This is a genomic window from Pseudomonas sp. SA233, from assembly GCF_054792385.1.
Genome location: NZ_CP096449.1, coordinates 914,369 through 1,372,390, shown reverse-complemented (window position 1 = coordinate 1,372,390; position 458,022 = coordinate 914,369). Strand labels below are relative to the sequence as shown.

426 protein-coding genes, 1 tRNA gene, 5 pseudogenes and 1 riboswitch (1 of these 433 running past the window's edge) are annotated in these 458,022 nt (G+C 63.2%); of the genes and pseudogenes, 164 read left to right on the top strand and 268 right to left on the bottom strand.

Features of this window, described 5'->3' with window-relative positions:
- Positions 1-295: 295 nt before the first annotated feature.
- From M1D87_RS06395 to cobO, 15 genes are all read right to left on the bottom strand, one after another.
- On the bottom strand, positions 296-847 hold the full coding sequence (locus tag M1D87_RS06395) for a glutathione peroxidase (RefSeq protein WP_123085858.1): 552 nt from the start codon (positions 845-847) through the stop codon (positions 296-298).
- Positions 848-893: 46 nt separating this feature from the next.
- On the bottom strand, positions 894-1,016 hold the full coding sequence (locus M1D87_RS06390) for a hypothetical protein (RefSeq protein ID WP_461241464.1): 123 nt from the start codon (positions 1,014-1,016) through the stop codon (positions 894-896).
- Positions 1,013-2,215, bottom strand: coding sequence for an MFS transporter (locus M1D87_RS06385; protein WP_015269253.1), 1,203 nt, complete (start codon positions 2,213-2,215; stop codon positions 1,013-1,015). Before M1D87_RS06385 ends, M1D87_RS06390 begins: the two co-directional genes overlap by 4 nt.
- A 64-nt stretch (positions 2,216-2,279) precedes the next feature.
- Positions 2,280-2,684 carry a MarR family winged helix-turn-helix transcriptional regulator gene (locus tag M1D87_RS06380; protein ID WP_421091891.1) on the bottom strand — a complete coding sequence of 135 codons (405 nt, stop codon included), beginning with the start codon at positions 2,682-2,684 and terminating at the stop codon, positions 2,280-2,282.
- A 60-nt stretch (positions 2,685-2,744) separates the two neighbouring features.
- Positions 2,745-3,860: a glycoside hydrolase family 5 protein gene (locus M1D87_RS06375; protein ID WP_247847726.1), complete on the bottom strand. Its 1,116-nt coding sequence runs from the start codon at positions 3,858-3,860 to the stop codon at positions 2,745-2,747.
- A 225-nt stretch (positions 3,861-4,085) separates the two neighbouring features.
- A complete protein-coding gene (locus tag M1D87_RS06370) occupies positions 4,086-4,808 on the bottom strand; it encodes an adenosylcobinamide-GDP ribazoletransferase (RefSeq protein WP_322265365.1) in 723 nt (240 codons plus the stop codon).
- A gap of 1 nt (position 4,809) precedes the next feature.
- Positions 4,810-5,376, bottom strand: coding sequence for a histidine phosphatase family protein (locus M1D87_RS06365; RefSeq protein WP_003257717.1), 567 nt, complete (start codon positions 5,374-5,376; stop codon positions 4,810-4,812).
- Positions 5,373-6,428, bottom strand: coding sequence for a nicotinate-nucleotide--dimethylbenzimidazole phosphoribosyltransferase (cobT, locus tag M1D87_RS06360; RefSeq protein WP_123085855.1), 1,056 nt, complete (start codon positions 6,426-6,428; stop codon positions 5,373-5,375). The genes M1D87_RS06365 and cobT overlap by 4 nt, the downstream gene beginning before the upstream one ends.
- The gene (gene cobU / locus M1D87_RS06355) at positions 6,425-6,946 is read right to left on the bottom strand and encodes a bifunctional adenosylcobinamide kinase/adenosylcobinamide-phosphate guanylyltransferase (protein WP_013971381.1); all 522 of its coding nucleotides are present in this window, start codon (positions 6,944-6,946) and stop codon (positions 6,425-6,427) included. The genes cobT and cobU overlap by 4 nt, the downstream gene beginning before the upstream one ends.
- A gap of 1 nt (position 6,947) precedes the next feature.
- On the bottom strand, positions 6,948-8,402 hold the full coding sequence (locus tag M1D87_RS06350) for a cobyric acid synthase (protein WP_123085853.1): 1,455 nt from the start codon (positions 8,400-8,402) through the stop codon (positions 6,948-6,950).
- Entirely contained in the window at positions 8,399-9,391 is a 993-nt protein-coding gene (cobD, locus tag M1D87_RS06345; protein ID WP_322265364.1) for a threonine-phosphate decarboxylase CobD, read from the bottom strand. Before cobD ends, M1D87_RS06350 begins: the two co-directional genes overlap by 4 nt.
- Entirely contained in the window at positions 9,384-10,292 is a 909-nt protein-coding gene (cbiB, locus tag M1D87_RS06340; protein WP_015269245.1) for an adenosylcobinamide-phosphate synthase CbiB, read from the bottom strand. Before cbiB ends, cobD begins: the two co-directional genes overlap by 8 nt.
- Entirely contained in the window at positions 10,289-10,939 is a 651-nt protein-coding gene (bluB, locus tag M1D87_RS06335; RefSeq protein ID WP_322265363.1) for a 5,6-dimethylbenzimidazole synthase, read from the bottom strand. The genes cbiB and bluB overlap by 4 nt, the downstream gene beginning before the upstream one ends.
- Entirely contained in the window at positions 10,936-12,231 is a 1,296-nt protein-coding gene (locus tag M1D87_RS06330; protein WP_322265362.1) for a cobyrinate a,c-diamide synthase, read from the bottom strand. Before M1D87_RS06330 ends, bluB begins: the two co-directional genes overlap by 4 nt.
- Entirely contained in the window at positions 12,228-12,839 is a 612-nt protein-coding gene (gene cobO, locus M1D87_RS06325) for a cob(I)yrinic acid a,c-diamide adenosyltransferase (RefSeq protein WP_013971375.1), read from the bottom strand. The genes M1D87_RS06330 and cobO overlap by 4 nt, the downstream gene beginning before the upstream one ends.
- A gap of 118 nt (positions 12,840-12,957) precedes the next feature.
- Positions 12,958-13,177: riboswitch (cobalamin riboswitch) on the bottom strand.
- A gap of 167 nt (positions 13,178-13,344) precedes the next feature.
- Here cobO and M1D87_RS06320 point away from each other — a divergent pair.
- Positions 13,345-13,923 carry a hypothetical protein gene (locus M1D87_RS06320; protein WP_015269242.1) on the top strand — a complete coding sequence of 193 codons (579 nt, stop codon included), beginning with the start codon at positions 13,345-13,347 and terminating at the stop codon, positions 13,921-13,923.
- Between the two features lie 566 nt (positions 13,924-14,489).
- On the opposite strand, the gene M1D87_RS06315 is transcribed toward M1D87_RS06320, so the two are convergent.
- Entirely contained in the window at positions 14,490-14,636 is a 147-nt protein-coding gene (locus tag M1D87_RS06315; protein WP_421091890.1) for a hypothetical protein, read from the bottom strand.
- A gap of 764 nt (positions 14,637-15,400) precedes the next feature.
- Between M1D87_RS06315 and M1D87_RS06310 the strand changes: the two genes are divergently transcribed.
- A complete protein-coding gene (locus M1D87_RS06310; protein ID WP_421091607.1) occupies positions 15,401-16,747 on the top strand; it encodes a PQQ-dependent sugar dehydrogenase in 1,347 nt (448 codons plus the stop codon).
- Here the strand turns inward: M1D87_RS06310 and M1D87_RS06305 are convergent.
- The 5 genes from M1D87_RS06305 to M1D87_RS06285 all read right to left on the bottom strand — a co-directional run bounded on the left by M1D87_RS06305 (position 16,713) and on the right by M1D87_RS06285 (position 21,221).
- A complete protein-coding gene (locus M1D87_RS06305) occupies positions 16,713-17,246 on the bottom strand; it encodes a C40 family peptidase (protein WP_013971371.1) in 534 nt (177 codons plus the stop codon). The genes M1D87_RS06310 and M1D87_RS06305 overlap by 35 nt on opposite strands.
- 139 nt (positions 17,247-17,385) lie before the next feature.
- Complete coding sequence (locus M1D87_RS06300) at positions 17,386-18,039, bottom strand: C40 family peptidase (protein ID WP_015269239.1); 654 nt, start codon at positions 18,037-18,039, stop codon at positions 17,386-17,388.
- A gap of 125 nt (positions 18,040-18,164) precedes the next feature.
- Complete coding sequence (gene hda / locus M1D87_RS06295) at positions 18,165-18,872, bottom strand: DnaA regulatory inactivator Hda (protein ID WP_013971369.1); 708 nt, start codon at positions 18,870-18,872, stop codon at positions 18,165-18,167.
- 195 nt (positions 18,873-19,067) lie between these two features.
- The gene (locus M1D87_RS06290) at positions 19,068-20,141 is read right to left on the bottom strand and encodes an AI-2E family transporter (RefSeq protein WP_054573073.1); all 1,074 of its coding nucleotides are present in this window, start codon (positions 20,139-20,141) and stop codon (positions 19,068-19,070) included.
- A gap of 12 nt (positions 20,142-20,153) precedes the next feature.
- Entirely contained in the window at positions 20,154-21,221 is a 1,068-nt protein-coding gene (locus M1D87_RS06285; RefSeq protein ID WP_421091606.1) for a DUF2066 domain-containing protein, read from the bottom strand.
- A gap of 617 nt (positions 21,222-21,838) precedes the next feature.
- On the opposite strand from M1D87_RS06285, the gene purM reads away from it, so the two are divergent.
- The 4 genes from purM to M1D87_RS06265 all read left to right on the top strand — a co-directional run bounded on the left by purM (position 21,839) and on the right by M1D87_RS06265 (position 24,767).
- Complete coding sequence (gene purM, locus M1D87_RS06280; protein WP_013971366.1) at positions 21,839-22,897, top strand: phosphoribosylformylglycinamidine cyclo-ligase; 1,059 nt, start codon at positions 21,839-21,841, stop codon at positions 22,895-22,897.
- Positions 22,897-23,550, top strand: coding sequence for a phosphoribosylglycinamide formyltransferase (purN, locus tag M1D87_RS06275; RefSeq protein ID WP_322265359.1), 654 nt, complete (start codon positions 22,897-22,899; stop codon positions 23,548-23,550). Before purM ends, purN begins: the two co-directional genes overlap by 1 nt.
- A gap of 8 nt (positions 23,551-23,558) precedes the next feature.
- Complete coding sequence (locus tag M1D87_RS06270; protein WP_023662920.1) at positions 23,559-24,269, top strand: DUF3108 domain-containing protein; 711 nt, start codon at positions 23,559-23,561, stop codon at positions 24,267-24,269.
- A 315-nt stretch (positions 24,270-24,584) separates the two neighbouring features.
- Positions 24,585-24,767, top strand: a complete 183-nt coding sequence (locus tag M1D87_RS06265; RefSeq protein ID WP_003257734.1) for a hypothetical protein — start codon at positions 24,585-24,587, stop codon at positions 24,765-24,767.
- A gap of 45 nt (positions 24,768-24,812) precedes the next feature.
- Here M1D87_RS06265 and M1D87_RS06260 read toward each other — a convergent pair whose 3' ends face one another.
- The 7 genes from M1D87_RS06260 to M1D87_RS06230 all read right to left on the bottom strand — a co-directional run bounded on the left by M1D87_RS06260 (position 24,813) and on the right by M1D87_RS06230 (position 33,206).
- On the bottom strand, positions 24,813-25,352 hold the full coding sequence (locus M1D87_RS06260; protein ID WP_013971362.1) for a DUF2058 domain-containing protein: 540 nt from the start codon (positions 25,350-25,352) through the stop codon (positions 24,813-24,815).
- 26 nt (positions 25,353-25,378) lie between these two features.
- Positions 25,379-26,212 carry a nucleoside triphosphate pyrophosphohydrolase gene (mazG, locus tag M1D87_RS06255; protein WP_013971361.1) on the bottom strand — a complete coding sequence of 278 codons (834 nt, stop codon included), beginning with the start codon at positions 26,210-26,212 and terminating at the stop codon, positions 25,379-25,381.
- A 124-nt stretch (positions 26,213-26,336) separates the two neighbouring features.
- Positions 26,337-28,577 carry a GTP diphosphokinase gene (relA, locus tag M1D87_RS06250; RefSeq protein ID WP_015269231.1) on the bottom strand — a complete coding sequence of 747 codons (2,241 nt, stop codon included), beginning with the start codon at positions 28,575-28,577 and terminating at the stop codon, positions 26,337-26,339.
- Between the two features lie 96 nt (positions 28,578-28,673).
- Positions 28,674-30,032 carry a 23S rRNA (uracil(1939)-C(5))-methyltransferase RlmD gene (rlmD, locus tag M1D87_RS06245; protein WP_322265358.1) on the bottom strand — a complete coding sequence of 453 codons (1,359 nt, stop codon included), beginning with the start codon at positions 30,030-30,032 and terminating at the stop codon, positions 28,674-28,676.
- A complete protein-coding gene (cysM, locus tag M1D87_RS06240) occupies positions 30,033-30,932 on the bottom strand; it encodes a cysteine synthase CysM (RefSeq protein ID WP_123084258.1) in 900 nt (299 codons plus the stop codon).
- Positions 30,933-31,091: 159 nt separating this feature from the next.
- Entirely contained in the window at positions 31,092-32,483 is a 1,392-nt protein-coding gene (locus tag M1D87_RS06235) for a histidine kinase sensor domain-containing protein (protein WP_409279751.1), read from the bottom strand.
- A 3-nt stretch (positions 32,484-32,486) separates the two neighbouring features.
- Positions 32,487-33,206 (bottom strand): response regulator transcription factor, encoded by a 720-nt coding sequence (locus tag M1D87_RS06230; protein WP_123084259.1) that lies wholly within the window; start codon positions 33,204-33,206, stop codon positions 32,487-32,489.
- 193 nt (positions 33,207-33,399) lie between these two features.
- On the opposite strand from M1D87_RS06230, the gene M1D87_RS06225 reads away from it, so the two are divergent.
- The 4 genes from M1D87_RS06225 (at position 33,400) to M1D87_RS06210 (ending at position 38,112) form a co-directional block, all read left to right on the top strand.
- A complete protein-coding gene (locus tag M1D87_RS06225; protein ID WP_409279752.1) occupies positions 33,400-36,156 on the top strand; it encodes a response regulator in 2,757 nt (918 codons plus the stop codon).
- A 96-nt stretch (positions 36,157-36,252) separates the two neighbouring features.
- Positions 36,253-37,242: a 2-hydroxyacid dehydrogenase gene (locus tag M1D87_RS06220; RefSeq protein WP_004375493.1), complete on the top strand. Its 990-nt coding sequence runs from the start codon at positions 36,253-36,255 to the stop codon at positions 37,240-37,242.
- A 31-nt stretch (positions 37,243-37,273) separates the two neighbouring features.
- The gene (locus M1D87_RS06215; protein WP_004375491.1) at positions 37,274-37,711 is read left to right on the top strand and encodes a hypothetical protein; all 438 of its coding nucleotides are present in this window, start codon (positions 37,274-37,276) and stop codon (positions 37,709-37,711) included.
- On the top strand, positions 37,708-38,112 hold the full coding sequence (locus M1D87_RS06210) for an META domain-containing protein (protein ID WP_085720700.1): 405 nt from the start codon (positions 37,708-37,710) through the stop codon (positions 38,110-38,112). Before M1D87_RS06215 ends, M1D87_RS06210 begins: the two co-directional genes overlap by 4 nt.
- 118 nt (positions 38,113-38,230) lie before the next feature.
- Here M1D87_RS06210 and M1D87_RS06205 read toward each other — a convergent pair whose 3' ends face one another.
- Positions 38,231-38,695: a TlpA disulfide reductase family protein gene (locus tag M1D87_RS06205; protein ID WP_421091605.1), complete on the bottom strand. Its 465-nt coding sequence runs from the start codon at positions 38,693-38,695 to the stop codon at positions 38,231-38,233.
- 85 nt (positions 38,696-38,780) lie between these two features.
- Here M1D87_RS06205 and arsC point away from each other — a divergent pair, with 85 nt between their 5' ends.
- From arsC to M1D87_RS06190, 3 genes are read left to right on the top strand one after another with little or no spacing between them, the layout of a single operon-like run.
- A complete protein-coding gene (gene arsC / locus M1D87_RS06200) occupies positions 38,781-39,134 on the top strand; it encodes an arsenate reductase (glutaredoxin) (protein ID WP_085720701.1) in 354 nt (117 codons plus the stop codon).
- Positions 39,131-39,736, top strand: a complete 606-nt coding sequence (gene wrbA, locus M1D87_RS06195) for an NAD(P)H:quinone oxidoreductase (protein WP_015269222.1) — start codon at positions 39,131-39,133, stop codon at positions 39,734-39,736. Before arsC ends, wrbA begins: the two co-directional genes overlap by 4 nt.
- The gene (locus M1D87_RS06190; protein WP_039615077.1) at positions 39,729-40,142 is read left to right on the top strand and encodes a DUF2069 domain-containing protein; all 414 of its coding nucleotides are present in this window, start codon (positions 39,729-39,731) and stop codon (positions 40,140-40,142) included. Before wrbA ends, M1D87_RS06190 begins: the two co-directional genes overlap by 8 nt.
- A gap of 102 nt (positions 40,143-40,244) precedes the next feature.
- On the opposite strand, the gene M1D87_RS06185 is transcribed toward M1D87_RS06190, so the two are convergent.
- Together M1D87_RS06185 and ttcA are read right to left on the bottom strand one after the other, a co-directional pair.
- Positions 40,245-40,916, bottom strand: a complete 672-nt coding sequence (locus tag M1D87_RS06185; RefSeq protein WP_004375485.1) for a DNA-3-methyladenine glycosylase I — start codon at positions 40,914-40,916, stop codon at positions 40,245-40,247.
- A 4-nt stretch (positions 40,917-40,920) separates the two neighbouring features.
- A complete protein-coding gene (gene ttcA, locus M1D87_RS06180; protein ID WP_012270926.1) occupies positions 40,921-41,745 on the bottom strand; it encodes a tRNA 2-thiocytidine(32) synthetase TtcA in 825 nt (274 codons plus the stop codon).
- 262 nt (positions 41,746-42,007) lie between these two features.
- Between ttcA and M1D87_RS06175 the strand changes: the two genes are divergently transcribed.
- Both M1D87_RS06175 and M1D87_RS06170 read left to right on the top strand, forming a co-directional pair.
- On the top strand, positions 42,008-42,607 hold the full coding sequence (locus M1D87_RS06175; protein ID WP_003252385.1) for a Yip1 family protein: 600 nt from the start codon (positions 42,008-42,010) through the stop codon (positions 42,605-42,607).
- 132 nt (positions 42,608-42,739) lie between these two features.
- Positions 42,740-43,234, top strand: coding sequence for a SprT family zinc-dependent metalloprotease (locus M1D87_RS06170; RefSeq protein WP_123084260.1), 495 nt, complete (start codon positions 42,740-42,742; stop codon positions 43,232-43,234).
- 169 nt (positions 43,235-43,403) lie between these two features.
- Here M1D87_RS06170 and fpr read toward each other — a convergent pair whose 3' ends face one another.
- Complete coding sequence (fpr, locus tag M1D87_RS06165; protein WP_004375483.1) at positions 43,404-44,183, bottom strand: ferredoxin-NADP reductase; 780 nt, start codon at positions 44,181-44,183, stop codon at positions 43,404-43,406.
- A 121-nt stretch (positions 44,184-44,304) separates the two neighbouring features.
- On the opposite strand from fpr, the gene finR reads away from it, so the two are divergent.
- Complete coding sequence (gene finR, locus M1D87_RS06160; protein ID WP_004375481.1) at positions 44,305-45,231, top strand: LysR family transcriptional regulator FinR; 927 nt, start codon at positions 44,305-44,307, stop codon at positions 45,229-45,231.
- On the opposite strand, the gene M1D87_RS06155 is transcribed toward finR, so the two are convergent.
- The 3 genes from M1D87_RS06155 to M1D87_RS06145 all read right to left on the bottom strand — a co-directional run bounded on the left by M1D87_RS06155 (position 45,228) and on the right by M1D87_RS06145 (position 47,106).
- Positions 45,228-45,593 (bottom strand): diacylglycerol kinase, encoded by a 366-nt coding sequence (locus tag M1D87_RS06155; protein WP_004375479.1) that lies wholly within the window; start codon positions 45,591-45,593, stop codon positions 45,228-45,230. The genes finR and M1D87_RS06155 overlap by 4 nt on opposite strands.
- 73 nt (positions 45,594-45,666) lie before the next feature.
- Positions 45,667-46,317, bottom strand: coding sequence for a response regulator transcription factor ErdR (gene erdR, locus M1D87_RS06150; protein WP_015269217.1), 651 nt, complete (start codon positions 46,315-46,317; stop codon positions 45,667-45,669).
- A gap of 78 nt (positions 46,318-46,395) precedes the next feature.
- Positions 46,396-47,106, bottom strand: coding sequence for a tRNA-uridine aminocarboxypropyltransferase (locus M1D87_RS06145; protein WP_013971344.1), 711 nt, complete (start codon positions 47,104-47,106; stop codon positions 46,396-46,398).
- Between the two features lie 221 nt (positions 47,107-47,327).
- Here M1D87_RS06145 and M1D87_RS06140 point away from each other — a divergent pair, with 221 nt between their 5' ends.
- Positions 47,328-47,747, top strand: coding sequence for a quorum-sensing-regulated virulence factor family protein (locus M1D87_RS06140; RefSeq protein ID WP_013971343.1), 420 nt, complete (start codon positions 47,328-47,330; stop codon positions 47,745-47,747).
- A 13-nt stretch (positions 47,748-47,760) separates the two neighbouring features.
- Here M1D87_RS06140 and M1D87_RS06135 read toward each other — a convergent pair whose 3' ends face one another.
- Positions 47,761-47,970, bottom strand: coding sequence for a hypothetical protein (locus M1D87_RS06135; RefSeq protein WP_004375471.1), 210 nt, complete (start codon positions 47,968-47,970; stop codon positions 47,761-47,763).
- Between the two features lie 162 nt (positions 47,971-48,132).
- On the opposite strand from M1D87_RS06135, the gene M1D87_RS06130 reads away from it, so the two are divergent.
- Positions 48,133-49,251 (top strand): LOG family protein, encoded by a 1,119-nt coding sequence (locus tag M1D87_RS06130; protein WP_004375469.1) that lies wholly within the window; start codon positions 48,133-48,135, stop codon positions 49,249-49,251.
- Positions 49,252-49,300: 49 nt separating this feature from the next.
- On the opposite strand, the gene recX is transcribed toward M1D87_RS06130, so the two are convergent.
- From recX to M1D87_RS06110, 4 genes are all read right to left on the bottom strand, one after another.
- A complete protein-coding gene (recX, locus tag M1D87_RS06125) occupies positions 49,301-49,771 on the bottom strand; it encodes a recombination regulator RecX (protein ID WP_004375466.1) in 471 nt (156 codons plus the stop codon).
- Between the two features lie 21 nt (positions 49,772-49,792).
- Entirely contained in the window at positions 49,793-50,860 is a 1,068-nt protein-coding gene (gene recA / locus M1D87_RS06120) for a recombinase RecA (RefSeq protein ID WP_013971339.1), read from the bottom strand.
- Positions 50,861-50,963: 103 nt separating this feature from the next.
- Positions 50,964-51,446, bottom strand: a complete 483-nt coding sequence (locus tag M1D87_RS06115; protein ID WP_025337995.1) for a CinA family protein — start codon at positions 51,444-51,446, stop codon at positions 50,964-50,966.
- A gap of 189 nt (positions 51,447-51,635) precedes the next feature.
- A complete protein-coding gene (locus M1D87_RS06110) occupies positions 51,636-52,289 on the bottom strand; it encodes a glycosyltransferase family 25 protein (protein ID WP_039615086.1) in 654 nt (217 codons plus the stop codon).
- Positions 52,290-52,590: 301 nt separating this feature from the next.
- On the opposite strand from M1D87_RS06110, the gene mutS reads away from it, so the two are divergent.
- Positions 52,591-55,164: a DNA mismatch repair protein MutS gene (gene mutS, locus M1D87_RS06105; RefSeq protein WP_043936065.1), complete on the top strand. Its 2,574-nt coding sequence runs from the start codon at positions 52,591-52,593 to the stop codon at positions 55,162-55,164.
- A 140-nt stretch (positions 55,165-55,304) separates the two neighbouring features.
- Positions 55,305-55,628 carry a ferredoxin FdxA gene (gene fdxA, locus M1D87_RS06100; protein ID WP_004375459.1) on the top strand — a complete coding sequence of 108 codons (324 nt, stop codon included), beginning with the start codon at positions 55,305-55,307 and terminating at the stop codon, positions 55,626-55,628.
- 616 nt (positions 55,629-56,244) lie between these two features.
- Here fdxA and rpoS read toward each other — a convergent pair.
- The 8 genes from rpoS to M1D87_RS06060 form a co-directional block, all read right to left on the bottom strand.
- The gene (rpoS, locus tag M1D87_RS06095) at positions 56,245-57,252 is read right to left on the bottom strand and encodes an RNA polymerase sigma factor RpoS (RefSeq protein ID WP_013971277.1); all 1,008 of its coding nucleotides are present in this window, start codon (positions 57,250-57,252) and stop codon (positions 56,245-56,247) included.
- A gap of 108 nt (positions 57,253-57,360) precedes the next feature.
- Entirely contained in the window at positions 57,361-58,218 is an 858-nt protein-coding gene (locus M1D87_RS06090; RefSeq protein WP_023662488.1) for a peptidoglycan DD-metalloendopeptidase family protein, read from the bottom strand.
- Positions 58,219-58,435: 217 nt separating this feature from the next.
- Positions 58,436-59,074: a protein-L-isoaspartate(D-aspartate) O-methyltransferase gene (locus M1D87_RS06085; protein ID WP_015269209.1), complete on the bottom strand. Its 639-nt coding sequence runs from the start codon at positions 59,072-59,074 to the stop codon at positions 58,436-58,438.
- Between the two features lie 35 nt (positions 59,075-59,109).
- The gene (gene surE / locus M1D87_RS06080; RefSeq protein ID WP_013971274.1) at positions 59,110-59,859 is read right to left on the bottom strand and encodes a 5'/3'-nucleotidase SurE; all 750 of its coding nucleotides are present in this window, start codon (positions 59,857-59,859) and stop codon (positions 59,110-59,112) included.
- Entirely contained in the window at positions 59,847-60,905 is a 1,059-nt protein-coding gene (gene truD, locus M1D87_RS06075) for a tRNA pseudouridine(13) synthase TruD (RefSeq protein WP_123084264.1), read from the bottom strand. The genes surE and truD overlap by 13 nt, the downstream gene beginning before the upstream one ends.
- Entirely contained in the window at positions 60,902-61,375 is a 474-nt protein-coding gene (gene ispF / locus M1D87_RS06070; RefSeq protein WP_015269207.1) for a 2-C-methyl-D-erythritol 2,4-cyclodiphosphate synthase, read from the bottom strand. Before ispF ends, truD begins: the two co-directional genes overlap by 4 nt.
- Positions 61,376-61,576: 201 nt before the next feature.
- Positions 61,577-62,431 carry an S-formylglutathione hydrolase gene (gene fghA / locus M1D87_RS06065; protein ID WP_421091604.1) on the bottom strand — a complete coding sequence of 285 codons (855 nt, stop codon included), beginning with the start codon at positions 62,429-62,431 and terminating at the stop codon, positions 61,577-61,579.
- 8 nt (positions 62,432-62,439) lie between these two features.
- The gene (locus tag M1D87_RS06060) at positions 62,440-63,552 is read right to left on the bottom strand and encodes an S-(hydroxymethyl)glutathione dehydrogenase/class III alcohol dehydrogenase (protein ID WP_039614790.1); all 1,113 of its coding nucleotides are present in this window, start codon (positions 63,550-63,552) and stop codon (positions 62,440-62,442) included.
- 107 nt (positions 63,553-63,659) lie between these two features.
- On the opposite strand from M1D87_RS06060, the gene M1D87_RS06055 reads away from it, so the two are divergent.
- Positions 63,660-64,556 (top strand): LysR substrate-binding domain-containing protein, encoded by an 897-nt coding sequence (locus tag M1D87_RS06055; RefSeq protein ID WP_015269205.1) that lies wholly within the window; start codon positions 63,660-63,662, stop codon positions 64,554-64,556.
- 132 nt (positions 64,557-64,688) lie between these two features.
- Here the strand turns inward: M1D87_RS06055 and ispD are convergent, their stop codons facing one another.
- From ispD to rpsB, 23 genes are all read right to left on the bottom strand, one after another.
- The gene (gene ispD / locus M1D87_RS06050) at positions 64,689-65,396 is read right to left on the bottom strand and encodes a 2-C-methyl-D-erythritol 4-phosphate cytidylyltransferase (RefSeq protein ID WP_039614791.1); all 708 of its coding nucleotides are present in this window, start codon (positions 65,394-65,396) and stop codon (positions 64,689-64,691) included.
- Positions 65,393-65,674 carry a cell division protein FtsB gene (gene ftsB / locus M1D87_RS06045; protein WP_004375443.1) on the bottom strand — a complete coding sequence of 94 codons (282 nt, stop codon included), beginning with the start codon at positions 65,672-65,674 and terminating at the stop codon, positions 65,393-65,395. Before ftsB ends, ispD begins: the two co-directional genes overlap by 4 nt.
- A gap of 167 nt (positions 65,675-65,841) precedes the next feature.
- Complete coding sequence (eno, locus tag M1D87_RS06040) at positions 65,842-67,131, bottom strand: phosphopyruvate hydratase (protein ID WP_015269203.1); 1,290 nt, start codon at positions 67,129-67,131, stop codon at positions 65,842-65,844.
- Between the two features lie 153 nt (positions 67,132-67,284).
- Complete coding sequence (kdsA, locus tag M1D87_RS06035; RefSeq protein WP_015269202.1) at positions 67,285-68,130, bottom strand: 3-deoxy-8-phosphooctulonate synthase; 846 nt, start codon at positions 68,128-68,130, stop codon at positions 67,285-67,287.
- A 3-nt stretch (positions 68,131-68,133) separates the two neighbouring features.
- On the bottom strand, positions 68,134-69,762 hold the full coding sequence (locus M1D87_RS06030; protein ID WP_004375437.1) for a CTP synthase: 1,629 nt from the start codon (positions 69,760-69,762) through the stop codon (positions 68,134-68,136).
- Positions 69,763-70,031: 269 nt separating this feature from the next.
- On the bottom strand, positions 70,032-71,315 hold the full coding sequence (gene tilS / locus M1D87_RS06025) for a tRNA lysidine(34) synthetase TilS (protein WP_409279754.1): 1,284 nt from the start codon (positions 71,313-71,315) through the stop codon (positions 70,032-70,034).
- A 141-nt stretch (positions 71,316-71,456) separates the two neighbouring features.
- A complete protein-coding gene (accA, locus tag M1D87_RS06020; RefSeq protein ID WP_013971263.1) occupies positions 71,457-72,404 on the bottom strand; it encodes an acetyl-CoA carboxylase carboxyl transferase subunit alpha in 948 nt (315 codons plus the stop codon).
- 106 nt (positions 72,405-72,510) lie between these two features.
- Entirely contained in the window at positions 72,511-76,035 is a 3,525-nt protein-coding gene (dnaE, locus tag M1D87_RS06015) for a DNA polymerase III subunit alpha (RefSeq protein ID WP_013971262.1), read from the bottom strand.
- Positions 76,036-76,222: 187 nt separating this feature from the next.
- Complete coding sequence (gene rnhB, locus M1D87_RS06010) at positions 76,223-76,846, bottom strand: ribonuclease HII (protein ID WP_013971261.1); 624 nt, start codon at positions 76,844-76,846, stop codon at positions 76,223-76,225.
- Position 76,847: 1 nt separating this feature from the next.
- Positions 76,848-77,975 carry a lipid-A-disaccharide synthase gene (gene lpxB, locus M1D87_RS06005; RefSeq protein WP_123084267.1) on the bottom strand — a complete coding sequence of 376 codons (1,128 nt, stop codon included), beginning with the start codon at positions 77,973-77,975 and terminating at the stop codon, positions 76,848-76,850.
- A 1-nt stretch (position 77,976) separates the two neighbouring features.
- Positions 77,977-78,753: an acyl-ACP--UDP-N-acetylglucosamine O-acyltransferase gene (gene lpxA / locus M1D87_RS06000; protein ID WP_322265351.1), complete on the bottom strand. Its 777-nt coding sequence runs from the start codon at positions 78,751-78,753 to the stop codon at positions 77,977-77,979.
- Positions 78,750-79,190 carry a 3-hydroxyacyl-ACP dehydratase FabZ gene (fabZ, locus tag M1D87_RS05995; protein WP_004375427.1) on the bottom strand — a complete coding sequence of 147 codons (441 nt, stop codon included), beginning with the start codon at positions 79,188-79,190 and terminating at the stop codon, positions 78,750-78,752. The genes lpxA and fabZ overlap by 4 nt, the downstream gene beginning before the upstream one ends.
- Before the next feature lie 114 nt (positions 79,191-79,304).
- Entirely contained in the window at positions 79,305-80,360 is a 1,056-nt protein-coding gene (gene lpxD / locus M1D87_RS05990) for a UDP-3-O-(3-hydroxymyristoyl)glucosamine N-acyltransferase (protein WP_013971258.1), read from the bottom strand.
- Position 80,361: 1 nt separating this feature from the next.
- A complete protein-coding gene (locus tag M1D87_RS05985; protein ID WP_015269197.1) occupies positions 80,362-80,865 on the bottom strand; it encodes an OmpH/Skp family outer membrane protein in 504 nt (167 codons plus the stop codon).
- 44 nt (positions 80,866-80,909) lie between these two features.
- Positions 80,910-83,270 (bottom strand): outer membrane protein assembly factor BamA, encoded by a 2,361-nt coding sequence (gene bamA, locus M1D87_RS05980; protein ID WP_013971256.1) that lies wholly within the window; start codon positions 83,268-83,270, stop codon positions 80,910-80,912.
- A gap of 74 nt (positions 83,271-83,344) precedes the next feature.
- Positions 83,345-84,697, bottom strand: coding sequence for an RIP metalloprotease RseP (gene rseP, locus M1D87_RS05975; protein WP_421091603.1), 1,353 nt, complete (start codon positions 84,695-84,697; stop codon positions 83,345-83,347).
- Positions 84,698-84,768: 71 nt separating this feature from the next.
- Positions 84,769-85,959 (bottom strand): 1-deoxy-D-xylulose-5-phosphate reductoisomerase, encoded by a 1,191-nt coding sequence (ispC, locus tag M1D87_RS05970; RefSeq protein WP_024086395.1) that lies wholly within the window; start codon positions 85,957-85,959, stop codon positions 84,769-84,771.
- Positions 85,956-86,771 carry a phosphatidate cytidylyltransferase gene (locus M1D87_RS05965; RefSeq protein ID WP_013971253.1) on the bottom strand — a complete coding sequence of 272 codons (816 nt, stop codon included), beginning with the start codon at positions 86,769-86,771 and terminating at the stop codon, positions 85,956-85,958. Before M1D87_RS05965 ends, ispC begins: the two co-directional genes overlap by 4 nt.
- The gene (gene uppS / locus M1D87_RS05960; protein ID WP_039614796.1) at positions 86,771-87,526 is read right to left on the bottom strand and encodes a polyprenyl diphosphate synthase; all 756 of its coding nucleotides are present in this window, start codon (positions 87,524-87,526) and stop codon (positions 86,771-86,773) included. The genes M1D87_RS05965 and uppS overlap by 1 nt, the downstream gene beginning before the upstream one ends.
- 15 nt (positions 87,527-87,541) lie before the next feature.
- On the bottom strand, positions 87,542-88,099 hold the full coding sequence (gene frr / locus M1D87_RS05955; RefSeq protein WP_004375414.1) for a ribosome recycling factor: 558 nt from the start codon (positions 88,097-88,099) through the stop codon (positions 87,542-87,544).
- The gene (pyrH, locus tag M1D87_RS05950) at positions 88,096-88,839 is read right to left on the bottom strand and encodes a UMP kinase (RefSeq protein ID WP_003252294.1); all 744 of its coding nucleotides are present in this window, start codon (positions 88,837-88,839) and stop codon (positions 88,096-88,098) included. Before pyrH ends, frr begins: the two co-directional genes overlap by 4 nt.
- Before the next feature lie 180 nt (positions 88,840-89,019).
- Entirely contained in the window at positions 89,020-89,883 is an 864-nt protein-coding gene (gene tsf, locus M1D87_RS05945) for a translation elongation factor Ts (protein WP_013971250.1), read from the bottom strand.
- Positions 89,884-90,069: 186 nt separating this feature from the next.
- The gene (gene rpsB, locus M1D87_RS05940) at positions 90,070-90,807 is read right to left on the bottom strand and encodes a 30S ribosomal protein S2 (protein WP_003252287.1); all 738 of its coding nucleotides are present in this window, start codon (positions 90,805-90,807) and stop codon (positions 90,070-90,072) included.
- A 346-nt stretch (positions 90,808-91,153) separates the two neighbouring features.
- Between rpsB and map the strand changes: the two genes are divergently transcribed.
- Genes map through dapC form a run of 3 tightly spaced genes read left to right on the top strand, consistent with a single transcriptional unit; the run spans position 91,154 to position 95,908 of the window.
- Positions 91,154-91,936, top strand: coding sequence for a type I methionyl aminopeptidase (gene map, locus M1D87_RS05935; RefSeq protein WP_004375406.1), 783 nt, complete (start codon positions 91,154-91,156; stop codon positions 91,934-91,936).
- A 42-nt stretch (positions 91,937-91,978) separates the two neighbouring features.
- A complete protein-coding gene (locus M1D87_RS05930; RefSeq protein WP_023662319.1) occupies positions 91,979-94,681 on the top strand; it encodes a [protein-PII] uridylyltransferase in 2,703 nt (900 codons plus the stop codon).
- A 30-nt stretch (positions 94,682-94,711) separates the two neighbouring features.
- Positions 94,712-95,908 (top strand): succinyldiaminopimelate transaminase, encoded by a 1,197-nt coding sequence (gene dapC / locus M1D87_RS05925; RefSeq protein WP_421091602.1) that lies wholly within the window; start codon positions 94,712-94,714, stop codon positions 95,906-95,908.
- Between the two features lie 151 nt (positions 95,909-96,059).
- Here dapC and M1D87_RS05920 read toward each other — a convergent pair whose 3' ends face one another.
- Complete coding sequence (locus M1D87_RS05920; RefSeq protein ID WP_046616136.1) at positions 96,060-97,706, bottom strand: Na+/H+ antiporter; 1,647 nt, start codon at positions 97,704-97,706, stop codon at positions 96,060-96,062.
- A gap of 561 nt (positions 97,707-98,267) precedes the next feature.
- Here M1D87_RS05920 and M1D87_RS05915 point away from each other — a divergent pair.
- The 4 genes from M1D87_RS05915 to M1D87_RS05900 all read left to right on the top strand — a co-directional run bounded on the left by M1D87_RS05915 (position 98,268) and on the right by M1D87_RS05900 (position 101,414).
- Entirely contained in the window at positions 98,268-98,615 is a 348-nt protein-coding gene (locus tag M1D87_RS05915) for an ArsC family reductase (RefSeq protein WP_322265739.1), read from the top strand.
- A gap of 31 nt (positions 98,616-98,646) precedes the next feature.
- A complete protein-coding gene (gene dapD / locus M1D87_RS05910; protein WP_322265349.1) occupies positions 98,647-99,681 on the top strand; it encodes a 2,3,4,5-tetrahydropyridine-2,6-dicarboxylate N-succinyltransferase in 1,035 nt (344 codons plus the stop codon).
- A gap of 120 nt (positions 99,682-99,801) precedes the next feature.
- Positions 99,802-101,007: a cysteine desulfurase gene (locus M1D87_RS05905; protein WP_123084273.1), complete on the top strand. Its 1,206-nt coding sequence runs from the start codon at positions 99,802-99,804 to the stop codon at positions 101,005-101,007.
- Positions 101,004-101,414, top strand: a complete 411-nt coding sequence (locus tag M1D87_RS05900) for a SufE family protein (RefSeq protein WP_322265348.1) — start codon at positions 101,004-101,006, stop codon at positions 101,412-101,414. Before M1D87_RS05905 ends, M1D87_RS05900 begins: the two co-directional genes overlap by 4 nt.
- Before the next feature lie 111 nt (positions 101,415-101,525).
- On the opposite strand, the gene tcdA is transcribed toward M1D87_RS05900, so the two are convergent.
- Positions 101,526-102,335 (bottom strand): tRNA cyclic N6-threonylcarbamoyladenosine(37) synthase TcdA, encoded by an 810-nt coding sequence (gene tcdA, locus M1D87_RS05895; protein ID WP_161795758.1) that lies wholly within the window; start codon positions 102,333-102,335, stop codon positions 101,526-101,528.
- A gap of 119 nt (positions 102,336-102,454) precedes the next feature.
- Between tcdA and M1D87_RS05890 the strand changes: the two genes are divergently transcribed.
- The 4 genes from M1D87_RS05890 (at position 102,455) to M1D87_RS05875 (ending at position 107,602) form a co-directional block, all read left to right on the top strand.
- A complete protein-coding gene (locus M1D87_RS05890; RefSeq protein WP_061550985.1) occupies positions 102,455-105,046 on the top strand; it encodes a glycosyltransferase in 2,592 nt (863 codons plus the stop codon).
- 194 nt (positions 105,047-105,240) lie between these two features.
- Positions 105,241-106,392: a succinyl-diaminopimelate desuccinylase gene (dapE, locus tag M1D87_RS05885; RefSeq protein WP_013971240.1), complete on the top strand. Its 1,152-nt coding sequence runs from the start codon at positions 105,241-105,243 to the stop codon at positions 106,390-106,392.
- Positions 106,392-107,204, top strand: a complete 813-nt coding sequence (locus M1D87_RS05880; protein ID WP_025337963.1) for a putative RNA methyltransferase — start codon at positions 106,392-106,394, stop codon at positions 107,202-107,204. Before dapE ends, M1D87_RS05880 begins: the two co-directional genes overlap by 1 nt.
- A gap of 17 nt (positions 107,205-107,221) precedes the next feature.
- Positions 107,222-107,602 carry a hypothetical protein gene (locus M1D87_RS05875; RefSeq protein ID WP_039614802.1) on the top strand — a complete coding sequence of 127 codons (381 nt, stop codon included), beginning with the start codon at positions 107,222-107,224 and terminating at the stop codon, positions 107,600-107,602.
- Between the two features lie 153 nt (positions 107,603-107,755).
- Here the strand turns inward: M1D87_RS05875 and M1D87_RS05870 are convergent, their stop codons facing one another.
- Entirely contained in the window at positions 107,756-107,965 is a 210-nt protein-coding gene (locus M1D87_RS05870; protein WP_003252255.1) for a cold-shock protein, read from the bottom strand.
- Between the two features lie 231 nt (positions 107,966-108,196).
- Here M1D87_RS05870 and plsB point away from each other — a divergent pair, with 231 nt between their 5' ends.
- From plsB to M1D87_RS05845, 5 genes are all read left to right on the top strand, one after another.
- Positions 108,197-110,683, top strand: coding sequence for a glycerol-3-phosphate 1-O-acyltransferase PlsB (gene plsB, locus M1D87_RS05865; RefSeq protein ID WP_039614803.1), 2,487 nt, complete (start codon positions 108,197-108,199; stop codon positions 110,681-110,683).
- 80 nt (positions 110,684-110,763) lie between these two features.
- The gene (locus M1D87_RS05860) at positions 110,764-111,138 is read left to right on the top strand and encodes a YbaY family lipoprotein (protein WP_421091601.1); all 375 of its coding nucleotides are present in this window, start codon (positions 110,764-110,766) and stop codon (positions 111,136-111,138) included.
- A 39-nt stretch (positions 111,139-111,177) separates the two neighbouring features.
- Positions 111,178-111,891, top strand: coding sequence for a hypothetical protein (locus M1D87_RS05855; RefSeq protein WP_421091600.1), 714 nt, complete (start codon positions 111,178-111,180; stop codon positions 111,889-111,891).
- A gap of 121 nt (positions 111,892-112,012) precedes the next feature.
- Positions 112,013-112,411, top strand: a complete 399-nt coding sequence (locus tag M1D87_RS05850; RefSeq protein WP_015269180.1) for a YbaY family lipoprotein — start codon at positions 112,013-112,015, stop codon at positions 112,409-112,411.
- Positions 112,412-112,444: 33 nt separating this feature from the next.
- Positions 112,445-113,134 (top strand): DUF4197 domain-containing protein, encoded by a 690-nt coding sequence (locus M1D87_RS05845; RefSeq protein ID WP_015269179.1) that lies wholly within the window; start codon positions 112,445-112,447, stop codon positions 113,132-113,134.
- Between the two features lie 131 nt (positions 113,135-113,265).
- Here M1D87_RS05845 and M1D87_RS05840 read toward each other — a convergent pair whose 3' ends face one another.
- On the bottom strand, positions 113,266-116,331 hold the full coding sequence (locus M1D87_RS05840) for an efflux RND transporter permease subunit (protein ID WP_015269178.1): 3,066 nt from the start codon (positions 116,329-116,331) through the stop codon (positions 113,266-113,268).
- A 6-nt stretch (positions 116,332-116,337) separates the two neighbouring features.
- The gene (locus M1D87_RS05835) at positions 116,338-117,438 is read right to left on the bottom strand and encodes an efflux RND transporter periplasmic adaptor subunit (RefSeq protein WP_421091599.1); all 1,101 of its coding nucleotides are present in this window, start codon (positions 117,436-117,438) and stop codon (positions 116,338-116,340) included.
- A gap of 316 nt (positions 117,439-117,754) precedes the next feature.
- On the opposite strand from M1D87_RS05835, the pseudogene M1D87_RS05830 reads away from it, so the two are divergent.
- Positions 117,755-118,249: pseudogene (locus M1D87_RS05830) on the top strand (DUF5801 repeats-in-toxin domain-containing protein); the annotation flags it as partial.
- A gap of 181 nt (positions 118,250-118,430) precedes the next feature.
- Here M1D87_RS05830 and M1D87_RS05825 read toward each other — a convergent pair.
- Positions 118,431-118,793 (bottom strand): annotated as a pseudogene (locus M1D87_RS05825) (hypothetical protein); the annotation flags it as partial.
- A 417-nt stretch (positions 118,794-119,210) separates the two neighbouring features.
- Entirely contained in the window at positions 119,211-119,789 is a 579-nt protein-coding gene (locus M1D87_RS05820) for a helix-turn-helix transcriptional regulator (RefSeq protein ID WP_409279758.1), read from the bottom strand.
- A 214-nt stretch (positions 119,790-120,003) separates the two neighbouring features.
- Here M1D87_RS05820 and M1D87_RS05815 point away from each other — a divergent pair, with 214 nt between their 5' ends.
- Together M1D87_RS05815 and M1D87_RS05810 are read left to right on the top strand one after the other, a co-directional pair.
- Positions 120,004-120,645, top strand: coding sequence for a TetR/AcrR family transcriptional regulator (locus M1D87_RS05815; protein WP_061550991.1), 642 nt, complete (start codon positions 120,004-120,006; stop codon positions 120,643-120,645).
- A 302-nt stretch (positions 120,646-120,947) separates the two neighbouring features.
- Positions 120,948-121,859: an RHS repeat-associated core domain-containing protein gene (locus M1D87_RS05810; RefSeq protein ID WP_259677068.1), complete on the top strand. Its 912-nt coding sequence runs from the start codon at positions 120,948-120,950 to the stop codon at positions 121,857-121,859.
- Here the strand turns inward: M1D87_RS05810 and M1D87_RS05805 are convergent.
- Positions 121,856-122,632 carry a class I SAM-dependent methyltransferase gene (locus tag M1D87_RS05805; protein ID WP_123084281.1) on the bottom strand — a complete coding sequence of 259 codons (777 nt, stop codon included), beginning with the start codon at positions 122,630-122,632 and terminating at the stop codon, positions 121,856-121,858. The two genes, M1D87_RS05810 and M1D87_RS05805, sit on opposite strands and share 4 nt — an antisense overlap.
- A 103-nt stretch (positions 122,633-122,735) precedes the next feature.
- Here M1D87_RS05805 and M1D87_RS05800 point away from each other — a divergent pair, with 103 nt between their 5' ends.
- The gene (locus tag M1D87_RS05800; RefSeq protein ID WP_039612814.1) at positions 122,736-123,356 is read left to right on the top strand and encodes a hypothetical protein; all 621 of its coding nucleotides are present in this window, start codon (positions 122,736-122,738) and stop codon (positions 123,354-123,356) included.
- Positions 123,357-123,368: 12 nt separating this feature from the next.
- Here the strand turns inward: M1D87_RS05800 and M1D87_RS05795 are convergent, their stop codons facing one another.
- The 7 genes from M1D87_RS05795 to ppc all read right to left on the bottom strand — a co-directional run bounded on the left by M1D87_RS05795 (position 123,369) and on the right by ppc (position 130,727).
- Positions 123,369-124,058 carry an extensin-like domain-containing protein gene (locus M1D87_RS05795; RefSeq protein WP_123084282.1) on the bottom strand — a complete coding sequence of 230 codons (690 nt, stop codon included), beginning with the start codon at positions 124,056-124,058 and terminating at the stop codon, positions 123,369-123,371.
- Complete coding sequence (locus tag M1D87_RS05790) at positions 124,058-124,888, bottom strand: isocitrate lyase/PEP mutase family protein (RefSeq protein WP_123084283.1); 831 nt, start codon at positions 124,886-124,888, stop codon at positions 124,058-124,060. The genes M1D87_RS05795 and M1D87_RS05790 overlap by 1 nt, the downstream gene beginning before the upstream one ends.
- 28 nt (positions 124,889-124,916) lie before the next feature.
- Positions 124,917-125,786: a DUF72 domain-containing protein gene (locus tag M1D87_RS05785; RefSeq protein WP_123084284.1), complete on the bottom strand. Its 870-nt coding sequence runs from the start codon at positions 125,784-125,786 to the stop codon at positions 124,917-124,919.
- A 3-nt stretch (positions 125,787-125,789) separates the two neighbouring features.
- Positions 125,790-126,080, bottom strand: a complete 291-nt coding sequence (locus M1D87_RS05780; protein ID WP_003259832.1) for a hypothetical protein — start codon at positions 126,078-126,080, stop codon at positions 125,790-125,792.
- A gap of 131 nt (positions 126,081-126,211) precedes the next feature.
- On the bottom strand, positions 126,212-126,886 hold the full coding sequence (gene tsaB, locus M1D87_RS05775) for a tRNA (adenosine(37)-N6)-threonylcarbamoyltransferase complex dimerization subunit type 1 TsaB (RefSeq protein WP_061550995.1): 675 nt from the start codon (positions 126,884-126,886) through the stop codon (positions 126,212-126,214).
- Positions 126,887-127,191: 305 nt separating this feature from the next.
- Positions 127,192-127,842, bottom strand: coding sequence for an adenylate kinase (gene adk, locus M1D87_RS05770; protein WP_003259830.1), 651 nt, complete (start codon positions 127,840-127,842; stop codon positions 127,192-127,194).
- Positions 127,843-128,099: 257 nt separating this feature from the next.
- Positions 128,100-130,727, bottom strand: coding sequence for a phosphoenolpyruvate carboxylase (gene ppc / locus M1D87_RS05765; RefSeq protein WP_123084285.1), 2,628 nt, complete (start codon positions 130,725-130,727; stop codon positions 128,100-128,102).
- Positions 130,728-130,927: 200 nt separating this feature from the next.
- Here ppc and M1D87_RS05760 point away from each other — a divergent pair, with 200 nt between their 5' ends.
- The 3 genes from M1D87_RS05760 to M1D87_RS05750 all read left to right on the top strand — a co-directional run bounded on the left by M1D87_RS05760 (position 130,928) and on the right by M1D87_RS05750 (position 132,976).
- Positions 130,928-131,269: a pilin assembly protein gene (locus M1D87_RS05760; RefSeq protein WP_025337943.1), complete on the top strand. Its 342-nt coding sequence runs from the start codon at positions 130,928-130,930 to the stop codon at positions 131,267-131,269.
- A gap of 451 nt (positions 131,270-131,720) precedes the next feature.
- Positions 131,721-132,134, top strand: a complete 414-nt coding sequence (locus M1D87_RS05755) for a DUF4398 domain-containing protein (protein WP_003258911.1) — start codon at positions 131,721-131,723, stop codon at positions 132,132-132,134.
- A gap of 50 nt (positions 132,135-132,184) precedes the next feature.
- The gene (locus M1D87_RS05750; RefSeq protein WP_015269164.1) at positions 132,185-132,976 is read left to right on the top strand and encodes an OmpA family protein; all 792 of its coding nucleotides are present in this window, start codon (positions 132,185-132,187) and stop codon (positions 132,974-132,976) included.
- A gap of 161 nt (positions 132,977-133,137) precedes the next feature.
- Here M1D87_RS05750 and M1D87_RS05745 read toward each other — a convergent pair whose 3' ends face one another.
- The 15 genes from M1D87_RS05745 to M1D87_RS05675 all read right to left on the bottom strand — a co-directional run bounded on the left by M1D87_RS05745 (position 133,138) and on the right by M1D87_RS05675 (position 149,616).
- Positions 133,138-133,464 carry a hypothetical protein gene (locus M1D87_RS05745; RefSeq protein ID WP_013971221.1) on the bottom strand — a complete coding sequence of 109 codons (327 nt, stop codon included), beginning with the start codon at positions 133,462-133,464 and terminating at the stop codon, positions 133,138-133,140.
- A complete protein-coding gene (locus M1D87_RS05740) occupies positions 133,461-134,384 on the bottom strand; it encodes an alpha/beta hydrolase (RefSeq protein ID WP_038408942.1) in 924 nt (307 codons plus the stop codon). The genes M1D87_RS05745 and M1D87_RS05740 overlap by 4 nt, the downstream gene beginning before the upstream one ends.
- On the bottom strand, positions 134,356-135,633 hold the full coding sequence (locus M1D87_RS05735; protein WP_013971219.1) for a flavohemoglobin expression-modulating QEGLA motif protein: 1,278 nt from the start codon (positions 135,631-135,633) through the stop codon (positions 134,356-134,358). The genes M1D87_RS05740 and M1D87_RS05735 overlap by 29 nt, the downstream gene beginning before the upstream one ends.
- 178 nt (positions 135,634-135,811) lie before the next feature.
- Positions 135,812-136,360, bottom strand: a complete 549-nt coding sequence (locus tag M1D87_RS05730) for a hypothetical protein (RefSeq protein WP_003258915.1) — start codon at positions 136,358-136,360, stop codon at positions 135,812-135,814.
- 29 nt (positions 136,361-136,389) lie between these two features.
- Complete coding sequence (locus tag M1D87_RS05725) at positions 136,390-137,094, bottom strand: TetR/AcrR family transcriptional regulator (protein ID WP_061550997.1); 705 nt, start codon at positions 137,092-137,094, stop codon at positions 136,390-136,392.
- Between the two features lie 205 nt (positions 137,095-137,299).
- On the bottom strand, positions 137,300-138,802 hold the full coding sequence (lysS, locus tag M1D87_RS05720; RefSeq protein ID WP_421091598.1) for a lysine--tRNA ligase: 1,503 nt from the start codon (positions 138,800-138,802) through the stop codon (positions 137,300-137,302).
- Positions 138,803-138,894: 92 nt separating this feature from the next.
- A protein-coding gene (gene prfB, locus M1D87_RS05715) for a peptide chain release factor 2 (protein WP_421091597.1) occupies positions 138,895-139,990 on the bottom strand; the annotation gives its coding sequence in 2 pieces (ribosomal slippage) (positions 138,895-139,917 and positions 139,919-139,990; 1,095 coding nt in all).
- Positions 139,991-140,101: 111 nt separating this feature from the next.
- Complete coding sequence (gene wspR / locus M1D87_RS05710; RefSeq protein WP_003258607.1) at positions 140,102-141,106, bottom strand: Wsp signal transduction system regulator diguanylate cyclase WspR; 1,005 nt, start codon at positions 141,104-141,106, stop codon at positions 140,102-140,104.
- Between the two features lie 51 nt (positions 141,107-141,157).
- Positions 141,158-142,171 carry a Wsp signal transduction system protein-glutamate methylesterase WspF gene (gene wspF / locus M1D87_RS05705; RefSeq protein WP_013971215.1) on the bottom strand — a complete coding sequence of 338 codons (1,014 nt, stop codon included), beginning with the start codon at positions 142,169-142,171 and terminating at the stop codon, positions 141,158-141,160.
- Entirely contained in the window at positions 142,168-144,471 is a 2,304-nt protein-coding gene (locus tag M1D87_RS05700) for a hybrid sensor histidine kinase/response regulator (RefSeq protein ID WP_123084287.1), read from the bottom strand. The genes wspF and M1D87_RS05700 overlap by 4 nt, the downstream gene beginning before the upstream one ends.
- On the bottom strand, positions 144,468-145,130 hold the full coding sequence (locus M1D87_RS05695) for a chemotaxis protein CheW (protein ID WP_123084288.1): 663 nt from the start codon (positions 145,128-145,130) through the stop codon (positions 144,468-144,470). Before M1D87_RS05695 ends, M1D87_RS05700 begins: the two co-directional genes overlap by 4 nt.
- Complete coding sequence (locus M1D87_RS05690; protein WP_123084289.1) at positions 145,127-146,401, bottom strand: CheR family methyltransferase; 1,275 nt, start codon at positions 146,399-146,401, stop codon at positions 145,127-145,129. The genes M1D87_RS05695 and M1D87_RS05690 overlap by 4 nt, the downstream gene beginning before the upstream one ends.
- Positions 146,398-146,904 carry a chemotaxis protein CheW gene (locus M1D87_RS05685; protein WP_039612801.1) on the bottom strand — a complete coding sequence of 169 codons (507 nt, stop codon included), beginning with the start codon at positions 146,902-146,904 and terminating at the stop codon, positions 146,398-146,400. Before M1D87_RS05685 ends, M1D87_RS05690 begins: the two co-directional genes overlap by 4 nt.
- 5 nt (positions 146,905-146,909) lie before the next feature.
- A complete protein-coding gene (locus tag M1D87_RS05680) occupies positions 146,910-148,532 on the bottom strand; it encodes a methyl-accepting chemotaxis protein (RefSeq protein WP_039612800.1) in 1,623 nt (540 codons plus the stop codon).
- Positions 148,533-148,923: 391 nt separating this feature from the next.
- Positions 148,924-149,616, bottom strand: a complete 693-nt coding sequence (locus M1D87_RS05675; RefSeq protein WP_039612799.1) for a tellurite resistance TerB family protein — start codon at positions 149,614-149,616, stop codon at positions 148,924-148,926.
- 218 nt (positions 149,617-149,834) lie between these two features.
- Here M1D87_RS05675 and ydcS point away from each other — a divergent pair, with 218 nt between their 5' ends.
- The 7 genes from ydcS to M1D87_RS05640 all read left to right on the top strand — a co-directional run bounded on the left by ydcS (position 149,835) and on the right by M1D87_RS05640 (position 156,028).
- Entirely contained in the window at positions 149,835-150,986 is a 1,152-nt protein-coding gene (gene ydcS / locus M1D87_RS05670; RefSeq protein WP_123085715.1) for a putative ABC transporter substrate-binding protein YdcS, read from the top strand.
- 150 nt (positions 150,987-151,136) lie between these two features.
- Positions 151,137-152,168, top strand: coding sequence for an ABC transporter ATP-binding protein (locus M1D87_RS05665; RefSeq protein WP_039612797.1), 1,032 nt, complete (start codon positions 151,137-151,139; stop codon positions 152,166-152,168).
- A 1-nt stretch (position 152,169) separates the two neighbouring features.
- Positions 152,170-153,081, top strand: a complete 912-nt coding sequence (locus M1D87_RS05660) for an ABC transporter permease (RefSeq protein WP_039612796.1) — start codon at positions 152,170-152,172, stop codon at positions 153,079-153,081.
- Entirely contained in the window at positions 153,071-153,877 is an 807-nt protein-coding gene (locus M1D87_RS05655) for an ABC transporter permease (RefSeq protein ID WP_123085714.1), read from the top strand. The genes M1D87_RS05660 and M1D87_RS05655 overlap by 11 nt, the downstream gene beginning before the upstream one ends.
- 17 nt (positions 153,878-153,894) lie before the next feature.
- Complete coding sequence (locus M1D87_RS05650) at positions 153,895-155,319, top strand: gamma-aminobutyraldehyde dehydrogenase (RefSeq protein WP_123085713.1); 1,425 nt, start codon at positions 153,895-153,897, stop codon at positions 155,317-155,319.
- A 125-nt stretch (positions 155,320-155,444) separates the two neighbouring features.
- A complete protein-coding gene (locus M1D87_RS05645; protein WP_087502647.1) occupies positions 155,445-155,699 on the top strand; it encodes a type II toxin-antitoxin system HicA family toxin in 255 nt (84 codons plus the stop codon).
- A complete protein-coding gene (locus M1D87_RS05640; protein ID WP_003252175.1) occupies positions 155,696-156,028 on the top strand; it encodes a type II toxin-antitoxin system HicB family antitoxin in 333 nt (110 codons plus the stop codon). The genes M1D87_RS05645 and M1D87_RS05640 overlap by 4 nt, the downstream gene beginning before the upstream one ends.
- A gap of 116 nt (positions 156,029-156,144) precedes the next feature.
- Here the strand turns inward: M1D87_RS05640 and M1D87_RS05635 are convergent, their stop codons facing one another.
- Positions 156,145-157,251, bottom strand: coding sequence for an NADH:flavin oxidoreductase/NADH oxidase (locus M1D87_RS05635; protein WP_123085712.1), 1,107 nt, complete (start codon positions 157,249-157,251; stop codon positions 156,145-156,147).
- Between the two features lie 809 nt (positions 157,252-158,060).
- On the opposite strand from M1D87_RS05635, the gene M1D87_RS05630 reads away from it, so the two are divergent.
- The 4 genes from M1D87_RS05630 to M1D87_RS05615 all read left to right on the top strand — a co-directional run bounded on the left by M1D87_RS05630 (position 158,061) and on the right by M1D87_RS05615 (position 160,632).
- Positions 158,061-158,324 carry a DUF3077 domain-containing protein gene (locus M1D87_RS05630; RefSeq protein WP_025337923.1) on the top strand — a complete coding sequence of 88 codons (264 nt, stop codon included), beginning with the start codon at positions 158,061-158,063 and terminating at the stop codon, positions 158,322-158,324.
- A gap of 273 nt (positions 158,325-158,597) precedes the next feature.
- Entirely contained in the window at positions 158,598-159,194 is a 597-nt protein-coding gene (locus M1D87_RS05625) for a 2OG-Fe(II) oxygenase (protein WP_123083904.1), read from the top strand.
- Positions 159,187-160,050 carry a hypothetical protein gene (locus tag M1D87_RS05620; RefSeq protein ID WP_123083903.1) on the top strand — a complete coding sequence of 288 codons (864 nt, stop codon included), beginning with the start codon at positions 159,187-159,189 and terminating at the stop codon, positions 160,048-160,050. The genes M1D87_RS05625 and M1D87_RS05620 overlap by 8 nt, the downstream gene beginning before the upstream one ends.
- A gap of 27 nt (positions 160,051-160,077) precedes the next feature.
- Complete coding sequence (locus tag M1D87_RS05615) at positions 160,078-160,632, top strand: hypothetical protein (protein ID WP_061303177.1); 555 nt, start codon at positions 160,078-160,080, stop codon at positions 160,630-160,632.
- A gap of 227 nt (positions 160,633-160,859) precedes the next feature.
- Here M1D87_RS05615 and recJ read toward each other — a convergent pair whose 3' ends face one another.
- Positions 160,860-162,569: a single-stranded-DNA-specific exonuclease RecJ gene (gene recJ / locus M1D87_RS05610; protein ID WP_123083902.1), complete on the bottom strand. Its 1,710-nt coding sequence runs from the start codon at positions 162,567-162,569 to the stop codon at positions 160,860-160,862.
- An 8-nt stretch (positions 162,570-162,577) separates the two neighbouring features.
- The gene (locus tag M1D87_RS05605; RefSeq protein WP_013971198.1) at positions 162,578-163,120 is read right to left on the bottom strand and encodes a YaeQ family protein; all 543 of its coding nucleotides are present in this window, start codon (positions 163,118-163,120) and stop codon (positions 162,578-162,580) included.
- A 133-nt stretch (positions 163,121-163,253) separates the two neighbouring features.
- On the opposite strand from M1D87_RS05605, the gene M1D87_RS05600 reads away from it, so the two are divergent.
- Both M1D87_RS05600 and M1D87_RS05595 read left to right on the top strand, forming a co-directional pair.
- Positions 163,254-164,453, top strand: coding sequence for a CaiB/BaiF CoA transferase family protein (locus tag M1D87_RS05600; protein WP_123083901.1), 1,200 nt, complete (start codon positions 163,254-163,256; stop codon positions 164,451-164,453).
- Positions 164,454-164,473: 20 nt separating this feature from the next.
- A complete protein-coding gene (locus tag M1D87_RS05595) occupies positions 164,474-165,349 on the top strand; it encodes a TIGR02285 family protein (RefSeq protein ID WP_123083900.1) in 876 nt (291 codons plus the stop codon).
- A 285-nt stretch (positions 165,350-165,634) separates the two neighbouring features.
- Here M1D87_RS05595 and M1D87_RS05590 read toward each other — a convergent pair whose 3' ends face one another.
- The 12 genes from M1D87_RS05590 to ffh all read right to left on the bottom strand — a co-directional run bounded on the left by M1D87_RS05590 (position 165,635) and on the right by ffh (position 175,534).
- A complete protein-coding gene (locus M1D87_RS05590) occupies positions 165,635-165,916 on the bottom strand; it encodes a DUF3509 domain-containing protein (protein WP_061303183.1) in 282 nt (93 codons plus the stop codon).
- 79 nt (positions 165,917-165,995) lie between these two features.
- Positions 165,996-166,415 (bottom strand): ANTAR domain-containing protein, encoded by a 420-nt coding sequence (locus M1D87_RS05585; RefSeq protein ID WP_123083899.1) that lies wholly within the window; start codon positions 166,413-166,415, stop codon positions 165,996-165,998.
- A gap of 219 nt (positions 166,416-166,634) precedes the next feature.
- Positions 166,635-168,044, bottom strand: coding sequence for a threonine synthase (thrC, locus tag M1D87_RS05580; protein WP_010952565.1), 1,410 nt, complete (start codon positions 168,042-168,044; stop codon positions 166,635-166,637).
- A 58-nt stretch (positions 168,045-168,102) separates the two neighbouring features.
- The gene (locus tag M1D87_RS05575; protein WP_003259434.1) at positions 168,103-169,407 is read right to left on the bottom strand and encodes a homoserine dehydrogenase; all 1,305 of its coding nucleotides are present in this window, start codon (positions 169,405-169,407) and stop codon (positions 168,103-168,105) included.
- 83 nt (positions 169,408-169,490) lie between these two features.
- A complete protein-coding gene (locus M1D87_RS05570; RefSeq protein WP_003259432.1) occupies positions 169,491-170,234 on the bottom strand; it encodes a DsbC family protein in 744 nt (247 codons plus the stop codon).
- 153 nt (positions 170,235-170,387) lie between these two features.
- The gene (gene xerD / locus M1D87_RS05565; protein ID WP_123083898.1) at positions 170,388-171,284 is read right to left on the bottom strand and encodes a site-specific tyrosine recombinase XerD; all 897 of its coding nucleotides are present in this window, start codon (positions 171,282-171,284) and stop codon (positions 170,388-170,390) included.
- A 170-nt stretch (positions 171,285-171,454) separates the two neighbouring features.
- On the bottom strand, positions 171,455-171,862 hold the full coding sequence (locus M1D87_RS05560; RefSeq protein ID WP_123083897.1) for an acyl-CoA thioesterase: 408 nt from the start codon (positions 171,860-171,862) through the stop codon (positions 171,455-171,457).
- A gap of 93 nt (positions 171,863-171,955) precedes the next feature.
- On the bottom strand, positions 171,956-172,306 hold the full coding sequence (gene rplS / locus M1D87_RS05555) for a 50S ribosomal protein L19 (RefSeq protein WP_003252148.1): 351 nt from the start codon (positions 172,304-172,306) through the stop codon (positions 171,956-171,958).
- 42 nt (positions 172,307-172,348) lie between these two features.
- Positions 172,349-173,101 (bottom strand): tRNA (guanosine(37)-N1)-methyltransferase TrmD, encoded by a 753-nt coding sequence (trmD, locus tag M1D87_RS05550; protein ID WP_003252146.1) that lies wholly within the window; start codon positions 173,099-173,101, stop codon positions 172,349-172,351.
- Positions 173,102-173,104: 3 nt separating this feature from the next.
- Entirely contained in the window at positions 173,105-173,641 is a 537-nt protein-coding gene (rimM, locus tag M1D87_RS05545) for a ribosome maturation factor RimM (protein ID WP_025337913.1), read from the bottom strand.
- 5 nt (positions 173,642-173,646) lie between these two features.
- Complete coding sequence (rpsP, locus tag M1D87_RS05540) at positions 173,647-173,898, bottom strand: 30S ribosomal protein S16 (protein ID WP_003259424.1); 252 nt, start codon at positions 173,896-173,898, stop codon at positions 173,647-173,649.
- Positions 173,899-174,157: 259 nt separating this feature from the next.
- A complete protein-coding gene (gene ffh, locus M1D87_RS05535; RefSeq protein WP_013971189.1) occupies positions 174,158-175,534 on the bottom strand; it encodes a signal recognition particle protein in 1,377 nt (458 codons plus the stop codon).
- Between the two features lie 322 nt (positions 175,535-175,856).
- On the opposite strand from ffh, the gene M1D87_RS05530 reads away from it, so the two are divergent.
- The 3 genes from M1D87_RS05530 (at position 175,857) to M1D87_RS05520 (ending at position 179,458) form a co-directional block, all read left to right on the top strand.
- The gene (locus M1D87_RS05530) at positions 175,857-176,666 is read left to right on the top strand and encodes a cytochrome C assembly family protein (protein WP_013971188.1); all 810 of its coding nucleotides are present in this window, start codon (positions 175,857-175,859) and stop codon (positions 176,664-176,666) included.
- A gap of 9 nt (positions 176,667-176,675) precedes the next feature.
- On the top strand, positions 176,676-177,881 hold the full coding sequence (locus M1D87_RS05525) for a transporter associated domain-containing protein (RefSeq protein WP_015269138.1): 1,206 nt from the start codon (positions 176,676-176,678) through the stop codon (positions 177,879-177,881).
- A 275-nt stretch (positions 177,882-178,156) separates the two neighbouring features.
- The gene (locus M1D87_RS05520) at positions 178,157-179,458 is read left to right on the top strand and encodes an MFS transporter (protein ID WP_061551014.1); all 1,302 of its coding nucleotides are present in this window, start codon (positions 178,157-178,159) and stop codon (positions 179,456-179,458) included.
- Between the two features lie 118 nt (positions 179,459-179,576).
- On the opposite strand, the gene purT is transcribed toward M1D87_RS05520, so the two are convergent.
- From purT to M1D87_RS05495, 5 genes are all read right to left on the bottom strand, one after another.
- Entirely contained in the window at positions 179,577-180,758 is a 1,182-nt protein-coding gene (purT, locus tag M1D87_RS05515) for a formate-dependent phosphoribosylglycinamide formyltransferase (protein ID WP_123083896.1), read from the bottom strand.
- A gap of 76 nt (positions 180,759-180,834) precedes the next feature.
- The gene (locus M1D87_RS05510; protein ID WP_039612787.1) at positions 180,835-181,302 is read right to left on the bottom strand and encodes a 7-cyano-7-deazaguanine/7-aminomethyl-7-deazaguanine transporter; all 468 of its coding nucleotides are present in this window, start codon (positions 181,300-181,302) and stop codon (positions 180,835-180,837) included.
- A gap of 199 nt (positions 181,303-181,501) precedes the next feature.
- Positions 181,502-181,696 carry a DUF1289 domain-containing protein gene (locus M1D87_RS05505; protein ID WP_087502633.1) on the bottom strand — a complete coding sequence of 65 codons (195 nt, stop codon included), beginning with the start codon at positions 181,694-181,696 and terminating at the stop codon, positions 181,502-181,504.
- Positions 181,689-182,213: a gamma carbonic anhydrase family protein gene (locus tag M1D87_RS05500; protein ID WP_421091596.1), complete on the bottom strand. Its 525-nt coding sequence runs from the start codon at positions 182,211-182,213 to the stop codon at positions 181,689-181,691. Before M1D87_RS05500 ends, M1D87_RS05505 begins: the two co-directional genes overlap by 8 nt.
- A 44-nt stretch (positions 182,214-182,257) precedes the next feature.
- Positions 182,258-182,857 (bottom strand): CoA pyrophosphatase, encoded by a 600-nt coding sequence (locus M1D87_RS05495; RefSeq protein WP_003252125.1) that lies wholly within the window; start codon positions 182,855-182,857, stop codon positions 182,258-182,260.
- A gap of 124 nt (positions 182,858-182,981) precedes the next feature.
- On the opposite strand from M1D87_RS05495, the gene M1D87_RS05490 reads away from it, so the two are divergent.
- The 4 genes from M1D87_RS05490 (at position 182,982) to M1D87_RS05475 (ending at position 190,504) form a co-directional block, all read left to right on the top strand.
- Positions 182,982-183,533 (top strand): NUDIX hydrolase, encoded by a 552-nt coding sequence (locus M1D87_RS05490; RefSeq protein WP_061303194.1) that lies wholly within the window; start codon positions 182,982-182,984, stop codon positions 183,531-183,533.
- 22 nt (positions 183,534-183,555) lie between these two features.
- Entirely contained in the window at positions 183,556-184,110 is a 555-nt protein-coding gene (locus M1D87_RS05485) for a L,D-transpeptidase family protein (RefSeq protein WP_013971179.1), read from the top strand.
- 160 nt (positions 184,111-184,270) lie between these two features.
- Positions 184,271-185,953 (top strand): ShlB/FhaC/HecB family hemolysin secretion/activation protein, encoded by a 1,683-nt coding sequence (locus tag M1D87_RS05480; protein ID WP_123083894.1) that lies wholly within the window; start codon positions 184,271-184,273, stop codon positions 185,951-185,953.
- Between the two features lie 27 nt (positions 185,954-185,980).
- On the top strand, positions 185,981-190,504 hold the full coding sequence (locus M1D87_RS05475) for a hemagglutinin repeat-containing protein (protein ID WP_421091595.1): 4,524 nt from the start codon (positions 185,981-185,983) through the stop codon (positions 190,502-190,504).
- Between the two features lie 247 nt (positions 190,505-190,751).
- Here the strand turns inward: M1D87_RS05475 and M1D87_RS05470 are convergent, their stop codons facing one another.
- The 12 genes from M1D87_RS05470 to M1D87_RS05415 all read right to left on the bottom strand — a co-directional run bounded on the left by M1D87_RS05470 (position 190,752) and on the right by M1D87_RS05415 (position 201,917).
- A complete protein-coding gene (locus M1D87_RS05470; RefSeq protein WP_123083892.1) occupies positions 190,752-191,411 on the bottom strand; it encodes a general secretion pathway protein GspN in 660 nt (219 codons plus the stop codon).
- Positions 191,408-191,794 (bottom strand): type II secretion system protein GspM, encoded by a 387-nt coding sequence (gspM, locus tag M1D87_RS05465; protein ID WP_123083891.1) that lies wholly within the window; start codon positions 191,792-191,794, stop codon positions 191,408-191,410. The genes M1D87_RS05470 and gspM overlap by 4 nt, the downstream gene beginning before the upstream one ends.
- On the bottom strand, positions 191,791-192,867 hold the full coding sequence (gspL, locus tag M1D87_RS05460; protein ID WP_123083890.1) for a type II secretion system protein GspL: 1,077 nt from the start codon (positions 192,865-192,867) through the stop codon (positions 191,791-191,793). The genes gspM and gspL overlap by 4 nt, the downstream gene beginning before the upstream one ends.
- The gene (locus M1D87_RS05455) at positions 192,864-193,415 is read right to left on the bottom strand and encodes a type II secretion pathway protein XcpW (protein ID WP_183596521.1); all 552 of its coding nucleotides are present in this window, start codon (positions 193,413-193,415) and stop codon (positions 192,864-192,866) included. Before M1D87_RS05455 ends, gspL begins: the two co-directional genes overlap by 4 nt.
- Positions 193,416-194,175: 760 nt before the next feature.
- The gene (locus M1D87_RS05450) at positions 194,176-194,544 is read right to left on the bottom strand and encodes a type II secretion system protein (RefSeq protein ID WP_123083887.1); all 369 of its coding nucleotides are present in this window, start codon (positions 194,542-194,544) and stop codon (positions 194,176-194,178) included.
- A complete protein-coding gene (gspH, locus tag M1D87_RS05445) occupies positions 194,541-194,978 on the bottom strand; it encodes a type II secretion system minor pseudopilin GspH (protein ID WP_039612779.1) in 438 nt (145 codons plus the stop codon). The genes M1D87_RS05450 and gspH overlap by 4 nt, the downstream gene beginning before the upstream one ends.
- A 3-nt stretch (positions 194,979-194,981) precedes the next feature.
- Positions 194,982-195,416 (bottom strand): type II secretion system major pseudopilin GspG, encoded by a 435-nt coding sequence (gene gspG, locus M1D87_RS05440; protein WP_013971171.1) that lies wholly within the window; start codon positions 195,414-195,416, stop codon positions 194,982-194,984.
- Between the two features lie 17 nt (positions 195,417-195,433).
- On the bottom strand, positions 195,434-196,636 hold the full coding sequence (gspF, locus tag M1D87_RS05435; protein WP_123083886.1) for a type II secretion system inner membrane protein GspF: 1,203 nt from the start codon (positions 196,634-196,636) through the stop codon (positions 195,434-195,436).
- Between the two features lie 3 nt (positions 196,637-196,639).
- The gene (locus M1D87_RS05430; protein ID WP_123083885.1) at positions 196,640-198,088 is read right to left on the bottom strand and encodes a GspE/PulE family protein; all 1,449 of its coding nucleotides are present in this window, start codon (positions 198,086-198,088) and stop codon (positions 196,640-196,642) included.
- On the bottom strand, positions 198,088-199,851 hold the full coding sequence (gspD, locus tag M1D87_RS05425; protein ID WP_182329109.1) for a type II secretion system secretin GspD: 1,764 nt from the start codon (positions 199,849-199,851) through the stop codon (positions 198,088-198,090). Before gspD ends, M1D87_RS05430 begins: the two co-directional genes overlap by 1 nt.
- Positions 199,852-199,854: 3 nt before the next feature.
- On the bottom strand, positions 199,855-200,280 hold the full coding sequence (locus tag M1D87_RS05420; protein ID WP_003257988.1) for a hypothetical protein: 426 nt from the start codon (positions 200,278-200,280) through the stop codon (positions 199,855-199,857).
- Positions 200,277-201,917: a bifunctional UDP-sugar hydrolase/5'-nucleotidase gene (locus tag M1D87_RS05415; protein WP_123083905.1), complete on the bottom strand. Its 1,641-nt coding sequence runs from the start codon at positions 201,915-201,917 to the stop codon at positions 200,277-200,279. Before M1D87_RS05415 ends, M1D87_RS05420 begins: the two co-directional genes overlap by 4 nt.
- Positions 201,918-202,140: 223 nt before the next feature.
- Here M1D87_RS05415 and M1D87_RS05410 point away from each other — a divergent pair, with 223 nt between their 5' ends.
- Complete coding sequence (locus tag M1D87_RS05410; protein ID WP_123083883.1) at positions 202,141-204,201, top strand: PhoX family protein; 2,061 nt, start codon at positions 202,141-202,143, stop codon at positions 204,199-204,201.
- A gap of 139 nt (positions 204,202-204,340) precedes the next feature.
- Here M1D87_RS05410 and gspK read toward each other — a convergent pair whose 3' ends face one another.
- On the bottom strand, positions 204,341-205,306 hold the full coding sequence (gene gspK / locus M1D87_RS05405) for a type II secretion system minor pseudopilin GspK (RefSeq protein ID WP_123083882.1): 966 nt from the start codon (positions 205,304-205,306) through the stop codon (positions 204,341-204,343).
- Between the two features lie 145 nt (positions 205,307-205,451).
- On the opposite strand from gspK, the gene tatA reads away from it, so the two are divergent.
- The 3 genes from tatA to tatC are packed head-to-tail and all read left to right on the top strand — an operon-like array spanning position 205,452 to position 206,748.
- On the top strand, positions 205,452-205,685 hold the full coding sequence (gene tatA / locus M1D87_RS05400) for a twin-arginine translocase TatA/TatE family subunit (RefSeq protein WP_123083881.1): 234 nt from the start codon (positions 205,452-205,454) through the stop codon (positions 205,683-205,685).
- A complete protein-coding gene (gene tatB / locus M1D87_RS05395) occupies positions 205,685-205,990 on the top strand; it encodes a Sec-independent protein translocase protein TatB (RefSeq protein WP_039612772.1) in 306 nt (101 codons plus the stop codon). Before tatA ends, tatB begins: the two co-directional genes overlap by 1 nt.
- Positions 205,987-206,748, top strand: coding sequence for a twin-arginine translocase subunit TatC (tatC, locus tag M1D87_RS05390; protein ID WP_421091593.1), 762 nt, complete (start codon positions 205,987-205,989; stop codon positions 206,746-206,748). The genes tatB and tatC overlap by 4 nt, the downstream gene beginning before the upstream one ends.
- A gap of 102 nt (positions 206,749-206,850) precedes the next feature.
- Here the strand turns inward: tatC and M1D87_RS05385 are convergent, their stop codons facing one another.
- Both M1D87_RS05385 and purL read right to left on the bottom strand, forming a co-directional pair.
- The gene (locus tag M1D87_RS05385) at positions 206,851-207,162 is read right to left on the bottom strand and encodes a YqfO family protein (protein ID WP_015269114.1); all 312 of its coding nucleotides are present in this window, start codon (positions 207,160-207,162) and stop codon (positions 206,851-206,853) included.
- Positions 207,163-207,165: 3 nt separating this feature from the next.
- Complete coding sequence (purL, locus tag M1D87_RS05380; RefSeq protein WP_123083879.1) at positions 207,166-211,065, bottom strand: phosphoribosylformylglycinamidine synthase; 3,900 nt, start codon at positions 211,063-211,065, stop codon at positions 207,166-207,168.
- 493 nt (positions 211,066-211,558) lie between these two features.
- Between purL and mltF the strand changes: the two genes are divergently transcribed.
- Positions 211,559-213,016 (top strand): membrane-bound lytic murein transglycosylase MltF, encoded by a 1,458-nt coding sequence (gene mltF / locus M1D87_RS05375; protein ID WP_015269112.1) that lies wholly within the window; start codon positions 211,559-211,561, stop codon positions 213,014-213,016.
- 110 nt (positions 213,017-213,126) lie between these two features.
- Here the strand turns inward: mltF and tadA are convergent, their stop codons facing one another.
- Both tadA and M1D87_RS05365 read right to left on the bottom strand, forming a co-directional pair.
- Positions 213,127-213,606: a tRNA adenosine(34) deaminase TadA gene (tadA, locus tag M1D87_RS05370; protein ID WP_013971157.1), complete on the bottom strand. Its 480-nt coding sequence runs from the start codon at positions 213,604-213,606 to the stop codon at positions 213,127-213,129.
- On the bottom strand, positions 213,606-214,988 hold the full coding sequence (locus M1D87_RS05365) for a multicopper oxidase family protein (RefSeq protein WP_123083878.1): 1,383 nt from the start codon (positions 214,986-214,988) through the stop codon (positions 213,606-213,608). Before M1D87_RS05365 ends, tadA begins: the two co-directional genes overlap by 1 nt.
- Before the next feature lie 300 nt (positions 214,989-215,288).
- On the opposite strand from M1D87_RS05365, the gene M1D87_RS05360 reads away from it, so the two are divergent.
- Positions 215,289-217,169 carry an LTA synthase family protein gene (locus M1D87_RS05360; RefSeq protein WP_123083877.1) on the top strand — a complete coding sequence of 627 codons (1,881 nt, stop codon included), beginning with the start codon at positions 215,289-215,291 and terminating at the stop codon, positions 217,167-217,169.
- Between the two features lie 95 nt (positions 217,170-217,264).
- Here the strand turns inward: M1D87_RS05360 and guaA are convergent, their stop codons facing one another.
- From guaA to M1D87_RS05330, 6 genes and pseudogenes are all read right to left on the bottom strand, one after another.
- Positions 217,265-218,842 (bottom strand): glutamine-hydrolyzing GMP synthase, encoded by a 1,578-nt coding sequence (gene guaA / locus M1D87_RS05355; protein WP_015269106.1) that lies wholly within the window; start codon positions 218,840-218,842, stop codon positions 217,265-217,267.
- A 78-nt stretch (positions 218,843-218,920) separates the two neighbouring features.
- Positions 218,921-220,390, bottom strand: a complete 1,470-nt coding sequence (gene guaB / locus M1D87_RS05350; RefSeq protein ID WP_013971138.1) for an IMP dehydrogenase — start codon at positions 220,388-220,390, stop codon at positions 218,921-218,923.
- Between the two features lie 86 nt (positions 220,391-220,476).
- Positions 220,477-221,034: a hypothetical protein gene (locus M1D87_RS05345; protein ID WP_003257977.1), complete on the bottom strand. Its 558-nt coding sequence runs from the start codon at positions 221,032-221,034 to the stop codon at positions 220,477-220,479.
- A 51-nt stretch (positions 221,035-221,085) separates the two neighbouring features.
- A pseudogene (locus M1D87_RS05340) lies at positions 221,086-221,385 on the bottom strand (TSUP family transporter); the annotation flags it as partial.
- Between the two features lie 111 nt (positions 221,386-221,496).
- Positions 221,497-222,480, bottom strand: coding sequence for an IS5-like element IS2000 family transposase (locus tag M1D87_RS05335; RefSeq protein WP_123085883.1), 984 nt, complete (start codon positions 222,478-222,480; stop codon positions 221,497-221,499).
- An 86-nt stretch (positions 222,481-222,566) separates the two neighbouring features.
- Positions 222,567-223,031: pseudogene (locus tag M1D87_RS05330) on the bottom strand (TSUP family transporter); the annotation flags it as partial.
- 97 nt (positions 223,032-223,128) lie between these two features.
- Between M1D87_RS05330 and M1D87_RS05325 the strand changes: the two are divergent.
- From M1D87_RS05325 to leuA, 4 genes are all read left to right on the top strand, one after another.
- Complete coding sequence (locus M1D87_RS05325; protein ID WP_123083876.1) at positions 223,129-224,007, top strand: LysR family transcriptional regulator; 879 nt, start codon at positions 223,129-223,131, stop codon at positions 224,005-224,007.
- Positions 224,008-224,320: 313 nt separating this feature from the next.
- Positions 224,321-225,700 (top strand): exodeoxyribonuclease VII large subunit, encoded by a 1,380-nt coding sequence (xseA, locus tag M1D87_RS05320; protein ID WP_123083875.1) that lies wholly within the window; start codon positions 224,321-224,323, stop codon positions 225,698-225,700.
- A 3-nt stretch (positions 225,701-225,703) separates the two neighbouring features.
- Positions 225,704-226,531: a M23 family metallopeptidase gene (locus tag M1D87_RS05315; RefSeq protein WP_015269103.1), complete on the top strand. Its 828-nt coding sequence runs from the start codon at positions 225,704-225,706 to the stop codon at positions 226,529-226,531.
- Positions 226,532-226,954: 423 nt separating this feature from the next.
- Positions 226,955-228,628 (top strand): 2-isopropylmalate synthase, encoded by a 1,674-nt coding sequence (gene leuA / locus M1D87_RS05310; protein ID WP_013971133.1) that lies wholly within the window; start codon positions 226,955-226,957, stop codon positions 228,626-228,628.
- Between the two features lie 243 nt (positions 228,629-228,871).
- Here the strand turns inward: leuA and M1D87_RS05305 are convergent, their stop codons facing one another.
- Genes M1D87_RS05305 through zwf form a run of 3 tightly spaced genes read right to left on the bottom strand, consistent with a single transcriptional unit; the run spans position 228,872 to position 231,739 of the window.
- Positions 228,872-229,552 carry a bifunctional 4-hydroxy-2-oxoglutarate aldolase/2-dehydro-3-deoxy-phosphogluconate aldolase gene (locus tag M1D87_RS05305; protein WP_015269102.1) on the bottom strand — a complete coding sequence of 227 codons (681 nt, stop codon included), beginning with the start codon at positions 229,550-229,552 and terminating at the stop codon, positions 228,872-228,874.
- Positions 229,553-229,569: 17 nt separating this feature from the next.
- Positions 229,570-230,283, bottom strand: coding sequence for a 6-phosphogluconolactonase (gene pgl / locus M1D87_RS05300; RefSeq protein ID WP_015269101.1), 714 nt, complete (start codon positions 230,281-230,283; stop codon positions 229,570-229,572).
- Entirely contained in the window at positions 230,270-231,739 is a 1,470-nt protein-coding gene (gene zwf / locus M1D87_RS05295) for a glucose-6-phosphate dehydrogenase (protein ID WP_013971130.1), read from the bottom strand. The genes pgl and zwf overlap by 14 nt, the downstream gene beginning before the upstream one ends.
- A gap of 211 nt (positions 231,740-231,950) precedes the next feature.
- Between zwf and hexR the strand changes: the two genes are divergently transcribed.
- Positions 231,951-232,814, top strand: coding sequence for a DNA-binding transcriptional regulator HexR (hexR, locus tag M1D87_RS05290; protein WP_169774905.1), 864 nt, complete (start codon positions 231,951-231,953; stop codon positions 232,812-232,814).
- Here the strand turns inward: hexR and M1D87_RS05285 are convergent.
- The 11 genes from M1D87_RS05285 to edd form a co-directional block, all read right to left on the bottom strand.
- On the bottom strand, positions 232,807-233,661 hold the full coding sequence (locus M1D87_RS05285) for a D-hexose-6-phosphate mutarotase (protein WP_013971129.1): 855 nt from the start codon (positions 233,659-233,661) through the stop codon (positions 232,807-232,809). The genes hexR and M1D87_RS05285 overlap by 8 nt on opposite strands.
- 116 nt (positions 233,662-233,777) lie before the next feature.
- Entirely contained in the window at positions 233,778-235,070 is a 1,293-nt protein-coding gene (locus M1D87_RS05280) for a carbohydrate porin (RefSeq protein ID WP_230397116.1), read from the bottom strand.
- Between the two features lie 101 nt (positions 235,071-235,171).
- On the bottom strand, positions 235,172-236,326 hold the full coding sequence (locus M1D87_RS05275; protein ID WP_123083874.1) for an ABC transporter ATP-binding protein: 1,155 nt from the start codon (positions 236,324-236,326) through the stop codon (positions 235,172-235,174).
- 3 nt (positions 236,327-236,329) lie between these two features.
- Complete coding sequence (locus M1D87_RS05270; protein ID WP_085720749.1) at positions 236,330-237,175, bottom strand: carbohydrate ABC transporter permease; 846 nt, start codon at positions 237,173-237,175, stop codon at positions 236,330-236,332.
- Positions 237,168-238,076 (bottom strand): carbohydrate ABC transporter permease, encoded by a 909-nt coding sequence (locus M1D87_RS05265; protein WP_013971125.1) that lies wholly within the window; start codon positions 238,074-238,076, stop codon positions 237,168-237,170. Before M1D87_RS05265 ends, M1D87_RS05270 begins: the two co-directional genes overlap by 8 nt.
- 181 nt (positions 238,077-238,257) lie before the next feature.
- Complete coding sequence (locus M1D87_RS05260) at positions 238,258-239,544, bottom strand: ABC transporter substrate-binding protein (RefSeq protein WP_039612764.1); 1,287 nt, start codon at positions 239,542-239,544, stop codon at positions 238,258-238,260.
- 104 nt (positions 239,545-239,648) lie between these two features.
- Positions 239,649-240,899 carry a D-mannose isomerase gene (locus M1D87_RS05255; protein ID WP_123083873.1) on the bottom strand — a complete coding sequence of 417 codons (1,251 nt, stop codon included), beginning with the start codon at positions 240,897-240,899 and terminating at the stop codon, positions 239,649-239,651.
- A gap of 240 nt (positions 240,900-241,139) precedes the next feature.
- Positions 241,140-242,594, bottom strand: coding sequence for an ATP-binding protein (locus M1D87_RS05250; protein WP_043935373.1), 1,455 nt, complete (start codon positions 242,592-242,594; stop codon positions 241,140-241,142).
- Positions 242,575-243,300, bottom strand: a complete 726-nt coding sequence (gene gltR / locus M1D87_RS05245; protein WP_003257963.1) for a two-component system response regulator GltR — start codon at positions 243,298-243,300, stop codon at positions 242,575-242,577. The genes M1D87_RS05250 and gltR overlap by 20 nt, the downstream gene beginning before the upstream one ends.
- Positions 243,301-243,370: 70 nt before the next feature.
- On the bottom strand, positions 243,371-244,330 hold the full coding sequence (locus M1D87_RS05240) for a glucokinase (RefSeq protein WP_013971121.1): 960 nt from the start codon (positions 244,328-244,330) through the stop codon (positions 243,371-243,373).
- Positions 244,327-246,153 (bottom strand): phosphogluconate dehydratase, encoded by a 1,827-nt coding sequence (gene edd, locus M1D87_RS05235; protein WP_013971120.1) that lies wholly within the window; start codon positions 246,151-246,153, stop codon positions 244,327-244,329. The genes M1D87_RS05240 and edd overlap by 4 nt, the downstream gene beginning before the upstream one ends.
- Before the next feature lie 265 nt (positions 246,154-246,418).
- Here edd and gap point away from each other — a divergent pair, with 265 nt between their 5' ends.
- From gap to M1D87_RS05205, 6 genes are all read left to right on the top strand, one after another.
- Positions 246,419-247,420: a type I glyceraldehyde-3-phosphate dehydrogenase gene (gap, locus tag M1D87_RS05230; RefSeq protein WP_003257961.1), complete on the top strand. Its 1,002-nt coding sequence runs from the start codon at positions 246,419-246,421 to the stop codon at positions 247,418-247,420.
- 389 nt (positions 247,421-247,809) lie between these two features.
- Complete coding sequence (locus M1D87_RS05225; RefSeq protein ID WP_039612760.1) at positions 247,810-248,322, top strand: RNA polymerase sigma factor; 513 nt, start codon at positions 247,810-247,812, stop codon at positions 248,320-248,322.
- 71 nt (positions 248,323-248,393) lie between these two features.
- Positions 248,394-249,356: a FecR family protein gene (locus tag M1D87_RS05220; protein ID WP_123083872.1), complete on the top strand. Its 963-nt coding sequence runs from the start codon at positions 248,394-248,396 to the stop codon at positions 249,354-249,356.
- 463 nt (positions 249,357-249,819) lie between these two features.
- Positions 249,820-252,423: a TonB-dependent receptor gene (locus M1D87_RS05215; protein ID WP_123083870.1), complete on the top strand. Its 2,604-nt coding sequence runs from the start codon at positions 249,820-249,822 to the stop codon at positions 252,421-252,423.
- Positions 252,424-252,583: 160 nt separating this feature from the next.
- On the top strand, positions 252,584-253,177 hold the full coding sequence (locus M1D87_RS05210) for a biliverdin-producing heme oxygenase (RefSeq protein WP_123083869.1): 594 nt from the start codon (positions 252,584-252,586) through the stop codon (positions 253,175-253,177).
- A 56-nt stretch (positions 253,178-253,233) separates the two neighbouring features.
- A complete protein-coding gene (locus tag M1D87_RS05205) occupies positions 253,234-253,650 on the top strand; it encodes a YbaN family protein (protein ID WP_123083868.1) in 417 nt (138 codons plus the stop codon).
- Here the strand turns inward: M1D87_RS05205 and arcD (M1D87_RS05200) are convergent.
- Positions 253,630-255,057, bottom strand: coding sequence for an arginine-ornithine antiporter (arcD, locus tag M1D87_RS05200; RefSeq protein ID WP_123083867.1), 1,428 nt, complete (start codon positions 255,055-255,057; stop codon positions 253,630-253,632). The genes M1D87_RS05205 and arcD (M1D87_RS05200) overlap by 21 nt on opposite strands.
- Before the next feature lie 231 nt (positions 255,058-255,288).
- On the opposite strand from arcD (M1D87_RS05200), the gene M1D87_RS05195 reads away from it, so the two are divergent.
- The 8 genes from M1D87_RS05195 (at position 255,289) to gltS (ending at position 265,317) form a co-directional block, all read left to right on the top strand.
- On the top strand, positions 255,289-256,272 hold the full coding sequence (locus tag M1D87_RS05195) for an IS5-like element IS2000 family transposase (protein WP_123085883.1): 984 nt from the start codon (positions 255,289-255,291) through the stop codon (positions 256,270-256,272).
- Between the two features lie 412 nt (positions 256,273-256,684).
- Positions 256,685-258,112 carry an arginine-ornithine antiporter gene (arcD, locus tag M1D87_RS05190; RefSeq protein WP_024086357.1) on the top strand — a complete coding sequence of 476 codons (1,428 nt, stop codon included), beginning with the start codon at positions 256,685-256,687 and terminating at the stop codon, positions 258,110-258,112.
- Positions 258,113-258,145: 33 nt separating this feature from the next.
- Complete coding sequence (gene arcA / locus M1D87_RS05185; RefSeq protein ID WP_003257954.1) at positions 258,146-259,399, top strand: arginine deiminase; 1,254 nt, start codon at positions 258,146-258,148, stop codon at positions 259,397-259,399.
- Between the two features lie 69 nt (positions 259,400-259,468).
- Positions 259,469-260,479 carry an ornithine carbamoyltransferase gene (locus tag M1D87_RS05180; protein ID WP_013971112.1) on the top strand — a complete coding sequence of 337 codons (1,011 nt, stop codon included), beginning with the start codon at positions 259,469-259,471 and terminating at the stop codon, positions 260,477-260,479.
- A gap of 180 nt (positions 260,480-260,659) precedes the next feature.
- A complete protein-coding gene (gene arcC, locus M1D87_RS05175) occupies positions 260,660-261,589 on the top strand; it encodes a carbamate kinase (protein ID WP_003257953.1) in 930 nt (309 codons plus the stop codon).
- Between the two features lie 55 nt (positions 261,590-261,644).
- The gene (locus M1D87_RS05170) at positions 261,645-262,013 is read left to right on the top strand and encodes a DUF5064 family protein (RefSeq protein WP_013971111.1); all 369 of its coding nucleotides are present in this window, start codon (positions 261,645-261,647) and stop codon (positions 262,011-262,013) included.
- An 83-nt stretch (positions 262,014-262,096) separates the two neighbouring features.
- Positions 262,097-263,605, top strand: coding sequence for a sigma-54-dependent transcriptional regulator (locus M1D87_RS05165; RefSeq protein ID WP_061551963.1), 1,509 nt, complete (start codon positions 262,097-262,099; stop codon positions 263,603-263,605).
- A gap of 512 nt (positions 263,606-264,117) precedes the next feature.
- On the top strand, positions 264,118-265,317 hold the full coding sequence (gene gltS / locus M1D87_RS05160) for a sodium/glutamate symporter (RefSeq protein WP_039612756.1): 1,200 nt from the start codon (positions 264,118-264,120) through the stop codon (positions 265,315-265,317).
- Here gltS and M1D87_RS05155 read toward each other — a convergent pair.
- From M1D87_RS05155 to M1D87_RS05140, 4 genes are all read right to left on the bottom strand, one after another.
- A complete protein-coding gene (locus M1D87_RS05155) occupies positions 265,314-265,946 on the bottom strand; it encodes a response regulator (RefSeq protein WP_024086354.1) in 633 nt (210 codons plus the stop codon). The two genes, gltS and M1D87_RS05155, sit on opposite strands and share 4 nt — an antisense overlap.
- 32 nt (positions 265,947-265,978) lie before the next feature.
- A complete protein-coding gene (locus M1D87_RS05150) occupies positions 265,979-267,325 on the bottom strand; it encodes a cache domain-containing protein (RefSeq protein ID WP_039612817.1) in 1,347 nt (448 codons plus the stop codon).
- A gap of 108 nt (positions 267,326-267,433) precedes the next feature.
- On the bottom strand, positions 267,434-267,637 hold the full coding sequence (locus M1D87_RS05145) for a YbdD/YjiX family protein (protein ID WP_003257949.1): 204 nt from the start codon (positions 267,635-267,637) through the stop codon (positions 267,434-267,436).
- Between the two features lie 13 nt (positions 267,638-267,650).
- Positions 267,651-269,708: a carbon starvation CstA family protein gene (locus M1D87_RS05140; RefSeq protein WP_039612755.1), complete on the bottom strand. Its 2,058-nt coding sequence runs from the start codon at positions 269,706-269,708 to the stop codon at positions 267,651-267,653.
- A gap of 472 nt (positions 269,709-270,180) precedes the next feature.
- Here M1D87_RS05140 and gcvH point away from each other — a divergent pair, with 472 nt between their 5' ends.
- The 6 genes from gcvH (at position 270,181) to M1D87_RS05110 (ending at position 277,258) form a co-directional block, all read left to right on the top strand.
- The gene (gene gcvH / locus M1D87_RS05135) at positions 270,181-270,564 is read left to right on the top strand and encodes a glycine cleavage system protein GcvH (protein ID WP_003257943.1); all 384 of its coding nucleotides are present in this window, start codon (positions 270,181-270,183) and stop codon (positions 270,562-270,564) included.
- 11 nt (positions 270,565-270,575) lie between these two features.
- Positions 270,576-273,431, top strand: coding sequence for an aminomethyl-transferring glycine dehydrogenase (gcvP, locus tag M1D87_RS05130; protein WP_123083866.1), 2,856 nt, complete (start codon positions 270,576-270,578; stop codon positions 273,429-273,431).
- A 152-nt stretch (positions 273,432-273,583) separates the two neighbouring features.
- Positions 273,584-274,960, top strand: coding sequence for an L-serine ammonia-lyase (locus tag M1D87_RS05125; protein WP_123083865.1), 1,377 nt, complete (start codon positions 273,584-273,586; stop codon positions 274,958-274,960).
- 27 nt (positions 274,961-274,987) lie between these two features.
- Positions 274,988-276,109, top strand: coding sequence for a glycine cleavage system aminomethyltransferase GcvT (gcvT, locus tag M1D87_RS05120; RefSeq protein WP_024086348.1), 1,122 nt, complete (start codon positions 274,988-274,990; stop codon positions 276,107-276,109).
- 356 nt (positions 276,110-276,465) lie between these two features.
- On the top strand, positions 276,466-276,678 hold the full coding sequence (locus M1D87_RS05115) for a cold-shock protein (RefSeq protein ID WP_003257941.1): 213 nt from the start codon (positions 276,466-276,468) through the stop codon (positions 276,676-276,678).
- A gap of 91 nt (positions 276,679-276,769) precedes the next feature.
- Positions 276,770-277,258: an RDD family protein gene (locus M1D87_RS05110; protein ID WP_015269077.1), complete on the top strand. Its 489-nt coding sequence runs from the start codon at positions 276,770-276,772 to the stop codon at positions 277,256-277,258.
- 202 nt (positions 277,259-277,460) lie between these two features.
- On the opposite strand, the gene lptG is transcribed toward M1D87_RS05110, so the two are convergent.
- From lptG to M1D87_RS05095, 3 genes are read right to left on the bottom strand one after another with little or no spacing between them, the layout of a single operon-like run.
- Complete coding sequence (gene lptG / locus M1D87_RS05105; RefSeq protein WP_015269076.1) at positions 277,461-278,522, bottom strand: LPS export ABC transporter permease LptG; 1,062 nt, start codon at positions 278,520-278,522, stop codon at positions 277,461-277,463.
- Positions 278,515-279,630: an LPS export ABC transporter permease LptF gene (gene lptF / locus M1D87_RS05100; protein ID WP_015269075.1), complete on the bottom strand. Its 1,116-nt coding sequence runs from the start codon at positions 279,628-279,630 to the stop codon at positions 278,515-278,517. The genes lptG and lptF overlap by 8 nt, the downstream gene beginning before the upstream one ends.
- On the bottom strand, positions 279,627-279,917 hold the full coding sequence (locus tag M1D87_RS05095) for a hypothetical protein (protein ID WP_003257935.1): 291 nt from the start codon (positions 279,915-279,917) through the stop codon (positions 279,627-279,629). Before M1D87_RS05095 ends, lptF begins: the two co-directional genes overlap by 4 nt.
- A gap of 14 nt (positions 279,918-279,931) precedes the next feature.
- Between M1D87_RS05095 and M1D87_RS05090 the strand changes: the two genes are divergently transcribed.
- From M1D87_RS05090 to rlmF, 5 genes are all read left to right on the top strand, one after another.
- On the top strand, positions 279,932-281,425 hold the full coding sequence (locus tag M1D87_RS05090; RefSeq protein ID WP_123083864.1) for a leucyl aminopeptidase: 1,494 nt from the start codon (positions 279,932-279,934) through the stop codon (positions 281,423-281,425).
- 49 nt (positions 281,426-281,474) lie between these two features.
- Positions 281,475-281,906: a DNA polymerase III subunit chi gene (locus M1D87_RS05085; RefSeq protein WP_003257931.1), complete on the top strand. Its 432-nt coding sequence runs from the start codon at positions 281,475-281,477 to the stop codon at positions 281,904-281,906.
- A 5-nt stretch (positions 281,907-281,911) separates the two neighbouring features.
- Positions 281,912-282,277: a hypothetical protein gene (locus tag M1D87_RS05080; protein WP_013971096.1), complete on the top strand. Its 366-nt coding sequence runs from the start codon at positions 281,912-281,914 to the stop codon at positions 282,275-282,277.
- 209 nt (positions 282,278-282,486) lie between these two features.
- Positions 282,487-285,333 carry a valine--tRNA ligase gene (locus M1D87_RS05075; RefSeq protein ID WP_013971095.1) on the top strand — a complete coding sequence of 949 codons (2,847 nt, stop codon included), beginning with the start codon at positions 282,487-282,489 and terminating at the stop codon, positions 285,331-285,333.
- Positions 285,334-285,511: 178 nt separating this feature from the next.
- Entirely contained in the window at positions 285,512-286,465 is a 954-nt protein-coding gene (gene rlmF, locus M1D87_RS05070) for a 23S rRNA (adenine(1618)-N(6))-methyltransferase RlmF (RefSeq protein WP_015269069.1), read from the top strand.
- A 50-nt stretch (positions 286,466-286,515) separates the two neighbouring features.
- Here the strand turns inward: rlmF and M1D87_RS05065 are convergent, their stop codons facing one another.
- Positions 286,516-286,797, bottom strand: coding sequence for an HU family DNA-binding protein (locus tag M1D87_RS05065; RefSeq protein ID WP_003257928.1), 282 nt, complete (start codon positions 286,795-286,797; stop codon positions 286,516-286,518).
- A 370-nt stretch (positions 286,798-287,167) separates the two neighbouring features.
- Between M1D87_RS05065 and yejK the strand changes: the two genes are divergently transcribed.
- Complete coding sequence (yejK, locus tag M1D87_RS05060; RefSeq protein ID WP_013971093.1) at positions 287,168-288,175, top strand: nucleoid-associated protein YejK; 1,008 nt, start codon at positions 287,168-287,170, stop codon at positions 288,173-288,175.
- A 122-nt stretch (positions 288,176-288,297) separates the two neighbouring features.
- Here the strand turns inward: yejK and M1D87_RS05055 are convergent, their stop codons facing one another.
- The 14 genes from M1D87_RS05055 to M1D87_RS04990 all read right to left on the bottom strand — a co-directional run bounded on the left by M1D87_RS05055 (position 288,298) and on the right by M1D87_RS04990 (position 299,322).
- On the bottom strand, positions 288,298-288,594 hold the full coding sequence (locus tag M1D87_RS05055; RefSeq protein WP_013971092.1) for a GIY-YIG nuclease family protein: 297 nt from the start codon (positions 288,592-288,594) through the stop codon (positions 288,298-288,300).
- Positions 288,587-289,063: a nuclear transport factor 2 family protein gene (locus tag M1D87_RS05050; RefSeq protein WP_024086345.1), complete on the bottom strand. Its 477-nt coding sequence runs from the start codon at positions 289,061-289,063 to the stop codon at positions 288,587-288,589. The genes M1D87_RS05055 and M1D87_RS05050 overlap by 8 nt, the downstream gene beginning before the upstream one ends.
- Positions 289,064-289,242: 179 nt before the next feature.
- The gene (locus tag M1D87_RS05045; protein ID WP_421091783.1) at positions 289,243-290,523 is read right to left on the bottom strand and encodes a CynX/NimT family MFS transporter; all 1,281 of its coding nucleotides are present in this window, start codon (positions 290,521-290,523) and stop codon (positions 289,243-289,245) included.
- Between the two features lie 13 nt (positions 290,524-290,536).
- Positions 290,537-291,187 carry a FadR/GntR family transcriptional regulator gene (locus tag M1D87_RS05040; protein WP_013971088.1) on the bottom strand — a complete coding sequence of 217 codons (651 nt, stop codon included), beginning with the start codon at positions 291,185-291,187 and terminating at the stop codon, positions 290,537-290,539.
- Between the two features lie 173 nt (positions 291,188-291,360).
- The gene (gene hisC / locus M1D87_RS05035) at positions 291,361-292,407 is read right to left on the bottom strand and encodes a histidinol-phosphate transaminase (protein WP_013971087.1); all 1,047 of its coding nucleotides are present in this window, start codon (positions 292,405-292,407) and stop codon (positions 291,361-291,363) included.
- Between the two features lie 2 nt (positions 292,408-292,409).
- On the bottom strand, positions 292,410-293,735 hold the full coding sequence (gene hisD, locus M1D87_RS05030) for a histidinol dehydrogenase (protein ID WP_123085229.1): 1,326 nt from the start codon (positions 293,733-293,735) through the stop codon (positions 292,410-292,412).
- A 134-nt stretch (positions 293,736-293,869) separates the two neighbouring features.
- The gene (hisG, locus tag M1D87_RS05025) at positions 293,870-294,505 is read right to left on the bottom strand and encodes an ATP phosphoribosyltransferase (protein WP_003257924.1); all 636 of its coding nucleotides are present in this window, start codon (positions 294,503-294,505) and stop codon (positions 293,870-293,872) included.
- Between the two features lie 123 nt (positions 294,506-294,628).
- A complete protein-coding gene (gene murA / locus M1D87_RS05020; RefSeq protein WP_013971085.1) occupies positions 294,629-295,894 on the bottom strand; it encodes a UDP-N-acetylglucosamine 1-carboxyvinyltransferase in 1,266 nt (421 codons plus the stop codon).
- A 23-nt stretch (positions 295,895-295,917) separates the two neighbouring features.
- Positions 295,918-296,157, bottom strand: a complete 240-nt coding sequence (locus M1D87_RS05015; protein WP_003255121.1) for a BolA family protein — start codon at positions 296,155-296,157, stop codon at positions 295,918-295,920.
- Between the two features lie 117 nt (positions 296,158-296,274).
- The gene (locus M1D87_RS05010; protein WP_123085228.1) at positions 296,275-296,577 is read right to left on the bottom strand and encodes an STAS domain-containing protein; all 303 of its coding nucleotides are present in this window, start codon (positions 296,575-296,577) and stop codon (positions 296,275-296,277) included.
- Complete coding sequence (locus M1D87_RS05005; RefSeq protein WP_024086340.1) at positions 296,574-297,221, bottom strand: MlaC/ttg2D family ABC transporter substrate-binding protein; 648 nt, start codon at positions 297,219-297,221, stop codon at positions 296,574-296,576. Before M1D87_RS05005 ends, M1D87_RS05010 begins: the two co-directional genes overlap by 4 nt.
- Positions 297,222-297,230: 9 nt before the next feature.
- Complete coding sequence (mlaD, locus tag M1D87_RS05000) at positions 297,231-297,716, bottom strand: outer membrane lipid asymmetry maintenance protein MlaD (RefSeq protein ID WP_003257921.1); 486 nt, start codon at positions 297,714-297,716, stop codon at positions 297,231-297,233.
- Positions 297,716-298,513 carry a lipid asymmetry maintenance ABC transporter permease subunit MlaE gene (gene mlaE, locus M1D87_RS04995; protein ID WP_013971083.1) on the bottom strand — a complete coding sequence of 266 codons (798 nt, stop codon included), beginning with the start codon at positions 298,511-298,513 and terminating at the stop codon, positions 297,716-297,718. Before mlaE ends, mlaD begins: the two co-directional genes overlap by 1 nt.
- The gene (locus M1D87_RS04990; RefSeq protein WP_012270662.1) at positions 298,513-299,322 is read right to left on the bottom strand and encodes an ATP-binding cassette domain-containing protein; all 810 of its coding nucleotides are present in this window, start codon (positions 299,320-299,322) and stop codon (positions 298,513-298,515) included. The genes mlaE and M1D87_RS04990 overlap by 1 nt, the downstream gene beginning before the upstream one ends.
- 248 nt (positions 299,323-299,570) lie before the next feature.
- On the opposite strand from M1D87_RS04990, the gene M1D87_RS04985 reads away from it, so the two are divergent.
- The 10 genes from M1D87_RS04985 to M1D87_RS04940 all read left to right on the top strand — a co-directional run bounded on the left by M1D87_RS04985 (position 299,571) and on the right by M1D87_RS04940 (position 306,583).
- A complete protein-coding gene (locus M1D87_RS04985) occupies positions 299,571-300,545 on the top strand; it encodes a KpsF/GutQ family sugar-phosphate isomerase (RefSeq protein WP_003257920.1) in 975 nt (324 codons plus the stop codon).
- A gap of 12 nt (positions 300,546-300,557) precedes the next feature.
- Entirely contained in the window at positions 300,558-301,082 is a 525-nt protein-coding gene (locus M1D87_RS04980) for a KdsC family phosphatase (protein WP_039612746.1), read from the top strand.
- A gap of 8 nt (positions 301,083-301,090) precedes the next feature.
- Positions 301,091-301,663 (top strand): LPS export ABC transporter periplasmic protein LptC, encoded by a 573-nt coding sequence (lptC, locus tag M1D87_RS04975; RefSeq protein ID WP_003257918.1) that lies wholly within the window; start codon positions 301,091-301,093, stop codon positions 301,661-301,663.
- Positions 301,650-302,174: a lipopolysaccharide transport periplasmic protein LptA gene (gene lptA, locus M1D87_RS04970; RefSeq protein ID WP_015269063.1), complete on the top strand. Its 525-nt coding sequence runs from the start codon at positions 301,650-301,652 to the stop codon at positions 302,172-302,174. Before lptC ends, lptA begins: the two co-directional genes overlap by 14 nt.
- Positions 302,175-302,900, top strand: a complete 726-nt coding sequence (lptB, locus tag M1D87_RS04965; RefSeq protein WP_003257916.1) for an LPS export ABC transporter ATP-binding protein — start codon at positions 302,175-302,177, stop codon at positions 302,898-302,900.
- Positions 302,901-303,075: 175 nt separating this feature from the next.
- On the top strand, positions 303,076-304,569 hold the full coding sequence (locus tag M1D87_RS04960; RefSeq protein ID WP_015269061.1) for an RNA polymerase factor sigma-54: 1,494 nt from the start codon (positions 303,076-303,078) through the stop codon (positions 304,567-304,569).
- 79 nt (positions 304,570-304,648) lie between these two features.
- Positions 304,649-304,957 (top strand): ribosome hibernation-promoting factor, HPF/YfiA family, encoded by a 309-nt coding sequence (hpf, locus tag M1D87_RS04955; protein WP_003255135.1) that lies wholly within the window; start codon positions 304,649-304,651, stop codon positions 304,955-304,957.
- A gap of 12 nt (positions 304,958-304,969) precedes the next feature.
- Complete coding sequence (ptsN, locus tag M1D87_RS04950; RefSeq protein ID WP_015269060.1) at positions 304,970-305,434, top strand: PTS IIA-like nitrogen regulatory protein PtsN; 465 nt, start codon at positions 304,970-304,972, stop codon at positions 305,432-305,434.
- Positions 305,435-305,436: 2 nt separating this feature from the next.
- On the top strand, positions 305,437-306,291 hold the full coding sequence (rapZ, locus tag M1D87_RS04945) for an RNase adapter RapZ (RefSeq protein WP_013971076.1): 855 nt from the start codon (positions 305,437-305,439) through the stop codon (positions 306,289-306,291).
- A 19-nt stretch (positions 306,292-306,310) separates the two neighbouring features.
- Positions 306,311-306,583: an HPr family phosphocarrier protein gene (locus tag M1D87_RS04940; RefSeq protein WP_023660775.1), complete on the top strand. Its 273-nt coding sequence runs from the start codon at positions 306,311-306,313 to the stop codon at positions 306,581-306,583.
- Positions 306,584-306,933: 350 nt separating this feature from the next.
- On the opposite strand, the gene M1D87_RS04935 is transcribed toward M1D87_RS04940, so the two are convergent.
- From M1D87_RS04935 to pmbA, 4 genes are all read right to left on the bottom strand, one after another.
- On the bottom strand, positions 306,934-307,545 hold the full coding sequence (locus M1D87_RS04935; protein ID WP_123085227.1) for a superoxide dismutase: 612 nt from the start codon (positions 307,543-307,545) through the stop codon (positions 306,934-306,936).
- 75 nt (positions 307,546-307,620) lie between these two features.
- Entirely contained in the window at positions 307,621-308,997 is a 1,377-nt protein-coding gene (locus M1D87_RS04930) for a class II fumarate hydratase (RefSeq protein ID WP_123085226.1), read from the bottom strand.
- A complete protein-coding gene (locus M1D87_RS04925; RefSeq protein WP_025337819.1) occupies positions 308,990-309,391 on the bottom strand; it encodes a hypothetical protein in 402 nt (133 codons plus the stop codon). The genes M1D87_RS04930 and M1D87_RS04925 overlap by 8 nt, the downstream gene beginning before the upstream one ends.
- Before the next feature lie 241 nt (positions 309,392-309,632).
- Positions 309,633-310,979: a metalloprotease PmbA gene (gene pmbA / locus M1D87_RS04920; RefSeq protein WP_123085225.1), complete on the bottom strand. Its 1,347-nt coding sequence runs from the start codon at positions 310,977-310,979 to the stop codon at positions 309,633-309,635.
- A gap of 108 nt (positions 310,980-311,087) precedes the next feature.
- On the opposite strand from pmbA, the gene yjgA reads away from it, so the two are divergent.
- Entirely contained in the window at positions 311,088-311,609 is a 522-nt protein-coding gene (gene yjgA / locus M1D87_RS04915) for a ribosome biogenesis factor YjgA (RefSeq protein WP_003255152.1), read from the top strand.
- A 118-nt stretch (positions 311,610-311,727) separates the two neighbouring features.
- On the opposite strand, the gene tldD is transcribed toward yjgA, so the two are convergent.
- The 8 genes from tldD to mreB all read right to left on the bottom strand — a co-directional run bounded on the left by tldD (position 311,728) and on the right by mreB (position 322,859).
- Entirely contained in the window at positions 311,728-313,167 is a 1,440-nt protein-coding gene (gene tldD, locus M1D87_RS04910; protein ID WP_024086333.1) for a metalloprotease TldD, read from the bottom strand.
- A 2-nt stretch (positions 313,168-313,169) separates the two neighbouring features.
- Positions 313,170-314,021 (bottom strand): carbon-nitrogen hydrolase family protein, encoded by an 852-nt coding sequence (locus M1D87_RS04905; protein ID WP_421091782.1) that lies wholly within the window; start codon positions 314,019-314,021, stop codon positions 313,170-313,172.
- 8 nt (positions 314,022-314,029) lie between these two features.
- Complete coding sequence (locus M1D87_RS04900) at positions 314,030-317,863, bottom strand: YhdP family protein (protein WP_123085223.1); 3,834 nt, start codon at positions 317,861-317,863, stop codon at positions 314,030-314,032.
- Positions 317,864-317,945: 82 nt separating this feature from the next.
- The gene (gene rng, locus M1D87_RS04895) at positions 317,946-319,403 is read right to left on the bottom strand and encodes a ribonuclease G (RefSeq protein WP_013971067.1); all 1,458 of its coding nucleotides are present in this window, start codon (positions 319,401-319,403) and stop codon (positions 317,946-317,948) included.
- Positions 319,404-319,457: 54 nt separating this feature from the next.
- Positions 319,458-320,069, bottom strand: a complete 612-nt coding sequence (locus M1D87_RS04890) for a Maf family protein (RefSeq protein WP_024086330.1) — start codon at positions 320,067-320,069, stop codon at positions 319,458-319,460.
- 33 nt (positions 320,070-320,102) lie between these two features.
- On the bottom strand, positions 320,103-320,591 hold the full coding sequence (gene mreD, locus M1D87_RS04885) for a rod shape-determining protein MreD (protein ID WP_015269051.1): 489 nt from the start codon (positions 320,589-320,591) through the stop codon (positions 320,103-320,105).
- A complete protein-coding gene (gene mreC, locus M1D87_RS04880) occupies positions 320,591-321,595 on the bottom strand; it encodes a rod shape-determining protein MreC (RefSeq protein WP_038408759.1) in 1,005 nt (334 codons plus the stop codon). Before mreC ends, mreD begins: the two co-directional genes overlap by 1 nt.
- 226 nt (positions 321,596-321,821) lie before the next feature.
- Positions 321,822-322,859: a rod shape-determining protein MreB gene (mreB, locus tag M1D87_RS04875; RefSeq protein ID WP_003255163.1), complete on the bottom strand. Its 1,038-nt coding sequence runs from the start codon at positions 322,857-322,859 to the stop codon at positions 321,822-321,824.
- Positions 322,860-323,064: 205 nt separating this feature from the next.
- On the opposite strand from mreB, the gene gatC reads away from it, so the two are divergent.
- The 6 genes from gatC to M1D87_RS04845 all read left to right on the top strand — a co-directional run bounded on the left by gatC (position 323,065) and on the right by M1D87_RS04845 (position 328,283).
- The gene (gene gatC / locus M1D87_RS04870) at positions 323,065-323,352 is read left to right on the top strand and encodes an Asp-tRNA(Asn)/Glu-tRNA(Gln) amidotransferase subunit GatC (protein WP_003255165.1); all 288 of its coding nucleotides are present in this window, start codon (positions 323,065-323,067) and stop codon (positions 323,350-323,352) included.
- Positions 323,353-323,367: 15 nt separating this feature from the next.
- On the top strand, positions 323,368-324,819 hold the full coding sequence (gatA, locus tag M1D87_RS04865; RefSeq protein WP_024086328.1) for an Asp-tRNA(Asn)/Glu-tRNA(Gln) amidotransferase subunit GatA: 1,452 nt from the start codon (positions 323,368-323,370) through the stop codon (positions 324,817-324,819).
- Between the two features lie 11 nt (positions 324,820-324,830).
- A complete protein-coding gene (gatB, locus tag M1D87_RS04860) occupies positions 324,831-326,276 on the top strand; it encodes an Asp-tRNA(Asn)/Glu-tRNA(Gln) amidotransferase subunit GatB (RefSeq protein WP_013971062.1) in 1,446 nt (481 codons plus the stop codon).
- Between the two features lie 143 nt (positions 326,277-326,419).
- Positions 326,420-326,794, top strand: coding sequence for a septal ring lytic transglycosylase RlpA family protein (locus tag M1D87_RS04855; protein ID WP_038408756.1), 375 nt, complete (start codon positions 326,420-326,422; stop codon positions 326,792-326,794).
- Positions 326,795-326,854: 60 nt separating this feature from the next.
- Positions 326,855-327,898, top strand: a complete 1,044-nt coding sequence (locus M1D87_RS04850; protein ID WP_038408754.1) for a calcium/sodium antiporter — start codon at positions 326,855-326,857, stop codon at positions 327,896-327,898.
- A gap of 10 nt (positions 327,899-327,908) precedes the next feature.
- Positions 327,909-328,283: a carboxymuconolactone decarboxylase family protein gene (locus M1D87_RS04845; RefSeq protein ID WP_013971059.1), complete on the top strand. Its 375-nt coding sequence runs from the start codon at positions 327,909-327,911 to the stop codon at positions 328,281-328,283.
- A 126-nt stretch (positions 328,284-328,409) separates the two neighbouring features.
- On the opposite strand, the gene M1D87_RS04840 is transcribed toward M1D87_RS04845, so the two are convergent.
- The 4 genes from M1D87_RS04840 to M1D87_RS04825 all read right to left on the bottom strand — a co-directional run bounded on the left by M1D87_RS04840 (position 328,410) and on the right by M1D87_RS04825 (position 332,797).
- The gene (locus M1D87_RS04840; protein ID WP_421091781.1) at positions 328,410-329,768 is read right to left on the bottom strand and encodes an amino acid permease; all 1,359 of its coding nucleotides are present in this window, start codon (positions 329,766-329,768) and stop codon (positions 328,410-328,412) included.
- Between the two features lie 55 nt (positions 329,769-329,823).
- Entirely contained in the window at positions 329,824-330,765 is a 942-nt protein-coding gene (locus M1D87_RS04835) for an AEC family transporter (protein WP_123085222.1), read from the bottom strand.
- A 215-nt stretch (positions 330,766-330,980) separates the two neighbouring features.
- On the bottom strand, positions 330,981-331,541 hold the full coding sequence (locus M1D87_RS04830) for a response regulator transcription factor (protein ID WP_015269045.1): 561 nt from the start codon (positions 331,539-331,541) through the stop codon (positions 330,981-330,983).
- Complete coding sequence (locus tag M1D87_RS04825) at positions 331,541-332,797, bottom strand: ATP-binding protein (RefSeq protein WP_003257889.1); 1,257 nt, start codon at positions 332,795-332,797, stop codon at positions 331,541-331,543. Before M1D87_RS04825 ends, M1D87_RS04830 begins: the two co-directional genes overlap by 1 nt.
- A 202-nt stretch (positions 332,798-332,999) precedes the next feature.
- Here M1D87_RS04825 and M1D87_RS04820 point away from each other — a divergent pair, with 202 nt between their 5' ends.
- The 13 genes from M1D87_RS04820 (at position 333,000) to M1D87_RS04760 (ending at position 348,996) form a co-directional block, all read left to right on the top strand.
- Complete coding sequence (locus tag M1D87_RS04820; protein WP_024086326.1) at positions 333,000-333,716, top strand: SIMPL domain-containing protein; 717 nt, start codon at positions 333,000-333,002, stop codon at positions 333,714-333,716.
- Between the two features lie 470 nt (positions 333,717-334,186).
- Positions 334,187-335,812, top strand: coding sequence for an ABC transporter substrate-binding protein (locus M1D87_RS04815; protein WP_013971054.1), 1,626 nt, complete (start codon positions 334,187-334,189; stop codon positions 335,810-335,812).
- Positions 335,813-335,958: 146 nt separating this feature from the next.
- Positions 335,959-337,551 carry an ABC transporter substrate-binding protein gene (locus M1D87_RS04810; RefSeq protein WP_123085220.1) on the top strand — a complete coding sequence of 531 codons (1,593 nt, stop codon included), beginning with the start codon at positions 335,959-335,961 and terminating at the stop codon, positions 337,549-337,551.
- Positions 337,552-337,784: 233 nt separating this feature from the next.
- Positions 337,785-339,164, top strand: a complete 1,380-nt coding sequence (locus M1D87_RS04805; RefSeq protein ID WP_024086323.1) for an OprD family porin — start codon at positions 337,785-337,787, stop codon at positions 339,162-339,164.
- A gap of 77 nt (positions 339,165-339,241) precedes the next feature.
- Positions 339,242-340,852 carry an ABC transporter substrate-binding protein gene (locus M1D87_RS04800; protein ID WP_169774846.1) on the top strand — a complete coding sequence of 537 codons (1,611 nt, stop codon included), beginning with the start codon at positions 339,242-339,244 and terminating at the stop codon, positions 340,850-340,852.
- Positions 340,853-340,943: 91 nt separating this feature from the next.
- A complete protein-coding gene (locus M1D87_RS04795) occupies positions 340,944-341,954 on the top strand; it encodes an ABC transporter permease subunit (protein WP_012316108.1) in 1,011 nt (336 codons plus the stop codon).
- Positions 341,955-341,964: 10 nt separating this feature from the next.
- The gene (locus M1D87_RS04790) at positions 341,965-342,891 is read left to right on the top strand and encodes an ABC transporter permease subunit (RefSeq protein WP_015269040.1); all 927 of its coding nucleotides are present in this window, start codon (positions 341,965-341,967) and stop codon (positions 342,889-342,891) included.
- A 10-nt stretch (positions 342,892-342,901) separates the two neighbouring features.
- Positions 342,902-343,870, top strand: coding sequence for an ABC transporter ATP-binding protein (locus M1D87_RS04785; RefSeq protein ID WP_003257886.1), 969 nt, complete (start codon positions 342,902-342,904; stop codon positions 343,868-343,870).
- Positions 343,870-344,838 carry a peptide ABC transporter ATP-binding protein gene (locus tag M1D87_RS04780; RefSeq protein WP_024086321.1) on the top strand — a complete coding sequence of 323 codons (969 nt, stop codon included), beginning with the start codon at positions 343,870-343,872 and terminating at the stop codon, positions 344,836-344,838. Before M1D87_RS04785 ends, M1D87_RS04780 begins: the two co-directional genes overlap by 1 nt.
- Before the next feature lie 371 nt (positions 344,839-345,209).
- Positions 345,210-346,019 (top strand): AraC family transcriptional regulator, encoded by an 810-nt coding sequence (locus M1D87_RS04775; protein ID WP_123085219.1) that lies wholly within the window; start codon positions 345,210-345,212, stop codon positions 346,017-346,019.
- 63 nt (positions 346,020-346,082) lie between these two features.
- A complete protein-coding gene (locus M1D87_RS04770) occupies positions 346,083-347,489 on the top strand; it encodes an NAD(P)/FAD-dependent oxidoreductase (RefSeq protein WP_123085218.1) in 1,407 nt (468 codons plus the stop codon).
- A 33-nt stretch (positions 347,490-347,522) separates the two neighbouring features.
- On the top strand, positions 347,523-347,864 hold the full coding sequence (locus M1D87_RS04765) for a cupin domain-containing protein (protein ID WP_047594694.1): 342 nt from the start codon (positions 347,523-347,525) through the stop codon (positions 347,862-347,864).
- A gap of 52 nt (positions 347,865-347,916) precedes the next feature.
- Positions 347,917-348,996, top strand: a complete 1,080-nt coding sequence (locus M1D87_RS04760; protein ID WP_015269034.1) for a polyamine ABC transporter substrate-binding protein — start codon at positions 347,917-347,919, stop codon at positions 348,994-348,996.
- 137 nt (positions 348,997-349,133) lie between these two features.
- Here the strand turns inward: M1D87_RS04760 and M1D87_RS04755 are convergent, their stop codons facing one another.
- On the bottom strand, positions 349,134-350,717 hold the full coding sequence (locus tag M1D87_RS04755) for a peptide chain release factor 3 (protein ID WP_003257876.1): 1,584 nt from the start codon (positions 350,715-350,717) through the stop codon (positions 349,134-349,136).
- 558 nt (positions 350,718-351,275) lie between these two features.
- On the opposite strand from M1D87_RS04755, the gene M1D87_RS04750 reads away from it, so the two are divergent.
- From M1D87_RS04750 to M1D87_RS04735, 4 genes are read left to right on the top strand one after another with little or no spacing between them, the layout of a single operon-like run.
- On the top strand, positions 351,276-351,989 hold the full coding sequence (locus M1D87_RS04750; protein ID WP_024086316.1) for an ABC transporter permease: 714 nt from the start codon (positions 351,276-351,278) through the stop codon (positions 351,987-351,989).
- A gap of 13 nt (positions 351,990-352,002) precedes the next feature.
- The gene (locus M1D87_RS04745; protein ID WP_421091780.1) at positions 352,003-352,917 is read left to right on the top strand and encodes a glycine betaine ABC transporter substrate-binding protein; all 915 of its coding nucleotides are present in this window, start codon (positions 352,003-352,005) and stop codon (positions 352,915-352,917) included.
- Positions 352,914-353,567 carry an ABC transporter permease gene (locus M1D87_RS04740; protein ID WP_013971042.1) on the top strand — a complete coding sequence of 218 codons (654 nt, stop codon included), beginning with the start codon at positions 352,914-352,916 and terminating at the stop codon, positions 353,565-353,567. The genes M1D87_RS04745 and M1D87_RS04740 overlap by 4 nt, the downstream gene beginning before the upstream one ends.
- Positions 353,564-354,721 (top strand): osmoprotectant ABC transporter ATP-binding protein OsmV, encoded by a 1,158-nt coding sequence (locus tag M1D87_RS04735; protein WP_039613852.1) that lies wholly within the window; start codon positions 353,564-353,566, stop codon positions 354,719-354,721. The genes M1D87_RS04740 and M1D87_RS04735 overlap by 4 nt, the downstream gene beginning before the upstream one ends.
- 171 nt (positions 354,722-354,892) lie before the next feature.
- Here the strand turns inward: M1D87_RS04735 and M1D87_RS04730 are convergent, their stop codons facing one another.
- The 3 genes from M1D87_RS04730 to M1D87_RS04720 form a co-directional block, all read right to left on the bottom strand.
- Positions 354,893-357,316 (bottom strand): TonB-dependent siderophore receptor, encoded by a 2,424-nt coding sequence (locus M1D87_RS04730; protein WP_123085216.1) that lies wholly within the window; start codon positions 357,314-357,316, stop codon positions 354,893-354,895.
- 108 nt (positions 357,317-357,424) lie between these two features.
- Positions 357,425-358,387 (bottom strand): FecR family protein, encoded by a 963-nt coding sequence (locus M1D87_RS04725; RefSeq protein ID WP_123085215.1) that lies wholly within the window; start codon positions 358,385-358,387, stop codon positions 357,425-357,427.
- A 20-nt stretch (positions 358,388-358,407) separates the two neighbouring features.
- Positions 358,408-358,905, bottom strand: a complete 498-nt coding sequence (locus tag M1D87_RS04720; protein WP_039613849.1) for a sigma-70 family RNA polymerase sigma factor — start codon at positions 358,903-358,905, stop codon at positions 358,408-358,410.
- A 494-nt stretch (positions 358,906-359,399) separates the two neighbouring features.
- Here M1D87_RS04720 and M1D87_RS04715 point away from each other — a divergent pair, with 494 nt between their 5' ends.
- Positions 359,400-360,563: a type III PLP-dependent enzyme gene (locus M1D87_RS04715; protein ID WP_015269027.1), complete on the top strand. Its 1,164-nt coding sequence runs from the start codon at positions 359,400-359,402 to the stop codon at positions 360,561-360,563.
- Between the two features lie 174 nt (positions 360,564-360,737).
- Here the strand turns inward: M1D87_RS04715 and M1D87_RS04710 are convergent, their stop codons facing one another.
- Together M1D87_RS04710 and M1D87_RS04705 are read right to left on the bottom strand one after the other, a co-directional pair.
- A complete protein-coding gene (locus M1D87_RS04710) occupies positions 360,738-361,487 on the bottom strand; it encodes a tetratricopeptide repeat protein (RefSeq protein WP_123085214.1) in 750 nt (249 codons plus the stop codon).
- A 3-nt stretch (positions 361,488-361,490) separates the two neighbouring features.
- Positions 361,491-362,171, bottom strand: a complete 681-nt coding sequence (locus tag M1D87_RS04705) for a Fe2+-dependent dioxygenase (RefSeq protein ID WP_039613847.1) — start codon at positions 362,169-362,171, stop codon at positions 361,491-361,493.
- Between the two features lie 221 nt (positions 362,172-362,392).
- Here M1D87_RS04705 and M1D87_RS04700 point away from each other — a divergent pair, with 221 nt between their 5' ends.
- The gene (locus M1D87_RS04700) at positions 362,393-364,675 is read left to right on the top strand and encodes a TonB-dependent receptor (protein ID WP_421091779.1); all 2,283 of its coding nucleotides are present in this window, start codon (positions 362,393-362,395) and stop codon (positions 364,673-364,675) included.
- 262 nt (positions 364,676-364,937) lie between these two features.
- A complete protein-coding gene (locus M1D87_RS04695) occupies positions 364,938-367,493 on the top strand; it encodes a PepSY domain-containing protein (RefSeq protein WP_123085213.1) in 2,556 nt (851 codons plus the stop codon).
- Positions 367,494-367,622: 129 nt separating this feature from the next.
- On the opposite strand, the gene M1D87_RS04690 is transcribed toward M1D87_RS04695, so the two are convergent.
- From M1D87_RS04690 to trmJ, 21 genes are all read right to left on the bottom strand, one after another.
- Positions 367,623-368,414, bottom strand: coding sequence for an amidohydrolase (locus M1D87_RS04690; protein WP_024086306.1), 792 nt, complete (start codon positions 368,412-368,414; stop codon positions 367,623-367,625).
- Entirely contained in the window at positions 368,402-369,550 is a 1,149-nt protein-coding gene (locus tag M1D87_RS04685) for a pyridoxal phosphate-dependent aminotransferase (protein ID WP_123085212.1), read from the bottom strand. The genes M1D87_RS04690 and M1D87_RS04685 overlap by 13 nt, the downstream gene beginning before the upstream one ends.
- 210 nt (positions 369,551-369,760) lie before the next feature.
- Positions 369,761-371,224: a ribosome biogenesis GTPase Der gene (der, locus tag M1D87_RS04680; RefSeq protein WP_123085211.1), complete on the bottom strand. Its 1,464-nt coding sequence runs from the start codon at positions 371,222-371,224 to the stop codon at positions 369,761-369,763.
- Between the two features lie 117 nt (positions 371,225-371,341).
- A complete protein-coding gene (gene bamB, locus M1D87_RS04675; RefSeq protein ID WP_013971028.1) occupies positions 371,342-372,484 on the bottom strand; it encodes an outer membrane protein assembly factor BamB in 1,143 nt (380 codons plus the stop codon).
- The gene (locus M1D87_RS04670) at positions 372,485-373,123 is read right to left on the bottom strand and encodes a tetratricopeptide repeat protein (RefSeq protein WP_013971027.1); all 639 of its coding nucleotides are present in this window, start codon (positions 373,121-373,123) and stop codon (positions 372,485-372,487) included.
- Positions 373,124-373,162: 39 nt separating this feature from the next.
- Positions 373,163-374,452: a histidine--tRNA ligase gene (gene hisS / locus M1D87_RS04665; RefSeq protein ID WP_123085210.1), complete on the bottom strand. Its 1,290-nt coding sequence runs from the start codon at positions 374,450-374,452 to the stop codon at positions 373,163-373,165.
- Between the two features lie 25 nt (positions 374,453-374,477).
- Entirely contained in the window at positions 374,478-375,587 is a 1,110-nt protein-coding gene (gene ispG / locus M1D87_RS04660; RefSeq protein ID WP_038408727.1) for a flavodoxin-dependent (E)-4-hydroxy-3-methylbut-2-enyl-diphosphate synthase, read from the bottom strand.
- A gap of 2 nt (positions 375,588-375,589) precedes the next feature.
- Positions 375,590-376,630 carry a RodZ domain-containing protein gene (locus tag M1D87_RS04655; RefSeq protein WP_123085209.1) on the bottom strand — a complete coding sequence of 347 codons (1,041 nt, stop codon included), beginning with the start codon at positions 376,628-376,630 and terminating at the stop codon, positions 375,590-375,592.
- The gene (gene pilW, locus M1D87_RS04650; RefSeq protein ID WP_421091778.1) at positions 376,627-377,388 is read right to left on the bottom strand and encodes a type IV pilus biogenesis/stability protein PilW; all 762 of its coding nucleotides are present in this window, start codon (positions 377,386-377,388) and stop codon (positions 376,627-376,629) included. Before pilW ends, M1D87_RS04655 begins: the two co-directional genes overlap by 4 nt.
- Positions 377,389-377,402: 14 nt before the next feature.
- Complete coding sequence (rlmN, locus tag M1D87_RS04645) at positions 377,403-378,548, bottom strand: dual-specificity RNA methyltransferase RlmN (protein ID WP_013971022.1); 1,146 nt, start codon at positions 378,546-378,548, stop codon at positions 377,403-377,405.
- A 24-nt stretch (positions 378,549-378,572) separates the two neighbouring features.
- The gene (gene ndk, locus M1D87_RS04640) at positions 378,573-379,004 is read right to left on the bottom strand and encodes a nucleoside-diphosphate kinase (RefSeq protein WP_013971021.1); all 432 of its coding nucleotides are present in this window, start codon (positions 379,002-379,004) and stop codon (positions 378,573-378,575) included.
- A gap of 89 nt (positions 379,005-379,093) precedes the next feature.
- The gene (iscX, locus tag M1D87_RS04635) at positions 379,094-379,294 is read right to left on the bottom strand and encodes a Fe-S cluster assembly protein IscX (RefSeq protein ID WP_003257859.1); all 201 of its coding nucleotides are present in this window, start codon (positions 379,292-379,294) and stop codon (positions 379,094-379,096) included.
- Between the two features lie 10 nt (positions 379,295-379,304).
- Positions 379,305-379,646, bottom strand: coding sequence for an ISC system 2Fe-2S type ferredoxin (gene fdx, locus M1D87_RS04630; protein ID WP_025337773.1), 342 nt, complete (start codon positions 379,644-379,646; stop codon positions 379,305-379,307).
- 3 nt (positions 379,647-379,649) lie between these two features.
- Entirely contained in the window at positions 379,650-381,512 is a 1,863-nt protein-coding gene (gene hscA / locus M1D87_RS04625; protein ID WP_123085208.1) for a Fe-S protein assembly chaperone HscA, read from the bottom strand.
- Between the two features lie 42 nt (positions 381,513-381,554).
- The gene (gene hscB, locus M1D87_RS04620; RefSeq protein WP_015269012.1) at positions 381,555-382,076 is read right to left on the bottom strand and encodes a co-chaperone HscB; all 522 of its coding nucleotides are present in this window, start codon (positions 382,074-382,076) and stop codon (positions 381,555-381,557) included.
- 8 nt (positions 382,077-382,084) lie between these two features.
- Positions 382,085-382,408 carry an iron-sulfur cluster assembly protein IscA gene (gene iscA, locus M1D87_RS04615; RefSeq protein ID WP_003257854.1) on the bottom strand — a complete coding sequence of 108 codons (324 nt, stop codon included), beginning with the start codon at positions 382,406-382,408 and terminating at the stop codon, positions 382,085-382,087.
- 28 nt (positions 382,409-382,436) lie between these two features.
- A complete protein-coding gene (gene iscU, locus M1D87_RS04610) occupies positions 382,437-382,823 on the bottom strand; it encodes a Fe-S cluster assembly scaffold IscU (protein ID WP_003248539.1) in 387 nt (128 codons plus the stop codon).
- 46 nt (positions 382,824-382,869) lie between these two features.
- On the bottom strand, positions 382,870-384,084 hold the full coding sequence (locus M1D87_RS04605; protein WP_013971017.1) for an IscS subfamily cysteine desulfurase: 1,215 nt from the start codon (positions 384,082-384,084) through the stop codon (positions 382,870-382,872).
- 46 nt (positions 384,085-384,130) lie between these two features.
- Positions 384,131-384,622, bottom strand: a complete 492-nt coding sequence (gene iscR / locus M1D87_RS04600) for a Fe-S cluster assembly transcriptional regulator IscR (protein WP_008092572.1) — start codon at positions 384,620-384,622, stop codon at positions 384,131-384,133.
- Positions 384,623-384,801: 179 nt separating this feature from the next.
- Entirely contained in the window at positions 384,802-385,587 is a 786-nt protein-coding gene (cysE, locus tag M1D87_RS04595; protein ID WP_013971015.1) for a serine O-acetyltransferase, read from the bottom strand.
- 3 nt (positions 385,588-385,590) lie between these two features.
- On the bottom strand, positions 385,591-386,346 hold the full coding sequence (gene trmJ / locus M1D87_RS04590) for a tRNA (cytosine(32)/uridine(32)-2'-O)-methyltransferase TrmJ (RefSeq protein ID WP_031325634.1): 756 nt from the start codon (positions 386,344-386,346) through the stop codon (positions 385,591-385,593).
- 151 nt (positions 386,347-386,497) lie between these two features.
- Here trmJ and suhB point away from each other — a divergent pair, with 151 nt between their 5' ends.
- Positions 386,498-387,316, top strand: a complete 819-nt coding sequence (suhB, locus tag M1D87_RS04585) for a type III secretion system regulator SuhB (protein WP_003257850.1) — start codon at positions 386,498-386,500, stop codon at positions 387,314-387,316.
- Positions 387,317-387,385: 69 nt separating this feature from the next.
- Here the strand turns inward: suhB and M1D87_RS04580 are convergent, their stop codons facing one another.
- The 7 genes from M1D87_RS04580 to queA form a co-directional block, all read right to left on the bottom strand.
- The gene (locus M1D87_RS04580; protein ID WP_024086280.1) at positions 387,386-388,696 is read right to left on the bottom strand and encodes an IS4 family transposase; all 1,311 of its coding nucleotides are present in this window, start codon (positions 388,694-388,696) and stop codon (positions 387,386-387,388) included.
- A 129-nt stretch (positions 388,697-388,825) separates the two neighbouring features.
- A complete protein-coding gene (locus M1D87_RS04575; protein ID WP_013971012.1) occupies positions 388,826-389,368 on the bottom strand; it encodes a glycine zipper 2TM domain-containing protein in 543 nt (180 codons plus the stop codon).
- Between the two features lie 119 nt (positions 389,369-389,487).
- Positions 389,488-390,396 (bottom strand): protein translocase subunit SecF, encoded by a 909-nt coding sequence (gene secF / locus M1D87_RS04570; protein WP_013971011.1) that lies wholly within the window; start codon positions 390,394-390,396, stop codon positions 389,488-389,490.
- Positions 390,397-390,406: 10 nt separating this feature from the next.
- Positions 390,407-392,269 carry a protein translocase subunit SecD gene (gene secD / locus M1D87_RS04565; RefSeq protein WP_085720781.1) on the bottom strand — a complete coding sequence of 621 codons (1,863 nt, stop codon included), beginning with the start codon at positions 392,267-392,269 and terminating at the stop codon, positions 390,407-390,409.
- A 64-nt stretch (positions 392,270-392,333) separates the two neighbouring features.
- A complete protein-coding gene (gene yajC, locus M1D87_RS04560; protein WP_003259111.1) occupies positions 392,334-392,669 on the bottom strand; it encodes a preprotein translocase subunit YajC in 336 nt (111 codons plus the stop codon).
- A 42-nt stretch (positions 392,670-392,711) separates the two neighbouring features.
- A complete protein-coding gene (tgt, locus tag M1D87_RS04555; RefSeq protein ID WP_013971009.1) occupies positions 392,712-393,827 on the bottom strand; it encodes a tRNA guanosine(34) transglycosylase Tgt in 1,116 nt (371 codons plus the stop codon).
- A gap of 14 nt (positions 393,828-393,841) precedes the next feature.
- A complete protein-coding gene (gene queA / locus M1D87_RS04550) occupies positions 393,842-394,891 on the bottom strand; it encodes a tRNA preQ1(34) S-adenosylmethionine ribosyltransferase-isomerase QueA (protein ID WP_013971008.1) in 1,050 nt (349 codons plus the stop codon).
- A gap of 107 nt (positions 394,892-394,998) precedes the next feature.
- Between queA and M1D87_RS04545 the strand changes: the two genes are divergently transcribed.
- Positions 394,999-395,083 (top strand) — tRNA-Leu (locus tag M1D87_RS04545).
- Between the two features lie 51 nt (positions 395,084-395,134).
- On the opposite strand, the gene M1D87_RS04540 is transcribed toward M1D87_RS04545, so the two are convergent.
- Positions 395,135-396,040: a LysR family transcriptional regulator gene (locus M1D87_RS04540; protein ID WP_013971007.1), complete on the bottom strand. Its 906-nt coding sequence runs from the start codon at positions 396,038-396,040 to the stop codon at positions 395,135-395,137.
- A 107-nt stretch (positions 396,041-396,147) separates the two neighbouring features.
- Between M1D87_RS04540 and M1D87_RS04535 the strand changes: the two genes are divergently transcribed.
- Genes M1D87_RS04535 through M1D87_RS04525 form a run of 3 tightly spaced genes read left to right on the top strand, consistent with a single transcriptional unit; the run spans position 396,148 to position 398,696 of the window.
- Positions 396,148-397,389, top strand: coding sequence for a D-amino acid dehydrogenase (locus M1D87_RS04535; protein ID WP_123084942.1), 1,242 nt, complete (start codon positions 396,148-396,150; stop codon positions 397,387-397,389).
- Between the two features lie 27 nt (positions 397,390-397,416).
- Complete coding sequence (locus tag M1D87_RS04530) at positions 397,417-397,767, top strand: RidA family protein (RefSeq protein WP_013971005.1); 351 nt, start codon at positions 397,417-397,419, stop codon at positions 397,765-397,767.
- 26 nt (positions 397,768-397,793) lie between these two features.
- Positions 397,794-398,696 carry a transporter substrate-binding domain-containing protein gene (locus M1D87_RS04525; protein ID WP_013971004.1) on the top strand — a complete coding sequence of 301 codons (903 nt, stop codon included), beginning with the start codon at positions 397,794-397,796 and terminating at the stop codon, positions 398,694-398,696.
- Between the two features lie 120 nt (positions 398,697-398,816).
- Here the strand turns inward: M1D87_RS04525 and M1D87_RS04520 are convergent, their stop codons facing one another.
- From M1D87_RS04520 to M1D87_RS04495, 6 genes are all read right to left on the bottom strand, one after another.
- Positions 398,817-398,963 carry a hypothetical protein gene (locus M1D87_RS04520; RefSeq protein WP_178119459.1) on the bottom strand — a complete coding sequence of 49 codons (147 nt, stop codon included), beginning with the start codon at positions 398,961-398,963 and terminating at the stop codon, positions 398,817-398,819.
- A 192-nt stretch (positions 398,964-399,155) separates the two neighbouring features.
- Positions 399,156-400,583 (bottom strand): amidase, encoded by a 1,428-nt coding sequence (locus M1D87_RS04515; RefSeq protein ID WP_123084941.1) that lies wholly within the window; start codon positions 400,581-400,583, stop codon positions 399,156-399,158.
- A 4-nt stretch (positions 400,584-400,587) separates the two neighbouring features.
- Positions 400,588-401,271 (bottom strand): amino acid ABC transporter permease, encoded by a 684-nt coding sequence (locus M1D87_RS04510; protein WP_013971002.1) that lies wholly within the window; start codon positions 401,269-401,271, stop codon positions 400,588-400,590.
- Positions 401,268-401,924 carry an amino acid ABC transporter permease gene (locus M1D87_RS04505; protein WP_013971001.1) on the bottom strand — a complete coding sequence of 219 codons (657 nt, stop codon included), beginning with the start codon at positions 401,922-401,924 and terminating at the stop codon, positions 401,268-401,270. Before M1D87_RS04505 ends, M1D87_RS04510 begins: the two co-directional genes overlap by 4 nt.
- Positions 401,924-402,712 carry an amino acid ABC transporter ATP-binding protein gene (locus M1D87_RS04500; protein WP_013971000.1) on the bottom strand — a complete coding sequence of 263 codons (789 nt, stop codon included), beginning with the start codon at positions 402,710-402,712 and terminating at the stop codon, positions 401,924-401,926. The genes M1D87_RS04505 and M1D87_RS04500 overlap by 1 nt, the downstream gene beginning before the upstream one ends.
- A gap of 76 nt (positions 402,713-402,788) precedes the next feature.
- Positions 402,789-403,661 carry an ABC transporter substrate-binding protein gene (locus M1D87_RS04495; RefSeq protein ID WP_123084943.1) on the bottom strand — a complete coding sequence of 291 codons (873 nt, stop codon included), beginning with the start codon at positions 403,659-403,661 and terminating at the stop codon, positions 402,789-402,791.
- A 99-nt stretch (positions 403,662-403,760) separates the two neighbouring features.
- On the opposite strand from M1D87_RS04495, the gene M1D87_RS04490 reads away from it, so the two are divergent.
- From M1D87_RS04490 to M1D87_RS04480, 3 genes are all read left to right on the top strand, one after another.
- The gene (locus tag M1D87_RS04490) at positions 403,761-404,870 is read left to right on the top strand and encodes a GlxA family transcriptional regulator (RefSeq protein WP_061303304.1); all 1,110 of its coding nucleotides are present in this window, start codon (positions 403,761-403,763) and stop codon (positions 404,868-404,870) included.
- Between the two features lie 106 nt (positions 404,871-404,976).
- The gene (locus M1D87_RS04485; RefSeq protein WP_123084939.1) at positions 404,977-405,465 is read left to right on the top strand and encodes a GNAT family N-acetyltransferase; all 489 of its coding nucleotides are present in this window, start codon (positions 404,977-404,979) and stop codon (positions 405,463-405,465) included.
- Positions 405,466-405,588: 123 nt separating this feature from the next.
- A complete protein-coding gene (locus tag M1D87_RS04480) occupies positions 405,589-406,482 on the top strand; it encodes a bestrophin family protein (protein ID WP_123084938.1) in 894 nt (297 codons plus the stop codon).
- 46 nt (positions 406,483-406,528) lie between these two features.
- On the opposite strand, the gene phnE is transcribed toward M1D87_RS04480, so the two are convergent.
- The 4 genes from phnE to M1D87_RS04460 are packed head-to-tail and all read right to left on the bottom strand — an operon-like array spanning position 406,529 to position 409,783.
- Entirely contained in the window at positions 406,529-407,296 is a 768-nt protein-coding gene (phnE, locus tag M1D87_RS04475; protein WP_015269003.1) for a phosphonate ABC transporter, permease protein PhnE, read from the bottom strand.
- Positions 407,293-408,120: a PhnE/PtxC family ABC transporter permease gene (locus tag M1D87_RS04470; protein WP_123084937.1), complete on the bottom strand. Its 828-nt coding sequence runs from the start codon at positions 408,118-408,120 to the stop codon at positions 407,293-407,295. Before M1D87_RS04470 ends, phnE begins: the two co-directional genes overlap by 4 nt.
- The gene (locus M1D87_RS04465) at positions 408,114-408,908 is read right to left on the bottom strand and encodes a phosphonate ABC transporter ATP-binding protein (RefSeq protein WP_015269001.1); all 795 of its coding nucleotides are present in this window, start codon (positions 408,906-408,908) and stop codon (positions 408,114-408,116) included. The genes M1D87_RS04470 and M1D87_RS04465 overlap by 7 nt, the downstream gene beginning before the upstream one ends.
- A 20-nt stretch (positions 408,909-408,928) precedes the next feature.
- Complete coding sequence (locus M1D87_RS04460; protein ID WP_013970992.1) at positions 408,929-409,783, bottom strand: putative selenate ABC transporter substrate-binding protein; 855 nt, start codon at positions 409,781-409,783, stop codon at positions 408,929-408,931.
- Positions 409,784-409,910: 127 nt separating this feature from the next.
- Here M1D87_RS04460 and selD point away from each other — a divergent pair, with 127 nt between their 5' ends.
- Both selD and mnmH read left to right on the top strand, forming a co-directional pair.
- A complete protein-coding gene (selD, locus tag M1D87_RS04455) occupies positions 409,911-410,945 on the top strand; it encodes a selenide, water dikinase SelD (RefSeq protein WP_123084936.1) in 1,035 nt (344 codons plus the stop codon).
- Positions 410,945-412,057: a tRNA 2-selenouridine(34) synthase MnmH gene (gene mnmH / locus M1D87_RS04450; RefSeq protein WP_039613835.1), complete on the top strand. Its 1,113-nt coding sequence runs from the start codon at positions 410,945-410,947 to the stop codon at positions 412,055-412,057. Before selD ends, mnmH begins: the two co-directional genes overlap by 1 nt.
- Positions 412,058-412,180: 123 nt before the next feature.
- Here the strand turns inward: mnmH and M1D87_RS04445 are convergent, their stop codons facing one another.
- The 15 genes from M1D87_RS04445 to hmpA all read right to left on the bottom strand — a co-directional run bounded on the left by M1D87_RS04445 (position 412,181) and on the right by hmpA (position 425,672).
- Positions 412,181-412,567 (bottom strand): lysozyme inhibitor LprI family protein, encoded by a 387-nt coding sequence (locus M1D87_RS04445; RefSeq protein ID WP_023661248.1) that lies wholly within the window; start codon positions 412,565-412,567, stop codon positions 412,181-412,183.
- A gap of 18 nt (positions 412,568-412,585) precedes the next feature.
- Positions 412,586-413,125: a hypothetical protein gene (locus M1D87_RS04440; protein ID WP_039613833.1), complete on the bottom strand. Its 540-nt coding sequence runs from the start codon at positions 413,123-413,125 to the stop codon at positions 412,586-412,588.
- 12 nt (positions 413,126-413,137) lie between these two features.
- A complete protein-coding gene (locus tag M1D87_RS04435) occupies positions 413,138-413,701 on the bottom strand; it encodes a GNAT family N-acetyltransferase (protein ID WP_012270565.1) in 564 nt (187 codons plus the stop codon).
- A gap of 195 nt (positions 413,702-413,896) precedes the next feature.
- Positions 413,897-414,148, bottom strand: a complete 252-nt coding sequence (locus M1D87_RS04430) for a DUF3077 domain-containing protein (protein WP_013970986.1) — start codon at positions 414,146-414,148, stop codon at positions 413,897-413,899.
- Positions 414,145-414,291 carry a hypothetical protein gene (locus M1D87_RS04425; RefSeq protein ID WP_177342414.1) on the bottom strand — a complete coding sequence of 49 codons (147 nt, stop codon included), beginning with the start codon at positions 414,289-414,291 and terminating at the stop codon, positions 414,145-414,147. The genes M1D87_RS04430 and M1D87_RS04425 overlap by 4 nt, the downstream gene beginning before the upstream one ends.
- 493 nt (positions 414,292-414,784) lie before the next feature.
- Positions 414,785-415,168: a YkgJ family cysteine cluster protein gene (locus M1D87_RS04420; protein WP_003259127.1), complete on the bottom strand. Its 384-nt coding sequence runs from the start codon at positions 415,166-415,168 to the stop codon at positions 414,785-414,787.
- A gap of 159 nt (positions 415,169-415,327) precedes the next feature.
- Entirely contained in the window at positions 415,328-416,455 is a 1,128-nt protein-coding gene (locus M1D87_RS04415; RefSeq protein ID WP_123085518.1) for a PH domain-containing protein, read from the bottom strand.
- A 131-nt stretch (positions 416,456-416,586) separates the two neighbouring features.
- Positions 416,587-417,795 carry an alanine transaminase gene (gene alaC / locus M1D87_RS04410; protein ID WP_013970982.1) on the bottom strand — a complete coding sequence of 403 codons (1,209 nt, stop codon included), beginning with the start codon at positions 417,793-417,795 and terminating at the stop codon, positions 416,587-416,589.
- Between the two features lie 275 nt (positions 417,796-418,070).
- Complete coding sequence (gene cyoE, locus M1D87_RS04405) at positions 418,071-418,958, bottom strand: heme o synthase (protein WP_013970981.1); 888 nt, start codon at positions 418,956-418,958, stop codon at positions 418,071-418,073.
- Between the two features lie 11 nt (positions 418,959-418,969).
- Positions 418,970-419,302 (bottom strand): cytochrome o ubiquinol oxidase subunit IV, encoded by a 333-nt coding sequence (cyoD, locus tag M1D87_RS04400; protein ID WP_003259128.1) that lies wholly within the window; start codon positions 419,300-419,302, stop codon positions 418,970-418,972.
- Positions 419,302-419,925, bottom strand: a complete 624-nt coding sequence (cyoC, locus tag M1D87_RS04395) for a cytochrome o ubiquinol oxidase subunit III (protein WP_023661242.1) — start codon at positions 419,923-419,925, stop codon at positions 419,302-419,304. Before cyoC ends, cyoD begins: the two co-directional genes overlap by 1 nt.
- A gap of 3 nt (positions 419,926-419,928) precedes the next feature.
- Positions 419,929-421,947 carry a cytochrome o ubiquinol oxidase subunit I gene (gene cyoB / locus M1D87_RS04390; protein ID WP_013970980.1) on the bottom strand — a complete coding sequence of 673 codons (2,019 nt, stop codon included), beginning with the start codon at positions 421,945-421,947 and terminating at the stop codon, positions 419,929-419,931.
- 3 nt (positions 421,948-421,950) lie between these two features.
- Positions 421,951-422,895, bottom strand: coding sequence for a ubiquinol oxidase subunit II (gene cyoA / locus M1D87_RS04385; RefSeq protein WP_015268993.1), 945 nt, complete (start codon positions 422,893-422,895; stop codon positions 421,951-421,953).
- A gap of 559 nt (positions 422,896-423,454) precedes the next feature.
- Positions 423,455-423,961: a disulfide bond formation protein B gene (locus tag M1D87_RS04380; protein ID WP_039613829.1), complete on the bottom strand. Its 507-nt coding sequence runs from the start codon at positions 423,959-423,961 to the stop codon at positions 423,455-423,457.
- 532 nt (positions 423,962-424,493) lie between these two features.
- Entirely contained in the window at positions 424,494-425,672 is a 1,179-nt protein-coding gene (gene hmpA, locus M1D87_RS04375) for an NO-inducible flavohemoprotein (RefSeq protein WP_421091777.1), read from the bottom strand.
- A gap of 154 nt (positions 425,673-425,826) precedes the next feature.
- Here hmpA and norR point away from each other — a divergent pair, with 154 nt between their 5' ends.
- The 11 genes from norR to M1D87_RS04320 all read left to right on the top strand — a co-directional run bounded on the left by norR (position 425,827) and on the right by M1D87_RS04320 (position 439,907).
- The gene (gene norR, locus M1D87_RS04370) at positions 425,827-427,380 is read left to right on the top strand and encodes a nitric oxide reductase transcriptional regulator NorR (RefSeq protein ID WP_123085381.1); all 1,554 of its coding nucleotides are present in this window, start codon (positions 425,827-425,829) and stop codon (positions 427,378-427,380) included.
- A gap of 116 nt (positions 427,381-427,496) precedes the next feature.
- A complete protein-coding gene (locus tag M1D87_RS04365) occupies positions 427,497-428,396 on the top strand; it encodes a chemotaxis protein (protein WP_123085380.1) in 900 nt (299 codons plus the stop codon).
- A gap of 87 nt (positions 428,397-428,483) precedes the next feature.
- Positions 428,484-428,795, top strand: coding sequence for a hypothetical protein (locus tag M1D87_RS04360; protein WP_123085379.1), 312 nt, complete (start codon positions 428,484-428,486; stop codon positions 428,793-428,795).
- Positions 428,792-429,526, top strand: a complete 735-nt coding sequence (locus M1D87_RS04355; RefSeq protein ID WP_123085378.1) for a YkgJ family cysteine cluster protein — start codon at positions 428,792-428,794, stop codon at positions 429,524-429,526. Before M1D87_RS04360 ends, M1D87_RS04355 begins: the two co-directional genes overlap by 4 nt.
- Positions 429,527-429,836: 310 nt before the next feature.
- A complete protein-coding gene (locus M1D87_RS04350; RefSeq protein WP_123085377.1) occupies positions 429,837-431,000 on the top strand; it encodes an efflux RND transporter periplasmic adaptor subunit in 1,164 nt (387 codons plus the stop codon).
- A complete protein-coding gene (locus tag M1D87_RS04345; protein ID WP_123085376.1) occupies positions 430,997-434,089 on the top strand; it encodes a multidrug efflux RND transporter permease subunit in 3,093 nt (1,030 codons plus the stop codon). The genes M1D87_RS04350 and M1D87_RS04345 overlap by 4 nt, the downstream gene beginning before the upstream one ends.
- Positions 434,090-434,098: 9 nt before the next feature.
- Positions 434,099-434,773, top strand: a complete 675-nt coding sequence (locus M1D87_RS04340) for a heavy metal response regulator transcription factor (protein ID WP_123085375.1) — start codon at positions 434,099-434,101, stop codon at positions 434,771-434,773.
- Positions 434,748-436,151 (top strand): heavy metal sensor histidine kinase, encoded by a 1,404-nt coding sequence (locus M1D87_RS04335; protein WP_123085374.1) that lies wholly within the window; start codon positions 434,748-434,750, stop codon positions 436,149-436,151. The genes M1D87_RS04340 and M1D87_RS04335 overlap by 26 nt, the downstream gene beginning before the upstream one ends.
- Positions 436,152-436,418: 267 nt before the next feature.
- Positions 436,419-436,643 carry a hypothetical protein gene (locus M1D87_RS04330; protein WP_123085373.1) on the top strand — a complete coding sequence of 75 codons (225 nt, stop codon included), beginning with the start codon at positions 436,419-436,421 and terminating at the stop codon, positions 436,641-436,643.
- A gap of 205 nt (positions 436,644-436,848) precedes the next feature.
- Complete coding sequence (locus tag M1D87_RS04325) at positions 436,849-438,183, top strand: OprD family porin (RefSeq protein WP_123085372.1); 1,335 nt, start codon at positions 436,849-436,851, stop codon at positions 438,181-438,183.
- Positions 438,184-438,416: 233 nt separating this feature from the next.
- Positions 438,417-439,907, top strand: coding sequence for a GGDEF domain-containing protein (locus tag M1D87_RS04320; protein ID WP_123085371.1), 1,491 nt, complete (start codon positions 438,417-438,419; stop codon positions 439,905-439,907).
- Here the strand turns inward: M1D87_RS04320 and M1D87_RS04315 are convergent.
- Positions 439,904-440,380, bottom strand: a complete 477-nt coding sequence (locus M1D87_RS04315) for a ferritin-like domain-containing protein (RefSeq protein WP_013970965.1) — start codon at positions 440,378-440,380, stop codon at positions 439,904-439,906. The two genes, M1D87_RS04320 and M1D87_RS04315, sit on opposite strands and share 4 nt — an antisense overlap.
- A gap of 203 nt (positions 440,381-440,583) precedes the next feature.
- On the opposite strand from M1D87_RS04315, the gene M1D87_RS04310 reads away from it, so the two are divergent.
- Positions 440,584-440,805, top strand: a complete 222-nt coding sequence (locus M1D87_RS04310; RefSeq protein WP_015268980.1) for a DUF3820 family protein — start codon at positions 440,584-440,586, stop codon at positions 440,803-440,805.
- 122 nt (positions 440,806-440,927) lie between these two features.
- On the opposite strand, the gene M1D87_RS04305 is transcribed toward M1D87_RS04310, so the two are convergent.
- Genes M1D87_RS04305 through ptsP form a run of 3 tightly spaced genes read right to left on the bottom strand, consistent with a single transcriptional unit; the run spans position 440,928 to position 446,464 of the window.
- Complete coding sequence (locus M1D87_RS04305; protein ID WP_123085370.1) at positions 440,928-442,667, bottom strand: PTS fructose-like transporter subunit IIB; 1,740 nt, start codon at positions 442,665-442,667, stop codon at positions 440,928-440,930.
- Complete coding sequence (pfkB, locus tag M1D87_RS04300) at positions 442,664-443,611, bottom strand: 1-phosphofructokinase (RefSeq protein WP_123085369.1); 948 nt, start codon at positions 443,609-443,611, stop codon at positions 442,664-442,666. Before pfkB ends, M1D87_RS04305 begins: the two co-directional genes overlap by 4 nt.
- Complete coding sequence (ptsP, locus tag M1D87_RS04295; protein WP_123085368.1) at positions 443,612-446,464, bottom strand: phosphoenolpyruvate--protein phosphotransferase; 2,853 nt, start codon at positions 446,462-446,464, stop codon at positions 443,612-443,614.
- Positions 446,465-446,748: 284 nt separating this feature from the next.
- Here ptsP and cra point away from each other — a divergent pair, with 284 nt between their 5' ends.
- Together cra and M1D87_RS04285 are read left to right on the top strand one after the other, a co-directional pair.
- A complete protein-coding gene (cra, locus tag M1D87_RS04290) occupies positions 446,749-447,744 on the top strand; it encodes a catabolite repressor/activator (protein ID WP_004376064.1) in 996 nt (331 codons plus the stop codon).
- Between the two features lie 2 nt (positions 447,745-447,746).
- Positions 447,747-448,523, top strand: coding sequence for a TatD family hydrolase (locus M1D87_RS04285; RefSeq protein WP_123085367.1), 777 nt, complete (start codon positions 447,747-447,749; stop codon positions 448,521-448,523).
- A 197-nt stretch (positions 448,524-448,720) separates the two neighbouring features.
- On the opposite strand, the gene ampE is transcribed toward M1D87_RS04285, so the two are convergent.
- The 3 genes from ampE to M1D87_RS04270 all read right to left on the bottom strand — a co-directional run bounded on the left by ampE (position 448,721) and on the right by M1D87_RS04270 (position 452,401).
- Positions 448,721-449,551: a regulatory signaling modulator protein AmpE gene (ampE, locus tag M1D87_RS04280; RefSeq protein ID WP_061552016.1), complete on the bottom strand. Its 831-nt coding sequence runs from the start codon at positions 449,549-449,551 to the stop codon at positions 448,721-448,723.
- Positions 449,548-450,120 (bottom strand): 1,6-anhydro-N-acetylmuramyl-L-alanine amidase AmpD, encoded by a 573-nt coding sequence (ampD, locus tag M1D87_RS04275; protein ID WP_061552015.1) that lies wholly within the window; start codon positions 450,118-450,120, stop codon positions 449,548-449,550. Before ampD ends, ampE begins: the two co-directional genes overlap by 4 nt.
- A 121-nt stretch (positions 450,121-450,241) precedes the next feature.
- Entirely contained in the window at positions 450,242-452,401 is a 2,160-nt protein-coding gene (locus tag M1D87_RS04270; protein WP_123085365.1) for a DUF1631 domain-containing protein, read from the bottom strand.
- 242 nt (positions 452,402-452,643) lie between these two features.
- Between M1D87_RS04270 and nadC the strand changes: the two genes are divergently transcribed.
- A complete protein-coding gene (gene nadC / locus M1D87_RS04265) occupies positions 452,644-453,492 on the top strand; it encodes a carboxylating nicotinate-nucleotide diphosphorylase (RefSeq protein WP_004376060.1) in 849 nt (282 codons plus the stop codon).
- A 63-nt stretch (positions 453,493-453,555) separates the two neighbouring features.
- Here nadC and trxB read toward each other — a convergent pair whose 3' ends face one another.
- Complete coding sequence (trxB, locus tag M1D87_RS04260; RefSeq protein ID WP_015268972.1) at positions 453,556-454,518, bottom strand: thioredoxin-disulfide reductase; 963 nt, start codon at positions 454,516-454,518, stop codon at positions 453,556-453,558.
- Between the two features lie 329 nt (positions 454,519-454,847).
- Between trxB and cysZ the strand changes: the two genes are divergently transcribed.
- Positions 454,848-455,576 carry a sulfate transporter CysZ gene (gene cysZ, locus M1D87_RS04255; RefSeq protein ID WP_004376058.1) on the top strand — a complete coding sequence of 243 codons (729 nt, stop codon included), beginning with the start codon at positions 454,848-454,850 and terminating at the stop codon, positions 455,574-455,576.
- Positions 455,577-455,621: 45 nt separating this feature from the next.
- On the opposite strand, the gene M1D87_RS04250 is transcribed toward cysZ, so the two are convergent.
- The 3 genes and pseudogenes from M1D87_RS04250 to M1D87_RS04240 all read right to left on the bottom strand — a co-directional run.
- Complete coding sequence (locus M1D87_RS04250) at positions 455,622-456,239, bottom strand: GAD-like domain-containing protein (RefSeq protein WP_123085901.1); 618 nt, start codon at positions 456,237-456,239, stop codon at positions 455,622-455,624.
- Positions 456,240-456,257: 18 nt separating this feature from the next.
- Positions 456,258-457,604, bottom strand: coding sequence for a DUF6861 domain-containing protein (locus tag M1D87_RS04245; RefSeq protein ID WP_182329823.1), 1,347 nt, complete (start codon positions 457,602-457,604; stop codon positions 456,258-456,260).
- 226 nt (positions 457,605-457,830) lie between these two features.
- Positions 457,831-458,022: pseudogene (locus M1D87_RS04240) on the bottom strand (methyl-accepting chemotaxis protein) (its annotated part continues 168 nt past the right edge of the window); the annotation flags it as partial.

Sequence of the window (458,022 nt, the reverse complement as noted above, 5' to 3'; positions counted from 1 at the left end):
GGGTCACTTTTTGTCAAACGCGACAAAAAGTAACCAAAAAACGCTGGCTCCCATCATCCGGCCCCTACGCTGCGCTCCGGGGTCCCCTCGCTACGGGCCTGCTCCCGGGAGTACGCGCTGCAGGCCCCATCCATGGGGCCTCAGCGCTTGACGGGCATCCATGCCCGTCACCTCCCTCCGCAGTCCCTTCGCTCGGCCTCCTGAAGTCGCAATCGGCGGCGCCTGAACTATCGCGCGCTTAAAAGCAAAAGCAAAAGCAAGAGCAAGAGCAAGAGCAAGAGCAAGAGCTGCTAGGTTATGGCTGGGAGGCAATGGCCTTTTCGATGGCTGCCCGGAACGCTGGATCATCCGGCTTGGTCAGGCTGGAAAAGTTATCAATCACCTTGCCCTTGCGGTCCACCACGTACTTGTAGAAATTCCACTTCGGCGCACTGCTCTGGCTTGCCAGCTCCGCGAACAGCGGTATCGCATCCGCGCCCCGAACCGCCTGTGTCTTGGTCATGGTAAAGGTAACGCCATAGTTGGCATAACAGACCTTGGCTGTCTTCTCACTGTCGGCGTCCTCCTGCTTGAAGTCATTGGACGGCACACCAAGCATTTCCAGGCCTTGCTCGTGATATTCCTTGTACGTCGCCTCAAGCCCCTCGAACTGCGGCGCGAAACCGCAGTAACTGGCCGTATTCACCACCACCAAGGGCTTGCCGGCAAAGCGCTCGCACAGGTCCACCTGCCCCTTGCCTCGCAACTCTGGCAGGCTGCCCTGCAACAACGCCGGGCAATCGGCAGCCCAGCTCGATGCGCCGGCAAGCAGGGCCAGCACCGGCACCGTCAACCAATGTGCACGCATGACTCGTTTCTCCCGCAAGACAATCCCTGAACTTGCAGGGTAGCGCCTAACAAACACTCATGCCCAGCTGCATCAACGCCATCCCACCCTTGTGCCAGCCCCACCACACAAGCGCCAGCAGCAACAGGGCGGCGACGGGCAGTAGCCCTCGAGCCAGGTAGCGGTTCATGCGGCCTGGGCCTGCAGGCGGGCGACCGGGCGTTCGCGCACGGGCCAATTGAGGGCGGCAGCCAGCAGGCTGAGCAGGATGGAAATCTGCCAGACCAGGTCGTAGCTGCCGGTGCGGTCATACACCACCCCGCCCAACCAACCGCCCAGGAAGGCACCCAGCTGGTGGAACAGGAAGACGATACCGCCAAGCATGGACAAGTTGCGCACGCCGAATACGGTAGCCACGGTGCCGTTGGTCAACGGCACCGTGGACAACCACAGCAGGCCCATGGCGATGCCGAACAGATAAGCACTGAATTCGGTCACCGGCGCCCAGAGGAACAGCACGATCACTACCGCACGCAGCAGGTACAACCCGGTCAGCAGGCGCGGCTTGGACATGCGCCCGCCCAGCCAGCCGGCAGTGAAGGTACCGACGATATTGAAAAGGCCTACCAGCGCCAGCACCGTGGTGCCGGTAGTCGCGGCAAGATGCTGGTCGACCAGGTAGGCCGGCAGATGCACGCCAATGAACACCACCTGGAAACCACAAACGAAAAAGCCCAGCGCCAGCAACCAGAAGCCGGAGTGCGAGCAAGCCTCGCGCAAAGCCTGGCTCAGGGTCTGTTCGGCTCCATGAGTGGGCAGAGGCCGGTCGCGCAGCAGGCCGACGAAAGGCACGATCAGCGCCACCATCAGGCCCAGGACCAGCAACGCTGCGGACCAGCCCAGCCACTGGATAAGGCCGAGCGTGCCCGGCAACATTGCGAACTGGCCAAAAGAACCAGCAGCACTGGCAATGCCCATGGCCATGCTGCGCTTTTCCGCCGGCACGGCACGCCCGACCACGCCGAGGATGACCGAGAACGAGGTGCCGGACAGACCGATACCGATCAACAAGCCGGCACTCAGCGACAACGACCAGGCCGAGTCGGCCATACCCATCAGCACCAACCCGGCAGCGTAGAGAATACCGCCAATGATCACCACCCGCGCCGCGCCCATGCGGTCAGCCAGGGCGCCGGCGAACGGTTGCGCCAGCCCCCAGATCAGGTTCTGCAAGGCGATGGCGAAGGCAAACACCTCACGCCCCCAGCCGAAGTCCGCGCTCATAGGCGCCAGGAACAGGCCGAAGCCGTGCCGCACACCCAGGGATAGCGCCAGGATCAGCGCTGCCCCCACCAATACCCACCCGCTGGTTCGCCACACCGAAGTCATTGTCGTTATCTCCAGCACATCGCAAGGTTTTACGGGTATATACCCGCTTATAGTCGTACCAATTTCAAGCCAGCTGATTCAGCAAACGGACCAGTTCATCCCGCTGCCCTGCCCCCAGCCGCTCCACCAACTCTGCCTGTGCCTCTTCCCAGGCCGGATGGGCCGCGTGCAGCAATTGGGTACCGGCCTCGGTCAGCAGCACCACGCGGTTGCGTTGGTCGTCACCATCGGCCAAGGCCACCAGCCCTTCAGCCTCCAGCACCCGCAGGTTGCGGCCCAGGGTACTGCGCTCCAGGCCCATGGCCTCCGCCAGGGTGGTGATACTGGGACGATCGAGCCGCTGCAGATGACGCAACAGGGAAAACTGGGCGACATTGACCCCAAAGCTGGCAAGGGCCTCGTCGTAATGCCGGCTCACCCCACGGGCGGCGCGACGCAGATGGGTGCAGATGCATTCACTGGTCAACATGGATACGTGTATATACCCGCATCATGTGTATTGCAAGAGTTTTCACGACTGCCAGACACCTCAGCCTGGGTTCAGCCGCTTGCGAATCGGCTCGAACTCCACCGTGGCCTTGCGCGGTAGCGGGTCTGGAGCGCCCTGCTCGATTGCCTGCCAATAGCGCCACGGCACCTTGGTCGAGCCCAGCTCATAGTCCATGCCATCCCAGTTGTCTTCACGGAAGCTGTAGAAGGCCCAGTGCAACTGGTGGCGATCCAGCACGCTGAGCACGTCTTCCAGGTATTGCCGGCAGCCCGGCAGCCTGCGCATGCAGCCGAACTCGCCCACCACCAACCGAGAGCGGGGCACGTTCATGGCCGCGGCCCAATCCAGCGGCTGGCGCAGGTATTGCGCCACACGCTGGCCATCCCACTGCTGCGTCTGCCCCGCAAACGGTGCCGGGCCGGGATAGGCGATGGGTTGCTTGCGCGTCATGTTCGGTGCACTGGTCACCAGATAGGGCTCGTACATGTGCACGCTGTACAGCACCCGCTGGTCTTCCAGGGGAGCCGGCCAGTAACCGAAGGCGTCGGCGGCGGCGAACCAGCCGGCATCGAGCATGACCGGCGTGTCCGCGTCCTCCTCGCGAATAGCCGCTATCAACTGCCGATACAGGGCCGGCAGATCACGCGCAGTGCCCTGCTGCCCTGCATACCACTGCTGCATTTGCCCAGGGTTGGCATGCTCGGCCAGGCCACCGTGCTTCTCCGGGGCGGGCTCGTTGACCAGGTTGTAGGCGGCGATGGCCGGGTGACCTTTCAGCTCACGGGCCAGATCCCGCCAGAAGGCCGCAGACTGCAACCAGTAGCGTTTGTCCTGCCAGAGGCGGTCGTCGAACTGGCCCTGGTTGTTTTGCGACCAGCGCATACCGGGTAACGAGAGCGGTGAGATGACCACCTTGAGGCCGGCCTGGTGGGCGCGGTCGAGGGTAGCTCGCAGCGTGGCCAGGTCGGCGGCAGGCAGGCCTTGGTAGGCATCGGCATCGCCGATGAGGAAATCGCGTTCCGCCGGCTGCCATTTGTCGTAGGACAGCCGCACCCAGGTCGCGCCATAACCGCTCAAGGCGTCGAAGTAGGCTTGGTCAGGTGGCAGCCGGTTGAAGCTGTTGCCACCGTGGCGGGGGGTGTTCCAGAAAGCCATGAGATCGGCTGCCACGGCGGCAGGCCCCATGGCCAACAAAAACGCAGCAAGAATGACATGACGCATGGTGCCGACACTCCTCGACAGTTTGCGGGAGGGGCAAGCATACGCCATTGAAAAGATGCCGGTTCTTGCTGAGTTTTTTCAGGAATTTACCGACACGTTAGGCTCAGAAACGCCCTACAGACACATCTGATTGCGCTCCTGCAGGGCCCAGAGCAAGGCTCAGAGGCCCAACGCCAACCCCAGCACCACGGCCAGTTCGAGCAACTCCAGCATTGCACCAGCAGTATCGCCGGTAGTCCCGCCCAGGCGCCGGCACATCAGGTGCCGCAACCAGGCAAACACCGCCAACGCCAGCACCACGATCCACCCGCCCAGGACCAGACAGAAAAGCACACAGCCCAGCAGCACCCAGCCGGCCGCATGCCGGGGCAGGTACTCGGCCAGCGCCTGCCCCAAACCGCCCTGCCGTACATATGGCGTACTCAGGAACAGCCCGAGCATCGCCGCCCGCCCGATCAGCGGTGCCAGTAGCAACTGTGCGCCAATGCCCTGCTCGACCAGCACCCACAAAGCGCAGAACTTCAGCAACAGCACCAGCACCAGGGTGACCACGGCAATCGGCCCGCTACGTGGGTCCTTCATGATCAGCAAGGTGCGTTCGCGGTCACCGAAACCGCCAAGCCAAGCGTCGGCGCTGTCCGCCAGGCCATCCAGGTGCAAGGCGCCACTGAGCAACACCCACAACGTGAGCAGCAGGGCCGCGTGCAGCGGCGCAGGCGTGCCCTGCAGCAGGTAGCTGGCCAGCCACAGCAACAGGCCGAACAGCAACCCGACCAGCGGGTAGCAGAGCAGCGAGCGCCCCACCTCGCGCGGCGCCGGCATGCCCGGCAGACTCACCGGCAGGCTGCTGAGAAACTGCAAGGCAATCCACAACGGCAACATGTCAGCGCCCCTCGACCCACTGGCCGTCGTCACCCGGCACCAATCGCATGAGCGCAGCGTGGCCGACTTCGACCTGAAGCAACTGCGCCCTTGGCAAACCACGGGCACGGGCCAGCAGCAGCCGCATCACGCCGCCATGGGTGACCAGCAGCACACGCTTGCCAGCATGCTGCTGACTCAAGCGCTCGACAGCCGCCAGCACACGCTCGGCGAACGCCTCGACCGGCTCGCCATTGGGCGGTGTAAACGCGTAAGGGTCCGCCCAGAAGCGCCCCAGCGCGTCCGCCTGGTCTTCCATGATCTGCGCGGCACTACGGCCCTCCCAGTCGCCAAAATGCAGCTCCTGCAATGCCGCTTCGCGCTGCACAGGCAGGTTCAGCCGCTCGCCCAGTTCCTCGGCAAAACGGGCACAGCGCTGCAGCGGCGAACTGACCAGCACCTCCCACGGGCCGGCTTCGGCCACGGCTTGACGCATCTGCGCCCAGCCCTTGTCGGTCAAGGCATCATCAAGGCTGCCACGCAAGCCGCCCTGTTCGGTTTCGCCATGGCGTAGCAGGTCGAGAATCATGCCGGGCGGTCCGCCACAGCAGCCTCGGCAAAGGTCGCCATCTGCCCGTGCAACGCACAGGCCAGGCGCAACAGCGGCACGGCCAGGGCAGCCCCACTGCCCTCGCCCAGGCGCAGTCCCAGGGCCAGCAACGGCTCGGCCTGCAAGGCGTCGAGCAAGGCTTTGTGCCCAGGCTCTGCGCCTTGGTGGGCGAACAGCAACCAGGCCCGGCACTGCGAGTTGAGGCGCACCGCCAGCAGCGCGGCGACACTGCAGATGAAGCCGTCCACCAGTACCGCGATACCCGCCTGCGCGCAGCCAATGTAGGCACCGGCCAAGGCCGCGATCTCGAAACCACCGACACAGCCCAGTGCCTGCAATGGATCGTTGGCGCTAAGGCCATGCAGGCTCAACGCACGCTCGATGACCTCGGCCTTGTGCCGCACCCCGGCGTGGTCCAGGCCGGTACCCGGGCCACTCAATTCAGCCGGCGGGCAGCCGAGCAACACGCTGGCCAGGGCAGCGGCAGCCGTGGTGTTGCCAATACCCATCTCGCCCCCGATGAACAGCTGCGCGCCCTGTTCGGCGGCGCGCAGGGCACTATCGCGACCGGCCTGCAGGGCGGCCTGCAGCTGGCCCTCGGTCATCGCCGGCTGGCGGGCGAAGTTGGCGGTACCGGCGCCAAGGCGCAGGTGGCGCACGCCAGGCAGTTCCAGGTGGGGGTCGATGGTGCCCAGGTCGACCACTTCCAGACTCGCCTGCAGCTGGCGCGCCAGCACGCTGATTGCCGCGCCACCACCGACGAAGTTGCGCAGCATCTGCCCGGTCACCGCTTGCGGGTAGGCCGAGATGCCTTCCTCGACCACGCCGTGGTCACCGGCAAAAATGCTGATTGCGGCGTTATCCAAGGTCGGCCGTTCACACCCCTGCAGGCCGGCCAGCTGAATGGCCAATCCTTCCAGTTGGCCTAGCGAACCGGCAGGTTTGGTCAGCTGCTGCTGACGGGCGCGGGCCTGGTCCATGGCGGCGTTGTCGAGAGGTTGGCAGGCGTCACGCCACCAGGCTTGGGTCATAGTGCAGGTCCTTTGAGCATTAGGGGCAGGCCGGCCACAGTCAGCACCACGCGCTGACAGCGTTCGGCCACGGCCTGGTGCAGCCAGCCGGCCAGGTCGACATAACGACGAGTCAGCTCGCCCATGGGCACGACGCCCAGGCCGGTTTCGTTACTGACCAGGATGACCGTGCCCGGCAACTGTTCCAGGCAGGCCAGCAGCGCATCACGCTCCTCGGCCAGGCGCTGGTCGTCTTCGAGCATCAGCAGGTTGGTCAGCCACAGGGTCAGGCAATCCACCAGCAGGCAGCGCCCTTCGGCCGCTTCGGCGCGCAGTACCGCGGCCAGGGCCAGGGGTTCCTCGATCAAACCCCAGTCATCAGGGCGACGCTGGCGATGCAGCAGCACGCGTTCGTTCATTTCACCATCCAGCGGCTGGCTGGTGGCGATGTAGGTCACCGGCAGGCCACTGGCGCTGGCCAGCTGTTCGGCCAGGCGGCTCTTGCCCGAGCGGGCGCCGCCGAGGATCAGGTTGAGCATGTCAGGCCACCCCACAGAGCTGGCGCAGGCGCGCGGTGTCCAGGTGCTTTTCCACCAGGTCGGCCAGGCGTTCGATATCGCGTTCGCGCAGGGCCTGGTAGTCGACGGCCTGCACATCATCCAGCCCAGCCCAGCGCAGCAGCGCCGCGCACGACTGGCTGCCTTCAAACAGGCCGTGCAGGTAGGTGGCAAGTATCTGGCCATCAGCGCTGACAGCACCATCGCAACGCCCATCGGCAAGTTGCACGGCTGGCTGCTCCAGGGCAGGCCCCGTGGTGACGCCGGCATGAATTTCATAACCGGCAACCGGGACTGCTTCCAGGTTCAGCGTGCCGGCAACGTTGCGCAGTTGCTTCTCGGCTTCGAGCACCGTGGCGTAATCGAGCAGGCCAAGCCCCGGGCTGGAGCCAGCAGCCCCTTCGAGACCAAGCGGGTCATGCACTTCGCGGCCCAGCATCTGCAAGCCACCGCAGATCCCGATCAGCTTGCCGCCATAGCGCAGGTGCCGGTCGATGGCCTTGTCCCAACCGCGCTCACGCAGTTGCGCCAGGTCGCCGCGCACACTCTTGGAACCCGGCAGGATGATCAGGTCGGCGGCCGGGATCGGCTGGCCCGCGCCGATGAACTGCAGGTCCACCTGGGGGTGCAGGCGCAGTGGGTCGAAGTCGGTGTGGTTGCTGATACGCGGCAGCACCGGGACGATCACCTTGAGCACGCGCTCGGCCTTTGCCCCCTGGCGTGCGTCGATGCCGTCTTCGGCTTCCAGATGCAGGTCGTTTACATACGGCAGCACGCCCAGTACCGGTTTGCCGGTGCGCTGTTCCAGCCAGTCCAGCCCCGGCTGCAGCAAGGCGATGTCGCCGCGGAAGCGGTTTATGACAAAGCCCTTTACCCGCGCCTGCTCACTGGGCGACAGCAGTTCCAGGGTGCCGACGAGATGGGCGAACACACCACCACGATTGATGTCGGCAACCAGGATCACCGGGCAGTCCACCGCTTCGGCAAAACCCATGTTGGCAATGTCACCGGCACGCAGGTTGATCTCCGCCGGCGAGCCCGCGCCTTCGACCATGACCACCGGCCAGGCAGCACTCAGACGCTGGTGCGAAGCCAGCACCGCCTGCATGGCGATGGCCTTGTAGTCGTGGTAGGCCACCGCGTTCATGCTGGTGACGGCACGGCCATGGATGATCACCTGCGCGCCGGTGTCGCTGTTGGGCTTGAGCAGCACCGGGTTCATGTCGGTGTGTGGTTGCAGCCGGCAGGCCTGGGCCTGCACCGCCTGGGCCCGGCCGATTTCACCGCCATCGGCGGTCACCGCGCTGTTCAGCGCCATGTTCTGCGGCTTGAACGGCACCACGCCGACGCCCTGGCGCAACAGCCAGCGGCACAGTGCGGTCACCAGCGTGCTCTTGCCGGCGTCGGAGGTGGTGCCTTGCACCATGAGGGTGGTCATGCCGTTTCCTTCTGATAGGCCGCCAGGGCTTGGGCCAGGCGCTGTTCGTCCGCCGCACAGACTGGCAGCCCCAGGCGTATCGCCTGCGGCTGCTCGAACAGCCGCACCAAGATGCCGCGGCGGGCGAGAAAGTCATGCAGTTGCGCAGCGTGCTCGCTGCGTACGTACTGGAACAGATCGCAACCACCGCTGGGCGCCAGGCCGACGCTGCGCAACAGCATAGCCAGCCGCTGGCTGGCAGCAGCGCAGCGTTCGACCTGCACACGCTGGGCGGCGTGGTCGGCCAGGCTGGCCTGGGCCAGCACCCGGGTCGGGCCATTGACAGTCCACGGGCCGAGCAACTCGGCCAGGCGCAGCAGCAGGCTGCGTTCGGCGGCAACGAACCCCAGGCGCACACCAGCCAGGCCGAAGAACTTGCCGAACGAGCGCAGCACGATCAGCCCCGGGCGCTCGGCACAATCGACCACGCTTTGCGCCGGGGTGTTGTCCATGAACGCTTCATCGACCAGCAGCCAGCCACCACGGGCGGCCAGGCGCATGTGCCAATCCAGCAGGCGTTCACGCGGCACCCGGCGGCCGGTAGGGTTGTTGGGGTTCACCAGCACCAGTACGTCGAGGCTGTCGAGCGTCGCCTCGACCTGCGCTTCATCCAGCTCCAGCAACTGGTGCCCCGCCCGTTGCCAGGCGTACGGATGCTCGGCATAGCATGGCGTCAACACCCCTACCCTGCCGGCTGCACGCAGCAGCGGCAAGGCCTGGATCGCGGCCTGGGAACCGGCCACCGCCAGCAATTGGCGGGCGCCGTAATACGCACGCGCGGCGTCCTCCAGGCCGTCCTCGGTCTCCGGCAGGCGGGCCCAGGCCTCCATGGGGATCGGTGGAATCGGGAAAGGCCATGGCGCAATGCCGCTGGACAGGTCGAGCCACTGCTCGCGGGCGATGCCGTATTGCCGTACCGCCCGCAGCAGGCGGCCTCCGTGTTCAAGCATTGATATAGGCCCCCAGGCAGATCACCAGCAGCCACAGCCATACACCGCGCTGCACCAAGCCCCAGCCGCGCTCGATGGCGTCGGCGTCGGCCATTGGCCCGTCACCCAGGCGTGGCCGCTCATGCAGCTCGCCGTGGTACACCGCCGGGCCACCGAGTTCCACCCCTAACGCACCAGCACCGGCGGCCATCACCGGCCCGGCATTGGGGCTGTCCCACAGCGGGCCCTGCTTGCGCCAGCAGGCCAGGGCCAGACGCGTCTTGCCCAGCAGCGCGTAGGTCAACGCCACCAGCCTGGCGGGAATATAGTTGAGCACATCATCGACACGCGCCGCACACCAGCCGAAGCGTTCGAAGCGCTCGTTGCGGTAGCCCCACATGGCGTCCAAGGTGTTGCTCAGGCGGTACAGCACCACGCCAGGCGCGCCGGCGACCACGAACCAGAACAGCGCGGCGAATACTGCATCGCTGCCATTCTCCAGCACCGACTCGGTGGCCGCCCGGGCCACCGCAGGCTCGTCAAGTTCGCGGGTTTCGCGGCTGACCAAATAGCCCACACGGCGCCGCGCTTCTTGCAGGTCACCCTGGCGCAAGGCACTGGCCACTGGCAACACGTGTTCACCCAGGCTGCGCAGCCCGACGGCGCAGTACAGCGCCAGCACGTCGACCAACCAGCCGATGTACGGCAGCCAGGAGAGGATCAGTGCCACCAGGGTAAGCGGCACCACAGCCAGGAACCATGCGCTCACCCCGTGGCTGCGCCAGCCGCGCCCACCGGCATTCAGGCGGCGCTCGAGGTTACTGGCCATGTTGCCGAAGGCTACCAGCGGATGGCGCCGCTGCGGTTCGCCCAGCAAGGCATCCAGGGCCACCCCGGCCACGGTCAGCAAGGCCACGCTCATTGGCGCTCTCCCCATTGGTTCTCAAAGAGCATTTCACTCAAGGGCCGTTCCTCGGCCCAGTTTTCCAGCACCAGCATCGGTGCCGGGTAGAACTCGGTTACCGGCCCCAGGCACAGCACCGCGACCGGCTTGGCCCCGGTCGGCATGCCCAGCAGCGCCGCCAGCGCCTGCGGGTCGAACAGCGACACCCAGCCCATGCCCAGGCCTTCGCCACGGGCTGCCAGCCACAGGTTCTGGATGGCGCAGGCCAGCGATGCCAGGTCCATTTCCGGCAGGGTGCGGCGGCCGAAGATATGCGGCTCGCGGTTGTCCATCAGGGCGGCCACCAGCAACTCGGCGCAGTCATTGATGCCCTCCACCTTCAGTTTCATGAAGGCGTCGGAGCGTTCGCCCAAGGCTTCGGCGGTAAGCACACGCTCTGCTTCCACCAACGCCTGGATGCGCGCACGCAAATCGCGCCGGGTGATGCGGATGAAACGCCAGGGCTGCATCAGCCCGACACTCGGCGCCTGGTGCGCGGCAGCCAACAGGCGGCCCAGCAGTTCCGGGGCTACCTCGCCACCGGCGAAATGGCGCATGTCACGGCGTTCGCCGATGGCCCGATAGATCGCGGCGCGCTCGGCGTCGCTGTAGGCGTGTTCGCTCATGGTCGCAACAGCGCCGCCGCCGCATCAGGGTTGGAGGGAAAGTAGAAGTGCACGTAGGAAGCCGTCAGCCGACCCAGACGGTACACCGCTTCGTTGCCACGCCCGCCGTTGGGGCTCAGACCACGTGCGATCGGCTCCAGTACGGTACTGGTCAACGAATGGTGATAGGTGTGACCGCGCAGGGTGCCTTCCGGCAGTTCCACCGCCTGCAGGGCCAAGGCAGCCAGGCGCTTCTGCATGGTCGCTTCGCCCGGCAGCAGGCCGAGCAGCTCGGCACGCTCGCCGGCCACGTCGGTCAGGGCATCGAGCAGATACAGCATGCCGCCGCACTCGGCCAGCAACGGTTTGCCCTGGGCGTGATGGGCACGGATCGCCTCGCTCATCGGCGCATTGCCGGCCAGGGCGTGGTGGTGCAGTTCGGGATAACCGCCCGGCAGATACAGGCTGTCCACTGCTGGTAGTTCGCGGTCATGCAGCGGCGAGAAAAACTCCAGCTGCGCGCCCAGGTTGCGCAGCAGGTCGAGGTTGGCGCCATAGGTGAAGGCAAAGGCCTCGTCCCGCGCCACGCCAATGCGCACACCGGTCAACGAGGCGGTAGTGGCTTGCGGCTCGGGTTCGGCAAAGGTCACTGGCGGCGGCAAGGCGGCATCGCAACTGGCGCCAAGCGCCTCGGCAGCGGCATCCAGGCGAGCGTCCAGGTCGTTCAGCTCGCTGGCCTGGACCAGCCCCAGGTGACGGCTGGGTAGCTCTATACCGCGCTCGCGGGACAAGCCGCCATACCAGCGCAGGCCTTCGGTCAGGCTACCTTCCAGCAGCTGCGCGTGGCGCAGGCTGCCCACCCGGTTGGCCAACACACCGGCAAACGGCAGGTCCGCCTGGTAGCGTGCCAGGCCCAGGGCCAGCGCGCCGAAGGTCTGGGCCATGGCCGTGCCGTCGATCACCGCCAGCACCGGCACGCCGAAGTGGCGCGCCAGGTCGGCGCTGGACGGCGTGCCGTCGAACAGCCCCATCACCCCTTCGATCAGGATCAGGTCGGCCTCGCCGGCGGCTTCCCACAGCAGGCGGCGGCTTTCATCGGCGCCGATCATCCACAGGTCGAGCTGGTACACCGGCGCGCCGCTGGCTCGCTCAAGGATCATCGGGTCGAGAAAGTCGGGGCCGCACTTGAACACCCGCACTTTGCGCCCAAGGTTGCGGTGCAGCCGGGCCAACGCGGCGGTGACGGTGGTCTTGCCCTGACCAGAGGCCGGTGCCGCGATCAGTACGGCAGGGCAATGGCGCGGCTGGCTCACAGTTCCACGCCCTTCTGTGCACGTATACCGGCCTGGAACGCGTGCTTGAGCATGCCCATTTCGGTAACGGTGTCGGCCAGCTCGATCATCTCGGGTTTCGCGGCACGGCCAGTGACGATCACATGCTGCATCGGTGGGCGGGCCTGGATGTCGGACAGCACCTGGTCAAGGTCGAGGTAGCCGTGCTTGAGGGCGATGTTCAGTTCATCGAGCACCACGAACTGCACGCTCGGATCTTGCAGCAACTGGCGCGAAACGGCCCAGGCTGCTTCGGCGGCGGCAATGTCGCGCTGGCGATCCTGGGTTTCCCAGGTAAAGCCCTCGCCCATCACGTGGTAGCGCACCTGCTCGGGGAAGCGGCGGAAGAACAGCTCTTCGCCGGTGCTGTTGCGGCCCTTGATGAACTGCACCACACCGCACTGCATGCCATGGCCCAGGGCGCGCGCGAGCATACCGAAGGCCGAGCTGCTCTTGCCCTTGCCGTTGCCGGTCAGCACCAGCAGCAGGCCGCATTCGTTGGGGGAATTGGCGATGCGTTCGTCGATGATCGCCTTCTTGCGCTGCATGCGCGCCAGGTGGCGTTCGTCGCGTTCGGTGGATTCGCTCATCAGGGTTCTCCGCTGGCTGTCGCCACGGCAACGCGGCGACAGGTAAAAGGCGGGCAGACGGAGAACGCGCAGGGGCCGTGGCCGTACGCCACGGTGCACCGCGCATCACCCTCCGTGATGCCGTTGGCAGTATCAGGCCGGTCTCCGGGCTTGTGAGCGGGCCTTGGCCCAGGCCTGCGCGCCTTCCCGGGTGCTGGCACCCAGTGGCCCTGCGCGGCCGCGACTCACCTACCGTTGCGGGGGCAGCGCCGGAATCGCGCCATGCTGGCACCCACCGGCTTCCCAGTTTCACCCTGCCCAGTCGGGGCTGGCAGGGCACCTGAAACACGCGCGAAGGTTAGAGGGTTGCACCGGGAGCGTCAATCGAAGCGGGCCGCTTTGCAGCCGAACAGGCTCCGCCTGGGTAATGGCCAATTCACCTGGTTGTGCCACACTGAATACAGTGATATCACATAGCCATCACTTTCAGCTGAACGCGATCACAACTACAACAGGAGAGCGCAGCATGCGAGGCCAGATCATCAACAACCCGCGCCTGGAGTTTCTTGCCCCGGTGCTGGAGCGCTGGGGCGACTGTATCGACCGCTTCAACCAGTTTGCCGGCGATGCCGAAGCACCTTACTGGCATGGCGCCGCCGCCAATACGGGGCTGCTTGCCGCAGCGGCCTGGCAAGCCGAACTGGCGGCGCTGCAGCAGTTTGCCGGCAAGAAGCAGCGCGACGAAGGTGAACACGAAGGGCGCTGCGACCTGTCGATCAGCAGTGCCGATGAAGCGCTGTACCTCAGTGTCAGTCAGCGCTGGCCAAGAATCGCGAGGCTGGACATGGCCGACGCCCTGCAGCAGACCACTGCCCTCGCGCGCCAGGTGGCCTACCCCAGCCAGTTGAAAGCTGGTGCGCTGTTCATCAGCCCGTGGAAGGCTGGCCAGCATGCCAGCCCCGAGGAACTGCAGGACCTGGTCGACGATCTGCAGAAACATACCGCCTGTGCCATCGCCTGGTACTTCCCGTATGCCTACCGCAAGTTGCACAACGAGCTGGGGCAGTATTTCCCGGGGGTGGCGTTGCTGCTCAAGCAGGCTTGAAGCAACTTCGGCTCGGGCCGGGCGACGTGGCTTCTATGGGAGCGGGCGTGCCCGCGAAGAATCCAACGCGGTGGCTGGCACCGGCTGCGCCGGTGTTCGCGGGCGCGCCCGCTCCCACAGAGCCCCTGCTAAACCTTTCAGTTATATGCGGCTCCGGTTTTGCCGTCTGTGTATTTCGAGTCCTCGGCGGTCATTCGAGGCTCTTGTCGTAGTGAACGACCACCAGCCGCGGCTAAACAGTATGGTGGCAGCTGTACGTGGGTTAGCCAACCGGGACGTCAGGCACCCGGCGCACCCGCAGGTGCCCCACACACAGCCGCCATAAGGCGTCAATGCCGATTACTCGGTATTGCTCAACTGCGGTGTCTGACGATTTCGGGCGGCTAACCCGGTCATTGAAGGTCAACGACATGCCGAGACTAGAGGCCGCATTTGGCGCGCGCAACGGAGAATAGGTGTTAAGAATATCTTTGGGAAACGGCCTACAAGAAAGGTGTTAAATCTGATTCTTGGTCTCGCCCCGACGCCACCTTTGCAACAGCAGCGCATCTCACTGGCGCATTGAGTCACCACCAGACCTGCATGCTCTTGCTCTTGCTCTTGATCTTGCTCTTGCTCTTGCTCTTGCTCTTGCTCTTGATCTTGCTCTTGATCTTGATCTTCGCGACTTCAGGAGGCCGAGCAGAGGTCTTGCGGAGGGAGGTGACGGGCATGGATGCCCGTCAAGCGCTGAGGCCCCATGGATGGGGCCTGCAGCGCGTACTCCCGGGAGCAAGACCGGCGCGAGGGAACCCCGGAGCGCAGCGCAGGGGCCGGATGATGGGAGCGCAGCGTTTTTTGGTTACTTTTTGCCGCGTTTGGCAAAAAGTGACTCGCCGTAAGGGCGAAAAGGTGAGTAAGCGTCGCCATCGTAAATGGACTATGCGCGAGATCAATACCAGTACTTTTTCCGCTCTTCGCTCTTCGCTCTTCGCTCTTCGCTCTTCGCTCTTCGCTCTTCGCTCTTCGCTCTTCGCTTTCAAGCGTGGGCTTCAACAACAAGGTCAACATTCATTTTCGAAGGTGGCGCTTAATCACCTTTCCGCCCTTACGGCGGGTCACTTTTTGTCAAACGCGACAAAAAGTAACCAAAAAACGCTGGCTCCCATCATCCGGCCCCTCCGCTTCGCTCCGGGGTCCCCTCGCTACGGGCCTGCTCCCGGGAGTACGCGCTGCAGGCCCCATCCATGGGGCCTCAGCGCTTGACGGGCATCCATGCCCGTCACCTCCCTCCGCAGTCCCTTCGCTCGGCCTCCTGAAGTCGCAATCGGTGGCGCCTGAACTATCGCGCGCTTAGAAGCAAAAGCAAAAGCAACAGCAACGGCAACGGCAACGGCAACGGCAACGGCAACGGCAACGGCAGTTGGAAAGTTGCCGGGAACCTGGCGAATGTCACCGACCTCTCAATTCATAGGCCCTGTTAGGAGGACGCCGCCCCATGAAACACCTGACGCCTTGGTTATTGGCCGCCAGCCTGACTGCCTGCGGCGAAACCGCCCTGCTGAATGTACTCGACGGTAGTGGCCCAACCCCCCAGCTGCCTGCTCCGGTCAAGACAACCCTCCCCACCGTGAATATCGCCCCGGCAGTGGGCTGGCCCAAGGACGCCAAGCCCGAGGCAGCACCAGGCACTCAGGTGAAAGCGTTCGCCAGCGGGCTCGACCACCCTCGCTGGCTATACCTGCTGCCCAACGGCGACGTCCTGGTAGCCGAAACCAATGCCCCATCCAAGCCCGAAGATGGCAAGGGCCTGCGCGGCTGGGTGATGAAGAAGGTGATGAAGCGGGCAGGTGCAGGCGTGCCCAGCGCCAACCGCATTACCCTGCTACGGGATGCCGACCACGACGGCGTGGCTGAAATCCGTACGACCTTCATCGAAGAGCTCAACTCACCGTTAGGCATGGCGCTGGTCGGCAAGGACCTGTATATCGCCAACACCGACAGGTTGCTGCGCTTTCACTATGAGCCCGGTGCCATGCAAATTCGCAATGAAGGCCAGCCAGTGGTCGAGTTGCCAGGCGGGCCGCTCAACCACCACTGGACCAAGAACGTGATCGCCAGCCCTGATGGCAAGAAGCTTTTCGTGACGGTCGGCTCCAACAGCAACGTAGGCGAAAACGGTATGGACAAGGAACAGGGGCGCGCCGCGATCTGGGAAGTGGACCCCACCAGCGGCCAGCACCGCCTGTTCGCCACCGGCCTGCGCAACCCTAACGGCCTGGCCTGGGAGCCGCACAGCGGTACGTTGTGGACGGCAGTCAACGAGCGTGACGAGATCGGTAGCGATCTGGTACCGGACTACATCACTTCCGTGAAGGACGGCGGTTTCTATGGTTGGCCCTACAGCTACTACGGCCGCCACGTGGACGAGCGCGTGCAACCGCCAGCGCCTGAAAAAGTAGCCCAGGCGCTGGTGCCCGACTACGCCGTAGGCCCACACACGGCATCGCTAGGGCTGGCATTCGCCGAACCGAACGGGCTACCACCGCCCTTCGAACAAGGGGCATTCGTGGGCCAGCACGGGTCGTGGAACCGCAAGCCACACAGTGGCTACAAGGTGATTTTCGTGTCGTTCGACCCATCAGGAAAGCCCTCGGGCAAGCCCGTAGACCTGCTTACCGGTTTTCTGGATGAGCATGGCAAGGCCCAAGGGCGCCCGGTCGGCGTAATCACCGACGGGCGTGGCGGCGTGCTGGTAGCCGATGATGTCGGCAACGTGGTCTGGCGGGTGAGCAAAGCCCCGCCTGTCCTCAGGGGTTCTGCGCCAGATGCCCTTGCGGAATGACGCGCTTGGCCTGCAGGTAAGCCTTGGCCCAGTAGCTGTTGGACAGGTAGTCCAGACGCACCGTGCCGCCGCTGGAAGGTGCATGCACGAAGCGCCCTTCCCCGACATAGATGCCCGCATGGCTGACCTGCGAGCCGCCACTGGTGGCGAAGAACACCAGGTCGCCGGACTGCAGAGACTTGGCATCCACGGTTGGCGCGCGCATTACGATCATCTCACGCGTCGAACGCGGCAGGCTTATGCCGGCAGCATCACGATAGACGTACTTGATCAGGCCACTGCAATCGAAACCGGAGTCCGGCGTATTGCCACCCCAGCGATAAGGCGTGCCCACCAGGCCGATGGCACGCATCAGCACGTCATCGGCAATCGGCGAAGGGCTGGGCTGGCTATAGGTTACCTGCGGCTGTACCACAGGGGCCGGCGCAGGCGCACGGCTGGAGCAGGCAGCCAGCAAGGCTGCCAAGGAGAGAAATGCGAAGCGCGCCATCTTTACCATGGCCAGAACATCCTGTCTGAGTCCGCTGGGCCGCAGCCGAAAAGAGTTGAGAAATTAGATTAGACGCTTTCTATAAATGCGCACGGCGGCAAGCTTTTTTCAAAGCATCGCCGCCGCGGCAGGGTACATCATTTTGCTATCAGTTGCGCGCGATATTGGTGGTCGGCGCCATGGCCAAGGCACGCTTGGCTTCGATGAAGGTCTTGCTCCAGTAGCGGTCACCGAGGCTGTCGATGCGCACACCACCGCTGCGGCGGCTGCTGGAGTGGATGAACTGGTTGTCACCCAGGTAGATGCCAGCATGGCTGACACGGCCGCGACCATTGGTGCTGAAGAACAGCAGGTCACCTGGCTTGAGCTTGTTGCGGGCCACTTTCGGGGCATCGACGTTGATCATTTCACGCGTGGAACGCGGCAGGGTGACACCCGCCTCTTCGCGGAACAGATAGCCGATGAAACCACTGCAGTCGAAGCCGGACTTCTCCGAGGTACCGCCGAAGCGATAGCGAGTGCCGATCAGCGACATGCCGCGCTCGAGAATGCTGTCAGCCAGAGCTGGCAACTGGTAAGGCTTGCTGCTGGAGAAGGTCTCCAGGTCATCTTCGGTAGCCAGCTCTTCCGGCTCGCCGAATACCGACGAGGAGGAGGCTTTGGCCTTGAAGGCCGATTGTGCGGCGATCGGGGAGTGATCCTGGGACTGCAGCTCTGAATGAGAAGCTGGGCCTTGGGCCGCGCAGCCAAAAAGCAGGGTCACGAGTGCGAGTGGCACGAGGGGTGCGAAGCGCTTCAGCATGGGCACGACCGTGTCTGTAATCCTTTAGAAGGGTGAAACTATGCCCTCTATCATGGCCATTTGCAAATTTTATCGAAAAAGATGTGACTTTTTCGTTTTGCCGCTCTGGCCCAGCGTTTTCGGGGTTACCAGCCCAGGGTTTCTTTGAGGAAAGGGATGGTGAGTTTGCGCTGTGCCTGCAACGAGGCCTGATCGAGGCGTTCCAGCAGGTCGAACAACGCGCTCATGCTGCGTGCCCCGCGGGTGAGGATGAAGTGGCCGACTTCGTCGGTAAGGTGCAGGCCACGGCGCGAAGCACGCAGTTGCAGGGCACGCAGCTTGTCTTCATCGGACAGGCCACGCATCTGGAACACTAGGGCCAGGGTCAGCCGCGACTTCAGGTCGGGCAGCTTGATCGGCAGTTCGCGCGGCGATGCCGAGGCGGCCAGCAGCAGGCGCCGGCCGCTGTCACGCAGGCGATTGAACAGGTGGAACATGGCCTCTTCCCAGTCAGCCTTGCCGGCGATCACGTGCAGGTCGTCGATGCACACCAGTTCATACTGGGCCAGGTAGTCGAGCAGCCCTACGCCACGATCGAGCAATTGCGCCAGCGGCAGGTAGACGGCTGGCTCGCCGCGTTGCTGGAAGCGGTGGGTAGCGGCCTGTAGCAGGTGGGTACGGCCAACACCTTGCTTGCCCCACAGGTAGATAAGGCTCTCGGTCCAGCCGGCGTCGGCTTCGCATAGCCGCTCGACGTAGCCCAATGCCGCAGCATTGGCGCCCGGATAGTAGTTGATGAAGGTGGCGTCATCGCGCAGGCGCACACCCAGGGGCAACTGGATCGGTGGTTTCATGCTCGCGGGCGGTCGACAGGACCGCAGGGGGCCTTTGGTGAACAATGTGCAAAGTCTATACCCGCAGCGCGGGGCGCACAATCACGGCAGCAGATAGCACAAGTAAAATCAACGAGTTGCGCTTTTTTTGGCTGTTTTGGGGCTGCTTTGCAGCCCCAATTTTCTTAACTGGCCGGCATTAAGGCGGCCCCGGGGTCACAACTCCGGGTCGATATCCCCGGCATACATGTCCGATTCCTTGTACAAGTCATGCACATGCCGCAGCAGCACCATGATCACCGCCGCCACCGGCAGCGCCAGCAACACCCCGGTAAAGCCGAACAGCTCACCGCCGGCCAGGATCGCGAAAATCACCGCAACCGGGTGCAGGCCAATGCGGTCACCGACCAGCAGCGGGGTCAGCACCATGCCTTCCAGCGCCTGGCCGACCATGAACACTGCGACGATACCCAGCATCGGGTACAGGTCGCCGCCAAACTGGAACAGGCCAGCCACCAAGGCCGCGCCGATCCCGATGATGAAACCCATGTACGGCACGATGGCAGCCAACCCGGCGAGCATGCCGATCAGTAGCCCCAGTTCCAGCCCCACCAGCATCAGCCCGGCCGAATAGATGATGCCCAAGGCCACCATCACCATCAATTGCCCGCGCACGAACGCCCCCAGCACCTCATGGCATTCGCCTGCAAGGCCCATCACTTGCGGCTCACGCTGGCGCGGCAGCAGGCCACGCAGCTTGGCCATCATCAGGTCCCAGTCGCGCAGCAGATAGAAACCCACCACCGGGATCAGCACCATGTTGGCCAGCCAGGCCATCAGCGCCAGGCTCGAGGCAGTGGCATGGGACAGCAGCACACCGACGATATCGGTGGTCTGGCCCATGTGCGAGCCGATGGCGGCCTTGATCTTGTCGAACTTCCAGAAGCCGTCAGCCAGGCCCAGCCGGCTCTGCACCCAGGGCAGCGCCACGTGCTCGAGCCAGTCGAGCATCTGCGGCGCCAGTTCGTACAGGCGCACCAGCTGCTTGGCCAGCAGCGGCACCAAAACCAGCAGCAAGGCCAGCAACAGCAAGGTGAACAGGCCGAACACCACCACCACGCCCCAGGTGCGCGACAGCCCCAGGCGCTCCAGGCGGTCTACCAGCGGGTCGGCCAGATAGGCCAGCAGCACGCCGACCAGGAACGGGGTAAGAATGTTGTGCAGGCTGTAAAGCAGCACGGCGACCAGCAGGGCAACGCCCAGCCAGATCCAACGACGTACGTCGGTCACGGTGTGCTCCCCTTACCAGCGAAAACGCAAACCGTCGAACGGCTTGGGTGCTGGCTGGGCCGGCACTGGTTGCCCAGCGCCGGCAGCGTCTGCCGGAGCTGGAGGGGGCTGCACAGCGGGCGCCTGCTCTACCGGTACTTCCTGCAGCTTGGCCAGGCCAAGCTGGGCGCGCAGCTGTTCGCGGTTGGCGGTCACACCGTAGGTCAGGGTGCTGCCTTCGGCCATCTGCAGGCGCGGGCCAAAGGGTTCGAGCACGCGGGCCAGCTCGGCGTAGCGCTGCAGGTTCATCCCCTGCACTTGCACCTGCAACTGGCTGCTGGCCCCCGGGCGGGTGACGTAGCGCGGCGCCAGGCGGCTGCTGAGCGCCAGCATCACGGCGTCGGCCAGTGCTGCCGGGTCGGCACCTTCGGCAGTGCCTTGTTCACGCTGGTCGCCCAGCCAAAGCTGCCATTTGCCCTGCCATTTGCCGTCGGCTTCCCGGGCATGCACCGCCAGCAAGGCATCGGCGCCGTAGCGCCCTGAGGCTTCGCGCAGCGCCGCAGGGTCGCTGCCTTCGATCTGCTCGGCATTGGCCACCAGTTGCTCCTGCAAGTCGGCCAGCGGCAGGCGCAACGGCAGGCCACGGTGCTGGGCGGCACGACGCAGGGGCTGGGCGCTGGCCTGGCCATCACCTACCAGGTTGCTGCCTTCGACACTTTCGTTCAGCCACCAGCCGAGAATCGAGGGCCGGTTGCTGCCCCACAATGCCAGGCCGGCCTTGCGCAAGGCCCGTTCGGTACTGCCAGGGTCGAACTCGACCAACACCGACTCGGGTGGCCCGGCTTCGCTGGCGACCTGGTTGATGATTTGCTGCGGGTCCTTGCGCAAAGCGGCCAATGCCGGGCTTTGCGCCGCCTTGGGGTCGCCGGTCAGGCGCGTTACCAGGGTATCGAGAGCCTGGATGGTAGCCGCGGCACGGGCTTCGGCGCCCTGCCCTGTGACCGGCTCGCGCACCTGGTAAAGGCCGGAGACATTTTCAGCCTGGGCACTGGCCGAGATCAGGGCCAGGCAACCGACTGCCAGAATATTGAAGAGACGCATGGAGGATTCCTGTCCATTTACCGCAATGCCTATACCTTATACACGGGGGCGAAAGGTAACCAGTCGCGAGGATGAAAGATTGGTTGCGGAGATTGCCTGGGAAATGTGATGGGTCTGACAGGTGTTCGCCGCAACAGGTTCAGAGCCTGCGCGTGCATGGCGCGGCCCTTGTGGCGCCTGCGAGATCGAGCGCCGCCCGCGCGGCGCTTCGCAGCACAAGGCTGCTCCTACATCTGTTTCGGGCCAGTTATTCCTGGGGCAGACGCGCACGGGCCCTTGGTGTCCACCTCGATATCGTGCCGGACAAACAAGGCGGTCGCGTGCACTGGCACAGGCGTTACTGGCCCGAAACAGATGTAGGAGCAGCCTTGTGCTGCGAAGCGCCGCGCGGGCGGCGCTCGATCTCACAGGCGCCACACCTCTCGTGGCGAACACCCCCAACTTTTTACCTATTTTCATGCCCTGCCCGTCGGCCTGAGGATGGCCGCTGCCCGGCAACCCTGATAAAATCGCGCGCCTTCACAGACCACTGACGTTTCAGGCAGCCGCCGCTTACCAGCCGGCCTTGGCCGTCATGGTCGTTTTTAAGAATCCCTCCCTCCTAAAGGCCTGGATCAATGAGCAAGCAACCCTCCCTGAGCTACAAGGACGCCGGTGTAGACATCGACGCCGGCGAAGCACTGGTCGAACGCATCAAGGGCGTGGCAAAACGCACCGCACGCCCTGAAGTCATGGGTGGCCTGGGCGGCTTCGGCGCCCTCTGCGAGATCCCGGCCGGCTACAAGCAGCCGGTGCTGGTCTCCGGCACCGACGGCGTCGGCACCAAGCTGCGCCTGGCACTGAACCTGAACAAGCACGACAGCATCGGCCAGGACCTGGTCGCCATGTGCGTCAACGACCTGGTCGTGTGCGGCGCCGAGCCGCTGTTCTTCCTCGACTACTATGCCACCGGCAAACTGAACGTCGACGTGGCCGCCACCGTGGTCACCGGCATCGGTGCCGGTTGCGAACTGGCCGGCTGCTCGCTGGTCGGCGGTGAAACAGCCGAAATGCCTGGCATGTACGAAGGCGAAGACTACGACCTGGCCGGCTTCTGCGTCGGCGTGGTGGAAAAGGCCGAGATCATCGACGGCTCCAAGGTTGCCACCGGCGACGCACTGATCGCCCTGCCGTCCTCGGGCCCGCACTCCAACGGCTACTCGCTGATCCGCAAGATCCTCGAAGTGTCCGCCACCGACATCGAGAACACCCAGCTGGACGGCAAACCGCTGACCGACCTGCTGATGGCTCCGACCCGCATCTACGTCAAGCCGCTGCTGCAACTGATCAAGAACACCGGCGCGGTCAAGGCCATGGCCCACATCACCGGTGGCGGCCTGCTGGACAACATCCCGCGCGTACTGCCGGCCAACGCCCAGGCGGTCATCGACGTGGCCAGCTGGCAGCGCCCGGCGGTGTTCGACTTCCTGCAGGAAAAAGGCAACGTCGACGAGCATGAAATGCACCGCGTGCTGAACTGCGGCGTCGGCATGGTCATCTGCGTGGCCCAGGACCAGGTAGAAGCAGCCCTGAACGAACTGCGCGCCGCTGGCGAGCAGCCATGGGTGATCGGCCACATCGCCGAAGCCGCCGAAGGCGCTGCCCAGGTCGAGCTGCAAAACCTCAAGGCACACTGATGCCAAGCAAGACCTGCAATGTAGTGGTATTGCTGTCGGGCTCCGGCAGCAACCTGCAAGCCCTGATCGACAGCTGCCAAGGCCAGGACAGCCCGGTACGCATCCGTGCAGTGGTTTCCAACCGCGCCGATGCCTACGGCCTGCAACGCGCCGCGGCGGCCGGCATCGACAGCGTCGTGCTCGAGCACACCCAGTTCGACGGCCGTGAAGCCTTCGATGCCGCGCTGATGGCGCGCATCGACGGTTTCGCCCCCGACCTGGTGGTGCTGGCCGGTTTCATGCGCATCCTCAGTGGCGACTTCGTGCGCCACTACCAGGGCCGCCTGCTCAACATCCACCCGTCGCTGCTGCCCAGGTACAAGGGCCTGCATACCCACCGTCGGGCGCTGGAGGCAGGCGACGCCGAGCACGGCTGCAGCGTACACTTCGTGACTGAGGAACTCGATGGCGGCCCTCTGGTCGTACAGGCTGTGGTACCGGTGGTGCCTGACGATACCGTCGAAAGCCTGGCCCAGCGGGTACACCGCCAGGAACACCTGATTTACCCGCTGGCGGTGCGCTGGTTCGCAGAAGGGCGCTTGCGCCTTGGCGAACAGGGTGCATTACTGGATGGCCAGCCCCTGGCGGCCAGCGGTCACTTGATTCGATCCTAGGAGAATTTATGCGTCGCGCCCTGCTCTTGGCTCTCGCCGTGCTCGCCCTGCCCCTCCAGGCAGCTGATCTGAAGCCTTTCTCGGCCAGCTATACCGCAGACTGGAAGCAACTGCCCATGAGCGGCACCGCCGAGCGCAGCCTGGTCAAGAATGCCAACGGTACCTGGGACCTTAATTTCAAGGCTTCCATGATGATCGCCAGCCTGACCGAGCAAAGCACCCTGCGCATGGACAACGACACCCTGCTGCCACAGAAGTACCACTTCGAGCGTGGTGGCCTGGGCAAGGCCAAGAAGGTTGACCTGACTTTCGACTGGAACAGCAAAAAGGTCACCGGCAGCGACCGTGGCGATGCCATCAACCTGCCGCTGAACCGTGGTGTGCTGGACAAGTCGTCCTACCAGCTGGCCCTGCAACATGACTTGGCCGCCGGCAAGAAGAGCATGACCTACCAGGTGGTCGATGGTGACGAGATCGACACCTACGACTTCCGCGTGCTGGGCACCGAAAAGGTCACTACCAAGACTGGCCAGGTCGATGCGGTGAAGGTCGAGCGCGTGCGCGACCCAAGCCAGAGCAAGCGCATCACCGAGCTGTGGTTCGCCAAGAACTGGGACTACCTGCTGGTGCAACTGCGCCAGGTCGAGACCGATGGCAAGGAATACGTGATCGTGCTGCAGGATGGCACGGTCGATGGCAAGCCGGTGAAGGGCAACTGAGCCAGCGCTGCCAGCAGTACCCGAAGCCCCGCCTTGTGCGGGGCTTTTTTCTGCACTGGAGAAGGCGCGCTCTTGTGGGAGCGGCCTTGCGTCGCGAAAGGGGCGCGCAGCGGCCCCACGGCCTCTGCCCTGACTCAGGGTGCCGGGGCCGCTCTGCGGCCCTTTCGCGACACAAGGCCGCTCCCACATTTGACTGCGCTCCGGCTTCCATGAAACTTGTTTCATGCCGGTTTTATTTACTTAGCCTGCTAACAAACTCTATAAATAGGTTGTGCGACACAGTGTCGCAGCCAACTAAAGCAGTGGAGTTTAACGATGACAGTCCAAGTAACCGAACGCGACGAATCGAAAATGTCCCACGAAGGCCTGGCCGCTGGTGTGCGGATCTGGGATGTGCACCAACAGGGCCAACTGGTGGGGATGTTCCACAACGAACATGAAGCGCATCAGTACCGTACAGAGCTGGAAAACCTGGAAAACCAGCGCGCCACGCAATGACCCATCTTCAAATGAAAAACCCCGCCAAGGCGGGGTTTTTCGTGGTTACCACATCAGATCATCAGGGATCTTGTAGGCTGCGTACGGGTCGTCCTCGTCCGCTTCCTCGACATGGGTGTTCAGCAGCAGGACACGGCCAGGGTCGCGCTCCTGGATCTTCAATGCCGCCTCACGAGGGATCACCTCATAGCCGCCGGCAAACGACACCACGGCCAGCGCACCATTGCTCAGCTTGGTCCGCATCAGGGCATTGACGGCAATGCGCTTGACCTTCTTGTCGTCGACGAAGTTGTAGTAGTCCTCGGTGCTCAGCTTCGGCAGGCGAGTCGCTTCGATCAACTGCTTGATCTGCGCCGCGCGGGCCTTCTGCTCGGCTTTTTCCTGCTGCTGGCGGTTCAGTTCCTGGTCACGCTTGGCTTTCTCGGCCATGGCTTCCTTGGCCATGCGCTGCTGGCTGTCGTCCACCTCGACCTGGCCTTTGTGCTCCAGGCGTTTCTGTTTCTTCTCGGCCTTGTTGGCCTGGGAAACCTGTTTCTGGTTGACCAGACCGGCTTTGAGCAGTTGGTCGCGAAGGGAAAGGCTCATGAATGTTCACTCACTTATGCAACAGCTCAGCCGCAGCTGGGCAGGTTCTTTTCCTGACGTTTGGCTTCACCCCAAAGGGCGTCCAGTTCATCAAGGTTACAATCTTCGATGGGGCGGCCACTGTCGCGCAATGCCTGTTCGATGAAGCGGAAACGCCGCTCGAACTTGCGATTGGCACGGCGCAGGGCGTGTTCCGGGTCATGTTTGAGGTGGCGGGCCAGGTTGACGGCGGCAAACAACAGGTCGCCGATTTCATCCTCGAGCGCATCGGCATCGCCGTCGGCCATGGCCTGCAGCACTTCGTCCAGCTCTTCGCGCACCTTGTCCAGCACCGGCAATGCCGCGGGCCAGTCGAAACCAACCGTGGCTGCGCGCTTTTGCAGTTTGGCTGCCCGCGACAACGCCGGCAATGCCGCTGGTACGTCGTCGAGCAACGACAGCTGTTCGGGCTGGCTCTTTTCCGCGCGCTCTTCAGCCTTGATTTCTTCCCAGCGTGACTTGACCTGGGCCTCGTTCAGGCTGGGGGTGTCCACCGGCGCATACAGCTCGCCGGTGGGGAATACATGCGGGTGACGGCGAATGAGCTTGCGGGTGATGCTGTCGACCACGCCGTCGAACTCGAAACGCCCCTCCTCGCGGGCCAGCTGGCTGTAGTAGACCACCTGGAACAGCAGGTCGCCCAGCTCACCTTGCAGGTGCTCGAAGTCGCCGCGCTCGATGGTGTCGGCAACCTCGTAGGCCTCTTCGATGGTGTGCGGGACGATGCTCGCGTAGTTCTGCTTCAGGTCCCATGGGCAGCCGTACTGCGGGTCGCGCAGGCGGGCCATGAGGTGCAGCAGGTCTTCGAGGGTGTAGGTCATTCAGGCAGGTCCTTCGGTGGTGGCTTCTTCGCGGGCTTGCCCGCTCCCACAGGATGCATGCAGGTTTCGAAATCTGCATCTTGCCTGTGGGAGCGGGCAAGCCCGCGAAGCAGGCACCGCGGTCTCAAGGTGTACGATTACGCCGCGTCTCGATGATGTTGGGCAACTGCGAGATCCGCCCCAGCAGGCGCCCCAGCGCATCCAGGCCTGGAATCTCGATGGTCAGCGACATCAGCGCGGTGTTGTCTTCCTTGTTCGAGCGGGTGTTCACCGCCAGCACGTTGATCTTTTCGTTCAGCAGCACTTGCGACACATCGCGCAGCAAGCCCGGGCGGTCGTAGGCACGGATGACGATGTCGACCGGGTAGGTCTGCACCGGGATCGGCCCCCAGCTTACCTGGATCATGCGCTCCGGTTCCTTGCCCGCCAACTGCAGCACCGAAGCGCAGTCCTGGCGGTGGATGCTCACACCGCGGCCCTGAGTGATGTAGCCGACGATGGCGTCGCCAGGCAGCGGCTGGCAGCAACCGGCCATCTGCGTCAGCAGGTTGCCGACACCCTGGATCTGGATGTCGCCACGCTTGCCGGTACGCGGCCCGGTAGGCTTGCGCGGCACCAGTTCGATCTGCTCGATGCGCTCGGGCTCCAGCAGTTGCTGGGCGGCGTTGACCAGGTGCGCCAGGCGCAGGTCGCCGGCACCGAGCGAGGCGAACATGTCCTCGGCGGTCTTGACGTTGGTCTTCTCGGCCAGGCGCTCGAAATCCACCTGCGGCAGGCCCAGGCGGCTGAGCTCGCGTTCGAGCAAGGTCTTGCCGGCAGCGACGTTCTGGTCGCGGGCCTGCAACTTGAACCAGTGCACGATTTTAGCCCGCGCCCGCGAGGTAGTGACGTAGCCCAGGTTGGAGTTCAACCAGTCACGGCTGGGATTGCCGTGCTTGCTGGTGATGATCTCGACCTGCTCGCCGGTCTGCAGGCTGTAGTTGAGCGGCACGATGCGCCCGTTGATCTTGGCGCCGCGGCAGTTGTGGCCGATTTCGGTGTGCACGCGGTAGGCGAAGTCCAGCGGCGTGGCACCCTTTGGCAAGTCGATGGCGTGGCCGTCCGGGGTGAACACATAGACCCGGTCCGGCTCGATGTCGACCCGCAGTTGCTCGGCCAGGCCACCGATATCGCCCAGCTCTTCGTGCCACTCCAGCACCTGGCGCAGCCAGGAGATCTTCTCTTCGTAATGGTTGGAACTGGACTTGACGTCGGTGCCCTTGTAGCGCCAGTGGGCACATACCCCAAGCTCGGCTTCCTCGTGCATGCCGTGGGTACGGATCTGCACTTCCAGCACCTTGCCCTCGGGGCCGATCACCGCGGTGTGCAGGGAGCGATAGCCGTTCTCCTTGGGGTTGGCGATGTAATCGTCGAACTCCTTGGGGATATGCCGCCACAGGGTATGCACGATGCCCAACGCGGTGTAGCAGTCGCGAATTTCCGGCACCAGCACGCGTACCGCGCGCACGTCGTAGATCTGGCTGAATTCCAGGCCTTTGCGCTGCATCTTGCGCCAGATCGAATAGATATGTTTCGCCCGGCCGCTGATGTCGGCCTTGACGCCAGTGGCCAGCAGTTCGTTCTGCAGCTGGTTCATAACCTCGCTGATGAACCGCTCGCGGTCCAACCGGCGCTCGTGCAGCAGCTTGGCGATCTGTTTGTACTGGTCGGGTTCGAGGTAGCGGAAGGAAAGGTCTTCCAACTCCCACTTGATGTGGCCGATACCCAGGCGGTGCGCCAGCGGCGCATAGATATCGAACACCTCGCGCGCGACACGCAGGCGTTTCTCGTCGTCGGCGGCCTTGACCGCACGGATCGCGCAGGTGCGCTCGGCCAGCTTGATCAGCGCCACGCGCACGTCGTCGACCATGGCCACGAGCATCTTGCGCAGGTTCTCGACCTGCGCCTGCGAGCCCAGCACCAGCGATTGGCGCGGGCTGAGGCTGGCGCTGATGGCGGCCATGCGCAGCACACCGTCGATCAGCTTGGACACTACCGGGCCAAAGCGCTGGCTGACCTCGGCCAGCGTCACCTTGCCCTCGCGCACCGAGCGGTAGATGACCGCCGCCACCAGGGAATCCTGGTCGAGCTTGAGGTCGGCTAGGATTTCCGCGATCTCAAGGCCCGCCTGGAAGCTGGACGTACCGTCCGCCCAGGAATGCTTGGCCGGGTTGCCCTTTTTCTCGACTTCATGGGCAAACTCGCAGGCCTCTTTCAGCGCTGCGCGATCCAGTGCCGAATCGACGCTTACCACATGGTCCAACCATGCTTCGAGATTGATACTGCCGTCGGTGTTGACCGGCTGGTGCACTCTCACCTGTACCATCTTTGTTTTACCTTTCCATACAGCACACCACACGGGTGCGCTGGCGATCACCGTGCGGCCACCATTCCATGAAAGCCGCACCAAGGGGCCAGTCAGCTAGCCCGCTTCGAATAACGCCATGGCCTCGACATGCGCCGTCTGAGGAAACATGTCGAGAATCCCGGCCCTTTTTAACCGGTACCCCTGGCCGACCAGCACCTGCGCGTCTCGCGCCAGCGTGGCCGGGTTGCACGATACATAGACCAGCCTTCTGGCCTTGAGGCGGGCGATGCCTTGCACCACCTCGAAAGCACCGTCGCGCGGTGGATCCAAGAGTACCGCAGAAAAGCCCTCGGCGGCCCATCCGGCACCCGCCAAAGGCTGCGATAAATCGGCCTGAAAAAACCGTGCGTTATGCACATTGTTGTTCCGGGCATTGGCCGCGGCCCGATCGACCATGGCCTGCACTCCTTCCACTGCCACTACCTCGCGCGCCTGCCGGGCCAGTGGCAGGGCGAAGTTGCCCAGGCCGCAGAACAGGTCCAGCACGCGCTCGTCGGCCTGCGGTGCGAGCCAGGCCAGCGCCTGCTCTATCATCGCCGTGTTGACCTGGGCATTCACCTGTACGAAGTCACCTGGGCGCCAGGCCAGTTCCAACTGCCAGGGCGCCAGGGCAAAGCCCAGTTGCGCGGCCGGGTCCACTGGCACCGGCTCACCTTCGCCCTGCAGCCACAGCTGGGCATTGGCCTGCTCGCAGAACGCCTGCAGCCTGGCCAGGTCTTCAGCCGGCAACGGCGCGACATGGCGCACCAGCAGCGCCTCGGCAGTGCCGCTGAACAGTTCCACATGACCCAGCGCCTGCGGCTTGCTCAGCGAGCGCAGCACGGTCGGCAAGTGGCGCAGAATCGATTGCAAGGGCTGTACCAGCACCGCGCAATCGTCGATGGCAATGATGTCCTGGCTGGCTTCGGCACGGAAGCCGACCTCCAGCTGACGCGCCTTGGCGTCCCAGCGCACGGCCACGCGGGCGCGGCGCCGGTAGCCGAACTCCGGCCCACTCAGCGGTGCGGCCCATTCCTCGGGCTGCACGCCGGCCACCCGCTGAAGCTGCTCTGCCAGGGTGCGCTGCTTGAGCGCCAGTTGCGCTTCGTGCGGCAGGTGCTGCAGGTTGCAGCCTCCGCAACGCTCGTAATACCGGCACGGTGCCTGACGGCGTTCGGGGCTGGCCTGCAGCAGGCGCTCCAGGCGGGCCTCGACCACTTTGCCACGGGCATTGAGCACCCGCGCCTCGACGGCCTCACCGGCCAGGGCGCCGCTGACGAACCAGGTGCGCCCTTCGTGGAAGGCAATGCCCCGGCCGTCACCGGCCAGGCGCTCGATTTCCAGGCGCTGCTTCTTGCCCACCGGGACCTGGGGGCTGCGGTTGCCGCCGGCCGGCTGGAAGCGCAGGCCGCTGTTGCTTTTCTTCTTGGACATTTAGCTCGGGTCGAACAGGCCGGTGGACAGGTAACGGTCGCCGCGGTCGCAGATGATCGCGACCATCGTGGCATTTTCCACCTCGCGGGACAGGCGCAGCATGGCCGCGACTGCACCACCGGAAGACACGCCGCAGAAAATGCCCTCTTCACGGGCAAGGCGGCGGGTGGTTTCCTCGGCTTCCTGCTGCGACATGTCGACCACGCGGTCGACACGGCTGGCGTCGAAGATTTTCGGCAGGTATTCCTCGGGCCAGCGGCGGATGCCCGGAATTGCCGAGCCTTCCATTGGTTGCAGGCCGATGATCTGCACCGCCGGGTTTTGTTCCTTGAGGTACTGCGAGCAGCCCATGATGGTGCCGGTGGTACCCATGGAGCTGACGAAATGGGTGATGGTGCCCTGGGTCTGCTGCCAGATCTCGGGGCCGGTGCTGCTGTAGTGGGCGATGGGGTTGTCGCCGTTGGCGAACTGGTCCAGCACCAGGCCGCGGCCTTCGGCCTGCAGCTTCTCGGCCAGGTCACGGGCGCCCTCCATGCCCTCTTCCTTGGTCACCAGGATCAGCTCGGCGCCGTAGGCGGTCATGGCGGCCTTGCGTTCGGCGGTGGAGTTGTCGGGCATGATCAGGATCATCTTGTAGCCCTTGATCGCCGCAGCCATCGCCAAGGCGATGCCGGTGTTGCCGGAGGTGGCTTCGATCAGGGTATCGCCGGGCTTGATCTGGCCGCGCAGTTCGGCGCGGGTGATCATCGACAGTGCCGGGCGGTCCTTCACCGAGCCGGCGGGATTGTTACCTTCGAGCTTGAGCAGGAGGGTGTTGCTGGTTTCGCCAGCGATACGCTGCAGGCGAACCAGGGGCGTATTGCCGACGCAATCGGCGATGGTTGGGTACTGCAAGGTCATGGCGTATTTCACAATCCGGACGGCAGGGGTGCCTATCATACCGGCAAACCCTTCCCGGCCATATCACGCAATCTGTGATGAATATAGCTACAAGCTATATCGATAGCCTGTACCGGCCCTTTCGCGGGTGAACCCGCTCCCACAGGGACTCCACTGGCCTCAAGAGTAGTGATGAACCTGTGGGAGCGGGTTCACCCGCGAAGAGGCCGGCACATGTAACGGCAATCTCATCCACAGCCGCAGCCCATGCTTGCCATTCTGCGCCCACAAGGTGCCACCCTGACGCTGGATTGCACTGCGGGCGATGCTCAGCCCCAGGCCGAAACCACCATCCCCGGGCCGCGAACCGTCCAGCCGTGAGAACGGTGCAAAGATCCGCTCCAGGTCTTCTTCAGCCACGCCACCGCCTTCGTCTTCCAGCCACAACCGCCAATACCCGCCTTCACGCTGCCCACCGAGGCGCACCACACCCTCGGCCGGCGAGTGACGAATGGCATTGCGCAACATGTTCTCCAGCGCCTGGGCCAGGTAGTTCAGGTTGCCCTGCACCCAGCAGTCCGCCGGCACTTCGCAGCGCAGCCGCGCCGGTGCCCAGCCGCTTTCGTAACTGGCATTCTCGGCCAGCAGCTCCCACAGCGCCTGCACCTCGATCGGCTCAAGGTTCATTGGCGCACGTTCGGCGTCCTGCCAGGCCAGTTGCAGGGTATCCTCGACCAGCTGCTGCATGCAGTCCACCTCCCGTGTCAGGCGTTCACGCAGGCGCTGCAGGTCGGTTTCACCATCGCAGGCCACCCGCAGCCGGCTGAGTGGCGTACGCATTTCGTGAGACAGATCACGCAGCAACTGCTGCTGCATGGCTACCGTGCCCTGCAGCCGCTCGGCCATCTGGTCGAAGGCACGGGCCAGTTCACCCAGCTCGTCATGCCGGGCGATGGTGCGTGAGTCGAGGCGAGCCGACAACTGGTCGGCGCGCCAGGCATTGGCCTGCTCGCGCAATTGGTTCAACGGCACGATCAGCATGCGATAAAGGCCAACACATAACAGCAGGGTGAACAGACCCGGGATGATGCCGTTGGTGACGATACGCCACAGCATCCGGTACTGGCCGGGGTTGAAGCGCTGCGGCAGTTCGATCACCAACATGCCCTGCTCCGGTGCCCCCGGGAACGGTATGCGCAACCACGGCTGGTCGACACTGCGCCGGCTCATCGGCCAGTCGACACCGCGCAGGCGGGTCAACCGCTGCATGATCTGCGGGTCGGGGCTGGCGCTGTCGAGCGGCCGCAGGTTCAGGTCGAGCACGCCAACCCAGCCGCGTTCGCGCTGGTGCATCGCCGCCACCCAGCGGTCCAGCCCTGCCCGCCCACCACTGCGCCATGCCTGCTCGGCCTCGGCGGCATAGCCACGCAAAGCCTGCCGCGCCGGCTCCGAAAGGAAGGCGTTCTGGGTCTCCATGTGCCGACCCCAGGTGTAACTGAGGCCAATCATCAGCAGGCAGAAGCCCACCAGCAGGATCGCCAGCTTCCAGAACAGCGAATGGCGGTCGAGCATGGGTTACTCCGCCTCGCTGGCGCTGAGCACGTAGCCCTTGCCCCACACTGTACGGATCTGCCGTTCGTGATAGCCGATGCCCTTGAGCTTGCGGCGTATCTGGCTGACGTGCATGTCCAGGCTGCGGTCATGCCGCGAATAGCCTCGCTGCAGTACTTGCTGGTAAAGGAACGGCTTGCTCAGGACTTCGTCGAGGTTGCGGTTGAGAATGTCGAGCAGGCGGTATTCGCTGGGTGTCAGGCCGGCCAGGCGGCCATCCAGGCGCACGTCGCACAGCGCCTCGTCATATTGCAACTCGCCACTGCCTTCCTGCACCTGCGGGGCTTGATGGCGCCGCTCGAGGGCCACACGGCGCAGGATAGCCTCGATGCGCACCCGCAGCTCTGCCATGCTGAACGGCTTGGGCAGGTAGTCGTCGGCACCACGCTGGAAGCCGCTGATGCGGTCGGCTTCGGCACCTAGCGCCGACATCAGGATCACCGGCGTGGCGCTGCGCTTGCGCAACTGCGCCAGGGCATCCAGGCCGTTTAGCCCGGGCAGCAGGATGTCCATGAGCACCACGTCGAAAGCATGGCGGCCCGCCGTTTCAAGGCCCTCCAGGCCGTTGCGGCACCAAGTCACCTGGAAGCCGCCGCGCTGCAGCTCTTCGTGCAGATAGGCACCGAGGACCGGATCATCCTCGATGGCGAGGATATTGGAGTTGTGAATAGCTACAGGATTCATTGGCAACTGCCATGCATTCTCAATTGGGTGATTATTGAGTATCCAGCGCCTGCCAGGCAACCGCCCTGCGACCAATGCCGCTGCAAGGGCACAAAACACGTACTAAAGAGGTGCAATAGCACGGCAGGCGGAGTAACTTCCCGGCTTGGCCGTCATCGCTTGACGGTGTCCAGGCACATGACAGGAGGCGAGTGTGCTCGATCGCTTGGGAATTCGCAGCCGGGTCCTGCTGCTGGCCCTGCTGCCGGCCGGCCTAATGGCATTGGTGCTGGGTAGCTACTTCACCTGGCTGCAACAGAACGACCTGCGCACCCAGCTGCTGCAACGCGGCAAGATGATCGCCGAGCAACTGGCGCCGTTGGCCGCGCCCGCCATGGCCAAGCTGACACCGGCACAACTTGAGCGCATTGCCGCACAAACACTGGAGCAGGCCGATGTGCGCGCAGTCGCCTTCCTGGCCCCGGACCGCACGCGCCTGGCTCATGCCGGCCCGAGCATGCTCAACCAGCCGCCCAGCGGCGGCACCGGCACCCAGCTGCTGCAACGCAGTGGCAATGACGCCACCCGCTATCTGATGCCAGTGTTCGGCCACCACCGCGACCTGGCCACCGATGCCGTGCCGACCGAAGCCGAACGTCTGCTGGGCTGGGTCGAGATCGAGCTGTCCCACGACGGCACCCTGTTGCGCGGCTACCGCAACCTGTTCACCAGCCTGTTGCTGATTCTCGCCTGCCTGGTGCTCAGCGGCCTGCTGGCACTGCGCATGAGCCGCACCATCAACGACCCGATCAAGCGCATCAAGCACGCGGTCAACCAGCTCAAGGACGGCCACCTCGAGGAGCGCCTGCCGGCCATGGGCAGCCACGAGCTTGACGAGCTGGCGCGCGGCATCAACCGCATGGCCGAAACCCTTCACAACGCCCACGAAGAGCTGCAGCACAGCATCGACCAGGCCACCGAGGACGTACGCCAGAACCTGGAAACCATCGAGATCCAGAACATCGAGCTGGACATGGCGCGCAAGGAAGCCTTGGAGGCCAGCCGCATCAAGTCGGAATTCCTGGCCAACATGAGCCACGAAATCCGCACCCCGCTCAACGGCATCCTCGGTTTCACCCACCTGCTGCAAAAAAGCGAGCTGACACCGCGCCAGCTGGACTACCTGAGCACCATCGAGAAGTCTGCCGACAACCTGCTCGGGATCATCAACGAGATCCTCGACTTCTCCAAGATCGAGGCCGGCAAGCTGGTGCTCGACAGCATCCCCTTCAACCTGCGCGACCTGATCCAGGACACCCTGACCATCCTCGCCCCGGCCGCCCACGCCAAGCAGCTGGAACTGCTCAGCCTGATCTACCGCGATACTCCGTCGTCGCTGATCGGCGACCCGTTGCGGCTCAAGCAGATCCTTACCAACCTGGTCAGCAACGCAATCAAGTTCACCCGCGAGGGCACCATCGTCGTACGCGCCATGCTCGAAGATGAGCACGAGGACAGTGCACAGCTGCGCATCAGCGTGCAGGACACCGGCATCGGCTTGTCGCCGCAGGATGTGCGTACGCTGTTCCAGGCCTTCAGCCAGGCCGACAACTCGCTGGCCCGCCAGCCTGGCGGCACCGGCCTGGGGCTGGTAATTTCCAAGCGCCTGATCGAGCAGATGGGCGGCGAAATCGGCGTCGACAGCACCCCGGGCGAGGGTTCGCAGTTCTGGATCAGCCTCAACCTGCCCAAGGCCCACGATGGTGTCGAGGAGCTGCCGCTGCAACCGCTGCTGGGCCGCCGCGCAGCCATCGTCGATGGCCACGAACTGGCGCGCCAGGCGTTGGAGCACCAGCTGGAAGACTGCGGCCTCAGCGTCAGCCTGTTCGCCTCCTTCGACCAACTGCTGCAGGGCGTGCAAGCCGCCAGCCAGGCCGGCCTGCCGTTCGAGTTCGCCGTGCTCGGGGCCAACCTAGGCAACCTGTCGCCCGAGCAACTGGGCCATTACCATCAGCAGCTCGAGCGCTATCATTGCCAGTGCGTGGTGCTGTGCCCGACCACCGAGCAGGCGCTGTACCACCCGTACCTGCCCAACGGCCATGGCCAGTTGCTGTCCAAGCCGACCTGCACACGCAAACTGCGCCGCCTGTTGCTGGAACTGGTGCAACCGCGCCGCCCGCAGGGCGAGGTGAACAGCATCAACGGCCAGCGTCAGCCGAAGATCCTCTGCGTCGACGACAACCCCGCCAACCTGCTGCTGGTGCAGACCCTGCTCGAAGACCTGGGCGCCGAGGTGCTGGCCGTCGACAACGGCTATGCGGCAGTACAGGCGGTACAGGACGAACCGTTCGACCTGGTGCTGATGGACGTGCAGATGCCCGGCATGGACGGCCGCGCCTGTACCGAGCAGATCCGCCTGTGGGAAAACACCCAAAGCGGCAACCCGTTGCCGATCGTCGCCCTCACCGCCCACGCCATGGCCAACGAGAAACGCGCGTTGCTGCACGGAGGCATGGACGACTACCTGACCAAGCCGATCAGCGAACGGCAGCTGGCCCAGGTGGTAATGAAATGGACCGGCCTGAGCCTGGGTGCGCCAGAGCAGGAACGCCTGGCCGAGCAACTGGCCAACGGTGATGACCTGAAGGTGCTGGACCCTGAGGAAGGCCTGCGCCTGGCCGCCGGCAAAGCGGACCTGGCGGCCGATATGCTGAGCATGCTGCTGAGCTCGCTGGAAGCCGACCGCGAAGCCATACGCGCCGCCCGCGAGGCCGACGACCGCAACCGCCTGATCGAACAGGTGCACCGCCTGAACGGCGCCTCGCGTTATTGCGGCGTACCGCAGTTGCGGGCCGCGTGCCAGCGCAGCGAAACCTTGCTCAAGCAGGAAAACCCGCTGGCACAGCTGGCACTGGACGAACTGGATGCGGCAATCAACCGCCTGGCGGCGCAGGCCAGATTGAGCGCCTGAAGCCCGAGCACATTACTTGTACCTGGCCGGCACGGATCAATATCGGGCAAACATCGCTGGCTACAATCCCCAGACCACTGCAAAGGAAGCCCCACCATGCGCGCCCTGTTGTTCAGCAGCCAGCACTACGACCAGGAAAGCTTCACCCGTGCCGCCAGCGGCACCACACTGGACCTGCACTTCCAGCCTGCCCGCCTGACCCTCGACACCGCTACCCTGGCCGATGGCTACGAGGTGGTCTGCGCCTTCATCAATGACGAGCTCGACGCCCAGGTGCTGCAGCGCCTGGCCGCAGGCGGCACGCGCCTGGTCGCCCTGCGCTCGGCCGGCTACAACCATGTCGACCTGGCCGCCGCCCAGCGCCTGGGCCTGACCGTAGTGCGAGTGCCGGCCTACTCGCCGCACGCCGTGGCCGAACACGCAGTGGCGCTGATCCTGGCCCTGAACCGGCGCCTGCACCGGGCCTACAACCGCACCCGCGAGGGTGACTTCACCCTGCACGGGCTGACCGGCTTCGACCTGCACGACAAGACCGTCGGCGTGGTCGGTACCGGCCAGATCGGCACCGCCTTTGCCCGCATCATGGCCGGTTTCGGCTGCCAGTTGCTGGCCTATGACCCTTACCCCAACCCCGATCTGCTGGCCTTGGGCGCGCGCTACCTGCCGTTGCCCGAGTTGCTGCGTGAAGCCCGCGTCATCAGCCTGCACTGCCCGCTGACCGAGCACACCCGGCACCTTATCAATGCACAAAGCCTGGCCCAGTTGCAGCCCGGCGCCATGCTGATCAACACCGGCCGCGGCGCGCTGGTCGACACCCCGGCGCTGATCGACGCGCTGAAGAGCGGTCAGCTCGGCTACCTGGGCCTGGACGTCTACGAAGAAGAAGCCCAGCTGTTCTTCGAGGACCGCTCCGACCTGCCGCTGCAGGACGACGTGCTGGCCCGTCTGCTGACCTTCCCCAACGTGATCATCACTGCCCACCAGGCGTTCCTTACCCGCGAGGCACTGGATGCCATCGCCGCGACCACGCTGGACAACATCAACCGCTGGGCGGCAGGCAATCCACAGAATCTGGTGATGGGTTAGTGCTAGGATACGCGGCATTTCTGGAGGACCCATGGTCGAGCACGATTTCCGCTACACCCTTTTCAACCCGCAACACACCCTGATCGAGTGCCGCGCCCTGGTGCCGGGCCGTTACCAGGTCACCGGCAACGGCGGCTCGATGCACAAAGGCGACACCCTGCTGGTCACCCTCAAGGGCAGCAAGGATTTGTCCATGCGCCTGACAGTGGAGAGCGTGCGCCACCTGATCAACCCGCGCGGCCAGTGGGTTGCCGTGGCCAGCGGCCCGGTGTTCAACGAGCTGGAAATCCTCACCTGGCAGGTCGCGTGCGACAGCTGCGACGCCGTGCTGGACTTCGAGTTCGCGGTGGACGCCAAGCTGGGCAAGAAAGCCCGCCAGCCTGCCGCCAGCGCGCGCGTTGCCGAGCTCGGCTGGGCCAGCCGTGGCGAAAAACACCTGTGCCCGCGTTGCCAGGAGAGCGCCGAGTGAAAAATCTGCTGACCGGCGTGCTGATTGCCACCGGCCTGCTCGGCTGCGCCGCAGAACCTTCCAAGCTGCAGCAGGAGCGCAGCTATGTGCTGGAGTGGATTGGCGAACGGCCGCTGATCGACTACAGCCACCTGACCCTGACCTTGGCCAGCGATGGCCGTGCCTATGGCAATGGCGGCTGCAACCACTGGTTCGCGCCATACAAACTGGACGGCGAGCACCTCAGCTTCGGCAAGGTCGGCAAGACCCGCAAGCTCTGCGCGCCGGCGTTGATGGAACAGGAAAAACGCTTCCTGCAGGCGCTGGAAACAGTGCAGCGCTGGGATGTGTCGCCTATCGAGCAGATGCGTTTCTGGCCGGCCGAAGGCAAGCCACTGCGCTTCTGGCCTGAGGAAGGCTGAATATTGCCGGGGCCGCTGTGCGGCCCATCGCGACACAAGGCCGCTCCTACAGGAGATCGCATCCCCCTGTAGGAGCGGCCTTGTGTCGCGATGGGCTGCAAAGCAGCCCCAAAATGCATCAGGCGCCCTTCAGTGCCTTGATCCTGGCCTGCAGCCCTTCTTGGGTCTGCTCGCCCATCAATTGTTCCCGCACCTTGCCCTTGTCATCAATGATGTAGGTCACCGGCAATGCCTCGCTACGCGGCAGGTCATAGCGCTCGGCCGGGTCCTGCGCCAATACGGTGAAAGCGATCCCCAGGGTTTCGGCAGCCTGCTTCAGCTCCTGCCCTTGCAAGCCATCGAAGTTCACCCCCACCACCTTGATACCATCGGCCGCCCACTGCTTGGCTGCCGCGTTCAGTTCAGGGATTTCGGTACGGCACGGCCCGCACCATTCGGCCCAGTAGTTGAGCACCAGCCAGTGCCCGTAGATCTGTTCGGCCTTAACCGTATTACCGTGTTGGTCCACGCCATAATCGGCACCGCAACCACCGAGCAACAGGCTCGCGGTGATGGCCAGTACTGCTGCCAGACGCCTTGCCATGGGTCAATCCTTCTCGAGTTTTAAAGCAAATTGGTCAGTCGCTGCGGTTAGAATAGCCGCCACACCCTGCTGGATGCGACCCGACATGACCGACCTCACGCTCTATCATAACCCGCGCTGCTCGAAATCCCGCGGCGCCCTGGAACTGCTCGAAGCTCGCGGCCTGGCGCCGACAATCGTGCGCTACCTCGAGACCCCGCCCGACGCGGCCACCCTGAAGGCTCTGCTCGGCAAGCTGGGCATCGCCCCGCGCCAGCTGCTGCGTACCGGCGAGAACGAGTACAAGGAGCTGAACCTGGCCGACCCGTCGCTTACCGACGCGCAACTGATCGACGCCATGGCCCAGCACCCCAAGCTGATCGAGCGGCCGATCCTCATCGCTGGCGACAAGGCCGTGGTCGGCCGACCACCCGAGAAAGTACTGGAGATCCTGCCGTGAGCGAGCCCTACATCCTGGTGCTGTATTACAGCCGCCATGGTTCGACCAGCGAGATGGCCCGGCACATCGCCCGCGGCATCGAGCTGGCCGGCATGGAAGCCCGCCTGCGCACGGTACCGGCGATTTCCACCGAGTGCGAAGCAGTGGCCCCGGACATCCCGGCCAATGGTGCGCTGTACGCCACCCTGGACGACCTGCGCCACTGCGCCGGCCTGGTACTGGGCAGCCCGACCCGCTTCGGCAACATGGCGGCGCCGCTCAAGTACTTCCTGGATGGCACCAGCAGCCTGTGGCTGGGCGGTGAACTGGTCGGCAAGCCGGCAGGCGTGTTCACCTCTACCGCCAGCCTGCACGGCGGGCAGGAAACCACTCTGCTGTCGATGATGCTGCCGCTGATGCACCACGGCATGCTGGTGATGGGCCTGCCGTACAGCGAATCGGCATTGCTCGAAACCCGTGGCGGCGGCACCCCGTATGGCGCCAGCCATCATGCTGGCGCCGATGGCAAGCGCGAGCTCGACCAGCACGAGATAGCCCTGTGCCGCGCCCTTGGCCAACGCCTGGCGACCACTGCAAAGGCCCTGGAGGCTGCACGTGGCTAAGAAGCCCAAGGTATTGCCGCCGCTTGAGTGGCTGGCGCCTCGCCTGCGCCTGACGCGGGCGCTGAGCCTGGCATTCTTCTTCGGCCTGATCGCCCTGCTGGTGGCGAACAACCTGTGGTTCGCCAACCTGCACGGGGCGCGAGTCGAGGTGATCCTGGCGATCGAGCTGGTGCCGTTGCTGCTGTTGCTGCCGGGTATGCTGACAGGTAGCGCCCGGGCACATGCATGGACCTGCTTCGTGGTGAATATCTATTTCATCAAGGGCGTGCTGGCGGCGTTCGACCCGGCGCGGGCGGTATTTGGCTGGGTAGAAGTGCTGGTGAGCCTGGGGCTGTTCACTGCCGGGCTGCTGTATGTGCGCTGGAAGTTCCAGCACGAGCGGCGCATGGCCGGCGAAGGCAGTTAGATGCTTCGCGGGCTTGCCCGCTCCCACAGGGTTTGCGCCACACTTGAGGTCGGCGCTGTACCTGTGGGAGCGGGCATGCCCGCGAAGGGGCCAACACAAATCTCAATGGTTGACGGTATGCGCCAGCATCACCGACAACTGGCACAGCGGCCGCCCACTCTCCGCATGCCACTGGTTGAACGCCTGCTGCACCAGGGCCAGGTCCCGCTGGCTGGTCGGCGGCTTGTCGACCACCTTCTGCGCAATCAACGCCGCAGCCATGTCATCGGTAGGGATGAACGTGTCCTTGCCGACCATGCGCAAGAAACGCGGTGCCGACAACCCGCCCAGCTGGTTGCCGTGCTTGGCCAGGTATTTCCACAAACCGACGATGTCGGTCACCGGCCAGTCGGCGATGAAGGCGCCGAAACTGCCCTTCTCCTTGGCCACGTCAAGAACCATCTGAGCATTGCGCGGCACGCTCTTGAGCTTGCCCAAATGGCGAATGATGCGCTCGTCGTGCATCAGCCGCTCGAGGTGCTCGGCGCCCATCAATACCACCTTCTCCGGGTCGAAGCCGAAGAACACCTGCTCGAACGCCGGCCACTTGGCATCCACCAGGCTGTGCTTGAGCCCGGCGCGGAACACGCGCAGGGCCAAGGTCGAAAGGTAGCGATCGTCGCTGATATCACGCAGTTGCGCCGGTGTGCGCGGCTGCGGCAGGAAGGCCTCCAGGGCCTGGGCCGAGCCGAAGCGGTTCAGGCAGTACTCGTGCAACCACTGGTAATCGCGCATGGGCTCAGATGTTCAGCACGTCAAGGAAACGTGGGGTGGCGTTCTCGTCGATCTTCAGGCTGGTGAAGTCGAACAGGTTGCGGTCGGCCAACTGCGACGGTGCCACGTTCTGCAAGGCGCGGAAGATGCTCTCGGTACGCCCCGGGTGCTTGCGCTCCCACTCCACCAGCATGTCCTTGACCACCTGGCGCTGCAGGTTTTCCTGCGAACCACACAGGTTGCACGGGATTATCGGGAATTCCTTCATGTCCGAGTAGGCCTGGATATCCTTCTCGCTGCAGTAGGCCAGCGGGCGGATCACCACGTTGCGGCCATCGTCGGCGCGCAGCTTCGGCGGCATGCCCTTGAGCGCACCGTTGAAGAACATGTTGAGGAAGAAGGTTTCGACGATATCGTCGCGGTGGTGCCCCAGCGCCATCTTGGTCGCGCCAATTTCGTCGGCAAAGGTGTACAGGGTGCCACGGCGCAGGCGCGAACACAGCGAGCAGGTGGTCTTGCCCTCGGGGACAAGCTCCTTGACCACCGAATAGGTGTCCTTCTCGACAATGTGGTACTCGACGCCCAGTTCCTTCAGGTAGGCCGGCAGCACATGCTCGGGGAACCCCGGCTGCTTCTGGTCCATGTTCACCGCGACGATCTCGAACTTGATCGGTGCCACCTTCTGCAGGTGCAACAGAACGTCGAGCATGGTGTAGCTGTCCTTGCCGCCGGACAGGCAGACCATGACCTTGTCGCCATCCTCGATCATGTTGTAGTCGGTGATGGCTTCGCCGGCGAGACGACGCAGGCGTTTTTGCAGTTTGTTCTGGTTGACCGAGAGGGTGCCCATAGCGCTTGGATCCGCGAGGTGTGACAAAAGCCGGCTATTTTACGCACAAACGCGGCGGCGCTGTAGGCATTCCGATAAAGACTTCATTGTAATCAACAGCGCGTCTTACAGCGCAATTTGCTCTAAAAAGCACGGTTTATGCGGGTAACGGCTTCCTATACTGCGACATAAGGCCACATTACCGCTTGCTTCGGTGTTCGGGCCTAGGGCCGCTTGCGCTCCATCTGGGGGGCGTTTGGCAACATTGAGAGGAGTAATCGGCATGATTCATCACGTTGTGGGGCTGTTTACCCATCCCGACCAGGAATGGCGGGAAATTCGTGGCGAAGAAGAAACCATCAGCCACATGTACCTGACGCACACCCTGATCCTGGCTGCGATCCCCGCAGTTTCGGCGTTCATCGGTACAACCCAGGTCGGCTGGGTAATCGGCGACCGGCCAGCGGTTATGCTGACCATGGAAAGCGCCATCTGGATGAGCATCATGTCGTACCTGGCGATGCTTGCCGGGGTGGCGGTAATGGGGGCGTTCATCCACTGGATGGCCCGCACCTACGATGCCAACCCGTCCATGGCTCAGTGCATCGCCTTTGCCACCTACACCGCCACACCGTTGTTCATCGGCGGCCTGGCGGCGCTGTACCCGCACCTGTGGCTGGGCATGCTGATCGGCACGGCCGCCATCTGCTACACGGTGTACCTGTTGTACGTCGGTTTGCCGACGTTCATGAACATACCGTCCGACGAAGGCTTCCTGTTCTCCAGCTCGGTGCTGGCGGTAGGCCTTGTGGTACTGGTGGCGATCATGGCCGCCACGGTGATCATCTGGGGACTGGGCGTGGGGCCCGTCTACACCAACTAGAACAGACTCGACCAACACTGGGGCATCAAACCTGGGGCCGCCGCAAGGCGGCCTCTGGCTGTGCGCTGACCGGTGGCTCGGCAGGTTGCCCGGGGTTGCGGCATAATGTCCGGTCAGGAGAACCACCCCGCCATGCCCGAGCTGCTCAGACAACGCGTCGAAACCTGTTACCAGCAAGCTGAAACCTTCTTCAAACGCCCCTTCCCACGCGCGGAAATCAGCTTCAAGCTGCGCGGGCAAAAAGCCGGCGTCGCCCACCTGCACGAGAACCTGCTGCGCTTCAACCTGCAGCTTTACCGCGAAAACCAGGAAGACTTCCTGCGCCAGACCGTGGCCCATGAGGTGGCGCACCTGGTGGCCCACCATCTGTTCGGCGACCGCATCCAGGCCCATGGCGAAGAGTGGCAGCTGATCATGCGCGGGGTGTATGAACTGCCGCCCAACCGTTGCCACAACTACGAAGTGCAACGTCGCGTGGTGACCCGCTACATCTACCGCTGCCCGTGTCCGCAGAGCGACTTCCCGTTTACCGCGCAGCGGCACAAGCTGGTGCGCCAGGGGCGGCGCTACCTGTGCAAGCGGTGTCGGGAGATATTGGTGTATAGCGGCGAGACGCGCGTCGAATAGATTGTGTCTTGCCTGTTCCGGCCTCTTCGCGGGTAAACCCGCTCCCACAGGGGTACCACTGCCCTGTGGGAGCGGGTTTACCCGCGAAGAGGCCAGTGCTGGCGATATATGAATCACAGGCACAAGAAAGGCGACCCAAGGGTCGCCTTCTTTTGCATCAGCCTGCGCCTTACTTCTCGACGAAGGCTCGCTCGATCAGGTAGTCACCCGGCTCGCGCATGCGCGGGGAGATCTTCAGACCGAAGCTGTCCAGCACTTCGCTGGTTTCGTCGAGCATGCTCGGGCTGCCGCAGATCATCGCGCGGTCGTCCTGCGGGTTGATCGGTGGCAGGCCGATGTCGCTGAACAGCTTGCCGCTGCGCATCAGGTCGGTCAGGCGGCCCTGGTTCTCGAACGGTTCACGGGTCACGGTCGGGTAGTAGATCAGCTTGTCGCGAACCGACTCACCGAAGAACTCGTTCTGCGGCAGGTGCTCGGTGATGAACTCGCGGTAAGCCACTTCGTTCACGTAGCGCACGCCGTGCACCAGGATCACTTTCTCGAAGCGCTCGTAGGTTTCCGGGTCCTGGATGACACTCATGAACGGTGCCAGGCCAGTGCCGGTGCTCAGCAGGTACAAGTGCTTGCCCGGGTTCAGGTCGTCGAGTACCAGGGTACCGGTAGGCTTCTTGCTGATGATGATCTCGTCGCCTTCCTTCAGGTGCTGCAGCTGCGAGGTCAGCGGACCGTCCGGCACCTTGATGCTGAAGAACTCCAGGTGCTCTTCCCAGTTCGGCGAGGCGATGGAATAGGCGCGCATGAGCGGACGGCCGCTTTCTTGTTGCAGGCCGATCATCACGAACTGACCGTTCTCGAAGCGCAGGCCCGGGTCGCGGGTGCACTTGAAGCTGAACAGGGTGTCGTTCCAGTGGTGCACACTGAGGACACGTTCGTGGTTCATGTTGCTCATTTAATGGGGCTCCTGAAGAAAGACGCGGCGCGCGCAAGACGCGCAGTTGCGCGATAGTTTAGGGGCAGCGACAATATCTGTTAACTGGATTATCAAGATATGTTTTATCGGTTATATCGATATGCGATTTACACTTCGTCAACTGCAAGTCTTCGTTGCCGTGGCCCAGCACCAGAGCGTTTCCCGCGCCGCCAGTGTGTTGGCCTTGTCGCAGTCGGCCGCCAGCACCTCGATCACCGAGCTTGAGCGACAGTCCAGCTGCCAGCTGTTCGACCGGGCCGGCAAGCGCCTGAGCCTCAACGCCCTGGGCCAGCAACTGTTGCCGCAGGCAGTGGCCCTGCTCGACCAGGCCAAGGAAATCGAAGACCTGCTCAACGGCAAGTCCGGTTTCGGCTCGCTGGCAGTCGGCGCCACGCTGACCATCGGCAACTACCTGGCCACCCTGCTGATCGGCAGCTTCATGCAGGTGCACCCGGAAAGCCAGGTGAAGCTGCATGTGCAGAACACCGCGCATATCGTGCAACAGGTGGCGCATTACGAAATTGATCTGGGTCTGATCGAAGGCGATTGCAACCACCCGGACCTGGAAGTGCAGCCCTGGGTCGAGGACGAACTTGTGGTGTTCTGTGCGCCACAGCATCCGCTGGCCAAACTGGGACGCGCCGATGTACAGACCTTGTCCCAGGAGGCGTGGATCCTGCGCGAACAGGGCTCAGGCACGCGCCTGACCTTCGACCAGGCCATGCGCCACCACCGCACCAACCTCAACATCCGCCTGGAGCTGGAACACACCGAAGCCATCAAGCGCGCGGTGGAGTCGGGCCTGGGCATCGGCTGCATCTCGCGCCTTGCCCTGCGTGACGCCTTCCGCCGCGGCAGCCTGGTAGCGGTGGAAACCCCGGAGCTGGACCTGATGCGCCAGTTCTACTTCATCTGGCACAAACAGAAGTACCAGACCTCGGCCATGCGCGAATTTCTCGAACTTTGCCGCAACTTCACCGCGGGTTTCACACGCAGTGACGAGATCGTGTTGCCACCGATCGCTTAAAGCAAGATCACACCCCACACCAGCGCCACCATGGTCAATGCCACCAGTTGCGCGGCGCTGCCCATGTCCTTGGCGTTTTTCGACAGCGGGTGGCGCTCCAGCGAAATACGATCGATGGCTGCCTCCACCGCCGAGTTGAACAATTCGACGATCAAGCCCAACAGGCATACGGCGATCATGATCGCACGCTCTGCACGGCTGACCGGTAGCCAGAAGGCGATCGGGACCAGCAGCACGTTGAGCAGCACCAGTTGGCGGAACGCGGCCTCACCCTTGAAGGCAGCGCGCAGCCCATCCAGCGAATAGCCGGCGGCGTTGAAGATACGTTTGAGGCCAGTCTGGCCCTTGAATGGCGATGTCATGTGAGTCACTTCACGGCGGAAAGGCCAGCAGACTAGACCGGCACGGGTAAAAAAAGCGTGAAGCCACGCCCACTCAGCTGCTGGCAACCGATTCAAGTTGTTGCAGCAACAACGCCGCCTGGGTGCGGGTACGCACACCCAGCTTGCGGAAGATTGCCGTCACATGGGCCTTGATGGTCGCTTCCGACACGTTCAGCTCATAGGCGATCTGCTTGTTCAGCAGCCCTTCGCAGACCATGGTCAGCACGCGGAACTGTTGCGGCGTGAGGCTGGCAAGGCCTTCGCTGGCGGCCTTGGCTTCGGCCGAGACATCGACCTTTTCGAACGCCTGCGGCGGCCACCAGACCTCACCATCGAGCACCTTGCGCACCGCATCCTGGATCACTTCCAGGGTGCTGGACTTGGGAATGAAGCCACTGGCGCCAAATTCGCGGGACTTGACCACCACTGCAGCCTCTTCCTGCGCCGATACCATCACCACGGGGATCTGCGGGTATTGCCCGCGCAGCAGCACCAGCCCGGAAAAACCATAGGCACCCGGCATGTTCAAGTCCAGCAACACCAGGTCCCAGTTGTCTTTTTCGCTCAGACGGGTTTCCAGTTCGGCAATGCTGGCAACTTCTACCAGGCGTACATCCGGGCCCAGGCCGAGGGTAACGGCCTGGCGCAAGGCGCCACGGAACAGCGGGTGGTCATCGGCAATCAGGATTTCGTAAGTGGCCATCGATCTGGGGATCCTGTTCTGTGTCGGGCACTCGGGTAAGGGTCATTATGAACCAAAGCAGGGGTTGTGCCCCTTGGACTATAGGAAGGTATGCAAACGCTGGTGGGTGTCGTCCTGCTCGTCCAGCGGCAGGCGACGCTTGCCGCTCAGGTAATGCAGGCTGAACACATCCAGGTACGCGTCCAGCGCCTGCGAGGCCTGGGTATCGCCGGCAAGGTCCAGGCACATGGCAGCGACTTCCGCGGTACAGAAGTGATCATCGCGCTTGGAGCGGCGCAGGCGGTAGCGGGACATCTGCTCGGCCTGCAGGCTCAACACCGGGAAGCGATCAAGGTACGGGCTTTTGCGGAACATCTTGCGCGCTTCGGTCCAGGTGGCATCCAGCAGGATGAACAGCGGACGCTTGCCGGGCTCGCGCACTACCTCGCTGACCACTCGCTCCTGGGCAACGAATTCGCCGGGAAAGACGATGTAGGGCTGCCAACGCGGGTCGTCCAGCAACGCCAGCAAACGTTCGTCGACCGAAGTGCGCAGCCAGCCGAAAGCCGAGGTGTCCTCGATCAGGTCGGCAATCAGCCAACCGGTATTGGTGGGCTTGAGCGGCTCGGTGTCATGCATCAGCAGGCACACGCCGGACTCGGCCTGCACCCGGGGCTTCCAGGCGCACAGGCAATGAGTGGCAATGACCCGGCAATCGGGGCAGCGTTCGGCACGTGAACCACGGGCGATAAAGGGCTTGTTGCTGCGAGCCAGGCGTTCGGCGCGCAGGCGCGCTACCGCATGGCTCATGCCGGCAGGCCTCTGGACAGGTTGGGAATGGACACAAGGATGACTCGGAGAAAACTAAGGGCACCAGTCTACCAGAACAGGGGGCAATTGCTGTGCAGGTGGCGGCGCGGTCCTTATAATCGCTGCTTTTACCGTACCCCAGCCTCGCGCCTGCGCGATTTTCAGGGAACGCCGTCGACCCGCGCATGTCAAAGCGCCAGTCATCGAACCAGGAGAGATTCATGCTGCGCCGTATCGTACCCGCCCTGAGCCTGTTGCTCGCCCTGCCCCTGGCAGCCCAGGCGGCTTCCAAGCAGGAATACGACCTGAACAACATGTTGCAGAAGGTTGCCAAAGAGAGCAGTGTCGGCACCCCGCGAGCCATCAACGAGGACATCCTCGACCAAGGTTACACGGTGGAAGGCAAGGCACTGGTCAACCACCTGAGCGTGCGCCAGGACCATGCCGCGCGCATGCAGGCCAACCCCGAACAGGTCCGCAGCCAGCTGGGTGATAGCGTCTGCCGCAACAGCGGTTTCCGTAACCTGATGTCCAAAGGCGCGGTGATGGTCTACCGCTTCACGGTATACAAGACCAATCAACCGATCATGGACCAGGCGTTCGACAACGCCAGCTGCGTGGCCGGCAACAAGAAGAAGTAACCAGCTCGGATCGCTACGCCTTCTCGTCTTCACGGGCGCACCAGCGCCCCTCAGCGGCATCAGCGCGCATCTCTGCCAGCAGCGCCTGCAGGTAGCGCGACTGGCATTCCAGCCCCGACAGCCTGCGCCGGCACTCGTTCTCCAGGCTCAGGTGATGCATCTGGGCCGCATTCTCCAGCTGCTGGTAAAGCTGCCGGTCAACTTCGATGATCAAGCGATGCATACCGCCACCTCCTGCATCGACACGTTTCGCTTTACCCAGTTAACCAAACCCGCATCCCCCGTGGCTGCATGCCGACGGGCGGCTGTGTCGAACACCCCCGGCAGGATTGAGCGCAAGGGTCTAGATTGAGGTCAGAGGTATAGGTGCAGAAGGAGACGTTGCATGCCTTACCAATCGAGTGAACTGCTGTTCAGCCACTTCCGCGACAACAACATCGACCTGAGCAACATCGACGCACAACTGCAACTAGTGGCACCAAACAGCCCCAACCTGCCGCTGTACCGCGACATGATGCTGACTATCCTGCGCATGGCCCATGACGACACCGACCGCTGGAGCGCCAAGATCACCCTGCAGGCCCTGCGCGAACTGGACCATTCGTTCCGCACCCTGGAACGCTACAAGGACCGCCGCAAGGTGACCGTGTTCGGCTCGGCGCGCACCCCGCTGGAACACCCGATGTACGCCCTGGCCCGCGAACTGGGCGCAACCCTGGCGCGTTCTGACCTGATGGTCATAACTGGTGCCGGCGGCGGCATCATGGCAGCCGCCCATGAAGGCGCCGGCAGCGACCACAGCCTGGGGTTCAACATCACCCTACCCTTCGAACAACACGCCAACCCCACGGTAGATGGCACCGACAAGCTGCTGCCGTTCCATTTCTTCTTCATCCGCAAGCTTTTCTTCGTCAAGGAGGCCGATGCACTGGTGCTGTGCCCGGGTGGTTTCGGTACTTTGGATGAAGCATTGGAGGTGCTGACCCTGATCCAGACCGGCAAGAGCCCGCTGGTACCGGTGGTGCTGCTGGACTCACCAGGTGGCAGCTTCTGGCGCGACTGCCTGGACTTCATCAGCCGGCAACTGGAGGAAAACCGCTACATCTTGCCCAGCGACCTGAAACTGCTGCGCCTGGTGCACAGCGCTGACGAGGCAGTGGAGGAAATCAACCAGTTCTACAGCAACTACCACTCCAGCCGCTGGCTGAAGAGCCAGTTCGTGATCCGCATGCATCACCCGCTCAGCGAAGCGGCGCTGTATGACATCCAGGAAGGCTTTGCCGACTTGCGTCTGAGTGGCAAGTACCACCAGCAACCTGACAGCAGCGCCGAGCACGAAGTGGGCAACTTCAACCACCTGACCCGTTTGTCATTTGCCTTCAATGGCCGGGATCAGGGCAGGCTGCGCGAGCTGGTGGATTTCATCAACCTGCCGGAGAACTGGGCCAAGCCGCAGCCCATGCATACGACCCAGCGGGCCAGGGAGGCGTTGAAGGTCAGTTGATCGTGACACAAGTCCGCTCCCACAAAGGACTGTAAAACGGCCCCAGCCCTCAGTAATCGTCGAGATCACGCCCACTGAGCAGGCGGCCGATCATGTCCATGGGGAAACCCCGGTAAGCCAGAAACCGGGTTTGCTGGGCACGGCCGCGGGGATCTTGCGGGCGCTGCCCGGCAAACTTGCGCTGCCATATGTCACGCATGCGCCCGCCCCAGTCCACCTCGCTCTCGCGTAGTGCCTGCTCGATATCAGCACGCGCCAAACCGCGCTGGCCTAGCTCTTCGCGAATACGTGCAGGGCCATAGCCAGAGCTGGAACGGTACCGGATGAAACTTTCGAGGTAGCGGGCTTCGCTAAGCAACCCTTCTTCGGCGAGCCGATCGAGTTCAGGCTCAATCAACTCGTCCGAAGCGCCGCGCTGACGCAACTTGCGCGTCAGCTCGACGCGACCGTGCTCACGTCGCGCAAGCAGGTCCATGGCTGTCCGCCGGATGGCGACGGGGGTGTCGAGTACGGCGGACATGTTCGGCTATCTACCGCGCAATCAGTAGCCGGCGTCAGCGTCGGCCATGTCATCGGCATCGGCTTCGGCAGCAGCAGCCTTGCCAGCAGCCGCAACAGCACCAGCGGTCAGCAGCTTCTCGCGAATCTGCTTCTCGATCTCGGCGCCAATAGCCGGGTTCTCAGCCAAGTACTTGGCAGCGTTTGCCTTGCCTTGACCGATCTTGTTGCCCTGGTAGGCGTACCAGGCACCGGACTTCTCGACCAGGCCTTGGGAAACACCCAGGTCAATGATCTCGCCGTTACGGTAGATACCTTTGCCGTAGAGGATCTGGAACTCGGCCTGACGGAAGGGCGGCGAAACCTTGTTCTTGACGATCTTGACGCGAGTTTCGCTACCGACCACCTCGTCGCCTTCCTTGACCGCACCGGTACGGCGAATATCCAGACGCACCGAGGCGTAGAACTTCAGGGCGTTACCACCGGTGGTGGTTTCCGGGCTGCCGAACATCACACCGATCTTCATACGGATCTGGTTGATGAAGATGACCAGGCAGTTGGCGTTCTTGATGTTACCGGTGATCTTGCGCAGCGCCTGGGACATCAGGCGCGCCTGCAGACCCACGTGCATGTCACCCATTTCGCCTTCGATCTCGGCCTTCGGTACCAGGGCAGCAACGGAGTCGACGATGATCACGTCAACAGCGTTGGAACGCACCAGCATGTCGGTGATTTCCAGGGCCTGTTCGCCGGTGTCCGGCTGCGAAACCAGCAGGTCGTCGACGTTGACGCCCAGCTTGCCGGCGTACTCGGGGTCGAGGGCGTGTTCGGCGTCGACGAAGGCGCAGGTGGCGCCGTTTTTCTGGGCTTCGGCGATGACCGACAGAGTCAGCGTGGTCTTACCCGACGATTCCGGGCCGTAGATCTCGACGATACGGCCTTTTGGCAGGCCGCCGATGCCCAGGGCGATGTCCAGGCCCAGCGAACCGGTGGAGATGGCAGGGATAGCCTGGCGCTCGTGGTCGCCCATGCGCATGACGGCGCCCTTGCCGAATTGGCGTTCGATCTGACCCAGGGCCGCAGCCAAGGCGCGCTTCTTGTTGTCGTCCATTGAAATCCTCACGTGTTCGACTTGGCCCTGACGGCCGGAATACCTGTATAAGTAGCCAGTATTATTCCACAGGCAGGCGCTCGCGCAAACCCCTGTTGTCGATTTACTCGGCACCAAGCTGTAACAAGCCGTCTAACGCGGCGATCACCGTCTGTCGGCGCACCGCCTCGCGGTCGCCGTCAAACTGGCGCCGCTCGCTGAACACATGGTTGCCGTCGCCCCAGGCCAGCCACACGGTGCCCACCGGTTTGGCCGGCGAACCACCGTCCGGCCCGGCCACGCCGCTCACCGCCACGGCAAAGCGCGCGCCGCTGGCGGCCTGGGCGCCGCGGACCATCGCTTCGACCACTTCCTGGCTGACCGCGCCAACCTGGCCGAACAACGCCGCGGGCACTCCCAGCTGACGGGTTTTCTGGGTGTTGGAATAGGTCACGTACCCAGCCTCGAACCAGGCCGAGCTGCCGGGCACGCGGGTGATGGCCTCGGCGATGCCGCCACCGGTGCAGGATTCGGCGGTGGTCACCTGCGCGTTGAAGCGACGCAGGTGTTCACCCAGGCGGGTGGCAAGCGTGGTGATCGGGTCCATGTCGGGCTCCTTGAAGGCTGCCCTCTACCCTAGCATTTCAGGGATGGGGAATGGGCGTCTGGCGGCGTGCTGGGCACGAGGATGTTCGCCTCTGGATTTTTGGCGCCTGTAAGATCGAGCGCCGCGCGGGCGGCGCTCGATCTCGCAGGCGCCAAACCTCTCAAGGCATGCACCTCAAGCCCACACCAATCAGAAATTCAGCCGAAGCACGGTCCGCCAGATGTTCTTCATCGGTGAACGACGATGCTTGGTCCAGTTGCGCTCCCACCACTCGTCCTCATTGCGCACCACCTGTTCCAGGTCGCTACCGGCCACTGCGGCGGCGTGCTGGCGGAACATCATGGGGAACACGCAGTGCTGGCGGATCCGGTGTTTGACCACCACATCCACCGGGGTGCCATCGTAGGGCGTCTCTGCCAGGATCCGGCAGCCCTCGCGCGACAGCACATAGGCATGCAGCGCCACCACCCGCCCGCGGGCGATGAACGGGAACCAGGTCAGCCAGGTTCGCCCCATGGAATAACCCAGGTGCAAGGCCTCGAAGGGCCGTTTCTGCATGAAGCGGTTTACCCAGCGCACCCGCGAAGGCTTGAACTCATACGCCTTGGCATCGTCTTCGAAGATCAGGATTCGATCAAGGCCATTGTCCAGCGCATGACGGGCCAGTTGCTGATGGGACTCGTAGCAACCGCGCTTGGGGTCGCTGTTTTTCTCGACGACATGAAAGAGCACTTCGTTGTCGAGCTGTCGCCCGATGGTTTCGCTGAACAGCGTGCGCCGGTCAGCGCGGGTGTCGAGGGAAATACAAAAAACCGCATCTACATCAAAACGAATTGCGCTCACTGCACTAATCAACCTGTTGCAATAACTTTTTACCGGGCCGCGGGCCACCGCGAGTGCGTCAGGCAAGCCATCCCTGATGGGCGAAGGCAGGCAATTCTCCATGGAGGCACCATGATGTCAACCTGCCTTCAGCGCATCCCTGTGCACTCGCCGGACTTGCAGGTACAGCCCGCCGGGTAGCCGTGTTAACCTATGCGGCTTGAAAATCCGGTGGGTCTCGGCGTCGCGCATGCAACACAGAACGCCCCAATTTGCCCCACAATATTGAGACCTACTTTCTAAGCCCTTGATGAATAAAGCAATTTCCGACTTCTCCGCACACACCCCGATGATGCAGCAGTACTGGAAGCTGAAGAACCAGCACCCGGACCAGCTGATGTTCTACCGCATGGGCGACTTCTACGAGATCTTCTACGAAGATGCGAAAAAAGCCGCAAAGCTGCTGGACATCACCCTGACCGCGCGCGGTCAGTCGGCCGGCCAGTCCATCCCCATGTGCGGGATTCCGTTCCATTCGCTGGAAGGTTACCTGGCCAAGCTGGTCAAGCTCGGCGAATCGGTGGTGATCTGCGAGCAGATTGGCGACCCTGCCACCAGCAAGGGCCCGGTGGAACGTCAGGTTGTGCGCATCATCACCCCGGGTACGGTCAGCGACGAGGCCCTGCTCGACGAGCGTCGCGACAACCTGATTGCCGCGCTGCTCGGGGACGAGCGCCTGTTCGGCCTGGCCGTACTGGACATCACCAGTGGCAACTTCAGCGTGCAGGAGATCAAGGGCTGGGAAAACCTGCTGGCCGAGCTCGAGCGCCTCAACCCGGTCGAGCTGTTGATCCCCGACGACTGGCCGCGCGACCTGCCTGCCGAGAAACGACCGGGCGCCCGTCGCCGTGCGCCATGGGACTTCGACCGCGACTCGGCGCGCAAGGCCCTGTGCCAGCAGTTCGCGACCAAGGACCTCAAGGGCTTTGGCTGCGACAAGCTGACCCTGGCCATCGGCGCCGCCGGTTGCCTGCTGATCTACGCCAAGGAAACCCAGCGCACCGCCCTGCCGCACCTGCGCAGCCTGCGCCACGAACGCCTGGACGACACGGTCATTCTCGACGGTGCCAGCCGCCGCAACCTGGAGCTGGACATCAACCTGGCCGGCGGCCGAGACAACACCCTGCAGTCGGTGGTCGACCGCTGCCAGACCGCCATGGCCAGCCGTTTGCTGAGCCGCTGGTTGAACCGTCCGTTGCGCGATCTCAAGGTGCTGCAGGCGCGCCAGGACTCGATCCGTTGCCTGCTCGACGGCTACCGCTTCGAGAAGCTGCAGCCGCAGCTCAAGGAAATTGGCGATATCGAACGGATTCTCGCCCGTATCGGCCTGCGCAACGCCCGCCCACGCGATCTGGCACGCCTGCGCGATGCACTTGGGGCGCTGCCCGAGTTGCAGAATGCCATGGCCGAGCTGGAGGCACCGCACCTGGCACGCCTGGCCGCCATTACCGGCACCTATCCCGAACTGGCCAGCCTGCTGGAGCGGGCGATCATAGACAACCCGCCGGCGGTGATCCGCGATGGCGGCGTGCTCAAGGCCGGCTATGACAACGAACTGGACGAGTTGCTGGCGATCAGCGAAAACGCCGGCCAATTCCTGATCGATCTGGAAGCGCGGGAAAAGGCCCGTACTGGCCTTGCCAACCTCAAGGTCGGCTACAACCGGGTGCATGGCTACTTCATCGAACTGCCGACCAAGCAGGCCGAGCAGGCCCCGGGTGACTACATCCGCCGTCAGACCCTAAAGGGCGCCGAGCGCTTCATCACCCCGGAGCTGAAGGCGTTCGAGGACAAGGCGCTGTCGGCCAAGAGCCGCGCCCTGGCCCGCGAGAAGATGCTCTACGATGCCCTGCTGGAAACCCTGATCAGCCACCTGGCACCGCTGCAGGACAGCGCCGCCGCCCTGGCCGAACTGGACGTGCTCAGCAACCTGGCCGAACGTGCACTGAACCTCGACCTGAACTGCCCACGCTTCGTAGACGAGCCGTGCCTGCGCATCGAGCAGGGCCGTCACCCAGTGGTGGAACAGGTACTGACCACACCGTTCGTGGCCAACGACCTGGGCCTGGACAACAGCACGCGCATGCTGATCATCACCGGCCCGAACATGGGCGGTAAGTCCACCTACATGCGCCAGACCGCCCTGATCGTGCTGCTGGCGCATATCGGCAGCTTCGTGCCGGCTGCCAGCTGCGAGCTGTCGCTGGTCGACCGCATCTTCACCCGCATCGGCTCCAGCGACGACCTGGCCGGCGGCCGCTCGACCTTCATGGTCGAGATGAGCGAAACCGCCAACATCTTGCACAATGCCACCGACCGCAGCCTGGTGCTGATGGATGAAGTGGGCCGCGGCACCAGTACCTTCGACGGCCTGTCGCTGGCCTGGGCCGCCGCAGAGCGCCTGGCCCAGCTGCGCGCCTACACGCTGTTCGCCACGCACTACTTCGAACTCACCGTGCTGCCGGAAAGCGAGCCACTGGTGGCCAACGTGCACCTGAACGCCACCGAACACAACGAACGCATCGTATTCCTGCACCACGTGCTGCCTGGTCCTGCCAGCCAGAGCTACGGCCTGGCCGTGGCGCAGCTGGCCGGCGTGCCGACGGCCGTCATCCAGCGTGCCCGTGAACACCTGGCGAGGCTGGAAACCACCAGCCTGCCGCATGAACAACCACCGGCCCAAAAGGCCAAGGACGTGCCACAGGTCCCGCACCAGAGCGACCTGTTCGCCAGCCTGCCACACCCGGCCATCGAGAAGCTGGGCAAGCTGCAGCTGGACGACATGACCCCGCGTCAAGCTATCGAAATGCTATATCAACTAAAGAACCTGTTATAACGGCGCCCACTACAAGCTGGTAGAATCCGCCGCGGTTTGCTGGTGCTGCAGGTTATTAGCCTGGCCTGCAGCCACATACCCGTAAACCGCGCGGCCCTGAGAGGAAGGGCCGCCGCCGTCGCCTGAGGAGAGAATTAGAAATGACCTTCGTCGTCACCGACAACTGCATCAAATGCAAATACACCGACTGCGTGGAAGTCTGTCCGGTGGACTGCTTCTACGAAGGCCCGAACTTCCTGGTCATCCATCCGGACGAGTGCATCGACTGCGCCTTGTGCGAGCCGGAATGCCCAGCGCAAGCCATCTTCTCGGAAGACGAAGTGCCTGCGGGCATGGAAAACTTCATCGAGCTGAACGCCGAACTGGCGGAAATCTGGCCGAACATCACCGAGCGTAAGGACGCCCTGCCGGACGCTGAGGAATGGGATGGCAAGACTGGCAAGATTGCAGATCTGGAGCGCTGATAGCGTCCGGACACTAAAAAGGCCCCTTGGGGCCTTTTTTGTTTTCTGCAGACAAAAAAAGGGGCGGTTTGACCCGCCCACATTTTTTCCGTAGTCCCTGCTTGTCCCAAACATCATCCTGATGAAATCGCGTCTTGCGATGTCCCTGGCTTTCCTCCTGAAAGCCTGTGCATGTCCCTGTGCACAGTTCGAATACTAGCGACTTGAGCCTGGCCGGCAACCGCGAAACCTCACAGGGTGTTGCAGGTGACACATTTCCTCACAGCTGAATAAGTCAGGATTTTCAAGAGGTTGGGAAAACGCAGGATCTGGATACGACAATGATTTACTGAAGCGTACATAAAAGGCTTACAGAACAAGTAAGCAAAGGCTTACACGCGATGTTATTGGGGTAGCGCAGTACATAATGTCTTGGGGCTGCTTTGCAGCCCTTTCGCGACACAAGGCCGCTCCCACAGGATAGTGGTGCATTCAAAGGCGATGAAATACCTGTGGGAGCGGCCTTGTGTCGCAAAAGGGGCGCAAAGCGCCCCCGCAATTTTGAATGGGACACCTCTGATCGCCACATACAAAAACGCCCCGAAATCATCGGGGCGCTTTGTGTTACAGGCTTCCGCTACTGGAACAACGACTCACTGGACAGGCCGTTCTTCTCGAGAATCTCGCGCAAACGCTTGAGCCCCTCGACCTGGATCTGCCGCACCCGTTCGCGGGTCAGGCCAATCTCCAGTCCGACATCTTCCAAGGTGCTACTTTCATGCCCGCGCAAGCCAAAGCGGCGCACCACCACTTCACGCTGCTTGTCGGTCAACTCGCCCAGCCACTGGTCGATGCTCTGCGACAGGTCATCATCCTGCAGCAGTTCGCATGGGTCGGTCGGGCGGTCGTCAGTCAGGGTATCGAGCAGGGTCTTGTCCGAGTCCGGGCCGAGCGACACATCCACCGAAGACACCCGCTCGTTCAGGCCGAGCATGCGCTTGACCTCGGCGACCGGTTTCTCCAGCAGCGTGGCGATTTCTTCTGGCGAGGGTTCGTGGTCCAGTTTCTGGGTCAGCTCGCGCGCAGCGCGCAGGTAGACGTTCAGTTCCTTGACCACGTGGATCGGCAGGCGAATGGTGCGGGTCTGGTTCATGATCGCCCGTTCGATGGTCTGGCGAATCCACCAGGTCGCATAAGTCGAGAACCGGAAACCACGCTCCGGGTCGAACTTCTCGACCGCACGGATCAGCCCAAGGTTGCCCTCCTCGATCAGGTCGAGCAGCGACAGGCCGCGGTTCACGTAACGACGGGCAATTTTTACAACCAGGCGCAGGTTGCTTTCGATCATGCGCTTGCGGCCGGCAGGGTCGCCCTTTTGCGACAGGCGCGCAAAGTGCACTTCCTCTTCCGGCGAAAGCAGAGGCGAGAATCCTATCTCGTTGAGATACAACTGGGTGGCATCGAGCGCCCGGCTGTAATCGATGTACTTGTGTTGCTTGAGCGAAGAGCCCGACTTGGCCCTCGTCCGAACCGAAGATACAGCAGGTTCGTCTGACACCACATCCGTTTCCAAAACGATACCCGTCTCCATCAGAAGCAGGTCATCGTCGATGTCAAACTCCGGCACTTCTTTACTGAGAGCCATTGTTATAGTCCTTTGCTGAGTTCGAACTCAGACTCGAGCGGCACCTATCTCCCTGGCAGCGCTGGAGCCTGTCCCCTCTACATCACAGGAACAGGCCGGGTACAACGGTCAACGACGTGGCAGGAACTGGAGCGGATCGACGGGTTTGCCCTGGCGGCGAATCTCGAAATGCAGCTTCACCCGATCTGTGCCCGTGGACCCCATTTCAGCAATCGACTGCCCTGCCTTGACCTGCTGCCCCTCCCGAACCAACAGCCTGCGGTTATGGCCGTAGGCACTGACGTAGGTATCGCTGTGCTTGATGATGATCAGTTCGCCGTAGCCCCTCAAGCCACTCCCGGCGTACACCACTGCACCATCAGACGCAGCAAAAACAGGCTGTCCCAAATCACCGGCGATATCAATGCCTTTATTCAAACTACCGTTTGAAGCGAATTTTCCAATCAGCACGCCGTTGGCGGGCCAGGTCCAGCCACCTACCGCACGCTCAGCGGCAGGCACCGTGGCGACCACCGGGGCGCTGCTGGAGGCTGCCGGCGTGGCCGGTTTGCTGGTGTTGCCAGGAGGTGTGCTGGTGCTTCCCACAGGCCGCCGGATGACCGTGGTCTTGCTCGACGACGACGGGCTGGACACCACCGTGGTGCTGCCGGTAGAGCCGCTGCTGAAACGAATCGCTTGCCCCGGGCGAATGGTGTAAGGCGCCGCGATACCGTTGCGCGCAGCCAGCTCCTTGTAGTCCCAGCCATAACGGAAGGCGATGGAGAACAGCGTATCGCCAGGTTTGACGATGTACTGCCCAGTGGTTACCGCCGGGCGCTTGGGCACGGTGTTGTTGCGGTCGACCACCCGCGCGCTGTTGCTGCTGGTGCTCGAGCAACCTACCAGTAGCGTGCCCATGGCCAGTGCAATCACCAGAAGCGTGAAACCCGACCCGTCCTTGCGCTGCCGAATGACTGTGTGACCCACCCGCGCTCCCCTCATGGTGCCGAAAACGAAATGACAACAAATGCAATATTATTGCAATTATAACCAAGCCTGCCCGCATTGGCAGGGTTGGTGAAAGACTGCTGCAAAGCCTTGCAACACGCTGTGCGCTAGCGCTTCACCCCGCCAGATAGACAGGGCGTTGCAGCAAGAATTCGGTGCTGGCGCAAAAATATCGCGCGACTCGAACCAGCAGTGTTCAGGCCAGCGGGCCGTTGAGCAGCGGTACGAAGCGCACGGCCCCCAGCACGCGGCGGGAGAATCCATGCTCCTCGCGCACGATCAGCATCAGCTGCTGGGTTTCGCCGGCTGGGCCCACCGGGATCACCATACGGCCACCCGGCGCAAGCTGGTCGAGCAGTGCCTGCGGCACTTCCGGCGCTACGGCGGTGACGATGATGCCGTTGTACGGCGCCAGCGCCGGCCAGCCTTCGCAACCATCCCCCCAGCGGAACACCACGTTGCGCAGGTTCAGTTCCACCAGGCGCTCCTTGGCCCGGTCCTGCAACACCTTGATGCGTTCCACCGAGAACACCCGCTCGACCAACTGAGCCAGGATTGCCGTCTGGTAGCCCGAGCCGGTGCCGATCTCCAGCACCTTGTCCAGCGGCCCGGCCTCGAGCAGCAGTTCACTCATGTGGGCAACCATGAACGGTTGCGAGATCGTCTGGTTGTGGCCGATCGGCAGCGCGGTGTCTTCGTAGGCGCGATGCGCCAGCGCCTCGTCGACGAACAGGTGGCGCGGGGTACGACGGATGACGTCGAGCACCTTGGTGTTCGAAACGCCCTCCTCGCACAGGCGCTGGATCAGCCGCTCCCGGGTGCGCTGGGAGGTCATGCCGATGCCACGCCGCAGCATATCGTCCTCGCGCATCAGAGCAGGCCCTCCAGCCAACCGTCGAGCTGCTCGAAGGCATCACTGAAGGTGCGGTCGAGCTGCAGCGGAGTGATCGATACATAGCCTTGCATCACCGCATGGAAGTCGGTACCCGGGCCACCGTCCTCGGCATCCCCGGCGACAGCGATCCAGTAGCCTTCCTTGCCGCGCGGGTTGACCACCTTGGTCGGCGCGGCCGCCCGCGCCCGGTGACCGAGGCGGGTGAGCTGGATACCACGGATGTGCTCCAGCGGCAGGTTGGGGATATTGACGTTGAGCACGGTGCGCGGCGGCAAGGCCAGGCGCGACTGAGCCTCGACCAGGCGGCGGGCGATGTGGGCCGCGGTGGGCAGGTTGTCCGGCTGGCGCGACAACAGGGAAAACGCCAGCGAGGTACCGCCGAGGAAACGGCCTTCCAACGCGGCCGCGACCGTGCCCGAATAGAGCACATCGTCACCCAGGTTGGCACCGAGGTTGATCCCCGACACAACCATGTCCGGCGCCTGTGGCAACAGCCCATTGAGCCCCAGATGCACGCAGTCGGTCGGCGTGCCGTTGAGGCTGATGAAGCCATTGGCCAAGGTCTGCGGGTGCAGTGGCCGGTCCAGCGTCAGCGAACTGCTGGCGCCGCTCTTGTCTTGATCCGGGGCAATAACCACGCACTCGGCGTAATCCACCAGCGCAGCATGCAGCGCGGCGATGCCGGGTGCGGTAACACCGTCGTCGTTCGAAATCAGAATACGCATGAGCTGTCCGTCTGCCCCGCCGACACCAGATCCACGACTTCGCGCACCACCACGGTGGCGAAGCATCCGGCCGGAAGGACGAATTCCAGTTGCAGGATATCAGGCTCGGGATAATGCCACGTAAGACCGCTAATAGGGAGCCGCAGAATGCGTCGTTCGTGATCCATGCCCGCCAGGGCCAGCCACTGGCAAAGTGCCGGCTGCCGTGCGGCGATCGCATCCTCTTGTTGCGCAGTACTCCCCGTAGCCGGCGAATCGCCTGCCCCCCACAGCGGGCCGGTCGGATGCAGGTCAAGAATCGCCAGCCGAGGATCGGAACATTCCGACTCCCCAGCAGGAAAGAAGCTACGACTCGTTGTGAACGCCAATAGGTCGCCCACCTGCGCACGCGCCCAGCTGCCGTCGGCAACACGGGCGGCCAACACCTGGTTGAACAGGTAGCTACGCCCGGCCGAGAGCAACCGCGAACGCACGTTGCGCTGTTCGGGCAGGGCATTGCGTGCGGCCCAATCAAGAGCGTCGTGAACGTTGCCGCCACCGTGGCCGAAGCGCTGGGTGCCGAAATAATTCGGCACACCGTGCTGCTTGAGCTGTTCCAGGCGCGCATCCACCGCCTGGTGATCGGCAGCCAGGGCAGTCAGGCGCAGCGTGAAGCCGTTGGCCGAATGCGCACCGCGCTGCAGCTTGCGCTGGTGGCGCACCTGCTTGAGCACATGCAGGCTGGCATCCTCGGCACGCGACAGGTCCGGGTCGGCCTTGCCGGGCAGGTGCAGGCTGAACCACTGGCGGGTCAGGGCCTGGCGGTCCTTGAGGCCGGCGTAGCTGATCGTGCGCACCGGCACCCCAGCGGCACGGGCCAGCCGACGGGCCGCCTCCTCGGTGTTCAGGTCACGCTTTTCGACCCACAACCACAAGTGCTCGCCCTGTCCCGACAGCGGGATGTCCAGTACTTCGTCAACCTGGAAATCTTCGGCCACTGCCTTGAGAACGGCGGTACCCAGTGGTTCACCCGATGCACGCGGGCCCAGCAGTTCAAGTTCCGTCATGCTGGCAGCAGCAGGGCTACCGAATGCACGGCGATGCCCTCCTCGCGGCCGGTGAAGCCCAGCTTCTCGGTGGTGGTAGCCTTGACGTTGACCTGGTCGAGTTCGACCTGCAGATCTTCGGCGATCAGCTTGCGCATGGTTTCGATGTGCGGGGCCATCTTCGGCGCCTGGGCGACGATGGTGGCGTCGATGTTGCCGACCTTCCAGCCCTTGGCCTGGACGATGCCGACCACATGGCGCAGCAGAACACGGCTGTCGGCGCCCTTGAACTGCGGGTCAGTGTCAGGGAAATGCTTGCCGATGTCACCCAGCGCTGCCGCGCCCAGCAAGGCATCGCTCAGGGCGTGCAGCAGCACGTCGCCATCGGAGTGGGCCAGGAGGCCGTATTTGTGGGGGATACGCACCCCGCCCAGGGTAATGAAATCACCGTCGCAGAAACGGTGCACATCGTAGCCGTGGCCAATACGCATAGAAAAACGCCCTGAATGAGTCAGGGCGTGATTCTACCTGCTTTAACCGGTATTGGGGCCGTCGTTGTAGGAGCAGCCTAGTGCTGCGAATGGGCCGCAAAGCGGCCCCGGCAATATCGGCGATAGCGTTAGACCCAGGGTCTGCTTCGCAGCCCATTCGCAGCACAAGGCTGCTCCTACAGGCGATCGCGCAGCTACGCCTTACACCCGCCCCAAGGCCACCGCATGATGACGCAGATGCTCTTCGATGAAGCTGGCGATGAAGTAGTAGCTGTGGTCATAGCCAGGCTGCAGGCGCAGGGTCAGTTCATGCCCACCTTTGCGTGCCGCCTGCTCCAGCGCTTCAGGCTTGAGCTGCTTTTCGAGGAAGTCGTCACGGTCGCCCTGGTCCACCAGCAACGGCGAGCATTCGCCGGCCGGAGCCTCGGCCAGCAGCACGCTGGCATCCCACTCGCGCCAGCGCGCACGGTCTTCACCCAGGTAGCGGCTGAAGGCTTTCTCGCCCCACGGGCAATCCATCGGGTTGCTGATCGGCGAAAACGCCGACACCGAGCGGTAGCGCCCCGGGTTGCGCAAGGCGCACACCAGCGCGCCATGCCCACCCATGGAGTGGCCACTGATGCTGCGCTCGCCCGAAGCCGGGAAGTGCGCCTCGATCAACGCGGGCAACTCCTCCACCACATAGTCGTGCATGCGGTAGTGCTGGGCCCAGGGCTGCTGAGTGGCATTGAGGTAGAACCCGGCACCCAGGCCGAAGTCCCAGCCACCGTCCGGGTCGCCCGGCACCTGCTCGCCACGCGGGCTGGTGTCGGGGGCGACGATGATCAACCCAAGCTCCGCGGCCAGGCGCTGGGCACCGGCCTTCTGCATGAAGTTCTCGTCGGTGCAGGTGAGGCCGCTGAGCCAGTACAGCACCGGCAGCTTTTCGCCCTGTTCGGCCTGCGGCGGCAGGTAGACGGCGAACACCATGTCGCAACCCAGCACCTTGGAGTGATGCCGGTAACGCTTGTGCCAGCCGCCGAAGCTCTTCTGGCAGGAGATGTTATCCAGGCTCATGGCAAACCTCAGAAGTGGATGACGCTGCGGATGCTCTTGCCTTCATGCATCAGGTCGAAGGCCTTGTTGATGTCTTCCAGGCCCATGGTGTGGGTGATGAAGGTATCCAGCGGGATCTCGCCCTTCTCGGACATTTCCACGTAGCTTGGCAGCTCGCTGCGGCCACGCACGCCACCGAACGCCGAACCACGCCATACGCGACCGGTGACCAGCTGGAACGGACGGGTGGCGATTTCCTGGCCGGCACCGGCCACGCCGATGATCACCGACTCACCCCAACCCTTGTGGCAGCATTCCAGCGCAGCACGCATCAGCTGCACGTTGCCGATGCACTCGAACGAGAAGTCCACGCCGCCGTCGGTGAGGTCGACGATCACTTCCTGGATCGGGCGGTCGTAGTCTTTCGGGTTGATGCAGTCGGTGGCACCCAGCTGACGGGCGATCTCGAACTTGGCCGGGTTGATGTCGATGGCAATGATGCGCGACGCCTTTGCCTTGACCGCACCAATCACTGCCGACAGGCCGATGCCGCCCAGACCGAAGATGGCCACGGTGTCACCCGGCTTGACCTTGGCGGTGTTGAGCACCGCGCCGATACCGGTGGTGACGCCACAACCCAGCAGGCAGACCTTTTCCAGCGGCGCTTCTTTCTGGATCTTGGCCACGGAGATTTCCGGCAGCACGGTGTACTCGGAGAAGGTCGAGGTACCCATGTAGTGGAACAACTGCTGACCTTTGTAGGAGAAGCGCGTGGTGCCGTCCGGCATCAGGCCCTTGCCCTGCGTGGCGCGGATGGCCTGGCAAAGGTTGGTCTTGCCCGAGAGGCAGAACTTGCACTTGCCGCATTCCGGGGTGTACAGCGGAATGACGTGGTCACCGACGGCGACCGAGGTGACGCCCTCGCCTATCGCCTCGACGATCGCGCCACCTTCGTGACCGAGGATCGACGGGAAGATGCCCTCCGGGTCGGCGCCTGACAGAGTGTAGGCGTCGGTGTGGCAGACACCGCTGGCGACCACGCGCAGCAGCACTTCACCGGCCTTGGGCATGGCCACGTCGACTTCGACGATTTCCAGGGGTTTCTTGGCTTCGAAGGCTACGGCAGCACGGGACTTGATCATCAAAGGTCTCCAGACAGAGGGTCGATTCAGTCTGGCAGTGTAATTCACCGCCTTTTGATGAATAATCCGGGTAAAGACAAAACATTATTGCCATACAGGGATAATCAATGAGCAGCCGCTGGGAGGGCATCGACGAGTTCGTCGCCGTGGCCGAGTCGGGCCAGTTCACTGCAGCCGCCGAGCGCCTGGGCGTTTCCTCATCGCACATCAGCCGGCAGATCGCCCGGCTGGAGGAGCGGCTGCAGACGCGCCTGCTGTACCGCAGTACCCGGCGGGTGACCCTGAGCGAGGCCGGGCAGACATTCCTGCAGCACTGCCAGCGCCTGCAGGATGGCCGCGAGGAAGCTCTACGCGCCATGGGCGATCTGGCCAGCGAGCCCAAGGGGCTGCTGCGCATGACCTGCGCGGTGGCCTACGGCGAGCGTTTCATCGTGCCGCTGGTGACGCGGTTCATGGCGCTGTACCCGCAGCTGCGGGTGGATGTGGAACTGAGCAACCATACCCTCGACCTGGTGCATGAAGGCATGGACCTGGCCATCCGCCTGGGCCGGCTGGCCGACTCACGACTGGTGGCAACCCGCCTGGCACCCCGGCGCATGTACCTGTGCGCTTCGCCGGCCTACCTGGAACGTTATGGTCGGCCGCACAGCCTGTCGGAACTGGCGCGGCACAACTGCCTGGTAGGCAGTTCGGATTTGTGGGCGCTACAGCAGGACGGCCGCGAGATCAGCCAGCGAGTCCAGGGCAACTGGCGTTGCAACAGCGGGCAGGCAGTGCTGGACGCAGCGCTGCAGGGGATGGGGTTGTGCCAGTTGCCGGATTACTACGTGCTGGAGCACTTGAACAGTGGTGCGCTGGTGTCGTTGCTTGAGGCGCACCAGCCACCGAATACCGCGGTGTGGGCGCTGTATCCGCAGCAGCGGCACCTGTCGCCGAAGGTACGGCGGCTGGTGGATTACCTGAAAGAAGGGTTGGCGGGGTTGCCGGAGTATCGCTTGAACTGAAACCTTGTGCTGGCTGCTCTGGCCTCTTCGCGGGTAAACCCGCTCCCACAGGTACAGCGCAAACCTGAAGGGATGTGCGATACCTGTGGGAGCGGGTTTACCCGCGAAGAGGCCGGCACAGGAGCAAGAAATTCAGCGGCGCCCTGCCCAACGCTGGCGCAACCACTCCAGATCTTCCGGCCGGGTCACCTTGATGTTGTCGCTGCGCCCTTCGACCAGCCGCGGCGCCTGGCCGGACCACTCGATGGCAGAGGACTCGTCGGTCACCAGCACATCCGACACAAGGCACTCGGCCAGCGCCTGATGCAACGCCCCAAGGCGGAACATCTGCGGTGTATAGGCCTGCCAGATGGTACTGCGGTCTACAGTAGCGCCCACCCGCCCATCAGCATCGGCCCGCTTGAGGGTATCGCGCGCCGGCACCGCCAGCAGGCCACCCACCGGGTCGTCCGCCAGCTCCGACAACAGCTTGTCCAGATCGCTGCGCGCCAGGTTTGGTCGCGCGGCATCATGCACCAGCACCCAGTCGCTGTCCGCCGCCCCTTGGGCATGCAGCATCAGCAAGGCATTGAGCACCGAGTCGGCACGCTCGCGCCCTCCCACGGCGCGCTGGATGCGCGAGTCGCTGGCGCAGCGCAGGCGAGGCCAGTACGGGTCATCTTCGGCAATGCTGACCACCACGCCCTTGAGCATAGGGTGGCCAAGAAAACAGTCGAGGCTGTGCTCGAGAATGGTCTGCCCGGCCAGCTCCAGATACTGCTTGGGGCGGTCGGCAGCCATGCGGGCACCTACGCCCGCAGCAGGAATCACGGCCCAGAAGGCCGGTAAGGTTTCGATCATTTCTGTGGCAACTGGAAGAGGGTTTCGCCCTCTTTGACCATTCCCAATTCGTGGCGAGCCCGCTCTTCGACGGTCTCCATGCCTTTTTTCAGCTCCAGCACTTCGGCATCGAGCACACGGTTGCGCTCGAGCAAGCGCTCGTTTTCGGCATGCTGCTCGGCAATCTGCTGCTTCAGCTCGGTCACTTGCGCCAGGCTGCCATTACCCACCCACAGGCGGTACTGCAGGCCACCCAGCAGCAGGAGCAGGACGAGGAACAACCAATAGGGACTGCGCATCACGTTATCCAGGTTAAAAAGGCCGCCGGCTATTATTACTTCCGGGCCTCGAATAGCACGAAGCCTGGCCGAGGCCAGGCTTCGTCGACAGAAACCCGTTGAAATGTAGGAAAGTTCAGTACGAACGTTCCCACAACTCCGGCTGCTGTCTTTTTACCATCTCTTGCTTAGCCGCGAAACTCGGCACGACCGCGGTAAACCGCTTTGGCACCCAGTTGCTCTTCAATGCGCAGCAGCTGGTTGTACTTGGAAACGCGGTCGGAACGGCACAGCGAGCCAGTCTTGATCTGGCCGGCAGCGGTACCCACGGCCAGGTCGGCAATGGTCGAGTCTTCGGTTTCACCGGAACGGTGCGAAATCACTGCGGTGTAGCCAGCAGCCTTGGCCATCTGGATGGCTTCCAGGGTTTCAGTCAGCGAGCCGATCTGGTTGAACTTGATCAGAATCGAGTTACCGATGCCCTTCTCGATGCCTTCCTTGAGGATCTTGGTGTTGGTGACGAACAGGTCGTCGCCAACCAGCTGCACCTTGGTGCCAATCTTGTCGGTGAGGATCTTCCAACCAGCCCAGTCGGACTCGTCCAGGCCGTCTTCGATCGAGATGATCGGGAAGCGCTCGGTCAGGCCTTTCAGGTACTCGGCAAAGCCTTCAGCGTCGAACGACTTGCCTTCGCCGGACAGGTTGTACTTTCCGTCTTCGTAGAACTCGGAAGCCGCGCAGTCCAAGGCCAGGGTCACGTCGGTGCCCAGCTTGTAGCCGGCTTTCTCAACGGCTTCGGCGATGGCGCCCAGGGCGTCTTCGTTGGAAGCCAGGTTAGGGGCGAAACCACCTTCGTCACCAACGGCGGTGTTCAGGCCACGGGCCTTGAGCACGGCTTTGAGGTGGTGGAAGATTTCGGTACCCATGCGCAGGCCGTCGGAGAAGGTCTTGGCGCCAACCGGCTGTACCATGAACTCCTGGATGTCGACGTTGTTGTCGGCGTGCTCGCCACCGTTGATGATGTTCATCATCGGTACCGGCATCGAGTACTGGCCAGGGGTGCCGTTCAGGTTGGCGATGTGCGCGTACAGCGGCAGGTCCTGGTCCTGGGCAGCGGCCTTGGCGGCAGCCAGGGAAACGGCCAGGATGGCATTTGCGCCCAGCTTGGCCTTGTTCTCGGTACCGTCCAGCTCGATCATGGCGCGGTCCAGGGCCTTCTGGTCGGCAGGGTCCTTGCCCAGCAGCAGGTCACGGATCGGGCCGTTGATGTTGGCGACGGCCTTCAGCACGCCCTTGCCCAGGTAACGGCTCTTGTCGCCATCACGCAGCTCCAGCGCTTCGCGCGAGCCAGTGGAAGCACCGGACGGCGCGCAGGCGCTGCCGATGATGCCGTTGTCGAGCAGTACATCGGCTTCCACGGTGGGGTTGCCACGCGAATCGAGAACTTCACGACCTTTGATGTCGACGATTTTTGCCATTGTTGTAAGCACTCCAGAATTGACGAAAACAACTTAGCTTAGGGAATTCTTGCCGTTCACCGGGCGGAATTGCAGTGGGCAGGCCGGGTGAAGGGAACCCCTGACCGACTGGTCAGGGGTGGATCGGACGGTACTTTACCCGAGAATTGAGCTTTACGCGGTTTCTACCGTCGGAAAACTTTTCACCAGGTCGTCCAGTTGCTTGAGCTGGGCCAGGAATGGCTCCAGTTTGTCCAGGCGCAGGGCACATGGGCCATCGCACTTGGCGTTGTCCGGATCGGGGTGTGCTTCGAGGAACAGCCCTGCCAGGCCTTGGCTCATGCCGGCCTTGGCCAGGTCGGTGACCTGGGCGCGGCGACCACCGGCGGAATCGGCGCGACCACCCGGCATCTGCAGGGCGTGGGTCACGTCGAAGAACACCGGGTACTCGAACTTCTTCATGATGCCGAAGCCGAGCATGTCCACCACCAGGTTGTTGTAGCCGAAGCTCGACCCACGCTCGCAGAGAATCAACTGGTCGTTACCGGCCTCTTCGCACTTGGTCAGGATGTGTTTCATTTCCTGGGGCGCGAGGAACTGGGCCTTCTTGATGTTGATCACTGCGCCGGTCTTGGCCATGGCCACCACCAGGTCGGTCTGCCGCGACAGGAAGGCCGGCAGCTGGATGATGTCGCACACCTTGGCTACAGGCTCGGCCTGATAAGGCTCGTGCACGTCGGTGATGACCGGCACGTTGAAGGTGCGCTTGATCTCTTCGAAGATCTTCAGCCCCTCTTCCATGCCCGGGCCACGGTACGAGGTCACCGACGAACGGTTGGCCTTGTCGAAGCTGGCCTTGAACACGTACGGGATACCGAGCTTCTCGGTCACCCGCACGTACTCTTCGCAGACCTTCATTGCCAGGTCACGGGACTCCAGGACGTTCATGCCGCCGAACAGGACGAACGGCTTGTCGTTGGCTATCTCGATGTTACCGACGCGAATGATCTTCTGGGTCATTGATCAGGCCTTGTTCTTCTGAGCCAGGGCTGCCTTGACGAAGCCGCTGAACAGCGGGTGGCCGTCACGCGGGGTCGAGGTGAATTCCGGGTGGAACTGGCAGGCGACGAACCATGGGTGGTCCTTGGACTCCACCACTTCCACCAGCGCGCCGTCTTCAGAGCGGCCGGAAACCACCAGGCCGGCATCGATCAGTTGCGGCAGCAGGTTGTTGTTCACTTCGTAGCGATGGCGGTGACGCTCGGTGATCACGTCCTTGCCGTAGCAATCGTGCACCTTGGAACCGGCCGCCAGCTGGCAGTCCTGTGCGCCCAGACGCATGGTACCGCCCAGATCGGAGGCTTCGCTGCGGGTTTCGACGGCACCGGTGGCATCGGCCCACTCGGTGATCAGGCCGACTACCGGGTGGCCGCTGTTGCGGTCGAACTCGGTGGAGTTGGCGTCCTTCCAGCCCATCACGTTACGGGCGAATTCGATCACGGCCACCTGCATGCCCAGGCAGATACCCAGGTACGGCACCTTGTTCTCACGGGCGTATTGCACCGCGGTGATCTTGCCTTCCACGCCGCGCAGGCCGAAACCGCCCGGCACCAGGATGGCATCGGCGCCTTCGAGCAGGCTGGTGCCCTGGTTCTCGATGTCTTCCGAGTCGATGTAGCGCAGGTTGACCTTGGTGCGGTTGGTGATGCCGGCGTGGCTCATCGCTTCGATCAGCGACTTGTACGCATCCAGCAGCTCCATGTACTTGCCGACCATGGCGATGGTCACTTCGTGCTCAGGGTTGAGCTTGGCATCGACCACCTTGTCCCACTCGGACAGGTCGGCGCCATTGCACTGCAGGCCGAAACGCTCGACGACGAAATCGTCCAGGCCCTGTGCGTGCAGCACGCCCGGGATCTTGTAGATGGTGTCGACGTCTTCCAGCGAAATCACCGCACGCTCTTCAACGTTGGTGAACAGCGCAATCTTGCGACGCGACGAGGCATCGACCGGGTGGTCGGAGCGGCAGATCAGCACGTCAGGCTGCAGGCCGATGGAGCGCAGCTCCTTGACCGAGTGCTGGGTCGGCTTGGTCTTGGTCTCGCCAGCGGTGGCGATGTACGGGACCAGGGTCAGGTGCATCAGCATGGCGCGCTTGGAGCCCACTTCGACGCGCAGCTGGCGGATGGCTTCGAGGAACGGCTGCGACTCGATGTCACCGACGGTACCGCCGATTTCCACCAGGGCCACGTCGGCATCGCCGGCGCCCTTGATGATGCGACGCTTGATTTCATCGGTGATGTGCGGGATGACCTGGATGGTCGCACCCAGGTAGTCACCACGACGTTCCTTGCGCAGTACGTGCTCGTAGATGCGGCCGGTGGTGAAGTTGTTGTTCTGGGTCATGGTGGTGCGGATGAACCGCTCGTAGTGGCCCAGGTCGAGGTCGGTCTCGGCGCCATCGTGGGTGACGAACACTTCACCGTGCTGGAACGGGCTCATGGTGCCCGGATCGACGTTGATGTACGGATCCAGCTTGAGCATGGTGACCTTCAGGCCCCGCGCTTCCAGGATGGCCGCCAGGGAAGCCGAGGCAATGCCTTTCCCCAATGAAGAAACAACACCGCCCGTGACGAATATGTAGCGCGTCATGAAAAACCCTAGAAGTCTGCGTTAAGGCGGCCAGCGCCGCCGGAGAAAGCGAAGGAAGGCCGAAGCCCCCGATCACCTGCGTCAATCACAGTGCATCTCGAAAAACTGCCGCGTCTGTACAGACCAGGGGTATCCCCGGCATGGAGCTCGCTCGTCATTTCCAGAATCAGCCCAGCAAAAAACTGCTTGGTAATCGGCAACTCCTGTGTTTTCGCGGAACCCACAGAAGCTGTATCAAGAAGGGAGGGTAGTCTACCCGAATGTACCCTTCAGCTCAAACCTTGCGCGTTCGTCGGCAACTGCCAGGACAGCTGGCAATCAGCCTGCACCAGCCCGGGCAGGTTGGCCACCGCCACCAAGCGTTCGCCCTGGTACAGCAGTGGCAGGCGCGGGCGCAGGAAAAGCGGCACCTGCAGTTCGTTTAACAGGCGCTTGAGGTCGCGTCGGCCGCGGCCGGGGACATCCAGCACTTCACCGCCCTGGCGGTAGGCAATGCGCAAGCCGTCCTGCGGCGCTGCGCCAACAAGACGCACCCTGCCGTTACCCGGCAACAGCAAAGGCTTGGCGGGATCGGCCCAGGCCAGTTCGCCGACGGGCAGCTGCAGCCAGTCACCACTCAACCACCAGATGCGGCCATGACTGCGCAGCAACTGCCCATCGGCAAGCTGCCAGGCGGGCCGGGCATCGGCCGCGGCATCGCGCAGGTCCGCCCAGCCGGCCCAGTGTCGGGTGTCGGGCAGCCGGGTACGGCGGCTCAGCCAGTACTGCAGGGCATTGCGCTGACGGGCCGGCGACAGCGCCACCAGGGAGGCCAGGTCGAGGGAGTCCAGCCCCGGCCAAGCCAGCGGCGCGCCCTCCCCGGCGAGCGCCAGGTCGTCCTGGGCAAGCTCGTCCAGCAGGCCTTGGGCTTCGCTCAGGTGCTCGGCGGCGCGGGCCAGGTTCTGGCTGGCCTGCGGCCAACGTTGCCGAAGCAGCGGAAAGACTTCGCTGCGCAGGTAGTTGCGGGCAAATTGTGTGTCAGCGTTCGTCGGATCTTCGATCCAGGCCAGCCCATTGACCTGGGCGTGGTCCTGCAGTTGCTGGCGGGAACAGCCCAGCAATGGCCTGACCAGGCTACCCTGCCCTAGCGCCCGCTGCCCCGGCATTGCAGCCATGCCACGCAGGCCTGCGCCGCGCAGCAGGCGGAACAGCAGGGTTTCGGCCTGGTCGTCGCGGTGCTGGCCGGTGAACAGGATGTCGCCTGGGCCGAGGGCTTGCCTGAAGGCAGCATAGCGGGCGTCGCGGGCGGCCTGTTCGAGGCTGGCGCCGGGGGTGACCTGGACGTGGATGACCTGGAGTTCGATGCCGAGATTGTCGCAGACGGTTTGGCAGTGGGCGGGCCAGGCATCGGCGGCGGGCTGCAGCCCGTGGTGGACGTGGATGGCGCGCAATGGAGGGGATGCGTGATTGCGGGCGTAGTCGGCCAGCAGGTGCAGGAGGACGGTGGAATCGAGGCCGCCGGAGAAGGCGATGTACCAGACTGGGGCGTTGAGCCAAGGGGTGAGGTTGATCATCGAACCCGCACTCAATTCGAGAATGCATTCGCGGGTGAACCCGCTCCCACAGGGATCGCGCCGTTTCAGAGGGCTGCGCAGTACCTGTGGGAGCGGGTTCACCCGCGAACACCGGCGAAGCCGGTGCCATTCATCTCGCTATCAGATACCGTAGCTCATCAGGCGATCGTAACGGCGGGCCAGCAGCGCGTCATGGTCGAGCTTGCCGAGCATGTCCAGCTGCTGTACCAGGTCGGCACGGATGCTTTCCGACATCTTCGCCGGGTCACGGTGGGCGCCGCCCAGCGGCTCCTGGATGACCTTGTCGACGATGTTCAGGCTCTTCAGGCGCTCGGCAGTGATGCCCATTGCCTCGGCCGCGTCAGCTGCCTTGTCGGCTGTCTTCCACAGGATCGAGGCGCAGCCTTCCGGCGAGATCACCGAGTAGGTGGAGTACTGCAGCATGTTCAACTGGTCGCACACACCGATGGCCAGCGCACCGCCGGAACCACCCTCACCGATCACGGTGGCGATGATCGGGGTTTTCAGGCGCGCCATCACGCGCAGGTTCCAGGCGATGGCCTCGCTCTGGTTGCGCTCTTCGGCGTCGATGCCCGGGTAGGCGCCCGGGGTGTCGATGAAGGTCAGGATCGGCATCTTGAAGCGCTCGGCCATTTCCATCAGGCGGCAGGCCTTGCGGTAGCCTTCAGGGCGCGGCATGCCGAAGTTGCGGCGTACCTTCTCGCGCACTTCGCGGCCCTTCTGGTGACCGATGACCATGACCGGCTTGCCGTCCAGGCGCGCAGTACCGCCGACGATGGCAGCGTCGTCCGAGAAATGGCGGTCGCCGTGCAGCTCTTCGAACTCGGTGAAGATGTGCTCCAGGTAGTCCAGGGTGTAAGGACGACGCGGATGACGAGCCAGGCGGGCGATCTGCCAGCTGGTCAGGTTGCCGAAGATGCTTTCGGTCAGGGTGTTGCTCTTGTCTTGCAGACGGGCAATTTCATCGCTGATGTTCAGCGAGTTGTCGTTGCCTACCAGGCGCAGGCCTTCGATCTTGGCTTGCAGGTCGGCAATCGGCTGTTCGAAATCGAGAAAATTCGGGTTCATAGTCATCCGTCTTGGGTCTACGGCCAGGCGGCCGGCCGGTTGATCCGTTTGGCGCCCTACCTTAAGGGATCAGGCGCATTCAGGTCGAGATTAAATTTTTGTCGGTTCAACGATATTGCAGGAAGACGTTCTCACGCCCGAACTGGTCACGCAGCGCCTGAATCAGCCCATCGGCCGGGTCGATAGCCCACTGCTCGCCGAACTGCAGCATGGCCTTGGCGTCGCTGCCGGTGTATTCGAGAGTGATCGGGCAAGCGCCGCGATGGCGGGTAATCAACTCGCCCAGCCACTTCAGCCGGTCGCCCTTGAGCGCTTCGTGTGCCACCTTCAGGCGCAGGCTCTCGGCCAGCTTGGTGCGCGCATCTTCCATGGTCATCACCTGCTTCACCCGCAGGCGCAGGCCACCGGAGAAGTCATCGTTACTGACCTCGCCTTCGACCACCACCATGGCATCGGTCTGCAGCAAGGACTGTGCCGCCATGAAGGCGTCGGCAAACAGCGATGCTTCGATGCGGCCGGAGCGGTCATCCAGGGTGACGAAGCCCATCTTGTCGCCCTTCTTGTTCTTCATCACCCGCAGGGCAATGATCATGCCGGCGATGGTCTGGGTATCGCGTGACGGCTTGAGGTCGATGATGCGCTGGCGGGCGAAGCGGCGGATCTCGGTCTCGTACTCGTCGATCGGGTGGCCGGTGAGGTACAGGCCAAGGGTGTCCTTTTCGCCCTTCAGGCGTTCCTTGAGGGTCAGTTCGCGCACCTTGCGGTGGTTGGCGTAGACGTCGGCATCCGCCTCTTCGAACATGCCGCCGAACAGGTCGACGTGCCCACTGTCAGCGGTGTGGGCGGCCTGCTCGGCTGCCTTGATGGCCTCGCCCAGCGCCGAGAGCAGGGTTGCACGGTTGATGTCGATGTTGGCGTGGTAGGCCTTGATCTCGTCATGGAAGTGCGGGCCCAGGCGGTCCAGCGCACCACTGCGGATCAGCGCGTCGAGGGTACGCTTGTTGACCCGTTTGAGGTCGATGCGCTCACAGAAGTCGAACAGGTCCTTGAATGGGCCACCCTGGGCGCGGGCCTCGACGATCGCCTCCACCGGGCCCTCGCCGACGCCCTTGATGGCGCCCAGGCCGTAGACGATGCGCCCGTCATTGTTGACGGTGAACTTGAAGTCGGAGAAGTTCACGTCGGGCGCGTCGAGGCGCAGCTTCATGCTGCGCACTTCCTCGACCAGCACCACCACCTTGTCGGTGTTGTGCATATCCGCCGACAACACCGCAGCCATGAACGGCGCCGGGTGGTGGGTTTTCAGCCATGCGGTCTGGTACGAAACCAGGCCATAGGCGGCGGAGTGGGATTTGTTGAAGCCGTAACCGGCGAACTTTTCCACCAGGTCGAAGATGTTACCAGCCAGGTCTGCATCGATATTGTTGTTGGCACAACCTTCGATGAAACCACCGCGCTGCTTGGCCATCTCCTCGGGCTTCTTCTTACCCATCGCACGGCGCAGCATGTCGGCGCCGCCGAGGGTATAGCCAGCCATCACCTGGGCGATCTGCATCACCTGTTCCTGGTACAGGATGATGCCGTAGGTCGGTGCCAGCACCGGCTTCAGGCCTTCGTACTGGTAGTCCGGATGGGGGTAGGCGAGCTCGGCGCGGCCGTGCTTGCGGTTGATGAAGTCGTCCACCATGCCCGACTGCAGCGGGCCTGGGCGGAACAACGCCACCAGTGCGATAAGGTCTTCCAGGCAGTCGGGCTTGAGCTTCTTGATCAGCTCCTTCATGCCGCGCGATTCAAGCTGGAACACCGCCGTGGTTTCGGCCTTCTGCAACAGCTCGTAGGTCTTGCGGTCGTCCAGCGGGATGAAGTCGATGTTTACATCGGGCAGGTTCTTCTTCGCCTGCTCGCGGTTGATGATCTCCATCGCCCACTTGATGATGGTCAGGGTCCGCAGGCCGAGGAAGTCGAACTTCACCAGGCCGGCGGCCTCGACGTCATCCTTGTCGAACTGGGTTACCAGGCCGCCGCCCTCTTCATCACAGGCGATCGGCGAGAAGTCGGTGAGCTTGGTGGGGGCAATGACCACACCACCGGCGTGCTTGCCGGTACCGCGTGTCACGCCCTCGAGCTTCAGGGCCATGTCCCAGATTTCGCGGGCGTCTTCGTCACCCTTGAGGAAGTCGCGCAGGATCTCTTCCTGCTCGTAGGCCTTTTCCAGGGTCATGCCCACTTCGAACGGGATCATCTTCGACAGGCGGTCGGCCAGGCCGTAGGACTTGCCCTGTACCCGCGCCACGTCCCGCACCACCGCCTTCGCCGCCATGGTACCGAAGGTGATGATCTGACTGACCGCGTTGCGGCCATAGGCTTCGGCCACATAGTCGATCACCCGGTCACGGCCATCCATGCAGAAGTCGACGTCGAAGTCGGGCATGGAAATACGTTCAGGGTTGAGGAAGCGCTCGAACAGCAGGTCGTAGGCCAGCGGGTCGAGGTCGGTGATCTTCAGTACATAGGCCACCAGCGAGCCAGCACCCGACCCCCGGCCCGGGCCGACCGGCACACCGTTGTTCTTGGCCCACTTGATGAAGTCCATCACGATCAGGAAGTAACCGGGGAAGCCCATCTGGATGATGATGTCCAGTTCGAACTTCAGGCGGTCCAGGTAAACCTGGCGCTTCTCTTCGTAGTTGGGCGTGGTCTCTTTCGGCCACAGCACTGCCAGACGCTCTTCCAGGCCTTCGTGGGACACATGCCGCAGGTAGTCATCGATGCCCATGCCATTGGGCGTGGGGAAGTCGGGCAGGAAGTACTTGCCCAACTGCACCTGGATGTTGCAACGCTTGGCAATCTCGACGGTGTTGGCAATGGCGTCGGGCAGGTCGCTGAACAGTTCGGTCATTTCTTCGGCCGACTTCAGGTACTGCTGGTCGCTGTACATCCTTGGACGGCGCGGGTCGTCAAGGGTCCAGCCCTCACCGATGCATACGCGGGTTTCGTGAGCATCGAAGTCCGATTGCTTGATAAAACGCACATCGTTGGTTGCCACCAGCGGAGCGCCGAACCTGTCGGCCAAGGCCACGGCAGCGTGCACATATTCCTCGTCGCGGGCGCGGTTGGTGCGCTGCACCTCGACATAGAAGCGCTCGGGGAACATCGCCATCCAATCCTGCAGCAGGGCCTCGGCTTCATCTTGCCGCCCCGCCAGCAAGGCCATGCCGATGTCACCTTCCTTGCCTGCGGACAGGGCGATCAAGCCCTCGCTGGCCGGGGCGATCCATTCACGCTGAAGGATCACCAGGCCGTTGCGCTGGCCCTCGGTCCAGCCGCGCGAGATCAGCTCGGTGAGGTTGCGGTACCCCTTGGGGTTCATGGCCAGGAAGCAGATACGCGACAGCGGTGCTTCCGGGTCGGCAGCGGCCAGCCACAGGTCGGCGCCGCAGATCGGCTTGATGCCCGCACCCATGGCAGTCTTGTAGAACTTGACCAACGAGCACATGTTGCTCTGGTCGGTGATCGCCACCGCCGGCATGTTCATCCCGGCCAGCGCCTTGGCCAGCGGCTTGATCCGCACCAGGCCGTCGACCAGCGAGAATTCGGAGTGGACGCGCAGGTGAACGAAGGGAACCGACATGGAAGATCCTGTAGCAGTGCTGAACGACAAGGGCGGGATTGTAGCTTAAATGAGGATGTTTTTTGGGGCTGCTTCGCAGCCCTTCGCGGGCACGCCCGCTCCCACAGGGATATCATCGCCCTCGGGAACGGCGCCATACCTGTGGGAGCGGGCGTGCCCGCGAAGGGCCGCAAGGCGGCCCCAGAGGTCAGATCAGGGAGTCGGTGACGCCTTCACGTGCGTCCCACGCGGCCCGCACCGGGGCAAAGGAACGCCGATGAATGGGCGTAGGCCCCAACCGTGCCAGCGCCTCGAGGTGCACCGGGGTCGGGTAGCCCTTGTGCCCACCAATGCCATAACCTGGGTAGATCAGCTCGAATGCGCTCATCTCCCGGTCACGGGTCACCTTGGCCAGGATCGACGCCGCCGCGATGGCCGGCACCTGGCTATCGCCCTTGACTACCGGCGACGCCGGTACGGCCAGTTTCGGGCAACGGTTACCGTCGATCAGGGCCAGCTTCGGTGTAATGTGCAGGCCTTCCACCGCGCGCTGCATGGCCAGCATGGTCGCATGCAGGATATTCAGGCGGTCGATTTCCTCGACCTCGGCACGCGCAATGCAGAAGCTCAAGGCCTTTTCGCAGATCTCGTCGAACAGCGCTTCGCGCTTGGCTTCGGTGAGTTTCTTCGAATCGTTCAGGCCGAGGATCGGGCGCGCCGGGTCGAGGATCACCGCCGCGGTCACGACCGCACCGCACAGCGGGCCACGGCCCACTTCGTCGACGCCCGCGACCAGGTCCTCGACCAGGTTGAAGTCCAGTCCAATTTGCATGTCAGCGGTCCTTGAGCAAGGCCAGTACCGCCTCGGCCGCCTGGTTGGAGGCGTCACGGCGAAGGGTGCGGTGAATTTCGTCGAAACTTCCGGTCTGCCGGCTGCCATCGGCTACCAGCGGCGCCAGGGTATTGGCCAGTGCTTCGCTGGTAGCGTCATCCTGCAGCAGCTCGGGTACCAGCGCACGCTGGGCCAGCAGGTTCGGCAACGAAACGTAGGGGCTCTTTACCAGGCGTTTGAGGATCCAGTAGGTCAGGGGCGCCAGGCGATAGGCCACAACCATCGGCCGCTTGTACAGCAGCGCTTCGAGGGTAGCGGTACCCGAGGCGATCAGCACCGCGTCACAGGCCGCCAAAGCCTGGTGCGAATGGCCATCGAGCAGGGTCAGCGGCAGCTTACGCCCTTCGAGCATCTGCTCGACCTGGGCGCGCCGCGCGGCATTGGCACAGGGCAGTACGAAACGCACGCCCGGTACCTGCTGGCGCAGCCTTTCGGCAGCATCCAGGAACAGTGCCCCCAGGCGCCCTACTTCGCCGCCCCGGCTGCCCGGCATCAACGCCACTATCGGCCCTTCGCCCAGGCCCAGCGCGGTACGCGCCGCAGGACGGTCGGCTTCTAGCGGGATGGTATCGGCCAACGGGTGGCCAACGAAGCGCACAGGCACGCCCTGCTCTTCATAGAACCGCGCCTCGAATGGCAACAGCGTCAGCATCAGGTCGCAGCCTTCGCGAATCTTCAGCACACGCTTCTGCCGCCAGGCCCATACCGACGGGCTGACGTAGTGCACGGTCTTGATCCCGGCCTGACGCAGTTTCAGTTCGATGTTGAGGGTGAAGTCGGGGGCATCGATGCCGATGAACACATCGGGTTTTTCACCGATCAGGGTCTCGATCAGCAGCTTGCGCCGCTTGAGCAGCTCGCGCAGGCGCCCCAGCACTTCGACCAGGCCCATCACGGCCAGGCGCTCCATGGGGAAATAGGATTGCAGGCCTTCGGCTTCCATCAAGGGACCACCAACGCCGATGAACCGTACATCGGGGTGGCGTGCCTTGATGGCACGCATCAAGCCTGAACCGAGAATATCGCCGCTGGCCTCACCTGCGACCAAGGCTACGCAAAGCTGGGCCATGTCAGCGGGTGATGCCGCGGGCGGAGTTCACGATCGACTGGCGGAACAGATCGACCTCAGGGTGCTTCGCAGCCAGTTCGTCCAGCTCCTTGAGCGCGTCTTCGACGGTCAGGCCCTGGCGATAGACAATCTTGTAGCAACGGCGCAGCACATGGATCACCTCGTCGCTGAAACCCCGGCGGCGCATGCCTTCGAAGTTCATGCTGCGGGCTTCGGCCGGGCTGCCGAACACGGTGACGAAGGCCGGGACATCCTTGCCGATCGCCGTGCCCATGCCGGAAAACGCGTGGGCACCGATATGGCAGTACTGGTGCACCAGGGTGTAACCGGACAGGATCGCCCAATCCCCCACGTGCACATGGCCGGCCAAGGCCGTGTTGTTGACCAAGATGCAGTGGTTGCCGATGACGCTGTCGTGGCCGATGTGGGCATAGGCCATGATCAGGTTATGGTTACCGACGGTGGTTTCCGAACGGTCCTGGACGGTACCGCGGTGGATGGTCACCCCTTCGCGGATCACATTGTGGTCACCGATCACCAGGCGCGTCGGCTCACCCTTGTACTTGAGGTCCGGGGTGTCTTCGCCGATCGAGGAAAACTGAAAGATACGGTTGTGCTTGCCGATGCGGGTCGGCCCTTTGAGCACAACATGCGGGCCGATAACGGTGCCCTCCCCGATCTCCACATCAGGGCCAACGATCGACCAGGGGCCGACCTCGACACCATCGGCCAGCCTGGCCGACGGGTCGATAATGGCCCGAGGATCAATCGAATTCATAGGGAGCGTTCCGCACAGGTGATTTCTGCCGAGCAAACGGGCTTGCCGTCGACCAGGGCGCGGCACTCGAATTTCCAGATCATGCTCTTGCGGCTGAGGAACTTGGCTTCCAGCACCAACTGGTCACCCGGCAGTACGGGCTGACGGAAACGCAGCTTGTCGGAGCCGACGAAGTAGTACAGGGTGCCATCGGCCGGTTTGGCGTCGAGCATCTTGAAACCGAGGATACCCGCGGCCTGTGCCATGGCTTCGATGATCAGGACGCCCGGCATGATCGGGTGCGCCGGGAAATGGCCGTTGAAGAACGGCTCGTTGATGCTGACATTCTTGTAGGCACGAATGCTCTGGGCCTCGTAGTCCAGCTCCGTCACGCGGTCCACCAACAGGAACGGGTAACGGTGAGGCAGGTATTCGCGAATCTCGTTGATGTCCATCATTTCGGGGGGGAAGCCTGTAATAAGAATAGGGAGCGCAGGTGCTGACCACACGCTCCTTTTGCAGTCCAAAGAGGAGCCAGCTAGCGACTGTTCACTCTTGCTCAGGGAATGGTATCAGCCTTCTGATGTCGGCTGGCCACCTGAGGTCACGGTATCGACGCGTTTTTCCAGCTGCTGGAGACGCTTGGCCATGTCGTCCAGGTGGCGGATACGCGCGGCGCTCTTGCGCCATTCAGCCAGTGGCTGCATGGCAGTGCCGGAAGAATAGGCACCCGGTTCAGTGATCGAACGGGTCACCATGGTCATCCCGGACACGAAAACGTTATCACAGACATCGATATGACCCACCATGCCGACACCTCCGGCAATGGTGCAATGCTTGCCGATGCGCGTGCTGCCGGAAATCCCGACGCATGCAGCCATGGCCGTATGCTCACCGATCTGCACGTTGTGGGCGATCTGGATCTGGTTGTCGAGCTTGACCCCATCAGCGATGCGCGTATCCGACAGTGCCCCGCGATCGACCGCAGTGTTGACACCGATTTCCACGTCGTCGCCGATGGTAACACCACCGATCTGGGCAATTTTGCGCCACACGCCCTTCTCGTTGGCAAAACCGAAGCCTTCACCGCCAATCACGGCACCTGACTGGATGACCACACGCTTGCCGATGGTCACATCGTGGTACAGGGTGACTCTCGGGGCCAGCCAGCCGCCCTCACCGATCACGCAACGGGCACCGACCACACAGTGTGCACCCACACTGACATTGGCCGCGATGCGCGCACCGCTTTCGATGACCGCGAACGGCCCGATGCTGGCACTGGCGTCCACCTGCGCGTCCTCGGCCACCACGGCGCTGGGATGAATACCCGCCACAGCCTTGGGTTTGGGGTCGAACAGGTGGGAGATGCGCGCATAGGCCAGATACGGGTCGGCGACGATCAGCGCATTGCCGGCAAAGCCTTCGGCGTCCGCTGCCTTCAGCAGCACCGCAGCCGCCTGGCTGCTATCCAGGAACTTGCGGTACTGCGGGTTGGCGAGGAAGCTCAACTGACCTGGGCCAGCCTCCTGCAAGGTGGCCAGCCCGGTAATCTGCAGCGCCTCGGGCCCCTTGAGAGTGGCGCCGAGGGCCTCGGCCAACTGGCCTAGCGTCATGGTCACGGTCATATCAACGGGCTTGGTTCATGCGCTCGATGACCTGGCGGGTGATGTCGTACTGAGGCTTGACATCGATGACCGCGCCACGCTCGAGGACCAGGTCGTAACCACCTTTCTTGATCACTTCCTCGACAGCGCCATCCAGCTTCGGCTTCAGTTGCTTGAGCATGTCGCGGTCAGCAACGGCCTTGGCTTCGTTCAGTTCCTTGGACTGGAACTGGAAGTCACGGGCCTTCTGCTTGAACTCGAGTTCCAGGCGCTCGCGCTCCTGCTGCTGCATCTTGTCGCCGCCCTTGATCAGACGGTCCTGGATGCCCTTGGCGCTGCTTTCCAGGCTTTTCAGCTTGGTCAGTTGCGGGCCGAACTTCTTCTCGGCATCCACCGCGTATTTCTTGGCGGCGTCCGACTCCAGCAGGGCCATCTGATAGTTCAGGACGGCAACCTTCATTTCGGCGAAAGCCGGGGTGGCGACAAGCGCCGCGGCCACTACGGCCAGTTGGGTCAACTTACGCACGATGCACTCCTGGATAAACCGTTGTCATTAAGCGAGGGCCGACCTCAGAAGGTCTGGCCCAGAGAGAATTGGAACACCTGGGTGTCGGCATCGTCCGGCTTCTTGACCGGCATTGCCAGGCTGAAGCTCAGCGGGCCCAGTGCGGTGATCCAGGTCACGCCCAGGCCGACCGAGCTGGCCATACCCGAGAAACCGACCTTCTCGCAATCAGGCTGGTTGCCGCAATTGGTGTCGAACACGTTACCCACATCCCAGAACACGGACGTGCGCAGCGAACGCTGATCCTTGACGAATGGCAGCGGGAACAGCAGCTCCACACCACCTTGTACCAGCACGTTGCCACCAAACGGCAACGGATCCTGGTCCGGGTCGGCGATGGTGCCTGGCTTGCCACCGTTGGCCTCGCCGCGGCTTGGGGTACTGCGTGGGCCCAGGCTGCTGTCCTTGAAGCCACGGACGGAGTTGAAGCCACCCGCGAAGTAGTTCTCGTAGAACGGCAGGCCGGAGGTGCTGCCGTAACCATCACCATAGCCCAGCTCGGTGTGCAGGCGCAGGGTGTAGTCGTTGGTAATCGGCTTGAACAGCTGGCCGCGGTAGTCGAGCTTGAAGAACGACAGGTCGCTGCCCGGAATGGTGGATTCCAGGGTCAGGCTTTGCGAGTGACCACGGGTCGCCAGCACGCCTTTGTTCAGGGTCGACTCCGACCAGCCGATCGAGGCCTTGAAGTTCAGGAAGCTGTCGCCTTCCTCTTCGAGGAAATCGAAGATCTCGTCAACGGTGTACTTGCCGGTCTTGATCTTGTCCTGCTGCACGCTCAGGCCATAGGTCAGGCGCGAGGTCTCGCTGATCGGGTAGCCGAGGCTGACGCCTGCACCGTAGCTGTCCACCGCGTAGCTGGCCACGTCGACGTCGAGGTCGTCGTAGTCGGTGCTGCGGTAGAAGGCGTTGTAGCCCAGGCTCACGCCATCGGCAGTGAAGTAGGGGTCAACGAAGCCGAAGTTGTAGCGGGTCTGGTATTCCGAACGGGTCAGGCCGATGGATACCTTGTTACCAGTACCGAGGAAGTTGCTCTGGCTGATCGAACCACCGAGGATCAGGCCGGCGCTCTGGGCGAAACCGACGCTGGCGGTGATCGAGCCGGAGGCCTGTTCCTCGACGCTGTAGTTGACGTCGACCTGGTCGTCGGTGCCCGGCACCGGCGGGGTCTCGACGTTCACTTCCTTGAAGAAGCCCAGGCGTTCCAGGCGGGTCTTGGACTGGTCGATCAGGTAGGTCGAGGCCCAGCCGCCTTCCATCTGGCGCATTTCGCGCCGCAGCACTTCGTCTTCGGTCTTGGTGTTGCCGCGGTAGTTGATGCGGTTGACGTAGGCACGCTTGCCCGGGTCGACCACGAACATGATGTCGACGGTGTGGTCTTCATCGTTCGGCTGCGGCACGCCGTTGACGTTGGCGAAGGTATAGCCTTCGTTACCCAGGCGGCGGGTGATCAGCTCGGAGGTGCTGGTCATCACCTTGCGCGAGAACACCTGGCCAGGCTGCACCAGCAGCAGCGACTTGACCTGGTCTTCCGGCACCTTCAGGTCACCGGACAGCTTCACGTCGCGGACGGTGTACTTCTCGCCTTCGTTGATGTTGACGGTGATGTAGACGTGTTTCTTGTCCGGCGTGATGGACACCTGGGTGGAGGCGATGTCCATGTTGATGTAGCCGCGGTCCAGGTAGTAGGAACGCAGGCGCTCCAGGTCACCGGAGAGCTTTTCGCGGGCGTACTTGTCGTCGTTCTTGAAGAACGACAGCCAGTTGGTGGTCTTCAGCTCGAACAGCTGCGCCAGGGTCTCGTCGTCGAACACGTTGTTGCCAACGATGTTGATGTGCTGGATGGCGGCGACGGTGCCTTCGTTGATCTTGATCTTCAGCGCCACGCGGTTGCGCGGCTGCGGCACCACCTCGGCGTCGACCTCGGCCGAATAGCGGCCCTGGGCCACGTATTGGCGCTGCAGCTCGTTACGCACACCTTCGAGGGTGGCACGCTGGAAGATCTCGCCTTCGGCCAGGCCGGATTGCTTCAGGCCTTTCATCAGGTCTTCGGTGCTGATGGCCTTGTTGCCTTCGATCTCGATGCTCGACACCGACGGGCGTTCGACCACGTTGATGATCAGGACATTGCCATCGCGGTTCAGCTGAATGTCCTGGAAGAAGCCGGTCTTGAACAGGGAACGGGTCGACTCCACCAGTCGGCGGTCATCGGCCTGGTCGCCGACGTTCAGCGGCAAGGCACCGAAGACACTGCCGGCGGAAACCCGCTGCAGGCCGTTGACGCGGATATCGGAGATGGTGAAGGACTCGGCGTGAACTTCAGCGATCATCAGTGCGGACATGACCGCAGTTAGCAGCAGACGTTTCATGAAGTCCTTTTATTCCAACTGGCAATAAACAGCCCGCCGCGACAAGACGGCAGGTTTCGCAATTGAGCGAAGCTTTATAGTCGACCCAGATCGTTGATCAGGGCGAGCAACATCACCCCTATGACCAAACTGATACCGATCTGGACCCCCCAACCTTGCACCCGATCCGACAGCGGACGACCGCGCACCCACTCGACCAGGTAAAACAGCAAATGCCCCCCATCCAGAACCGGGATGGGCAGCAGGTTAAGAACCCCCAGGCTTATGCTCAGGTAGGCCAGGAAATTCAGGAAATCCCCCACGCCGGACTGGGCTGAAGCGCCCGCCACTTTAGCAATGGTTATCGGTCCGCTCAAGTTTTTTACCGAGAGCTCCCCGAACAGCATTTTCTTCAGCGATTCAAGGGTCAGGACGCTCATGTTCCAGGTGCGTGACAAGCCCTCACCAACCGCATCCAGCGGGCCGTAGCTGACTTCGCGGAGCATGTTGGCAGGCCATTCGCCACCTTTTACCCCGGCGCCCAGATAGCCGCCGGCCGCCTTGCCCTCGCCCTTGCGCGCCAGGGTGACCGGGATGTCCAGCACAGCACCATCGCGCTCGACGCGCACCACAACCTTGGTTTGCGGGCGGGCCCGCACGGCATCGACCACCTGCTGCCATTCGCTCACTGCCACGCCATCGAGCGCCAGCAGCTTGTCACCGGTTTTCAGGCCCGCAGCGGCAGCCGGCCCCTTCGGATCGATCTCGGCCAACACCGGCAAGATCGCCGGGCGCCAAGGGTGCAGCCCAAGGGACTGGATCGGGTCCGGTTCGTCGGAGCCCTTGAGCCAGCTGTCCAGCTTCACCTGCAGCTGGCGCTCGGCGCTGGCGCCCTCTTCACGCACGCCAACCTGCAAGGTGCCGCTCTCGCCCAGGCGGCGAACCAGTTGCAGGTTGACCGCAGACCAACCATTGGTCGGCTTGCCGTCGATGGAGACGATTTCCTGACCTGCGGTCAGGCCTGCCGATGCTGCCAGGCTGCCCGCATCGACCGCGCCGATCACCGGGCGGATCTGCTGGGTACCCAGCATCGCCAGCACCCAGAAGAACAGGATGGCCAGCAGGAAGTTCGCAACCGGGCCCGCCGCGACGATCGCGATGCGCTGGCGTACGGTCTTGCGGTTGAACGACTGCTCGATCAGCGCCGGCGGCACGTCCCCCTCGCGCTCGTCGAGCATCTTGACGTAGCCACCCAGCGGGATCGCCGCGATCACGAACTCGGTGCCATGGCGGTCATGCCAGCGCAGCAGCGGCGTGCCGAAGCCCACCGAGAAGCGCAGCACCTTGACACCGCAGCGGCGTGCCACCCAGAAGTGGCCGAATTCATGGAAAGTGACCAGTACACCCAAGGCTACGAGGGTGCCGATAATCATGTAGAGCGCTGTCATATCCATCTCCGAATGATGTTCAGCGGGCTGGCATCATGCCCAGCCCCCTCGTGAACCGTGGCGGGCCTGCATCAGCGACCGTGACGCCTCAGCCACTCACGGGAAAGCTCCCGGGCACGCTGGTCGGCGGCGAACACCGCGTCCAGCGACGGCAGCGGTACGACGGGCTCCTGATCGAGCACCTGTTCGATCATACCCGCGATCTCCGGGAAGCGGATACGCCGCTGGAGAAATGCCTCGACTGCGACCTCGTTTGCCGCATTGAGCACGGCCGGTGCGCTGTTGCCGGCCTCGGCAGCCTGCCGCGCCAGGCGCAGGCAAGGGAAGCGCTGTTCGTCGGGCGCCTGGAAGTCCAGACGGGCGATGGCGAACAGGTCCAGCGGCGCCACCCCGGAATCGATCCGCTCGGGCCAGGCCAGGGCGTTGGCGATGGGTGTGCGCATGTCCGGGTTACCCAACTGCGCCAGCACCGAACCGTCCACATAATCCACCAGGGAGTGGATCACGCTCTGCGGGTGCACTACCACCTCGACCTTGGCCGGTGCGGCATCGAACAACCAGCAGGCCTCGATCAGCTCCAGGCCCTTGTTCATCATGCTGGCCGAATCCACGGAAATCTTGCGCCCCATGGACCAGTTGGGGTGCGCGCACGCCTGTTCCGGGGTGACGTCCAGCAGCGCCTCGACGGGGGTCTCGCGGAAAGGGCCACCGGATGCGGTGAGCAGGATCCGGCGCACGCCGACGGCACTCAGTCCGCGCGCGTAGTCGCCGGGCATGCACTGGAAGATCGCATTGTGCTCGCTGTCGATCGGCAGCAGCACGGCACCACTGCGCCGCACCGCCTCCATGAACAGTGCGCCGGACATCACCAGCGCCTCCTTGTTGGCCAGCAACACCTTCTTGCCCGCCTCGACCGCCGCCAGGGTGGGGCGCAGGCCGGCGGCGCCGACGATAGCCGCCATCACCGCGTCCACTTCCGACGCAGAAGCCACCTGGCACAACCCGGCCTCGCCTTCCAGCACCTCGGTGGCGCAACCTGCCGCAACCAGGCTTTCGCGCAGTCGCGCGGCCGCCTCGGCATTTGGTACCACGGCGAATGTCGGCCGATGGCGCACGCACAGCGCAAGCAATTCGTCGATACGCGAATAGCCACTCAGGGCGAACACCTGATAACGGTCGGGATGGCGCGCGATGACATCCAGCGTGCTCAGGCCGATGGAGCCGGTGGCCCCGAGCACGGTAATACGCTGCGGACGGCTCACATCACACCCCATTCGGCGGCCCACAGCAGCACGGCGAAAATCGGGATCGCCGCAGTCAGGCTGTCGATACGATCGAGTACCCCACCATGGCCAGGCAACAGGTTGCTGCTGTCCTTGATACCAGAACGGCGCTTGAACATGCTTTCGGTCAGGTCACCGACCACCGAAGACATGACCACCAGGGCTGCACTCAGCAGGCCCAGCAGAATCTGGCCGAAGCCCCAGTCGCGACTGATTCCGACCACCAGGGTAATCACCAGGCTGACCGCCAGGCCGCCATACACGCCCTCCCAGCTCTTGCCAGGGCTGACCTGAGGCGCCAGCTTGCGCTTGCCGAAGGCACGGCCAGAGAAGTACGCGCCAATATCGGCAGCCCACACCAGCACCATGACCGACAGGATCAGCCAGTTACCCAGCGGCCAGTGCTTGAGCAGCACCAGACCCTGCCAGGCCGGCAGCAAAACCAGCAGGCCGATCAGCAACCGGCAGGCTGCACTGGCCCACAGCTCGCTACTACGTGGATAGGTAAGCACCAGCCAGGTGGCCAACCCCCACCAGATCACCGCAGCGCCCAGCACCCAGGGCGCCAGCTCCGGAAGGATGTACAGCAGCATCAGCGCTCCGGCGACGACCACGGCATAGGCGATGCGCAGCGGCTGGGCCATGAGCCCGGCCAGACGCGCCCACTCCCAGGCGCCGAGGGTCACCACGAAGCCGATGAACAGGGCGAAGTCCCCACCGTTGAGCAGGAAGAAGCCACCCAGCGCGATCGGCAGCAGGATCAGCGCGGTAATGATGCGTTGTTTAAGCATTAAGCACGAGCTCCAGCCTCGACCTGCTCGCTGGTCTTACCGAAGCGGCGCTGGCGCGAAGCGAAATCGGCCAGGGCGGTGCGCATGGCCTCGTGTTTGAAGTCCGGCCAGTACAGGTCGGAGAAGTACAGCTCGGCGTAGGCCAGCTGCCACAACAGGAAGTTGCTGATGCGGTGCTCGCCACCGGTGCGGATGCACAGGTCCGGCAGCGGCAGCTCGCCGGTTGCCAGGCAGGTCTGCAGCAGGCCCGGGGTGATGTCTTCCGGGCGCAGGTGCCCGGCTTGCACTTCCCGCGCCAGCCGCTGGGCGGCCTGGGCGATGTCCCACTGGCCACCGTAGTTGGCCGCGATCTGCAGGATGAAGCGGTTGTTGCCGGCGGTCAGCGCCTCGGCCTCGCGCATGGCGGCCTGCAGCTCGGGATGGAAACGCGAACGGTCACCGATGATACGCAGGCTGATGTTGTTCTCGTTGAGGCGCCTGGCCTCGCGGCGCAGGGCCGAGAAGAACAGCTCCATCAGCGCACCAACCTCTTCGGCGGGACGCTGCCAGTTCTCGCTGGAGAAGGCGAACAGGGTCAGCACCTCGACCCCGGATTCGGCACAGACTTCGATGACCGCGCGAACGGCGTCGACACCCGCCTTGTGCCCGGCAACACCGGGCAACAAGCGTTTTTTCGCCCAGCGGTTGTTGCCATCCATGATGATCGCGACATGACGCGGCACCGAGGACGGTGCCGCTGGCTTGGTCTTTTCCATTAAAAAACCCCGGCCTTAGACGGCCATCAGGTCCTTTTCCTTGGCTTTGAAGGCGGCATCGACTTCAGCAACGTACTTGTCGGTCAGCTTCTGGATCTCGTCAGCGGCGCGACGTTCTTCGTCTTCGCTGATTTCCTTGTCCTTGGTCAGCTTCTTCAGGTCGGCCAGAGCGTCACGGCGCACGTTACGCACGGCCACCTTGGCATCCTCGGCAACGCCGCTGGCCTGCTTGGTGTAGCCCTTGCGGGTTTCCTCGGTCAGGGCCGGCATCGGCACACGGATGGTGGTGCCGGCGCTGGACGGGTTCAGGCCCAGGTCGGAGGTGAGGATGGCCTTTTCGATGGCAGCACTAAGGTTCTTGTCGTGCGCGACGATCTTCAGGGTGCGGGCATCTTCGACGGTGATCGCGGCCACCTGGTTCAGCGGCATCTCGCTACCCCAGGCAGTGACCTTGACGCTGTCCAGGATGCTTGGGTGGGCGCGACCGGTGCGGATTGCCGCGAGGTTGCGAGCCAGGGCTTCGATAGACTTGCCCATGCGCTCCTGCGCGTCTTTCTTGATGTCGTTGATCATGCTTGGCCTTCCTCGATCAGAGTACCTTCAGCGCCACCCACCACGATGTTCAGCAGGGCGCCAGGCTTGTTCATGTTGAATACCCGCAATGGCATCTTGTGGTCACGGCACAGGCAGATTGCGGTCAGGTCCATCACACCCAGCTTGCGATCCAGGACCTCGTCGTAGGTCAGGTGATCGAACTTCTCGGCATGCGGGTCCTTGAATGGATCGGCAGTGTACACACCATCGACCTTGGTCGCCTTCAGCACCACGTCGGCATCGATTTCGATGGCGCGCAGGCAGGCCGCGGAGTCGGTGGTGAAGAACGGGTTGCCGGTACCGGCGGAGAAAATTACCACATCCCCGGAGTTGAGGTGGCGAATAGCTTTGCGACGATCGTAATGATCGGTGACACCGACCATGGAAATGGCCGACATGACCAGGGCCGGGATGTTCGAGCGCTCCAGCGCGTCGCGCATGGCCAGGCCGTTCATCACGGTGGCCAGCATGCCCATGTGGTCACCGGTGACGCGGTCCATGCCGGCTGCGCTGAGCGCGGCGCCGCGGAACAGGTTGCCACCACCGATCACCAGGCCGACCTGGACACCGATCCCTACCAGCTGGCCAACTTCGAGGGCCATGCGATCCAGCACTTTCGGGTCGATCCCGAAGTCTTCCGAGCCCATCAGGGCCTCGCCGCTAAGTTTGAGCAAAATGCGTTTATAGCGAGGTTGGCGACCACTCACCTGCTGAGCCATTGCGAGTCTCTCCTGCGGCGTACTTTTAGAAAATTCGTGCGGGCTGTTTGCAGCCTGCTAACTGTAGCGTGGCACCGCTTCGGTGCCAGCGGCGACGGGCCTTATAAACCCTTCGCCGTTTTGACAAAGAGGCTGCGCGCGTGAGCGGGCAGCCTCTTTGGGGCGACAGACGGGGCTGTCTTACTGCTTGGCAGCAGCTACCTGAGCGGCAACTTCAGCAGCGAAGTCGTCGACTGGCTTCTCGATGCCTTCGCCTACCTTGAAGTAGGTGAAGGAAACGATTTCAGCACCGGCTTTCTTGGCCAGCTCGCCAACCTTGACTTCCGGGTTCATGACGAAGGCTTGCTCGACCAGCGAGGCTTCGGCCAGGAACTTCGAGATACGACCTTTGATCATGTTCTCGACGATGTTTTCCGGCTTGCCGGCGATCTTGTCAGCGTTCAGCTGCAGGAAGACGCCCTTCTCGCGCTCGATGGCTTCGGCCGATACTTCAGACGGCAGCAGGAACTCAGGGTTCGAAGCTGCAACGTGCATGGCGATGTTCTTGGCCAGATCGACGTCGCCGCCTTTCAGGACAACGGCAGCGCCGATCTTGTTGCCGTGCAGGTAGGCACCGACAACGTCACCTTCAACGCGCACCAGGCGACGGATGTTGACGTTCTCGCCGCACTTGGCAACCAGGGCTTCACGAGCAGCTTCACGCGAGGCGATCAGCGGAGCAGCGTCGGTCAGCTTCTGGGCGAAGGCTTCTTCGATGCTGTCGGCAACGAAGTTCTTGAAGTCGTCTTGCAGGGCCAGGAAGTCGGTCTGCGAGTTCACTTCCAGCAGGACGGCGGATTTACCGTCGGTCTTGACGGCGATAGCGCCTTCAGCAGCGACGTTGCCAGCCTTTTTGGCGGCCTTGATGGCGCCCGAGGCACGCATGTCGTCAATGGCTTTTTCGATGTCGCCGCCGGCCTTTTCCAGGGCCTTCTTGCAATCCATCATGCCTTCGCCGGTACGCTCGCGCAGTTCTTTGACCAGCGCTGCAGTAATTGCTGCCATTTCAAAATCCTCTTGGAAAGTTTTTCAACCATTCCACCCGTTCGTCACGGGCGTTCAATTCTGCAAATCCACTGTGTTTATCTCAGCGGGCCCATGATGCGGGGCCGATGCTGACAGCAGGATTTCAAGGTGGCAAAAAGGGGGCAGAGCCCCCTTTTTGCGTGCCAAGTCGACGCTAGCGTCTAATTACTCGGCAGCAGGTGCAGCCGCTTCTTCAGCGTAAACTTCGGTGCCGCCGGCAACGTTGTTGCGGCCGCGGATGACTGCGTCAGCCATCGAAGTCATGTACAGCTCGATAGCGCGGATGGCGTCATCGTTACCTGGGATGATGTAGTCAACACCTTCCGGGCTGCTGTTGGTATCGACAACGCCGATTACCGGGATGCCCAGCTTGTTGGCTTCGGTGATCGCGATGCGCTCGTGATCAACATCGATAACGAACAGAGCGTCTGGCAGACCACCCATGTCCTTGATGCCGCCCAGGCTGCGATCCAGTTTTTCCAGGTCGCGGGAGCGCATCAGGGCTTCTTTCTTGGTCAGCTTGGCGAAAGTGCCGTCTTCGGCCTGGGTTTCCAGGTCGCGCAGACGCTTGATCGAAGCGCGGATGGTCTTGTAGTTGGTCAGCATGCCGCCCAACCAACGGTGGTCAACGTACGGCGAACCGCAACGAGCAGCTTGCTCGGCGACGATCTTGCCGGCGGAACGCTTGGTGCCGACGAACAGGATCTTGTTCTTGCCCTGGGCCAGGCGCTCTACGAACGACAGAGCGTCGTTGAACATCGGCAGGGTTTTTTCCAGGTTGACGATGTGGATCTTGTTACGCGCGCCGAAAATGTACTTGCCCATTTTCGGGTTCCAGTAACGGGTCTGGTGGCCGAAGTGCACACCGGCCTTCAGCATATCGCGCATGTTGACTTGGGACATGATAGTTCCTTGATAAGTCGGGTTGGGCCTCCACGTATCCCAATGACCAACCCGCGAATTCTGCAACTCGGGGCACCCAGGTCATCGTGTCGACACGTGTGTGGGTTAAGTGCTGACGGGGTCGTCCCCGAAAGCGGCGCATTTTATACCACAGACCGCGACCGAACGGAACCCGGATACTGTTGCGTCCGTCAGCGGTTTTTGCAGCACCCCGGCTTTCGCGCCAGAATGCCAGCTGTAGACAGCAGCATTGCCGCCTTTATCCCGACCGATCGGCGCCCTGCTCTGCTAGAATCCGGCCTTTCCCGTTTGTTCGCGCCGTGCACGGCGCTGTAGAGAGCCTGTAATGACCGTCACCATCAAGACCGCAGAAGACATCGAGAAGATGCGCATCGCTGGCCGCCTGGCCGCCGAGGTGCTGGAAATGATCGAGGAACACGTCAAGCCCGGTGTCACCACCGAAGAGCTGGACCGCCTGTGTCACGACTACATCGTCAACGTCCAGCAGGCCATCCCGGCACCGCTCAACTACAAGGGCTACCCGAAGTCGATCTGCACCTCGATCAACCATGTGGTCTGCCACGGCATCCCCAACGACAAGCCGCTCAAGGACGGTGACACGCTGAACATCGACGTCACCGTGATCAAAGACGGCTACCACGGCGATACCAGCCGCATGTTCCACGTCGGCACCGTGCCGGTATGGGCCGAGCGCCTGTCCAAGGTCACCCAGGAGTGCATGTACAAGGCCATCGAACTGGTCAAGCCGGGCTGCCGACTGGGCGACATCGGCGAAGTGATCCAGAAGCACGCTGAAAAGAACGGCTTCTCGGTGGTACGCGAGTTCTGTGGCCACGGCATCGGCAAGGTATTCCACGAAGAGCCGCAGATCCTGCACTACGGCCGCGCCGGCACCGGCATGGAGCTGAAGGAAGGCATGACCTTCACCATCGAGCCGATGATCAACCAGGGCAAGGCCGACACCAAGGTGCTGGGCGACGGCTGGACCGCCATCACCAAGGACCGCAAGCTCTCGGCCCAATGGGAGCACACCCTGGTGGTGACCGCGACCGGCTACGAGATCTTCACCCTGCGCAAGGACGACACCATCCCGCGCACCTCGGCCTGACCGCACTCCCACAGGCCACCCCCACGACAGGAACGTGACGCGATGCCCCAGGTGGACCCCGAGCTGTTCGACCGCGGCCAGTTCCAGGCGGAACTGGCCCTCAAGGCGAGCCCCATCGCCGCCTTCAAGAAAGCCATCCGCCAGGCCGGCGAGGTGCTCGACAAGCGTTTCCGCAGTGGCAGCGAAATCCGCCCACTGATCGAGGCCCGCGCCTGGCTCGTCGACAACATCTTGCAACAGGCCTGGAACCAGTTCGACTGGGGTGACCAGAGCGGCATCGCCCTGGTCGCGGTGGGTGGCTACGGGCGCGGTGAGCTGCACCCGCATTCGGACATCGACCTGCTGATCCTGCTGGGTGCTGCCGAACACGAGCAGTACCGCGACGCCATCGAGCGGTTTCTCACCCTGCTGTGGGACATCGGCCTGGAAGTGGGCCAGAGCGTGCGCACCGTCGACGAATGCGCCGAGCAGGCCCGCGCCGACCTGACGGTCATCACCAACCTGATGGAAAGCCGCACCATTGCCGGCCCCGAGGCGCTGCGCCAACGCATGCTTGAGGTGACCAGCACTGCGCACATGTGGCCGAGCAAGGACTTCTTCCTGGCCAAGCGCGCCGAACTCAAGGCCCGCCACCACAAGTACAACGACACCGAGTACAACCTCGAACCCAATGTGAAAGGTTCACCCGGTGGCCTGCGCGACATCCAGACGGTGCTGTGGGTGGCCCGCCGCCAGTACGGCACCCTCAACCTGCACGCGCTGGCCGGCGAAGGTTTCCTGCTGGAAAGCGAGAACGAGCTGCTGGCCTCGTCCCAGGACTTCCTGTGGAAGGTGCGCTACGCCTTGCATATGCTGGCCGGGCGCGCCGAGGACCGCCTGCTGTTCGACCACCAGCGCAGCATCGCCGCGCTGCTGGGCTACAGCGACGACAACCCCAAGCGGGCGATCGAGCAGTTCATGCAGCAGTACTATCGGGTGGTGATGAGCATCAGCCAGCTGTGCGACCTGATCATCCAGCATTTCGAGGAGGTCATCCTCGCCGATGACGACAGCGGCACCACCCAGCCGCTGAATGCGCGCTTCCGCCTGCATGATGGCTATATAGAGGCAGTCAGGCCGAACGTGTTCAGGCGCACACCGTTCGCCATGCTGGAAATCTTCGTGCTGATGGCTCAGCATCCCGAGATCAAGGGCGTACGCGCCGATACGGTGCGGCTGCTGCGCGAACACCGGCACCTGATCGACGACACTTTCCGCACCGATATCCGCAACACCAGCCTGTTCATCGAGCTGTTCAAGTGTGAAATCGGTATCCACCGCAACCTGCGGCGGATGAACCGCTACGGCATCCTTGGCCGCTATCTGCCGGAGTTCGGCCTGATCGTCGGGCAGATGCAGCACGACCTGTTCCACATCTATACGGTCGATGCGCACACCCTCAACCTCATCAAGCACCTGCGCAAGCTGCAATACACCCCGGTGTCCGAGAAATTCCCGCTGGCCAGCAAGCTCATGGGCCGCCTGCCCAAGCCCGAGCTGATCTACCTGGCCGGCCTGTATCACGACATCGGCAAGGGCCGCCAGGGCGACCATTCCGAGCTGGGTGCGGTGGATGCGCAGAAGTTCTGCGAGCGCCACCAGTTGCCGGCCTGGGACAGCCGGCTGATCGTCTGGCTGGTGCTGAACCACCTGGTGATGTCGACCACCGCCCAGCGCAAGGACCTGTCCGACCCTCAGGTAATCAACGATTTTGCCCTGCACGTGGGCGACGAAACACGCCTGGACTACCTGTACGTGCTGACCGTGGCCGACATCAACGCCACCAACCCCAGCCTGTGGAACTCGTGGCGGGCCAGCCTGCTGCGCCAGCTGTACACCGAGACCAAACGCGCCCTGCGCCGAGGCCTGGAAAACCCGCTGGACCGCGAAGAGCAGATTCGCCAGACCCAATCGGCGGCGCTGGATATCCTGGTGCGCGAAGGCACCGACCCAGACGATGTCGAGCAGCTGTGGTCGCAGCTGGGGGATGACTACTTCCTCAAGCACACCGCTGCCGACGTGGCCTGGCACAGTGACGCGATCCTCCAGCAGCCAGCCGATGGCGGGCCGCTGGTGCTGATCAAGGAAACCACCCAGCGCGAATTCGAAGGTGGCACGCAGATCTTCATCTATGCCCCCGACCAGCACGACTTCTTCGCCGTGACCGTGGCGGCGATGTCGCAGTTGAACCTGAACATTCATGACGCGCGGATCATCACCTCGAGCAGCCAGTTCACCCTCGATACCTACATCGTGCTGGACAACGACGGCGGCTCGATCGGCGACAACCCGCAGCGGGTCAAGCAGATTCGCGACGGCCTGACCGAAGCGCTGCGCAACCCCGAGGACTACCCGACCATCATCCAGCGCCGGGTACCGCGCCAGCTCAAGCATTTTGACTTCCCGCCACAGGTGACCATCCTCAACGATGCCCAGCGGCCGGTGACCATCCTCGAAATCACCGCACCTGACCGCCCTGGCCTGCTGGCCCGGCTGGGGCGGATCTTCCTGGAGTTCGACCTGTCGCTGCAGAACGCCAAGATCGCCACCCTCGGCGAGCGGGTGGAAGACGTGTTCTTCATCACCGATGCCGACAACCAGCCGCTGTCCGACCCGCAACTGTGCAGCCGACTGCAGGAAGCCATCGTCCAGCAGCTGCAGGCCGGCCAGGCCAGCGATGCCAGCCCTACCCGCGTGACCTTTTAACGATTAGACGATTGACGAGACCTTGCGCCGATGAACCATGCCTTGACCCAGCTTCAGCCCTACCCGTTCGAAAAACTCCGCGCCCTGCTGGGCAGCGTGAAGCCTGCGGCGGACAAGCGCGCCATCGCGCTGTCGATCGGTGAGCCGAAGCACGAATCGCCGGTGTTCGTCGCCCAGGCCATGGCCGACAACCTCGACAAGCTGGCGGTGTACCCGAGCACCATAGGCCTGCCCACCCTGCGCCAGGCCATTGGCCAGTGGTGCGAGCGGCGCTTCGGCGTACCGGCCGGCTGGCTGGATGCCGACCGCCACATCCTGCCGGTCAACGGCACCCGTGAAGCGCTGTTCGCCTTCACCCAGGCCGTGGTCAACCGCGCCGATGATGGCCTGGTGGTCAGCCCCAACCCGTTCTACCAGATCTACGAAGGCGCAGCGCTGCTGGCCGGTGCCACCCCGCACTATCTGCCATGCCTGGAAAGCAACGGCTTCAACCCCGACTTCGACGCCGTGCCGGCTGAAGTGTGGAAGCGTTGCCAGATCCTGTTCCTGTGCTCGCCGGGCAACCCCACCGGCGCACTGGTGCCGATGGACACCCTGAAGAAGCTGATTGCCCTGGCCGACGAACATGACTTCGTGATTGCCGCCGACGAGTGCTACAGCGAGCTGTACTTCGACGAGGATGCCCCACCACCAGGCCTGCTGACTGCCTGCGCGGAACTGGGCCGCAGCGACTTCAAGCGCTGCGTGGTATTCCACAGCCTGTCCAAGCGCTCCAACCTGCCGGGCCTGCGCTCGGGCTTCGTCGCCGGTGACGCCGAGATCATCAAGCCGTTCCTGCTGTACCGCACCTACCACGGCTGCGCCATGCCGGTACAAACCCAACTGGCCAGCATTGCTGCCTGGCAGGACGAGGCGCATGTGCGCGAGAACCGCGACCAGTACCGCGCCAAGTACGATGCCGTGCTGGATATCCTGCAGCCGGTGCTGGACGTGCAGCGCCCGGATGGCAGCTTCTACCTGTGGGCCAAGGTACCCGGCAGCGATGCCGAGTTCACCCGCGACCTGTTCGAGGCCCAGCATGTGACGGTGGTACCGGGGTCGTATCTGTCGCGTGAAGTGGATGGCGTGAACCCGGGTGCCGGGCGTGTGCGCATGGCACTGGTTGCACCGCTGGCCGAGTGCATCGAAGCGGCGGAGCGGATTCGCGAATTCCTGCAGAACCGCTGATTCGACAGGCGCCGTACAGCCCTCGAGTGTTGTGCAGTACCTGTAGGAGCGGGTTTACCCGCGAACACCGGCACAGCCGGTGCCATGCACCGCGTCGCCTGATTCGCGGGTAAACCCGCTCCCACAGGGCCGCAAAGCGGCCCCTTGGGGTCTACCTGACTGCCCCCAGGTTCGCTTCACTCATGTCCAGCTCACCCAGCACCTGCCGCACCACTTCATCCCCCACCAGATGCTGGCGATGCAGTTCATACAGCTCCAGCCGCTGGGCCCGCAGCGCCCGCAGGCGCAAACGCCGCTCCAGCAGGTCCATCTGCTCGGCCAGGGCCTTGGCCTCGGCGCTGTCGTTGTAGCTGTCCAGCTCATCGCGGTATTCCGCCATCAAGCGCGCCTTCAACTCGGTCGCCAGGGTCGCCTGGGCGGCATCCTGCGGCGCATTGCTGTCGATCACTTCCTCTGCCTCCAGCGCATGGATCGCCGCCTCGGCCGTGCGTCGCCAGGCCTCCTGCACTTCCTGGTGCAAGCGCTCGTCCGGGCTCTTGGTCACCCCGCGCAGCAACAGCGGCAGCGCGATACAGGCGCTGATCAATGACAACAGGATCACACCGGCCGCAATGAAGATCAGCAGGTCACGCTCCGGGAAGGCCTTGCCTGCTCCCATCAGCAACGGGATCGACATTACACCGGCCAGGGTGACCGCACCGCGCACACCACCCAGGGTCAGCAACCAGCAGGAGCGCGCCGTGGGCATCAGCACCAGCGCCGGCTTGCCGCGCCAGCGGCGTACCACACCGATCGAGCGCCAGATGCTCTGGACCCAGATGAACCGCAGCAAGATCAGCGCCACAAAGATCGCCACCACATCCAGGCAGCGCCAGGCCAGGGTCGGCCAGACGGTGGGTTCATGGCTGACCACGGCCTTGATGATGTCCGGCAACTGCAGGCCCAGCAGCAGGAAGATCAGGCCGTTGAAAGCGAACTCCAGCAGCGACCACACACTGCGGTTGAGCAGGCGCGTGCTGGTCTGCCGTGGCAGCAGGTCCAGCCAGCTCTGCATCATGCCGGCGGCCACCGCCGAAAGGATGCCCGATACGCCCAGGCGCTCGGCCAGCACGTAGGCAGCGAAGGGCAGCAGCAACATGAACACCACGTGGGTGGCCGGGTCGTCCCAGCCGCGAGCAATCATCCAGGCACGCAGGCGGCCGATCAGCCAGCTCAGGGCCACGCCCACCGCCAGGCCGCCCAGGGCGACCAGTACGAAGCTGAAGCTTGCGTCGGTCAGCGAGAACACCCCGGTGATCGCCGCCGCCAGGGCGAACTTGAAGGTCACCAGGCCCGAGGCATCGTTCATCAGCGCCTCGCCCTGGAGCATGTGCATCAGCGGGGTGGGCAGGCGGTCCTGGGTAATGGCCGAAACCGCCACGGCGTCGGTTGGCGACAACACTGCGGCCAGGGCGAAGGCCACGGGCAGCGGGATGCTCGGCAGCAGCCAGTGAATGAAGTAACCGGCCCCGACCACGGTAAACAGCACCAGCCCCACGGCCAGCGCCACCACCGGACCACGAATGCGCCACAACTCGCGCTTGGGAATGCGCCAGCCGTCGGCGAACAGCAACGGCGGCAGGAACAGGAACAGGAACAGCTCGGGGTCCAGTGCCACATGCAGGCCCAGTGTCGGCCAAGCGAGCAAGGCACCGGCGGCGATCTGTACCAGCGGCAAGGGCAGCGGAATCATGCGGCCGACCAGCTTCGACACGCTGACCAGCGTCAGCAGGATGAGGACGGTGTAGGCGGACTGCATCCGGGAAAGCTTCCTTTGTGAACCAGAAACGACAACAGGGCGAAACATCGCCATTGAAACAATATGTTAGCGGCGGTGGGCGATTCGGGGCCGCTGCACGATAGTCGCAGGTGGCGGATGAATATGTAACATGATGATACTTCGGTTTGTCGGTGGCGCAGGTTCGACCCCTTATCGCCCAGCAGATGCATGCCTTGAGCCTTGCAGTGTGTCGGAGACCGAGCGCCGCCCGCGCGGCGCTTCGCAGCACAAGGCTGCTCCTACATCTGTTTCAGGCCAGTTATTCCTGTGAGCGCGGCACGCGGCCCCCTGGGGTACGCCTCGATATCGTGTCGAGCAAACTAGGCGGTCGCGTGCGTTGGTACAGGCGTTACTGGCCCGAAACAGATGTAGGAGCAGCCTTGTGCTGCGAAGCGCCGCGCGGGCGGCGCTCGGTCTCCGACACACTGCAAGACCCAAGACATGCACACCCGTGGCGCTCACAGGATCGTTCCCGCATAATCCCGCGACTGAAATCGGAAAACGGAGAGATTGGGGCAGCCTGTGACCCCAATGCACACAATGACCTACACGCTCTACGGCATTAAAGCCTGTGACACCATGAAAAAGGCACGTACCTGGCTCGAAGACCGGGCCATCGCCTACGAATTCCACGACTACAAGACCCAAGGCATCGACCGTGACAGCCTGAACCGCTGGTGCGAGGAACACGGCTGGGAAGTCATCCTCAACCGTGCCGGCACCACCTTCCGCAAGCTGGACGACGCCAGCAAGGCCGACCTCGACCAGGCCAAGGCCGTCGAGCTGATGCTGGCCCAGCCGTCGATGATCAAGCGCCCGGTGCTCGACCTTGGCGCGCGTACCCTGGTCGGCTTCAAGCCCGACCTGTACGCCGCTGCCCTGGCCTGAGCCCCTACCCTATTTCGCACGAGGTAATCACATGTCCAATACCCTGTTCAGCCTGGCCTTCGGTGTCGGCTCCCAGAACCGCCAGGGCGCCTGGCTGGAAGTGTTCTACGCACAACCGCTGCTCAACCCGAGCGCCGAACTGGTCGCTGCAGTAGCCCCTGTTCTCGGTTACCAAGGTGGCAACCAGGCCATCGCCTTCAGCAACGCCCAGGCCGCGCAACTGGCCGAAGCCGTGAAAGGTGTGGACGCCACCCAAGCCGCCCTGCTGACCCGCCTGGCCGAAAGCCACAAGCCGCTGGTCGCCACCCTGCTGGCCGAAGACGCCGCGCTGACCTCGACGCCAGAGGCCTACCTCAAGCTGCACCTGCTGTCGCACCGCCTGGTCAAGCCGCACGGCGTGAGCCTGGCTGGCATCTTCCCGCTGCTGCCGAACGTGGCCTGGACCAACCAGGGCGCGGTCGATCTGGCCGAACTCGCCGAAATGCAACTGGAAGCGCGCCTGAAGGGCGAGCTGCTGGAAGTGTTCTCGGTGGACAAGTTCCCGAAAATGACCGACTACGTGGTCCCGGCCGGCGTGCGTATCGCCGACACTGCCCGCGTGCGCCTGGGCGCCTACATCGGCGAAGGCACCACCATCATGCACGAAGGCTTCGTCAACTTTAACGCCGGCACCGAAGGCCCGGGCATGATCGAAGGCCGCGTTTCCGCTGGCGTATTCGTCGGCAAGGGCTCGGACCTGGGCGGCGGCTGCTCGACCATGGGCACCTTGTCCGGTGGCGGCAACATCGTCATCAAGGTTGGCGAAGGCTGCCTGATCGGCGCCAACGCCGGTATCGGCATTCCGCTGGGCGACCGCAACACCGTCGAAGCCGGCCTGTACATCACCGCCGGTACCAAGGTGAACCTGCTGGACGAGAACAACCAGCTGGTCAAAGTGGTCAAGGCCCGCGACCTGGCCGGCCAGACCGACCTGCTGTTCCGCCGCAACTCGCTGAACGGCGCGGTGGAGTGCAAGACCCACAAGTCGGCCATCGAGCTGAACGAGGCGCTGCACGCGCACAACTGAGAACCCTTCAACCGCTGCCGGAGCGAGCTTGCTCGCGAACAGCGGATTCTCAGCGTTTGAAATGTTAAGATCGGGTCTGGCACCACGCCAGACCCGATTTTCATTCCAGGCCCCGCGACCATGTTTCAGCCCTCCCCCTGGCGTGCCGATTTTCCCGCCATCGCCGCCCTGCAACGGCAGCACCAGACCTACCTGGACAGCGCCGCCACTACCCAGAAGCCGCAAGCACTGCTCGATGCCCTGAGCCATTACTACGGCCATGGCGCAGCCAACGTGCACCGTGCCCAGCACTTGCCCGGCGCACTGGCCACACAGGCCTTCGAAACCAGCCGCGACAAGGTTGCCGCCTGGCTCAATGCGCCAGACTCGCGGCAGATCATCTTCACCCACGGTGCCACTTCGGCGCTGAACCTGCTGGCCTATGGCCTGGAACACCGCTTCGAGGCCGGTGACGAAATTGCCGTCAGTGCCCTGGAGCACCATGCCAACCTGCTGCCCTGGCAACAGCTGGCGCGTCGACGCAACCTGCGCCTGGTGGTGCTGCCGCTGGATGCCCATGGCCGCATCGACCTGGACCAGGCGCTGCAACTGATCGGCCCGCGCACCCGGGTGCTGGCGGTGAGCCAGCTGTCCAACGTGCTAGGCACCTGGCAACCCTTACCGGCACTGCTGGCCCACGCCCGCTCCCAAGGCGCGCTGACCGTGGTCGACGGTGCCCAGGGCGTGGTGCATGGCCGCCATGATGTGCAGCAGCTTGGCTGCGACTTCTATGTGTTCTCCAGTCACAAGCTGTACGGCCCGGAAGGCGTGGGCGTGCTGTACGGCCGCAGCCAGGCGCTGGAGCTGCTGCACCATTGGCAGTTCGGCGGCGAGATGGTGCAACTGGCCGAGTACCACAGCGCCAGCTTCCGCCCGGCGCCGCTGGGATTCGAGGCTGGCACGCCACCGATCGCCGGGGTGATCGGCCTGGGTGCGACCCTGGACTACCTGGCCAGCCTCGATGCCCAGGCACTCGAAGCCCATGAAACCAGCCTGCACCAGCACCTGCTGCGCGGCCTGACAGACCGCGATGGCGTGCGCATCCTGGGGACGCCACAGGCGGCCCTTGCCAGTTTCGTCATCGAAGGCGTGCACAACGCCGACATCGCCCACCTGCTGACCGAGCAAGGCATTGCCGTGCGTGCCGGGCACCACTGTGCCATGCCGCTGCTGAAGGGCTTGGGCCTGGAGGGCGCGATCCGCGTGTCATTGGGGCTGTATAACGACAGCGATGACTTGCAGCGTTTCTTCGAGGCGTTGGATCAGGGCCTGGAGCTGTTGCGATGACCTTGCCCGATCAGGCACGCCAGGCGCTGGAAGCTTTCGAGCAGGGCAAGGGTTGGGAACAGCGTGCGCGGCTGTTGATGCAGTGGGGCGATCGGCTGGAACCACTGGCTGATACTGAAAAGACCGAGGCCAACCGGGTGCATGGCTGCGAAAGCCTGGTATGGCTGGTGGCCGAGCAGGCCGAGGGTTTGTGGAGGTTCAAGGCCAGCAGCGATGCACGCCTGTTGCGCGGGCTGCTGGCGTTGTTGCTGGTGCGGGTGCAGGGGTTGCCCAGCGAAGAACTTGCCGGGCTCGATCTGCGTGAGTGGTTCACTCAGCTGGGCCTGGAGCGCCAGCTTTCGCCATCGCGCAGCAACGGGCTGCATGCAGTGTTGCAGCGGATGGCAGAGCTGGCGTCCAACCGTTGAATCGGTGCTGGCTTCTTCGCGGGCTCGCCCGCTCCCACAGGATCTTCACCTTTCTTGAGAGAGATGCAGTACCTGTGGTAACGGGCAAGCCCGCGAAGAAGCCCACGCGGTCTATTCAGGCTTGACCCGCTCCGAAGGCCGCCGCGCCCCCGCTACCAGTTTTTCCACCGCCTTGCTCGCCGCCACCATGCCAAAGGTCGCGGTCACCATCATCACCGCGCCAAAGCCACCCGAGCAGTCCAGCCGCACGCCCTCGCCCACGAAGCTTTTCTGCAGGCAAACGCTGCCATCGCCCTTGGGGTAGCGCAGCTGTTCACTGGAGAACACGCATGGCACGCCATAGTTGCGGCTGACATTGCGCGAGAAGTTGTAGTCGCGGCGCAGGGTGGAACGCACCCGCGAGGCCAGCGGGTCGTTGAAGGTCTTGTTCAGGTCGGCGATCTGGATCTGTGTCGGGTCGATCTGCCCACCGGCACCCCCCGTGGTGACGATGGCGATCTTGCGCCGCCGACACCAGGCTATCAGCGCCGCCTTGGCCATGACGCTGTCGATGCAGTCGATCACACAGTCGAGGTTCTCGGTGATGTACTCGACCATGGTGTCGCGGGTGACGAAGTCAGCGACAGCATGCACCGTACACCCCGGGTTGATCGCCCGCAGGCGCTCGGCCATGACCTCGACCTTGGGCCGCCCCACCTGCCCTTCCAAGGCATGGGCCTGGCGGTTGGTGTTGCTGACGCACACATCGTCAAGGTCGAACAGGGTGATCTCGCCCACGCCACTGCGTGCCAGCGCTTCCGCCGCCCACGAGCCTACCCCGCCAATACCGACCACGGCCACATGGGCCTGGCCCAGACGGTGCAACCCCTGGTCGCCATACAGCCGGGCAACGCCGGCAAAGCGTGGATCTTCTGTGCTCATGTTCATACCCCAAAAAACCGGCGCGCATTATATGCCAGCGGGCCCATGGCCTGCATCGTTAGGAAAGAGACTACCAACCCTGCTTTAATGTCCTATCACTTCGACACATATGGACGACAATGTCTTCACGTAAATTCGGCCTGAACCTGGTCGTGGTCCTGGCCATCGCCGCGTTGTTCACCGGGTTCTGGGCACTGATCAACCGCCCGGTCTCCGCCCCCGCCTGGCCAGAGCAGATCTCTGGCTTCTCGTATTCACCGTTCCGCCTGGGCGAAAGCCCGCAGAAGGGCCAGTACCCCAGTGACGACGAGATGCGCCAGGACCTGGAACAGTTGAGCAAACTGACCGACAGCATCCGGATCTACACCGTGGAGGGCACCCAGGCGGATATCCCGCGCCTGGCCGAGGAATTCGGCCTGCGGGTGACGCTGGGCATCTGGATCAGCCCGGACCTGGAGCGCAACGAACGCGAAATCGCCACGGCCATCCAGCTGGCCAACACCTCGCGCAGCGTGGTGCGGGTGGTGGTCGGCAACGAGGCGCTGTTCCGCGAAGAAGTCACCCCGGAAAACCTGATCAAGTACCTGGACCGGGTACGCGCAGCGGTCAAGGTGCCGGTGACCACCAGTGAGCAATGGCACATCTGGAAGGAAAACCCGCAGTTGGCCAAGCACGTCGACCTGATTGCCGCGCACATCCTGCCGTACTGGGAGTTCGTGCCAATGAAGGATTCGGTCGAGTTCGTGCTCGACCGTGCCCGCGAGCTGAAGCACCAGTTCCCGCGCAAACCCCTGCTGCTGTCGGAAGTCGGCTGGCCGAGCAACGGCCGCATGCGCGGCGGCGCCGATGCCACCCAGGCTGACCAGGCCATCTACCTGCGTACCCTGGTCAACACCCTCAACCGCCGTGGTTACAATTACTTCGTCATCGAAGCCTACGACCAGCCGTGGAAGGCCAGCGACGAAGGCTCGGTAGGCGCCTACTGGGGCGTGTACAACGCCGAACGCCAGCAAAAATTCAACTTTGACGGCCCGGTGGTGGCGATCCCGCAATGGCGCGCCCTGGCGGTGGCCTCGGTAGTGCTGGCGATGATCGCCCTGATGGTACTGTTCATCGACGGTTCGGCCCTGCGCCAGCGCGGCCGCACCTTCCTGACCTTCATCACCTTCCTGTGCGGGTCGGTGCTGGTATGGATCGCCTACGACTACAGCCAGCAATACAGCACCTGGTTCAGCCTGACCGTAGGCGTGCTGCTTGCCCTCGGCGCGCTGGGCGTGTTCATCGTGCTGCTGACCGAGGCCCACGAACTGGCCGAGGCAGTATGGATACACAAGCGCCGGCGCGAATTCCTGCCGGTGCAGGCCGATAGCGCCTACCGGCCCAAGGTATCGGTGCATGTGCCGTGCTACAACGAGCCGCCGGAGATGGTCAAACAGACCCTTGATGCCCTGGCCGCGCTGGATTACCCCGACTACGAAGTGCTGGTGATCGACAACAACACCAAGGACCCGGCCGTGTGGGAGCCGCTCAAGGCCCATTGCGAGAAGCTCGGCGAGCGCTTCAGGTTCTTCCACGTCGCGCCCCTGGCCGGTTTCAAGGGCGGCGCACTGAACTACCTGATCCCGCACACCGCCAAGGACGCCGAAGTGATCGCGGTGATCGACTCGGACTACTGCGTCGACCGCAACTGGCTCAAGCACATGGTGCCGCACTTCGCCGACCCGAAGATTGCCGTGGTGCAGTCGCCGCAGGACTACCGCGACCAGCACGAAAGCGCCTTCAAGAAGCTGTGTTACAGCGAGTACAAGGGCTTCTTCCACATCGGCATGGTCACCCGCAACGACCGTGACGCGATCATCCAGCACGGTACCATGACCATGACCCGCCGCAGCGTGCTGGAAGAGCTGGGCTGGGCCGAGTGGTGCATCTGCGAGGACGCCGAACTGGGCTTGCGGGTATTCGAGAAGGGCCTGTCGGCCGCCTATGCCCACAACAGCTACGGCAAGGGCCTGATGCCCGACACCTTCATCGACTTCAAGAAGCAACGCTTCCGCTGGGCCTACGGCGCCATCCAGATCATCAAGCACCACGCCAGCGCCCTGCTGCGCGGCAAGGGCAGCGAGCTGACCCGCGGCCAGCGCTACCACTTCCTGGCCGGCTGGCTGCCGTGGATCGCCGATGGCATGAACATCTTCTTCACCATCGGCGCGCTGCTGTGGTCGGCGGCGATGATCATCGTGCCGCACCGGGTCGACCCACCGCTGATGATCTTTGCCATTCCGCCGCTGGCACTGTTCTTCTTCAAGGTCGGCAAGATCATCTTCCTCTACCGCCGCGCGGTAGGGGTGAACCTGAAAGATGCCTTTGCTGCGGCGCTGGCCGGGCTGGCACTGTCGCATACCATCGCCAAGGCGGTGCTGTACGGGTTCTTCACCAGCAGCATGCCGTTCTTCCGCACACCGAAGAACGCCGACAGCCACGGGCTGCTGGTGGCGATTTCCGAGGCGCGGGAAGAGCTGTTCATCATGTTGCTGCTGTGGGGCGCAGCGCTGGGCATCTACTTGGTACAGGGGCTGCCGAGTTCGGACATGCGCTTCTGGGTGGCGATGTTGCTGGTGCAATCGTTGCCTTATGTGGCGGCGCTGGTGATGGCGTTCCTGTCTTCGCTGCCCAAGCCTGGGGAAAAGGCCGCCGAGCCGCAGCAGGCCTGAGATTGCCGGGGGCGCTTTGCGCCCCTATCGCGACACAAGGCCGCTCCTACAGGGGATCGCATCCCGTCAGATATGGCGAGATCGCCTGTAGGAGCGGCCTTGTGTCGCGATGGGCCGCAAAGCGGCCCCATTGGCCTGACGGTTTGATATAAGATAACGCCCTCAGATTTCCCCGCCTTGCCCCGGAGTTCCCCATGACGGCCCCTGCCGAGCTCTCGCCTACCCTTCAACTGGCCTGCGACCTGATCCGTCGCCCCTCGGTCACCCCCGTCGACGCCGACTGCCAGGCGCAGATGATGAACCGCTTGGGCGCCGTAGGCTTCCAGCTCGAGCCGATGCGCATCGAGGACGTCGACAATTTCTGGGCCACCCACGGCAGCCAGGATGGCCCGGTGCTGTGCTTCGCCGGCCACACCGACGTGGTACCCACCGGCCCGGTGCAGCAATGGCAGCATGAGCCGTTCGAAGCGCTGATCGACGCCGACGGCATGCTCTGCGGTCGTGGCGCCGCCGACATGAAAGGCAGCCTGGCCTCCATGGTGATTGCCAGCGAACGCTTCGTGCAGGACTACCCGGACCACCGCGGCAAGGTCGCGTTCCTGATCACCAGCGACGAGGAAGGCCCGGCCCACCATGGCACCAAGGCCGTGGTCGAGCGCCTGAAAGCACGCAACGAGCGCCTGGACTGGTGCATCGTCGGTGAACCCTCCAGCACCACCCTGCTGGGTGACGTGGTCAAGAATGGCCGCCGTGGCTCGCTGGGCGCCAAGCTGACCGTGCGCGGCAAGCAGGGCCATGTGGCCTACCCGCACCTGGCGCGCAACCCGATCCACCTCGCCGCTCCGGCCCTGGCGGAACTGGCGGCCGAGCACTGGGACGAAGGCAACGCGTTCTTCCCGCCGACCAGTTTCCAGATCTCCAACCTCAATTCCGGCACCGGCGCCACCAACGTGGTCCCCGGCGAGCTGACCGCCCTATTCAACTTCCGTTTCTCTACCGAGTCCACCGTCGAAGGCCTGCAGGCGCGGGTGTCGGCGATCCTCGACAAGCATGAGCTGGACTGGTCGATCGACTGGGCGCTGTCGGGCCTGCCGTTCCTTACCGAACCGGGCGAATTGCTGGACGCCGTCTCGGCCAGCATCAAGGGCGTCACCGGCCGCGACACCCAGCCGTCGACCAGCGGCGGTACCTCCGATGGGCGCTTCATCGCCACCATGGGCACCCAGGTGGTCGAGCTCGGCCCGGTCAACGCCACCATCCACCAGGTGGATGAGCGGATCCTGGCCAGCGATCTCGACCTGCTGACCGAAATCTATTACCAGACCCTGGTCCGGTTGCTCGCCTGATGCTCGCCTGCCCTCTTTGCCAGGCGCCACTGAGCCGGCTCGACAACGGTGTGGTGTGCCCGGCCGGCCACCGCTTCGACCGGGCCCGCCAGGGTTACCTGAACCTGCTGCCGGTGCAGCACAAGAACAGCCGCGACCCGGGTGACAACCAGGCCATGGTCGAAGCCCGCCGCGATTTCCTCGACGCCGGCCACTACGCGCCGGTGGCGCGCCGCCTGGCCGAGCTGGCCGCCGAACGCCAGCCCGGGGCCTGGCTGGACATCGGCTGTGGCGAGGGTTACTACACTGCGCAAATCGCCCAGGCACTGCCGGCCGCCGACGGCTATGCCCTGGATATTTCCCGCGAGGCAGTCAAGCGTGCCTGCCGTCGCGCGCCCGAGGTTACCTGGATGGTCGCCAGCATGGCCCGCGTGCCGCTGGCCGACGCCAGCTGCCAGTTCATCGCCAGCGTATTCAGCCCGCTGGACTGGGCCGAGGCCAAGCGCCTGCTCAGCCCGGGCGGCGGCCTGATGCGGGTCGGCCCCACCAGCGGCCACCTGATGGAACTGCGCGAAGTGCTCTACGATGAAGTACGCCCTTACGCCGACGACAAACACTTGGCCCTGGTCCCCGAAGGCATGGCCCATGCCCACAGCGAAACCCTGGAGTTCCGCCTGAGCCTGGCCGCGCCCAAGGCCCGCGCCGACCTGCTGGCCATGACCCCGCACGGCTGGCGCGCCAGTGCCGAAAAGCGTGCCCGGGTGATTGACCAGCCCGAGCCGTTCGAAGTCACGGTTTCAATGCGTTATGACTATTTCGTGCGCCAAGACTGAGCACACCCGGAGCCCTTATGCGCCAACCTGATATCGAGATTTACCTGAAGGACGCCGACGTCGACCACAAGCAGATTGCCGAGTGGCTCGCCCAGGCAATCGGCCCCTGCAGCGAATGGAAGCAGAAAGGCCATACCTTCAAATGCCAGGCCGGTAACATTCCGGTCACCTGGCTACCCAAGGCTGTAGGGAAATGGAACAGCCTGTACCTGGAAAGCGACCAGACGCCGTGGGCCGATGACGTTGCCTGCGCCCGCGCCGCATTTGCCGCACTGGGCGTGGAAGTGCGCTGCGCGCCAGGTGGCTGGGTGGAGGAAGATGGGGAAGAAGATGCCGACCGCTGGGTCCGCATCAGCGCCGACGGTGAAGAGGAAATCACCTGGCGCACCGGAGGTTGATTCCTGTAGGAGCGGCCTTGTGTCGCGAAGGGCCGCAAAGCGGCCCCCTGACAATGGCGGCACGGCACCTGTTGCCGGGGCCGCTACGCAGCCCTTTCGCGACACAAGGCCGCTCCTACACAAGCCGCGTCAGCCGGCCATTACAGCAGAGGCTCAGAGGCCTACCACGTCCTCGGCTTGCAGGCCTTTCTGGCCCTGCACGCAGGCGTATTCCACCCGCTGACCTTCGACCAGGGTACGATGCCCCTCACCGCGGATCGCCCGATAGTGGACGAATACATCCGCACCACCTTCGCGCTGAATGAAGCCATAACCCTTGGCATCGTTGAACCACTTTACATTCCCAGTCTCACGAGACGACATCTGAACTACTCCGGATTTTTATTGTGAAGATCGCCTTGCAGACACAGAGTCCCTCCCTGTGTCGACGCCGCTTGCGCAAATATCTTGCAAGTGGCAGGCCGAGTATATGACACAGAACAAAAAAATTTGATGACCGTCGCGCCGTTCGGCGATTTTTGCTGAACTTGCGCGGATACGGCAGACTAATTGGCTGGATACCCACCTGAAAACCACCCCCAGGGCACACACCCCATGACCCGTTCCCCCCTGCGCCGCCTGATCTTCGGCGCCCTGCGTCGCCTGTTGTACCTGTGGGTGCGCTCCGAGACCATCAACCAGTCTTCCCTCACCCTCAAGCTCGACCGCAGCCGGCCGGTGTTCTATGCCTTGCCCTCGCCCGCGCTCACCGACCTGGTCGTGCTCGACCATGAATGCACCAAGGCGGGCCTGCCGCGCCCGGTGCTGCCGGTGGCGGTTGGCCCGCTGCAGGAACCTGCGGCATTCTTCTACCTCACCCCGGACCCGGACTGGCTCGGCCGCCATGACAAGCGCGGTGCCCCACCCACCCTGGAGCGCCTGGTCGCCGCCGTCAGCCAGCATGCCGAAGAGGATGCGCAGATCATTCCGGTCAGTGTGTTCTGGGGGCAGACCCCGGCAAGTGAATCCAGCCCGTGGAAGTTGCTGTTCGCCGACAGTTGGGCGGTTACCGGGCGCCTGCGCCGGCTGCTGACCGTACTGATCCTCGGGCGCAAGACCCGGGTGCAGTTCTCCGCGCCCATTCACCTGCGCGAACTGGTACAGCACAACAAGGGCCACGAACGCACCGTACGTATGGCCCAGCGCCTGATGCGCGTACACTTTCGCAACCTGAAGACCGCAGTCATCGGCCCGGACATCTCGCACCGGCGCAACCTGGTCAAAGGCCTGATCCACGCGCCCCAGGTGCGCCAGGCCATCGTCGATGAGGCGCAGCGGGAAAACCTGCCGCTGGCCAAGGCCGAAGCCCAGGCCCTGCGCTATGGCAACGAGATTGCCTCGGACTACACCTACACCGCGATCCGCTTCCTCGAAGTAGTGCTGAGCTGGTTCTGGAACAAGATCTACGACGGCATCAAGGTCAACCACATCGAGCAAGTGCAAGGCATAGCACCCGGCCACGAAGTGATCTATGTGCCGTGCCACCGCAGCCACATCGACTACCTGCTGCTGTCGTACCTGCTGTTCCGCAACGGCCTGACGCCGCCGCACGTGGCCGCGGGCATCAACCTCAACATGCCGCTGGTGGGTAACCTGCTACGCCGTGGCGGCGCCTTCTTCATGCGCCGCACGTTCAAGGGCAACCCGCTGTACACCGCGGTGTTCAACGAGTACCTGCACACCCTGTACACCAAGGGCTTTCCGGTCGAGTACTTCGTCGAAGGCGGGCGCTCGCGCACCGGGCGCATGCTGCAGCCGCGCACCGGGATGCTGGCCATTACCCTGCGCAGCTTCCTGCGTTCGTCGCGTACGCCGATCGTTTTCGTGCCGGTTTACATCGGCTACGAGCGCGTGCTCGAAGGCCGCACCTACCTGGGCGAGCTGCGCGGTGCCAGCAAGAAGAAAGAGTCGATCTTCGATATCTTCAAGGTGTTCGGCGCGCTCAGGCAGCGATTTGGCCAGGTGTACGTGAACTTTGGCGAGCCGATCCGCCTGGCCGGTTTCCTCGACCAGCAACAACCCGGCTGGCGTGAACAGGACCACGGCCCGCAGTACCGCCCGGCCTGGCTCAACGCCACCACCACCCGCCTGGGCGAAACCGTTGCCCGCCACCTCAACGAGGCAGCCGCTATCAACCCGGTCAACCTGGTGGCGCTGGCGCTGCTGTCCACCAGCCGCCTGGCCCTGGACGAGCGCGCCCTGACCCGCGTGCTCGACCTGTACCTGGCCTTGCTGCGCCAGGTACCCTACTCGCCGCACACCACCCTGCCCGACGGCGACGGCCAGGCGCTGATCGAGCATGTGCGCGGGATGAACCTGGTGGCCGAGCAGAAGGACGCCCTGGGCCGCATCCTGTACCTGGATGAAGGCAACGCGGTACTGATGACCTATTACCGCAACAACGTGCTGCACATCTTCGCCCTGCCGGCGCTGCTGGCCAGCTTCTTCCTCAGCAGCTCGCGCATGAGCCGCGAACTGCTGGGCCAGTATGTACACGCGCTGTATCCCTACCTGCAGGCCGAACTGTTCCTGCGCTGGACGCCGGAACAACTGGACGCGGTGATCGACCAGTGGCTGGCCGCACTGGTCGAGCAAGGGCTGCTGCGCCAGGACAACGCCATCTACATTCGCCCGGCGCCCAGCTCGCGGCAGTTCGTGTTGCTGACCCTGCTCGCCCGCACTATCACCCAGACCCTGCAGCGTTTCTACATGGCCACCTCGCTGTTGCTCAACAGCGGGCAGAACAGCCTCAGCGCCGAAGAACTGGAAGACCTGTGCGTGATGATGGCCCAGCGCCTGTCGATCCTGCACGGCCTGAACGCCCCGGAATTCTTCGACAAGACCCTGTTCCGCCACTTCATCCAGACCTTGGTCGAGCAAGGCGTGCTGCATGCTGACGCCCAAGGCAAGCTCGGTTATCGCAACAAGCTCGGCGAGCTGGCCGAAGGCGTGGCCAAGCGCGTGCTGTCTGCGGAACTGCGCCTGTCGATCCGCCAGGTGGCATTGCACCGCGATGAGCCTGCGGAGGTTATACAGCGGTAGCTTTTCAGGCTGCTCTCAGCCCTTGGGAGGGATCAGGATCACGGTGCTACTTCAGCACATCCCTCTCAAGGAGCACCAACATGACTCAAATGAAAACGCTGGACGTTGAAATCGTTTCCTCTGGCGATAACACGCTCGCACCGTCCGGCCTGGTTGAATTGAGGCTGATCGATATTTCGAAGGCAGATGCGCGCTCCATCAGCCTTGCCGAGTTGCGTCTGCGCTGTGGCGGCCTGATGCCGATCAATCTACCGCTGACGTTTGATACCAACCTTATCGACCCACGCCGCAGCTATGCCCTCGCCGCGCGCATCGAGATAGACCGCCAACTGCGCTACATCACCACCAGCCGTCACTCGATAGAACCAGCCACGGTATCGGGTACACAACGGGTGACTGTCGACCAGATTGCCACCGAAAACGGTCGCCAGTTCAGCGACAACCTCGCTGAGTGACTGGCGCCTGTCCCCATGACCGAACCGAGGAAAACCAACATGCTACCCGCCAACTTCATCGAGATCCGCGGGACCGTGCTTGTCCCGTCGTGCATCCATACAGCTGAAGGCGCACCGCACCTTGGCGTACGCGTACAGTTGGGCACGGATGAGAACAAGATCATCCTGGCCGCCTGGGGGTGCCAGACGCTTGGCGTCGCAATGCCTTTCAACTTGCTGCTGGACCGCAATAGCCTGGCGGAAGGTGCCGAACCAACGCTAGTAGCCAGTTATGGTGTTGGCGTCAATGAAGAGCCAAACGGCTTGAGCCTGTCGATGCCACTTGCAATCAACCAGCCTGAGCCAAACCCTTCCATGGTCCTGAGGATACCCGCCCAGCCTGGCGAGCAAAGTCAGCAGCCCCTGTCGCCCGCGATCATCGAGATGAAGAACATCATCGAGATTCCCGAAGAGTTGCTAAGGCCACAGGCGCTGATGACGTTCGGCCTGTATCGGACCCAGGAAGACGGTTACAGCAACAGAAGCTCCAGCTACATTGCCGGTGCCGCCCTGTGGCCGACACAGGGACCTGTGACGCTTACCACGTACCTGGATGGCAACACAGTCAATGACGACGAACCCTTGCATCTGCGCGTGGCCTACTACGACCCACATACCATGACCCCGTACGCCGGGAGAACGCTGCGCGGCCTGACCCTTCAAAGCGTTACCGAACTGGAGGCAATCAGCCTGCGACCGCCGCGCCGCAGCTGAATATTGCGCTTCGCCTTGCTCTCCCCCTCCTTGTCGCATCTTCATCAAGGACCCACCAGAAGAAATCCGCTAAAGTCCCTGGGGTTGGCCACAAGCCAACGCCAAGGACTTCGGAGATACCATGAAAAAGCTCTTTATGCTGTGTTGCGCATCCTTGCTAGCAGCCTGTTCCAGCCATACCCCGTCCAACCAGGCCAGCCTGGATGGCGAAGTCTTCTACCTGCAACGCAGTGCCCTGCCACCGGCCGCCACCCTCAGCGTGGAGCTGCAGGACGTCTCGCTGATGGACGCCCCGGCGGTTACCCTGGCCCGCCAGGCTGGCCCGGTCAAAGGCAACGTACCGCTGCCATTCCACCTCATCTACGACCCGGCCCAGGTCAAGCCAGGCCACCGCTATGCGGTAAGCGCGCGCATCGAGCTGGACGGCAAGCTGCTGTTCATAAACACCGAGCACCACGGTGTCATGCTCGACGGCAGTGACCCTCAGCCCGTGCGGATCAAGGTCGATCCGGTCCGCTGACACCCTTATTCATCTGTTTACAAGGAAAGCTTCATGATCCGCACTTCCCTGCGCTTCACCACCCTGTGTGCCGGCCTGCTGCTGTCGGCCAGTGCCCTGGCCCTGTCGCTGGGCGATCTGACCCAGAAAGACGCCACTGGCGGCCTGAAGGATGCCTTGACCCAAGGCGCACAATTGGCCGTCAAGCAGCTGAGCACCCCGGGCGGCTTCAGCGACAACCCCGACGTGCGCATCGAACTGCCTGGCAACCTGGGCAAGGCCGCCAAGGCGATGAAGATGTTCGGCAAGGGTGAACAGGTCGAGGCCTTGGAAACCAGCATGAACAAGGCCGCCGAGGCTGCCGTGCCGCAGGCCCAGGCGATTCTGGTAGATGCCGTGAAGAACATGAGCGTGACCGATGCCAAGGGCATCCTCGCCGGCGGTGACGACTCGGCCACCCAGTACCTGAACAAGAGCAGCCGCGAGCAGATCCGCGCCAAGTTCCTGCCGATCGTCAAGCAGGCTACCGACAAGGTTGGCCTGGCTCAGCAGTACAACAACTTTGCCGGGCAGGCAGTGGCGTTGGGTGTGGTCGATGCCAAGAGCGCCAGCATCGAGAACTACGTGACTGAAAAGGCACTGGATGGCCTGTTCGAGATGATTGCCAAGCAGGAGCAGAGCATTCGCCAGAACCCGGCTGAAGCGGCTACCAGCCTGGCCAAGAAGGTCTTCGGCGCCCTCTGAATCCCGGTTGTCGCAAATCCTTGTAGGAGCAGCCTTGTGCTGCGAAGAGGCCGGCACAGCAACATGAATTTTCATGTGCTGCCCCGGCCTCTTCGCAGCACAAGGCTGCTCCTACAGTGCGATGACAGCCGCTAGGCTTTCTTCACCCTGAACCAAGCCGCATACAACGCCGGCAAGAACAGCAGGGTAAGCACGGTAGCCACGATCAACCCGCCCATGATCGCCACCGCCATCGGCCCGTAGAACACACTGCGCGACAACGGGATCATCGCCAGCACCGCAGCCAGTGCAGTCAGCACGATCGGGCGGAAGCGCCTCACCGTGGCTTCGATGATCGCTTGCCAGCGATCCAGCCCCGCCGCGATGTCCTGCTCGATCTGGTCCACCAGGATCACCGAGTTGCGCATGATCATCCCCGCCAGGGCAATGGTGCCAAGCATGGCGACAAAGCCGAACGGCTGGCGGAATACCAGCAAGAACAAGGTCACGCCAATCAGCCCCAGCGGCGCCGTGAGGAACACCATCACCGTGCGCGAGAAGCTGCGCAGCTGGATCATCAGCAAGCTCAGCACCACCACCACGAACAGCGGCATGCCGGCATTCACCGACTTCTGCCCGCGCTCGGAGTCCTCGACCGTGCCGCCCACTTCCAGCAAATAACCATCCGGCAGCTTGGCACGAATGTCACGCAGGGTCGGTTCTATCTGTTTCACCAGCGTCGCCGGCTGCTCCTTGTCGTAGATATCGGCGCGCACGGTCACCGTCGGCAAGCGGTTACGGTGCCAGATGATGCCCTCCTCGAAGCCGTACTCCAGGGTCGCGACCTGCGACAACGCCACGCTCTGGCCATTGTCGGTCGGCAGTGCCAGGCTGCCGAGGTTGCCAAGCTCGCTGCGTTCCTGCCGGGTGCCGCGCAGCAGGATCTCGATCAACTCGTTGTCCTCGCGATACTGGCTGACCGTGGTGCCGGTCAGCGAGCTTTGCAGGAAGCTCGACAGGTGAGCGGTGCTCACGCCCAAGGCGCGGGCGCGGTCCTGGTCGATTTCGAGGAACACCGCCTTGCTCGGCTCCTCCCAGTCCAGGTGCACGTTCACCACATGCGGGTTCTGGCGCACCTTGTCGGCCACTTCACGGGCCAGCGCACGGGCCTTCTCGATGTGCTCGCCAGTCACCCGGAACTGCACTGGGTACCCCACGGGCGGGCCATTTTCCAGGCGGGTGACCCGGGCACGCAGGTCGGGGAACTGCTGGTCCATGGTGCTGATCAGCCAGCTGCGCAGGCGCTCGCGGTCCTCCATCGACTTGGCCAGTACCACGAACTGGGCGAAGCTGGCCGCCGGCAGCTGCTGGTCCAGCGGCAGGTAGAAACGCGGCGAACCGGTGCCCACATAGGCCACGTAGTTGTCGATACCCTCCTGCTGCTTGAGCAACGCCTCCAGTTGCTTGACCCGCTCGGCGGTGTTGGCCAGCGAGGCACCCTCGGCCAGTTTCAGGTCGACCATCAACTCCGGGCGCCCTGAGGCCGGGAAGAACTGCTGGGGCACGAAACGGAACAGCAGGATACTGCCGACAAAGGCGGCAATGGTCAGCAGGATCACCGTCTTGCGCCGCCGCACGCACCACTCCACCACACGCCGTACACGCTGGTAGAACGGTGTGGCGTAAGGGTCTGGCGCGTGGCCGTCCTTGCCATGACGGGAGGCATGCAGCTTGGCCAGGTCAGGCAGCAGGCGCTCGCCCAGGTAAGGCACGAATACCACGGCGGCCACCCAGGAGGTCAGCAAGGCAATGGTCACCACCTGGAAAATCGAACGGGTGTACTCGCCCGTACTGGAGGCCGCCGTGGCAATGGGCAGGAAGCCCGCCGCCGTGATCAGGGTGCCGGTAAGCATCGGGAAGGCGGTGCTGCTCCAGGCGTAGCTGGCCGCCTTGAGGCGGTCGTAGCCCTGCTCCATCTTGATCGCCATCATCTCCACGGCAATGATTGCATCATCGACCAACAAGCCCAGGGCCAGCACCAGCGCGCCGAGGGAGATCTTGTGCAGGCCGATACCGAAGTAGTGCATGGCGGCGAAGGTCATGGCCAGCACCAACGGGATGGCCAGCGCCACCACCAGCCCCGTGCGCAGGCCCAACGAGAAGAAACTCACCAGCAGCACGATGACCAGCGCCTCGACCAGCACCTGGACAAACTCGCCCACGCCGGCCTTGACCGCCGCCGGCTGGTCCGAGACCTTGCGCAGTTCCATGCCGGCCGGCAGGCTGCGTGCCAGGCGCTCGAACTCGCTTTCCAATGCCTTGCCCAGCACCAGGATGTCGCCGCCGTCCTTCATCGAAACCGCCAGGCCAATGGCATCCTCGCCCATGAAGCGCATGCGCGGTGCGGGCGGATCGTTGAAGCCGCGGTGCACCTCGGCCACATCGCCGATACGGAAGGTGCGTTCAGCTATGCGGATGGGGAACTGGCGGATCTGCTCGACGCTGTCGAAGCGCCCGCTCACCCGCAGTTGCAGGCGCTCGCTGGGCGTTTCGAAAAAACCGGCGGTGCTGACCGCATTCTGCTCCTGCAGGGCCTGCTGCACGGCCTCCAGCGGCACGCCAAGGGTGGCCAGCTTGACGTTGGATAGCTCGATCCAGATTTTCTCGTCCTGCAGCCCGATCAGCTCGACCTTGCCCACGTCCTTGACCCGCTGCAACTGGATCTGGATACGGTCGGCATAGTCCTTGAGCACCGCGTAGTCGAAGCCCTCACCGGTCAGTGCATAGATATTGCCGAAGGTGGTGCCGAACTCGTCATTGAAGAACGGGCCCTGGATCTCCGGCGGCAAGGTGTGGCGGATGTCCGCGACCTTCTTGCGGATCTGGTACCACAGCTCGGGGATGTCCTTGGAATGCAGCGAGTCGCGGGCCATGAAGGTGACCTGCGATTCGCCCGGGCGGGAGAACGAGACGATCCGCTCGTACTCGCCGGTTTCCATCAGCTTTTTTTCGATGCGCTCGGTGACCTGACGCGACACTTCCTCAGCGGTGGCACCGGGCCACAGGGTACGAATGACCATGGCCTTGAAGGTGAACGGCGGGTCCTCACTCTGGCCGAGCTTGGTGTAGGACATGGCGCCAATGGCCGCCAGCAGGATCATCAGGAACAGGACGATCTGGCGGTTGCGCAGCGCCCAGGCAGAAAGGTTGAAACCCATCGGGACTTACTCCTTGGCCGTCAGGTTCACTACGCGGTTGGTACGGTCCACGGGGCGTATCTCCTGGCCCTCGCGCAATACATGGCCACCCGCGGCGACAACCCAGTCGCCGGGGGCGAGGCCTTCGAGCACGGGTACGCTGTCGGCGCCGTAGGGCCCCAGGCGCACCACTGCCCGCTCCAGGCGGCTGTCCTTGTTGACCCGCCAGACGTATGCCTGGCCGTTTTCCGCTGTGACTGCCGACAGGGGCACCGCCAACGGGATCAGCCCTTCGTGGGCGATGAACACCCGGGCGCTCTGGCCCAGCTCCGCCGGGGTGGCGGCCGAGGTAAAGGCGATGCGGGCAGCGAAAGTGCGCGAACGTGGGTCGGCAGCCGGTGACAGCTCGCGGATACGCCCCTGGAAGCGCTCCTGCGGGTGCGACCATAGCTCCACGCTCACCGGCTGGCCCACGGCAAAGCGGGCGAACTGCTGCTCCGGCAGGCCGATGGCGACTTCCCGCTCGCCATCTGCGGCCAGGGTGAACACGGTCTGCCCTGCGCCGACCACCTGGCCCACTTCCACCTGGCGCTTGGCGATCACCCCGGCCTGCGGGGCGCGCAGCACAGCATATTCAGCCTGGTTGCCAGCCACGTCGAACTCGGCCTTGGCCTGTTTCAGCCGGGCCAGGCCGGCACGGTAGAGATTTTCAGCGTTATCGAACTGGGAATGGCTGACCATTTGCCGGTCCAGCAGCTTCTGGTAGCGATCGCGCTCGGCGCGCACCAGCGACAGGTTGGCCTCGGCGGCTGCCAGCTGGGCACGGTTGGCCTCCAGTTGCAGGCGCACATCCTGCGGGTCCAGTTCGGCCAGCGGCTGGTCGGCCTTTACCCGCTGCCCCTCCTCGACCAGGCGCTTGCTGACCTTGCCGCCTATGCGGAAAGCCAGTTCCGGCTCGAAGCGTGCACGCACTTCGCCGGGGTAACTGTCGGCAGCGGCTTCGGCCGGCTGCGGCTGCACCACCAGCGCCGGGCGCGGCGCAGCCGGTGGGGCGGCTTCCTGGCCGCACGCCGCCAGCAACAGCGTGGCAGCGGCAGACAGAGCAATGAACAAGGCATGGCGCAACATGATGAATCCTTTCGCGGAGGGCACATTCAATATTTGTACTGGAGAGTATATTAAGTCAGGCAACGGATGCCGGGAAGAGGTTGCAGCCGAATACGGCAGGCGTGCGTTGAACGGCATGTGACCGTGCGCCTTAGGGCTCCCGGCGCCAGGGCCATATAGTCCGATACTCCCAGTCCGCCTAGGAGTATCAGCCGATGCGCAGCTCATGGCGCTTCGCCATAGTGGAGGTCTATTACAGAGGCCTGTGGTCAGGCCTCGACAACCGGCAGTGGTGAGGGCCACGGCCTCGTTCACAGACAGCGCGCCGATCATCACCGCGACCGCCTTCGCGGGCTATATCGAAGAAACCGGATCGCCCGTCAGCGGCGGCAAGATCTGGACGGTGGAATACCAACCGCTGAAGCATCCGGACACGAGCAACTCCGACGACGCACTCAATCTGCTGAACAAGGTGTTCATCGGCACCAGTCAGGACCTGTTATTCAGCCTGGCCAACGCCCCCTCCGGCCAGAACCTGTTCCTGATGTTCACCACCGCGAACCCGACCGTCGTCAATGACGGTGGCATCCTGCGCATCACCGACCCGACGATCATCGCCACCGGGAAGGACCCGGCCGACCAGTCGAGCGGTGCCAACATCACCACGGGAGATACGATCAATACCAGCCAGGCGGGCGGCCCGACCACCTTCGGCACCAACAACCAGATGATCGTGGAACAGGAAGGTATTCGTTTTACCTTCGTCACCGGCGCCCGGCAGGATCTGACCATTCCCAACCTGGACCAGAACGAAGCGGATATAAGATCGAGTACACCACCACACAGGATCACAACCGCGTACTCGTCGAAAACGGGGCCGCCGTCGACCCCAAAGGCCAGACCGGTAGACCCCAGGCCGTCGGCGCCGATCGTACTGTCCCAGAACCCATATTGCGGCAGGATACTTCCGGTTCCGATCAGGTTGCCGAAGGCATAGGACTCGGGGCACCCGACCCGACCGAAGCCTCGCTACAGATGCTGTCTGCGCCAGTGTTGTCGATCGACTGGACGACGGCGTTCGGATCACCATTGAGCACCAGCGTGTCTCGTTGCCCCGCGCCAGCATCGAACCCGCTGACCTGGTAGAGGAGCTGATCGGTCGACAGGTCGACGTTGAAGGCATCGCGCTGGCCAGTCGTGCCAACCAGGGTGAGGTCGAACGGTGCGTTGTCCGATTCGTTGGCGAACAGGTTGGCGTCGAACGTGCTACTCGCCGAGTCGCCATCTTTGTCCGTCAGCGTCGCACTGAACTGCAATTTGACGTCGTAGGCCAGGTTCTCGGTTTCCTTGATGAAATCGATCACCGGGATCTCCATTGCCGAATCCGGCGGGCAGACGACCATCACCCTGGTCGGGGTCGATATCTTCAACAGCGACATCTTCAACGGCAGCGCCTGAAACACTGCGTACGTGAAACCTGCGAGGGTGGCCTGGAAACCACCCTCGCAGCGCAATGCCAGTCAGTCAAGCGAAGTGGAGCCGCTTTGCGGCCCATCGCCGGCAAGCCGGCTCATATAACAAAACATGACTCATTGGCTCGGCGAGGTTCTGTAGGAGCAGCCTTGTGCTGCGAAGAGGCCGGTACTGACAAAGCCTGTCTATTGCTTGTACCGGCCTCTTCGCAGCACAAGGCTGCTCCTACAAAGGACGCTTCAAACGAGCGATAGTTGCTATCTGCGCGACAGCGCAGCCCAAAAGGAGCTTCGCCCCCAAAGGCCCTGGCCACTGGGCATTCAGTCCATCTCTCCCGATTTGGACGCAGGCGGCTCTTCGCCACCGGAGAGTCCGTGCCGCACCGCATACATCAGCAAGTCGATGCGATTGGTGAGGTTGAGCTTCTGATAGATGCTGCTGAGGTGATTGTGCACGGTGTGTTCGCTGATGCCCAAGCGCCCGGCGATGCACAGGTACTTGGCAGACGGATCGCCAACGATGGCGCGAACGAGCTCCCGCTCGCGCAACGTCAGCCGTGCATGTTTCGCCTGCGCCGGATTACACCTGAACGGTATATGCCTGGCCGAGGCATAACCGGAAAGCCCACTGACCCAGGCCCTGTCCAGCCTGATGTCGCAATGGTGAACTTTGATGATGGCCTGGATAATCGACTCCGTTGAATCCTCGGCCAGCACGATGCCAAGCGCGCCCGCCTCAATGGCCTGTGCAACGGGGGCGGCCTCATACACCCCTTTGAGTACCAGCACTTTCATGTCGCCAGAGCGCGCGAGTTCAGCAACTACCTCGAGCGGGTCCAGCACATCTGGAAAAAAGCTGAAGAAAATGACATCGGGCCGCAACTGGTGGATGGGAGCCATGCTCACCCCGTCCCGCCGCTGAAAATCAATGGCTTGGGCTCATCGGGCGCCCCCATGAGGGCACTTCTGCATTCGACGAAAAGTCAACTAATCGACGAGTGGCGCGAGGTTACACACGTTAAAAATATCTCGTCAATTTACCGCCACACAGGTTTTCCCCGCAGGCTTTAGCCGGATGGCGCCTGAACCGTTAAGATGGTGTTTCTTCAACCAGATGCAGACCACAATGTCCAACGACGCACCCATCGGCCCGGGCCGGCCCAAGGACCTGGCCAAACGCGAGGCAATTCTCGAAGCAGCCAAAGCCCTTTTCCTCAGCCTCGGCTACGCCAACACCAGCATGGATGCGGTCGCTGCGGCGGCAGGTGTTTCAAAGCTCACCGTATACAGCCACTTCACCGACAAGCAGACGCTTTTCGGCTCGGCGGTAATGGCAACCTGCCAGATCCAGTTGCCCGACCTGCTGTTCGAGTATCCCGAGGGGGTGCCGGTGGAAGAGGTGCTGCTTACCATTGCCCGTGGCTTCCAGGCGCTGATCAGCAGCGATGAAGCGGTCAAACTGAGCCGCCTGATCATGGCCCAGGGCAGCCTCGACCCGAGCTTTGGCGAATACTTCTACGAAGCCGGGCCCAAGCGCGTGCTGGCGGGGATGGAAGCTTTGCTGCGCGGGGCGCATGAGCGCGGGCTGCTGCGCATCGACAACCCGCTGCGAGCTGCCGAACACTTCTTCTGCCTGGTCAAGGGCGCGCCGGATTATCGGTTGCTGCTGGGGTGTGCCGGGCCGCTGGAAGGTGACGAGGCGGAAGCGCATGTGCGCGAGGTGGTGGGGGTGTTCTTGCGAGCTTACCAGGCCTGAGGCATCTGCTGGCAAACGCGGTCTTTTTGCAGGCGTAACTTTCTTGCACACCCTCGAAAGCTGTCGCGGTCCCTGTGGGAGCGGCTTTAGCCGCGAACACCGGCAAAGCCGGTGCCATCCACCACGTCAGCTTCTTCGCGGGTAAAACGCTCCCACAGGCCCAGCGCGGCCTTCAAAGGCGGCATAGTGCCTTCGGGAACGCGTCCGTCAATCACCGTGCTGGAAACCAGCACACTTACCTGACAGTTTTGCCAGTATCCAATCAGGCATCTTCCTGACAGGCTCGCATGCACACCCTGCACATGAGCGTCACCACCATGCGATTGCAAGCACTCAAACTCTTTTACAAGGGCAGCAAACTCTCGGTATTGCATACGAGCGGTGCTCACCACACAGTGGTCAGCGCCAACCACCAGAACCTGTGCGAAACGAATAGTAAAACTGCGCAAAAACGACTACTGGCCACCGATGCACAAGATTCAACAGTCGCAATCAATTTGCAAGGCCAGACCACCATTGCCTACAGCCCCTTTGGCAAAGACAGTTACCCACTTGGCAGCTCATTGTTATCCCGATTCACGGGCCAGAGTTTGTTGGCCTCTGGAATAGGTTACTTACTAGGTAATGGCCACCGCCTTTTCAACCCTGGAATAATGCGTTTCCACAGCCCGGACAGTTTGTCGCCGTTTGATAGAGGTGGTATCAATGCCTATGCCTACTGCGCCAACGACCCCATAAACAGAGTAGACCCTAGTGGTAAATCTTTCAGATCAATTTTCAAATGGAAACGTGGTGGATATTCATACGAAAAGCTTGCGCCACGACTGGAGGAAAGAAACCCTACACTTTCTAAAAACGAATACAAGGCTTTAAAAAAATCAATCTCAAAACGCGAAAAGCAAGTGATAGAGGAGCTAAACTGGGCTCTCTCAACCGGCGAGCAGAGCACAGTAAACAATACCATCGCCAAAAATGATATTCTCCAAGGACAACGCAGCAAACTGGACAATCTAGTGCTCGACGAGCACAACCGGTATAATCCAGACATTATCAAAGAATTTATTGACAACACCCCGAACTTGAAAAATACAACCGGCAAACTTGCTGAAGAGCTACTAGCCCCTCCGACACCACAATCGCTTATCAATATGATACCGGAGGATCTGCTAATAGAGGATATGCAGGTACGCTTGCGCCGTCTGCGTGATGGCTAAGCCTTTAACGCTTTCTTCGGATAAATGTCATACCGACTCGACTTGCCCTCCAGGCTATGGCTCGGCTTCGGCCCGTCGATGATCGGCGCCTTGCGCGGCCGCTTCACCACCACCCGGTGGCTGGCCAGGGCCAGGGCAGCTTCGAGCAGGGCCGGGGCATCCAGGTCATCACCGACCAACGGGCGGAACACACGCATTTCCTTCTTCACCAGCGCACTCTTGTCCCGGTGCGGGAACATCGGGTCGAGGTAGATCACCTGGGGCGCCTCGCCTTCCCAGGAGCGCATGCGCTCGATGGCGTTTCCGGTCAGCAGGCGCATGCGCCCCACGATCGGCCCCACCTCTTCATCCGACCGCGCCCGCGCCAGGCCATCCTCCAGCAACGCGGCAATCAGCGGCTGGCGCTCGATCAGGGTCATCTGGCAGCCCAGGCTGGCCAGCACGAACGCGTCCTTGCCCAGCCCGGCAGTGGCATCCAGCACCTGCGGACGCACGCCCTGGGCAATGCCCACCGCCTTGGCGATCATCTGCCCGTTGCCACCACCGAACAGGCGCCGGTGCGCGGCCTGGCCTTCGACAAAGTCCACCCGCACCGGCCCCGGTGCCTGCGGGCCCAATTGCTGGATCTGCAAGCCATCGACGCCCACCTGCACGGCAAACCCGGCAGCATCGTCCTGCAGCGGCAACTCAAGGCGCTCGGCCCACGCAGCGGCTTGCGCCTCGAATTCAGCCGACAGCGCCTCGACCCGGATACCTGTGCCCTGCTCTTCCATCATTCACACCTAGAAATTGAACCCAGCCGTTAATGTATCGGCTACTTCGGCCGATACAGGCAATATCCCGCTATTCTGCCAGAGCACAACGCGCGCGACTGCCATGTCAGATACTCTTCCCATCGGCTTGACCTACCTGTCGCCTGTCGGCAACTACAGTCAGCACAACACTCAGGCACTCGGGGGCGTCAGCCACCTGTGGCAGGATTTCTTTGCCCGGGCCATGGCCGAGCAGCAGGAAGAACCCGTAGACAGCGTCAGCCAGTCGTTCGTGCAATACGACCAGAGCAGTGGCGAGCCGATCGGCGGCGCCCGGGCGCTAGCCCTGATCGACGCCCAGCGTGCCTGCCCGGTGCATGACACCATCGTGGCACCGCCCGAGCCACTGTTCCTGCCCAAGGCAGAACTCGAAGCCAACCTGCTGCCGCCCGCCCCCGAGCCGTTCAGCGCAGTCGAGCTGATCGAGCAGCAGCGCCAGCTCGATATCAGCAACAGCTGGCTACGCCCGGTGGTGATGAGCCAAGGTCACCCGATTGCCGAGCCCGGCCCCGGCCCTGCTCCGCGCTCGCTGTTCCTGCCGATCGCCGAGTTCGAGACAAACCTGCTGGACCCGGCGCCCGAACCGTTCGATGACGCCACCCTGGCCAAGCAACAGAACGACCTGGAGTTCGACATCCACTGGGCACGCCCGGTGGTGCTTAACAACGTGCGCGCCCACGCCTGAACGCGCCCACGCTCAGCGACAGATCTGCCAGCGGCCCATGTCCACATGAAAGTGGTTGTGGTGTGCAGCGTTGTAGTCCGGCCCAAGTACCGTGCTGAAGCTGTCACAGGCCGCCCGCTGCACCTGACGAAGGAATTCCGCTTTCTGCCCGCCCGCCTGCCAGTCCCGCGCAAGGACGATGCGCTGGCCGTCTCGCAGGCGAAAGCCACTGATGTCCAGGGCATCGGCCGTGGCGTGCTGGCTCAGCCGGCCCTGCTTGCGATGGTAGACATTGCGGCAGGCAAAACTGCCCAGGTGGTCGACCTGAGCCACCGGCTGCCCCAACACCCGTTGCGCCACAGGCTGCAGCCCATGGTTTTCGAACAGTGCATACGCCACTGCCAACGGACAACTGGCCAGGAAGCTGCCGCCGAGCCGCGCCTGACCACCGTCGATACGCCATACATTCCGCAATGGGCAGTTGGCAGTAGCCGAACTGTCGGCTTGTGCCCGGTAGCGCAGCTGGCTGGTTTGAAGTGCCAGGCGACACAGCATCGGGTCATCGCGAAGGCGGGACAACTTGTATGGGGTCAGCAGGTTGGGGGGCTGACGCACGTCCAGCGGCGCCCACGGGTTCCACGCGGCGGGCAGCCGCCAACCCAGGTGCCAGGCCAGCCCCGCAAGCAGCGACAGGCTGGCCAGCAACGCCAGCACGGCCCTCATCAGCGGCGGAACAGGTCGTTGAGTTGTGCGAACGGCAGCGCCTGCTCCCCATAGCCGAAGGTGCCCTCGTCGCGAATCTCCAGCGCGGCACGGTGGAAGGCCCCCAACGCGGCACGGGCAAGCGACGAGCCGACGCTGATGCGGCGTACACCCAGGTCCTGCAACTGGTTGACGCTCAGCGGCACGCCCGCCATGCCCATCAGCACATTCACCGGCCGTGGCGCGACGGCCTGCACCACCGCGCGGATTTCCTCGACAGTACGCAGCCCTGGCGCGTACAGCACATCAGCACCGGCCTCGGCATAGGCCTGCAGGCGCAGGATGGTGTCGTCCAGGTCCATGCGCCCGTGCAGCAGGTTCTCTGCCCGGGCGCACAGGGTGAACGGGAACGACAGGCTACGCGCTGCCTGCACAGTTGCACGAATGCGCTCCACGGCCAGCCCGAAGTCGTAGATGGGCGCTTCACTGCGGCCACTGGCATCTTCGATGGAACCGCCTACCAGGCCAGCCTCGGCAGCGCGCAGGATGGTCTGGGTACAATCTTCGGGCAGGTCACCAAAGCCGTTCTCCAAGTCGGCAGCCACCGGCAGCGGGGTGGCATCGACGATCTCCCCGGCATTATCAAGGGTATCGTCCAGGCTCAAGGCGCCTTCGGCGTCCGGACGGCCCAGGCTGAAAGCCAGGCCTGCACTGGTGGTGGCCAGCGCCTCGAAGCCCAGGCTGGCCAGCAACTTGGCCGAGCCGGCATCCCACGGGTTGGGGATGACGAAGGCGCTGTCGCGCTCGTGCAGGGCCTTGAAGGCTTCGGCTCGCAGGGTTTGCACATCCATGGATCAACCTCCGGCAGTCAGGGGAAGGTCAGAGTAGCCCCAATTGTTCGACCTCGGGGGTGCGCGGCAATTCCGGCAACGCGGCAAGGCCCGGCAGGCGCTGCATCAGGCGTTGATGAAAGCGCTGGGCCAGTGCCGCGGCCAGGCGGTTGTCCGAGGTATGCAGGAAGATGTAGGGGTTGCGGCCTTCTTCGATCCAGGCGGCGACCTTGTCCACCCAGGGGGTAAGAAAGGCCTCGTTGGCCTCCAGCTGCGGGTGGCCGATGAAGCGCACCTGCGGGTGCTGGCTGAAGGCTGCCGGGCGTGGTGGTACCTTGGGCTTCTTCGCCTGCGCATGCAGCACGGCGGGGTCACGAGAGGTGCAGCTGAACAAGGCGCGCGGGTCCAGGCAGATACGCTCCACACCGCGCTCATGCAGCAGGCGGTTGAGCAACCGCTCTTCTTCACCCTTGGCGAAGAAAGCCTGGTTACGCACCTCCACGGCCACCGGCACTCCGACTTCGTCAAGGAAGTGGCAAAGCTCGCCCAGCCGTGCTGGGCTGAACTGGGCCGGCAACTGCAGCCAGTACGGCGCTACGCGCTGGCCCAGCGGCGCCATCAGGCGGGTGAAGTCAAAGGCCGGTTCCAGCTGATCGCGCAGGTCGCCTTCATGGCTGATGTCCCGGGGGAACTTGGCAGTGAAGCGGAAGTGTTCGGGCATGATCTGCGCCCAGCGCGCAATGGTGCCGGGTGCGGGGCGTGCGTAGAAAGTGGTGTTGCCCTCGACGGCGTTGAACACCTGGCTGTAGTAGCCGAGCATTTCACCGCTGTTGGCGTCGGCGGGATACAGGTAGTCGCGCCAGGCGTTTTCGCTCCATGACGGGCAACCGAGAAAATAAGGCAGTGGTGATGGACTCATCCACTAAATGTACAGGTCGAGCCCCAGTACTTCCATGTCCCAGTCGGTAAAACCGGCAGTGCTCAGGTAGCTGGCCAATGCGGTAGCGGTGCGGCGGTCACGGGCGCGGGGGAAGATCATGTCCTGCTGGCGCGCTGGCAGGCCACCACTGCGACGGCGAGCGGTGGTTTCCTGAGGGGCGGTCTCGACCTCCTCGATCACCTCGGCATCATCGATGGCCTCGTCACGCACAGCTGCCTTGCGCGGCGTGCGCTTGATCGGATAGGACTGCGATGAGAAACCGTCGATACGCATGGCATGAGCACTCAGAACCAATGATGGCAATTTAGCAGCATCAGGGTTCCATCGCTAATGCTCGAGTGATAACTGGACCACAGATCGCGCAAAAGGTTTTAGTGTCATCGGCGATAACCGACGAACAACACTCAGCGCTTCTTGGGTGTCGCTACATTATCGCGCAGGTAGACCGGTTGCGCCTGTTCGGCAACGATCGCCTCGCCACGCGCCCAGGCAAAGCTGGCCAGGCTGAGGATGTCCAGGGCGTTGGGCAAGGCACTGGCATTGCTGGCGGCCACCTGCACTGCCAGGCGCTCGGCATAACCCCAACCGGTACCGGCGCCGAACCACTCGCCAGCGCTGCCCACCGGCAGCGCCACCTGCTCGGGCGGCAGCACTGCCTCCTGGCCGACCAGGCGCATTTCACCTTCGGTGGCCTGATAGCAGCCCCAATACACTTCATCCATGCGCGCATCAATGGCGGCCGCCACTTGCTGTACACCGTGTTCACGCAGCGCGCCCTGGGCCAGCGCGGCCAGGTTGGACACCGGCAAAACCGGGCGTTCCAGTGCGAAGGCCAGGCCCTGGACCACCCCGATGGCAATGCGCACGCCGGTGAAAGCGCCCGGCCCACGGCCAAAGGCGATGGCATCCAGCGCATTCAGCGCCACGCCGGACTCGGCCAGCAGCTGCTTGATCATCGGCAGCAGCTTCTGGGCATGCATGCGCGGGATCACCTCGTAATGGCTGGTTACCTTGCCGTCATGCAAAAGTGCGACGGAACAGGCTTCGGTGGCGGTATCCAGGGCCAGGAGGGTGGTCATCGAACGGGTATCCAGGTACTAGGGGGAAAAGAGCGGCAGTATAGAGCAGCGGCGGCGTTGTGTCCCGAAGGGGCAGCTGTACGGCCATTGCCCGCTCGGCTGGCGCGGTCCCTGTAGGAGCGGCCTTGTGTCGCGATGGGCCGCAAAGCGGCCCCTGCAATTTTCGCGGCGAAGCTGAGTTTTTGGGGCCGCTGCGCGCCCCATCGCGACACAAGGCCGCTCCTACAGGGATCGCATTTGGCAACAGGGCCACAAACGACAACGGCCCGCAAGCGGGCCGTTGTCGAGGTGCGTCGGGTGCTGGATCAGCTCAGGGCTGCCAGGACCTTGGCGGTGATGGCTTCGACCGAGCCGACGCCTTCGATGTGGCTGTACTTCGGCTTGCCGGCATTGGCGGCCGACAGCTTCTGGTAGAAGTCCACCAGCGGCTTGGTCTGGCTGTGGTAAACCGACAGGCGATGGCGAACGGTCTCTTCCTTGTCGTCATCACGCTGGATCAGGTCTTCACCAGTCTCGTCGTCCTTGCCTTCCACTTTCGGCGGGTTGTACTGAATGTGGTAGGTGCGGCCCGAAGCCAGGTGCACGCGGCGGCCAGCCATGCGGCCGACGATTTCCTCGTCGTCCACGGCGATTTCGACCACGGCGTCGATGTCGACACCGGCAGCGACCATGGCTTCGGCTTGCGGGATGGTGCGTGGGAAGCCGTCGAACAGGCAGCCCTTGGCGCAATCAGGCTGGGCGATGCGCTCCTTGACCAGGCTGATGATCAACTCGTCGGAGACCAGCTGGCCGGCATCCATGACTTTCTTCAGTTCCAGGCCCAGCGGGGTACCAGCCTTGACGGCGGCACGCAGCATGTCACCGGTGGAAATCTGGGGGATACCGAACTTTTCGGTGATGAACTTTGCCTGAGTACCTTTACCGGCCCCGGGAGCTCCCAGCAGAATTACGCGCATCTCGTGCTCCTCAAATTTTGTTATGAAATTCAATGGATTCGGCGACCAGGGCCAAGTCCGGAAAATCGGGTATGACCATAAATCGGTCAGAAGGCTGCTCAAGATACACAGCGCCCGGCAGCCAGACAAGCGTCCCAAAGTTGCAGGATTGCGCCACCTATGGCTGGCCTGGCAGGCGGTTGCGCCCGGCGCAACCACCCTCTTCGCCCACTTGCATCCCCCGCACGGCACCTGCCCTGTGCGCCCCGGGCCTGCCCTCAGCCGGTATTGCGCAGGCCGGCTGCAATACCCGCCACAGTCACCAGCAAGGCCTGCTCCAACGGGCTGTCCAGAGCGGCTTCGCGGCTGCGCGAGCGGGCCAGCAACTCGGCCTGCAGGCGGTGCAACGGGTCCAGGTAGGTATTGCGCAGGCTGATGAATTCCAGCGTCTCGGGGCTGTGCGCCAGTAGCACCGGCTGCCCGGTAAGGCCCAGTACCACCTGGCACGACTGCGACAATAGGTCGCGCAGGTGCGCACCCAAAGGCAGCAGGTGCGGTTGCACTAGACGTTCGTCGTAGGCCTCGGCGATCTGCGCATCGGCCTTGGCCAGCACCATCTCGAGCATGTCGATGCGGGTGCGGAAGAACGGCCATTGCTCGCGCATCTGCGCCAGCAGTTCACCCTGGCCACGCGCCAGTGCATTGTTCAATGCCGTTTCCCAACCAAGCCAGGCTGGCAGCATCAGGCGGGTCTGGGTCCAGCCGAAAATCCACGGGATGGCCCGCAGGCTTTCGATGCCACCGGCGCGGCGCTTGGCCGGTCGGCTGCCCAGCGGCAGGCGCCCCAGTTCCTGCTCCGGGGTGGACTGGCGGAAATACTCTACAAAATCGGGGTTCTCCCGCACCACGCCGCGGTAGGCCTTGACGCCATCGGCGGCAAGCTGATCCATCACCTCGCGCCAGGCCGGCTGCGGTGGTGGCGGTGGCAACAAGGTGGCTTCCAGCACCGCAGCCAGATACAGGTTAAGGTTCTGCTCGGCGATACCCGGCAAGCCGAACTTGAAGCGGATCATCTCGCCCTGCTCGGTGGTGCGGAAGCGCCCCGCCACCGAACCGGGTGGCTGCGACAGGATCGCCGCGTGGGCCGGGCCACCGCCGCGGCCTACCGTGCCGCCACGGCCGTGGAACAGCAGCAACTCGACCTGGTGCTCGGCGCAGATACGCACCAGGTTTTCCTGGGCCCGGTACTGCGCCCAGGCCGCAGCCGTGGTACCAGCGTCCTTGGCCGAGTCGGAATAGCCGATCATCACTTCCTGCGGGCCGCGCAGGTTGGCGCGGTAGCCTGGCAGGCCGAGCAGGCGCTGCATCACCGGGCCGGCATTGTCGAGGTCGGCCAGGGTCTCGAACAGCGGCACCACGCGCATGGGCCGAGTCAGGCCGGCCTCCTTGAGCAGCAACTGCACCGCCAGCACATCCGAGGCAGCACCGGCCATCGAGATGACGTAAGAGCCCAGCGAGGCGGCCGGCGCAGCGGCAATTTCCCGGCAGGTGGCCAGTACCTCGGCGGTATCGGCCTGCGGCTTGAAGTGCGCGGGCAGCAGTGGCCGGCGGTTTTTCAGCTCGGCCTGGAGGAACTCGATGCGCTGCTCTTCATCCCAGTCGGCATAACGCCCCAGGCCCAGGTAGTCGGTAATCTCGCTCAACGCATCACGGTGGCGAGCGGCGTCCTGGCGCACGTCCAGGCGGCCCAGGAACAGGCCAAAGGTCACGGCGCGGCGCAGGCAGTCGAGCAACGGGCCTTCGGCGATCACACCCATGCCGCAGGCGTGCAGGGACTGGTAGCACAGCTCCAGCGGCGCGATCAGGTCGCGGTTGTCCACCAGCACCTCGGCGCTGGCCGGCTGGCTGCTGGTCAATGCCGAATGCGCCCACGCGCGCGTTGCTCGCAGGCGATCGCGCAGTTGCTTGAGCAGGGAGCGGTAGGGTTCGGCACTGTCGCCGACCTGCTCACGCAGCGCATCGTCCGCCTGCTGCATGGACAACTCGGAAGCCAGCGCATCGATGTCGCGCAGGAACAGGTCGGCAGCCATCCAGCGCGCCAGCAGCAGGACTTCGCGGGTGACCGCTGCGGTCACGTTGGGGTTGCCATCGCGGTCACCGCCCATCCACGAGGCGAAGCGGATCGGCGCCGCCTCCAGCGGCAGGCGCAGGCCGGTAGCCTCCAGCAGGGCCTTGTCGACCTTGCGCAAGTGGCTGGGGATGGCGTGCCACAGCGAATGCTCGATTACCGCAAAGCCCCACTTGGCTTCGTCCACCGGCGTCGGTCGGGTGCGGCGGATTTCTTCGGTGTGCCACGCCTCGGCGATCAGCCGGCGCAAGCGCTCGCGCACCTGCTGGCGTTCCCCCGGGGTCAGGTCGCGGTGGTCCTGGGCAGCCAGTTGGCCGGCGATGGCGTCGTACTTCTGGATCAGGGTGCGGCGAGCCACTTCGGTGGGGTGCGCAGTGAGCACCAGTTGGATGTCGAGCTTGGCCAATTGCCGGGCCAGGGCATCATTGCTGTGCCCGGCCTGCTTCAGGCGCGCCAGCAACTCGGGCAGCACCCGGGCCTCGAACGGCTCGGGCTGGTCGGCGTCGCGGCGGCGGATCAACTGGTACTGCTCGGCCATGTTGGCCAGGTTGAGGAACTGGTTGAAGGCCCTGGCCACGGGTAGCAAATCCTCGTCGGCCAGGTCCGCCAGGGTCGAGCTCAGTTGCGCGCCGGCGCTACGGCGGTCGGCCTTGGCACTGTGACGGATGTCCTCGATCTTCTGCAGGAACGCCTCGCCATGCTGCAGGCGAATGGTATCGCCAAGCAGTTCACCCAACACATGGACATCTTCACGCAAACGCACATCGATATCGGTCATTGGCCCTCTCTCCGGCGCGGCTCTGGCGCATTGCATCCCTTTTTCAGCCTTTACGCGGTCCCCTGTGGGAGCGCGGTATTCGCTCCAAGAGTGCCCACAGCCAGGCGCCGATGGCAAGCCGTGATCGGCCAAAGCAAACTAAAGTGAAAGCACGACACTCCCATGCATTGCAGCCCTTTCAGGCGTCAACAGAGGTCAGCATGAAAATCCGTGAACTCGCCCAGCACTGGGAACAGAATGCCGCCGGCACCCTCAGCCCCACGGGCCATGTCCTGCATCTGGACCTTGAGTCCGAAGCGCGACTGGCCGCGCTGATCGACATGTACCCCAAGCGCACCGCCGAGGAACTGCTCGGTGAGCTCGTCGCGGCAGCCCTCGAGGAACTGGAAGCCAGCTTCCCCTATGTGCAAGGCCGCCAGGTCATTGCCACCGACGAGGAAGGCGACCCGCTGTACGAGGACATCGGCCCTACTCCGCGCTTTCTGTCACTGTCGCGACAGCATCTGCACGCCCTGAGCAACCCAGGGGCCGATAGCGAATAGCTAAGGTGTAGGTCATGAGTTTTGCGGCGCCCGGGAGATCGAGCGCCGCCCGCGCGGCGCTTCGCAGCGCAAGGCTGCTCCTACATCTGTTTCGGGCCAGTCACGCCTGTGCCAGTGCACGCGACCACCTTGTTCGTACAACGCGATATCGAGCCATGCGCCAAAGCGTTCGCGCACAAACCTCACAGGAATAATTGGCCCGAAATAGATGTAGGAGCAGCCTTGCGCTGCGAAGCGCCGCGCGGGCGGCGCTCGATCTCCCAGGCGCCACAAACCCCAAACATGATCAAATTTTTCTGAACTATCCGAAAAACGCGTCAGTCACAGCCAATAGCCATCACGCTAAAACCCTGCACACCTGCCGTTGTGCACCGTTGAGCTGAAGCGCGTGCACGTGTCAGGGAACGAGCGATGGACTGCTACGGACAACGTCGTAAACAGGAGTGATCCAATGGAACTGACCACCAAGAACACCCGCATCTACAAACCCTCATCCACTCATGTGCGCGGGTTCAAGCTGGCAGCGCTGGCCCTGGGCAGCAGTCTGGTCCTGGCCGGCTGTGCGGGCAACCCGCCCACCGAGCAGTATGCAGTCACCCAGTCCGCCGTGAACTCGGCCGTCAGCGCTGGCGGCACCGAGTTCGCCGCCGTGGAAATGAAAGCGGCCCAGGACAAGTTCAAGCAGGCCGAGATCGCCATGCATGACAAGAAGTACGACGACGCCAGGCGCCTGGCCGAACAGGCCGAATGGGACGCCCGCCTCGCCGAACGCAAGGCCCAGGCGGCCAAGGCCCAGAAGGCCGTGCAGGATGCCCGCCAGGGCGTTCAGGACGTACGTGAGGAAGGGCTGCGCAGCGCTCAGTGAGCCCTGCCCCGCCCACCTCGGTCTTCGCACACGATCAAAGGATGAACACTATGCGCAACTACGTCATGATTCCCGCCCTGCTGGCCCTGAGCGTCGGCCTTGCCGCCTGCTCGCACGACCCTAACGCCAACCTCGAATCGGCCCGCACCAACTTCTCCTCGCTGCAGAGCGACCCGCAATCGAGCAAGGTTGCGGCGCTGGAGACCAAGGACGCCCAGGACTGGCTGAACAAGGCCGACAAGGCCTACATGGACCGTGAAGACGAGAAGAAGGTCGACCAATTGGCCTACCTGACCAACCAGCGCGTCGAAGTGGCCAAGCAGACCATCGCCCTGCGCACTGCCGAAAGCGAACTGAAAAACGCTTCGGCCCAGCGCGCCCAGGCCAAGCTTGACGCACGCGACGCACAGATCGCCAAGCTGCAGGACAGCCTCAACGCCAAGCAGACCGACCGCGGCACGCTGGTCACCTTCGGAGACGTGCTGTTCGACTTCAACAAGGCCGAACTCAAGAGCAACGCCTACCCGAACGTCACCAAGCTGGCGCAATTCCTCCAGGAAAACCCGGAACGCAAGGTGATCGTCGAGGGTTACACCGACAGCGTCGGCTCGGCCAACTACAACCAGGGCCTGTCAGAGCGCCGCGCCAACAGCGTACGCATGGCACTGGTACGTGCCGGCGTCGACCCAGCGCGCATCGTCGCCCAGGGCTATGGCAAGGAGTACCCGGTAGCGGACAACTCGAGCAATTCGGGGCGTGCGCAGAACCGCCGGGTGGAGGTGACCATCTCCAACGACAACCAACCGGTGGCACCTCGCTCTGTGAGCCAGGTACAGCAGTAAGGCTGGCTAGCTGAACTGACAAGCCCCGCGATCGAAGCGGGGCTTTCTTTTGCCTGTGCTGGCCCTTTCGCGGCTGAAGCCGCTCCCACAGGGACTGGCGCGGTCCTTGTAGGAGCGGCTTCAGCCGCGAAAGGGCCAGCACAGGCAGCAGAGATAATGGCTCACTGCACCTGCTGCGGGGTTTCCTCGCCCATGCAACGCACCGCGCGCTTGCGGTTGTCCACCAGCACCCCTGTCAGGCCTTTCTGCTGGGTATCGAACAGCACCAGCACGCCGTCGACGCACTGGGCCATTTGTGGTGCCGGGTCCAGCGAGACCTTGTAGTCCTCGCCGGGGATGGTCTTGAGCATGGTGAAGTCCTGCAGCAACAGGGCATCTTCGGGCTTGGCGAAATGCAGGTAACCGTAGTACCACAAGGCCCCCACCGTCACGATGATGCTGCCGACACCGGTCAGGATCAGCGGGATGGCGTTGCGTTCTTCACTCATTGCTTGTTCTTCTCGTCAGGGTAATTGGGCACTTCGGCCAGCCGCCGCAGGCCGTTGAAATGGCTGGGGTCGTCAAGAAAACGCAGCATCACCTGGCGCCAGGTCGGGTCGGCGAAGGTCTGCACGTGGCCACCACGGGTCAGTTGCAGCACCCGCGGCGCTGGCGCGTGCTGGTACAGGCGGATGCCGTTGTCCATCGGCACCAGGGTATCGTCGATGCTGTGGAAGAACAGCTTGGGCGGGCTGCTCAGTTGCTCGATCGAGCGGATCGCGCTGTCACCGTCCGGCACCAGCCACGACAGCGGCACCTGCAGCGGCCAGGTCATCCACGAGGTGCTGAGGGCAAAGCGCCCGACCGCACGGTAACTGGCCGGCACACCGTCGAATACCAAAGCACTGAAACGCTGGCGCTGCTCCGGGTGGGCCGCCAGGTAGTGAATGGCCATGGCCCCGCCAAGGCTCTGCCCCAGCAGCACCAGCGGCTTGCCCTTGACTTCGGGCGCCTGCTCCAGCCAGGCCATGGCCGCGGCGATGTCCTGGTACACCTCGGGCAGGCTCGGCTCGCCCTGGGACAGGCCATAGCCGCGGTAATCGATCATCAACACCTGGTAGCCCTGCTCCGGCAGCCAGTAGCTGCCGCCCAGGTGCCCAGGCAGGTTGCCGCCATTGCCATGCAGGTGCAGCACCGTGCCCTTGACCTCGACCCCGGCCTTGGCCGGCAACCACCAGCCGTGCAGGCGGATGCCATCAGCAGTGATCAAGGTGACATCGCGGTACTCGAGCCTGGCCCGCTCGGGCGTGAACGGCTGGCCGCGCTCGGGATAGAACAGCAGGCTGCTGCAACCGCCCAGGCCCAGCAGGATCAAACCCAGGGCCAGCAGGCGGCAGCACTCAGAGAATGTTCGCGTAATCGGCTTCAATACGGTCCAGGCTCAGGTGGTTGAGGAAGTTGGAGAAGCACATCCAGGCCGACAGCGCATTGAGGTCGCGGAACTGCTCGGGCAGGTACTTGGGCGGCTCGACCAGGCCTTCCTCGACCAGCTGTCGCAGGGTACGCATGTCTTCCAGGGTGGTCTTGCCACAGAACAGCAATGGGATCTGTTCGAGCTTGCCCTTCTTCACGGCCAACTGAATGTAGTTGTAAACCATGATGAAGCCTTTGAGGTAGGACAAGTCCTTGGTAAATGGCAGGCCATTGGGCACCGACCCGCGGAACACCCGGCTGGCGTTGCTGTAGCTCTGCGCCATCTCGAACCCCTGCTCGCGGAAGAAGTTGTAGATCTGCATGAAATCGGCACCCTCCTCGACCATGTGGATGGCGCGGGTGCGGTTGGTGAGCTTGCGCAGGCGACTGGGGTAGGAGGCGAAGGCGATCACCTCCATGAGGATGGCCAGGCCTTCCTGGGTGACCGTCGACGAGGGCGGGCCCTTGGCCAGGAAGGTACAGATCGGCTGGTTCAGGCCGTTGAGCGTGGTGCCGACATGCACCAGCCCTTCGTGCACCTCCAGGGCGCGCACGTCACGGGAGTTGAACATGGCGTCGGCACGCACCTTGATGTAGTCGGCCCCGGCCGCGGCATCGGCAACGATACCGTCGGACTCGAACACACGGATGGTCTCCTCGGCCTCGCCGAATACCTTGTTCAACCGGTGCTGGAGGATTTCCACGGCCTCCTTGGCGGTGAGGTTCTTCGGTTCGTCCTTGAGGTCGCCACGGCCATCGATGTTGTTCAGGTAATCCGACAGCATCAGGCCGAGGTCGGCCAAGGTCGGATCACCAGCGTGGAAGGCATCCGAGGCAGCGCCGTACAGTTCCTGGGAGATCAGCCCGAAATCCTCGGTGCCACGCGCTTCGAGCATGCGCACCACCATGCGGTATTCGCGGCACATGCGCTTCATGATCTGCCCGACCGGGTTGAACTGGCCGAGCTGGCGAATGATGTCGCGCTCGATGCCCTGAAACTCGGCCTTTACCGCGCTGGAATCGAACGCCAGCGGGCGCGACTGGTAGTAGGCACGGTCGACAGCCGGCGGCTCCTTGCCCTTGGCCTTGAGGAAACCCTGGCGGATGTTGTCGTCCCACTTCACCGCGTCCAGAACCCGGATCGGGGTCTGTGCCGCAACGATGCGGTCGGACAGGGCACGGATGGTTTGCTGGTATTCGTCCACCGGGGACTCCTTATTGGAACAAAGTGCCAAGCCTTGCTTTGCCTGTACCGGCCTCGGTTCCTGTAGGAGCAGCCTTGTGCTGCGAAGAGGCCATTAGCGGCAACTGAAATGGTTTGCCCTACTGGCCTCTTCGCAGCACAAGGCTGCTCCTACAGGGGACCTGGGCCGGCACAGGTATTTACTTGCCGGAGCGCTGGAACCGCGCCACTTCAACGAACAGGTCAGAGTTGGCCGGGTCGTCCAGGTACGCCAGCACCCGCGCCGACGGGCTGTCGATCAGCACGCCGTCGCCGTTGTCTTCCGGCACTTCGGTGCTGCGCCCGGTCAGCTCCTTCTTGTCCACCGCCTGCTGCACCTGCTCGACATCCAGGTTGTAGACCACCAGTTCCTTGCCATCGACGATATCGAAACCGCCGATCAGGAAGTTGCCACCCAGGCGCTTCGGCACGCCAGCCGACAGGTACCAGCGGTTACCGTGGCGTGACACGGTGAACACGTATTCCTCAGGGGCCTTGCCCTTGGCCGTGGCCACCGCCTTGTAGGCATCACCGCCGCTACGGCTGATCACCAGCTTCAGCGGCTCGCCCCAGGCGTCCTTGCTGCTCCACTTGCCCAGCAGGGCCTTGGGCGCCGCCTGGTTGCTCGGCAACGGCTCGTGGAAGGTCACCAGACAACCGCCCAGCAGCAGGAATGACAAAGTCAACAACACCACACGCCAGGCTTTCATCAGGTTCTCCTTGAAAAGTCGGTCTCGGCTCAGGCCGATGCCAGCACCAGCTGCAGGTATCGGCTAAGCATAGCGAGCATCTGCCCATCGGCTTGCGCGTTCGCATCCTTGAGCAGGCCCTGATATTCCATCTGCTCGATAATCGCCGTCAACATTTGGGCGTCCTGTTCCGGTTGCTGCGAGCCCACCACCTGCAGCAATTGGCGGGTGCCATGCAGCAGGATCTGTTCATGGGCGCACACCAGTTGAGCCAGGCGCGGGCACAGTAGCGCCTCCTGGCGGAAGGCCTGCTCGGCCATCAGAAAATCACGGCGAGTCAGCAACTGTCGCTGCACGTAGTCGGCAGTCATGCGTGCTACCTCGTCAGCCAGACGTGCCCGCGCCTGCGGGCTGCCGTCACCCTGGGCCAGCAACTGGCGCAACACCACCTCGGTATTGGCCCACAGCTTGGCCATGTAGGCGGCGCTGCGTTCGACGTACTGGGCAAAGGTATCGGTGAGCAGGTCCTCGATATCCTTGAAGTAGTAGGTGGTGGCCGACAATGGCACACCGGCCTCGGCGGCGACGGCGCGATGGCGCACACCGCGTACGCCATCGCGCACGACGATGCGCATGGCCGCGTCGAGGATAAGTTGGCGACGCTGCTCGCTGCCCTGGCGGGCAGTCTTGCGGCCTTGGTATTGCACGCTTTCGGCGACGGCGGTGGCGATGCCGGCGGCGCCCTGGTGAGGCATTGCGGGTGTCACGGGGGGTACCTCATGGACAGTGTTTCGTCAGTGCCGGCCTCTTCGCGGCTAAAGCCGCTCCCACAGGGACCGCACCAGCCTGAGGGTAGTGGGATCCCTGTGGGAGCGGCTTTAGCCGCGAAGAGGCCGGTACTGACAACATAAAGCTTCAGGCAAGAAAAAGCCGCCTCGAAAGGCGGCTCGTTCAATTCACTCAGGCCTGCGGACGCATGTGCGGGAACAGGATCACGTCGCGGATCGACGGCGAGTTGGTCAGCAGCATCACCAGGCGGTCGATACCGATACCTTCACCTGCAGTCGGCGGCATGCCGTACTCCAGTGCGCGAACGAAGTCGGCGTCGTAGTGCATGGCTTCGTCGTCACCGGCGTCCTTCTCGGCCACCTGTGCCAGGAAGCGCTCGGCCTGGTCTTCGGCATCGTTGAGCTCGGAGTAGGCGTTGGCGATCTCGCGGCCACCGATGAACAGTTCGAAACGGTCGGTAACAGCCGGGTTGTCGTCGTTGCGACGGGCCAGCGGCGATACTTCGAACGGGTACTCGGTGATGAAGTGCGGCTGCTCCAGCTTGTGCTCGACCAGCTCTTCGAAAATCATCACCTGCAGCTTGCCCAGGCCCTCGTGGCCCAGCACCTTGGCACCGGCCTTTTTGGCGATGTCGCGGGCGCGGTCGACGTCCTGCAGGTCGGCAGCGGTCAGCTCCGGGTTGTACTTGAGGATCGAGTCGAATACCGACAGGCGGGCGAACGGCTCGCCGAAGTGGAACACCTTGTCGCCGTACGGCACGTCGGTAGTGCCCAGTACCAGCTGCGCCAGCTCGCGGAACAGTTCCTCGGTGAGGTCCATGTTGTCGCGGTAGTCGGCGTAGGCCTGGTAGAACTCGAGCATGGTGAATTCAGGGTTGTGACGAGTCGAAACGCCTTCGTTACGGAAGTTGCGGTTGATCTCGAACACCTTCTCGAAGCCACCAACCACCAGGCGCTTGAGGTACAGCTCCGGCGCGATGCGCAGGAACATGGCCATGTCCAGGGCGTTGTGGTGGGTTTCGAACGGCTTGGCTGCGGCACCGCCCGGGATGGTCTGCAGCATCGGCGTCTCGACTTCGAGGAAGTCGCGCTCGATGAGGAACTTGCGGATGTGCGAGATGACCTGCGAACGCACACGGAAGGTGTGGCGGGTTTCTTCATTGACCATCAGGTCGACGTAACGCTGGCGGTAGCGCTGCTCGGTGTCGGTCAGGCCGTGGTGCTTGTCGGGCAGCGGACGCAGCGACTTGGTCAGCATGCGCACGTTGGTCATTTCGACGTATAGGTCGCCCTTGCCGGAACGGGCCAGGGTACCTTCGGCGCTGATGATGTCGCCCAGGTCCCAGGTCTTGACCGCGGCCAGGGTTTCTTCCGGCAGGGTCTTGCGGTTGACGTAGACCTGGATACGGCCGGTCATGTCCTGAATGACCATGAACGAGCCGCGGTTGAGCATGATGCGGCCGGCAACCTTGACCGGAATCGCTGCAGCTTCCAGTTCTTCCTTGGTCTTGTCCGCATACTGCTTCTGCAGGTCGTTGCAGTAGCTGTCGCGACGGAAGTCATTGGGGAAGGCATTGCCCTTGGCGCGCTCGGCGGCAAGCTTTTCCTTGCGCAGGGCGATCAGGGCGTTTTCTTCCTGTTGCAGGTCTTGCGCTTCGGTCTTGAGGTCGCTCATTTCGTCATTCTTTCCATCAGGTGTTCGGTGCCCCTTTCGGGCAGGGCACGCGGTACCGGCCCATGCCAGGTACCGCGGCGGTTGTGTGCGATTTACAGCCCTTGCTTGAGGCTCGCTTCCAGGTACTGGTCGAGGTCGCCGTCCAATACCTTCTGGCAGTCGCTGCGCTCTACACCAGTACGCAGGTCCTTGATACGCGAGTCATCCAGCACGTAGGAGCGGATCTGGTGGCCCCAGCCGATGTCCGACTTGCTATCTTCCAGCGCCTGCGAGGCGGCGTTGCGCTTCTGCATTTCCAGTTCGTACAACTTGGCCCGCAGCATTTTCATGGCGGTGTCCTTGTTGGCGTGCTGGGAGCGTTCGTTCTGGCAGGCCACCACGGTGTTGGTCGGTACGTGGGTAATACGCACCGCCGAGTCGGTGGTGTTCACGTGCTGACCACCGGCACCGGAGGAACGATAGGTGTCGATACGCAGGTCGGCCGGGTTGATCTCGATCTCGACCTTGTCGTCGATCTCGGGCGACACGAACACCGCCGAGAACGAGGTGTGGCGACGGGCACCGGAGTCGAACGGGCTCTTGCGCACCAGGCGGTGCACGCCGATCTCGGTGCGCAGCCAGCCGAAGGCGTACTCGCCCTTGACATGCACGGTGGCGCCCTTGATACCGGCGACTTCACCTTCGGAAAGCTCGATGATGGTGGCATCGAAACCACGCTTGTCGGCCCAGCGCAGGTACATGCGCAGCAGGATGTTGGCCCAGTCCTGCGCCTCGGTACCACCGGAGCCGGCCTGGATGTCCAGGTAGGCGTTGTTCATGTCCATCTCGCCGCTGAACATGCGACGGAACTCGAGCTGGGCCAGTTTTTCTTCCAGGCCTTCCAGCTCGGTCACGACGTCGCCGACGGCGCCTTCGTCATTTTCCTCGACGGCCATGTCGAGCAGCTCCTGGCAGTCCGCCAGGCCGCCGGACAGCTTGTCCAGGGTCTCGACAACCTGTGCCAGCATGGCACGCTCGCGGCCCAGGGCCTGGGCGTACTCGGGCTTGTTCCAGACGTTGGGGTCTTCCAGCTCGCGGTTGACTTCGATCAGGCGGTCATGCTTGTGATCGTAGTCAAAGATACCCCCGAATGGACTGGGAACGCTCGGTGAGGTCCTTGATGGTGTTCAGGATCGGTTGGATTTCCATGGGCTGGCTACTCGCACGAATTCGGTGAAAAGCCTGCGAGTATAACCGAGTCCGCCGCAGGGCGGCAGACCCGCCGGGCGCCGAATGGCCGCAATTACCGTGCAGGCCCTGTCAGGCGATGCCAACCTGGTTGCGCCCGCCATTCTTGGCCTGGTACAGGCCTTTGTCCGCAGCCGAGATCAGTTGCCGGCTATGGCTGCCGATGGACGGAGTCTGGGTGGCAAGGCCAATGCTCACGGTCAGATACGAGTCGGGCACCGGCGCGGTGTGCGGGATGCCAAGGCCGAGCACGGTCTGGCGCAGCTTCTCGGCCACCAGGCGTGCCCCACCCGGCGAGGTGTTGGGCAATACCAGGACGAATTCCTCGCCGCCATAGCGCGCCGGCAGGTCGGTCGGCCGCGAGCACGAGCCGCGGATCGCCTCCGCCACCTGGCGCAAGGCCTCGTCACCGGCCAGGTGGCCAAAGCTGTCGTTGTAGGCCTTGAAGTAATCCACGTCGATCATCAGCAGCGACAACTGCTGCTGCTCACGCATGGCCCGGCGCCATTCCAGTTCCAGGTACTCGTCGAAGTGGCGGCGGTTGGACAACCCGGTCAGGCCATCGGAATTCATCAGCCGCTGCAGCATCAGGTTGGTATCGAGCAGTTGCTGCTGGCTGACGCGCAAAGCACGGTAGGCCTCGTCGCGCTGCAACAGGGTAAGGTAGGAACGCGAGTGATAGCGGATGCGCGCCACCAGCTCGATGGTATCCGGCAGCTTGACCAGGTAATCGTTGGCCCCGGCAGCAAAGGCTGCGCTCTTGACCAGCGGGTCCTCCTTGGTCGACAGGACGATGATCGGGATATCCTGGGTAGCCGGGTTGTTGCGGTATTCACGCACCAGGGTCAGCCCGTCCAGGCCAGGCATGATCAGGTCCTGGAGGATCACCGTAGGCTTGATTCGCACGGCCTGGGCCACTGCCTGGTGCGGATCGGCGCAGAAGTGGAAGTCGATGTTCTCTTCGTTGGCCAGGCCACGCCGCACCGCCTCGCCGATCATGGCCTGGTCGTCGACCAGCAGCACCATCGCCGAGTTCTCGTTGGGGGTCGTGAAACCTTCGATCGGTAAATCATTCATACCTGTTCACCCGATCACTGCCGGCCTGGCGGCGTGATTCAATACACTTCGTCATTTTGCGAAAAATTCCATCAAGCGCCCGGCTATGCGTTCCAGCGGGCGGATCTCCACTGCGGCATCGATGGCCGCAGCGGCCTTGGGCATCCCGTATACCGCGCTGCTGGCCTGGTCCTGGGCAATGGTCAGGAAGCCCTGCTGGCGCATCAGCTTCAGGCCCTGGGCACCATCGCGGCCCATGCCGGTAAGCAACACACCCACCGCATCGCCGGTCCAATAGCGCGCCACACTCTCGAAGAACACATCGATCGAGGGCCGGTAAATTTCATTGACAGGTTCGGCAGTGTAGGCCAGTTGGCCGTTCTGTAGCAGGCGGATGTGGTGATTGGTGCCGGCCAGCAATACCTGCCCCGGCTGTGGTGGCTCGCCCTCACGGGCCAGGCGCACCGGCAAGCCGGCGGCGCTGCTGAGCCATTCTGCCATGCCCGCGGCAAATACCTGGTCCACATGCTGGACCAGCACGATGGCCGCCGGAAACGCCGCCGGCAGGCCCTTGAGCAGTACTTCGAGGGCCGCCGGGCCGCCAGCGGACGAACCGATCGCAACCAGCCCGCGGTGCTGTGACGCCGCCCGCACGGGTGCGGCGACCGGGCGTGCGGCCGGTGCGCGCTGCTGACCAATCAACCAGCTTATGTTGAGGATCTTGCGCAGCAGTGGCGCTGCCGCTTCACGCGGATCGCCCGCCCCCAGCGCCGGCGTGTCGACCACGTCGAGGGCGCCGTGGCCCATGGCCTCGAATACCCGGTGCACGTTCTGCTTGCGATCGACCGTGACGATGACGATGGCGCAAGGGGTTTCGGCCATGATCCGCCTGGTGGCCTCGACGCCATCCATGACCGGCATGATCAGGTCCATGAGGATCAGGTCTGGCTGCTGCTCGGTGCAGCGCTGCACCGCCTCGGCGCCATTACTGGCCACCCACACCACCTGGTGCGCCGGTTCGAGGGCAACCGCCCGGCGCAGCGCCTCGACGGCCATGGGCATGTCGTTGACGATGGCGATCTTCATCCCTGAGCACCTCCGATCAGCTCAACCACAGCATCCAGCAACGCATCGTCATGGAAACTGGCCTTTGCCAAATAGTAGTCGGCGCCGGCATCCAGGCCCCGCCGTCGGTCTTCCTCACGGTCCTTGTAGGACACCACCATCACCGGCAGCGATTGCAGGCGCTGGTCGCGACGCACCAGGGTGACCAGCTCGATGCCGTCCATGCGTGGCATGTCGATGTCGGTGATCAGCAGGTCGAAGTCCTCGCCACGCAAGGCGTTCCAGCCGTCCATGCCATCCACCGCAACGGCCACGTCGTAACCACGGTTGCCGAGCAGCTTGCGCTGCAGTTCACGCACGGTCAGCGAATCATCGACCACCAGGATGCGCTGGCGCGCCACGCCACGGGTGCCGCTGCTGCCGCGGTCGATGCGTTCCAGGCTGCCGGTGCTGAGCAGCTTCTCCACCGAACGCAGCAGGTCCTCCACATCGACGATCAGCACCACCGAGCCATCGTCGAGCAGGGCGCCGGAAGAGATGTCCTGCACCTTGCCCAGCCGTGGGTCGAGCGGCATCACCACCAGCACCCGCTCGCCCACCAGTCGCTCCACGGCTACCCCGTACAGCTGCTCGCGCTCGCGAATCACCACCACGCGCAGGTTGCTCTCCTGCGTTTGCCCGGCGGGGCGATTGAGCAGTTGGCTGGCCGCGACCAGGCCTATGTGCCGGCCTTCGTGCCAGAAATGCTGGCGCCCCTCGATCTGCACGATCTCTTCGGCACTTACTTCGAGCGTGCGTTCGATATGAGCGAGCGGGAAGGCATAGGCCTCGCCACCCACCTCGACCACCAGGCTGCGCACAACCGACAAGGTCAGTGGCACCTGCAAATGGAAACGGCAGCCCTGCCCGGCCAGCTGGGTCAGCTCTATCGAACCGCGCAGCTCCCGGATCATGTGCTGCACCGCATCCAGGCCGACACCGCGCCCGGACACCTCGGTGACTTTGTCGCGCAGGCTGAAACCGGGCAGGAACAGGAATGTCAGCAACTCTTCCTCGCTCATGCGCGCCACCGTGTCAGCGGGCGACAGGGCGCGCTCGACAATGCTGCTGCGCAGGCGTTCGAGGTCGATGCCGGCACCGTCGTCGATCAGTTCAAGGCTGAGCATACCGGCCTGGTGCGAGGCCCGCAGGCGGATCACGCCCTCCTCCACCTTGCCCGCCAGCAGGCGCCGCTCGGGCAGCTCGATGCCGTGGTCGACCGCGTTGCGCAACAGGTGGGTCAACGGTGCCTCGAGCTTTTCCAGCACATCACGGTCGACCTGGGTCTTTTCCCCTTCCACCAGCAGCCGCACCGGCTTGCCCAGCGAACGGCCAAGGTCGCGCACCATGCGGCTCTGGCCGGTCAGCACATCGGCAAACGGCCGCATCCGGCAGGCCAGCGCGGTGTCGTAGAGCAGTTGTGCGCGCTGGCTGGCCTGCCAGCCGAACTCGTCCAGGTCGGCAGCCTGCTGCTGCAGGATCTGCTGGGTTTCCGCCAGCAGGCGCTGGGTCTGTGCCAGGGCTTCGAGCACCTCGCTGCTCTGGCCACTGTCCTCCAGTTGCATGCGCAGGCCATCAAGCGCCTGCATGCCCTGGCCGTGCATGCGCTTGAGGCGCTGCAGGGTGGCCAGGTAAGGCTTGAGCCGCTGGGTTTCCACCAGCGACTTGCTGGACAGGTCGAGCAGGCTGTTGAGGCGATCGGCGGTGACCCGCAGCACCCGCTCCGTACCTTCGCCGGTGCGCTTGCCGGCCTTGCGACGCGGGGCCAGCTCGGGCTCGGGCTCAGGCTCCAAGGGTTCGACGGGCAGCGGCAAAGGTTCGGCTTGCACGGTTTGCGCCGGCGTTTCCGGCAGCGCTGGCACGGCTGGCGGCGCGGGGGGCAAGGCTGCCGCCCCCGGGTCGAGCAGGTTGGCCATTTGCGCAAGGAACACCGGCACGGTCGCGTGCGCCCCGGCATCGCCAGGCGTGGCGATGCGCATCAACAGGTCGGTGCCCTGCAACAGGGCATCGATATGCTCAGCGCTCAGCCGCAGGCGACCCTCCTGGGCGGCCACCAGGCAGTCCTCCATGACATGGGCGACGCTGACGCCAGCGTCCACTCCGACGATCCGCGCCGCGCCCTTCAGCGAGTGGGCCGCGCGCATGCAAGCCTCAAGCTGGTCGGCCTGCGTGGGATTACGCTCCAGCGCCATCAGGCCGGCACTGAGCACCTGGGTCTGCGCCTCGGCCTCCAGGCTGAACAGTTCGAGCAACGATGCGTCGCGCATTTGCTCTGGGGTCATGACAGGCTCCGCTGCACGGCAGACAGTAAATGTTGATCGTCCAGCACCCGCACGCTGCGGCCACGCCATTGCAGGACCGCTGCGGTGAAGTGGGAGGCGTCCTGCCCGCTGTTCAGCAGAAGCGGGTCGAGCCGGTGAATGCCGTCGATTTCCTCGACCGCCATCACCACCGGCCCGCCCTCCGCGGCCAGGATCAGCATGCGTGGCATCGCCCGGCCGCCACGTTGCTCGGCAGCGCTGGCCTGCACACCCAGCAAGTCAGCCAGTGACAGGCACGGCACCAGCGCACCACGTACGTTGGCTACCCCCTGCAGCACCCGCGAGCGCTGGTGCGGCAGCGAATGCACCGCCTGCAGCGGGGCAATTTCGGCCAGGCAGGCGGTGGGCAGCGCCAGCCATTCTTCGCCAAGGCGGAACAGCAGCATGGAGCGGCCAGTGTTCTCCTCGACCGGTGGCGCCGCGGCAGCCTGGTGGTCCTGCATCAGCGCGTAGCGGTCGAGCAGGCGTGTGGCCGCTGCGGCATATACCTCGCAGTTGCGGCAGTGAACGTGACGCTCCAGCAGCGGGCACTGCTTGTCGCCGTGCACGCCAATGCGGTTCCAGCAGTCGTCGATGTGCGCGTCATCCTCGGCGAGCAATTGCATCGCGGATTCCTTCATCGTTCAGACTCCCTGCCAACCCGTGCGGCGCGCTCCTGCAGGCGCCGGGCACCGGCCAGGTCACCCTGGGCTGCCAGCAAGGCAGCCAGGTGTACCAGCGCCTCGGAGTGCTGCGGTTCCAGGTACAGGGCTTTGCGATAGTGGGTCAGAGCCTGCTGCGCATCGCCTTCGGTGTCGCTGAGCAGCCCCAGCCAGTAGTAAACCTGCGCCGAAGGCGCGAACTGGCCCAGGTAGCGCTGGCATTCGGCACGGGCCTGCTCGCTGGCACCGGCGTTGGCAAGCCGGGCAATGCTGGCCAGCAACTCAGTTGCATCCTCGCGTTTGTGCTCGCGCGCCGGTGCTGGCTTGGCGGCAAAGGGGAGCACCCGCAATGGGCGCGGCAACGCTGCGCTCGGTAACGGAAAGCCTGGCTTGGCAGGTGCTGGCGATGTGCGCCGCAAGGGCTGGACCGGGGGCGTAGCCAGCGCAGCGCTACCGCCCTCCTGGCGCACGTAGGCGAACGACTGGGCAATCCCCAGCGGGCGCATGCCCAACCGCGCCAGCAAGCTGCCTTCGGCGGGGCCGATGAACAGCACGCCCTGTGGATGCAGCAAGCGCTTGAGCACCTCAAACACCCGTTGCTGGGTCGGCACGTCGAAATAGATCAGCAGGTTGCGGCAGAACACGAAGTCGTACAGGCCATCGCGGCTGGCCAGGGCCGGGTCGAGTACGTTGCCCACCTGTAGGCTGACTTGGTCACGCACCCGCTCATGCAGGAGGTGGCCTTCCTCGAGCGCATCGAAGTAACGCTCGCGAAAGCCCAGGTTACTGCCACGGAAGGCATTGCGCCCGTACACGGCCTGCCCGGCCTTGGCCACGGAACTGGGGCTGATGTCCATGCCGTCGATCATGAACGCCCCCGGCGCGATACCGGCATCGAGCAAGGCCATGGCCAGCGAATAGGGCTCCTCGCCGGTCGAGCAAGGCAGGCTGAGCAAGCGCAGCGGGCGCGCCCCGGCCAGCTCGGCCAGGCGCTTGTGCGCCAGGCTGGCCAAGGCGGTGAAGGATTCGGGGTAACGGAAGAACCAGGTTTCCGGGACGATGACCGCTTCGATCAGCGCCTGTTGCTCATCCGTCGACTGCTGCAGATGCAGCCAGTAATCATCCAGGTCCGCGGCGTCCACGGCCACGCAACGCTGGCGCAGCGCACGCTCGACCATGGGCGCGCCCACCGACTCCACGTCCAGGCCAATGCGCTCGCGCAAATAGCGGAAAAAATGCTGTTCGTTCATGTCGGCATCCCTGTCGGATCACCCGCATACAGCAACTCGTGCACGGCATCGGGGAGCAGGTCGTTGACTTCGATGCGCTGCAACAAGCCCTGCTCATCCTGACGCACCGGGCCCAGATACGGGGCCTCGCCGCTGTCCACGCCATACGGCTGGAACTCGTCGGGGTGGCAACGCAGGGTTTCGGTGGCCTGCTCCAGTATCAGGCCAAGCTGCAGGCCGACTCGGTAGTGCACCAGAACCAGGCGGGTACTGGTGCGCTGCGCTGCCGGTTGGCCGAAGCTCAATGCCGCCAGGTCGACCACTGGTACCAACAGGCCTCGGTGCGCAAGGATACCTGCGACCCAGGCAGGTGCCTTGGCGATCGGTTTCAACGGCTGGCGCGGCAGCACCTCGATCACCTCGTGCACGCTCAGGGCAAAGCGTTGCTCCCGAATGCGAAACTGCAGGTACAACGCCCCCTTGGCGTTGCCCGCCCGCGCGGCGCGCGATTGCAAGTCGTTCATCGCGGTCAGACTTTGAAGCGCGATACGCCGCCACGCAGGCCTGCGGCCACCTGGCTCAGCTCATCGATGGCGAAACTGGCCTGGCGCAGCGACTCGACTGTCTGGGTGCTGGCATCACTGAGCTGGGCCAGCGCCTGGTTGATCTGCTCGGCACCGGTGGCCTGGGCCTGCATGCCTTCGTTGACCATCAGCACGCGCGGCGCCAGGGCCTGCACCTGGTGGATGATCTGGCTGAGCTGTTCGCCCACCTGCTGCACCTCGAACATGCCGCGGCGCACTTCTTCGGAAAACTTGTCCATGCCCATGACCCCGGCCGACACCGCCGACTGGATCTCGCGCACCATCTGCTCGATGTCGTAGGTGGCAACGGCGGTCTGGTCGGCCAGGCGGCGCACTTCGGTGGCCACCACGGCAAAGCCGCGGCCGTACTCTCCGGCCTTTTCCGCTTCGATGGCAGCATTGAGTGACAGCAGGTTGGTCTGGTCGGCAACCTTGACGATGGTCACCACCATCTGGGTGATGTTGCTGGCCTTTTCGTTGAGGATGCCCAGCTTGGCGTTGACCAGGTCGGCGGCGCCCATCACCTGGTGCATGGTTTCTTCCATGCGTGCCAGGCCCTGCTGGCCGGAACCGGCCAGGCTGGAGGCCTGGTCGGCGGCCGAGGTGACTTCGGTCATGGTGCGCACCAGGTCACGCGAAGTGGCGGCGATTTCCCGCGAGGTGGCGCCGATTTCGGTGGTGGTAGCGGCCGTTTCGGTGGCGGTGGCCTGCTGTTGCTTGGAAGTTGCGGCGATTTCGGTCACCGAGGTGGTCACCTGCACCGACGAACGCTGGGCCTGGGCCACCAGGTTGGCCAGGGCCTCGGCCATTTCGTTGAAGCCGCTTTCGATGGCGCCGAACTCGTCCTTGCGGTCCAGGCTCAGGCGCATGCTCAGGTCGCCGGAGCGCAGTTTGTCGAGGGCATGAACAATGCGCTGCATGGGCGCGGTGATGGCGCGCATCAGCAACAGGCCGCAGATACCGGCGGCGATGATCGCCAGCAGCAGCGAAACCATCATGCTGCCCTTGGCGGTGCTCACGGCACCGACAATCTCGTTGGTGTCGGCGTCAGCAGCGGCACGGTTGTGCTCGATCACTTCGTTCAGAAGCTTGCGGCCTTCTACCCAGGCCGGGGTCAGCACATCGGTGATCAACCGCTGGGCTTCGGCATAGTCGTGCTTTCGATAGGCTTCCAGCACCTGCTCGATGATCTTGAGGTAGGCAACCTCCATCTGGATGAAGGCGTCGAACCGCGCCTGGTCGTCATCATCCTGAATGGTGCCCTGATAGCTGGCCATGTGCTCTTTCAGGCGGTCCTGGAAGCTCTTGAACAGTTCCGCATCGGCCGAGGTGAATTCACGCTGGTTGGACAGGCCTACCAACTGCTGGCTAGCCACGTAACCGTCGACCCAGGCACTGCGGATCATCGAGCTGTAGTAGAGGCCGGGAATGCTGTCGGTCCCCACTGCCTGTTCGGCGGATGCGATGGTCACCAACCGCGAGTAGGCGGCCACGATCATCAGCAGCATGATGGCGATGATCACGGCGAAACTTGCCAGGATCCGTTGGCGCAAGGTCCAGTTCTTCACATTCAGCCCTCAGGAATTCACAACGAGCGGGAAAAATCGCCGAAGTATAGCCCAGGCGCCCAGTGCTCATGCGGCTGAAATGTGGGAATGGAGTAAAAGCTACCGGGTGCTTGTCGCGATATTTTCAGCGCCTGTGAGATCGAGCGCCGCCCGCGCGGCGCTTCGCAGCGCAAGGCTGCTCCTACATCTGTTTCGGGCCAATCATTCCTGCACCGTAGGCGCGCGTCCCCTTGGCGTCCACCCCGATGTCATGCCGGACAAACAAGGCGGTCGCGTGCATTGGTACAGGCGTTACTGGCCCGAAACAGATGTAGGAGCAGCCTTGCGCTGCGAAGCGCCGCGCGGGCGGCGCTCGATCTCACAGACGCTGAAAATGTCGTGACAAGCGCTGCTACTGCACTACCGCCTGCCTTGCCTGGCTTTCCAGCTCCTGGCGCAGGGCCGGGTCCAGGCGCAGCTGGCGGGCCAGTTCGTCCAGGTAGGCGCGCTCCATGAAGTTTTCCTGGTCGACCATCATCACGCTGGCCAGGTACATCTCGGCGGCCATTTCCGGCGTTTGCGCGGCACGGGCCACTTCGGCCGGATCCAGCGGCTTGTTCAGCTCGGCATGCAGCCAGTGCTGCAACTCGCGGTCGTTGTCCAGGCGGGTAAATTCGCCCTCGATAAGCGCACGCTCGCGTTCGTCGATATGGCCATCTGACTTGGCCGCCGCCACCAGCGCCCGCAGTACCGCCTGGCTGTGCAGCTCGGCCTGGGCCGGCGGCAGGCGGTCGACGGTCTGTGGCTCGGTGGCGGCCACCTGCTGGCGCGCCTGCCAGTTGCCGTAGGCCTTGTAGGCCAGCACACCGAGCGCGGCCAGGCCGCCATAGGTAAGGGCCTTGCCGCCATACTTGCGGGCCTTCTTGTTGCCCAGCAGCAAGCCCATGGCGCCCGCCGCCAGGGCGCCGCCACCGGCACCGGAAAGCAGGCTGCCAAGGCCGCCGGCACTGGCGCCTGGCTTGCCAGAGCTGCCCTTGCCGGCCTGGCTGGCGAGCAAGTCCTGGCCGGACTTGAGCAACTGGTCGAGCAATCCCCGGGTGTTCATCAAACGGTCTCCACGTTGGCCAAGGGAACCGTCAGGTTAAGCCCTGCCCGCCCGATCGCCATGGGGGGATTTGCTTCCGGATGTTGCATTGGCTGGCAAAAAGCCAACTAGACTCGATATCGCCAATACCGCGCGTAAACCGCACTACGCCTATAACGCTCGCTTCACGGCTTGCTTGATGACTGCCCCGACCAAAATCTCCAAGAAGAGGGAACACCATGTCAGTGCACAAGACCGCATTGCTCGGCGCAACCGCCTGCGCCGTGCTGGCCAGCGCCAGCCTGCAGGCTGCCGAACCGCCCAAGGCCCTGGGGCCCGGCGAGGGCCGCCTGGACATCGTCGCCTGGCCCGGCTACATCGAGCGCGGTGAAAGCGACAAGGCCTACGACTGGGTGACCGGCTTCGAGAAGGAAACCGGCTGCAAGGTCAGCGTCAAGACCGCCGCCACCTCGGACGAGATGGTCAGCCTGATGACCAAGGGCGGCTACGACCTGGTCACCGCCTCGGGCGATGCCTCGCTGCGGCTGATCGCGGGCAAGCGGGTACAGCCGATCAACACTGCCTTGATCCCCAACTGGAAAAACATCGACCCACGGCTGCAGAACGGTGGCTGGTACGTGGTCGACAAGCAGGTCTACGGCACCCCGTACCAATGGGGGCCGAACGTGCTGCTGTACAACACCGACGTATTCAAGCAGGCGCCCACCAGCTGGGGCGTGCTGTTCGAGCCGCAGAACCTTCCCGACGGCAAGCCGAACAAGGGCCGCGTGCAGGCCTACGATGGGCCGATCTACATCGCCGATGCGGCGTTGTACCTGAAGACGGCCAAACCGGAGCTGGGCATCCAGGACCCGTACGAGCTGAGCGAAGCGCAATACAAGGCCGTGCTGGAACTGCTGCGCCAGCAGCAACCGCTGATCCACCGCTACTGGCATGACGCCACGGTGCAGATGAGCGACGTGAAGAACGAAGGCGTGGTTGCCTCCAGCTCCTGGGGCTACATGGTCAATGGCCTCAAGGCCGAAAAGCAGCCCGTGGCCTCGACCATTCCCAAAGAAGGCGCGACCGGCTGGGCCGACACCACCATGCTGCACAGCGAGGCCAAGCACCCCAACTGTGCCTACAAATGGATGGACTGGTCGCTGCAGCCGAAAGTACAGGGTGACGTGGCGGCCTGGTTCGGTTCGTTGCCGGCGGTGCCGGCGGCCTGCACCGGCAACGAGCTGCTGGGGGCCGAGGGCTGCAAGACCAACGGTTTCGACAACTTCGACAAGATCGCCTTCTGGAAAACCCCGCAGGCCCAGGGCGGCAAGTTCGTGCCGTATAGCCGCTGGACCCAGGATTACATTGCGATCATGGGTGGGCGCTGAGGTTGCCTGAATGCCTGTGCCGGCCTCTTCGCGGGTGAACCCGCTCCCAAAGGTAGAGCACCACCCTTACAGGCGGTGATGAACCTGTAGGAGCGGGTTCACCCGCGAAGAGGCAGGCACAGGAGTAAGCCAGTTGTCCGGAGCACACGCATGCCCCTAGCCGTCCAGTTCACCCAGGTTTCCCGCACCTTCGGCGAGGTCAAGGCCGTCGACCAGGTCAGCATCGACATCATCGATGGCGAATTCTTCTCCATGCTCGGCCCCTCTGGCTCGGGCAAGACCACCTGCCTGCGCCTGATCGCCGGCTTCGAGCAACCCACCAGCGGTTCGATCCGCATCCACGGTGTCGAGGCTGCGGGCGTACCGCCCTACCAGCGCGACGTCAACACCGTATTCCAGGACTACGCCCTGTTCCCGCACATGAACGTACTGGACAACATCGCCTACGGCCTGAAGGTAAAAGGCGTGGCCAAGGCCGAACGCCACAGCCGCGCCGAAGAAGCCCTGGCGATGGTGGCCCTGGCCGGCTACGGCGCGCGCAAACCGGCGCAGTTGTCCGGCGGCCAGCGCCAACGCGTGGCCCTGGCCCGCGCGCTGGTCAACCGGCCACGGGTACTGCTGCTGGACGAGCCGCTTGGCGCGCTGGACCTGAAGTTGCGCGAACAGATGCAGGGCGAGCTGAAAAAACTTCAACGCCAGTTGGGCATCACCTTCATCTTCGTCACCCACGACCAGACCGAGGCGCTGTCGATGTCCGATCGCGTCGCAGTGTTCAACCGCGGCCGTATCGAGCAGGTCGACACCCCGCGCAACCTGTACATGCAGCCGGCCACCACCTTCGTGGCGGAATTCGTCGGCACCTCCAATGTGCTGCGTGGCGAACTGGCCATGGCGCTCAATGGCAGCCCGGCCCCCTTCTCCATCCGCCCCGAACATATCCGCCTCGGCGACCCGGCCACAGCCAGCCAGCACGTCCAGGTCAGTGGCCTGCTGCGCGATATCCAGTACCAGGGCAGTGCCACCCGCTACGAGCTGCAGCTGGACAGCGGCCAGCTGCTGGCGGTGAGCCAGGCCAACGACCGCTGGCAGGCCCAGGCACAGGCATGGCAAACAGGGCAACGGGTACAGGCGCACTGGCCCCGCGAAGCCATGACGGTGCTGCAGGAAACGGAGGGCCGCTGACATGAGCACGCTGCGCGGCCTGTCCAACCTGCTGTACCGGCGCCCCAACCTGTACCTGGCCCTGCTGCTTATCCCACCGCTGACCTGGTTCGGCGCCATCTACCTGGGCTCGCTGCTGAACTTGCTGTGGCAGGGCTTCTATACCTTCGACGACTTCACCATGGCGGTGACCCCGGACCTGACCCTGGGCAATTTCGCCGCGCTGTTCAACCCGTCGAACTTCGACATCATCCTGCGCACCCTGGGAATGGCGCTGGCGGTGTCGCTGGCCAGCGCGGTGCTGGCCTTCCCCATCGCCTACTACATGGCGCGCTACACCAGCGGCAAGACCAAGGCATTTTTCTACATCGCAGTGATGATGCCGATGTGGGCCAGCTACATCGTCAAGACCTACGCCTGGACCCTGCTGCTGGCCAAGGGCGGCGTGGCCCAGTGGTTCGTCCAGCAGCTACACCTGGATGCCCTGCTGCAAACGGTGCTGACGGTGCCGGGCGTGGGCGGCAGCACGCTGTCGACTTCGCACCTGGGGCGCTTCATGGTGTTCGTGTACATCTGGCTGCCGTTCATGATCCTGCCGATCCAGGCCTCGCTGGAACGCTTGCCGCCGTCGCTGCTGCAAGCCTCTGCAGACCTCGGCGCCCGGCCCGGGCAAACCTTCGTGCAGGTGATACTGCCGCTGTCGATCCCGGGCATTGCCGCCGGTTCGATCTTCACCTTCTCGCTGACCCTGGGCGACTTCATCGTGCCGCAGCTGATCGGCCCGCCCGGCTATTTCATCGGCAGCATGGTCTATGCCCAGCAAGGGGCGATCGGCAACATGCCGATGGCCGCCGCGTTCACCCTGGTGCCGATCGTGCTGATCGCGGTGTACCTGTCCATCGTCAAGCGACTGGGGGCCTTCGATGCACTCTGAAAAAGCCTCGACCGGGCTGCGCCTGGCGGCCTGGGGCGGGTTACTGTTCCTGCACTTCCCGATCCTGATCATCTTCCTGTATGCCTTCAACACCGAAGACGCGGCGTTCAGCTTCCCGCCCAAAGGCTTTACCCTGAAGTGGTTCGCCGTGGCCTTTGCCCGGCCCGATGTGCTGGAAGCGATAAAGCTGTCGCTGCAGGTGGCCTGCCTGGCCACGCTGATCGCCCTGGTGCTCGGTACGCTGGCCTCGGCGGCGCTGTACAGGCGCAGCTTTTTCGGCAAGGAGAGCATTTCGCTGATGCTGATACTGCCTATTGCCCTGCCTGGCATCGTTACCGGCATTGCCCTGCTCTCGGCGTTCAAGAGCCTGGGGATCGAGCCCGGCGTGTTCACCATCGTGGTCGGCCACGCCACGTTCTGTGTGGTTATCGTCTACAACAACGTGATCGCCCGCCTGCGGCGCACTTCGCAGAGCCTGATCGAAGCTTCGATGGACCTCGGTGCCGACGGTTGGCAAACCTTCCGCTACATCATCCTGCCCAACCTCGGCTCGGCGCTGCTGGCCGGTGGCATGCTGGCCTTTGCCCTGTCGTTCGACGAAATCATCGTCACCACCTTCACTGCCGGCCACGAACGCACCCTGCCGATCTGGCTGCTCAACCAGCTCAGCCGCCCGCGCGACGTGCCGGTGACCAACGTGGTCGCCATGCTGGTGATGCTGGTGACCATGCTGCCGATACTTGGCGCCTATTACCTGACCCGTGGCGGCGAAAGCGTCGCGGGCAGCGGCAAATGACCCTGGAGGAGTCCCCGATGCAAACGCAGATGCTGATCAATGGCCAACTGGTCGCTGGCGAAGGCCCGGCCTGGACCGTGCTCAACCCGGCCCTGGGCAGTGCCCTGGCGCAGATCAACGAAGCCAGCGAGGCCCAGGTGGACAGCGCCGTGCGCGCCGCCGACCAGGCCTTCGACAGCTGGTCGCAAACCAGCCCAAAGGAGCGCTCGCAAGCCTTGCTGGCACTGGCCGACGCTATCGAAGCCCATGGCGATGAACTGGCTCGACTGGAATCGCAGAACTGCGGCAAGCCGCTGAGCGCCGCGCTGAATGACGAGATCCCGGCAATTGCCGACGTGTTCCGCTACTTCGCCGGTGCGGCGCGCTGCCTGGGCGGCTCGGCAGCCGGCGAGTACCTGCCGGGGCATACTTCGATGATCCGCCGCGACCCGCTGGGCGTGGTGGCCTCGATCGCGCCGTGGAACTACCCGTTGATGATGCTGGCGTGGAAGATCGCCCCGGCCCTGGCTGCCGGCAACACGGTGGTGATCAAGCCCTCCGAGCTGACCCCGCTGACCGCCCTGCGCCTTGGCGAACTGACCCGGGACCTGCTGCCACCGGGGGTGCTGAACATAATCTTCGGCCGTGGCCAGACGGTCGGCAACCCGCTGGTCAACCACCCCAAGGTGCGCATGGTGTCGCTGACCGGCTCGATCCCCACCGGTGCGCACATCATCAGCGCCACCGCCGACAGCGTGAAACGCATGCACATGGAACTGGGCGGCAAGGCCCCGGTGCTGGTGTTCGACGATGCCGACATCGACGCGGCCATCGACGGCATCCGTACCTTCGGCTTTTACAACGCCGGCCAGGACTGCACCGCCGCCTGTCGGCTGTACGTGCAGGATGGCATCTACGAGCGTTTCGTCGAACGCCTGGGGGCCGCAGTGGCTAGCCTCAAGCCGGGCCTGCAGGAAGACGAGGACACCGAACTGGGGCCACTGATCAGTGCCCAGCACCGCGACAAGGTCGCGGGCCTGGTGCAACGCGCGGTTGCCCAGCCGCACATTCGCCTCGTTACGGGCGGCAAGGCGATTGATGGCGACGGTTTCTTCTTCGAGCCGACTGTGCTGGCCGATGCGCTGCAGGATGACGAAATCGTGCGCAACGAAGTGTTCGGCCCGGTAGTGTCGGTGACCCGCTTCAACGACGAAGCGCAGGCGCTGGAATGGGCCAACGACTCCAACTACGGCCTGGCCTCATCGGTATGGACCCGCGACACCGGCCGCGCCCACCGCCTGGCGGCGCGCCTGCAGTATGGCTGCACCTGGGTGAACACCCACTTCATGCTGGTCAGCGAAATGCCCCATGGCGGGCAGAAGCATTCGGGGTATGGCAAGGACATGTCGATGTATGGGCTGGAGGACTACACCTGTGTGCGGCATGTGATGATCAAGCATTGAGCGAACCGTTAGCCGAGGGGCTTTGCCCCCTCGGTTAACATCTCAGACATTTCCTTCAAGCTTGATCTACTCCCTCCTACTGCTCATCCATTGAGCCATGCTTACTGGTATCATAATCTGATACCATGAATAATCATCAGCAAGCCACACTTGAAGCAGTACTGAAAAGGCCGGTTCCCAGGACGCTGGAGTGGGCGCGAGTGGAATCACTGTTGGTATCCCTGGGTGCCCGAGTGATTGAAGGACGAGGGTCACGGGTTCGCTTTGAACTCAATGGAGCAGTGGCAACCTTCCACCGCCCTCATCCGGACAGGCACGCAAAGCCCTACCAACTACGAGACGCCCGCCAGTTCCTTGAGCAGGCAGGAGTAATACCATGAATGTCATGACTTACCGCGGCTATGCCGCTCGTATCGAATACAGCGACGAAGACCAGTTGCTGATCGGCCACGTTGCGGGTATTCGCGATGTGATCGGTTTTCACGGCGAATCCATCAGTGAGTTGCGCCAGGCATTCGAAGAAGCCGTGGACGATTATCTTGAGACTTGCGAACGCCTGGGCCGCGAGCCGCAGAAGACCTACTCTGGCAAGCTTAGCCTGCGACTCGAACCTACCCTTCATGCCAGCGTGGCCGCCAAGGCCGAGTTGGCAGAGAAGAGTATCAACCAGTGGGTAAGCGATATCCTCAGCAAAGCCGCCTATAGCTGAGTTGAGAAGCCAACGCGGTCGTTGTAGGAGCAGGGTCATCGAGGCGTCGAACCGCCGCGAACACCGAGCCGCCTTCTTCGCGGGCTTGCCCGCGAAGAGGCCAGTACAGGTAGACCCTAGTCGCGCAAATCCGACTCGTGAATCGGGTTGGCCCGGCTGGTGGCGCGCTGGTATTGCGCTGGCCAGGTGGCCTTGTTGCCGCCCAGGTCGTCGTCGGCGTGCAGCGGCCAGTACGGATCGCGCAGCAGTTCGCGGGCGAGGAAGATGATGTCGGCCTGGCCGGTGCGCAGAATGTGCTCGGCCTGGGCCGGTTCGGTGATCATGCCCACGGTGCCGGTGGCAATTTCCGATTCCTTGCGCACACGCTCGGCGAAGCGGGTCTGGTAGCCGGGCCCTGTGGGGATTTCGGCATTGACCGAGGTGCCGCCGGAGGACACGTCGATCAGGTCGACGCCCAAGCCACGCAGGCGGCGGGCCAGTTCGACGGTTTCATCCGGGTTCCAGCCGTCCTCCACCCAGTCGGTCGCCGATACCCGCACGAACAGCGGCAGTTCGGCCGGCCAGACCTTGCGCACGGCCTCGACCACCTGCAGGGTCAGGCGAATGCGGTTCTCGAAGCTGCTGCCGTACTCGTCGCGACGCTGGTTGCTCAGCGGTGACAGGAACTGGTGCAGCAGGTAGCCATGGGCGGCATGGATTTCGACCACCTTGAAACCGGCCCTCAGGGCACGCTCGGTCGAGGCGACGAAGGCGGAGATCACATCCTGGATTTCGTCATGGGTCAGCTCGCGTGGCGGTGTGTGTTGCGGATCAAAGGCTATCTTCGACGGCCCTACCGGTTGCCAGCCGCCCTCCTCGAGCTTGACGCTGCCTTGCTTGCCCAGCCACGGGCGATAGGTGCTGGCCTTGCGCCCGGCGTGAGCCAGCTGGATACCGGGCACGCCCCCTTGGGCGGTGATGAAACGGGTGATGCGTTGCAGCGGGGCGATCTGAGCATCGTCCCACAGGCCGAGGTCTTCGGCGGTGATGCGACCATCGGCAGTCACCGCCACGGCTTCAGTGATTACCAGGCCCGCGCCACCCACGGCGCGGCTGCCCAGATGGACAAGGTGCCAGTCGTTGGCCAGGCCATCTACGGCGGAATACTGGCACATCGGCGAAACGGCGATGCGGTTGGGCAGGGTCAGCTGACGCAGGGTGTAAGGCTCGAGCAGCAGGCTCATGAGGGCACCTCCCAAGGACTCCAATGGTGATCCGGCCCGGACACTCAATTGCACGTCCCTGGCCCAGGTCCGGTCATAACTTCAGACTAGACCAGAATGGTTGGGGGGGAGGTTCCATGGGATTTCGGGTGGGATGCGGGGGTTTGGATCGAGGGTGATGTCGCCTATGAGATCGAGCGCCGCCCGCGCGGCGCTTCGCGGGGCAAGCCCGCTCCCACATCTGTTGCAACGTGGCCATGCCTGCAAGGCCATGGTCGTCAGCCTTGGCGCATGACTAAAGACATGTGGGGCGGCAGCCGCAGCAACGGGGAGACATCGTCAGGCCAACAAAGCGGGCAACCATGGCCTGACAGGTTTGGCACGTTGCAACAAATGTGGGAGCGGGCTTGCCCCGCGAAGCGCCGCGCGGGCGGCGCTCGATCTCCTAGGCGACATCACTCTCAAGGCAGGCACATGGCAGCCCTGACAGTCGCTAAAGGCAAGCACTCTGACAGGCATTTCAGATATCCCCTACTAGTTGGATCTGGTGATACCTGGCCTGAGGAAATACCCTACAGGTTCTGTCGACAGGCGTCTGATTGTTCCTGGAAACACTGCCACTTAGGCTTTTCAGGTCGCTGAAATCCAGCGATGCGGGTGTGGAAACTCGGTCAACCTTCAAGTTCCTGTCGTAATGGCAGCTGTGTGTGGGAGGCCGTTTGGCCTACCGGGTTCCTTGAAGGCCGGTTTTCCACCCTGCATACAGTTGCCGCCCTTCGTGTGGAAACGGCGGTGGCAACTCCTTTAATCTTCAAGGAATTGCTAGAAAAATGACTACAGAAGACACCCAGTTCACCGTCGGCAAGACCACTTTCTTCCAGGGTGAAAACCAGACCCACCCATTATTTCGCATCGAAGCGGGCATTCCGTGCCGAGACGCCCGTGATCAGGCTTCGGAATTGATGGGCTATGTGCGGGAGTTGACCATCGTCGGGCTAATGGATGAGAAACCCATGATGATCTGGGCTGCGCACTATCTCAGTGCGATGGCCAAGGCGCTGATGGATGATGCCGAGTTAGGTATGGCTCGTTGACGTTACTGTTATTTGCTAGAGACCAGTAATTACTCCAAACATAAATGGGTTGCCACACCCATGTATACCTTGTCGCCCCGGCGCGCCGGGGCAATGAGAAATTTCCCACAGCCAATTTCCTCAAAAGCCACATCCGGGTCGGAAAATCTTCTCAATCGGTAAGTCCCACTTCCTATCGCCCCCTCGACACCAAATCACTAATGTCTCACTGCGTCAGCCAGCACTACTTGGGCAAGAGCCTTTAAGGCATGTACAAAATTTGAGACATAGAAAATGACGAGACAATTTACATCTAGAGATGTAAGCATTCTAGACGATGCTATTACACCTGATGAACAAGCCAAACTCAACAACGCATTCTCACATACCCTATGGAGATACGACTGGCCAATAAACTCCACGCCCTTCGCTCGCCCCTGCTGGCATTTTTTCATTGCAGGAAGCAAGCGTGAATCACTGGAATGTTGTGAGCAAGAACTGGTTGCAAACGAGCGCTGGGGATTCCTCATCAACATCTGGAAACGTCTATGTGCTGTGAATATGAAAAACTCCAGACTGATCGGCGTGTATGCAAACGGCCAAACCTCTGGGCAAGACAGCCCGATTCACCGAGATAACCTGCCAGGCGAGCCGGGGTATACCGCAGTGCTCTTCTGTAACGACTACTGGGCTACGACGTGGGGAGGTGAGCTTTTATTCTGCAATGACGCCAAGACGGACGTTATCGCCGCGGCGTTACCCAAACCAAGGCGCATCACAATCTTCAATGGTGAAATACCGCACCGTGCTAAATCTCCAGCCACAGACTGCGACCGCCTGCGCATCACCATTGCATTCAAGACAATCAACAAGGACTTCAACTATGACTAATCGAGTAGAGATATTTGTCGCCATGGTCGACAGGGTCGGGAGGCCTGGGTTCCAAGCTGGCGCGGCCGCTGCGGTTCACGATCAGTTCAAGACTGACAACCAGGGCTTCGCACTTGTAGTACAGAGCGCCCAGACAAGCAGCGCGATTGCTTCTGTATTGTCAGTTACGCAAATGACTGCGGGCGCGGTTCCGTTTATAAATATCGTTACCAACACCTTGGCGGGCACGGTAACCTTTCTGAAGATTGTTGCCGAGTACCAGCCCAACGACGAACCGAATGTAGGGGACTATGTCAGCCTTGTAGGTAATGTAGCAGGCGTCGTTGCGGGTTTTGCAATACTGGTAGGTGCACCTTGGGTCGCAGGCACCTTTACCGCCATATCATTGGGAACGAGCTTATTTGGGACGTATAATTCAGAACTTGCAAAACAAATTCAAACGGCAATCACCCCAATAATAGACGCACTCATTAAACACGACATAACAAAAGAGAGCGCAACACCGGTGCTAGCGCCGAGCCTAGTTATTACAGACCCACAATCCATACGCGACCATTTCGGAGGACTAATACAAGTCATCACATGGAACCCGAACACCTTGGAAATCAAACTAGACACTAGAACGCTAGAGTCATTCACTATCACCCCACCGATAATACAACATGGCGGCATCAACCCACCTATTGCACCACCCACACCTCCCGCCACTGGAGGGGGAGCTACGATAACAGTAGGAATTGAAAGCATTAACGGGCAATCACCGGCCGGGCCAATCCCCTCTATTACAACTGTAGTGGGTGGAGGCCAAGACAAATATGCCTGCTGCTCAGCACCGCAGCAAGACAAGTATCGTTGAATAGAATAGGGCCGAGGGTTGTTTCCGATGTTGACTTGGCAGTCGTGGATGCAAATGATGCGAGCATTGGAGCCGGGTAAACGGGTTACCTGCCTGTTATTTGCAGGCTCTATATTTTTTTGTTTTGTACTCGCACAGCTTACCATGAGAACGGAAGACCCAGAGCCGATAACCGCGCCATGGGTAAGCGTCAGAGCAACTCTTGCATCCGCACCTGATACTTGGGATTACGACAAATCGCTTTACACCTTTCAGATCACCTACAAAGAGCCAAGCGGACAAGTTACCAGACGTCGGATATATGCTCAAAAAACGCGTTATGATGCTGCCAACATCAATAAGAAAACACCACTCTTCGTCGAGATCGAGGATGCTTTGTCCGGACCAATCGTCAGGCGGCTATCGACCGATAACGAAATCCTGTATGAGCCATCCCTCAAGCAGTATGTGATCGAAATATACAATCGCGAACTTTTGGAGGGAACTGTGTTTTTCTCACTGCTTAGCCTGGCCTCGTTTGGCGCAGCAGGTGTGATGCACTGGCAAAACCGGCAGCGAAAAAAGCAATCTGAGCTCCGCTGATAGCTTTTACCCGCAAAGAATGCGACGCGGTGGATGGCACCGGCTTCGCCGGCGATCGCCGGCAAGCCAGCTCCCACAGGTACAGCGCAAGTCTCAAGCCCGCCGCTGGCCCTGAGGGTTTACCCGCGAAGCAGGCGACGCGGTGCACCGGCTTCGCCGGTGTTCGCGGGTGAACCCGCTCCCACAACGGGCCTGCGCCAGGCCGTCAGCAGCGGCGGTATCTACCCTCAACGCGGCTCCATGTGGGCAATCATCAACTGCACACTTTCATTGCCACGAAACTCGTTCACATCCAGCTTGTACGCCAGCTCGACCCAACGCACCGTCGGGTTCGGCCACACTTCGCGGTCAATGCCAAAGGCAATGCCGTCCAGCCGCACCGAGCCGCACTCGCTCTTGAGCACCACCTTCAGGTGCCGCTCGCCCACCACGCGCTGCTCCACCAACTGGAACACGCCATGGAACAGCGGCTCGGGGAAGTGCTGCCCCCAGGGCCCGGCATGGCGCAGGGCCTTGGCCAGGTCGAGGTGGAACTCCTCCACCGCCAGACTGCCGTCGGACAACAGCCGACCGGTCAGGTCCTCTTCGCGCAGCTGGCGTCGCACTTCTTCATCGAACGCCTCGGCAAATGCCGGGAAATTGGCCTCGGGCAACGACAACCCCGCCGCCATCGCGTGGCCGCCGAATTTGCTGATCAGGTGCGGGTGGCGCGCCGCCACCGCATCCAGCGCATCGCGAATATGGAACCCCGGCACCGAACGCGCCGACCCTTTGAGCATGCCCTCGCCAGCGTCGGCAAAAGCGATGGTCGGCCGGTGGTAACGCTCCTTCAGGCGCGAAGCCAGAATACCGATTACCCCCTGGTGCCAGTCGGCATCGAACAGGCACAGGCCATATGGCATCGACTCGACAGGCAGGTCCTTGAGCTGGGCCAGGGCCTCGCGCTGCATGCTCTGTTCGATGGACTTGCGGTCCTGGTTCAGGTCGTCCAGCTGCTGGGCCATGTCCTGGGCCAGGGCCGCGTCTTCACACAGCAGGCATTCGATGCCCAGGCTCATGTCGTCCAGGCGCCCGGCAGCGTTCAGCCGCGGGCCAAGGATGAAGCCGAGGTCGGTCGAGGTGATGCGCCGGTGATCGCGACGGGCCACTTCAAGAATGGCCTTGAGCCCCGGCCGGGCACGGCCGGCGCGAATGCGCTCGAGGCCCTGGTGCACCAGGATGCGGTTGTTGGCATCCAATGGCACCACGTCGGCGACGCTGCCCAGGGCAACCAGGTCGAGCAATTCGCCGATGTTCGGCTGCGGCTGCGTTTCGTAGCGCCCCAGGCTGCGCAGGCGCGCACGCAGGGCCATCAGCACGTAGAAGATCACCCCTACCCCGGCCAGCGCCTTGCTCGGAAAACTGCAGCCCGGCTGGTTGGGGTTGATGATGGCGTCAGCGTCGGGCAACTCCGCGCCCGGCAGGTGGTGGTCGGTGACCAGCACCTTGAGCCCGGCGGCCTTGGCGGCAGCCACACCGTCGACGCTGGAAATCCCATTGTCCACGGTGATCAGCAGCTGCGGCTGGCGTTGCAGCGCCACCTCGACGATTTCCGGGGTCAGGCCGTAACCGTATTCGAAGCGGTTGGGCACAAGGTAGTCGACATGGGCCGCGCCCAGCAGGCGCAGGCCCAGCACGCCGACAGTACTGGCAGTGGCGCCGTCGGCATCGAAGTCGCCGACGATGAGGATGCGCTGGCGCTGGTCGATAGCCTCGACCAGCAGATCCACACCGGCCTCGATGCCCTTGAGCTGCTGGTACGGCAGCAGGCGCGCGAGGCTTTTGTCCAGCTCGGCCTCGCTCTGCACGCCGCGCGCGGCGTACAGGCGGGTCAGCAAGGGTGGCAGGTTACCCAGGAATGGCAGGGTGGGCGGCAGCGGGCGAGGTTCGATACGCATGGGGTGCTTCAGCCGCGCTCACCAAGCAGCCACTCCAGCTGCACTTCGTGCTGGCCACGGTCGTCGGTGACGAACAAGGTGCCTTCACTGATCATCACGTCCCACTTGATGGTGCGGGGCATGTCGGTGGCGAGGGTTTCCAGCACCTCCTGCGGCACGGCGGCAATGCTCAGGTTCTTCAGGCCCTTGACCGCGTCTACCACCTTGTTCTGCCATACGCGCAGGCTGCCGTAGGCCAGCAGGCTGGTACGCTCGGTGCGGCGCGAGCACCAGGTCAGTCGGTCGGCGTCCGGCTGGCCTACTTCGATCCAGTGCAGGATGCGATCGTCCAGGCTCTTTTCCCACAGCGCCGCCTCGTCCACGTCGGACAGGCCACGGCCGAACGACAGGTTTTCGTTGTACCAGAGGGCGTAGGCCAGCAGGCGTACGGCCATGCGTTCTTCGGTTTCCGAAGGGTGGCGGGCAATGGTCTGACGGACGTTTTCGTACACGCCGCGGTCGAGGTCGGTCAGGTTCAGTTCGAATTTGTAGGTGGTGGACGGCTGGGCCATGGTCGACGGGCTTCTTGCGCAGAGAAAAAGTGACACAGTCTAACCGATACTGCCCTTCGTTGCCCCGCAGCAGTATCTGCCGCTTCGGACCTATGATAAAACCACGCATCTGCCCAGCTGCCACGGATGCCCCATGACTACGCCCAGCAAACCCCTCGCCGGTCTCAAGGTTGTCGAACTCGGCACCCTCATCGCTGGCCCGTTCGCCTCGCGTATCTGTGCCGAATTCGGCGCCGAGGTGATCAAGGTCGAATCGCCCGATGGCGGCGACCCGTTGCGCAAATGGCGCAAGCTGTACGAGGGCACCTCGCTGTGGTGGTTCGTGCAGGCTCGCAACAAGCAGTCGCTCACCCTCAACCTCAAACACCCAGAGGGCCGCGAGATTCTCAAGCGCCTGCTGGCCGAGGCCGACATCCTGATCGAGAACTTCCGCCCGGGCGTGCTGGAAAAACTCGGCCTGGGCTGGGACGTGCTGCACGCGCTCAACCCGCGCCTGGTAATGGTGCGCCTGTCGGGCTTCGGCCAGACCGGGCCGATGAAGGACCAGCCGGGCTTCGGCGCCGTGGGCGAGTCGATGGGCGGCCTGCGCTACATCACCGGCTTCGACGACCGCCCACCGGTGCGCACGGGCATTTCCATCGGTGACTCGATTGCTGCCTTGTGGGGGGTGATCGGCGCACTGATGGCGCTGCGACACCGGGAAGTCAACGGCGGCCAGGGCCAGGTGGTGGACGTAGCCCTGTACGAAGCGATCTTCGCCATGATGGAAAGCATGGTCCCGGAGTTCGATGTGTTCGGCTTTATCCGCGAACGCACTGGCAACATCATGCCAGGCATCACGCCCTCCTCCATTCACACCAGCGCCGACGGCAAGCATGTGCAGATCGGCGCCAACGGCGATGCGATCTTCAAGCGCTTCATGCAAGCCATTGGCCGCACCGACCTGGCCGACGACCCGACCCTGGCCACCAACGATGGCCGCGACCTGCGCCGTGACGAGCTGTACGGGGTAATCGACCGCTGGGCCAACAGCCTGCCGGTGGAGCAGCTAATACAGGTGCTGAACACCGCCGAAGTGCCGGCCAGCCGCATCTATTCGGCCGAGGACATGTTCAACGACCCGCAGTACCTGGCACGCGAAATGTTCCTGCAGGCCAAGCTGCCGGACGGCAAGCCATTCCGCATGCCGGGCATCGTGCCCAAGCTGTCGGACACCCCCGGCTCCACCGAGTGGGTAGGCCCGGCGCTGGGCGAACACACCGAGGCACTGCTCGGCACCCTGGGCTACGACGCGGCGGCCATCGCCAACCTGCGCGCAGCAGGCACGGTCTGACACTGGCGCGGCCCTGGTCCATGCGCGCTGCCCGTTGCCTACGCCACCTGGCCCTGCTGTGCGGGCTGCTGCCCGCATTGCTGTTGCAGCCTGCCAGCGCCAAGGAGCGCCTCTTCTGGCTGGTGCGCGACCTGCCGCCGTTCACCATTCTGGAAGGGCCGGAAAAAGGCCAAGGGGTGATCGACCAACTGTTGCCCCTGCTGATCAGGCAGATGCCCGAGTACGACCACAGCATCCTGCGGGTCAACCGCGCCCGCGGCATCCAGATGCTGCAGGACCCGAAAAGCTTCACCTGCGACCCGACCCTGCTGTGGACGCCGGAACGCGCCGAATATGTGAGGTTTTCCGTGCCTTCCCTGGGCGTGCTCAGTGGCGGGCTGGTGCTGCGCAAGGACAGCGAGGCGCTGGTGGCGCCTTACCTCGACGGCCAGGAGGTAGACCTGCTCAACCTGCTGAGCAAGACCCCACTGAAGCTGGGTGTTGTCGCCGAGCGCAGCTATGGCACACAGATCGACGCCATCCTGCACCAGTTGCCCGACACCGCGTTCAGCCGCCACTACGGCAACGACGCCACCGCCAACCTGCTACAGATGCAACAGCTCGGGCGCCTGCGCATGGTGCTCGGCTACTGGCCCGAAGTACGCTACCTGGTCGAACAGCAAGGCGGGGCACTGGCTGACTACCAGTTTCACCCTGTGAAAGGGGTAAACCGCTACCAGTTTCTGCATGTGGGCTGTTCAAACAGCGAGCTGGGGCATGAAGCCATTGCGCACATCGACCAGCTGCTGCCTGCCCTGCGTCGGGATGTGTTGCCGGGGTTGTATGCACGCTGGCTGGACCCGGCATTGCAAGAAGACTACCTGGAAGAGAGCAAGCGCTTCTTCGAAGACCACTAGCTGCCCGATCGGCCCCTGTAGGAGCGGCCTTGTGTCGCGATGGGGCGCGTAGCGGCCCCACATTTTCAGCTTCGCCGCGAAGATTGCCGGGGCCGCTTTGCGGCCCGTCGCGACACAAGGCCGCTCCTACAAGGACATGTGCCTGTCCCCCCAAAAAAGAAACCCCGGGCGCTGGGGAAACACGCCCGGGGCCAAGCGAAAGCCCTTGGGGGCTTCCCGTGACAGCCTTGCCAGCGCCGGAGCAAAGCACTGGCCCAGCTGCCCCTACAGTGTCTGATAAATCACTCAGGCAAAGGTTCCATGGGGTTGCTGGCGCTGCTGCAATGCCGCGATCACGCAGGGCTGCAAACGCCCTTCGGCGATCTGCAGGTCACGGTGAAGGCCATCCACCAGGTCGATCAACAAGCTTTGTTCCTGCAACTGGCGCTCGCTGACCGTGCGCCGCAGGGTAATGCCGGCGAGGCGGTCGTGAACGGTCAATTGGCGATTACCCTGGGCATCGGCGACGCCGAGGTGGGTCTGATAGGGGGTCAGGGCTTCGTTGAGCAGTCTGCAGATTCTTTCCATCCGGATCACTCGCTGCGTGGTGGGATATAGAGGAACTGACCAACAGACGCAGCGGAAAGTTCGTTACACCGCGGCTGCTTCAGTGAGCATGCGGGGCGGACGTGACAGTTTGAATACGCCGCCACGGGCGCACCTGCAGTGCTTGCAGGGCACGCTGCAGGCTTGGCATCGACAGCGGCCAGGGCAGTTCGGCGAGCACCCACAGGCCCCGGTTTCTGGCCTCTTGGGCAAGGTTGTGGCGCTTGGGGGTAGCCTGGCCGACGAACAGCAAAGCGCGGGTTCGGTGCTGCTGTTCGAGCAAGGCAAGGCCGGCCCGGGTTGGCATGGCGTGGTCAAGGATCAGCAGATCGGGGCGGTGATCGGCGTTCAGGCAGGCGTCGAGGTCTGCACTGGTTTCGCTGATGCGCACATGGAACATGCCCTGAGCGTTGAGGGCCTGGTGCAGGAGGATCTGATGGGATGGGCGAGCCTGGTGGATCAACACGTAGGGCTGGTGCATGAGCCGCTCCTGATGGGAGGACCGGCTAATTTAGGCGTTGCGCTGGGCGGCCTGAATAGGATGTTTCTGATGGAGCAGTGGGAAGATTCGGATAATTCGGGCTGCTCCGCAGCCCATCGCTGGCAAGCCAGTTCCCACAGGGATTGCACATGACCTTGGGTCTATGTGGTCGGGGTGGGAGCTGGCTTCCCGGCTATGGGCCGCAGTGCGGCTCGATGCTTACAAAGGCTTGCCGCGGTTACCATGCTGGCTGACAAAGCCCTGCACGGCCTTCAGGTCATTGGCCAGCACCGTGCAACGCTCTTCACGGCTGAACAGGTCGCTGAGGTGCGCTGGCAGCTCCAGCGCCTTGCCAACACCGGCCTTCTCCACCGCTTCCGGGAACTTGACCGGGTGCGCGGTGCCCAGCACCACCATCGGCGTGTCCAGGCTGCGGCGGCACTCGCGGGCGGCCTTGACGCCGATAGCGGTGTGCGGGTCGAGCACTTCGCCGGTAGCAGCGAACACTTCGGCGATGGTTTCGCAGGTCTGCTCGTCGCTCACTGCCAGCGAGTCGAACAGCTTGCGCGCTTCGGTCCAGCGGTCTTGCTCGACGCTGAAGCCGCCACCTTGCTTGAAGTTGGCCATCAGCTCGGCAATGGCACCGCCGTTGCGGCCGTGCAGGTCGAACAGCAGGCGCTCGAAGTTGGACGAGACCATGATGTCCATCGACGGCGACAGGGTCGCGTGCAGGGTTTCCTTGACGTACTGGTTGCCGCTCATGAAGCGGTGCAGGATGTCGTTGCGGTTGGTGGCGACGATCAGCTGGCTGACCGGCAGGCCCATGTTACGTGCCAGGTAGCCGGCGAAGATGTCGCCGAAGTTGCCGGTCGGTACCGAGAACGCCACGGAACGCGCCGGGCCACCCAGCTGCAGGGCCGCGTGGAAGTAGTAGACGATCTGGGCCATGATCCGCGCCCAGTTGATCGAGTTGACCGCAACCAGGCGGGTGCCCTTGAGGAACGACTGGTCGGCGAAGCTGGCCTTGACCATTTCCTGGCAGTCGTCGAAGTTGCCTTCGATGGCGATGTTGTGGATGTTGTCACCGAAGATGGTGGTCATCTGCCGGCGCTGCACTTCCGACACGCGCTGGTGCGGGTGCAGGATGAAGATGTCGACGTTGTCGCAGCGGCGGCAGCCTTCGATGGCGGCGGAACCGGTGTCACCACTGGTGGCGCCGATGATCACCACGCGCTCGTTGCGCTTGGCCAGCACGTGGTCGAGCAGGCGACCGAGCAGTTGCAGGGCGAAGTCCTTGAATGCCAGGGTCGGGCCGTGGAACAGCTCCAGTACCCACTCGTTGCTGTTCAGCTGACGCAGCGGGGCAACCGCGGCGTGGGCGAACTCGCCGTAGGTTTCTTCGAGGATCTTCTTGAAGTCGGCGTCGGCGATGCTGCCTTCGACGAACGGGCGCATCACCCGGAAGGCCAGTTCATGGTACGGCAGGCCGGCCCACGAGGCGATTTCTTCCTGGGTGAAGCGTGGCAGGTTTTCCGGGACGTACAGGCCGCCGTCGCTGGCCAGGCCAGCCAGCAGGACGTCTTCGAAATTGAGGGCCGGAGCCTGGCCGCGGGTACTGATATAGCGCATGGGTGCAAACCTTCGATACTGGGGCCGGGGCCGCGCTGGCGGCCCCACGGCACTATTGTTAGTTGAGCTGCTCGACGCGAATGCGCACGACCTTGCCGATGACGTCCTGCAGGGCTTCCAGGGCGACGATGGCGTCGTTGATGCGCTGCTCGACCACGCGATGGGTCAGCAGGATCATCGGCACCAGGCCGTCCTGTTCCTCGGCTTCCTTCTGCATGATCGACTCGATGTTGATGCCACGCTCCGAGAGGATGCTGGCCACCTGGGCCAGTACGCCAGGGTGATCCTTGGCCTGGATGCGCAGGTAGTAGGCACTTTCGCAGGCTTCGATCGGCAGGATCGGGTGGGCCGACAGCGAATCCGGCTGGAAGGCCAGGTGCGGCACGCGGTTTTCCGGGTCGGAGGTCATGGCACGGACCACATCCACCAGATCGCCGACTACCGACGAAGCGGTAGGCTCCATGCCGGCACCGGCGCCGTAGTACAGGGTGGAGCCAGCGGCGTCGCCATTGACCATGACGGCGTTCATCACGCCGTTGACGTTGGCGATCAGGCGGTCGGCCGGGATCAGCGTCGGGTGTACGCGAAGCTCGATACCTTCGGCAGTGCGGCGGGCCACACCCAGGTGCTTGATGCGGTAGCCCAGGGCCTCGGCATAGTTCACGTCAGCAGTGGTCAGCTGGGTGATGCCTTCGGTGTAGGCCTTGTCGAATTGCAGCGGGATGCCGAAAGCGATCGAGGCCAGGATGGTCAACTTGTGCGCGGCATCGATGCCTTCAACGTCGAAGGTCGGGTCGGCTTCGGCGTAACCCAGCGCCTGGGCTTCGGCCAGCACGTCCGGGAAGGCGCGGCCCTTCTCACGCATTTCGGTGAGGATGAAGTTGCCGGTGCCGTTGATGATGCCGGCCAGCCAGTTGATGTGGTTGGCTGACAGGCCTTCGCGGATGGCCTTGATCACCGGGATGCCACCGGCCACGGCCGCTTCGAAGGCGACGATCACGCCCTTCTCGCGGGCCTTGGCGAAGATTTCGTTGCCGTGCACGGCAATCAGCGCCTTGTTGGCGGTGACCACGTGCTTGCCATTCTCGATGGCCTTGAGCACCAGTTCGCGGGCCACGGTGTAGCCACCGATCAGCTCGATGACAATGTCGATCTCCGGGTTGCTCGCAACTTCGAACACATCAGCGGTAATGGGGGTACCGGTAATCTGGCAGTTCGGGTTCTGCGAGCGCATGGCAATCTGTGCCACTTCAATACCGCGCCCGGCACGGCGGGCGATCTCCTCGGCGTTGCGCTGAAGTACATTGAAGGTTCCGCCACCGACGGTCCCCAACCCACAGATGCCTACTTTGACCGGTTTCACTGTGAACTCCCCATTGAACGGCCGGCACCTATGCCGACCGTGAAACATGCCGTCACCCCATGACGACGGCGTACTGAATTGGATTACTTGGCCAGTGCCAGCTTGGCGACCTGCGGTGCCGGCTGGTAGCCCGGAATGACCTGGCCGCTTTCAAGGACGATCGCCGGCGTGCCATTGACGCCGATCGACTGGCCCAGCTGGAACTGCTTGCTGACCGGGTTGGCGCACTTGGCGGCCTTGATTTCCTCACCCTCGACCATCTTGTCCATCGCCGCACGGCGGTCGCTGGAACACCAGACGGCCTGCAACTGCTGGTCACCCGACGAACCGAGGCCCTGGCGCGGGAAGGCGACATAGCGCACTTCGATACCGCGGCGGTTGAGCTCGGGCACCTCGGCGTGCAGCTTGTGGCAGTACGGGCAGGTGGTGTCGGTGAACACGGTGATGTGCGACTTGGTCTCGCCTTTGGCAGGATAAACCACCATCTCGGCGGCTGGAATGCCGTTGATGAGCTTGGCAATGCCCAGGCGCTCGGTCTTCTCGGTGAGGTTGACCGGCTTGCCGTCCTGGATCTGGAACAGGTAGCCCTGCATCACGAACTGGCCGTCGCCGCTGGCATACAGCACGCGTCCGCCCTGCAGCTTGACTTCATAGAGGCCGCTGACCGGGCTGCTGGCCACGCTTTCGACGGGCACTTCCAGCTCGAGGTTCTGCAATGACTTACGGATGGCCTGCTCGGCAGCAGCATTGCTATCGGTTGCCGCGGCAGCGGCAAAGGTACTGGCCAGCGCCAACGCGGCGGCGGCGAAAAACTGGGTCACGCGCATGGGAACTCCTGAAGGCGGACAGGGGCCGGAGGGCGCCACCTGCGGAAAATACGCGGTGACCGTGCGGCCCTTGGTGCAAACCGCTCAAGCCTACCACATCACACCGCCGGTGAAGGGCCTTGCAAGGACCGGTCGGCGGAACATGAAAAACATTCATCCACGCGGGTGGTGCTGGGCATGCAATTGCTGCAGGCGGGCCTTGGCGACATGGGTGTAGATCTGCGTGGTCGAAAGGTCACTGTGGCCCAGCAGCATCTGCACCACGCGCAGGTCGGCACCATGGTTGAGCAGATGAGTAGCGAAGGCATGGCGCAGGGTATGCGGCGACAGCGGTTTGTCGATACCGGCGACCCGGGCATGGTGCTTGATGCGATGCCAGAAGGTCTGGCGGGTCATCTGCTCGCCACGCTGGCTGGGGAACAAAACGTCGCTGGGGCGGCCATTGAGCAGTTCGGCGCGGCCATCGCGCAGGTAGCGCTGCAACCAAAGCACCGCCTCTTCGCCCATGGGCACCAGGCGCTCTTTGCTGCCCTTGCCCATCACCCGTAGCACGCCCTGGCGCAGGTTGACCTGGTCGAGGGCCAGGCTGACCAGTTCGGTGACCCGCAGGCCGCAGGCATAAAGCACTTCGAGCATGGCGCGGTCACGCTGGCCAATGGCTTCGCCCAGGTCCGGGGCCTGCAGCAAGGCTTCGACGTCGGCTTCGGACAACGACTTGGGCAGCGGCTTGCCCAGTTGCGGCATGTCGACTTGCAGGGTCGGGTCGATGGCCACCAGTTTTTCCCGCAGCAGGTAGCGGAAGAAACCGCGCAGGCCGGACAGGAAGCGTGCCGTGGAGCGCGGCTTGTAGCCTTGGTCGAGGCGCCAGGCCAGGTGGTCGAGAATCAGGTCGCGGCCGGCATCGGGCAAGCTGACGCCGTGTTCCTGCAGCCAACCGTTGAACAGGGCCAGGTCGCTGCGGTAGGACATGCGGGTGTTGTCGGACAGGCCCTTTTCAAGCCACAGGGCGTCGAGGAACTGGTCGATCAGGGGGTGGTCTAGGGCGGGCATTCGGGGCTGCTGGGTGTTGGAGGTGGCTTAGTGTTTCACAGCAGCATAATTGTTGTCTGTACTGGCCTCTTCGCGGCTAAAGCCGCTCCCACAGAGATATCACCGCCCTTGAGGTATGTGCGATCCCTGTGGGAGCGGCTTTAGCCGCGAAAGGGCCAGTGCAGGAGAACTCAGGCCTGGGGCAAAACCGGCACCGGCCGCTTGTCCTCGTCGATGGCGACGAAGCTGAACATCCCGTGAATCGCTCGCTCGCGCCCATCCAGGTACATGTTCTCGACGAACACATCCACCTGCACCTGCAAACTGGTATTACCCACCTTGATGACCGTCCCCACCAACTCGACGATCGAGCCCGCCGGGATCGGGTGCTTGAAGTCGATGCGGTCAGTGGACACGGTCACCAGTGGCAGGCGGCAGAAGCGCGTGGCAGCAATGAACGACACTTCGTCCATCCAGGCCAGGGCGGTGCCGCCGAACAGGGTGTTGTGGTGGTTGGTGGTGTTGGGGAACACCGCCTTGGTCACGCGGGTCACCGACAGCTCGGTGCGGCGCAGGATTTCCTGGTCTCGGGTAGTCATGGCAATCACATCTTCGGGGGTCAAAACGCAAAAAAGCAGCCCGAAGGCTGCTTTTTTCTCGCTAGGCGGCCTCGGCCACCGGGCAAACTGCACTCAGGACAGTTTTTCCTTGATGCGAGCGGCTTTGCCGGACAGGTCGCGCAGGTAGTACAGCTTGGCTTTACGCACGTCACCACGACGTTTCACGGCCAGGCTGTCGATTTGCGGGCTGTAGGTCTGGAAGGTACGCTCTACGCCAACGCCGCTGGAGATCTTGCGCACGGTGAAGGCGCTGTTCAGACCGCGGTTACGCTTGGCGATAACGACGCCTTCGAACGCCTGCAGACGGGAACGCTCACCTTCCTTCACTTTAACCTGAACGACAACGGTGTCGCCTGGTGCGAAGGTCGGGATTTCCTTGCTCATCTGCTCGGCTTCGAGCTGCTGGATGATCTTGTTGGTCATGCTGTGCTCCTAAGATGGATACGTGATCCACCATCGATACGTTTAACTATCGTCCCGCTCGCGGAGATATTCCTCGAGCAGCTTCTTCTCTTCTCCAGAAAGCGAGCGACTTTCCAGAAGATCGGCGCGTCGTTCGAAGGTCCTACCAAGGGACTGCTTCATTCTCCAACGCCGGATGTGTGCATGGTTGCCACTTAGCAACACGTCGGGAACACGCTGATCCGCATACACCTCAGGTCGGGTGTAGTGCGGGCAATCGAGCAGACCGTCGGTGAAGGAATCTTCTTCCGCCGAGTCCACATGCCCTAAAGCTCCGGGCAGCAGCCGTGTAACCGCATCGATCAGTACCATGGCCGGCAGCTCGCCACCGGAAAGCACATAGTCGCCAATCGACCACTCCTCATCGACATGAGCCTCGATAAAGCGCTCGTCGATGCCTTCATAACGACCGGCGATCAGGATCAACGATTCCTGTTCGGCCAGGCCTTTGACCGCCTGCTGAGTCAGCTTGCGGCCTTGTGGCGAAAGGTAGATCACCTTCGCCGCTGCTCCGGTCGCTTGCCTGGCGCTGACCAGGGCGTCTTCCAGAGGCTTGATTTTCATCACCATGCCCGGACCACCGCCAAACGGCCGATCATCCACCGTGTGGTGACGATCTGTGGTGTAGTCCCGCGGGTTCCAGCAAGTCACCTGAAGCAACCCCTGTTTCACCGCGCGGCTGGTAATGCCGTACTCCGTGATGGCCGAGAACATCTCGGGGAACAACGTGATGACGTCTACGCGAAGGTTACCCATCGTTTAGAAGTCCGCGTCCCATTCAACCCGCATCACGCCTGCTTCCAGGTCGATGTCGAGCACGCATTGCGCCGTATAGGGCAACAGACGCTCGCGATCATCCAGGCTGCCTGCGCAGGGCTTGACCACCATTACATCGTTCGCACCGGTCTCCAACAGGTGATCGACCTTGCCGAACAGTTGTTCGTCCTGGTTGATGACCTTCAGGCCGACCAACTGGTACCAGTAGTACTCGTCAGCAGCCAGGTTGGGCAAAAGGCTCCGCGGAATGCAGATTTCGTAACCGCTCAGAAGACGGGCTTCATCGCGATCATCGAGGCCTTTCAGCTTCACGACCAGGCCCTTCTGGGAGCCACGACCGTTGACCAGCTCGACCTGCTTTACCTTGCCTTCGTGCCGAAGCGTCCAGCGCGGATAATCCAACAGGTTTTCAATCGGATCGGTAAAGGAATACACCTTCACCTCGCCGCGAACGCCGTGAACCGAAAAAATCTTGCCAACGACGATGAGGTCGTCAGCCTTTTCTGGCGTCGCGTTCATACTTCTCAGGCAGCAGCCTTGGCAGCGTCCTTCAGCAGCTGAGCAACGCGCTCAGACGGCTGTGCACCCTGGCTCAGCCAGTAGTTGACGCGCTCTTGGTTGACCGACAGCTTGACTTCGGCGCCAGCAGCGATCGGGTTGAAGAAACCTACGCGCTCAACGAAACGGCCGTCACGGGCGTTACGCGAGTTGGTCACGGTCAGGTGGTAGAATGGGCGCTTTTTCGAGCCGCCACGGGCCAGACGAATGGTTACCATGTGAACATCGTTCCTATAGTCGGTGCTGCAGTTGATACAGCAGCTGGTACTGCAAATCTGAATGCCAAATAGGCACACGGGTGCCCAAAAGGCCGCATATTCTCGGGGAATACACGGACATTTGCAAATGACTTTTTCGGCAAGGCCCTGCCCTGCCGTCCAGATCTGCCGGTTGAGCCGCGAAATCCGCGGCCATTGCCCCGCCACGGCGGGGGTTCTTGGCGCCTGCCGGACAAACGGCAGGCCCCCGGAATAGGGGTTACAGCTTCGGCATGCCGCCGCCCGGCAGCATCCCGCCAAGGCCGCGCATCATCTTGGCCATGCCGCCCTTGGCGGAGAATTTCTTCATCATCTTCTGCATTTGCTTGTGCTGCTTGATCAGGCGGCCGACGTCCTGCACCTGGGTGCCGGAACCGATGGCAATGCGGCGCTTGCGCGAGCCGCTGATCAGCTCCGGATCACGGCGCTCGGCCGGGGTCATGGAGTTGATGATCGCTTCCATCTGCTTGAACTGCTTCTCGGCGGCGCCCTGGGCGTTGCCCATCTGCGACAGGTTGACCCCGCCGATGCTCGGCAGCTTGTCCATCAGGCCGCCGAGGCCGCCCATGTTCTTCATCTGCTGCAGCTGGTCACGGAAGTCTTCGAGGTCGAAGCCCTTGCCCTTCTTCAGCTTCTTGGCCAGCTTGTCGGCCTTGGCCTTGTCGATGTTCTGCTCGGCCTGTTCGATCAGGCTGAGCACGTCACCCATGCCGAGGATGCGCGAGGCGACGCGGTCGGGGTGGAACGGTTCGAGGGCTTCGGTCTTCTCGCCCATACCGATGAACTTGATCGGCTTGCCGGTGATGGCACGCACCGACAGCGCGGCACCACCACGGGCGTCACCGTCGACCTTGGTCAGCACCACGCCGGTCAGCGGCAGCGCCTCGCCAAAGGCCTTGGCGGTGTTGGCCGCGTCCTGGCCGGTCATGGCGTCGACCACGAACAGGGTCTCGATCGGCTTGACCGCGGCATGCAACGCCTTGATCTCGTCCATCATGTCGGCGTCGATGTGCAGACGGCCGGCGGTATCGACGATGACCACGTCGATGAACTTCAGCTTGGCTTCGCGGATGGCCGCTTCAGCGATGGCCACCGGCTTCTGGCTGATGTCGGACGGGAAGAAGGTGACGCCGATGTCGTTGGCCAGGGTTTCCAGCTGCTTGATCGCCGCCGGGCGGTAGACGTCGGCGGACACCACCATCACGCTCTTTTTCTTGCGCTCCTTGAGGAAGCGCGCCAGCTTGCCGGCGGTGGTGGTCTTACCGGCACCCTGCAGGCCGGCCATCAGCACCACGGCTGGCGGAGCGGCGTTCAGTGCGAGGTCTTCGTTGGCCGCGCCCATCAGGCTTTCCAGCTCGGCCTGGACGATCTTCACGAACGCCTGGCCCGGGGTCAGGCTGCGCGACACCTCGGTGCCGACTGCACGATCCTTGACGCTGTTGACGAAATCCTTGACCACCGGCAGGGCAACGTCGGCCTCGAGCAGGGCCATGCGCACTTCGCGCAGCGTGTCCTTGATGTTGTCTTCGGTCAGCTTGGCCTTGCCGGTGACATGGCGCAGCGTCTGTGACAGGCGGTCGGTCAGGTTTTCGAACATGGTGATCCTTTCAGGCCCAGTAAAAGCCGAGGTTTGTCAGGCGCCCAGGGGGAATGCATACCCGCCGGGCACAGCAAGGCGGCGATTATAGCGAAGTGCGGCGGCGGCGCACACCTTGCTGGCGGCCTGGTAGATATTCGGTGGCTGTGCCGGCCTCTTCGCGGGTGAACCCGCTCCCACAGGGCCTGCACCACATTCGAAACCGGCGCCGTGCCTGTGGGAGCGGGTTCACCCGCGATTGCCGCACCGCAGTCTGCAGTCTTCCTAGACCAGCGCGATCTATGCCAAACTCCGTCTCTTTAAGGCTCGCCAACCAGGACTTATGTTCTCCTCACCCAGCCTCATCCCCAACCTGATCGCCGCCGGCCTATATATAGCAGCGGCCATCTACCAGGGCTCTTACCTTGCCCAGAACCGCAAGGCCGACAAGCGCCTGCTTGCCCTGCTGGGTGCCTTCGCGGTACTCGCCCAGGCCGGTGCGCTGTTCTTCCAGCTGATCACCCCGCTGGGCCTGAGCCTGGACTTCTTCAGTGCCGCCAGCCTGATCGCCGTGGCCGTCATCGCCCTGACCCTGCTGGCCTGCTTGCGCATACCCGTGGAAAACCTGTTGGTGCTGCTGTTCCCGCTGGGCGCGGTGACCGCGCTGCTGGCCCAGTTCGCGCCCCCCGGCACGGTGCCGCTGGTCAACGAAGAGCCGGGTATCCTCGCGCATATCCTGCTGTCGATCCTGGCCTATGGGCTGTTCACCATTGCGGTGTTCCAGGCCCTGCTGTTGCTGCTGCAGGACCGCCAACTGAAGAACAAGCACCCGTCCGGGCTGATCCGCAACTTCCCGCCGCTGCAAACCATGGAAAGCCTGCTGTTCGGCTTCCTCTGGGCTGGCTGGTGCCTGCTGTCGCTGTCGCTGATCTCCGGCTGGCTGTTCCTCGACAACCTGTTCGCCCAGCACCTGGTACACAAGACCCTGCTGGCCTGTATCGCCTGGGTGGTGTTCAGCGTGCTGCTGTGGGGCCGCACCCGCCTGGGCTGGCGTGGCCACAAGGCCATCCGCTGGACGCTGGCCGGTTTCTGCCTGCTGATGCTGGCCTATTTCGGCAGCAAGCTAGTTCGCGAATTCATCCTGCATATCTGACGGCCGCCCATGGATACCCTGCCGTACGCACCGCTATTCGGCACCCTGGCACTGGCCCTGTTGTGGTCGGCGCTGTTCACCGCGGTGGACGCCGCCCGCCTGCAACTCAATGGCACGCTGCGCACCGGCGAGGACGGCCAGCCCGTGCTGCCGGCCCAGGCCCTGGTGCTGTGCGCCAGCCTGGGCAAGCTGCTGGTGCTGGGCCTGGCCTGCCTGCTCGGCCAGCGCCATAGCGGCGAGCACGGCTTCTGGCTGGCCGGGTTGGCCGCCACCCTCGTCCTGCTGGTATTTGCCGAATACCTGCCGCGGCGCCTGGCCCGGCGCAACCCGCAGGCGTTCGTCAGCCTCGGCACCAGCCTGCTGAAAGTACCCCTCGCCCTGCTGCAACCGCTAGCCTGCCTGCTGGATGGCATTGCCAAGCTGATCCTGCGTCCGTTCCGCGTGCAACCCACGGCCGTGGCCCTGCACCCGCAGGAAGCCGACGAATTCGACGAGGATGAGGAACACGAAGCACCGCGCCACGGCCTGCTCGACGGCCTGCAGTCACTGGACAAGATGACCGTCAACGACATCCTGGTACCGCGCAACGAAGTGGACGGCATCAGCCTCGACGAGCCGATCGAACGCATCATCGAGCAACTGATCGTCAGCCGCCACACCCGCCTGCCGGTGTACCACAGCGACATCAACCAGGTTGAAGCAATCCTCAATACCAAGCTGATCAGCCACCTGCTGCCCAAGGCCGAGCTGACCCTGGAGATGCTGCTCGGCGCCTGCTACGAGCCCTATTTCGTACCCGAGAGCACGCCCCTGCAAATGCAGCTGCTGAACTTCCACAAGCAGCAGCGCCGCCTGGGCGTGGTGGTGGACGAGTACGGCGAGGTGCTGGGCATCGTCACCCTGGAAGACATCCTCGAAGAGATCGTTGGCGAGTTCGAGGATGAACACAGCCTGGACAACCCCCACGTGCACCCGCAGCCCGATGGCACTTTCGTCATTGACGGCACCGCTTCGCTGCGCGAAATCAACCGCAGTCTGGGCTGGCACCTGCCCTGCGACGGCGGGCCGAAAACCCTCAACGGGCTAGTCACCGAAGCGCTGGAAAGTATCCCGGAAAGCGCCGTTTGCCTGAAGATCGGCCGCTATCGCCTGGAAATCCTCGAAACAGAGGACAATTGTGCCAGCAAGGTACTGGTGTGGACCGTGACCCGATAGCTATACTCGGGTCACGCTTACCCAGCCCCGCCGTCCCGCCTGCTACCCGCACCCGGTGCTCCACGGCCAGTCCGCTCCACTGACACGCCCCGCGGTCCTGCTTCAACACCCCGAACAGTGCCCGCCCCCGCCCCTATCCCCCTTGGGCTATCGTCAGTCGGGCGCACACAACAACAAAACGCTCCGGCGCCCGCGCCACCGTGCCTGCCCTTTTGCATTGCACGCCGCGGGGCTTATCCCAATGGAGCCGGACCAGACTGTCAGGGACCTATTCAATGACAACCAGCAGCACCTATGCCGAAGCGCCTGCCGCGCCGGTCAACTCGCCCGCGCGGGTCGCCACCGCCAGCTTCATCGGCACCGCCATCGAGTTCTACGATTTCTACGTCTACGCCACTGCCGCCGCCCTGGTGATCGGCCCGGTGTTCTTCCCGTCCGGGTCAGGCACCGCGCAGATGCTGGCGGCCTTCCTCACCTTCGGTATCGCCTTCCTGGCGCGCCCGCTAGGCTCGGCACTGTTCGGCCACTTTGGCGACCGTATCGGCCGCAAGTCGACCCTGGTCGCCTCGCTGCTGCTGATGGGCGTGTCCACCACGGCCATCGGTGTGCTGCCAGGATATGAAAGCATTGGTGTATGGGCGCCGATCATCCTCTGCCTGCTGCGCTTTGGCCAAGGCCTGGGCCTGGGTGGCGAATGGGGTGGCGCGGCCTTGCTGGCCACCGAGAACGCGCCCGAAGGCAAGCGCGCCTGGTTCGGCATGTTCCCGCAGCTGGGCCCGTCGATCGGCTTTTTGGCCGCCAACGGCCTGTTCCTGACCCTGGCCCTGGTGCTCAGCGACGAGCAGTTCCGCGAGTGGGGCTGGCGCATTCCGTTCCTGCTCAGCGCCGCGCTGGTACTGGTGGGCCTGTATGTGCGCCTGAAGCTGGAAGAAAGCCCGGTATTCGCCAAGGCCGTCGCCCGCCACGAGCGGGTGAAAATGCCGGTGGTCGACCTGTTTTCCAGATACTGGCTGCCGACCCTGCTTGGCGCAGCGGCGATGGTGGTGTGCTACGCGCTGTTCTACATCTCCACGGTGTTCTCGCTGAGCTATGGCGTGACCACGCTGGGCTACAGCCGCGAGACGTTCCTTGGCCTGCTGTGTTTCGCGGTGGTGTTCATGGCCCTGGCCACACCACTGTCGGCCTGGCTCAGCGACCGCTACGGGCGCAAACCGGTGCTGATCGTCGGCGGCCTGCTGGCGGTGGCCTCGGGCTTTACCATGGAGCCGCTGCTGACTTCGGGGTCGACCGCGGGCGTGGCGCTGTTCCTGGCCATCGAACTGTTCCTGATGGGCGTAACTTTTGCGCCGATGGGGGCACTGCTGCCTGAACTGTTCCCGACCCACGTGCGTTATACCGGCGCTTCGGCGGCCTATAACCTGGGCGGCATCGTCGGCGCCTCGGCGGCACCGTTCTTTGCCCAGAAGCTGGTGAGCATGGGTGGGTTGAGCTGGGTGGGGGGTTATGTTTCGGTGGCGGCGGTGATCAGCTTGATTGCCGTGCTGTGCCTGAAAGAGACCCGCAATACCGAACTTTGAATAGTTGGGGGCGCCCTGCGCCCCATTCGCAGCACAAGGCTGCTCCTACAGGGGGATGCGTTGCCCTTGTAGGAGCAGCCTTGTGCTGCGAATGGGCTGCAACGCAGCCCCAATCGGATCAGAACTCGACCTTGACCGCCTGCGAAGCACGGGTCGCCTTGGCACGCGCCGCTTCGACCGACTCGTCACGCGCCAGGCACACGCCCATTCGGCGGGTACCGTTGATTTCCGGCTTGCCGAACAGGCGAATGGCGGTATCCGGCTCGCTCAGCGCCGCGCCCAGGTTGGCAAAGCTGGTCTGCTGCGACTGCCCCTCGGGCAAGATCACCGCCGAAGCCGAAGGGCCGAACTGGCGCACCACCGGAATCGGCAGGCCAAGAATGGCGCGAGCATGCAGGGCAAACTGCGACAGGTCCTGGGAAATCAGGGTCACCAGGCCGGTGTCATGCGGGCGTGGCGAGACTTCGCTGAACCACACCTGGTCGCCTTTCACGAACAGTTCCACGCCAAACAGGCCACGACCACCCAGGGCATCGGTGACCGCCCTGGCCACCCGCTGCGACTCGGCCAGCGCCTTCGGGCTCATGGCCTGCGGCTGCCACGATTCCTGGTAGTCCCCCTTCTCCTGGCGGTGGCCGACTGGCTCGAGGAAGGTGGTGCCACCGACGTGGCGCACGGTCAGCAGGGTGATTTCGTATTCGAAGTCGATGAAGCCCTCGACGATGACCCGGCCTTTGCCGGCGCGGCCGCCTTCCTGGGCGTAGGCCCACGACTTCTGCAAGTCGGCATCGCTGCGTAGCAGGCTCTGGCCCTTGCCCGACGAGCTCATCACCGGCTTGACCACGCACGGGTAGCCGACATCGGCCACGGCCTTGGCGTAGTCTTCGTAGGTGTCGGCGAAGTGGTACGGCGAGGTTGGCAGGTCCAACTCTTCGGCGGCCAGGCGGCGGATGCCTTCACGGTTCATGGTGAGCTGGGTGGCGCGGGCGGTCGGCACCACGTTGAAACCTTCGTTTTCCAGCTCGACCAAGGTGGCGGTGGCGATGGCTTCGATTTCAGGGACGATGTAGTGCGGCTTCTCGGCCTCGATCACCGCGCGCAGGGCCACGCCATCGAGCATGTTGACCACGTGGCTGCGGTGCGCCACCTGCATTGCCGGGGCATTGGCGTAGCGATCGACGGCGATCACTTCGACGCCCAGGCGCTGCAGCTCGATCACCACTTCCTTGCCCAGCTCGCCACAGCCGCAGAGCAGTACACGGGTCGCGGTGGGCGACAAAGGGGTTCCGATACGGGTCATTTCAGGTCCTCGAAGGCGTCCGGGGCCGCACCAGGCTTGGCGCCGCCCGCTGAAAAAGGACCGCTATTCTACACCATCAACCCGCCACGGCGGCCCGCCGGGCGCGAAATGCCATGGCCAGCCATACGGCGGTGACCCCGGCGAATTTCGAGGCCATGGCGGTGCCGATCACGGCTGGGGTCAGGGCACCGATCATGCCGAAGAAGATGAAGGTGTCCACCGGGATGCTCAGCGCCGAGCTCAGCCACAGGCGGTCGCGCAGCGGTCGGCGCGTGACGCTGAACACCAGCCAGTCGATCAGTTCGGAAATGAAGAAGGCGGTGGCGCTGGCCAGAGCGATGGCCGGTTCCGAGGTGACGTAGGACAGCACCAGCGCCGCCAGCATGGCGACCAGGGCGCCATGGCCGAAGCGGGTTTGCACCATGTCGCGCAGGATGAACACCAGGCCGCCCCAGGCGGACCAGATGATGTCCAGGTGTGGCGCGCTGGAGAAGGCGTAGTTGATCAGCACTACGCTGCTGATGTAGGCAATCAGATAGAACATGGCGGGTAGTCTGTGGGCAAGCCGCACAGATTACCGCTGGCTGGTTCGCGGGTAAACCCGCAGGCACCGACCTCAAGCCATGCACAGGACATGTAGGAGCAGCCTTGCGCCGCGAAGAGGCCATATCTGCAAACGATCACCTTTTGCCTTGCTGGCCTCTTCGCAGCACAAGGCTGCTCCTACAGGGGGGCGCGTCAGCCTACAGGATGAGGCCGGCCTCCACGGCCCTTTCATGGCAACGCTTGAGCACAGCCCGGCGCTCGTCGTTGTCCATCCGCCCCCAGCGGCTGATTTCCGCCACGGTTCGCTGGCAACCGGTGCAGATATCCTGCTCGTCCAGTGCACAGATACTCACGCACGGCGAGGCCACCGGTCGCTCCACTACATCACTCATAATCAACCACCAACTCCCGTGCATAACGCTGGGCATTGTGCACGTAATGCGCGGCACTGGCTTCGAGCATGCGTTTCTGCTGTTCGGTCAGCTCGCGCACCACCTTGCCCGGCGAACCCATCACCAGCGAACCGTCGGGGATCTCCTTGCCTTCTGCAATCAGTGCATTGGCGCCAATGATGCAATGCTTGCCGATGCGTGCGCCATTGAGGATGACCGCGTTGATACCGACCAGGCTGTAGTCGCCCACCGTGCAACCATGCAGCATGGCGTTGTGGCCAATGGTCACGCCCTTGCCCAAGGTCAGCGGCGAGCCCATGTCGGTGTGCATCACCGTGCCATCCTGCACGTTGCTGCCTTCGCCAATGTCGATCAGCTCGTTGTCCCCGCGCAGCACCGCGCCAAACCACACGCTGGCATCGGCCTGCAGGCGCACCTTGCCGATCAGCGTGGCGTTGGGTGCGGCCCAACTGGTGGGGTGGCTCTCGACCCGCAGGTCGCCCAGGCGGTATTTCATGCTTGCTCCTCAGGCTGCAACGCAGACGACGGGGTTGGCCCCGCTCAGTTTTCGATGTAACGCTCCGGGGGCTGGTGCAGGCTGATGCCGGCATCGAACAGCAGGTTGACCAGTTCGACGATCATGATCGCCGACAACCCCCAGATCTTGTATTCGCCATAGCGATAGCTGGGCACATACCAGCTGCGCCCCTGGTAATCGATACGGTGGGTATGGTCGCGCGGGTCCTGGCGGAAGAATTCCAGCGGCACGGTGAATACTGCCGCGATCTCGGCATCATTGGCACGGTATTCGACAAAATCGGGGATGAGCCCGACGAATGGCGTCACTTTCAGGCCGTGCAGCGAAATCAGCGGGCTGAGCGGGCCGATCACTTCCACCAGGCCTGGTGGCAGGCCGATTTCTTCTTCGGCTTCACGTAGCGCGGTGAACACCAGGTCCGGGTCTTCCGGGTCGCGGCGGCCACCGGGAAAAGCCACTTCGCCGCCGTGGGTGGACAGGCCCTTGGCGCGCAGGGTCAGGACCAGCTCGGGCGCTTCGCTGCGGGTAATGGGCAAGAGGACCGCCGCTTCGGGGAACCGCCGGTCGGTTTCCAGTGATGCGGGTTGGTGGTTGCTCATTCGGCGAAGTAGCTCGTCCAGCATTGCGCACGCTCATATCCAAGGCCTGCCTTGCATGATGCACCAAAGGCGCGAAGCACCCAAGCCCCGTGCGCTTGCGACGGCACGGCCGGCGCGCCAAGATAGCTCGGAGCAAAAGGAACGACACATGAAATTCTGCAGCGCGTGCGGCCAGCCGGTCACTCAGCGGATCCCCGAGGGCGACAGCCGCCTGCGGTATGTCTGCGAGGTTTGCCAGACCATCCACTACCAGAACCCCAACATCGTCGCCGGCGTGTTGCCGACCTGGGGCAGCCAGGTGCTGCTGTGCCGGCGCGCCATCGAGCCACGCCGCGGCTTCTGGACCCTGCCCGCCGGTTTCATGGAAAACGGCGAAACCCTGGACCAGGCCGCCCGTCGCGAAACCGTCGAGGAGGCCTGCGCCCGGGTCGGCAGCATGAGCCTGTACCAGCTGTTCGACCTGCCACACATCAACCAGGTGCACGTGTTCTTCCGCGCCGAGCTTGCGGACCTTGATTTCGCTGTCGGTGTCGAAAGCCTGGAGGTGCGGCTGTTCGAGGAACATGAGATTCCGTGGGGCGAGCTGGCTTTCCGCACCGTCACTCGCACACTAGAATGCTACTATCGCGATCGCATCAGGCAGCACTACCCCATAGGCCATGAATACCTGCCGCCGATGAACGTCTCGCCCACCACCTAGAAGCCTTCAGGGATACCGTTACATGCGCTGGTTGCTTGCCCTTTTCTGCCTTTGCGTTACCTCGGTGTCCCAGGCGGCCTTCACCGAGACCATCATCCGCAAGCCCCAGCCGGCAGTGCAAACCCCGTCGCCTTCGCAGCAGGCCATGCAACCGCTGATCGACAAGGTGCTGGTGATCAAGTCCGAGCGCCGTCTGCAACTGATCAGCCGTGGCGAACCGCTGAAGACCTACCGCATCTCGCTGGGCAAGCAGCCAAAAGGCGCCAAGGAGCGCGAAGGCGACAAGAAAACCCCCGAGGGCCTTTACTGGCTGGACTGGCGCAAGCAAAGCGACCGTTTCAACCTGGCCATACACATCAACTACCCGAACATCAACGACGCGGCCCGTGCCACTCGTGAAGGGGTGAGTGCCGGCAGCATGATCATGATCCATGGCACGCCGATCAACGACGAGTATCCGGAGTGGTACTTCCACACCCTGGACTGGACGGATGGGTGTATTGCCATGCGTAACCGCGACATGCAGGAAGTGTGGGACCTGGTGCGGGATGGCACGTTGATCGAAATTCGGCCCTGATAGCGGGCCTTTCAACTGATGCTGTAGGAAGCTTCCCACCATCAGGCAAGAACGCGCCCTACAAGCGCTTAGGCCGGGTACTGCATCCAGGCGAACCCCTTAATTTTTAGCATCCACGCAGACGAGTACGAAATCCGTACATCATTTGCGGGGTGCTTCAATGCCGTTCCACATTCATCGCGCCACCTGCTGGGCGCTCACCTGCTGCCTGTCAGGTTTGCTGGCCGCACCACAGGCGTTGGCCGACGACCCGGCCAGCCAGCAACTGCGCGATCAGCAGCGCGGGCTGCGACAGCTGGAACAGCAACAGCGCCTGGAACGCTGGCAGCGCCAGCCCGCCCCTGCCGAAAGCCACGACGCCACCGCACCCCTCCCCCACGACCAGCGCTGCTGGGCCATCACCGGCGTACGCGTGGCCGGCAACCGCAAGCTTTCCGACTCGGAGCTAACGCCAACCCTTCGCAGGTTCATTACCCCGTGCATGGGCATCGCGGAAATCAACGGGCTGCTGAAAGCCATCACCCAGCGCTATGTGCAAGCCGGATACCCGACCAGCCGGCCTTACCTGCAGCAACCGCCACAAGACGGCGCACCGCTGAACCTGGTCATCGTCGAGGGGTTCGTCGAGTCCATCGAAATGGCCGGCCCCGAGTTGCCCCTGTCCCTCCCCGGCGCCTTTCCCGGCCTGCTCGGGCAGCCACTGTTCCTGCCAGCCCTGGAGCAAGGCCTCGACCAGCTCAACCGACTGCGCGCTTATGACCTGTCCGCAGAGTTGCTGCCCGGCGAACTGCAGGGCAGCACCCGGGTTGTCGTGCAGCCGCGCAAGGTGGCCTCGCGCGGGCACCTGGACAGCCGCTTCGACAACCGCGGCAGCGACCTGACCGGGCGTCATCGCCTGAACTTAGGCTTCGGCCTGGACAGCCCGCTGGGCCTCAATGATGACCTGCGCCTGTCACTGAACGGTACGGTGCTCGATGCGCCCGGGCAAAGCCAAGGCATCTCGCTGTACTACAGCATCCCCTACGGCGCCTGGACCTTCGCGCTCAGCGCCAGCGAGCTGCGCTACGAGGCGCCGCTCCCCCACAGCCGCCAGGTAGCCGACGGCAGCAGCAGCTACCAGGGCCTGAGCGTCGAACGGGTGCTGTGGCGCAACCAGCAAGGCATGCTCAGCGCCAGCGCCCGGCTTGACCGCAAGCAAATGGTCAACCGCAGCGCGGGCGCGGTGATCGTCCAGCAGAGCCCCACCCTGGTCTGCGTGGAAGCGGGTATCAACCTGCTGTGGCTCCAGGGCGGCCTGTGGAATGGCTACCTCGGTGTCGCCCAGGGCATCGATGCCTTCGGCGCCGACCGCTCACCGCTGGGAGCGGAACGCCTGCGCCCGGATTTTCGCAAGTACCGCGCCAACCTGCTGCACATGCGCCAGGGCCCGGCCAGCCACCCATGGCGCTGGCAGAGCGAACTGGCTCTGCAATACAGCAGTGACCCGCTACCCGCCGTCGAGCAGTTGCTGGCCAGCGACGATTCGGCCGTGCGCGGGTTTCGCCTGCGTACCTACTCCGGTGCCAGCAGCGCCGTCTGGCGCAACACCGTCAGCCAGCCGCTGCCGGGGGGCTGGGCCGCTCCCCTGCAAGTACGCCCCTACATCGGCCTGGACCTGGGCTGGACCCGCACTGCCGAAGGCAAGCCTTCACAACGCCTTGCCGGGGCCACCGCCGGTGCCGAACTGAGCCTGCCCGGCAGCCACCTGCGCCTGGGTTACCAACGCGCGCTGTACGCCAGCGACCTACCCCGCCCGCTGCTGGAACCCGGTTTCTGGGTAGTGGAACTGGCCCTGAACATCTGATTCACCCACAACAAAGAGAACGAGAACATGCAAACACTCTCGCAGTCGTCTTCCCGCCCAGATACCTTGCGCTGGGCCATCTTCCTCGCCCTGCTCGGACCCGGCGCCGCACTGGCCCAGGGCGGCCTGACAGCAACCAGCGGCCCCGGCGGCACACCGGTCATCAACGACGGCCACGGCGTCCCGGTCATCGATATTGTCGCGCCAAACAGCAACGGGCTGTCGCACAACCAGTTCCTCGACTACAACGTCGACCGCTCCGGGGTGGTGCTGAACAATGCCACCCAGGCCGGGCAGTCGGAGCTGGCCGGTGCCCTGGCGGCCAACCCGCAATTCCAGGGCCAGGCCGCCTCGACCATCCTCAACGAGGTGGTCAGCCGCAACGCCTCGCTGATCGAAGGGCCGCAGGAAATCTTCGGGCGCCCGGCCGACTACATCCTGGCCAACCCCAATGGCATCACCCTCAACGGCGGCAGTTTCATCAACACCACGCGCGCCGGCTTCGTGGTGGGCACCCCCGAGTTCGACGGCCAGCAACTGAAGTTCCTCGACACGCTGAACGCCAGCGGTACCCTGCAAGTGCTCGAGGGCGGCCAGCGAAACCCCAACGGCGCCCTCGAGCTGATTGCCCCGCGCGTGGACAGCAAAGGGCTGCTGATGGCGCGCAACTCCATCGATATCACCGTGGGTCGCAACCGCATCGACAGCAGCAGCGGCGAAATTGTCGAGCACCTGCCCGGTACCCCTTCCAGCATCGATGCCAGCCTGTTCGGTGCCATGCGCGCCGGGCGCATTCGTGTGGTGAGCACGGCAGAAGGTGCTGGTGTGCGTGTGGGGGCATCGCAGCTGCTTGGCATCGACGGGGTCGACATCCAGTCGGCCGGCGCCCTGCAGGTCAGCGGCAAGGCCGACAGCCCCGTCGAACTGCATAGCGAACAGGGCGATCTGCGGCTGACCGCTGCCGATGATCTGACACTCGAAACCGTCGATGGGCAGGCTCGGCGAATCGAGGCCAAGGCGGGCAAGAAGCTCACGCTGGATGCCACAACCCGCGAGAACATCGAGCGCGACAGCGACAGCTGGAACAAGAAGTTCCTGTTCGTCACCCGCGAAACCTACAACCGCGAAACTACCACCACCCAGCAACAGCAACAGGGCAGCCGCTTGCAAGGCAAGGACAGCGTGCTGCTGCAATCCGCTGACGACATGCGCCTGGTGGCTGCCAAGGTGGATGCTGGCAATGAGCTGACCCTCGACAGCGGCGCCAACCTGGCCATCGCTGCCGGCATCGACAGCCAGCACACCGAAGAGCAGGTTCGCCACCGCAAGGACTTGTGGCGCGGTGACAGTGATACCGACCAGTACAAGGAAACCGTACAAGGCAGTGCGCTCCAGGCCCAGCGCATGACGCTCAAGGCCAAGAATACTGTCGATGTGAAGGGGAGCAGCCTGCACAGCCGCGGCGACATGGCGATAGAAGCCAAGGAGGCAAACATCGCTACCACCGCCCTGCAGCAGCGCGGTACCCGGCGCGACTATCGCGGCGACCTGGTATCCGGCACCTTCTTTGGCGACCGCAAGGGTAACGAAAGCGAAGGCCAGGCCGTTGCCGGCAGCAGTGTCACGGCGGATGGCAAGCTTACCGTGACAGCTGACCAGGTAGCCATCAAGGGCAGTACCGTGTTCGGCAAGGAGGACTCGGTGCTCTACAGCACAAAAGGTTCACTGGCCATCGAAGCCGACCATGGTCGAACCACCTCTACCGACCGTACCAGCGACAGCAAGCTGTTCGGCCTGATTGGCAGCGACCGCGAGAACACCGAGCGTACGCAACAGGTGCTTACCAGCGACGTCAGCTCGGCCACCAATCTGCGCCTGGCCAGCGCCGAGGAAATGCGCATCCAGGGCGCCAAGGTCGTAGCGGGCGAGCACCTGCTGGTAGAGGCCAAGGGCGACCTGCTGATTACCAGCGCGCAAGCGGTTGACGAGCGCGAAACCCGTAACCAGCAACGTGGTTTCACTGCCAGCGCCAAGCAGACCCAGGAGGCCGAGGATGGCAAGCCCGAGTCCCGCCAGTACTCGGCCGGCATTGCCTATGACGTCGCCACCACCAGCAGCAGGCAGCGCACCACCAGCCAGGTCGCCAGTGAGCTCGGGGGAGCTTCGGTGAGCCTTGGCAGCGGGGCTCACCTGCAGGTCAACGGTTCCACTGTGAAGGCCGCCGCAGGCGACCTCGATGTGCAGGCGCAAAAGGTGACCCTGGGGGCAACCCGCAATTACCACGACACCACCACCAGCACCACCCAGAGTGGCGGCGGCTTGACGGTGACCGGCGGCATCGACCGGCTGGGCAGCTTGTTCGAAGGCCATCACAACCGCCAGGTGCAGACTGAACGCGACAGCAAGGCGCAACGCAGCACATTGCAGGCCAGCGGCGACCTGAAGCTCAAAGGCGATGAACTGGTCACCGAGGCCGCACGCGTCAAGGCTGGCAACACTCTGCAGGTAACGGCCAAACACATCGACAACCGCGCGGTGCAGGATATCGAGGAACGTGAACAAAGCCGTGACGACTGGTCGGGCAGCCTCGGCGCCAGTGTCGAGTATCGCGACCTTACCCGCCCCATCGAACGCCTGGTGCAGGGCGAAGAAGCCGCACGCTTCCAGCAAGCCTCCCCCGAAGACGCCATGGCGCCGCCCAGCGTTGGCGCCGACATGACCGTGGACCACCTCAAGCGCCTGGAAAACCGGCGCCGCGGCTTTGCCCAGGTGAGCGAGTTGTCCGGGGCCAAGGTTGAAGTCAAGGCCGACAACATCACTGACCAGGGCACCGCCTGGCGCGCCAACGCCGGCAAGCTGCAGATCGAGGCCCGACAACACCAGATGCAGGCGGCCGAGAACACCCAGGAAAATACCGTGCAACGCCTGGCCTACGGCGGCGATGTTCGCCTGGACACCAGCACCGGCGAAGACCTCAATGTACGCGCCGCCGGCAAAGGCGGCTCGCTGGACAAAAAGGACAGCACCAGCAGCGCCGTACCCGGCAGCCTGTATGGGCAACAGGGCATCCAGGTGCAATTGGGCAGCTCAGGCCACTATGAAGGGACGCGCATCGATGGCGGTGAAGGCAGCGTGGTCATGAGCAGTGCCGGTTCGCTGACATTGCCCCAGGCAACCGACCAGGTCGAACAGCAGTCACGCCAGCTCGACGGCAATGCCTGGGCCAAGGTCGGCAACCGCCCGGGCAGCACCGGCGTCGATGGCCGGGGCTACCTCGACCATGGCCAGAGCCAGAGCACACAGCGCAAGGCCCAGGTGGCGCAGATCGACGCCAAGGGCCAGGTACAACTGAGCAGTGGCGGCGACCTGTTGCTCGAAGGCACCCGCATTGGCAGCCGTGAGGCCAAGACCGGCGACATTCAACTGCAAAGCGGCGGCCGGCTGCAGGTCAAGGCGGCCAGCGATACCCAGAACGCTACCGGCGCCAAGATGGGCGGCGGCGTGGAGCTGGCGGTCAAGGCTGGCGACACCAAGGGCGGTGCCATCGGAGGCCACTTCAGCCACGGCAAGCAGGATGAAGAGGCACGCCAGGCGGTGAATGCCCTGTTCGCAAGCAACGGCACAGTGACCCTGGGCAGCAGCGCCCGCGAGAATGTCGCCCTGCACCTTGAGGGCCTGCAGGCCTTGGCCGAACAGATAACCCTCGACGCATCGAATGGCGGCATGCTGGTGGAAGCGTCATCCAGCCAGGAGCGACGTGACAACCTCGACATCACCGCCGGGGCCGGCTTCGACATGGCCAAGGGCGCGCTCGATACTCGCAGCCTGCATGGCCGCGTCAAAGTGGAGCTCGACAAGCGCGACAACCTCACCTGGAATGCCAGCGACCTGCGCGCCGAGCGCATCGACCTGCAAAGCCGCGGCGATACTCGCCTCGAAGGCGCCACCGTGGAAGCTGGGCATATCAAGGGAATGATCGATGGCGACCTGCGTATCGCCAGCCGCAAGGACAGCGTCAATACCCTGAGCGTGAAAGGTGATGCCCGCCTGAGCCAGGAGAAAAACCCGCGGGGCTACGTCAACGCGGCCACTTCGGTGGCAGGGCCACTGGGGAGCAAGGTGAATGAAAAAGCTGGCTCCGCCCTGAGCAAGGCAGACCCGGGGCTGTCGCCCACTTTCAGCCTCGACGTGTCGCACGTGCAGCGCGACAGCGTAGGCCAGCAGGCCACGCTCAAAGGTAGCGACGGCATCGACCTGCAGGTTGGTGGCAACGCTCAGCTGGTGGGGGCACGCTTGCAGTCGGCCAAAGGCGATGTGGTACTCGACGCCAACTCGGTTAGCCGGGAAACACTGAGCGGTAACGACTATCGCCGGGATGTGTCGATCGATGCGTCCAACTCGCCAGTGGACCTGGGCACCGCGGTGGCCGAAATGGCCAAGGGCAAGGGTGCGGCGGATGGGGAAAATGCACTGGACCTGGGGTTGTTGAGGACCAGTGGGCACAATCGCAGTGAGCAGTGGGCTTCGAGTGTGCAGGGCAAGAAAAACTGAAGCAGGCACCGCGCTGGAGGGCACAGGCTTCGCCCGTGTTCGCGGGTAAACCCGCTCTCATGGAACTCATTGGTTCAGTGAGTTTCTGTAGGAGCAGCCTTGTGCTGCGAAGAGGCCGGTACTGACAAAGCCTGATTATTGCTCGAACCGGCCTCTTCGCAGCACAAGGCTGCTCCTACAAAGGACGCGTCAGAGTCGATTGGATAAGTTGTAAGAGCCGAGCCAGCTTGCCGGCGATAACACCTGTCTACCAGCGCAAATCCCGCTGCCCTGCCAGCGCCTGCGGCCCAAGCCACTGCACCCCACGCAGCAAAGGCGTCAGCGCCGCTTCTGGCTGCAACTCCACCACCACTTGCGCCCGGCGTGCTGGCAGGTCAGCATCCACGGCCAACAGATGCTGCCCCGGCTGCGCCAACTGCCCGCGCAGGTGCCAGCCGCTGCGGCAGTCCATTTCCAGCCAGCCCTGCCCCAGGCCCAGTGACCAGGGCTCGCTCAAGGCAAGGTCGGTTACCGTCATGCGGCCTTCGCTGGCACGGCATTGCCGCCCTGCTCCCTGCACCCGCAACGCGCCTTGCCACTGGCCGGCCAAGCGGAAATCCGTCGTCACCGTCGCCTGGGCACCCATGGCCGTCGCCCCCAACCGCCAGCGCCATGGCCAGCCTTCGGCGCGCAACTGCCAGGCCTGGCCCTGGAAGCCCAGCTGCGCGTTCGCCTGCATGCGCCAGGGCTGCACCGCCCAACGCAATGGCCCGACCGGCCCCAGTTGCTGCGCCTGGCCTTGCCACAGGCTGCCGCTGACATCGCGCGCTGGCAGGCCTATCCCGCGCACCACCCAGCTGGCCGGCAGTTCCACCAGCAATGTCACGGTGAATACCAACAGTACCCACGCCACACTTCTTCGGCTCATGGCCGCACCACCAGGTCGAAGCGCAATCTCTTTTCATGCTGTTCCAGCCCCCACTGCAATGGCTGTACGCCTTCTGCACGCAGGGTCTGCAACCAGCCTTGCAGCACTCGCTCGTCGGCCACCTGCCCACGGAGTTGCCAGGTCTTGCCCTGCGCATCGACCTCGGCCAGTTCGATCTGCCGCGCCTGGGCCGACTGGCGTAGCCGCTCCAGGCTCAACCCCGGGCCGCCTTGAAGGCTGGACGCCTGTTCGGCCAGCCCGCGCCACTGGCTGAGCTCGCGCCATTGCGCAAGGCCTGCGCGCAGGGCCAGGAAGGCCAGCAAAACAGCAATCAGTAGCCAGGCGAACTTCAAACGGTGACGCTGTATCCAGTCCCGGTTCATGAGGCTGCTCCCAGGTCGAACACCACTTGGCCGTCCTGCACCTGGACAGAGGCCCCGGCGGCTGTCGCCATGTCGCTCCATGGCGGCGCACCGCCCTCGCCTTCCAGCCGCAAGTGCCAGCGCTGGCCATCGAAGCGTACCGCTTGCAGGCGCCAGCCGGGGTGGTCACGCAGCCAGGCCTGCAACGCAGCCTGCAGGTCTTCGAGTTGGCGCGTGCGCAGCTGCTGTTGCAATTCACTTTCGCCCAGGCGCTTGAGGGCCTGCGCGGCGTGCCGGGGGCTGGCCTGCTCACCGGTCACGGCGATGACCTGGCTGCGCCAGAGTTGCGCCTGGGCCCACTGCTTGCTCAACCACAGCCCGCCCCAGACGGCAGCCAGTACCAGGCAGGCCGTAAGCAACCGTTGCTGCGGCCGGGACACCACCGGCAGCGAACGCACCTTGCGGGTACGCTCGAACAGGCCGGGCAATGAATCGAGCGGTGCCAGCGTACTGGGCCAGTCGCCGCTCAGCGAAACCTTTTGCAGCTCCGCCCACGGTTGCCGTGGCACCTCGCCCAGTGCATCCGGCCAGGCCAGCCAGTGCTCCTGCCCGCCTTCGGCCAGCCCTTTGTACAAATACATGCCGGGTGTGCGCTGCCATTGCCAGGCACGTCCCGCCTCGGGCGGCGGCAGCAGCTGTAGTTCTGCCCAGCAACGTGCCACCTGCAAGCCCCATTCGGCGCACTGCCCGCGCCAGTCGTCCAGTTGCTGACGGGCCACTACCAGCAACCGAAGGTGGCCTGGTTCGCGAGCCAGGCAGGCACATGTCACTTCGTCGACGGCCTGCAGCAAACGGTCTTCGAGCAACAGCGGCCATTCTTCACGCTTGAGCCCGGGCGGTGCCGGCACGCGGAAATAGCTGCAGGCCTCGGCAGGCAGGATCAACGCCACACGGGCCTGCAGGTTCGCCGGGGGCTCGCCCTGCCCATGGCGTTGCACAAGGCCGCCCTCGGCCAGCGCCCAGTGCCAGGCAACGCCCGGTCGCAGCAACAGCCACGACTGGGCCGGGCTGCGCCGCCGCCATTCAAACTTCATGAGCGCCCCCACGGGAGCGCGAAAGTGCAGACATAGGGTGCTCCGTCACGCTGCAGTTCCAGACGCACGCCACGGCCGGGGTGCGCAGGTTGGTCGGAAGGCCAGGCCAGCCAGCGGCCGCCCTGGTAATAAAGAACATTCATGGCGCTGACCCGGTCGAGCCGCTCGCGCTGGACCCAGCGTGGGGCGGCGGCGGCATAGAGATCGGCCGAGCTTTCCAGCAGCAGGCGCTGCTCACGCGCCTCGAAGCGCAGGCGCTGGCGCTGCAGGCGCGAGCCGCCTTCGGCTTCCGGCATGCCGGTAATGGCGACCCAGAGCAACTGGTTGCTTGCCGGTTGCCAGTCCAGCCAGCGGCTGGCCAAGGGCAGGCGCTGGTCGTAGACACGGCGCATTACCGGGCTGTCGAAGCGACGCTCCAGGGCCAGGCATAAATCCAGCACCGAGGTTTCCTGATTGGTGACCTGCAGGCGTTCGCGAACCTTGAGCCAGCCGTTGACCAGGGCGGCGAGCATGATGCCGAGTACGGCGGTAAGTGCCAGGGCGACCATCAGCTCGATCAGGGTAAGGCCGGCCTGGCGGTGCCTCGTGGGTAGACATCTGCGCGGGGGGTGAAACTGGGTATCTGTGGGAGCGGGCGCGCCCGCGAACACCGGCGCAGCCGGTGCCATGCACCGCGGTGCCTGCTTCGCGGGTAAACCCGCTCCTACAGGGGCAGGCATCTGCGCGGGGTGGAACTGGGCATCTGTAGGAGCGGGTTCACCCGCGAACACCGGCGAAGCCGGTGCCATGCACCGCGGTGCCTGCTTCGCGGGTAAACCCGCTCCTACAGGGGCAGGCATCTGCGCGGGGTGGTACCGGGCCTCTGTGGGAGCGGGTTCACCCGCGAACACCGGCGCAGCCGGTGCCATGCACCGCGGTGCCTGCTTCGCGGGTAAACCCGCTCCTACAGGGACCGCACAAGCTTCACGGTCTCTGTAACTCACGGCTGCTCCAGGGGCAGGCATCTGCGCGGGGTGGAACCGGGCCTCTGTGGGAGCGGGCGCGCCCGCGAACACCGGCGAAGCCGGTGCCATCCACCGCGTTGCCTGCTTCGCGGGTAAACCCGCTCCTACAGGGACCGCACACGCTTCACGGTCTCTGTAACTCATGGCCGCTCCGGGGCAGGCATCTGCGCGGGGTGGAACCGGGCCTCTGTGGGAGCGGGTTCACCCGCGAACACCGGCGAAGCCGGTGCCATCCACCGCGTTGCCTGCTTCGCGGGTAAACCCGCTCCTACAGGGACCGCACAAGCTTCACGGTTTCTGTAACTCATGGTCGCTCCAGGAACACGGTGTACTGGCCTAGCGGCAGGCGCTGGTCGCGGTCGGCGAACAACAGCAGCTCGCCACGGCGCAGGTCGCGTACGCCGGTGCGGCGCAGTTGCAGTTGCCAGTGGCAGCGCTGGCCGCCTTGGCTCAGTTCACCGCCAACCTGGTTTTCCGCCGGCCAGTACTGCTCGACGGCAAAGCGGGTTTGCAGTTCTCGCGCGCATAGCAGGCCAAGGCGGTGTTGCTGCAGGTTGTCCTGCACCTCCAGGCGCTGGCGCAAAACCTGGCTGGTGATCACCGCCAGCACCGCGACAATCGCCAGGGCCACGGTCACCTCCAGCAGGGTGAAGCCACGCTGATGCCGCTTCATGGGGCGACCACCACCTGCAAGCGGCCATCGCGGCTCCAGGCCCATTGCTGGCTGCCATCGGCCCAACGCCAGCGCACGTTGCCTGGTTGCGCCCAGCCATGCGGAGTGAACAACAGGCGCGGCTGCGGGCTGGCCGGCCAGTCCGGGCGCAGCCCCTTGGGCCAGTCACCAAGGGCGACTGCCTCGACCACCCAGCCATTACCCTCGCGCCGGACGAACTCCGGACGCTGGCCATTCCAGCGCAGCCCGCGCAGCTGCCCGGCATGCCGGGCCAGCACGGCCTGCGACCGGGCCTCGCTCGCCAGCCGTTGCAGCGCCTGGTCGACACTGGCCTGGCTGTTGCCGAACCCGGCCACCGCCAATCCGGTCATCAGCCCGGCGATGGCCAGCACCACCAGCAATTCGATCAGGCTGAAACCCCGCTGACGACGCACCCGTTACAGCTCCCAGTTACCCAGGTCGGCATCCTGGCCTTCGCCGCCCGGCAGCCCGTCGGCACCCAGCGAGTACACGTCGACCCGGCCATGTTCGCCGGGCATGCGGTACTGGTAAGGGGTGCCCCACGGGTCTTCCGGCAGGCGGCGCACGTAGCCGTCGCTGCGCCAGGCCCGTGGCAGCGGCTCCTGGGCCGGCTTTTTCACCAGCGCGGCCAGGCCCTGCTCGCTACTGGGGAAGCGCAGGTTGTCCAGGCGGTACATGTCCAGCGCCTGCTCCAGGGTGGCCAGGTCGGCCATCACCTTCTGCTTCATGGCCTTGTCCTGGTTGCCCAGCACGCTGGGCGCGACCACGGCGATGAGCAGGCCGATGATGAAAATCACCACCATGATTTCCATGAGGGTGAAACCGCGCTGGCGGTTACGTCGATGCTGCATGGCAGTACTCCTTGTCGTCACAGTTGCAGGCCCTGGTTGAGTTGCATGATCGGCAACAGCACCGCCAGCACGATGAACAGCACCACGGCGCCCATCACCAGGATCATCAGGGGTTCGAACAGCGCCATGGCGGTATCGACCTGGCGGGCGAAGCCGCGCTCCTGGTCATCGGCCACGCGCTCGAGCATGTCGGCCAGGGTGCCGCTGGCCTCGCCGCTGCCGACCATGTTCACCAGCAGCGGCGGGAACTGCTGGCTGACATCCAGCGCGCGATGCAGGCTGGTGCCGCCCTGAACTTGCTGGCGCACCTGCTCCATGGCCAGGCGGATACGCCGGTTGCCGACGGTTTCGGTGGCCACTTGCAGGGCTTCGAGCAGGGCCACGCCACTGCCGCTGAGGATTGCCAGGCTGCGTGCCAGGCGCGCGCTTTCCAGCACCTGCAGCAGGTTGCCTATATGTGGCAGGCGTAGCAGCAGCTGGTCACGGCGCAGGCACCAGTGCGGCTTGCGCAGCAACCAGCCGCCGAGCGCTCCAAGCAACAGGGCCAGCGCCAGAAGCCAGGGCCCGGCCTGCACCAACCCTTGGCTCAGGCCGATCAGCAACGAGGTAATGAGCGGCAGGCTTTGCCCGGCATGGGCGAACTGTTCGGTGAGCTTGGGTACCACGAAGGTCATCAGGCCTACCACCACGGCAAGCGACACCCCCATCAACACGGCGGGGTAAATCAGCGCGGTACGTGCCTTGTGCTGCTGTCGTTGAACCTGCTCCAGATGGTCGGCGAGGCGGGTCAGCACCTGGGCCAGGCGGCCGGACCGCTCGCCGGCCTCGACCAGCGCGCAGTACAGGCCGGTAAACGGTGCCCCCTGACGTGCCAGGCTGCGAGCCAGGCCCAGGCCTTCGGCCAACGAGCCGCGCAAGGCCACCAGCACACTGTGCAAGGCGGGCTGGCGCAGTTGCCGTTCCAGGGTAGCCAGGGCGTCGACCAGAGGGATACCGGCACCGGTCAGGGTGGCCAGCTGACGAGTCAGTTCGCACAGCTGGGCGCGGCTCAGGCGCTGGCGCCGGGGTTGCCGGGTGCCGACTTCGTGACGCTGCAAGCGGCGGGCGAACAGGCCCTGCTCACGCAACAACTGGCGGGCATGACGTTCGCTGTCGGCCTGCAAGCTGGCCTTGTGGGTCTTGCCGGCGAGGTCGACGGCCTGGTAGCGATAGGTCGGCATGGCTCAGCCCTGCACCACGCGCAGTACTTCGGCCAGGCTGGTCTCGCCACGGGCCAGGCAGTCACTGGCCATCGCCACCAGGCTCTGCCGGCGCCCGGCCAGGTAGTCCAGCATGGCCAGTTCGCTGGCGCCGTCGTACAACAGGCCGATCAGCCCGGCATCCAGCTCGATGAATTCATACAGGCCCAGGCGCCCGACATACCCGCTGCCCTGGCATTGCTCGCAGCCCACCGCGTGGTAGCTGCTGCCCAGCGCCGCCAGTTCGGGCCACAGGTCGCGTTCCGCCGGCTGCAGCGGGTGCGCCACGGCGCAACTGCACAAGCGCCGCACCAGGCGCTGAGCCAGTACGCCGCGCAGGCACGAGGCAATCAGGAACGGTTCGATGCCCATGTCGCGCAGGCGGGTCACCGCGCCCACCGCACTGTTGGTGTGCAGCGTGGACAACACCAGGTGACCGGTGAGGCTGGCCTGCACGGCGATCTGCGCGGTCTCCTGGTCACGGATTTCGCCGAGCATGATCACGTCCGGGTCCTGGCGCAGGATGGCACGCAGGCCACTGGCAAAGGTCAGCCCGGCACGCGGGTTGATGGCGGTCTGGCCGATGCCGGCGATAGCGTATTCCACCGGGTCCTCGACCGTGAGGATGTTGCGGCTGCCGTCGTTGAGACTGTTGAGGCTGGCATACAGGGTAGTGGTCTTGCCCGAACCGGTCGGCCCCGTGGACAGCACTATGCCGTTGGGCCGTGCCAGGCAACTGCGCAGGCCCTGCAACACCGCCGCCGGCATGCCCAGGTTGCCCAGCGCCAGCAGGCTGGCCTGCTTGTCGAGCACGCGCATCACCACCCGTTCGCCGTGGATGCCGGGCAGTGTCGAGACCCGCACATCCACTTCGCGCCCCGCCGCACGCAGGGTGATACGGCCATCCTGGGGCTGGCGCTTTTCGGCGATGTCCAGACGGGCCATGACCTTGATCCGCGACACCAGCATGGCCGACAGCGCACGCGGTGGGCGCAACACTTCGCGCAGGTGGCCATCGACCCGCAGGCGCACCACGAGGCTCTGCTCGAAGGTTTCTATGTGAATGTCCGAAGCGCGCAGGCGCAGGGCCTGGCCGAACAGGCCGTTGATCAGGCGGATTACCGGGGCTTCGTCGTCGCTTTCCAGCAGGTCCTCGATGCGCGGCATTTCGCTCATCAGGCTGTCCAGGTCGACCTGGTCGCCGATGCCCTCGATCAGCGCCTCGGTGGCAGCATCGCCGGCCTGGTACAGCTGGCCGAGGCGTTCGTCGAACAGTGCAGGCTCCAGGTATTCGAGCAGGCTGGGCTGGCCGTGCACGCGCAGCAGCTCCTGCAATTGGGCGCTGTCGGCGTCGGGCCGCAGCCACAGCTGCCAGCCGTGCTCCGCCGGTGCCATGGCCACCCCGCTCTGCCGCGCCTGGCGATAAGACAGCATCACCAGTCACCGCCTTCCAGCCGTGCGCGGCTGGAGGGGAACACCTGCAGCAGCGGCGTAGCGCCTTGCGCATCAGCCAGGTCGGGCAACTGCAGCGGCGTGGTCTGCTGCAAGGTACGGTACTTGTCTTCACTGAGCCCGGCCAGGCTCGGCCCGTCACGCAGGATGCGCGGGCGGATGAACACCATCAGGTTCTGCTTGGTGTTCTTCGTGGCGTCGGAGCGAAACAGCCGGCCCAGGTAAGGGATATCGCCAAGCAGCGGCACACGCTGGTCGCTGGTGCTCAGTTCGTCGCTGATCAGGCCGCCGAGGATCACCAGGCCGTTGTCCTCGACCATGACCTTGGTCTTGATCTCGCGCTTGTTGGTGATCACGTCGCTGGCAGCCGTGGTGTCGGCAATCGACGACACTTCCTGGACGATGTCCAGGCGCACGCTGTTGTCGATGTTGATCTGCGGCTTGATGCGCAGCTTCACCCCGACTTCCTTGCGCTCGATGGTCTGGTACGGGTTGGCGTTGTTCTGCGTCACCGATCCGGTGACGAAGGGCACTTCCTGGCCGACCAGGATCGACGCCTCGGCGTTATCCAGGGTCAGCAGGGTGGGCGTGGACAGCAGGTTGAAGCCGCTCTTGCCCTTCAGCGCGTTGACCAGCATGGCGAAATTGAAGCCGCCGCCGAAATGGCCGATACCCGCCATGGCGCCGGTGGTGCTGGACAGCAAATCGCCAAGGGCCTCGTTGTCGCCACTGGCAGCGGCCCCGGCGATGCTGGCGATGTTTACCCCGTTGCTGCCGAAATTGACGATGCCGGCACCGAACTTCTCGTCAGCGAACAGCCATTGCACGCCCAGCTCCTGGGCGCTGCTGTCGGACACCTCGGCGATGATCGCTTCCACCACTACCTGGGCTCGGCGGATGTCCAGCTGCTCGACGATGGCGCGGTAGGCAGCCAGCTCGCTGTCGGGGCCGACCATGACCACGGCGTTGGTGCCTTCTTCGTATTCCAGGCGGATGCCCGAGCCTCCGGCGACAGGCACTACGGGCCTTTCCTTGCCCTCTCCTTCGCCCGCACCTTCAGAGGGCGCCATGCCTTCCTGGCTGAGCCCGCGCAACACCTTGACCACTTCACCAGCATTGGCATGGCGCAGGTAGATGACCTGGGTACTGCCACTGCCTGGTGCATCCTGGGGGCGGTCGAGCTGACGCAGCAAGCTGGCGATACGTTCCAGGTTGCTGCGCCAGTCGGTAACTACCAACTGGTGCGCTGCCGGATAAGGTGTGATCACACCGACCCGTGGGTCGATCAGGGGCTTGAGAATGCCCAGCACCTGCTCGCTGGCAGCGTTGCGCACATTGAATACCCGCGTGGCCACGCTGTCGCTGCCTTCCCCCTGCTGCCCTCCCGCCTCCACCGGCACAGGCTCCAAGCGGGCGGCCTGGTCGGGAACGATCTTCACGCTGCCGTTGGGCAGGTCGACAGTGGCGTAGCCCTGGGCGCGCAGCTGGGCCAGAAAGATGTCGTAGATGGCATCGGCGTCGTGCAGGTCGACGGTGCGCACGGTGACCTTGCCCTTGACCCGGGGGTCGACGATGAAGGTGGTGCCGGTAATGCGCGACACGCTGTCGATGAACTCGCCCAGTTCGGTGTCGACGAAGTTCACCTCGTACATCGGCGTGCCGTTGTCGTCGAACACCGGCTCTTCAGCACAAGCCATGGACAGGGCCAGGCTCAGCGCGGCCGCCACACAATATCTAACAGGCATCGTTCATCCTTGCCGCTTGAAGCCGGTCACGGCGGGGCGTGGCGGCCAGGGCAGGCGTTCACGCCGCCCCTGGTTGTTGAAAATCAGGCCATCGCTGTCGATGTCCTGCAGCACGATCCCTGGCGCCAGACGCTGGCCGCGGGCCAAGGTGCGCACCTGCTCGCCATAGCGCAGCACCACCACGCTGGAGCCCAGCGGCTGGGCCTTGAGGCCGCCCAGGTATTGCAACGGCAGGCGGGTGATGGCGATGGCACCGTCGTCGACGGGTACCTGCCAATGGCCGACCATCAAGCCAGGCAACGGTTTGTCGGCCACGGCAGGCGCAGTGGCCGGTTGCGGCTGGCGGCCCAGTTGCAGCACGCACTGGGCGGCCAGCCAGCCGGCCAGGGTCAGGCCAGCGCCAGTCAGAAGGCGCGAGGCGAGCATCACGAGGCCAGTTGCCTTGGGTGCCAGCCCGGGTGCCCCTGCACGTAGCGCACTTCGGGCAGTTGCAGCGGCGCCAGTTGCCAGTCGCTCGCCTGGCGGGCGAGCCAGGCTTCGACCCGTTGCCACAGCGGCTCGCCAGCTTGGGTTTCGAATTGCAGGCCAAAGGTGCGGCACAGGCCCTGCACCGGTTCCAGGCCACTGATGCGCTTGCCTTGCGGGCTGTAGCTGACACGCCAGGCCTGGCCCTGCCAGCGCGGCAGGTCCTGGCTGTTGTCCAGCAGCAGCGGGTCGCCGAACAGTTGCTCCGCGGCGTTTTCCAGCACTTGTTCGACCTGCCGGGCCGGCGCTTCGACCACCGGTGCCGGGTAGCCACCGGTGAGGCTGATCAGGTGTTCGCGGGTAATGGCCGCCCCGGCGGGCAGCGGGTAGTCATAGCGCAGGCCCGGCAGCAGCACCGGCATGCTGCTGTCATCGGCCAGGGCCTGATGCAGCAGACGGTCCCAGCTGCCGCCTCGGGTGTCGCGGCGCCACAGCGCCTGGGGCGCGCGGGCCAGCGGTTGATCGAGCCAGGCCGCGTGGCCGGCGCGCTGCTGGCGCAGTTCTGCCTGCAATGCCCCGATACGCTGCTGCGCGGCGGGTGCCAGCTGGTGCTCAAAGGCCGGGTAGAAACGCCCATCGAACTGCCACAACCCCGCCACACGCTGGCAGCGCAGGCGGAAGGCGCCGCTGCCCCGGCACCCAGCGAACAGCACCGGCACGCGGCGGCCGCTGGCCTGGCTCACCTCGACAGGCGCCGGCCACAGGTCCTGGCCGCGGGCGCACAGCAACACGTCGATCTGCGGCACCCGCTCGGCCAGCCACAGGCCCGGCCCGGTACCGACATCGGCCATGGCTACCACCAAGTCAGCATCGCGCCGCGCCTGTTCGAACACCGGCTGCAATGATTGGTACCACTGTTTAAGAGAGGCTTTCTGGTCCTGGGCGTAGGGGTCGGTCACGCCGACCACAGCAATACGTGCACCGCCACGTTCGAAGACGTGCAAGGCTTCCAGGCCCAAAGCCCGGCGTTGCGTGTCTGCCAGCCCGGCGCCCAGGGTAACGGAGCCAGCCTGGCGATACAGCGCCGGGCTGCGCTGTGGCCACAGCACGCGCTCGTCGCTGCTGACCCGCGCTTCGCTGCCCAGCAGCTGGCTGCCCTGCAGGCCGCTTTCGCCCTGGGTCAGGTAGGCCAGGCCACTGCCATTCCAGCCCTGGCCGTTTTCCAGGGTCAGGCTGTTGCCCGCCCCAGCCTCGCCGCGCAGTTGCTCGAGCAACGCCGCCAGCACCGCATAGCCGCCCAGCTGGGCAGATGCAGCCTGGCTGGCATCGAGCAGTGGCGCCAGTTGCGGGTAGGCGATACTGGCACTGCTGCCGGTCATCCATGGTGCGCGGCCCAGGTGGCTGACCGGCCCCAGGCGGGTGGCCGGCACCACGGCCTGGCCCGGTTGGCGGGCATCGAGGGTATCGGCCACGTACAGCAGGTCGAGGCTGGCGTTGCCGCCCTGCTGCCCAGGGAAGGCGGAACAGGCGCCGAGCAACGGTGCCAAGGCGCCGATACCCATCCAGCCGATCACTTCGCGCCTGTGCACACTGCTTGCCATCGAACCCGCCATCCTTATCCATGTTCATTCAGGGCACCGGATGTTGCGGCGTTGGCATTACAGTTTGATGGCAGAAATCCGACAGCCATTCCAAATTGATCTGTAGAGCACACTTCTAAGAGCGAGTTGTTTTAAAACCCCTTTAACATTTCTGCCAATGAATCATCATATTTGCGCACTAAAGTCGCGGTTCCTCCAACTCAGCCAACATAAGGACACCCTGATGAGTCGAGATACCGGCGACAACCTGGACCGGAACCAAAGCGGCAACCTGCCGATGGCCAGCGTCATGGACGCCTACCTGAGCCGCCGCAGCGTGATGCGTGGCAGCCTGGGCGCCGCCATCGCCATGATTGCCGGTACCGGCCTGACAGGCTGCTTCGACGGCGGGGGTTCCGATCACGATGATCCGGTCACCGAGCCACCCGTGACTGAGCCGGAAGTGCCGAAACTGGCACTGGGCTTCCAGTCCATTCCGGGCTCGCGCACCGACGGCTGCGTGGTAGCCGCCGGCTACAGCGCCTACGTGCTGGCGCCCTGGGGCACGCCGATCAACAGCAATGGCAACCCGTGGAAATCCGACGGCAGCAACACCTCGACCGACCAGGCCAACGCCATGGGCATGCACCATGACGGCATGCACTTCTTCCCCATCAACGGCAGCTCCGAAGACGGCCTGCTGGCGATCAACTTCGAGTACATCGACACCGCCGCCCTGCACCCGGCCGGCCCGACCACCGATGTGAACGGCAAGCGCCCGGTCGAGGAAGTGCGCAAGGAAATCAACGCCCACGGTGCCGGCGTGGTGCGCCTGCAGAAAATCGGCGGCCGCTGGCAGGTGGTCGACAACGACCCGCTCAACCGCCGCTTCACTACTGCCTCGCGCATGGAAATCAGCGGCCCTCTGCGGGGTACCGACCACGTCAAGACCAAGTACTCCACCGCCGGCACCCACTGCCGCGGCACCAACAACAACTGCGGCAACGGCTACACCCCATGGGGCACCTACCTGACCTGTGAAGAAAACTGGCCAGGCATCTTCGTCAACAAGGGCACCCGCCCCGAAGACCAGCGCCGTATTGGCGTGGGCACCTCCAGCGGCCAGTACAAGTGGGAAACCGCAGCCGGTGACAGCAGCGAAGTGGATGACGAATTCGCCCGTTTCGACGTCACCGTCAAAGGCGCCAGCGCCACCGACGACTACCGCAACGAAGCCAGCACCTACGGCTACATCGTCGAAATCGACCCGTACAACAGCAACACCCTGGCCACCAAGCGCACGGCGCTGGGCCGCTTCCGCCACGAAGGCTGCGCCCCAGGCCTGCCCGTCGCCGGCAAGCCGCTGGTTTGGTACATGGGTGACGACTCGAACAACGAGTACCTGTACAAGTGGGTGTCCACCGCGGTGTGGGACGCCGCCGACGCCAACCCGGCCGACCGCCTGGCCACCGGCGCCAAGTACCTTGACCAGGGCAAGCTGTACGTGGCCCGCTTCAATGCCGACGGCACTGGCGTTTGGCTGCTGCTGGACGTGGGCACTGCGACCACTGGCGGCAGCACCTTGGGTGCACTGTATGGCGACCTGCCGGGCATCATCCTAAACACCCGTGGTGCTGGCGATGCCGTGGGCGCAACGCCGATGGACCGCCCGGAATGGACCACGGTCAACCCGCTGAACGGCGACGTGTACCTGACCCTGACCAACAACAGCGCGCGCACCCCGGAAAAGGTCGATGCAGCCAACCCGCGCGGCCCGAACCGTCACGGCCACATCATCCGCTGGCACGACAGCGACGACCAGCTGAGCTTCACCTGGGACATCTTCGTGTTCGGCGCCAACGCTGCCGGCACCGCCGACATCAACCGCTCCGGCCTGACCGAACTGAACCAGTTCGCCAGCCCGGACGGCATGAGTTTCGATAGCCGTGGCGTGCTGTGGTTCGAGACCGACAACGGCGAGAGCACCGTGACGGACTACACCAACGACCAGCTGCTGGCTGTGATCCCCACCAACCTGGTGGATGCCAGCGGCAAGCAGGTGCCGGTGAACGCGCAGAACCAGGTGGACCTGCGCCGCTTCTTCGTCGGGCCGAATGGCTGCGAAGTGACCGGGATTACCTTTACCCCGGACAACAAGACGCTGTTCGTCAACATCCAGCACCCGGATAACTGGCCGTATACCGACAAGGCCACCGATGCCACCCCGGCAGGTGCCACGGTAAGGCCGCGGGCTGCGACCGTGGTGATCCAGCGTATCGATGGCGGGGAGATCGGCACCGCCTGACAGGGCGCCGGTCAGTCAGCCTTGTGCTGGCTGTACCGGCCTCTTCGCGGGTAAACCCGCTCCCACAGGGACCGCACAGTTTTTGAACACTTTGCAGTACCTGTGGGAGCGGGTTTACTTGCGAAGAGGCCGGTGAATATTACCGAACAATCGGCTCCCGGCTACGCACCCGCACCTGCTGCGCAGGCACCCGCGCATGCCATTGCACCACCCCCAGCGCCTCCACCTGGAACTCGCTGCGTATCACCCGCCCCTCCTCCGCGAACGACAGCTGCAACAGGAAATACCCGCTGTTCAGCAGCAGCCCTTCGCTCAACCGTTCGAAGGTTTCGTCATCCACCGCCCCGAGGGCCTGGCGTAGCGCAGTTGCATCCACATAACCCGACGCCGGCCGGCCACTGACGATGCGGCTGAGCAACGAGCGCGGATAACGCCCTTCATACAGCGCTTCCAGCAACGGCAGATGTTCCAGCCCCAGGGCATTGGCATTCAGCCGCCAGCCGGTGGTCTGAGGCAAGGCGCACAGCATCGGGTAACGGCTTTGGCGGCTGGCGTCCGGCTCCAGTAGCAGGTTCAGCTCGCTGGTATCGAGCATCGGCTGGTTGGCTGCCAGGCGTGGTGGTTGCTGGCGCATGTACTGGGCGCTCTCGGCGCCCTGCAGGCGGGCATCGCTGTCGGCATCCAGCCAGTCGGCCAGGGCATCGACCAGGCGCTCGGCAGCCATGTCGTCGCCCAGCAGGTAGCGCAACTGGCGCGCAGCCCGCTCGCCGTCAGCACCGAGCAACGCATTGACATTGAAACAGGTGTGCTGGTCGCGCACCCGCAACTGCGCCTGGCCGGAGCCAAAATCGTAGTTCAACGGCTGCCCGCGCAAGGCCTGCCAGAACAGCGGGCTAAGCCGCCAGCCGGGGTCACGCAGGGCCTGCTCGGCATAGGCCAGGCCGGCCTGCTCCATCGCTCGCGCCTGCACCCGCTGGTGCAAGAGGCGCACATCATCGACCTGGCGCCGGCCATCTTCCACCAGCCAGGCCATGCCCGCCGCCAGCATCGCCAGCACCACCATCACCATCAGCAGGGCCGCGCCCTGCTGTTGCCTGCCACCCATCCTTGCCTGCCTCTGTCGCCGAATAAAGACGCCAGTCAACACGCCCGGTGTTGCAGGTAGATGGCAGTGACCGTTCGTCATGTGTACGTCATCTGCGCGCGGCAGGATTGTCTTTCCTTTTCATGACCTTACAGGAGTGGTCGCAATGGGTGGCATTGGAATCTGGCAACTGGTGATCGTACTGCTGATCGTATTCCTGCTGTTTGGTACCAAGCGCCTCAAGGGCCTGGGTAGCGATGTGGGCGAGGCGATCCAGGGTTTTCGCAAGTCCATGGGCGGTGACACTGACGCCACTCCCCCAGCGCAAACGCAGGTGCAGCAACAGTGCCCGCTGACCGGTCAGGGTACGCAGCAACCGCAAGCGGACCGTCAGCCCTGATGTTCGAGGTAGGCTTCAGCGAGTTGCTGTTGGTCGGCATCGTCGCACTGTTGGTGCTGGGCCCGGAGCGCCTGCCGGTAGCGGCACGCACCCTCGGGCGCGGCCTGGGCCAGGCGCGCAGGGCCATGCACGCCTTGCGCAGGCAGGTGGAGCGGGAGATCGAACTGCCCGCTGTCGAGCTACCCAATCTCGACAGTGCGCCTTTGCAGCGCCTGGAACAGGAGATCCGCCAAGGCATCAGCCTGAAGGCGGAACCGGCCAATGATGCGGCCACGGTCGCTGCCCCAAAGGAAAACCTTTCATGAGCATTGCCCTGGACCCGGCGGCGAGCATGCCGCTAACCGAACACCTGCGTGACCTGCGCAAACGCCTGGTGCGGTGCCTGGCGCTGGTGGCGCTGGTGTTCGCCGGCCTGTTCCCCTTCGCCCAGGCGCTGTACACGCTGATCTCCGAACCGCTGCGGCGCTTCTTGCCGGAAGGCGCGAGCATGATCGCCACCAGCGTCACTTCGCCGTTCCTGACGCCGTTCAAGCTGACTGCGATGTGCGCAGTGTTTATCGCCATGCCACTACTGCTGCACCAGGCCTGGGGCTTTCTGGCGCCGGGGCTGTACCGCCGTGAACGGTGCATTGCCCTGCCGTTGCTGATATCGAGCATCGTGCTGTTCTACGCCGGCATGGCCTTCGCCTTCTTCCTGCTGTTCCCGATGATGTTCGGCTTCTTTGCCAGCGTGACACCGGAGGGGGTGGCGATGATGACCGATATCAGCCAGTACCTGGACTTCATCCTTGCGCTGTTTCTGGCGTTCGGGCTGGCGTTCGAGATCCCGGTAGCGACGTTTATCGTGGTCTGGGCGGGGTTGGCCGATGTGGCTACATTGCGGCGCAGCAGGCCCTACGTGATCGTCGGCTGCTTCGTGGTGGGGATGATCCTGACGCCGCCGGATGTGTTTTCACAGACGATGCTGGCGGTGCCGATGTGGGTGCTGTTCGAGGTGGGGTTGCTGGCTTGTGGGTGGTTGAAGCGGCCTGGGCAGGGCAAGGAGATTGTGGCTGGATTGTAGGGCCCTATCGCCGGCAAGCCAGCTCCCACAGAGATATCACAGGTTCTGATGACTGCGATATTCCTGTGGGAGCTGGCTTGCCGGCGATGGCCTTGATGCGGTCTAGAACTCGGCGAGCCGCCAGACTTCGTAGGCTGGCGTCTCGTACGGGTGGCTCTGCTTGAGTGCAGCGACGACCTGGGCAATCAGGTCGTCAGCCACCACCAGCTCAACCTTCCACTCTTCCACCACCTCGACCTGGCCGGTTTGCCCGAGGAACGGCTGGCTGCCGTCCAGCGGGCGGAACTGGCCCTGGCCCAGCGTCTGCCAGGCGCAGTGGTCATAGTCACCGATGCGACCGCCACCAGCGGCGAACACAGCGGCCTTGACCACTTCGACGTGGCTGGCGGGGACGAAGAAGGCGAGCTTGTACACGCCTTAGTTCACCCACACCCGTGCGTTACGGAACATACGCATCAGCGCGGCATCTTCCTGCCACTCATCCGGGCGCCAGGAGTTCTGCACGGAACGGAACACACGCTCCGGGTGCGGCATCATGATGGTCACGCGGCCGTCGCGGCTGGTGAGGCCGGTGATACCACGCGGCGAGCCGTTCGGGTTGGCCGGGTAGGCTTCGGTGACCTTGCCGTGGTTGTCGACGTAGCGCAGGGCCACGCAACCGGACAGGTCGGCTGCCAGCAGTGCTTCTTCGCTGGCGAACTCGGCATGGCCTTCACCGTGGGCGATGGCGATCGGCATGCGCGAACCGGCCATACCCTGCAGGAAGATCGAGTTGGACTTCTGCACTTCGACCATGGCCACACGCGCCTCGAACTGCTCCGAGCGGTTGCGCACGAAGTGCGGCCAGTGCTCGGTGCCCGGGATCAGTTCGTGCAGGTTGGACATCATCTGGCAACCGTTGCACACGCCCAGGGCGAAGCTGTCGGTGCGCTCGAAGAAGGCCTGGAAGGCGTCACGGGCGCGGCTGTTGAACAGCGCCGACTTGGCCCAGCCTTCACCGGCACCCAGCACGTCACCGTAGGAGAAGCCACCGCAGGCGACCAGGCCCTTGAAGGCTTCGAAGTCGACACGGCCGGCGAGGATGTCGCTCATGTGCACGTCGATGGCGGCGAAGCCGGCGCGGTCGAAGGCGGCTGCCATCTCGACCTGGCCGTTGACGCCCTGCTCGCGCAGGATGGCCACTTGCGGACGCACGCCCTTCTTGATGTACGGCGCGGCGATGTCGTCGTTGACGTCGAAGCCCAGCTTGACCGACAGGCCCGGGTTGTCTTCCTCGAGCAGCAGGTCGAATTCCTGGTCGGCGCAGTCGGCGTTGTCGCGCAGGCGCTGGATCTGGTAGCTGGTCTCGGCCCACTGGCGCTGCAGCATGCGGCGGTCGTCGTCGAACAGCACTTCGCCGTTCAGGCTGATGGACACTTCACCGTTGTTGACCGGCTTGCCGATCACCGCGACGCAGCCTTCACCCAGGCCAGCGGCGCTGAACTGTGCAAGTACGTCCGGGGTGGCATCCTGGCGAACCTGGATGACCGCGCCCAGTTCTTCGTTGAAGAGGATGGCCGGCACGTCGCCTTTGCTGTCGGTCAGCGGGTCGAGGTGCAGGTCGAGGCCGCAGTGGCCGGCGAAGGCCATTTCCAGCACGGTGGTGACCAGGCCGCCGTCGGAACGGTCATGGTAGGCCAGCAGGTGACCATCTTCGTTCAGGCCCTGGATCACGGCGAAGAACGCTTTCAGGTCTTCGGCATCGTCGACGTCCGGTGCCTGGGCAGCGATCTTGCCGTAGGTCTGTGCCAGGATCGAAGCGCCCATGCGGTTCTTGCCGCGGCCCAGGTCGATCAGGATCAGGTCGGTCTCGCCCTTGTCCATGCGCAGTTGCGGGGTCAGGGTCTTGCGGATGTCGGTGACCGGGGCGAAGCCGGTGATAATCAGCGACATTGGCGAGGTAACGCTCTTCTCTACGCCCTCGTCGCTCCACTTGGTCTTCATCGACATCGAGTCTTTGCCGACTGGAATGGTAATGCCCAGCTCCGGGCACAGCTCCATGCCGACAGCCTTGACGGTGTCGTACAGGCGGGCGTCTTCACCTGGGTGGCCGGCGGCAGACATCCAGTTGGCCGACAGTTTGATGTCGGACAGCTTCTCGATGCGCGAGGCAGCCAGGTTGGTCAGTGTCTCGCCAATCGCCATGCGGCCGGACGCCGGGGCATCCAGCAGAGCCAGCGGGGTACGCTCGCCCATGGCCATGGCTTCACCGGTGTAGACGTCGAAGCTGGTGGCGGTGACGGCGCAGTCGGCCACCGGTACCTGCCACGGGCCGACCATCTGGTCACGAGCTACCAGGCCGGTGATGGTGCGGTCGCCGATGGTGATCAGGAAGCTCTTGCTGGCCACGGCCGGGTGGCTGAGGACGCGCTGAACGGCGTTGTCCAGGTCCAGCTTGCTCGGGTCGAAGTCATCGCCCAGCTCGGCTTCGCGGGTAACCGAACGGTGCATGCGTGGCGGCTTGCCCAGCAGTACGTCGAGCGGCATGTCTACCGGCGTGTTGCCGAAATGGCTGTCGCTTACGGTCAGGTGCTTCTCTTCAGTCGCTTCACCCACTACGGCAAACGGGCAACGCTCACGCTCGCAGATTGCCTTGAAGCGCTCGAAGTCGACGGCGCTGACGGCCAGCACGTAACGCTCCTGCGATTCGTTGCTCCAGATTTCGTGCGGGGCCATGCCCGGCTCGTCGTTGGGCACGTTGCGCAGTTCGAAGCGGCCACCACGGCCACCATCGTTGACCAGTTCTGGGAAGGCGTTGGAGATACCACCGGCGCCAACGTCGTGGATGAAGGCGATCGGGTTGTTGTCGCCCAGCTGCCAGCAGCGGTCGATGACCTCCTGGCAACGGCGCTCCATTTCCGGGTTTTCGCGCTGTACCGAAGCGAAGTCGAGGTCAGCCGAGCTGGCACCGGTCGCCACCGACGAAGCGGCGCCGCCACCCAGACCGATCAGCATGGCCGGGCCGCCGAGCACGATCAGCTTGGCGCCGACAGTGATCTCGCCCTTCTGCACGTGGTCTTCACGGATGTTGCCCATGCCACCGGCCAGCATGATCGGCTTGTGGTAGCCGCGCACTTCTTCACCGTGCGGGGTGTTGATGGCCTGCTCGAAGGTACGGAAGTAGCCGGTCAGGGCCGGGCGACCGAATTCGTTGTTGAACGCAGCGCCACCCAGTGGGCCTTCGATCATGATGTCGAGGGCGTCGACGATACGCTCAGGCTTGCCGTAGGCCTGCTCCCACGGCTGCTCGAAGCCCGGGATACGCAGGTTGGACACGGTGAAGCCGGTCAGGCCAGCCTTGGGCTTGGCGCCACGGCCGGTCGCGCCTTCGTCGCGGATTTCGCCGCCGGAGCCGGTGGAGGCGCCGGAGAACGGGGCGATGGCAGTCGGGTGGTTGTGCGTCTCGACCTTCATCAGGATGTGCACTGGCTCCTGCACCGCGCCGTACTGGCGGGTTTCAGGGTTCGGGAAGAAACGGCCGGCAACGTTGCCGACGATCACCGAGGCGTTGTCCTTGTACGCAGACAGCACGCCTTCGTTGTGCATCTGGTAGGTGTTCTTGATCATGCCGAACAGGCTCTTTTCCTGAGCCTGGCCGTCGATGTCCCAACTGGCGTTGAAGATCTTGTGGCGGCAGTGCTCGGAGTTGGCCTGGGCGAACATCATCAGTTCGATGTCGTTCGGGTTGCGCTTGAGGCCCTGGAAGGCGTTGACCAGGTAGTCGATCTCGTCTTCGGCCAGGGCCAGGCCCAGGTCGATATTGGCCTTGGCCAGGGCATCACGGCCACCGCCGAGGATGTCCACCGAGGTCATCGGCTTGGGCTGGGCATGGCTGAACAGGTCAGCGGCCTGCTCCAGCTGGCCGAGCACGCGCTGGGTCATGCGGTCGTGCAGCTCGGCGGCGATCAGTTCGGCGTCGGCTTCGCTCAGGTTGCCGGCAACGTAGTAGGCGATACCGCGCTCCAGGCGCTGGATCGACTGCAGGCCGCAGTTGTGAGCGATGTCGCTGGCCTTGCTGGCCCACGGCGAAATGGTGCCCAGGCGCGGCACGACCAGGAACAGGCGGCCGCTCGGCTCCTGTACCGGCACGCTCGGGCCGTACTTGAGCAGACGCCCCAGCACCTGCTGCTGGTCGGCGGTCAGCTCGCCGTCGACATCGGCGAAATGGGCAAATTCGGCATACAAACCAGTAACAGCGGGGACTTTCTGGCTCAGTTGCTCGAATAATTTACCGTGGCGAAAGGCAGAAAGGGCAGGAGCGCCGCGCAGGATCAACATCGTCGGGACAGCCTCAGGAAGGGGTGTGCTTAGAGGCCGTGCATTCTAGCCTAATTCGAAGGGTTTCGGCACCCGCTCTAAGCCACGGCTGCCGGGCGGCGGAACCGGACTTGCGGGTCAGAATTCAGGGGGCCTACCTTTAGAGATTTAGCGCCTGTGAAATCGAGCGCCGCCCGCGCGGCGCTTCGCAGCACAAGGCTGCTCCTACATCTGTTTCGGGCCAATTATTCCTGGGGGAGTGGCGCGCGGCCCCTTGGCGTCCACCTCGGCAGCGTGTCGGAAAATCAAGGCAGTCGCGCGCATTGGCGCAGGCGTTACTGGCCCGAAACAGATGTAGGAGCAGCCTTGTGCTGCGAAGCGCCGCGCGGGCGGCGCTCGATCTCCCAGGCGCTGAACCTCCAAAGGCAAGCCCCCAAAGCACAGAACCCGCTACCAGACAAGCTAACAGTTGTCGAGATATGGTTGGGCCAGTCCTTTGCGTATACTGCAACCTATGTTCGCCCACACTGCTTTGCGCCAGCGTTGCGCCAGATGGCTTTTCGCAACCGGACTCTTTCTGCTGCTCGGTGCCTGCGTTGAAAAACCCAGCACCCTCGAGCGCGTGAAGGAGGATGGCGTGCTGCGCGTGATCACCCGCAACAGCCCGGCCACCTACTTCCAGGACCGCAACGGCGAAACCGGCTTCGAATACGAGTTGGTCCAGCATTTCGCCGAAGATCTGGGCGTGAAGCTGCAGATCGAGACCGCCGACAACCTCGACGAGCTGTATGACAGCCTCGGCAAGCCCTCCGGCCCGGTGCTGGCAGCGGCCGGCCTGGTCACCAGCGAACGGCGCAAGGCCCAGGTCAGGTACTCCCACCCTTATCTGGAAGTGACCCCACAGGTCATCTACCGCAACGGTCGCACGCGCCCCACCAACGCCAAGGGCCTGGTCGGAAAGAAGATCATGGTGCTCAAGGGCAGCAGCCATGCCGACCAGCTGGCCGAGCTGAAAAAGCAGTACCCGGGCCTGGAATACGAGGAATCCGACGCCGTCGAGGTGGTCGACCTGCTGCGCATGGTCGATGAAGGCCAGATCGACCTGACCCTGGTCGACTCCAACGAGCTGGCGATGAACCAGGTGTACTTCCCCAACGTGCGGGTTGCCTTCGACCTGGGCGACACCCGCGACCAGCGCTGGGCGGTGGCGGCCGGTGAAGACAACAGCCTGCTCAACGAGGTCAACGAGTTCCTCGACAAGGCGCAGAAGAACGGCACCCTGCAACGCCTGAAGGACCGCTACTACGGCCATGTCGACGTACTGGGCTATGTGGGTGCCTATACTTTCGCCCAGCACCTGCAGCAGCGCCTGCCCAAGTACGAGAAGCACTTCAAGAGCTACGCCAAGGTCGAGCAGGTGGACTGGCGCCTGCTGGCCGCCATCGGCTACCAGGAATCGATGTGGCAGCCCGAGGTCACCTCCAAGACCGGCGTGCGCGGCCTGATGATGCTGACCCAGCGCACCGCCCAGGCCATGGGCGTGTCCAACCGCCTGGACCCAAAGCAGAGCATCCAGGGCGGCGCCAAGTACTTCATGAAGATCAAGGAAGAGCTCGACGACAGCATCCAGGAACCGGACCGCACCTGGTTCGCCCTGGCTGCCTACAACGTCGGCAGCGGCCACCTGGAGGACGCCCGCACCCTGGCCAAGCGCGAAAAGCTCAACCCGAACAAGTGGCTGGACGTGAAGAAGATGCTGCCGCGGCTGTCGCAGAAGCAGTGGTATCGCCAGACCAAATACGGCTACGCACGTGGCGGCGAGCCGGTGCATTTCGTGGCCAACATCCGTCGCTACTACGACATCCTCACCTGGGTGACCCAGCCGCAGCTCGAAGGCCAGGTGGCCGAGGGCAGCCTGCATGTGCCCGGGGTGAACAAGGACAAGCCGGCGGAGCAGTCGCCGCCGATGTAGGCCTGCACCGGCCTCTTCGCGGGCACGCCCGCTCCCACAGGAATATCAATCTCCTCAGGCCTGCGGTGTACCTGTAGGAGCGGGCGTGCCCGCGAAGGGGCCGGAACAGGTCAAGACTTGGCTCGGCGAGCCTTGAAGAAGTCACTGAGGATCTGCCCGCACTCCTCCGCCAGCACTCCGCCCTCCACCATCACCCGGTGGTTCAGGAAACCCTGCCCGAAGAACTGCCCCTGGCTCTGCACGATCCCCGCCTTGGGCTCCAGCGCACCGAATACCACCCGCATCACTCGCGAATGCACGATCAACCCCGCACACATGCTGCACGGTTCCAGGGTCACATACAGGGTACTGCCGGGTAGCCGGTAGTTACTGGCGGATTTCGCCGCCGCGCGAATGGCCACCATCTCGGCGTGCGCACTGGGGTCACTGTCGATGATCGGCCGGTTGAAGCCCTGCCCGATCACCTGCCCATGCTGCACCAGTACCGCGCCCACCGGCACCTCGCCCATGGCCGCACCTTCGGCGGCCAGGGCCAGGGCCAGACGCATGAATTCCTGATCGCGACTGCGATCGATGATCTGCGGGCGCATCAGACCACCGCGATCGCGGCCATCAGGCCGGTTTCCATGTGGTCGATGACGTGGCAGTGGAACATCCAGGTGCCCGGGTTATCCGCCACCAGCGCCACCTGGGCGCGCTCGTTCTTGCCCAGCAGGTAGGTATCGGTGAACCACGGCTCCTTGATGTCATGACGGTTGGAGCCGATCACCTTGAAGCTCATGCCGTGCAGGTGGATCGGGTGCTGGTACTGGGTCATGTTCTTCAGCTCGAAGATGTAGCTCTTGCCCTTCTGCAACGTGGCAATGGGGCGCTCGGCGCAGGTCTTGTCGGTGATGTCCCAGGCCTGGCCGTTGATCTGCCACATGCTCGACGGCTTATCCTGGTCCGTAGTGACCGAGACTTTCGCCGCCCACTCGAAATTGAAGTTGAGCTTTTCGGCATTCTCCAGGTCCGGCTCGGCGATCGGGTTGGGCGGTAGCGCCGGCGGCCAGTCACTTGGCGCGTCGTTGCTGGCAACCGAACGCAGGGTGCCCAGGCGCACGAAACCGTCGCGCAGTGAGATCTCCTCCCCCGCCTCAGGAATACGGATAGCGAGGCAGATACGCATGCCTGGGCCGAGCCAGTAGTCATCGTCCAATGGGCGCGGGGTTACCGGGTTGCCGTCCAGAGCATAGATTTTTGCCTCGCAGTTGCCCTTGAGGTTGATGCGGTAGGTCCATGTGTTGTCCAGGTTAAGCAGACGCACCCGCACAACCTGGCCGGCTGGCAACTCGGTGACCGAATCGGCCTGGCCATTGATGGTGATCAGGCGCCCGGCGGTGCCGTTGCGCGCCGCCTCACGCGGAATGCTGAAAGGCAGCCAGGCGCCCTGCTCGTCCACGTGCCAGTTCTTCAGGCTGAGCGTGCGTTCATGCTTGAACCCGGTCGGCTCGCGCTCCTCGACGATCAGCGGGCCGACCAGGCCACGGCCCAGCTCTTCGGAACTGCTGACATGCGGGTGGTACCAGTAGCTGCCGGCGTCTGGCACACGGAACTTGTAGTCGAAATACTCGCCCGGCTTGACTGGCAGTTGCGACACATAGGGCACACCGTCCATTTCCAGCGGCAGGCGGATACCGTGCCAGTGGATGGTGGTTTCGACCGGCAGGTGGTTGATGAAGCGCACCCGCAGCCAGTTACCCTGGCGTACGCGCAACTCGGTACCTGGTGCCGACGGGCCGAAGGCCCAGGCTTCGGTCTTGAAACCCGGTACCAGTTCCACATCCAGAGGCGCGGCAATAAGCTCGTAGTCGTGCCCTGCGTTCTCGTCCTCGACCTTGCCCAGCCAGTAGCGGGCCGCGCCTCCGGCGCCCAGGCCCACCACAACCAGGCCAGTGAGGCCTTTGAGCATTTGTCGACGAGTAAAGGACATCGGTGCGGGTACCTCATTCTGCGCAATCAGTCTGCCAGCAGGGGGCTGGCGATGAAGGGCGAATACGATACACCTGCATTTGCGAAAGATTAAGTGAAGTCTTGTCGCGCGACCGGTTATCTGCCCGACCACCTGTGGCAACCTACTCCCCCTCGGTACCAAACTGACGCCCAGGGGCTGACTTGCCCGATTCAGGGTGGGCTGCTTAAGTTCAACAGACGGGGTGCACAGGTGCTGGCCTTCTGCCCGCCTATCGCTTCAGACAAGACGCCTGCTCTGTGAATGCGAAGGTTTGACACCATGTGGCACAGGAATTCATTACTGTATTTTTCGCTGCTGCTCACTTCAGGCCTTCTTCTGGCACCGAAGATCATCCTGATCGAGTTTTTCTCCTATCGATGGGTGGAGACCGGTGTTCTCGATATTGCCCTGTACTTGCTTCAAGACGTGCTGCTGGTGGTCGCCTTCTTTGTGATTGCTGCCACCACCATTACCAGAAACAAATTCAATTTTTATCTGTTAAGCATCGCCTCAGGCGCCTTGCTGCTGTTCCTGCTGGTGGACATGCGAGTTCGGGAGCTATGGCTGAAGCCACTGGACTGGCAACTGATACGCTACAGCCTGCAGAACGCAAGCAACCTGACCTCCGGAGCCGAGGTGTTCCTCACCCAAGCCGCCGGGTTCGGGCACACATTCAGGTTCATTGTCTTTGTGCTTTTTCTTGCCTACCTGGTGACCTGGTCTTTCGCTGGGCTGGCAACCTACATCGCTTATAAAGAACAGCGCACGGTCACAATAAAGAAAAGACAACACCTCTGGGCGTCGCTGCTGGTGATAGGCGTCCTGCTCATCGGCTCCATCCATGCCAAAGACGCACGCTATCACCTGAACGAAAATATTGTCGTCAGTCCGCTGGTCACAACACTCGGAAGCACCACCTTCTTGAATGCAGCTCCGCATAGACCGCCGCTGCCATTCGAACAACCCGCCTACCCGCTAACCAGCGTCAACGACATCCGAAAACTTCAATCTCATGCCACACCAGACTTCAAGAACCTGGTCTTCATCATTCTGGAGTCGGTGCGCTGGAACAGCGTTTTTGCGCCCGACATCAAAACCGCCGAGAGGTATCCCACCTTCGATAAGCTCTCTCGGGAGGGCATGCTCTTCAAAACGTACGTATCAGTGCCTCACTCGTCCAAAGGCTACCACGCGATCCTGACGGGGCTGCACGCCTACCCAGATATTGAAATCAAAGAGGCCATGTACCTGCTACAACCCAGCGTCATCCATGAGCTGAAAAACAGGAAAAACATGGAAGCCGTCGCATTCAGCTCGCTGTACCTGCAATTCGAAAACATGGAGGGTTTCCTGAAGTCCATCGGCGTATCGAATGCCTATGCAGTTTCGGAGATCACCCATGCCGAAAATCGCTCACAACACGCCAATAGCTTCGGAGAGAGTGATGAACAGCTGTTTTCATCCAGCATCTCTTACCTGGAGAAGATAAAAAAGAATGGCCAGGGTTTCATCGCACTCTACTTCCCAAGCGCAGCCCACTACCCCTACCAATGCAGCCAAGGGCCCCCATTACTGAGCGAGCTGGAAAAGTATGAAGACTGCATAGCCAGAACAGACAGCGTACTGGGTGAAATGCTGACATCATTCGACAAGCAAGGCCTTCTGGACTCGACATTATTCGTGCTCGTGGGTGACCACGGAGAGTCGTTTGGTGAGCACGGTCTCTTCATTCACAACGCTTCCATGCACGAAGAAGAAGTGACCGTACCCCTGATTTTCTGGGCCAAGGAAAAGTCACTGCCCAAACCCGCCACAACGACCAGTCACCAGATCGATGTTGCGCCCACGGTCGCCGACTTTTTTGGCGTGATCGAGTCGCCCCTGTCTGTCCAAGGCATCAGCTTGTTGAGGGAACATGGCAAACGCACATTTTTCATGTCCACGTTCTTTGACCAACTGGCGTCAGCCTTGGTGGAGCACCCTTACAAATACATATACGAATTCAGTTCGGACACCCTGACCAAATACAATATCGAGAATGACCCGCAGGAAAAGCACCCGCAGCGCGTGGAGGGCGATGAGTTCGTCGCGGTGAAGAGCAGGTTGCTTTCCTATAATGTCTACCAGAAAGCGCTATTTGCCAAAAAGCCAAAAGAATAAGCAAATCTGAATGAGCAAGAACCAGAAAACCCGCAATTATGCGGGCTTTCTGGTGTATCCGTGCCTACGGGCACCAGCCTGAGCTGGCTACCCGATCATTCCCACTCGATAGTCGCTGGCGGCTTGCTCGACACGTCGTAGGTAACGCGCGAGATGCCGTCGATTTCGTTGATGATACGGCCGCTGACGGTTTCCAGCAGCTCGTACGGCAGGTGCGCCCAGCGCGCGGTCATGAAGTCCACGGTCTCGACGGCACGCAGGGCCACGACCCAGGCGTAGCGACGGCCGTCGCCGACGACGCCGACCGACTTGACCGGCTGGAACACCACGAATGCTTGGCTGGTCTTGTGGTACCAGTCGGCCTTGCGCAGCTCTTCGATGAAGATGTGGTCGGCGCGACGCAGGATGTCGGCGTATTCCTTCTTCACTTCACCAAGGATACGCACGCCCAGGCCCGGGCCCGGGAACGGGTGGCGGTAGACCATGTCGTACGGCAGGCCCAGCTCCAGGCCGATCTTGCGCACTTCGTCCTTGAACAGTTCACGCAGCGGCTCGACCAGCTTGAGGTTCATTTCCTCCGGCAGGCCACCAACGTTATGGTGCGACTTGATCACGTGGGCCTTGCCGCTCTTGGCGCCCGCCGATTCGATCACGTCCGGGTAGATGGTGCCCTGGGCGAGGAACTGGATGTTTTCCAGCTTGCTAGCTTCGGCATCGAACACGTCGATGAAGGTGCGGCCGATGATCTTGCGCTTCTTCTCCGGGTCGGCTTCGCCGGCCAGGTTGTCGAGGAACTGCTTTTCAGCGTCGGCGCGGATGACCTTGACGCCCATGTTCTCCTTGAACATGGCCATCACCTGGTCGCCTTCGTGCAGGCGCAGCAGGCCGTTGTCGACGAATACGCAGGTCAGCTGGTCGCCGATGGCGCGGTGCAGCAGTGCGGCAACGACGGAGCTGTCGACGCCGCCGGACAGGCCCAGCAGGACGTTGGCCGAACCGACCTGCTCACGCACCTGGGCAATGGCGTCTTCGACGATGTTGGACGGAGTCCACAGGGCTTCACAGCCGCAGATGTCCTGCACGAAGCGGGACAGGATGCGACCGCCCTGCTTGGTGTGGGTAACTTCCGGGTGGAACTGCACGCCGTAGTAACCGCGCGCGTCGTCGAACATGCCAGCGATCGGGCAGCTCGGGGTGCTGGCCAGCACGTGGAAGTTGCCCGGCATCTGGGTGACCTTGTCGCCGTGGCTCATCCACACATCCAGGCCCAGCAAGCCGTCGGCGTCGATGTGGTCTTCGATGCCGTCGAGCAGGCGGCTCTTGCCAACCACGTCCACGCGGGCATAACCGAATTCACGCAGGTCGGAACCTTCGACCTTGCCGCCCATCTGCTCGGCCATGGTCTGCATGCCGTAGCAGATGCCCAGCACTGGTACGTTCAGGTCGAACACCGCCTGCGGGGCGCGCGGGCTGTTGGCTTCGTGGACCGACTCGGGGCCGCCGGCGAGGATGATGCCGCGCGGGTTGAATTCGCGGATCGCTTCATCGTCCATGTCGAACGGATGCAGCTCGCAGTACACGCCGATTTCGCGCACGCGGCGGGCGATCAGCTGGGTGTACTGGGAACCGAAATCGAGGATCAGGATGCGGTGAGCGTGAATGTCGAGGGCCATGACTCAATCTCGTCAGTGGAAATCGGAAACGACGCGGGGCTGTCATGACAGCCCCGCTTTCTGTTGTAGCTGGAAGCCTCAACCTACGCGGTAGTTAGGGGCTTCTTTGGTGATCTGCACGTCATGCACGTGGGACTCGGCCATGCCGGCACCGGTGATGCGCACGAATTCCGGCTTGGTGCGCATCTCTTCGATGGTTGCGCTGCCGGTGTAGCCCATGGACGAACGCAGGCCGCCCATCAGCTGGTGGATGATCGCGGCCAGCGCGCCCTTGTAGGGAACACGGCCTTCGATGCCTTCCGGTACCAGCTTCTCGGCGCCGGCCGAGGAGTCCTGGAAGTAGCGGTCGGACGAGCCTTGCGCCTGTGCCATGGCACCCAGCGAGCCCATGCCGCGATAGGCCTTGTAGGAACGGCCCTGGAACAGTTCGACTTCACCCGGAGCCTCTTCGGTACCGGCGAACATCGAACCCATCATCACGCAGGAAGCACCGGCAACGATGGCCTTGGACAGGTCACCCGAGAAGCGGATGCCGCCGTCGGCGATCAGTGGCACACCAGTGCCTTCCAGTGCAGCGGCAACGTTGGCGATGGCGCTGATTTGCGGCACGCCTACGCCGGCAACGATACGGGTGGTGCAGATGGAGCCTGGGCCGATACCGACCTTGACCGCGTCAGCGCCAGCTTCGGCCAGAGCCTTGGCGGCAGCGCCGGTGGCGATGTTGCCGCCGATCACCTGCACTTGCGGGTAGGTTTCCTTGACCCAGCGAACGCGATCGATCACACCTTTGGAGTGACCGTGGGCAGTATCGACCACAACCACGTCAACGCCAGCAGCCACCAGGGCGGCAACACGCTCGCCGGTGTCCTTGCCGGTGCCGACCGCGGCGCCGACGCGCAGGCGACCCTGGTCGTCCTTGCTGGCCAGCGGGTAGGCCTTGGCCTTTTCGATGTCCTTGACGGTCATCATGCCCTTGAGGTTGAACTTGTCGTCAACGATCAGGACTTTTTCCAGGCGGTGCTTGTGCAGCAGCTCGCGGACTTCGTTCTTGTCGGCGCCTTCGCGGACGGTGACCAGACGCTCTTTGGGGGTCATCACGTCGCGGACCTTGGCGTCCAGGCGGCTTTCGAAGCGCACGTCACGGGAGGTGACGATACCGACCAGGTCGCCATTCGCCAGCACCGGAACGCCGGAGATGTTGTTCAGGCGGGTCAGGTCGAACAGGTCGCGCACGGTGGCGTCGGCGTCGATGGTGATCGGGTCCTTGACCACGCCAGCCTCGAACTTCTTGACCTTGCGGACTTCGCTGGCCTGCTGTTCGATGGTCATGTTCTTGTGGATGATGCCGATGCCGCCTTCCTGGGCCATGGCAATGGCCAGGCGCGCTTCGGTCACGGTATCCATGGCAGCGGATACCAGCGGAATGTTCAGCTCGATGCCACGGGTCAAACGGGTCTTGAGACTGACTTCATTAGGCAGTACCTCGGAATAGCCAGGTACAAGGAGGATATCGTCGAAGGTCAGGGCTTCTTGGCTGATACGCAGCATCGCGGGGGCTCCCGGGCGGGAAAAATGGAAGCGCGCCATTATACTCATGCACGGCGCGCCGCTCAATGCAAAATAAGGGCCTTCGGTCAGCCTTGTGGCAGTTTTACCTGTACCACGGCCACCGGCTGGTCGAGCCAGTCGGCGAAGCTGTCGAGGAAGGCCTGGGTGAACCCGGCCTCGCCCCAGTTGTTGAAGATGAACCCCAGGTTGGAAAAGGCACATGGCTGCAGGTAAATGAAGCCATTGATGTCATCTTCGAAGCCGCACAACGGGCAGGTGAAGTTGTCGCTAACTGCCGGCATCCATTCTTCCAGGCTTTCGAACAGCGGCTCACCCACCTCGCGCCGACACTCGGGGCAACCGGCCTCTTCGAGGAAACCTTCGGTAGGGGTATAGATGCAGCGCTTGAGCATCACCTCCAGGCCGTTGACCTGTTCGCCGAAGGGCAGTTTCTCCGGATGCAGGGCCACTTTGCGGGCACCTTCGGCCAGGGCATGGCCCATGCGGTTGCCGGTGCGGCCACAGGTGGTCAACTGTTCCTCGACGACTTTCTCGCGCACCAGCCAGCGCAGGATGGCGCGGGCACGGGCTTCGTGCACCGGGACGGTAGACAGCTTGGGAACGATGATGCTCTGGGTGTTCATGAACGGGACAAGCCTGAAAAACTGCGGTAATAGCGCAATTCTACCGCCTGCTCAGGCGCTCAGGTAGCGACCGATCAGCGCCAGGCCGCTGGCCAGCACCAGCCAGGTGACCAGGCGCACGAAGGCTTCGCGAGACAGCCGATGGGTAAGCCTGCGCCCTGCCCAGAGGCCGACGAGCATGACCGGCAACAGGCAGGCGGCGAGCAACAGCAGGCTCTGGTCGGCATAGACGCCTGCAATCAGGAACAGCGTCAGCCGCACCACCGTACTGCAACTGATCAGCGCGCTCTGGGTAGCGCGCAATTGTTCCTTCACCTCCAGCCGCGCGCTCAGGTACAGCGCATAAGGAAACTCCGAACAAGTTGCTCATCAGTCGGAAATGTGCGGTTTAGGGATGCCGAAAAGCCCGCTTTTCAGTCGCTGATTATTGGATAACCAAGGCAAAGCCTTGGTTATCTGGACTCACGGGCGCACCTCTCCCGCAGCAGGCAATAATTGCCGGCGCACCATCCACAGATTCGACAGGGCAAACAGCGTGGTCAGTTGCGCCGTGTTCTTGGCCAAGCCGCGAAAACGAGTCTTTACATAGCCGAACTGGCGTTTGATCACCCGGAACGGGTGCTCCACCTTCGCACGCACTTGCGCCTTGGCCTTTTCGATCTTGCGCTTGGCTTGGTAGAGCACGCTGCGTTTGTTCAAGTGTTTGTAGGTGCTGCGGCGGGCAGCGACCTGCCATATCACCTGCCGTCCCTCGTGTTCTGGCCGCTTTTCCACGCCTGTGTAACCCGCATCCGCACACACGACATTCTCTTCGCCATGCAATAGCTGAGCGACCTCCGTCACGTCAGCTACGTTCGCGGCGGTGCCATGAACGTGATGCACCAGACCCGATTCAGCATCCGCGCCGATGTGGGCCTTCATGCCGAAATAGTACTGGTTGCCCTTCTTCGTTTGATGCATTTCAGGATCGCGCTTGCCTTCCTTGTTCTTGGTCGAACTGGGCGCGTGGATGATGGTAGCGTCGACAATGGTGCCCTGGCGCAACGACAGGCCCTTGTCTTGCAGGTAATTGTTGATGGTTTCCAGAATGCCGACTGCCAACTGATGCTTCTCCAGCAGGTGCCGGAAGTTCATGATCGTCGTGTCTTCGGGGATCGGAGCGCTGAGCGTCAGACGAGCGAACTGGCGCATCGAAGTGATCTCGTACAGCGCCTCTTCCATGGCGGGATCGCTCAAAGAGAACCAATTCTGCAGCAGGTGAATGCGCAGCATGGTTTCCAGAGGATAAGGCTTGCGGCCACCGCCAGCCTTTGGGTAGTGAGGCTCGATCAACGCCACCAGTCCACTCCACGGAACCACCTGTTCCATCTCGGCCAGGAAACGCTCGCGACGGGTTTGCTTGCGCTTGCCGGCGTACTCGAAATCGGAAAAGCTCATCTGACTCATGGGATGGCGGACTTGTAGAAGGCAGTTGGACGGAGGGCTATTTCAGCACAGGTCAGATGGCCTGTGCTGACTTGATCGGAGAATCCATAAAGGAAGCCGCCGCTGCCGAACAAGGCGCCGAACAGCCCGCCTGCCGTGCCCATCGGCATTGCCCAGAAACCCGACAGACTGGCCGGCCGTACCTTCACCGCCAGCCCGTACAGGGCATACGCCGTGACGAACAGCCCCATCAGCAGCAGCAACAGGTCTGACTTCAGCTGTAGCAGGAATACCACACCCAGCGCGCAGCCAATGGCCATGAACGGCAGCAGCCGCAGCAGTTCGCCGCGCACGACATCGCGGCGCGAGGGCAGCAGGTTGCCGAAGGCGGCGACGAAGTCCAGCAGCACCAGCAGCGGAATGATCCGCGACAGCGGCATGAAGTGGATCAGCACTGGGCCGGCCACCAGCGCGGTGCCGAAACCGGCGATGCCGAAGACGATGTAGGCAGCGCCGACACCAAGCAGGATAGGCAGCCAGTCGAGGCCGGAAAACGACAGTTGGGCGAGCATGGCAACAGTTCCTGGGAAGACAGGCAAAGGTTAGCCAGCCATGAGCCATGCCGACTAATATGCCTTTGTCGCCACACTCATCTCGAAAAGGCATGACATGACGTCAATCCGCCAACTGCGTTACTTCGTGGAAATCGCCGAATGCGGCAGCTTCAGCGCTGCCGCCGAGCGGCTGTACATCGCCCAGTCGGCGCTGAGCCGGCAGATCAAGGAACTGGAGCAGCAACTGGGCACGCCGCTGTTCGAACGCACCGCGCGCCTGCCGCGCCTGACATTGGCTGGCCAGGCCTTTTTGGAACGGGCGCGGCGCTTGCTGGCCGACTTGGCGCAGGCCGAGCGTGTAACCCGCGACATTGGCGAAGGGCTGCAGGGCAGTCTGCGCCTGAACCACTCCAGTACAGTGCCGCTGACCGGCCCGCTGCTGGCTCGCCTGGGCGGTTACTTGCGCGACAACCCAGGTGTTTCGCTGGAAATTGCCCAGCAGTCGTCGGAGGCGCAGTTGGAGGATATCGCTGCCGGGCGGTTGGATATCGGCCTGCTGCGCTTGCCAGTACTGCGCCAGTATGAAGGGGTGGTGCTGCATGAACTGTTCAGCGAACCCCTGCTGCTGGCGGTCGCCGCCGGGCATCCCTTGGCCCGCGCGCCACAGGTGAGACTGGAACAACTGCGGGAAGAGCGCTTCATTTCCATTCCGCACCGGGACCGTGGCGGGCTGAGCTACCTGTCGGCCTCGATGTGCATGGAGGCAGGCTTTTTCCCGCGCGCGGCGCAGGTGCTGTCGCGCAAGACCACCCAGTTGCAGCTGATTCAGGCGGGGTTTGGGGTGGCGTTGTTGCCGGAATGCATGCGTGAGATTGCGCCAGCCTCAGTCAGCTTCGTGGCACTGGAAGGAGGGTGTGAGAGTACTGTGGCGATGGCTTGCAGGCGTGACGCAGGTTCGATGGTGCGCCAGTTCGTGACGGCGATGCAGGCCTGAAAGGCCGGCCCCCATAGAACTGCACTTAACTCATTGAATTAGCAGGGGCCCTGTGGGAGCGGCTTTAGCCGCGAACACCGGCGCAGCCGGTGCCATGCACCGCGTTGGATTCTTCGCGGCTAAAGCCGCTCCCACAGGGTATGCGGACTGCTTGCACTTTCAGTTATCCACGCGACAGCGCAGCCCAAAGGGCTGGGCCGGCTCCCACAGGGACAGCATGAGGCCCAAGCCAGCGCGATACCTGTGGGAGCCGGCTTGCCGGCGATAGGGCCGGGACAGACAACCGGGGCCGATGTCCTTTATGATGCCCGCCATGATCAGAGACCCTTTCGAACGACTCGGCCTGGACCGCGAGGTCCTTACCGTCAGCCAACTCAACGGCCGTGCCCGCGTGCTGCTGGAAGACGTGTTCCGCAGCGTGTGGGTGGAAGGCGAGATTTCCAACCTCGCCCGCCCGGCGTCCGGCCACGTGTACTTCACCCTCAAGGACAGCGGCGCACAGGTGCGCTGCGCGCTGTTCCGGCAGAACGCCACGCGGGTGCGCCAGGCCCTGCGCGACGGTCTGGCGGTGCGGGTACGCGGCAAGGTTTCGCTGTTCGAAGGGCGTGGCGATTACCAGCTGATTCTCGACACCGTCGAGCCGGCCGGTGATGGCGCCTTGCGCCTGGCCTTCGAGGCATTGAAAGAGAAGCTCGGTGCCGAGGGGCTGTTCAGCGCCGAACGCAAGCAGCCGCTGCCAGCACACCCGCAGCGCATCGGCATCATTACCTCGCCCACCGGTGCAGTGATCCGCGACATCATCAGTGTGTTCGGTCGCCGCGCCCCGCAAGTGGAACTGAACCTGATCCCCACCGCAGTGCAGGGCCGCGAAGCCATTGCACAGATCGTGCGCGCGATCCGCCTGGCCGATAGCCTGGGGTTCGATGCGCTGATCCTGGCCCGGGGGGGCGGCTCGCTTGAAGACTTGTGGTGCTTCAACGAAGAAGCGGTGGCGCGGGCCGTGGCCGCCTGTGTCACGCCGATTGTCAGCGCCGTAGGCCATGAGACCGATGTCTCGATCAGCGACTTTGTCGCCGACGTGCGCGCGCCTACACCGTCTGCTGCCGCCGAGCTGCTGGCCCCCGACAACAGTGGCCTGCAGCAACGCCTGGATGGCCTGCAACGGCGCCTGCTGCTGCGCATGCAGAACCGCCTGACCCACGACCGCCTGCGCCTGGAGTCACTGACCCGGCGCCTGCGTCACCCGGGCGAGCGCCTGCGCCAGCAGGCCCAGCGCCTGGACGACCTGGACATGCGCTTGCGCCGCGCGTTCATGCTCAACCTCAACCAGCGCCACGAGCGCCTGGCACGCCTGGATACCCGCCTCGCCGCGCAGCACCCGGGGCGAACCCTGAAACTGCTGGGCCAACGCCTGGACAGCCTGGCCGAGCGCCTGCCACGGGCCATGCGCGAGGTGCTCAAGGACCGCCGCCAGCGCTTCCAGGCCCAGTTGCAGACGCTTCAGGTGGTCAGCCCGCTGGCCACCCTCGCCCGCGGCTACAGCATCCTGCTGGACGAACAAGGCCAGGCCATCCGCAGCGCCGAACAGACCCGCAATGGCCAGCGCCTGACTGCCCGCCTGAACGAAGGCGAGCTGTTGGTGCGGGTCGAAGACAACCACCTGACCCCGGTCACCCTCTCACTCCTGGACTGACACATGCCCCGCCTGCTCGCGCCCCTGCTTGCCCTTTCCCTCCTGCTGCTGGCCGGCGGCGCCCAGGCCAGCTACATCACCCGCACACTGAACAAGCCGGTACCCGGCGGCGTGGCGGTGGTCGACCTCGGCCCCGCCGCCAGCGCGCCCAGCGCCCGCTTCGACGGCAAACCGGTGCTGGTGGTGAAGGAGCAGGACAACTGGCTGGCCATCGTCGGCATCCCGCTGACCCAGAAGCCCGGCACCGCGATGCTGAGCCAGGGCGGCCGTACCCTGCCCTTCACGGTCGGTAGCAAGAAATACCCCGAGCAGCGCATCACCCTGAAGAACACCCGCCAGGTCAACCCGAACCCGGCCGACCTCAAGCGCATCGATCGTGAGCTGGCCGAGCAGATCAAGGCATACCGCAGCTTCAGCCCGACCCTGCCCAGCAACCTGATTCTCGACAAGCCAGTCAGTGGCCCGCTGTCGAGCAAGTTCGGCGTGCGCCGTTTCTTCAATGGCGAAGAACGCAACCCGCATGCCGGGCTGGACTTCGCGGTACCGGCCGGCACGCCGATCAAGACCCCGGCCAATGGCAAGGTGATCCTGGTGGGCGATTACTTCTTCAATGGCCGTACAGTGTTCGTCGACCACGGGCAGGGCTTTATCAGCATGTTCTGCCATATGTCGAAGATCGATGTGCAGGTGGGGCAGCAGCTGCGCCGGGGCGAGGTGGTGGGGCGCGTGGGCTCGACCGGGCGGGCTACCGGGCCACATATGCACTGGAACGTCAGCCTGAACGATGCGCGGGTGGATCCGGCGATTTTCATTGGTGCGTTCCAGCCCTGAGAGCGGTACTGCCTGTGCCGGCCTCTTCGCGGGTAAACCCGCTCCCACAGGGATGGCGCTGCACCTGTGGGAGCGGGTTCACCCGCGAAAGGGCCAGCACAGTCGACATCAGTTCAACTGTGTTGCGCCATCGAAAAATACTGCGCAACAATCAATAAGCCAGCCTTGCTTTCATGCCATAAAATCTCGCCTTTCAGCTTTTTTTAAGCATTCCTCTCAATTTTTCCTGAACGCTTGCCATCACCCACCCCACTGGTTAGGGTTGAAGGCATGAAAACCTTCAGCACCCTCATCCTGCTCCGACAACATCGCAGCCTCTGCCTGGTCAGCGCCCGACTACCAGGCTGAATCGCGTCGCCTCGCCTTTTATCTCGTTATCGCTCGGCAGGCCCGATCTCGGCCGCACACAAAAGGATTGCTTCCATGACCATGCTCAAAGACCCTTCGAAGAAATACCGCGCTTTCCCGACCATCGACCTGCCTGACCGTACCTGGCCGTCGAAGACCATCACCGCCGCGCCAATCTGGTGCAGCTCCGACCTGCGTGATGGCAACCAGTCGCTGATCGAGCCGATGGATTCGGAGAAGAAACTGCGCTTCTGGAAGACCCTGGTGCAGGTTGGCGTGAAGGAAATCGAAGCCTCGTTCCCATCCGCCTCGCAGACCGATTTCGACTTCGTGCGCATGCTGATCGAAGACGGCCACATCCCGGACGACACCACCATCCAGGTGCTCACCCAGGCCCGTGAAGACCTCATCGCCCGTACCTTCGAATCGCTGCGCGGGGCGAAGAAGGCCATCGTCCATCTGTACAACGCCACCAGCCCGTCGTTCCGCCGTATTGTCTTCAACCAGGACAAGCAAGGCGTGAAGGACATCGCGGTGAACGCGGCCAAGCTGTTCGTCAAGTATGCCGCCCAGCAGCCGGAAACCCAGTGGACCTTCCAGTACTCGCCGGAAACCTTCAGCGCCACCGAGATGGAGTTCGCCAAGGAAGTCTGCGACGCGGTCATCGAGGTGTGGAACCCGACCCCCGAGCACAAGATCATCCTCAACCTGCCGGCCACCGTGGAAGTGTCCACCCCGAACATCTACGCCGACCAGATCGAGTGGTTCTGCCGTAATGTCAGCCGTCGCGACAGCGTGATCATCAGCCTGCACTGCCACAACGACCGTGGCACCGGCATTGCCGCCACCGAGCTGGGCCTGATGGCCGGTGCCGATCGCGCCGAAGGCTGCCTGTTCGGCAACGGCGAGCGTACCGGTAACGTCGACCTGGTGACCCTGGCGTTGAACCTCTACACCCAGGGCATCGACCCGCTGCTGGACTTCTCCGACATCGACGGCGTGCGCAAGGTGGTCGAAGAATGCAACCAGCTGCCAGTGCACCCACGCCATCCGTACGTGGGCGACCTGGTCCACACCGCGTTCTCCGGTTCGCACCAGGACGCCATCCGCAAGGGCTTCGCCAAGCAGCAGGAAGGCGAGCTGTGGGAAGTACCTTACTTGCCGATCGACCCGGCTGACATCGGTCGCAGCTACGAGGCGGTAATCCGCGTCAACAGCCAGTCGGGCAAAGGCGGCATCACCTACCTGCTCGAGCAGGAATACGGCATCAGCCTGCCGCGCCGCATGCAGATCGAATTCAGCCAGGTAGTACAGGGCGAAACCGACCGCCTGGGCCTGGAAATGACCGCCCAGCAGATCTACAGCCTGCTGCACAAGGAATACCTGCAGGCCAACTCCCCGTATGCGCTGGTCAGCCACCGTCTGCAGGAAGAGAACGGCCACAGCGCCGTGGAAGTGGAAGTGGCGGGCGAAGGCGAGACTACCCTGCACTGGCGCGGCAAGGGCAACGGCGCACTGGAAGCACTGGTGGCCGGCCTGCCGATTGCCGTGGAGATCATGGACTACAACGAGCATGCCATTGGCGCCGGCACCAATGCCAAGGCCGCGGCCTATATCGAACTGCGCGTGGCCGGTGGTCGCCCGGTACATGGTGTGGGTATCGATGAAAACATCACCACGGCCAGCTTCAAGGCACTGTTCAGCGCGCTGAACCGCTCGCTGAGCCAGCAGGAAGCCAAGGCGGCCTGAGCCGTACCGCAATGAATGAGAAAGCCCGCATCGTTTGATGCGGGCTTTTTTGTTGGCCTGTGCCGGCCTCTTCGCAGCACAAGGCTGCTCCTACAAGGAACTGCATAGCATCCGGACCCTGCGCTGCCCCATGTAGGAGCAGCCTTGTGCTGCGAAGAGGCCGGCACAAGCACTGCAAGAATTTCAGGCAAAAAAAAGGGGCGCCGACCAAGCGCCCCACAAGCCGTAAAGCACACAACAAATTCAGTTGGCGTCCAGCAGCGCCATCGCCTCCGCGCTGCACGCTTCGATCCGCGCCCAGTCGCCGTTCTTGATCCAGCTGCTGTCGAGCATCCAGGTACCACCCACACACATCACATTGGGCAGCGCCATGTAGTTGCGCACGTTGGCCGGGTTCACCCCACCCGTAGGGCAGAAACGAATATCGCCGAACGGGCCGCCAAAGGCTTTGATCGCCGCTACCCCGCCGCTGATCTCCGCCGGGAACAGCTTGAAGCGGCGGTAGCCCAGGGCGTAGCCCATCATTATTTCGGACGGCGTGCTGATGCCTGGCAGCAGCGGGATTTCGCTGTCCACACCAGCTTCGAGAATGTCTTGGGTAATACCTGGCGTAACGACGAATTGCGCGCCCGCAGCTTCAACCGCGGCGAACATGCCACGATCGAGCACGGTGCCGGCGCCGACACAAAGCTCCGGGCGCTGCTCGCGCAACACCTGGATGGCCTTCAGGCCATATTGCGAGCGCAAGGTCACTTCCAGGGTACGGATACCGCCGGCGGCCAGGGCGTCAGCCAGCGGCAGGATGTCTTCCTCACGGGCGATGGTGATCACCGGCAGGATGCGCGCCTCTTTGCAAATGGCGTCGATCCGTGCGGCTTTGTCGGCCATCGAGAGCTTGGGCTGTGGGCGTTCAAGGGTGGTCATGACTGTGGATCCTTGGCTCATGGGCACCAGTAGATGTCCAGGGGGGCGTGAAGAAAAGCGCGTATCGGCATTTCGGAAAGGTCGGTGCCAGCCAGCGCGGCGCGCAGGGTAGCGAGTTTGCCCTGCCCTTGTACGGACAGCGCGGTAAAGGCGGAGCTGGCCAGCAGCGAGCGGGTCATCGACAGGCGCTGGCGCGGCACGCTCGGTGCCAGCAAGGGCAGGCAGCGGCGTGGGTTGGCCAGGTCGAGGCCTGCCTCCAGGTTGGGGCTGGCGGGGAACAGCGAAGCTGTATGGCCATCATCCCCCATACCCAGCACCAGTACGTCAATTGGCGGCAGCTCGGCCAAGGCCTGATCGGCCTTGCCTGCAGCGGCATCAAGGTTCTCCGCCTGCTGGTAAAGACCAACGAAGCGGGCCTTGGCCGCCGCGCCCTTGAACAGGTGGCGCGCCAGCAGGCCGGCGTTGCTGTCGGCATGCTCCACCGGCACCCAGCGCTCATCGGCCAGGCTGACGGTGACCTTGGCCCAGTCGAGGTTTTCGCTGGCCAGCTTCTCGAGGAACGGCACCGGGCTGCGGCCGCCGGATAGCACCACGCAGGCCTGGCCCTTGGCGGCAATGGCTGCGCGCAAGCGCTCGGCCACGTCATGGGCCTGGGCTGCGGCCAGAGCCTTGGCATCCGCCAGCTCATGTACCGTCACAGTCGCTGGCAGTTTCAGTTCAGATATCCCCATACCACGCCCTCCCATCGCGTGTGATCAGTGCAATCGAGCTCATCGGCCCCCAGGAGCCTGCGGCGTACGGCTTGGGCGCATCGCCTGCGTTACGCCAGCCAGCAATCAGCTGGTCGCACCACTTCCAGGCATACTCGATTTCATCCTTGCGCACGAACAGGTTCTGGTTACCGCGCATCACTTCGAGCAACAGCCGCTCGTAGGCATCCGGGATCCTTGCACTGCGCCAGGTATCGGAGAAATTCAGCTGCAACGGGCCGCTGCGCAGTTGCATGCCTTTATCCAGGCCCTGCTCCTTGGTCATCACCCGTAAAGAAATGCCTTCGTCCGGTTGCAGGCGGATGATCAGCTTGTTACCGATCTGCAAACGCTGTTCCGGAGCGAAGATGTAGTGCGGCGTTTCCTTGAAGTGGATGACGATCTGCGACAGTTTCTGCGGCATGCGCTTGCCGGTACGCAGGTAGAACGGCACCCCCGACCAGCGCCAGTTGCGGATGTCGGCACGCAGGGCGACGAAGGTTTCGGTGTCGCTCTGGGCGTTGGCGTTGTCTTCTTCCAGGTAACCGGGCACAGGCTTGCCATCGCTGTAGCCGGCGATGTACTGGCCGCGCACCACACGGGTGCTCAGCCCTTCGCCAGTGATCGGTGCCAGGGCCTTGAGTACCTTGACCTTCTCGTCACGGATGGCGTCGGCCGACAGTTCGCTGGGCGGGTCCATGGCGATCAGGCACAGCAGCTGCAGCAGGTGGTTCTGGATCATGTCGCGCAGCTGGCCGGCCTTGTCGAAGTAGCCCCAGCGGCCTTCGATACCGACCTTCTCGGCGACGGTGATCTCCACATGGGAGATGGAATTCTGGTTCCACTGGGTTTCGAACAGGCTGTTGGCGAAACGCAGGGCGATCAGGTTCTGCACTGTTTCCTTGCCCAGGTAGTGGTCGATGCGGTAGACCCGGCTCTCTGGGAAGAACCGAGCCACAGCATCATTGACCCGGCGCGACGACTCCAGGTCGTGGCCAATGGGCTTCTCCAGCACCACTCGGGTGCGTGCGGCCAGCCCGGCCTTGTCGAGGTTTTCGCAGATGGCCCCGTACACCGCCGCAGCGGTGGCGAAGTAGGCAATCAGCGGCAGCTCGTCCGGCAACTGCTCGGCCAGGGCCTGATAGCCCTCGGGCTGGAGGAAATCCAGGTGCTGGTAGCTCAGCCTGGCGAGGAAACGGCCCAGTGCGGCGGGCTCGATATCGGCCTCGGGCACATGCCGGCGCAGGTGCGCCTCGATGCTGTCCAGGTGGCCCTGCGCGCTACCGGCCTCGCGGGCCAGCGCCAGCAGGCGGGTTTCCGGGTGCAGCAGGTTGGCCCGGTCGAGCTGATAGAGGGCAGGAAACAGCTTGCGCAATGCCAGGTCGCCTAAGGCGCCAAACAGGGCAAAGGTGCAAGGTTCGACACTGATCGCAGCCATGATGTTGGTTCTTTCCTAAAGTTGGTCTAGGAATACCGCTTTCACATACGGTTTTCAAGGGATAATGTAGTAAAAACCACAACATTACACACAAGGGTTACAGACAAGTGGTACGTCAACCGCGCCGACAGTACGATAGACGACCGTGCAAAAAGCCTGCTGCTCCAACAGCCGGCTGTCTTCTCGACCCAAGGACACACCCATGGACCGCGTGCGAAACCTCCTGGAACAGATCCAGGGCCGCCTCGACGAGCTGAACAAGGCCGAACGCAAAGTCGCCGAAGTCATCCTGCTCAATCCGCAACAAGCCACCCGTTTCAGCATCGCTGCGCTGGCCCAGGCGGCCAAGGTCAGCGAACCGACCGTCAACCGCTTCTGCCGCTCGTTCGGCGTCAGCGGCTACCCCGAGCTCAAGCTGCAGCTTGCGCAGAGCCTGGCCAGCGGCGCCGCCTACGTCAGCCGCGCGGTGGAGGCTGACGATGACCCGGCAGCCTACACCCAGAAGATCTTCGCCAGTGCCATCGCCTCGCTCGACAGCGCCTGCCAGCAGCTCGACCCGCAACAGGTCAGCCGTGCCGTGGACATGATGATCCAGGCACGGCAGATCCACTTCTTCGGCCTGGGCGCCTCGGCCCCGGTGGCGCTGGACGCCCAGCACAAGTTCTTCCGCTTCAACCTGGCAGTATCGGCCCACGCCGACGTGCTGATGCAGCGCATGCTGGCCTCGGTGGCGCACACCGGCGACCTGTTCGTCATCATCTCCTACACCGGGCGCACCCGCGAACTGGTCGAGGTGGCCCGCCTGGCCCGGGAAAACGGCGCCTCGGTACTGGGCCTGACCGCTGCCGGTTCGCCACTGGCCAATGCCTGCAGCCTGAGCCTGCACATTCCGCTGCCGGAAGACACCGACATCTACATGCCGATGACCTCGCGGATCATCCAGCTGACCGTGCTCGATGTGCTGGCCACCGGCATGACCCTGCGTCGCGGCGTGGACTTCCAGCCGCACCTGCGCAAGATCAAGGAAAGCCTCAACGCCAGCCGCTACCCGATCGAGGACGACGAGCTCAACTGAGCCGGTGCGCCTGCAGGCGCAGGTGGGCACGCTGCCCCGGCGCCAGGCTCAGGCCCTCGCCACTGCCGCTGGCGGCCTCGACACAGACGAAGCGCTGGCATTCACGCCCGGTCACGCCCATCAGCGGGCGGTTGCCCGGGTGCCACACCACCGTGTCGTCGCTGTCACCGGTATCGATGCACAGCTCGCGCTGCCAGGCCGGGTCCTGCAATTGCACCCGCGGCGTGCCGGGGTAGACCTTCTGGCAACCGCCCTTGAGCTTCAGCGCGCCATCTTCACGGCAGGCCTGGCGGTTCAGGCGGTCGTAGCCTTCTATATCCTCCAGCCCGGACAGCGCTATCTCGGACACGTCACTGATGCGCCAGTAGGCCAGCAGGGCATGGCTCAGCTGGCAGGGTTCGCTGTCCTGGTGCTCGGTGCTCAGGCTCAGCTCCATGCGGCTACCCAGCCGGGCATGCAGGTCAACCTGCCAGTCGCACAGGTCCAGCCGCCATTTCAGGGTTACGCCCTCCTCGTCCTCGCGGCTGTCCACCAGCTTCCAGTCGAGCAGGCGCGCCCAGCCATGGGCGGGCCACAAGTCCTCGCTGGGGTGGCGGCCATACCATGGCCAGCACACCGGCACGCCACCGCGGATCGCCCCCACCTGCGGCCACTGCTCGGCGCACCACAGCCAGGGCCGTTCACCCGCTGGTTGAAAATGCAGCAGTTGCGCACCCTGGCGGCTGAACACCGCCTGGCAACGGGGATGGTCGATGATCAGCACATCGCGCTGCTGGTAACGCTCCCACTCGAATGTCGGCCGGGGCCGCTGCGAGGTGAAGAAGCGATGGAGCGGATGTTCGGGCATGGTTCAGAGCTCTTGTTGTTTGAGATAGCGCTGTCTCGGCCTATCCCCGACAACCACTGAAGACCAGTGGTTGTCGGGTACCGAAGTGGATTGGCGTAAATTTACAACAATTGCTCTCAGAATGACGACTGAATCTTCAAACCTGCGACCAGCGCGTTATCCACCTCATCCACGCCGCCGGGGCTCTTGATGTACTGCAGGTTGGGCCGCACGGTCAGCCAATTGGTGACGTGGAAGCCGTAGTAGAGCTCGGCGTTGTACTCGGTACGCTGCAGCGGCACGAAGCCTGGGTTGTCGTAATCGCTGATGCCGCTCTGGGCGTTGAGCAGTTCCGCGCGCTTCTTCACGTCGTCATTCACATGAATGCGCGCCACGCCAAAGCCGATATCGTCCTTGGGCCGGGCGTCGAATGCGCCTTTGTAGACCAAGCCCAGTTGCTGATAGTTGTCGACGACGTTGGTGGCCTTGTCGTGCACGGTGAAGTTGGCGAACAGGCTCAGGCCACGGTTTACATCGCCGCCATGGGCAGTGACCTGCTGCTGTGCCACCACCCACCAGCCATGCTTGCTGGAGTGCGACTTGAAGGCCTCGCCCGTCAGCGCCTGCGGGTTGCCGTTGACGTCATCGAACACATCGTCGGCCTTGGCCGTGCTGTAGTAATAACCCAGGCGGTACTCGCCCGGCAGGCCATTGACCTTGGGTGACCACACCGCTTCCACCGGCAGGATCGCGCCTTTGGTGCCGCTGCCACTGAGCTTGAAGCCGTTGCCGGTTTCCAGGTTGGAAGGGTTCTGCTCGAAGGCACCGACCTGAACGAAGAATTCCGGAGTGATGTTGTATTTCACCCGCAGCGCCCACTGGCTGACCGGCCAGTTGTACCAGATGCCGCCAACCCAGTTGCCCACCTGCGAGCCGCAGAAGGCCAGGTTCTGGAAGTCGCAGGGGAAACTGTTGAAGTCCTCGCCCTCGCCGAAGCGGCCAAATTTGACGTCCAGTGCGCCGTCGAAGTACTTCTGCTTGACCCACATCTGGGTCAGGCGCCAGGTCTGGCCGCGACCCCACACCTCCTGCACCGAGCTGAACTGCCCGGCGCGCGGGTCGCTGATGCGGTCGTTGGACAGGTTGCGGCCGCTGCGCTCGGTGATCGCCAGCTTGAACTCGGCGTCGTGCCAGCCAAAGATTTTCTGCAGGTCCAGGTGCGCGCCGAGGGCGAACTGGTCGCTGTAGCGCGCAGTCTTGTCGTCGTTGTATCCACCGTGCAGGTTACCGGCAACCTCGCCGACGTAATCGAGGGTGAAGTCATAGCCCTTTTCCAGCAACTCGGTGCGGGTGCCGCCCCAGTCGCCGGTCATCCACTTCGATTCGCTGGAGAAAGCTTCGGCAGCCTGAACGCTGCTGCCAACAGCCATCGCCAGTGGCGCGAGCAAGGCCAGCGAGCCCAATGTCCTGATGCGTTTGCGCTGTTCCATCCCTTTGCGTCCTCTTTTTCTTATTTGATGGTGTAGACGAGTTATCGGCCCTTGAAGTGCGCCACGTTGTCTTTCATGGTTGCAGCAGTGGTGGCCAGGTGCAGGCGCTCGCCGCTGGCGGCGTCGAACAGCAGCACCCGGGCTGGGTCGAATTGCAGGTTCAGGTTATCGCCGACCCGGCACGCCACATCCGGCGCCAGGCGGCAGCAGACCTTGGTCTGGTTGAGGGTGACGAATACCAGCAGGTCTGGCCCGGTGGGCTCGGTCACCTGCACCTCGGCGCGAATGCCGGGCAGGCCGTTGCCCTCGGCTGCGCCCAGGGCAATCTGCTCGGGGCGGATGCCGAGGATGACCTCGCGGCCATCCATCTCGTCCGCGGTCATTCCCAAGGGCAGCTCGCAACGCGCCTGGCCGCTGTCGAGCACGGCCAGCAGGCGCCCGTCCTGTTGCGTGAGGCGCACCGGGATGAAATTCATCGGCGGCGAGCCGATGAAGCTGGCGACGAACTGGTTGGCCGGATCGTTGTAGATTTGCTGCGGGGTGCCGAACTGCTGGATGATGCCGTCCTTCATCACCGCCACCTTGTCCCCCAGGGTCATGGCCTCGATCTGGTCATGGGTGACGTAAACGGTGGTGGTCTTCAAGCGCTGGTGCATCAGTTTCATTTCGGTGCGCATCTCGACGCGCAACTTGGCATCGAGGTTGGACAGCGGTTCATCGAACAGGTAGATCTTCGGCCGCCGTGCCAGCGCCCGGCCCATGGCCACGCGCTGTTGCTGGCCACCGGACAGCTGCGCAGGCTTGCGCGCCAGCAAGTGCTCGATCTGCAACAGCTTGGCCACCCTCGCCACTTCCTCGTCGATTGCAGCTTGCGGCAGCTTGCGGATCTTCAGGCCGAACTCGATGTTCTCGCGCACGCTCATGGTCGGGTACAGCGCGTAGGACTGAAACACCATGGCGATGTCGCGGTCCTTGGGGCTCATGCCGCTGACGTCCTGCTGGTCGATGAGTATCGCGCCGCCGGTGATCTGCTCCAGCCCGGCGATGCAGTTCATCAAGGTCGACTTGCCGCAGCCCGAGGGGCCGACCAGGATCAGGAACTCGCCATCCTTGATCGACAGCTGGATGTCCTTGAGGGTGTCCGGCAAACCGCTGCCGTAGGTCTTGTTCACATTGCGAAGTTCGAGCGTTGCCATGACTTACCCCTTTACCGCGCCAGCAGTCAGCCCGCGGACGAAATATTTGCCTGCCACCACGTAGACCAGCAGGGTTGGCAGGCCGGCGATCATCGCCGCCGCCATGTCGACGTTGTATTCCTTGGCCCCGGTGCTGGTATTGACCAGGTTGTTCAGGGCCACGGTAATCGGTTGCGAATCGCCGCTGGAGAACACCACGCCGAACAGGAAGTCGTTCCAGATCTGGGTGAACTGCCAGATCAGGCAGACCATGATGATCGGCGTGGACATCGGCAAGATGATGCGGCGGAAGATGGTGAAGAACCCGGCACCGTCCAGACGCGCGGCCTTGACCAGCGCATCGGGGATGCTCACGTAGAAGTTGCGGAAGAACAGCGTGGTGAAGGCCAGGCCGTAGACCACGTGTACCAGCACCAGGCCGGTCGTGGTGCTTGCCAGGCCGAGCTTGCCAAGGGTGAACGAGGCCGGCAGCAGTACAGTCTGGAACGGCAGGAAGCAGCCGAACAGCAGCAGGCCGAAGAACAGCTGCGAACCGCGGAAGCGCCACATCGACAGCACATAGCCGTTCAGCGCGCCGATGGCGGTGGAGATCAGCACCGCTGGCACGGTGATCATGATCGAATTCCAGAAGTAACCGCTGACCGTGCTCCAGGCCTTGATCCAACCGATGCCGGTAAATACTGCCGGCCAGCTCAGCAGGTTGCCGGTGCTGATGTCTTCCGGGGTCTTGAAGCTGGTCAGCAGCATCACCACCAGCGGTACCAGGTACAGCAGCACCGCCAGCAACAGCACGGCGTGGATGGCGATGCGGCTCGGGCTCAGCACCGCTTTGTCGAGAGGGCTATGCATGGCGTTTGCTCCGCAGCTCCGAGTACAGGTAAGGCACGAGGATCGCCAGGATCGCCCCGAGCATCAGGATGGCGCTGGCCGAGCCCATGCCCATCTGGCCGCGGCTGAAGGTGAACGAATACATGAACATCGCCGGCAGGTCGGACGAGTAGCCTGGGCCGCCGGCAGTCATGGCCGCCACCAGGTCGAAGCTCTTGATGGCAATGTGCGCGAGGATCATCAGCGAGCTGAAGAACACCGGGCGCAGACTGGGCAGTACCACGCGCCAGTAGATGCGCGGCAGGCTGGCGCCGTCGATCTGCGCGGCACGGATGATCGACGGGTCGACGCCACGCAGGCCGGCAAGGAACATTGCCATGATGAAACCCGAGGCCTGCCACACGGCGGCGATCACCAGGCAGTACACCACCCGGTCGGGATCGATCAGCCAGTCCAGGCGAAAGCCCTCCCAGCCCCAGTCACGCAGCAGCTTGTCCAGGCCCATGCCGGGGTTGAGCAGCCACTTCCAGGCAGTACCGGTGACGATCATCGACAGCGCCATGGGGTACAGGTAGATGGTGCGGATGAAACCTTCGCGACGGATGCGCTGGTCCAGCAAGACCGCCAGCACTACGCCGATGACCAGGCTGATGGCGATGAACAGGCCGCCGAACAGCAGCAGGTTCTTGCTTGCCACCCACCAGCGGTCGTTGTCGAACAGCCGGGCGTATTGCGCCAGGCCGGCCCATTTGTAGGTCGGCAGGAAGGTCGAGGTGGTGAAGGACAGAACGAAGGTCCAGAGGATGTAGCCGTAGAAGCCCACCAGGATGATGAACATGCTAGGCGCCAGCACCAGCTTGGGCAGCCAGCGCTGTAGCGCGTCCAGGGGTGAGGCCCGCAGTTGGGCGGTTGCTGTGGTCATGGTTCACCTCAAAGGCGCCGCACTCCCCTGTAGGAGCGGCCTTGTGTCGCGATGGGCTGCGCAGCAGCCCCAAAGGACTCAAGGTCGATTACCTACCTTAAAGATCGAGTGCGCAGGTTATGGGGCTGCTGCGCAGCCCATCGCGACACAAGGCCGCTCCTACAACGGAATCGCGTCAGCTTTACTGGGCAGCCTTGATCGCCGCCGCCAGCTTCTTCGCCGCATCGGCCGGGTCGGCCTTGGGGTCGTTGATGTAGTTGGTCACCACATCGAAGAACGCACCCTGCACGGCCAGCGTGGTGGCCATGTTGTGCGCCATGCTCGGCTGCAGGCCGCCATTTTTGGCATCGGCCAGGAAGTCCTTGGCAGAGGTCTGCGCGCAGGCGTCGAAACCATACTTGCCCATGTCGGCCAGCATGTCGTTGCGCACCGGGATCGAGCCCTTGTTGCTGCTGAAGACCTTCTGGAAGTCCTCACCCAGCACCTTGCGGGCGATATCCTGCTGGCCGGCAGACGTGCCGGCGTCGTTCTGCTTGAACACCACCAGCGAGTCGATGTTGTACAGGAAGGCCTTTTCGGTGCCGGGGAACGGCACGCACTGGTAGTCCTTGCCGGCGGTTTTCTTCGCCAGGGTCCATTCGCTCTTGGCCCAGTCGCCCATGATCTGCATGCCGGCCTTGCCGTTGATGACCTTGGCCGCTTCCAGGTTCCAGTCCTGGCCTTTGCCATCCGGGTCCATGTAGGTGGCGACCTTTTTCAGTTCGGTCAGCGCCTTGACCATCTGCGGGCCAGTCAAGGCCGTGCTGTCGAGGTCGACCAGGGCCTTCTTGTAGCCATCGGCCCCCATGACCGCCAGCACCACGCTTTCGAACACGGTGCTGTCCTGCCACGGCTGGCCGCCATGGGCGAGCGGGATGAAGCCGGCGGCCTTGAGCTTGTCGGCGGCGGCGTAGAATTCGTCGAGGGTGGCTGGCGCCTTGTCGATCCCGGCCTTCTTGAAGACCTCAGGATTGATCCACAGCCAGTTGATGCGGTGGATGTTCACCGGCACGGCGACATAGTCACCGTCGTACTTGACGGTATCCGCGACCTTCTTGTCGAGCAGTGAGTCCCACTTTTCTTCTTTGGCCACATCCTTGAGCACATCGGCGTCGAGCAGGCCGGTGGCAGCCCAGTCCTGGATGTCCGGGCCCTTGATCTGCGCGACACCCGGCGGGTTGCCGGCCACGGCGCGGCTCTTGAGTACGGTCATGGCGGTGGCACCACCACCACCGGCGACGGCGCCGTCCTTCCAGGTGAAGCCATCTTTTTCGACCTGGGCCTTGAGCACATCGACCGCCGCTTTTTCACCACCGGAGGTCCACCAGTGCACGACCTCGACACTGCCTTTGGCATCGGCAGCCAAGGCACTCAGCGGGAACAAGGAGGCCAGTGAGATTGCGGCAGCGAGACGGAGCGTGGAATTCATCGAAGCACCTTTCTTGTTGTTATGCCGTGCAAGTCGATCGCTTGCGTTGCATGAAGTCTAAACAGCGTGCTCGCCTCGCCAGGTAACGAAGCGATGCGTGAATGTCATCGTTTGGTTACATTGCCGGCAAAGCTGCAGGCCAGGCTGGGTGCCAGTGGCAAGCCCGGCAGCAGCAGCGCCTGGTAGGCATGGTAGAGGTCGGGTTTGCCTGGCCAGATGGTCGCGGCCGGCTGGTTGTGCGCATCGAGTTCGTGGTGCCAGCTGCCAGCGCCATGGTCGATGAAATGGTTGGCGATGAAGTCCCAGCAACGGCGGTACCACTGTTCGTAGTGCCTGTCGCCCGTGCGCTGCAACAGTGCTGCTGCGGCGGCGCAGGCTTCGGCATGTACCCAGTGCAGGCGTGCGCGCACCACCGGGCGATCGTCCCAGTCCAGGGTGTAGACGAAACCGGGCGCGCCATCGACGTTCCAGGCCTGCTGGCAGGCTGTGTCGAATAATGCGCGGGCGCAGTCTGGCAGCCACCGCGGGGCTTGCAGGCCGGACCGTTCCAGGCTGGCCTCCAGGTGCAGCAGCAACCGCGCCCACTCCAGGGCATGCCCGGGCGTGGAGCCATAAGGCCGGAAGTGGTCTGCCGGGTACGCCTGGTTGTAGTGCGGCAGCGGCTGCCAGAGGGCGTCGAAATGCTCGATGACCCGGTAGCCGTTGGCGGCGGCATGGGTATGGATGATGCGTTCGGCGATGCGCAAGGCACGTTGCAGCCACAGGTTGTCGCCAGTTACGTCTGCCAGGGCCAGGAAGGCCTCGACCGCATGCATGTTGCTGTTGGCACCACGGTACTGCTCGGGCAGCTGCCAGGCGCGGGAGAAGGCTTCCCGCAGGGCCCCCTCCTCTTCGCTCCAGAAATGCGCTTCGAGCACCTGCACCGCGTCTGCCAGCAGGACTGGTGCACCACTAGCGCCTGCCATCACCGCCGAGCTGGCGGCCAGGGCGACAAAGGCATGCAGGTAAGCCGCCTTGCCGCTGTCGTCATGGCCACCGGGGTGGGCGAACCAGCCGCCGTAGGTGGCATCCTGCAGCGCGCCACGCAGTGCGGCCACGCCATGTTCGGCATAGGCCAGGTAGCCCGGCACCCCCTGCAGGTGGGCCAGGGCAAAGCAGTGGGTCATGCGGGTGGTGATCAGGGTTTCGGCGCGGGCACTGGGGGCAAGCAGGCCTGCGGCGTCGAGGCTACCGAAGCCATCGGGCAGTTTCGAAGCCGTGGCGAAGGCCAGCAGGCGTTGCCCTTCTGCCATGCGCCAGGCGTTGTGGGCCGGGGCGTCGAGCCAGCGGGTGGAAGCCAGGTTGGAGGTGCTCATGGGCCAGCTTGATCCTTGCCAGTCGTCTGCGAATTCTAGTGAGCGGGCCTGGATGGGGATGTCACCAAGGAGGGTGGCTTTGTCACCAGCCAGTGACATTTGTGTTGCCTGTGCCGGCCTCTTCGCGGGTAAACCCGCTCCTACAAGTTTTTGCGTTAGCCTCGGAGTCTGTATGGACCTGTGAGGTCTTTGTGGGAGCGGGTTTACCCGCGAAGGGGCCGGTAGAGGCAATACAACCCTTCAGTCCATGCCCCGCGGCAGATACAAGGTCACCCGCAACCCGCCCTCACGCAGGTTCAGCAAGCTCACCTCCCCGCCATGGCTATGGGCAATGTTGCGCGCAATCCCCAACCCCAGCCCGTACCCCTGTTGCTGCCCGGCCAGACGGAAGTGCGGCTCGAACACCTGCTCCAGCTGCTGCTGCGGCACCCCCGGCCCCTGGTCATCCACCTGCAGGACAAACCCCTCGGCATTGTCGATGATGCGCAACCGTGCCCGCTCGCCGTACTTGATGGCATTGTCGATCAGGTTGCCGATGCAGCGCCGCAACGCCAGCGGCTTGCCCGGGTACGGCGCCAGCGCCCGGCCTTCGAGCGTTATGCGGCCATCGCCCAGGTAAGGCTCGGCCAGGATTTCCAGCACCTGGTTGAGGTCGACCGGCTCGATGTTCTCGTGGATGTCGGTGTCCTTCACGCACTGCAACGCGCCTTTGACCAGCAGTTCCAGCTCGTCCAGATCCTGGCTGAACTTGGCCTGCAGGCGCTCGTCCTCCAGCAGCTCGACGCGCAGGCGCAAGCGGGTGATCGGCGTGCGCAGGTCGTGGGAAATGGCGCTGAACAGCTGGCTGCGCTCGGTCAGGTATCGGCTGATGCGCTCGCGCATGCTGTTGAACGCACGCCCCACCTCGACCACCTCGCTGCCACCGCCTTCGGCCACCGGCGCTACATCGGCGCCCAGCGACATCTCCCGCGCGGCCCGCGCCAGGCGCTTGAGCGGCCAGCTTTGCCAGTGCACCAGCAAGCCGATGAACAACAGCAGCAAGGCCGTGGTCAGCACGATGAAGCCGATCTGCTGACGTGGCAGGCGCTCGGCCTCCAGGCTGGTGTAGGGTTCGGGCAGCAGCGAGGCGATGTACAGCCACTCACCCTCGCCCAGGCGGATCTGGGTTACCAGCACCGGCGGGTTGAGTGGCTCCAGGGTCAGCGAGTAATGCGCCCAGGACCGTGGCAGTTCGTCGAGCTTCAGCCCGCTGTTGAAGATACGCAGGTCGTCCGGCCCGACGAACTCCACGGAAATTTCCATCTGCGAACCCAGGCGCTCATGCAGCACTTGCTGGAACACATCGATCACCGCCTGCTTGCGTGGGGTAACGGGCAGTAGCGGCATGTCCAGCGGCTTGGCGTTGAGGGACACGAAAAAGCGCGTACCGCCCATGCTGCGCAGCTGGTCGAGGACCATCGGCCGGTAGGCCACCGGCAACGAGCGGAAGTAGCTGACACTGGCACTCATCGAATGAGCCAGGCTGCTGGCGCTGGCACGCAGGCCCTGCAACTGGCTGGCGCGCAATTGGGCAACCCAGATGATGCTCGACAACCCCTGGGCCAGCAGCACTACGAGCAGAGTCAGCAGCAGCATGCGCCCCAGTAGCGAACGCGGCAGCAGACGCCAGCGCCGCTCAGGGCGCATTGCAGACATGGGCAGCCAACAGGTAACCGCTGCCGCGTACGGTGCGGATCAGCCGGGGTGGTTTGTCGGTATCGCGCAGGCGCTGGCGCAGGCGGCTGACCGCCATGTCGACGATGCGGTCCAGCGGCATCGGCTCGCGACCACGGGTGGCGTTGCCGATGGTGTCGCGGTCGAGGATCTGCTGTGGGTGGTCGAGGAACAGCTTGAGCAGGGCGAAGTCGGCGCCGGAGAGAATCACTTCCTCACCGTCGCGATGGAACAGGCGGTGGCTGACCGTGTCCAGGCGCCAGTCGTCGAAGGCCAGCACCGCACTGCCCGGCGCCGCCTGGCCGAACTCGGCGCGGCGCAGCAGGGCCTTGATCCGCGCTTGCAGTTCGCGGGGGCTGAATGGCTTGCCCAGGTAGTCGTCGGCGCCCAGCTCCAGGCCGATGACCCGGTCGGTTTCGTCGGAGCTGGCGGTGAGCATGATGATCGGTACCCGTGCCTGTCGCGGGTGCTGGCGTACCCAGCGGCACAAGCTGAAGCCGTCTTCGTCGGGCAGCATGACATCGAGGATGACCAGGTCGCAGGGGGTGGTTTCCAGCGCGCGGCGAAAGCCCTTTCCGTCGGCTTCGGCATGCACCTGGAAGCCGGAGCGGCTCAGGTAGGTTTGCAGCAGTTCGCGGATTTCCTGGTCGTCGTCGACCATCAGGATTGATTTGCCGGCAGTGCTCAAGGTGGTCCGTCCTTTTGTTAGTTACAGGTCTTTGTTGCCTGTTTTTATTGGGGCCGCTTTGCAACCCCAGTCAGTGAACCTGCGCCTGTTGCAAAGCCACCCCGGCCCCCAGCAACCCGGAAAACTCCGCCGTCACCAGCCAAACCGGCACGCCAGCGAAATAGCCACTCATGCAGCCCTTGTCGGAAAAACTCGCGGCAAACCCGCTGCGCAGGAACAGCTCGGCAAAGCGCGGGATCACGCCGCCGACAATATAAACCCCACCCCGTGCGCCCAGCGTCAGAACATTGTTACCAGCGACTCGGCCGAGGAACCGGCAGAACTGCTCGATCACCGCCAGCGCCCGCGGCTCGCCGCCGAGCGCGGCATCGGTGATCTGTGCCGGGGTCTTGTGTCGGGGTGTGTCGCCGTCCAGCGCGCAAATTGCCTGGTACAGGCGCAGCAGGCCACCGCCACTGAGCACGGTCTCGGCGCTGACATGGCCGATCTGCCCGTGAATCTGTTGGTGAATCGCCGCTTCGCGGGCATTGCCCACCGGCAGGTCGACGTGCCCGCCCTCTCCCGGCAAGGCATGCCAGTGCTGTTCGCCCAGGCGCAATAGCGCGCCAACGCCCAGCCCGGTACCCGGGCCAATGACCAATGCCGGCCGCGACAGGTCCGCCTGGCCTGGGCATACTTCGCGGAATTCGCCGGGACGCAGGCGGGTCATGCCCAGCGCCATGGCGGTAAAATCGTTGATCAGCAGCAGCCGCTCGACCTGCAATGTCTGGCAGAAGGCCACGCGGCTGAGGCGCCAGTGGTTGTTGGTGAAGCGGAACTCATCGCCATCGACCGGCCCGGCCACCGCCAGGCAGGCAGCAGTCACGCCGCCGCGGGGAATGCCCAAGCCTTCAAGGTAAGCCTCGATGGCCTGTTCCGGGCTGGTGTAGTCCTCGGTGGCAAAGACCTTCACTTCATGCAGCTGGTTGTCACGCCACAACGCAAAACGGGCATTGGTGCCGCCGATGTCGCCAACCAGCAGGTCCTTCATTTGAGGTTCTCCAGGGCCGAGGTGAACGCACTGGCGCCCTGCTCTGCCGGGCTGAACGCCATGCGCATGAAGCCGAACAGCTCGCGCCCGCAGCCCAGGTCGTTGCCCTGTGGCGCTGGCGGCAGGTCGCGGCTGGCCAATTCTTCAGCCGACACCATTACCCGCAGCGTGCCTTCGACACCATCGACCCGCACAATATCACCATCGCGCACCCGTGCCAGCGGGCCGCCGTCATAAGCCTCGGGGCAAACGTGAATGGCCGCCGGGATCTTGCCCGAGGCACCGGACATGCGACCGTCGGTGACCAGCGCCACCTTGAAGCCACGGTCCTGCAGCACACCGAGGAACGGTGTGAGCTTGTGCAGCTCCGGCATGCCGTTGCAGCGCGGGCCCTGGAAGCGCACCACGGCGACGAAGTCACGCTCCAGCTCGCCGGCCTTGAACGCATCGGCCAGCGACTGCTGGTCGTGGAACACCCGCGCCGGGGCCTCGACCACCTGGTGCTCGGGGGCAACAGCGGACACCTTCATCACGCCGCGGCCGAGGTTGCCCTCCATCACCCGCAGGCCGCCTTCGGCCGAGAACGGCCGCGCCACCGGGCGCAGGATGCTTTCGTCCAGGCTGTGCTGCGGCCCTTCGCGCCACACCAGCTTGCCGTTGTCGAGGAACGGCTCCTGGGTGTAGCGGCGCAGGCCATGGCCGGCCACGGTGTTGACATCTTCGTGCAGCAGCCCGGCATCGAGCAGCTCGCGGATCAGGAAGGCCATGCCGCCAGCGGCCTGGAAGTGGTTGATGTCGGCCTTGCCGTTGGGGTAGACGTGGGACAGGGTCGGCACCACCTCGGACAGGTCGGCCATGTCCTGCCAGGTCAGCTGGATACCCGCAGCCTGGGCAATCGCCGGGATGTGCAGGGTATGGTTGGTCGAGCCGCCGGTGGCATGCAGGGCGACGATGGAGTTGACCAACGCCTTCTCGTCGACGATTTCACCCAGCGGCATGAAGCTGCCGCTGGCCTTGGTCATGCGCGTGACCTGCTGCGCGGCCTCGGCGGTGAGCGCGTCGCGCAGCGGTGTGTACGGGTTGACGAACGAGGCGCCCGGCAGGTGCAGGCCCATCACCTCCATCACCAACTGGTTGGTATTGGCAGTGCCGTAGAAGGTGCAGGTGCCAGGACTGTGGTAGGACTTCATCTCCGACTCCAGCAGCTCTTCGCGGCTGGCCTTGCCTTCGGCGTAGCGCTGGCGCACATCGGCCTTCTGCTTGTTGGAAATGCCGGAGACCATCGGCCCGCCCGGAACGAAGATGGTCGGCAGGTGACCGAAGCGCAGCGCCCCCATCATCAGGCCGGGAACGATCTTGTCGCAGATGCCCAGCATCAGCGCGGCGTCGAACATGTTGTGCGACAGGGCCACGGCAGTGGACATGGCGATCACTTCGCGGCTGGCGATGGCCAGCTCCATGCCCGGCTCGCCCTGAGTCACGCCATCGCACATGGCTGGCACGCCACCGGCGAACTGGCCGACCGAGCCGACTTCACGCAAGGCCTGCTTGATCTGCTCGGGGAAGTGCTGATACGGCTGGTGCGCCGAAAGCATGTCGTTGTAGGCCGAGACAATGGCCACGTTGGCCGCGTTCATCAGGCGCAGGGTCTGCTTGTCGTCGCTGCCGCAACCGGCCACGCCATGGGCGAAGTTGGCGCACTGCAGGCTGGCACGCATGGGGCCGTCACTGGCCGCGCCGCGAATCAGTTGCAGGTAGCGTTCGCGGGTGGCACGGCTACGTTCGACCAGCCGCTGGGTGACCTCAAGGATGCGCGGATGCATGTACTGGACTCCAGGCTAATTGTAAGGGCGGTTTGCCGGGCATTTCCCCTCCAAACGATTGCGGCCTAGGCTCAAGGTAGAGGAGCCCGCTGCATCGGTGGAGGCACGTCGCCCAACCACTCGTTGTATGTTTAAACAAAATACTGCCACTAAAAAGGCTTGTTTTCTATCGGCAGGTGAATAATCTTGTAATTCCAACAACAAAACCGTTTCAGTGAAGCTCCTTTGTGCCACAGCTTTCACTCGGACTGCCAGAGGTACTGCCATGACCCTACGCATCGCCATCAATGGATTCGGCCGCATCGGGCGCAACGTCCTGCGCGCACTGTATACCCAAGGCTACCGCCAGGACCTGCAGGTCGTCGCCATCAACGACCTGGGCGACAGCGCCATGAATGCCCACCTGCTCAAGTACGACAGCGTGCACGGTACCTTCGACGCCAGCGTCGAGGCCGACCACGAAAGCCTCACGGTCAATGGTGACCGTATCGCGGTCAGCGCCATCCGCAACCCGGCCGAACTGCCCTGGAAGGCCGAGGCGATCGACGTGGTGTTCGAATGCACCGGGCTGTTCACCGAGCGTGCCAAGGCCGCCGCCCACCTGGCTGCGGGGGCTGGCAAGGTGATTGTCTCGGCACCGGCCAAAGGCGCCGATGCCACCGTGGTGTACGGGGTCAACCATGACATCCTGCGGGCCTCGCACCAGATCATCTCCAATGCCTCCTGCACTACAAACTGCCTGGCACCGATTGCCCAGGTGCTGCACCGCGAGTTCGGCATCGAACAGGGCCTGATGACCACCATCCATGCCTATACCAACGATCAGGTGCTGACCGATGTGTACCACGGCGACCCGTATCGTGCGCGTTCGGCAACCCAGTCGATGATCCCGAGCAAGACCGGCGCTGCCGAGGCCGTGGGCCTGGTATTACCGGAGCTGGCCGGCAAGCTGACCGGCATGGCGGTACGGGTGCCGGTGATCAACGTGTCGCTGGTGGACCTCACGGTAAATCTCAAGCGCGAGGCCACGGCCGAACAGGTCAACCAGCTGTTCCTCGAGGCCAGCAAGCATTCCAGGGTATTGGGCTACAACGCCTTGCCGCTGGTTTCCTGCGATTTCAACCACAACCCGCTGTCGTCGATCTTCGATGCCAACCATACCCGGGCCAACGGGCGCATGCTCAAGGTGCTGGCCTGGTATGACAACGAGTGGGGGTTCTCCAACCGCATGCTGGATAACTGCCTGGCGTTGTGCCGCGCCGGCTGAGCATGACATGGCATTTTTACCGCCTGTGAGATCGAGCGCCGCCCGCGCGGCGCTTCGCAGCACAAGGCTGCTCCTACATCTGTTTCGGGCCAATTATTCCTGAGGCCAAGGCGTGCGGCCCCTTGGCTTTCACCTCGATATCGTGACGGACAAACAAGGCGGTCGCGTGCGTTGGCACAGGCGTGACTGGCCTGAAACAGATGTAGGAGCAGCCTTGTGCTGCGAAGCGCCGCGCGGGCGGCGCTCGATCTCACAGGCGCTGATAATGCCGCGGCGAGCGCCTCTGCGCCCAATACTCACAATCTTTACCTTTTCCTAACATTTCCAGGCTTGACCTCTCAGGCGGATGATAAGCATTATCATTAACCTTTCGTCGCCCAGGTCCCCCTGTGAGTCAGTCCCGGTTCAACTCTGTCTTCCTCGTCCAGCGTCTTACCCTGCTGCGCACCCTGCAACGCATGGTGGGCAACCCCAACACTGCCGAAGACCTGTTGCAGGAAACCTACCTGCGGGTTTCCCGCGCGCTCGGTGAGCGGCCCATAGAACACATCGAGCCGTTCGTCTTCCAGACCGCGCGCAACCTGGCCCTCGACCATCTGCGCGCGCGCCGGGTGCAATCGCGCATGCTGGTCGACGACGTGCCCGACGAGGTCCTGCACAGCGTGGCCGCGCCGGCCACCAGCAGCGAGGATGCGGCCCATGCCGAGCAGTTGCTCAAGCACCTGAGTATCAGCCTCAAACAGCTGAGCGAACGTCAGCAGCGCATCTTCATACTAAGCCGGCTGCATGGCGCCACCTACCTGGAAATCGCCAGACAACTGAATGTTTCGCCCAGCACGGTACAGAAGGAACTGAAACTGATCATGGCGATCTGCATGGGTGTCGCCGACCGCCTCAAGTGAGGCAACCCAAAGCCCTTGCCACACCCCGCCTCAGCCTTGATCATTCGAAAAAAACCATTCAAGGATTCACCGTGACCGACAGCCCTGCCCCTCGCCCGTCACCCGCCGGGCCCAGCGCCCGTGCTCGTGCCATGGACGAGGCGCTGGACTGGCTGGTACGCCTGCAATGCGCCGACGCCGAGGACACCCAGGCCTTCGAAGCCTGGCTGAGCGCAGCGCCGGAAAATGCCGAGGCCTATGTCGAGGCAGAAGCATTGTGGAACGGCGCACCGCTGCACCAGGTGGCCGTGCAGATGCATCGGCAACAGCGCCGCTCGTGGCGCGGGCGCCTGCGCAGCCACTGGAAACCCCTGGCCACGGCAGCGCTGCTGCTGGTCGGGCTGTTCACCCTCGGCAACCTGCCCATGCGCCTGCAGGCCGACCACCTGACAGTGGTGGGAGAACGCCAGCGCCTGCAGCTGGAAGACGGGGCGAAAGTGCTGCTCAACACCAATTCGGCATTTGCCAGCGAGCAGCGTGATGGTCTCCAGGTCGCCCGCCTGCTGCAGGGTGAGGCCTATTTTCAAGTCCCCGAGGGCGCGCTGCTGCCACTGGAAGTGCAGGCCGGGCCGTTGCGCGCTCAGGTGCGCGACACCGACTTTGCCGTGCGCTACCTCGACGGCGAGGCACAGGTGCGGGTGCAGCGCGGCGATGTCGACCTGCAGGGGGCCCGCGACCAGCGCATCCGCCTGAGCGCCGGCGACAGCATCAGCGTCGGCCCCCAGGGGTTCGGCCAGCGCCAACGCCCCGACATGCACAAGGACCTGGCCTGGGTCGACGGCCGCCTGGTGTTCGAGAACTGCCCGCTGAGCCAGGTGCTGGCCGAGGTGCAGCGCTACTACCCGGGCTGGATCATCAACCGCAATGCGCAGCTGGAAGACATGGCGGTCACCGGCAACTACCGCCTTGACCAACCGCTGGAAACCCTGCGTGCGCTGGCCCACATCACCGCGGCACAGCTGCATGAGTACCCGGCGTTGGTTATCCTGAACTGATCTTTTGCCTGTCTCGGCCTCATCGCCGGCAAGCCAGCTCCCACCCCGACCGCATTGGCCTCAAGCAATGCGATGTCCCTGTGGGAGATTACCCAGCCCTTTTGGGCTGCGCTGTCGCGCAGAGAACAAATATCGCTCGTCTGACGCGGCCTTTGTAGGAGCAGCCTTGTGCTGCGAAGAGGCCGGTACAAGCAACAGACAGGCTTTGTCAGTACCGGCCTCTTCGCAGCACAAGGCTGCTCCTACAGAACCTCGCCGAACCAATGAGTCATGTGTTGTTCTATGAGAGCTGGCTTGCCGGCGATGAGGCCCGTGCAGGCAGCACATGATCATGGCCCCCTGAATTTATTTTTACGCAGTCACGCTACCCCGCCCGTCTCGTTATAGCCAATGCAACTGATTCTCGTTTGAAAGCGAGGACAGCCATCACCTATAACAGTCCGCGCGTCAGGGAGCGCTTCCGATGTCCACAGGTCCTACCCGCCCCTCCAACCTTCCTCGCCATGGAGGGCAACTGTCCCTCCTGAGCCTTTCCCTACTGAACCTCGCCCTGCTCGCCAGCGGCGCCATCAGCCTGCCGGCACTGGCCGCCGAACCGGCACAGGCCAGCAGCCCGCGCATGGGCGACTACCGCTTCAGCATCGGCCAGCAGCCGCTGGTTTCGGCCATCAATGCTTTCAGCCAGGTCACCGGCTGGCAGGTCGGCTTCAGCGCCGAACTGGCCGACGGCGTGGCATCACCAGGGGTGCAGGGTTCGCTACCGCCGGAAGCCGCGCTCAAGCGCCTGCTGCACGGCACCGGCCTGGGCTTTCGCAAGATCAGCAACGGCAATGTGGTGCTCGAACGCCAGGCCAGCGCCAATGTGATTGCCCTGCAGCAGGTGACCGTCAGCGCCACCCGCAGCGCCCAGGACGTCAGCCAGGTGCCGAGCACCGTCAGCGTGCAGACCCGCGAGCAACTGGACCGGCAGAACGTGAACAACATCCAGGACCTGGTGCGCTACGAACCAGGTGTGTCGGTAGCCGGCACCGGCCAGCGCAGCGGCCTGAACGGCTACAACATCCGTGGTATCGATGGCGAGCGCATCCTCACCCAGGTGGACGGCGTGTCGATCCCCGACAGCTTCTTCTTCGGCCCCTACGCCCAGACCCAGCGCAACTACGTTGACCCGGAGATCGTCAAGCGTGTGGAAATCCTCCGCGGCCCGGCCTCGGTGCTGTATGGCAGCAACGCCATCGGCGGGGCGGTGAGCTACTTCACCCTCGACCCGGACGACATCATCAAGCCTGGCAAGGACGCCGGTGCCCGCCTGAAAACCGGCTACAGCTCGGCCGACGAAAGCTGGCTGACCTCGGCCACCGTCGCCGGCCGCCAGGGCGACTTCGACGGCCTGTTGCACCTGAGCCAGCGCAACGGTCACGAAACCGAGACCCACGGCGGCCACAGCGGTGACGGCCTGGCGCGTACCGAAGCCAACCCGATGGACGTGCGCACCACAAACGTGCTGGCCAAGCTGGGCTGGAACTACGCCGACGAAGCGCGCCTGGGCTTCACCTACGAGCGCTACAAGGATGATCGCGACCAGAACATCCTCAGTGCGGTGGGCGGGCCTTTCATTCCTGGCTTTGGTGCCCCAGGTTACTACAAGGCGCGTAACGGCAACGACACCGTCACCCGCGAACGCCTTGGCATCAACCATGAGTTCGGCCTGGATTCGCTGGTCGCCGACCATGTGAAGTGGAGCCTGAACTACCAGATCGCCAAGACCGACCAGCACACCGAGGAAGTCTACGCACCGCCTGGCCGTCAGGTACTGCGTACCCGAGACACCCTGTACAAGGACCGCCAGTGGGTATTCGACGCCCAGCTGGACAAGGCCTTCAGCCTCGGCGCCACCGACCACCTGTTGACGTACGGCACCACCCTCAAGCACGAGAAGGTCACCGGTTCCCGCAGCGGCACCGGTACCTGCCTGGCCGTTGGTTCAGGCTGTTCTGCCGCTGGCGCCGAGCGCCCGGCAGACGGCCAGGCCCTGGTCAGCGACTTCCCGGACCCGACCGTGAACACCTACAGCCTGTTCGTGCAGGATGAAATCCGCTGGAACAACTGGACCTTCATGCCTGGTGCTCGTTACGACTACACGCGCATGGAGCCCAGGTTCACCGAGGAATTCCTGCGTGGCCTGGAGTCCAGCGGTACCGCACCAACCTCCCAGAACGACTCGGACAAGAAGTGGCACCGCGTCTCGCCCAAATTCGGCCTGACCTACGCCTTCAACGACAACTACACCTGGTATGGCCAGTACGCCGAAGGTTTCCGCACCCCGACTGCCAAATCCATGTACGGGAAGTTTCAGAACATCGAGCAAGGCTACCGCGTCGAAGGCAACCCGGGTCTCGAACCCGAAAAGAGCAAAAGCTATGAAACCGGTCTGCGTGGCAACTTCGACGCCGGTAATTTCGACGTGGCGGTGTTCTACAACAAGTACCGCGACTTCATCGACGAAGATGCCGTACAAAGCGCCAACCTGGAGCAGACCTTCAAGGCCAACAACATCAAGCACGCCACCATCAAAGGTACCGAGGTCAAGGGCCGCCTGAACCTGGACCACTTCGGTGCGCCGCAGGGCCTGTATACCCAGGGCTCGATCGCCTACACCTATGGCCGCAACGATGACACCGGCGAGCCACTGAACAGCGTCAACCCGCTCAAGGGCGTGTTCGGCCTGGGTTACGAACAACAACACTACGGCGGCCTGCTGAGCTGGACATTGGTCAAGCGCAAGACCCGCGTCGACGACAGCACCTTCTACTCGCCCGACGGCTCGAGCTCCAAGTTCCGCACCCCGGGCTACGGGGTGCTGGACCTGACCGGTTACTACAAGGTCACCGACGACGTGACCATCAACGCCGGCCTGTACAACCTCACCGACAAGAAGTACTGGCAGTGGGATTCGGTACGCAGCTACGACGGCCAGGGTGAAGCGGCCGTGACTCAGCCGGCCAACATCGACCGCCTGACCATGCCGGGGCGCAACTTCGGCATCAATGTGGTTTGGGATATCTGACCTGGATTATCGCTGACAGGTTTGTTTCGTCAGTGCCGGCCTCTTCGCGGGTAAACCCGCGAAGAGGCCAGCACTACCAGCACAAATACCCGCTTTTTTTACTGTCCCACCCCCGCTATTTCGTCTTGTCTCTAGACGCCCCTTTTCCAAGGACTGCCCCATGACCGAACGCCCAGCCCTGCGCTCCCAGCGCCTCAACCAGATCACCCACGCCCCCCACGCCGAACTGGACGCCCTGGTCAAAGCCCACGCGCCCTTCGACAGCCGCGAAAGCTTCGCCCGCTTCGTGGTCGCCCAGTACCTGTTCCAGGCCGAGCTGCAGGCCCTGTACAACGACCCGCAACTGATCGCCATCATCCCCGACCTGGCCGAGCGCTGCCGTGCCGAACAGGCCCGCCTGGACCTCGCCGACCTTGACACCGAAGTACCACCAGCCGTGCCGGGCGCCCTGCGCAACCCGAGCCTGGGCGAGGCAATGGGCTGGATCTTCGTCTCCGAAGGCTCCAAACTGGGCGCTGCGTTTCTGATCAAGCGTGCCGTGGCCCTGGAACTGTCCGACAGCTTCGGTGCCCGACACCTGGGCGAACCGGCCGGTGGCCGTGCCGAAGGCTGGAAACAGTTCACCCGCATTCTTGATGGCCTGGCCCTGTCGGCCGAAGAGGAAGCCGCTGCCGAACGCGGCGCAGTTGCTGCCTTCGAGCGCTTCACCAAGCTGCTCAAGCATGCCTATGCTGCAGATGCCGCGCTGGTTTGACACGCCATACCCCGGCCACCCTACCGGTGGCCGAACCGCTTCCATGCAGTGAGACCATGACCCGACCCGCCCGTTCGAAACTCGCCCGCCTGCTGTATGCGACCTTGGCTTACGTGAGCCTGGGCGTGGGCCTGGTCGCGATCGTCATTCCCGGCCTGCCGACCACCGAATTCATCCTGCTGGCTGCCTGGGCGGCCACACGCAGTTCGCCGCGCCTGTCTGCCTGGCTGGAAAACCACCGGTTGTTCGGGCCGATCCTGCACAACTGGCGCAATGGCAAGGTGATCCAGCGCCGGGCCAAGGTCAGCGCGACCCTCAGCATGCTGCTGTGCGCGGGCCTGATGCTGACGTTCCTGGAACACCGCTGGCCGGTGTTCCTGGCCATTGCCGGCATGACCCTGGGCAACCTGTGGATCTGGTCCCGCCCCGAGCACGCCCCCTGCCCTGCCGCGTCACAAGCTCAGCAGCCCTGAGTACAGGGCATAGGCCGCCAGCGCGGCACCTGCCAGCACGGCAGCGAAAATCAGCTTTTCCCAAGTGGTGAACAAGGTTTTACCCTGCTCATGCTTGGCCCTGGCGAACAGGATCACGCCCGGGGCGTACAGCAGCGCCGACAGCAGCAGGTACTTCAGCCCGCCGGCGTACAACAGCCACACGGCATATACCAGGGCAACCAGCGCCACCAGCAGGTCCTTGCGGCGCAGGGCCGGCTGCTCGTCGTAGGTTTCTGCACGTACCGCCAACAGCACGGCGTAGGCCGCCGACCACAGGTAGGGCACAAGAATCATCGACGAGGCCAGGTAGATCAGGCTGGTATAGGTACCGGCGGAAAACAGCGTGATCAGCAGGAAGCCCTGGATCATGCAGTTGGTCAGCCACAGGGCGTTGGCCGGTACATGGTTGGCGTTTTCCTTGGCCAGGAAACCCGGCATGGTCTTGTCCCGCGCCGTGGCGTAGAGGATCTCGGCACACAGCAACGCCCACGACAGCAGCGCGCCAAGCAGCGAAACCGCCAGGCCGATACTGATCAGCAAGGCGCCCCATGGCCCGACGATATGCTCCAGCACCGAAGCCAGTGACGGGTTCTGCAGCCCGGCCAGTTGCGGCTGGGTCATCACCCCGAGTGACAGCACGTTGACCAGCACCAGCAGCGCCAGCACTCCCAGAAAACCGATCACCGTAGCCTTGCCCACATCCGAGCGGCGCTGGGCGCGCCCGGAATACACACTGGCGCCCTCGATGCCGATGAACACGAACACGGTGACCAGCATCATGTTACGCACCTGCTCCAGCACGCTGCCGAACTGCGGGTTGCTCAGGCCCCAGATGTCACGTGTGAAAATATCGGCGCGGAAGGCGAACGCCGCGATCACCACGAAAATCAGCAACGGTACCACCTTGGCGACGGTAGTCACCTGGTTGATGAACGCCGCTTCCTTGATGCCGCGCAGCACCAGGAAATGCACCGCCCAGAGCAGCAGCGAGGCGCAACCGATGGCGATTGGCGTGTTGCCCTCGCCGAATACCGGGAAGTAGAAACCCAGGGTGCTGAACAGCAGCACGAAGTAGCCGACGTTGCCCAGCCAGGCACTGATCCAGTAGCCCCAGGCCGAGGAAAAACCCATGTACTCGCCAAAGCCGGCCTTGGCGTACGCGTACACTCCCGAGTCCAGCTCCGGTTTGCGGTTGGCCAGGGTCTGGAATACGAAAGCCAGGGCCAACATGCCGACTGCGGTGATACCCCAACCGATCAGCACAGCCCCCACATCGGCACGCGCCGCCATGTTCTGCGGCAACGAGAAGATCCCGCCTCCAATCATCGAGCCGACCACCAACGCGATCAGCGCGCCCAGGCGCAGCTTCTGTCCCGGTTCGCTCATGAGCCTTCCTTTTTTTTTGCGCACTGTCACGGGCTTGAAACAGCCATGCGGTCCATATAAGTGTTGCTACTTATAATGATCCTGACCAATGAAGCTATAGCACTAATAACTGCTTTGTCTATGCCAGCTTTTGAGTAAAAACTAGGGATTCTCCGATCAAGTCAGCACAGGCCATCTGACCTGTGCTGAAATAGCCCTCCGTCCAACTGCCTTCTACAAGTCCGCCATCCCATGAGTCAGATGAGCTTTTCCGATTTCGAGTACGCCGGCAAGCGCAAGCAAACCCGTCGCGAGCGTTTCCTGGCCGAGATGGAACAGGTGGTTCCGTGGAGTGGACTGGTGGCGTTGATCGAGCCTCACTACCCAAAGGCTGGCGGTGGCCGCAAGCCTTATCCTCTGGAAACCATGCTGCGCATTCACCTGCTGCAGAATTGGTTCTCTTTGAGCGATCCCGCCATGGAAGAGGCGCTGTACGAGATCACTTCGATGCGCCAGTTCGCTCGTCTGACGCTCAGCGCTCCGATCCCCGAAGACACGACGATCATGAACTTCCGGCACCTGCTGGAGAAGCATCAGTTGGCAGTCGGCATTCTGGAAACCATCAACAATTACCTGCAAGACAAGGGCCTGTCGTTGCGCCAGGGCACCATTGTCGACGCTACCATCATCCACGCGCCCAGTTCGACCAAGAACAAGGAAGGCAAGCGCGATCCTGAAATGCATCAAACGAAGAAGGGCAACCAGTACTATTTCGGCATGAAGGCCCACATCGGCGCGGATGCTGAATCGGGTCTGGTGCATCACGTTCATGGCACCGCCGCGAACGTAGCTGACGTGACGGAGGTCGCTCAGCTATTGCATGGCGAAGAGAATGTCGTGTGTGCGGATGCGGGTTACACAGGCGTGGAAAAGCGGCCAGAACACGAGGGACGGCAGGTGATATGGCAGGTCGCTGCCCGCCGCAGCACCTACAAACACTTGAACAAACGCAGCGTGCTCTACCAAGCCAAGCGCAAGATCGAAAAGGCCAAGGCGCAAGTGCGTGCGAAGGTGGAGCACCCGTTCCGGGTGATCAAACGCCAGTTCGGCTATGTAAAGACTCGTTTTCGCGGCTTGGCCAAGAACACGGCGCAACTGACCACGCTGTTTGCCCTGTCGAATCTGTGGATGGTGCGCCGGCAATTATTGCCTGCTGCGGGAGAGGTGCGCCCGTGAGTCCAGATAACCAAGGCTTTGCCTTGGTTATCCAATAATCAGCGACTGAAAAGCGGGCTTTTCGGCATCCCTAAACCGCACATTTCCGACTGATGAGCAACTTGTTCGGAGTTTCCCTAGCAGCTCCGGAGCAACTAGAAAAGAATCCGATAAAACTCGAAATTCTTGTGAAAAATTTGCGAAAGCGGCAAAAACGGCTAGCGTCAAGCATCGCAGGCTGAACAGAGCGTTTGCTCTAGATGGACATGGAGGTGCCAGCATGCAAGGCCTGCAGCATAAGTTGTCGGCACTCTCCAGGAGCTTCGTGAAGGAATTTTCCTACTTCACGTCGCCATGAACTGACCCAAGTCAGCGAATGGCAGCGGCGTCGGATTTACTCTGTCGTCAACTTTCTCCTGGCAGGAGTTGTTAAATGTCTGATTCATCCGGAAAACTAAAGCTCGGCGCGTTAGTTGCACTTGTCGTCGGTTCGATGATTGGTGGCGGTATCTTCTCGCTGCCGCAAAACATGGCTGCCAGCGCAGGGGTTGGCGCTGTACTGATCGGCTGGGCGATCACCGCGGTCGGCATGCTGACCCTGGCGTTCGTGTTCCAGACCCTGGCCAACCGCAAGCCTGACCTGGATGGCGGGGTGTATGCCTACGCCAAGGCCGGTTTTGGCGACTACATGGGCTTCTCCTCGGCCTGGGGCTACTGGATCAGTGCCTGGCTGGGCAACGTCGGCTACTTCGTGCTGCTGTTCAGTACCCTGGGCTACTTCTTCCCGATCTTCGGCGAAGGCAACACCCCGGCCGCCATCATCGGCGCATCAGTGCTGCTGTGGGCCGTGCATTTCCTGGTGCTGCGCGGCATCAAGGAAGCAGCATTCATCAACCTGGTCACCACCGTGGCCAAGGTGGTGCCGCTGCTGCTGTTCGCCCTGATCTGCCTGTTCGCCTTCAAGCTCGACATCTTCACCGCCGACATCTGGGCGGTAGGTACGCCAGAGCTGGGCAGCGTGATGAACCAGGTGCGCAACATGATGCTGGTCACCGTGTGGGTGTTCATCGGCATCGAGGGTGCGAGCATCTTCTCGTCGCGGGCGGAAAAACGCTCTGACGTGGGCAAGGCCACGGTCATCGGCTTCGTCACCGTGCTGCTGTTCCTGGTGCTGGTCAACGTGCTGTCGCTGGGCATCATGACCCAACCAGAACTGGCCAAGCTGCAGAACCCGTCGATGGCTGCCGTACTGGAGCATGTGGTCGGCCACTGGGGCGCGGTACTGATCAGCGTCGGCCTGATCATCTCGCTGCTCGGGGCCCTGCTGTCGTGGGTGCTGCTGTGCGCCGAGATCATGTTCGCCGCCGCCAAGGACCATACCATGCCGGAGTTCCTGCGCCGCGAGAATGCCAACCAGGTACCGGCCAACGCCCTGTGGCTGACCAACGCCATGGTGCAGATCTTCCTGGTGATCACGCTGTTTTCCAGCAGTACCTACCTGTCGCTGATCTACCTGGCCACCTCGATGATCCTGGTGCCCTACCTGTGGTCGGCCGCCTATGCCTTCCTGCTGGCTCTGCGTAGCGAAACCTACGAGCAGGCCCTGGCCGAACGGCAGAAGGACCTGGTGATCGGTGGTATCGCCCTGTTGTACGCCGTCTGGCTGCTGTACGCCGGTGGCGTGAAATACCTGCTGCTCTCGGCCCTGCTCTACGCACCTGGCGCGATCCTGTTCGCCAAGGCCAAGCGTGAGGTTGGCCAACCTGTCTTCACCAACGTGGAAAAACTGATCTTCGCAGCCGTGGTCATCGGTGCCCTGGTGGCAGCCTTTGGCCTGTACGACGGCTTCCTGACCCTTTGACCCACGTCTTCGTTCAACTGGAGGAATGAAATCATGTCCGCTGAAAAACAGAAGTACGGTGTCCACTCCGAAGCCGGCAAACTGCGCAAAGTGATGGTTTGCTCGCCGGGCCTGGCGCACAAGCGCCTGACGCCGAGCAACTGTGACGAGCTGCTGTTCGACGACGTGATCTGGGTCGACCAGGCCAAGCGTGACCATTTCGACTTTGTCACCAAGATGCGCGAGCGTGGCGTGGATGTGCTGGAGATGCACAACCTGCTGACCGACATCGTCCAGCAACCCGAAGCACTGAAGTGGATCCTCGATCGCAAGATCACCTCCGACACCGTCGGTGTCGGCCTGACCAATGAAGTGCGAAGCTGGCTCGAAGGCCTCGAGCCACGCCATCTGGCCGAGTTCCTGATCGGCGGCGTGGCAGGCCAGGACTTGCCGGAAAGCGAAGGCGCCAGCGTGGTCAAGATGTACAACGACTACCTGGGCCACTCCAGCTTCATCCTGCCACCGTTGCCCAACACCCAGTTCACCCGCGACACCACCTGCTGGATCTATGGCGGCGTCACGCTCAACCCGATGTACTGGCCGGCGCGCCGCCAGGAAACCCTGTTGACCACCGCCATCTACAAGTTCCACAAGGAGTTCACCGGCGCCGACTTCCAGGTGTGGTACGGCGACCCGGACAAGGACCACGGCAACGCTACCCTCGAAGGCGGTGACGTGATGCCGATCGGCAAAGGCATCGTGCTGATCGGCATGGGCGAGCGCACCTCGCGCCAGGCCATCGGCCAGTTGGCGCAAAACCTGTTCGCCAAGGGCGCGGTGGAAAAAGTCATCGTCGCCGGCCTGCCAAAATCCCGTGCTGCCATGCACCTGGACACCGTGTTCAGCTTCTGCGACCGCGACCTGGTCACGGTCTTCCCGGAAGTGGTGAAAGAGATCGTGCCGTTCATCATCCGCCCGGACGAAAGCAAGCCTTACGGCATGGACGTGCGCCGCGAGAACAAGTCGTTCATCGAGGTGGTGGGCGAGCAGCTTGGGGTCAAGCTGCGCGTGGTCGAAACCGGTGGCAACAGCTTTGCCGCCGAGCGCGAACAGTGGGATGACGGCAACAACGTGGTGGCCATGGAACCGGGCGTGGTCATTGGCTACGACCGCAACACCTACACCAATACCCTGCTACGCAAAGCCGGGATCGAGGTCATCACCATCAGTGCCGGCGAACTGGGCCGGGGCCGGGGTGGCGGCCACTGCATGACCTGCCCGATCGTGCGCGACCCGATCGACTACTAACGACCATTACCCCCGGCCGCCCTCATAAAGCGGCGGCCGGTGCGTTCACCAAACTCAAGGAGAAAAGTCATGGCGTTCAATATTCACAACCGCAACCTGCTCAGCCTGGAACACCACACCACCCGTGAGCTGCGCTACCTGCTGGACCTGTCCCGCGACCTCAAGCGTGCCAAGTACACCGGCACCGAGCAGCAGCACCTGAAGGGCAACAACATCGCGCTGATCTTCGAAAAAACCTCTACCCGTACCCGCTGCGCCTTCGAAGTGGCCGCCTATGACCAGGGCGCCAATGTCACCTACATCGACCCGACCTCCTCGCAGATCGGCCACAAGGAAAGCATGAAGGACACTGCCCGCGTGCTCGGGCGCATGTACGACGCCATCGAGTACCGGGGCTTCAAGCAGGAAATCGTCGAAGAGCTGGCCAAGTTCGCCGGCGTTCCGGTGTTCAACGGCCTGACCGACGAATACCACCCAACCCAGATGATCGCCGACGTGCTGACCATGCGTGAGCACAGCGACAAGCCCCTGCACGACATCAGCTACGCCTACCTGGGCGACGCCCGCAACAACATGGGCAACTCGCTGCTGCTGATCGGCGCCAAGCTTGGCATGGACGTACGCATCGCCGCGCCCAAGGCGCTGTGGCCGCATGACGACCTGGTCGAACGTTGCCACAAGTACGCCGAGGAAAGCGGCGCACGCATCACCCTCACCGAAGACCCGGTTGCCGCGGTCAAGGGTGTGGACTTCGTGCACACCGACGTGTGGGTATCGATGGGTGAGCCGATCGAAGCCTGGGGTGAGCGCATCAAGCTGCTCAAGCCGTATCAGGTGAATGCACAGCTGATGAAGTCCACCGGCAACCCGCGGACCAAGTTCATGCACTGCCTGCCGGCGTTCCACAACTCCGAAACCAAGGTAGGCAAACAGATCGCCGAACAGTACCCGGACCTGGCCAACGGTATCGAAGTGACCGACGACGTCTTCGAGTCGCCGGCCTGCATCGCCTTCGAGCAGGCGGAAAACCGCATGCACACGATCAAGGCGATCCTGGTGTCGACACTGGCTGACCTGTAAAGGCTGACTCGGCAAGCCGGGCAACCCGAATCCCTGTGGGAGCGGGTTTACCCGCGAATGCGTCGGTAGCACCAGCCGTGTTGCATGGGCTGACGCTTTCGCGGGTAAACCCGCTCCCACAAGGGGGCGGCGATACCGGTCGAGAGCAGCGCTCCCTTCTTTCGTTAAAGGACATTCCCCATGCGTATCGTTGTTGCATTGGGCGGCAACGCCCTGCTGCGTCGCGGCGAGCCCATGACCGCTGATAACCAGCGGGCCAATATCCGCACCGCCACCGAACAGATCGCCAAGATCCACCCAGGCAACGAGCTTGTCATCGCCCACGGCAACGGCCCGCAAGTTGGCCTGCTATCGCTGCAGGGCCTGTCCTACAAGCCCGACGAGGCCTACCCGCTGGACGTGCTGGGGGCCGAGACCGAGGGCATGATCGGCTACATGATCGAACAGGAACTGGGCAACTTGCTGGCCTTCGAAGTGCCGTTCGCCACCCTGCTGACCCAGGTCGAAGTGGACGCCAACGACCCCGCCTTCAAGGACCCGACCAAGTTCATCGGCCCGGTCTATGGCAAAGAAGAGGCCGAGCGCCTGGCCAAGGAAAAGGGTTGGGTGGTCAAGGCCGACGGCGACAAGTACCGCCGAGTGGTGGCCAGCCCGAAACCCAAACGCATCTTCGAGATCCGCCCGATCAAGTGGCTGCTGGAAAAGAGCAGCATCGTGATTTGCGCCGGCGGCGGCGGCATACCCACCATGTACGATGAGAACCGCAAGCTCAAGGGCATCGAGGCGGTGATCGACAAGGACCTGTGCTCGGCCCTGCTGGCAGAGCAGCTGGACGCCGATCTACTGATCATTGCCACCGACGTCGATGCGGCCTATGTTGACTGGGGCAAGCCCACACAAAAGGCCATTGCCCAGGCCCACCCCGACGAACTCGAACGCCTTGGCTTCGCCGCTGGCTCCATGGGGCCGAAGGTGCAGGCCGCCTGCGACTTTGCCCGCAACACCGGCAAAGTGGCAGTGATCAGTTCGCTGGAGAACATCGAAGACATCGTCAAAGGCACCGCCGGCACGCGCGTTTCCACCGCGAAGCCGGGGATCAGCTACCGTTGAATGCAGTAGGCGGGCGCCAGCGTCCGCCATTTTCGACCTTCCAAAGGAGCTTGCCATGGCCCAGTACCAACCCGGTCATGTACACATCGAGCGCACCGCGCTGAACCAGAATGACCACAGCTATGACCTGAACATCGAATACGAGGCAGTGTCGGACCCCAAGGAAGGTAGAGGCATCCAGTTCAAGATGCATGGCAGCATCGAAGGCAAGCCAGTGGAAGAAAAGTTCTTCCTGGCCAAGGACCAGGTATTGCCCAGCTTCCTCATGCAACTGAGCCGAAGGGCGCAGTCGTACCTGAAGCCACCGAAGAAATTCGAGAGCCTGAGCTCGCCGCACAAGCTTTATGACCATATGTTCGCGGACATTCGCGAAAAGCTGGATGTGAAATCGGGCGACCCGATCAAGCCTGAACATCTGGAGTGATTTCAAGAACCGGGGCCGCAAAGCGGCCCCGACAATGTTGAGGCATACTACCGCCCTCCCCCAGCCACAACCGCACCCTCCCCATGCGCATCCACGTCAGCTTCATCGACCGCGTCGGCATCACCCAGGAAGTCCTCGCCCTGCTCGGTGCCCGCAACCTCAACCTGGACGCCGTGGAGATGGTCCCGCCGAACGTCTACATCGACGCCCCTACCCTCAGCCCCGCCGTGCTCGAAGAACTGCACGACGCGCTGTTCGAGGTACATGGCGTGCAATCGGTGGACGTGGTCGACATCCTCCCTGGCCAACGCCGGCACCTGCAGCTCGATGCCCTGCTGGCGGCGATGAGCGACCCGGTGCTGGCCGTGGACAGTGCCGGCAAGGTGCTGCTGGCCAACCCGGCGCTGATCGAACTGTGCGGCCGCGAATCGGCCGGGCGCTCGGTGGGTGAGCTGTTCGGCGACCCGGCGCTGCTGCAGGCCCTGCTGGACAACAACTTCCACCTGCCCATGCGCGAGATGCAGCTCAACGGCCAGAGCCTGTTGCTGGACGCCATGCCGATCACCAACGCCGGTGGCCTGCTGACACTGTATCCGCCTACGCGCATGGGCGAACGCCTGTCGGCCCTGCACCACGACCACGCCGAAGGCTTCGATGCCTTGCTCGGCGAGTCACCGGCCATCCGAACCCTCAAGGCCCGCGCCCTGCGCGTGGCGGCGCTCGATGCACCGCTGCTGGTGCATGGCGAAACCGGCACCGGCAAAGAACTGGTAGCCCGCGCCTGCCACGCCATCAGCAGCCGCCACGCGGCACCATTCCTGGCCCTGAACTGTGCCGCGCTGCCCGAGAGCCTGGCCGAGAGCGAACTGTTCGGCTACGCCCCCGGGGCCTTCACCGGCGCACAACGGGGCGGCAAGCCCGGGCTGATGGAGCTGGCCAACCAGGGCACGGTATTCCTCGATGAAATCGGCGAGATGTCGCCATACCTGCAGGCCAAGCTGCTGCGCTTTCTCAGCGATGGCAGCTTCCGCCGGGTGGGTGGTGACCGCGAAGTGAAGGTGGATGTACGCATCATCAGCGCCACCCACCGCGACCTGGAGCGCATGGTCGCCGAAGGCAGCTTCCGCGAAGACCTGTTCTACCGCCTGAACGTGCTCAACCTGCAAGTGCCGCCGCTGCGCGACCGTGGCCAGGACATCCTGATGCTGGCGCATTTCTTCATGCAGCAGGCCTGCACGCAGATCCAGCGCCCACCCTGCAGGCTGACCCCGGCTACCCATTCGGCGCTATTGGCCAACCCTTGGCCGGGCAATGTGCGCCAGCTGCAGAACGTGATATTCCGCGCCGCAGCCATCTGCGAGGGCAACCTGGTGGATATTGGTGACCTGGACATCGCCGGCACCTCGGTGGCCCGTGGCCAGGACGGCGAAGTGGCCAGCCTGGAACAGGCCGTGAGTGATTTCGAGCGCGAACTGCTGCAACGCCTGTACGCCAGCTACCCATCCACGCGGCAACTGGCCGGGCGCTTGCAAACTTCACATACCGCCATTGCGCAGCGCCTGCGCAAATATGGAATACCGGGCAAAGCCTGATACCTGTCAGATAGCGTCAACGGGGCTGCTACGCAGCCCATCGCAGGCAAGCCAGCTCCCACAGGTATCGCACACGTGCTGAATTCTGCGCGATACCTGTGGGAGATTGCCCAGCCCTTTTGGGCTGCGCTGTCGCGCAGAGAACAAATATCGCTCGTCTGACGCGTCCTTTGTAGGAGCAGCCTTGTGCTGCGAAGAGGCCGGTACTGACAAAGCCTGTCTGTTGCTTGTACCGGCCTCTTCGCAGCACAAGGCTGCTCCTACAGAACCTCGCTGAACCAATGAGTCATGTGTTGTGCCATGTGAGAGCTGGCTTGCCTGCGATGAGCCGCAAAGCTGCCCCTGATAGTTATTGCAATAATCCGGTTGTTATTCAGGCTTTTCCTACGCCAGTGAAAGATACTCTCCCACGTATGCCTCGTAGAATGGTGACAGTGTATTCCCACCTGTCACCCCACTTGCCCGCCCCATAGCGGGAAGTGGTCCGCTACTGGATATAACGAGAGCACCTGATGTTTGAACTCGATTTTTACGGGACGCTTGTAGCCGCCTCTTTGGTACTGTTATTGGGGCGCGGCCTGGTCGCGCGTATTGGTTTCCTGCGCACTTACAATATTCCGGAACCTGTCGCTGGCGGGCTGGTAGTGGCCTTGGCGTTCCTGGTGTTGCGCAGTTTCGATATCCACGTGCAATTCGATACTTCACTGCAAACTCCTCTGATGCTGGCATTCTTCGCCACCATCGGTTTGAGTGCAGACTTCGCCAGCCTGAAAAAAGGTGGCCGCGTGGTTACCGTGTTCCTGCTGGTGGTAACCGGCTTGCTGCTGGTCCAGAACGCCATGGGTATCGGCCTGGCAACGGCACTTGGCCTCGACCCGCTGATGGGCCTGCTGGCCGGCTCTATTACCTTGTCCGGCGGCCACGGTACAGGCGCCGCGTGGGGGGCCACTTTCACCGAAAAGTTCGGTCTGGCGTCGGCCTCCGAACTCGCAATGGCATCAGCTACCTTCGGCCTGGTACTGGGTGGCCTTATTGGTGGCCCGGTCGCCCGGTTGCTGATCAGACGGGTAACGACACCTGGTATCGAAGAACCAGCACCACGACTGCCCAAGGGTTTCGAACAACCAGACAAAGAACGCTTGATCACGCCGTTTTCATTTATCGAAACATTGGCGCTGATCGCTGTCAGTTTACTCGCAGGCTCGTTACTTAACGGTATGCTGAAAGGCACTGCGTTTGAACTGCCAACGTTCGTTTGCGTACTGTTCGTGGGCGTGGTGTTGCGAAACGGCCTTTCGGCGCTCGGCTTTTATCAAGTATTCGAACGGGAAGTCTCGGTATTGGGCAATGTGAGCTTGTCGTTATTCCTGGCCATTGCCTTGATGTCGCTCAAGTTGTGGGACCTTTCAGCGCTGGCATTACCATTCTTTGCATTGCTCGCCGCACAGACATTGGTCATGGCACTGTTCGCGATATTCGTCACGTTCCGGGTCATGGGCCGCAACTATGATGCAGCGGTACTGGCTGCCGGGCACTGTGGTTTCGGCCTGGGTGCAACGCCAACGGCAATCGCCAACATGCAAGCGGTGACCCAGCGCTACGGAGCCTCGCGCATCGCCTTCCTGGTGGTGCCGATGGTGGGGGCATTCTTCATCGACATCATCAATGTCATCGTCATCAAGCTGTATCTGGCGTTGCCCTGGATTGCCTAGATCGAGGTCAGGCCATGCTCCAGGGCGTATTTCACGAGTGCCGCAGGGGTATCGATATTGAGCTTGCGCCTGATGCTCAGCCGATAGGTTTCCACTGTACGGACACTGATATCCAGCTCTTGGGCCATTTTCTTGTTGTTGTGCCCCTTGGCGATCATTGACAGCACTTGCAACTCACGGGGCGTCAGCTCGTGCTCGTCCCGGTTGCTCACGGCGAGCTTGCGAGTGATTTCCGAGCTGTAGAAGCTTCCTCCCGCAGCGATGGCCTCGATGGCCGCGATGAGCTCTGCGGAAGGCGCATTCTTCAGCACATAACCTAGCGCTCCGGAACTGATGGAGGTGCGGACGTACTCCTGGTTGTCGTACATGCTCAGCATGAGGATCCTGATATCCGGGTAGCGTTCGCGCAGCTTGCGCGTGAGCTCCAACCCGTTCATGTCCTGAAGCCCTACGTCGACCAGGAGAATGTCCAGTTCAGTAGTCGCTACCAACTCGATTGCCTGGGCTCCTGACTCGGCCTGGCCGACAACCTCGAAGTGCGGGATCGCGCACAGCAGCGCCTTTACGCCGTCACGCACAAGGACGTGGTCGTCGACCAGGGCGATTCTGACCGGATGGGTTACGCTCATGGAGTCCTCGAGGGTTGGCGTGGCAAGGCTGCTCAGCTGATCGTAACCGGTATCTGCACCTGTAGCTCGGTACGGCCGTAAGAGGATGCGATGTTGACGCTACCCGAGTGGTGGTCCACTCGTTCGCGAATGTTCCTCAGGCCGATACCGTGGCACTCGTCTGCTGCGCGGGTGTCGAACCCTACCCCGTTGTCCTCCACACGCAATACGATCATGCCCTGCTGTTGCGTGACGGAAACGATCGCGGCAGTGGCTTTGGCATGACGCTCCACGTTCGCGAGGGCCTCTTGAATGATGCGGAACAGCGTCAACCTGAGGCTGGTATCGATGTCCGCCGCATCCATTCCACATTCGTACTGGGTGTGAATCGAGGTACGTTGCTCGAACTCACGGACATGTTGCTCGATGGCAGGCGACAACCCCAACGTGTCCAGAAGCGAGGGGCGCAGATCATGGGAAATGCGGCGTATCTCACCGATCGCCGCGCCAAGTCTGCAAGTACCTTTGCGCAGGTTTTCCAGGCCCTCGCTCCGGCCGTTGGCCAGTTCGATGGCGGCCAGCTCATACTGGAACTTGATCGACACCAGCTCCTGACTGATCCCGTCATGCAGTTCACGCGAAACCCGCGAGCGCTCCTCCTCCTGCAGGTTCACGATCCGCTGGTTGAGCGTGGAAAGCTTACGGTCCGCCAGGCGATGCTCACTGACGTTCAGCATCAGGCCACCGGTAAAAATCACCAGTACGGCAATCAACGAGAACGAGGCGATCGCCAGAACCGTGGTCAGTACCCCGGTAGCGACCTCTTGCCGGGACTTGCGGGTCGCCACCTCCACATCGTCGATATATATGCCTGTGCCAAGCATCCAGCCCCAACGGTCCAGCATCACGACATATGACAGTTTCCCGGTAATCTGCCCGGAAGAAGGCTTCTGCCAGTCGTACAACTGGAATCCATCGCCCTCCCTGGCGCTCTTGAGCAGCGCCTGGATGACCGGTAGCCCGTTCTTGTCGGTCAGCGTAATGAGTTGCTTGCCAACCAGCTCGGACTGCCTCGGGTGCATCAGGTTCTTGCCCTGCTGGTCATACACGAAGAAGTAGCCGTCGAGGCCGAAGTTGGCTTGGGACAGGATCTCCAGTGCACGCTGCCGAGTTGCTTCATCATCGGTGCTGCCTTCATACAACGGCGCGATGAGGCTCATCGCCAGGCTTAGGTAGTTTTTCAACTCGGCCTTCTTTGCTGCCATGATGCTGCTTTCAACCAGGCGTGCCTGTTCCTCCTCCAGCTTGCGACTCTGGGCAAACACGAGGACACAGATGAACAGGACCGAAAGGACGAGTGGAAGCACACTGAGAGTGACGATCTTGTGCTTGAGTTGCATGGTCATTTCCAATGCAGGAGCGGGCCGGCAACAGCACTATGCCTGCTGCCGGCCTTCCAATGCGAGAGCACCATGATGAACGTTGCGCCTGCCTGGACTAGTCAGCGCTCAGCAGCAACGAACTGGGCGTCCCTTCCCGCCACCGTAACGTGCCTCCTGGCGCTCCCGGAAAAACGCCTCGTAGGACATCAGCGGTTTTTCCGGGTGCTTGAGCTGCATGTGCTCCACATAGGCGTCGTAGTCTGGCATGCCGACCAGCATCCGGGCGGCTTGCCCCAGGTACTTACCCATCTTGCTCAGGTCATTGAACATTCCGGGCGCCCCCTCAGACGTCCGGCTGTGGCTGGAACGGTGATTCCTTGTCGGTGCGCTCGGGCATGACCCAGGCACGGCGCCCCACCTTCACGGCAAAGCAAAGAATGCTAAGGACCACCAACAGGAACAATGCTGTCAGCGTCGCGTTGGTATAGGCATTGAACACAACGTGCTGCATTTGCATCAGATCCTTCGCAGGCGCCAGCACCTGGCCTGCAGCGGCAGCATCACTGTACTTCTTGGCAAGCGCCAGGAAGCCCATCGAGGGGTCCTTGTCCAGCAGCTTGATAAGACCGGCCGTAGTGGTGCAGATCAGCAGCCAGACGGCTGGAATCAAGGTAACCCAGACGTATCGCTGACGCTTCATGCGGATAAGCACCACACAGCCGAGCATGAGCGCGATCCCGGCCAGCATCTGGTTGGAGATGCCGAACAGCGGCCACAGGGTGTTGATGCCACCCAGCGGGTCGATCACCCCTTGGTACAGCAGCCAGCCCCACATGGCCACGCAACCTGCGGTAGCGATCAGGTTCGCCGTCCAGGAGTCGGTCTTCTTCAGTGCCGGCACGAAATTGCCGAGCAGATCCTGCAGCATGAAGCGCCCTGCACGGGTGCCGGCATCGACGGCGGTGAGGATGAACAGTGCCTCGAAGAGAATTGCAAAGTGGTACCAGAACGCCATGGTGTTCTCGCCTGGCAGCGCCTGGTGGAGGATCTGGGCAATCCCCACGGCCAAGGTCGGCGCTCCGCCGGCGCGAGCCAGGATGGTGTGCTCGCCAATGTCGGCGGCAGTCTGTTGCAGGATTTCCGGTGTTATGGTGAAACCCCAGCTGCTCACGGTAGCCGCCACGGTCGCGACATCGCCACCCACCACCGCGGCCGGGCTGTTCATGGCGAAGTAGATCCCAGGTTCGATGACCGATGCCGCGACAATGGCCATGATCGCGACGAAGGACTCCATCAGCATCGCGCCGTAGCCGATGTAACGGGCATGACTTTCATTGGCCAACAGCTTGGGTGTGGTACCCGAACTGATCAACGCGTGGAAGCCAGACACCGCGCCGCATGCCACGGTGATGAACAGGAAGGGGAACAGGGCGCCCTTCCAGACCGGGCCCGTACCATCGATGAAGTGGGTAACGGCTGGCATTTTCAGGTCGGGGGCGATGACCAGGATGCCGATTGCCAGGGCGACGATGGTCCCGATCTTGAGGAAGGTCGAAAGGTAGTCCCGTGGCGCCAGGATCAGCCAGACGGGCAGTACCGCGGCAACGAAGCCATAGCCGATGAGCATCCAGGTAATCTGCAACCCGGTGAAGGTGAACGCAGGCCCCCAGACTGGGTCGGCGGCGACCAGTCCACCGCACCAGATGGACGCCAGCAGTAGGACCACGCCGATCACAGAGATCTCACCGATACGCCCTGGGCGCAGGTAGCGCATGTAGACGCCCATGAACACTGCAATCGGCAACGTGGCCATTACCGTGAACATGCCCCAGGGGCTCTCCGCCAGCGCCTTGACCACGATCAGAGACAACACCGCGAGGATGATGATCATGATCAGGAAGGCACCGAACAAGGCAATGGTACCGGGAATGGAACCCATTTCTTCGCGTACCAGTTCGCCCAGGGAGCGACCATTGCGACGGGTGGAGATGAACAGCACCATGAAGTCCTGGACAGCGCCCGCCAGGACCACACCGGCGATCAGCCAGAGTGTTCCGGGCAGGTAGCCCATTTGCGCGGCAAGCACCGGGCCAACCAGAGGGCCCGCGCCGGCAATGGCAGCAAAGTGGTGCCCGAAGAGAATGTGCTTGTTGGTCGGTACGTAGTCCAGGCCGTCGTTGTTGAGTACGGCGGGCGTGGCGCGTGTGGCGTCCAGTTGCATCACCTTGTTGGCGATGAACAGGCTGTAGTAACGGTAGGCAATGAGATAGATGGCGACTGCTGCAGTCACGATCCAGAGGGCGTTGATGGCTTCGCCTCTGCGTAGTGCAAGGGTGCCCAGCGCGAACGCACCAAGCAAGGCAACGGCAAACCAGGCAATTCGGGTAGCCAGTGTGGTCATCGAATTTTCTCCTGTCGCGGGTGGTAAACCTGCGACGGCTTTTGTTGTTGTATGTGTCCGGATAAGGACGGCGACACTTTCGCCATGCCGGGTCCACAAGAAAATTCGCAGTACTACGGGCGCGATCTACGTAGAACTACGTAGAACGGGCATCGCAAGAAGGGCCGCCTGAAGAACTGACGGCTGAAACTCGCGCCCTGCAGGAGGATTGTATTGATTTCAGTACATCGTATTGAAATCAATACACACCCATACAGATACGGCAGTGCAAGGGTTTGATCCCCAAACCCTTTTCCATCCCCCTGCCGCTGTAGCGTTTTCATTCCAAAAGAATGACAAACTGAATACGAAAAATAATTAACATATTGATTTATAACGATTTTTAACGATTGGCCGCATTTTTGCTAAGGGAATCCCAACCCCAAGAGCGCGGAGCCACCGCGCCTAACGCCCTGCTTCCCGAGGATTCCCCATGAGCGAGTTGCGTTTCACTGAAGATCACGAATGGCTGCGCGTCGAAGCCGATGGCAGCGTTACCGTGGGCATCACCGCCTACGCCCAGAATGCCCTGGGCGATGTGGTTTTCGTGCAACTGCCAGAGTTGCAGCAGTATGAGAAAGGCAGCGAAGCGTCCACCGTCGAGTCGGTCAAGGCCGCCAGCGGTGTGTACATGCCCCTGACCGGCGAAGTGGTCCAGATCAACGACCAGCTCGAAGACAGCCCGGAACTGGTCAACGAAGACCCGATGGGCGAAGGCTGGTTCTTCCGCTTCATTCCCGCCGACGCCAGCGCCGTGGCCGCCCTGCTCGACCAGGACGCCTACGACCGCCTGATCAAAGCCAACGACGACGCCTGAGGAGCCCCGCCATGACCATCAACCTCGGCACCGCCAACGAATTCATCGCCCGCCACATCGGCCCGCGCGCCGCTGACGAGCAGGCCATGCTGGCCGCCCTCGGCTTCGACTCGCTGGAAGCCATGACCGCCGCGGTCATTCCCGACAGCATCAAAGGCACCAGCGTGCTCGGCTCACACAACGGCCAGAGCGAAGCCGACGCGCTTGCCGCGCTCAAGGCCATCGCCGGCAAGAACCAGCTGTTCAAGAGCTACATCGGCCAGGGCTACTACAACACCCACACTCCGGCACCGATCCTGCGCAACCTGCTGGAAAACCCGGCCTGGTACACCGCCTATACCCCGTACCAGCCAGAAATTTCCCAGGGCCGCCTGGAAGCGCTGCTGAACTTCCAGACCCTGATCAGCGACCTGACCGGCCTGCCGATCGCCAACGCCTCCCTGCTCGACGAAGCCACCGCTGCGGCCGAGGCCATGACCTTCTGCAAGCGCCTGTCGAAGAACAAGGCCAGCCACGCCTTCTTCGCCTCCGTGCACTGCCACCCGCAAACCCTCGACGTGCTGCGCACCCGTGCCGAGCCGCTGGGCATCGAGATCGTGGTCGGCGACGAGCGCGAGCTGGGCGATGTCAGCGCTTTCTTCGGCGCCCTGCTGCAGTACCCGGCCAGCAACGGTGAAGTGTTCGACTACCGCGAAGTGGTCGAGCGCTTCCACGCAGCCAATGCCCTGGTCGCCGTGGCCGCCGACCTGCTGGCCCTGACCCTGCTGACCCCGCCGGGCGAGTTCGGTGCCGACGTGGCCATCGGCAGCGCCCAGCGCTTCGGTGTGCCGCTGGGCTTTGGTGGCCCGCACGCGGCCTACTTCTCTACCCGTGACGCATTCAAGCGCGACATGCCAGGCCGCCTGGTCGGCGTGTCGATCGACCGCTTCGGCAAGACCGCCCTGCGCCTGGCCATGCAGACCCGCGAACAGCACATCCGCCGCGAAAAGGCCACCAGCAACATCTGCACCGCCCAGGTGCTGCTGGCCAACATCGCCAGCATGTTCGCCGTGTACCACGGCCCGGCCGGCCTCAAGCGCATCGCCGAACGTACCCATGCCCTGACCGCGATCCTGGCCGCCGGCCTGAAGACGCTGGGCGTGCAGGTAGTGGGCGCCAGCGCCTTCGACACCCTGACCCTGGCCACCGGCAGCGCCACTGCCAGCCTCCATGACAAGGCCCGCGCCCAGGGCATCAACCTGCGCCAGATCGACGCCGCCCACGTGGGCCTGTCGCTGGACGAAACCACTAGCCAGGCCGATGTCGAGACCCTGTGGCAACTGATCGGTGGCGACCAGGCCCAGCCGGACTTCAACGCGCTGGCCGCCAGCACCGGCTCGCTGCTGCCTGCCGCCTTGCTGCGCCAGTCGGCCATCCTCTCGCACCCGGTATTCAACCGCTACCACAGCGAAACCGAGCTGATGCGCTACCTGCGCCGCCTTGCCGACAAGGACCTGGCGCTGGACCGCAGCATGATCCCGCTGGGCTCGTGCACCATGAAGCTGAACGCCGCCAGCGAAATGATCCCGGTCACCTGGGCCGAGTTCGGCAACCTGCACCCGTTCGCCCCGGCCGAGCAGAGCCAGGGCTACCTGCAGATGACCACCGAGCTGGAAGCCATGCTCTGCGCCGCCACCGGCTACGACGCCGTGTCGCTGCAGCCCAACGCCGGTTCCCAGGGCGAGTACGCAGGCCTGCTGGCCATCCGCGCCTACCACCGCAGCCGTGGCGAAGGCCACCGCGACATCTGCCTGATCCCGTCGTCGGCCCACGGCACCAACCCGGCAACCGCGCACATGGCCGGCATGCGCGTGGTGGTCACCGCCTGTGATGCCCGCGGCAACGTCGATGTCGAGGACCTGCGCGCCAAGGCGATCGAGCACCGCGAGCGCCTGGCCGCGATCATGATCACCTACCCGTCGACCCACGGCGTGTTCGAGGAAGCGATCGGCGAAATCTGCGCGATCATTCACGACAACGGTGGCCAGGTGTACATCGACGGCGCCAACATGAACGCCATGGTAGGCCTGTGCGCCCCAGGCAAGTTCGGCGGCGACGTTTCCCACCTGAACCTGCACAAGACCTTCTGCATCCCGCACGGCGGTGGCGGCCCGGGCGTCGGCCCGATCGGCGTCAAGTCGCACCTGGCGCCGTTCCTGCCCGGCCACGCGCAGCTGGAAAACACCGAGGGCGCGGTTTGTGCCGCGCCGTTCGGCAGCGCCAGCATCCTGCCGATCACCTGGATGTACGTCCGCATGATGGGCGGTGCCGGCCTCAAGCGTGCCTCGCAGATGGCAATCCTCAACGCCAACTACATCGCTCGTCGCCTGGAAGAGCACTATCCTGTTCTCTATACCGGCGGTAACGGCCTGGTGGCCCACGAGTGCATCCTCGACCTGCGCCCGCTGAAGGACACCAGCGGTATCAGCGTCGACGACGTGGCCAAGCGCCTGATCGACTTCGGCTTCCACGCCCCGACCATGTCCTTCCCGGTGGCGGGCACGCTGATGATCGAACCGACCGAAAGCGAGTCCAAGGAAGAACTGGACCGCTTCTGCGACGCGATGATCCAGATCCGCGAAGAAATTCGCGCGGTCGAGAACGGTAGCCTGGACAAGGACGACAACCCGCTGAAGAACGCCCCGCACACTGCGGCCGAGCTGGTTGGCGAATGGGCCCATGGCTACAGCCGCGAACAGGCGGTGTACCCGCTGCCAAGCCTGGTGGAAGGCAAGTACTGGCCGCCGGTCGGCCGGGTCGACAACGTGTTCGGCGACCGCAACCTGGTGTGCGCCTGCCCGTCGATCGAGAGCTATCAGGACGCCTGATAGCCCTCGGGCCCGCCACCTGACTCAAGGTGTGGTCCGCTGTGGGAGCGGGCGTGCCCGCGAATGCGATGTTGGCTTCAACCACGCATTCGCGGGCACGCCCGCTCCCACAGAGTTCACCGTTTGCCCAATATCCTGGCTGGAGGTCCACCATGTCTTTGAGCGTCTTCGACCTGTTCAAGATCGGCATCGGCCCCTCCAGCTCGCACACGGTCGGCCCGATGCGCGCCGCCGCGCGCTTCGCCGAAGGGCTGCGCCGTGATGGCCTGCTTGCCGGCACGGTCAGCGTCAAGGCCGAGCTGTACGGCTCGCTCGGCGCCACCGGCAAGGGCCACGGCAGCGACAAGGCCGTGCTGCTGGGCCTTGAAGGCGAACACCCCGACGTCATCGACACCGACACCATCCCTGCCCGCCTGCAGGCCATCCGCGACAGCGGTCGGCTGAACCTGCTCGGCGAGCACAGCATCGCGTTCATCGAAAAGCAGCACCTGGCGATGATCCGCAAGCCGCTGGACTACCACCCCAACGGCATGATCTTCCGCGCCTTCGACGAGTCCGGCCTGCAAATCCGCAGCCGCGAGTACTACTCGGTGGGCGGCGGTTTCGTGGTCGACCAGGACGCTGCCGGCCACGACCGCATCGTCGAGGACAGCACACCGCTGACCTACCCGTTCAAGACCGCCAAGGAGCTGCTCGGCCATTGCACCGGGCAAAACCTGTCGATCAGCCAGGTGATGCTCGCCAACGAGGCAGCCTGGCGCCCCGAGGTGGAAACTCGTGCCGGGCTGCTGCGCATCTGGCAAGTGATGCAGGACTGCGTCGAAGCCGGTTGCCGGCATGAGGGCATCCTGCCGGGTGGGCTGAAGGTAAAGCGCCGAGCGCCGGCGTTGTACCGCCAACTGAGCCGCAACCCGGAAGCCAGCTTGCGCGATGCCCTGTCGGTGCTCGACTGGGTCAACCTCTATGCACTGGCAGTGAACGAGGAAAACGCCTACGGCGGGCGCGTGGTCACCGCGCCGACCAACGGCGCGGCGGGCATTGTCCCGGCGGTGCTGCATTACTACATGCGCTTCGTACCGGGAGCCAACGAGGACGGGGTGGTGCGGTTTCTGCTCACCGCCGCGGCCATCGGCATCCTGTACAAGGAAAACGCCTCCATCTCCGGTGCCGAAGTAGGCTGCCAGGGCGAGGTCGGCGTGGCCTGTTCGATGGCCGCCGGGGCGCTGTGCGAGGTGATGGGTGGCAGCGTGCAACAGGTGGAAAACGCTGCCGAAATCGGCATGGAACACAACCTGGGCCTGACCTGCGACCCGATTGGCGGGCTGGTCCAGGTGCCTTGCATCGAGCGCAACGCCATGGGCTCGGTGAAGGCGATCAACGCGGTGCGCATGGCCTTGCGCGGCGACGGGCAGCACTACGTGTCGCTCGACAAGGTCATCCGCACCATGCGCCAGACCGGCGCCGACATGAAAAGCAAATACAAAGAGACCGCCCGTGGCGGCCTGGCCGTCAACATCATCGAATGTTGACCCGACAACAACAGCAAGGAGTCACCGATGTCCGAAACACTGCTCAAGACCCCACTGCACGCCCTGCACCTGGAACTGGGTGCGCGCATGGTGCCGTTCGCCGGCTATGACATGCCGGTGCAGTACCCGTTGGGCGTGCTCAAGGAACACCTGCACACACGCGAGCAGGCCGGCCTGTTCGATGTCTCGCACATGGGCCAGATCACCCTGCGCGGCAGCGATGCCGCCAAGGCCCTGGAAAGCCTGGTGCCGGTGGATATCATCGACCTGCCGGTGGGCATGCAGCGCTATGCCATGTTCACCAATGAGCAAGGCGGCATCCTCGATGACTTGATGGTTGCCAACCTGGGCGACGACACGCTGTTCCTTGTGGTCAACGCCGCCTGCAAGGATCAGGACCTGGCCCACCTGCAAGCGCACATCGGCAGCCGTTGCGAGGTACAGCCACTGTTCGAGCAGCGCGCCCTGCTGGCCTTGCAAGGCCCGGCGGCAGTCAAGGTGCTGGAACGCCTGGCCCCGGAAGTGGCCGGCATGACCTTCATGCAGTTCCGCCCGGTGAAACTGCTGGGTGAAGACTGCTTCGTCAGCCGCTCAGGCTACACCGGCGAAGACGGCTACGAAATTTCGGTACCGGCGCATGCCGCCGAAGCCCTGGCCCGCCGCCTGCTGGCAGAGCCCGAAGTACAACCGATCGGTCTGGGTGCGCGTGACTCGCTGCGCCTGGAAGCCGGCCTGTGCCTGTATGGCCACGACATGAATACCGAAACCACGCCGGTGGAAGCCAGCCTGCTGTGGGCTATTTCCAAGGTTCGCCGTGCCGATGGCGCGCGTGCCGCCGGCTTCCCGGGTGCCGAAGCCATCTTCGCCCATCAGCGAGATGGTGTGGCGCGCAAACGTGTGGGCCTGTTGCCGCAGGAGCGTACCCCAGTACGTGAAGGCGCGGATATTGTCGATGCAAACGATAAACCTGTAGGCAAAGTGTGCAGCGGCGGCTTTGGCCCGACACTCGGTGCACCTGTAGCAATGGGTTATATCGATAGTGAACATACCGCTATCGACACCCCACTGTTTGCCGTGGTGCGTGGCAAGAAGGTTGCCTTGAAAGTCAGCAAAATGCCTTTTGTGGCACAACGTTACTACCGGGGCTGAAGCCGTTTTGTGAAGGTTGCGGGCAGGTTCGACATATTCGTTTTCGAACCTGTCCAATAACTTTTGAACATGGCGCCAGGCCAGGCGCCATGCCGTTTCCGACAAATCGGTCGGTTATCGGCAAACGGCCGATTTTCCATACGACCAAGGGCTTGTTTTTCGCTCGGGAGTTGGCGTAGAGTCACTGCACTGTGTTTGCATGGGTCGCAACAGTTCGTGACCTGGGCCAGTAGCCGCAATCTGCTACAACCCGTTCGACGTCTCTTACTTTCCTGCAACCCAGCCCAGTAATCTTTTGCTTCCTTTATTGCAAAAGAAACTGTCATCAAAATTCAAGCTTCATAGGAAATAAGACAATGGCTGAGCGTCAGAACGGTACCGTCAAGTGGTTCAATGACGAAAAAGGTTACGGCTTCATCACCCCAGAAAGCGGTCCGGATCTGTTCGTGCACTTCCGCGCTATCGAAGGTAACGGCTTCAAGAGCCTGAAAGAAGGCCAGAAGGTCACCTTCGAAGCAGTCCAGGGCCAGAAAGGCATGCAGGCTGACAAAGTTCAGGTCGCCGGCTAAGCCGAACCCGACTTCGAGAAAAGCCCCTGCCAAGTGCAGGGGCTTTTTTTTGCCCGTAGAATAGCGGCTTCGTCTTCTGGAGCCGTTTTGCATGTCCAAGCCTCTGCTCACACCCCAGGGTGATTTTCCTCCGGTCGGCCTGGGCCGGCGCCTGGCGGCAATGTTCTACGACTTCCTGCTGTGCACGGCGTTGCTGATCGTGACCGCAGGTGCCTACAAGATGATCCAGATGGCGATCATCGGCGAAGCCCGCATGCGCGAGCTGACCGAGGCTGGCGCTCTGGACGGCGACCCGCTGCTGTCGACGGTGCTGCTGTTCGTCCTTTTCGGTTTCTTTGCCAAGTTCTGGACCCATGGCGGGCAGACCCTGGGCATGCAGGTGTGGGGCGTGCGGGTACAGAACGCCGATGGCACGGCCATCAGCCTGTGGCAGGCGCTGCTGCGCTTCGTGGTGTCGATTGCCTCGTGGCTGTGCCTGGGGCTGGGTTTTTTCTGGGCGTTGATCGACAAGCGCCAGAGGGGCTGGCATGACATCTATTCGGAAAGCCAGCTGGTGCGAGTGCCTAAGCAGAAGAGATAAGTACAAGCTTCAGGGCAACCAATGTACCTGTAGGAGCAGCCTTGTGCTGCGAAGAGGCCATCACTGGCAACGAGAGTGTTTTGCCAGACCGGCCCTTTCGCAGCACAAGGCTGCTCCTACAAGTTCGCCGCAAGCCTACAGCTATTGGTCAAGCAGCAAAAAGACGACCCCGAGGTCGGCTTTTTTTGTACAGCTCAGGCCATCAACCTGCCCGGCGCAACAACCACACACCGGCCAGCGCACAGATGCCTGCCGGGATCACCACCGCCAGCAGCGGCGGGAAGCCGAACACCTGGCTCGAGGGCCCCAGCAGGTCCTGGGCGATGCGGAACACGAAGCCTACCAGTACACCGGTGAACACGCGCTGCCCAAGGGTTACCGAACGCAGCGGGCCGAAGATGAAGGAAATGGCCATCAGCACCAGCGCCGCGGTCACCATCGGCTGCAATACCTTGGTCCAGAACGCCAGCCAGTAACGGGCATTGTTCAGGCCCTGGTCGGACAGGTAGTGGATGTAGTCCCACAGCCCGGTGATGGACAGCGATTCCGGCGCGAGGATCACAGTATTGAGCAGTTGCGGCGTGAGCGAAACGTCCCAGCGCTCCTGCGGCGCGGTCACCACTTCGGTGTGGTCGCCACGGAAGAAGGTGGTGCGCACGTCGCTGAGCATCCAGTGGTCGTCCTGGTACTGTGCACGGCGGGCGAAGCTCGAGGTGACAATCTTGCGCTCGCTGTCGAAGCGGTAACGGGTCACACCCAGCAGCAGGCCGTTAGGCTGCACGGCGTTGATGTGCACGTACTCCTCCCCCTGGCGGTGCCACATGCCGCGCTTGGAGCTTTGCGCCTCACCACCGCCCTGGGCCAGGGAACGGTCGGCCTGGGCCTTGTTCTCGGTCACCGGCGCCACGTACTCGCCGATCAGCAGACCGACCAGCATCAGTACCAGCATCGGCTTCATCACCGCCCAGACGATGCGCCCGATGGAAACCCCTGCAGCACGCATGATGGTCAGTTCGCTGCTGCTGGCCAGGCTACCCAGGCCGATCAGGCAGCCGATCAAGGCGGCCATCGGCAGCATTTCGTACAGCCGCCGCGGCGCGGTCAGCAGGACGAAGTTGCCCGCCTCCATCACCGTGTAGGTGTCACTCAGGTCGCTCATCTCGTCGATGAAGGCAAACAGCGAAGCCAGGCCGAGGATGATCCCCAGCACGGCGAGGATGGCCAGCAGCACGCTCTGGCCGATGTAGCGGTCGAGCTTACCCATGGGCCACCTCCGCACGACGGGCGGCGCGCTTGAGGCGCAGCGGCTCCCAGTACATCAGGCCCAGGCCGATCAGCAGGAACAGGCCGTGGACCCACCACATGCCCAGGGCGATCGGCAGTTTGCCCTTCTCGAGGGCGCCGCGTACGGAAATCAGCATTGTCAGGTAGGCCATGTACAGAAGAATTGCCGGCAGCAGCTTGAGGAAGCGGCCCTGGCGCGGGTTGACCCGGGACAGCGGCACCGCCAGCATGGTGACGATGAACACCAGGATCGGCAGCGACAGCCGCCATTGCAGCTCGGCGCGCTCACGCAGGCCCTTCTTGCCGATCAGCTCGGAAGTGGGGATGGCTTCGCGATCGGTCACTTCCTCGGCGACTTCCGGCTTGGGCAGCAGCACTCCGTAGGTGTCGTACTTGATTGCACGGTAATCCGCCTGGCCCGGGTTGCCGTCGTAACGGTAGCCGTTTTCCAGCACCAGGTAGCGGTTGCCGTCGGCCTGGATTTCCTGGTGGCCTTTTTCGGCAACCAGCACCGACGGGGCGCGGTCCTTGGTCTTGTCCTGGTTGAAGCGCTTCTCGGAAATGAACACCCCGGCCAGGTTGATGCGGTCGTCCGACAGCTCTTCGGTGTAAGTCACCCGCGAGCCGTCGCGCAGGGTCTGGAAGCGGCCCGGCACCAGGGTGTCGAACTCGGTCAGGGCATCCTGCTGGGCGATGATCTGCTGCACCTGGGCAACGCCCAGCGGTGCCAGGCTCAGGCTAAGCCAGGCCACCAGCAGGGCGACCAGGGCGGCCGGCGCCATGGTCAGGCCCAGCAGGCGCTGCTGGCTCATGCCGGTGGCCGACAGCACGGTCATCTCGCTTTCCAGGTACAGGCGCCCGTACGCCAGGAGAATGCCGAGGAACAGCCCCAAAGGCAGGATCAGCTGCAGGAAGCCCGGCAGACGGAAGCCCATGATCAGGAACAGCACGCTCGGGTCGAGCACACCCTGGGCAGCCTGGGCCAGGTACTTGATGAAGCGCCCGCTCATGATGATCACCAGCAGCACGGCGCTGACGGCGCTCAAGGTCACCAGGACCTCGCGGGACAGATAACGAAAGACGATCAAACCAGACACTCCTGGGTTGTCAGGGCGGACTGCCAATCAATGGCGCCAGACAATGACTTAGTACAGCCAAGACCAATGCCGGTTCGCCAAAGGCGAACCTCCATGTAAAGTGCGCGCATTATCCTGTGATTGACCGCCCCTGTCACTTCGCCGCGCATGAAGGCGCATAACGGGGTTGTCAGCACGCTTGCCGCAGGCTCAAACTGGCAGCTTTTCCGCTGGCGCGCGACGACGCGGCCAGGCCCGTCCAGAGCGCTGGAATACACAGCGCCGACTGTATCGATCATTCGGGGATCCTGACATGGAACTGGTTGTAAAAAGCGTAGCTGCTGCATCTGTAAAAACCGCCACCTTGGTCCTCCCGGTAGGTGAAAACCGCAAGCTCGGCGCTGTGGCCAAGGCCGTCGACCAGGCCAGCGAAGGCGCCATCAGTGCCGTGCTCAAGCGTGGCGACCTAGCCGGCAAACCGGGCCAGACCCTGCTTCTGCAGAACCTCGCGGGCCTGAAGGCCGAGCGCGTGCTGCTGGTGGGCAGCGGTAAGGACGAAGCCCTGGGCGACCGCACCTGGCGCAAACTGGTCGCCAGCGTCGCCGGCGTGCTCAAGGGCCTGAACGGCGCTGACGCCGTGCTGGCCCTGGACGACATTGCGGTCAGCAACCGTGACGCGCACTACGGCAAGTACCGCCTGCTGGCCGAAACCCTGCTCGACGGCGAATACGTGTTCGATCGCTTCAAGAGCCAGAAGGCCGAGCCGCGCGCACTGAAGAAGGTCACCCTGCTGACCGACAAGGCCGGCCAGGCCGAGGTCGAACGTGCCGTCAAGCATGCCAGTGCCATCGCCACCGGCATGGCCTTCACGCGCGACCTGGGCAACCTGCCGCCCAACCTGTGCCACCCAAGCTTCCTGGCCGAACAGGCCAAGGACCTGGGCAAGGCGCATAAGGCGCTGAAAGTCGAAGTGCTGGACGAGAAGAAGATCAAGGACCTCGGCATGGGCGCGTTCTACGCCGTCGGCCAGGGCAGCGACCAGCCGCCACGCCTGATCGTGCTCAACTACCAGGGCGGCAAGAAGGCGGACAAGCCGTTCGTGCTGGTGGGCAAGGGCATTACCTTCGACACCGGCGGCATCAGCCTGAAGCCTGGCGCCGGCATGGACGAAATGAAGTACGACATGTGCGGTGCCGCCAGCGTGCTCGGCACCCTGCGTGCGGTGCTCGAGCTGCAGCTGCCGGTCAACCTGGTGTGCCTGCTGGCCTGCGCCGAGAACATGCCGAGCGGCGGCGCCACCCGTCCGGGTGACATCGTCACCACCATGAGCGGGCAGACCGTGGAAATCCTCAACACCGACGCCGAAGGCCGCCTGGTGCTGTGCGACACCCTGACCTACGCCGAGCGCTTCAAGCCGCAGGCAGTCATCGACATCGCTACCCTGACCGGTGCCTGCATCGTCGCCCTGGGCAGCCACACCACTGGCCTGATGGGCAACAACGACGACCTGGTCGGCCAGTTGCTCGACGCCGGCAAGCGCGCCGACGACCGTGCCTGGCAGCTGCCGCTGTTCGATGAGTACCAGGAGCAGCTGGACAGCCCGTTCGCCGACATGGGCAACATCGGCGGGCCGAAGGCCGGCACCATCACCGCCGGCTGCTTCCTGTCGCGCTTTGCCAAGGCCTACGACTGGGCGCACATGGACATCGCCGGCACTGCCTGGGTCAGCGGCGGCAAGGACAAGGGCGCCACTGGCCGCCCTGTACCCCTGCTGACCCAGTACCTGCTGGACCGCGCCGGCGCCTGACGCCATTGAGCCGGTGGCGCCGCGCGCGCCACCGGCCGGCGATACCACCATGAGCAAAGTCGATTTCTACATCCTGCCCACCGACTCGCTGTCGGCGCGGCTCGATTTCGCCTGCAAGCTATGCGAAAAGGCCTGGCGCCTCGGCCACCGGGTCTACCTGCATTGCCAGGACGCCGAGCAGCGCAACGAGCTGGACCAACGCCTGTGGCGCTTCAAGGGCGAGGCCTTCGTGCCCCACGACCTCGCGGAGGTGCATGCCGATGCCAGCGTGGCATTGGGCCTGGCCGCCGACAGTGCGGGCGACCACCACGACCTGTTGATCAACCTGGGCGCCGGCGTACCGGCCTTCGTCGGCCAGTTCGAGCGGGTGGCCGAAATCGTCGTTGAAGAGCCTGGCATCCGCCAATCGGCCCGTGAACGATTCCGTTTCTACCGTGAACAGGGCTATGCTCTGCAAGACCACCGCTTACAGCGACTTTGACGACGATGGACAAGCCCTCCCCCCTGCCCGATTCCGCCCATCTGCTCGATGACCTCGAGTCGATACGCCAGCTGCTTGGCGACGCCGACCTGCAACCACCGCTGCTGACCGAGACGGTGGAGCAGATCCCGTTGCTGCTGGAAGAAGCGCCCGGCAATCATGTGCCTGCGGCCGAACCGGTAGCTGCCGAACCCGAAGACGACCCACAGACCCGCCGCCAGGACACCCTCCTGCACCTGGAAAGCGAACTGCGTGCGGCGGCGCAGATGATCATGCAGGACGTGATCAACGATTTCACCCCGCACATCGAGAACGAGATCAAGCGCCGGCTGGATGCGCGGATCGAGCGGTTGATCAAGCGTTCCGAGTAAAACCGAAATTCGGCGGTGCCTTCTTCGCGGGTAAACCCGCTCCCACAGGACCGGCGCAAGTCTGAAAGCTTGCGCAGCTCCAGTGGGAGCGGGTTTACCCGCGAATAGGCCGTCCCTGCCTGCCAGATAGCAGCAGCTTGTCGCCTGCGGCCCCCAGCTTGGTTATACTTCCCGGCTTTCCCGAATAAATGCACAGGGTCCCGCCGCGCATGGATAAGACCTACCAGCCGCACGCCATCGAAACTTCCTGGTACAACACCTGGGAGTCCGAGAACTATTTCGCCCCACAAGGTGCAGGCGAGTCCTACACCATCATGATCCCGCCGCCGAACGTGACCGGCAGCCTGCACATGGGCCACGGGTTCAACAACGCGATCATGGACGCCCTGATCCGTTTCCGCCGCATGCAAGGCCGCGACACCCTGTGGCAGCCAGGCACCGACCACGCCGGTATCGCCACCCAGATGCTGGTCGAGCGCCAGCTAGAGGCCAAGGGCCAGAACCGTCATGATCTGGGCCGCGAAAAGTTCCTGGAGAAGGTCTGGGAATGGAAGGACCAGTCCGGCGGCAACATCAGCCGTCAGATCCGCCGTCTGGGCTCGTCGGTCGACTGGAGCCGCGAGCGTTTCACCATGGACGACGGCCTGTCCGAAGCGGTCAAGGAAGCCTTCGTGCGCCTGCATGAAGACGGCCTGATCTACCGCGGCAAGCGCTTGGTCAACTGGGACACCAAGCTGCACACGGCCATCTCCGACCTCGAAGTGGAGAACCACGACGAGAAGGGCCACCTGTGGAACCTGCGCTACCCACTGGCCGATGGCGCCAAGACCGCCGAAGGCAAGGACTACCTGGTCGTCGCCACCACCCGTCCGGAAACCCTGCTGGGTGACGCGGCCGTGGCAGTCAACCCGAACGACGAGCGCTACCAGGCACTGATCGGCAAGTTCGTCGAACTGCCGCTGGTCGGCCGCCGCATCCCGATCATCGCCGACGACTACTGCGACCCCGAGTTCGGTACCGGCTGCGTGAAGATAACCCCGGCCCACGACTTCAACGACTACGAAGTCGGCAAACGCCACAACCTGCCGCTGCTGAACATCTTCGACAAGAATGCCTTCGTGCTGGCCAGCGCGCAGGCCTTCAACCTCGACGGCAGCGTCAACGAGCAGGTGGACACCCGCCTGCCGGCCCAGTACGCCAACCTCGACCGCTTCGTCGCACGCAAGCAGATCGTCGCCGACCTGGATGCCCAGGGCCTGCTGGTGAGCATCGACGACCACGCGCTGAAAGTGCCGAAGGGCGACCGTTCGGGCACCGTCATCGAGCCGTGGCTGACCGACCAGTGGTACGTTTCCACCAAGCCGCTGGCAGAACCTGCCATCGCCGCAGTGGAAGATGGCCGCATCCAGTTCGTGCCCAAGCAGTACGAGAACATGTACTTCTCCTGGATGCGTGACATCCAGGACTGGTGCATCAGCCGCCAGCTGTGGTGGGGCCACCGCATCCCGGCATGGTACGACGAGGCCGGCCAGGTCTATGTCGGCCGCAACGAGGAAGAAGTGCGCGCCAAGCACAACCTGGGCGCCGACGTGGTCCTGCGCCAGGACGACGACGTACTCGACACCTGGTTCAGTTCGGGCCTGTGGACCTTCTCTACCCTGGGCTGGCCGGAACAGACCGAGTTCCTCAAGAAGTTCCACTCCACCGACGTGCTGGTAACCGGCTTCGACATCATCTTCTTCTGGGTTGCGCGCATGATCATGCTGACCATGCACCTGATCAAGAACGAGGATGGCACCCCGCAGGTACCTTTCAAGACCGTGTACGTGCACGGCCTGGTACGTGACGGCCAGGGCCAGAAGATGTCCAAGTCCAAGGGCAACGTGCTGGACCCGCTGGACATCGTCGACGGCATCACCCTCGACGCCCTGCTGGAAAAACGCACCAGCGGCATGATGCAGCCCAAGCTTGCCGAGAAAATCGCCAAGCAGACCAAGGCCGAGTTCCCCGAAGGTATCGCCAGCTACGGCACCGACGCCCTGCGCTTCACCTTCTGCTCGTTGGCCTCCACCGGCCGCGACATCAAGTTCGACATGGGCCGCGTCGAAGGCTACCGCAACTTCTGCAACAAGATCTGGAACGCCGCCCGCTACGTGCTGGACAAGGGCGAAGACTGCGGCCAGAACGGCGAGGCCTACGAGCTGTCGCTGGCCGACCGCTGGATCATCTCGCAGCTGCAGCGTACCGAAGCCGAAGTGACCCGCCAGCTGGAGCAGTTCCGCTTCGACCTGGCCAGCCAGGCGCTGTACGAGTTCATCTGGAACCAGTATTGCGACTGGTACCTGGAGCTGTCCAAGCCGGTGCTGTGGGACGAGAACGCCCCGGTCGAGCGCGCCCGTGGCACCCGCCGCACCCTGGTGCGCGTGCTGGAAGTGGCGCTGCGCCTGGCGCACCCGTTCATGCCGTTCATCACCGAAGAAATCTGGCAGCGCATCGCGCCGCTGGCCGGCATCGAAGGCAAGACCATCATGCTGCAGCCATGGCCGGTGGCCAATGAAAGCCGCATCGATGCTGCCGCCGAAGGCGACATCGAGTGGCTCAAGGAGCTGATGGTCGGCCTGCGCAACATCCGCGCCGAAATGAACATCGGCCCGGGCAAGCCGCTGCCGCTGTTCCTTAAGAACGCCAACGCCGACGACCAGCGTCGACTGCAGGAAAACGAAGCCCTGCTGAAGAAGCTGGCCAAGGTCGAATCGTTCACCGTACTGGGCGATGCCGACGAAGCGCCGCTGTCGGCCACCGCCCTGGTCGGTGACCTGCAAGTGCTGGTGCCAATGGCCGGCCTGATCGACAAGGATGCCGAGCTGGCGCGCCTGAACAAGGAAATCCAGCGCCTGCAGGGTGAAGTGGCACGCGTGGGTGGCAAGCTGTCCAACGCCGCCTTCGTCGACAAGGCACCACCTGCCGTGATCGAGAAGGAACGCGCCAAGCTGGCCGAGTCCGAACAGGCCCTGGCCAACTTCACCGAGCAGCATGCGCGGATTGCAGCGCTTTAATCACTAGAGAAAAGCTGGGGCCGCTTTGCGGCCCTTTCGCGACACAAGGCCGCTCCTACAGGGACGGCGCCGGTCTGAAGGGCGCCGCTATCCTGTAGGAGCGGCCTTGTGTCGCGAAAGGGCTGCAAAGCAGCCCTAGGCTCTATCAGCCACCGCTCGTATAGGGCTGGACACTGCCATGACCCCGAACAAACCCACCCTGCACCCGCGCAACCGCCACCAGGGCCGCTACGACTTCCCCAGCCTGATCAAGGCCCACCCTGACCTGGCGCGCTTCACCATCACCAACCCCCACGGCAAACCCAGCATCGACTTCGCCAACCCCGAGGCCGTAAGGGTGTTCAACCGTGCGCTGCTGAAGGCCCAGTACGGCATCCAGCACTGGGATATCCCCGCCGACTACCTGTGCCCGCCGATTCCCGGCCGCGCCGACTACATTCACGTCGCCGCCGACCTGCTGGCCGATGACAATGCCGGCGAGATCCCCAAGGGCGCCCAGGTGCGTGCGCTGGACATCGGCGTGGGGGCCAACTGCATCTACCCGCTGCTGGGCCACAGCGACTACCGCTGGCGCTTCCTTGGCTCGGACATCGACCCCGTGGCCCTGGCTTCGGCCAAGGCCATCGTCCAGGCCAACGGCCTGGGCAAGGCCATCACCCTGCGCCAACAGGCCAACCGTGCGCACATCCTCAGCGGCCTGCTGCAGGAGGGCGAACGCTTCGACCTGACCCTGTGCAACCCGCCCTTCCATGCCTCACGCGACGAAGCCACCCGTGGTAGCCAGCGCAAGTGGAAGAACCTGGGCAAGCAGGACCCCAAGCGCAAGCTGCCGGTGCTCAACTTCGGTGGCCAGAACAACGAACTGTGGTGCGAAGGCGGCGAGATCCGCTTTGTCAGCCAACTGGTCAGTGAAAGCGTGCAGTACGCCGAACGGGTATTGTGGTTCACCAGCCTGGTGTCCAAGGCCAGCAACTTGCCGGGGATCGAGGCTGCGCTCAGGAAAGCGGGCGCCAAGGCCGTGCGCATCAGTGAAATGGGCCAGGGGCAGAAGCAAAGCCGCATGGTCGCCTGGAGCTTCCACGACGACGAGGCGCGCCAGGCCTGGCACGCCGGGCGTAAAACCCAGGCATGAAAAAACCGCGTCCGGGCAAGCCGGGCGCGGTTTCGTCAAAGCTTCAACAATTACTTGTTGATGGCGTCGGTCAGCACTTTGGCCGGAACGAACTTGACGACTTTCTTGGCAGCGATTTCGATGGCAGCGCCAGTCGAAGGGTTGCGGCCGGTACGGGCAGGACGCTCAGCGACTTTCAGTTTGCCGATGCCTGGCAGAGTGATTTCAGCGCCGTTTTCCAGCTGGTCGGCAACGATCTGGCCCAGTTGCTCCAGAGCGTTCTTGGCGGTGGCTTTTGGCGCGGCGATCGATTCGGCGATGTCGGCAATCAGTTGGTCTTTGGTCAATGCCATGGTGGTGTTCCTTCCCTATCAAATTCGATGGTTATGCAGCGGACTACGACGTTATCGGGCCAGCCCCTGAAAGTGGAGGGCCGCGCCAATCGCGTATGTAGATACGCAAATCGACGTTTGGTTCGACACGACGACAGCACGCTGCCAGCAATGCGCCACACAAGGGGCGCAAGACCGCGCAAAGCTACCACAGGAGCAGATAAATATCCGCTGCACGCTTCGATTTAATGCAGGTTTTTCGGGGGTTTTAGCCCAAAACGCACAAAATTGAACAAAAAACGAACAACCGGCATTTCTGCCAACATCCGGCCACTGCATCACCTGATGTCTAGGGTAAACTGGACGACTTTTGCAGCTCGCCGAGAATTCCATGCCAATCCGTCATTGCATCGTTCACCTGATCGACAAAAAGCCCGATGGCAGCCCCGCCGTGCTGCATGCCCGCGATTCCGAACTGGCTGCCTCCGACGCCATCGAAAACCTGCTGGCCGACCTCAATGACAGCTACAACGCCAAGCAAGGCAAGGCCTGGGGCTTTTTCCACGGCGAGTCCGGCGCCTACCCGCTGAGCGGCTGGCTGAAGCAGTACCTGGACGAAGAAAAGGACTTTACCTCCTTCAGCCGTGTGGCCGTGGAGCACCTGCAAAAGCTGATGGAAGAGTCCAACCTGTCCACCGGCGGCCACATCCTGTTTGCCCACTACCAGCAAGGCATGACCGAATACCTGGCAATCGCCCTTCTGCACCACAGCGAAGGTGTGGCAGTGAACGCCGAGCTTGATGTGACGCCTTCGCGCCACCTCGACCTTGGCCAGTTGCACCTGGCGGCGCGCATCAACCTGTCGGAGTGGAAGAACAACCAGAACTCCAAACAGTACATTTCGTTCATCAAGGGCAAGAATGGCAAGAAGGTCTCGGACTACTTCCGTGACTTCATCGGCTGCCAGGAGGGCGTCGACGGCCCGGGCGAAACCCGCACCCTGCTCAAGGCCTTCAGCGACTTCGTCGAGAGCGAAGACCTGCCGGAAGAGTCCGCCCGCGAAAAAACCCAGACCCTGGTCGAGTACGCCACTACCCAGACCAAGCTCGGCGAGCCGGTCACGCTGGAAGAGCTGTCCAGCCTGATCGACGAGGACCGGCCCAAGGCGTTCTACGATCACATCCGCAACAAGGACTACGGCCTGTCGCCGGAAATCCCCGCAGACAAGCGCACCCTCAACCAGTTCCGCCGCTTCACCGGCCGTGCCGAGGGGTTGTCGATCAGCTTCGAAGCGCACCTGCTGGGGGACAAGGTCGAGTATGACGAAGCAGCAGGGACCTTGATCATCAAGGGCCTTCCGACCACCTTGGTGGATCAGTTGAAGCGGCGCAAGGACTGATGGCCCCAGGGCTGCTGCGCAGCCCATCGCCGGCAAGCCAGCTCCCACAGGTACTGCACAGGCCTGAGGTCTATGCAGCCGAAGTGGGAGCTGGCTTGCCGGCGATGGGGCGCGAAGCGGCCCTAATTAGCAGCCACTACTGCGCCATAGGAGGCCACCAACGCCTCCTTCGCCGACTTGCGCAGCCGCTTCACCAGCCGCTCCTGGCGTAACGCCTCGCCCTTGTCCGGCCATTGCTCCACATACACCAGCGCCTGGGCCGGGCTGGTCTTGAAGTAGCGCGCGCCCTGCCCTTTCTGGTGCGCCAGAAAGCGCCGCTGCGGGTCATCGCTGATACCGCAATACAGCGATCCATTGGCAGCCCTTACCAAGTAGACATACCAGGGTTTGCTGGCGGCAATTTCGACGGGCTCACTCACCCTGAGCCTGCTGGAATGCTCGCAATCCTTTGAACGCCTGCTGGCGTACCTTGTTCTGCACCAGCGGCGACCAGCCCAGCAGCATGCCAGGCACACCCAGCGCCTGCCGCGACCAGCGCCACAAGTCGAATTGGTCATCGTGCTGGCAGATCAGCCCGTCACGGATCACGAAACGCGCCTGGATATCGTTGACCACGATGCGGCCGGTCTGGCTGAACAGGTAGGTGGCCACCCAATGTGCGGCGCCAGTGCGTTCATCGGCGCGGACGTTGTCGAAGGTCAGGGTGAAGTCCTTGGCCCGGCTGGTGAGCATTCGCCACATGTCGCCTGCATCCTTGCCACGCAAGGTGCCGAAGACCGGGTCGCTGAAGACGATATCGTCGCTGTAGCAGGCGACCATGGCCTTGGCGTCCAGGCGCTGGAAGGCCTGGTAGAAGCGGGTGATCAGGTCGCGGTTGGCGTCGCTCATGTGGGCTGGTCCGTCCTGGGAGTCGAAAGCAGCACGATAATCTTCCCCGGTTGGTTATGCCAGTACCGGCCCTTTCGCGGGTAAACCCGCTCCCACAGGTACAACATGACTTCAAGATGTGTGCAATCCCTGTGGGAGCGGGTTTACCCGCGAAGAGGCCGGCAATGCCACATGCCCCTTCAGACTTTCTCGCTGCTCACCTGCACATGCAAAGCCCGCCCGGCCCCCAGGCCGAACACGATGGCACCCACCCCCAGCACGGCAAAAATCCACCCCACTGCCGCCCACCCCCCGGTCAGGTCATGTACCAGCCCCACCGCAAACGGCCCCATCGACGCCAGGGTATAACCCACCCCCTGCGCCATGCTCGACAGGTTCGCCGCGACATGGGCATCCTTCGAGCGCAGTACGATCAAGGTCAGCGCCAGGGCAAAGGTACCGCCCTGCCCCAGGCCCAGCACAACCGCCCAGCCCCACAGCCCGGAAAGCGGCGCATACAGGCAACCGAACAGGCCGGCCAGGGTAATCAGCATGACCAGCACGATCGCCAGGCGCTGGTCCTTGCCGCGAGTAGCCAGCCAGGGCGCAGTGAGCGAACTGACCAGCTGCACGATCACCGACCCCGACAGCACCAGCCCCGCCTCGGTCGGGCTCAGGCCGCGACCGATCAGGATCGATGGCAACCAGCCAAAGACGATATAGGCCAGTGACGACTGCAGGCCCATGTACAGGGTCACCTGCCAGGCCAGCGGATCACGCCACAGCCCACGCACACGATAGGCCACCTTGTGCAGGCCATGACGTTGGCGGGCCTGCGGCAGCCATACCAGCATGGCCAGCAGGGCCGGCAACATCCAGAAGCCAAGCCCCAGCGCCCAGCTGCCGTCGAAATGCTGGGCCAGGGGCACCGTGGCGCCAGCCGCCATGGCGGCGCCCAGGCACAAGGCCATGGTGTACACGCCGGTCAGCGTGCCAGCGTGCTGCGGGAAATCGCGCTTGACGATGCCCGGCAACAGCACGCCAATGATGCCGATACTGGCCCCGGCCATCAGGCTGCCGAGGAACACCCCGGTGGCCCCCAGGCTACTGCGCACGACAATGCCAAGCGCCAGGGTGGCGAGGATGCCGAGGATTACCCGCTCGCTGCCAAAACGCCTCGCCAGCCCCGGCGCCAAGGGAGCGAACAGGCCCAGGCACAGCACTGGCAAGGTGGTCAGCAAACCGGCCTGCGAGGCATTCAGCCCCAAGCCTTCGGACACCTGGCCCAGCACCGGCGCCATGCTCGACAATGCCGGGCGCAGGTTCAATGCCACCAGCACCAGGCCGAGCAACAACAGCCAAGGCCGCTGTATCTGTACCGGCTGCTGTTGGACCTGCTCGTCGTCAGCCTCGGCGTCGATCAGCAACTCATCGAGGTCCCGCTCGCTCGGTGGGGTGTTACGGGTGATGGAATCAGCCATGGCCTTCTCGGAGTCAGGATTCGATAAGGGTACGGCTCAGGCGCTTGGCCTGCTCCGCATCGCGTTGCTCGATTGCGGCAAGGATCTGCCCATGCAGGTCGAACGTGGCCTGGCAGCGCGGCACGGTTGCCATGTTGTGCTGCAGCGCGGCAGCCACCACCCCGGAAAAGTACCGGTACAGCTCACTCAAGGCCGGGTTATGGGCGGCATCTACCAGGCGCTGGTGAAACACCAGGTCGCAGGCCACATAAGCATCGATATCACCGTGAAAATGCCCGGCACTGTTGGCCAGGGCATCACGCAGCGCCTGAAGATCGGCGTCGGTTCGGCGCAGCGCGGCCAGGCCGATGGCCTCGGCTTCGAGGATGTGCCGGGTTTCACGGGCCTGCTCGGGCGTGCAGCGTGACATCGCCTGCACCGCCTGTAGCGGGTCCTGGGCCGTGCGCAGGTAGCTGCCATCCCCCTGGCGAATCTCCACCAGGCCACTGAACGCCAGCACACGCATGGCCTCGCGTACGGTGTTGCGGCTTATGCCCAACTGCAGGGCCAGTTCCGGCTCGGTCGGCAAACGCTGGCCAACCTGCCAGTCGCCCAGCAGGATGCGTTCTCGCATGCGCTCGACGGCCAGTTCGACCAGGGAGCGCTTGGTCAATTCGGTACTCATGAAACTCAACCAATCATCCGATGAATTGGCGCAGCATACGGGTGGGCAAAGTGTTTGTCATTTAAGAGAGCAGCGATTAAAAACCTGGCGCGATTTTTTTGTAGGAGTGGCCTTGCGGCCCTATCGCGACACAAGGCCGCTCCTACAAGGACCGCACAGGGCAGTGGATGGCGTCAGTTCAACGCATCGAGCAGCGCCTGGTTCATCTCTGGCGTACCGATGGTGATGCGCAGGAACTGGGCAATGCGCGGCTGCTTGAAGTGGCGCACGATCACGCCCTGCTCGCGCAGGCGTGCAGCCAACTCACCGGCATCGTGCTGCGGATGGCGGGCGAAGATGAAGTTGGCCGCCGACGGCAGCACTTCGAAGCCCTTGGCCCGAAGTTGCCCGACCAATACCTCGCGGCTGTCGATCACCTTGCGGCAGGTTTCTTCGAAGTACTCGCGGTCCTCGAACGCCACCGCTGCGCCGACGATCGCGGCACGGTCCAGCGGGTAGGAGTTGAAGCTGTTCTTGATCCGCTCCAGCGCTTCGATCAGGTCCGGGTGGCCAACCGCCAGGCCAACCCGCAGCCCCGCCAGCGAGCGCGACTTCGACAGGGTCTGGGTGACCAGCAGATTGTCGTAGCGGTCCACCAGGCTGATCGCCGTTTCGCCACCGAAGTCGATGTAGGCTTCATCCACCACCACCACCGAATCACGGTTGGCCTGCAGCAACTGCTCCACCGCCTGCAGCGGCATCAGGCAGCCGGTCGGCGCATTGGGGTTGGGGAAGATGATGCCGGCGTTGGGCTTGTTGTAGTCCTCGATGCGGATCTGGAACTGCTCGTCCAGTGCCACCTGCTCGAAGGCGATACCGTACAGGCCGCAGTAGACCGGGTAGAAGCTGTAGCTGATGTCCGGGAACAGCAGCGGTGCGTCGTGCTGGAACAGGCCGTGGAAGATGTGCGCCAGCACCTCGTCCGAGCCGTTGCCGACGAACACTTGTGCCGGCGTCACGCCGTAGTACTCGGCCACCGCCTGCTTCAGCCGGTCACCGTTCGGGTCCGGGTACAGGCGCAGGTTGTCGTTCAGCTCGCCGCGCATGGCCTCCAGCGCCTTGGGCGACGGGCCGTAGGGGTTTTCGTTGGTGTTCAGCTTGACCAGGCGGGCCAGCTTGGGCTGCTCGCCCGGCACGTAAGGCACCAGGTCCTTGACGAAGGGGCTCCAGAATCGACTCATGCTCAGTTCCCCTTCTCTTGGGTCAGAATGCGGTATTCAGCGCTGCGGGCGTGTGCGGTCAGCGACTCGCCACGGGCCAGGACCGAGGCGGTGTGGCCCAGCTCGGACGCGCCCTGCTCGGAGCAGAAAATGATCGACGAACGCTTCTGGAAGTCATACACCCCCAGCGGCGACGAGAAACGCGCGGTACCGGAGGTCGGCAGCACGTGGTTGGGCCCTGCGCAGTAGTCGCCCAGCGCTTCGCTGGTGTGGCGGCCCATGAAGATCGCGCCAGCGTGGCGGATGTGCGGCAGCCAGGCCTGCGGGTCGGCGACCGACAGTTCCAGGTGCTCCGGGGCAATGCGGTTGGCCACTTCCATGGCCTGCTGCATGTCACGCACCTGGATCAGCGCGCCACGGCCATTGATCGACTTCTCGATGATCTCGGCACGTTCCATGGTCGGCAGCAACTTGTCGATGCTGGCGGCAACGCGGTCGAGGAAGGCGGCGTCCGGGCTGACCAGGATGGCCTGGGCATCTTCATCGTGCTCGGCCTGGGAGAACAGGTCCATGGCGATCCAGTCCGGGTCGGTCTGGCCGTCGCATACCACGAGGATTTCCGACGGACCGGCGATCATGTCGATACCCACCTGGCCGAACACATGGCGCTTGGCGGTGGCGACGTAGATGTTGCCCGGGCCGACGATCTTGTCCACCTGCGGCACGCTTTCGGTACCGTAGGCCAGCGCGGCGACAGCCTGGGCGCCGCCGACGGTGAACACACGGTCGACACCGGCGATGCAGGCAGCCGCCAGCACCAGTTCGTTGACCTCGCCACGCGGGGTCGGCACCACCATCACCACTTCGGCCACGCCGGCGACCTTGGCCGGGATGGCGTTCATCAGCACCGACGATGGGTACGACGCCTTGCCACCCGGCACATACAGGCCGGCGCGGTCCAGCGGGGTGACCTTCTGGCCGAGCACGGTGCCGTCGGCCTCAGTGTACTGCCAGGAGTCCTGCTTCTGCCGCTCATGGTACATGCGCACACGATTGGCGGCCTTTTCCAGGGCTTCGCGCTGGCCAGGGGTAATGCGGGTCAGCGCCAGTTCCAGGCGCTCGCGACCGAGGATCAGGTCATCGATGGACTTGGCATCGACACCATCGAAACGCTGGGTGAATTCCACCAATGCCGCATCGCCACGCTCGCGCACGGCCTTGATGATGTCGAGCACGCGCTGGTTGACCGCGTCATCGGACACACTTTCCCAGCTCAGCAGATGATCCAGATGTCGGGCGAAATCCGGATCAGCAGCGTTGAGACGGGCAATTGCAGTGGACACGGTCATGGCGAGGGCCTCGATTATTGGCGAATGCTCAGGCGCCCTAGGCTACCAGTCCATCCGCGCGGGCACCCGAGAAAAATGGCTATGACGCGGATAGACGGGCGCGGCAGCGAAGGCCGCGCGCAGTCGGTAGAGAGTCAGCCGCGGTGTCGCGATTCGACCGCTCCGCGCAGCGTGTCGATCAGGCTCTGGATACGGGCGTGCTGCATTTTCATGGAGGCCTTGTTGACCACCAGGCGCGAGCTGATCGTGGCGATCAGTTCCTGGGGCTCCAGGCCGTTGGCACGCAGGGTGTTGCCGGTGTCGACCACGTCGATGATCTTGTCGGCGAGGTTGATCAGCGGAGCCAGTTCCATCGAGCCGTACAGCTTGATGATGTCGACCTGGCGGCCCTGTTCGGCGTAGTAGCGCTTGGCTACGTTGACGAACTTGGTAGCCACGCGCAGACGGCCCTTGGGCTCGGGTGCGCCGACCACGCCAGCGGTCATCAGCTTGCAACGGGCAATCTGCAGGTCCAGGGGCTCGTAAAGGCCCTGGCCGCCGTACTCCATCAGCACATCCTTGCCGGCCACACCCAGGTCGGCGGCACCATGCTCGACATAGGTCGGCACGTCGGTCGCACGCACGATCAGCAGGCGCACATCGTCCTGCGTGGTGGGGATGATCAGTTTGCGGCTCTTGTCCGGGTTCTCGGTCGGCACGATACCGGCCTCGGCCAGCAACGGCAGGGTATCGTCGAGAATACGGCCTTTGGAAAGCGCGATGGTCAACATTGGAACGTCGGTCCTTAAGCGGCTACTGCTGGCCGGGCGTCGAGCCCGACCGCATTCAATTCGTTAGGCACATCCTGTGAAAGCGGGCAAATCCCACCCCCACAGGATGCACCAGGCAGACGACTAGCCCGGTACGCGACGGATCTTCGCGCCCAGCATCTGCAGTTTTTCTTCGATGCACTCGTAACCACGGTCGATGTGGTAGATGCGATCGATCAGGGTATCGCCTTCGGCTACCAGCGCCGACAGCACCAGGCTGGCGGAAGCACGCAGGTCGGTGGCCATTACCGGGGCACCCTTCAGCGCCTTGACGCCAGTGACGATGGCAGTGTTGCCTTCGACCTGGATCTGCGCGCCCATGCGGTGCATTTCGTAGACGTGCATGAAGCGGTTTTCGAAGATCGTCTCGATCACTGCACCGGTGCCTTCGGCAATGGCGTTGAGCGAGATGAACTGCGCCTGCATGTCGGTCGGGAACGCCGGGTACGGGGCGGTACGCAGGTTGACGGCTTTCGGCCGTTTGCCGTGCATGTCCAGCTCGATCCAGTCTTCGCCAGTGTTGATGTCGGCGCCGGCTTCCTTGAGTTTTTCCAGTACGGCTTCAAGGATGGTCGGGTCGGTGTCCTTGACCTTGACGCGGCCGCCGGTCACGGCAGCGGCAACCAGGTAGGTACCGGTCTCGATACGGTCCGGCATCACGCGGTAGTTGGCCGAGTGCAGGCGCTCGACGCCATCGATGACGATGGTGTCGGTACCAGCGCCCTGGACCTTGCCGCCCATGGCGTTGATGAAGTTGGCCAGGTCGACCACTTCCGGCTCGCGCGCGGCGTTCTGCAGCACGCTGCGGCCCTTGGCCAGGGCAGCGGCCATCATGATGTTCTCGGTACCGGTCACGCTGACGGTGTCGAAGAAGAAGTGCGCACCGCGCAGGCCACCCTCAGGTGCCTTGGCCTTGATGTAGCCGCCTTCGACTTCGATCTTCGCGCCCATGGCCTCGAGGCCACGGATGTGCAGGTCGACCGGGCGCGAACCAATTGCGCAACCGCCAGGCAGGGCCACTTCGGCCTCGCCGAAACGGGCAACCATCGGGCCCAGCACCAGAATCGAGGCGCGCATGGTCTTGACCAGCTCGTAAGGTGCAACCAGTGTCTTGATGGTGCGAGGGTCGATCTCGACCGCCAGCTTTTCGTCGATCACCGGCTCGATGCCCATGCGGCCGAAGAGCTCGATCATGGTGGTGATGTCGTGCAGGTGCGGCAGGTTGCCCACGGTGACCGGGCCGTCGGCCAGCAGGGTCGCCGCCAGGATTGGCAAGGCTGCGTTCTTCGCGCCCGAAATGCGGATCTCGCCATCAAGGCAAGCGCCGCCAGTAATAATCAGTTTGTCCATTGGAATCTCGCCGCCACGTTGGCTCAGGTGCGCTCAGCCCAGGCTGCGCTGCTGAAAAATTTCATGGTTACCGCATGGATGCTGCCATTGGCGATCCACGGATTCAGGTGAGCATAGATCGCCTGCTGGCGTTTGACCGGGCTCAGGCCAGCCAACTCGTCGCTGATCACGTTCAACTGGAAGTTGCAGCCTTCGCCTTCAACTTCGACCCGGGAACCCGGCAATTTCTCTTCAAGGAAGCTTTTAACTTCTACGGCCTGCATGCTCAACCTCAATCGGCGCCCGATGCGCACGGGTCGGCCATCATACAAAAAAGCCCCTCGCCTGCGAAGCCCAACGAGGGCTTCGCTGACCGAGGGGCCATCATCCGTGCCGGGCCATCAGGTTGCCAGCACTTCATCGAGGTCATAGACCTCGGCAATTTCCCGCATGTCGTCTGGCATGCTGCGCACCTGGCAACCCTTGCCTGCGGCCCGGGCATCGCGCATGAAGGCCAGCAGCAACGACAGGCCGACACTGGTGGAACGCTGCACTGCTGAACAATCGAGCACCAGCTGCGCCTCGCAGCAGGCCGCGATCAGCGCCTTGCCCTGCTTGCGCAGGACCGGCCCGCTGCGGTAGTCCAGCACGCCGGCCAGGCGCAGCACGCCCGGCTCGGCCATGCTTACACCGGCCTCACTCATTTGACGGTCTTCTCTGGCGAGTTGTCGGCGGCCTGCTTGGCCTTGGCCACTTCGCCGGCCCAGCCGTCGATGGTCTTGTCCAGGTCGTTGCCATTGCGCTGCATGGCGTCGGCGAACTGGTCGCGGAACAGCTTGCCGATGTTGATGCCGTTGACGATCACGTTACGCACCTTCCACTCGCCGCCGATGTTTTCCAGGGTGTACTGCACCGGATACACGGCACCGTTGTTGCCGGTGACCTTCATACCAACGCTGGCGCGCTTGCCGTCATCAGCCTTGGCCGGGTCGACGGTGATGCCCTGGTTGTTGTACTCGAGCAGGGCATTGCCATAGAACTGCATCAGGCTGCGCTTGAAGTTTTCCTGAAAGCGCTGCATCTGCTCGGGGGTAGCCTTGCGCGAGTACTTGACGGTCATGATGCTTTTGGAAATACCGTCAGCGTCCACCACCGGGCCGAGGATGCGGTTCAGCGCATCATAGAAGGCATTGGGGTTGGACTTGTACTGTTCCTTGTTGGCCTTGAGGTCGCCCAGCAGTTCAGTGGTGGTGCCCTGAACCACATCGTGTGGCGTCTGCGCAGCCACGGTCAGCAGGGGCAAGGCTGCCAGCAGGACCAGCAGGCCACGTCGCAGGATGGAAATCATGGAAACTCCTTAATTAGCTGGTTGCGCTTCTTTCGGTTCCTTGCCAACGGAGTTGAGCAGGAACTTGCCAATCAGATCTTCCAGCACCAGTGCCGACTGGGTGTCGTGGATGGTCCCGCCGTCCTTGAGCACCTGGTCCTCACCGCCCACGCTGATGCCGATGTACTTCTCGCCAAGCAACCCGGCGGTCAGGATCGAGGCAGTGGAGTCGGTCGGCAGGTTGTCCACCGACTTGTCCAGCTGCAGCGTCACCCGACCGGTGTAGGAATCGCGGTCCAGATCGATGGCGGTAACCTTGCCGATGGTCACACCGGCCATGGTCACTTTAGCTCTGACCGTCAAACCGGCGATATTGTCGAAGTAGGCATAAACTTTATAGGTATCGCTGCTCGGGCTGGCCGACAGCCCGCTGACACGCAGGGCGAGCAGCAGCAGCGCCAGGATCCCGGCCAGGAGGAACAGGCCGACACCGATTTCCAGGGTGCGGTTTTGCATCAGAAATCTCCAAACATCAAGGCGGTCAGAATAAAGTCCAGACCCAGCACTGCCAACGAGGCATAGACCACGGTCTTGGTGGTGGCACGGCTGATCCCTTCTGAGGTGGGCTCACAGTCATACCCCTGGAATACGGCGATCCAGGTCGTGACGAAGGCAAATACCAGGCTCTTGATCAGCCCGTTGAGCACGTCGTCGGTGAACGAAACACTGTTCTGCATGTTGGCCCAGAACGAGCCCTCGTAGACGCCCAGCCAGTCCACCGCCACCCACGAGCCACCCCAGATGCCGACCACGCTGAAAATCAGCGCCAGCAACGGCAGCGAGATGAAACCGGCCCACAGGCGTGGCGCGACGATGTACTTGAGCGGGTCGACGCCGATCATTTCAAGGCTCGACAACTGCTCGGTGGACTTCATGTTGCCGATTTCTGCGGTCAGCGCCGAACCGGCACGGCCGGCGAACAGCAACGCCGTCACCACCGGGCCGAGCTCACGCAGCAGGGTCAGGGCGACCATCTGCCCCACCGCCTGCTCCGAGCCGTACTTGGTCAGGATGCTGAAGCCCTGCAGCGCCAGCACCATGCCGATGAACACCCCGGACACAACGATGATCGCCAGCGACAGCACGCCCACCGAGTACAGCTGCTTGGTCAGCAGCTGGAAGCCGCCGCCGATGCCGCCACGGCCGATCAGCGCATGGAACAGGAACAGGCAGGAGCGCCCCAGCACCGCCAATACGTCGATGGCCGAGCGCCCCAGCAGGCGGACGCGTTCGAGTAAGGATTTTCTGCGCATCAACGCGCTCCCAGCAGGTCGGCGCGGTAGTCAGGCGCAGGAAAATGGAAAGGCACCGGGCCGTCCGGGTCGCCCTTCATGAACTGGCGAATGCGCGGGTTATCCGAGCCCATCAGCTCGTCAGGCGTCCCCTGGCCCAGCACCTGGCCATCACCTACGACATAGATGTAGTCGGCGATGCTGGCGGTTTCCGCCAGGTCGTGGGAAACGACGATGCTGGTGATACCCAAGGCATCGTTGAGCAGGCGGATCAGACGCACCAATACACCCATGGCGATCGGGTCCTGGCCGACGAACGGCTCGTCGTACATGAGAATCTGCGGGTCCAGGGCAATCGCACGGGCCAACGCCACACGGCGCTTCATGCCACCGGACAGCTCGTCGGGCATCAGGTCGATGGCACCGCGCAGCCCCACGGCCTGCAGCTTCATAAGCACGATATCGCGGATCATCTCGTCCGACAGCTGGGTGTGCACGCGCAGCGGGAACGCGACGTTCTCGAACACATCGAGATCGGTGAACAGCGCGCCGCTCTGGAACAGCACCCCCATTTGCTTGCGGGCATCGAACAGGTCGCTGCGCGACAACGTCGGCAGGTTCTGCCCGGCAACCCAGACCTCACCGCTGGAGGGGCGCAACTGCGCGCCCATCAGGCGGAGCAACGTGGTCTTGCCGCAACCCGATGGCCCCATGATACCGGTGACCTTGCCGCGCGGGATGCGAATGTCGACGTTGCTGAAAATGCTGCGCGAACCACGTTTGAAGGTAACCCCCTTCAACTCGACCGCGTAGGCGCTATCCACACTCATCTAGACTCCTTGCTGGTGCAGCCTCGTCCTAATGGACGTCGGCCTCCACCTGGAAGGCACAAGCGCCCCTGGCAGGCCGAATAGCGGCGAACTATAGCACCGCTGACAGCGCCGCCCCAAGGTCGGCTAGCGAGTCGTTCAGCCCTGCGACAGGCTGGCGAGACATTCACCACGGCAATCGAAAGCGTGAGGGTTTCTTTCATTGCAGCTATAATCGCCGCCTTTTCATCAGGCATTGCTTTTTCGACATGAGCCAATCCAGCGAGCTGATCCAATCCGCCCAACGCACCCTGCGCCTGGAACTCGAGGCCGTAGAGGCCCTGCTGGCGCGCATCGACGACAATTTCGTCAAGGCCTGCGAACTGATCCTGGCCAGCAAGGGCCGGGTCGTCGTGGTCGGCATGGGCAAGTCCGGGCACATCGGCAACAAGATCGCCGCCACCCTGGCCAGCACCGGCACACCGGCATTTTTCGTGCACCCGGCCGAAGCCAGCCATGGCGACATGGGCATGATCACCCGCGATGATGTCATCCTTGCCCTGTCGAATTCCGGCAGCACTGCCGAAATCGTCACCCTGCTGCCGCTGATCAAGCGCCTGGGCATCAAGCTGATCAGTCTGACCGGCAACCCGGACTCGCCCCTGGCCCAGGCTGCCGAGGTCAACCTCGACGCCCGCGTCGAACAAGAGGCCTGCCCGCTGAACCTGGCCCCTACCTCCTCCACCACCGCATCGCTGGTGCTGGGCGACGCGCTGGCCATTGCCCTGCTCGAAGCCCGCGGCTTCACCGCCGAGGACTTTGCCTTCTCGCACCCGGGTGGTGCACTGGGCCGCCGCCTGCTGCTCAAGGTGGAGAACGTGATGCACGCCGGCGACGAACTGCCCCAGGTGCCCCGCGGCACCCTGCTCAAGGACGCACTCCTTGAAATGTCCCGCAAAGGCCTGGGCATGACCGTGATCGTCGAAGCCGACGGCAAGCTGGCCGGGATCTTCACCGACGGCGACCTGCGCCGCAGCCTGGACCGCAACATCGACGTCCACACCACCCTGATCGATCAAGTCATGACCGTGCACGGCAAGACGGCCCGCGCCGAGATGCTCGCGGCCGAGGCCCTGAAGATCATGGAAGACCACAAGATCGGCGCCCTGGTGGTGGTGGACCGCGAGGACCGCCCCACCGGCGCCCTGAACATGCACGACCTGCTGCGCGCCGGCGTGATGTAAAGGAGCAATGGAATGAACCAGGACCTCATGCAACGCGGCAAAGGCATCAAGCTGGCAGTGTTCGACGTGGACGGCGTGCTCACCGACGGGCGCCTGTACTTCCTCGAGGACGGCAGCGAGTTCAAGACCTTCAACACCCTCGACGGCCAGGGCATCAAGATGCTCATGGCCTCGGGCGTGACCACCGCGATCATCAGCGGGCGCAAGACCCCGGTGGTCGAGCGCCGGGCGAAGAACCTCGGCATCCCGCACCTGTACCAGGGCCGCGAGGACAAACTGGTGGTGCTGGACGGCCTGCTCGCCGAACTGGGCCTGAGCTATGCTCAAGTGGCCTACCTTGGCGACGACCTGCCCGACCTGCCGGTGATCCGCCGGGTCGCACTGGGCATGGCGGTGGCCAACGCCGCGCCGTTCGTTCGCCAGCACGCCCATGGCGTGACCCAGGCACGTGGCGGCGAAGGCGCGGCCCGTGAATTCTGCGAACTGATCATGCAGGCCCAGGGCACCCTGGACGCTGCCAACGCCAACTACCTGTAAGGCTGCCCATGTTCAGCAAGAAAGCCCGCAACATTGCGCTGCTCGCGGTAATCGCCGCCCTGCTGGTGGCGATCGGCTACTGGAATGTCAGCCCGGAAAGCTTCCTCGACAAGCCTGTGGCCCAGGTCGACGAAAGCGCCATCGACTACTACGCAGTCAACGCCCACAGCGTGCAGTTCCTGCCCGACGGCAAGCTGCAGTATGAAATGACCGCTGACAAGGTCGAACACCTGAAAGCCAGCGAAATCACCCTGCTGACCACGCCGGACCTGCACCTGTACCGCGGTACCGAATACCCGTGGCACGTACAGAGCACCCGCGCCGAGGTCAACCCGGACGGCAGCGAAGTCGAACTGATCGACAACGTACGGGTCGCCCGCACCGACGAAAAGCAGCGCGAAATGATCATTACCAGCTCACGCATGACCGTGTTCCCGCAGAAGCAATATGCGCAGACCGAGCAAGCCGTTAGAATCGACGGCGCCGGTGGCACAACTACGGGCAAAGGAATGAAAGCGTATTTGAAAGAAGGCAAGATGGACTTGCTCTCTAACGTAAGAGGACAGTATGAGGCTCGTTAAAACCCTCCCCCTTTTGCTCAGCCTGAGCGCAGCACTGGGAAGCGCGAGCGCCCTCGCCCTGCCGAATGACCGTGACCAGCCTATCCGCATCCAGGCCGACAACGCCCACCTGGACGACAAGCAGGGCGTGGCCACCTACACCGGCGACGTGATCATCACCCAGGGTTCGATGATGATCAAAGGCAACACCGTGACCATCACCCGTTCCGCCTCCGGCGACATCGACGTGGTGACCTCGGTGGGCAACCTGGCCTACTTCGAGCAGCAGCAGAGCGCAGCCAAGCCGGACAAGATGAAAGGCTGGGCGGTGACCATCCAGTACCAGTCGCAGAAGGACATGGTGATCCTCACCGACCGCGCCAAGGTCGAGAACGAAGGCAACACCACCGAAGGCGAGAAGATCGTCTACAACACCCAGACCCAGGTGGCGACCGCCGGTCGTGGTGGCAACGTGACCTCGCCGCGTCAGCGTATCGACATGGTGATCCAGCCCAAGAAGAAGGCCGAGTAAATGGCAACCCTCAAAGCCCAGCACCTGGCCAAGAGCTACAAGGGGCGGCAAGTCGTACGCGACGTCAGCCTGTCTATCGACAGCGGCCAGATCGTCGGCCTGCTCGGCCCCAACGGCGCCGGCAAGACCACCTGCTTCTACATGATCGTCGGCCTGGTCCAGGCCGATCAGGGGCGCGTGCTGATCGACAACCTCGATGTCAGCCACCAGCCCATGCACGGTCGCGCCCGCGCGGGCATCGGCTATCTGCCGCAGGAAGCCTCGATCTTCCGCAAGCTGTCGGTGGCCGACAACATCATGGCCATCCTCGAGACCCGCAAGGACCTCGACCGCGACGGCCGGCGCAAAGAGCTGGAAAGCCTGCTGCAGGAATTCCACATCAGCCACATTCGCGACAACCTCGGCATGAGCCTGTCCGGTGGTGAGCGCCGCCGCGTGGAAATTGCCCGCGCGCTGGCGACCGCACCCAAGTTCATCTTGCTGGACGAACCGTTTGCCGGTGTCGACCCGATTTCGGTCGGCGACATCAAGCAGATCATCCATCACCTCAAGGCCAAGGGCATCGGTGTACTGATCACCGACCACAACGTGCGTGAGACCCTGGATATCTGCGAAACCGCCTATATCGTCAATGATGGCCGGCTGATCGCCGAAGGCGACGCCGAAACCATCCTGGCCAACGACCTGGTCAAAGAAGTTTACCTGGGCCACGAGTTCCGGCTCTGAGCCCGGCACGCGCCTGGAGTACTGGCAAATAGCCCTGGAACCTGGGGTAAAGTGTTACGGTACTCTAGGCAAACGCTACAATTTAAGGCATAAAACTTGCTTGATCTGGCGCCCCGGCGCCCTCGTGTAGTGGATGGCGCATGCGCGCCGGCGAACAAGGTATTAAGCCCCAGCCATGAAACCATCGCTCGTCCTAAAAATGGGCCAGCAACTGACGATGACACCGCAGTTGCAACAGGCCATCCGCCTGCTCCAGCTCTCCACCCTGGACCTCCAACAGGAAATCCAGGAAGCGCTGGAGTCGAACCCGATGCTCGAACGTCAGGAAGACGGCGACGACTTCGACAACAGCGACCCGATGGCGGACAACGCCGAGAACAAGCCGGCCGCTGAAGTCCAGGACAACAGCTTCCAGGAAAGCACGACCAGTGCCGACACCCTGGAAGACGGTGAATGGAGCGAGCGCATCCCCAACGAACTGCCGGTCGACACCGCCTGGGAAGACATCTACCAGACCAGTGCCAGCAGCTTGCCGAGCAACGACGACGACGAGTGGGACTTCACCACCCGCACATCGGCCGGCGAAAGCCTGCAAAGCCACCTGCTGTGGCAACTGAACCTGGCTCCGATGTCCGACACCGACCGCCTGATCGCCGTCACCCTGATCGACAGCATCAACGGCCAGGGCTACCTGGAAGACACCCTCGAGGAGATCTGCGCCGGTTTCGATCCGGAGCTGGATATCGAGCTGGACGAGGTCGAAGCGGTACTGCACCGCATCCAGCAGTTCGAGCCAGCAGGCGTTGCCGCCCGCACCCTTGGCGAATGCCTGTTGCTGCAATTGCGCCAGCTGCCCGCCAGCACCCCGTGGATGGCGGAAGCCAAGCGCCTGGTCACCGACTTCATCGACCTGCTCGGCAGCCGCGACTACAGCCAGCTGATGCGTCGCATGAAAATCAAGGAAGACGAGCTGCGCCAGGTCATCGAGCTGGTACAAAGCCTCAACCCGCGCCCCGGCTCGCAGATCGAGTCCAGCGAGCCTGAGTACGTGGTGCCCGACGTCATCGTACGCAAGGACAGCGACCGCTGGCTGGTGGAGCTGAACCAGGAGGCCATTCCGCGGCTGCGCGTAAACCCGCAGTACGCTGGCTTTGTGCGCCGGGCCGACACCAGTGCCGACAACACCTTCATGCGCAACCAGCTGCAGGAAGCGCGCTGGTTCATCAAGAGCCTGCAAAGCCGCAACGAAACCCTGATGAAGGTGGCCACGCAGATCGTCGAGCATCAACGCGGCTTCCTCGACCACGGCGACGAAGCGATGAAGCCCTTGGTGCTGCATGACATCGCCGAAGCGGTGGGCATGCACGAGTCGACCATTTCGCGGGTAACCACGCAGAAATACATGCACACCCCGCGTGGCATCTACGAACTGAAATACTTTTTCTCCAGCCACGTCAGCACCTCCGAAGGCGGAGAATGCTCGTCTACGGCTATCCGCGCGATCATCAAGAAACTGGTTGCGGCGGAAAATCAGAAAAAGCCATTGAGTGACAGCAAGATCGCTGGTTTACTGGAGGCACAAGGCATCCAGGTAGCCCGTCGCACCGTCGCCAAGTACCGCGAGTCCCTCGGCATCGCACCGTCGAGCGAGCGCAAGCGACTGATGTAGCCCCTGAGATGTGCCACAGCGTTTGTGGGGCAGGTGCAAGACCTGCCTCTTTATGCACGGGCAACAAAGGAGAAGCTGTATGCAAGTCAATATCAGTGGACAGCATGTAGAAGTCACCCAGCCACTGCGCGATTATGTGCTTGAAAAGCTCGCTCGCGTGGAAAGTCACTTCGACAAGATCACCAACGTGCAGGTCATCATGAAAGTCGAGAAGCTGCAGCAGAAGGTCGAGGCGACCTTGCAGATTCCCGGCGGCGAAGTGGTTGCCAACGCCGAACACGAAGACATGTATGCAGCGATCGACGCCTTGGCCGACAAGCTCGACCGCCAACTGAAAAAACACAAGGAAAAACAGCAAAGCCTGCTGCAAGGTGCAGCTGCCCGCTGATCCCCCTCATCCATGATCCGACTTGAAACCATCCTGACCCCCGGCCGTTCCCTCGTGAACGTGCCGGGCGGCAGCAAGAAGCGCGCCCTGGAAAAGGTCGCCACCGTCATCGCCGAACAAGTGCCCGAACTGGAGATGCAAGACGTCTTCGAAAAACTGGTCGCCCGGGAAAAACTCGGTTCGACCGGTTTCGGCAACGGCATCGCCATCCCGCACTGCCGGCTTGAAGGATGTTCCGCTCCGGTCAGCGCCCTGCTGCACCTGGAAGCGCCTATCGACTACGACGCCATCGATGGCGCGCCGGTGGACCTGCTGTTCGTCCTGCTGGTGCCAGAAGCCGCCACCGATGCCCATCTGGAATTGCTGCGCCAGATTGCCAGCATGCTCGATCGCAAGGAGGTCCGTGATCGCCTGCGTGCGGCCACCAGCAGCGAGGCCCTGTTCCAGGTTGTCCTGGACGTACAGAACGAGCACTGAACATGCGCCTGATCATCGTCAGCGGCCGGTCCGGCTCCGGCAAGAGCACCGCCCTCGATGTCCTGGAAGACAACGGTTTCTACTGCATTGACAACCTGCCCGCCGGGCTGCTGCCGCAACTGGCGGAAAATGCGCTGATCAACACCGAGTTGCAGCAACCCAAGGTCGCCGTGTCGATCGACGCGCGCAACTTGCCCAGCCACCTGACGCGTTTCCCCGAGTTGCTCGAAGAAGCCCGCGCCCGGCATATCCAGTGCGACGTGCTGTACCTGGATGCCGACGAAGACGTACTGCTCAAGCGTTTCTCGGAAACCCGCCGACGCCACCCGCTGACCAACGCCAACCGCTCGCTCGCGGAAGCGATCCGGGTAGAAAGCGAATTGCTGGGGCCGATTGCAGACCTGGCCGACCTGAAGATCGACACCACCAGCCTGAACCTGTATCAGCTGCGTGATTCGATCAAGCTGCGCCTGCTCAACCAGCCCGAGCCTGGCACCGCGTTCCTGGTCGAGTCGTTCGGTTTCAAGCGCGGAATGCCGGTCGATGCCGACCTGGTGTTCGATGTGCGCTGCTTGCCCAACCCCTATTGGAAACCCGAGCTGCGTGAGCATTCCGGCCTCGACCAACCGGTAATCGACTACCTGGCCGCACAGCCGGATGTCGAAGAGATGTTCAACGACATTTCCAGCTACCTGCTCAAGTGGCTGCCCCGCTTCGCCGCTAGCAACCGTGCCTACGTCACCATTGCCATTGGCTGCACCGGCGGCCACCACCGCTCGGTGTACATCACCGAACGCCTTGGCCAACTGCTGCAGCAATCCCTGAAAAACGTCCAGGTCCGCCACCGCGACCTCTAGCCCAAGGATCCGCCCCACGATGCCCGCCCGTGAAATCACCATCATCAACAAGCTGGGTCTGCATGCCCGGGCGGCAGCCAAGTTCGTCGGCGTTGCCGGCCGCTTCCCCTGCCAGGTCAGGGTTGGCCGTGCGCCGGACAAGTTGGTGGATGGCAAGAGCATCATGGCGGTGATGATGCTGGCGGCCGGCAAGGGCACCCAGGTGCACCTGCATACCGAAGGCGAGCAGGACGTTGATGCCATGGATGCGCTGGTCGAGCTGATCAACAACTTCTTCGACGAAGGCGAATGAATTGCAAGCGGTACGCTTACCCTGTGGGAGCGGCTTTAGCCGCGAAGAATCCAACGCGGTGCATGGCACCGGCTGCGCCGGTGTTCGCGGCTAAAGCCGCTCCCACAGAGTCCCCGCTAATTCAATGAGTTATGTGCCGCTCCCACAGCGAAACCGGTGAACACCCCATCATCCGGCGCAAACCGATGCACACCCCCAAGCTGGCCAGGCCAGGTCCAACCAGGCGAAGCCGCGCGCCAATAGCAATGCAGTGCCTGCGAGCAACAGCAAAGTCCCAAGCGTCATGCGAAACAGGCGAAACAGGCGCACGCGGCTGACGGACATCATCTGGGAGCGCATACCGGGGAGACTCACTTCAGGGTTTCGAGGTAGCGGCGCTCCACTTCCGCCCAGTCAATGACGTTGTAAAAGGCACCGATGTATTCCGGACGACGGTTCTGGTACTTCAGGTAATAGGCATGCTCCCACACGTCCAGGCCGAGGATTGGCGTGTTGCCGTGCATCAGCGGGCTGTCCTGGTTGCCGCTGCTTTCCACTACCAGCGTTTTCTGCGGGGTCACGCTGAGCCAGGCCCAGCCACTGCCGAAGCGGGTCAGCGCAGCCTTGGTGAAGGCCTCCTTGAAGGCATCGAAGCCGCCCAGTTGGGCGTCGATGGCCTGCGCCAGAGCACCCTGCGGCTCTCCCCCGCCCTGCGGCGACATCACGGTCCAGAACAGGCTGTGGTTGGCGTGCCCGCCGCCATGGTTGGTCACCGCACCACGCAGGTTTTCCGGCAGTTGCCCGACCGCGCCGAGCAGTTTTTCCACCGGCCACTCAGCCCACTCGGTGCCTTCGATGGCGGCGTTGAGGCCAGTGACGTAGGTCTGGTGGTGCTTGGTGTGGTGGATTTCCATGGTCTGCGCGTCGATGTGCGGTTCCAGCGCAGCGTAAGCGTAAGGCAGTGCAGGCAAGGTATGGGGCATATCAGTGAATTCCGTAGGCATGGGTTGGGCGATGACCAACGCGGCCACCGCTGGCGCTTGGGCCGTGACTCAGTGTCAGATACCACCGGCGGTGAGTTTTTCCGGGTCCAGTAGCGCTTCCAGCTGGTCACGCGATAGGTCGGTGTGCTCCAGCGCCACGTCGATGATCGGACGGCCCTGCTTGTAAGCGGTCTTGGCGATTTCAGCGGCCTTGAGGTAGCCGATGATCGGGTTCAGCGCCGTGACCAGAATCGGGTTGCGTGCCAGGGCTTCCTTGAGCTTGCTTTCGTTGACCTTGAAGCTCGCGATGGCCTTGTCGGCCAGCAGGCGGCTAACGTTGGCCATCAGCTCGATGCTCTCCAGCAGGTTGCGGGCGATCACCGGCAGCATCACGTTCAGCTCGAAGTTGCCGGACTGGCCAGCGATGGCGATGGTGGCGTCATTGCCGATCACTTGGGCGGCGACCATGGCGGTGGCCTCTGGAATCACCGGGTTGACCTTGCCCGGCATGATCGAAGAGCCCGGCTGCAGGCCTTGCAGCTCGATTTCGCCCAGCCCGGCCAGCGGGCCAGAGTTCATCCAGCGCAGGTCGTTGGCAATCTTCATGAGCGCCACGGCGGCAGTCTTGAGCTGGCCGGACAGGGCCACTGCGGTGTCCTGCGAGCCGATCAGGGCGAACAGGTTCTGCCCGGGGGTGAACTCGACCTGGGTCAGGCCGCTGAGCTGGCGGGCGAAACCAGCAGCGAATTGCGGGTGGGCGTTGATGCCGGTACCCACGGCCGTGCCGCCCTGGGCCAGGACCTGCAGGCTCGGCAGGGTAGCTTCGATGTGTGCCTTGGCGCCATTGATCTGTGCCGCCCAGCCATCCAGCACCTGGCTCATGCGCACCGGCATGGCGTCCATCAGGTGGGTGCGGCCGGTCTTCACGTACTGATGCACCTGTGCCGACTTGGCCTCGATCACCTGTACCAGATGCGCCAGGGCGGGCAGTAGCTGCTCGTGCAAGGCCAGGGCGGCGCTGACGTGAATCGTGGTCGGGATGATGTCGTTGCTGCTCTGGCCGCAGTTGACGTGGTCGTTGGCGTTGACGGCCTCACCCAGCACGCGGCTGGCCAGAGTCGCGATCACCTCGTTGGCGTTCATATTCGAGCTGGTGCCGGAGCCGGTCTGGAACACATCCACCGGGAAATGCTGGATGAAGTCACCCGCCAGGAGTTGCTCGACTGCCGTTACGATGGCCTGGCCTTGCGCGGTCGACAACTGTTCCAGTTCGACGTTGGCCTTGGCCGCGGCAGCCTTGGCCAGCAGTAGTGCACGAATGAACTGGGCCGGCATGCGCTGGCCGCTGATCGGGAAGTTGTCGACCGCGCGCTGGGTCTGGGCACCGTACAGGGCCTGGGCCGGCACCTGCAGTTCGCCCATGCTGTCACGCTCGATACGGGTATCACTCATCATCAAATCCTTGCATCAGTTCATCGGGAGAAATCGACGGCAGCAGGCGGCAATTGGCCAACTGCAGGGCGTAGGGCTGCCAGCGCTGGTTCTGGGCCTCGCGGTCGAGGTTGCGCAGGTCCAGCAGCGGGCGCCAGGCCTGGTCCAGGCACAGGCAGCGCCAATGCCAGGGCAGCATGCGGTCGCAGGCGGTATCCAGCAGCAGGCGGAAGGAGGTCAGCGCCACCGTCCATGGCGAGGTCTCGGTGCAGCACACCAGGTAACGGCCTTCAGCCAGGTAATGCTCGATCAGGCGCGGTTCGTCGGGCTCCAGCGCACAGCGGATGCGTCGGCTGAGCCAGCGCCAGTTTTCCAGGTAGGGCAGTTCGCGGAGGACCGGTTTCATGAACATCATCGCCGAGTTACTGGTCAATGATATTCATTATTAAGTGATAAATAGAATCACTTCAAGATAGATGATGAAACAAAAAACCCGGCATGGGGGCCGGGTCTGCGGTTTCATTGAAAATTCTGTAGTGCCTGCACCGGCCTCTTCGCGGGTAAACCCGCTCCTACAGATTCTGCATAAGACTGGAGCCTTATGCGATTCCTGTAGGAGCGGGTTTACCCGCGAAGAGGCCGGTACAGGCTATGAATCAGCTACCTGCCACAGTCATCCGCTCGATCAGCACCGACCCGGTGTGAATGTTGCTTCGGGTCTCAAGATCGCTGCCGATCGCGACAATCTGCTGAAACATGTCTTTCATGTTCCCGGCAATGGTCACTTCCTGCACTGCGTGCTGAATCTCGCCATTCTCGACCCAGAATCCTGCCGCGCCACGGGAATAATCCCCCGTCACCATGTTCAGGCCATGCCCCATCAACTCGGTCACCAGCAGCCCGCGGCCCATGCGCCGGATCAGCGCCGCCTGGTCTTCGACACCATGGCTGACGAACAGGTTGTGCACACCACCAGCGTTGGCTGTGCTTGGCAAACCCAGCTTGCGCCCGGAATAGGTACCTAGCAGGTACGACACCAGCTCACCCTTGTCGACGAACGGCTTGGCATAGGTAGCCAGGCCATCGCCGTCGAATGCGGCACTGCCCAGTGCCCGCGGAATGTGCGGACGCTCGTCGAGGGTCAGCCAGGTGGGGAACAGGCGCTGGCCGATGGTCCCCTCCAGGAACGACGACTTGCGGTACAGGTTGCCGCCGGAGATGGCCGACAGGAAGCTGCCGAACAAGCCACCTGCCAGCTCGGCCGAGAACAGCACCGGCACCTCGCAGGTCGGCACCGGACGCGCACCCAGGCGGCTGGCGGCACGCTGGGCAGCGCGCACGCCGATGCTACGCGGGTCGGCCAGCAGGTTGCCCTGGCGGTTCACGTCGTACCAGTAGTCACGCTGCATCTGGCCGTCGCCTTCGGCGATCATCACGCAGCTCAGGCTGTGCCGGGTCGAGGCGTAGCCACCGATGAAACCATGGCTGTTGCCATACACGCGGCAACCCTGGTGGGTATTGAGGGTGGTGCCGTCGGCATTGAGGATGCGCGGGTCGGCGTCGAACGCCGCCGCCTCGCAGGCCAGGGCCATCTCGATGGCCTTCTCTGGCTCGAGGTTCCAGTCGTGATACAGGTCCAGGTCCGGGATCTCGCGGGCCATCAACGCTGCGTCGGCCAGGCCGGAACATTCGTCCTCGGAGGTATGCCTGGCAATCGCCAAGGCCGCGGCGACGGTTTCGCGGATCGCTTCCGGGCCACTGGCCGAGGTGCTGGACGAGCCTTTGCGCTGGCCCACATAGAGGGTGATACCAAAGCCCTGGTCGCGATTGAATTCGACCGTCTCGACCTCTCGCTGACGTACCGTGGTGGACAGGCCCTGCTCCAGCGACACTGCCACTTCGCAGGCGCTGGCCCCCTGGCGGCGCGCCTCGGCGATGATCGCCTCGACCTGCTCCTGCAATGCTGGCAGGTCCTTCGGACCTACGCTCTGGACTGCACTCATGGTTCTCTCCACTCAAATTCTGCGTTCGGCGAGGGTCATTCTACGACCGGGCCGGACAAGCGGCCCCCGACTGGTTATCATGGCGGCGATTTCTAGCGGACTGCCACCATGGTTGATTCAAACGACGACGCCTTCGACGGCGAAAAAAGCAAAACCCAGATCAAGCGCGAGCTGCATGCGCTGGTCGAACTCGGCGAGCGCCTTACCACGCTCAAGGCCGATACCCTGGCTCGCCTGCCGTTGACCGACGAGCTGCGCAAGGCCCTGGCCGAAGCCAGCAAGCACACCGCTCACGGTGCCCGCAAACGCCACATGTCGTTTGTCGGCAAGCTGATGCGCGTGCAGGATCTGGATGCCATCCACGCCCTGCTCGAACAGATGGACAGCTCGACCCGCCAGTACAACGAGCGCTTCCACAGCCTGGAGCGCTGGCGCGACCGGTTGATCGACGGTAATGACGAAGACCTCGAACGCTTCGTCAACGAATACCCCGACACCGACCGCCAGCAGCTGCGCTCGCTGGTACGCCATGCCCAGCACGAGAAGGCCCGGAACAAGCCGCCTGCCGCCGCGCGCAAGGTGTTCAAGTACATCCGCGATCTCGACGAGCTGCAGCGCGGATTGCGCTGATCGCCCTGGGGCCGCTTTGCGGCCCATTCGCAGCACAAGGCTGCTCCTACAGAAATACGCGATCCCTGTAGGAGCAGCCTTGTGCTGCGAATGGACCGCAAAGCGGTCCCTGAAGCCATCACGCCCCTGTACCGCCTACGGTGATCGCATCCAGCTTCAAGGTCGGCTGCCCGACGCCCACCGGCACCGACTGCCCGTCCTTGCCGCAAGTCCCTACCCCGCTGTCCAGCGCCAAGTCGTTACCGACCATCGACACCCGGCTCATCGCCTCCGGGCCGTTGCCGATCAGGGTCGCCCCCTTCACCGGCGCGGTAATCTTGCCGTCTTCGATCAGGTAGGCCTCACTGGTCGAGAACACGAACTTGCCGCTGGTAATGTCCACCTGGCCACCGCCGAGGTTGGCGCAGTAGATACCCTTCTTCACCGAAGCGATGATTTCCTGCGGGTCGCTTTCGCCCGCACGCATGTAGGTGTTGGTCATGCGCGGCATCGGCAGGTGCGCGTAGGATTCGCGGCGGCCGTTGCCGGTCACCGCCATGCCCATCAGGCGCGCGTTCAGCTTGTCCTGCATGTAGCCCTTGAGCACACCGTTCTCGATCAATGTGGTGCACTCGGTCGGGGTGCCTTCGTCATCCACGCTCAGCGAGCCACGGCGGCCTTCGAGGGTGCCGTCGTCGACAATGGTGCACAGGCTCGACGCCACTTTCTCGCCAATGCGGCCGCTGAACGCCGAACTGCCCTTGCGGTTGAAGTCACCTTCCAGGCCATGGCCGACAGCCTCGTGCAGCAGCACGCCCGACCAGCCCGAACCCAGCACCACCGGCAGGGTACCAGCCGGTGCCGGGATCGCCTCCAGGTTCACCAGGGCCTGGCGCAGCGCTTCGCGGGCATAGCCCATGACCCGCTCTTCGGTGAAGAAGCGGTAGTCGGTACGCCCGCCACCGCCCTGCCCGCCACGCTCGCGGCGGCCGTTCTGCTCGACGATTACGCTGACGTTGAAGCGCACCAGCGGGCGCACGTCGGCGGCCAGGCTGCCATCGGCCGCAGCGATCAGGATGCGTTCCCATACCCCGGCCATGCTCACACTGACCTGCTGGATACGCGGGTCCAGCGCGCGGGTGGCGGCGTCGACACGCTTGAGCAGCTCGACCTTCTCGGCACGGCTGAGCACATCCAGCGGGTTGTCCGCCGGATAAAGGGCAGTCACGTCCTGGCTGCGGAAGGCCTGCACCTTGCCGTTCTGCCCGGCACGGGAGATCGAACGGGCGGCACGGGCGGCCGAGGTCAGCGCTTCGAGGTTGATTGCGTTGCTGTAGGCAAAGCCGGTCTTTTCACCGGACTGGGCACGCACGCCCACGCCCTGGTCGAGGTTGAAACTGCCCTCTTTGACGATGCCGTCTTCCAGCGCCCAGGTTTCCGAGATCTGGCCCTGGAAATACAGGTCGGCGGCGTCGATGCCGGGGCCGGCCAACTCACCCAGCACGCTCTGCAGGCTGTCCAGGGTCAAGCCGCCTGGGGCCAGGAGCTGCTCGCTGACGGTGGATAACATCTGGCTCATAGTCACTCCGAGGTGTGCGCAGGCCGCAACGCGCCCTGCGAGAAAAAGCGCCGGTGCGATACCACCGGCATGCGCGCCCGGATGGACGCTTGTTCGTCAATGTCGCGTTCGGCGAGCAATACTGCTTCACCTTGCGCCTGTTCAGCGACGATGCGCCCCCAGGGGTCGACGATCGCCGCATGGCCATGGGTTTCCCGTGGCCCCGGGTGGGTGCCGCCCTGTGCAGCAGCCAGCAGGTAGCACTGGGTCTCGATGGCCCGGGCGCGCACCAGCACTTCCCAGTGCGCCGCGCCCGTTACCGCAGTGAAGGCGGCTGGCGCAGTGATAAGTTCCGCGCCGGCGGCGCGTAGTGCGCTGTACAGTTCGGGGAAGCGCAGGTCGTAGCACACGCTTAGCCCCAGCCGCCCTACTGGCGTATCGGCCACCACTACCTGGGCGCCGTGGGCATAGTCGTCGGACTCGCGGTAACGGCCACGATTGTCGGCAACGTCCACATCAAACAGGTGCAGCTTGTCATAGCGTGCCGCTACCTCACCGTGTTCGTCGATCAGCAGCGAGCAGGCATGGGCCTTGGCTTCAGGTTGGCCGACCGGTGGCAATGGCAAGGTACCGGCGACAATCCATAACTTGAGGTCGCGGGCGGTGCGTTTCAACCATGGCAGGATCGGCCCTTCGCCCAACGCTTCGGCGCGGCCGATGGCAGCGGCGTCCTTGCGGCCCATGGCAGCGAAGTTTTCCGGCAGCACCACCAGCCGTGCGCCGCCAGAGGCGGCCTGCTCCAACAGGGCACCGGCGCGCTGCAGGTTGGCCAGCACATCGTCCTGGCTGACCATCTGGATTACCGCTGCCTTCATGGGCACTCCTAGCGGGATTTCTCGAAAGGTTTCACAAATGTGATTCTAGGCTCTTTCACCGGACCTTCGACACGGTAGTGCACGCTGGCGAAGCGTGACACCCGGTCACCGATCAGCCGGTCCACCAGGAATAGCGCCCCGCCCACGGCTGGCGCGCCGACAATCAGGGCTGCCAGCGGCAGGTTGTTGGTCACTGGCAGACTTACCTGCAGGTTGGCATCGACCCGGTCGCGCACCAGATCCAAGGTGCCGTCCAGCTCGAAGTTGCTCGACGGGCCAGTCACGGCGATTGGCTCGCGCGTCACATAGACACCGTCACTGGCTACCAGCAAGCCTTTGACACGGTCGTAGGCCAGGCCCTTGTCGAACAGGTCGGAGAAGTCCAGGCGCAAGCGCCGGCCGATGGAGTTGAAGTTCAGCAGGCCGAACACCCGCAGCGCCTGGGCACTGCCCTCGACCTCAACGAACTGGCCGGTGCGCAGGGCTGCGTCCATGCTGCCGGAGAAGCGCTTGAGGCTCACCGAGGCCGGCGAACCCGGCCAGCGGCCATCCACATCCAGGCGGAAGTCGCGGCTGGTCACGGTCGGTGCAAAACCCCAGGCCTTGAGCACATCCGCCAGGTTCTTGCCGTCCAGGCGCCCTTTGTACCAACTGCCGGTTTTTCCCGGTTCGCCTTCCCAGCCACCGCCACCATCGATACGCAGGCCTTTGAAGTCGAGGTCTATATCGCTGGCGGTCACGCCACGCGCGGTCGGCCGCAGCTTGAGCGACGCACTGCCGTACAGGTCGTCACCGCGATAGAGCTTGTCAATGCTCAGGTCCAGCGCCGGAACCTTGCGCGGGTCGAACGAAGCCAGCGGGTCCGGGCCCTCCTCGGCCTGTGCCTCTGCCTGCTTTTCCGCCGCGCTGGCGGCGGGCAGGCGCAAGGTCTGCATGCGCACCACCATTGGCGCGCCCTTGGCATCCGGCACCCGGGCGTTGCCGATGACTTCCTTGCTATCGAGGCGCAAATCCCAGGCGGGGCCGCCACGGGCCAGGCGCACCACGGCCTGGTTCAGGTCCAGGCCAAAGGCTTTCAGCTGGCCGATGCTCAGGTCTACGCCTTGCAGGTTCTGCCTCGCGCTACCGCCCGGGTCATCGCCGGCCAGGCGCGCCGCCTGTTCCTGCCAGGGCCCCAGGTCCAGCGTCTCCAGGTGCCCGCGCACTCGCAGGCCCTGGCCGGCAGGTACCTGGGCGTCACCGGTGCCCAGCAGCAACTCGCCACGGCCCTGCCCCAGCTTCTCGGCCGGCGCGGCGTAGGCAAAGCGGGCAAGGTCGGTGTAGGCGACATCGAAGCGCCGCTCCGGCCCCTGCAGGGTCATGCTGAAACGGGTGTCACGGGTATCGGACGCTGCCTTGCCAAAGGGTGCTGGCAGGTCGATGGCCAGGCCCTTCAGGCTGGAATTGACGCTCAGGCGGTTGTCTCGGCTACCCAGGCTGACCTGCAACTGGTACGGCAGGTCGCCGGAAGCCGGCAAGGCCTGGTTGAACTGCAGCCAGTCGGTCAGTGCCTTGAGCGACACCTGGCCGCTGGCGTTGACGCGTGTCTGCATCTGCCCGGGCTGGCCTTCGGCGGTGATTTGCGCCGTCACCGGCTTGCCGAAGGCCTGCAGGCTGATGCCCTTGCCGCTCAGGCCCTTGTCCAAATCGAAACTGAAGTCACCCTTCAGGCGGCTCAACTCCAGGCTCGGCGGCGCCACCTTCAGCCGGGCATCGTCGGTGGCAAAGTCCACCTGCACTTTCGGCCGCTGCCCGCGGGCCAGCGGAATGTCGAGCTTGACCTTGCCCTTGAGCGGCCCCTCGCCCTCCCAGCCGGCAAATATCTCGCCAGTGCCGATTGGCGCCTCCTTGAGGATCTTCAGGCCATCGCCCAGGCTCCCGTCGAAGTCACCATCGAGGTACAGGTGGCTTTGCTGCCCCTCGTCGACATGCGGGATATCGACGCTCACATTACTGACCTTGGTGTCGAGGAGTACGCCACGCTGGGCCTTGATGCGCACACCACTGTCCTCGATGAACACATCGCCATCCACGTGCTGCACCTGCGGCCAGCCCGGCTGGAAGTCCAAGGCTGCATCACGCACCTTGAAGAACAGGCTGATGCTGCGGGCTTCCGGCGCGACACCATGGTTCAGCGAGCCTTGGTACTGGAAGTAGCCTTCGTCCACCGTGCCTTTGACGATCGCACTGCGCAGCCATTCGTCGAGTGCCGGGCTGAGCACCTCGGGCAGGTACTTGGCGGTGTAGCGGCCATCGCCTTCGGTCAGGCCGACGCGCAGGTCCATGTAGTCTTCACGGCCTTCTTCGAACAACAGGCGAATGAGGAAGTCACCGGCGATCTTGCCCTCCTCGCCCAGTACCTTGAGGTAAGGCGCGGCCAGGGTGAAACCCTCCTTGTCCAGGGCCCAGGTCAGGCGCGCATTGGCCTTCTGATAATGCCAGGGTTTGGCGAAGATCGGGTACAGGTGCAGCATGAACGCATCGGTATCAAGGCGTAGTTCGCCATGACCAAGGTCTCCGCTGATGCTGCCGCTGACGTTACCGGCTGCCGGGGCATTGTGATAGGCATCGAAACCGACCTTCTCCAGGTTGGCTTCGAACTGCAGGCGCTGGTCACCCTCAGCCTTGGGCCGGGCTATCAGACGCACATTGCGCAACGCGCCGGTCACATTCAGGCCATCGACCACAGCCATGACCTTGTCCGGCAGTGGCGCCAGGGCATCGACGAGCGGTGTCAACGGCGTGAGGTCGAGGCGGTCGGCCTGCACGTTCCAGCTTTCCGCGGCAGCGTCCTCGCCTGGACGCTGCTGCAATTGCAGGTGCGACTCCCAACGGGTCTTGCCGACGTCCATGGCCAGGGAGTCGACTACCACATCGAAGCCTTGTTCCTGGCGCTGGAACCAGGCACCCAGGGCCAGGTTGTTCAGCCTGGCCGCCTTGCGCCCGGCATAGGCACCGTGCAGCTCCGGTGCATTGAGGCGTACAACGGCCTGCTGCAACTGCCCCTTGCTCCAGTCGACCCAGAACTCGCCGCCCGCCCGCAGGGCGTCGGCATGCCACTGGCCCAGCAGGCGTGGTGGCAGCCAACGCGCCCAGTCACTCTGTGGCAGGCTCAGGTAGGCTTCAACCTGGCCGTCGCGCCAGGCGCTGGGCGTGGCACGACTGCGCAGGTTCAGCGAAAGCGGTTGGCCATCGGGCAGGGTCGCGCGCAGGTCCAGGGCATGGCGCGAAGCTCCGGCCTGCAGGCCAACGCTCACATAAGTGAGGGTCAACGGGTCACGCTGCCAGGGGTGCAGGGTGACCTGACTGTCGAACACATCGATGCGGCCCAACTGGCGCAGGCGCTGCAACAACTCGGCAGGGTCAAGCGGCGCATCGTCCTTCTTCGGCAGGCCTTCGAGGCTCCAGGCGCCCTGCTCGTTCTCGCGCAGGATCAGTTGCAGCCCGCCCAACTGAATGCGTGCCAGGCGTACCTCGCGGGCGGTGAGGCTGGCCCAGACATCGGGTACCACCTTGACGTCGTCAAGGCGCAGGGCCGTGGCCCCCTCGCCCAGTTGCAGGTCGCGCACCCGCAGCACCGGTGCCAGGCCGCTCCAGCGGCCTTCCAGGGTACCAACGTGCACGGGCAGGCCCAAAGCCTGCTCGGCCTTGCTTTCCGCATCGGCGCGATACTCGGCCACCAACGGCACCAGTTCGCGGCCGAGGCTGACATACAGTGCCACCAGTACCGCCAGCAGGGCGCAAACGCCCAGCCCCCAGCGGGTCAAGGCGACAAGAACGCGGGTCAGACGTCCCATGGCCATTGCCCTCCAGGTCGTTTATCCATGATGGCCCGTAGCCCCGGATTTTCCAGCCCGGGCCACCTGCGGCGCGTTTCAGAAGGCCTCAGAGCAGCACCACATCGTATTGTTCCTGCGAATACATCGACTCCACCTGGAAACGAATGGTTCGGCCGATAAAGGCCTCCAGCTCCGCGACGTTACCGGATTCTTCATCCAGCAACCGATCGACCACCTTCTGGTTGGCGAGCACGCGGTAGCCTTCGGCCTGATATGCACGGGCCTCGCGCAGGATCTCGCGGAAGATTTCGTAACAGATGGTCTCGGGGGTTTTCAGCTTGCCACGGCCCTGACAGGCCAGGCAGGGCTCGCACAGCACCTGTTCCAGGCTTTCGCGTGTGCGCTTGCGGGTCATCTGCACCAGGCCCAGCTCGGTGATGCCGATGATGTTGGTCTTGGCGTGATCGCGCTCCAACTGCTTTTCCAGCGTGCGCAGCACCTGGCGCTGGTGCTCCTCGTCTTCCATGTCGATGAAGTCGATGATGATGATGCCGCCGATATTGCGCAGGCGCAGTTGCCGGGCGATGGCGGTGGCGGCCTCGAGGTTGGTCTTGAAGATGGTCTCTTCAAGGTTGCGATGGCCGACGAAGGCGCCGGTGTTCACATCGATCGTGGTCATCGCTTCAGCCGGGTCGACCACCAGGTAGCCACCGGACTTCAGCGGCACCTTGCGCTCCAGTGCACGCTGGATCTCGTCCTCGACGCCATACAGGTCGAAAATCGGCCGTTCGCCCGGGTAGTGTTCGAGGCGGTCGGCGATTTCCGGCATAAGTTCGCCAACGAACTGCGTGGTCTTCTGGAAGGTTTCCCGCGAGTCGATGCGGATCTTCTCGATCTTCGGGTTGACCAGGTCACGCAAGGTACGCAGGGCCAGGCCCAGGTCCTCGTAGATGACCGTGGGCGCACCGCAGGTCTTGATCTGGGTGCCGATCTGCTCCCACAGGCGGCGCAGGTAGCGAATGTCCTGCAGGATCTCTTCAGCGCGTGCGCCTTCGGCGGCGGTACGCAGGATGAAGCCACCGGCGTCCTTGATGTTCTCGCTTTCCATGCAGTCGCTGACTACCTGCTTGAGGCGCTCGCGCTCGGCTTCGTCTTCGATCTTCAGGGAAATGCCGACATGGCTGCTGCGCGGCATGTATACCAGGTAGCGCGACGGGATCGACAGCTGGGTGGTCAGGCGCGCGCCCTTGGTGCCGATCGGGTCCTTGGTCACCTGCACCACCAGGGCCTGTCCCTCGTGCACCAGAGCGGTGATGTTCTCTACCGCCGAGCCTTCGCGCTGGGATATTTCCGAGGCATGGATGAATGCCGCGCGCTCCAGGCCGATGTCGACGAAGGCCGCCTGCATGCCCGGCAGCACACGCACCACCTTGCCTTTGTAGATATTGCCGACGATGCCCCGGCGCTGGGTGCGCTCGACATGCACTTCCTGCAGCACCCCGTTTTCCACCACCGCCACGCGCGACTCCATCGGGGTGATGTTGATCAGGATCTCTTCACTCATGGCAGGCTCTCGTCAAAGGTCTTGGATAATGATGGATGGCGTATGCAGTGCTGGCTACCGCTGGTTTGTTACCTCTGGCGTATGCGCGGGCGATTGCCAGCAGGCAATGCCGAATTGGCCAAGCAGTTCGGCCGTTTCACTGAGGGGCAAGCCGACCACCGCCGAGTAGCTGCCGGAAAGGCCGGTGACGAACACCGCCCCCAAGCCCTGGATGGCATAGCCGCCGGCCTTGTCCGCGGGCTCGCCGCTGGCCCAGTAGCGTTGCGCTTCCTCGGCGCTGATCGCACGGAAGCGCACCTTGCTGGTGACGCACAGGCTGTGCACGCGCTGGCCATCGCTCAGGGCGACCGCGGTCAATACCTGGTGCTCGCGGCCCGAAAGGTCGGCCAGCATGGCCAGGGCATCTTCGCGGTTTTCCGGTTTGCCGAGAATACGACCATCGAGCACCACGGCAGTGTCTGCGCCCAGCACCACAGCCGGACCTTCGAGGCAGGCCAGGCCGGCGGCAGCCTTGGCCCGGGCCAGGCGCTCGACGTAGGCCGGTGCGCTTTCATCGGGCAGTGGGGTTTCATCGATGGGGGCACTGACGACACTGAACGGCACACCGATCTGGGTCAGCAGTTCACGACGACGGGGCGAGCCGGAGGCCAGGTATAGCGGGTTCATGCAGACATCTCCCTGTCAGTCGCGGCGGCGCCGTCAGTTGATATGCAAGCGTCGGCGCAGGTCGCGCAGGGCGAAACTGATCCACGGCCAGAGCAAGGCACTGATCACCGCCGACCAGACCAGCGCCAGGGTGGGCAGCCGGTTGCCGGTCAGCGCGCTGAGCCACAGCTGGATCAGTTGGGCAATGCCGAAGATCACCAGGATCACGAGGCTCTGCTGCCACATGGGGAACATGCGCAGGCGCTGCTGCAACGACAGCACCAGGAAGGTGATGAGGGTGAGGATCAGCGCGTTCTGCCCCAGCAGGGTGCCGTACAGCACATCCTCGGCCAGGCCCAGCACGAACGCGGTGGTCATGCCGACCTTGTTCGGTACGGCGAGGGTCCAGAACGACACCAGCAAGGCCAGCCACATGGGCCGGAACACTTCCATGAACTGCGGCATGGGCGAGACGCTGAGCAGCAGGCCGATGGCGAAAGTCAGCCAGATGACCCAGCCGTTGTTGCGGCGTGATGCAGCCATCATTGCCTCCGGGTGTGAGCGGGTGCGGCAGGCGCGGCAGCCGGCGTGGCAGGTGCCGCCGCCGGAGCTGCAGGCTGTGCAGCCGGGGCTGTCGGGGCCGCTGATGTAGCCGGCGCGGCAGGGGCGCTGCCAGCTGGTGCGCCCTGCTCACCCGTCGTGGCCGGCAGGCCTGCGGCCGAGGTGCCCTTGCGGTCAGCCTCTTCCTGGGCAATGGCGGCATCGGTGGCGCGCTGTTCCGGGCTGCGCCGGTCGCTGAACACCAGCAGCATGTAGCGGCTGCGGTTGAGCGCGGCGGTGGGGATGGCACGAACGATGGCGAACGGCTGGCCGGAATCGTGGATCACTTCGTTGACCGTGGCCACCGGGTAGCCGGCCGGGAAGCGTTGCCCCATGCCGGAACTGACCAGCAGGTCGCCTTCCTTGATGTCGGCGGTATCGGCCACATGGCGCAGCTCCAGGCGTTCCGGGTTGCCGGTGCCGCTGGCGATGGCGCGCAGGCCGTTGCGGTTGACCTGCACCGGGATGCTGTGGGTGGTATCTGTAAGCAACAGTACCCGCGAGGTGTAGGGCATCAGCTCGACCACCTGGCCCATGAGGCCACGGGCATCGAGCACCGGCTGGCCGAGGAACACGCCATCACGTTCGCCCTTGTTGATCAGGATGCGGTGGGTGAACGGGTTGGGATCGACACCGATCAGCTCCGCCACTTCGACCTTTTCGTTGACCAGCGCCGAAGAGTTAAGCAACTCGCGCAGGCGCACGTTCTGCTCGGTCAGGGCCGCCAGTTTCTGCAGGCGCCCCTGCAGCAGCAGGGCTTCGGTCTTGAGCTTTTCGTTTTCGGCGATCAGTTCGGTGCGGCTGCCGAACTGGCCGGCCACACCTTGCCACGCACGCTGCGGCAGGTCGGTGATCCAGTACGACTCCATGAGTACCAGGCCCATCTGGCTGCGCACTGGTTTGAGCACGTCGAAGCGCGCGTCGACAACCATCAACGCGACCGACATCACCACCAGGACGAGCAGGCGAACGCCCAGCGAAGGGCCCTTGGAGAAAAGCGGTTTAATGGGCCGTTCCTCGTGGACGACTCAGGAGGTCATTGGACATGGGACAACGCACCAGCCTGGTTGCGGGTTGACGGATACGGCGCCCCGAACGGGCGCCAGCCCAGCACATACAGGTAGCACTGTGCGTACTACCTGTAAACCGGGCGCTCGTGAACAGCGAGCGGAATCACTCGCTGGAGAGCAGGTCCATCGCGTGCTTGTCCATCATCTCCAGGGCGCGACCGCCGCCACGGGCGACACAGGTCAGCGGGTCTTCGGCGACGATCACCGGCAGGCCGGTTTCCTGGGCCAGCAGCTTGTCGAGGTCACGCAGCAGCGCGCCACCACCAGTCAACACCAGGCCACGCTCGGCGATGTCCGAGGCCAGCTCGGGCGGCGATTGCTCCAGGGCACTCTTGACCGCCTGGACGATGGTCGCCAGGGATTCCTGCAGCGCTTCGAGCACTTCGTTGGAGTTCAGGGTGAAGGCACGCGGTACGCCCTCGGCCAGGTTGCGGCCGCGCACGTCGACTTCACGTACTTCGCCGCCCGGGTAGGCAGTACCGATTTCCTGCTTGATGCGCTCGGCGGTGGACTCGCCGATCAGGCTGCCGTAGTTGCGGCGCACGTAGGTGACGATGGCTTCGTCGAAGCGGTCGCCGCCAACGCGGACGGATTCGGCATAGACCACGCCGTTCAGGGAGATCAGCGCGATTTCAGTGGTACCACCACCGATATCGACGACCATCGAACCGCGGGCTTCTTCGACCGGCAGGCCGGCACCGATGGCGGCGGCCATCGGCTCTTCGATCAGGAACACTTCACGGGCACCGGCACCCAGCGCCGATTCGCGAATGGCGCGGCGCTCTACCTGGGTCGACTTGCACGGCACGCAGATCAGCACGCGCGGGCTCGGCTGCAGGAAGCTGTTCTCGTGAACCTTGTTGATAAAATATTGCAACATTTTTTCGCAGACGCTGAAGTCGGCGATGACGCCGTCCTTCATCGGACGAATGGCAGCAATGTTGCCAGGCGTACGGCCCAGCATGCGCTTGGCTTCGGTACCGACGGCGACGACGCTTTTCTGGTTGCCATGGGTACGGATGGCAACAACCGAGGGCTCATTCAGGACGATACCGCGCTCACGCACGTAAATAAGGGTGTTGGCAGTACCCAGGTCGATGGACAGATCGCTGGAAAACATGCCACGCAGTTTCTTGAACATGGGAAAGTGACCCTGGGGAAAGCGTGGGTAAAAAAGTGCGGCAAACTCTAACAATGGCAGGGATTTTGGGCAAGGAGCCAATATGTTAAATTGGCTGTTTTTCCGAGCACGCCAGCAGAATTTCGCGGCCGTTAGACCGCCAGAAAGCTGACATGTTCCTCACTGCGGACCCGAATTCCGGTCTTTGTTTCCCCTGGAGATCCCCATGGCGCTTGAACGCTGCGACGTGGAAAAGATCGCCCATCTGGCCCGTCTGGGCCTGAATGATGGCGAACTGCCACGCATTACTGACGCACTGAACAGCATTCTCGGGCTGGTCGACCAGATGCAAGCGGTCGACACTACTGGCATCGAGCCACTGGCCCACCCCCTGGAGGCCAGCCAGCGCCTGCGTCCCGACCAGGTCACCGAAAGCAACCAGCGCGACGCCTACCAGGCCATCGCGCCGTCGACCGAAAGCGGTCTGTACCTGGTTCCCAAAGTCATCGAGTAAGGGATAGTGCCTGCCATGCATCAATTGACCCTGGCCGAGATCGCCCGCGGACTCGCCGACAAGTCGTTTTCCTCCGAAGAGCTGACCGGCGCCCTGCTGGCGCGCATCAAGCAGCTCGACCCGCAGATCAACAGCTTCATCAGCGTCACCGAAGACCTGGCCCTGGGCCAGGCGCGTGCCGCCGACGCCCGTCGCGCCGCTGGCGAAACCGGCGCGCTGCTGGGTGCCCCGATCGCCCACAAGGACCTGTTCTGCACCAACGGCGTACGCACCAGCTGCGGCTCGAAGATGCTCGACAACTTCAAGGCGCCGTATGACGCCACCGTGGTTGCCAAGCTGGCCGAAGCCGGCATGGTCACCCTGGGCAAGACCAACATGGACGAATTCGCCATGGGTTCGGCCAACGAATCCAGCCACTACGGCGCGGTGAAGAACCCATGGAACCTTGAGCACGTCCCGGGCGGCTCGTCGGGCGGTTCGGCCGCGGCTGTGGCTGCACGCCTGCTGCCAGCCACCACCGGCACCGACACCGGCGGCTCCATCCGCCAACCGGCGGCACTGACCAACCTCACCGGCCTCAAGCCAACCTACGGCCGCGTGTCGCGCTGGGGCATGATCGCCTACGCCTCCAGCCTCGACCAGGGCGGCCCGCTGGCCCGTACCGCCGAAGACTGCGCCCTGTTGCTGCAAGGCATGGCCGGTTTCGACGCCAAGGACTCCACCAGCATCGAAGAGCCGGTGCCGGACTACAGCGCCAACCTGAATGCTTCGCTGCAAGGCCTGCGCATCGGCCTGCCGAAGGAGTACTTCGGTGCCGGCCTCGACCCACGCATCGCCGACCTGGTCCAGGCCAGCGTCAAGGAGCTGGAAAAGCTCGGCGCGGTGGTCAAGGAAATCAGCCTGCCGAACATGCAGCACGCCATCCCGGCCTACTACGTGATCGCCCCCGCTGAAGCCTCGTCCAACCTGTCGCGTTTCGATGGCGTGCGCTTCGGCTACCGCTGCGAGAACCCGAAAGACCTCACCGACCTGTACAAGCGTTCGCGTGGCGAAGGCTTCGGTGTCGAAGTGCAGCGCCGCATCATGGTCGGCACCTACGCCCTGTCGGCCGGCTACTACGACGCCTACTACGTGAAGGCGCAGCAGATCCGCCGCCTGATCAAGAACGACTTCATGGCCGCCTTCAACGACGTCGACCTGATCCTCGGCCCGACCACGCCAAACCCGGCCTGGAAGCTCGGCGCCAAGAGCAGCGACCCGGTCGCCGCCTACCTGGAAGACGTCTACACCATCACCGCCAACCTGGCGGGCCTGCCGGGCCTGTCGATGCCGGCCGGCTTCGTCGATGGCCTGCCGGTCGGCGTGCAGCTGCTGGCGCCATACTTCCAGGAAGGCCGCCTGCTCAACGTCGCGCACCGCTACCAGCAAGTGACCGACTGGCACACCCGCGCCCCCAACGGCTTCTGAGGAATTCACACATGCAATGGGAAGTTGTGATCGGGCTGGAAATCCACACTCAGCTCGCCACCCAGTCGAAGATCTTCTCCGGCAGCGCCACCACCTTCGGTTCCGAGCCGAACACCCAGGCCAGCCTGGTTGACCTGGGCATGCCTGGCGTACTGCCAGTACTGAACCAGGAAGCCGTGCGCATGGCGTGCATGTTCGGCCTGGCCATCGATGCCGAGATCGGCAAGCGCAACGTGTTCGCGCGCAAGAACTACTTCTACCCGGACCTGCCCAAGGGCTACCAGATCAGCCAGATGGACCTGCCGATCGTCGGCAAGGGCCACCTGGACATCGCCCTGGAAGACGGCACCATCAAGCGCATCGGGGTAACCCGCGCGCACCTGGAAGAAGATGCCGGCAAGAGCCTGCACGAAGACTTCAGCGGCTCCACCGGCATCGACCTGAACCGTGCCGGCACCCCGCTGCTGGAAATCGTCTCCGAGCCCGACATGCGCAGCGCCAAGGAAGCCGTGGCCTACGTCAAGGCAATCCACGCGCTGGTGCGTTACCTGGGCATCTGCGACGGCAACATGGCCGAAGGCTCGCTGCGTTGCGACTGCAACGTGTCGATCCGCCCGAAAGGCCAGGCCGAGTTCGGCACCCGCTGCGAGATCAAGAACGTCAACTCGTTCCGCTTCATCGAGCGCGCGATCAACAGCGAGATCCAGCGCCAGATCGACCTGATCGAGGACGGCGGCAAGGTGGTACAGGAAACCCGCCTGTACGACCCGAACAAGGACGAGACCCGCTCCATGCGCAGCAAGGAGGAAGCCAACGACTACCGTTACTTCCCCGACCCGGACCTGCTGCCGGTGGTGATCGAGGACAGCTTCCTCGAAACCGTCCGCGCCGGCTTGCCGGAACTGCCGACGCAGAAGGTCGAGCGCTTCCAGAACCAGTACGGCCTGTCGGCCTACGACGCCAACGTGCTGGCTTCCAGCCGCGAGCAGGCGGACTACTTCGAGGAAGTGGTGAAGATCGGTGGCGATGCCAAGCTGGCTGCCAACTGGGTCATGGTCGAGCTGGGCAGCCTGCTGAACAAGCTGGGCATCGAGATCGACCAGGCGCCGGTCAGCGCCGCACAGCTGGGCGGCATGCTGCTGCGTATCCGTGACAACACCATCAGCGGCAAGATCGCCAAGACCGTGTTCGAGGCCATGGCCGCCGGTGAAGGCGATGCCGACAGCATCATCGAAAGCAAGGGCCTGAAGCAGGTCACCGATACCGGTGCGATCGACAAGATGCTCGACGAAGTGCTGGCGGCCAACGCCGAGCAGGTCGAACAGTACCGCGCAGCCGACGAGGCCAAGCGTGGCAAGATGTTCGGCTTCTTCGTCGGCCAGGCGATGAAAGCCTCCAAGGGCAAGGCCAACCCGGGGCAAGTGAACCAATTGCTCAAGGCCAAGCTCGAAGGGTGATTGTTTTACCCCTGTAGTCCTGCGAGGGCTTCGCCCTCGTTCGCGGCTAAAGCCGCTCCCACAGGTAAAGCGCAGCTCGCCAGTGCAGCGCCGTACCTGTGGGAGCGGCTTTAGCCGCGAATGGCCGCACCGGAGCATTCGAATTGCTAAAACGATCCCTGAGCACCCTCGCCCTCTTCTCCCTGCTGGCCGGCTGCGCCAGCCAGGACATCGACCCCGACGGTTACGACAAGACCGGCACCGCCTCCTATTACGGCTCTCGCCACCACGGTAAACGCACCGCCAGCGGCGAACCGTTCAACCAGCACGGCCTCACCGCCGCTCACCGCAGCCTGCCCTTCGGCAGTCGGGTACGGGTGACCAACCTGGCCAACCAGCGCAGCGTCGTGGTGCGCATCAACGACCGTGGCCCACACACCCGCGGCCGCCTGATCGATCTTTCACGTGCCGCCGCAGAAAAAATCGGCATGATCCGTAGCGGAACCGCGCGCGTGCGAGTACAAGGGCTTAGCGACTGACGCGACAGGAGTCCGACCATTTTCGACCTGGCTACCCTACCTACCTCCAGCCTCCTGCAACTGGGCATCGCCCTGCTGTTGCTGATCGGCGGTGCCGAACTGCTGGTTCGCGCAGCCCTGCGCCTGGCCCAGCGCCTGCACGTACGCCCGCTGATCATCGGCCTTAGCCTGGTGGCCTTCGGCAGCACTGCCCCGCAAATGACCGTGAGCCTGCAGGCCGCCTACCAAGGCGCGCCGGACGTGGCGGTGGGCAGCGTTATCGGCAGCAACATATTCAACGTATTGGTCATTCTCGGCCTGGCCGCACTGATCATCCCGCTGCGCGTGTCGCGGCAACTGGTGCGTCTGGACATTCCACTGATGATCGTCGCCAGCGGCCTGGTCTACGCGTTATCCGCCAACGGCCACCTGGGCCGGGCCGAAGGGGTGTTGCTGCTGACCGGACTGGTCGGCTACCTGGCAATGCTTTGGCACCAGTCGCGCCACTACGCCCGCACCTACCCCGCACCGACCACCGTCACCAGCAGCGCCGGGCGCTTCTGGTCGGGCACGCTGCTGCAGGTGCTGGCCGGCCTGGGCCTGCTGAGCCTGGCGGGTCACTTGTTGCTGGAAGCCGCCGTGGAGGTGGCCACCGACCTGGGCCTGTCCGAGCGCATCATCGGCCTGACCGTCGTTGCCATTTGCACCTCCCTGCCGGAACTGGCCGCTGCGCTGATCGCCGCCCTGCGCGGTGAGCGGGAAATTGCCGTGGGCACAGTGATCGGCAGCAACCTGTTCAACCTGCTGGCCGTGCTGGGCCTGACCGCGCTGGTCACTCCCGAGCCGCTGTCGATCTCGCCCAACGCCTTGGCCTTCGATCTGCCGGTAATGCTGGGTGTTGCTGCGCTGAGCCTGCCGGTGTTCTATTCCGGCTACCGCATCACTCGCGCCGAAGGCTTGGTGTTCCTCTGCCTGTACCTGGCCTATGGGCTGCACGTGGCGGCGTTTACCATGGGCATGCCACTGGCCGGCCGCCTGGAGCGGTTGATGCTGTTCTACGTACTGCCGGTGCTCGCCATGGTGTTGCTGTACACCACCGCACGAGCCTGGCGCCGCCAACACTAAGGAAAACAACATGGCTGATAGCAAGAAAACCGGCGAACAGATTCGGCGCCAGGTGATGGGCGATGCGTTCGTCGACCGCGCCCTGGGCAATGCCACCGACTTTACCCAGCCGCTGCAGGACTTCGTCAACGAACATGCCTGGGGCAGCGTGTGGGCCCGCGATGGGCTGCCGTTGAAAACCCGCAGCCTGATTACCCTGGCCACGCTGACCGCACTCAAGTGCCCGCAGGAGCTCAAGGGGCATGTGCGCGGGGCGCTGAACAATGGCTGTACGGTGGAGGAAATTCGCGAAGCGCTGCTGCATTGCGCGGTGTATGCGGGGGTGCCGGCGGCGATTGATGCGTTCCGTGCAGCACAGGAAGTGATCGACAGCTATCAAGGCTGACCCAGCCTTTTTCAGGCTCGGCCTCTTCGCGGGTAAACCCGCTCCCACAGGTACTGCACAGGTCTTAGAGCCTGTGGAATCCCTGTGGGAGCGGGCGTGCCCGCGAAGAGGCCGGTACTGTGTTACCTACCTGGCCTGGCGAGCCTTCTTCATCTTGAAGGCCACCCACAGCACCAGGATCCACCCCGGAATCAGCATCACCGAGATGCGAATCGGCGGGGTCAGGTACATCACCACCAGAATCAGCACGATGAACGCCAGGCACAGGTAGTTGGTTACCGGGTGCCCCCAGCTCTTGTAGAACGGGGTAATCCCGGCCTCCAGCTTGGCCTTGCGGAACTTCAGGTGGGTGATACTGATGCTCGCCCAGTTGATCACCAGCGCCGACACCGCCAGGGCCATCAGCAAACCAAAGGCTTCGCCCGGCATCAGGTAGTTGATCAGTACGCATAGCCCGGTGGCAAAAGCCGACACACCCAGCGCGGTCAGCGGCACGCCGCTACGGCTTACCTTCAGCAACTGACGCGGTGCATCGCCCTGGCTGGCCAGGCCAAACAGCATGCGGCTGTTGGCGTACACGCAGCTGTTGTACACCGACAGTGCGGCCGTCAGCACCACGATATTGAGGATGGTCGCCACCAGGTCACTGTCCAGTTCATGGAAGATCATCACGAACGGGCTGCCACCCTGCACCACCTTCTGCCATGGGTACAGCGACAGCAGCACCGCCAGGGCACCGATATAGAAAATGAGGATACGGTACACCACCTGGTTGGTGGCCTTTGGGATGCTCTGACGCGGGTTGTCGGCCTCGGCGGCGGTGATGCCCACCAGCTCCAGGCCACCAAACGAGAACATGATCACTGCCAGTGCCATCACTAGGCCGGTGACGCCGTTGGGGAAGAAGCCGCCGTACTGCCAGAGGTTGGCCACGCTGGCGTCCGGGCCGCCATGGCCGCTGGTCAGCAGCCAGGCGCCGAAGCCGATCATGCTGACGATGGCCACCACCTTGACCAGGGCGAACCAGAACTCCATCTCGCCGTAGACCTTAACCTGGGTGAGGTTGATCAGGTTGATCACCACGAAGAAGATCGCCGCCGTGGCCCAGGTGGGGAAGCCGGGCCACCAGTACTGCACGTAGATGCCCACCGCTGTAAGCTCGGCCATGCCGACCAGTACGTACACCACCCAGTAGTTCCAGCCCGAAACAAACCCGGCAAACTCGCTCCAGTACTGGTGGGCGAAGTGGCTGAAGCTGCCGGCCACGGGCTCTTCAACAACCATTTCACCGAGCTGGCGCATGATCAGGAAGGCCATCAGGCCGGCAATGGCGTAGCCCAGCAGGACGGAGGGGCCCGCCAGCTGGATGGTCTGGGCAATGCCCAGGAACAACCCGGTACCGATGGCCCCGCCCAGCGCGATCAGCTGGATATGGCGATTCTTCAGCCCGCGCTGTAACCGCTCGGGCGTGCTCTGGTCTTGCATGAAGTGTCCTTTAGCTCAGTGAGGCTGTGTTTTTGTGTTGTTTGCAGTCAAGGATCTAGATCCATCCGCCCCACTGCAAGATGAAAATACCAATGTTGGTGGTGATCGCCGCCATTAGCGTGGTAATCACGATGATCGATGCAGCCAGCTCATGGTTGCCGTTCGCCGCCCGCGCCATGACGTAGCTGGCAGCTGCAGTCGGGCTGCCGATGTACAGGAACAGGATGCCCAGCTCGGCGCCGCGGAAGCCGCATAGCCAGGCACCGAGGGTACCCAGCAGCGGTAGCCAGACCATCTTCACCAGGCTGGCGTCGATGGCCAGCCTGCCACTGTCGCGCAGTGCCGCCAACGACAGCGTGCCACCGATGCAGATCAGCGCCAGCGGCAGGGTCATCTGCGCCAGGTAATCGCCCGAGGTCAGCAGCCAGTTGGGCAGCGGCACCTGGCCGTAGGCCATGGGCGTGGCCACCAGCACACTGATGATCAGCGGGTTGCTGAAGATGCTCTTGCAGATGCTCCACGGGTCGGATTTCAGGTCCGGGCTGTAAACCGCCAGCACCACCGCCGACAACGAGTTGTACATGAGGATGACCAGGCCGGCGAGTACCGCCCCCAGAGAGATGCCGTAGTCGCCGTAGAGACTGGCGGCCAGGGCCAGGCCGATCACGCCGTTGTTGCCACGGAATGCGCCCTGGGTATAGATGCCCCGGTCGGCCAGCGGGCTGCGCCAGATGGCCATGCCCCAGGCAATGGCGAAGCCGGCCAGGGTGGCGACGATGAAATAGAGAAGGACGCCGGGTTTGACCGCCGTGGCCAGGTCGGCGTGGTAGATGCCGAGGAACAGCAACGCCGGCATGCATACGTTGAACACCAGTTGCGAGGCTACGCGGTTGAAATTGTCGTCGATCAGGCGGATACGTTTGAGCAGCACGCCCATGAACAGCATGGCGAAGACCGGGGCCGTGATGTTCAACGTCTGGATAAGAAGGGCGAGCATGCGCAAGCGATCCTGGAAGGGTTGCCGTTAGGGGGCTAATGATACGCCAACGGCCGGGACTTGCGGGGATCGCGGGGTGATAAAGAGAAGTTTCTGGCAGTTACGGCCCTTTCGCGGGTAAACCCGCTCCTACAGGTACTGCACAGGTCTGGAGGCTTGTGAACACCTGTAGGAGCGGGTTTACCCGCGAAGAGGCCGGCACTGCCAGTACTGAATCAGCGCCGAACCGGGCGCTTCTGCAGTTTGCGCTGCAAGGTCCGCCGGTGCATGCCCAGCGCCCGCGCGGTGGCCGAGATATTGCCCTCGTGCTCGTTCAGTACGCGCTGGATATGCTCCCACTGCAGGCGGTCGACCGACATCGGGTTTTCCGGCACCAGGCTGTCCAGGTCGGTGTGCTCTGACAGCAACGCAGCCAGCACATCATCGGCATCGGCCGGCTTGCACAGGTAGTTGCACGCACCACGCTTGACCGCTTCCACCGCAGTGGCAATGCTCGAGTAACCGGTCAGGATCACCACGCGCATTTCCGGGTCCAGCTCCAGCAGCTTGGGCAGCAGCACCAGGCCGGAGTCGCCTTCCATCTTCAGGTCCAGCGTGGCGTAGTCCGGCAGGTCTTGCTGGGCCAGGATCAACCCTTCCTCGGCAGAGCTGGCGGTGCTTACGCGGAAACCGCGGCGGCTCATGGCCCGGGCCATGACCCGGGTGAAGGTGGCATCGTCATCCACCAGCAGCAGGTGCGGCAGCTCTTCGCCTTCGACCTGGTTTTCTTCGCTCATCATTCATCTCCTCGCTTGCCATAGGGCAGGCGCAGTTCGGTCAGGGTGCCACCCTGTTCATGACTATAGAGTTTCACCGAACCGCCCGCACGGGTCACGCTGGCCTTGCTCAAGAACAGGCCCAGGCCGAAGCCTTTGCCCTTGGTGGTAATGAAGGGTTTGCCGATGGCCTCGGCGATCGCCGGCGGCACGCCGGGGCCGTGGTCACGGATGCTGATGACGATGTCATGGGTGTCCCAGTCCAGGCGCACTTCAAGGTCGTCGGGGCAGGCATCGGCGGCATTGTTCAACAGGTTCAACAGCGCCTGGGTCAGGTCCGGCGGCGGGGTCAGGCGCGGCACCTGGCCGTCGCGCAAGCGCTGGAAGCGGTAGCTGGCTTCCGGGCGCATCAGGTGCCAACGGTTGAGCGCCTCGTCCAGCCATGCCGTGACATCCTGCTCCACCACGGCCAGGCGGCGGTTGGCTTCGGCGGCGCGTACCAGCTGTTGCAGGGTTTCCTTGCACAGCTTCACCTGGTCCTGAAGGATCTGCAGGTCTTCCTGCAGCAACGGGTCGGCGTGGTCCTGGCGCATTTCGTTCAGCAGCACGCTCATGGTCGCCAACGGTGTGCCCAGCTCATGGGCGGCACCGGCGGCCTGGGTGGCCACGGCCAGCAACTGCTCGTCGCGCAGGCTTTCTTCACGCCGCTCGGAACGCAGTTGCTCCTGGCGACGCAGCTCTTCGGCCATGCGTGCGGCAAAGAAGGTGATCACCGCCGCGGCCAGGGCAATACTCAGCCACATGCCATACACCTGCATCTTGTCCCGCGCCATCGGCAGGCCTTCGAGCGGGTAGAACTGCACCAGCAGCAGGCTGTAGGCGGTCAGGGCAATGCCGGACAGGATCAGCGAATACAGCCACGGCAAGGTAACTGCGGCAATCGCCAGCGGCACCAGGTAATACGATACGAACGGGTTGGTCGAACCGCCGGAGTAGTACAGCAAGGCACTGTGGATCAGCAGGTCGCAGGCCAGTTGCAGGGCATATTCCAGCTCGGTGACTGGCAGCGACAGGCGCAGGCGCAGGGCCGTGAAGGCGCACAGCAGCGAAGACAAGGCCAAGGTGCCGGCCAGCGACAGCCAGGGCAAAGGCAGCAGTTCGGTCCAGTAGGCGACGCCCACGGAGCCGGCCTGGGCAGCCAGGACCAGGACCCGAATGACGGTCAGGCGCCAGAGGTTCTGGCGAGTAGCGGACAGCGGTTGTACGGCGGCGAGCATGAGCTCTCCTGATGAGTGCTCCAGAAAAATCGGCTGGAGTATACCGAAGCCAGGCGCCTCGCTGCAGCGATGCGGCAAAGCGCCACACTTTGTCACAGGTTCATGATGGCACTTTTGAACCCACTACACTGTTGCCGGTCTGATGGGCCATGCGTGGAATGGATGGCCACAACCCACGCCTTATATTGCCAAGGAGTACCACATGCAAATCCCACGTCGCGGCACCGCCCTGATCCTGTCCTGCGGCCTGCTCGCCAGCCTGCCGGCGCTGGCTGCCGATGAGCCGCGCTACAATCAGGTCTCGCTGCGTGCCGAGGTCAGCAAGGAAGTGGCGCGCGACCTGATGGTCGTTACCCTGTACAGCGAAGCGCAGAACACCGACCCGGGCAAGCTCGCCAAGCAGATCACCGAGACCATGAACAAGGCCGTACAGCAGTCGCGCCAGGTCAAGGACGTGAAGATCAGCCAGGGTAGCCGCAACAGCTACCCGGTATATGACAGCAAGGGCCAGAAGATCACCGGCTGGCGCGAGCGCGCCGAGTTGCGCCTGGAAAGCGCCAACTTCCCTGCCCTGTCGCAGCTGACCGCCGACCTACTGCAAGAGCTGAAGATGGGGGGCATGGACTTCTCCATCGCCCCGACCACGCGCAAGGCCAGCGAGGATGCACTGCTCAAGGATGCGGTGGATGCCTTCAAGGCACGCGCGCAACTGGCTACCGAGGCACTGGGTGGCAAGGGCTACAAGGTGGTCAGCCTGAACCTCAACAGCAGCGGTTACCCGCGCCCTTACCTGCGCAGTGCGCCGATGGCGATGAAGGCAATGGGGGCTGATGAGTCGGCACCGGCGCCGGATATCGAGGCAGGGACCAGTGAAGTGAGCATGAATGCCGATGGCCTGATCGAAGTGCAGATGCCTTAAATTCACGAAACACCTGTGGGAGCGGGCTTGCCCGCTCTCATGGAACTGCACATGACTCATTGAATTAGCAGGGACCTTGTGGGAGCGGCTTTAGCCGCGAACACCGGCGCAGCCGGTGCCATGCACCGCGTTGGATTCTTCGCGGCTAAAGCCGCTCCCACAGGGTACACGGATCGCTTGCGAATCCAGTTCTCTGCCAAATCAGCATTTTCAGACATTTCCTACGCACCAATAAGGTGCTTCCTACGCCAATCCCGCCTCGAAATATCCCGCAAAAAGCCATCATTTTGCCTACGCAAACGTTTAACTTCTTCGAAAGTTATATCAATGCGACATCCATGTACGCCCGTACCACTTTTCTGGCGCCAACTATCCCTCCGCATATTGCATTGGGAACACCCCCTGCATAAGTATCCGCAGGTCGGCTCACGAGGCCACCTCAATCGAAAAATGACAACAATGAGGCCACCATGCTCAAACACGCAGTCATTCCGTTCCTGCTAGGCGCAGGCTTGCTCTCCGGCGCACCGTCGGCCCTCGCAGCGTCCAACCTGGTGTTCTGCTCCGAAGGCAGCCCGGCCGGCTTCGACCCGGGCCAATACACCACAGGGACTGACTTTGACGCCTCGGCCGAGACCGTGTTCAACCGCTTGACCCAGTTCGAACGTGGCGGCACGGCAGTCATCCCGGGTCTGGCAACCAAGTGGGAAGTCTCCGACGACGGAAAGACCTACACCTTCCACCTGCGCGAAGGGGTCAAGTTCCACACCACCGACTACTTCAAGCCCACCCGCAACTTCAACGCCGACGACGTGCTGTTCACCTTCAACCGCATGCTCGACAAGGACCACCCGTTCCGCAAGGCCTACCCCACCGAGTTCCCATACTTCACCGACATGGGCATGGACAAGAACATCGCCAAGCTGGAAAAGCTCGACGAACATACCGTCAGGTTCACCCTCAACGAAGTCGACGCCGCATTCATTCAGAACCTGGCCATGAGCTTCGCCTCGATCCAGTCCGCCGAATACGCCGACCAGTTGCTCAAGGACGGCAAGGCCGCCGACATCAACCAGAAGCCGATCGGCACTGGCCCGTTCGTATTCAGCAAGTACCAGAAGGACGCGCAGATCCGCTTCAAGGGCAACAAGGACTACTGGCAACCTGATGACGTGAAGATCGACAACCTGATCTTCGCCATCACCACCGACGCCTCTGTGCGCATGCAGAAGCTGAAGAAGAACGAGTGCCAGGTCACCCTGTTCCCGCGCCCTGCCGACATCCAGCCGCTGAAACAGGACCCCAAGCTGCAGATGCCGCAGCAAGCCGGTTTCAACCTCGGCTACATCGCCTACAACGTGATGGACAAGGTCAAGGGCAGCAACGAGCCCAACCCGCTGGCCCAGCTGAAAGTCCGCGAGGCGCTGGACATGGCCGTGGACAAGAAAAAGATCATCGAGTCGGTCTACCAGGGCGCCGGCCAACTGGCGGTCAACGCCATGCCCCCGACCCAGTGGTCCTATGACGACAGCATCAAGGACGCGCCATTCGACCCTGAAAAAGCCAAGCAACTGCTCAAGGAAGCCGGCATCAAGGAAGGCACCGAAATCACCCTGTGGGCGATGCCCGTGCAACGCCCGTACAACCCCAATGCCAAGCTGATGGCCGAGATGCTGCAATCCGACTGGGCCAAGGTCGGCATCAAGGCCAAGATCGTCAGCTATGAATGGGGCGAGTACATCAAGCGCTCCAAAGGCGGCGAACAGGGCGCCATGCTGATCGGCTGGAGCGGTGACAACGGTGACCCGGACAACTGGCTGGGCACCCTGTACGGCTGCGACGCCATGAACGGCAACAACTTCTCCAAATGGTGCTACAAGCCCTACGACGACCTGATCAAGCAGGCCAAGGCCACTTCCGACCAGGCCAAGCGCACCGAGTTGTATCAGCAGGCACAGCACATCCTCAAGGAGCAGGTGCCGATCACCCCGATCGCCCACTCCACCGTGTACCAGCCCATGAGCGCCAAGGTGAAGGACTTCAAGATCAGCCCGTTCGCGCTGAACTCCTTCTACGGCGTCAGCGTGGACAAATAGGCTAGCCAAGGCACCCGCCGAGCGGCGGGTGCCCCGCCAACCTCGTCCCCCTCCATGTCGTCCCGCCGCCATCCGCAGCGGGGTCGGCGACCTGTTGCCGCCATTCGTACCCCGAGGCGGCGCAAACAGACGTAAAAGGACTTGCCATGCGCCATACCACCCGAGTTTCCGCCCTGCTGGCCCTGGGCCTGATCAGCCAATCGCCGGCCCTGCTGGCCAACAACCTGGTGTTCTGTTCCGAAGGCAGCCCCGCCGGCTTCGACACTGCCCAGTACACCAGCGCCACCGACAACGACGCCGCCGAACCGATCTACAACCGCCTGGTCGAGTTCGAACGCGGCGGCACTGCCGTGCACCCTGCCCTGGCGACCCGCTGGGAGGTGTCCGAAGATGGCCTGCGCTACACCTTCCACCTGCGCGAAGGGGTGAAGTTCCACCGCAACAAGGCCTTTGCACCGAGCCGCGACTTCAACGCCGACGACGTGCTGTTCACCTTCAACCGCATGCTCGACAAGAACCACCCGTTCCGCCAGGCCTACCCGACCGAGTTCCCCTATTTCATCAGCATGGGCCTGGACAAGAACATCGCCCGTGTCGAAAAGACCGGTCCACTGACCGTGGTGTTCACCCTGAACAGGGTCGATGCCGCGTTCATCCAGAACCTGGCCATGAGCTTCGCCTCGATCCTCTCTGCCGAATACGCCGAACAGTTGATGACCAGCGGGCGCCCCAGCGACATCAACCAGCAACCGATCGGCACCGGCCCGTTCGTGTTCCAGCGTTATCAGAAGGATTCGCAGATCCGCTACAAGGGCAACAAGGCCTATTGGTCACCGCAGGACGTGAAGATCGACAACCTGGTGTTCTCGATCAACATCGACCCTTCGGTGCGCATCCAGAAGCTGCGCCGCAACGAATGCCAGGTCACCCTGAACCCGCGCCCCGCAGACCTCCCGGCGCTCAAGGCCGACAGCAAACTGCAGGTGCTGCAACAGCCTGGCTTCAACCTCGGCTATATCGCCTACAACACTCAACACCCACCGTTCGACCGGTTGGAAGTGCGCCAGGCAATGGATATGGCAGTGAACAAGCAGGCGATCATCCAGGCTGTGTATCAGGATTCCGGCCAGCTGGCAGTCAACGCCATGCCGCCAACCCAGTGGTCCTATGACGACAGCATCAAGAACGCCCCCTTCGATCCGGAAAAGGCCAAACAGCTACTGCAGCAGGCCGGAGTCAAGCCGGGCACCGAGATCACCCTGTGGGCCATGCCGGTGCAGCGCCCGTACAACCCAAACGCCAAGCTGATGGCAGAAATGCTCCAGGCCGACTGGAGCAAGCTCGGCTTCAAGGTGCGCATTGTCAGCTATGAATGGGGCGAGTACCTCAAGCGCATGAAAAGCGGCGAGCACGATATCGCCCTGATCGGCTGGACCGGGGACAACGGCGACCCGGACAACTGGCTGGGCACCCTCTACAACTGCGATGCCATCGGCAGCAACAACTACTCGCTGTGGTGCGATCCGCAGTACGACAGCCTGGTCAAGCAGGCCAAGCAGGTCACCGACCGCGCGCAGCGCACCGCCCTGTACCAGCAGGCCCAGCAGCGGCTCAAGCAGCAGGTGCCGATTACCCCGGTGGCACATTCAACGGTCAACCAACCGCTGAGCATCAAGGTTTCCGAATTCAAGGTCAGCCCTTTCGGGCGCAACGACTTTTCCGGTGTGAGTGTTGATTGATCTTTAACCCTCAAGGGCCTCTTCGCGGGTAAACCCGCTCCCACAGGTACGGCGCACATGCCGAAACCTGTGGTGCCCCTGTGGGAGCGGGTTTACCCGCGAAAGGGCCGGCACAGCCAACACAACGCCCCGATTCTGCCCGGTGACCCCGGGCAACCCTGGCAACACCGCAGCAAGAAGCCCGGCCCACAAGGCCAGGCAATAACTAGAAGAACAGAAAGGGAGCTTTAACCTTGAGACTATTCACCTTGACCGCACTGGCGTTATCCATCAGTGCCTTATCCACCGTGACCCAGGCCGACCCGCAAAGCCAGGAATACGTGCCCATCACACTAAAAGGCAGCAGCGAGCAGGAGCAGGCCAGCGGCTTCGTCGACGGCCAGAGCCTGTCCGGCAGCACCCGCAACTGGTATGCCCGCGAGCGCGCCGCACGCGCCCCGCTGTGGAAGTACTACAAGAGCGACGGCACCCGCCACGACACCCACAGCCGCGAGAACTGGGTGCAGGGCACCATCCTCAACTACAGCTCCGGTTTCACCCAGGGCACCGTCGGCTTCGCCGTCGAAGCCGCCGGTTACAATGCCATCGCCCTGCTGCAGAACCGCGAGGACGTCGCCGGCCCCAACAACCGCACCCTGACCCACAGCGACGGCGACCCGGTCGGCCAGTGGAGCAAGATGGGCCTGGCCAACGTCAAGGCGCGGGTGTCCAACACCACGCTCACCGTCGGCCGCCAATCGGTGGACACGCCGATGATCGCCTACATCGGCAACCGCGCCCTGCCCTCGAGCTTCCAGGGCGCGTTCCTGCACAGCGCCGAATTCGACAACCTGAGCTTCGACCTGGGCACCTTCGACCGCGTCTCGCCACGTACCGAACAGAGCCTCAGCAAGTTCCGCACCGAGTACAGCGCCACTGGCGTGGAGACCGACCGCGCCAGCACCGCCGGCATCAACTACCAGCCGCTCAAGAGCCTGAGCACCAGCCTGTACGCCACCAAGGTCGACGACTTCTGGAACCAGTACTACTTCGGCGCCAACCACGTGCTCGGCGACAGCGCAGTGCTAAGCCTGAGCACCGGCCTGAACTACTACAAGACCGTCGACGCCGGCAGCAAGAAGATGGGCGAGATCGACAACGACACCTACAGCCTGTCGTTCGGCCTGACCCACCAGGCCCACACCCTCAGCGCCTCCTGGCAGCAGGTCAACGGCAACGAGTACTTCGACTACCTGCACGAAACCAACGGCATCTACCTGGCCAACTCGCTGCTGTCGGACTTCAACGGCCCCAACGAGAAATCGCTGCAGATTTCCTACGTGCTGAACATGGCGCCGTACGGCGTGCCGGGCCTGAAGTTCAACCTGTACAACGCCCGCGGCTGGGGCATCGATGGTACTCATTACCGCGGTACCGCCTACGACGTGAACGGCCTGGATGGCGAAACCCACTACGAGTGGGGCTTCGGCACCAGCTACGCGGTACAGAGCGGGCCATTGAAAGACACCAGCATCCGTGCCACCTACACCGCGCACCGCGCCAGCAAGGCCCAGGGCGATGGCAGCCTGGATGAGTTCCGGGTGGTTACCACCATTCCATTCAACATTCTCTGACCGCCGGCGCCACGGCCTGCTTCGCTGCGGGCCGTGGCGGCTACGCTGGAATCAATGCAAGCAGGGAGTTTCAACCCATGCAGAGAGCTTTCATGAAATCGCGGCCACTGCGCCTGGCCCTGGCCGCACTGCTTCTGGGCGGTGCCACGCAACTGGCGGCCAAACCATTGGTGGTGTGCACCGAAGCCAGCCCGGAAGGGTTCGACATCGTCCAGTACACCACTGCGGTCACCGCCGATGCCTCGGCCGAGACGGTGTTCAATCGCCTGGTCGACTTCAAGCCCGGTACCACCGAAGTCCAGCCGGCCCTGGCCGAGCGTTGGGACATTTCAGCCGATGGCCTGACCTACACCTTCCATCTGCGCCAGGGCGTGAAGTTCCACACTACCGACTACTTCAAGCCCACCCGCGACTTCAACGCCGATGACGTCCTGTGGAGCCTCAATCGCCAGCTCGATCCGAACCATCCATGGCATGACAAGACCAGCGTCGGATACCCGTACTTCGAGAGCATGGGCTTCAAGGACCTGCTCAAGTCGGTCAGCAAGGCCGACGAGCACACCGTGGTAATTACCCTTACCCGACCGGAAGCGCCGTTCCTGCGCGACATGGCCATGGGCTTCACCTCGATCTACTCCGCCGAATACGGCGACCAGTTGCTCAAGGCTGGCAAGGCTGCCGAGTTGAACAGCAAGCCGATCGGCACCGGCCCGTTCATCTTCCAGCGTTACAACAAGGATGCCCAGGTTCGCTTCAAGCCCAACCCGGACTATTTCCGCGGCAAGCCGCCGGCCGATGCGCTGGTCTTCGCCATCGCTACCGACAGCAATGTGCGCCTGCAGAAACTGCGCGCCAACGAGTGCCAGGTAGCGCTCTATCCCAAGCCCGATGACGTGCCGTCGATCAAGCAGGACCCGAAACTCAAGGTCGAGGAGATCGAGGCCTTGGTCACCGGTTACATCTCGATGAACACCGAACACAAATACCTGAGCGACGTTCGCGTGCGCAAAGCCATCAACATGGCCTTCGACCGCCAGACCCATGTCGACCAGTTGTTCGGCAAAGGCAACGCATTGGTCGGCGTGAACCCGTACCCGCCGACCATGATCGGCTACAACAACGAGAACAGAAACCCACCCCGCGACCTGGCCAAGGCGCGCGATCTGCTCAAGCAGGCGGGCGTGCCCGAAGGTACGGTAATCACCCTGTTCACGCGCAACGGCGGCGGCCCGACCAACCCCAACCCGCGCTTGTCTGCCGAGATGCTGCAGGCCGACCTCAAGCAGATCGGACTGAAGCTGGACATCCGTGTGATGGAGTGGGCCGAAATGCTGCGCCGGGCCAAGAAGGGCGAGGCCGACCTGGTGTCCACCGGCTGGGCCGGCGACAACGGCGACCCGGACAATTTCCTCAGCCCGCTGCTCAGTTGCGATGCCGCCAAAAGCGGCGAGAACTATGCACGCTGGTGCAACCCCAAGTTCCAGGAGCTGATCAGCCGCGCCCGCGAAGTGATCGACAACGACGAGCGTGCAAGGCTCTATAACGAGGCATTGAAAGTGTACGATGACGAACAACCCTGGATCAGCATGGCCCATCCGAAGATGTTCACCGCCATGCGTGACAACGTGGAGGGCTACGTGATCAACCCTCTGACCAACAACAACTTCGCCACCACCAAGGTGAAGTAGAACAACAACGACCGCCGGCAACCCACACGGGAACCGGCGGCACCACCGTAGCGGGCTGATCGCCCCACGGCCTGATGAGGTAACCCCGACAATGTTGAGCTTTATTGCCCGGCGCCTTGGCCTGCTGATACCGACCTTTTTCGGTATCACCTTGCTGACCTTCGCGCTCATACGCCTGATCCCCGGCGACCCGGTGGAAGTGATGATGGGCGAGCGCAGGGTCGACCCCGAAATGCATGCCCAGGCCATGGAGCGCCTGGGCCTGAACAAGCCGCTGCCGGTCCAGTACCTGGACTACGTCGGCAAGCTGGCCCAGGGTGACCTCGGTGAATCGCTGCGCACCCGCGAGAGCGTGTGGAGCGAGTTCCTCACCCTGTTCCCGGCCACACTCGAACTGGCCTTCGCCGCCCTGCTGTTCGCTGGCATCGTCGGCCTGCTGGCCGGGGTGATCGCCGCGCTCAAACGTGGTTCGCTGTTCGACCACGGGGTGATGGGCATTTCGCTGGCGGGTTATTCGATGCCGATCTTCTGGTGGGGCCTGATCCTGATCATGTTCTTCTCGGTAAGCCTGGGCTGGACCCCGGTGTCCGGGCGCATCGACCTGCTCTACGACATCGAGCCGAAGACCGGCTTCATGCTCATCGACACCCTGCTCAGCGACGAGGAAGGCGCGTTCAAGGACGCGGTGATGCACCTGATCCTGCCGGCCATCGTGCTCGGCACCATCCCGCTGGCGGTGATTGCCCGCATGACCCGCTCGTCGATGCTCGAAGTGCTGCGCGAGGACTACATCCGCACCGCCCGCGCCAAAGGCCTGTCGCCGGCCCGCGTGGTGTTCGTGCACGGCCTGCGCAACGCGCTGATCCCGGTACTGACCGTATTCGGCCTGCAGGTTGGCACGTTGCTGGCCGGTGCGGTGCTGACCGAAACCATCTTTTCCTGGCCGGGCATCGGCAAGTGGCTGATCGAAGCCATCGGTGCCCGTGACTACCCCGTGGTCCAGAACGGCATCCTGTTGATCGCCTGCCTGGTGATCCTGGTCAACTTCGTCGTGGATATCCTCTACGGCCTGGCCAACCCACGCATCCGTCATCAGCGCTGAGGCCTTCGCCATGACTAGCCCGATTCCGAAATCCGTCACGCCGGCCAGCCCGGTGGACCAGAGCCTGCTCTACCCCTCGCCATACAAAGAATTCTGGCAAGCCTTCGCCCGCAACAAAGGCGCGGTGATGGGCCTGGCCTTCATGTGCCTGGTAGTGTTCTGCGCGCTGTTCGCGCCGTGGGTTGCCCCGCACGACCCGAGCGAGCAGTACCGCGAATTCCTGCTGACCCCACCGGTGTGGCTCGAAGGTGGCAGCTGGCAGTTCATCCTCGGCACCGACGAACTGGGCCGCGACCTGCTTTCGCGGCTGATCCAGGGCGCGCGGCTTTCGCTGCTGATCGGCCTGTCGTCGGTGGTGATGTCGCTGATCCCTGGCATCCTGCTGGGCCTTCTGGCCGGCTTCTTCCCGCAACTGCTCGGCCCGTCGATCATGCGCCTGATGGACGTGATGCTGGCCCTGCCCTCGCTGCTGCTGGCGGTGGCCATCGTCGCCATCCTCGGCCCAGGCCTGATCAACACCGTGATCGCCATCGCCATCGTGTCGTTGCCATCCTACGTGCGCCTGACCCGCGCCGCCGTGATGGGTGAGCTGAACCGCGACTACGTCACCGCCGCGCGCCTGGCCGGTGCCGGGCTGCCACGGCTGATGTTCGTCACCGTGCTGCCAAACTGCATGGCTCCGCTGATCGTGCAGGCCACCCTCAGCTTCTCCTCGGCCATCCTCGACGCCGCCGCCCTGGGCTTCCTCGGCCTTGGTGTACAGCCGCCGACCCCGGAGTGGGGCACCATGCTGGCTTCGGCCCGTGACTACATCGAGCGCGCCTGGTGGGTGGTGAGCCTGCCCGGCCTGACCATTCTGCTCAGTGTGCTGGCAATCAACCTGATGGGCGACGGCCTGCGCGATGCGCTGGACCCGAAACTCAAGAACGCCGCCTGAGGAGAACGCCATGTCACTGTTGCAGATCAACAACCTGAACGTGCGCTTCGGCGACGCCAATGCGGTACCGGTGGTCGATGGCCTGGACCTGACGGTGGAGGCCGGCGAGATCCTGGCCATCGTCGGCGAATCCGGCTCGGGCAAGTCCGTGACCATGATGGCCCTGATGGGCCTGATCGACGCCCCCGGGCGCATCACCGCCGACTCGCTCACATTCGACGGCACCGACATGCTCAAGCTCAGCGGCCGCCAGCGACGCAAGGTGGTGGGCAAGGACATCGCCATGGTCTTCCAGGACCCGATGACCGCGCTCAACCCCAGCTACACCGTGGGCTACCAGATCGAGGAAGTGCTGCGCCAGCATCTGGGCCTGAAGGGCAAGGCCGCGCGCCAGCGTGCCCTGGAGCTGCTGAAGAAGGTCGAGATCCCGGCTGCGGAAAGCCGCCTGGACGCCTACCCGCACCAGCTGTCCGGCGGCATGAGCCAGCGCGTGGCGATTGCCATGGCGATTGCCGGCGAACCCAAGCTGCTGATTGCCGACGAACCCACCACTGCGCTGGACGTGACCATCCAGGCGCAGATCATGGAGCTGCTGGTCAACCTGCAGAAGGAGCGCAACATGGCGCTCATACTGATCACCCACGACCTCGCCGTGGTCGCCGAAACGGCCAGGCGGGTGTGCGTGATGTACGCCGGCCAGGCCGTGGAAGTGGGCCAGGTGCCGGAGCTGTTCGACGTGCCCGCCCACCCCTACAGCGAAGCGTTGCTGGCGGCGATCCCCGAGCACAGCATCGGTGCCGAACGCCTGGCCACCCTGCCCGGCATCGTCCCCGGTCGCTACGACCGCCCCGTGGGTTGCCTGCTGTCACCGCGCTGCCCGTACGTGCAGGACAACTGCCGGCGCCAGCGCCCGCCCCTCGATCCCCAGGCCCATGGCCTGGTGCGTTGCTTCTACCCGCTGAACCAGGAGGTGGCGTGATGGCCGTCGTTCTATCCGCCCGGGAGCTGACCCGGCATTACGAAGTCTCCCGCGGGCTGTTCAAGGGCCACGCCCTGGTCCGCGCGCTGAATGGCGTGTCGTTCGAACTGGAGGCCGGCAAGACCCTGGCCGTGGTCGGCGAGTCCGGCTGCGGCAAGTCGACCCTGGCCCGCGCCCTGACTCTGATCGAAGAGCCGTCGTCCGGCTCGCTGCAAATTGCCGGCACCGAAGTGAAAGGCGCCAGCAAGAGCGAGCGCAAGCAACTGCGCCGCGACGTGCAGATGGTGTTCCAGAGCCCCTACGCCTCGCTCAACCCACGGCAGAAGATTGGTGACCAGTTGGCCGAGCCGCTGCTGATCAACACCTCGCTGAGCAAGGCCGAGCGGCGAGAAAAGGTGCAGAAGATGATGGAACAGGTCGGGCTGCGCCCCGAGCATTACCAGCGTTACCCGCACATGTTCTCCGGTGGCCAGCGCCAACGTATTGCCCTGGCCCGGGCAATGATGCTGCAGCCCAAGGTGCTGGTGGCGGACGAGCCGACCTCGGCGCTGGACGTGTCGATCCAGGCCCAGGTGCTGAACCTGTTCATGGATTTGCAGAAGGAGTTCAACACCGCCTACGTGTTTATTTCGCACAACCTTGCGGTGGTGCGGCATGTGGCCGATCAGGTGCTGGTGATGTACCTCGGCCGACCGGCGGAGATGGGGCCGAAAGAAGATATCTACGAAAGGCCGTTGCACCCGTATACACAGGCGCTGCTGTCGGCGACGCCGGCGATTCACCCGGACCCTTTGAAGCCGAAGATCCGCATTGCCGGGGAGTTGCCCAACCCGCTGAACCCGCCGGATGGGTGTGCGTTTCACAAGCGCTGCCCGTATGCGACCGAGCGGTGTGCCAAGGAGGTGCCGGCGCTCAGACAGGTGAGTACCCGGCAAGTGGCTTGTCACTATGCCGAGCAGTTTCTTTAGCCTTTAGATAGCCGGGGCTGCTTTGCAGCCCATCGCGACACAAGGCCGCTCCTACAAGGGACCGCGATCTCCTGTAGGAGCGGCCTTGTGTCGCGATGGGCCGCAAAGCGGCCCCAATAATCTCAATGCATGAAGAACCAGATCAGGATAATCACCGGAATCGGCACCCCAATCATCCAGAGCAGTATCGAGCGCATGGCCTTTCTCCTTGTTCGATGTTGAACAGACCGGTGCACTCGCCATGCCATCCCTTTCAAAAAATCAGTCTCAACAAAATCAACGACTTACGCCCCAGACCGCTTGGCAGAACCGTGCAATATGCCGGATCCGCCCCCTTGCAGCTGGGTGTTCTGCAATGCACTATCAGGCTCATGACCGCCACCACCCTCCGCGACAGCCCCGAGCAGACCCCGCTCACCGCCGACACCGTGCTGCGCTACCACCTGTGCTGGAAGCACCGCGACCTCGACGGCATCATGGCGCTCTACCACCCCGACATTCAGTACCACGACTTCTTCCAGAACCGCGTGCTCGGCTACCAGGAACTGCGCGACTACGTGCGCGCCTGCCTGCCCCATGAAGCTGGCGAAGATATCGTGCACAGCGACCGCATCCGCGTCGATGGCTGTACCGCGTTCATCCAGTACCAGGTCACGGTGCAGGGCGGCGATGGCCTGGTGGCGTTCCAGTCCAGCGAGGCGATTACCGTCAAGGACGGCCTGATCTGGCAGGTCAACGAATATGCCACGCTGGTCCGCCGCCACGGCAGCGGCCACGCCAGAAGTGGCCCACGCCCGGCCACCAGCCGCCTGGGCCTGTCGCCGAGGCAGCTGTCGACCATGGCCCAGGACCTGGAACACTACTTCCAGCGCCAGCGCCCCTATCTGGACCCGGAGCTGGACCTGCAGCAGGTGGCCGACGCCAGCGGCTACAGCCGCAACCAGATCTCCTACCTGCTCAACCAAGTGCTCGGGCAAAGCTTCTACCGCTACGTCAACCAGGCCCGCCTGCAGCACCTGATGGCCAGCCTCAACGACGACAGCATCGAAGCCACGATCGACGAGCTGGCGTTCAATGCCGGTTTCAACTCGTTGTCGGCGTTCTACAAGTGTTTCCGCGAACACACCGGGCTTACGCCCAAGGCGTACCTGAAGCAAATTTCCCTGCGTGCACGCACGTAGGACAGCCGCCCGCCGACACCACTAGGATCGCCCACAGACCTTGACGGATGTGGAGCCGACCCGATGCAACCCCTGCGCACGCTCAGCCTGTGGATGGACCAGCTCGACGAGCCGTTGTGCGCCCGCCCGGCCCTGCGCGAGGACCTGGACGCGGATGTATGCATCATCGGCGCTGGCTACACCGGCCTGTGGACCGCCTACTACCTCAAGCGCCAGGCGCCACAGTTGAACATCGCGGTAATCGACGCCAACATCGCCGGCTTCGGCGCCTCGGGGCGCAACGGCGGCTGGCTGATGGGCAACCTGCTCGGCGAAGACCGGCTGCTGGCCACCCTGTCACCGCAACAGCGCCGCGCCAGCATCGACCTGCTGCATGGCATTCCCGATGAAGTACACCGCGTACTGCACCGCGAGAGCATCGACTGCGACTACCGCAAAGGCGGCGTGCTGTACTGCGCCGCGCGCTACCCGGAACAGGAGCGCAGCCTGCGCGCCTACCTAGACGACCTTTATCGCCAAGGCATGACCGAGGACGACTACCGCTGGCTGCGCCCCGAACAGCTTGACGCCCAGTTGCGAGTCAGCAACGCCTATGGCGCCATCTACAGCCCGCACACCGCAACCATCCAGCCCGCCAAGCTGGCGCGTGGCCTGGCCCGGGCGGTAGAAGCGCTGGGCGTACCCATCTACGAAAACACCCCAGCCATCGACTGGCAGCCGGGTGAGGTGCGCACCCCGTTGGCGCGCATCCGTTGCCAATGGACGGTACCCGCCGTGGAGGGCTATGCCGTCAGCCTGCCGCCACTGGGCAAACATCAGCTGCCGGTACAGAGCCTGTTGGTGGCCACCGAACCACTGCCGGAGGCCACCTGGCAACAGATCGGCCTAAACCAGGGCCAGGCGTTCAGCGAAAGCAGCCGCCAGGTCACCTACGGCCAGCGCACCGCCGACGACCGCCTGGTATTCGGCGCCCGTGGCGGCTACCGCTTCGGTGGCCGCCTGCGCGAAAACTTCAACCTCGACGAACAGGAAATCGAGCTGCGCCGCTACCTGTTCAGCGAGTTGTTCCCACAGTTGAAGCACGTGCGTATCACCCATTCCTGGGGCGGCAACCTGGGCATGGCACGGCGCTTCCGCCCGCACATGCTCTGCGACCGTCAACGCGGCATCGCCCTGGCGGGCGGCTACGGCGGCGAAGGCGTCGGCGCCACCAACCTGGGCGGGCGCACCCTGGCCGCGCTGATCCTCAACCAGCACAACGAACTGACCGCGCAACCCTGGGTGCTCGACAACCGCCCGCTTTCAAGCCTGGCCAGCTGGCCACCCGAGCCCTGCCGATGGCTGGGCTACAACGCGATCATCCAGAGCTTCGTCCACGAGGACCGGACCCTCGCCAACCCCGCCAGTGCGCCCTGGAGGCGGCGCCTTGCCAGCAATCTTGCGGACTTCATGGAAGGCTTCATGCGCTGATTTTCCCCCTCACTGACACAGGATTTACCGGTCATGAGCATCACCCATTTCAAGAACACCGACAGCGCCGTGCTCGACAGCTCCAACCCGGTCGCGGTGCCGCTTGGCGACCCCGTTGCATTGACTTCGGTCACCTGCGTGGAACGCAGCGACGGCGTCGAAACCGGCATCTGGGAGTGCACTCCCGGGCGCTGGCGGCGGCAGATCGTGCAGCAGGAGTTCTGCCATTTCATTAAGGGCCGCTGCACCTTCACCCCCGACGGTGGCGAGCCCCTGCTCATAGAAGCCGGAGACGCACTGATGCTACCGGCCAACAGCACTGGCACCTGGGACATCCAGGAGACCGTGCGCAAAACCTACGTCCTTATTTTCTGATCCGCTGATCGCCTGCCTTCGATAACAACACACAAAGCAAGGTAACCCCGACATGCGCACGCTCCTTCTCGCCCCCCTGATGCTGGCCGCCAGCGTGGCCGGCGCCGCCGAAACGGTGAAGATCTACAACTGGTCCAGCTACGTTGCCCCCGACACACTGAAGAACTTCCAGCAAGCCAGCGGTATCGTGCCCACCTACGACGTTTACGACAGCAACGAAACCCTCGACGGCAAGCTGATGACCGGCAACTCCGGCTATGACGTGGTGTTTCCGTCCAACCATTTCATGGCCCGGCAAATTCAGGGCAAGGCCCTCAAGCGCCTGGACAAGTCGCAATTGCCCAACTGGCACAACCTCAACCCGGTGCTGCTCAAGGCGCTCGAAGTGAACGACCCGGGTAACCAGTACGGTTTCCCATACCTGTGGGGCAGCACCGGCATCGGCTACAACATCGACAAGGTCAAGGCAGTGCTGGGCGACGATGCCCCGGTGGACTCCTGGGACCTGATCTTCAAGCCCGAGTACATGAGCAAGCTGAAAAGCTGCGGCGTCGCGGTGTTGGACAACGGCCCTGAACTGTTACCGATCGCCCTGCACTACCTGGGCCTGCCGCACCACAGCCAGGACCCGGCGGACTATGACAAGGCCAAGGCGCTGCTGATGCAGGTGCGACCGTATATCAGCTACTTCCACTCCTCGAAGTACACCGGCGACCTGGCCAATGGCGACATCTGCGTGGTGGTGGGCTTCTCGGGGGATGTACTGCAAGCGAAGAACCGCGCCGAGGAGGCGAAGAACGGGGTGAAGGTGGGCTACTCGATCCCCAGGGAAGGCGCGCCGATGTGGTTCGACATGGTTGCCATGCCGGCCGATGCACCGGATGAGAAGGCCGGGTATGCCTACATGAACTACCTGCTGCAGCCGGAGGTGATGGCCAACATCAGCAACCATGTGCAGTACGCCAACGGCAACCTCAAGGCGGACGGGCTGGTGGATCCGGCGATGAAGGGTAATACGATGATTTACCCGAGCGAGGAAGTAATGGGCAAGCTGTATGCGCTGGAGGCGATGCCGGCCAAGATCGACCGTATTCGCACGCGGATCTGGACCAGTATCAAGGCCGGGAATTGATTTCGGCCTTAACACGGTCCCTGTGGGAGCGGGTTCACCCGCGAATGCGATGTTGAGTTTACCGACGCATTCGCGGGTAAACCCGCTCCCACAAGGGTCAGGAGCAGGCCCTGAAAATCAGGAGCAAGCTCTCGAAATCAGTGGTGCTCGCGGGTAGCGCGGAACTTGATGTCCGGCCACCGCTCTTCCATCAGCGACAGGTTGACCCGGGTCGGCGCCAGGTAGGTCAGGTGCCCGCCACCGTCGATAGCCAGGTTCTCCATGGCCTTGTTCTGGAATTCCTCGAGCTTCTTCTTGTCGTCGCAACCGATCCAGCGGGCCGACCACACGGTGATCGGCTCGTAGGCGCACTCGACCTTGTACTCTTCCTTCAGGCGGCTGGCGACCACGTCGAACTGCAGCACACCGACTGCACCGAGGATGATGTCGTTGCTGCGCTCGGGGAAGAACACCTGGGTAGCACCTTCTTCGGCCAGCTGTTGCAGGCCTTGGCGCAGCTGCTTGGATTTCAGCGGGTCCTTCAGGCGCACGCGGCGGAACAGCTCCGGGGCGAAGTGCGGGATACCGGTGAAGCCCAGTGCCTCGCCTTCGGTGAAGGTGTCGCCGATCTGGATGGTGCCGTGGTTGTGCAGGCCGATAATGTCGCCGGCATAGGCCTCTTCCAGCTGCTCACGCTCGGAGGAGAAGAAGGTCAGCGCATCGCCGATACGCAGGTCCTTGTTGATCCGCACGTGGCGCATCTTCATGCCCTTCTCGTACTTGCCCGAGCAGATGCGCATGAAGGCGATGCGGTCGCGGTGTTTCGGGTCCATGTTCGCCTGGATCTTGAACACGAAACCGGTGAACTTCTCTTCCACAGGCTCCACGGTGCGCTCGTGGGCAACACGGCCCAGCGGGCGCGGCGCCCAGTCGACGACGGCGTCAAGCACATGGTCGACACCGAAGTTGCCCAGCGCGGTACCGAAGAACACCGGGGTCAGCTGGCCGTTGATGAACTCTTCCTGGTTGAACTCGTGGCAGGCGCCCTGCACCAGCTCCAGCTGTTCGACGAACGAATCGTACTGGTCACCCAGGTGGGCACGGGCTTCGTCCGAGTCCAGCTTCTGGATGATCTTGGCTTCGGTGCGCTCGTGGCCGTGGCCCGGGGTGTACACCACGATGTAGTCACCGGTCAGGTGGTACACGCCCTTGAAGTCGCGGTAGCAACCGATCGGCCAGGTGATCGGCGCGGCCTTGATCTTCAGCACGGCTTCGATCTCGTCCAGCAGCTCGATCGGGTCGCGGATGTCGCGGTCGAGTTTGTTGATGAAGCTGACGATCGGCGTGTCGCGCAGGCGGCACACGTCCATCAGGGCGATGGTACGTGGCTCTACACCTTTACCGCCGTCGAGCACCATCAGCGCCGAGTCCACCGCGGTCAGGGTGCGGTAGGTGTCTTCCGAGAAGTCTTCGTGGCCGGGGGTGTCGAGCAGGTTGATCATGTGCTCGCGGTACGGGAACTGCATCACCGAGGTGGTGATGGAGATGCCGCGCTGCTTCTCCATTTCCATCCAGTCGGAGGTGGCGTGGCGGTCGGACTTGCGCGACTTCACGGTACCGGCGACGGCAATGGCCTTGCCCATCAGCAGCAGCTTCTCGGTGATGGTGGTCTTACCGGCGTCGGGGTGGGAAATGATTGCGAAAGTGCGGCGCTTCGCGACTTCGGCGGCCTGGTTGGTCATGGGAAATCGCCTGACTGGGGGATTAAAAAGGGGCGATATCATACCTGAAGTTGGGCCGGGACCAAAATTTGCTGAACCGGCGGTGCCTGTTCCGGCCTCTTCGCGGGTAAACCCGCTCCCACAGGTATCACACCGCCTTTGAAACCTGTGCAGGACTTGTGGGAGCGGGTTTACCCGCGAAAGCGCCCGCCCAGAGGCCACAAATTCGCCAGGCAATCGCTTTATCACGACAAATGGCCCAAGAGCAGTTATTTCAACGCCTACAGAGCACTAACCCGCTGCTTTTTCTCGTCAATTTTCCAACCAACCAGTGATTAACGCTGGCCAAATGCCGCCCCAGGTGGGAACCTTTACGCCCACGGAGACGTCCACTCCCCTGCAACCCGCTTCGGTTGGGGAGCTGGTTTCATCAGCATTTTCGGGCCCGACGGGGTTCGGCTCATGGCCTGATCGCAGCCTTCGGCGTGCGTCACGCTGCTACTCGCGAACACACCACCCGCCGCCAGGACTGGCCGGCAACCAAGAAGTGTGCTCGCCGACTACACAAGGAGTCCGCCTGTGGCAAAACGCTACGGAAAAGGGCTGTTGGGATGGGCCTCCGTGCTCGTCATCCTGGCCCTGCTGGTCCACTGGATCGGCATCGACACGATCGCGCGATATCGCGACGATCTTGGGTTCTACCTGCAAGCGCACCTGCTACTGGTGCTGGCTTCGATGGCGGCGGCGCTGGCCGTGGGCATCCCCGCCGGCATTGCGTTAAGTCGACCGCACCGGGTCGACAAAGCCGAACGCTTCATGCAGTTCTTCAACGTTGGTAACACCATCCCTCCCCTGGCCGTTCTGGCCATCGCCCTGAGTATCCTGGGCATCGGCGCCGGGCCCGCGATCTTCGCGCTGTTCCTCGCCTCCCTCCTGCCCATCGTGCGCAATACCTACGAGGGCCTGAAAAACGTCCCCGCCTCGCTCAAGGAAGCCGCCACCGGCATCGGCATGACTCCGCGCCAGCAACTCTGGCAGGTGGAGCTGCCCAACGCCGTGCCGATCATCGTTGGTGGCGTGCGTGTGGCCCTGGCGCTGAACGTCGGCACCGCACCGCTGGCGTTCCTGATTGGCGCCAACAGCCTGGGCAGCCTGATCTTCCCCGGCATCGCCCTGAACAACCAGCCACAACTGCTGCTGGGGGCTGCCTGCACCGCACTACTGGCGCTGGCGCTGGACGCAGCGGTGAGTTTCTCCAGCAAGCGCTGGCTGGAACGTGGCCTGGCTGGATAACGAGAGGGAACGTATGAACAAGAGAATCGCCTGGTTGTTGGGCGCGACCCTGCTGTTTGCAGGATTTGCCCAGGCAGCGGAAAAACCACTTGTCCGTATCGGCGCGCGGGTGTTCACCGAACAGACCGTACTTGCCGAAATCACCGCGCAATACCTGCGCGCCAACGGTTTTGATGTGCGCGTCACCAGCGGCCTTGGCAGCAACATCGCACGCCAGGCCCAGGAAACCGGCCAGCTCGACCTGATGTGGGAATACACCGGCGTGTCACTGGTGTCGTACAACCATATCGACGAGCGCATGCCCAGTGCCGAGGCCACCTACGCCAAGGTCAAGGCACTGGACGCGAAGAAGGACCTGATCTGGCTGACCCCGTCGAAGTTCAGCAACACCTATGCGCTGGGCCTGCCCAAGCAGGTCGCCGAGGCTTATCCGCAGATCAACTCCATCAGCGACCTCAACCAGGTACTGCGTGACGAAAGCCACCGCAACCACCTGGTGGCGCTGGACACCGAGTTCGCCAACCGCCCGGACGGCCTGGCAGGCCTGAAAGCGATGTACGACCTGCAAGTGGGCCGCGCCAACATCCGCCAGATGGATGCCGGCCTGGTCTACACCGCCATGCACAACAACCAGGTGTTCGCCGGCCTTGTGTACACCACCGATGGTCGCCTGAACGCGTTCAACCTCAAGCTGCTGGAAGACGACAAGCACTACTTCCCCGACTACACCGCCGCCCCGGTGGTGCGCAAACAGGTGCTCGACGCCAACCCACAACTGGCCGGCCTGCTCAAGCCTCTGGCCGAGCAACTGGATGACGAAACCATGCGCCAGCTCAATGCCAAGGTCGACGTCGAACACCAGAACCCGACCACGGTGGCCGCCGCCTTCCTGCGTGACCACCCAATGCCTGGCGAGGTACAACCATGAGCCTGCTCGACACGTTCGCCCACCTCGACTGGGCCCAGGTACTGCAGCTGACCTGGCAACACATCATGCTGGTCGGCGTCGCCGTGGGCCTGGCGATCATCGTCGGCGTACCGCTGGGCATCCTGATGACCCGTTTCCCGGCCGTCGCCGGCCCATTGCAGGCCAGTGCCACGGTGTTGCTGACCATTCCCTCGATCGCCCTGTTCGGCCTGCTGCTGCCGTTCTACTCCAGGTTCGGCCAGGGCCTGGGGCCGCTGCCGGCGATCACTGCGGTGTTCCTCTACTCACTGCTGCCGATCATGCGCAACACCTACCTGGCTTTGACCAACGTCGAACCCGGCATCCGTGAAGCCGCGCGTGGCATCGGCATGACCTTCGGCCAGCGCCTGCGCATGGTCGAACTGCCCATCGCCGTGCCGGTGATCCTCGCCGGCGTGCGCACCGCCGTGGTGATGAACATCGGCGTGATGACCATCGCCGCCACCATCGGCGCCGGCGGCCTTGGCGTACTCATCCTCACCTCCATCAGCCGCAGCGACATGTCGATGCTGCTGGTCGGCGCCGTGCTGGTCAGCCTGCTGGCGATCATCGCCGACCTGCTCCTGCAAACCCTGCAACGTGCCCTGACTCCAGAAGGACTGCGCTCATGATCGAACTGAAGAACCTCAGCAAAACCTTCAACGTCAACGGCAAGGACGTCAAAGCCGTCGACTCGGTAAGCCTCACCGTCAACGAAGGGGAAATCTGCGTGTTCCTCGGCCCCTCGGGCTGCGGCAAGAGCACTACCCTGAAAATGATCAACCGCCTGATCACGCCCACTTCCGGCCAGGTGTTCATCAATGGCGAAGACACCACCGGGCTGGACGAGGTCACCCTGCGCCGGCACATCGGCTATGTCATCCAGCAGATCGGCCTGTTCCCCAACATGACCATCGAAGAAAACATCACCGTGGTGCCGCGCCTGCTCGGCTGGGACAAACAGAAGTGCCATGAACGCGCCCGCGAGCTGATGCACATGATCAAGCTGGAGCCCAAGCAGTACCTGCAGCGCTACCCGCGCGAGCTGTCCGGCGGCCAGCAGCAGCGTATCGGCGTGATCCGCGCCTTGGCGGCGGAAGCGCCAGTGCTGCTGATGGACGAGCCGTTCGGCGCGGTCGACCCGATCAACCGCGAGATGATCCAGAACGAGTTCTTCGAGATGCAGCGGGCGTTGAACAAGACCGTGATCATGGTCAGCCACGACATCGACGAAGCGATCAAGCTGGGCGACAAGATCGCCATCTTCCGCGCCGGCAAGCTGTTGCAGCTGGACCACCCGGACACCCTGCTGGCGCACCCGGCGGACGAGTTCGTCAGCAACTTCGTCGGCCAGGACAGCACCCTCAAGCGCCTGCTGCTGGTGCGTGCGGAAGATGCGGCAGACAACGCGCCATCGGTGAGCCCGCAGACGCCGGTGAGCGATGCGCTGGAGCTGCTGGACGAGCACGACCGCCGCTACGTGGTGGTGACCGATGCGCAGAACAAGGCGCTGGGCTACGTGCGCCGGCGTGACATGCATCGCCAGCAAGGGACTTGTGGCGACTTCCTGCGGCCGTTCAATGCCACGGCGTCGCATGATGAGCATTTGCGCATCCTGCTGTCGCGGATGTACGAATTCAACCGGGCGTGGCTGCCGGTGCTGGATGCCGAGCAGGTGTTCTTGGGCGAGGTGACGCAGGAGTCGATTGCGGCGTACCTGAGTTCGGGGCGCTCGCGGGGGGCCAAGACCAGCATTGTCTCGCCGGCTGAGGCGGTGACCTCTTGAATAGCTGGGGCCGCAAAGCGGCCCCGGCAATCTCGGCTCAAAACCCAAGTAATGGATTGCCTGTGCCGGCCTCTTCGCGGGTAAACCCGCTCCCACAGGGTCGGTGCAAGGCTAAAGACCCTGCGCGGTACCTGTGGGAGCGGGTTCACCCGCGAAGCAGGCGACGCGATGTCAGAACCCTACACTGGCCTGCACATAGAAGGTCCGCGGCTCACCCACATAGATGCCGGCATTGTTGTCGCTGGAGCGAGTGAAGTACTGCTTGTCGAACAAGTTCTTCACCCCCGCCGCCAGCTTCAGGTTGGACATCTGAGGCCCGAACTCATACCCGCCACGGGCATGCCAGGTCACATAACCCGGAATATCGCCAAACTGCCCGTCCGCACTCGGCTCGGTGATGTAGTCGCCGTTGAAGCTGCCATCGGCATTGATCCCGGTACCCGGCGCGCGCTGCTTGGATTGGGCGTAGGCATCCAGGTTCCAGGTCCAGTGATTGACCGCGTAACGCACGCCGGCAGTGGCCACCTGGCGTGAATAGAACGGCAGGTCACGGCCCTCGAAGCCAGGGATGTCCCCTTCATAAGTAGCGCGGGTATAGGTATAGCCACCGTTCACCGACAGCCCTTCCAGGCGCGGGTCCAGACCGTCCAGGTCATAGCGCACCGAGGCCTCGATACCCTGGTGCTTGGTCGCACCGAGGTTGGTCCAGCCCACGTCGTTGCTGATGTACTGCAGTTCGTCATCGAAGTCGATGTAGAACGCCGTCAGCTCACCGGCAAAGCCGCCATTGTCATAGCGGGTACCGATTTCGTAGGTCTTGGCCTTTTCCGGCTCCAGGCCATTGGCCGTGCTGTTGCCAGTACCACCCTGGCCCAGCTGGAAGTACTGCAGGCTGCCGAACGAGGTCTCGTAGTTGGCGAACACCTTCCACGCATCGGAGATGTGGTACATCACGCTCAGCGCCGGCAGTGGCTCGTTGCTGGTGATGCTGCGTTTCTTCTCCGGCACCGGCTGGCCGTTGGCACCGAGCACCGGGCGGTCGCGCCAGTCGGTGTTGATATGCTCGAAGCGGATACCTGGGGTGATGGTCCAGTTACCCACGTCGATCTTGTCGTCGATGTAGTAGGCACTGGCCTCGGTACCACCGCTGCGGTCCTGGAACACATGGCCGTCGGAGGTCGGGGTCGGCGTCGGCACGTTGTCGATCAGCGCCAGGCGGGTCGACTGCTCACGCATCGCTTCCTTCAGGTAGCGGTAGCCCACGCTGACTTCCTGGGTGGTCGGGCCGGCGAAGAAGATCCGCGACAGCCGTGGTTCGATGGCAAAGGTATGGTAGTTGCGCGGGTATGACGACAGGGTCTTCATGTCGCGCGAGGCAATGGAGCTGCCGCGGAAGCTGTCGGTGTAGTAGGTCAGCACTTCGAACTGGGTGGCGTCGTCGAGCTGCCGCTGCCACTTGAACGACACGTCCTTGCGCCGGCCGGCGAAGTAGTCGTAGTCGCGCAGCGACTGGTACGGGTTGCTGTCGTACTGCGCCTGGGTCAGGCCACCAGGCATGTCGGCACGGCCGTCGTAGTAGTGGAAGTTGAGCCAGAACTCGTCAACGTCGGTCGGTGCCCAGTGGGTCTTGAGGATAACGTCGTCGATGTCGTTGCCATTGTTGCTTTCACGGTAGCCGTTGCCATTCACCCCGGTGTACAGCAGCGCCACGCCCATGCCGTTGTCCGCCGTACCGCCGACGAAGGCCGACTCGGTGTGCTTCCAGCCGCCATGCTGGGAGGTTTCCAGGGTGGTGGACAGCTCGGCCGAGGGCTTCTCTGGGATTGCCCGGGTAACGAAGTTGATCACCCCACCGACGTTCTGCGGGCCATAACGCACGGAACCGGCGCCACGCACCACGTCGATGCTGTCGAGGTTGCCCGAGGAAATCGGCGCCATCGACAGCTGCGGCTGGCCATAGGGCGCGAAAGCGGCCGGAATGCCGTCGATCAGCACCGTGGAGCGTGGCGACAGGCGCGAAGTCAGGCCGCGAACACCCACGTTCAGCGACAGGTCGCTGCCGCCGGTACCGTTGGAGTCCTGCACCTGAACGCCGGGGATGCCGCGCAGCACGTCACGCACGTTCATTGCGCCCTTTTCCACCATCGCCTCGCGGCGCACCACGGTGCGCGCGCCGGGGTGGTTCTGCACCACGCTCTGCTGGGCATCGCCCAGCCAGTCACCCACCACCTTGACGTCGGTGGGTGCCAGCTCCAGGCTACCGGTGGTGAGGGTGCCATCGGCCTGGGCCGGCTTGACCACCACGGTGCCCTGGGACATCTCGTAGGTCAGGCCGCTGCCTTGCAACAACTGCTGCAGCGCCTGCTCGGGCGCCAGCTGGCCGGACACCGCCGGGGCCTGCTTGCCAGCCACCAGCTCGGGGCTGAAGAACAACTGCAGGTTGGTCTGCTGGCCCAGTTGGTTCAGCGCCGATGCCAAGGATTGGGCCTGAATCTGAATAGTGGCGTCTGCGGCCTGGCTGTTGACGGCCACGGCGCTGACCGCAAGGGCCAGCGCCAGGGCGCGGAAGCGTGGGAAGGGCTTGTTGTTGTTCACGTCGTCGAAACTTCCTGGAATACGGAATAAACGCCAACCGCATGCAAATGGAAATGCTTGGCAGTTGCAGCTGGCGGGGAAGACGAACGAGCGGAAAAAAACCTGAATCTATTTCGCGATTATTTCGCGCGAGCCATCTTCATGGGCCTTGATGGCCACTGGCAGGATGCTCGGCAAGGCACGCAGCAGCGCATCGGTGTCGTCGGTGCTGAAGGTGCTGGACAGCCGCAGCTGCGCGACTTTACCGGGGGCGACCCGCAGCGGCTGGCTGCGGTAACGCGAGGCTTCGGCCACCACCTCGGCCAGGGTGGCGTTGTCGAACACCAGCCTGCCTTGGCGCCAGGCAGTCAGGGCGCCGGTATTCACCGCATAGGGCGCGGCCACCTGGCCTTGTGCATCTATATGCGAGCCCTGGCCCGCCGTGAGCTGCGCCAGCGAGGCGCCTTTGCCCTGCACACGCACCGAGCCCTGCTCCACCGCCACGCGGGTGCTGGCCGGCTCCAGGCGGACGTCGAAACGGGTACCGGTGACAGTCACGCTACCCTGGGCGGTGTCGACCACGAACGGCCTGCCACTGTCGTGGGCCACGGTGAACATCACCTCACCCGCCATCAGCCGGACATGCCGCTGGCCGGCGCTGAAAGCGACCTGCACTTGCGTGCTGCCGTTGAGCTCAAGGTGCGATCCATCCGGCAGTTCGACCTGGCGGCGTTCGTTGAAGGCGGTCTGCAAGCTGCCCTGGTGATTCAGTTGCTGGTAGTGCCAGCCGCCCCAGCCCAGGCCCAGCGCCAGTGCCGCCACGCTGGCGGCCAAGGCCTGGCGCACGAAGCGCCGACGTGGCAACTGGCGTACCGGGGCCGGCTGGCACAGCGCTTCCAGGCGCTGGCGCGGGATGAAGTCGGCGGCCTGCCACAGGCGGGAGAGCTGCTGGTACTCTTCACGGTGTCGCGCATCGCCTTCCAGCCAGGCGTGCAGCTGCGCCTGCAGCCCGGCATCGCGAGGTGCATCCTGCACCCGGGCGAACCACGCGGCCGCCTGCTCGCGGACGGTATCGGTACCGTGCTGTTTCATCGAAAAGGTCTCCTGACTCATCATGCCGACACATCCAGGTGCTCGCGCAGATGCCGGAGCGTGCGGATCATATACTTTTCGACCATGTTCTTGCTCAACCCCATGCGCTCGGCGATCTCGGCCTGGGTCAGGCCTTCGAGCTTCTGCCAGATGAACACCTGTCGGCAATTGAGCGGCAGTTCGGCCAACGCCCGCTCGACACTGTCGGCCAGCTCCAGCGCATGCACGTAGGCCTCGGGGTCGCCACCGCCGCCCATGCCTTCGTCGAAGGCTTCCAGCTCCAGTGCCTGGCGGCGGTCCTCGCGACGGAAACCATCCACGGCAATATTGCGCGCGGTCTGGTGCAGGTAGGCGCGTGGCTGCTCGACCTGCTCGCGCGGGTTTTCCAGTACCCGGACAAAGGCATCGTGGGTGAGGTCCTCGGCCTGCTGTCGACTGCGCAACTTGCGCGTCCAGGTGCCGATCAGCTCATGGTAGTGGTCGAGGAAGCCTTTGGGTCCGGACACGGTCGGGGTCATCAGGGAGGCAGACAAGGGTGCGAATAGTAATGTTTCTCATCAAGGACGGCAATTCCGCCAGTCGGTAACAAAAAATTTATCGTCTTTTTCATGCACGGCAGTGCCAGGGAAATGTGGCCATAAATATGAACACCTGAGGCCCCTTCGCGGGCACGCCCGCTCCCACAGAAACCGCGAGATGCCTGTGGGAACGGGCGTACCCGCGAAGGAGCCAACGCGTTCCATTCCACTATTTTTTACGCTTGAAACACTCCGGGGAACATCAGCCGGTCACATGGGTCGGTTATTCAAATGGCAGGTCGTCGATCCGCGTCGATCACGCCCGGATTGCCTGTTGATTCTGCATTCTTCACGCCCTAAAGTGCGCGCCGAACGTCCATGCTGGAAACGATCCATCCGGCTCAAGTACTGAGTAGGCGAACCAAAGTGGGGATACGGAGGACGTTCAGTTTGCAGCCACTTAAATTTTCAGTTTGCCCATGGAGTCCCTGAGCATGTCGATCCAGGTCGAAGACTATTTCGCGCGTGACACCTTCCAGAAAATGAAGGCGTTTGCCGACAAGCAGGAAACCCCGTTCGTACTCATCGATACCCAGATGATCAGCCAGGCCTACGACGACCTGCGCGCTGGTTTCGAATTCGCCAAGGTGTACTACGCGGTCAAGGCCAACCCGGCCGTGGAAATCATCGACCTGCTCAAAGAGAAAGGCTCGAGCTTCGACATCGCCTCGATCTACGAGCTGGACAAGGTGCTGGGGCGCGGCGTCAGCGCCGACCGTATCAGCTACGGCAACACCATCAAGAAGTCCAAGGACATCCGCTACTTCTACGAGAAGGGCGTGCGCCTGTATGCCACCGACTCGGAAGCCGACCTGCGCAACATCGCCAAGGCCGCACCGGGTTCGAAGGTGTACGTGCGTATCCTCACCGAAGGCTCGACCACTGCCGACTGGCCGCTGTCGCGTAAATTCGGCTGCCAGACCGACATGGCCATGGACCTGCTGATTCTCGCCCGCGACCTGGGCCTGGTGCCTTACGGCATTTCCTTCCATGTCGGCTCGCAACAGCGCGACATCAGCGTGTGGGACGCCGCCATCGCCAAGGTCAAGGTGATCTTCGAGCGCCTGAAGGAAGAAGACGGCATAGAGCTGAAGCTGATCAACATGGGTGGCGGCTTCCCGGCCAACTACATCACCCGGACCAACAGCCTGGAAACCTACGCCGAAGAGATCATCCGCTTCCTGAAGGAAGACTTCGGTGACGATCTGCCGGAAATCATCCTCGAGCCGGGCCGTTCGCTGATTGCCAACGCCGGTATCCTGGTCAGCGAAGTGGTACTGGTTGCACGCAAGTCGCGCACTGCCGTCGAGCGCTGGATCTACACCGACGTGGGCAAGTTCTCCGGCCTGATCGAAACCATGGACGAGTCCATCAAGTTCCCGATCTGGACCGAGAAGAAAGGCGAGACCGAAGAAGTGGTCATCGCCGGCCCGACCTGCGACAGCGCCGACATCATGTACGAGCACTACAAGTACGGCTTGCCGCTGAACCTGGCCATCGGTGACCGCCTGTACTGGCTGTCGACCGGTGCCTACACCACCAGCTACAGCGCAGTGGAATTCAATGGCTTCCCGCCGCTGAAGGCTTACTACCTGTAACGCAAAACGGGGCCGAAAGGCCCCGTTTTCATTTGTGCTTTCCGCCCTCAGGCCTGTGCAACTCCCTGTAGGAGCAGCCTTGTGCTGCGAAGAGGCCATAACTGCCAAAGGCCCTCTTTTGTCATGCCGGCCTCTTCGCAGCACAAGGCTGCTCCTACAGGCCTTGAGGGAGCCTCAAGCTTCGCGCCGTTCGATCTCCTCGGCATACCGCGCCGCAAAGGCCATCAACACCGGCCCGGCCCCCTGCAAGGTCACCAGCGCACTGCGCAGAAAATTCATGTTCCCCTCGACCCGCGCCCGCTCCAGCCAGGGCCCGGCTTCCGCCGCCTGTCCCCGCTCGACAAGCACCAGCGCCAGGCTGAACATGCCACGAAAGTCCCCCGCCTCGGCCGAGCGCCGATACCAGCGCACCGCCCGTGTCGGATTGGGCGCCGTGGCGATGCCTTGTTCCAGGTAACGCCCGTACAGGTTCATCGACTTGGCATGCCCCATGTGCGCGGCCTTCTCGTAGCACATCAGCGCCTGTGCCTGGTTGGCCGGTATGCCGCGCCCGGTGGCCAGCAAGTTGCCCAGGTTGTACAGCCCCCAGTCCAGCCCGGCATCGGCCGCACGCGCATAGTGAATGGCCGCCTGCGCCTGGCTTGGCTCACCGCCCCAGCCATGCTCCAGGCAACGCCCCAGCATGTTGTGCGCCATGGCACTGCCGCCCTGCGCGGCCATACCGAACCAGCGCCTGGCGACGGCGGCATCCGCCTGAATGCCGCGCCCGTCGAGCAGGATCTGCCCCAGCAACAACTGTGCCTCGACCGCGCCCTGCCCTGCCGCCGCCAGGATCGCCTGGGCGGCCTTGCCAGGGCTTTCTTCCAGCATGGCCTGCAAACCGGCCACATCCACCACTTCCTCATGTCGCAACTGATAGGACACGGCTCAGACCTCGGCCCAGCGGCGCAGCAGGTTGTGGTAGGTGCCGGTCAACTGCAGCAGTGACGGATGGTCCGGCACATCGGCAGTCAGTTGCTGGATGGCATTGTCCATTTCGAAGAGCAACGCCCGCTGGCTGTCCTCGCGCACCAGGCTCTGGGTCCAGAAGAACGCGGCGTAACGCTGGCCACGGGTCACCGGGTTGACCTTGTGCAGGCTGGTGCCGGGGTACAACACCAGGTCACCGGCAGCCAGCTTGACCTGCTGCTCGCCGTAGGTGTCCTGGATCACCAGCTCGCCGCCGTCGTAGCTGTCCGGATCGCTGAGGAACAGCGTGGAAGACAGGTCGGTACGCACCCGCTCAGGGCTGCCCTTGGGCTGGCGCAGGGCGTTGTCGATGTGAAAGCCGAAACTGCCGCCTTCGCGGTAGCAGTTGATCAGCGGCGGGAATACCTTGTGCGGCAAGGCTGCAGACATGAAGCGCGGGTTCTGCCACAGGCGGTCGATCAGCGCGCTGCCGATTTCCTTGGCCAGCGGGTGGCCTTCCGGCAGTTGCAGGTTGTGCTTGGCCTTGGCCGACTGGTAGCCGGCCGTGATCTTGCCGTCGGCCCAGTCGGCCTGCTCCAGCGCCTCGCGGATACGGGCCAGTTCATCGGCGTGAAACAGGCCGGGGATGTGAAGCAGCATGGCGACAGCACCGTCGGAAAATGTAAGGCGCCAATGATATTGATTCCCTTTTGCGCTTCACAAGCCCCAATTGCCGCTTAAGACGTTTCAGCTTGATGAAACCGTAAAGGCAAATTGTAAAGATTGTAAATTCTTCACGAATGGTAACGACTCTCAATTGTGAGTCACAATTGCTTACATTAAGATCCGCGGCCTTACCACCTTGGGGAAGGTCCTTAGCAATGCGCCAGTACGTACCATCTGCAGTGAGTTCACCACGCCTGATCGTGTCTGCCATCGGCGTAGCCCTCAGCGCTTCGTCGGCCTACGCCGCCGACCCGGTCGCCAGCAGTGCTATCACCCTCGACGCCACCAGCGTCAACGGCAAGGCTGAACAGGCCAGCACCGATTACAAGGTCGACCAGGCGTCCTCGCAGAAGTACACCGCGCCGCTGGTGGATACCCCGCGCTCGGTAACCGTGATCCCGCAGCAAGTGATCAAGGACACCAACGCCCTGACCCTGCAGGATGCACTGCGCACTGTGCCGGGCATCACCTTTGGTGCCGGCGAAGGCGGCAACCCACAAGGCGACCGCCCGTTCATCCGCGGCTTCGACGCCCAAGGTGACACCTACCTGGACGGCGTGCGTGACACTGGCGCTCAAACCCGCGAAATCTTTGCCATCGAATCGGTGGAAGTGGCCAAGGGCCCGAACTCGGCCATCGGCGGCCGTGGTGCCGCCGGCGGCACCATCAACCTGGTGAGCAAACGTGCACACATGGGCAACTCGCTCGACGGCGCCTGGACCTGGGGCAGCGACCAGACCCAGCGCTACACCTTCGATGGTAACTACCAGTTCAGCGATACCGCTGCCGGCCGCTTGAACCTGATGACCCACGAAAGCAACGTCGCCGGCCGCGACAAGGTCAACTACGACCGTTGGGGTATCGCCCCATCGCTGGCCTTCGGCCTGGGTACTCCGACCCGCGTGAACCTCGACTACTACCATCTGGAAAGCGACGACCTGCCGGATTCGGGCATTCCGTACACCATCCCGACCGGCGGCAACACCGCACGCACCTCGGCGCACCCGAGCAAGCCGACTGACGGCGGCGACAGCGACAACTTCTATGGCCTGACCGGCCGCGATTTCCGCAAGACCCGCGTTGACATCGCAACCATTGGCATCGAGCACGACCTCACGGACTCGCTGACCATCAAAAACACCCTGCGTCACGGCAACAGCATGCAGGACTATATCCTGACCCAGCCTGACGACAGTGTTGGCAACGTCAACAACAACGGGGTCTGGCGTCGCGCCAACACCCGTGTTGGCAACACCGCCACCACAACCAACCAGACCGACCTGTTCGGTGAGTTCTTCGTCGGCGGCTTCAAGAACAATTTCTCCACCGGTATCGAGTTCACCAAGGAAGAGTCCGACCGCCAGAGTTACACAGTCACGCCAAACAGCAAACTCAGCTGCACTGGGCCTGGCAACGGCGGTAGCTGCACCTCGCTGAGCGACCCGAACCCGGATGACGCTTGGGACGGCACGGTCTCGCGCAACTACGCCGGTACCAAAACCAGCGGCAAGACACGTGCGATCTATGCTTTCGATACACTGGAGCTCACGCCCCAGTGGCTGCTGAACATGGGCCTGCGTTACGACCATTTCGATACCAAGTTCCGTACCTACGACGCCAGCGGCGCAACCGTCGTGAACAAGAACGGCGTACCTACCAAGGGTCGCGACAAGAGTGAATTCTTCACAGGCCAGTTGGGTCTGGTCTGGAAGCCTGCCGAGAACGGCAGCATCTATGTTTCCTACGCCACGTCCGCGACCCCGCCAGGCGCCATGCTCGGTGAAGGTACCGAAACCAACACTCTGCCAGGCACCACTGACCGCAGCGGCAATATCTTGGGCAGTGACCTGGAGCCGGAAGAAACCACCAACTACGAAGTAGGTACCAAGTGGGACTTGCTGGACGAACGCCTGTCGCTGGCAGCAGCGATCTTCCGCACAGAGAAGGAAAACGCCCGCGTTCAGGTGGAAACCACCACCTACGAGAACGTCGGCGAAACTCGTGTACAGGGCATCGAGCTGTCGGCCAGTGGCAAACTCACCGACAAGTGGCAGGTATTCGCTGGCTACACCTACCTCCAGGCGCGTCAGATCGACGGAGGCCCGCTGAACAAGGCTAACGACGGCAACCAGCTGCCAAACACGCCGAACAACAGCGCCAGCCTGTGGACCACCTACTCCATTACGCCGAAGCTGACCATCGGTGGCGGTGCGTTCTACGTCGATGACGTGTATGGCAACGTAGCCAACACCACAATGGTGGACAGCTACGTGCGCTACGACGCCATGGCCGCCTACAAGCTGACCAAGAACGTCGACCTGCAGCTGAACGTGCAGAACCTGACCAACGAGGTGTACTACGACAAGGCCTTCTCTACCCACTTCGCCAACCAGGCGGCGGGGCGGACGGCTCTGTTGACCACCAGCGTCCACTTCTGATGCCGGGATCGGGTTGATCTGTTGAATGGGCTGCGCCTGTGCCGGCCCTTTCGCGGGTGAACCCGCTCCCACAGAAATATCACTGGACCTGAGGTCAGTGCAGTACCTGTGGGAGCGGGCTCACCCGCGAAGAGGCCGGTACAGACAACACAAGCCTGACTGACTAGCCCATCCTGCCCCGTTCATTCCCGTGAGCGGGGCTTTTGCGTATCAAGGCATAATGCACGCCGCGCAGTGTGCGGCAGAAACACAAGGTGATCATGTGGTGAAGAAGACGCTGTTCCAATTGCACTGGTTCTTTGGCATCACCGCTGGCCTGGTGCTGGCCTTGATGGGTATCACCGGGGCCTTGTACTCGTTTCAGGAAGAACTGCTGCGCGCGCTGAATGCCGATGTCCTGAAGGTCCAGGTGCGCCCGGAGGGCGTACTGCCCCCGGCCGAACTGGTCCAGCGGGTCGAGGCCCAGCAGCACGACAAGGTGGCGATGCTGTGGGTCGATGTACGCGAAGGCAACGCCGCACGCGTCTTCTTTACCCCACCGCCAGGCGAGCGCCGTGGCCAGCTGCGCTATGCCGACCCGTACACCGGCGAACTCAAGGGAGAAGTGGCCGGGCAAGGCTTCTTCAACCTCATGCTCAACCTGCACCGCTTCCTGGCCATGGGCGACAGCGGCCGGCAGATCACCGGTGCCTGCACCCTGATGCTGGTGTTCTTCTGCCTCTCCGGCCTGTACCTGCGCTGGCCGCGCAAGGCGCTGGACTGGCGCACCTGGCTGACCTTCGACTGGGCCAAGAAAGGCCGCGCCTTCCACTGGGACCTGCACGCGGTGGCTGGCACCTGGTGCCTGCTGTTCTACCTGCTGTTCGCCCTGACCGGGCTGTTCTGGTCCTACGAGTGGTACCGCGACGGCCTGAACAAGCTGCTGGCCGACACGCCGGCCGCCGGCCAGCAGCAAAAGCGCGGCGAAGGCCGGGGCCGCCACGGGCCGCAGAAAATCGACAAGAACGCCCCGCCGCTGGTGGTCGACTACGACGCAATCTGGGCCAATCTCAAGGACGCTGCCGGCCCGGGCCTGGCCATGTACAACCTGCGCCTGCCGCCGGTAGGCGGCCAGCCGGCCAACCTGTTCTACCTGCTGGATAACGCCGACCACCCACGTGCCTTCAACACCCTGGTACTGGACCCGGCCAGCGGCCAGGTGAAAAGACATGACCGCTACACCGACAAGTCCTTCAAGGCCCAGCTGCTGCAGAGCGTCTACGCCCTGCACGTGGGCGAATACTTCGGCCTGCCGGGGCGCATCATCGTCACCATCGCCAGCCTGACCATGCCGCTGTTCTTCGTCACCGGCTGGCTGCTGTACCTCGACCGCCGTCGCAAGAAGCGCCAGGTACGTGCCGCCCGTGGCAACGTCACCAGCAACACTGCCAGCGGCGATAGCTGGCTGATCGGCTTTGCCAGCCAGAGCGGGCTTGCCGAACAACTGGCCTGGCAGAGCGCCGGGCAGCTTCAGGCCGCCGGCCTGCCAGTGCAGGTACGCGCCCTGGCAGAACTGGGTGAAAGCGACCTGCGCCAGGCCCGCCGTGCGCTGTTCGTGGTCAGCACCTTCGGCGACGGCGAAGCCCCCGACAGCGCTCGCGCCTTCGAGCGCAAGGTGCTAGGCCAGCCTTGGCCGCTCGACAACCTCAGCTACGCCCTGCTCGCCCTCGGTGACCGCCAGTATCCGCACTTTTGCGGCTTCGCCCGCCGCCTGCAGGCATGGCTGGGTGAACGCGGTGCCAGCAGTGCGTTCAGCCCGGTGGAAGTGGACAACGCCGACCAGGCCGCGCTGCAGCAGTGGCAGCAGGAACTGGCGCAACTGACCGGCGCCCAGCCAGTGGCCGCCTGGCAGCCGCCGAGTTTCGGCAACTGGTCGCTGGTGCGCCGCGAACTGCTCAACCCGGGCAGCCAGGGCCAGCCGGTGTACCTGCTGGGCCTGCGACCGGAGCAGCCCGCCAGCTGGGAAGCCGGCGACCTGGTGGAGATCCTGCCGCTCAACGGCCAGCCGAGGATCGACGCCTTCCTCGATGGCATGGCGCTGGACGGCGGGGCCAAGGTGCAAGTGAATGGCTTGGCCGAAACCCTCGCCCAGGCCCTGTCCGGTCGCCAGTTGCCGACCCGTCGCGATCACTTGGTCGGTTTGCAGCCGCAGGCGCTGGTCGACGCACTGGTGCCGATCGGCAGCCGCGAATACTCGATTGCCTCGATCGCCAGCGATGGTGTGCTGGAGCTGATAGTGCGCCAGGAACGCCATGCCGATGGCAACCTGGGCCTGGGTTCCGGCTGGCTGACCGAGTACCTACCGCTTGGGGGTATGTTGAGCCTGCGTTTGCGACGCAACAGCAGCTTCCACCTGCCGGAAACGGCTGCACCGCTGGTATTGATCGGCAATGGCACCGGCCTGGCCGGCCTGCGCAGCCTGCTCCGCGCGCGGGTGAATGCTGGCGAGCAGCGCAACTGGCTGCTGTTCGGCGAACGTAACCGGGCGCATGACCTGCTGTGCGGCAACGAGCTGCAAGGCTGGCTGGACAACGGCGACCTGGCACGCCTGGACCTGGCATTTTCGCGGGATCAGGCCGACAAGGTGTATGTGCAGGATGTGTTGCTGCAGCAGGCTGAAACGCTCAAGCGCTGGGTCGCGGATGGTGCCTGTGTGTATGTCTGCGGCAGCCTGCAAGGCATGGCTGCCGGGGTGGATGCAGCGCTCAACGGCATCCTCGGGGAAGCGGTTGTGCAACAGCTGATCGAGGATGGGCGGTATCGGCGGGATGTGTACTGATCGGAAACTGATGTAACCAGCACAGGCCTCTTCGCGGGTAAACCCGCTCCTACAGGTACTGCACAGAATTCAAACACTGTGGGGGACCTGTGGGAGCGGGTTTACCCGCGAAGAGGCCGGTACAAGCTGTCAGTGAAGCTCGAAGGTATCGGCATCCAGGTTGGCCGGGAACTTGGTCCGGTAGGCCGCCAGCTCTGCCGCGCTCAACACAGCGGTGAAAACACCGTCGGCCTCGCCGGCACTGAGCAGGCTCTCGCCCTGGAAATCCAGCACCTGGCTGTCGCCGGAATAGGCAAAGCCCTTGCCGTCGGTGCCCACCCGGTTCACCGCCGCCACATAGCACAGGTTCTCGATACCCCGCGCCGGCAACAGGCGGTTCCAGTGCTGGCGGCGCGCAGCCGGCCAGTTGGCGGTGTACAGCAACAGGTCGGTGTCCTGGGCATCGCGGCTCCACACCGGGAAGCGCAGGTCGTAGCAGATCAGCGGGCGAATCCGCCAGCCCTTGAGCTCGAACTGCACCTGGCGCTCACCCGGGGTGTAATGCTTGTGCTCACCGGCCATGCGGAACAGGTGACGCTTGTCGTAGTGCAGGATCTCGCCATCCGGTCGGGCCCACAGCAGACGGTTGCGGTGGCTGCCATCGGCGGCCTGGATGATCACGCTGCCGGTAATCACCGTGTTGTACTTCTTCGCCTGGGCCTTCAGCCATTTGTAGGTCGGGCCGTTTTCCGGCTCGCACAGGCTTTCCGATTGCATGGAAAAACCGGTAGTGAACATTTCCGGCAGGATCACCAGGTCCACTTCGCCCACCTGCTCCAGCAGCTCTTCGAAGTGCGCATAGTTGGCCTCACGGTCGTGCCAGGCCAGGGTGGTCTGCACCAGGGCGACTTTCAGATTCGGCAGTGTACTCAGATCGCGCATAGTTTTTCCGCTGCCTGACGCAGCGTCTCCTCTCGTTTGGCAAAGCACAGGCGGACCAGGCGTTGCTCGGGGATGGGTTGCTGGTAGAACACCGACACCGGGATGGTCGCCACGCCGTGCTCACGGGTCAGCCACAGCGACATGTCGACATCGTTCAGGTCCGGGCGGATCTGCGAATAGTCCACCAGCTGGAAATAGGTGCCCGCCGTGCGGGTGAAGCGGAACCGCGAGCCCTCCAGCAAACCGCAGAACAAGTCTCGCTTGGCCTGGTAGAAGGCCGGCAGTTCATCGATATGCTCGGGGTGCTCGGCCATGAAATCGGCCAGGGCGCACTGCAGCGGGGTCACCCCGCAGAAGTTGACGTACTGGTGCACCTTGCGCAGCTCGGCACTCAGCGCCGGCGGGGCGACCACGTAGCCGGTCTTCCAGCCGGTGACGTGATAAGTCTTGCCGAACGAGCTGACCACGAAGGCGCGCTGGTACAGTTGCTCGTGGGCCAACACGCTGGCATGGCGTACACCGTCATAGACCAGGTGCTCGTAGACCTCGTCGCTGACCAGGTAGATATCGCGGTCAGCGATAAGCCGGGCCAGTTGGTCCAGGTCTTCTTGGGTAATCAGCGCACCGCTGGGGTTGTGCGGTGAATTGAGAATGACCATGCGCGTGCGCGGGCTGAGGGCATCGCTGAACTTCTGCCAGTCGATGCGAAAATCGCCATCGCTCAGCTGTACATGCACGCAGCGCCCACCAGCCAGTTCCACGGACGGCTCGTAGCTGTCGTAGCAAGGGTCGAAGACGATTACCTCGTCACCGGCATGCACCACAGCCTGGATGGCGCAGAAGATCGCCTCGGTGGCGCCAGGGGTGATGGTCACTTCCTGGTCGGCATCCACCTGCGCGCCATACAGCCGCGCGACCTTGGCCGCCACCTGCTGGCGCAGGGCCGGCAGGCCGGTCATCGGCGAATACTGGTTATGCCCGGCGGCCACATGCCGGCCGACTGCATCGAGCAGCGCCTGCGGGCCATTGAAGTCGGGGAAGCCTTGCGACAGGTTGAGCGCGCCCGTCTGCATGGCGAGCTGGGACATGGTGGTGAAGATGGTCGTGCCGACATTCGGCAGTTTGCTGCGGATCATGGAGCCCTCTTTCCTGGGGTGTATCCGGCACGGGGTGGAGTCCGAGCATAGCGGATCGAGCGGTCAGGAAAAAGGTTGAAACAATAGGGGGATTTGCGCTGGATCAAAGGGCCTCTTCGCGGGTAAACCCGCTCCCACAGGTCCTGCACAGATTTCGAAAACTGTGGGTCCTGTAGGAGCGGGTTTACCCGCGAAGAAGTCGACGCGGAATCAGCGCTTGTCGCGGCGCTTCTTCTCGGCCTTCTTGTGGTGCGACATCAGGCGGCGCTTCTTGTTGACCTGGCGGTCGGTGAGGGTGTTCTTCTTGCCCTCGTACGGGTTCTCACCGCCCTTGTACTCGATGCGGATCGGCGTACCGACCAGCTTCAGCACGCGGCGGTAGGTGTTCTCCAGGTAACGCGAGTACGACTTCGGAATCTTGTCGGTCTGGTTGCCGTGGATCACGATCAGCGGCGGGTTGGCACCACCAAGGTGGGCATAGCGCAGCTTGATGCGGCGGCCGTTGACCAGCGGCGGCTGGTGCTCGCTCACGGCATCTTCGAGGATCTGCGTCAGGCGGCTGGTCGGCCAACGGGTTACCGCCGACTTGAACGCGGCCTGCACCGACTTGTACAGGTGGCCCACGCCGGTGCCGTGCAGGGCGGAGATGAAGTGGATGTCGGCGAAATCTACGAAGAACAGCCGGCGCTCCAGCTCGGTCTTCACGTAGTCACGCTCGCCCGGCTCCATGCCGTCCCACTTGTTCAGGGCGATGACGACGGCGCGGCCAGCTTCCAGGGCGAAGCCCAGCAGGTTCAGGTCGTGATCCACCACGCCTTCGCGGGCGTCCATGACGAAAATCACCACGTTGGCGTCCTTGATCGCCTGCAGCGTCTTCACCACCGAGAACTTCTCGACTTCCTCGTGGATCTTGCCGCGCTTGCGCACGCCGGCCGTGTCGATGAAGGTGTACTTCTCGTCATCGCGCTCGAACGGGATGTAGATACTGTCGCGGGTGGTGCCCGGCTGGTCGTACACCACCACGCGCTCTTCGCCGAGCATGCGGTTGACCAGGGTCGACTTGCCGACGTTGGGGCGGCCGATGATGGCGATCTTGATGCCATCCTTCTCGCTCGGGCCCGGGATGCGCACCGCTTCCTCGCCTTCGGCGACTTCGGCGTCCAGCGCTTCCTCGACTTGGTCGCGTGGCAGGTGGCCGAGCACGGCCTCCATCAGCGCATTGATGCCGCGGCCTTGGGAGCCGGCCACCGGGATGGCGTTGCCCATACCCAGCGGCGAGAACTCGGCGCGAGCCACATCGGCGTCGATGTTGTCGATCTTGTTGGCAACCAGGATCGCTTCCTTGTTCCGCTTGCGCAGGTGTTCGGCGATCATCTGGTCGGCAGCGGTCATGCCGGCACGGGCATCGACCAGGAACAGCACATAGTCAGCTTCTTCGATGGCCATGAGCGACTGCTCGGCCATCTTCTCGTCCATGCCCACTTCGTCACCGGTGATACCGCCGGTGTCGATCAGGATGAAGGAACGACCCTGCCAGGTGGCATCACCATACTGGCGGTCACGGGTCAGGCCCGACAGGTCACCGACGATGGCATCGCGGGTCTTGGTCAGGCGGTTGAACATGGTGGATTTGCCGACGTTCGGGCGGCCCACCAGGGCGATTACGGGAACCATTCGGCTCTCCACTCTTGAATTCTTGAAAATGCAAAGGCCGCTGCAAGGCAGCGGCCGGAGTTCGGGCGGCGTGTCCTACGCCGCGGCTTGAAGCCCGCCAAGGCTTCAAGCATAGCTTCAGCGGATGGTCAGTGCCTCGAGCTTGCCGCTGTTGCCGAAGACGTAGATGGTGTCGCCGACCACAAGTGGGCGGGCGCGCAGGCCATCACTGTCGATACGCTCACGGCCGACGAAGCGGCCATCGACCTGGCTCAGCAGGTGCAGGTAACCCTCGAAGTCGCCCACCGCCACGTAGCTGGAGAACACTTCAGGCGCGGTCAGCTGGCGGCGAGCCATGGTGTCGTTGGTCCACAGGGCGCTGGACGAGCGCTCGTCGACGCTTTCGACAGTACCGGAAGCTTCGCTGACATAGACGTTACCGTAGCCCTGGGCGACACCCACGTAGCTGGAGGCATCACGCTGCCACAGCACGCGGCCGCTTTCCAGGTCCAGGCCCGCGACGCGGCCCTGGTAGGTGCTGACGTACAGGGTACCACCCGACAGCAGCAAGCCGCCGTCGATATCGACCACGCGGTCCAGCTCGGAACGACCCTGCGGGATTGCCACACGGCTTTCCCACACCGGCACGCCGTTGTTGATGTCCACCGCCACCACCTTGCCGGTGGACAGGCCGGCGACGGCCAGGCGATTGGTGGCGATCGGTGCGCCGGTACCACGCAGGGTCAGCACGGCCGGGGTGTTTTCGTAGATCCAGCGGCGGTCGCCAGTGGCGGCATCCAGGCCGATCAGGCGATCGTCCTGGGTCTGCACCACCACCACGTCACCGTTGTTGGCAGGTGGGGCCAGTACTTCGCTGGTCACGCGGGAGCGCCAGCGCTCCTCACCGGTGCTGGAGTCCAGGGCGATGACTTCACCCTTGAGGGTACCGATCATGACCAGGCCGTAGCCCACGCCGACAGCGCCGGAAACCGGCAGCTCGAGGTCCTTCTTCCACACCACGTCGCCGGTGATGCGGTCGAGGGCGAAGACTTCGCCGTTGACGTCGGAGGCGTAGATACGGTCGTTCTCGATGGCAGGTACGAGGGTATTGTAGGTCTCGCCCTGGCCGTCACCGATCGAACGGCTCCACTGCTTTTTCAGCACCACTTCCTCGGTGAACTTGGTCAGCTCGGCCGGAGGCAGTTCCTTCTTGCTGTTGCTGCTGCAACCCGCGGCCAGTACGGCCAGGGTCAGCACTGCTGCATGTTTCCAACCGATCACTTACGCGTCCCCTTTGGCCAAGTCATCCAGCTTCAATTGCAGGCCACCGACCGCCGCCTCATCGGACAACGCAGCCTTGGCTTTCTCGTAAGCGCTGTGCGCGTCGTCGGCGCGACCCAGTTGCACCAGCAGGTCGCCTTTCAACTCTTCGCGGCTGGCCAGGAAGGCTTTGTCGGCGTCGCCGTCGAGCAGCTTGAGGGCATCCTCGGCCTTGTTCTGGGCGGCCAGCACACGAGCCAGGCGCTGACGCGAAATCTCGCCCAGAGTGGCATCGGCCGGCTTGTCCAGCACGCTCTTCAACTCGGCAGCAGCGTCGTCGAGCTTGCCGCTCTCGACCGCGACCTTGGCCACGAACAGGCTGCCGTACTGGGCGTAGGCGGTACCACCGAACTCGCTCTTGAGCTTGCCGGCCAGTTCCGCGACCTTGGTCGCGTCAGGCTGGCCAGTCGGCGTCAGGCTGGTCTCCAGCAAGGCCTGGTACAGCTGCGAGGCACCTTGCGACTGATTGTTCTGGTACTTGTGCCAGGTATTCCAGCCCAACACCACCACGCCAGCCAGCAGGGCACCGGTCAGCAGCGGCTTGCCGTTGCGGTTCCACCAGTCCTTGACCCCTGCCAGTTCATCATCGGTACTCGACACCCCAATACTCCTTTTCGCCTATTCGCTTGTTGAACCGCGTTACGCCTGCGCGATCGCGGTTTCCAGGTGCTCAGCCAGAGCATCCCAGGCAATGTTCTGTTGTTCGCCCTGACCACGCAGGGGCTTGAAGCCGATCTCTTGCTTGGCCAGTTCGTCGTCACCGAGGATCAGGGCGAACAGCGCGCCACTCTTGTCGGCTTTCTTGAACTGGCTCTTGAAGCTGCCACCGCCGGCGTTGACTGCCAGGCGCAGGCCCGGCAAGCGGTCACGCAGGCTTTCGGACAGGCGCAGGCCGGCCAGCTCCGCCTGTTCGCCAAAGGCGCACAGGTAGACGTCGATCTGGCGGCTGATGGACTCGGGCACCTTGCCCAGGGTTTCCAGCAGCAGGATCAGGCGCTCGATGCCCATGGCGAAACCGACGCCCGGGGTCGGCTTGCCGCCCATCTGTTCGACCAGGCCGTCATAACGGCCGCCGGCGCAGACAGTGCCCTGGGCGCCGAGCTTGTCGGTGACCCACTCGAACACGGTCTTGCTGTAGTAGTCCAGGCCACGCACCAGCTTGGTGTTGATCACGAACGGGATGCCGGCAGCGTCCAGGCGGGCCTTGAGGCCCTCGAAGTGCACGCGCGACTCTTCGTCCAGGTAGTCTTCCAGCTTCGGCGCGCCGACCAGCACCGCCTGGGTGTTCTGGTCCTTGCTGTCGAGAATGCGCAGCGGGTTGCTCTTCAGGCGGCGCTGGCTGTCTTCGTCCAGTTGCTCCAGGCGCGCCGAGAGGAACTCGACCAGCGCATCACGGTAGCGTGCACGGGCTTCGCTGGTGCCCAGGCTGTTGAGCTCCAGCTTGACCGCGTCCTGGATGCCCAGCAGGCCCCACAGGCGCCAGGTCAGCATGATCAGCTCGGCGTCGATGTCCGGGCCATCCAGGTTGAACACTTCCACGCCAATCTGGTGGAACTGGCGGTAACGGCCCTTCTGCGGGCGCTCGTGGCGGAACATCTGGCCGATGTACCACAGTTTCTGCACCTGGCCGTTGCCGGTGATTCCATGCTCGAGCACGGCACGCACGCAGGCGGCGGTGCCTTCGGGGCGCAGGGTCAGCGAATCGCCGTTGCGGTCCTCGAAGGTGTACATCTCTTTTTCGACGATGTCGGTCACTTCACCGATGGAGCGCTTGAAAAGCTCGGTGAACTCGACGATCGGCGTGCGGATCTGGCTGTACCCGTAGGTGTCCAGCAGGCCGGCCACGGTGCCTTCGAAGTAGCGCCACAGCGGCGACTGTTCTGGCAGGATGTCGTTCATGCCACGGATGGCTTGCAGCGATTTGCTCACGAAAAGTCCTTACGAATTCTGTGTGTCAGCCACGGACGATCAGCGCCGCGTCGGCTTCGGCCTTTTCGGCCGCTTTCTGGCGGATGAGCTTTTCCAGTTCATCGACCAGGTTGTCGTTGGTCAGCTTCTGCGCCGGCTTGCCGTCGATGTAGACCAGGTTCGGCGTGCCGCCGGTCAGCCCAACATGGGACTCCTTGGCTTCGCCCGGGCCGTTGACCACGCAACCGATCACCGCCACGTCCAGCGGCACCAGCAGGTCTTCCAGGCGCCCTTCCAGCTCGTTCATGGTCTTGACCACATCGAAGTTCTGCCGCGAGCAGCTCGGGCAGGCGATGAAGTTGATACCACGCGAACGCAGGTGCAGCGACTTGAGGATGTCGTAGCCGACTTTCACTTCTTCGACCGGGTCGGCCGCCAGCGAGATACGGATGGTATCGCCAATGCCTTCGGCCAGCAGCATACCGAGGCCGACAGCGGATTTCACCGTCCCCGAACGCAGGCCACCGGCTTCGGTGATGCCCAGGTGCAGCGGCTGCACGATCTGCTTGGCCAGCAGGCGGTAGGCTTCGACGGCCATGAACACATCGGATGCCTTGACGCTGACCTTGAAGTCCTGGAAGTCCAGGCGGTCGAGGTGCTCGACATGGCGCAGGGCCGACTCGACCAGCGCCGCCGGGGTCGGTTCGCCATACTTCTTCTGCAGGTCCTTTTCCAGGGAGCCGGCGTTGACGCCGATACGGATCGGGATGCCCCGGTCGCGGGCGGCATCGACCACCGCGCGTACACGGTCTTCACGGCCGATGTTGCCCGGGTTGATGCGCAGGCAGTCGACGCCCAGTTCGGCCACGCGCAGGGCGATCTTGTAGTCGAAGTGGATGTCGGCAACCAGCGGCACGCTGACCTGCTGCTTGATGCGGCCGAACGCCTCTGCGGCGTCCATGTCCGGCACCGAAACGCGCACGATGTCCACGCCGGCATCGACCAGGCGCTGGATTTGCGCCACGGTGGCGGCCACATCGTTGGTGTCGGTGTTGGTCATGCTCTGCACCGCGATGGGGGCATCACCACCCACCGGTACATTGCCGACCCAGATTTTGCGGGATTCGCGACGTTTGATCGGAGATTCGCCGTGCATGATTACTGTCCCAACTTCAGGCGAGCGGTCTCGCCACTGGTGAACGGGGCAACATCGACGGCCTGGCCGTTGTAGCTGACCTGGGCGCCACGGGCAAAGCCCAGGCGTACCGAGAACGGCGGCTTGCCGGTCAGCTCGAGGTTGTCCCCCTTGCGCTTGATGGCGCTGAACAGCACCTTGCCGTTGCCGTCGGTAACCTGGGTCCAGCAATCGGCGACGAACTGGATGGCGACCTTGGCGCTGCCAGCCGGCACTGCGGCGGCGGCAGGCTCGGCAGCGGCCACGGCCGCTACAGGTGTAGCAGGTGCAACAGCCGCCGGGGCCGGGGCAACCGGTGCTACCGGCGCAGGCGCGGCAGCAGGTGCGCTGGCGATCGCTGGCACAGGCGCCTGCTGGGCCGGTGTCGGTACTACAGCGGTATCGGCAGGTGCCGGGCTTGCCGGTGCCGGTACGGCGGCAGGCTGCTCGGCTGCGCCCTGCTCAAGCGGCAGCGGCGCACTCTCAGGCTGCTGTCCAGCGGAAACAGCCTGGTCTTCAGGCTCATCTAGCGGGTGAATCTGGGTGGTGCCGTCGGCGCTTTCGACTTCGACGTGCTCCAGGGCAATCTTGGCCAGCTCCTTGCCACGCAGGCTGCCCTGGTCCTGCCACCAGACGAAGCCGCCGCCGACCACTGCCACCAGCAGCAGCAGGCTGACGCCACGCAGAATGTTGTGCGACAGGCGCACGGGCTCTTCGATACGGCCCAGCGAGTGCACGTCGCTGCCTTTGGCGTGGGTGCCGGTGTAACGGTCGAAGGCGTCCACCAGGGCAGCCTGGTCCAGGTCCATCAGCTTGGCATAGGCGCGGATATAACCACGGGCGAAGGTATGCCCCGGCAGCTTGTCGAAGGCGCCGGTTTCCACGTGGTTCAACGAACTGACAGTGAGGTTGAGCTTGCGGGCCACCTCGGCTTGTGACCAGTCCCGGTTCTCACGGGCCTGACGCAAAAGCTCACCGGGGTTCTGGCCAGGCGCTACTGCTACTTCGGGATGCGCGGCTTTCATCGTTGCTCCGACAGGTATTGCTGATATTCCGGCGTACCGGGATAAAGTCGTTGTAATTGCTGGCCCAGCTCGGCCAGTGTGCCTTGCTCGTCGAATACCCTGGCAAGGCGGCTGCCCAGCAGCAGGCTACGGGCATCGTGGTCGCTCAACTGGCTGAAACGATCGTAGTAGTCCCGGGCCGGCACATAATGCCTGTTTTCGTAGGACAACTCAGCCATTTCCAGCAAGGCTTTCGGCTGCCGCTGGTTGAGTTGCAGAGCTTTCAGCAGATACGCATGCGCCTGGTCGCGGCGCTCGAGCTTCAGGGCGGTCAGGCTCAGGTTCTCGTAAACGCGTGAGCGCTCAGGATACAGGGTATCGGCGCTGGCAAGGCGAAACATCTGCTCGGCCTCGGCAAATCGGCCCTGAGCATAAAGGAAACTGCCGTAATTGTTGCGAATTCGCGTGTCGCCGGTGCGTGCCTTCAGCGCCTTGCGGAAGTGCGTTTCAGCCAGCGCAGGTTCGCCTTCGGCCTGAAAGACCAGCGCCAGCGCGGCGTGCGCATCGGCATCACCACCATCCAGGGCCAGGGCCTTGCCCAGCGGCGCCTTGGCCTGCTCGGTCAAACCCTGTTGCAAATAACCCAGCCCAAGCTGCACATAGGCCCGCCCCGCCTCTGCCCTGCCCTGGCGGCTGGCCAGGGGGTCGCCCGCGCCGCCCGACACGCAGCCGGCCAGCAGCGAAAGCGCAAGGATCGACAGCGCGGCGCGCAGGCTCATGGGCAAGGTCCCGGTCAGTGGCTGGCAGGGCTGTCTTGCAGCTCGGCGTCCGCGGACAGCTGGCGCACAGCGATGTAGCGCTCGCTGCGGCGGGTGCGGTCGTTGACCTGGCCGACCAGCTGACCACAGGCCGCGTCGATGTCATCACCACGGGTGGTGCGGGTGGTGACGTTGAAGCCACCATGGTGCAACAAATCCTGGAAGCGGCGAATGGCGTTGTTGCTCGGCCGCTCGTAGCCCGAGTGCGGGAACGGGTTGAACGGGATCAGGTTGATCTTGCAGGGTACGTCGCGCAGCAGCTCGATCATTTGCGCAGCATGCTCAGGCTGGTCGTTGACGTCCTTGAGCAGGGTGTACTCGATGGTCAGCACGCGCTTGCCACCCAGGGTGGACATGTAGCCCATGCACGATTCCAGAAGCATCTTCAGCGGGTACTTCTTGTTGATCGGTACCAGCTTGTTGCGCAGTTCGTCGTTCGGCGCGTGCAGCGACAGGGCCAGCGACACGTCGATGTGCTTGGCCAGCTCGTCGATCATCGGCACCACGCCCGAGGTGGACAGGGTGACGCGACGCTTGGAAATGCCATAGCCCAGATCTTCCATCATGATCTTCATGGCGGCGATGACATTGTCGAAATTCAGCAGGGGTTCGCCCATGCCCATCATGACCACGTTGGTAATGGCGCGGTCGATCTTGGCCGGAACGGTCCCGAAGGATTTGTTGGCAAGCCACACCTGGCCGATCACTTCGGCGGCGGTGAGGTTGCTGTTGAAGCCTTGCTTGCCGGTGGAGCAGAAGCTGCAGTCCAGGGCACAGCCGGCTTGCGACGACACGCACAGGGTGCCGCGATCGTCGGTGGGGATGTAGACAGTCTCGACGCAGCTGCCGGAAGCAACGCGGACCACCCACTTGCGGGTACCGTCGGCGGAAATGTCTTCACTGACCACTTCCGGGCCCCGAATCTCGGCAACGGCCTCGAGCTTTTCGCGCAAGGCCTTGCCGACATTGGTCATGGCGGCGAAATCGTCGACGCCATAGTGGTGAATCCATTTCATGACCTGACCGGCACGAAAACGCTTCTCTCCGATCGACTCGAAGAATTTTTCCATTTCCTGCAGGGTCAGGCCCAACAGGTTGATCTTGCCAGTCATGTCACTCATGGAATCACCCAAGACCTGCTTCGCTTAGCGAATGCGGTCGCACAGCTCGGTAGCGGAGAAGAAGTAAGCGATTTCGCGGGCAGCCGAAGCTTCCGAGTCGGAACCGTGAACAGCGTTTTCGTCGATGGAAACGGCGAAGTCAGCACGGATGGTGCCGGCAGCAGCTTCTTTCGGGTTGGTGGCGCCCATCAGCTCGCGGTTGGCCAGAACGGCGTTTTCGCCTTCCAGAACCTGAACGATGACCGGGCCGGAGGTCATGAAGGCAACCAGGTCACCGAAGAAGCCGCGCTCTTTGTGTTCGGCGTAGAAGCCTTCGGCTTCGGCTTTGGACAGTTGCTTCATTTTCGAAGCGACGACGCGCAGGCCGGCTTTCTCGAAACGAGTGGTGATCTCGCCGATGACGTTCTTGGCAACGGCGTCAGGCTTGATGATGGAGAAAGTACGTTGAACAGCCATGGAAAACTCCAGAAAAATGAGTGTTGCGAAAAATTAAACCCGCGAATTATACGCGGGTTCCAGGGGATTGCCTAACCTGCAGGACGCGTTCAGTCGGCTTCTTCGATCCAGGCCGCCTGGATGGCCTCGAGCACTTTCTCACCGCCGCGTGACGGATCGTCGCTGAATTCTGGCAAGGCCAGCACCCAGCGGTGCAGATCGACGAAATTCACATAACGAGGATCGACTTCCGGCTTGCTTTCTGCAAGCTGGATGGCGATCTCAAGTACATCAATCCATTTCAGGCTCATGGGGTAAACCTCAGTGCGGCGCTTCGGCGGCGTGGTTGAGCGAATACTTGGGGATCTCGATGACCAGGTCCTGGTCAGCGACAACCACCTGGCAGCCGAGGCGCGATTGAGCCTCCAGGCCCCAGGCCTTGTCCAGCATGTCCTCTTCCAGTTCGTCGGCTTCTTCGAGCGAGTCGAAGCCCTTGCGCACGATGCAGTGGCAAGTGGTGCAGGCCTTGACGCCGCCGCAGGCGCTTTCCATCTCGATGTGATGGTCGTGGGCCAGCTCCAGGATGTTGGTCCCGGGCTCGACTTCCACGGTCAGCCCTTCGGGGCAGAACTTCTCGTGCGGCAGGAATGTCACCAGCGGCATCGGTTACTCCTCGATCTCATTCAGGTTGCGCCCGGCCAGTGCGGCTTTGACCGTCGAATCAAGGCGACGGGCGGCAAATGCGTCGGTCACCTGCGACAGACGCTTGGTCTGTTGCTCGATGGCTGCGCCATCGGTGCCGGCCAGCAAATCACGTAGTTCTTGCATCTGGAATTCGATGGCGTCGCGCTCGTCACTGCTGAGCAGGCGCTCGCCGTCGGCGTCCAGGGCGCCCTGTACCGCTTCGAGCAGGCGCTCGCCGTCAACCTGGTGCTCGCGCAGCTGGCGGGCCTGCTTGTCGGAACCTGCGTGTTCGAAGGAGTCCTTGAGCATGCGGGCGATTTCGCCGTCGGTCAGGCCATAGGACGGCTTGACCTGGATGCTGGCTTCCACGCCCGAGCCCAGCTCGCGTGCGGCGACGCTGAGCAGGCCATCGGCGTCGACCTGGAAGGTGACGCGGATCTTTGCCGCACCGGCGACCATGGCCGGGATGCCACGCAACTCGAAGCGCGCCAGCGAGCGGCAATCGCTGATCAGCTCACGTTCGCCCTGCAGCACGTGGATCATCATGGCCGACTGGCCATCTTTATAGGTGGTGAACTCCTGGGCACGCGCCACCGGGATGGTGGTGTTGCGCGGGATCACCTTCTCCATCAGCCCGCCCATGGTCTCAAGGCCAAGCGACAGCGGGATGACATCCAACAGCAGCAGTTCGCCACCTTCGCGGCGGTTGCCGGCCAAGGTATCGGCCTGGATGGCGGCACCGATGGCCACCACCTGGTCGGGGTCGATCGAGGTCAGCGGGGTGCGGCCGAACAGTGCTCCGACGGCTTCACGCACACGCGGTACGCGGGTCGAACCACCGACCATGACCACGGCACTGACTTCTTCCAGCTCGATACCGCTGTCACGCACGGCGCGGCGGCAGGCCTTGAGGCTGCGGGCCACCATGGGCTCGATCATGGCTTCGAAACCGGCGCGGCTCAACTCGCCCTGCCAGGTGCCATGGCTGACGCTGACCACGTCGGCGTCGGTCAGGGCTTCCTTGGCGGCGCAGGCGGTCTGCAACAGTGCGCGCTGGGTGGCCGGGTCCAGGTCGGATGACAGCCCGGCCTGCTCGATGATCCAGCCAGCGATGGCGTGGTCGAAGTCGTCACCGCCCAAGGCGGTATCGCCACCGGTGGCCAGCACTTCGAATACGCCGGCAGTCAGGCGCAGGATGGAAATGTCGAAGGTACCGCCGCCCAGGTCATAGATGGCCACCACGCCTTCGGCGTTCTGGTCCAGGCCATAGGCCACGGCAGCGGCGGTCGGCTCGTTGAGCAGGCGCAGCACGTTCAGGCCGGCCAGACGCGCAGCGTCCTTGGTGGCCTGGCGCTGGGCATCGTCGAAATAGGCCGGCACGGTGATCACCGCCCCCACCAGATCCCCACCAAGGGTGGCTTCGGCACGCTCGCGCAGCACCTTGAGGATATCGGCGGACACTTCCACCGGGCTTTTCGGCCCCTGCACGGTGTCGATGAACGGCATGTGCGACTCACCGCCAACGAAGCGGTACGGCAGCTGCTCGCCCAGTTGCTTGACGTCGGCCAGGCCGCGCCCCATCAAGCGCTTGACCGACAGCACGGTGTTCAGCGGGTCGCTGGAAGCGGCATCGCGTGCAGCCTGCCCCACTTCGTTGCGCCCTTCGAGGTAGCGCACCGCGGACGGCAGAATGACATTGCCCTGCGCGTCGGGCAGGGGCTCGCTACGGCCGCTGCGCAGTGCGGCGACCAGGGAGTTGGTGGTACCCAGGTCGATCCCCACCGCCAGGCGGCGCTGATGCGGCTGAGGGCTTTGACCGGGTTCGGCAATCTGCAGTAGGGCCATGCTTATCTGAATACCTTAGGTGCTATCACGGGCAGCACCGGGTTAATCGTCGAGGCGCTCTTCCAGTTGGCGCACTTCTTGGGCGAGCTTGTCGAGGAACTGCATGCGGCGCATCAGGCGTTCGGCCTTGTCGCGCTCGCCTGGGGCGTCCCAGCAGGCGGCAAAGTCCTCGTTCAGCGTGTCCTGGGCGACCTTCAGGCGCTTCTTGAACACGGCCACGCCATCGAGGTCGGCTTCGTCCTGCAGTTCTTCGAGCTCTTCACGCCACTGCATCTGCTGCAACAGGAAGTCAGGGTCGTGGACCGTGACCTCCTGAGGCACTTCGTGGCCGCCGATGGCCAGCAGGTAGCGGGCGCGACGCGGCGCACTGCGCAGTGTCTGGTAGGCGTCGTTGAGGGCCGCGGACTTTTCCAGCGCCACGCGCTGCTCGCGCTCGGAGGCGTCGGCAAAGCGGTCGGGATGGACTTCGCGGGCCAGCTCGCGATAGCGAGTGGCCAGCTTGTCGAGATCCAGGCGGAAGCTTGGCTGGAGGTCAAACAATGCGAAATGACAAGGAGTACCCACAGCCAGCCTCAAACGTTGAAGCTTTCGCCGCAGCCACACTCACCGCGCACGTTGGGGTTGTTGAACTTGAAGCCTTCGTTCAACCCTTCCTTGACGAAGTCCAGTTCGGTGCCATCGAGGTAGACCAGGCTCTTGGGATCGATGATCACCTTGACGCCATGGTTCTCGAACACCTGGTCCTCGTCCGCCAGCTCGTCGACGAACTCCAGCACGTAGGCCAGGCCCGAGCAACCGGTGGTGCGCACGCCCAGGCGAATGCCTTCGCCCTTGCCGCGCCCTTCCAGGGAACGCCGCACGTGGTTGGCGGCGGCTTCTGTCATGCTGATAGCCATCAGGACTCCTTACCTCGCAACAGGCGACTTAGATCAAGCCTTTCTTCTGCTTGTAATCGCGTACGGCTGCCTTGATGGCATCTTCGGCGAGTACCGAGCAGTGGATCTTGACCGGCGGCAACGCCAGTTCTTCGGCCAGCTGGGTGTTCTTGATGGTCTCGGCTTCGTCCAGGGTCTTGCCCTTCATCCACTCGGTGGCGAGGGAGCTGGAAGCGATGGCCGAACCGCAGCCATAGGTCTTGAACTTGGCGTCTTCGATCACGCCCTGCTCGTTGACCTTGATCTGCAGGCGCATCACGTCACCGCAGGCCGGGGCGCCGACCATGCCGGTACCGACGTCCGGGTCTTCGGCGTTCATCTTGCCGACGTTGCGCGGGTTTTCGTAGTGGTCGATGACCTTTTCACTGTATGCCATGGTGCAATTCCTTCCTCATCAGGGAGCCGCTCTTGCCGGCGACTGCTTAGTGGGCGGCCCACTCGATCTTGGAGATGTCAACGCCGTCTTTGTACATGTCCCACAGCGGCGACAGCTCACGCAGTTTGTTCACGGCCTCGCAGACTTTCTGCGCGGCGTAGTCGACTTCTTCTTCGGTGGTGAAGCGGCCGAAGGAGAAGCGGATCGAGCTGTGCGCCAGCTCGTCATTGCGGCCCAGGGCGCGCAATACGTAGGACGGCTCGAGCGACGCGGAGGTGCAGGCCGAACCGGACGATACGGCGATATCCTTCAGCGACATCAGCAGCGATTCGCCTTCGACGTAGTTGAAGCTCAGGTTCAGGTTGTGCGGTACGCGGGCAGTCTTGCTGCCGTTGACGTACAGCTCTTCGAGGTCCGAGACCTGCTTGAAGAAGCGGTCGCTCAGGGCCTTGATGCGTACGTTTTCCGCGGCCATTTCCTGTTTGGCGATGGCGAAGGCTTCGCCCATGCCGACGATCTGGTGGGTCGGCAGGGTGCCCGAACGCATGCCGCGCTCATGGCCACCGCCGTGAATGATGGCTTCCAGGCGTACACGAGGCTTGCGGCTGACGTACAGTGCGCCGATGCCTTTCGGGCCGTAGACCTTGTGCGCCGAGAACGACATCAGGTCGACCTTCAGCTTTTGCAGGTCGATTTCGACCTTGCCGGCCGATTGCGCGGCGTCAACGTGGAACAGCACGCCGCGCGAGCGGGTCAGTTCACCGATGGCGGCGATATCGTTGATCGAGCCAACTTCGTTGTTCACGTGCATCAGCGAAACCAGGATGGTGTCGTCGCGCAGCGCCGCCTCGACCATGGCCGGGGTGACGATGCCGTCTTCGCCTGGCTCGAGGTAGGTGACTTCGAAACCTTCACGCTCCAGCTGGCGAGCGGTATCCAGGACCGCCTTGTGCTCGATCTTGGAGGTGATGATGTGCTTGCCCTTGGTCTGATAGAAGTGCGCGACGCCCTTGAGTGCGAGGTTGTCGGACTCGGTGGCACCGCTGGTCCAGACGATTTCGCGCGGATCGGCGTTGATCAGTTCGGCAACCTGGCGGCGACCGTTCTCGACCGCTTCCTCGGCTTTCCAGCCAAAGACGTGGGAGCGCGAAGCCGGGTTACCGAAGTTCCCGTCGACCAGCAGGCAGTCGGCCATCTTCTGGGCCACGCGTGGGTCGACCGGGGTGGTCGCGGAGTAATCGAGGTAGATCGGCAACTTCATTTGTCTCTCCTATCAGGCGGTGGCGTCGCTCGTCGTCCCGGTGGGATCAATCGACGGCGGACGTCTCAATCTTGTCCAGCTGGGCGGTTCGGCCTGCGACACGACGCAGGTCCTGGCGCTGGGCGACTTCCTGCACCTCACGGCGCATGACGAGGTCGGCCAGGCTTATACCGCTGAGGAATTCATGGATCTGCTGGCTGAGGTCGCACCACAGGTGGTGGGTCAGGCAGGTATCACCGGCATGGCAGTCCCCGAGGCCCTGACAACGGGTGGCATCGACCGATTCGTTGACCGCATCGATGACCTGGGCCACCTGGATGGTTTCCATGCCCCGCGACAGCTGGTAGCCACCGCCTGGACCACGCACGCTGGAGACCAGGCTGCTGCGACGCAGCTTGGCGAACAGCTGTTCCAGATAAGAGAGGGAAATGCCCTGGCGCTCGGAAATGTCGGCCAAAGACACCGGCCCATGCTGCGCGTGCAACGCCAGGTCGAGCATGGCGGTCACGGCGTATCGGCCTTTGGTAGTCAGTCGCATGGCTATTGGGTACCACGGGAGTTACAGGATGTGAGCGAGTATGCGATTCCCGAGCATTTAAGTCAACTATTAGACCTAGTGCTTTAGTCGGGTTTGCATCGGGGAGGCGGGCGCGATTGTAGCAGACAGGGGGCGTGAGCACACGCCCCGTATGTCACCATGATTTCAGCGCGGCGCAATCAATGTGACTGAGTGTCGCGCTGAGCCACCTGGGCAACTTCCTTGAAGTCATCTTCCGGCAGGGCTGGCAGTTCCTTGGCGCAGTAATCACTGCCCATCTTGGTCAGGGCGCCGCACATGCCCTCCAGCCGTTCGTCGACTGCCTGCAGGTGGTCGAGCATCTGGCCGATGGCACGGGCCACCGGGTCGGGCATGTCGCCACTGACGCCATAGGCATCGAAGCCGATCTTCTCAGCCATGGCCTTACGCTTGGCCTCGACCTCGTTGTCTTCGCTCTTGACGATGATTCGCCCGGGGATACCAACCGCCGTAGCCCCGGCCGGCACGGCTTTGGTCACCACCGCATTGGAACCGATCTTGGCCCCGGCGCCGACGGTGAACGGGCCCAGCACCTTGGCCCCCGCCCCTACCACCACACCGTTTTCCAGGGTGGGGTGTCGCTTGCCTTTGTTCCAACTGGTGCCGCCCAGGGTCACGCCCTGGTAAAGGGTGACATCGTCGCCGATCTCGGCGGTTTCGCCGATGACGATGCCCATGCCGTGGTCGATGAAGAAGCGCCGTCCGATGGTGGCGCCGGGGTGGATCTCGATGCCGGTCAGCCAGCGGCCGAAGTTCGACACCAGGCGGGCCAGCCACTTGAAATCACGCTTCCACAGGGCATTGCCCAGGCGGTGCAGCCAGATGGCGTGCATGCCTGGGTAGCAGGTCAGCACCTCAAAGGCGTTGCGCGCAGCCGGGTCACGGTGGAATACGCTTTGGATATCTTCACGCAGGCGTTCGAACATCTGTCAGTCCTTCCGTTTATGCGGCTCGCCCCGGACCACTTTCTGGGTCTCGGTGAGGATGCCGCGCAAAATGCTCATTTCCGAACGCTCGACCGCCACCCGCCCATACAGCCGGCGCAGGCGCGGCATCAGGTGCTTGGGCTTTTCGGGGTCGAGAAAGCCGATACCGACCAGGGTCTTCTCCAGGTGGTCGTAGAACAGCTCCATTTCGTCCATCGTCGCCAGCTCGCTGGCGTCAACCTTCTCGACTTTGCCCGGCGCTGCACCGGCGGCAAGCCAGGCCATGCGCACCTCGTAGGAGAGCACCTGGACAGCGGCGGCCAGGTTCAGCGAGCTGAAGTCGGGGTTGGAGGGAATGTGCACGTGGAAGTGACATCGCTGCAGTTCTTCGTTGGTCAGGCCGGCATGTTCACGCCCGAAAACCAGGGCGATTTCCTCGCCACCGTTGGCATGCTCCACCGCCTTGGCCCCGCACTCGCGCGGGCCGATCAGCGGCCAGGGGATGCTCCGCTCGCGGGCGCTGGTGCCCATTACCAGGTTGCAGCCGACCAACGCCTGCTCGAGGCTGTCGACCACCTGGGCATTGTCCAGCACATCGTCGGCACCCGAGGCTCGGGCACTGGCATCCACGGCGGGGAACTCTTTCGGCTGCACCAGCACCAGACGCGACAAGCCCATGTTTTTCATGGCACGTGCAGCGCCGCCGATGTTGCCGGGGTGGCTGGTATTGACCAGAACAACACGAATATTTTGCAGCAAGGTGTTGTGCTCACAGATGCAGGAATCAGGGCCTTCGATCTTACAGAACCGACAGACGTAACGCCATGAAAGCAAATGTGACACTTCTGCCGCCAAAGTTTTCTGCTAGAATGATCGGCTTTCTTCTTTAACATCTCCAGGTGACCCGCCCATGCAGCCTATGCTGAATATCGCCCTGCGCGCCGCTCGCAGCGCCAGTGAACTGATTTTCCGCTCCATCGAACGCCTGGATAGCATCAAGGTCGATGAGAAAGAGGCCAAGGACTACGTCTCCGAAGTCGATCGCGCCGCCGAGCAGAGCATCGTCAACGCCCTGCGCAAGGCCTACCCGAACCACTCCATCCAGGGCGAGGAAACCGGCCTGCACGCGGGTAGCGGCGAAGAAGGCAAGGATTACCTGTGGATCATCGACCCGCTGGACGGCACCACCAACTTCCTGCGTGGCATCCCGCACTTCGCGGTCAGCATCGCCTGCAAATACCGTGGCCGCCTTGAGCACGCCGTGATCGTCGACCCGGTTCGCCAGGAAGAATTCACTGCCAGCCGCGGCCGTGGCGCCCAGCTCAATGGTCGCCGCCTGCGTGTCAGCTCGCGCACCAGCCTGGAAGGCGCCCTGCTGGGTACCGGCTTCCCGTTCCGTGACAGCCAGATGGCCGACCTGGACAACTACCTGGGCATGTTCCGCGCCCTGACTGGCCAGACTGCCGGTATCCGCCGCGCCGGCTCCGCCAGCCTGGACCTGGCCTACGTGGCCGCCGGCCGTTTCGACGCATTCTGGGAGTCAGGCCTGTCCGAATGGGACATGGCGGCCGGCGTGCTGCTGATCCAGGAAGCGGGCGGCCTGGTGAGCGACTTCAACGGCGGCCATGACTTCCTCGAGAAGGGCCATATCGTTGCGGGCAACATCAAGTGCTTCAAGGCCGTGCTGACCGCTATCCAGCCGCACCTGCCAGAGAACATGAAGCGCTAAGCGCGGATTGCCGGCAAACAAAAAAGCACCCCTCGGGGTAATGCCAGTCAGTTAAGCTGACTGGCATTTTCATTTTCGGGTCGGATATTTTGCAGGGCGCTGCTTCACCACTCTGGGGAACCATCGATCGGGTCGCCGATGGGGTAGGACATACTGAGCCGCTGACGCCTGCAGATCTGCCAAAAAACCTGGCAAGTTGCCGGGATGGTTTAATGACGTGCCATGCAGCAAGCCCAGAATCGCCCAGCTACAAGCGGTAAAGCTCATCTCGCATGGGTACACGCCTGGGCACTGTCTCGACATCTGCACCATCTGATAACGCAATAGGTTGTAGCCCAACAGCACGCCCCACAGCTCTTGCGCAATCATCTCCGGCGTCTTGCTTCTCAGGGTGTATTCGCCCCCCAGAAGTCCTTGTTTGATCTCCCGATAACCCAGCTCGATTTCCCAGCGCTGACTGTAAAGATCAACGATCTCATCGCCAGGGAAGCGCTGCGCATCGGTCATTGAGGTCAAGACACTCACAACCTTTCCTTTGATTGTTTTGCTCAGCAGTCGTGCCCGCATTTCCAGCGGCAAGCCTGGCCATTGCTTGCGGGCCTGGGGCGATGTGCGCAGGACGACCACGGCATCGTTGCGTCCTAGCGTGTGTTCCACCTCGTACTGAGTGCCCTTTTTCACAGGGATCAGCCAGTGTCGATGCTCACCTTGTGACTGCCAGTGGTGCAGCAAGCCCAACGAATAGAAACCTTTATCGAACAGGGTCAGCGAGTGGTTCGGCGTGGTCGCGATCAGCTGCTCTGCCAGCTTCATTTCACTACTGTGGTAGCTCTCGAAAGTGCTGTTTATCAGTAAGTGGCTGGTCAGCTCCATCTGGCAGACCATCCTAACCTGAGGAAAACCGCCATCCCCATGCTGATTGGTAGCGCCCCCGTAAAACGCACGGTTTTCAGCTGTGTCAGGCGTACTCCAGACAACACCGTCCACACCAAGCAGCGTCAAGCCCAACCAGTGCGGGTGCTTGGTTTCTTCGTGCCACCGCTGCTGAGTGAGCGTGAAAACTTCACGTACAGCTTCACTGCCCAGTCGCTGCCGCCCTTGTACAACAGCACTGGGGGCCACCAGAGGCCTCTTGCCCGGCAGCATGATGTCCATGTGGTTTACGACATCCCAAGCCGACATACGGCGGAACAGCGCCATGCCGATGATGCACCACACCAGGCTCTCAAGCGGGAGGCGTCGCTTGCGAATGGTCGCGACACCTGCCGTCTCAAAAGCTTGTTGCACAAGATCAGGATCGAGCAACGCCCCCAGCCCCTCGAGGGCATGTGGCCGCGATGCCATTTCGTGAGTGAGGGAGAGGGCTTGTGACAGGCGCATAAAAAATCCGATGCTCGTTTCCAAGCATCGGATTTTGCGGCCTACGGGCTAAAGCTCAAAGCGTCAGTCTTAACTGACTGGCATTACCCCTCGGGGTGCTTTTTTTATGCCTGTCGAAGCCATGCGGCCTTACTGGCCGGCTTCACTCAGGATCAGCTTGCCATTCTTGTCCAATGGAATGGTCGAACCGGGCTCGTGATCCATCTTCACCTGCCCGACCTTGTCGCCGATGGTGTACTTCACGTTGTAGCCCACCACCTTCTCACTGATATCGTTGACCGTATTGCAGCGGGTTTGCGTGGTGGTGTAGGTGTCACGCTCCTGCATGCCCTCCTGCACCTTGTTACCGGCATAACCACCACCGACCGCACCGGCAACGGTGGCGATCTTCTTGCCGCTACCACCACCGATCTGGTTACCCAGCAGGCCACCGGCAATGGCGCCCACCACGGTACCGGCGATCTGGTGCTGGTCCTTGACCGGCGCCTGACGCGTCACGGCGACGTCCTTGCAGACCTCACGGGGGGTTTTTACCTGTTGTTTGATCGGTTGCACGTCGGTGACCTGTGCATATTCAGGCCCCTTGTTGACCAAGCTGTAGGTCGCGACAGCACCTCCGGCAGTCACACCGACAGCACCCAGTACCGCACCCACAAGCATTGATTTGTTCACATGAACCTCCTGATCATCACCCGCGGGTCCGACCCGCCTTCTCCCAGCCTTGGAGTAAAAAAAAAGGCGCGAGTTCAACACTCGCGCCTTTTTGGCCGCCAAACGGCGTGGAGCACGCCCTATGGACGGTCGTCCACACCATCGGTCTTGGCTGGCGGGATCAGGTCTTCACTGCTCAGGTTCAGCCAGATCAGTACCACGTTGGCGATATAGATCGACGAATAGGTACCGGCCATGACGCCGATGAACAGTGCCAGCGAGAAGCCGAACAGGTTGTCGCCACCGAAGAACAGCAGCGCGGCAATGGCCAGCAAGGTCGAAACCGAGGTGGCGATGGTCCGCAGCAGGGTCTGGGTGGTGGAAACGTTGATGTTCTCGATCAGCGAGGCCTTGCGCATGACGCGGAAGTTCTCGCGCACCCGGTCGAACACGACGATGGTGTCGTTCAGCGAGTAGCCGATGATCGCCAGCACCGCTGCCAGCACCGTCAGGTCGAAGGTGATCTGGAAGAACGACAGGATACCCAGGGTCACCACCACGTCGTGGATCAGCGAGACGATCGCGCCCACGGCGAACTTCCACTGGAAGCGGAAGGCCAGGTAGATGAGGATGCCGCCCAGGGCCAGAAGCATGCCCATGCCACCCTGGTCGCGCAGCTCTTCACCCACCTGCGGACCAACGAACTCGACACGCTTGACCTTGGCCGGGTTGTCGCCGCCAGCCTTCTGCAGGGCTTCGGCCACCTTGTTGCCCAGCTGCGGGTCATCACCCGGCATGCGCACCAGCAGGTCGGTGGTGGCACCGAAGCTCTGCACTACTGCTTCGTGGAAGCCGGAATTGACCAGCTCGGCACGCACCGCCTTGAGGTCGGCCGGGCGCTCGTAGGTCAGCTCGATCAGCGTACCGCCGGTGAAGTCCAGGCCGAAGTTCAGGCCCTTCTGCCACCAGCTGAACAGAGCCAGCACGGTGAGGAGCACGGTAACGGCGAACGCGACATTGCGCACGCCCATGAAGTTGATGGTTTTCATCGCAGCTCCCTCAAACCCACAGCTTCTTGATGTCACGCCCGCCGCAGGTCAGGTTGACCATTGCACGGGTCACCATGACGGCGGTGAACATCGAGGTGAAAATCCCGAGGGACATGGTGACCGCAAAGCCCTTGACCGGGCCGGTACCCATGGCGAACAGGATGCCGCCGACCAGCAGGCTGGTCAGGTTGGCGTCGATGATCGCGGTGTAGGCGCGGTTGAAGCCTTCATGAATGGCGCGTTGCACCGACATGCCGGCGTTCAGCTCTTCGCGGATACGCGAGAAGATCAGCACGTTGGCGTCCACCGCCATACCCATGGTCAACACGATACCGGCAATACCCGGCAGGGTCAGGGTGGCGCCCAACAGCGACATCAGTGCCAGCAGCAGGACCATGTTGCCTGCCAGGGCGATGGTGGCGATCACACCGAAGGCGCGGTAGATGGCGATGATGAACAGCGAGACGAACAGCATGCCCCACAGCGACGCATCGATACCCTTGGTGATGTTGTCGGCACCCAGGCTTGGGCCGATGGTACGCTCTTCTGCAAAGTACATCGGCGCAGCCAGGCCACCGGCACGCAGCAGCAGGGCCAGTTCGGACGATTCGCCCTGGCCGTTCAGGCCGGTGATGCGGAACTGGCTGCCCAGCGGCGACTGGATGGTCGCCAGGCTGATGATCTTCTTCTCTTCCTGGAAGCTCTGTACGGCAACGTCCTTCTCGACGCCGTCGACGGTCTGCTTGACGTAGCGGGTGACCGGCTTCTGCTCGATGAAGATCACCGCCATGCTGCGGCCGACGTTGCTGCGGGTAGCGCGGGTCATCAGCTCGCCACCGTGGCCATCCAGGCGGATGTTCACCTGCGGGCGACCTTGTTCGTCGAAGCTGGCCTGGGCGTCGGTTACCTGGTCACCAGTGATGATCAGGCCGCGCTCGACCGCGGCGGAACGGCCGCCTTCACGGAACTCGAACACCTCGGTGGTGGCCTTGGATGCGCCTGGCTCGGCACCGAAGCGGAACTCCAGGTTGGCGGTTTTACCCAGGATACGCTTGGCTTCGGCAGTGTCCTGCACGCCTGGCAGCTCGACCACGATGCGGTTGGCGCCCTGGCGCTGTACCAGCGGCTCGGCCACACCCAGCTCGTTGACCCGGTTGCGGACGGTGGTGAGGTTCTGCTTGATCGAGTATTCGCGGATCTCGGCGACTTTCGCCTGGGTCAGCGCCAGACGCAGCACGGCGAGCTCGTTGCGCTCGGTGGTGGTCAGGTCGAAGTCATTGAAATTCTTGCGGATCAGGGCACGCGCCTGTTCGCGGGTAGCATCGTCAGCGAAGCCCAGCATGATGCCGCCATCCTGCTGAGGCAGGCTGCGGTAGCGGACGCGCTCTTTGCGCAGCAAGGTCTTGACCTCGCCTTCGTAGACTTTCATGCGGGCGTTCATGGCCTTGTCCATGTCCACTTCCAGCAGGAAGTGCACACCACCGGACAGGTCCAGGCCCAGCTTCATCGGGCTTGCGCCCAGGTTGCGCAGCCATTGCGGGGTAGTCTGGGCCAGGTTCAGGGCCACGACGTAATCATCGCCCAGTGCCTTGCGCACTACATCCTTGGCTGGTAGCTGGTCTTCCTGATTGGTCAGGCGGATCAGCCCGCTGCCCTTCTCACCCAGGCTCACGCCCTTGACGGCGATCTTGGCATCGCCCAGCGCCTTGCTGACGCGGTCGAGGTCGGCCTGGTTCACCTGCAGCGCCGAGCTGGCACCACTGATCTGTACCGCCGGATCATCCGGGTAGAGGTTGGGAGCGGAATAAATAAAACCGATCGCCAGTACCAGCACGATCAGTGCGTATTTCCACAGAGGGTATTTGTTCAGCATCACGCCGCCCGTTCAAGACGCGGGGCGCTTTGCGCGCCCCGACTGGAAAAATGAAACCGGTAACTCAGATAGCCTTGAGCGTACCTTTTGGCAGGGTGGCCGCGATGGCACCCTTCTGGAACTTCAGCTCGACGTTGTCGGAAACTTCCAGGACCACGAAATCATCGGAAACCTTGACGATCTTGCCAGCGATGCCGCCGTTGGTGACAACTTCGTCACCCTTCTGCAAGTTGCTCAGCAGGTTCTTCTGCTCTTTTGCACGCTTGGCCTGCGGGCGCCAGATCATCAGGTAGAAGATGACCAGGAAACCGACCAGGAAAATCCACTCGAAGCCGGTACCGGCTGGGCCGGCGGCAGGTGCAGCGGCGTCCGCGTAAGCGGCGGGGATCAAGAAGCTCATTGGGCACTCCTAATGTAATTTTCTAATAATGGATGCAGACAGTCAGTCCAAAGGCGGCACAGGAAGCCCGCGCTTGGCGTAGAAGGCGTCGACAAAGGCGGCCAATTTACCTTGTTGAATAGCCTCGCGTAAACCGGCCATCAAGCGCTGGTAATGGCGCAAGTTGTGGATGGTATTCAGCATGCTGCTCAGCATTTCGCCGCACTTGTCCAGGTGATGGAGATAGGCGCGGGAGAAGTTGGTGCAGGTGTAGCAGTCACAGGTCGGATCCAGCGGCGAATCATCGTGGCGATGGAACGCATTGCGAATCTTGATCACCCCTGTATCGACGAACAGATGACCGTTGCGCGCGTTACGCGTCGGCATCACGCAGTCGAACATGTCGACGCCGCGGCGCACACCCTCAACGAGATCTTCCGGTTTGCCTACCCCCATAAGGTAACGAGGTTTGTCAGCAGGCATCTGGCCCGGCAGGTAATCCAGCACCTTGATCATTTCGTGCTTGGGCTCGCCCACCGACAGGCCACCGATGGCCAGGCCGTCGAAGCCGATGTTTTCCAGGCCTTCCAGCGAGCGCATGCGCAGGTCCTGGTACATGCCGCCCTGGACGATACCGAACAGCGCCGCAGTGTTGTCGGCGTGGGCGTTCTTCGAGCGCTGGGCCCAGCGCAGCGACAGCTCCATGGACGCGCGCGCCACATCGTGCTCGGCCGGATACGGGGTGCACTCGTCGAAGATCATCACCACGTCCGAGCCCAGGTCACGCTGCACCTGCATCGACTCTTCCGGGCCCATGAACACCTTGGCGCCATCGACCGGCGAGGCGAAGGTCACGCCCTCTTCCTTGATCTTGCGCATGGCGCCCAGGCTGAACACCTGGAAGCCACCGGAGTCGGTGAGGATCGGGCCTTTCCACTGCATGAAGTCGTGCAGGCCGTTGTGCTTCTTGATCACCTCGGTGCCCGGGCGCAGCCACAGGTGGAAGGTGTTGCCCAGGATCATCTCGGCGCCGATGGCTTCGATGTCGCGTGGCAGCATGCCCTTGACCGTGCCATAGGTGCCCACCGGCATGAATGCCGGGGTCTCCACGGTGCCACGTGGGAAAGTGATGCGGCCACGACGGGCCTTGCCGTCGGTGGCCAGCAGTTCGAAGGACATTCGACAGGTGCGACTCATGCTTGATCCTCGGGCCCGCGTGGCGCCGGATTGCGGGTGATGAACATGGCATCACCGTAACTGAAGAAGCGGTACCCCTGCTCGACCGCTGCCGCGTAGGCGGCCATGGTCTCGGGGTAGCCGGCGAAGGCCGAGACCAGCATCAGCAGCGTGGACTCCGGCAGGTGGAAGTTGGTGACCAGGGCGTCGACCACATGGAACGGCCGGCCCGGGTAGATGAAGATGTCGGTATCGCCACTGAAGGCCTTGAGCACGCCATCGCGCGCTGCGCTCTCCAGCGAACGCACGCTGGTGGTGCCGACTGCGATTACCCGGCCACCACGGGCGCGGCAAGCCTCGATGGCATCGACCACCTCCTGGCTCACTTCAAGCCACTCTTTATGCATGTGGTGGTCTTCGATCTTGTCGACCCGCACCGGCTGGAAAGTGCCCGCGCCCACGTGCAAGGTGACGAAGGCACGCTCTACACCCTTGGCGGCAATCTTCTCCAGCAACGCCTCATCGAAGTGCAAGCCTGCGGTCGGTGCGGCGACTGCACCGGCTCGTTCGGCGTACACAGTCTGGTAGCGCTCACGGTCGGCGCCCTCGTCGGGGCGGTCGATGTACGGCGGCAGCGGCATGTGGCCGACACGGTCGAGCAGCGGCAGCACCTCTTCGGTGAAGCGCAGCTCGAACAGCGTGTCATGGCGTGCGACCATTTCGGCCTCGCCGCCGCCATCGATGAGGATGACCGCGCCTACCTTGGGCGCCTTGCTGGCGCGCACATGGGCCAGCACCCGATGGCTGTCGAGCACGCGCTCGACCAGCACTTCCAGCTTGCCGCCGGAAGCTTTCTGGCCGAACAACCGCGCCGGGATCACCCGGGTGTTATTGAACACCATCAGGTCGCCGGGGCGCAGGTACTCGAGCAGATCGGGGAATTGCCGGTGCGCCAGCGCGCCGGTTGGCCCATCGAGCACCAGCAGACGGCTGCCATGGCGCTCGGCCAACGGGTGGCGGGCGATCAGGGAATCGGGGAGTTCGAAGGAAAAATCGGCGACGCGCATGATGATGTTCGGTTCGGCAGGGCCGGGAAGTTTAGCCCAATGTGTGAAAATTGACCATGAAAGCCGATTGACCGACCAGCGGTGGCTCTCTATACTGCGCGCCACAAGCCCTGATGGCGGAATTGGTAGACGCGGCGGATTCAAAATCCGTTTTCGAAAGGAGTGGGAGTTCGAGTCTCCCTCGGGGCACCAAGATCCGGAAAAAACCGACCTTATGGTCGGTTTTTTTTTTTGCCCGTCCGGTCAGCGCCAGCGATCCAGCTGCCCCTGGGCACGGCTGCTGAAAATCGTCAGCAGCTCGCTCAATGTATGCGGTGACGGTTCGGCAGTGCGGGTGACCGCATACAAGGTAATCGGCAGCGCCGGGGCCAGCGGCCTGATCGCGGTCGCCCCAGGCGCCGCGCCAAGTGCGGTGAAGGGATCGATCACCGCCAGCCCAGCACCGGATTCGACCATCGCCCTGGCCAGTGAATAGGTTTGCACCGCGATGCTCACCCGTGGCGGCGGCTCCACCGCCTTGAGGTAGCTTTCGAGGCGCACCGACAGCGGGTCGGCGCTGGACAGCCCGATCATGGGCGCACCGGCCAGTGCCGCCAACGGCAGCGGCTTGCCTTCATCTTCCAGTGGCCAATAACCTGCCGGTGCCAATGCCACCAAAACCCCGCTGGCCAGCGCCTGAGCCTTGAGCGCAGGGTGATCTGGCTGTTGCAAGGTCAGGGCGACATCGATCTCCCGCATCAACAGGTTCTGCACCAGTTCGCGACTGTGGGCGCTGGACAACTCGCAGGCGATATCCGGATAACGCTGGGTCCATTCATGAATGGCCGGCGGCAGCAGCGACAGGGCCAGTGCCGGAGTCGCACCGATCCGCAGGCTGTGGCCTGGCGCGCGACGCAGGCTTTGCGCCAGGCGTCGCACCCCTTGCAGGCTCTCCGTTACCTTGTCGACCTCACGCTCCAGCTCCAGCGCTTCGGGCGTGGGCTGCAGCTTGCCGCGCACCCGCAGGAACAACGGGAAGCCCAGTTGCTGCTCGGCGTGCTGCAGAACCTTGGTCACGGCAGGTTGGGAAACGTGCAGCAACTGTGCGGCACCGCTGACCGAGCCGGTCTGGCGGATGGCCTGGAAAATCTCGATATGGCGAAGGCGCATGGCAAGTCCATAACCTTTGTTTATGGCTCAGCGATCTTTATTCATTTTTCGCCACCTGTCACCTGGCCCTAACCTCAGCCTCGTTCCAACCACGACCAAGGACTGACATGGCTCAGCATGTATGCATCATCGGCGGTGGCGTCATTGGCCTGTCAACCGCTTACGCACTGGTACGCGACGGCTTTGACGTGACGCTGATCGAGGCTCGCGATTCGTTGGGCAGTGAAACCAGCTTCGCCAACGGCGGCCAGCTGTCCTATCGGTACGTGGCGCCCCTGGCCGACGCAGGTGTGCCATTGCAGGCCATTGGCTGGATGCTGCGCGGTGAGTCGCCGCTGCGATTGCGCCCGCGCTTCGATCGTGCCCAATGGCGCTGGATGGCAGCATTCCTTGGTGCTTGCCGCTCCTCGGTCAACCGCGCCAACGCAGGCCACCTGTTGCGCCTCGCGCTGTTGAGCCAATCGACCTTGCAAACCTGGCGAGAAGAGGATGGCCTGGACGGTTTCAACTGGCGGCGCAACGGCAAGCTGGTCACCTTCCGCCAGGCCAGCAGCTTCGAACATGCGCGCAAGAACCTTGCCGCGCCCCAGCAACAACAGGTGCTGTCACACGCCGACTGCACCCGTCTGGACCCGGCACTGGCAGAGGCGCCCTTTGTCGGCGCCATCTATACCCCGGATGAAGAAGTCGGCGATTGCCACAGCTTTTGCCAGCAACTGGCGGCGCGCCTGCAGGCGTCGGGACGCTGCAAGTTCCGCCTGGGCCAGGCGGTGTCCGCAATTCGCCATGCGCATGGCGTGGTGAATGCGATTGAACTGGACGACGAGGTGCTGCCGGTGGAGCACCTGGTGGTTGCGGCCGGCCATCGCAGTGCGTTGCTGGCACTGCCGGGCATCGACCTGCCGCTTTATCCACTCAAGGGCTATAGCCTGACATTACCGATCGGCGCACAGCACAAGGCGCCGGACCTGAGCATCACCGACTACGATCGCAAGATCGTCTACGCCCGGATTGGCGAACAGCTGCGGGTGGCGGCGATGGTCGACATTGTCGGTTTCGATCCGTCGCTGGACCCCAAGCGCCTGGCCCTGCTAAAACGCCAGGCCCGCGAAACCTTCGCCAATGCTGGTGACTACGACTACGCCATCGAATGGGCCGGCATGCGGCCGGCGACCCCCAGCGGCGTACCGCTGCTGGGCGCAACGGCGTATCGCAATCTGTGGCTGAACCTCGGCCATGGTGCGCTGGGCTTCACCCTGGCCTGCGCCAGTGCACGATTGCTCAGTGAACTGATCGGCCAGCGCCGCCCCTCCATCGACCTGCAGGGTTTTACGCCCCGCGCAGCTTGAACGCTAACTCCTTAGAAGGACCACCCGATGACCATTAACCGTATCCAGCCCAATCCACGCTTGTCCGGCGCCGTGACCTTCGGCGACCTGGTGTTTCTCTCTGGCCAGGTGCCGGACGACGCCACCGATGCCGGCGGCCAGACTCGCCAAGTGCTGGAAAAGATCGACGCATTATTGGCCGAGGCGGGCAGCGACAAGGATCACTTGCTCAGCGCGACCATCTACCTGAAGGACATCGGTAAAGATTTCGCTGCGATGAATGAAGTGTGGTCCGCCTGGTTGTCGCCCGGCCAGGCACCAAGTCGCACCACCTTGCAGGCCGAACTGGCGCGTCCGCAGGTGTTGGTGGAAATAACCGTTATTGCAGCACGTCGCTAACCCCTCACCTACAACGGAGAATAACAATGCGAAAAATCACGTTGATCGGCTGCACCCTTGGCCTGTTGCTAGGCACCCAGGCCCATGCTGACGAAGCAGCGCTGGGGCCTACCCTGAGCAAGATTGCCAGAGCCAACAGCATTACCCTGGGCTATCGCGATGCTTCGGTGCCGTTCTCCTACGTGGGAGACCATTCGGGACAACCCATGGGCTACTCAGTAGACCTGGCGAAAAAGATCGTCGAGCGGGTACAGCAAAAGCTGGCATTGCCCCAGCTCAAGGTGAAGTACAACCTGGTGACATCGCAAACCCGCATTCCGCTGGTACAGAACGGTACCGTTGACCTGGAGTGCGGCTCGACCGGCGTCACCGCAGAGCGCCAGAAGCAGGTGGCGTTTTCCTACGGGTTCATCTATGTCAAAGGTCAATTACTGACAGCCAAAGACAGCGGAATCAAGAGTTTCACCGACCTGCGCGGCAAGAATGTGGTAACCACTGCAGGCACCACGAACGAACGCTATCTGAAAAGCTACAACGTCGATAACAAGATGGACATGTACGTGATCAGCGCCAAGGACCATGGTGAAGCCTTCCAGATGTTGCAGTCCGGCCGGGCGGCGGCGTTCTACATGGACGATGCGCTGCTCTACGGCGAACGCGCCAAGGCTCGCGATCCGCACAACTGGGTGGTGGTCGGGGAAGAGCAGTCGCGGGAAATCTACAGCTGCATGGTGCGCAAGGATGACCCGCAGTTCCTCGCGCTGGTGAACGCGTCGCTGGGCGAACTGTACAGCTCAGGGGAAATCAACGGGATCTACCAGCGCTGGTTCGAACAGCCGATTCCGCCTAAAGGCTTGAACCTGGAGTTCCCGATGACCAGCGAACTCAAGGCCATCTTTGCCAAACCGGTGAGTGATCCGGTGCAGTAGCTTCTGCTCCCCGCTCATACCCATGAAGATTACGGGCCGGCAGTGACCTGCGAGCGCGTTACTGCCAAAAGTCGCTACTGCGTGAGCGTTACCACCACAGTAGCGACCCCCCCCCACTGGTTAGTCGGAAGCTTTATCCGTCACCAAGGTTTGAGGATTGCTACTCCCCCATACGGTAGTAGCAAGGTCCACCAGCAAAGTTCCGCTGAGTTCTTCAAGTTCACTCTGGGTAATTTCGCTGTCTCCTTGTTTACCGTTACGGCTCATGCCACCTGCGCTCAAGGCCAGGTGGACCTTCTCAGTCGCTGCCCATGTTTTTCTGCAATAGCGGCCATTTGTCGAGCATAATCGAGGCTACTGACCAGCTCCTCCATCTTGTACGGCAATGCCCCTTCCACCTCGGCCAACTTGCAATGCTGCCAAGGTGATACTCAGGGATATGTCAAACCGTCACATGGATCACGCAACCGCTTTGTCTGCCAGCGCCCAGCCCTCAGGCCGTAGCGTGTGCCAGTCACTGACCTGTTGATAAGCATGGCCAATGCGCAGAATCAGCGGTTCGGCGAATGCCCGCCCCACAATCTGCATCGAGACCGGCATGCCTTTCTCATCGAACCCGATGGGCACCGCCACCGAACACAGGTTCAGCAAGTTGGCGAACCGTCCCAACAAGGCCAGCGGTGTGCCATATTCATCGACCTCATCCAGCGGCACACTGCCAATAGCGTTGGTCGGGAAAACGCAGGCGTCTATGTTGGTCATGGCCTCCTGCATGGCATGCCGAGCGGCACGGCGCTGATTATGCAACTGGATGTACGACGCTGCGTCGATGTCGCGACCACTGAGTATGCGACGTTGAACATGGGGATCGAAACGCAGATCGTCGCGCTCGAACAAGCTACCCAGGCTGGCATAACCTTCGGCGCTCATCAGTCCACCAGCGATGCGCATGCACTGTTCCAACGTGGTGGGTAGGGGTTGCTCTATCAGTTGCACGCCCAACGCGGCCAGCTGCTCGAGCCCCAAATCGTAAGCCTTCAGCACCCCGGGCGCGACATGCGCTCGTTCGGCCTGTGGCAACACCCAGATGCGCAAACCGGCTACCGGCTTATTGAGACCGTTAGCGGCGCTGAATACAGGCGCCTGGGCCGAAACCGGATCCAGCGGGTCTGGCCCCAGCAATGCATCCAGCATCCACGCCGCATCCTCAACGGTATGAGTGATAGGCCCTACCGAATCCAGCGAAGGACACAGTTCGATCAAGCCATGGCGACTGATAAGCCCACGCGTGGTTTTCAGCCCGACCAGGCCGCACATGCCCGCTGGAATTCGTACCGAACCACCGGTATCGGTGCCCAACGCAGCGCTCGCCAATCCACTGGCCACGGCCACTGCCGAACCGCTGCTTGAGCCCCCCGGAGCGTGATGCACGTTACGGTCCCATGGGTTCCATGGCGTGCCCATCACCGCATTGGTGCCCCAGCCGCCGAAGGCGAATTCGACGGTATGGGTCTTGCCAAGAATTATTGCACCAGCACGTTCCAGGCGTTGCACTGCAGTGGCGGTCACCCTCGAAACACGCGGTTGCTGTGCCACTGACCCGCCCGTGATGGCCTGGCCATCGATCTCGAACAAGTCCTTGATAGCCAGAGGAATGCCATGCAGCGGTCCCAGGTGTATACCGGACGCACGCTGGCGATCAGCGGCGATGGCTGCGCTCAAAGCGCGCGAAGGATAGGTCTCGACATAGGCATTGAGCTGCTCGTCAAAGTGCTCGATGCGCGCCAGTTGCGCACGAACCAGCGCTTCGCTAGTCAGCGATCCCGCCTGCAGTGCCTGCTGCAACTGGGCAATGCTGTGGGAAGTAACTCGATCCATGATGCTCATATGTTCAACCTCGCACGGTTTTGCGCCCGCGTGAAAAGTGCTTTTCAAGCACGCGCGACAGCATTGAAAGAGGGAAGGCGATAACAAAATAGAAGAGTCCTACCAGCAGGAAGACATGCATTGGCAGGAAGGTTTCCGAAGCGATGGCCCGCGCGGCCAGCATCAACTCATCGGTGGCGATCAGAGCGCACAATGAGCTGTCCTTGAGGATCGACACGTAGGCGTTAAGCAGTGGTGGCAGTATGACGCGAATCACTTGCGGCAGGATGACGGTAGTAAACGCTCTGAGCGGCGTCAGTCCGATGGCGATAGCGGCTTCGCGCTGGCCGCGATGCAGCGAATCCAGGCCGCCACGAAGGATTTCCGCAACGTAAGCGGCACCCTGCAACCCCAGACCGATGGCCCCGGCCCAGTAGCCGGACAACGTCAACCCCAGGCTGGGCAATGCGAAATACAGGGCCAGCAGCAACGCCAGAAGAGGCACAGCGCGCATGCTCTGAATAAAGAACGCTGCCAGCCGTTTCAGGATGACACTCGGACTTCTCATCGCCCAGACCAACAACGCCCCCAGCACGACTGCCAGGGCGAACCCCACCAGGGACAATTCGGCAGTGATCCGTGCCCCGAGCAACAGGCGAGCACTCCAGTCGCTCCAGTACTCTGGGTACTGTTGAAAAAAGCTGATCATCGCGCGCTCCCAAAATGACGTTCGAGGCGAATGAATCCCACACCGATCGGTAGAATCATCGCGGCGTAGATGCACATCACAGCCAAATAGATCAGTGAAGTCTGGAAGGTGGATGTCACCAGATTGCGCGCCAGGAACATGATTTCCGGCACGGCGATGGCCGAGGCGATGGACGTGTCCTTGATCAATTGCGTGACGTAGTTGGCGAACGCTGGCAACGTCACGCGCAGGGCCTGGGGCAAGAGAATGCAGCGCAAAATCTGCATCCGGCTCAGCCCCACAGCCAACCCGGCTTCATGCTGACCGACATGCAGCGACTGCAAGCCGCTACGGAAAATATCGGCCAACACCGCGCTGCCCACCAGACTCAATCCAACGATGGCGGCCAGCCACGCGGGCAAGTTGATGCCAAGGTAGGAGAGACCGAAATAGATCAGGAACAAATGAGCCAGCGCAGGAACATTGCGCATCCACTCAATGAAACAGCCGATCACCCCATGCAACACCCGTGATCGACTGAACGTCAGCAACACCGCCAGCACTACCCCTCCGACACTCGCCAGCAGCAAGGTACATAGCGCGATTTCCAGGGCGGTGAGCGCGCCTTTGAACAACAGAGGCAGTAGCCCGACAAAGACCTCGAAGTTCGCCATCAAGCGCCCTCCATGGCCATGCGCCCAAGAAAACTGCGGGTGCGCTCATGGCTTGGGTTGTCGATTACATGCGCCGAAGGCCCTTGCTCGATTATGTGTCCGCCATCCATGAAGATCACCCGATCCGCCACATCCCGAGCGAAGCGCACTTCATGGGTCACCATGATCATGGTGCGGCCCTCTTGCGCCAGCTCACGAATCACGGCCAGTACTTCCCCCACCAGTTCAGGGTCCAGTGCCGAGGTCGGCTCGTCGAACAGGATGACCTTCGGTTGTTGGGCCAACGCGCGGGCGATAGCGACTCGCTGTTGTTGTCCACCGGACAACTGCTCGGGGTAGACCTCGGCCTTATGCCGCAGATGGACTTTTTCCAGCATGGCATCGGCCAGCTCATAGGCCAGCTTTCGCGGCATACCCTGTGCCTTGATCGGCCCCAGCGCAACGTTGTCGCGTACGCTCAAATGTGGCCAGAGGTAAAAGAGCTGGAACACCATCGCGATCTCGCGACGCTGCGGAGCCATTTCCCGATCACTCATCAGACGTGTGCGTTTACCGTCCTTGACCTGGCCGATCAACTCATCCCCCAGCCAGATATCACCTCGAGTGGGTTTTTCCAGGTAATTGATGCAACGCAGGCACGTGGACTTTCCCGACCCGCTGGGGCCGATCAACGACAGGGTTTCCCCTGCTTTCAACTCCAGGTTGATCCCTTTGAGTACTTCCAGATCACCATAACTTTTGTGCAGGTCATGCACTCGCAGCAACGCAGGTTCGGACGGGGTCGACATCTTGGTTAACCTCTTTTTTTATAGACATGGCGATGAACCGGCACCGGCTACCAGGCCGATTGATCCGCTCAAGCGCTTACTTGCAGCCGGGCAGTTTCCAGTCCGCCGGACGGTCGACCCCCTGCCTCAGGTCCTTGCCTTCCGGCACATACCAGACATCCTGAGTCAGGCCGTAGTGGGCACCGATCTTGCGCATTTCACAGCTTTTCCAGAGGGTCTGGATCTGTTCGTTCACGGCAGCCACAAGCTGCGGGCTGGCCTCTTTGTTGAAGCCGTAAACCACCTGACCTAGCCCCGTCAGCAGTGGGAAATTCGGATCGTTGTCGGTGAAGGCGTTGAAACGCAGGTGCCACTGCTCGTTGCGAAAAATGGCGTATTGCATGACTGGAGGATCACCGATCACTGCATCGATGCGTCCGGCGAGAAGATCGCGCACCGCAGCATCGGAGGTGTCGTACAACGCAACTTGCAACCCTTCGATCTTGCGCATCTCTGGGATGAACGAGAAACCGGTGATGGTGCCGACCTTCTTGCCCTGCAAATCTTTGAGGCTGCTCCAGTTGGTCTTGTCGGTCTGGGTGATGCCGTTCTTGAAATAGTGAATCGGGTCACTCACGGTCATGATCTTCGCGCGCTGCTCGGTCCAGCCCATGGTGCCGGCCATGACATCCACGCGGTTAGCTTGTACCGAAGCGATGGTGCTGGCCCAGTCCATCAAGGCAGGCTTGACCTTCAAGCCCAGCTTCTCAGATATTTGTTGAAGGATTTCACCGTCATAGCCAACCATCCGGCTGTCTTGATAACCGGTCCCCGGCATATCGCCAGTGAACGCGATGGTCAGGCTTCCAGGCTCTACCGTTTCCAGTGCGAATGCCGGCACCGGGGCCAGCATGGATACCAGCAAACCCGCGTAGATACCGGCAAAACGTCGAACGTTGGGCTTCTTCATCACGTGCTCCCAGATTGCTTTTTTTATGAACAGCATGGTGTTAGGCAGAAGCTCATCGTATGGTGATGATCGGGATAACTGGTTGGATGCTTTGCAGGAATGATTGAACATTTGCGACATTTCGGAGATGCACTGCCCAACGCCTCCAGCGCAAGCCTCGTGGAAGCGCTTGACAAGGGTCAGGCACGACATCCGCCAAGCCGACGCGGCGCCACCGAGTTGTCTATAGGTATCGTGCTATGGCCGCGCTTCCCCTTGCTGTCACTTTCGGGGCTGACCGATGCGTTGCGACATGCTGCCGATACCGGCGATCAGAGCCGCCCGATACGATGCCAATGGAAAGTCCTCGGTACCCCTGGGCAAAGAGTCATTTCCAGTTGCGGGCTGGATGTACCCATCGACAGTGAACTCACCGACCCTCATCAATTCGATTACATCGTGGTGATTGGTGGGCTACTGGACTACCTGGAGGCAGCGCCGAAGACTTATCCGGCATTCCTGCATCAGGCAGCCGCCGCTGACGTGCCTTTGATCGGCCTATGCACAGGCAGCTTCGTGCTCGCGCGACATAGACTGATGGAGGGACGTACTGCCTGTGTGCATGCCTACCATTGCGATGACTGGAAACGTCTGTTCCCACGATTGCGCTTTGTCAGCAACAGTGACTTCCTCATCGACAAGGATCGGATCACCTGCGCAGGTGGTATCTCGGTGATCGAGTTGGCCATCCATCTTATCGGGATGCATTGCGGCCCGGATCGGGCCGGCAAGGTCGTTCACCAGATGACAGTTGCGAAAAGCAGTTCTGGCAGTTTCGTCGATCGGCGCAAGGCACTCGGCTACGCCAGCTCTTCGAACAGGCGCCTGCACGAAGCCGTGATGCTGATGGAAAAGCACATGACCGAGCCTTTGGATATCGACGCGATCGCGAACCTTGTCAGTACCAGTAAACGGCAACTGGAGCGTCTGTTTGTCGCCGAAACCAGTAGTACTCCGGCCCAGTTCTATCGCCAGGTTCGACTCAGGTTTGGCCGCTGGCTGCTCATCAGCTCGGATCGACATATCGGAGAAATCGCTTTCGAATGCGGTTTTGCCGATGCTCCCCATTTCATTCGGCATTTCCAGAACCTGTTCGGCATGTCCCCCGGCAAATTGCGCAAAGAGCTGATGCGAAACGCGACCCCGACCAAGGGGGAAACAGTTTCATGAATAGTGAACATTGACCCGTCGCGGGGCAGAATATGACTTCCCCGCCCCTTGTGGGAGCGGGCTTGCCCGCGAAGTGGCCCGACCAGCCAGCACACAAGGACTTGCCATGCACCTGACCCACCGCCCCGTACGGCCCGACGATATCCATGGAATCTGCAGCTTCCCGCAAAGCCCGGCCGAACTGTTCTACATGTTCCCCAAAGCCAAGTACCCTCTCTCCCCCGCCCAGCTGAACGATGCCATCGCCCAGCGCAGCGGCTCCACGGTGGTGGAGGGCAACGGCACGGTGCTGGCATTCGCCAACTTCTACAAGGCCGAACACGGCGGCGTGTGCGCCCTGGGCAACGTGGTCGTGGCCCACGCCGCACGCGGCCACGGCGTAGCGCGCTACCTGGTAACTGCCATGATCGAACTGGCCCGCCAACAGTTCGCAGCCCGGGAGGTCTGGGTGTCGTGCTTCAACCACAACACAGCGGGCCTGCTGCTTTATCCACAGCTGGGCTTCGTGCCGTTCGGCATCGAGGAACGGCAGGCGTGGGATGGCTCGCGGGTGGCGTTAGTGCAGATGAAACAGGTGTTTATCCAACCCGGCTGAGCCAGCGAGGCACTGCATGGGGCTGGACGAGAAGATCCAAAATCCCTTGCAACAATCACACACAGAACCATCGCCCTACCTCGACGTCGGATCCTGCATCTGCCAATTTTCGAGGTAGCCCGCGTGAAAGACATCATTGTCCGCAAGTACCGCCTGGCGGTGAAGACCATCGGCTATATCGGCTGGTCGCTGTTCTGGCTGCTGATCTGGGATGTGCTGGTCACCATCGATTTCATGCTGTTCTTCAACAGCAAGTTCACCCTGCCGTTGATCCCGCTGACCTTGCTTGGCTCGGCGCTGGTGGTGCTGGTGAGCTTTCGCAACAGCAGCGCCTACAACCGCTGGTGGGAAGCTCGCACATTGTGGGGAGCGTTGGTGAACAGTTCACGCAGTTTCGCGCGGCAGGCGCTGACGCTGATCGATGACCCGGATGATGGCCTGAACCCGGTCAAGGCTACCCTGCTGCGTCGGCATATCGCCTATGTGAACTGCCTGGCGGCGCACCTGAAGGGCGAGCGCTGCCCGGATGAACTGATGGCGTTCATTCCGCCAGCGGAATTCGAGCGGCGCAACCGCTCGAACAATTTCGCCAACGACATTCTGAGTGGTTCGGCGGCGTTGCTGGCGCGGGAGTACCAGGCCGGGCGGCTGGACAGCATTCGCCTGGCAAGGCTGGAATCGACGCTGGTGGACCTGTCCAATGCCCAAGGTGGCATGGAACGGATCGCCAATACGCCACTACCCTACCCTTACGTGTACTTTCCGCGGCTGTTCATCACCCTGTTCTGCCTGATCGTGCCGGTGGGGCTGGTGGAGTCGCTGGGCTGGTTCACGCCGCTGGCATCGACGGTGGTGGGCTTCATGCTGCTGGCCATCGAGCGGATCGGGACGGATTTGCAGAGCCCGTTCAGGTTCAGTGAGCACCAGATCCAGATGGACAGCATTTGCGAGACGATCGAGCGGAATCTGGAGTCGATGCAGCGGGAGGCGCAGTGTGCCGGAGTTGTGGGTGCCTGAGGGATTTTGGGGCTGCTTCGCAGCCCATCGCGGCCCCAGCTATCCATCAGGCCCGCACATAGCGCTGGCGCAACACATCACTCAACGCATCCACCAGTAACACCAGCACCAGCATCCCCATGATCACCGTGCTGGCCTGGGCCTCCTGGAACAAACTCAAGGTTGTGTACAGCATCTGGCCCAACCCGCCAGCCCCGACAAATCCCAGCACGCTCGCCATGCGGATGTTGTTTTCCCACCGATACAAGCTATAAGCCAGCAACTGCGGCCACAGATTGGGCAAGGTGCCAAAGCAGAATGCCGCCACCTGGCTACCGCCCTGCAAGCGGATGGCAGCTGCGGGCTCCGGCGGTGCGTTCTCCAGCGCCTCGGCAAACAGCCGCCCCAGCACGCCAGCGGTATGCAGCGCCAAGGCCAGGGTGCCAGCATTCGGCCCAAGCCCGGCCGCCAGTACCGTCAGTGCGGCCCACACCAGTTCCGGGATGGCCCGCAGGGCATTCAGCAACAACCGCGCACAGGCCTGCAGCGGCCAACCGAACCGGCCAGCGGCCGGCAGCGCCAACAGCATGCCCAGCAGCATGGCCAACAAGGTGCCCAGGCCGGACATGGCCAAGGTTTCCAGCGCCCCATGCGCTACCGCGCGCAGGTGCCCGGCAGACAGGTCCGGGTGCAGGAAACGCCCAGCGTATTCGCCCATCTGCCCCAGCCCGCCGTTGCCGACCAGCGCCTGCAAGTCCAGCTCCAGGTATGCGAACGAGGCCATCACTGCAGCCACGATGGCGCCGAGCACCAGCCAGTTGATGACCCGGTTCATGCAAGCCTCCAGCGCAGGAAGCGGCTGAGCAGGTCGGCCAGCATTACCAGGACCAGGAAGGTCAGCAGCATGCTTGCCACTTCCGCTCCCGCAAACATGCGCATCGACAGGTCGATCTGCTGCCCCAGCCCACCAGCACCGACAAAGCCCATCACCACCGAGGCGCGTACCGCGCACTCCCAGCGGTACACGGTGTAGGACACCACTTCGGACACCGCACTGGGCAGGATGCCGTAGCAAAACGCAGCCAGGCGGCCACTACCCGCCTGCAGCAGGGCATGGGCCGGGCGCTGGTCGACCGATTCGAAGATCTCGGCATACACCTTGCCGAGCATACCGCTGTAGGTAATGGCGATTGCCAGCACGCCCGCCGTCGGCCCCAGCCCGACGGCCCGCACGAACAGCAACGCCCAGACGATTTCCGGCACACTGCGCAGGAAAATCAGCAACCAGCGCACCGGCAGGCGCAGCAACCGCGACCATAACCCGGCGCGACCGCCACGGGAGGCTGCGCGCAGCGACAAGGCACGGCTGGCCAGCAACCCGGCAGGGACCGCCAGCAGCAACGCCAACGCCATGCCGGCCGTGGCCACGGCCAGGGTCTGCAAGGTGGCCTCATAAAGCAGGGAAAGGAAGTCGGCATCGTGTGCTGGTGGCCAGAAGGCACTGGTGAAACTGGCGATCTGCTGGCGATTCTCCGCTTGCAGCAGGACCGCCGGGTTCAATTCGCTCAGCTGCACGCCAGGCCACAGCACCGCCACAGCCAGCAGGGTCAGCAGCAACCGCGGCAACAGCGCCGGGTCGCGGGCATCAAGTTTCAGCATCGCGGTATCTGCACGGTCAGGGTCGGCCCCTGGCTCGGTGGTGAAGCCAGTTGTTCATTCGCATACAACGCATCCAGCAACTGCTCGGTCACCGCTTGCGCCGGGCAGTCGAACACCACCTGCCCTTCGCGGATACCAATCACCCGCGGGAAGTGCGCCAGCGCCAGGTCCACGGCATGCAGGCTCGCCACCAGGGTCACGCCATTGGCCTGTGCATGGCGGTTGAGCAAGGCCAGGCTGTGGTCAGCCAGCACCGGGTCCATGGCCGACACCGGCTCATCGGTCAGCAACACCTGCGGCCGCTGGTACAACGCCCGGGCAATACCCACCCGCTGCAACTGGCCACCGGACAATTGCCCGCACTGTACGAAGAGTTTGTCGGCCAACCCCAGCTCGGCCAGTGCCTGGCGCGCCCCCGGCACATCGCAGGGGTACAGCAGGTTGAACAGGCCACGCAGCATGCCCCACTGCCCCAGTCGGCCGGCCAGCACTGCCGTCACCACCCGCTGGCGCGGCGGCAAGGGCGGTGCCTGATGCACCAGGCCTACCCGCGCACGCAGGCGCTGGCGGGCTCTGGAGGACAACGCCCATGGCTGCTCGCCGAGCAGTTCCAGGCGCCCGCTGCTGGGCTGCACGGCGGTCGCCATCAGGTGCAGCAAGCTGGACTTGCCCGCCCCCGACGGGCCTATGATGGCGACGCGCTCGCCCTGGCCGATGCTCAGGCTCACGGCATCGAGCGCACGCACCTGGCCATGGCGCAGCCCGGCCTCGTGCAGATGGATCGCCACATTGGAAGCCACTGTCGATATCACTTGAGCAGGCCGGCCTCGCGCGCAGCCTGCTCGGTGCCCACGTAGTTCTCAGGTTTGGTCTCGATGAAGCGGCTGGCCGCCTGCAGGTCGAGGATCGCCTTGTGCTCCGGGTTGGCCGGGTCGAGGTCGAGGAAGGCTTTCTTGATCTTCTCTTTCAGCGCCGGGTCCATGTTTCCGCGCACGGTCCAGTTGTAGTCGAAGTAGGTCGGGGTGGTGGCGAACACCTTCACCTTGGCGGTATCGACCTTGCCGGCATCCACCAGCTTCTGCCACACGCTGGCATTGAGCACGCCGCCATCGACCTTGCCGGCCTGCACCCAGGCCACGGTGGCATCGTGGGCGCCGGAGTAGGCAACGCGACCGAAGTAGTCTTCAGGCTTGATGTTGTCCTGCTTGAGCATGAAGTAACGCGGCATCAGGCTGCCCGAAGTGGAGGAGATGGAACCGAAGGCAAACGACTTGCCCTTGAGGTCGGCCAGGCTCTTCACATCAGGGTTGGCGGTGATGAATTTGGAAGTGAACTGCGCATCCTGTTCACGCTGCACCAGCGGGGTGGCGGCAGGGTCCTTCAAGTGCACCTGAACGAAGGTGAAGCCCCCTAGCCAGGCCAGGTCCAGGCGGTTGGAAGCCAGCGATTCGACTACCGCCGGGTAATCGGCCACCGGCACGAACTTCACCTCCATGCCCAACTGCTTGGCCAGGTACTCGCCCAACGGTTTGAACTTGCGCTGCAGTTCGGTCGGTGCTTCGTCAGGGATGGCGCTGACCCGCAGAGTGTCGGCGGCCTGGGCGACAACGGCGCAGCAAGACAGCACGAGGCCGGCGGCGAGCGCCAGAGGGCGTTTGAGCATGGGGTGTTCTCCGGTTCAATAGCGGGGAAATGCCGGCCTATACGCCGACGACGGGAATTATAAGAGGCGCAGGCGCAAAGGCCAGCTTTGCTACAATCGCGCATCAAATTGACCTCCTGAGGTGCACATGAGCGAGCCGATTCGCCTGACCCAGTACAGCCATGGTGCCGGCTGTGGCTGCAAGATCTCCCCCAAGGTGCTGGATGTGATCCTCGCAGAAAGCGGCGCCCAGGCCCTGGACCCGAAACTGTGGGTGGGCAACGCCTCGCGCGACGATGCGGCCGTGTACGCGCTGGATGACGAGCGCGGAGTGGTTTCGACCACCGACTTCTTCATGCCGATCGTCGATGACCCGTACGACTTCGGCCGTATCGCCGCCACCAACGCCATCAGCGACATCTACGCCATGGGCGGCGACCCGCTGATGGCCATTGCCATTCTCGGCTGGCCGGTCAACGTGCTGCCACCGGAAGTGGCCCGCGAAGTGATCCGCGGCGGCCGTGCGGTATGCGCCGAAGCCGGTATCCCGCTGGCCGGCGGCCACTCCATCGACGCCCCCGAGCCGATCTTCGGCCTGGCCGTCACCGGCGTGGTCAGCAAGCGTCACCTCAAGCGCAACGACACCGCCAGCGCAGGCTGCCGCCTGTACCTGACCAAGCCACTGGGTATCGGCATCCTCACCACCGCCGAGAAAAAGGCCAAGCTGCGCACCCAGGACCAGGGCCTTGCCCGCGACTGGATGTGCACCCTCAACACGCCCGGCAGCCGCTTCGGCAAGCTTGACGGGGTCAAGGCCATGACCGACGTCACCGGTTTCGGCCTGCTCGGCCACCTGGTGGAACTGGCCGAGGGCAGTGGCCTTACCGCTCATTTGGACTATGCCGCCGTCCCGCGCCTGCCCAGCGTCGACCACTACCTGGCCGAGGGCTGCATCCCCGGCGGCACTCTGCGCAACTTCGACAGCTATGGCCACAAGATCGGCACCCTGAGCGACGACCAGAAGCATCTGCTATGCGACCCGCAGACCAGCGGTGGCCTGCTGGTGGCGGTTACCCCGGAGGGTGAAGCCGAGTTCCTCGCGGTGGCCGCCGAACTGGGCCTGCAACTGGCGCCGATCGGCAAGCTGGTCGAGCGACAGAGCCACGCGGTCGAGGTGATCTGATGCGCCCCGACTGCACCGACTTCCGCCAGTTGTTCCTCGACGACGTGCCGATGATGGACATGCGTGCACCTGTCGAATTTGCCAAGGGCGCCTTCCCGGGTGCCGTCAACCTGCCACTGATGAATGACCAGGAGCGGCAAAAGGTCGGCACCTGCTACAAGCAGAAGGGCCAAGCTGAAGCCATCGTTCTGGGCCACAAGCTGGTCAGCGGTGAGATCAAGCAGGCACGTCTGGAGGCCTGGGCAAAGTTCGCCGAGGATCACCCGGAAGGCTACCTGTACTGCTTCCGGGGCGGCCTGCGCTCGCATCTTGTGCAGAAAGTGCTGCGCGATGAGAAGGGCATCCACTACCCCCTCGTCGAGGGCGGCTACAAGGCCATGCGCCACTTCCTGCTGGAGACTACCCAACAGGCGGTCGCGCAATGTGATTTCGTGCTAGTGGGTGGCCTGACCGGTACCGGCAAGACCGACGTGCTGCACTTGCTGGACAACGAGCTTGACCTGGAGGGCTACGCCAACCATCGCGGTTCCAGCTTTGGCAAGCGCGCCACTGCACAGCCCGCGCAGATCGACTTCGAGAACAGGCTGGCCATAGACGTGTTGAAAAAACGCGCCCGGGGTATCGAGCAGTTCGTGCTGGAAGACGAAGGCCGAATCGTGGGCAGCTGCACCGTACCGCTGGAGTTGTACCAGGGCATGCAGCAATACCCGCTGGTGTGGCTGGAAGACAGTTTGGCCAACCGCGTGGAGCGTATCCTGCGCGACTACGTGATCGACCTGAGCGCCGAGTTCGTCAGCCTGCATGGTGAAGAAGATGGCCGGCGGCTATTTGCCGAGACACTTCTGCAGAGCATGGGCAGGATTCAAAAGCGCCTCGGCGGCGAGCGCCATCAGCGGCTGTCGGAAATCCTGCGCCAGGCGCTGGACGAGCAGCAGCGCAGTGGTTCGGTGGAGTTGCACCGGGTCTTCATCGAAAGCTTGCTGAGCGAGTATTACGACCCGATGTATGCCTACCAGCGTGCAGCGAAAGCAGAGCGTATCGAGTTTGCCGGGGATGCGGTGGAAGTGCGCGAGTATCTCAAGGCCCGGGCGCTGCGCGAACCGCGCAAGTAAAAACGGGGCCGCTTCGCGCCCCATCGCCGGCAAGCCAGCTCCCGCAGGTATTGCACTGCCTGACAGGGTATGCGCTCCCTGTGGGAGCTGGCTTGCCGGCGATAGGGCCAGTACTGGCAGTACTCACTGCCCAGGGCTGAGCACGCGCTCCAGCTCCGCCGCCCGGTCGCGGGTCATGTCCATCACACAGGACCCACCTTCCAGCTGTGCCATGGTCCCGCCACTGGCCTGCACATGGAACCCGCAATTGCCATCGCGGTAGGCAAGCCACTTGCGCTGCACATCACGCAGGCTCTTCTGCTGCCCGGCATCCAGCTTGCCCATCAATTGCTTGTACACCCGGTTCAAACGCTGGTCCTGCAACTGCGTCTCGGCCCGAATGCACTCGCTCATGGCAACGGTACTGGACGCCTTGTCCATGCACTGCCCGTATCCCGGCGTGTAGTCATCCGCCTGGGCCAGCGGCAGCACACAGGCCAATGCCAGGCCCGTCAGGTAATGCTTGGTCATAAACTCTCCTTGTGGGCATCACAGCGTCTGCGGCTGTTCCGGCGGCATCAGCACCTTGCCCGGCTCGAAGCGCAGCGACGGCATCTGCGTTGCCGCATAAAACATCACGCCAAGCGCCGCGATCAACACCACATCCAGCCAGCTCCAGCCCGGCATGTCGTCGGCGCTGCGTGCCCTCCAGCAATGCCAGGCCTGGCCCATGCAAAACACCACCATTGCCGCCAGCCACAGGTAGAAACCGGCACCAAAACCGGTCAGGTCATGGAACTCATAGCTCTGATTGTCCGGCAGGCGGTCAATTCCAAAGCTGCTGGCCGCCAGATACACAGCCACCAGCCCGACCAGCAAGGCCAGACGACGAAAGCGCCGATGGGCAAGGATTGCCAGGGCCAGCAGCGGGTTGGCAAACCACTGGTACAACCCGAAGGGCATGCCCCAAGGCCCGTACAACAGCATCTGCAGGGCCGGCATGTGGCGGTCACCACTCATCAGCGCGCCGTCGAAGAACAGTGCGAGCAGGTAAAGCAGCAGGCTGGCGCTCAGGTAGAAAACTGGCAAGAGATTTACTTCCTATGCAACCGGGGGCTCTAGCAGAAGGCCATAAATACCCGAATCGGACAACTCGCCGGCAACGCACCAACGCGCACGCAATGTGCCTTCCAGCACAAAGCCCTGGCGCTCCAGAGTGCGTGCCGAACCTTGGTTGCGCGGGTCGATCTCGCCTTCCAGGCGGCGCATGTGCAGGGTGTGGGCGAGGTAATCGATGAAGCAGGTCAGTGCTTCGTCCATGTAACCCCTGCCCTGCACCGCGCTGGCCAGGCAGTAGCCGATTTCACCACGGCGGGATACATCGTCGATGTTGAACAGCTGGACCATACCGATCAGTTCGCCGTTGTCACGGCGGTACATGCCAAGCTTGAGCTGGTCACCATTGGCATAGGCTTCGCGGTCGGCGGCCAGGGCGCTTTCGGCTTCGGCCAGGTCTTGCCAAGGTGCATGGTGCCAATAGCGCATGACCTCGGGGTCGGCCATGATCGCCAGCCATTGCGCGGCATCGGCATGGCGCATGGGGCGCAATTGCAGACGCGGGCTGTCGAGGCAGAGGTCACTGGGGAAACTGCGGGGTGGGGTCACGCCGGATCTCCTGTCCATTGCTGGGGAGATGACAGTTTAACGTCAAGCGATCGGTTCAAGCATCCCGGGGCTGCTGCGCAGCCCATCGCCGGCAAGCCAGGCTCCCACAGGTGCACCACAGGCCCGGAGCCTTGCACTATACCTGTGGGAGCCTGGCTTGCCGGCGATGGGCCGCAAAGCGGCCCCAAAAATCGTTCAGGCGCCCCGATTCAAGCCCATTTCCATGTCATTGATCAGCGCCTTGGCCATGGCACTGAGTATGCGCGCCGCGCTGCCGGCGATCTTGTCGCCCTCCATCTCGGCCTCTTCGTTCAAATGCTTGATACAGCCGATCAGCACCGACAATTCATCGAATGCCAGATCAAGCGGTACACCCGGCTCTACCCGGTACAGCTCAAGGAATTTCTCCGCACCCACGGTGGTGCGGGATTTGAGGTGGTCGCTCATGCCTGGGCCTCCTGCGCCTTTATGTGGGCTAACAAGGCGTGCAGCAGGGCAGTTTGCGTCGACATGTTTTCGAGAAAGGTGGAACGCAGGTCCGGGGCTTCTGCGTCGAGGTATTGGAGGATGGTGTTGGAGAGAATGTCCATGACCTGGGTAGCCTGGGACTTCGCGGCTTGGTAAGTAAGGTCTGTAACGGGTGGATCAGGTACAAGTTTTTTCATAGTCATCTCGGAAATATTTTCAGAGGCAACCACTCGCATCCTTCTCACAGATAAGGTGGCAGCCGTACGCGAGGTGAGAAGACCAGTGTCCGAGGCACCGGCCAGACCGAAGTCTGCACGCGCACGGCTGCCATAACTGGCAAGCCATCTCGAAACACCGGGCTTCTCACACCCGATCGCCAATTGTGACGACGCCGAAACGTTATCTCTGAGGTAGCTACTTGCCTATCAGACGGCATCCGACTGAGGCCGTAGGATAATTCCTAATCCCTGGCAACCTGAAGCATTTGGTTGCAGGCTCAGAATCTTCTTACAGCTGATGGCCCTTTCGCGGGTAAACCCGCTCCTACAGGGTACGGTGATACCTGTAGGAGCGGGTTTACCCGCGAAAGGGCCGGTACAGGCTAACGAAATACGATCAGGCCACCTCAGCCCCATCATCCGGCCAATGCGGTTCGTTGGCCCCGGGCGGGGTCAGCGGTGGCAGGCCATACGCTGCCCGCGCATCGTCGCAGCTGGGGTTATGCACCCCACCCTCCCACGACGCCTCGAACTCGCGGCAGGGGCTGGAACGGTTGGCGTAGATGGTGCACGCCACCTCCTGGCCGATCTCGCCCTGCAGGCTGATGCAGCGGCAGGGTTTGGCATCGGTGCCGATCATGGCAACACGGGTGGGGTTGATCTGTACCACCAGGTCGTCCGGCACAAGGCCCCCGGCAGACTGGCATTCGCCCCAGAAAAAGGACACACGGAAGTACCCGCAGCAGGCGCCGCAGTCAAGGCAAGGGTTGTATTCGGACATGATGGCACGGAGGGAAGGTTGTTGTTATCGGGGCTGGCCCGCGGCGCCATTTTCAATCCAAGCCGGGGCGGCTGGATAGAGGGGAATGCAAAAAATATTTGCCGCTGATCCGGCAATTGAACACGGGCGACCAATGACTTCCCCGGCCGCCCATCCAAGTCAGCGTAATGCCTTGTAGGTGTTGACATCCCAGCGCTGCAGGCCAAGGCCCTCGGTCGGCTCATAGCCATCACCACACACCTTGCTGAAGTGAATGCAGGTCTCGCCGCAATACACCAAGCGGTCGTCATCTTCGCCCTCGGTAAGTACGGTATACGACTCGCTACGCATGGCCTTGTAATGCCCTTCGGCAGCGGCCATGACCATGTGATATCGCATCAAATGCTCGTCGCTCAGGAACAGGCGCCTGTCCAGTTGCACACCCCAGCGGGTCAGGCAGACCTCGGCAAAATGACGAACGATCAATCCCGGCTCCGCCAGTACCTTGCCATCACTCGCACCGTCGATGGAGGCGTTGCCCACCAGCGTGGCGTGGCGGCCTGGTATCGGGTAGATGCATATCCGTGTACTCGGTTCGACCGAAGGGATCACGCAGGCAAAGCCTTTGGATCGCTCGTCCCGCGAATAGAAACCCACATACTCGCGGACATTGCCCGCCAAGGTTACCCGCTGGCTTTGCAGGTTACCGATGCCCGGCACCGGGTCGATGGCGAAGATATTCACAGGTATGTCCCGCAATACAGGGTTCTGAGCCATGGCGTTGGCCAGCATGTGACAACTGATCCCTCCCCTGCTCCAACCCACCAGGTTCACCCGGGTCGGCAAGCGCGGCTTGCGGAACAGGTTGATGATGCGCTCTTGCAGCTCCTGTGGCGTCGGGTGCCGTTCGCCGTAGTCATAGGTGCGCCAGAACCAGGAAGCTGTAGAGGTGGCATCCGGGATCGGAACACCGGCCTGCTTCAGCCGCTCGTATTCTTCCTCGCTCAGCTTGGTGCGCTGCCAACTGCTTTCGCCTTTGATCACCTTCAGCACATGGTTGACGTTCTCTTCCCAGCCACTGCCGAACAACTGGCCGCTCCAGTTGAAATAACCACCGGGCTCGACGAACAGATTGTCATCCTGCAGGTTGCCGCTGCCGGGGCCGTCAACGGCAATCCAGTGAGCGAACTCGCGGCCCTGGTCATTGCTGGCCAAGGTCGAGACCAGCTCACCATTCCAGAAGTTGGGGTTGGCATCGTCGAAGCGGTGGGAACCGGTGCCGCAGAAATAGGCGGTGAAGACACTCATCTTTCGAGTCTCTGAAGTGAGAAATGAGTGCAGAAAAATAGTTTTCCGGGTAGCTGTAGAGCAGTAGGAAAGTGCTCCTACAGGTACGGCGCAGGCCGTGCGGCATGTGCCGTACCTGTAGACATGAGGGCTTACTTACGAGTCAGGCCATCAGCCCGGAACATCTGCCGGATCCCGCGAATCGCCTGGCGAATACGATCCTGGTTCTCGATCAGGGCAAAACGCACATGGTCATCACCATAATCACCAAAACCGATCCCCGGCGACACACAAACCTTGGCTTCGGCCAGCAGTTTCTTGGAAAACTCCAGCGAGCCCAGGTGCGCATACTCCGGCGGAATCTTCGCCCATACGTACATCGAAGCCTTGGGGTTCTCGACCATCCAGCCCAGTTCGTGCAGCCCTTTCACCAGCAGGTTGCGGCGCTGGCGGTATTGCTCGGCAATGTCTCGTACGCACTGCTGGTCGCCTTCCAGTGCTGCAATGGCAGCCACCTGCAGCGGGGTGAAGGTGCCGTAGTCGTGGTAGCTCTTGATCCGCGCCAAGGCACTGACCAACTCGGGGTTGCCGACCATGAAGCCGATCCGCCAGCCGGCCATGTTGTAGCTCTTGGACAGGGTGAAGAACTCCACCGCGATGTCCTTGGCCCCCGGCACCTGCATGATCGATGGGGCTTTCCAGCCGTCGTAGACGATGTCGGCATAGGCCAGGTCATGGACCACCAGCACTCCATACTGCTTGGCCAGGGCCACCACGCGCTCGAAGAAGTCCAGCTCCACGCACTGAGCGGTGGGGTTGGACGGGAAGCCGAGGATCATCATCTTCGGCTTGGGGATCGACTCGCGGATGGCCCGCTCGAGTTCGTTGAAAAAGTCCACGCCCGGCACCAGCGGTACCGAACGCACCTGGGCACCGGCGATCACCGCCCCGTAGATATGGATCGGGTAGCTGGGGTTGGGCACCAGCACCGTGTCGCCCTGGTCGAGAGTAGCCAGCATCAGGTGTGCCAGGCCTTCCTTCGAGCCGATGGTGACGATGGCTTCGCTTTCCGGGTCGATGTCGACCTCGTAGCGTTCCTTGTACCAGTTGGAGATGGCCCGACGCAGGCGCGGGATGCCGCGAGAGGTGGAGTAGCCGTGGGTATCTTCACGCTGGGCGACCTGCACCAGCTTCTCGACGATGTGCGGTGGGGTAGCGCCATCGGGGTTGCCCATGCTCAGGTCGATGATGTCCTCGCCACGGCGGCGGGCAGCCATCTTGAGCTCGGCAGTGATGTTGAAGACGTAAGGGGGGAGACGATCGATGCGCGCAAAGCGACGCGGCGAACCTGGGTTGGCCATGGCTTCCTCTGAGTACGTAAGCGCCCGGAACCGTCCGAGCGACGCTGGCCGATATGGCGGCCTGGATCAGAAGATAATGCCGATACAGGATGCCTGTAAATGACAATTTCCTGTTTTCATAGATCTTTTCAGATGTATTTTTTGAAAATAAGAAATTTATATTCTGTTGTGCCGGCCTCTTCGCGGGCGAGCCCGCGAACGAGGCCGGCACAGAAAAACGCCCATAAAAAAACCCGGCACAGTGGCCGGGCTTTTTCGTGAAACAGGCAGCAGTATCAGCGTGCGTATGTCATCAGCACGTCCGCAGCGGTCTGGCTGTCCACACCCATCATCACGCTCAGGGCAGTGACGGTGAGGATGGAGAAGCCGAACACCTTGCGCGCCCACTTGCTGTCGTCCTCGGCCTTGTAGCCAGCCCAAGCCATGTACAGCCAGTACAGGCCCATGGCTGCTGCCACGGCCAGATAGCCGAGGCCGGCGTAACCGCCGAGGGTAAGCATCAGGGTTGCGAGCACGAAAGCCAGCACGTACAGCACGATCTGCTTCTTCGCCGCGAGGATGCCACGTGCCACCGGCAGGACCGGAATGTTGGCAGCGCTGTAATCCTTGAAGCGGAAGATCGCGATGGCGAAGCTGTGCGGCATCTGCCACAGGCTGAACATCACCAGCAGGGTAAATGCAGCCAGGTCGAAGCTGTTGCTCACGGCGCAATAGCCGATCACCGGAGGCATGGCACCAGACAGGCTGCCGACCAAGGTGCCGTGCACCGATTTACGCTTCAGCCACAGGCTGTAGAAACCGACGTAGACGATGAAGCCGATCAGCGCACAGAACGCCGACAGCGGGTTGGCCTGGACATACAGCAGGCTGAAACCCGCCACCCCGAGCAGGGTGGCGTAGATCAGCGCGAGGGGCAGCGACATGCCGCCCTGGACCATGACGCGGTTCTTGGTGCGCTCCATCTTGTGGTCGATGTCACGGTCGATGCAGTTGTTGAACACGCATCCGGACGCAACCACCAGCGAAGTACCGATCACCACCGCCAGGAACAGGGCGAAATCCACATGGCCCTTCGAGGCAAGGAAGAAACCGCCTGCCACGGAAAGCACGTTACCGAAAATGATCCCCGGTTTGGTGATTTGGATAAAGTGCTTAACGGACATGCAGTCTTACCTCACTTGGCCAACATTTCGAAGTGGATGCTGAACATGATCCACAGCGACAGGCCGACAAGCAGAGCGATCACCAGGGTGGTGAACAGGAACGTCGAAACGTTGTTGCGTTGCTCTTTCGAGCGGTCCATGTGCAGGAAGTACACGAGGTGCACTACTACCTGGATCACGGCCATGGCAACAATGATCAGAACGGTCAGGTTCTTCGGCAGGCTTGGCGACATGGCCAGGCCGAACGGGATCGCAGTCAGGATGATCGACAGGATGAAGCCGATCATGTACGACTTGACGCTGCCGTGGTTACCTTCGTGATGAGTGTCGTGTGCGTTAGCCATTACAGAACTCCCAGCAGGTAGACGACGGTGAATACGCAGATCCAGACCACGTCCAGGAAGTGCCAGAACAGGCTCAGGCAGCTCATGCGGGTCTTGGCGGTCGGCGTGATGCCGTGCTTGTTGATCTGGTACATCATGATTGCCATCCAGATCAGGCCGGCGGTCACGTGCAGACCGTGGGTACCTACCAGGGCGAAGAAGCCCGACAGGAAACCACTGCGGTTCGGGCCGTAGCCCTCGGCGATCAGGTGATGGAATTCATAGATTTCCATCGCGATGAAGCCTGCACCGAACAGGAAGGTCACAGCCAACCAGCCCAGTACGCCAGCTTTCTTGCCGTCGAACATCTTCAGCATGGCGAAGCCGAAGGTGATCGAGGACAGCAGCAGGAACAGCGTTTCAACAGCTACGAAATCGAGCTGGAAAATGTCATGACCCGACGGGCCGCCGGCAAAACTGCCGGACAGCACCGCGTAGGTGGCGAAGAGCGACGCAAACAGGATGCAGTCGGTCATCAGGTACAGCCAGAAACCGAGTACGGTCATCTGGCCCGAGTCGTGGTGGTGGTCGTCATGCCCATGGTCGTGACCATGAGCAGCACCGTGCATTACTTGACTGGACATTGATTACACCCGCTCAAACGATTCGACACGTGCGCCGGCAGGCAGAGCACCTGCTTTGGCCAGCGCTTTCATGCGCTCGCCTTCGATGCGCGCCACTTCTTCGGCCGGAACCATGTAGCCCTGGTCGTCACGCGCAGCGTGGCGAACGAAGACAGCGATGGTTGCAACCAGGCTCGCGCCAACCAGCCACCAGATGTGCCAGATGAAGGCGAAGCCGAAGACGGTCAGGAACAGGCCCATGAACAAACCGGTGGAGGTGTTGCTCGGCATGTGGATCGCTTCGTACTTGGCCGCAGGCTTGTAGGCAACACCGGCTTCCTTGGCTTCGTGCCAGGCGTCCAGGCCAACCTTCTCAGGCATGTGGGCGAAGTTGTAGAACGGAGGTGGCGACGAAGTCGACCATTCCAGGGTACGGCCGCCCCATGGGTCGCCGGTCACGTCCAGGTTCTGGTTGCGGTCGCGAACCGATACGTACAGCTGGATCAGCTGGCAGGCGATACCGAACAGGATCAGCACGGCGCCGACAACGGCTACGTACAGGTAGGGTTCCCACAGCGGGTTGTCGGAGTGGTTCAGACGACGGGTCATGCCCATGAAGCCCAGGGCGTACAGCGGCATGAACGCTACGTAGAAGCCCGAGATCCAGAACCAGAAGGCAGCCTTGCCCCACTTCTCGTTCAGGGTGAAACCAAAGGCTTTCGGGAACCAGTAGGCGAAGCCGGCGATGTAGCCGAATACCGCACCACCGATGATCACGTTGTGGAAGTGAGCAATTACGAACAGGCTGTTGTGCAGCACGAAGTCAGCACCTGGAACAGCCAGCAGAACACCAGTCATGCCACCGATGGAGAAGGTGATCATGAAGCCCAGGGTCCACATGATCGGCGCGGTGAAGCGCAGACGGCCCTGGTAGATGGTGAACAGCCAGTTGAACAGCTTCACACCGGTCGGAATGGAGATCAGCATCGTCGCCAGGCCGAAGAAGGTGTTGACGCTGGCGCCGGCACCCATGGTGAAGAAGTGGTGCAGCCATACAGCGAAGCCCAGCACGGCGATGGCGCCCGATGCGTAGATCATCGAGTGGTGGCCGAACAGACGCTTGCCTGCGAAGGTGGAGGTAACTTCCGAGAACACACCGAAGGCCGGCAGGATCAGGATGTAAACCTCAGGGTGACCCCACGCCCAGAACAGGTTGACGTACATCATCGGGTTCCCACCAAGCTCGTTGGTGAAGATGTGGAAGTCCAGATAACGGTCAACAGTCAGCAGAGCGAGTGCAGCGGTCAGGATCGGGAAGGAAGCCACGATCAGCACGTTGGCCCAGGTGCAGGTCCAGGTGAAGATCGGCATGTCCATCAGTTTCATGCCAGGTGCGCGCATCTTCATCACGGTGACGAGGAAGTTCACGCCGGTAAGCGTCGTACCCAGGCCTGAGAGCTGTAGCGCCCAGATGTAGTAGTCGACACCCACCCCAGGGCTGTACTGAATGCCCGCGAGCGGCGGATAGGCAACCCAGCCGGTCTTGGCGAATTCACCAACGCCCAGCGAGATGTTGACCAGCAGCACGCCTGCCAGCAGCAGGTAGAAGCTCAGGGAGTTCAGGAACGGGAAGGCAACGTCACGTGCACCGATCTGCAGAGGAACCGCAAGGTTCATCAGGCCGGTGAAGAACGGCATCGCCATGAAGATGATCATGATCACACCGTGAGCGGTGAAGATCTGGTCATAGTGTTCAGGCGGCAGGTAGCCTTCGGAGCCACCGGTAGCGGCAGCCAGCTGGGTACGCATCATGATGGCGTCGGCAAAGCCGCGCAGCAGCATGACCATCGCGACGATGATGTACATCACCCCGATTTTCTTGTGGTCGACAGTCGTCAACCACTCGCTCCACAAGTAGGTCCACTTGCGGAAATAGGTGATAGCACCGACGACAGCGATACCACCGAGCGCGATCATGGCAAGCGTCACCATGACTATCGGCTCGTGATAGGGTATCGCCTCCAGGCTTAGTTTACCGAACATCTCTTACTCCTCTGCACCGGCAGCTGGTTGCATACTCGATTCCACACCCTTGGTAGTGGCCAGATCTTTGCTGCCTGCTTCTTCGTGGCTCGGACGACCGCGGTTCATGCCTTCGTACTTGTCGACGATCAGCTGGAACTGGTCAGGCGAAGCCTCGCTATACAGCGCGACCGGGTTGTTTTCGCTTGGTTTGGCCAAGGCGTCGTATTCGGCCTTGTCCAGCTTCTTCGGCGACTGCTTGACCTCGGCGACCCACTTGTCGAAGTCTTCCTGAGAGGTGGCAGTAGCCTTGAATTTCATGCCGGTGAAGCCAGCACCGCTGTAGTTGGCGCTGATACCGTCGAACTCGCCGTTTTCGTTGGCGATCAGGTGCAGCTTGGTGGTCATGCCGGCCATGGCGTAGATCTGGCCGCCCAGGCCCGGGATGAAGAACGAGTTCATCACGGCGTCGGAAGTGACGCGGAAGTTGACCGGGGTGTTAGCCGGGAAGACGATCTTGTTGACCGTGGCAATGCCCTGCTCCGGGTAAATGAACAGCCACTTCCAGTCCAGTGCGACCACGTCGATCTGCACCGGCTTCACATCGGAATCCAGCGGACGGTACGGGTCCAGCTTGTGGGTGGAGTGGTAGGTGAAGTAGCCCAGGGCGATGATGATCAGGATCGGGATGATCCACACCGCGGCTTCGATCTTGGTCGAGTGCGACCAGTCGGGGGTGTAGGTGGCAGCCTTGTTGGAAGCACGGTACTTCCAGGCGAAAACCACGGTCATGATAATGACAGGAATCACCACCAGCAGCATCAGGCCGGTAGCGATCAGGATCAGGTTCTTTTGCTCAATGCCGACCTGACCTTTCGGGTCGAGCAGGGTCCAGTTGCACCCACTGAGTAAAAGCATGCCTAAAAAGGGCAATATGCCAAACAGTCTGGGGTAACGCTTTTTACTCATCTCACGACCTCTAGATCAGCTTGCTTCAATGCAATTTGTGTTTTGGTAGCCAGCACTTCGTCCTGCCAAGTGAGGCATTTCGCGCCCGTACTCGCTCCTGCCCGGGGTCCGACTGCAGGACCTTGGCGTCAAGCGGGTTAGCGGTGCTTATGGTTTCGTAGGCAACAGGCCTGTACTTCAGACCAAGTCCATTTGGTGCGGGAAAACGCGGAGGGGGATCCGCCCGGTATCGCCGTTGGGCGAAACTTGACGAAGTCAGCAAAAAGGAGCGCTGAGGCTTCCTTCAATCCTGCGACTCGCAAGCAGTGCCGAACGGAAATTGGGGGCGATTGTAGATAGGTCGCCAACCCTTGACTATGACTTATTGAGCAACAGTCCTTTACAGAATCTGCAACAATACCGCTCAAAAATTCAACTTCGCGACAGTTTGTCGCACCCCGCTTGATAGGCCCCAAAGCCGCATTCTGCAAGGCCTCCGGGTTGATCTGGATCAAGCGGTGAGCGAATTTCCCCTCTTCTCATGCGGCGTAAAAGACCACATGCCACTCGGTACTTTTGTCTAAGCCTGGCGTCGGTTGCGATAGATCCCGAGCGGAACCAGTACAGCCGTAAGGACGAACGCCACCAGTGCCCATTGCGCCAGCGACAGACCGAGGATCGGCGGGTACGGCGTGCTGCAGAAGCCGTCGACCTGGAACACCAGCGGCCAGAGCTTGGCCAGCGGCAGGTCGTCCACGATCGGCTGCAAGGTGTCGATGCCGCAACTGACCATGGGGTTGGCGAGTATATACACATGGTTGCCGGCCGCAACGATTCCGCCGATGGCGCTGAGCACCACCAGTGCCTCGAAGAAGGTGAGGCTACGGCGTCCGGGCATGGCCGCGGCGATGAAGGCAAACACGGCGATGAACAACAGGGCATAACGTTGCAGGATGCACAGCGGGCATGGTGCCTCGCCCAGGACTATCTGCATGTAGAGGGCGCCACCGATCAGCGAAATGCAGATCAGGCCCAACAGTACCAGAAAGCGCCGTTCCCGATTCAGGCGCGATGTTTGTTCGTTCATTGCCGGTTCCTTCGATGGATAGTGGCAGCGTGATCCGCCTGCCTGGCGCAAGTCTACACGCTGTGCAGGGCCTTTGAGCGTGCCGAGGAAGCGGCGTGATAGCGCTGCGCAGGGCTATCCGGTGTGGCTGAGACCGGCCGCAACGACGTCGGTTCAACGCCGGGCGGCAAAAAAGCGGCTGCCCGGGTGCCGCGCAGGGGCAAGCCCCTCGACACCCGGGAGTGAAGGATACCGTGATTAAAGGAGGATTAAAGATGAAAGCTGCACAGCCGCTTTCATCTCTCCTTTATATAGGCAGGAAGGTGAAGTGTGGCCCAGCGGCTGGGATGAATACGATGTAAGCCTGTACCGGCCTCTTCGCGGGTAAACCCGCTCCCACAGGGATCGCGCAGGCATTGAAATCTGCGCGATCCCTGTGGGGGCTGGTTTGTTGAAAACCACTAAATTTCCCACAGATCCCCACAAGGTTTGAAACCTGTGCGGTCCCTGTGGGAGCGGGTTTACCCGCGAAGAGGCCAGTGCAGGCGCTACATCACTCCAGCGCTGCCGCCGGCCCGAAGAACTCGTAGCGGCTCTGCTGCTCTGGCACACCCAGGCCCTTCAACTGGCGCTTGACCGCCGCCATGAAGGCCTTGGGCCCGAGGAAGTAGGCATCCACGTCTCGCTCTTGCGGCAGCCACTCGGCCAGCAGGTCTTCGCTCAGCAGGCCCACGGCATCAGCCGCGCCGCCACCCTGCGGTTCTGCATAGCAGTAGAAGCGCTTGAGCTGCGGGTGACGCTCGGCCAGCTCGTCGATCCAGTCGCGGAAGGCATGCACGGCGCCGTTACGGGCGCAGTGAATGAAATGCACCTCACGCTGGGTTTGCAGTGCCGCCTGCAGCATTGGCAGGGTCGGGGTAATACCCACGCCACCGCTGATCAGCACCAGCGGCTTGTCGCTCGCTGCCAGGGTGAAATCGCCAGCCGGCGGGAACAGCTGCAGGGTATCGCCCACCGCCAGCACATCGTGCAGGTAGTTGGAGACCTTGCCACCCGCCTCGCGCTTGACGCTGATGCGGTATTCCTTGCCGTCGCACAGTGCCGACAGGGAGTAGTTGCGGCGCTGCTCGGCGCCGTCGATGTCCAGCTTCAGGCCGATGTACTGGCCAGGCTCGGCCCTGAGCACCGGTTTGCCATCCACCGGCGCAAAGTAGAACGAAACGATTTCGCTGCTTTCCTGCTCACGGCGCACCAGGCGGAATTCGCGGGTGCCGCGCCAGCCGCCTTCGGCTTCTTCCTTCTGTTTATAGAGGTTCTCTTCCGCGCCGATCAGGATGTCGGCCAACTGGCCATAGGCCGCGCCCCAGGCGTCGATCACGGCGGGGGTGGCGATTTCCTTGCCCAGCACTTCTTCGATGGCGCGCAGCAGGCAGCTGCCGACGATCGGGTAGTGCTCCGGCAGAATCTGCAGGGCAACGTGCTTGTTGATGATCTGGCCGACCAGGCCGCCAAGCTGCTCCAGCTGGTCGATATGGCGGGCATACATCAGCACGCCGTTGGCCAGGGCGCGCGGTTGGTCACCACTGGCCTGGTGGGCCTGGTTGAACAGCGGGCGCACCTGCGGGTACTCGCTGAGCATCATCTTGTAGAAGTGGGTGGTCAGCGCTTCGCCGCCGCTTTCCAGCAGCGGGACAGTGGCCTTGATGATTGCACGTTGTTCGGCATTGAGCATTGCAACAACTCCTGAGCCTGTGGCTTCAAATGACTGCCCGAGCTATTACATCAATCATGCCAACTCTTATCTCCAGCAAAATCAGGGGCTTGACGCAGATCATGTCAAAACGACCCACCTCGACGTATAGTCATATCGACCCACAGGAGTCCATATGACCACGAAGCCCCTGCTCACCACCCTGCTGCCCCTGGTCAGCGACCTTTCCCGCGACCTGCCCGACCAGGAACGCTATCGCCGCCTGCTGCAGGCCATGCGGGGGTTGCTGCCCTGTGATGCCGCCGCGCTGCTGCGCCTGGACGGCGAGTGGCTGGTGCCGCTGGCAGTGGACGGCCTGAGCCCCGATACCCTGGGCCGGCGCTTCCGAGTCAGCGAGCACCCACGCTTCCAGATCCTGCTCAGCAGCCGGGAACCCACCCGCTTCGCCAGCGACTCCGAGCTACCCGACCCTTACGACGGCCTGGTCAACGCCCCTGATGCCAACCTGGAAGTACATGACTGCATGGGTTGCCCGTTGATGGTCGACGAGCGCCCTTGGGGCCTGGTCACCCTCGATGCCCTGACCCCCGGGCAGTTCCAGAGCCTGGAGCTGGGCGCTCTGCAGGCCTTCGCCAGCCTTGCCGCCGCCACGGTCACCGTGGCCGAGCGCATCGAGCACCTGGCCCTGCGCGCGGAAGACGAACACCATCGCGCGGAGATCTACCGCCAGGCCAGCGGCCAGGACAAAGAGCTGATTGGCCAGAGCCCCGCGCACAAGCGCCTGGTCGAGGAAATCCGCCTGGTCGGTGGCAGTGACCTGACGGTACTGATAACCGGTGAGACCGGCGTCGGCAAGGAGTTGGTGGCCCAGGCCCTGCACCAGGCCAGCAACCGCGCCGACAAGCCGTTGGTCAGCCTCAACTGCGCCGCCCTGCCTGACACCCTGGTGGAAAGCGAACTGTTCGGCCATGTACGCGGAGCCTTCACCGGCGCCCATGGCGAGCGCCGCGGCAAGTTCGAGCTCGCCAATGGCGGCACATTGTTCCTCGACGAAGTCGGTGAACTGCCACTGACGGTGCAGGCCAAATTGTTGCGCGTACTGCAGAGCGGCCAGTTGCAACGCCTGGGCTCGGACCGCGAACACCGGGTGGATGTGCGCCTGATCGCAGCCACCAATCGCGACCTGGCAGCAGAGGTACGTATTGGCAACTTCCGCGCCGACTTCTACCACCGCCTCAGCGTATACCCGCTGCATGTTCCGCCGTTACGCGAACGTGGGCGGGATGTGCTGCTACTGGCTGGCTACTTCCTCGAACAGAACCGTTCGCGCCTGGGCCTGAACAGCCTGCGCCTGAGCAGCGAAGCCCAGGCCGCGCTGCTGGCCTACGACTGGCCAGGGAACGTGCGTGAACTGGAACACCTGATCGGCCGCTCGGCGCTCAAGGCACTGGGCCAACATTCCGACAGGCCACGCATCCTCACCCTGGAAGCCATCGACCTGGACCTGCGCGCAACCGCAACTCCCGGCACGCCGCCCTCCCCTGCCGTGCCCTTGCCGACGGCACCGCTACCCGAAGGGGGCTTGCGCGAAGCCGTCGACGACTACCAGCGCCAGCTGATCGAGGCCTGCCTGCAGCGGCACCAGGAAAACTGGGCAGCGGCTGCCCGGGAACTCGGCCTGGATCGCGCCAACCTTAGCCGCCTGGCCCGTCGGCTGGGGCTGCGCTAATTGAACCAGCGCGCTCCCATAGGGTCCCGAGCATTCCTTGGCTCGGTGCAAAATGACTAAAGCCAAGCCCGAACAGGCCGATAACCGGTTATCCCCTGTTCGCCACGAAGGTCACCATGGCCACGCAAAATGCCCGCGCGGACTCGCTGTCCCTGCTGCTGTTCACCCTGCGCAGCGGCAAGTTGATGGCAATCAACCTGCTCAAGGTCAGCGAGATAATCCCCTGCCCACCGTTGACCAAGCTGCCCGAATCGCACCCCCACGTGAAGGGCGTGGCAACCCTGCGCGGCAATTCGCTGTCAGTCATCGACCTGTCCCGCGCCATTGGCGAACGGCCGCTGGCCGACCCGGACGGCGGCTGCCTGATCGTCACCGAGATCAGCCGCTCGCGCCAGGGCCTGCATGTGCAGGCGGTCAGCCGCATCGTGCATTGCCTGAGCACCGACATCAAACCACCTCCCTATGGCTCGGGCAGCCGCTCGTTCATCACCGGCGTAACCCGGGTCGACAACACTCTGGTGCAGGTGCTGGACATCGAAAAAGTCATCCACGCCATCGCCCCGCCGGTGCCCGAACCGCATCACGCCACCCTGAGCGAGGAAGACGCCAGCCTGCTGGCCGCCGCCAATATCCTGGTGGTGGATGACAGCCAGGTAGCCCTGCAACAGTCGGTGCACACCCTGCGCAACCTCGGCGTCGAATGCCATACCGCGCGCAGCGCCAAGGACGCCATCAACGTGTTGCTGGAACTGCAGGGCACCGCACAGGAAATCAACGTGATCGTCTCCGACATCGAAATGAGCGAAATGGACGGCTACGCTTTCACACGCACCCTGCGCGAAACCCCCGACTTCCAGCACCTGTACATACTGCTGCACACCTCGCTGGACAGCGCGATGAGCAGTGAAAAGGCGACCCAGGCCGGGGCCAATGCCATCCTCACCAAGTTTTCCTCGCCAGAGCTGACCGATTATCTGGTGGTGGCGGCGCGCGCCGTGGTGTTCGCCGAGCGCTGATATATTCGGAGACAAACTCCCCGGCTTGCCGTCGGGGTCGAGTCGGGCATAATTCGCCCCCCTCGCAAGTAACTTGCCGGAATCCGTATGAAGTTTTTCAGCTCTTTCCTGATCAGTTTCGCCCTCTTCAGCGGTATCGCCCAGGCCTCCAGCAGCCAGGCCTGGAACGAGCAGCGCCAGCAGATGCTCAAGTCTTGCCTGGCCGCCAGCCAGTTCAAGGATGCTCACGCCCGCAGCAAGCCGGCCGAGTTCGATGACCAGGTCGGCATGAGTGCCCTGCTGATCGAAGGCGTCTACCCCCAGAAGCACATGCAGCAGCGTACCGGCACCGAGCTGTGCCTGTACGACCGCCAGCACCAGCGTGCCTTCGTCAGCGAGTGGAGCCCGGAGGTCAAGTGACCGACAGCCTGCGTTTCGCCTGTACCGGCTGCGGCAAGTGCTGTACCGGCCACCACGTGCCCTTGACCCTGGCCGAAGCGCGCCGCTGGGCAGACAACGACGGCCAGGTGGTGGTACTGATCGAAGCCTTCGTGGCGGACGGCCCTGGCATGCCGGTAGAACAGCGTGATCATGTGCTGCGTCGTTCCCATCCAGTGCCCTGTGGCGACGGCGAGGCGCGCGTCTCGGTGACCTTTGCCGCGTTCAACCCCGGGCGCTGCCGCAACCTCGACGACAACGACCTGTGCACCATCTACGACCAGCGCCCGCTGGTCTGTCGCATCTACCCGGTGGAAATCAACCCGCATATACCGCTGCGCCCGGGCAGCAAGGACTGCCCGCCGGAAGCCTGGCAACAGGGGCCGGAACTGATTCACGGCAGGCAACTGGTCGATGCCGGGCTGGAGGCGCTGGTGCAGGCCTCGCGCCAGGCCGACCGCGATGACATCGCCGCCAAGGTGGCGGTGTGCCAGGCGCTGGGCATGACCACCAGTGCGCTCAAGGGCTACGGATTTACTGCCTACCTGCCTGACATGGGGGCCTTCCGCGCGGGTCTGACGCAGGTACCGGAGGCTGGCCTGGCACAGTGGACCCTGCACGTGGAGGACGCGGCGCTGGTGGCGAGCTTGCAGGAGCATGGTTTGCGCACCACCAACGAGCCCCCGGTGTATTACGCCTTCATCAGCTTCTAGCTATGCCTTTGCAGGGCAACTGTCCTGTTCCAGATCTATGAACCGGCGCCATCCCTGTGGGAGCGGCTTTAGCCGCGAACACCGGCGGAGCCGGTGCCATGTACCGCGCTGGATTCTTCGCGGGTAAACCCGCTCCCACAGGGAACGCAGATCGCCGCGCGACAGCGCAGCGCAAAAGGCGAACGATCTCCCGCGGAACAGGCGAAACTGACAGCACTGTCAGCCGGCGGTCACGCTGCCGACCCGGTTCGGGGGCTATAAGATTGAATACAGCCCACTTCCCTCCCCTATGGCCAAGGTGCCCGCACCGATGCGACGTCCGTCCCGCCCTGTCATCCTCGCCGCCCTGGCGCTCCTGGTCCTGGCGGTAGCGGGTATCTGGTTCGGCCAGCGCCAGCCAGCACCTGCCACCCGCGCGCAAACCGCCATCCCGGTGCGCGTGGTCAGCGTCGTCCAGCAGAACGTGCCGCGCTATGCCAGCGCCATCGGCTCGGTGCTGTCGCTGCACAGCGTCGAGGTGCGCCCGCAAGTGGAGGGGGTACTGACCCAGGTGCTGGTCAAGGAAGGCCAGTGGGTGAAGGAAGGTGACCTGCTGGCCACCCTCGACGACCGCGCCATCCGCGCCAACCTCGACCAGGCCCGTGCCGAACTTGGCCAGAGCCAGGCGCAGATCCAGGTAGCCAACGTCGACCTGCAGCGCTACCGCCTGCTGAGTACCGACAACGGCGTGTCGAAGCAGACGCTCGACCAGCAGCAGGCCCTGGTCAACCGCCTGCAAGCCACGGTCAAGGGCAACCAGGCGGCCATCGCCAATGCCGAGGTGCAGCTGTCGTACACGCAGATCCGCTCGCCAGTGACCGGCCGGGTAGGTATTCGCAACGTCGACCCCGGCAACCTGGTGCGCACCAGCGATACCCGCAGCCTGTTCAGCGTCACCCAGATCGACCCGATCGCCGTCGAATTCGCCCTGCCGCAGCAAATGCTGCCAACCCTGCAAAGCCTGCTCAAGGCGCCCACCCCGGCACTGGTGCAGGCCTACATGGATGCCGACGGCGAACGCAGCCTGCTCGGTGAAGGCCACCTGGCACTGATCGACAATCAGATCTCCGCCACCACCGGCACCGTGCGGGTAAAAGCCGAGTTCGACAACAAGGACGGCCGCCTGTGGCCGGGCCAGCTGGTCACCATCCGCCTGCGCACCTCCGTGGAAGAAAACGCCCTGGTGGTACCGCCGCCTGTGGTACAGCGCGGCGTCGACGGGCACTTTGTCTACCGCCTGGACGGTGACAAGGTCACCAGCGTGCCGGTCAAGGTGCTGTACCAGGACAGCGGGCTCAACATCATTGCCGGGGTCAAGCCGGGCGAGCGCCTGGTGCTCGATGGCCAGTCGCGGCTCAAGCCAGGTTCGCGGGTCGAGGTGGCCCCCGATGCCCCCGCGCCGTCGGAAATGGCCGACCGGCGGAGCCAGCCATGAACACGCGCAACGGTGTTTCGGCCTGGTGCATCGACCACCCTATCGCCACCCTGCTGCTGACCTTCGCCCTGGTGCTGCTGGGGGCCATCGCCTTCCCGCGCCTGCCGGTGGCACCACTGCCGGAAGCCGACTTCCCGACCATCCAGGTCACCGCCCAGCTGCCCGGCGCCAGCCCGGAAACCATGGCCTCGTCGGTGGCCACGCCGCTGGAAGTGCAGTTCAGCGCCATCCCCGGCATGACCCAGATGACCAGCAGCAGCGCACTGGGCTCGACCAACCTGATCCTGCAGTTCACGCTAGACAAAAACATCGACACCGCCGCCCAGGAAGTGCAGGCGGCCATCAACACCGCCACCGCGCGCCTGCCGCAAGACCTGCCCAACCCGCCGACCTGGCGCAAGGTCAACCCGGCGGACAGCCCGGTGCTGGTGCTGACGGTAAGCTCCAGCCAGATGCCTGGCAACGACCTCAGCGACTACGCCGAAACCCTGCTCGCGCGCCAGCTGAGCCAGATCGACGGGGTCGGCCTGATCAACATCACCGGGCAACTGCGCCCGGCGATCCGCGTGCAGGCGCAACCCGAGAAACTGGCCGCCATCGGCCTGACCCTGGCCGACCTGCGCCAGGCCATCCAGCAGACCAGCCTGAACCTGGCCAAGGGTGCGCTGTACGGCGAACACAGCGTGTCGACCATCGCCGCCAACGACCAGTTGTTCCACCCCGATGACTACGCCCAGCTGATCGTCTCCTACCGTGACGGTGCACCGGTGCACCTGAAGGACGTGGCCAAGGTGATCAATGGCGCCGAGAACGCCTACGTCAAAGCCTGGTCCGGCGACCAGCCTGGGCTGAACCTGGTGATTTTCCGCCAGCCAGGCGCCAACATCGTCGATACCGTGGACCGGGTACTGGCTGCCCTGCCCAAGCTGCAGGAGATGCTGCCAGCCTCGGTCGAAGTGTCGGTGCTGCAGGACCGCACCCAGACCATCCGTGCCTCGCTGCATGAAGTGGAGCTGACCCTGATGATCGCCGTGGCCCTGGTGATCGGGGTGATGGCGCTGTTCCTGCGCCAGTGGTCGGCGACCATGGTGGTGTCCAGCGTGCTCGGCGTATCGCTGATCGCCAGTTGCGCGCTGATGTACATCTTCGGCTTCAGCCTGAACAACCTGACCCTGGTGGCCATCGTCATCTCGGTGGGCTTCGTGGTCGACGATGCCATCGTCGTGGTGGAGAACATCCACCGTCACCTGGAGGCCGGCGACGACAGCCGCACGGCAGCGCTCAAGGGCGCCGGGGAAATAGGCTTCACCGTGGTGTCGATCAGTTTCTCGCTGATCGCCGCGTTCATCCCGCTGCTGTTCATGGGCGGCGTGGTCGGCCGGCTGTTCAAGGAGTTCGCCCTGACCGCCACCGCCACCATCCTGATTTCGGTGGTGGTTTCGCTGACCCTGGCGCCAACCCTGTGCGCACTGTTCATGCACCGCCCGCCCGGAGAGCACAAGGGCGGCTTCGGCGAGCGGCTGGTCAGGTGGTACGAAAAGGGCCTGGATCACGCGCTCACCCACCAGCGCCTCACCCTCGGCATGTTCGGCCTGACCCTGGCCCTGGCGGTGGCCGGTTACGTGGGTATCCCAAAGGGCTTTTTCCCGCTGCAGGACACCGGCTTCATTCTTGGCACCAGCGAGGCGGCAGCGGATGTGTCGTACCCGTCGATGATCGAGAAGCACCAGGCGCTGGCCAAAATCATCGAGGCCGACCCGGCGGTGCGCGCGTTCTCCCACTCGGTGGGCGTCACCGGCAGCAACCAGACCATCGCCAACGGCCGTTTCTGGATCGCCCTCAAACCGCGTGGCGAACGCGATGTGTCGGCCAGCGAACTGATCGACCGGCTGCGACCCAAGCTGGCCCAGGTACCAGGCATCGTCCTGTACATGCGTGCCGGCCAGGACATCAACCTAAGCTCCGGCCCGTCGCGCACCCAGTACCAGTACGTGCTCAAGAGCAACGACGGCATGGCGCTGAACCTGTGGACCCAGCGCCTGACCGAGCGCCTGCGGGAAAACCCGGCGTTCCGCGACCTGTCCAACGACCTGCAACTGGGCGCCAGCGTCACCCGCATCGATATCGACCGCCAGGCCGCGGCACGTTTCGGCCTGACCACCACCGACGTCGACCAGGCGTTGTACGACGCCTTCGGCCAACGGCAGATCAGTGAATTCCAGACCGAGACCAACCAGTACAAGGTGATCCTCGAACTGGATGCCCGCCAGCGCGGCAAGGCCGAAAGCCTCAACTACTTCTACCTGCGCTCGCCGCTGACCAACGAGATGGTACCGCTGTCGGCAGTAGCCCATGTAGCGGCGCCCAGCACCGGGCCGCTGTCGATCAGCCACGATGGCCTGTTCCCGGCGGCCAACCTGTCGTTCAACCTGGCCCCGGGCGTGGCCCTGGGCGATGCGGTGACCATCCTCGAGCGCACCCAGCGCGAGCTGGGCATGCCCGACTCCATCAGCGGCAACTTCCAGGGCGCGGCCCAGGCCTTCCAGAGTTCGCTGTCGAGCCAGCCTTGGCTGATCCTGGCTGCGCTGGTGGCGGTGTACATCATCCTCGGCGTGCTGTACGAAAGCTTCGTCCACCCGCTGACGATCATTTCCACCCTGCCCTCGGCCGGCCTCGGCGCGCTGATCCTGTTGTGGGCCTTGGGCCAGGACTTCAGCATCATGGGGCTGATCGGCGTGGTGCTTCTGATCGGTATCGTCAAGAAAAACGGCATCCTGCTGATCGACTTCGCCCTGGAGGCCCAACGCCGCCAGGGCCTGACCCCGGAGCAGGCGATCCATCAGGCCTGCCTGACGCGCTTCCGGCCGATCATCATGACCACCCTGGCCGCCTTGCTCGGCGCGGTGCCGCTGATGTTCGGCTTCGGCACCGGTTCCGAACTGCGCCAGCCACTGGGCATCGCCGTGGTTGGTGGCCTGATGGTGAGCCAGGCGCTGACGCTGTTCACCACCCCGGTCATATACTTGGCCCTGGAGCGCCTGTTCCACCGCCGCCAGGCCGCCCGTGCGGCGGCGCCCAGTGCCAGTTAGGACAAGACCATGCGTGTGCTGATCATCGAAGACGAAGAAAAAACCGCCGACTACCTGCATCGCGGCCTCAGCGAGCAGGGGTTTACCGTGGACCTGGCGCGGGACGGCATCGAGGGCCTGCACCTGGCCCTGGAAGGTGACTACGCGGTGATCGTGCTGGACGTGATGCTGCCGGGCCTGGACGGCTATGGCGTGCTGCGCGCCCTGCGCGCGCGCAAGCAGACGCCGGTCATCATGCTGACCGCCCGTGAACGGGTCGAAGACCGTATCCATGGCCTGCGCGAGGGCGCCGACGACTACTTGGGCAAGCCGTTTTCCTTCCTCGAACTGGTCGCCCGCCTGCAAGCCCTGACCCGCCGTAGCAGCAACCATGAACCGCTGCAGGTGCAGGTGGGTGACCTGTGGATCGACCTGATGGCGCGCAAGGCCACACGCGCCGGCCAGCGCCTGGAGCTGACGGCCAAGGAGTTCTCGCTGCTCAGCGTGCTGGCCCGCCGACAAGGTGAAATCCTGTCGAAGACAGCGATTGCCGAGCTGGTCTGGGACATCAATTTCGACAGCGATGCCAACGTCGTCGAAGTGGCGATCAAGCGCCTGCGCGCCAAGCTCGACGGGCCTTTCGACAACAAGTTGCTGCACACCATCCGAGGCATGGGCTATGTCCTGGAAAGCCGTGCGGGGTAATTCCATCGCGCTGCGCCTGTCGGCGCTGTTCATCCTGGTGGCGCTGGGCGTGTTCCTGCTGATCGGCTCGGCGCTGTACCGCCAGGTAGACCGCAGCCTCGACCTGCTGCCGCAAGCCGAACTGGACGCGCGCTTCAGTGTGCTCGAGTCCACCCTCAACCGCTTCGGCACACCGGAACACTGGGTCAAGATCAACAACAAGCTCAACCTGCTAAGTGAAGAGGACAAGCGCATTCGCTTCTGGGTAGTCAGCAGCAACCCGGCCTACGAATACGGCCACCCCAGCGAGCTGGTCCGCGCCTTCGCCGAAGGCGCGCAGGGCATGCGCGACCTGCACCTGCCCGACCGGCCCTACCCTTACAAGGTGCTGGTCAGCGAACTGCCGGCCCTGGGCGAGCGGCCGCCGCTGCGCTTTCTGATCGGCATCGACACCGAAACATTCTGGCAGGCGCAGCACAGCCTGCTGGTGGCGATTGTCGGGCTGGCGGTGCTCGGCGTGCTGCTGGCCTCGCTGCTGAGCTACTGGGTGGCGCGCATCGGCCTGCGCCCGCTGCTGGCATTGTCCGTTGAGGCCCAGGCCCTGGCCCCTCCGCGCCTGGACGGGCGCCTGCAGACCCACGCCCTGGCCCCGGAACTGGCGCAGTTCGCCGGCGCCTTCAATGCTGCGCTCGACCGGGTAAGCCAGGCCTACTCGCGGCTGGAGGCGTTCAATGCCGACGTCGCCCACGAACTGCGCTCGCCGCTGACCAACCTGATCGGCCAGACCCAGGTTGCACTGACCCGAGGGCGCAGCGCCGAGCATTACTTCGAAGTGCTGCAATCGAACCTTGAGGAGCTGGAGCGCCTGCGCAGCATCATCAACGACATGCTGTTCCTGGCCAGTGCCGACCAGGGCAGCAAGGCCACTGCCCTGACCCAGGCCTCGCTGGCCCAGGAAGTGGCGACCACCCTGGACTACCTGGACTACATTCTCGAAGATGCGCAAGTCAGCGTGCGTGTGAGCGGTGACGCCCAGGCGCCCATCGAAAAGGCCCAGCTGCGCCGGGCGCTGATCAACCTGCTGAACAACGCCGTGCAGCACACCGCACCGCACCAGGTGATCGAGGTGCAGATCGCTGCCGGGCCGGAGCAGGTCAGTATCGCCGTGAGCAACCCGGGGCCGGCGATCGACGATGAGCACCTGCCGTTGTTGTTCGAGCGCTTCTACCGGGTGGATGCGGCACGTAGCAATAGTGGTGGGGGTAACCATGGGTTGGGGTTGGCGATCGTCAAGGCGATTGCGCTGATGCATGGTGGGGAGGTGTTCGTGCGTAGTGCCGCGGGGGCCAATACCTTTGGTATCCAGTTACCAACCTCAAGGCCTACCCCGCCCGTGTAGGAGCAGCCTTGCGCTGCGAAAGGGCCGGTAGACCCCAATATCCTCTGATGCCTTCACTGGCCCTTTCGCAGCACAAGGCTGCTCCTACAAAGAAGCGCGGAAGTGCTCTAGGCTGGGGGTTTGCGGCGAAAGTCCAATTGCTTTTACTGCGATAGTTACCTTTTGCGCAACAGTGCTTATCGCTCTTCGCTCTGTTTCAAGTGCATTGAAAGGACTAACTTTACCCCCGTCCTCATTAGCACTTGCATCGCAAGAAGGTAGTTTCAAATGTCCAACAGTATGGGTATTGCCAGCGTCTTCGTCCTGTCTTCCCTGTTGTTGTCGCCCCTGGCCATGGCTGAAGAATCCAAGGCTTTCGTCACCCGTAATGCTGAGTTCGCCGCAGTCCACCAAGAGGCCCGCGAAGCCGTAGCCGCACAGCAGGTAGACACCGCAAAAGACGCTAAACAGACAGCTTCCAAGAACTCTGTCGATGCCAATGCCGACAGCTGATCAAGTGCTGTCGCTGCTCCCGTTTTCCCTTGGCTACGCCATGGGCACTACCAGTGCCGATATGTTAGCCTTTTAAAGCCGCTGCCGATCAGCGGCTTTTTTTATGTGCTTCAACTATCAGCCAAGCTGTAACGTTCACCTATAAAAAAGACGCACATTCGAAAATAAAAACTGCCCCACCGCCAGACCCAAGGAGCTAGTACCGGTGCCTTCCGCGTTTCGTTTTACCCCGCTGTTCATTGCGTTGACTGCAACGATCCCTTTCGCCGCCCAGGCAGATGAAGACAAGGCTGATGGCTTCATCGAAGGCTCGTCCTTCAACCTGCATTTCCGTAATGCCTACTTCAACCGCGACAACCACAACGCCGGCGTGCGCGACACCCGCGAGTGGGGCCAAGGTGCGGTTGCACGTTTCGAGTCGGGCTACACCCCGGGTGTGGTCGGCTTTGGCCTGGACGCCCATGCCATGCTGGGCCTGAAGCTCGACGGGGGCGGCGGCCATGCTGGCACCAGCATCCTGCCGACCCACCAGAAGAACGAAGACGAACTGGGTGCTGCCCCGCACTCCTTCTCCACCGCCGGTGCCGCAGTCAAGCTCAAGGCGTTCGACACCGAGCTGAAAGCCGGTGACCTGTTCCTCACCAACCCGGTGATCGCTGGCGGCGAAACCCGCATGCTGCCGCAGACCTTCCGTGGTGTGAGCCTGACCAACACCAGCATCGACGGCCTGCTGCTCGAAGGCGGCCAGGTGAGCTTCACCAAGCCGTACAACCAGAGCGGCCACCGCCGCATCGACACCTACTACGGTTCGCTGGGCGAGCATGACAAAAGCAAGCACCTGAACTGGGCCGGCGCGTCGTGGAGTGGCACCCCGAACATCACTGCCAACCTGTATGCGGCCGAACTGAAGGACATCTGGAACCAGTACTACGCCGATTTCGACTACACCTATGTGGTCAACGATCTGGTCAGCCTGAACCCGGGCGTGCACTTCTATCACACTCAGGACACCGGCCAGGCACTGCTGGGCAAGATCGACAACAACACCTACAGCGTGCATTTCACCGTAAACGCCGGGTTCCACAGCGTCACGGCCGCCTATCAGCGGGTCAATGGCAACACGCCGTTCGACTACATCAACCTGGGCGACAGCGTCTATTTGGACAACTCGCGCATGTACTCGGACTTCAACGCACCGAACGAGCGCTCGTGGAAGCTGCAGTACAACTATGACTTCGCTGGTGTGGGCATCCCTGGCCTGAGTACGGTGCTGTCGTACTCGCGCGGTGAAGCCGACCTGACCAAGGCGGTCCAGGACACCACCCACTACGACTACTACCGTGCCGATGGCAAGAACGCCATGCACTGGGAGCGCGACGTGGACGTGAAGTACGTGTTCCAGGAGGGTGACCTGAAGGACCTGTCGGTGCTGGTGCGCTATGCCACCCACCGCGGCAGCCAGGGTTATGCGTCGATCGACAGCAACAGCGACAACGATGAACTGCGGGTGATCGTGGATTACCCGTTGAACGTGTTCTGATCCTGGACCGCAAGCTAGACATCCAACCTGTGGGAGCGGGCGTGCCCGCGAACACCGGCGAAGCCGGTGCCATGCACCGCGGCGCTTGCTTCGCGGGCATGCCCGCTCCCACAAGGTTCGCGGTCAGTCCAGAAAAAGGTATACCGTGATTCCGTCGGAGAAATCTTGTCCGACAATCCCCGCTTCCCTAGAATGTCGCCGCCGCGAATGGCCCTGCCCACGCAGTAGCGAGCATGACCACCCGATTACCGCGTTTCGCACACTACAGGTCGCACCCCGAGCTGCTCCTCAACCTGGGCAGTTGCCTTGCCGTGCTCGCCATCGTGGCCATCGTCAGCTACCTGCTGGCGCGGGAGCGCGACAATATCGAGCTGTCGGCGATCCGCTCGTCCAACAATATTGTCCAGCTGATCGAAAGCGACATCCTGCGCAACGTCGAACTCTACGACCAGTCGCTGCAGGGCCTGATCTGGGCGGTCGGGCGCAAGGAGCTGCCGGAAATACCCGGCCCGGTGCGCCAACGCCTGCTATTCAATGAAGCCTTCGTCGACCGCAAGCGCGGTGACGTGCTGTGGCTGGACAAGCAAGGCAACGTGGTGGGCGATTCCACCAGTAGCGTGCCACGCAAGGCCAACTTCAGCGGTACAGGGGTATTCCAGGCCCATCTGCACAACGCCAACCTCGGCCTGCTGGTCGGCCCGCCGTTCAAGGCCAGACTCGGCGACCTGGACTGGTGCATCAGTTTCAGCCGGCGCATTTCCGGGCCCAATGGCGAGTTCGTCGGCCTGGCCGCGGGGGCACTGCGCCTGTCGTACTTCAGTGAGCTGTTTCAGCGCCTGGACATCGGCGACGATAGCAGCATCAACCTGCTCAACACAGACGGCCAACTGTTGGCCCGCCAGCCCAGCCGCGCGCAAGACCCGGCGATTGGCAGCAATTATGCCGAACGGCCCAATTTCAAACGCATTCTCAGCGAGCAGAACGGCAGCTTTACCGCACGCTCCAGCCGCAACGGCACCCCGCGCATGTACACCTTTGCCCGGGTCGCTCAGTTGCCGCTGATCGTGCTGGTCGTGCGTTCGGCCGATGAAGTTTTCGAGTCGTGGCGCCGCACTGCGATCGTGGTCGGCGTCGCCACAGGGGTACTGTGTGTGGGTATCCTCTGGCTGACCCTGCTGCTGGGCCGCGAATTGCGCCGCCGGCAGGAGGCCGAACAGGGTCTGGCCAACCTGGCCGCCACCGACAGCCTGACTGGCTTGCCCAACCGCCGCCACCTGGACCAGGTACTCCGTCAGGAATGGGCCCGCGCCCAGCGCAATCGCAAGTCATTGGCAGTGCTGATGGTGGATGTGGACCACTTCAAGGCATTCAACCAGCGCCACGGCCACGCCGGTGGCGACCATGCCTTGCGCGAAGTGGCCAGGACCATCGAGGCGTGCATCCGGCGCCCGGCCGATCTGGCGGCGCGCTATGGGGGTGAAGAATTCCAGGTGGTGTTGCCGGAAACTGACCTGGCCGGTGCGCAACTGCTGGCGGAGCGCATCCGCGCCAGCGTCGAGGCGCTGGCACCGTTTGCCGACGATGCCCACTCTGTCACGGTGAGCATCGGCATCGGCCTGTCAGGCACCCAGCACGACCTGGCGAGGGTGCTGGGTGCTGCCGATGAAGCGCTCTACCGAGCCAAGGCCAAAGGCCGCAACCGGGTAGAGGGGCCTGCGGACTAGCTGCGGGCGCGCGCGGCGTTGCGCAAGGCCCTGACCTGATCATGGTTACGCTGCACACCTTGCAGCTGTTTTTCCACCAAGGTGTAGGTCTGGTCGCTGGCGGTGCGGCCCAGCTTGACCAGTTTCTCGCGAGCTTCCTTGTAGGCCTTGAGGGCATGGTCCTCGCCCCGCTCCACCTCGTTCAGCACCGCTTCCTCATCCTTGCCGGTGACCATCGCCTTGAGGTTGACCCAACCCCGATGCAGGTCACCGCTGATGCTGGTGGAGGTTTCCGGGTCGCCACCCAGGCGACGCACTTCGCTCTGCAGTTCGCCGGCCGCATTGGCGCACTCACCGGCACGTTGAACGAAGAACGCTTTAAGTTCGGGGTTCTTCACATCATCGGCCGAGGCCTTGAAGCCTTTCTCACCATCCTTGCTGTACTCGATCAGGTCGTTGAGCACGTCGATCACGTCTTTGTTGGGATTGCTCATGGCACAAACTCCTTGGCAGGTGATAGTCATCTGTATTGGAGCAGCGTTCGTGCCAAGCGAGGATTATCTACAAATTCCTTAAAAATCAATAAGATAGAAACACAGGGTCTGAGTTTGATCACGGCGTTCTGCATGATTGCCGCTTGGGCCTTCGTGCAGATTGCAGTATGGTCGGCGCTTTTCAACAGCCAGGTGCGCCGATGATGAAGCCGGAAACCCTCGAACTGCTGGTCACCCGCACCATGCCGTTTGGCAAGTACCAGGGACGAATCATTGCCGACCTGCCGGGGGATTACCTGGCCTGGTTTGCGCGCAAGGGTTTCCCGGCGGGGGAATTGGGTGGGTTGCTGGCGCTGATGCACGAGATCGATCACAACGGGCTGGGCGATCTGCTTGTGCCGTTGCGGCAGAAGCACGGGCGTTGACCTGTTCCGGCCTCTTCGCGGGTAAACCCGCTCCCACGGAGACCGCGCCGGACCTGATGCCTGTGCAGTACCTGTGGGAGCGGGTTCACCCGCGAAGAGGCCAGTAAAGCCAGCTGAAATCTCTAACCCTTCACCGGCGCTACCGCCAACTCCACACGCTCGCTCTTCTTGATCACCGCATACACCACCGCCGTCAGCAGGCTACCCGCCACGATCGCCAACAAGTACAGCAGCGCATGGTTGATCGCATTGGGGATCAGCAGCACGAACAGGCCGCCGTGCGGCGCCATCAGCTTGCAGCCGAAGTACATCGACAATGCCCCGGTCAATGCCCCGCCGGCCACGCTGGCCGGGATCACCCGCAGCGGGTCCTTGGCGGCAAACGGGATCGCCCCTTCGGAGATGAAGCACAGCCCCAGCGCCAACGCCGCCTTGCCCGCTTCACGCTCGCTCTGGGCAAACTTGCGTCGGGCCAGGAAGCTGGCGATACCCAGGCCAATTGGCGGCACCATGCCGGCGGCCATGGTCGCCGCCATCGGCGCATAGCTCGACGAGGCCAGCAGCCCCACCGAGAAGGCATACGCGGCCTTGTTGATCGGCCCGCCCAGGTCGACGCACATCATGCCGCCCAGCAACAGACCCAACAGGATGGCATTGGTGGTGCCCATGCTGTCGAGAAATTGCGTGAGCCCTTCCAGCATCGCCGCCACTGGCTGGCCAACCACGTAGATCATCACCAGGCCGGTGAACAGGCTGGCCAGCAGCGGGATGATCAGGATCGGCTTCAGTGCCTCCAGGCTGCTGGGCAAGCGCGCCCAGCGGGCAATGGCCTTGGCGCTGTAGCCAGCGAGGAAGCCGGCGACGATACCCCCGATGAAACCGGCGCCCAGAGTGCTGGCCAGCAGACCGCCGATCATGCCGGGCGCCAGCCCCGGGCGGTCGGCGATGGACCAGGCGATATAGCCGGCCAGCAGCGGCACCATCAACTTGAACGCAGCCTCGCCGCCGATCTGCATCAACGCCGCCGGCAAGGTGCCCGCTTCTTTGTAAGCCTCGATACCGAATACGAACGACAGGGCAATCAGCAGGCCGCCAGCCACCACCATCGGCAGCATGAACGACACGCCGGTGAGCAGGTGCTTGTATACCCCGCTCTTCTCACCCTTGGCTGGCGTGCTCGCCGCTGCGGCATCGCCGCTGTTTTCCACCTTGGCATCAGCCAGGGCCTTGTCGAGGGTCGCGCGGGCCTGCTTGAGGGCGATACCGGTGCCGCAACGGTAAATGCGCTTGCCAGCGAAACGCGCGGTGGGCACTTCGATGTCGGCGGCCAGCAGCACTACATCCGCTGCAGCGATGGCTTCGGCAGACAAGGGGTTGCGCGCACCGACCGAGCCCTGGGTCTCGACGGTGAGCTCGTAGCCCAGTTGCTGCGCAGCCTGCTGCAAGGCTTCCGCGGCCATGAATGTATGCGCGACGCCAGTCGGGCAAGCCGTGACGGCGACGATGCGTGCGCCAGCGCTGCCAGCTTCAGCCGGAAGGCCTGGCACCGTGGCCAGCAGACGGGCGTTGGAAGCCGCCTCATCGAGGAAGCCTTCGCGGTCGGCCAAAGCCTGGGATGGCGTGCTCTGGTAAACGCGCTTGCCGACGAAACGCTCCAGGTCGACCGGGCCGGTGCTGACCACCAGCACCCAGTCGGCCTCGGCGATCTGCGTGGCGCTCAGTTGCCGCTCGGGGTGGCCGGCATCCTGCACTTCGACGCTGGTACTCCAGCCCCGCCGCTGGGCTGCGGCGGACAGCAAGCGCGCGCTCAGCACGCTCGACACCTGGCCGTTGGGGCAGGCAGTGACAATGGCAATGTTCATCGGCAACCCTCTTTTTGTTCTGTCAGTTGCACGGCAGCTTCCAGATGCGCCAGTTGCTCGCGGTCACGGATGCCGAAACCAACCTGGGTAACAGCCTGTGCAGCGATGGCGGTGGCACGGGTCAAGGTCTGCGCCGGGGCTTCGCCCTGCAGCAGGCCGTGGACCATGCCGGCCACCAGCGAATCACCTGCACCCACTGTGCTGGCAACCTGCACCTTGGGCGGGCAAGCATGTACGGCATGGCCGTGGGTGAACCAGCTGACGCCCTGCTCTCCCGCCGACACCACCACGTGTTCGACGCCACTGGCCAGCAGGCGCTCGGCAGCAGCGCGCTGCTGCGCCGGGTTATCCACAGCCAGGCCGAGCACCTCGCCCAACTCTTCGGTATTGGGCTTGACCAGCCAGGGCGAGCTCTGCAGGCCGGCACGCAGGGCTTCACCGCTGCTGTCCAGGGCCACCTTCAGGCCTTGCGCCTTGAGCTGTTCGAGCAACTGTCGGAACCAGTCGGCGCTGATCCCACGCGGCAGGCTACCAGCCACCACCACCGCATCGTGGCCCGGGGCAACCTGCGCCAGGCAGCGCAGCAATGCACTGCGCGCCGCTTCGTCGACTTCCGGGCCTTGGCCGTTGATGTCGGTGACACGGCCATCGGCTTCGACCAGCTTGATATTACTGCGGGTTTCGCCCGGCACGCGGACAAAGCAGTCGACGAAGCCGCGCCAGTCGATCAGCGCCTCGAAAGGCTGCAGGTTGTCACGCCCGAGGAAGCCGCCAACAGTGACGGTGTGGCCCAGGTCGGCCAGTACCTGGGCAACGTTCAGTCCCTTGCCTGCGGCGTGGCTGTGCTGCTCCTGGCTGCGATTTACCTGCCCTGGGCGCAGGGTACCCAGGCCGATGGTGATATCCAGCGCAGGGTTCAGGGTGAGGGTGAGGATCTTGGCCATTCAGTAACGCTCCACCAGCGCGCGAACCGCTGCGGCGCTGTCCTGTTGCAGGGCCTCGCGCGCCAGGGCGCGGGCCGTCTGGTGATCGGCCTGGCGAACCAGGGCCTTGACTTCGGCAATGCTGCGCGCGGCGACGCTGAGTTCGTCCACGTCCAGGCCCAGCAGCACGGCCACTGCCTGCGGGTCGGCCGCCAGCTCGCCGCACACGCCCACCCACTTGCCATGGGCATGGGCGGCGCGCACGGTCATGTCAATCAGGCTGAGCACCGCCGGATGCAGGCCGTCGGCCTGGGCCGAGAGGCTGGGGTGACCACGGTCGATGGCCAAGGTGTACTGGGTCAGGTCGTTGGTGCCGATGCTGAAAAAGTCCACTTCGCGCGCCAGTTGTGGTGCCAACAGCGCTGCCGAGGGCACTTCGACCATGATACCCAGTTGCAGGTCGACTACCGGGATCTCGGCGCGCAGGCGCTCGACCATGGCGCGCGCCTCGCGCCATTCATGCACCTGCCCGACCATCGGGAACATGATGCGCAGCGGGCGCTGGTCGGCAGCGCGCAGCAGGGCGCGCAACTGGTCTTCCATCACCTGCGGGCGCTGCAGGGTAAGGCGTACGCCGCGCACACCGAGGAACGGGTTTTCCTCGGCAGCGATCGGCCAGTACGGCAGCGGCTTGTCGCCACCGACATCGAGGGTGCGCACCACCAGCGGGCGCCCGTCGAGGCCATCGAGCACGCGACGGTACTCGGCTTCCTGGGTCGCCACGTCCGGGGCCTGGGTGTGGGCCATGAAAATCAACTCGGTGCGCAGCAGGCCAACGCCTTCGGCGCCCTGCTCCACTACCTTGGCGATGCCGTTGCTCTCGCCGATGTTGGCAAACACCTCGACAGCGTGACCATCGCGAGTGACCGCCGGCTCGAAGCGGTTGGCCCATGCGGCCTGCAAGCGTTGCTCGCGCAGGTCGCGCTCGGCCAGGGCCTGTTGCAGTTCATCCGCCGGCGGCGCCACGCTGACCACGCCACGCTGGCCATCGAGCAGCAACGGCGTGCCGCTGTCCAACAGCAGTATCGACGCCCCCGCGCCCACCACCGCCGGAATGCCCAAGGCACGGGCGACGATGGCACTGTGGGCGGTGGCGCCACCCTGGGCGGTGACGATACCGGCGACGCGGCTCGGGTCCAGCCGGGCGACATCGGACGGGCCGACTTCGGTCATTACCAGCACGTAGGGTTGCTCGGGTTCAGCCTGGGCCTGCACGCCACACAACTGCGCCAGCACGCGGCGGCCGATGTCACGCAGGTCGGCAGCACGTTCGGCGAGCAAGGCATCGTGCAGCGACTCCTGTTGACGCGCCGCCGCCTCGATCACTGCCATCCATGCTGCCGCGGCGCTTTCGCCCTGGCCCAGGCGCTGCTCGACATCGTCGCTCAGGGCCGGGTCTGCGAGCATTTCCTGATGGGTGACGAAGATTTCGCCAATGGCCTTGTCGCTGCGCTGGACCAAAGCCTGCAGCTCGCCATTCACGGTCGCCACAGCTTCACGCAGCTTCTGCCGCTCCTGGGCGCAGGACTCACCGCGCAGGGGGTAGTCGAACTCACGCTCGACACACACATGGGCCGGGCCACTGGCAATGCCGGGCGCAGCACCCACGCCGTGGATACGGCTACCGGCCGCGGGCGCTTGCAGCACTTCGGCCGTTGCGCCAGCTACAACCTCAGCACTCTGCGGCAGTGGCTCCACCTCTTCACCCAGGCCTTGTTCGATGGCGGCCAGCAGCACCGGCAAGGCATCGGGGGCGATGCCGGGCTCAGCCACCAGTTCCAGTGTCTGGCCACGTCGGGCGCCGAGACTGAGCAGCTTGCTCAGGCTCTTTACGGACACCGCCGGCTGCGCGCTATCCGCCAGCCGCACACGGATTTCCCCATCGAAACCTTTGGCCAGTTGCGCCAATACCTTTGCCGGGCGGGCATGCAAACCGTGCGGATTGGCCAGCACCACGCGCGCACTGGGCCAGTCTGTCGGCGCCTCACCGCCTAGTACCTCCAGCACCGCGCGGCTGCTGGTGGCCTGGTAGAGCATCTGCCCGCGGCCTTCGATCAGCACTTCGCAAAGGCGTTCGAGCAAGGCCTGGTGGGCTGCACCGAGGCTGGCCAGGCAGAACAGGCCGTTGAGCGGTTGGTCGCGGTAACGCAGCGGCTGCTGCGGGGTGATGAAGGCCAGCCCCGGCTGGCGCACCTGGCGCTCGCTGTGCAGCCACCACAGGCCCTCGCCCAGCGGCAGCGGTTCGGCCTGCTGCAGGACGGCGGCAAAACCGCTATCGACGCAGTCGGCGCGCTGTAACAGACGGGCGCCGCGCCAGGCCAGCTCATCGAAGTCTTCGGCCGGCAGGTTCAGGCCGACCAACTGCGCATCCAGCGCCAGTTCCTGAGGCGCGCCCTGCAACAGCTTCAGCAACGCCTCCGCGGAACCGGCGCGCCGCAGAGCTTCGGCCAGGTCGGTCTCGCCCAGGGCGCGGGTCAGCAGTTGCAACAGGCGCAGGTGCTCATCGGAACGGGCGGCGATGCCGATAGCCAGATAGACCATCTGGCCATCGCCCCAGTCCACGCCCTCGGGAAACTGCAACAGGCGCACGCCGGTGGCGTACACCAGGTCACGGGTCTGCGGCGTGCCATGGGGGATGGCAATGCCCTGCCCAAGGAAGGTAGAGCCTTGTGCCTCTCGGGCCTGCAGCCCTTGCAGGTATCCCTCGGCGACCAGGCCGTCAGCGACCAGCCGGTCGGCCAGCAGGCGCAATGCCTCGGCCTTGTCGGCGGCCTTCTGGCCCATGGCTATCTGCTCCTTGGCGAGCTCGAGCATGACCTTCTCCTTTTGCAGTTCCCGGTCGGGTACTGGAGTATTGTTGTGAAATTCACATGAACGGCCAGTTCAACAGCCTTGCACGGATGGCAGCCGAGGCAGAAAATTCGGCAGCTGAAACGATTAATCTGACCAGACGGCCACGTTACTCGATAATCTGCCGAGGAAAAAGCCCCATCCTGTCGGACAATTGCGACAATGGTCGTCTGCGCGTGGCGCCCCCGCCGGGTCAAACTACCCGGTCAAGGCTCACAGCCAGCCCCGGTAATAACAAGGAAAATTCGGTGAAACTCAGCGATATCGCCCGTCTGGCCGGTGTGTCCGTGACCACTGCCAGCTACGTCATCAATGGCAAGGCCGAACAGCAGCGCATCAGCAACAGCACTGTCGAGCGGGTACGCGCGGTGGTCGAGGCCCACGGCTTCACCCCCAACCCGCAGGCCGCTGGCCTTCGCAGCCGGCATACCCGCACTCTGGGCTTCATTCTCCCGGATCTGGAGAACCCCAGCTACGCCCGCATCGCCAAGCAGCTCGAACAAGGTGCCCGCGCCCGTGGCTACCAGCTGCTGATTGCCAGCAGCGACGACCAGCCCGACAGCGAGCGCCAGTTGCAACAGCTGTTCCGCGCCCGCCGTTGCGATGCACTGTTCGTCGCCAGCTGCCTGCCGCCAGAGGACGACAGCTACCGCGAGCTGCAGGACAAAGGCCTGCCGGTAATCGCCATCGACCGCCGCCTGGACCCTGCGCACTTCTGCTCGGTGATCAGCGACGACCGCGACGCCAGCCGCCAGCTGGCCGCCAGCTTGCTGAGCGCCGCCCCGCGCAGCATCGCCTTGATCGGCGCCCGCCCCGAGCTGTCGGTCAGCCAGGCACGTGCCGGTGGCTTCGACGAAGCCCTGCAAGGCTATGCCGGCGAGGTTCGCCGCTATCAGGGCGAAGCGTTCAGCCGAGAGTGCGGCCAGCGCCTGATGCAGCAACTGATCGATGACCTTGGCGGCCTGCCGGATGCCCTGGTGACAACCTCCTACGTGCTGCTGCAAGGGGTGTTCGACACCCTGCAGGCGCGCACTGCCGACTCACGCCAGCTGCAGCTGGGTACCTTTGGCGACAACCAGTTGCTCGACTTCCTGCCGCTGCCAGTCAATGCCATGGCCCAGCAGCATGGCCTGATTGCCGCCACCGCGCTGGAACTGGCACTGGCCGCGATCGAGGACAAACGCTACGAACCTGGCGTGCATGCCGTCGGTCGAACGTTCAAGCAACGCATTACAGCGGCCTGAACATGCGCCTGATCGACACCCACACCCACCTGGACTTCCCCGACTTCGACGCCGACCGCCCACAACTGCTGGCCAACGCGGCGTCGCGCGGGGTGGAGAGGATGGTGGTGCTGGGGGTGTACCAGGCAAATTTCCAGCGGGTATGGGACCTGGCCTGTGCCGATAAGCGCCTGTTCGCCGCACTCGGCCTGCATCCGGTCTACCTCGACCAGCATCATCCCGAGCACCTGGCGCAGTTGCGCGAGTGGCTGCAGCGCCTGCACGGCGACCCACGGCTTTGTGCCGTGGGCGAGTTTGGCCTGGATTATTACCTCGAAGACCTGGACAAGGCCCGCCAGCAGAAGCTGTTCGAAGCGCAACTGCAGATGGCCTGCGACTTCGAACTGCCCGCACTGCTGCACGTGCGCCGCAGCCATGCCCAGGTGATCGCCACGCTCAAGCGCTACAAGCCGGCGCGGGCGGGGGTGATTCATGCGTTTGCCGGCAGTTACGAAGAGGCCCGCGAGTACATCAAGCTGGGCTTCCGGCTTGGGCTTGGCGGTGCGGGTACCTGGCCGCAGGCCCTACGTCTGCGCAAGACCCTGGCGCGGTTGCCGCTGGACAGCGTGGTGCTGGAGACCGATGCGCCGGACATGGCGCCGGTCATGTACCCAGGGGTGAGGAACAGCCCGGAGCACCTGCCGGAGATTGCCGGGGCGCTGGCGCAGGTGATGGGTGTGGAAGTTGGCGAACTGGCTGAGGCCAGTAGTCGCAACGCTTGCGAGTTGTTTCGCTGGTAGCAGCTGTGTGCCCGTGCCGGACTCTTCGCGGGTAAACCCGCTCCCACAGGTACAGCGCTACCCTCAGGATTTGCACAGTCCCTGTAGGAGCGGCCTTGTGTCGCGAAAGGGCCGCAACGCGGCCCCGGCAATCTATGCGGCGAAGCTGAAAACCTGGGACTGCTACGCTCCTGCAAGGAGGCGCGCCTAGCTTCAGATCAGACAAGCACCGTCCACAGCGCAAACCCGGCATACCACAGCACCGCACAGCGCAGCAGCAGTTCCCACAGGCTGTCCAGCCGCCCCAGCCCGCGCTGGCTGTCTTCTTCTTCGGGAATGTCATCGGCAATGCGCCCGACCCTGGCAACCAGGTGGCCGGCGCTGATGTGCCAGTTGAGCACCTCGTGCAGCATCACCCGGGTGACCGCGAGAAAGTTGCCGACCAGGGCGAAACTCAAGGCCAGCACCCGTACCGGCAGCCAGTCCATGATATGCCTGAGCTGCTCGGCACGGGCCTTCAACGCCGGTTGCTTGCTGTGTTCGCCACACAGAGCCAGCAAGCGATAGGCCAGGGCTGCACCCGGGCCCAGCACGAAGTACCAGAAAATCACCGCGAAAAAGCCCTGGTACACCTGCCATAGCAAGTTGCCCTGCACCTGCACCAACAGGCTTCGCGGCTCGTCGGCCGCCAGCCCAAGGTCGCGCTCGGCCACGTGCAGCGCGGCCTGGTCATCACCGCGCCGCCAGGCATCACGGAACGGCCCCATCGATGCCTTGGCATCGCCGCGGCCCAGACTGTAGATCAGCACCAGCAGGTGCACCGGCAACGCCAGCAAGCCATACGCCACCGGGTCCAGAACATGCAGCAGCAAAACCAGCAGCGCTACCGGTGCCAACACCAGAATGGCCAGCGTCCACCATGGGTGCACCTTGCCGCTGCGCTCCAGGCGCACCAGTTCGCCAAGGAAGAACCCATCTCGCTGCACCTGATGGCGCAGGGCCGAGAACTTCTCGACCCAAAGCGCCAGCAACAACACCAGAAAACTCATGCCTTGTCCTCGTTTTGCTGCAGCGCCTTTCGGTAGCGCGGCCAGTCGAAGGCCGGGCCGGGGTCGGTCTTGCGCTGCGGGGCAATGTCGCTATGGCCCTGGATGCGGTCCAGCCCGATGGCCGGCCAGGCACCGAGGATGTGCCGGGTAAGTTGCTCCAGCACCGCGTACTGGGCATCGGTATAGGGCAGGTCGTCGGTGCCCTCCAGTTCTATACCGATGGAGAAATCGTTACAGCCTTCACGCCCGTCGAAGCACGACACACCAGCATGCCAGGCGCGGTCGAGCAACGACACGAACTGGGTCACCGCGCCGTCACGCTCGACGAACAGGTGCGCTGATACGGTCAGGTGGTTGATGCTGGCGAAGTACGAGTGCTCATTGGGGTCCAGGCGGTTCTGGAAGAATTGCTGGACCTTGCCGGTACCGAAGCAGGCCGGCGGCAGGCTGATGTTGTGAATAACCAGCAGGGAAATCGATTCGCCTTCGGGGCGAGCATTGAAGTTCGGCGAGGGGCAATGGGTGATTCCGATTCCGTGGAACCAGCCAGTGGCACGGTCCAATTGCATGGGGCAGATCCTGAAAGCGCCGTGAACAGGTAGACAGTATGCCCTTTGGCCAACAGCGTTTGCATGTGAATGATTGTAATACCCGCTCCCACAGGGATAGCGCAAACCTGCAGATCTTGCGCTAGAGAGGTACCCCTACGCGAAGCGTTTCGAGTACTGCTTCCAGCGCGCGCTCGAACAAAAGCCCGTCATCCAGCACCCGCACCTCACCTCGATGCAGTGCCCGGGCCAGGCTGGCCCCGTTCCATTCGCGTACTTTCATACCGGTGCGGTTGGCGAACACCAGCCGGTCGCTACTGTCGACGCGCGCCACCAGTTTGCAGCGCAGCGGTTCGTCCTCGTCCAGCACTTCTACCCAGGTACCGATACGCAGGCGCTGCACCTGACGCACGGCCACAGCCTGCCCGTCGGCAAACTGCGACGGAGCACAAGCGGGTTCCTCGGCAATCGCCAGGACGATGTCCTCGACCACCAGCACTTCGCTCAAGGGCTGGCCCTCAGTGCCGGGCTGCATCGCGGTACCCGCGCAGGCACGCAGGTGCAGCTGTTCCAGTTGCAGGAAGAATTCGCGGGTCGCTGCCGAGTCCAGGGCCACGCTGGCCAGGCCATCGCGCAGTGCCTTGAGCAGGCCCGGTACCTGCTGCAGCAAGGCATGCGGCTCATGCGGCGGAGTGATGCTGGCCAGCAGCGTGTCCATCGTCTGCAAGGCATCCCGCCAGGCCTGGGATGCTTCACCTTGCTTGAGCCAGGCCAGCAGCAGTACCTGGCTCCAGGCTTGCACCAGCATCTGTACCACCACCTGCGGCAATAACCTACCGCGCAGCCGTTGGTTGAGAGCATGCTGCACCTGCTGCCTGGCCTGCAGTGTTCGGGCACGCCCTTCTTCGGCGTCGCGGGTGCGTTGTTCGAGCAGCTCGTTGCGCCGCCGCTCGTCCTGGTTGAAAGCGAGGAAGTCTTCGAGCAGTTCGGCGAACAGGCTGGTATCTTCGGCAAAATCATTGAGAAGGCGCTGGACGATACGCTCCACCCGCAGGTGCAGGCTGTCACGCATACCGTCGCCGCCGCATTCCCAGCCGATTGCCGCGCCAGCGATCTCGTTGAGCAGCCGGCGGGCCGGGTGGCTGGCACGACTGAGCAGCCCCTTGTCCAACAGGGCCACTTTAAGCAGCGGAATGTGCAAACGCCCGATCAGCGCACGCAGGCTGGCCGGCAAGTTGTCGTCGTTCTGGATGAAGACGAACAGCAGGCCAACCAGGTTGATCATATCCTCGTCGGCAACATCGATACGCCGGCGTGTGCCGCTGCGCACGCTGACCCGCAACAGCAATTGTTCAAGCTGTTGGCCAAGTTCGAAATCGTCGGCCTCGTGGGTAGCGGGCACATAGTGCTGCAAATGCGAAAGCAGGCGCAGCAGGTCGGCGGTGCTGATTGGCTGGGCGGCGGCCACCGCCTGCAAACGAGGCGCGAACTTTCCACGCACCGGGGCCAGCATTGTTTGCAACGAGGCAAAGAAAGCCTGCCCTGCTGCGTCCGAGCCCACCTCGTGACCCAGGTTCGCCGGCCCACGACCTGCGCTCATGCGCCGGTCTTCGGCACGCCGACGTGGTGCCGACGGCAACTCAGGCAGTACACCGGCGGCGGCCAGCAACTGGTTGGCTTCACCATAGATCACGTCGGCATCGCGCAACACATAGCGCTCGAACAGTTTGAGCAGGACCAGCTTGACCCGCAGGCCAACCCCCAGGTTGCGGCCAGCGTCGAGGAAGTAGCCGCACAGCGCTGCGGGCCCCAGCGGGTTGTGCTGCTCGTGCAGGGGGCGGTCGAGCAGTACCTGCAAGCGCAGGCCCAGTTGCTGCAGGGCAATACCGTCGCGTGACAGCACGCGCGCGACCATGCCTTCTATCGCGCCAGCCCGTTCCACATGGGCCTTGCTGCGCAGGTTACCCGGCTCGACCATGTGCGCCAGCAGGTCAACCTGGCCGATACGGGCAAAGGCATCATAGAACGTGTCGAGAAAACCGCGCTCGATACTCTTGCGCTTCAGGCGCAGGTCGCGCATGGCCTCAAAGTACAGGTTCTGGTCACTGCTGTCGAAGGCCTTGTCGGCCATCTCGAAGAGGGTGTCGTCAGCATTGTCGAACAAGCCCTGCAGGCCCTGACGCAACTGCAAGGCGGCCTTGTCGCGCACCTGCAGGAGCAATACCGGAAGGCAAGGCAGAGGCGCACGCCCGCCTCGATCGATGGCTGCCGCCAAGGGCACCACCTTGCCTTCTTTTTGCATCCTGTACTCCTTGCAGGGTGTCTCGCCCGAAGGGGCTGAAGATCGTCAAAGTCATGACGCCAAATACTGGTCACCATTATCGGTAAAAATCCGCACAGCTGCCAGCGCCGTTTCACTAGCTGGCTAATGACCCTGATTTACCACGCCTGCTCACACCGGCCGACCAAAGGTCATCGCCGAGGCGACTGTACACACCGGCCCCCTGCCCTATAATCGCCGGCATCTAGCTTGTGGAGCCGACCATGCCGAACCTACGCCTTGCCGACCTGACCGCTGAAATCGAAGCCAATGTGCGCCGTGCGCTGTTGGAGGACATCGGCAGTGGCGATATCACCGCGCAGTTGATCCCGGCCGAGCGCCTGGCCAAGGCGACCATCATTACCCGCGAAGACTGCGTGATCGCCGGCACCGCCTGGGTCGATGCCGTGTTCCGCCAACTCGACCCACGCGTGGCCGTGCACTGGCAGGTGGCCGATGGCGAGCGCGCCACGGCCAACCAGCCACTGTTCCATCTGGAGGGCCCCGCGCGTTCGCTGCTCAGTGGTGAGCGCAGTGCATTGAACTTCCTGCAGATGCTGTCGGGTGTCGCCACTCGTGCGCGTTTCCTTGCCGACCTGGTGGAAGGCACCCAGGTACGCCTGCTGGACACCCGCAAGACCCTGCCGGGCCTGCGCCTGGCGCAGAAGTATGCAGTGACCTGCGGCGGTTGCGACAACCACCGCATCGGCCTGTACGACGCCTTTTTGATCAAGGAAAACCACATCGCAGCCAGCGGCGGCGTGGCCGCGGCCGTGGCGGCGGCGCACCGCATTGCGCCGGGCAAGCCGGTGGAAATCGAAGTGGAAAGCCTGGATGAGCTGCGCCAGGCACTGGCCGCTGGTGCCGACATCATCATGCTCGACGAGCTGACTCTGGAAGAGATGCGCGAAGCAGTGCGCATTACTGCGGGCAAGGCCAAGCTGGAAGCCAGTGGCGGGGTCAACGAGACGACCTTGCGGGTGATTGCCGAGACTGGGGTGGACTACATCTCGATTGGTGCCATGACCAAGGATGTGAAGGCGGTAGACCTGTCGATGCGGTTAAGCCTGTAAGCTGATTGCAGGCATGAAAAAACCGGCCTCAGGGCCGGTTTTTTCATTGGTGGCGCTCTCGGATCAGAACGAAGCGTTGGCCAGCCCATCCAGGTAACGCTCGACATCCAGCGCCGCCATGCAGCCGGCACCGGCCGAGGTAATGGCCTGGCGATAAACGTGGTCGGCCACGTCACCGGCGGCGAACACGCCCTCGATGTTGGTGGCGGTGGCATTGCCCTCACGGCCGCCGTTGACCACCAGGTAACCGTCCTTGAGGGTCAGCTGGCCTTCGAACAGCGAGGTGTTCGGGGTGTGGCCAATGGCGATGAACACGCCGTCGACCTTGATTTCGTCGCTGCTGCCATCGTTGTTCTTCAGGCGCGCACCAGTCACGCCCATGTTGTCACCCAGCACTTCGTCCAGGGTGGCATTGAGCTTGAGCTCGATCTTCCCTTCGGCCACACGGGCGTGCAGCTTGTCGACCAGGATCTTCTCGGCGCGGAAGGTATCGCGACGGTGTACCAGAGTCACCTTGCTGGCGATGTTGGCCAGGTACAGCGCCTCTTCCACGGCAGTGTTGCCCCCACCCACCACGGCGACCGGCTTGTTGCGGTAGAAGAAGCCGTCGCAGGTGGCACAGGCCGATACACCCTTGCCCATGAAGGTTTCTTCCGACGGCAGGCCCAGGTAGCGGGCGCTGGCGCCAGTGGCGATGATCAGCGCGTCACAGGTGTACTTGCCGCTGTCACCCTGCAGGGTGAAGGGTTTGTTGGCCAGGTCGACGGCGTTGATGTGGTCGAAGACGATTTCGGTTTCGAAACGCTCGGCGTGTTCCTGCATGCGCTGCATCAGCGCAGGGCCGGTCAGGCCGTGGGGGTCGCCCGGCCAGTTGTCGACTTCGGTGGTGGTGGTCAGCTGGCCACCGGCCTGCATGCCGGTGATCAGCAGCGGCTTGAGGTTGGCACGGGCAGCATACACCGCGGCGCTGTAACCGGCAGGGCCGGAACCGAGAATGATGACGCGCGAATGACGTACTTCAGACATGTCGAACTCCTGTCGAGCGGGCCGCAGGGCCGGCATCGGTGTACCGGCTGCGCCTGCCTGGAAATTAAAAAAGGACCCACGCAGCACTTGGGGAAGGCTACAACGCGCAGGCCCATAAAGCGGAAAGTGAGCGCACTGTAGCGAGGTCGCAAAGATTAAGGAAATATCCTTCGACAATCCACCTCATAGCCATCGTCTATTCAGCGATTTGATCGATAGCCAAGCCCTGCTGCTTTTGTTACAGCCCGTTTCCCGCCCGCTGCCCGCCTTTCGTCGGCGCGGCAAACTCGGTAAGGTCAGCGCGTTTTCCTTCTCTGCGGAGTCTCTCGATGCAAGCCCCTGTACTCTCTGGCCCCCAGTACCTGCGCGAAGGCCTGAAACTGGTGCTAAGCCCCAATCTGCGGTTGTTCGTGCTGCTGCCGCTGGCGGTCAACCTGCTGCTGTTTGGCGGCCTGATCTACTTCGCCGGCCACCAGTTCAGCCTGTGGGTGGACGCCCTGATGCCGAGCTTGCCGAGCTGGCTGAGCTTTCTCACCTACATCCTCTGGCCGCTGTTCGTCGCCCTGGTGGTGCTGATGGTGTTCTTCACCTTCACCCTGGTGGCCAACATCATCGCCGCGCCGTTCAACGGCTTTCTGGCGGAAAAGGTCGAGGTTGTGGTGCGTGGCGAGGACAATTTCCCCGCGTTCAGCTGGGGCGAACTGGTGGCCATGGTGCCACGTACCTTCGGCCGTGAAATGCGCAAGCTGGGCTACTTCCTGCCGCGGGCCATCGGCCTGTTCATCCTGTCGCTGATCCCGGTGGTCAACGTGGTGGCGGCGCCGCTTTGGCTGATCTTCGGGGTGTGGATGATGGCTATCCAGTACATCGACTACCCGGCGGACAACAACAAGATGAGCTGGCAGGACATGCTCGCCTGGCTGCGGCAGAAGCGCTGGCAATCGCTGGGCTTTGGCGGCATCACCTATCTGGCGTTGATGGTGCCGGTGGTGAACGTGCTGATGATGCCGGCGGCGGTGGCCGGGGCTACGTTGTTCTGGGTGCGGGAGCGCAACTGAAGGGGCGAGGGGCTGCAGGGCAGCCCCTTTCCGCAGATTGCGTTTCTAGAAGTCAGAGAAGCTGTAGGGTTCTAGAGTAGAAATCTGAGAAAGCAATATCAAATGTTCCACTGCCTTAACCTTTTCGATATTAGCAAGTTCACTTGGCCCACCGAACGCCAAGGCCGGAACAAAACCATACATTTCATCGTGCTTTAGCATGCCTAATTTTCTCTTTGCTGGCTCGAATAGGTCGCCGAAATCATTGGATTCCTTCTCCATGCCCAGGAAAAAACCTTGCACTTCCCTATCGATATCAGCTGTCGCTAATTCATGGTCTTTGCCAGAATAACGTGACGCGTAGGCTATGATGTCCAATGAAAACCCGGAATTTTCACCCCATAGATAGAGATCGCCAAAGGCACCGCGAGCGACTAGATGATACGTATCACGCCCCTCTAATGCAGTACCTTCAATGAATGAAGCGACCACCCCCTCGTAATCCTGTGGGTTGACAGTCCAGAATATCCCGTCGCCGTATCCACACCATCCGTGCTCAGCCCAATATTCCAATAATTTTTCCGGCAATTTTCCACTATAACGCTGTATGCTCGAAGGCGGAACCTCTTGCCGGAATACAGGATTACCCATTTCCTCTATAAAAATTGAAAAGAATTCATCCATATTAAAAAACTCTAACTATTAGCATTTATGCAACCTGACATTCAAAAGGCTTGATGCACCACCCGATCTGGATAGCTCTTCAGCGGCTTGCTTTAATCCTCTCACTCTATTTTTCCACTGCGGACCTATAGTAGAGTTGACTTGTCTGTCGCCGAAGTCAGAAATAGCGTCCCGACCACCCGCGCTCAAATCTGGATTATGCAATGCCGCAAGCGATGACATGGTTTCCTTTGCTTGCTTCACTGAAAGCTTTTTAGCTTCAATAGGGCTCATACTTTTCATCAAATCTTTCTGAATTCTATCTTTCAATTTATCATACAGTTTCTTCCTTGCTTTCCTGGCAATGTTCGGATCCCGCTTGACTGGATGAGTAAGATTTTCAAGAAACTCTTCAACCGTAAGCCGGTTTAGCCCATCCTGCTGCCCCTTCAACTGCCGTTCAAACTCGCCATGCTTGGATACTGGCAATTTGTCTGCCTTGAAGCACGCCACGGTATGCAACGGCATGCTACCGGGCTTCCCTGTCGAGGGCTCCTTGTCTTTCCCTGCCGGCCGATCAGGCTGCATCGGCTGCGGCTCACCCACCGCCCCCTTGCGCCGCTCCGGCACCTGCAGGTCCGGCCGTTTCTTCAAGCCCTCTTCATGCTTGAGCATCCATTGCCCCAGCCGCGCACCTTTGCGGCTGGCCGCCATTTCCTGGGCCAGCACCCGGGCATCGCCGCGGCCGCGGGTGAGGTACGACACGATCGCCCCCAACAACAGCAGCACGACTTCCACGTGGCCTTGGGCAATCTGATGCGTGGCCCGGGATATCGCATAGGGGTCGTCCCGGCAGAACGGGCCCGTGCCTTCATTGCCGCAGGTGCCTTCCCAGGCGAAGCGAATGCCATCGACGTAGTACTCGCCGATACGCGGCAAGCCCTCGATGAAGAACTCGGCGATGGAGGCCAACCCCAGGGCGCCGAGGATCCAGCCACTGACCTTGAGGCCTATGGCCGCGCCCGCGCCGGCGAACGGAATGGTTCCGGCGCCGCCGGCGAATGCGCCAACCCCCGCACCAAGCAGGCCACCGGTAATGGTGCTGCCGGCGACGATCATCGCCATCTGCCGCACGACCATCAGCAGTTCGTCGACGATGCCGTTGATGTCAAGGTCGGCGAAGCGCTGGCGCAGCATGTGCGCCGCCTGCCATTCGGCGTGGTAGAAGGCTGTGCGGACAGCTTCTATACGGCGCAGGTTGAGGCCCAGCGAGGCGACTTCTTCATTGAGGCTGGTGCGGAACTGGCCACCGCTTTGGTAGCCCACCATGGCGATGACACGTGACTCGATCTCGTGCCAGGAGGGAACGAGGTAATCCAGGTACATGAGGTGTCTCCCTGACAGCGTGTGCAGGGGGAAATCCCATCATGGATTCGGATCGGAGGTTTCTGAGTCAGTTGTAGGAAAATGCGAATTCTTTTACAGCAGGTTCAGCGAAGTTGAGCTGTTCAGCCGGCACCAAGGAGAAGGTTGGGGATCTTTGTCGTTCCTGAGATCGAGCCCCATCTGGGCGGGGGCTCGACTGCATAGGCGCTACAAACCTCAGGCCATATCAAAGACTCAACTGGCTGGAAAACTGCCCCACCACATCCACCACCCGCTTCGCACCATCCTGAATCTCGACGATCACGCTCCCTGTCTCGTCCGCCAGTGCCAGGCCCTGCTCGGCCTGGCGCTTGCTGGTGTCGATGATCGCCACTGCCGCCTGGGCCAGTTGCTCGTTCTGCTGTACCACGCGGGCGAT

Bases quoted from the DNA above. Each gene is read 5' to 3' on its own strand.
- edd (WP_013971120.1), bottom strand. From the start codon at position 246,153: ATGCATCCGCGCATCCTTGAGGTCACCCAGCGGCTGGTCGAACGTAGC.
- M1D87_RS06370 (WP_322265365.1), bottom strand. From the start codon at position 4,808: ATGTTGCCGTTGTGGATTGCCTTGCAGTTTCTCAGCAGCCTGCCGGTG.
- M1D87_RS05125 (WP_123083865.1), top strand. From the start codon at position 273,584: ATGTCTTTGAGCGTCTTCGACCTGTTCAAGATCGGCATCGGCCCCTCC.
- mreB (WP_003255163.1), bottom strand. From the start codon at position 322,859: ATGTTCAAGAAACTGCGTGGCATGTTTTCCAGCGATCTGTCCATCGAC.
- M1D87_RS05815 (WP_061550991.1), top strand. From the start codon at position 120,004: ATGCAGACCACAATGTCCAACGACGCACCCATCGGCCCGGGCCGGCCC.
- M1D87_RS06310 (WP_421091607.1), top strand. From the start codon at position 15,401: ATGAAACACCTGACGCCTTGGTTATTGGCCGCCAGCCTGACTGCCTGC.
- iscU (WP_003248539.1), bottom strand. From the start codon at position 382,823: ATGGCATACAGTGAAAAGGTCATCGACCACTACGAAAACCCGCGCAAC.
- M1D87_RS04960 (WP_015269061.1), top strand. From the start codon at position 303,076: ATGAAACCATCGCTCGTCCTAAAAATGGGCCAGCAACTGACGATGACA.
- M1D87_RS05640 (WP_003252175.1), top strand. From the start codon at position 155,696: ATGAATGTCATGACTTACCGCGGCTATGCCGCTCGTATCGAATACAGC.
- fghA (WP_421091604.1), bottom strand. From the start codon at position 62,431: ATGAGCCTGGATAACATCTCCTGCCAGAAGAGCTTCGGCGGCTGGCAC.
- purN (WP_322265359.1), top strand. From the start codon at position 22,897: ATGCCAAGCAAGACCTGCAATGTAGTGGTATTGCTGTCGGGCTCCGGC.
- cobO (WP_013971375.1), bottom strand. From the start codon at position 12,839: ATGAGCGAATCCACCGAACGCGACGAACGCCACCTGGCGCGCATGCAG.
- M1D87_RS06235 (WP_409279751.1), bottom strand. From the start codon at position 32,483: ATGCTCGACCGCCATTCGCTGTTCTGGAAGCTGGCGATCCTGCTGGTG.
- M1D87_RS04460 (WP_013970992.1), bottom strand. From the start codon at position 409,783: ATGCTCAAACGCCCTCTGGCGCTCGCCGCCGGCCTCGTGCTGTCTTGC.
- ydcS (WP_123085715.1), top strand. From the start codon at position 149,835: ATGTCAGTGCACAAGACCGCATTGCTCGGCGCAACCGCCTGCGCCGTG.
- gatA (WP_024086328.1), top strand. From the start codon at position 323,368: ATGCATCAATTGACCCTGGCCGAGATCGCCCGCGGACTCGCCGACAAG.
- M1D87_RS05050 (WP_024086345.1), bottom strand. From the start codon at position 289,063: ATGAGCGACGCCAACCGCGACCTGATCACCCGCTTCTACCAGGCCTTC.
- M1D87_RS04270 (WP_123085365.1), bottom strand. From the start codon at position 452,401: ATGCAAAAAGAAGGCAAGGTGGTGCCCTTGGCGGCAGCCATCGATCGA.
- suhB (WP_003257850.1), top strand. From the start codon at position 386,498: ATGCAGCCTATGCTGAATATCGCCCTGCGCGCCGCTCGCAGCGCCAGT.
- M1D87_RS06055 (WP_015269205.1), top strand. From the start codon at position 63,660: ATGAGCAGCCGCTGGGAGGGCATCGACGAGTTCGTCGCCGTGGCCGAG.
- M1D87_RS05275 (WP_123083874.1), bottom strand. From the start codon at position 236,326: ATGGCAACGCTCGAACTTCGCAATGTGAACAAGACCTACGGCAGCGGT.
- M1D87_RS05905 (WP_123084273.1), top strand. From the start codon at position 99,802: ATGTTTCAGCCCTCCCCCTGGCGTGCCGATTTTCCCGCCATCGCCGCC.
- M1D87_RS05305 (WP_015269102.1), bottom strand. From the start codon at position 229,552: ATGACCACCCTTGAACGCCCACAGCCCAAGCTCTCGATGGCCGACAAA.
- gspM (WP_123083891.1), bottom strand. From the start codon at position 191,794: ATGAACCGGGACTGGATACAGCGTCACCGTTTGAAGTTCGCCTGGCTA.
- M1D87_RS04740 (WP_013971042.1), top strand. From the start codon at position 352,914: ATGAGCCTGCTCGACACGTTCGCCCACCTCGACTGGGCCCAGGTACTG.
- M1D87_RS05560 (WP_123083897.1), bottom strand. From the start codon at position 171,862: ATGACTACCCGAGACCAGGAAATCCTGCGCCGCACCGAGCTGTCGGTG.
- M1D87_RS05315 (WP_015269103.1), top strand. From the start codon at position 225,704: ATGCCCCGCCTGCTCGCGCCCCTGCTTGCCCTTTCCCTCCTGCTGCTG.
- M1D87_RS05480 (WP_123083894.1), top strand. From the start codon at position 184,271: ATGCCGTTCCACATTCATCGCGCCACCTGCTGGGCGCTCACCTGCTGC.
- M1D87_RS05630 (WP_025337923.1), top strand. From the start codon at position 158,061: ATGACTACAGAAGACACCCAGTTCACCGTCGGCAAGACCACTTTCTTC.
- M1D87_RS05335 (WP_123085883.1), bottom strand. From the start codon at position 222,480: ATGAGTCAGATGAGCTTTTCCGATTTCGAGTACGCCGGCAAGCGCAAG.
- fdxA (WP_004375459.1), top strand. From the start codon at position 55,305: ATGACCTTCGTCGTCACCGACAACTGCATCAAATGCAAATACACCGAC.
- pilW (WP_421091778.1), bottom strand. From the start codon at position 377,388: ATGAGCCTGCGCGCCGCGCTGTCGATCCTTGCGCTTTCGCTGCTGGCC.
- M1D87_RS05210 (WP_123083869.1), top strand. From the start codon at position 252,584: ATGACCGAACGCCCAGCCCTGCGCTCCCAGCGCCTCAACCAGATCACC.
- ppc (WP_123084285.1), bottom strand. From the start codon at position 130,727: ATGACCGATATCGATGTGCGTTTGCGTGAAGATGTCCATGTGTTGGGT.
- M1D87_RS06185 (WP_004375485.1), bottom strand. From the start codon at position 40,916: ATGCGCGATTACCAGTGGTTGCACGAGTACTGCCTGAACCGCTTCGGC.
- M1D87_RS04470 (WP_123084937.1), bottom strand. From the start codon at position 408,120: ATGCTGAAACTTGATGCCCGCGACCCGGCGCTGTTGCCGCGGTTGCTG.
- ptsP (WP_123085368.1), bottom strand. From the start codon at position 446,464: ATGCTCGAGCTCGCCAAGGAGCAGATAGCCATGGGCCAGAAGGCCGCC.
- M1D87_RS05345 (WP_003257977.1), bottom strand. From the start codon at position 221,034: ATGAACACCCAGAGCATCATCGTTCCCAAGCTGTCTACCGTCCCGGTG.
- der (WP_123085211.1), bottom strand. From the start codon at position 371,224: ATGGTTCCCGTAATCGCCCTGGTGGGCCGCCCGAACGTCGGCAAATCC.
- rlmF (WP_015269069.1), top strand. From the start codon at position 285,512: ATGACCCCGAACAAACCCACCCTGCACCCGCGCAACCGCCACCAGGGC.
- M1D87_RS05450 (WP_123083887.1), bottom strand. From the start codon at position 194,544: ATGAAGCGGCATCAGCGTGGCTTCACCCTGCTGGAGGTGACCGTGGCC.
- tatB (WP_039612772.1), top strand. From the start codon at position 205,685: ATGTTCGAGGTAGGCTTCAGCGAGTTGCTGTTGGTCGGCATCGTCGCA.
- ispG (WP_038408727.1), bottom strand. From the start codon at position 375,587: ATGCACGGCGAATCTCCGATCAAACGTCGCGAATCCCGCAAAATCTGG.
- M1D87_RS04580 (WP_024086280.1), bottom strand. From the start codon at position 388,696: ATGCGCCTGTCACAAGCCCTCTCCCTCACTCACGAAATGGCATCGCGG.
- trmD (WP_003252146.1), bottom strand. From the start codon at position 173,101: ATGGGTAACCTTCGCGTAGACGTCATCACGTTGTTCCCCGAGATGTTC.
- yjgA (WP_003255152.1), top strand. From the start codon at position 311,088: ATGGTTGATTCAAACGACGACGCCTTCGACGGCGAAAAAAGCAAAACC.
- uppS (WP_039614796.1), bottom strand. From the start codon at position 87,526: ATGGAAAAGACCAAGCCAGCGGCACCGTCCTCGGTGCCGCGTCATGTC.
- M1D87_RS05470 (WP_123083892.1), bottom strand. From the start codon at position 191,411: ATGAGCCGAAGAAGTGTGGCGTGGGTACTGTTGGTATTCACCGTGACA.
- cyoE (WP_013970981.1), bottom strand. From the start codon at position 418,958: ATGTCCGTTAAGCACTTTATCCAAATCACCAAACCGGGGATCATTTTC.
- M1D87_RS05570 (WP_003259432.1), bottom strand. From the start codon at position 170,234: ATGCGCGTGACCCAGTTTTTCGCCGCCGCCGCGTTGGCGCTGGCCAGT.
- M1D87_RS04485 (WP_123084939.1), top strand. From the start codon at position 404,977: ATGCACCTGACCCACCGCCCCGTACGGCCCGACGATATCCATGGAATC.
- mlaE (WP_013971083.1), bottom strand. From the start codon at position 298,513: ATGCGCAGAAAATCCTTACTCGAACGCGTCCGCCTGCTGGGGCGCTCG.
- M1D87_RS06030 (WP_004375437.1), bottom strand. From the start codon at position 69,762: ATGACGCGCTACATATTCGTCACGGGCGGTGTTGTTTCTTCATTGGGG.
- M1D87_RS04930 (WP_123085226.1), bottom strand. From the start codon at position 308,997: ATGAGTGATACCCGTATCGAGCGTGACAGCATGGGCGAACTGCAGGTG.
- gcvT (WP_024086348.1), top strand. From the start codon at position 274,988: ATGTCCGAAACACTGCTCAAGACCCCACTGCACGCCCTGCACCTGGAA.
- rseP (WP_421091603.1), bottom strand. From the start codon at position 84,697: ATGACAGCGCTCTACATGATTATCGGCACCCTCGTAGCCTTGGGTGTA.
- M1D87_RS04495 (WP_123084943.1), bottom strand. From the start codon at position 403,661: ATGAAGAAGCCCAACGTTCGACGTTTTGCCGGTATCTACGCGGGTTTG.
- M1D87_RS04685 (WP_123085212.1), bottom strand. From the start codon at position 369,550: ATGATCCGCAGCAAACTGCCGAATGTCGGCACGACCATCTTCACCACC.
- M1D87_RS05725 (WP_061550997.1), bottom strand. From the start codon at position 137,094: ATGCCTCACCAGGGCGCCGCCGGCATCGCCACCGCCGTCGCCGAAAGC.
- M1D87_RS04840 (WP_421091781.1), bottom strand. From the start codon at position 329,768: ATGCAAGACCAGAGCACGCCCGAGCGGTTACAGCGCGGGCTGAAGAAT.
- M1D87_RS05780 (WP_003259832.1), bottom strand. From the start codon at position 126,080: ATGCGTATCGACGGTTTCTCATCGCAGTCCTATCCGATCAAGCGCACG.
- gltS (WP_039612756.1), top strand. From the start codon at position 264,118: ATGTTTGAACTCGATTTTTACGGGACGCTTGTAGCCGCCTCTTTGGTA.
- tldD (WP_024086333.1), bottom strand. From the start codon at position 313,167: ATGAGCCAGATGTTATCCACCGTCAGCGAGCAGCTCCTGGCCCCAGGC.
- cysZ (WP_004376058.1), top strand. From the start codon at position 454,848: ATGCAAGCCCCTGTACTCTCTGGCCCCCAGTACCTGCGCGAAGGCCTG.
- recA (WP_013971339.1), bottom strand. From the start codon at position 50,860: ATGGACGACAACAAGAAGCGCGCCTTGGCTGCGGCCCTGGGTCAGATC.
- purM (WP_013971366.1), top strand. From the start codon at position 21,839: ATGAGCAAGCAACCCTCCCTGAGCTACAAGGACGCCGGTGTAGACATC.
- gspG (WP_013971171.1), bottom strand. From the start codon at position 195,416: ATGCAGCATCGACGTAACCGCCAGCGCGGTTTCACCCTCATGGAAATC.
- M1D87_RS05840 (WP_015269178.1), bottom strand. From the start codon at position 116,331: ATGGGTTTCAACCTTTCTGCCTGGGCGCTGCGCAACCGCCAGATCGTC.
- M1D87_RS06170 (WP_123084260.1), top strand. From the start codon at position 42,740: ATGCCCGAGCTGCTCAGACAACGCGTCGAAACCTGTTACCAGCAAGCT.
- ffh (WP_013971189.1), bottom strand. From the start codon at position 175,534: ATGTTCGAAAACCTGACCGACCGCCTGTCACAGACGCTGCGCCATGTC.
- M1D87_RS04780 (WP_024086321.1), top strand. From the start codon at position 343,870: ATGGCCGTCGTTCTATCCGCCCGGGAGCTGACCCGGCATTACGAAGTC.
- M1D87_RS04415 (WP_123085518.1), bottom strand. From the start codon at position 416,455: ATGAGTGTCTTCACCGCCTATTTCTGCGGCACCGGTTCCCACCGCTTC.
- M1D87_RS05475 (WP_421091595.1), top strand. From the start codon at position 185,981: ATGCAAACACTCTCGCAGTCGTCTTCCCGCCCAGATACCTTGCGCTGG.
- cobD (WP_322265364.1), bottom strand. From the start codon at position 9,391: ATGCTTGAACACGGAGGCCGCCTGCTGCGGGCGGTACGGCAATACGGC.
- M1D87_RS04815 (WP_013971054.1), top strand. From the start codon at position 334,187: ATGCTCAAACACGCAGTCATTCCGTTCCTGCTAGGCGCAGGCTTGCTC.
- M1D87_RS04380 (WP_039613829.1), bottom strand. From the start codon at position 423,961: ATGAACGAACAAACATCGCGCCTGAATCGGGAACGGCGCTTTCTGGTA.
- M1D87_RS05505 (WP_087502633.1), bottom strand. From the start codon at position 181,696: ATGAGTGATGTAGTGGAGCGACCGGTGGCCTCGCCGTGCGTGAGTATC.
- hscA (WP_123085208.1), bottom strand. From the start codon at position 381,512: ATGGCCCTACTGCAGATTGCCGAACCCGGTCAAAGCCCTCAGCCGCAT.
- M1D87_RS04755 (WP_003257876.1), bottom strand. From the start codon at position 350,717: ATGACCAACCAGGCCGCCGAAGTCGCGAAGCGCCGCACTTTCGCAATC.
- M1D87_RS05900 (WP_322265348.1), top strand. From the start codon at position 101,004: ATGACCTTGCCCGATCAGGCACGCCAGGCGCTGGAAGCTTTCGAGCAG.
- M1D87_RS06140 (WP_013971343.1), top strand. From the start codon at position 47,328: ATGCTGCGCCGTATCGTACCCGCCCTGAGCCTGTTGCTCGCCCTGCCC.
- M1D87_RS06300 (WP_015269239.1), bottom strand. From the start codon at position 18,039: ATGCTGAAGCGCTTCGCACCCCTCGTGCCACTCGCACTCGTGACCCTG.
- M1D87_RS04820 (WP_024086326.1), top strand. From the start codon at position 333,000: ATGCAAATCCCACGTCGCGGCACCGCCCTGATCCTGTCCTGCGGCCTG.
- M1D87_RS05010 (WP_123085228.1), bottom strand. From the start codon at position 296,577: ATGAGTGAGGCCGGTGTAAGCATGGCCGAGCCGGGCGTGCTGCGCCTG.
- M1D87_RS06315 (WP_421091890.1), bottom strand. From the start codon at position 14,636: ATGCCCGTCACCTCCCTCCGCAAGACCTCTGCTCGGCCTCCTGAAGTC.
- M1D87_RS04525 (WP_013971004.1), top strand. From the start codon at position 397,794: ATGCGAAAAATCACGTTGATCGGCTGCACCCTTGGCCTGTTGCTAGGC.
- M1D87_RS04705 (WP_039613847.1), bottom strand. From the start codon at position 362,171: ATGCTGCTTCACATCCCCGGCCTGTTTCACGCCGATGAACTGGCCCGT.
- rplS (WP_003252148.1), bottom strand. From the start codon at position 172,306: ATGACCAACAAGATCATCCAGCAGCTCGAAGCCGAGCAGATGAGCAAG.
- M1D87_RS04340 (WP_123085375.1), top strand. From the start codon at position 434,099: ATGCGTGTGCTGATCATCGAAGACGAAGAAAAAACCGCCGACTACCTG.
- M1D87_RS04690 (WP_024086306.1), bottom strand. From the start codon at position 368,414: ATGCGCGATCTGAGTACACTGCCGAATCTGAAAGTCGCCCTGGTGCAG.
- M1D87_RS04715 (WP_015269027.1), top strand. From the start codon at position 359,400: ATGTCGATCCAGGTCGAAGACTATTTCGCGCGTGACACCTTCCAGAAA.
- iscR (WP_008092572.1), bottom strand. From the start codon at position 384,622: ATGCGACTGACTACCAAAGGCCGATACGCCGTGACCGCCATGCTCGAC.
- M1D87_RS06060 (WP_039614790.1), bottom strand. From the start codon at position 63,552: ATGATCAAGTCCCGTGCTGCCGTAGCCTTCGAAGCCAAGAAACCCCTG.
- mreD (WP_015269051.1), bottom strand. From the start codon at position 320,591: ATGGCTGCATCACGCCGCAACAACGGCTGGGTCATCTGGCTGACTTTC.
- gspK (WP_123083882.1), bottom strand. From the start codon at position 205,306: ATGGGTGGCAGGCAACAGCAGGGCGCGGCCCTGCTGATGGTGATGGTG.
- rpoS (WP_013971277.1), bottom strand. From the start codon at position 57,252: ATGGCTCTCAGTAAAGAAGTGCCGGAGTTTGACATCGACGATGACCTG.
- M1D87_RS04735 (WP_039613852.1), top strand. From the start codon at position 353,564: ATGATCGAACTGAAGAACCTCAGCAAAACCTTCAACGTCAACGGCAAG.
- tgt (WP_013971009.1), bottom strand. From the start codon at position 393,827: ATGTCCTTCGAACTGCTGGCCACCGACGGCAAGGCCCGTCGTGGCCGC.
- rlmD (WP_322265358.1), bottom strand. From the start codon at position 30,032: ATGTCCAAGAAGAAAAGCAACAGCGGCCTGCGCTTCCAGCCGGCCGGC.
- gspL (WP_123083890.1), bottom strand. From the start codon at position 192,867: ATGAAGTTTGAATGGCGGCGGCGCAGCCCGGCCCAGTCGTGGCTGTTG.
- M1D87_RS04360 (WP_123085379.1), top strand. From the start codon at position 428,484: ATGAAGTTTTTCAGCTCTTTCCTGATCAGTTTCGCCCTCTTCAGCGGT.
- ispF (WP_015269207.1), bottom strand. From the start codon at position 61,375: ATGCGTATTGGCCACGGCTACGATGTGCACCGTTTCTGCGACGGTGAT.
- erdR (WP_015269217.1), bottom strand. From the start codon at position 46,317: ATGGCCACTTACGAAATCCTGATTGCCGATGACCACCCGCTGTTCCGT.
- M1D87_RS05005 (WP_024086340.1), bottom strand. From the start codon at position 297,221: ATGATTTCCATCCTGCGACGTGGCCTGCTGGTCCTGCTGGCAGCCTTG.
- arcD (WP_024086357.1), top strand. From the start codon at position 256,685: ATGTCTGATTCATCCGGAAAACTAAAGCTCGGCGCGTTAGTTGCACTT.
- M1D87_RS04795 (WP_012316108.1), top strand. From the start codon at position 340,944: ATGTTGAGCTTTATTGCCCGGCGCCTTGGCCTGCTGATACCGACCTTT.
- M1D87_RS04785 (WP_003257886.1), top strand. From the start codon at position 342,902: ATGTCACTGTTGCAGATCAACAACCTGAACGTGCGCTTCGGCGACGCC.
- M1D87_RS05855 (WP_421091600.1), top strand. From the start codon at position 111,178: ATGCTACCCGCCAACTTCATCGAGATCCGCGGGACCGTGCTTGTCCCG.
- M1D87_RS04505 (WP_013971001.1), bottom strand. From the start codon at position 401,924: ATGGCGAACTTCGAGGTCTTTGTCGGGCTACTGCCTCTGTTGTTCAAA.
- M1D87_RS04770 (WP_123085218.1), top strand. From the start codon at position 346,083: ATGCAACCCCTGCGCACGCTCAGCCTGTGGATGGACCAGCTCGACGAG.
- arcD (WP_123083867.1), bottom strand. From the start codon at position 255,057: ATGAGCGAACCGGGACAGAAGCTGCGCCTGGGCGCGCTGATCGCGTTG.
- M1D87_RS05140 (WP_039612755.1), bottom strand. From the start codon at position 269,708: ATGACCACACTGGCTACCCGAATTGCCTGGTTTGCCGTTGCCTTGCTT.
- gspF (WP_123083886.1), bottom strand. From the start codon at position 196,636: ATGCCGACCTATCGCTACCAGGCCGTCGACCTCGCCGGCAAGACCCAC.
- M1D87_RS06155 (WP_004375479.1), bottom strand. From the start codon at position 45,593: ATGACATCGCCATTCAAGGGCCAGACTGGCCTCAAACGTATCTTCAAC.
- M1D87_RS05265 (WP_013971125.1), bottom strand. From the start codon at position 238,076: ATGACCACAGCAACCGCCCAACTGCGGGCCTCACCCCTGGACGCGCTA.
- M1D87_RS05090 (WP_123083864.1), top strand. From the start codon at position 279,932: ATGGAACTGGTTGTAAAAAGCGTAGCTGCTGCATCTGTAAAAACCGCC.
- cysM (WP_123084258.1), bottom strand. From the start codon at position 30,932: ATGACCTTGCAGTACCCAACCATCGCCGATTGCGTCGGCAATACGCCC.
- M1D87_RS05015 (WP_003255121.1), bottom strand. From the start codon at position 296,157: ATGCAGGCCGTAGAAGTTAAAAGCTTCCTTGAAGAGAAATTGCCGGGT.
- M1D87_RS05510 (WP_039612787.1), bottom strand. From the start codon at position 181,302: ATGTTCTATCTGATTGCCTACATCAGCAGCGTAGTGCTGATCAACTAC.
- M1D87_RS05665 (WP_039612797.1), top strand. From the start codon at position 151,137: ATGCCCCTAGCCGTCCAGTTCACCCAGGTTTCCCGCACCTTCGGCGAG.
- gcvP (WP_123083866.1), top strand. From the start codon at position 270,576: ATGACCATCAACCTCGGCACCGCCAACGAATTCATCGCCCGCCACATC.
- lptG (WP_015269076.1), bottom strand. From the start codon at position 278,522: ATGGGTAAGCTCGACCGCTACATCGGCCAGAGCGTGCTGCTGGCCATC.
- M1D87_RS05660 (WP_039612796.1), top strand. From the start codon at position 152,170: ATGAGCACGCTGCGCGGCCTGTCCAACCTGCTGTACCGGCGCCCCAAC.
- lptC (WP_003257918.1), top strand. From the start codon at position 301,091: ATGTTCAGCAAGAAAGCCCGCAACATTGCGCTGCTCGCGGTAATCGCC.
- M1D87_RS06375 (WP_247847726.1), bottom strand. From the start codon at position 3,860: ATGGCTTTCTGGAACACCCCCCGCCACGGTGGCAACAGCTTCAACCGG.
- M1D87_RS04765 (WP_047594694.1), top strand. From the start codon at position 347,523: ATGAGCATCACCCATTTCAAGAACACCGACAGCGCCGTGCTCGACAGC.
- rpsB (WP_003252287.1), bottom strand. From the start codon at position 90,807: ATGTCCCAAGTCAACATGCGCGATATGCTGAAGGCCGGTGTGCACTTC.
- tcdA (WP_161795758.1), bottom strand. From the start codon at position 102,335: ATGAGCACAGAAGATCCACGCTTTGCCGGCGTTGCCCGGCTGTATGGC.
- dapC (WP_421091602.1), top strand. From the start codon at position 94,712: ATGAACCATGCCTTGACCCAGCTTCAGCCCTACCCGTTCGAAAAACTC.
- M1D87_RS05365 (WP_123083878.1), bottom strand. From the start codon at position 214,988: ATGTCCTTTACTCGTCGACAAATGCTCAAAGGCCTCACTGGCCTGGTT.
- mltF (WP_015269112.1), top strand. From the start codon at position 211,559: ATGTTCGCCCACACTGCTTTGCGCCAGCGTTGCGCCAGATGGCTTTTC.
- ampD (WP_061552015.1), bottom strand. From the start codon at position 450,120: ATGCAATTGGACCGTGCCACTGGCTGGTTCCACGGAATCGGAATCACC.
- M1D87_RS05805 (WP_123084281.1), bottom strand. From the start codon at position 122,632: ATGGAAGAGCAGGGCACAGGTATCCGGGTCGAGGCGCTGTCGGCTGAA.
- ampE (WP_061552016.1), bottom strand. From the start codon at position 449,551: ATGAGTTTTCTGGTGTTGTTGCTGGCGCTTTGGGTCGAGAAGTTCTCG.
- M1D87_RS04790 (WP_015269040.1), top strand. From the start codon at position 341,965: ATGACTAGCCCGATTCCGAAATCCGTCACGCCGGCCAGCCCGGTGGAC.
- leuA (WP_013971133.1), top strand. From the start codon at position 226,955: ATGACCATGCTCAAAGACCCTTCGAAGAAATACCGCGCTTTCCCGACC.
- trxB (WP_015268972.1), bottom strand. From the start codon at position 454,518: ATGTCTGAAGTACGTCATTCGCGCGTCATCATTCTCGGTTCCGGCCCT.
- ftsB (WP_004375443.1), bottom strand. From the start codon at position 65,674: ATGCGCAGTCCCTATTGGTTGTTCCTCGTCCTGCTCCTGCTGCTGGGT.
- hisG (WP_003257924.1), bottom strand. From the start codon at position 294,505: ATGTTGACCATCGCGCTTTCCAAAGGCCGTATTCTCGACGATACCCTG.
- yejK (WP_013971093.1), top strand. From the start codon at position 287,168: ATGCCAATCCGTCATTGCATCGTTCACCTGATCGACAAAAAGCCCGAT.
- iscX (WP_003257859.1), bottom strand. From the start codon at position 379,294: ATGAGCCTGAAATGGATTGATGTACTTGAGATCGCCATCCAGCTTGCA.
- M1D87_RS04720 (WP_039613849.1), bottom strand. From the start codon at position 358,905: ATGACCCCGACCGTGTCCGGACCCAAAGGCTTCCTCGACCACTACCAT.
- M1D87_RS05075 (WP_013971095.1), top strand. From the start codon at position 282,487: ATGGATAAGACCTACCAGCCGCACGCCATCGAAACTTCCTGGTACAAC.
- M1D87_RS05800 (WP_039612814.1), top strand. From the start codon at position 122,736: ATGTCAGATACTCTTCCCATCGGCTTGACCTACCTGTCGCCTGTCGGC.
- bamA (WP_013971256.1), bottom strand. From the start codon at position 83,270: ATGAAACGTCTGCTGCTAACTGCGGTCATGTCCGCACTGATGATCGCT.
- M1D87_RS05605 (WP_013971198.1), bottom strand. From the start codon at position 163,120: ATGGCCCAGCCGTCCACCACCTACAAATTCGAACTGAACCTGACCGAC.
- M1D87_RS05115 (WP_003257941.1), top strand. From the start codon at position 276,466: ATGGCTGAGCGTCAGAACGGTACCGTCAAGTGGTTCAATGACGAAAAA.
- cyoD (WP_003259128.1), bottom strand. From the start codon at position 419,302: ATGGCTAACGCACACGACACTCATCACGAAGGTAACCACGGCAGCGTC.
- M1D87_RS04905 (WP_421091782.1), bottom strand. From the start codon at position 314,021: ATGAAGGCAGCGGTAATCCAGATGGTCAGCCAGGACGATGTGCTGGCC.
- M1D87_RS05650 (WP_123085713.1), top strand. From the start codon at position 153,895: ATGCAAACGCAGATGCTGATCAATGGCCAACTGGTCGCTGGCGAAGGC.
- tatA (WP_123083881.1), top strand. From the start codon at position 205,452: ATGGGTGGCATTGGAATCTGGCAACTGGTGATCGTACTGCTGATCGTA.
- M1D87_RS05695 (WP_123084288.1), bottom strand. From the start codon at position 145,130: ATGAAGGAATCCGCGATGCAATTGCTCGCCGAGGATGACGCGCACATC.
- M1D87_RS06320 (WP_015269242.1), top strand. From the start codon at position 13,345: ATGCGAGGCCAGATCATCAACAACCCGCGCCTGGAGTTTCTTGCCCCG.
- M1D87_RS04900 (WP_123085223.1), bottom strand. From the start codon at position 317,863: ATGGCCATGGGACGTCTGACCCGCGTTCTTGTCGCCTTGACCCGCTGG.
- M1D87_RS06145 (WP_013971344.1), bottom strand. From the start codon at position 47,106: ATGAGCCATGCGGTAGCGCGCCTGCGCGCCGAACGCCTGGCTCGCAGC.
- fdx (WP_025337773.1), bottom strand. From the start codon at position 379,646: ATGCCGCTGGTGACATTCCTGCCGCACGAGAAGTTCTGCCCCGAAGGG.
- hisC (WP_013971087.1), bottom strand. From the start codon at position 292,407: ATGAGTCGATTCTGGAGCCCCTTCGTCAAGGACCTGGTGCCTTACGTG.
- M1D87_RS04425 (WP_177342414.1), bottom strand. From the start codon at position 414,291: ATGGACATTCTCTCCAACACCATCCTCCAATACCTCGACGCAGAAGCC.
- cysE (WP_013971015.1), bottom strand. From the start codon at position 385,587: ATGTTCGAACGCCTGCGTGAAGATATCCAAAGCGTATTCCACCGTGAC.
- M1D87_RS05195 (WP_123085883.1), top strand. From the start codon at position 255,289: ATGAGTCAGATGAGCTTTTCCGATTTCGAGTACGCCGGCAAGCGCAAG.
- M1D87_RS04725 (WP_123085215.1), bottom strand. From the start codon at position 358,387: ATGAAACAGCACGGTACCGATACCGTCCGCGAGCAGGCGGCCGCGTGG.
- gcvH (WP_003257943.1), top strand. From the start codon at position 270,181: ATGAGCGAGTTGCGTTTCACTGAAGATCACGAATGGCTGCGCGTCGAA.
- M1D87_RS05700 (WP_123084287.1), bottom strand. From the start codon at position 144,471: ATGACCCCAGAGCAAATGCGCGACGCATCGTTGCTCGAACTGTTCAGC.
- M1D87_RS05240 (WP_013971121.1), bottom strand. From the start codon at position 244,330: ATGAAGGACCTGCTGGTTGGCGACATCGGCGGCACCAATGCCCGTTTT.
- M1D87_RS04315 (WP_013970965.1), bottom strand. From the start codon at position 440,380: ATGAGCAATCCCAACAAAGACGTGATCGACGTGCTCAACGACCTGATC.
- mazG (WP_013971361.1), bottom strand. From the start codon at position 26,212: ATGACCTACACCCTCGAAGACCTGCTGCACCTCATGGCCCGCCTGCGC.
- queA (WP_013971008.1), bottom strand. From the start codon at position 394,891: ATGCGCGTCGCCGATTTTTCCTTCGAACTCCCCGATTCCCTGATCGCC.
- wspR (WP_003258607.1), bottom strand. From the start codon at position 141,106: ATGAATGATTTACCGATCGAAGGTTTCACGACCCCCAACGAGAACTCG.
- arcC (WP_003257953.1), top strand. From the start codon at position 260,660: ATGCGTATCGTTGTTGCATTGGGCGGCAACGCCCTGCTGCGTCGCGGC.
- M1D87_RS05880 (WP_025337963.1), top strand. From the start codon at position 106,392: ATGCTCGCCTGCCCTCTTTGCCAGGCGCCACTGAGCCGGCTCGACAAC.
- purT (WP_123083896.1), bottom strand. From the start codon at position 180,758: ATGACCCGTATCGGAACCCCTTTGTCGCCCACCGCGACCCGTGTACTG.
- dnaE (WP_013971262.1), bottom strand. From the start codon at position 76,035: ATGTCGGTTCCCTTCGTTCACCTGCGCGTCCACTCCGAATTCTCGCTG.
- arsC (WP_085720701.1), top strand. From the start codon at position 38,781: ATGACCGACCTCACGCTCTATCATAACCCGCGCTGCTCGAAATCCCGC.
- alaC (WP_013970982.1), bottom strand. From the start codon at position 417,795: ATGGCCAACCCAGGTTCGCCGCGTCGCTTTGCGCGCATCGATCGTCTC.
- M1D87_RS04540 (WP_013971007.1), bottom strand. From the start codon at position 396,040: ATGCGCCTTCGCCATATCGAGATTTTCCAGGCCATCCGCCAGACCGGC.
- M1D87_RS05205 (WP_123083868.1), top strand. From the start codon at position 253,234: ATGACCCGACCCGCCCGTTCGAAACTCGCCCGCCTGCTGTATGCGACC.
- M1D87_RS04245 (WP_182329823.1), bottom strand. From the start codon at position 457,604: ATGTACCTGGATTACCTCGTTCCCTCCTGGCACGAGATCGAGTCACGT.
- M1D87_RS05595 (WP_123083900.1), top strand. From the start codon at position 164,474: ATGCGCGCTGCCCGTTGCCTACGCCACCTGGCCCTGCTGTGCGGGCTG.
- M1D87_RS04500 (WP_013971000.1), bottom strand. From the start codon at position 402,712: ATGTCGACCCCGTCCGAACCTGCGTTGCTGCGAGTGCATGACCTGCAC.
- wspF (WP_013971215.1), bottom strand. From the start codon at position 142,171: ATGAAGATCGCCATCGTCAACGACATGCCCATGGCCGTCGAGGCGCTG.
- guaB (WP_013971138.1), bottom strand. From the start codon at position 220,390: ATGCTGCGTATCAGCCAAGAAGCCCTGACCTTCGACGATATCCTCCTT.
- M1D87_RS05180 (WP_013971112.1), top strand. From the start codon at position 259,469: ATGGCGTTCAATATTCACAACCGCAACCTGCTCAGCCTGGAACACCAC.
- fpr (WP_004375483.1), bottom strand. From the start codon at position 44,183: ATGAGCAACATGAACCACGAACGTGTCCTCAGTGTGCACCACTGGAAC.
- M1D87_RS05860 (WP_421091601.1), top strand. From the start codon at position 110,764: ATGACTCAAATGAAAACGCTGGACGTTGAAATCGTTTCCTCTGGCGAT.
- M1D87_RS05045 (WP_421091783.1), bottom strand. From the start codon at position 290,523: ATGGCTGATTCCATCACCCGTAACACCCCACCGAGCGAGCGGGACCTC.
- M1D87_RS05645 (WP_087502647.1), top strand. From the start codon at position 155,445: ATGAATAATCATCAGCAAGCCACACTTGAAGCAGTACTGAAAAGGCCG.
- M1D87_RS05040 (WP_013971088.1), bottom strand. From the start codon at position 291,187: ATGAGTACCGAATTGACCAAGCGCTCCCTGGTCGAACTGGCCGTCGAG.
- cobU (WP_013971381.1), bottom strand. From the start codon at position 6,946: ATGCTCAACCTGATCCTCGGCGGCGCCCGCTCGGGCAAGAGCCGCCTG.
- gatC (WP_003255165.1), top strand. From the start codon at position 323,065: ATGGCGCTTGAACGCTGCGACGTGGAAAAGATCGCCCATCTGGCCCGT.
- thrC (WP_010952565.1), bottom strand. From the start codon at position 168,044: ATGCGCTATATCAGTACCCGCGGCCAGGCTCCGGCCCTCAATTTCGAA.
- M1D87_RS05530 (WP_013971188.1), top strand. From the start codon at position 175,857: ATGTTCTCCTCACCCAGCCTCATCCCCAACCTGATCGCCGCCGGCCTA.
- arcA (WP_003257954.1), top strand. From the start codon at position 258,146: ATGTCCGCTGAAAAACAGAAGTACGGTGTCCACTCCGAAGCCGGCAAA.
- M1D87_RS05675 (WP_039612799.1), bottom strand. From the start codon at position 149,616: ATGAACACCCGGGGATTGCTCGACCAGTTGCTCAAGTCCGGCCAGGAC.
- M1D87_RS05250 (WP_043935373.1), bottom strand. From the start codon at position 242,594: ATGTCTGCAATGCGCCCTGAGCGGCGCTGGCGTCTGCTGCCGCGTTCG.
- M1D87_RS06260 (WP_013971362.1), bottom strand. From the start codon at position 25,352: ATGAGCCTTTCCCTTCGCGACCAACTGCTCAAAGCCGGTCTGGTCAAC.
- accA (WP_013971263.1), bottom strand. From the start codon at position 72,404: ATGAACCCGAATTTTCTCGATTTCGAACAGCCGATTGCCGACCTGCAA.
- murA (WP_013971085.1), bottom strand. From the start codon at position 295,894: ATGGACAAACTGATTATTACTGGCGGCGCTTGCCTTGATGGCGAGATC.
- tsf (WP_013971250.1), bottom strand. From the start codon at position 89,883: ATGGCAGCAATTACTGCAGCGCTGGTCAAAGAACTGCGCGAGCGTACC.
- M1D87_RS05795 (WP_123084282.1), bottom strand. From the start codon at position 124,058: ATGAGGGCCGTGCTGGCGTTGCTGGCCAGCCTGTCGCTGCTTGCGGGG.
- M1D87_RS06270 (WP_023662920.1), top strand. From the start codon at position 23,559: ATGCGTCGCGCCCTGCTCTTGGCTCTCGCCGTGCTCGCCCTGCCCCTC.
- pgl (WP_015269101.1), bottom strand. From the start codon at position 230,283: ATGGGGATATCTGAACTGAAACTGCCAGCGACTGTGACGGTACATGAG.
- M1D87_RS04980 (WP_039612746.1), top strand. From the start codon at position 300,558: ATGAACCAGGACCTCATGCAACGCGGCAAAGGCATCAAGCTGGCAGTG.
- M1D87_RS05745 (WP_013971221.1), bottom strand. From the start codon at position 133,464: ATGAGTGAAGAACGCAACGCCATCCCGCTGATCCTGACCGGTGTCGGC.
- M1D87_RS05485 (WP_013971179.1), top strand. From the start codon at position 183,556: ATGCGCTGGTTGCTTGCCCTTTTCTGCCTTTGCGTTACCTCGGTGTCC.
- M1D87_RS06390 (WP_461241464.1), bottom strand. From the start codon at position 1,016: ATGAACCGCTACCTGGCTCGAGGGCTACTGCCCGTCGCCGCCCTGTTG.
- M1D87_RS04350 (WP_123085377.1), top strand. From the start codon at position 429,837: ATGCGACGTCCGTCCCGCCCTGTCATCCTCGCCGCCCTGGCGCTCCTG.
- tilS (WP_409279754.1), bottom strand. From the start codon at position 71,315: ATGATCAACCTCACCCCTTGGCTCAACGCCCCAGTCTGGTACATCGCC.
- M1D87_RS04445 (WP_023661248.1), bottom strand. From the start codon at position 412,567: ATGACCAAGCATTACCTGACGGGCCTGGCATTGGCCTGTGTGCTGCCG.
- M1D87_RS05145 (WP_003257949.1), bottom strand. From the start codon at position 267,637: ATGTTCAATGACCTGAGCAAGATGGGTAAGTACCTGGGGCAAGCCGCC.
- M1D87_RS06205 (WP_421091605.1), bottom strand. From the start codon at position 38,695: ATGGCAAGGCGTCTGGCAGCAGTACTGGCCATCACCGCGAGCCTGTTG.
- lpxA (WP_322265351.1), bottom strand. From the start codon at position 78,753: ATGAATTCGATTGATCCTCGGGCCATTATCGACCCGTCGGCCAGGCTG.
- finR (WP_004375481.1), top strand. From the start codon at position 44,305: ATGCGATTTACACTTCGTCAACTGCAAGTCTTCGTTGCCGTGGCCCAG.
- M1D87_RS04320 (WP_123085371.1), top strand. From the start codon at position 438,417: ATGACCACCCGATTACCGCGTTTCGCACACTACAGGTCGCACCCCGAG.
- M1D87_RS05790 (WP_123084283.1), bottom strand. From the start codon at position 124,888: ATGGATGTGCAAACCCTGCGAGCCGAAGCCTTCAAGGCCCTGCACGAG.
- M1D87_RS05260 (WP_039612764.1), bottom strand. From the start codon at position 239,544: ATGAATTCCACGCTCCGTCTCGCTGCCGCAATCTCACTGGCCTCCTTG.
- M1D87_RS05590 (WP_061303183.1), bottom strand. From the start codon at position 165,916: ATGGAAAGAATCTGCAGACTGCTCAACGAAGCCCTGACCCCCTATCAG.
- eno (WP_015269203.1), bottom strand. From the start codon at position 67,131: ATGGCAAAAATCGTCGACATCAAAGGTCGTGAAGTTCTCGATTCGCGT.
- M1D87_RS06305 (WP_013971371.1), bottom strand. From the start codon at position 17,246: ATGGTAAAGATGGCGCGCTTCGCATTTCTCTCCTTGGCAGCCTTGCTG.
- M1D87_RS05920 (WP_046616136.1), bottom strand. From the start codon at position 97,706: ATGCAGTCCGCCTACACCGTCCTCATCCTGCTGACGCTGGTCAGCGTG.
- tatC (WP_421091593.1), top strand. From the start codon at position 205,987: ATGAGCATTGCCCTGGACCCGGCGGCGAGCATGCCGCTAACCGAACAC.
- lptB (WP_003257916.1), top strand. From the start codon at position 302,175: ATGGCAACCCTCAAAGCCCAGCACCTGGCCAAGAGCTACAAGGGGCGG.
- plsB (WP_039614803.1), top strand. From the start codon at position 108,197: ATGACCCGTTCCCCCCTGCGCCGCCTGATCTTCGGCGCCCTGCGTCGC.
- M1D87_RS05875 (WP_039614802.1), top strand. From the start codon at position 107,222: ATGCGCCAACCTGATATCGAGATTTACCTGAAGGACGCCGACGTCGAC.
- lysS (WP_421091598.1), bottom strand. From the start codon at position 138,802: ATGAGCGACCTCAAGACCGAAGCGCAAGACCTGCAACAGGAAGAAAAC.
- M1D87_RS05810 (WP_259677068.1), top strand. From the start codon at position 120,948: ATGAGCGTCACCACCATGCGATTGCAAGCACTCAAACTCTTTTACAAG.
- truD (WP_123084264.1), bottom strand. From the start codon at position 60,905: ATGACGGAACTTGAACTGCTGGGCCCGCGTGCATCGGGTGAACCACTG.
- M1D87_RS06380 (WP_421091891.1), bottom strand. From the start codon at position 2,684: ATGTTGACCAGTGAATGCATCTGCACCCATCTGCGTCGCGCCGCCCGT.
- M1D87_RS04760 (WP_015269034.1), top strand. From the start codon at position 347,917: ATGCGCACGCTCCTTCTCGCCCCCCTGATGCTGGCCGCCAGCGTGGCC.
- purL (WP_123083879.1), bottom strand. From the start codon at position 211,065: ATGTTGATCCTGCGCGGCGCTCCTGCCCTTTCTGCCTTTCGCCACGGT.
- M1D87_RS06130 (WP_004375469.1), top strand. From the start codon at position 48,133: ATGCCTTACCAATCGAGTGAACTGCTGTTCAGCCACTTCCGCGACAAC.
- M1D87_RS04935 (WP_123085227.1), bottom strand. From the start codon at position 307,545: ATGCCCCATACCTTGCCTGCACTGCCTTACGCTTACGCTGCGCTGGAA.
- M1D87_RS05455 (WP_183596521.1), bottom strand. From the start codon at position 193,415: ATGGTCGCCCTGGCACTTACCGCCGTACTCGGCATCATGCTCGCCGCC.
- xseA (WP_123083875.1), top strand. From the start codon at position 224,321: ATGATCAGAGACCCTTTCGAACGACTCGGCCTGGACCGCGAGGTCCTT.
- M1D87_RS05215 (WP_123083870.1), top strand. From the start codon at position 249,820: ATGTCCACAGGTCCTACCCGCCCCTCCAACCTTCCTCGCCATGGAGGG.
- M1D87_RS05615 (WP_061303177.1), top strand. From the start codon at position 160,078: ATGTTGACTTGGCAGTCGTGGATGCAAATGATGCGAGCATTGGAGCCG.
- M1D87_RS05820 (WP_409279758.1), bottom strand. From the start codon at position 119,789: ATGGCTCCCATCCACCAGTTGCGGCCCGATGTCATTTTCTTCAGCTTT.
- M1D87_RS05620 (WP_123083903.1), top strand. From the start codon at position 159,187: ATGACTAATCGAGTAGAGATATTTGTCGCCATGGTCGACAGGGTCGGG.
- M1D87_RS04940 (WP_023660775.1), top strand. From the start codon at position 306,311: ATGCCCGCCCGTGAAATCACCATCATCAACAAGCTGGGTCTGCATGCC.
- M1D87_RS06265 (WP_003257734.1), top strand. From the start codon at position 24,585: ATGACAGTCCAAGTAACCGAACGCGACGAATCGAAAATGTCCCACGAA.
- relA (WP_015269231.1), bottom strand. From the start codon at position 28,577: ATGGTACAGGTGAGAGTGCACCAGCCGGTCAACACCGACGGCAGTATC.
- M1D87_RS05495 (WP_003252125.1), bottom strand. From the start codon at position 182,857: ATGCTGGACGAGCTACTTCGCCGAATGAGCAACCACCAACCCGCATCA.
- map (WP_004375406.1), top strand. From the start codon at position 91,154: ATGACCGTCACCATCAAGACCGCAGAAGACATCGAGAAGATGCGCATC.
- M1D87_RS04745 (WP_421091780.1), top strand. From the start codon at position 352,003: ATGAACAAGAGAATCGCCTGGTTGTTGGGCGCGACCCTGCTGTTTGCA.
- nadC (WP_004376060.1), top strand. From the start codon at position 452,644: ATGCCGAACCTACGCCTTGCCGACCTGACCGCTGAAATCGAAGCCAAT.
- M1D87_RS05285 (WP_013971129.1), bottom strand. From the start codon at position 233,661: ATGCCCGAACATCCGCTCCATCGCTTCTTCACCTCGCAGCGGCCCCGG.
- lpxD (WP_013971258.1), bottom strand. From the start codon at position 80,360: ATGACCGTGACCATGACGCTAGGCCAGTTGGCCGAGGCCCTCGGCGCC.
- M1D87_RS04830 (WP_015269045.1), bottom strand. From the start codon at position 331,541: ATGAGCGAAGAAAACCAGGTCGAAGGCGAAGAGCTGCCGCACCTGCTG.
- M1D87_RS05655 (WP_123085714.1), top strand. From the start codon at position 153,071: ATGCACTCTGAAAAAGCCTCGACCGGGCTGCGCCTGGCGGCCTGGGGC.
- M1D87_RS05360 (WP_123083877.1), top strand. From the start codon at position 215,289: ATGTGGCACAGGAATTCATTACTGTATTTTTCGCTGCTGCTCACTTCA.
- dapD (WP_322265349.1), top strand. From the start codon at position 98,647: ATGTCCAATACCCTGTTCAGCCTGGCCTTCGGTGTCGGCTCCCAGAAC.
- lptA (WP_015269063.1), top strand. From the start codon at position 301,650: ATGAGGCTCGTTAAAACCCTCCCCCTTTTGCTCAGCCTGAGCGCAGCA.
- ttcA (WP_012270926.1), bottom strand. From the start codon at position 41,745: ATGGGCACCCTCTCGGTCAACCAGAACAAACTGCAAAAACGCCTGCGT.
- rng (WP_013971067.1), bottom strand. From the start codon at position 319,403: ATGAGTGAAGAGATCCTGATCAACATCACCCCGATGGAGTCGCGCGTG.
- M1D87_RS05785 (WP_123084284.1), bottom strand. From the start codon at position 125,786: ATGAGTCCATCACCACTGCCTTATTTTCTCGGTTGCCCGTCATGGAGC.
- M1D87_RS04800 (WP_169774846.1), top strand. From the start codon at position 339,242: ATGCAGAGAGCTTTCATGAAATCGCGGCCACTGCGCCTGGCCCTGGCC.
- M1D87_RS04310 (WP_015268980.1), top strand. From the start codon at position 440,584: ATGAAGCCGGAAACCCTCGAACTGCTGGTCACCCGCACCATGCCGTTT.
- M1D87_RS05930 (WP_023662319.1), top strand. From the start codon at position 91,979: ATGCCCCAGGTGGACCCCGAGCTGTTCGACCGCGGCCAGTTCCAGGCG.
- M1D87_RS04700 (WP_421091779.1), top strand. From the start codon at position 362,393: ATGCGCCAGTACGTACCATCTGCAGTGAGTTCACCACGCCTGATCGTG.
- M1D87_RS05080 (WP_013971096.1), top strand. From the start codon at position 281,912: ATGGACAAGCCCTCCCCCCTGCCCGATTCCGCCCATCTGCTCGATGAC.
- M1D87_RS06395 (WP_123085858.1), bottom strand. From the start codon at position 847: ATGCGTGCACATTGGTTGACGGTGCCGGTGCTGGCCCTGCTTGCCGGC.
- M1D87_RS05150 (WP_039612817.1), bottom strand. From the start codon at position 267,325: ATGCAACTCAAGCACAAGATCGTCACTCTCAGTGTGCTTCCACTCGTC.
- mlaD (WP_003257921.1), bottom strand. From the start codon at position 297,716: ATGCAAAACCGCACCCTGGAAATCGGTGTCGGCCTGTTCCTCCTGGCC.
- M1D87_RS04605 (WP_013971017.1), bottom strand. From the start codon at position 384,084: ATGAAGTTGCCGATCTACCTCGATTACTCCGCGACCACCCCGGTCGAC.
- hda (WP_013971369.1), bottom strand. From the start codon at position 18,872: ATGAAACCACCGATCCAGTTGCCCCTGGGTGTGCGCCTGCGCGATGAC.
- M1D87_RS06215 (WP_004375491.1), top strand. From the start codon at position 37,274: ATGGTCGAGCACGATTTCCGCTACACCCTTTTCAACCCGCAACACACC.
- M1D87_RS04845 (WP_013971059.1), top strand. From the start codon at position 327,909: ATGGCTGATAGCAAGAAAACCGGCGAACAGATTCGGCGCCAGGTGATG.
- M1D87_RS05255 (WP_123083873.1), bottom strand. From the start codon at position 240,899: ATGAGCACCTCCAACCTGGCTTCCACCCGCTGGCTCGACGCCCCGGCC.
- M1D87_RS06365 (WP_003257717.1), bottom strand. From the start codon at position 5,376: ATGATTCTCGACCTGCTACGCCATGGCGAAACCGAACAGGGCGGCTTG.
- cbiB (WP_015269245.1), bottom strand. From the start codon at position 10,292: ATGAGCGTGGCCTTGCTGACCGTGGCCGGGGTGGCCCTGGATGCCTTG.
- iscA (WP_003257854.1), bottom strand. From the start codon at position 382,408: ATGGCTATCAGCATGACAGAAGCCGCCGCCAACCACGTGCGGCGTTCC.
- zwf (WP_013971130.1), bottom strand. From the start codon at position 231,739: ATGGCTGCGATCAGTGTCGAACCTTGCACCTTTGCCCTGTTTGGCGCC.
- M1D87_RS05085 (WP_003257931.1), top strand. From the start codon at position 281,475: ATGAGCAAAGTCGATTTCTACATCCTGCCCACCGACTCGCTGTCGGCG.
- M1D87_RS04345 (WP_123085376.1), top strand. From the start codon at position 430,997: ATGAACACGCGCAACGGTGTTTCGGCCTGGTGCATCGACCACCCTATC.
- phnE (WP_015269003.1), bottom strand. From the start codon at position 407,296: ATGAACCGGGTCATCAACTGGCTGGTGCTCGGCGCCATCGTGGCTGCA.
- M1D87_RS04835 (WP_123085222.1), bottom strand. From the start codon at position 330,765: ATGCTCGCCCTTCTTATCCAGACGTTGAACATCACGGCCCCGGTCTTC.
- M1D87_RS05635 (WP_123085712.1), bottom strand. From the start codon at position 157,251: ATGAGCCTGCTGCTCGAGCCTTACACCCTGCGTCAGCTGACCCTGCCC.
- hpf (WP_003255135.1), top strand. From the start codon at position 304,649: ATGCAAGTCAATATCAGTGGACAGCATGTAGAAGTCACCCAGCCACTG.
- M1D87_RS05755 (WP_003258911.1), top strand. From the start codon at position 131,721: ATGGAACTGACCACCAAGAACACCCGCATCTACAAACCCTCATCCACT.
- selD (WP_123084936.1), top strand. From the start codon at position 409,911: ATGAGCGAGCCGATTCGCCTGACCCAGTACAGCCATGGTGCCGGCTGT.
- rapZ (WP_013971076.1), top strand. From the start codon at position 305,437: ATGCGCCTGATCATCGTCAGCGGCCGGTCCGGCTCCGGCAAGAGCACC.
- M1D87_RS05750 (WP_015269164.1), top strand. From the start codon at position 132,185: ATGCGCAACTACGTCATGATTCCCGCCCTGCTGGCCCTGAGCGTCGGC.
- hmpA (WP_421091777.1), bottom strand. From the start codon at position 425,672: ATGCTCAATGCCGAACAACGTGCAATCATCAAGGCCACTGTCCCGCTG.
- adk (WP_003259830.1), bottom strand. From the start codon at position 127,842: ATGCGCGTAATTCTGCTGGGAGCTCCCGGGGCCGGTAAAGGTACTCAG.
- M1D87_RS05415 (WP_123083905.1), bottom strand. From the start codon at position 201,917: ATGGCAAGCAGTGTGCACAGGCGCGAAGTGATCGGCTGGATGGGTATC.
- rpsP (WP_003259424.1), bottom strand. From the start codon at position 173,898: ATGGTAACCATTCGTCTGGCCCGTGGCGGCTCGAAAAAGCGCCCATTC.
- M1D87_RS05110 (WP_015269077.1), top strand. From the start codon at position 276,770: ATGTCCAAGCCTCTGCTCACACCCCAGGGTGATTTTCCTCCGGTCGGC.
- M1D87_RS05965 (WP_013971253.1), bottom strand. From the start codon at position 86,771: ATGCTTAAACAACGCATCATTACCGCGCTGATCCTGCTGCCGATCGCG.
- M1D87_RS04335 (WP_123085374.1), top strand. From the start codon at position 434,748: ATGTCCTGGAAAGCCGTGCGGGGTAATTCCATCGCGCTGCGCCTGTCG.
- M1D87_RS04535 (WP_123084942.1), top strand. From the start codon at position 396,148: ATGGCTCAGCATGTATGCATCATCGGCGGTGGCGTCATTGGCCTGTCA.
- M1D87_RS05585 (WP_123083899.1), bottom strand. From the start codon at position 166,415: ATGCACCAGCCCTACGTGTTGATCCACCAGGCTCGCCCATCCCATCAG.
- gap (WP_003257961.1), top strand. From the start codon at position 246,419: ATGACCCTACGCATCGCCATCAATGGATTCGGCCGCATCGGGCGCAAC.
- M1D87_RS04365 (WP_123085380.1), top strand. From the start codon at position 427,497: ATGGCCACGCAAAATGCCCGCGCGGACTCGCTGTCCCTGCTGCTGTTC.
- kdsA (WP_015269202.1), bottom strand. From the start codon at position 68,130: ATGACCCAGAAGATCATTCGCGTCGGTAACATCGAGATAGCCAACGAC.
- M1D87_RS05845 (WP_015269179.1), top strand. From the start codon at position 112,445: ATGATCCGCACTTCCCTGCGCTTCACCACCCTGTGTGCCGGCCTGCTG.
- M1D87_RS04420 (WP_003259127.1), bottom strand. From the start codon at position 415,168: ATGTCCGAATACAACCCTTGCCTTGACTGCGGCGCCTGCTGCGGGTAC.
- M1D87_RS04520 (WP_178119459.1), bottom strand. From the start codon at position 398,963: ATGAGCCGTAACGGTAAACAAGGAGACAGCGAAATTACCCAGAGTGAA.
- M1D87_RS04925 (WP_025337819.1), bottom strand. From the start codon at position 309,391: ATGATGTTCATGAAACCGGTCCTCCGCGAACTGCCCTACCTGGAAAAC.
- dapE (WP_013971240.1), top strand. From the start codon at position 105,241: ATGACGGCCCCTGCCGAGCTCTCGCCTACCCTTCAACTGGCCTGCGAC.
- M1D87_RS05155 (WP_024086354.1), bottom strand. From the start codon at position 265,946: ATGAGCGTAACCCATCCGGTCAGAATCGCCCTGGTCGACGACCACGTC.
- M1D87_RS04825 (WP_003257889.1), bottom strand. From the start codon at position 332,797: ATGCTCGCCGCCGTACAACCGCTGTCCGCTACTCGCCAGAACCTCTGG.
- frr (WP_004375414.1), bottom strand. From the start codon at position 88,099: ATGATCAACGACATCAAGAAAGACGCGCAGGAGCGCATGGGCAAGTCT.
- pfkB (WP_123085369.1), bottom strand. From the start codon at position 443,611: ATGGCCAAGATCCTCACCCTCACCCTGAACCCTGCGCTGGATATCACC.
- M1D87_RS05835 (WP_421091599.1), bottom strand. From the start codon at position 117,438: ATGTTGCGCCATGCCTTGTTCATTGCTCTGTCTGCCGCTGCCACGCTG.
- recJ (WP_123083902.1), bottom strand. From the start codon at position 162,569: ATGCGTATCGAACCTCGCCCGCTGCCGCCCACCCTGCCATTCCTGGGT.
- M1D87_RS05165 (WP_061551963.1), top strand. From the start codon at position 262,097: ATGCGCATCCACGTCAGCTTCATCGACCGCGTCGGCATCACCCAGGAA.
- tadA (WP_013971157.1), bottom strand. From the start codon at position 213,606: ATGCGCCCGCAGATCATCGATCGCAGTCGCGATCAGGAATTCATGCGT.
- hisD (WP_123085229.1), bottom strand. From the start codon at position 293,735: ATGACCGTGTCCACTGCAATTGCCCGTCTCAACGCTGCTGATCCGGAT.
- secD (WP_085720781.1), bottom strand. From the start codon at position 392,269: ATGCTGAACAAATACCCTCTGTGGAAATACGCACTGATCGTGCTGGTA.
- cyoA (WP_015268993.1), bottom strand. From the start codon at position 422,895: ATGAGTAAAAAGCGTTACCCCAGACTGTTTGGCATATTGCCCTTTTTA.
- M1D87_RS05890 (WP_061550985.1), top strand. From the start codon at position 102,455: ATGTCTTCACGTAAATTCGGCCTGAACCTGGTCGTGGTCCTGGCCATC.
- recX (WP_004375466.1), bottom strand. From the start codon at position 49,771: ATGTCCGCCGTACTCGACACCCCCGTCGCCATCCGGCGGACAGCCATG.
- M1D87_RS06085 (WP_015269209.1), bottom strand. From the start codon at position 59,074: ATGACCTCCCAGCGCACCCGGGAGCGGCTGATCCAGCGCCTGTGCGAG.
- M1D87_RS05490 (WP_061303194.1), top strand. From the start codon at position 182,982: ATGAAATTCTGCAGCGCGTGCGGCCAGCCGGTCACTCAGCGGATCCCC.
- M1D87_RS04305 (WP_123085370.1), bottom strand. From the start codon at position 442,667: ATGAACATTGCCATTGTCACTGCCTGCCCCAACGGCCAGGTGTCGAGC.
- M1D87_RS05525 (WP_015269138.1), top strand. From the start codon at position 176,676: ATGGATACCCTGCCGTACGCACCGCTATTCGGCACCCTGGCACTGGCC.
- M1D87_RS05095 (WP_003257935.1), bottom strand. From the start codon at position 279,917: ATGATCGATACAGTCGGCGCTGTGTATTCCAGCGCTCTGGACGGGCCT.
- M1D87_RS05325 (WP_123083876.1), top strand. From the start codon at position 223,129: ATGACGTCAATCCGCCAACTGCGTTACTTCGTGGAAATCGCCGAATGC.
- M1D87_RS06220 (WP_004375493.1), top strand. From the start codon at position 36,253: ATGCGCGCCCTGTTGTTCAGCAGCCAGCACTACGACCAGGAAAGCTTC.
- M1D87_RS06175 (WP_003252385.1), top strand. From the start codon at position 42,008: ATGATTCATCACGTTGTGGGGCTGTTTACCCATCCCGACCAGGAATGG.
- pyrH (WP_003252294.1), bottom strand. From the start codon at position 88,839: ATGGCTCAGCAGGTGAGTGGTCGCCAACCTCGCTATAAACGCATTTTG.
- M1D87_RS06115 (WP_025337995.1), bottom strand. From the start codon at position 51,446: ATGGACCCGATCACCACGCTTGCCACCCGCCTGGGTGAACACCTGCGT.
- mreC (WP_038408759.1), bottom strand. From the start codon at position 321,595: ATGTCGGTCGCGTTGATGGTTGTCGACGCGCGCTTCGACGTGCTCAAA.
- M1D87_RS05430 (WP_123083885.1), bottom strand. From the start codon at position 198,088: ATGCTGTCTTATCGCCAGGCGCGGCAGAGCGGGGTGGCCATGGCACCG.
- rimM (WP_025337913.1), bottom strand. From the start codon at position 173,641: ATGAACGCGACGCCAGAAAAGGCTGACGACCTCATCGTCGTTGGCAAG.
- lpxB (WP_123084267.1), bottom strand. From the start codon at position 77,975: ATGGCCCAGCTTTGCGTAGCCTTGGTCGCAGGTGAGGCCAGCGGCGAT.
- surE (WP_013971274.1), bottom strand. From the start codon at position 59,859: ATGCGTATTCTGATTTCGAACGACGACGGTGTTACCGCACCCGGCATC.
- norR (WP_123085381.1), top strand. From the start codon at position 425,827: ATGACCACGAAGCCCCTGCTCACCACCCTGCTGCCCCTGGTCAGCGAC.
- rnhB (WP_013971261.1), bottom strand. From the start codon at position 76,846: ATGCAAATTGGACTGGACTTCAACCTGGTCGAGGACCTGGTCGCGGGC.
- M1D87_RS04330 (WP_123085373.1), top strand. From the start codon at position 436,419: ATGTCCAACAGTATGGGTATTGCCAGCGTCTTCGTCCTGTCTTCCCTG.
- M1D87_RS05870 (WP_003252255.1), bottom strand. From the start codon at position 107,965: ATGTCGTCTCGTGAGACTGGGAATGTAAAGTGGTTCAACGATGCCAAG.
- yajC (WP_003259111.1), bottom strand. From the start codon at position 392,669: ATGAGCTTCTTGATCCCCGCCGCTTACGCGGACGCCGCTGCACCTGCC.
- M1D87_RS06135 (WP_004375471.1), bottom strand. From the start codon at position 47,970: ATGCATCGCTTGATCATCGAAGTTGACCGGCAGCTTTACCAGCAGCTG.
- M1D87_RS05915 (WP_322265739.1), top strand. From the start codon at position 98,268: ATGACCTACACGCTCTACGGCATTAAAGCCTGTGACACCATGAAAAAG.
- cyoB (WP_013970980.1), bottom strand. From the start codon at position 421,947: ATGTTCGGTAAACTAAGCCTGGAGGCGATACCCTATCACGAGCCGATA.
- cyoC (WP_023661242.1), bottom strand. From the start codon at position 419,925: ATGTCCAGTCAAGTAATGCACGGTGCTGCTCATGGTCACGACCATGGG.
- tsaB (WP_061550995.1), bottom strand. From the start codon at position 126,886: ATGACCACCCTCCTGGCCCTGGATACCGCCACCGAAGCCTGTTCCGTC.
- ispD (WP_039614791.1), bottom strand. From the start codon at position 65,396: ATGATCGAAACCTTACCGGCCTTCTGGGCCGTGATTCCTGCTGCGGGC.
- M1D87_RS05270 (WP_085720749.1), bottom strand. From the start codon at position 237,175: ATGCATAGCCCTCTCGACAAAGCGGTGCTGAGCCCGAGCCGCATCGCC.
- M1D87_RS04810 (WP_123085220.1), top strand. From the start codon at position 335,959: ATGCGCCATACCACCCGAGTTTCCGCCCTGCTGGCCCTGGGCCTGATC.
- bluB (WP_322265363.1), bottom strand. From the start codon at position 10,939: ATGAGCGAACACGCCTACAGCGACGCCGAGCGCGCCGCGATCTATCGG.
- M1D87_RS05520 (WP_061551014.1), top strand. From the start codon at position 178,157: ATGACAACCAGCAGCACCTATGCCGAAGCGCCTGCCGCGCCGGTCAAC.
- guaA (WP_015269106.1), bottom strand. From the start codon at position 218,842: ATGGCCCTCGACATTCACGCTCACCGCATCCTGATCCTCGATTTCGGT.
- cobT (WP_123085855.1), bottom strand. From the start codon at position 6,428: ATGACCCAAGCCTGGTGGCGTGACGCCTGCCAACCTCTCGACAACGCC.
- M1D87_RS06285 (WP_421091606.1), bottom strand. From the start codon at position 21,221: ATGCGTCTCTTCAATATTCTGGCAGTCGGTTGCCTGGCCCTGATCTCG.
- M1D87_RS04490 (WP_061303304.1), top strand. From the start codon at position 403,761: ATGATTGAACATTTGCGACATTTCGGAGATGCACTGCCCAACGCCTCC.
- M1D87_RS04890 (WP_024086330.1), bottom strand. From the start codon at position 320,069: ATGAACCCGCTATACCTGGCCTCCGGCTCGCCCCGTCGTCGTGAACTG.
- M1D87_RS06230 (WP_123084259.1), bottom strand. From the start codon at position 33,206: ATGAATCCTGTAGCTATTCACAACTCCAATATCCTCGCCATCGAGGAT.
- M1D87_RS06385 (WP_015269253.1), bottom strand. From the start codon at position 2,215: ATGACTTCGGTGTGGCGAACCAGCGGGTGGGTATTGGTGGGGGCAGCG.
- ndk (WP_013971021.1), bottom strand. From the start codon at position 379,004: ATGGCTGTTCAACGTACTTTCTCCATCATCAAGCCTGACGCCGTTGCC.
- M1D87_RS05170 (WP_013971111.1), top strand. From the start codon at position 261,645: ATGGCCCAGTACCAACCCGGTCATGTACACATCGAGCGCACCGCGCTG.
- fabZ (WP_004375427.1), bottom strand. From the start codon at position 79,190: ATGATGGACATCAACGAGATTCGCGAATACCTGCCTCACCGTTACCCG.
- pmbA (WP_123085225.1), bottom strand. From the start codon at position 310,979: ATGAGTGCAGTCCAGAGCGTAGGTCCGAAGGACCTGCCAGCATTGCAG.
- M1D87_RS04655 (WP_123085209.1), bottom strand. From the start codon at position 376,630: ATGAAAGCCGCGCATCCCGAAGTAGCAGTAGCGCCTGGCCAGAACCCC.
- M1D87_RS05760 (WP_025337943.1), top strand. From the start codon at position 130,928: ATGAAAATCCGTGAACTCGCCCAGCACTGGGAACAGAATGCCGCCGGC.
- M1D87_RS04515 (WP_123084941.1), bottom strand. From the start codon at position 400,583: ATGAGCATCATGGATCGAGTTACTTCCCACAGCATTGCCCAGTTGCAG.
- M1D87_RS04430 (WP_013970986.1), bottom strand. From the start codon at position 414,148: ATGAGCGACCACCTCAAATCCCGCACCACCGTGGGTGCGGAGAAATTC.
- M1D87_RS05625 (WP_123083904.1), top strand. From the start codon at position 158,598: ATGACGAGACAATTTACATCTAGAGATGTAAGCATTCTAGACGATGCT.
- M1D87_RS04985 (WP_003257920.1), top strand. From the start codon at position 299,571: ATGAGCCAATCCAGCGAGCTGATCCAATCCGCCCAACGCACCCTGCGC.
- M1D87_RS04285 (WP_123085367.1), top strand. From the start codon at position 447,747: ATGCGCCTGATCGACACCCACACCCACCTGGACTTCCCCGACTTCGAC.
- ptsN (WP_015269060.1), top strand. From the start codon at position 304,970: ATGATCCGACTTGAAACCATCCTGACCCCCGGCCGTTCCCTCGTGAAC.
- M1D87_RS06350 (WP_123085853.1), bottom strand. From the start codon at position 8,402: ATGACCACCCTCATGGTGCAAGGCACCACCTCCGACGCCGGCAAGAGC.
- rlmN (WP_013971022.1), bottom strand. From the start codon at position 378,548: ATGAGTGACATGACTGGCAAGATCAACCTGTTGGGCCTGACCCTGCAG.
- M1D87_RS05685 (WP_039612801.1), bottom strand. From the start codon at position 146,904: ATGAACGACTTGCAATCGCGCGCCGCGCGGGCGGGCAACGCCAAGGGG.
- M1D87_RS05850 (WP_015269180.1), top strand. From the start codon at position 112,013: ATGAAAAAGCTCTTTATGCTGTGTTGCGCATCCTTGCTAGCAGCCTGT.
- M1D87_RS05730 (WP_003258915.1), bottom strand. From the start codon at position 136,360: ATGAAAGCCTGGCGTGTGGTGTTGTTGACTTTGTCATTCCTGCTGCTG.
- M1D87_RS05280 (WP_230397116.1), bottom strand. From the start codon at position 235,070: ATGGCTGTTGGCAGCAGCGTTCAGGCTGCCGAAGCTTTCTCCAGCGAA.
- gspD (WP_182329109.1), bottom strand. From the start codon at position 199,851: ATGCCTGTTAGATATTGTGTGGCGGCCGCGCTGAGCCTGGCCCTGTCC.
- gatB (WP_013971062.1), top strand. From the start codon at position 324,831: ATGCAATGGGAAGTTGTGATCGGGCTGGAAATCCACACTCAGCTCGCC.
- xerD (WP_123083898.1), bottom strand. From the start codon at position 171,284: ATGCCCGCCCTAGACCACCCCCTGATCGACCAGTTCCTCGACGCCCTG.
- M1D87_RS04510 (WP_013971002.1), bottom strand. From the start codon at position 401,271: ATGATCAGCTTTTTTCAACAGTACCCAGAGTACTGGAGCGACTGGAGT.
- secF (WP_013971011.1), bottom strand. From the start codon at position 390,396: ATGAAAACCATCAACTTCATGGGCGTGCGCAATGTCGCGTTCGCCGTT.
- M1D87_RS04775 (WP_123085219.1), top strand. From the start codon at position 345,210: ATGACCGCCACCACCCTCCGCGACAGCCCCGAGCAGACCCCGCTCACC.
- M1D87_RS05600 (WP_123083901.1), top strand. From the start codon at position 163,254: ATGACTACGCCCAGCAAACCCCTCGCCGGTCTCAAGGTTGTCGAACTC.
- M1D87_RS04530 (WP_013971005.1), top strand. From the start codon at position 397,417: ATGACCATTAACCGTATCCAGCCCAATCCACGCTTGTCCGGCGCCGTG.
- M1D87_RS04990 (WP_012270662.1), bottom strand. From the start codon at position 299,322: ATGAGTGTGGATAGCGCCTACGCGGTCGAGTTGAAGGGGGTTACCTTC.
- M1D87_RS05065 (WP_003257928.1), bottom strand. From the start codon at position 286,797: ATGGCATTGACCAAAGACCAACTGATTGCCGACATCGCCGAATCGATC.
- M1D87_RS05410 (WP_123083883.1), top strand. From the start codon at position 202,141: ATGAGTCGAGATACCGGCGACAACCTGGACCGGAACCAAAGCGGCAAC.
- mnmH (WP_039613835.1), top strand. From the start codon at position 410,945: ATGCGCCCCGACTGCACCGACTTCCGCCAGTTGTTCCTCGACGACGTG.
- M1D87_RS04250 (WP_123085901.1), bottom strand. From the start codon at position 456,239: ATGGATGAATTCTTTTCAATTTTTATAGAGGAAATGGGTAATCCTGTA.
- M1D87_RS05500 (WP_421091596.1), bottom strand. From the start codon at position 182,213: ATGAAATACCGCCTGGGCGACCTGCGGGTCGAGAGCCACCCCACCAGT.
- M1D87_RS05690 (WP_123084289.1), bottom strand. From the start codon at position 146,401: ATGAACGAACAGCATTTTTTCCGCTATTTGCGCGAGCGCATTGGCCTG.